Genomic DNA, 461,373 nt, shown 5'->3' on the forward strand with positions numbered 1-461,373 from the left:
TTGGCCTGGCAGGTGAGTGCCTTTATGGGGGTGCAATCTCTGATGTTTTTTACCTTGATTACCTGGCTCCCAGATATGCTTATCGCTAGGGGAATGAGTGCCGCTCAGGCAGGGTATAGTGCCTCCTTTATGCAAATCACTGCTTTGGTAGGTACTTTTCTGGCACCCATCATCGCCACCAGATACCGACAACAATCAGGACTAAACCTTTTTTTAGGCCTTGTTTACCTTTTGGGATTTAGCCTGCTTTTTCCCATCGGTAATAGTGCAAACCTGGTAGGGATAGCCATTACAGGGCTTTGTATGGGGGCAAGCATTAGCATGGCCTATACCCTGATTGCCTTAAGAACCGCGAGCGACCAAACAACTGCCGCCTTGTCCGGTATGGCACAGTCCTCGGGATACTATTTGGCAGCTTTTGGTCCTCTTTTATTCGGGATGGCTTTTGATATTTGGCAAAACTGGAACATATTAATTTATCTGATGCTATGTTCCACTTTTCTCTTTTCTTTTTTTGGATACTTTTCCGGGAAAGCCAAATCCATTTAATAATCCTCTGTAGCATTAAACATTAACCTATAATTAGCTATTTTTGTAGGATCATTCATAGAAAGGCATCAACAACTTTTTCAGTATGCGACTAAAAAAATTTCTTTTGTTTGGGTTGGGCATCCTAATTGGGGCGCTCATCTACTTTCTCTTAAGTCAGGCAGGAAACCTAACTTTCCTGAACTCCAATCTCGATGACCCATTTTCGGAATACGAACAAGATAAGTTCCAGTTCCAAGATTTCCCTGCCATTGTGGTAAAACCCAATCAGACAGCCCCTGAAAACCCCTGGATATGGAGAGCTAGATTTTGGGGGCATGAACCACAGGTCGACTTGGCACTACTTGAACTGGGTTATCATGTCGTGTTTGTAGATGCTCCTGATCTCTATGGAAGCCCTTCGGCAGTGAAGTTATGGGATGATTTCTACGCTCACTTGCTGGATACATATAGGCTAAACCCTCTCTGTGTGCTGGAAGGCATGAGCAGAGGTGGATTATATGTGTATAATTGGGCTTCCAAAAATACCGATAAGGTAACAAGTATCTATGCAGATGCACCCGTATGTGACATCAAGAGCTGGCCAGGGGGAAAAGGAAGCAGCGAAGGTTCCGCATCTGACTGGGAAAAGTTGCTTCTTGCCTATCAGATAGATGAGCAAGAGGCCTTGACCTATGAGGATATCCCTCTTTTCAATGCGGTGTCTATCGCTAAAGAAAAAATTCCAGTAATTCACGTTTGTGGAGCTATGGACGAAGTAGTGCCGATGGAGGAAAACACCTATCCCTTGATGGAATTATTCGAAAAAAATGGACATGAAATCTACCTTATCCTTAAAGAGAATGTAGGACATCATCCCCATTCATTGGAGGACCCCGCCCCAATTGTGGCATTTATTGTGGAAAATAGCTATCCCTCACTTAGGGCTCGACTTACCTTGTCCCCACAAGCAGAAAAAATTCTTACAAACTCTGCAAATTAACATTTACCATGCAGGAATATTTAACCAATTTGGGAATTTCCCAAGAAGTTTTTAATTACCTCATCATGCCCTTACTAATATTTATTGCTAGGGTAGGTGATGTATCCATTAATACCTTGCGGATCGTATTCGTACTCAATGGCAAGAAGTTTATGGCTCCACTGCTGGGGTTCTTTGAGGCATTGATCTGGTTACTGGCTATAGGACAGATCATCCAAAACATAAATAATCCCCTCTCCTATATTGCATATGCAGGCGGTTTTTCCATGGGGATATTTGTGGGAATGACTATAGAAGAGAAATTGGCCATGGGAAGGGTTTTGGTAAGGGTGATCACTCCCGAACCCATGCATGACTTAATGGAGTACATGAAGGAAAAAGGCCATAGGTTTACCACGGTAGGTGCAGAAGGAAGGTATGGAAGGGTACAGCTCCTGTTTACGGTGCTTAAGAGGGACACATTGAAGGAATTTATCGGGAAGGTCAAAAAGTGTAACGAGAAGGCTTTTTATACCATAGAAAGCGTAAAAAAAATCAGTGAGGACGATTTTGATTTGATGGAAGACAAACGTAAATTTTCTACCCGATTTCTAAGCCTTATCAGAAAGTAATGCCCTTCGATTAGCTTATTCCCAGTCTTTCATGCCATTGGGGTAGTTCCTTAAGTACTTCATCCAATACCCCCTGCTGTTCAGCAGTAAGTTTTGCATCAGTGGATCTGCAATTGGCGGCTATGTCCAACCCCCTTTTGGATAGAAAATACCTGGCACCAAGTTGATATTGATTTCCAATCTTTTTTTCTGTGGCTATCAACTTCTCCTGAAGCCAGTTCACTTCTTTTTGCTTTTCGGGGTTTTCCGCATGGGCACACATCCAAGAAATAATCTCCGGATAAAAATTACCTGCAATCGGAGAAAGTCCCTTTGCCCCTTCCCGAAGGCTTTTAGCAGCTGTACCAATATGCGCATTGTATAAGCCCCAATTACTCCCATCAGAATAGTGAAGTTTTTGCCTGATTTGTTGCATATCCTCGGTGGTGTCCTTGTGATAGATAAACCTACCGCTCTCCACCAGAAACTGTGTTACCTTCGGGGTTACAACTCGCTTATAGGGATTAGGGCATTCATAAGTCCCCAATGTAACCCCGGGGGTTTTTTCAAGAATTTGCCGTGTATACGAGATGAGCCGCTCATCCGGTTCCTCCTCTTCTGCCAAATGCGCGGTAATAAGAATCACTGCATCCACACCTGTATCCTGCATTTTATTAATAAAATCCGCTTTTTCGGCAATGTTTTTCCCAAAGGATCCCGATGCTACCACCGGTACAGTACCCTTTACATGATCCACCACATACCGGGTTAACTTCAATCTTTCCTCGGGACTTAGGTGATACATTTCACTACTAAGACAGTTGGCAAAAAAGCCGCTGGCTCCCGCTTCTAAATAATAATCCATCAAGCGATCCATCCCTTTGTAATCAATCTTACCATCAGCTTGATATGCGGTCAACATTACGGGGATGTTCCTTCTCTCTTCGCGAAGGGGAAGGGTGATTCTTTGGTGGGCAGTTAGGGATTCTGAAAAAGTTAATCCTGCTAAGGAAGCTAATACTCCCTTCACCGATTTACCCAAAAATTCCCTTCTGGCAATATATTTAGCTTCATTCATCATCTTAATTTGGCAATAATCTTCCTAATAAAATACTTTTTAAGCATTGGAATGGACTATTAGTTGGAGGAAAAACTCATTAACAAGTTCAACAAAAATACCCCTCTTGCCAAGTTTCTATTTTTCTACTCCCAACATAAAATCCCTCATATACGGCAGGCCCAATTGAAGTAAAGGGCTTAACAGGTGCAGATGTTTTCTTAATCCCTTCAAGTACCATTCTTGCCCAACCAAACCGAAAGTCATTGCATTGACCCTTCTCACCGTTCTCCGGATTCTTGGCAACCTCATATTTTCGTAGTTTTTGATATTTCCTGAACAAATTGCCTTCGCTAGAGCTGCTGCATCAGCAAATCCTAAATTCATACCCCTGGCTCCCAGAGGTGAATGCTGGTGGGCAGCATCTCCCAAAATCGCTGCATTTCCTTTTACCAGTTGTTTGGCCATTTTGTGATGGATAAAAAACTTAGACCCCCACTGTATTCCTTGCACTGAGGTGCCCTCAGGAAGGTCATTTAATAGGTGGGCTTGGTTTCCTGCCACTCTCCATAGACTATCTTTTATGCGGATCATGATCATTCCTCCTTCCCTATTTAGCCTTATATGGCCTTGGTCAGGATCAAGGTTACAGGATAGCCATACATCATAAAGAGACCATTCATTGGCATAACTAAAGCCTTCAATGGGAATTTGCAAACTATTCCTCACTGGGCTTTGGGCTCCATCCGCACCAATTAAAAAATCAAATGAATCATTAAGTCCAATAACCCTAAATTTTCCCTCCTCAAGGACATGACCTGAATAGGGAACTCCCATTTTCACATCCAATCCCTTTTGCTTTGCAGCCGAAAGCAATATCCTTTCCGTTTGACTTTGGGGCAATATGAGCATAAATGGATAGGGGTGTTTTGCCTTAGACAGAGGGTTATGTAGGATAGGTTTTTCCCCTTTCCATATCGTGATGGATTGCATTTTTCTACCTTGTGAAAATAGGGAATCGACAACTCCAAGCTCTCGGAGAAGCATGATGGAGTGGGGATTGATTCCCAAGGCTTTTGAATAGGGTACTATTTCTCGCTTTTTATCGATGATAGTGGCATAAATGCCATTTTGGGCCAACATAAGACCTAGGCATAAACCCACAGGGCCTGCCCCTACAATCAAGACGTTCTTTCTGCCGGCATTCATTTATTTTCTTGTTCGCTATCGTTTTCACACAATATAAAGACGGTGCCGGCTGGATCAGTCAACCAGTGCATACCTTTAGGAATATCCTCAATTTCATCGCAAAAACGCACACCGTTTTCGTGCAAATATGCTTCCGCCAAACCCATCTCCTCTGTCCTTAGTTCCAGCCAAGTCTCTGAATGGGTTTTTGTAGGCACGCAGTCCAGCCACAAAATATTTGGGCCAAACACGACCCGGTGCGTCCGGGTAATTTCAGGATGGGAAATGGGTCTTTCTTCCAGTTCCAGGCCCAGCGTTTCCCCGTAAAATTGCAAGGTGGCTTGGTACTTGGCTTTTGGGATCTTAACGGCGATATTAAGTCCTCCCCTAAATGTAGGTTTCATAGTTGTGAATAGTTTGATGGTAAATTCTTCAGCACAGTACAGGACAGTTTTAATTGACAATATAAATACCTTAGTTTACGGAATTAAAGATTAAAAGATAAGTGTTCCAAAGCGTTGAAAGATTGCCTTTGAATTTACCGAAAACCATGGAGGTTTACTTTCTGCTGCTTATCTTTAAGGGGGCCTTTAAACAGCAGCCCCTTTTTTATTGTTAAAAGGGTCAGGAAAATGAAAGTTGCATTATTTATACCATGTTATGTAGATCAGTTTTATCCGGAAGTGGGCATTGCCAGCCTGGAGCTTCTGGAAAAGTACGGTGTCGAGGTGGAATACCCTCACGGGCAAACCTGTTGTGGACAGCCTATGGCCAATTCAGGATACCAGCGTTATGGGGATGACGCAGCCGAGCTTTTCACCAAAAATTTCGGGGCCTATGATTATATTGTCGCCCCCTCTGGGAGTTGTACTTTACATGTGAAGGAACATATCCTGGACGATAGTGGTCCACAAATCTTCGAATTATGCGAATTCCTCACGGATATTCTCAAAGTAGAAGAAGTTGGGGTGAGTTTTCCTTTTAAAGTTGGTATTCACGCAAGCTGCCACGGTTTGAGAGGTTTGCGGTTGGCAAAAGCCTCCGAAATCGTAGGAGAGGATTTCAATAAACCTAAATCATTATTAGAGAAGATAAAGGATATAGAATTAGTGGAATTGCAGAGACAAGATGAATGCTGTGGCTTTGGAGGCACCTTTGCGGTATCGGAGGAAGCGGTATCTGTGCGTATGGGTCAGGATAGGTTGGCAGACCACATACAAAGCGGAGTGGAGGTAATCACCTCGGCAGATATGTCCTGCTTGATGCATTTGGCGGGTTTGTCATCCCGAACGCAATCACCCATTAAAATAATGCATATCGCACAAATATTGAATGGTTCCCAACCTTCATAGAACTTAAAAGCTCAAACTATGGCCAAGATAATGACTCATGCATCAGCAGCTGAAGCCTTTCTGAAAGATTCTGACCGTACGCAGTGGCACGACGAAACCCTTTGGCATGTCAGAAAAAAAAGGGATACTGCGGCACAAAAACTGCCAGAGTGGGAACAACTCCGGGAAAATGCCTCTATGGTCAAAGACTATGTGCTATCGAACATGGATACACTTCTGGAAACTTTTGAGAAAAACGCAAAAGCAAACGGCATTGAAGTCCTTTGGGCTAAAGATGCAGCAGAACATAATGCCCATGTCTTAAGGATATTGCAAGAAAATCATGTACAAAATATAGTGAAAAGCAAGTCCATACTTACTGAAGAATGTGGGTTGAACCATTTTTTGGAAGATAAAGGGTATGATGTGGTAGATACAGACCTTGGAGAGCGGATTATTCAATTCAATAAACAGGTTCCCAGCCACATCGTAATGCCTGCCATACATCTTAAAAAGAAAGAGATAGGTGATATTTTTCATACCCACCTAGGTACCGATTCAGGGGCTGATGACCCCAGTTACCTCACCGAAGCCGCTAGGATTCACCTTCGGGAGAAATTCATCCGTGCCAATGCGGCAATCACCGGTGTGAATTTTGGGATCGTGGAATCCGGAGGGTTTGTAGTTTGTACCAATGAGGGGAATGCGGACATGGGTACTCACTTGGCAGATTTGCATATAGCCTGTATGGGTATAGAAAAACTGATTCCAAGGAAAGCCGATCTTGGAGTATATCTGAGGCTGTTGGCAAGAAGTGCCACTGGACAAAGTATCACTAACTATACTTCCCACTTTCATCGTCCAAGACCCGGTAAAAAATTATACTTGATCCTGGTGGACAATGGCAGGACAGAACAACTCGGCAGGGAGGATTTCAGGAATTCACTGAAATGCATTCGTTGTGGTGCCTGCATGAATACCTGTCCCATCTACAGAAGAAGTAGTGGCTTTAGCTACAATTCTACAGTGCCCGGGCCCATTGGATCTATTTTGTCACCAGGTATGGATTTAAAAAAACACAGTACCCTGCCCTTTGCCTCCACCCTTTGTGGATCCTGCTCAGATGTATGTCCGGTGAAAATCAATATACATGAGCAGCTTTACCAGTGGCGACAGGTGATTACCCAAGCAGGGCACGAGTCCCCATCTAAAAAGTGGGCCATGAAACTGGGTGGGAAGGTAATGGGAAGTCCCTCTTGGTATGACTTTTTGGGTAAAACTGCAAGATCTGCCCTGAAACTTACTCCCAAAAAGCTGGTTTATAGCAGGGTGAATACCTGGGGTAAAAACAGAGACCTGCCAGATTCTCCAAAAGAAAGTTTCAAAGATTGGTACCTTAAAAACAGGAAATCATGAGTAGCAGGAGTGAAATTTTAGGGAAAATCGCCAAAAACAAACCCCAGCCTACCCCATTGCCAGAATTATTGGCCTTTGGAGATACCTGGAATAATGGAGACTTGATTGAGCAATTCAAGGAATCCTCGGCCCTAAACGGCGGAAAAACAATTTTGGTAAAAAGCAGAGAGGAGATTGGAAGTTACCTGGAATCCAGTTTTGACCCTGGCAAACAAACCATATCCCTTTCTAAGTCCTTCAAGGGGAACCTGGATTGCGATAGCATAAGAGACCCCCATGATCTAGAGAAAGTGGAACTTGCCATATTGGAAGGAACCTATGGGGTCGCCGAAAACGCAGCAATTTGGTTACCCGAGGAAAACTTGCAGCATAGGGTCTTGCCATTTATCGCTCAGCATTTGGTAGTCATCCTAGATGCCAAAAATTTGCTCCCTGATATGCACGAAGTTTACAAGAAAGTGGATGTCTCAGCCCCTGATTACGGGGTATTCATTGCTGGACCATCCAAAACCGCGGACATTGAGCAATCTCTCGTTATCGGAGCGCATGGGCCGCGGAGTATGACTGTTTTTATCATTGCAGATGAGTAAATAAATTTTAAAATAAGAGGGAAATAGACTAAAAAATACCCCGATCGGGGTATTTTTTTTGTTCAAAATCTATCCTACTTTTACAACGGGTGATTAAACGACTTTTCTAACTCTCAGATTTTCATTAAAATATTAAGGGCACTATTGTTTCAGTTCATTTTTTGCCCTTAAAATTTCCCTTTCTCCAAAATACCTCAACAGTATAGTTTCCTCTTCGTAGAAAGATGTAGTACTCAATCCTTCTAATTTTATGATTTGGTTCCTTTGCTAACTCTTATTTTATCCCGACCATGTACGAGCCACTCGATATACCTATTCCAAACCTTCCTTCATCAACAAAAAAGAGAGTCGTCATTATAGGAGGAGGATTTGCCGGATTACGGCTTGCCAGAAAGTTAAAAAATTCAATTTATAGTGTGGTGCTGTTGGACAAAAACAACTACCACCAGTTTCAACCCCTTTTCTACCAAGTGGCCACAGCTGGACTGCAGCCCAGCGCCATTTCCTTTCCTTTACGCAGGATCTTTCACCATACCCCCAACGTTACGTTTAGAATGGCCGAGGCCAAAAAAATTGACCAAAATCAGAAAAGGGTATATACCAGTATTGGATATTTGGAATTTGATTACCTGGTCCTAGGTATGGGTGCCAACACCAATTATTTTGGTCTTTCAAATATCATGGAACATAGCATACCCATGAAAAGTGTATCAGAAGCACTATTCATCCGAAATAAGATTATTTCCAATTATGAAAGGGCAATAAATACCGCGGATGAAGAAGAACTGGAGTCCCTAATGAATGTAGTAATTGTTGGGGGAGGCCCCACGGGTGTAGAGCTTGCAGGAGCAGTGGCAGAATTGCGGAACAGGGTATTGCCAAAGGACTATCCACAACTTGATTTCGCAAAAATGAAGGTCGTATTGGTAGAAATGGGTAACCAATTGCTGTCCGGAATGTCTGAGATTTCTTCAAAAAGAGCGAAAGAGTACCTTAATAGCCTGGGTGTACAAGTAAAACTGAATTCCGCTGTAGAGGATTATGATGGTCGCGTAATCAAAATCAAGGAGGGGGTGGAAATTAATACCCAGACCTTGCTATGGGCAGCCGGAATAAAGGCCAATATAATTGAGGGTATTGAGCCGGAACAATATTCAAAATCCGGTAGGTTCTTGGTGGATCCCTTTCATCAATTGCCAAACAGTTCTTCTGTCTATGCATTAGGGGATATTTGTTTGATGAAAACAGAGGAGTTTCCAGATGGCCACCCTCAAGTAGCTCAGGTGGCCTTACAACAAGCAGACAACCTTGCACATAATTTAAAAAATATCGAAAAACAAAGAGACCCAAGAGCTTTCCGTTATAAGGATTTGGGTTCCATGGCTACTGTGGGAAAAAAATTGGCAGTGGTGGATCTACCTTTTATTCGCTTTCAGGGAACCATGGCCTGGCTTACTTGGCTATTTGTACACCTCATGGCAATTGTAGGGGTGAAAAACCGACTCTTTATCTTTTTGGATTGGGCATGGAACTACCTTTCTTTTGATCCTGCCCTTAGGCTACTTATTCGGCCAAGCTACGTGAAACCTAGGGATAGGGAAAAACTGGTTGAGGACAAAAATTAAGGTTCTTTAACAAAGAATCTACCGGTAACCGTTAAACGATTGGTAATCCCGTAGGTCTAACCTTTTGAAAACTAAATGGAGAAGATCATGAAAAAGTTAGCATTAGTAGTAGCGGTGGTTTTGATTGCTGGAGTTGAATTAAGGGCTCAGGAGGAAACCAGAAGCAGAAGAGGAGCAGAAAGGTCTCCCGAAAAAATGGCAGAGCGAATTTCAGAAAGAATGGCAGATCAATTGGAACTGGACGAAAACCAGAAGGCTGAGGTTTATGCCTTACATCTAGACCAGGCCAAATCCAGGGAAGAGGAAATGAAAGCCAGGAGAGAATCCATGAAAGAAAGTCGGGAAAATTACCGTTCGAAGATGGAAGAAATACTTACCCCTGAGCAAAAAGAGCTATGGGAAGAAAAGCGCGAGGAAAATCGGGAAAAAATGCAGGAAAGGAGACGTAAAGGACCTAGGTCAGGACAGGGCAACAATCCCCGGCACCAAAGAGGCGGTGGAAGATCACGCTAAAATTAACCCAGAAAGGCCCAAAGGGGCCTTTTCTGTTATTTGGCTTTGCTATATTTGGGGCGGAATGGAAAATGCAGTAATTGTATTCGAAAAAGAGCCTCTACCTGGTAAAGTCAAAACCAGACTTGCAAAAGACATTGGGGAAAAGGAAGCAGCCAAGGTATATAAACAGCTTATCGTCCTTACGCATAATGCCCTGAATGATGTTCAAGCAGATATTTTTGTTTTTTTGGATGGGGATGGCATGCTCAAGGTGCGCAGGGACAGCAGATATCACCACACTACTCAGTGGGGAAATAATTTGGGTGAACGCATGGTTCATGCATTTAGGGAAGTATTTAAAAAAGGATACAAAAAGGCTCTGATCATCGGTACGGATTGCCCAGAAATAAGCAAAGAAATACTTGAAGATGCATTTTTTCAACTAGATAACCATGACATTACTATTGGCCCTGCCTTGGATGGGGGATATTACCTCATTGGAATGAATAAATTGTATGCTTCAATTTTTCAATCCATTCCATGGAGCACCGAAAAAGTATATGACAGGACTTTGGAGGAAATTCAGGGAATTGGACTTAGCTTTTCAGTATTACCGACCTTAAGGGATATAGATGATTGGGAGGATTTAATGGCCTTTAAAAACAAATTCAACTTTGGGTAATTATGTGGCAAGCTATAAAAAAACCCTGCCTGTAAGAGGCAGGGTTTAATTTTTTAATTGGAAAAGATTTACTTATTGTTCGCCAAGTAGTTGGACACTCCTTCTTTAGTGGCGGCCATGGCTTCCTTGCCTTCCTCCCAGTTAGCAGGACACACCTCACCAAATTTTTCTACATGCCTAAGGGCATCTATAAGTCTCAACATCTCATCAATATTTCTTCCAAGAGGAAGATCATTGACGGTTTCATGTCTTACCACTCCTTCTTTGTCGATCAAGAAGGTAGCCCTGAAGGCAACTGGAAGACCTTCATAGGTCAATTCCCCATCCTCATTGTAGTTCCAATCACCGGCCAAAACACCATAATTGTGTGCAATGGTCTTCACAGGGTCTGCAACGATGGGATAAGTAACTCCCTCGATGCCTCCATTATCCCTTGGAGTTGCCAACCAAGCCAAGTGTGACTCTTCTGTGTCACAAGAAGCACCGATAACAGCAACACCCCTTTTCTCAAACTCCTCCAGCTTATCCTGAAAAGCTATGATTTCTGTAGGACATACGAAAGTAAAGTCTTTGGGATAGAAAAATAATACCACATCTTTATTGCCCAAATACTGCTCCAAAGAGAAGTTCTCCACTATCTCCTCCCCATCTACTACAGCGGGGGCATTGAATAAAGGTGCTTTTTTTCCTACTAATGACATAAATTATTCTTTTAAAGTTTACGGATAATAATTGTATGATTTTAAAATTTATTTTGTTTTTCCTTTAATTACCAATGATAATTCTTCAACTTCAAAATTATCGATTTGGTTCTCCTCAAAGTATTTTTTTAATAAAAGTACCAGACCGGGGTCTTTATAGTCCTTGATTTCTTGGGTATCGGTAAAGTATAAGTGACTGTGGGTTTCAAGCATTGGGTCAAACCTCATAACCCCAACATCGTCAGTAAACTTTTTTAAAATACCTGCTCTTACAAAATTCTCAAGGGTCTTATAAATTGTTCCTAGGGAAATGGAGGGATTGGCTTCCTTCACTTTTTCATATACTGATTCCGCTGTGGGATGATCCGCAGAAACCTGAAGTGCATTGTACACTACCATCCTTTGATGGGTGAATTTCAACCCACTTTCTATTATCCTTTTTTTTGCGGTTTCCACAGTCATTGTCAGCTAATAATCATTCCTATTTGAGAATTAATGCGCAAAGGTAGGAAAAAAATCATGGCATCCCAAGGAATCTCTGATTATAATAGTTAGTTTTGTGAGCCCTAGAATCCCCATTATAACAGATTTTCAAGCCCTTAACCTGGGAAAATCATGATAAAAGTATTGTTTATTTGTTTGGGAAATATCTGTAGGTCCCCATTGGCCGCAGCCATTTTTACCCAAAAACTGCATGAGAGGAACTATACCCATCAGGTAAGTTGTGACAGTTGTGGAACTTCCGATTATCATATCGGCGAACTTCCTGATGAACGCACCATTGCCTGTGCCAAGCGTCACTCCATTCAACTGCACCATAGAGGCAGGCAATTGAATCGAAGCGATTTTAAGGACTTTGACTTATTTATCGCCATGGATCAGTCGAATGTTGACAACATCAATATGGCAGGCGAGATTTTTAAAATGACGCCAAAATGCCTGTTTTTGATCCGTCATTTTCAGAAAAACGCAGATTCCCAAGATGTTCCTGATCCTTATTACGGAGGGGAAGAGGGATTTGAAAAAGTATATGAAATCCTTAATGAATCCATTGATGGTCTTATCTCCATGATGGAAAAAGATTTTGATATAGAGAATGGAAGACTTCTTTAACCAAGTTTTTTTGCGTGTTTTTGGTAAAGAACCTGTACTCCAACAGTATCGGATGATTGCTGCTGGCACCATCAACCAGGCCATCTATCTCCATACAGACCGTGGAGAGTTTATGCTCAAAGTAAATCATCAGGAGGATAGTGATATTTTCAAAAGGGAAGATGAGGGCTTAAAACTGCTAAGGGAGAATTGCGGGCTTTTGGTCCCGCAGACCCTGTACGAAGGCAGGCTTGAAGACCGTAATTACCTTCTGATGGAATGGGTGAAAGGGGTAAAGCCTTCAGAAGACTATTCTCAAGTGTTGGGTGAGGGGATGGCAGAACTGCACATGGCCACCCAAAACCAATTTGGGTTGGAGGTAGATAATTATATCTCCATTTTACCACAATCCAATCGGGCCCACCAGGATTGGGAGGACTTTTTTATAGCAGAAAGACTGGAGCCCATGCTACAAAGGGCTCTTTACGAGGGGCTGGTAGATGAAACATTTATGGGGAGGTTCAGAGGAATCTACCCTAAGTTAAGCAGTGTTTTTCCTAAAGAAAAACCCGCCCTCCTGCATGGGGACCTCTGGGCAGGAAACGTAATCACAGGCCCCAACGGACTTCCTGCACTTATAGATCCTGCGGTTTATTTTGGACACAGAGAAGTGGATCTTGCCTTCTCCAAACTTTTCGGAGGCTTTGACAACAAGTTTTACCAAAGTTACCATTCGGTTTTCCCACTTGAACCGGGTTTTGAGGAGCGAGTGGAAATTTATAACCTCTACCCTTTATTGGTGCATGTGAATTTATTTGGAAAAAGTTATCTTTCTGGGGTGCAGCGCACGATAAAGCGATGGTTGGCTTAAATTTATAGGGGAATTTTTTCCATCAAATATTGCAAGGTGGTAGGGCTTTTCTGGCTTAGTCTAATCCCGTTTTCTTTGGCTCCATATTTTGATTCTTGATCCTGCGTATAGTTTTTAACCGTAACCAAAGAAAGGTTGGCTTGCTGCTCGACCACAAAAACCTCTTGGAGGGATTTTGGTAATACCAATCTCGGTTTATCCATAACGTCCAAAACTGCTCTAAGGGTAACGGCAGAGGCCTGTATCAGGTTAATGGTCCAGTTTTGCTGCTTTGCGGCTTTAAAGATTTCTTCAAAATGGAAACCACCAATTCTGGAAAGGTCCCTGATTCGGAAAGTTAACAATACCTGGTTTTTCTTGATTACTGTGATGGGAATTCGGGGGTCGTCCTGGAAGCTACCGATTACCGTACCAGTGGAGCTAGGTTCGACAAAAGACTTAACGTATAAGGGAATCTTATGCTTGGCCAGTGGCTTGACCGTTTTAGGATGGATTACCTTTGCCCCAAAATAGGTCATCTCCGCGGCTTCCTCAAAGTCCAAGTATTCAAACTTTACCGCATCTGGAAATAAATCAGGATCCCCATTAAGGATGCCGGAAACATCTTTCCAGATGGTAACACTTTTTGCACCTAGGCTAACGGCCAGAATGGCGGCTGTAAAATCTGACCCTTCCCTTCCAAGGGTAACTGTATGGTTTAACCAATCACTACCCATAAAGCCCTGTGTAATTACCGGATACCTTTCTAACTGCGAGACCAGTAATTTCCTGCACTGCTGCATGGTCAATACCCAATCCACTCTTCCTATCTTGTGATTGGAATCAGTGGCAATAAGCTCCCGTGCATCTTGCCAAAGACAATAATTCCCTTGGAGGCAAAGGTATTCCTGTAATATTCTTGTAGAGATCAACTCCCCAAAACCAATAATCTGGTCATAGAAAAAGGCTTCCCCCTCTTCAATGAATTTTTGATTTTCCAAAGTTCGCTTAAGTTTGGAAAAATCATTTTTCAGTCGGTTGAAGATACTGTGGTTTCCCGGGAAAAGTTGTTGACATGCTTCTTGATGAAGGGATTCAACCTTTTCAAGTTCAGTGGAAAAGGGTTCGCGGACAAAAGCCTTATTAATAATCTCTTCCAGTAAATCGGTAGTGTCTCCCATTGCCGAAACCACTACTATAAGACCCTGTTTCCAGTTGGTATTCAGCACTTTAGCAACATTTTCTATTGAATCGGCATCTTTTACAGAGGCCCCACCGAACTTATACACTAAAGGTTGGATCATTAACAGGGATTAATTTGGTACAGGAGCGATATTTTTTGTAAATTGAGCACAAAACTATGAAGACAAAGCCTTATAAACAAGACAATTCGGCCCTTGGCTATAACGTTGGTGTGACTTTAGATCGTTTTATAAAAAGTCACCAATCTCACTTTGCTTATGCCACAGGTGAATTGTCGCAATTGCTTCGGGATATAGCCTTGGCAGCCAAAATCGTTTCTAGGGAAATCAGCAGGGCGGGACTCAGCCAGGTAACAGGCGCCTACGGAAACGTGAATATACAGGGGGAAGAACAACAAAAATTGGACGTGGTCGCCGATATACGCTTTACACGTGCCCTAACGAAGGGAGGTGAGGTGTGTGCTGTAGTTTCAGAGGAGGAGGATGAAGTAATTGATTTGCATAACAGTAAGGGGAAATATGTGGTAGCCATTGACCCCCTAGACGGTTCCTCCAATATAGACGTTAACGTATCCATTGGTACCATTTTCTCCATTTATAGGCGCATAACCCCTACAGGATCGCCTATTCAGGCCGAGGATATATTACAAAAAGGCACAGACCAAGTGGCTGCAGGATATGTGCTATATGGCTCCTCCACCATGTTGGTTTACACCACTGGAATGGGAGTGAATGGGTTTACCTATGAAAGGTCCTTGGGAGAGTTTTTCCTTTCCCATTCTCAAATGAAGACGCCTCAAGTGGGAAATATCTACACCATCAACGAGGGACTGCACAGGGAGTTGGATGAAAACATACATTCCTACCTACTTCAATGTAAAGAAAGAGGCTATACGGCCAGGTACATAGGAAGCTTAGTGGCCGATTTCCATCGCAATTTGCTGAAAGGAGGCATCTACCTATATCCGGCCACCAAAAAGAACCCTCAAGGAAAGATTCGTTTATTGTATGAGGCAAATGCCCTTGCCTTTATCGCAGAACAATCCGGGGGGTTGGCCACAGATGGGAAAAAAAGGATTTTGGATATTGTTCCAAGTGAATTGCACCAAAGAACCCCCTTCTATATTGGGAGTGAATCCATGGTAAAAGATGTCAGTAGCTTTTACTTGGATCTTTAGCCACTGTACTTTCTCCTTATTTGGATTTTTTGACACTGCCTATCTATAATGGCTCTGCTGAGATCCTCGGCTATTTGCCCTGGCGGGGACTCATGAAGGATAACTTTAAGTTTATCCTCCCTAAGATCAATCCTATAACAAAATTGCAAGAGTTTTTCCATATCTCGATCTAACCAATGCTTCACAACAGGTACCAAAACGACAACTAGCTGATCCACATTGTCAAGGGACGCAGGAATTGCCAATCCCAAGGATTTTTCCAAGGTATAGGCAGTATGTTGCAAGTCCAGGTTACTTATTGACAAAGCATTTATTTTTTAATCCGCTTTACCCTTTTCGGCCTTATCTCCAGCATCGCTTTCCTTGATGTCTTCTTTCAGCAATTCAGGGAAAATCTGATGGATGATGGCATACCAGCTTATCATTTTTTTGATATCCGAAACGTATACCCTGCTTTCATCGTATTCTGGAAGCACGTGCTTCAAAAAGGCTTTATATTCTTCATTGTCCGCATCCCCTAGTCCGGTGTCCCCTTGAAACTCCTTTTCAATCTTTTTTAATACCTCTACTAGGGGTTTGGATCCTTCCTCATCGGTGGTGTAGATAGAAATCTCACTAAGAAGCGAAACCCTCTGCGAGGCCCCCACTACCAATTTACCCTTTTTTTCATCCAAGGATTCTAAAATCACCCCTGTCCTACTGGGCTTAAGGACTTTATATAATCCTGGCTTGCCAGATACTGTTGCTATTTCCTTAAATTCCATGTATCGCTCGTTTAGATTAGGTTGCAAATATAGGAGTTAAGCACCAATCATCAACTTTGCTGATTATTTTGGTAGAAATCGGATACCTGCTCCTGAATATAGGAGATAACGTCTTCCCTTCCCATTGAAGTTTCGGCAGAGGTGACAAAATAATCCGGTACTTCTTCAAATAGTTCAAGCATCTTATCCAAAAATTTTTTTACGTTAAGAGAGGTTTTTGACTTTGACTGCTTATCGGCCTTGGTAAAAAGGAGTGCAACAGGAATCCCATTTTGCCCGCACCAATATATAAATTCTACGTCAATTTGCTGTGGCGTATGCCTGCTGTCGACCAAAACAAACACCACCTCTAGGTTTTCCCGCAAGGTGAGGTACTGTCGTATCATTTTTTCCCACTCTTCGCGCATTGTCTTACTTACCTTAGCGAATCCATAGCCCGGCAAATCCACCATGTACCAACGTCCATCCACGTCAAAGTGATTGATAAGCTGGGTTTTCCCCGGTGTTCCGGAGATTTTTGCCAAGCCCTTGTTATTGGCCAACATGTTAATCAGACTACTTTTTCCCACGTTAGACCGGCCAATAAAGGCAAATTCCGGCTTGTCCGGAGAGGGGCATTTTCTAAAGTCCGTGTTACTTATTATAAATTTGACCGATTTGATCATTGCTAGCTTTTTGTTACAAAGTTAAGCTTTATTGTCAAAATACCGGATTCCAATAAATCATTAACATTTTTCCATTGCTCAGGTTTACTTGTTAGTTTTGTAAACAAAAAAAACGTCCATGGCAGTAGTACCCTATAAGGATAATAACGAAGGCAAAAAAGAGCAGGTAGCCAGTATGTTTAACAACATCAGCAAAAAGTACGACCTGCTAAACCATGTGCTAAGTTTGGGGATTGATATTTCATGGAGAAAAAAAGCAGTCAAACTGCTGAAAGATGACGCCCCAAAATTAATCCTTGACATAGCCACCGGTACTGGGGACTTTGCCATTGAAGCCTTGGCATTAAACCCGGATAAAGTCATCGGAGTGGATATCTCTGAAGGCATGCTGGAGGAAGGAAGAAAAAAGCTGAAGAAAAAAAAGCTGGACCATAGAATTGAACTTCAGTTGGGGGATTCAGAAAAGCTTTTGTTCCCGGAAAATAAATTCGATGCTGTTATCGTTTCATTTGGTGTAAGAAATTTTGAAGATTTGGAAAAAGGCCTTTCGGACATGTATAGAGTCCTAAAGCCAGGTGGTAAAACAGTGATTGTGGAATTTTCCAAACCCAAAAAATTTCCTTTAAAGCAAGTTTACCATCTTTATTTTAAGTATATTCTGCCAAAAATTGGGAAACTCGTATCTAAGGACAACTCTGCTTATACCTACCTACCTGAGTCGGTGCAAGCTTTTCCGGATGGAAAGGACTTCTTGAAAATATTAGAAACGGTAGGGTTTAAAAACACAACATGCAAACCACTTACTTTCGGAATCAGCTCCATTTATGTAGGGGAAAAGTAGTTTACTTTATCTTGTTTTCTGTGCTTTTTTGTGTCCAGGCAAATGCCCAGGATAGAGGAATGATTTTTCATAAATCTGGCAGTGATGACCAATGGATTTCCTACGGCTTCTTTCTTGCCGCGCACAACAGCAGCTTAAGGGTAAAATACTCTGATGCCTTCCTTAACCCTGATGCACCGGATATCAACAATGTAAGAGCAATCATGCCTGTGTTTTCACCCGGATTCGCTTTGGGCTTTTTGGTGACCGGAAGGATACATGATCAAATGAATGTTCTCTTTACCCCAAAAGTAGGGTTTTATGAACATAGAACCGAAATACAGTTATTTTCCGATGATGCAAATGCCCCGGGAGGTCTGGGTATTAGCACAGTTCCTCTCTTCACCGAAGAGACATTAGTGGAATTTCCTGTCTTATTAAAATACAAATCCCAACGCTTTAACAACACGAGAATGTTTTTTATGGGTGGATTAAATGGGCAAATCAGAACCAAAAACCAAGAAGAGGCAGATGAGGATGATGTGGTATTGAGAGGAAGGGACGTTGCTTTGGAACTGGGTATGGGTTTTGATTTTTACTTTCAATTTTTTAAGTTTTCTCCAGAAATTAGGTTCTCCCATGGGCTTACTAATCTCTACCGGGAGGGTTTTGCTGACTCCAGGTTCGATGGGGCAATCACGGATATTCGCCGAAAATCCATTACCATTTATCTTAATTTTCAATAGCAAGACGTAATTTAGCTGGAGAAAATTGGCAGGTCTCTTTTTTTTGCCTGACGAACTTTTTAAATTCAATCATGGAAAAAAAGATCGCATTCATCACAGGGGCCACTTCGGGTATAGGTAAGGCCTGTGCCATTTCCCTAGCCAAGGAAGGATTTGCCATTATTGCCTGCGGCAGGCGAAAAGAGAGATTGGTACAGCTTGAAAAGGAACTACCAAAGGGTACTCCCTACACTTATCTTAATTTTGATGTGCGCATAAAAAATGAAGTTTATGCAGCCATAGACTCCCTTCCAGAAGAATGGCAGGAAATCGAGGTGCTAATCAACAATGCAGGCAATGCCCATGGACTGGATCCTATTCACGAAGGTAGCGAAGATGATTGGGATGCTATGATTGACATCAATGTAAAAGGGCTTCTTTATGTTTCCAAAAAAATCACCCCAGGTATGGTGAAAAGAAAAAGCGGCCAAATTATCAATGTTGGCTCATCTGCCGGCAAGGAAGTTTACCCCAGAGGTAATGTTTACTGCGGTTCAAAATCTGCTGTGGATGCCATCACCACTGGAATGCGCATCGACCTTAACCCCTATGGCATAAGGGTCATTGGCATACATCCGGGCTTAGTGGAGACAGAATTCAGCATGGTAAGGTTTAAAGGGGACGAGGAAAAATCTGAAAAGGTGTACCAAGGGTTTGAAGCACTTCAAGCGGAGGACATTGCCGATATTATCACTTTCGCCATTACCAGACCAAGACATGTGGTCATTGCTGATATGCTGGTGTATCCCCTTGCACAGGCCAGCACGACCATTTTTAACAAGAAGGGGTAAATGAAAAAAGCGCTGTGGGTGTTGTGTGTTGGCCTTTTGTTGCTGAAATGTCAGCAAAAAAGCCATGATAGTGAGGAGGAAACGGATCTCCCAAGACTGGAAGAAGGGTATTTCCTGGATGAAGACGATAGAGAAAATTTAGACTTTTCTACTACCACGGACACCATCGGTGAGTTAGAAAAAAGCCTGATTAATGCTGGATTGGTAAATATAAAAGAGGTGATACCCGGAATATTTGTGGAGCTTAAATACAGCAGTACAGACAATTTTTTTGGACAGGATGTATACGAGGATCTCGAAAATGCCTACCTTCAGCCTCAAGTGGCTGAAAAGCTAAAGGTTTCTTACGACTGGCTGAAAAAAAATCATCCTGACCTAACCTTTCTTATTTATGACGGGGTAAGACCAAGAAGAGTGCAACAAATTTTATGGGACAATTTAGATAAACCTGATAGTTTAAAACCCCTTTATGTAGCGGATCCTAAAAGGGGCAGCCTACACAACTATGGTGTAGCCGTGGACCTGACCTTGGCAGATGCGGAGACTGGGGAACCCTTGGACCTGGGCACTTCTTACGATTATTTTGGCTATCCCGCCTATCCGGACAGGGAGGACCAAATGCTCCGTGAGGGAAAAATAACCAAAGCGCACGTGGAAGGGAGAAAAATTCTCAGAGAAGCCATGAGGAGAGGTGGATTCAGTGGAATTGGTTCTGAATGGTGGCATTTTGATGCGTTCAGCAGAAGAGAAGCGTCCGAAAAATTCAACATAGTAGAATAATAGTTACGAAAAATAGTTTTTATTAATCAATCAACTAATAAACTCATGAATAAAAAAATAAATGATCTTTTGAACGTAAAAAACCTGTTGGTACTGGTTCTTGTCTTGTTGATTTGCCTTCCAGAAGGTTTTGCACAGCAAAACGCCCAGTTTAGGGCACTGGTTTTTAGCAAAACCACTGGGTTCAGGCACCAGTCTATCCCCAATGGGGTGGTGGCTATGAAGAAATTGGCAGAAAAACATCGATTTAGTGTTTATACTACAGAGGACGAAAGGGAGTTCACCAAAGAAAAACTCGAAAAATATGATGTTATCATCCTGGTGAGTACCACAGGCACCATATTCAATGCCGAACAGAAAGAGGCCTTTGAGGATTTCGTCCGTAGTGGCAAAGGGGTTGTGGGAATACACAGTGCTACTGACACCGAATACGAATGGCCTTGGTACACAGGCCTTATCGGGGGACAGTTTGCTTTCCATCCCCACCAACAAACTGCCCGCCTTAAGGTAGTGGATAGAAGTCACCCTTCTACTTATCACCTACAAGAAAATTGGCTGATGACCGATGAGTGGTATGCCTTCAAAAACTTTAATGAAGACGTAAATGTCCTGGTTGAGCTCGATGAGACTTCCTACGAAGTAGGAGAAAGAAATGGCCAAAGTATGGGAATGGGTACCCACCCTATCTCTTGGTACCATGAATATGACGGAGGAAGGTTGTTCTATACCGGCCTTGGGCACACAGATGAAGCCTTTGAAGACGAAGGGTTTTTGTTACATGTACTTGGTGGAATTTGGTACGCCGCACTGAATAGACCTTTCTAATCAGAAATAGCAGGCTATCCCCCTTCAACCCAGGCTGCCATACGCAGCCTGGGTTTTTTGTGTCATTTTTGATCTTGTCTTTTAGACTATGATTAACCTGTTCTGCGTTTTTCGATTAGAAGGGAAAAGTCCAGATAAGGTTTGAATTCACTTGTTTTTAGCAAATTTTTGGCTAAATCAGGGAATATGTATATCACGGTACCATTCGGCCCCACTGATATCAATTAGCTTTACCCGAAGGTTTTCTTTATTCTCCATCAATTGCAAAGGAAGCTTTACTACTGCTTTTGCCCCAAGTGGAAGCTCCAAACTATATTTACCTGGTTTAATCTGGGCCACATATTCGTTGTGGATCCAACTTTCAGGTAGTTCTGACAGTTCCTTGCCACCCAATGAAAGAAGCTTTTGTTGGTGAGCATCTAATACCTCAATACGAATAAGAAAAGAGCCATATACATCTGCTCCCTCCACTCTCATCAGTTCAAGTTGTAATTGATCCTCCTCCCAGACCGCCTTTGAGATTTCCACCTTAGGTTTCACGGATTTATTATGTAGCTTGCCGTAAACGCCACCGTGAAAATACTGATTGCTATATAAAGTAAAGAAGAATATGCCCAAGGAAATTAGAGGGATTACCACTTTCATTTTTGATAATGGAATAGGCCCGGAAGAAACCCATCCTAGCCATTCTGGTTTTTCCCTTTGAAGAACAAATTTATGGTCTAGACTGTGAATTCCTGAACCACTTAAAAAAAGGGTAAAACCTGCGGCTATTCCCAATACCCCTATTTGCCATTCATCCAAACAGGTTGTTCCAAGCCATCCTGCACCAAGGAGAATTCCCGTGGCAAGCCCCATGGTCATGATAGACATGAGCCTTGTAAATAGGCCCAACATCATAAATAGGCCTACCACTCCTTCAATGATCGTGAAAGCCGTCATAAACCACCATAGTATGCTGGGGTTGGAGACTAGATATTCGATAATTCCTTGTATGCCCAAAGCATTAGGAAGAAAATGATTGAATTTTTCTCCTATATACCCCCCTCCTTCAGGGTCTAGTTTATTTTCCAATACCAACCTTCTCCAGAAAGCGGAAAAGTAGGTCCAGCCAATTACCAAGCGTAGGGATAAAGTGATCATGCCAGCCATTATATTTGGCTGGGAATGCATAGTGTTTGATTTCATTGATACTTCGATTTAAATGATAAAAGATGTTAGCTATGTGGATAAGGCAAATTTGCCTTCATGCTAAATGGATCTTTAATCTTCGAAGTAAAATGTACAAAGGAGGACTCGAGGAAACTATTTGAGGTAAGTTGGGTAATTTACCCACAAACCATCTCGGATGGTGATAAACTGAATGGGTAGCTCCTTCATGGAAAACAAATGAAAAATCCAGCTCAACAAACCTGGAAACACTATCCTTCTTTTCACCTTGGATTAGTTCACAGGAAAAGGAAGGTAAATGGGTCTTGCTTTTATTTATAGGCTTTTCATAGGCGAGTTCGGCAGCCTGCCAAAGAGACGCTTTACTCACGCAGGGACTTAGCGCAAAAAGTATCCCCACGAGGATGCCATATAATTTGATAATACGGGACATTCGAATAATGGCCGAGGGGATTTGGTTAAGCTTCATATCCATTGAAGTTAACTAACCCTCATGTCAAAAATTTAGTTCTCGAGGAGCATAAAAAACCGTTTCTATGTTTATGAAGCACTACTTAAGGAATGTCAATTTAATGGGTTTCGCTTCACTCCCTTAAAAGTAATTTTTACAGGCTTAATCTTGCCGTCCTCATCAAATTCCATATACTCTATACAAGTCACTCTATGGTTGCCATCCGTCTCTCCCAGCGGCCTTCTATGGTATACCATGTAGTAATTGTCGGAACCGGATTCGTGCAATACAGAATGATGCCCTGCTCCTGTGGCCACTTCAGGATCCTGCTCCAATACTACCCCAATCCGATCAAAAGGGCCGTAGGGATTGTCCGAAATGGCGTAGGCCACCTTGTAATCCGGGCCTGTCCATCCCCCTTCCGACCACATAAAATAGTATTTGTCATCCCGAATAAACATAAAGGGGCCCTCCACATAGCTTTCTGGGGTAACCTCCCTGTAAATACTTCCATCCTCAAAGGGCACCAGTTCGGTAAAATCTTCATTGAGTTTTACCACATTACACTTTCCCCAGCCCCCATAATATATCAAGACCTGACCATCCTTGTCCCTAAAAAGGTATTGGTCTATGGGTTGGGCACCATTTACAATTTCGTTGATCAGGGGTTTTCCTAATACATCCTTGAAAGGGCCCTGAGGTTGGTCCGCTACTGCAACTCCAATACCTCCAACCTCACCCTCGTGTACATCATTAGCCGCAAAAAACAAATAATACCTGCCCTTGTTTTCTATCACCCCTGGGGCCCAAAGAGCAGAGTCTGCCCAAGCCACCTCAGCAGTGTCAATAATCCGTTCATGCTTGGTCCAATGGACCAAATCCGGTGAGGAAAAACAATCCATGAAAACCTGCTTGCGAAAGCTATCGGAATAGGTAGGGTAAATCCAATAAGTATCCCCATAAATGATGGCTTCAGGGTCTGCATACCAACCATCGAAAAGTGGGTTTCCGGAGTAAACAGGTTTTTCCTTCTGCTCCGTACAGGAATAAACCAATGAAATGAATACAAGGACAAATGCTGGGTTTGGAAATTTCATCAGGTTAAGGTAATAAATCATGGATTTGGCTTTTTAAAAAGGTAAATTAAACAAATTTTAAGTTCCTTTCCCATTCTTACCTATCTAAGCTTACTTCCCACTACTACCGGTTTTTTCAGTTGATGAACTTGGCCATCAGGGTTAAATAGTTCCGCCCAAAGAATATAATAGCCAGATGGCACCCGGATCCCTTTGGCATCCGTACCGTCCCAGGTATAGAATCCTTCCAAACCCCAAAGTGCATTGTGGCAAAGTTCGCGGATCAGGGTACCCGTCACACCATACACCCTAAGTGTGGCTAGGTAACCGGGATGGTCCAAATTGTAAGAAATGGTGGTAAATGGTTTTTCCCCTGTTGCATCAGGAACAAATACTTCCGGGGAGATTTGTATACCCATCTCCAAAGGATTATTCTCATAAACATTGGAGTTTCGCATACCAGGGGTGGCGAACCCCAAAGCGGATGAAGCAGAATGCCAATTGACAGGGTCATCTACAGGTACACTTGCAGAATAGCGTTCCAATGAAACGCCCCGGACTTCCCTTAAAAACCCATGGTGCATCTTTTCGTCATAATCAAACCTTTCCACAAATAACTCATCAGGATCAAGCAACACCACCGATCCACGGCTAATGGGATAGCTTGGTAGGGTAAGTGCTTTCATCCCTTCTAGTTTTCCCCTTGGATAGGTATCGTTTAAAAGTACTGGATCCGGGGTAAGTGCCAGAAAAGCGTTGGGAGCAAGGATCAAATCCTCATTGGAGATTAACCTCTTGTTACTAATCTGCTCATTGACCACGTTGGCAAGTTTCCAGTTTTTAAGGTTTATCCACTTTCCAGAGGCGTTGTGAAGCTCCACAAATTTCGGTGTTCCTACTTTGGGATTGAACAGCACCTCATTTATGATCATATCCCCTTCTTCGGGAAGGCCGGGTAGTATTAGGGAGACAGTGGCATCGTTAACATCCAGAGAATTGCCAGAACAATCCCTGAAATTCATTGCAGTAATCGTATAGTTCCTGTTTTCTTCAAGATCACTTTCCAGATGTACTGAAATACTTTCCCGGTCAAGGCTGTCCCATTCTAAACTTGATACCATCCCAAAAGGATCAATTTGCACCCTCGCTTGCTCTTCTGGAAATACGGATTTGGAAAAGTGAAGGGATATATGCTTTGGTCCTAGTAGGTTTGCTCCTAACAAAATAGGGGGCTCAACGTCCGGACTTGGATCAAAAACAGAATTTTCGGCTCCAGGAGTCCCCCTTTCTGTGGCAACGGATACTTGTAGGTTGGCAGGACTTATACAGGGATAATAGGGGTTGACCGTTTCTAGGCTAAAGCCGCCCTGAGCAAATTCCGCACCTCCGAAGCTTCCTGTATCATAAGTGATTTCATCTATAACCCCAGCTGACACATGGATAAGAGATACCCTGTCCCCTGCATTCAATAAAGTAGGCCAGGGACTAAGCCCCAGTACCTCCCCGTAAGGCTCAAAAGCCTGTACCTGACCCGCTGGGCATAAGATCAAGTGTTGCTTTGGCAATATCTGCTTTCTAGGCAAGTGGGTATAGGAGCGACTGTTTGCCAACTTAATCCCTCCCAAGAATAGAATATCCTCAGTGGCATTATAGATTTCCACATATTCGGCATTAGGCAAAACTTGCCCAGCCTTGGGTGCCGGCATGATTTCATTGATAACCAATTGTCTAAATAGGGGGCCTTTTGGAGGTTTAAAGTCAAACTCGAAAACCGTCGGGGCAATAGCGTTTCCTCTTAAGTCTTCAATGTCACTAACTTCCAAGGTCAGGGTATGCCCCTCTTTAAATTCCTTCTCAAAGACCAATAACACCTGATCCCCATTTTCACTTAAAATTGCCTCTTCCGGAGTAAAGCCCTCGAGTGTATAGAATGAAGGAACTATGGAATAAACCGGAGAAAGGGATTTGTCAAAATAGAGTAAAAACTCCCGTTTGCTGACAACCTCTACCTGGAGCAACTGGGGTGGATTTGGATCCCAAAGCAATAGCCGGGAACTGCCTGCCAGCCAATCCCCAGTAGCAGAAATCCGAGGTGGGACAATAAGTAGCAATTCTTCCCCCTCAGGCAATGCTCGGTCCATTATTAGTTTAAAGTGAATGGGATCGCTTTGGTTTAAAAGGGGGTGGATTTGAAAATCGCCTTCTTGCCATGAAAAATCCCCTTTCAATGGTGCCGCTATTTGCAAGGGTAAGCGATGAAAGAGATGTATGGTTTTGCTGTTTTCAACCCATAGGTCTTGAATGCCATCCTCGTAATAATAGCTGACATTAATTATATTGGTCTTGTTTCCATTCTCACTTTCAAGGTTGGAAATTCCCAAGTGGTACCATTCGTTCAATAAAATGGGTTGGGACAAATATAACCGATAGTCATATCCTAAAGATCCCGCTAGCACGGAATGCGGTTTTCGGCCATTTACCTCAAAATTATCCTGGAGGGGAACGCTTTCCTGATTCAGGTACTGGGTAAATATAAGTTGAATTTCCCTTTCTCCCCATATCCTTACCTCTCCCAACATTGGAAAATCGTTATCCAATGTGAATGTCAAAGTATCAAGGGGAGTGCTAGATTTGTCTTTGGCTCCCTGAACCTGAAGAGTCAAACTACCTGTTTCCCAAGGTTTCTCACTTTCTACGATCCAATCCAATCCTGAACCTCTAAAAGGCTTTGGAACTCCATTTACAGAGATGGCCTGAGGGTATACAATCGGCTTACTCAATTGGAGTTTCATTAGGTACGGGGATAATAGCTGCATGGTATCGATAGTTGGAGCAAGAGTATCCCATTCAAAATCCAGATTGACGGTGCGGTTCATGGCTTGTCCGTACCTGTCTTTGAGATTACGGATGCTTATCCGGTAGGAAATGCCCTCTACCCAGGGTTCTGAAAACTGTAAAATTAGCCTAGTATTGGCAACCATTTCTACCATGGTAGGTGAACCCACTCCTTGGTTCACCTGATAATGGGCAGGCAAAGTAGCCCACTTTCTTTCCAAAGATTTATTGAATTCCAATATCAACCTACCCGGTTGAGCTAGGTCTATATTGGTTACGGATATGGCTCTAGTATCCCAAACAAAAGACTTACTGAGAGTCTGAAGAAGTGCTCCTTCCTTATCCCGTATCCCGCTTGTATACAAGGTGAGATCAGTATTTGGAGGAAATTGCTGTGTAAAGAACAAGTGAAATTCATTCAATTCTTGCACCCAAACCACCTTGAAGGGTTTTCCTATGTTTCTGTCCAACCAATAATGGCTTACCTCCTTAGCAGATAAATCATCCACCTCTTTGGTAAATTTCACTCCTAGTACAGTGGGACTAACCCAGAAAGCCGTATCCATGTGATCTTCCCACACCCAGGTGAAAGAAGTAGAATCGGATAGATTACCCATGCCGTCTATTATTGCATATGCCGTTAAGGTATAGGTTTGACCCACAGCAAGAGGTTCTTTAACTGAAACCCCAATTATGCTGTCGTTTTCCATTGTTCCGTTTTCTATTTCGTTATGGGTAAGTTGGTATTGGCTTAACTCCAAAGGAGAGGTATCCAACGGTTTATTAAAATGCACCATAAATCGATGGGAAGAAATTCCAGTGATGCACCTAATATGAGGAGGAGAGGTGTCATAGAGAAAGGCAGCAGAAGCAGGGTTGAGTTCCTGTCCATTACATTCGGTGAATCCCTTTAACTCCAAGCTATAGGATTGTCCATCTATCAAGGGACTACTCAAGTGACCTATCAAAAAATCTACTCCCAGACTATCCAATACAAATATTCTATTCCCCACCGTTCCCATTTTAGCTTTAGCCAATTTTGTTGGCAATCTCTTGCTAAAAGTTACCCTAAGTTTTAGAGGACTCAGGACCTGCACGGATGTAATTAGAAAGGGCCTTTCATCTGGCAAATCACTATAAACAGCATTCTTTTTTCCCGGTGTTCCCCCCATTACCGAGGAAGAGGCCTTCCAATTTGCAGCATCGGAACATGACAAGTAGGGGTTAATTCGCTCCAAGGACCAGCCTCCCTGGGATTTTTGGGTATCCTGATACCAAGTGAGATCGTAACTCAGGCTATCCACCCATTCATCAAAGGACCCTTTTAGGGATATTTGTCCAGCACCATTGGGCAAGGCTCTAAAACCATTTACCCCAGCCACCTTTCCATAAGAGGAAAAAAGCTCTTTTCGGGTAGAAGGGGTCAGCAGGACATACTCACCAGCTTCCACCAGCAGATCTTCCACCGCCCCACCATTATAGGTAAAACCCTTTAGCCAAATGGCTTTTTCAGTAGTATTCCACAATTCAATGTATTCATCATTGGATGATGTCGGAAGAGTAGGATGAGGCGGACTCAGGGATTTCGGGTTGGGGTCTGCCATAAATTCATTAATGATTAGGCTTCCAAAAGGAACAGGAGCGGCCAAATCAAAGACATGCTCAAGCGAAATCAACTCGCCATTTTCCTCACTCCTTAACTCTTCCAAAGCCAGGACATATCGATTTGGGTATAAAACATCGTCAAACCAGGCCGTCAGGAGGCTATCTTCAAGTTCCATTTTTACCGTTTGCCCATATCCTCCTGAAAGCGTAACTTCCCTGGGCAAAGCAGCAAGTTTCTGATTAAATCGTAAGATTAAGACATTATCATCTGCTAATTGAATCTCTACTAAAGTTAAAGGCACTGGATTATCCGATTCTTCTTCCACCGTACTGCCTGCTGGAATCAAAAAATTATCCATAAACAACCTTGCAGCACTCCCCGAACCATCCCCGTAATACACGGTGAGCTGTATCGTGACGGAGGCAAGGCCCAACCATTCATTAGGGATCTCAAAGTTGTATTCTTGGTAAGGAGTATCCTCATTGGGAAAGCTGTTTGGTTGGCCAATGGGCATTGGGTCTGATCTTTGATCTGACAGGGCATCATGAAAGGCATAGGTTAAGTGTACAGGCCTATTTCCCGTTCCGTTGCGTTTGGTCTTGGCCTGAAAGGAAATATTATTGTTTTTCAGTCCAATAGTAGATGTTTTTATGTAAATTTGCGCGTCAAAACTACCGATGGTTTGTATGCCCAAAGCTTGGGATCCGTCGATTCCTTCACCGGGGGCCTGAAAAACCCTTGAAGTACCGGATCGCACTTCATTGGCAGACCAGGCCGGTAAAAACTCTTCAGGATAACTGACGATTTCAAAATTGCTTTCAAAATCCTGAAGCACAAAAGTTTCGGCTTTTGGCAAAAATCTAAAGCCTAGTATGGAAAAAGCAACCAAACCCCATACTAAGGAAAAGGCTTTCATGAATTGAATATAAAGATAAATACATTAAAAAGGAATATTTAGTCAGAAAAATGTAGCTTCTGTATGGAAAGGCTAACATTTTATATCCTATAAATAAATCACAGCAAAATGAAATTAGCCGTAGTGGGAGCCACTGGATTAGTAGGCTCAGAAATCCTAGAGGTGCTGGAAGAGCACAATTTCCAATTTGACGAATTGCTCTTGGTGGCCAGCGAGCGGTCAGCAGGAAAAAAAATGGTATTCAAAGGGAAGGAATACACTATCATAGGATTAAAGGAGGCGGTAACCAAAAAACCCGATATGGCCATTTTTTCTGCGGGAGGTAGCACCTCTAAGGAGTGGGCACCTCAATTTGCTGCTGTAGGTACCGTGGTGATAGACAACTCCTCCGCTTGGAGGATGGACCCCACCAAAAAACTAATAGTACCAGAGATTAACGGCAAATCCTTACGCATCGATGACCGCATTATCGCTAACCCCAACTGCTCCACTATACAAATGGTGCTTGCACTCGCCCCATTGAGGGAAAAATATGGCATCAAACGTATTGTGGTCTCAACCTATCAGTCTGTGACCGGTACAGGTAAAGCAGCCGTAGATCAAATGATGGCGGAAAGAAAAGGGGAGAAGGCAGAAATGGTCTATCCGTACAAAATAGACCTAAACGTCCTTCCCCACATCGACGTGTTCCAGGAAAACGGATACACTAAGGAAGAAATGAAGATGATCAATGAAACCAAGAAAATCTTTAATGACCCGAGTATTCAGGTAACTGCGACCACTGTAAGAATACCCGTGATGGGCGGCCATAGTGAATCCGTCAACGTGGAATTCAAAAAGGACTTTGATCTTGCTGAAGTAAGAAAATTACTGGCTGAAACCCCTGGCCTAGTGGTGGAAGATGATCCTGAAAACAATGTCTACCCAATGCCCATAAACGCCCACAAGAAGGACGAAGTATTTGTAGGGAGGTTAAGAAGAGACGAAAGTCAACCCAACACCTTGAATATGTGGATAGTGGCGGATAACCTCAGGAAAGGTGCTGCTACCAACGCCGTACAGATTGCTTCTTACCTAATGGAGCATAGCATGGCATAGTCCATGGATTTGTCAACTATATATACTAAGGAATTTTTCAATTTTGTGCAGGATCACCTATCGGAGGATCCTGCACAATTTGTTTTAAAATGGGCGGGTAAAACCACATTGGATGTACAGGAAGCCGCCGCCCAAATTGCCGCCTGGAAAAAAGCCCGCAATAAGCTCCCAGAATGGAGTACTCTTCCAAATATTATATATCCTCCAGCCCTTTCCCTGGAACAGTCATCTTCCGAATCCACTGCACGGTATAAGGGCCTTTTGAGCGAGGGCGATACTTTTCTGGATTTAACGGGAGGATTTGGTGTGGACACCTTTTACATAGGTCGAAATTTCAAGGAAATTACGTACGTAGAAAAACTGGAGCTACTTTTCAGGCTTGCCAATCACAATCTGAGGTTTCTTTTGCCTAATAAGGACTTATCTATCCATCATGGCGAAGGAATCGAGTTCCTTAAGCAAACCAACCAACATTATGACCTGATCTATATAGATCCAGCAAGAAGGGGAAAGGGTAACCAAAAGCTTTACGAGTTGACCCACACAGAGCCGGATGTGGTGAGTAATTGGAATTTAATTTGTGGCAAAACAAACATGGTAATGGTGAAAGCCTCTCCCATGTTGGATATTCAGGCTGCCAATTCCCAATTGCCCGGTTTAGATAGCCTCCACATCATAGCCTTCAAAAACGAGATAAAAGAATTGGTGCTAAAATGGAAAAAAGGTTGCAAAATAAAGGATCCTACCATCCATGTGATAGAGCTTACCCAGGGGATTGAACCCATTTTTTCCATAAATAAAAATGAGGAAAGACAAATCCAGGCTGAGATCGGAGCTGTGGAAAGGTTTCTAGTTATTCCCCATCCGGGCATCCTGAAAGCTGGGGCTTTTCATGCTTTTGGCCATCGCTATGGACTGGTTAAAATTCACCCCAATACCCACATTTATACTTCTGATAGACTTCCCGATTCCGAAATCCCCGGAAAGCGCTTGGAGGTAAAAAAGGAAATCAAACTGAACAAAAAGGAAATCAAACAAGAATTCCCCGAAGGAATAGTAAATGTAATTTCCAAAAACCACCCTCTGAAGGCACAAGATTGTAAAACAAAATTCAACCTTAAGGATGGAGGTGATAGGTACTTGCTATTGTTGACCGATCAGAAAGAACAAAGCAGGGTATTTATTTGTGATTTAGTCTAATCTAATAGCAAGGACTTACCTTAATTCCACCACTTCTCTGCGAAAAACCAGCAGATCCTGTTTCATCAGCTCTATATATGCTGAGAAAAGATCCAGCATGGAGGCTCTATTTTGCAATTGATCGACAGAATATTGGCCACCATCTGAAAGATAAAGGTCCAGACTTTCTCCAATATTGAAGGTATCCCAGGATTGGATCATACTATTCCTAATGGTCTCTCCTTGGATTTCAACCTTTTTTTCATTGATATAATACCACACGGAGGGCGGTATATATTCACTCCAGTCCAAATCTTCTGCATAGACATCCCTCAATAGGTTAACTTCATGTTCTACTTCTACCGTATACACCTTGACCTTATTCGTGACATTAAGGATGATGGTAGCAAGAGAGGCTCCTACACCCATTAACTGCCTAAAAGTATTGGCATTTGCTATCCAAATTACTACTACTCCACTTAATATATTAGCAGATGCATCCGTGATTATGCCACCTACTGTTCTTTTGTTGGAGATGTTGCTTTCCTTCCTATTAAGGTACCAAGCAAGCTGTTCCGATTTGTCTTCCTCACATTTAATCGCCGCATTCAAGGAGGAGACCTCTAGCTCGGCCAAATTGATTTTGTTAAGGATTTCTTGGTAATGCATAAAATACAGGAGGTTATCCTCATCCTTATCCAGCCTTGAAATCTCCCTTAATGCGTCTTTTAAATTAAGTGCATTTGCAACCACAAGTGCTCGTTCACTAAAAATTTCCTGTAAATCGTCATCAAAGTCGTCTATTTCAAAATCATCTGGCTTAGTGGCTTTTATGCCCTCAATAAACGTATAACATGCACCCTGAAAATCATCTACCTTTTCTTCTACTACCCTAGTGGCTTTACAAGAAAAGCATGAATATAGTAAGAAAAATAGAAGGAATTTAAGGGGGTCTTTCATGGAATTTAAGTTGGCTACTGCAAACTATAAAAATATTTTGTAAAAAGCATCAAATCTTGCTTCATCAAATAGATTTGTGCCTCCAATTGATCCAGCATATTTGCCCGCGTCTTCAACATTTCTGCATCGTACCTGCCCCCCTCAGACCGGATAGTTTCCAAAGCGCCCACTTCTACCTCAAATTCGTCCCAACGCTTTATCACTCGTTCTCTCTTGGAAATTTCTTGTTCATTTAAAGGTATAGTGATATATTTCCAAACGGAAACTGGAAATACCTTTTCGGAATTATCATTCTCGTACACCATGTGAATGACATTGACGGGATGGTCGATATCTACATATTTCTTCAACCTGAGTATGGATACACCCAGCCAAACCTCTGTCAAGCCTCCGGCTATCCCAAATACCTCCAATAAAGTGCCGGAAGCACCCGCAATCAAAGCAACACCTGTGCCGGTAGACACCAATGCACCCGTCACAATGGCAGCTACTGTACGGTTGGTTTCCTTTCGCTTTGTCCTGTTTTCCAAAAAGTTGGCAATTTGTTCCGATTTTTCCTCCTCACAATCAATGCCACCGGTTATTGCGGAAGTTTCGAAGGAGGCCATTTGAATGGCTCTTTCTATCCTTCGACTATATTGGATTAACAAGGCTTCCTCCGACTCTGCCTTTTCAATTTCCTCCAAAAAACCATATAAAACCTCACTCACACCCAACACCTCTGCCATAAAGGAAATTTTTGGATCCGGAAAATCTACCTGCCTCCGAGAAGGCTCTTCGATCTCCTCTGCATCCTCATAGATGAACTCGTTCATCGTGATTAATTCCCGAAGGCACTCAGCCTGAAAAGGGCCGTCCAAAGCAACCATGAGGCGATTGGAGGAACAGGCTCCTTGTAAAAGTAGAATGGCAACAAGAGATATAACGTATAAATAATGCTTCATTCCAACTTTCCTATTTTCTTCCCTTTATTGTTTATATGCCTATGGTGTTTAGGAGATCCTATAATTTGAGAATTGTAAATACCAGCATGACCACTAAAAAGATAAGCAAGCACACAGGCTAATCCTACATAAACTCCTGAAGCCGCCCCAAACAGTTCAATCCCCATTAAGGTACAGGCCAATGGGGTATTAGTGGCGCCAGCAAAAACCCCCACAAATCCCATACCTGCCAGAAGTGCCACTGGAAGTGGAATTATTCCTCCCAAGGCATTTCCCAGGGTGGCTCCAGTATAGAATAGGGGCGTTACTTCCCCTCCTTTGAAGCCTGCACCTAAAGTTAGGGAAGTCATCCCAATCTTGGCCAAAAAATCATACCAGGGTAAATTCTCGCTAAAAGCATCCACAATTGTGGGTATTCCAAGTCCAATATACTTTGTGGTCCCCGTAAAATAAACCAGCAAAGCCACCAATACACCCCCTACCACTGGTCTTAAAGGAGGGTATTTAATTTTTTTGGAAAATAGGACACTCCAAAAATGGGTAGCCTTGGCAAAAAGCCTTCCCGCAAGCCCAAAGCAAATACCGGCAGGGATAATCCAAATGACATTCAGCAAATCAAGTCCGGGAACCAAAGGAATATCATAATGCGTATGGGGTACCCCCCATAAACCCGCACATGCATAGTCTGCTACATAAGCCGAAAGAAAAGCGGGCAAAATGGATTCATACCGAATCCTGCCTATGATTAGCCATTCCAACGCAAAAACAGCTCCAGCCAATGGAGTTCCGAATACGGAAGCAAAACCAGCGGCAACACCCATAGTGATAAGGATTTTCCTGCCCTCCTTATCTAATTTGAACCACTTGGTAAATTGATCTGCAATTGCTCCCCCCATTTGAACCGCAGTGCCTTCCCTTCCGGCAGAACCTCCAAACAAATGGGTCATAACCGTTCCAAATAAGACCAAAGGAGCCATTCGCAAGGGAATAACTTTTAGGGGATTGTAAAATTCTTCGAGCAATTGGTTGTTTCCCTTTACCACAGACTCCCCAAACCGGTGATAAACCCACCCGATAACAAAGCCCCCCAGGGGAAGCAATGCAATGATCCATATGTTAGACTCCCTGTAATCCGTGGCCCATTTCAGAGATATTAAAAATAGGGCTGATGCTGAGCCTGCAAGTATGCCCACTACAGTAGCCACCAATAGCCATTTCAAGGTGTACTGAAGGTTTGGTAAAAACTCTTCTCTTGTAAATTTCTTTAATTGTAGGTACTCGTTTATCCTCTTCAACATACCGGTTTAAAGATGTGTTCCTGAGAGGTTTCACCATCATAGCTACACCTGAAAGGAAATGGTTGAAGTAGGAGTCATCAGCCACGTAAAAGTGGCGGTTCAAAAATTAGCTGGTTTAAAAAACTAGCTACTTTCCGGCGGCACCCCATCGCCTTGGGCTACAAATATACCAATCCGATTGTCAATTCTATGATCTGATTTAAATTATTTGAGAGAATTGTTTATTCCATTATTTATCCATTTTTAGGCCTAAAACTTCATTTCTGAGCACGAAAAGCGGTAATTAATATAGCTTATAAGCTGAATTTCTCTATCACCTAACCTACTAATTTTCCAATTAGCACATTTGGATAGTCAATGGAATACTTTTTGAGTTGGGAAAGAAGGGAGCTTACTTCGCATAATAATAAATTACATAGGGGATATAAAGGCAAAAAATGAAAAATATACTCATAACCGGTGGTTCTGGCTTAATAGGGAAAGTAATCACCTCTAGATTAAAGGATCAAGGCTTCAAGGTGGCATGGCTCAGCAGAAACCCGGAAACGAAATCCGAAAAATCCTTCAACTGGGATATCAAAGAGCAGACCATAGATCAAAATGCCTTGGATTGGTGTGATGCTATCATCCACTTGGCAGGGGCAGGTGTGGCCGATAAAAAATGGAGCCAAGAAAGAAAGCTAGAAATACTAAATAGCCGAATTATGTCTACCGAACTTCTTGTGAATGCATTGGGGAAGATGGATAAGAGGCCAGAGGCTGTGATTGCAGCCAGTGCTATAGGTTATTATGGAATGGAAACCGGAAATAAATTAGTGGCGGAAGGGGATCCAGCCGGAAATGATTTTCTGGCTGAAGTGGTGGACAAATGGGAGAAAACCACCGGAAAATTTGAAAACCTGGGTATTCGAACCGTACGGTTAAGAGTGGGTATCGTATTATCCAAAGATGGAGGTGCACTGCCGGAAATGATGAAGCCACCTGTAGCAGCACCACTTGGAGATGGAAAACAATATATGAGTTGGATACATATCCAGGATTTGGCGGATATTTTTATACATGCCCTTACCAATTCGGGGCTGAACGGGGTCTATAATGCTGTAGGGCCCACTCCCGTAAGCAATGCCATCCTCACCCGAAGAGCAGCTAAATTCAAGGGCAAACCTTTCGTAAATATAGGTGTGCCAGGTTTCGCACTAAAACTGGCATTGGGAGAAATGGCCGAAATGGTACTTGGTGGAAACCGAGTAAGTAACGACAAAATCCACTCCTCCGGCTTTCAATATCAATTTCCAGAGTTAGACCAGGCATTAAAGAATATTTTTAAAAAATAAAACAAATCTCAAAAATGGGGTTAATTTTAAGTCTCGGCAGTAAACCCTCCTGAATTTTCGGTAAAAATATTGATCATGAATTTACTTAAGGAAGTTTCTTTCACTTATCTATTTTGTTTCATTCTCGCGTCCATTAGCTATGGGCAAGAGACAAGCATGGAGTATTATTTGCCAAGTGGATATACCTATGATCCTAAAGTCCCCACACCTGCCTCCCACTTGGGCTTTGAGGTAGGAGAATGGCATGCAAGTCACGATCAGGTGGTGAGTTATTTCAGATCCCTAGCGGCCTCCTCTGACAGGTTGTCTCTGATAGAATATGGAAAAAGCTATGAAATGCGGCCTTTAGTGATGCTAGTAGTAACCTCTCCATCCAATCAAAGTGACTTGGAGACCATCAAAAGTAATCGGAGCGGTTTGCGAAATGGACAAACCTTTGATCAATCCCAAGAAATACCTTTGGTAATGTATATGGGTCATACCGTTCACGGAAATGAACCTTCAGGAGTACAGGCATCACTCCTCACTGCCTATCACTTTGCCGCTGCGAATGAGGTAGGGGAAGACCTGGATAATATAGTTTTACTTATCGACCCTGTCTTGAACCCTGACGGAATGAATAGGTTTTCATCCTGGGTAAATATGCACAAAAGCTATCATCCAAATGGGGATAAAAACAATAGGGAACTTAATGAGGCTTGGCCGGGGGGCAGGACTAACCACTATTGGTTTGATTTAAACAGGGACTGGCTGCCCGTTCAACATCCTGAATCAAGGGGCAGAATCACCCAAATTCAGGAATGGATTCCTAATGTTGTTTTGGATTTTCATGAAATGGGAACTGACAACACCTATTTTTTCCAGCCGGGTATCCCCAGTAGAAACCATCCCCTTACACCTCAAAAAAACTTTGAAATTACGGAACGAATTGCTCAGTACCATGCAAAATTTTTAGACGAAATTGGCTCTTTATATTATAGTCAGGAAAGTTTTGACGACTTCTACTATGGCAAGGGTTCTACCTATCCTGATATCCAGGGTGCGATAGGCATTCTCTTTGAGCAAGCTTCTTCCAGGGGTCACGTGCAGGAAAATGTCTATGGTAAAATCACATTTCCCTTTACCATTAGAAACCAGGTAAGAACTACCCTTTCCTCCTTCCAAGCTATAAAGGAAATGGGTCAGGAACTGAACAAATATATGGTGGACTTTTACCGGGAGGCCAAGGAAGAATCCGAATCGGACAGCAACAAAGCATTCATCTTTGGAAACAATGATGACTATGCACGCTCCTATCATTTGGCAGACATTCTCTTGCACCATGATATCGAGGTTTATGAGTTAAAGGAAGATGTAATGGTAAATGGCGTTCCTTTCGGAGCAAACAAGGCTTTTATCGTACCCTTCAATCAGCCCCAGTATCGGCTTATAAAATCCATGTTTGAAACCAGGACTAGTTTTCAGGACAGTCTTTTTTACGATGTTTCTGCATGGACACTCCCCATGGCATTCAACCTAGACCATATGGCGCTTAGCTCTAGAATTTTCAATTTGGCTAACGTCGAAGAAGTGGAAAAGGGTTTTCCCATGAGAAAGGGCAGAATCATGGGTTCTGTAGGGGCAAATTCCTATGCCTTTGAATGGCATGGATATTATGCACCCAAAGCGGCTTACGGGTTAATGGACAAGGGATACCAGGTTAGGGTAAGCCATGAACCATTTGAAACAGATTTAGGGATAAACTTTCGTAGGGGTAGTGTATTGGTAGAAAAAGGGAATGCTGGTGTGAGTGATCAGGAATTTTATGAGGATTTGCAACTAGCTGCTGAGGAATGTGGACTCACCATTCATGCCATGGGTACTGGATACACCAGCGGCATCAATTTGGGGTCCCCTAGTATTGATGTCCTAAAAAAGCCAGAAGTTGCCATTTTGGTGGACCGAGGTGCTTCAAGTAGTGATGCGGGCGAGATTTGGCATTTGTTTGACCAAAGGTTGGAAATCCCCCTTACCCTTATGCCTATGGATCGTTTTGCAAATGCTGACCTGAACCGGTATAACCTCCTCATTTTACCTTCGGGTTCCTACAATTCCCTCGGAAAAAGCGGTGCCGAAAAATTAAAGAATTGGGTAAATCAAGGTGGCACCATCATAGCTAGAGGAAGTGCCATGATTTGGCTTTCTCAACAGGAGTTGGCAAACTATTCGTGGAAAACCTCCGACAAGGACGAAGAAATTCCCCAAAAAGCATATGCTGACCTGGAAAGAGAAAGGGGGGCTAGAGTCACAGGGGGAGCAATTTTTAAAGGAAAACTGGACATTACCCACCCTTTGGGTTATGGCTACTCCGATTCTTCCATTTTCCTATTTAAAAACGGCAATCAATTCTTGAAGCCGTCTAGTAATTCTTATGCCAACCCACTACTCTATACCGATGATCCACTTGCAAGCGGATATATTCATCCCAGTAACTTGGATAAACTGAAAGATTCGGGAATGATACAGGTAGTGACCCAAGGACAGGGTAGAATTATAGGTTTTGTAGACAATCCGAACTTCAGAGCATTCTGGTTTGGAACAAATAAGCTGTTTTTGAATGCTGTGTTCTTTGGTCAAACTATTAACCCCCAATCAGGAAGATGAAATCGAGCCTGCCTGGACGGCAATCAGGCATGACGCGAGCGACACACAATGGGATGATTATAGACTGCGAGATTCTCCCGAAATAAATTCGGGACAGGCTATATAGCCTATAAAAAGCAAATTATAATCATGTGAAAACACAATGGTTTGTGGTTTTAAATGTAAAATGGCCATCTTTTCCTTGCATCGAATGAGCCCTATTGCACTTGCCTGGTCCCTGTTTGGATAATCCAGTTTTCTCATTATGCCTTCAGGCCTCTGTCAAATCACAAATAACCTTAGATTATTTCTGAGGACGAATTACTTTACCCAAAAACATTTAATTTCCAGCTTTCTTTAGGTGACCCTTACAGATGGCATTACTTTTCAATCATTAATTTCTCTTACTTAGGCCTATTAAGCAATTTCAAGGAATTATCCCTTGAAAAGCATATTTTAACATATACCTTTTTAGTTTATTCAAAATTACTTTACTTTGTATTAGTTTACCCAACGAAATGATTCAAAAGCTTTTTCCTTTAGATAAGAACTATCTGCTCCGACAGGCGCAGGCTTCCGTTTTGGATACAGGCCTTAGGGTAATGGTGGATGAGCTCAGGGCCTCCTACACCCGATTGTACAATCCACTTGGGCTCAAGGATGATACTTATCTGTGTATTATTTCAAATGAGGATTTTCCACATGAATATGTCAGCTATATTTATGAACAACTCTGTGGCATATATCGGTACCGATATGGTTCTAACCAACTCGAGATCTTGTTTGATGGTAGGTCCCATTCGGACAAGTACCAAGAGGACTGGATCGTTCAACTTCAAGAATGGGTAAGGGAGCTGGGAAACCACGAATCCTATGTGAAAAGCTTACTAAGAATGACTTTATTGTATGACACGGAGAGTAGGGCTATTTTTTCCGAAAACCGATGCAAAAGCTTTCTCAACGAGTATTTTGAAGTGAAGATTATTAAGCGGAAAGGAGACTTGGTACTTAAAACTGCCTGATTAATCCACAGATTCCAATAGTGACCTGAAAGAAACAAACTGCTCACCAAATTTTTTCTCCAATAAAACCCTGAGCTCCCGGGCACACTCGGCTTCAAAAGTTTTCATTTCAGCCATTGACCTAGTATGAAACTGCACAGAAAAATTTACCCCCTCTCCAGGTTCGTGATGGAGCAAGCGCAAAAATCTGTGTTCATAAAAACACCCTGATTTTAAGGCCTTTGGTATATAATGCTGTTTCATCCATGAGATAAAATCAGTTTCATTTTCAGGACTGATACTGATGGTAATATTATAAAGGATCATGATAGGTTCAAACTTTTACTAAATTTGAAATCGAAAGGTGGATAAAGTTAGGGAAGTTTCATTAAACAAATGGGAAAGAAAATGAATTGTGTACCCAAGACATGGAAATAAATAGGTTCAGAATGCAACAACTATTACCAGTATCTTGGAAATTAAATCCTATTAGCATTGCCAAAATAGCTATTAGCATTTTTTATGCAGTTGGTATCGCTGGTTTGATTTGGGAAGAAACCAGAAGCATATTTCAATTTCTAACCCCCTTTCACCTTCTTTTGAGTGCGATTATCTTGTTTTACTTTCACCAAGATTGGAATAAAGCTTTTTTGGTATTCGGGATATTGACCTTTCTTATTGGAATGTCCTCAGAAATAATAGGTGTCAAAACCGGATTAATTTTTGGCGATTACATCTATGGCCCCGTATTGGGTTTGAAACTTATGGAGGTTCCGCTAATAATCGGAGTCAATTGGTTGATTTTAGCGTATATGTGGGGGAAGTTAAGTGGGGATTTAAATATTTCCCGGCTATACGCGGCAATTGTTGCCTCCATAGGTATGGTAGCCATGGATTTTCTTATAGAGCCAGTAGCCATTGCTTTGGACTTTTGGCAATGGACATCCGGCGACATTCCTTTTTCTAATTATTTGGGTTGGTTGGGGATTGCCTTCCTCATACAACTGAGCTTTCAATTCCTGCCTTTTCAGAAGAAAAACACAATTTCAAGTTATTTATTAGTAAATATGTGTCTTTTTTTTGCAATTTTAAATTTTCTACTTTAGTCGGTTAAACATTATGAAAACAATAAGGTTAGGAGTTAGGATATGTATGCTGTAATGTTTGTCGTGTTGGGTTTTGTGCTTATGGAGATTTCAGGATGGTTTATACATAAATACATAATGCACGGGCCTCTTTGGAATATTCATAAGACGCACCATCAGCACAATAGTGGTATATTCGAGTTGAACGATTTGTTCTCCTTGGCTTTTGGGCTAATAGCGGTAGTCTTGATCCTATTAGGTGTCGAAAATTTGGATGCCAGGTTTTGGATTGGAATAGGTATATCTTTGTATGGCATGAGTTATTTTGTTATTCATGATATCCTCATCCACAGAAGAAAGAAATGGATGAAGAAGCCCAAGTCCGGATTTCTTATGGGGTTGTTTAGGGCACATCAGGCTCATCATGTTAGTAGAAAAAGAGATGATGCCGTTTCCTTCGGTTTGTTTTTTGTGCCCTTAAGGTATTTTAAAAATAAGAAATAATGGTAAGGAACTATTCGATTAAGGATCTAGAGCAACTTTCGGGGATTAAAGCCCATACATTAAGAATATGGGAACAAAGATATAATTTGCTCTCACCAAAGCGGACCGAAACCAACATCCGATATTACGATGATGCGGATTTGAGGCTGATTTTGAATGTAGCCTTGCTCAACGAGCATGGATATAAAATCAGTAAAATTGCAAAACTATCTACTGAAGAGTTAAAGGAAGAAGTGGTCAAGCTTACGGATCGCTCTTTCACCTATGACGACCAAATTCATTCTCTAACCATCGCAATGGTGGATTTAGACGAGCCCAGATTTGAAAAAATAATTTCCACAAATATCCTCAAATTAGGTTTTGAGGAAACCATGCTCAACATTATTTATCCCTTTCTATCCAAAATAGGGGTTTTATGGCAAACAGGTGCCATCCACCCAGGCCAAGAGCACTTTATCAGCAATCTGGTACGACAGAAGTTGATTGTAGCCATTGATGGACAGGTTTATACGGGTGGAGGAAAGAAATTCCTTTTATTTCTACCAGAAGGGGAGCTTCACGAAATATCATTGCTGTTTTCTTGCTATCTATTGAAAACTAGTGGCCATCAGGTCATATATCTCGGCCAGAATACACCAGATGAGGATCTTTATGCGGTTTACAAAGTGCACAGACCGGATTTTCTGGTAAGTGTTTTCACCACTCATCCTACAGCTGAAGAGGTTCAATCTTACATAAATGATCTGAGCAATAGGTATTCTAAAAGTAACATCTGGATATCTGGGTATCAGGTATTGGGAAGAGACCTTAACATCCCAGACAATGTAAGAGTACTTCATTATCTGAAAGAAATTAAGGAATACCTCCAAGATTTAGCTGAAGTTGCCTAAAAGATTAAGCGTAATTTTATTTATTTCTTTTCCACTTATCCCTTTTTTTGTTTTTACTTTCACAAAATATTTAATTTTTTTATTCAAATCCCTTATATTTCAAGAAATATGATTTGTAATCTATTTAGATTACTGTATTCATATTTAAAAAAAGATTAAAGCAAAGTGATAGGATTACATATTAAAGTTTGGAGAATGCTCTGTTTTGCATTCCTGTTGGGGATTGGTTCCTGTAGTGAAAAACCTGAGTTACCCCCCGGCGACGAAGATAATGGAGGTCTCTTTCTTCCAAAGGGTTTTGAAGCCGTTGTTGTGGCAGATAGTGTGGGCCGGTCTCGCCACCTTACTGTAAACGAAAAAGGAAACATCTATGTAAAACTTCGCGTGCCCGACAAGGAAGGAAATGGCCTAGTTGCAATAAGGGATGAAAATGGGGATGGCAAAGCGGATGTAATATCCTATTTTGGAGATTATGAAGATACGGGAAACTACGGCACCGGAATGCGGATCTACAAGGGTTTTCTCTATTTCAGTACTGCGGGGGAAGTTTACAGGCAAAAATTGGATGAGAATAGTTTAGTACCGACTGGAAAGGTGGAACTTATCCTCAAGGATGACTATAAAAATGCCGAACATGGGTACGAACATATTGCCAAACCTCTAGCCTTTGACGATGAGGGTCATTTGTATGTACCCTTTGGTTCTCCAGGAGATGTATGTCAAGAGTTTAATCGAAGACCTGGATCCATGGGGTTGGATCCTTGCCCACAGCTAGAGTGGCACGGAGGGATCTGGAGATTTGACGCAAACAAGCTTAACCAAACCCAGCAGGAGCATGGTTATCTCTATGCTACAGGAATCCGAAGCGTGGTCGCAATGGATTGGAATTCAAGCGAAAACGCCCTGTATGTGGTGCAGCATGGCAGAGACAACATGAACAGAACCTGGCCGGATATGTATTCTCCCTGGGAAAGTGCGGTATTGCCTTCCGAGGAGTTTTTTCGGGTGGATGAAGGCACAGATGGGGGCTGGCCATACTACTATTACGACCAGATTCAGGGCAAAAAATTGTTAAACCCCGAATATGGTGGTGACAAAGAAATAGAAGCAGACCCTTTGGAGATCACCAATCCCCTTATCGGTTTTCCTGGCCACTTTGCACCCAATGATCTCTTGTTTTACAGTGGGGACCAGTTCCCCGATCGGTATAAAAACGGTGCATTTGTCGCCTTTCACGGTTCCACAATTCGCGGGCCTTATCCCCAGGCTGGTTACTTTGTGGGATTCGTGCCCTTCGAAAACGGTAAACCTTCCGGCTCTTGGGAGGTCTTTGCCGATGGATTTGCACAATTGGACACCATCGTTAATACCGGTGACGCAGCCGCACGCCCTATGGGTTTGTCCGAGGGACCAGATGGTTCATTATACATCACCGAGAGTGTGCAAGGCAAAGTATGGAGGGTAATGTACAAGGATAAAAAGAGTAATTTTGACCAAGATGCTCTCAATAAACTTGAAGACCGAAAGAATACTCGTACCAACATAAAGGACCCGCATCCAGAAAAAGACAACTTGGAAGTGGGCATGATAGAGGCTGGAGCCAAAATTTACAACATGTATTGCGGCACTTGTCATCAGCGCGATGGTAAAGGGGATGGTACCCGCTTTCCTCCACTAGCAGAGACGGACTGGGTAACTGGAAACAAGCGTCGGCTTATTGAAATCCTGCTCAAAGGCATGGAAGGCCCCATCACTGTGAACGGTGTGGAATACAACCAAATTATGCCCGCACACAATTTCCTCAGCAACGAAGACCTGGCCTCCGTTCTCACCTATATACGAAGGAGTTTTGGAAACAATGCAAGTAGCATTTCTGCCACTGAAGTGGAAAAAGTTAGAGACTCCCTGGATTAAATCAGCGAATTATGTGGAATATTACGTCAAGTATAATGGGTATTGCCACCCTGATATTGGGATTGGTTTATACTCCAGAAAACGAAGCCCCTATGCAAGAAGCAACGGATCCTATCAATGTTTACCATGTCCAGCCCCTACAGGGCACGATGGAGATTGATGCCAAATGGAATAAACCAGTTTGGTCCACTGTACCTGCCATCACTATTACGCATATAATGGGTGATAAACCTCATTTTATGCCGGAAACCGAGGCCAAACTTGCCTATGATACCCATTATATTTATGGAATTTTTAGGGTAAAAGATCGGTATGTGATCAGTGAAGAAACCAAACCCAATGGTCCGGTATCCAGAGACAGTTGTGTGGAATGGTTTTTTGCTCCAGATGAAGATAGCCCACATACTTACTTCAACATCGAAATCAATGCAGGAGGCACTACCCTTTTCCACCATGTTACTGTACCCAGAAAAGAGTACAAAGTCATCGATGAAGAGGATATTTCGGAAATTACGGTAGCTACCAGCATGCCATCGGTAATTTCTCCAGAAATCACCTCGGATACCACATGGATCGTGGAATATAAAATTCCTATCCGCCTACTCAAAAAGTACAGCAACATAACCCAACCCAGTAAAGGAGTCACCTGGAAGGCTAACTTCTATAAAACAGCAAACCGAAACAGCAACCCCCATTATATCACCTGGAACATAGTAGAAAACCCAAGACCAGACTTTCATTTACCACAATATTTTGGGAAATTGATATTTCAATGATCATCCACTAACAAACAACAACTATGAAAAACTTAAGTACACTATTTCTTTGTCTATTGGCCCTTATTTATTGCCAGTCTTTACAGGCCCAAAATAGTTTCGACCCTGAGGCAAAACTTTCCGAAATGGGGATTTCCCTGGTTCCACCTTCCCCTTCCACCTCAAATATTTTGAAATCCGTCCGAACCGGAAACTTGGTATTCCTTTCCGGGCATGGTCCTACCAACGCTGAAGGAGAGACTACCAGAGGAAAGCTAGGTGTTGACCTCGATGTAGAACAGGGTAGGGAGGCCGCAAAATTAACTGGGATTCAGCTGTTGTCCTCTTTAAAGGCAGAAATTGGGGATTTGAAAAAAGTGAAGAAGATCGTAAAAGTGCTAGGGATGGTAAATAGTGCTCCCGATTTTGTCCAACAACCCGCCGTGGTTCACGGGTTTACCGATTTTATGGTGGAGGTTTTTGGAGAAGAAAGGGGAAAGCACGCCAGGTCAGCAGTAGGTATGGCTTCATTACCCGGTGGGATGGCTATAGAGATAGAAATGATTGTAGAAATTGAGGATTGAATAATAAACCAAAAATCACCTCTTGCAGCTTGTCAGCAAGTAGGGTCAAAACGATAATAACATGATTTCAAGAAGAAAATTATTGAAAAGATTATCCACCCTTCCTTTGATCGGTGGGGTAATGGGTGCTGGATTTCCAGTTAGCTCCACTTTGGGTAATACCCTGGATGAAGCACCAAAGAGAGACCTGATGAAAGAGATGGGTATCCGAACCTTTGTCAATGCAGCGGGTACTTATACTGCCATGACTGCTTCCCTGATGCCCAAGGAAGTAATGGATACCATCGTGCTTTCGGGTACACAGTTTGCGATGCTCGATGAAGTCCAGGATAAAGTAGGAGAAAAAATTGCCAAACTTTGCCATGCAGAAGCTGCTACTGTTACGGCAGGGTGCTGGTCTGCCATGGTGCTTGGTTTGGCTGGTGTACTTACGGGGACTGATAAAAAGAAGATTTCCCAGTTACCCAACCTAGAGGGTATGAAGTCGGAGGTGATTGTCCAGAAAAGCCACAACGTGGGCTACGTTCATGCACTTACCAATACAGGAGTGACAATAATAGAAGTGGAAACAGTAGAGGATGTGGAGAAGGCGGTCAATGACAAAACAGCCATGATGTGGTTCTTGAACTATCAGGCACCAGACGGAAAAATCAATCACGAGGATTGGGTCGCACTGGGAAAAAAACACAATATCCCCACAATGATAGATATGGCAGCGGATGTACCCCCGGTAGAAAATCTTTGGAAATACAACGATATGGGTTTTGACTTGGTCTGCGTTTCAGGCGGTAAGGCCATGAAAGGACCCCAAAGTGCCGGAATACTGATGGGACGAAAGGACATTATAGAAGCGGCTCGGCTGAGCGCACCTCCTCGTGGAGGCACCATTGGCAGGGGAATGAAGGTAAACAAGGAGGAGATTTTGGGAATGTACATGGCATTGGAAATGTACATCAACAAAGACCACCAAAAGGAGTGGCAATCCTGGGAGGACAAGGTGGATCATGTGGCAAAAGCGGTAAAGGACATAAAAAGTGTGGAAACAGAAGTATCCGTTCCACCTATTGCCAACCACACCCCCTACTTAAAAATCAGTTGGGATCCAGAGACCATAAAGCTATCTAGAAGTGAACTTCAGGAAAAACTTAGAGAAGGAGACCCTTCCATAGAAGTTATCAGCACCAAGGAGAATTCCATAAGCATAACTGTTTTCATGCTACGTCCCAAGGAAGAAAAAATTGTGGCTAGGAGAATACAGGAAGAATTAAAGGCGGCCTTAGTATAGTTGTAAGCCTAGATTTCCAATTTATTTGAAAATTTGAGTGGGAAGAATTTCTCGCTAGCATGTGTCAATTAACCCTTTTCTTAATGAATATAAAATTTAACGTAATTACTGTATTCTTCCTCCTATGTTTGGTAGGTTTTGCTTTTGCCCAGGACTATGACCTAGTAATCAAGAATGGACATGTAATCGACCCAAAAAGTGGTATAGATGCTTCAAGAGACGTAGCCATAAAAGATGGAAAGATTGCTAAAATTGCAGCCTCCATACCAGGTGAAAGTGCCAGGCAGGTGGTTAATGCAGAAGGAATGGTTGTCGTTCCAGGCTTGATCGATATCCATGGCCACAACTTCGCGGGCACGAGGGAAAATAGCTACCTCAGCGACGGCCTTACCGCCGTAGACCCGGATGGTTATACCTTCCGCGTAGGAGTGACCACCATTGTAGATTGTGGTGGGCCTGGCTGGAAAAATATCCATGTATTCAAAAACAATATCATAGATCCTTCAAAAACCCGTGTCTTGGCCTTCATGAATATTGTAGGTGAAGGCATGCGGGGAGGAGCCTGGGAACAGGATACCACCGACATGAACGCCGAAATCACCGCACAGGCAGCCTTAAAGTATAAAGAGCATGTAGTAGGGTTCAAAGTGGCTCATTATTCCCGACGGGATTGGATTCCCATAGACCGGGCAGTAGAAGCAGGAAATATTGCCGATATGCCCGTCATTATCGACTTTGGAGGATCCATGGCTTTTGCTCCCCTGAGGCTTCGGGAGTTGTTTTTTGAACGCCTGCGGCCTGGCGACATCTATACACACACCTTTGCCGAATTGGGTGGTGCCAGGGAGCCAATTGTGGATTATGAAACCAGAGAGTTCAAGCCTTTCATTCGGGAAGCACAAGAAAGGGGAATTATTTTCGATGTGGGTTATGGTGGTGCCAGTTTTGACTTCCGGCAGGCCATTCCTGCCCTGGAAGCAGGCTTCCTGCCAAACACCATCAGTACTGATTTGCATAAGGGAAGTATGAACGCAGCCATGAAGGACATCCTGAACATCATGTCCAAATTCCTCGCAATGGGTGTGGACCTACCCAAGGTTATCGAAATGAGTACTTGGGAACCAGCCAAGGTTATTAAAAGAGAGATGCTTGGACATTTATCTGAAGGAGGCATCGCAGATGTTGCAATTTTGGGAATCCGGGAAGGTAATTTTGGTTTCTGGGACCGAAATGGTTATAAAATAGATGGAGACAGGCGCTTTGAATGCCAGATGACCATAAAGGATGGTAAAATTGTATATGACCTAAACGGCATAGTCGACCCTATAGTCCTTAAATAAGCCAATAGGCTTTCAAACACCTGCCCTCAACGGATTCGTTGGGGGTTTTTTTTGGCATTAAATTGGAAACACGGAAAATATAAATCTTAGCAAAAAATGAAGCATCGTGTCATTATCCTTGAAAATGAAATACTTTCCGACCATTTTTATACCCTAAGAAAAATCACCTTCGAGTACCATTTGCCGAATGGCGAAAAACAAGTGCAAACCAGAGAAGCCTTTGATCGGGGTAATGGTGCCGCCATTCTCCTGTACCATCCCCAAAATATGACAGTCATCCTTACCCGACAGTTTCGCATGCCCACCTTTATCAACGGTAACCCTGACGGAATGATGGTGGAGGTGTGTGCAGGAATGTTGGACGAGGACAATCCTGAAGCATGTGCCCGGAGGGAAAGTGTAGAAGAAACCGGTTATCAGGTGGACAAAATGGAAAAGGTGCTTGAAGCTTACATGTCCCCCGGTGCCGTTACCGAAATCCTCCACTTCTTTATTGGGACCTATTCCGAAAAGCAGAAAATAGAAGAGGGAGGAGGACTAAAAGATGAACACGAAAACATCGAAGTACTAGAAATCCCATTAGAGAGGGCTATGAAAATGATCCAAACTGGGGAAATTAAGGATGCCAAAACGATTTTGTTGCTACAACACCTTCGATTAAAAATGGTTACCAACTAACATTTTTTCAGAATTTATTTTTTAATTTCACCCAATCTTCATGTTTGATGCTTTTTTTCATGGACTGCAATGCGCAAGATGATAGGAGGGAAGCCCATATTTAGGCGATACCCTATTAAATGTAGCCACCCAAAAAGGGGAGATTGTTATATTAGATCAAATACTCCTTGAAATTGAAGAATAACCTAGCACTATTGTAAAGTACTGCTAAGGGTATCTGGATAATAAAACTCAAGGCCCCTTTTTATTTTTACTACCGACACATTATTTGAGTTTATTGTAAATCTTTTTTTTTTAAACTTCAATTTCATAATTTAGGCAATTCCAAAATTGTACATCATGCCAGTAGCCCAACCCCTCAATTTCACGAAATGGATAGCCGATAACCGTCATCTTTTGAAGCCTCCTGTTGGAAATCAACAAATGTATAAAGAGAATAAGGACTTCATCATAATGGTGGTGGGAGGCCCCAATGCCCGCAAGGATTTTCACTACAATGAAGGCGAGGAATTTTTTTATCAGGTAGAAGGAGATATTACCCTAAAAATAGTAGAGGAGGGAGAAATCAAGGACATTCCTATACGGGAAGGAGAAGTTTTCCTTTTGCCTCCCAAGGTACCCCACAGTCCGCGTCGTCCCGCCAATACCGTAGGTTTGGTAGTTGAGCGGTACCGGAAGCCTGGGGAAAAAGATGGGTTTATTTGGCATTGTGAAAATTGCGGAAACAAACTCTACGAGGAGTACGAAGAAATCAACGATATCGTCAACCAACTTCCTCCCATAATGGAGCGGTTTTGGAACAATCCCTCAAATACTAAATGTGGCAGATGTGGCACTGTTATGACAAGATAAACGACCCATTTTTATAAAGAGCAAAACTAAATAATGCTGAAGTAAGTTTTTTTATGGGGATCAGTATATTTGCCCCCGAAAGACGCTCCATATGCCTGACACACCCTTTGAGTTCTCCCAGATCTTTGCCGAAGAAATGGACATTTCTGATCCGTTGGTGGGTTTCAGGGATAAGTTTCATCTACCTACTTTGAAAGGAAAAGAATGCCTTTATCTCTGTGGGAATTCCCTGGGCCTACAACCCAAAACCGTCTCCAGCTATGTGGCCGCCGAACTGGAGGCTTGGGCACAAAAAGGGGTAAGGGGGCATTTTGAGGGCGAAAACCCCTGGGTATTTGCTAGGAAACCAGCAAAGCCTGCTCTGTCCATGCTACTGGGTGCAAACCCGGATGAAGTTACGCCCATGAATAACCTTAGCAGCAACTTGCACCTGCTTATGGTTTCTTTTTATAGGCCAAAACCAGGAAAGTATAAGATCCTTACTGAAGCCGGGGCTTTTCCCTCTGACCAATATATCCTTGCTTCCCAGGCCAAGTTTCATGGCTTCGACCCTGCCGAAGCCCTAATAGAGCTACACCCAAGAAAAGGGGAACATGTTCTTAGGACAGAGGATATCCTGAACAAAATCGAAATGCACTCCCATGAACTGGCCTTGGTAATGATGGCGGGAGTTCAATATTATACTGGCCAATGGTTTGACTTGGAGCAGATCAGTGCCTGTGCCCGTGCTAAGGAGATACCGGTGGGGTTTGACCTTGCTCATGCCATTGGCAACGTGCCCTTAGAACTGCATAAGTGGAATGTGGACTTTGCAACCTGGTGTAGTTACAAGTACCTGAATGCGGGCCCCGGAAACGTTTCGGGCATTTTTGTGCATGAAAGGCATGGGCATGATTTTCAAGGACCAAGGTTTACGGGTTGGTGGGGACACGATGAGGATAGAAGGTTCTTAATGGAAGGTACCTTTAAGGCTATGCCTGGTGCAGACGGCTGGCTTTTGTCCAATGACCATGTGCTTGGGCTTGCTGCTCTTCAAGCCTCTTTGGATATTTTCCAAGAAGCAGGCATGAATAGGTTAAGGAGCAAAAGTGAACTATTAACTGGGTATTTGGAGTTTTTAATTCAGAAAATAAGTAAGGATCAGTCCACGCTTCAGGTTATAACCCCTTCAAAACCAACAGAAAGGGGGGCTCAACTGTCTCTATTTATCCATCAAGGGGGAAAGAAGGTCTTTGACCAATGGACCGAACAAGGGGTTGTTGCAGATTGGAGAAATCCAAACGTCATCAGAATCGCTCCCTGCCCTTTGTATAACAATTTTACCGATATATATAAATTCGGGAAAATATTAGAAAATTCCTTTCGCAAATTTGTTGAAAAATAATTGGAATCAAACCGCAAAAAATCAAACCATGAACCAACCAATTAGCATTCTAGGGGCAGGCCTAATAGGTTCCTTGCTCGGCGTTTACTTAAAGAACAGAGGGCTGGATGTTACCATCTTTGAAAAGCGCAAAGATTGGAGAGTGTCCAGTCCACATTCTCATGGTAGATCCATAAATATGGCGCTTAGTTATAGAGGGTGGAAGGCCTTGGAAAAAGCTGGACTAAAAGATGCCGTAGCTCCATATACCATTCCGATGTACGGACGGCGTATCCATGATGAACATGGAACGACTTACTGCCAACCCTATGGAAAGGAAAAGGAAGCCATCTATTCTATCTCCAGAAATACCCTAAATGGGATTCTTCTGGATGCTGCAGAAAAATCTGGAGTTAAGTTGGCCTTTGAGCATAAGGTGGAAAACGTAGACGTGCATCAAAATAAAATCACCTTTTCCTTGCCTGACCAAGAGCAAAAAATTCAAGAGTCAGCTATTATTTTCGGAGCTGACGGAGCCTTTTCTTCCTTAAGAAATGCCATGCAAAGGCAAAGTAGGTTTAACTTTAAGCAGGAATACATTTCCCATGGCTATAAGGAACTTACCATTCCGCCAACTTCCGATGGGGAATTTGCCATGGATCCCAATGCCCTTCATATTTGGCCAAGAGGGAAATTTATGCTTATCGCCTTGCCCAATACGGACAAATCTTTTACCTGTACCCTTTTTCTGCCATTTGAGGATTACAAAGTGTGCTTCGACAAAATTAGGGACAAAGAAGATGTAAAAAACATTTTCAAAACCTACTTCAATGATGCCTACCACTTGATGCCCAATCTGGATCAGGAATTCTTGGATAACCCTACCTCTGCTTTAATTAATACCGAGTGCTATCCTTGGACGGTAAATCATTGCCTGCTCATTGGAGATGCCGCTCATGCAATGGTTCCCTTCTATGGACAGGGTATGAATTGTGGCTTTGAGGATTGTTCCATCTTGGATAACCTCATTGGCAAATACGGTACCTTTTCTTGGGATTTGGTATTTGAGAAGTTTCAGAAAGGAAGGAAACCAGACACTGATGCCATTTGTCAGTTGGCTATGAACAATTTTGTGGAAATGAGTGAAAATGTGGCCGACCCCAGGTTCTTGGTGAGAAAGAAAATAGAGGCCAAGTTACATGAGTTGTTTCCACAGGAATGGGTACCACTATATAGTATGATTACCTTTTCCGATATCAAATATTCTGAGGCATACGCCATTGGCAAAATTCAGGACCAAGTGATGGAAAAGGTAATGAAAGAGCCATTTATCACCCAAAATTGGGAAAATCTGGACTATCATGAAATCCTGAACAAAGTGGAAACCGCCAAGGCTGTTTAAAGGAGGTTACGACCTTAAACATTAGATAGCTCATTTCAAAGGTGGCCTTGCCTGCCAGAAGGACGCCAAGAGTGAGCCGGTAATGTTCATGACTACACTAAAGATCGCTGGGGCTAACCCCATGGTGCTTATTTTACCCATTGTGCCAGCCAAAGCTCCGGCCATTCCCCCATTTTGGGACCCTACTTCAATGGAAATGGTCCTACAATCCTCCTCGTTCATCCCTAAAAGTTTGCCCGCTCCGTATCCAAGTATCAAACCTAAAATATTATGCAGGAGCACCATTGCCAAAAGTACCCAACCCATTTCTACCAATTGTGGTTTACCTGAGGCTGTGATAATCGCAATGACTAACGCCACGGTAATCATGGAAAGGAGTGGCAAAATTCGATGTAGGGATTTTGCTCTCTCTTCCAACACATAATTTACTATAAGGCCTGCAACTATTGGTATCAACACCATTTTTGCAATATTCCACATCATGTCAAGAAGGGCAATCTCCACCATTGACCCTGCCAGGTATCTCATCAATAAAGGGGTTACGAAAGGTGCCAATACTGTGGACAAGGATGTGATAGATACGGACAATGCTAAGTTGGCTTTTGCCAAATAGCTGAGCACATTTGAGGCAACACCACTTGGAGAGCAGCCTACCAAAATAATTCCGGCGGCCACTTCGGTAGGTAAATTACTTAGGTAAGCCAAAATTGCACCGGTAATTGGCATTATGGTCAATTGGCAGCCTAAGCCCAAGAAAACACCTTTGGGGGATTTTGCTATAGCCAAGAAATCCCTAATGGTAAGGGTGCAACCCATACCAAACATCACAAATTGAATCAAAGGGGTGATGAGTGGCGTAAGCTCATAAGGACCCAAAGAGGTAAAAAGATCAGGAAACAGAAGTGCCGCTAAAGCAAACCCCAGAATGAGGAGAGTATATAAATAGGTGTTGAACTTAGCTGTTAAAAGCAATGCCAAAAACAATGCTACAATGCCACATAGCATCACCACTCCGGCATATCCATTCTTATTACCAAACCAAACAAACAGAGAATAAAAAAAAGCAAGCAAGGCCAAGAAAACGAGAAGACCTTGCAAATATTTTTTAGCTAGCACATCAGTCTTTGGGTGGTTTCCTATGCCAGTAGCTGGCAAGAATAGATCCCGTTATATTCATTAGTGGGCCGAAAACCGCAGGTGCCAATCCCACTGTTGCGATTTTTCCCATTTCCTTGGCAAGTCCGGAGGCCAAACCCCCGTTTTGCATTCCCACTTCCAGAGCAACAGTTCTGGCATCCCTTTCTGATAGCCCAAGTCCTCGGCTTATCCAATACCCAAAATTATAGCCACAAAGATTATGAATGAGCACCAAGAAAATCAACAACAAGCCTATTTCTAAAAGAGAATCCCTTCCAGCAGCGGTAATGATAGTAATGATAACCCCTATACCAATCATGGAAACGAGGGGCATGGCATCGTCCAACCATTTGGCCTTACCACTCAAGAACCGATTAAACAACAAACCTCCCCCTATGGGTATTATCACCATTTTGATAATACTCCACATCATATCCAACACATCGATGGCAATAAACTCCCCAGCAAGGAATTTCATCAACAGAGGGGTGGTAAAAGGGGCAAGTAAGGTGGCAATTGCAGTAATAGTAATGGATAGTGCCAGATTGGCCTTGGCCAAAAAGCTCATCACATTCGAAGCAAGGCCACTTGGTGTGCAACCTATCAAGATAATGCCTGCGGCAATTTCAGACGTAAATGGGCTTAAGGTTGCTATGGTAAACCCCAAGAGAGGCATGATGGTAAACTGACAAAGCAAACCAATAAATACCCCCTTTGGCATTTTTGCCACTCCCACAAAATCCTTAATGGACATGGAAGTTCCCATTCCAAACATGATAATTTGTATCAATGGGGTTATCAAATTGCTGAATTCATAATCTCCGTAAGAGACAAAGGTGGCTGGATAGTACATCGCCGCACACACACCAGAAAAAATCATCATGGTGTAAGTGAATCCTTTCAGCCGTTCAAATCCCCTAAAGCCTATACCCAAACACGCAAAGAAAATTATCAAGAAGGGGCCTCCGTCCTCGGCTTTTCCCAAAAATAACATTACTAAATACACTAAAAAGGACAAAAGGGCCAGAATAATAAAAGCCCGATACAGGTTTTGATTCTTCAAGGTGATCTGGGTTTAGGTTTTAGGTGATAAGAAAAGTCAGTATTTAATTAAATATAGGCAATACAATCCATTTCGACTAAGGAATCCCCGGGAACCCCGCCATAGGTTGCCACTGTAGTTCTCACGGGGGGTTTTGAGCCGAATCTCCCTTTGTAAACCTCATTCATTCCTTTATAATCATTTAGGTCATGGAGATAGACATTTACTTTGAGAACTTTTTCCATGGATGAACCTGCTTTTTTAAGTTCCTTTTCCAATTCTTTGAGCACATGATCCGTGTGGTCTTTGATATCGCCGTCAAAGTGGGCTCCTTTGCCAGCAACAAACACCATGTTGTTCAACTTTGTGGATCCAGAAAAGAGGGGAACATCCTGCTCTTCGGTTACATTGAACACTTCTTTGTCGCCAGACTCCCCAATATTATCTGCTTTAGCCACCAAACTTATGCCTGCAAAACCTGCCAATGAGGTGAATAGCTTTTTTATGGTACTTCTTCTTTCAAGCTTTTTCATGTACGTGTTGTTTTTTACTGATTAGAATTAAATCCGTTGAATTTATGGCTTTCTTTATGAATGTGCAAACCATTTAGGAGACAGTCATCAAATTTCCTTTCTATCGGAAGCAATTGATGACATCCTGTCCAGGATTTTGGAATTTTTTAATTTAGAAGCATTAATTTTAACGAAAGCTTTGTCTTTTCCCTTAAATTTTATTTGGTTAGGCTTTCTTGTTATTTTATGTCTTAGTATTCCATGGCTAAAATAGAATTTATCTCCCTTTACGGTGTCCTAATGATGGGCTTTGTAGCGTGTCAACCCACAAAAAACAAAGAAATGAGCCAATCTAACCAAGATAGTAGCTACTACAAAAGCTTTCCATTCACTACCGGAGAGGAATTTACCTCCGGTATTGAGGGTCCTGCAGTTGACAAGCATGGGAATTTGTATGTTGTAAATGTTTTTGAGGAGGGCACGATTGGAAAGGTAAGTCCAGAAGGGGAGGTTACTTTATTCGTAACGTTGCCAGAGGGTAGCATTGGTAATGGAATCCGTTTTGATAGTAAAGGGAACATGCTGATTGCCGATTACATTGGCCACAACGTTTTAAAAGTGGATATGGATAGTAAGGAAATTTCAGTATTTGCACACGATCCAAGCCTAAACCAACCCAATGACCTGGCGATTATGGACAACGATATATTGTTTGCAAGTGACCCTGATTGGACAAATAGCAAGGGACAAATTTGGCGAATAGGTCTTGACGGAAATTTTGTGCGTTTAGAAACAGATATGGGTACCACCAATGGTATTGAGGTAAGCCCGGATAACCAAACACTCTATGTGAATGAAAGCCAGCAACGGAATGTTTGGGCCTACGACCTTACCGATGCTGGGGAAATAAGTAATAAGAGACTGCTTCACCAATTCGAGGATTATGGTATGGACGGCATGCGCGTGGACACCAAGGGCAACCTTTACATTACCCGACATGGAAAAGGGACCGTGGTTAAAATTTCTCCTGAAGGGGAAATATTGGAAGAAATTGAGGTTTCCGGAAAACTGCCCTCAAACATAGCCTTTGGAGGCAAAGATGGTAAAAAAGCTTACGTTACTTTACAGGATAATGGTAATATTGATGCTTTTTATGTGGAAGATGCAGGAAGGGAATTTAAGTAAATTCTCCAAATAAGTATAGTGAACAGATTTTATTTGTTTTATATTGAAGATAAAATCTCAGTAAATTAATGTTGGCAAATAATTTCTGAATATTCTTTTGGTGTAACAGTTAACAACCATGGCCAATCCACATTCCACATACAAGATATTGGTGGTAGAAGACAATGAAGGTGATTCGATACTTATTGAAGAATACCTTCATGAGGCTATAGAATCGCCTGTCTTAGATTTTGCCACCACCTTTGAGGATGCTAAAATTGCCTTGTCGAAAAAAGGGATTGAATTTGATGTCATAGTGTTAGACCTTACTTTACCGGATAACCACGGAGAAAACCTGATCCGTGAAATGTGCAACCTCTGTAAGGATAGTTGTCTAATTGTTTTAACCGGATACACAGATTTAGAGTTTGGGGCGAAGTCTTTGGCATATGGGGTTTCGGATTACCTCCTGAAGGATGAAATGACACCGACCACACTCTATAAAAGTATACTATATAGCATTGGGAGGAAGCAGGCCTCAGACCAGCTTCTGGAATCTGAAAAAAGGTATAAGGAGTTGTTTCACCTAAGCCCCCAGCCCATGTTTTTACATTGCCTGGAGGCAAATAAAATCCTGGACGTCAACGAGGCCGCCATTCAACATTATGGCTATACCAAGGAAGAGTTCCTTATTATGACGATGGATGAATTGAACCCAAGGGAATCAGATGTAGTATTAAAACCCACATATCCACATAAAAATGGGGAAGAAAGGCCTTTTCCCCTTGACAAAATCTACCAGCATAGGAAAAAAAATGGGGAGGTAATTCAGGTCGATTTAAAGGGAAACCACATTGAATATTTGGGTAAAAGTGCAAAAATTGTCCTTGCCACTGACATCACAGACCGTATGCGATATGTGAAAGCAATTGAGGATCAAAACAATAAGCTTCAGGAGATTGCTTGGACCCAGTCACACATTGTGCGTGCCCCTTTGTCAAGGCTGATGGGTCTCGTTCAGTCTTTGGAGGACCTCGAAAAAGAATTAGGTGCTAAAGAAGTTAAAAACCTAATTATAAAGTCCGCCAAGGAACTGGATCAGGTAATTCGCAAAATTGTAAGCAAGACTGACAACATCGAAGTGGAGAAGAGCCGAAAATCAGGTCCAAAAAAAAACCTGTAAATATTCAATTTACAGGCTATCATTAGATGGTTTTTAATCACCCTTTTAGGGCTTCATATCTTTCACTCACTTTTGACCAATCTACTACGTTCCACCAATTTGAGATATATTTTCCTCTCTCATTTTGATAGTGGAGGTAATAGGCATGTTCCCAAACATCAATCCCCATTAGGGGTTGCCCTTTAAAATCAGATACGTCCATCAAAGGGTTATCTTGGTTTGGCGTGGAGCCCACTTTCAAAGAACCATTATCCAAGACCAACCATGCCCATCCAGAGCCAAAACGGGTCATGCCTTCATTTTCGAAAGCCTCAACAAAAGATTGGAAATTCCCAAAGTCATCGTTAATTGCCTCAGCCAAAGAGCCTGTAGGGTTTCCTCCCCCATCAGGAGACATGATTTTCCAAAACAGCTCATGGTTATAATGCCCTCCAGCATTATTTCTCATTTTTGTGGAATAGTTAGAAATATTGGCCAAAACTTCTTCCAAAGGCTTCTCAGTATCTACATCCTCCTCCCCGGCTGCTTCCTTGGAATTATTTGCATAGGCCGCTGCATGCTTTGAGTAGTGAATTTCCATCGTCATCGCATCGATGTGTGGTTCTAAGGCACTGTAGTCATAGGGTAAATCAGACTGGCTAAAACCCGTTGACAGCTTTGCCTTGCCAGACTCCTGCGCCGGACCGCAACTGGAAAAAAGCGATGTTCCGACTATTCCAGCTCCTAGACCAAGGCTAAGCGATACCTTGGTACTGTGAGACAGAAAGGATCTTCTTGAGGGATCAAAAGAAGTATTTTTCATTTTCATGGCTTTTATTTAGTATGGTTCAATTTGTGAAATTGGTAGGTTTAAGGTCTTTTGCTAAATTAACCAAATAATTGCTAATAGGAAGTAATCACAATAGAATTAATCCCTAAATTGTTTTTCTTAATTACCAGAACCTCCCAATTCAATGGATATTTTCCGAATTCATAAATCCACAAACTTTGTGCCTTAGGTTACACCATCGATATCCTGTGGATAAATAGGTATTAATTTCTGTAAACCCCGATAATTCCTTCAAGTTCCTTATTTTTGTATTTCGATTTGCCAAAAGCATTCGATTCCCTCTTATACTGTTCGGTTTAGGGAATATTGGACAACACAGGTATGATAGTTGAGTTTTACAAATACCAAGGTACAGGTAATGATTTCGTCATGATAGACGACAGGTCCTCTTCACTGGATATCGGAGACGTTTCCTGGATAAGAAAATTATGCCATCGAAGGTTTGGGATTGGAGCGGATGGAATCATTCTGCTACGCAATCACGAAGGCTATGATTTCCATATGCATTATTTCAATGCAGATGGTTCACAAAGTATGTGTGGCAATGGGGCGCGATGTGCCTTGGCTTTTGCATCCTTTTTGGGCATTTTCAAAGGTCAAGCACACTTCTTAGCCATTGATGGCCCCCATCAAGGCATTATCCGTAATGGATTAGTAGAACTAAAAATGGGCGATGTAGGTCATTTGCTTCCAAAAGGCGAGGAATGGTATGTCGATACTGGTTCGCCTCATCATATTAGGTTTGTGGACAAAGTGGACAATTACCCCGTAGTGGTAGAAGGATCGAAAATCCGATATAGTGAAGACTATCCACTAGGCACAAACGTAAATTTTGTAGAGAGAAAAAATGAAGCGGAAATTATGGTAAGAACCTACGAAAGAGGGGTAGAAGACGAAACTTTTTCCTGTGGGACTGGGGTAACTGCCTGCGCTTTGGTTCATGGTTCGCTTTTCAAAAGCAACACAGTAAGGATTGGTACCCTTGGGGGAACACTGAAAGTAACCTTCCAACCGCAGGGAAACGGCAGCTACAAGGATATCTGGCTTATTGGTCCTGCTGAACAGGTCTTCTCGGGAAAAGTTAATTTAGAAAAAATGGCCATGTCTATCGCATAAATTCAAAAATGGCATGGAATTATAGTAAGTAAGACAATAGGAAAAGAATTCATATATGATAGAACTGATTGCAAAAGGACTAGCAAAGGTCTTCGGCACAAAATCAGATAGGGACATCAAACAACTGATGCCCATCGTGGAAAATATCAAACAAGAGTATGCCAAACTATCCGGTCTTTCAGATGATGAACTGAGGGATCAAACAAGGGATATCCGTTCCATAATTGATACGGAGCTTAAAGTTTTTGATGATAAAATTCTCGATATAAAAGTACAAATCGATGCCTTGGACCCGGATAAAGTACAGGCTAAAGATGCCCTTTTTACAGAAATAGAAAAGGTGGAAAAGGACAGGAATGGAGAGCTTGAAAAAGTCTTGGAAAGGGTCTTGCCAAGAGCATTTGCTGTGGTAAAAGAAACCGCTAGGAGGCTGAAAGAAAACCATAAACTGGTGGTAACGGCAAGCTTGGAGGATAAGGAATTGGCTGCGGTAAAAAGCTACATTACCATAGAGGATGAAAAAGCCACTTGGGCTAACAAATGGATGGCAGCGGGAAGTGAAGTTACCTGGGACATGCTGCACTACGATGTGCAGTTGTTGGGTGGGGTTGCCCTTCACAATGGTAGGATAGCAGAAATGGCAACCGGAGAAGGAAAAACTCTCGTTTCCACCCTCCCTGCCTTTTTGAATGCCCTTTCTGGAAGAGGCGTACATATAGTAACTGTCAATGACTATTTGGCAAAAAGGGATTCTGAGTGGAACGCCCCCTTATTTGAATTCCATGGGTTGAAGGTCGATTGCATTGATAAATATCCTCCTAATTCCCCTGGTAGAAGAAATGCCTATGCCTGTGATATAGTTTATGGAACCAACAACGAGTTTGGTTTTGACTATCTCAGGGACAACATGGCCAGGGATGCCAAGGACCTGGTGCAAGGAAAGCACCATTTCGCCATGATCGATGAGGTGGATTCCGTTTTAATTGACGATGCCCGAACCCCACTGATCATTTCAGGGCCTATTCCTAAGGGGGATGAACATGAGTTTTATGACATGAAACCTAGGGTTTCTACTTTGGTAGATGAGCAGCGCAAACTGGTGCAGGGCTACCTTACAGAAGCCAAAAAACTGATCAAGGAGGGTAATGAAAAAGACGGGGGCTTAGCACTTTTTCGTACGTTTAGAGGGCTTCCAAAATATAAGCCGCTAATTAAATATCTTTCCGAACCCGGCATTAGGGTAATTTTGCAAAAGACCGAAAATTACTTCCTACAGGACAATAAAAGAAACCTGCCTGAGGCGGATGAACCCCTTTTATTTACCATTGACGAAAAAACCAATAGTGTGGACCTTACCGACAATGGGATAGAAGTGATCACCAAGAAAAATGAAGACACCACCTTTTTTATCCTTCCCGATATCGGAACTGAAATCGCCGAAATGGAGAAGGATGAAACCGTGGATGAGAAGGAAAAGCTAATCAGGAAAGAAGAGATTATAAAAGACTATGGGGTGAAAGCCCAACGTATCCATACAGTAAACCAGCTATTAAAGGCTTACTGTATGTTTGAAAAAGACACGGAATATATCCTGGTGGATGGCAAAGTCAAAATCGTGGACGAACAGACCGGAAGGGTAATGGAAGGACGACGCTACTCCGACGGCTTGCACCAAGCCATTGAAGCCAAGGAAAACGTGAAAGTAGAGGATGCCACACAAACCTATGCTACCATTACCTTACAGAATTATTTCCGAATGTACCACAAACTTTCAGGTATGACAGGTACAGCCGAAACGGAAGCCGGGGAGTTTTGGGAAATTTATAAGTTGGATGTGGTGGTAATTCCGACCAATAAGCCAATTCAACGTGATGATAGGGAAGATAAGGTCTATAAGACAGTAAGGGAGAAATTCAATGCAGTAGTGGATGAAATCAACGAACTCACAGATGCCAACAGGCCGGTTTTGGTTGGTACTACATCGGTTGAGATTTCGGAATTACTGAGCAGGATGCTTACCATTAGAAAAATCAAGCACCAGGTGCTAAATGCCAAGCAACATGCCAAAGAAGCGGATGTGGTAGCAGAGGCAGGTAAGCCGAAAACGGTGACCATCGCTACAAACATGGCCGGTAGGGGCACGGATATCAAACTGACTCCTGAATCCAAGGCTGCCGGTGGCCTGGCCATCATAGGTACGGAAAGACATGAATCCAGAAGGGTAGACAGGCAGCTAAGGGGTAGATCGGGCAGACAAGGGGATCCCGGTTCTACGCAATTCTTCGTTTCTCTTGAGGATAGTCTAATGCGCCTATTTGGTTCGGAAAGAATTGCCAAATTGATGGATAGGATGGGTCTTGAACAAGGAGAGGTGATTCAGCACAGCATGATCACGAAATCCATAGAAAGAGCCCAGAGGAAAGTAGAAGAAAACAACTTCGGTATTAGAAAAAGGCTGCTCGAATATGACGATGTGATGAATAGTCAGAGAGAGGTAGTCTATAAGAGAAGAAAGAACGCATTGATTGGAGACCGTCTGGAGTTGGATATCCTTAACATCATGTACGATGTCTCTGAGGATATTATAGAAATGGCGAAGTCTACAGAGGATGTCGAAAACCTGAGGATGAACATTTTTAGTTCTTTGGGAATTGACCATCCTATCACAGAAGCAGAGCTCAAGGAAAAAGACTTGCCTACATTGACCAAGGAGGTATTTGATAAGGCCTATGAAAGTTATGTAAACAAAAATAAGGGCATATTGGAGAAGGCCATGCCAATTCTTCGAAATGTCCACAAACAAAGAGGCGCTACGGTCAAAGAAATCCTAGTTCCGATTTCAGACGGTATTAAACAAATAGGTGTAGTGATCAACTTAGAGTCCACCATTCAGAATGATGGGAGGGACCTTATTAGGGCAGTGGAAAAAACAGTCACCCTTGCCATTATTGATCAAAACTGGAAAGAGCATTTAAGGGACATGGATGACCTGAAACAATCCGTGCAAAATGCGGTCTATGAACAAAAAGATCCTTTGTTGATTTATAAGTTTGAGGCATTTGAGATGTTCAAACGTTTTTTGGGTAAGCTAAATGATGATATCATAACGTTTATCTCCAAATCTGATCTCCCCAAGCAAGATCCGGATCAGGTGAAAGCAGCCCAAAAGGAAAGAAGAGACGATGCTAAGGTAACTGCATCCAAAGAAGAAGTCGGCAGTACCTTAGGAGGTGGAAGTACAGCCGCGGGACAAAGAGTCGCAGCCCAACAAGCCCAGGCCAGGGCAAGTAGAGAACCAGTGCAACCCAGAAGGACTGAAAAGGTATATGGGAGAAATGACCGAGTGTCCGTAAAATATGTGGATGGCAAGGTGAAAAAGGATGTAAAATACAAAAGTGTGGAACAGGATATTGCCGAAGCCAAATGTGTAGTTATAGAAGGTTGATAGGATGAGAAAATTAACATGGATATATGGTGCTTTCCTAATCCTGTTTTCAGGTTGCGGCCTGATAAACATAAAAAAAACTGGTGGGGCAGAACGTTTCATTGGTTACACAGAAGACTTGGAAAGCAGTAGAATTAGGTTCGAGGATTTACCCGAGCCCAGCACGCGAGAAAGCGGTGTCATGGAAGTAAGTGCCGTGGATGCAGATTTAAACGAGGCTATCCAGTCATTTATTCGAGAAAAGGAGCGGAACGATTATATTTCTGGCTTTACTATTTTAGTTTACAGTGGGGTGGACAGGGAAGAAGCCTTTAAAACCAGAAACACATTATATACCGAATACGAGGATATTTTAACTTTCATGCAATACCAACAGCCAAGGTATTTGGTGAAAGTCGGAAAATATATTAACAGGATAGAAGCCTTGGCTTGGTATGAAAGGATCAAAGAAGAATTTCCTTCGGCCAGAATAATCCAGGACCGATTTGAAAGAGAAAAAGTGCGAAAAGAGCGAGAACAAGAAGAAACCATTGAAGATGTTAATGCAGAAAATTAAGGATCTGGCCCAGGAATATAAAGAAGAAGTAATTCGTAACAGAAGGCACCTGCATCAGCACCCTGAACTGTCTTTCGAAGAGTTTCAGACTGTAGCTTTTGTAGAGGACCAATTAAAAAAAACCGGGATAGAAAAAATCGAGAAAAAGGCCAATACAGGATTAGTAGCGCTTATTGAAGGTAAAAATCCGGACAAAAAGGTCATAGCCCTAAGGGCAGATATGGATGCCCTGCCAATAGTTGAGGCCAATGCTGTTCCTTATAAATCCCGGAATGCAGGAGTAATGCATGCCTGTGGGCATGATGTCCACACTTCCTCTTTATTGGGAACTGCCAAAATTTTACACGCATTAAAAGATAATTTCGAAGGCAGCATTAAACTTATTTTTCAGCCTGGGGAAGAACGCGTGCCTGGTGGTGCATCCATGATGATCAAAGATAAGGCATTGGAAAACCCAAAACCTACCGCAATTCTAGGTCAACATGTGATGCCATTAATTCCAGCTGGCAAGGTTGGTTTCCGTTCTGGAATGTATATGGCCAGTGCGGACGAGCTCTATCTTACTATCAAGGGTAGAGGCGGGCATGGTGCCATGCCCGAAACGCTAATTGATCCTGTGCTAGTGACCTCTCACATCATTGTGGCTCTACAGCAGGTAGTAAGCAGGAGAGCCAGCCCTAAAGTGCCATCCGTTCTCTCTTTTGGTAAAATTATCGCAGACGGAGCGACTAATGTAATTCCTAATGAAGTACTGGTGGAAGGTACCTTTAGAACCTTGGACGAAGATTGGAGAAAAGAAGCCCATAAGATAATGGTAAATTTGGCGAAGGGAATTGCAGAAGGAATGGGCGCCAGTGTGGATTTTGAAGTGAGAAAAGGTTATCCTTTTCTGAAAAATGACCCACTTCTTACTTCTAACAGTACAAAAGCGGCCAAGGATTATTTGGGTGAAGAAAATGTGGTTGACTTAGACATCTGGATGGCCGCAGAAGATTTTTCTTATTATACTCAGGAGATGGATGGTTGTTTCTACCGATTGGGAACCAGAAATGAGGAAAAAGGGATCACATCGGGTGTCCATACACCCACATTTGACATTGATGAGAATGCCCTTGGAGTTAGCACTGGATTGATGGCCCATTTGGCTCTAGAGGCTTTGAAAAACTGAGAATCCCTACATACTAGGAAATCGGATAAAGATACTTATGGGGGCCTTGCCACCTGGCATTAACTAACTGTTCATGAGGATAAAGGCTATCGAGGTGACATTCAGGAAGATAAGGGGGGTCCGACTTTGCGGAATATTAAATAATATCTACGGTAATTAATTTCCCGCAGCAATTACTGCCAAATCTATAGATTGTGGAGAAACCATTTGCAGACAATTAGCACAGGAGGCAAGGGTTGCGCCAGTGGTAAGTACATCATCGACCAATAATATTCGTTTACCTATGAATAATTCCTCGTTGCTGATTTCGAAAACGCTTTCGACATTTTCCCATCTTTCTAATCTCGTCTTCTTGGTTTGTGTAGCAGTATATTTGCTTCTGGATATGCCTAAGGAAATTTCCACCTCCAATACCTCCCCTAGCCCTTGAGCGAAACATTGGCTTTGGTTATAGCCCCTTCTTCTAAGCTTTTGGGGATGTAAGGGTACGGGTATTATATAATCCCAGGTCCCGGCAAACCCGTTTTCCAGAAGTAATCTCCCATATCGGTTTCCAAGCATCACCCCCAAGTTAGGTTTGTTCTTATACTTTAGCTGGTGAAGCAATTTCTGGCTTCTTCCTCTTTTGGCGTAGCGCAAAAATGCCAATACTCTGCCTACTTCGGCAAGTCCTGTTATTTTTTGTTTTAGGTCATTCTCATAGGGCATCAGGTGGTAATCGGCCACAGGAAGTTGAATTTCGCAAAACCTGCAAATTTGATCTTCAAATCGATAGAGACTTCTTTTACATATCGAACAGGTATTCGGAAATACCAGTGCCAAAAAATCTTCCCATATTTTGAAACGCATACAGAAAAAGGCTTGTTAGTTTACTGTGCCGTCAATAACTGCTATATTTGTAGGTTATATTAAGTAATTTAGCATAAAGGTGTCAAATTGACAAACATGTTCAAAAAAGACTTGGATTTAGAAATTCGATGGAATAAATTATGTGCGGGTCTGGGAGAGATGCTGGGTAAAAAACCCTCTGATTTAAATGCCGTACTGTTTATTATTGGAGTGCAGGAATTGGGTAAAGGAAACTTGGCTTTCTCCAAAGAGGAAAAACAGGATTTGATGCACATAGCAGTTTGTAAGGTTCTTAGTTATTCAGGTTTTTATGAGCTGGGCTTTATAGACCAAGATGGATGGCCACATTGGAAATTAATCAAGGCACTGCCCCACTTAGACACCGTTGAGCAGGAAAAAATGCTTAAGCTTCACGTATTGGAATATTTTGAAAAGGAATTTGAAACTGAGATCAATTAAATGAAACTAATCTCCTATAACGTCAATGGTATTCGTGCTGCTATGAAAAAGGGCTTTATGGAATGGCTTGCGGAATCAGACCCTGATATAGTAGCTCTTCAAGAAGTAAAGTCAACTCTTGATCAAATTCCCTCGAACATATTTGAAGATTTGGGATACAAAGTTTACTGGAATCCGGCGATAAAAAAAGGATACAGTGGGGTAGCCACCCTAAGTAAGGTAGAACCCAAAAATGTGTCTTATGGCATGGACAAAGAAAAATTTGATTCTGAGGGACGTATGTTGCGTTTGGATTTTGATAAGTTTTCTTTTATCAATACCTACTTTCCATCAGGAACAACCGGAGAAATCAGACAAACTTTAAAATATGAGTTTTTGGATGACATCTTTGAACTGAGCAAAGACTTGAACCAATCCTTGCCAGGCATTGTATGGAGTGGAGACTACAACATTTGTCACAAGCCAATAGATATACATGACCCAATATCCAACAAGAAAAGCTCAGGTTTTTTACCAGAAGAAAGGGCCTGGATGGACAAGTTTACTTCCTCCGGCTTTGATGACAGCTTCAGGGTAATTCATCCAGAAGAACCCCATCAATATAGTTGGTGGAGTTATAGGGCAAATTCAAGGGCCAAGAATAAAGGTTGGAGAATTGACTATCATATGACAAGCAACAACCTCAAGGAAAAAATTAAAGACTCACAAATATTGACAGATATTGTTCATTCTGACCATTGTCCAGTATTGCTGGAATTAATGGATTAGATGGAATATTAAATATTTTCACCATATAAGGAAAAAATCCTAATGAAATCAATCAAAATTTCTATTCCATCATTAATTGAAAATATAACCATAATTGAAAGCTTCATTGACAATGCAAAGGAAAAGTTTCAAATCAATGATGACATATATGGTAATATCATGATTTCAGTTACAGAATGTGTCAGTAATGCCATCATTCACGGTAACAAGGAAAACAGTAAGAAGCCCGTAAACATTGAACTCAAATTTTTGGATAACCAAATTAAGTTCATCATTGAGGATCAAGGAGCAGGATATGATTTCCAACATCTAGAAGATCCCACATCTCCACAAAACCTGGAGAAATCGGGAGGGAGGGGAGTATTCATTATGAAACACCTTTGTGATGAAATTGAGTTCGAAGACGATGGCAGAAAAACCATACTTACTTTTTACATGAACTAATAATGCCAATCAGGTTCTTTACGGAAGACATTGAATTTAGCCTTCCCCAAAAAAGAAAGCACCAGAAGTGGGTAGCCGAAATTATCAGGGAAAAGAATTTAAATGTTGGTGAAATCAATTATGTGTTTTGTTCGGACAAATACCTCCATGAAGTAAACCTAGAATACTTGAATCACGACAACTACACGGATATTATCACTTTTGACCAAAGCGAATCAGAAAAAGAAATATCCGGGGATGTCTTTATTAGTATAGACCGGGTAAAGGAAAATGCCGAACTACAAAATGTAGCTTTTATTGAAGAATTACGAAGGGTTCTTTCTCATGGTCTCCTCCATCTTATGGGTTACAAGGACAAAACCAAAACCGAATCTAACCAAATGCGGGAACAAGAAAACGCCGCACTTGTAAAATTCATTAATTAACAAAAAGTGTTCCACGTGGAACACCATGAAAGAACCAATTGAACATTAAAGGTGTTCCACGTGGAACAGTAAGATTTAAAAATTATGTTTGATACATACGATGTGATCGTAGTAGGCGCAGGCCATGCAGGCTGTGAAGCAGCACATGCGGCAGCAGAAATGGGTTCAAGGGTTCTCCTTTGTACCATGAACATGAACACCATAGCACAAATGTCCTGCAATCCTGCAATGGGGGGAGTAGCAAAAGGACAAATTATAAGGGAAATCGATGCGTTAGGAGGAAAGTCAGGGATAATTTCAGATAAATCCATGATACAATTCCGAATGCTAAACCGGTCAAAAGGCCCAGCAATGTGGTCGCCTAGAACACAAAATGACCGAATGAGATTTGCGGAAGATTGGCGTCTCACTTTAGAAAATACCCCGAATGTGGACTTTTGGCAAGAAATGGTAAATGGGCTAATCATTAAAAATGGAGAAGTAAAGGGAGTACGAACAGGATTAGGATTAGAAATTCCAGGAAGATCAGTGGTTTTGACTAATGGTACCTTCTTAAACGGAATTATCCATATTGGGGAAAAGCAATTTGGCGGAGGTAGGACAGGAGAATCAGCAGCGAAAGGAATAACCGAACAACTGATTAAAGTCGGCTTTGAGTCAGGCAGAATGAAAACCGGAACTCCTCCAAGGGTGGACGGAAGATCCTTGGACTACAGCAAAATGGAAATTCAGTTTGGTGACGAAAGACCCGGTAAATTTTCATACAGCAATGAAACCAAACCCCTAGAACAACAAAAAAATTGCTGGATTACCTATACAAATAAATCTGTACATGAAACCTTAGAAACAGGTTTTGACAGATCACCAATGTTCAATGGAAGAATCCAAGGCCTAGGACCAAGATATTGTCCATCCATAGAGGATAAAATCAATAGGTTTGCTGAAAGGGACAGGCATCAAATCTTTGTGGAGCCGGAGGGATGGAATACAGTAGAAATCTATGTAAACGGGTTTTCTACATCTCTGCCAGAAGACGTGCAGCTTAAGGCATTAAGAAAAATAGAAGGATTTGAAAATGCGAAAATGTTCAGGCCTGGATATGCTATTGAATACGATTTCTTTCAGCCTACACAACTAAAAGCAACATTAGAGACAAAACTAATAAAGAACCTGTTTTTTGCAGGACAAATCAATGGGACTACAGGTTATGAAGAGGCAGCATCCCAGGGTTTGATGGCTGGAATAAATGCCCATCAAAATACACGCGATAAATCACCGTTTATTCTTAACAGGTCTGATGCATATATAGGAGTTCTAATAGATGACCTCATCAATAAAGGTACAGAGGAACCATACAGAATGTTTACTTCAAGGGCTGAATTCAGATTACTATTAAGGCAGGACAACGCAGATTTAAGACTTACCCCACTTGGAAACAGCATAGGCCTAGCTCACGAATCAAGAGTAATGAAAGTAAAAAAGAAAGAGGAAGAAACATCCAAGATTATCGAATTACTAGATCAAATTAAACTAGATCCGGAATATGCTAATCCATATCTTATGTCATTAGAAACAGCTCCAATTAAAGAAAAAACAATTTTATCAAAGTTAGTAAAAAGACCGAATTTCGGAATAAAGAACCTAATACAAATAAGCCCTGAACTTGAGAAAGCCTTGTCTGCACTAAGCATAGACGCACAAGAGCAGGCAGAAATACAGATTAAATACGAAAGCTATATTACCAAGGAAAAACAAATGGCGGATAAAATCAACCATTTGGAAGGCTATAGAATACCGCAAAGCTTTAACTATGAGATCGTAAAAGCGCTTTCTGCAGAAGGTAAGCAAAAATTAAACAAGATTAGACCAGAAACACTAGGTCAAGCCTCAAGAATCAGCGGAGTATCTCCAGCAGACTTATCCATACTGACCGTTTATTTAGGGAAATAACATATGTACGAAAAATTGAATAAATGTCCCTTATGTAAAGAGGGAGGTTTTTCGAATGCCATGATTATAGAAGATCATGCAATATCAAAAGAATCATTTACAATATGCAAATGCGAGAATTGTAACCTCTTGTTCACAAATCCAAGACCGGACGAAAAGAACATACACCACTACTATGAGTCTCCAAACTATATCTCTCACAGTAATAAAACAAATGGATGGATAGACTTAATCTACAAATCTGTCAGAAGATATACGATCCGTCAAAAACTGCTTTGGCTTAAAAAATTCCACCCTAAAAAAGGACGCTTATTAGATTATGGATGTGGGACTGGAAATTTATTGAAAGAGGCCAAAAAAGACAAATGGATTACAATTGGTATTGAACCAAATCAAAAGGCAAGAGAAATAGCCATACAAAAGGAACTAGATGTAAGAACCAATTTAGTTGAAATTCAAAAAGAAAAGAAATTTGACGTGATCTCTCTCTTTCACGTGTTAGAACATGTGCACAACCTAGACAATACTATAAAGCAATTATTGGACAGGTTAAAAAAGAGGGGTATCCTATTTATTGCGGTTCCAAATCATGAGTCCCATGACAGAAAACATTTTGAAAACTACTGGGCATCTTATGATATTCCTAGACACCTCTACCACTTTGAAAATTCATCCATGGAATATCTAGCTAACAAATATAAGTTAAAGATCAAAGACAGAATACCTATGCTTTTTGATAGTTATTATATCAGTCTATTGTCAGATAAATATCAAAAAGACAACTCTAATCCGATTTCCTCGTTTTTTAAAGGATTAAAATTTAATAAAAAAGCAAAATCTGATGGTAATTACTCCAGCATCGTATACGTATTAAAAAAACAATGAAGCAGTATTTAGCATCAATTTTGGTAATAGCAACATGTTTAGGAATACTTTCATGTGCGAAGCAAAGTAGTCCAATGGGAGGGCCTAAAGACGAAGCACCTCCAGAATTGGTTACCCTAGATCCCAAAAATGAAACTACAAATATAAGCCCCTCTGAAATATCCCTGACATTTAATGAATTTGTAAAGTTAGAAAACCCTAACAAGCAAATTATTATTACACCAAAAATCAACGTGGACGAGGTTGAATTTCTTGCTACCAGGAATCGAGTCAACATCAAACTTAACCAGGAATTGGAGGAAAACACAACCTATGTGTTTAACTTCCAAAAAAGCATTCAGGATATAACCGAAAGCAATCCTATAGAGAACCTAAAATTAGTGTTTTCTACAGGGGATGAAATAGACAGCCTAAAAGTAAGTGGAAAAATTGCATATATTTTTCCCCCAAAAGAAAAGGAAATCAAGGATGTATTAGTTGGTCTTTACGAAGATGCAGATACTACTGACCTATTTACAGCTCCACCCTACTATATTGCACAAACGGATACCGCTGGTAATTTTGAAATAACAAACATTAAAGCGGGAAGATATAGAGTTTATGCATGGTACGATGACAATAATTCCTTAAAAGCAGAATACAAAACAGAGCCATACGGATTTTTAGAAGAACCATTGGATGTTTATGAAGATGTAGATAATATTCATATTAACCTTTTTAAAGGAGATCTTTCGGAATTGAAAATTAACAGAACAGGAACGACAGGAACAAACTTTGACATAATATTGAGTAAACCTCCTCTAGAATATGAAATAATTCACGAGGATATCAATGAAAAAATGTACTACAGACTGTCGGATAAAAACCTAAGACTCTACCATACTTCCCTTAGAGAAGACAGTACAGAAGTTAATTTGAGAATTAGGGATTCCGTTGGATTTAGCATAGATACAACCCTTTATGCCAAATTTATGGAAAGCGATAGAAAAAAAGAAGAGTTGGAAATAAGTACAAACAGTGGAAAGTCATTCTTGAAAACTATTCGCTCAGAATGGAAATTGAACAAACCCTTAAAATCCCTAAATTATGATTCCCTTTTAATTAAGTATGACACAGCAGGTATTATTCAAATTAAACCGGAAAACGTTTATTTAACGGACAGTTTAAAAAGAACAAAATTTATAATAGAAATCGAAATACCGGACAGTCTCAAATTTGAAACTTACAAAGTATATGTAGGGGATTCCACTATCCAAGATATTGAGGAAGTATACAACAAGGATAAGATAGAGGCAAATTACAAAAAACTCAAAGAAGACAGATTAGCGGATGGGCTGTCAGGAAAAATTAATACAGAAGAAAATCCAATAATATTACAGCTTCTTAATAAAAATGGCGAAATTTTACAGGAAAAATATATAACTGAAGGGAATAGTTTTATTTTTGACAGAATTGAGGCAAGTGAGTACAGATTGAGAGCCATAATTGATAGGAATAAGAACAGAAGATGGGATACTGGTAATTATTACGAGAAAAGGCAACCGGAACCTGTATATTTTTTCTACGATAGTGAAAACAAGTCCCAAGAAATAATGTTGAGAGGAGGATGGACATTAACCGACTTGTTAATAGACACAAGAAGGGATACAGGAATATATGGTAAACCCAAAGAGGATCAACCCATTGACGATGAAATTAAATTGGAATGGCCGGAGATCACGGAAAAGGATTTGGCAGCCTTAAATCCTTAACGCAAATGTGATTCTAATGTGAATAAGTCATGAAATCCATGTAACAACTTCTGAGTAATGCACATCAAAAAAAGACAAAATCAGGTACCTGAAAAACGTGGGGATATCTCCTCAGTTATCCTCATGGATAAACAAAAATGTTAACAGTAAATTTCCCACAATAAGATTAACCCAGGTATCCACACAAAAGTAATAGGATTAAATAACCAGCTGTTTCTCAACGGATCAATTCAATCAAAATGGTGGATAACTTGAGGATACACAGGTATTAATAGAACAAAGAATTGTGTAAAAATGAAACTTGAATAATTTTCAACATATCCACACTATAATAACTGTAACCATTTTTTATTTAATAAAGACAAAATAATTAATAGGATGTGGGTAACTTCTCTAGAAGGTCGTCCTATAAGATGGAGAATAATTTTTTTGTAAATTTTTTTGAAAAATTAGTATGCATGCATAATTTTTGTGAGATTATTCAGCTAGTTTTCTATGGAATGCGTACTTATAGGATATGAGTAAGGAAGAGACCTTTGATTATCAAATCAAACACTGCTGGCATGCCATTTCCAGGATGTACAACCAAGTTGCTCATGGAGAAGGAATAACTACATCCATGGGTTTCGTTTTGATAAACATCAACTCCAAAGAGGGAACCCCTGCAACCAAAATTGCTCCAATGATGGGACTTGAATCCAGAAGTCTAACCCGAATGTTAAAAAGTATGGAAGAAAAAGGTCTTATTCATAGAAAACCAGATCAAATGGACAAGAGGTCAGTAAGGATTCTCCTTACTGAGGAAGGCAAGCAAAAGAGATCAATAGCTATAAAAACAATAAAGCAATTCAACGAAAAAATACAGGCAGTATTAACCGCTCAAGAAGTTAATAACTTCTACACTATTTTTGAAAAGATAAATTTAGTCATAAAGCAACATAACCGCATAAACCAACCATAAGATGAAAAGAGCCATAAAAAAAATAGCCATTTTGGGTTCTGGAATAATGGGCTCCAGGATTGCATGTCATTTTGCAAATATCGGCGTCCAGGTATTGTTATTGGATATAATACCCAAAGAACCAAACGAGGAGGAATCAAAAAAAGGATTGTCCTTGGAGGATCAGCAAGTGAGGAACCGTATTGTAAATGATTCACTGCAGAGTACGTTAAAATCTAAGCCTTCACCCATCTACGATAAAAGTTTTGCGGATAGGATTCAAACCGGAAACTTTGAAGATGATTTGCCGAGAATAAAAGATTACGATTGGGTTATTGAGGTAGTGGTTGAGAAACTTGGGATAAAAAAGGATCTTTTTGAAAAGGTAGAGCTCTATCGAAAAAAAGGTACTTTGATCACTAGCAATACATCTGGAATTCCAATGCATTTAATGTGTGAGGGCAGGTCAGAGGATTTTCAAGAAAATTTTGCAGGTACTCATTTTTTTAATCCCCCAAGATACCTTAGGCTGTTGGAAATTATCCCAGCACCAAAATCAAAACCTGAGGTAATTGAATTTTTAATGGAGTATGGGGATCGTTTTTTGGGCAAAGAAACGGTATTATGCAAGGACACTCCGGCTTTTATTGCCAATAGGATAGGCGTATATGCGATAATGTCTGCCATCCATACCATTGAAAAAATGGAAATGGGAGTTTCGGAGGTGGACAAGCTAACTGGTACCGTAATAGGACGAGCTAAATCAGCCACTTTCCGCACCTTAGACGTAGTGGGTTTGGATACCACCGTTAATGTTGCTAACAATTTAAATCAGGTACTGGAGCAGGACGAATCAAAAGATAGATTTAAACTTCCCAAAAGCGTGGAGGTGCTTCACAAAAATGGTTGGTTAGGCGATAAATCGGGAAAAGGGTTTTTTCATATGATCCGGCATAAGGATGGCAGCAAGGAGCTGAAAGAGATAGACTTTAAAACATTCGAATACAAGGATGCGGAAAAACCCCGATTAAAAGCATTGGATGATGCAAAGGGAATTGAGGATCTTAAGAAGAGAATTAAATTCCTAGTCAATTACAACGACAAGTCTGGTGAATTTTATAGAGCAATCTTCTATGATCTGTTTAGGTATTGTTCCTTTAGGATTCCAGAAATAGCCGATGACTTATATAGAATTGATCAGGCCATATGTGCAGGTTTTGGATGGGAATACGGGCCTTTTGAAACTTGGGATATCTTAGGGTTGAAAGATTCCCTGCAAAAGATGGAAGAAGCGGATCAAAAGCCCGCTGAATGGATTTATGAGATGCTAGAGGATGGACATGATAGCTTCTACAAAGTTGAGCAAGGAAAGAAGCTTTATTATGATATTCCTACTAAAAGGTACAAGGAAATACCGGGCTTGGAAGAGTTCATTTTGTTGGATACGATAAAGGCAACGGGAAATACATTGTGGACCAATGAAGGTGCCACCATTTATGATCTTGGAGATGAGGTGATTGGCCTTGAGTTTCACACCAAAATGAATTCTTTGGGCCAGGAAGTGATAGAGGGGATAAACACAGCTATTTCAATAGCCGAAAAATCTTATAAAGGATTGGTTATCGGAAACGAGGGCCAGAATTTTTCGGCAGGAGCAAATCTAGCGATGCTTTATATGTTTGCGGGTGACCAGGATTTTGATGAAATCAATTTGATGATTGCACAATTTCAGAAAACTATGATGAGGGCTAGATTCAGTAGTATCCCCGTTGTGGTGGCTCCCCACAACATGGCTTTGGGAGGTGGATGTGAATTGTCCCTACATGCAGATGCTATTCAAGCCCATGCAGAATTGTACATGGGTTTAGTGGAAGTAGGCGTAGGCTTAATACCAGCCGGAGGGGGCACCAAGGAAATGACCTTGAGGTTTTCAAATCAAATTATCTCCGGAGATGTAGAGCTTAATCGCTTGCAGGAGGTATTTATGAACATTGCCATGGCCAAGGTTGCCACTTCAGCTGAAGAAGCCAAAGGGATGGGATACCTTCAAGAAAAGGATGCCATTACCATCAACAGGAAAAGGCAATTAGCCGAGGCAAAGCAAAAAGTAATTTCACTTTATGAATCAGGATATTCCCAACCCTTAGAACAAACCAACATAAAGGTTTTGGGAAAAAGCTCCCTGGCATTGTTTGAGGCAGGAATCACAGGAATGCTTTACGGTTCTTACATTTCCGAACATGATGCTAAAATTGCGAGGAAGCTCGCGTGGGTGATGAGTGGGGGAGATCTATCTTCATCTACAGAAGTAAGCGAGGAATATTTGCTCGATTTAGAGAGAGAAGCGTTTTTAAGTCTTACAGGAGAGAAAAAGACATTGGAACGCATCCATAGTATATTATTTAAAAACAAGCCATTGAGAAATTAAAGAGCTTGGAAAATACCCGATTCAACCAATATTACACTCAAATTCAACTCATATGGACGCTTACATAGTTAATGGATATAGATCAGCAATAGGAAAAGCCAAAAAAGGGGGATTCAGGTTTTACCGGCCGGATGATTTGGCCGCTAATGTCATAAAGCACCTAATGGCAAACACCCCGGGTGTTGAAAATAAAATGGTAGATGATTTGATCGTGGGCAATGCCATTCCCGAGGCTGAACAAGGTATGCAAATGGGAAGGATGATATCTCTTCTAGCATTGGGAAAGGAAGTTCCGGGATTTATCATCAATAGATATTGTGGTTCAGGTTTAGAGGCTATAGCCCTGGCAACTGCAAAAATAAAAACAGGCATGGCGGAATGCATTATTGCAGGGGGAACGGAATCCATGTCTATGGTGCCTATGATGGGTTATAAAACAGCACTGAATTGGAACATCGCCAGTAAAAACCCGGACTATTACCTGAGTATGGGGTTAACTGCTGAAGAATTGGCAAAGGATTATTCTGTGAGTAGAGAAGATGCGGACATGTTTTCCGTACAATCCCATGAGAAAGCAATTAAGGCCATTAAGGAAGGCAGGTTTAAAGAAGAGATAGTACCTATAGAAGTAGAGGAAACATATCTTGATGAAAACCGGAAAAGGAAAACCCGAACCTTTACCGTGGATACAGATGAGGGACCCCGTCCGGGTACTAATATGGAAGCCTTGTCCAATTTAAAACCGGTCTTTAAACAGGGTGGACAAGTTACAGCAGGGAACTCTTCACAAACCTCCGATGGAGCGGCATTCGTGATGGTGATGTCAGAAAAATTGATGAAATCCCTCAATTTGGAACCTGTGGCAAGGCTTGTAAGCTACAGTGTAGCTGGGGTAGAGCCAAGAATTATGGGAATAGGCCCAAAGGAGGCCGTTCCCAAAGCCCTTAAACAGGCAGGGATTTCCCAAAATGAAATAGATTTGATTGAATTGAACGAGGCGTTTGCTACACAGGCTTTAGCTGTGATTAGGGCCTTGGATTTAAACCCGGATATTGTGAACGTAAATGGGGGAGCGGTAGCACTAGGACACCCTCTTGGATGTACGGGTGGTAAACTAAGTGTTCAAATCATTCATGAGCTAAAAAAGCGGCAAGGAAAATATGGACTTGTCACAGCATGTGTAGGTGGCGGTCAAGGTGTGGCCGGGGTAATAGAAATTTTATAATGACAGTTTTTTCTACCAAACGAGTTAGGAGATGAAAAATTCAATAAATGGAGGAGAATTCCTTATCAAAGAGAGCCATGCGAAAGATATTTTTATCCCTGAGCATTTTAGTGAGGAACAACTGATGATGGCTCAGGCATGTCAGGATTTTGTAGACACAGAAATCATGATCCAGGCAGATGCTATAGACAGCATGAATCATCCGGAGTTGGTTCCAAATATTTTGAAGAAGGCAGGTGAATTAGGATTACTGGGCATTTCAGTACCAGAAGAATACGGTGGCTTGGGAATGAGCTTTAATACCTCCATGTTGATTGCTGATGTAGTGGGTGCTGCAGGATCATTTTCCACCACCTACGGTGCCCATACTGGGATAGGCACCTTGCCAATTCTTTATTATGGCACCGAGGAACAAAGGCAAAAATACCTGTCAAAATTGGTAACCGGTGAGTGGGCGGCGTGTTATTGCCTCACCGAACCAGATGCTGGTTCGGATGCCAATAGTGGAAAAACAAAAGCTAAATTAAACGAAGAAGGTACTCACTATCTGATAAATGGCCAAAAAATGTGGATATCCAATGGGGGATTTGCCGATCTCTTTATTGTCTTTGCAAAGATAGATGATGATAAAAATCTCTCCGCATTCATAGTGGAAAAAGAATTCGGAGGAATCACCATGAATGAGGAGGAGAAAAAAATGGGTATCAAGGGTAGTTCCACCCGGCAAGTATTTTTCAACGACTGCAAAGTACCTGTGGAGAACCTTCTTTCAGAAAGAGGCAACGGTTTTAAAATTGCCGTAAATATATTGAACATCGGTCGGATTAAATTGGGTGCCGGAGTCTTGGGAGGCTGCCGTAGGGTTCTTCAACAATGTATCCAATATTCCAGCGAGCGGAAGCAATTTGGAGTTTCTATTAATTCCTTCGGAGCAATTAAAGCAAAATTGGCCGAAATTGCAGTAAAAACCTATGCTTGTGAATCCCTTTGCTACCGTGCAGGACAAGAAATAGAAGATCGGATCGACACCTTGATTGAAGAGGGCATGGAAGTTTCTAAAGCCAAGTTAAAGGGAGTGGAACAATTTGCCATAGAGTGCGCCATTGCAAAAATCCATGGTTCGGAAGTATTGGATTATGTAACGGATCAGGGTGTGCAGATCTATGGGGGAATGGGCTATTCTGCCGACGCTCCCATGGAAAGGGCCTACAGGGATGCCAGGATATCGAGGATATACGAAGGCACCAATGAGATTAATCGAATTTTAATGGTAGGAATGCTATTAAAAAGGGCAATGAAAGGGGAAATTGATTTATTCGGTCCTGCAAAAGCGGTAGGAGAGGAGTTAAAAGCAGTACCCAGCTTCGATCAGCCCGATACCTCCGAACCACTTGCTACGGAAAAAGAGGTAGTTAAAAATCTCAAAAAGGTATTTTTAATGATAGGAGGCAGGGCCGTTCAAATCCTTCAAAATCAACTGGAGGAAGAACAGGAAATTATGATGAATCTAGCCGATATCATGATCGAAATCTATGCACTTGAATCTATGATTTTAAGAACAGAGAGGTTGATCCAGAAAAATGGTGCGGCAAATACCCAACTTGCAGCCACTCAAATTTATTTGTTTGAAGCTACCGAGAAGATACAAACTGCTGGAAAAGAGGCCATTTATGCCTTTGCTACTGGTGATGAACAGAAAGTGTTACTTATGGGACTGAAAAGGTTTACCAAAACCAAGCCTATAGATGTGAAAGCTTTGAGGAGATCTCTTTCAGAACAACTCATTGATAAGGGAAAATATTTGTTCTTTTTGGGATAACTAAATGGCCCAGCAAACCGTCAATAAAGTATAAGCTGTGTAGTTATTGTGACTACGCAGCCTACTTTTGTATTTTGAAGATCTTGTAAGACTACCCTTTCAAGCTTAAATTTAGCCTTTGTTCGAATCCTGCATTTCCCTGTAAACCACCTGTATGTATGGCCAATATGTTTGAACCTTCTGGAAAATGACCTTGCTTTATTAAGTCAAATATTCCAAACATCATTTTGCCAGTATAGATAGGATCCAAGGCGATAGATGTGGCTGCGGTAAAGGCTCGCATGAATTCAAGCAATTCATTTTTAATTTTGGCATATCCCCCAAAGTGATAAGCATTTATCAATTCATATTCTATATCCGAATTCACCTTATATTTTAAAAGAATCTGCCTTATTTCCTCGTGAATGAATTCTCCTTTTAAAGAAGAAAAACCGATGACCTTTTGATGAATAGCTGCACTGGAATAGATTCCGGCAAAGGTACCTCCCGTACCTAGAGGGGTACAAATGTAATCAAAGCCAAGATCCTCAGCATTCAAAATTTCCTGGGTACCCTTGATGGCTAATGCATTAGTCCCTCCTTCCGGAATTGAATAGAAATCGCCATATAGGCTTTTTAATTGATCATTTACCTCTTTACTGTATTTATTCCTGTAATCAGATCTGCTTAGAGGATGCAATTTCATTCCAAACCCTTTTGCAGCGGATAGGGTGGGATTCAATGGAAGCATGAGTTCTCCCCGAATTACTCCTACACTCTGCAAGCCATGAATCATTGCTGCCTTTGCACATGCGTTAATATGATTAGAATAGGCACCACCGAATGTCAGTATTTGCGTATATTGTTTTGATTTGGCGTATTGAAGGTTGTATTTGAGCTTGTAATATTTGTTGCCGCTAATTTGAGCAGGCAATTTATCTAGGCGTTTTACAAAAAGAGCTACATTTTTTTCATGCAGCAGCGGGTGCTGGATTTTTTCTGTTTCTGAGGTGAGATGCACAATTTCTTGTAATTTTGGGATAAAATTACCGAAAACCACCAACATAGCCCTAATTTTACAACATGGAATTTTTCGAAGATGAGGAGGAATATTCTCCAGAAGGTGAAAATATCAGCCATTTTGAAATTGCAGTGGATAAAGGGCAGTCCGCAATCCGTTTGGATAAGTTTCTTACCGACAAACTACCCCATGCCAGTAGGAATAAGGTGCAAAAAGGCATAGAGGATGGGGTAGTTAGGGTAAATGGCAATAGGGTCAAAACAAATTATAAAATTAAACCTTCAGATATTATTACCTATTGGGTCGCTGATTCGCATAGGGATACCGAGGTAGAACCAGAAGATATTCCCCTGGATATTGTATATGAAGACGACGAACTTTTGGTAGTCAATAAACCAGCAGGAATGGTAGTGCACCCTGCACATGGCAACTGGACGGGCACCCTGGTAAATGCGCTTGTTTATTATTTTGATCAACTGCCTGAAATGTCAGGAAACACTGGGCGACCGGGTTTGGTACACAGGATAGATAAGGATACTAGTGGACTTCTGGTCATTGCCAAATCTGAATCGGCAATGACCCAATTGGCAGCCCAGTTTTTTGACCATAGTATAGACCGTTCTTACATTGCATTGGTATGGGGGGAACCTAAGGAAGAAAAAGGCACCATTGATGTACCTGTGGGTAGGAGTGCAAAAAACAGGAAAGTCATGGATGTATTTCCAGACCGCGACCAGGGCAAACACGCCGTTACTCATTATTCCGTTATTCAACAATTAAGGTATGTATCTTTAATAGAATGTAAACTGGAAACAGGAAGGACGCATCAAATTAGGGCACATATGAAATATTTAGGACACCCACTATTCAATGATGCAGTTTATGGCGGCGATAAAATTCGTAAGGGCACCCAGTTTAGCAAGTACAAATCATTTGTGCACAATTGCTTCAAGATTTTGCCTCGCCAGGCACTTCATGCCAAATCGTTGGGTTTTGTTCATCCCAAAACCAAGGAAAATTTATTCTTTGAAAAAGAAATGCCCGAGGATATGATGCAAGTAATAGACAAATGGAGAAAATATGTCAAAGAAATCGACTAAAACCTTTATCAAATTCCTAATTGGATATAAAAAACCAAAGCCTTAATTATTGATTTTTAATATTTTGACCTGTTTTAATAATTAAACTATAAAATATCAGTATTTTTGATGAAATAATTTTCTAAAAACCAACGTTTTGTTACATTTGAAACATTAAAAGCAGCAGGCTTTTATATATCATGTAGGATGTTGAAATTGGCAGACAAGCCCTCCTGTCTCGGGGGTGGAGTAACCAAATTTTTTGGTGTACCGGATAAAGCACAGATGGAGCTCATTATGTCGCCTAACGGCTCCGTGGAGGTTCGAGTCCTTCTCCTACAGCATTCAAGAAAGACCAGGTTAGGAAAATATTCCCTTTACTTGGTCTTTTTTTATTTGTTGCAGCGTTTAATGGTTATTATATTGAACGATATTGACTTAATTTTGTGTCCTCGGACAGGCATATGGCAACAGCTCTCAAAAAAAGGTTAAGAAAAGGCCCTAGAAAAATACTTAGAATAGGTTTCATCCTTTTTTTGGTGCTTTCTTTTTTACAAGTTGCTTTTTATTATGGTTCAGATTGGTTTCTAAGGGAATATATCCGAAATAAGGTTCAAGAGGCATCTGGAGGAAAATACACCGTTGATTTTGAAAGATTCAATGTTTCCTTGCTTGAAAGAGGATTTTATGTGAAGGGCTTTATACTGGATCCCGTAGATGAGGAGTTGTTCGATTTGGAGAACAAACCATTTTACCGGGTGGTTGTTCCCCAATTCAGTTTGAAAGGTTTGGGCTTCAAAAGGTCAGCAAAGATAGTGACCGTTTCAGAGCTGCGGCTAAAGGAACCTATGGTACAGTCCAGGCAACCAGATGAGGAGGAAGAAATGGATTCCGAGGACCTAAGTCCATTGCGGCAATTGGAACTAGAAGTGCAACGCTCCTTTGGAGAAGGACTCAACGATATTATCATTGAAAATATCTATGTGGATGAAGCAGACCTTTTGTTGGAAAACTTCATTAGCCAAAGATCCATAAAGGCGGCAAACACCAATTTGTATGTAAAGAACCTCAAGCTTGCTCAAACCGATCAACCTATTCCTTTTAATGCCGATGGATTCAGCTTTGATTTAAGGAATTTCGAAATGTTGCTGGCCGATAGTATCCATACAGTTTCGGCCTTTTCTGTGAACATTTCTTCCTTGGAAAAAACCATATCCGTGGATAGGGTAAGCATCTTACCGGATGTGACCAAATTTTCTGATGTGTATTATGAAATAGACCTGGATAATATCGCACTTACAGATGCTGATATTGACAAAATGTTTTATACCTCTGATGTGGCTATTGGAGAATTGAATCTGGAGGAACCAAGCTTTGCTTTATTTTCTGACAGGACGGTGGACAGTTCCCAGGATACGGTAAGAACCACAGACTTACATATTCTAATTCAGGATATCCTTTCTTCCATTTCTATCCAAAGGCTCAACATAAACAGTGGAAAATATCTTCAAAGAGGTATCACAGATGCCAATAGGAACCGTGTGGAAGCTGAAGAGATTGACTTTTTGATGAGCGATGTTTATATAGGTCCGGATGAGCTAAGAAAACAAAATCAATTTTTTTATGCAGACGAAGCAGAACTGGATATCACCAGTGCCAGGCTTGCATTGGCAGATGGTGTACATTGGGTATCTGGAGAAAAAATATTTCTATCCTCTTTTCAAGATATTGTTTCCATCCAGCAGTTAAGCATAAGGCCCGAATTTGACGCAAATGATCCTCCTGACATACCCCTATTTGAGGTGGTGGTTCCATCCTTGAGTTTTACCCAGGCAAACCTCAAAAAAATCTATAATGAAAATATTATAGATATCTCCGACATGAATATCAACAGTCCGGAGCTTATTTTAAGAGATTTGAGAGGCAGGGAAGAGCAAGCTGGAGCCGGAGACTTTATTAATTTGACCAGGGAATACCTAAAGGGAATTTATGTACAGCGCTTGGAGATGAACGATGGAAGTTTGGTGCTAGACAACCATTTGAGGATCAGACAAGACAGTCTTTCCTTTGGAAAAATAAGTTTGGTGCTCGAAAATTTTCAATTGGATGAAGAGATGATTGATCAGCAACCGGACAAGATCTTTTTTGCCGATGAATTGAGGCTGGATATACAAGACTATGCCCTTAAGCTCTCCGATAACCTGCACTTATTTTCCGCAAAAAGAATACTGATTGACACTCGGGAAAACTTGATAGATATAGATGGTTTTCATTTGCGTCCCTTTAGCGCAGGGGATGTTCCAACAATCCTACAAAGATATGGCCGAACTACCGTTTTGGATATTGAAATACCGTCCTTCAGAGCCAGGGGCGTGGATATTAGTAAGGCTTACTTTGAGGAGAACCTAAGGATATCGCACATAGACATTCCTTCTCCCATAATTCAATGGAGAAAGTACATCCAAAAGGAAGAAGAGGAAGAAACAATTAGAGTCGAGCGGGGGGATATACTGAATCTATTGACCAGTTATTTCTCTAAAGTTCAGGTAGATTCCTTGACCTTAACGGATGGGTCTTTTTCCTATGATAATTTTGCAAACGAGACATTTCGCTCCTTTGCTGAAAATGATGTTTCCATCCGTATTAAGAATTTTTATTTGGATGAATTTATAGATCCCCAAGATAACCGAACCCTATTTGCGGAGGAGATGGATCTAAATCTGAATAACTATGTTTTTAACATTGCAGACGGCAAATACAGTGTGGTGGCGGACCGTATAACCTTCAATTCTGCAAGAGAGGAAATTAACACCATAAATGTGAGGTTGCGGCCTCGACAGAATCTGGATGCGAAGGTTGCCATACAAGCAGATATTCCCGATATGCAGATTAAAGGGGTTGATCTTGAAGCCTTCTTGTTTGACAATACGCTTGATTTGGAAAAGTTGATGTTGAAGGATGCCTATGTAAAGCTTTCCATTAATAGAGATTCCCAAATAGAGCTTCAGGGTGAGGAACAAAGAGAGGAGAGAAGACGGGAAAGAAACTTGCCCAAAACCATTGATGTGGTAGCGGTGGATTCCATCCTTACAGAAAATGCCAGGTTTGAGATAGTTTATGATGAAGATGGGGAAGAAGTCCAACTGATCAGAACAGGCATAAACCTCACTTTTTCGGAATTTCTCTTGGACTCCCTGAAGCTGCAGGAAGGGGATATAGCGGGGTTTTTTGAAAATATGGCTATGGAAGTAGATAACTTCTCACTGGCTTTGCAAGATAGTGTTCACACATTAAACTTTTCTAAAATTGAACTTTCTACTAGAGGAGATGATGTCGTATTTGAAAATGTCAAGTTGACTCCAAATAATTTTATAGGGAAAAAGGGGGTGCCAATCGTTGCTGCTTCTATTCCCAAGGTATTGTTGAATACGCGTTCCTTGCGCACTTTTCAGCAAACGGGACATTTTGATGTAACCTCCTTGACACTGGAAAAGCCGGAGGTTACTTTCTATTTGGATAAAAATGAGGTGGCTACCATAATTACGGAGGAAGAGGAAGAGAAAGCGAGACAAAAAATTATTCAGACTCTTAATTTAAGACAATTTGAGATAATAGGAGGCCAACTCTCCATTCGCGAAAAAGTGAATGAACAAGAGATTAACTCCTTTCAAAATATTGGTATTACCCTTACCGATTTGAATTTTGATCTCTCCAAGGAACAAACCTTCGACAGTAAGCTGCTGCTAAACAATGACTATCAATTTGAACTAACCGAATACGAAATCATGCTTCCCGACAGTTTAAATATCTTTCGGGTGGAAAAGGTGATTCTATCAAAGGACCAACTCGAACTGGAGGAAGTTTCTTTGTTGCCAAGGTTTGGTAAATACGAATATGGCCGTAAGGTTGGAAAGGAAACAGATGTGGCGGAGTTGGTGGTACCAAGAATTGTATTCGCAGGAATCGACGTGGATCAATTTATAGGGGAGAAAAAGATTATAGCCAAATCCATGAACATCGAGTCACCTGTGGGAAGTATTTTTAGGGATAAGCGCCTTCCAAAAGATGAGGATAAGGTGAAGCCCATGCCCCAGCAACTTATGATGGATGTAAAAATGGATGTGAATGTAGACGAGATAAATATCGAAAATGGCAAGGTAACCTATGAAGAATTTCCTGAAAAAGGCTTAGTGCCAGGGAAAATATCGTTCCATGAGATTAATGCGAAAATGAGCCCCATCCATTTGGGAGAGGAAATGCAAAATGGTGAAGTGGTGCGTATCAGGGCCTCTTCCAAATTAAACGGAATTGCTCAGTTGAACATTAACCTGGAGATGTTATTTGAGCCACCTTATCCCATTAAAGTAGAAGCATCTGTAGATACCTTTGAGTTGGCATTGATCAATTCCATCCTGGAAACCAACGCTTTTGTCACAGTGGAAAGGGGAGTAATAAAAGGAGGGGAGTGGTATTTCACCGCAAACGAAGAGAGGGCAATTGGGGAAATGACTTTAAAATACAATGACCTAAAAGTTCGCCTTCTGGATGAAAGAACCTTGGAACGAGGAAGGGGCAGAAAGGGGGTCCTCACCTTTGTAATAAATGCCTTGGCATTAAGAAGCAATAATCCCAGGAAAATTTTTAACCGCCTGGTGAGCTCACCCATTTACGAAACCCGCGACACCAACAGGTTTGTATTTAATTACCTCTGGAAGGCTACTTTCTCTGGGTTAGCGGGAAGTTCTGGTTTGATGCAGCCAAAAATCCCCAGAAAAGAGGAAGAAGATCAATAGATACAGGCAAATTGTCCGTTTCAGGATGAGAAAATTTTTTAGCTTTGTAATCTTAAATCTATAAGAGAGCTTCGCATGTCATCAGACAAAATTGATCAAATATCCAAAGAAATAGAAAGTGCTTCGGCCAGCAACAAGGAGGAGCTTGAAGCCTACAGAATGCGCTATATTAGTAAAAAAAGTGTTGTAGGAGAATTATTTGCAGCGATGAAGGATATTGCTGCCGAAGAGAAAAAGTCCTATGGCCAGCAGGTTAATGAGGTGAAACAACTGGCTGCTGCCAAATTTAAGGAACTTATAGATCAGGTTAATCAGCAGGAAAATCAGAATAGGGGCCTTGATATTGACTTGACCCTACCACCTACCCAGGTGCCATTAGGGGGAATCCACCCCCTTACTGCCACGCGGCATAGGATTATTGAAATTTTTGAAAGGATCGGTTTCAACCTATCCGAAGGCCCTGAAATTGAAGATGATTGGCACAATTTTACAGCATTAAATTTCCCTGAAAACCACCCTGCCAGGGAAATGCAAGACACCTTCTTCATCGAAAAAAATCCGGACATAACCCTTCGCACCCACACCTCGTCGGTTCAAGTACGGGTGATGGAAAGTGAAAAGCCCCCTATCCGAACCCTAAGCCCGGGTAGGGTATTTCGTAACGAAGCTATTTCAGCCAGGGCGCATTGTATTTTCCATCAAGTGGAGGGACTCTATGTGGATGAAAATGTTAGTTTTGCCGATCTCAAGCAGACCCTTTATCACTTTGCCAAAGAAATGTTTGGCCAGAATACCAAGATAAGGTTCAGGCCTTCCTATTTCCCCTTTACCGAGCCAAGTGCCGAAATCGACATTTCGTGCCTTATCTGTGGAGGAGAAGGTTGCAATATTTGTAAAGGCACAGGCTGGGTGGAAATTGGTGGATCGGGAATGGTGGATCCTAATGTGCTGGAAAATTGTGGGATCGACTCCCAAAAATATACAGGTTTTGCCTTTGGTATGGGCATAGAGCGGATTGCCATGCTAAAATACCAGATCAATGACTTACGGTTGTTCACCGAAAATGACATACGCTTTCTAAAGCAGTTCCGTCCTTTGTTATAATTGTTTAAGTGCTTATCAATACTGCTAGGTCAGCTTTTACCACCCAGGTTCCCAACCTTATTACGACACATTTTGAGTATCTAATATCAATAGGAATGATGGCGTTTAATGGCATGAAGATTAACCCTGATGAAATCAAAAAAAGTAACACACTTGATCACCTACATCAAAATCGTCTTTACTCAAATAGGATAGATGCAATCACCTACCACCGATTTCCAAAAGGAAAATAAAACATAATGGGAGCCTATTGCTCAACACCACATTTGAGCAAGCAAATAATTTTCCTATCTTAGGAAAAAGATTTTCCCAAATGGCCTTCCTCGAAATAACCCAAAGAAGAAACTTTATCCAAAAATCCTTGGCACTGGGGTGCAGCGTTTACCTTAGTCCATTTTTTATGTCAGCCAAGACTACCTCTCGATTTTATTTTGGAGCCTGTGACTGGTCTATAGGACACAGGGCAGAACCGGAAGCATTCCAGACCGCTAAAGCCATAGGCTTGGATGGACTTCAGGTGAGCCTCGGTTTGGCAAGCAACAACATGCATTTAAGACAAAGAAGTATGCAGGAAAATTATCGGCATGCTTCTAAGACCACCGGGGTGAAGATTGCAAGTTTGGCCATTGGGGAGCTAAATGAAATCCCCTATAAACGGGAAGCCATCACCCAAGAGTGGGTACACGACAGTATTGATGTGGCCAATGCATTAGGTTGCACAGTAGTTTTATTGGCGTTTTTTGGTAAAGGAGATTTGCGGGATGATCCTACGGGAAAAAAAGAGGTAGTAAGAAAGCTAAAAGAGGTAGCCCCAAAAGCAGAAAGGCAAGGAGTGTATTTAGCCATAGAATCTTGGTTGTCTGCGGAGGAACATTTGGACATCATTGAAAAGGTCGGTTCCACTCACATCAAGGTCTATTACGATGTCGCCAACTCCACTACAATGGGTTACAATATTTTTGAAGAAATGAAAATGCTAGGTACCGAATATATTTGTGAGGTGCATGCCAAGGAAAATGGAAAGTTGCTAGGCAAGGGTGAGGTTGACTTTATAAGGGTAAGGGACGTATTGAACGAAATAGGGTACAAGGATTGGATCATCATAGAAGGGGCCATCCCTAAGGGTATGGAAATGAAGGAAGCCTATCAACATAATCTCCATTTTCTGCAAAATACTTTTCAATCATGAAATGTCAAAGACTGTTGTACTTACTAATGTTGAACTTTGCATGTTCCACTCAGGAGAGGCAGGAACCTGCCTTACTTTTTGTTCCAGATGACTTGGAGGTCACGTTATGGGCCGAATCCCCAGATTTTTATAATCCCACCAATATAGATGTAGACCATAGGGGACGGGTTTGGGTGACAGAGGCAGTAAATTACCGGGATTTTAGAAATTCTGACGGCCACATGGTTCATGAGAATGGGGATAGGGTAATGATCCTCGAGGATAGTAATGGGGACGGAAAAGCGGACAAATCGAAGGTCTTTGTACAGGATGCGGACTTGAGGTCACCTTTGGGAATTGCAGTAGTGGGAAATCAAGTAATTGTATCATGTGCCCCTCATATCCTTATCTATACCGATGAAAACGGGGACGATTTACCGGACAAAAAAGAGATTTTTCTGACGGGATTTGGTGGCAGGGATCACGACCATGGTTTGCATGCTGGCGTGATGGGGCCCGATGATAAATGGTATTTTATCGTAGGAAATGCGGGTCCTCATGAAGTCCAGGATAAAGATGGCTGGACCCTGCGGTCGGGAAGTGTATATAACGAATACACCCCTTACGCTCAGGAAAACATCCCCAATCAAAAAAGTGATGATGGCAATGTCTACACAGGAGGCTTGGTCATTCGAGTAAATCCTGATGGGACAGGTATGGAGGTTCTGTCCCATAATTATAGGAATGCCTTTGAAGTGGCTGTGGATTCCTTTGGGAATATGTGGCATAGTGACAATGATGACCAAACCGCCTCTTGCCGAACCACATGGTTAATGGAAGGTAGTAATGCGGGTTTTTTTAGTGCCACCGGAGAGAGAACTTGGCAGGCAGATAGGAGGCCGGGGCAAACCGTTCCCCTTGCACATTGGCATCAGTATGATCCTGGGGTTTTGCCCGCAGGGGATATTTATGGGGCAGGCTCCCCTACAGGAATAGTAAGGATAGAAGGTGATGAATTAGGAGAATCCTACAGAGGAATGCTCCTAAGCGCAGATGCAGGAAGAAACATCATTTTTGGATACCACCCAAAACTTAAAGGGGCAGGGTTTCCCCTTAATCAGAGAGAGGCATTTATCTCCTCGGTGCAGATTGATAACACCAATTATATTTGGCATGAGGTAGAAGAGGATGACAGTAAATGGTTTAGGCCTAGTGATATCGCAGTAGGTACGGAGGGAGCCTTATATGTAGCAGATTGGTATGATCCTATTGTTGGGGGCCACAGGATGATGGATAAGGTAGGACATGGCAAAATTTATAAAATCCATCCAAAGTCCAAAAAGCTTTCGGCACCAAATTTGGAATTTGGTCATTTGGATGGATTGATCGCAGCCTTGAAAAACCCTGCTATCCATGTACGTGCACAGGCCAGAAAGAAATTGCTGGAAAAGGGAGCTGAGGCCATTCCTTCATTAATAAATTTGCTTGAGGACCCAAACCCCTTTTTTAAGGCAAGGTCCATATGGCTGCTGGCGGCTTTAGGGCAGATTGAAACAGTAAGTTCTTATTTAAGTCATCAGAATCCTGCCCTTGCCCTTACCGCTTACAGGGCATTAAGCCAACAGGATGCTTCAAACCTTCTGCAATATGCCCAACAGGCCTTGTCTTCTTCACATCCTATTTTAAAGGCAGAAGTGGCAATTTCGTTAAGGGATCATTCTTGGGAGTTGAGTAAACCGCTGTTTTTTTCAATCATAGATGACTTTGATGGTGAGGATCCATGGCTCTTGCACGCCTTGGGCATAGGCTTAAAAGCACATCGGGAAATAGTTTATCCTCTTTTGCTGAATCATTTCGATACAAATAATCCAGAAAAATGGCCGATCTCCTTATCCAAACTAGTATGGGAGCTTCACCCCACTCCTTCGGCTAGAGATTTAGCAGTAAGGATTAATTCAAGTCATTTAAGTCAAGAAGAAAGGATGGAATCCATGACTGCATTGGCATTTATACCTACTCAAGAAGCGGCAGACTTAATGCGTGGGTATTACGAAAATTCAGACCTCAGCCGGCAATCGATGGCGCAGTGGTGGTTGCAATTCAGGAAAACTAATGAGTGGAGTGCTTATTTGGGGGACTGGGAATCGCCCACCGCACAATTGCCTACTGAAGAGCCCGAATTACTGACCCAAAAAGAGGTGTTATTGGATACTACTTCCACCGAGAGTACTAGGGAATCGGCCATACAGTTTCTTGCCTCTAGCACGCAGGGTAGGCTACACCTTGTCCAATTGGCCATAGGGGAAAAACTTTCCAAAGAAGAGAAAGAAAGGGCTGCAGAAGAACTTCATGCTGAAATAAGCTTACCGGTGAAAAGCCTGCTTGCCCACCATTTCCCCATACATCCAAGTAGAAAATTGGAGGAAGCAAGGGTAGTTAAGGTAAAGGCATCCAAAGAAGAGGGTAAGATTCTTGCCATTCGGCATTGTGGGGTATGCCATAGTGTGGGTGAGATAGAAAATGAAATTGGACCGGATTTAAGACAAATCCACCAGAAGTTTAGTAGGAAGGGATTGATAGAGGCTATCCTTGAACCTGATGCAGCAGTGGGTTTTGGCTCAGAGACTTATTTGGTGGAGCTGGAAAACGGAGCTATTCTGTATGGGATGCTTTTATCCAGCGGCCCAGTGGTTACAGTTTTGGAAAGCAACGGAAAAAGGCATCTTGTTCCTGCCGAAAAAATTAAGCAGCGAAAGCAGTTGAGGCATAGCCTAATGCCTGATCCGGCTTGGATGGATCTTTCAGAAACCGAAATTGCACATATTGCGGCATACTTAATGGGGGTTTAGAAAGTTGGTTAAAACAAGGCAGGAGCATTGAAAACCCCAGGAGGATTTAAAAAATTCCCCTGTACATCTCCTCCAGCTTTACTACTGGCTTGATGTCTATATCAAATTTAGTGATGTCCAGTCCCTTAAGGGCATATTTTGAAACCAAAATTTGTTTAAAGCCCAGTTTTGCAGCCTCGGAAATCCTACTCTCCACCCGGTTCACAGCTCGTATTTCACCACCGAGGCCCACCTCTCCGGCAAAACAAATATGAGGCTGAATAGGGCTGTCTTCATAGGAGGAAAGCAGTGAAGCACATACGGCAAGATCAAGACCCGGATCGTCTACCCTGAGTCCTCCGGCAATATTTAGGAACACATCCTGTTGGCCTAACCTCATTCCCCCTCGTTTTTCTAAAACGGCCAGAAGCATGTTTAAACGCTTTGCGTCATGGCCTGTGCTGCTTCGTTGGGGTGTTCCGTAGGTGGCGGGACTTACCAGGGACTGAATTTCAATCAAAAGGGGTCGGTTGCCCTCCAGCATGGCACCGATAGCCACACCGTTTAATACCTCCTCCCTCTGGGTCATCAATATTTCCGAGGGGTTTAAAACCTGCTTAAGCCCCTCAGCACGCATTTCATAGATGCCCAATTCGTTGGTGGACCCAAAGCGGTTTTTGCTGGTTCTTAGTATGCGGTAGCTCAGGTGTCTGTCTCCTTCAAATTGAAGAACTGTGTCTACCATATGTTCCAGCACCTTCGGTCCTGCTATGGCTCCATCCTTGGTGATATGTCCAATTAGAAAAACCGGAGTACCAGTCTCCTTGGCAAATTTCATTATTTCAGCAGTACACTCCCTTACCTGGGATACGGATCCTGCCGCAGATTCCACATATTGGCTATGCATGGTTTGTATGGAATCTATGATCAGGAGTTCCGGCTGAAGAATTTCCACTTGCTGAAAAACCGCCTGAGTATTGGTGGCGGAGAGCACAAAGCACTGTTCAGACTGGTATTGCATGCGGTCGGCACGCATTTTAATCTGATTTTCGCTTTCTTCTCCGGAGACATAAAGCACCTTGAGTTTGGAAAGCATCAAGGCAATCTGCAGCATTAGAGTGGATTTTCCGATCCCCGGTTCGCCCCCTATCAGTATCAAAGAACCCGATACCAGGCCACCCCCTAGTACCCGGTCGAGTTCGGTGTCCCCGGTTTTTATCCTTGCTTGTTCCTCGTAGCGAACTTCTGATATTTTTTGTGGGGTCGAAGTCTTTTTGGAAGCCGAAGAAGGTTTCCATTGTCCCCGAACTTGCTCTTCTTTTTGGATTACCTCTTCCACAAAAGTATTCCACTCCCCGCAGGAAGGGCATTTTCCTTGCCATTTAGCGCTTTGTGCACCGCAATTTTGACAAAAGAAACTCGTCTTAATTTTAGCCATAAAAAGTCGATGATAGGATTAAAGTAATCAATGGGCCTCTAACCAGTCCTTACCCGTGCCTGTCTCTACCACTATTGGAATGCCTATATCAACGGCATTGGACATTAATTCAGGGATATTGCTTTTTATTGTTTCAATTTCCTCTTTTTGGGCATCAAAAACCAATTCGTCATGAACTTGCAGGATCATTTTGGATTTGAGCTTTTCTATTTTCATCCATTCATGAACCCGTATCATGGCCACCTTGATCATATCCGCAGCGGATCCTTGAATGGGGGCATTGATCGCATTTCTTTCTGCAAAACCCCTCATGGTTGCGTTTCGGCTATTGATGTCCCTGAGATAGCGGCGCCTTCCTAGGATGGTTTCCACGTATTCTTGTTTCCTCGCTTTTTCTATGCTGTTATCCATATACTCCTTTACGGCTGGAAATTCCTTGAAATAGGCATCAATGATTTCTTTGGCTTCCCCCCTCGGAATGTTAAGGCGCTGGGAGAGGCCGAATGCGGATATACCATAAATGATTCCAAAATTGGCCGTTTTGGCCTTTCGCCGCATGTCACCACTCACTTCTTCCAAACCTACCTGGAATATTTTTGCGGCAGTGGTGGCATGGATGTCCCTCCCATTTTTAAAGGCCTCAATCATGGATGAATCCTGGGAGAAAGCTGCCATGATGCGTAATTCAATTTGGGAATAATCCGCCGCAAGGATAAGATGCTCCTCATCCCTTGGAACAAATGCCTTCCTTATTTCACGACCCCTTTCTGTTCGAATAGGAATGTTTTGCAGGTTAGGGTTTATGGATGACAGACGCCCGGTGGCGGCAACAAATTGATTGTAGGTAGTGTGGATTCTGCCTGATTTTGGGTTCATAAGGCCTGGAAGTGCATCTACGTATGTGGATTTTAATTTCACGAGTTGTCGATAATCTAAGATGGCTTGTGCGATAGGGTGCTCATTTGCCATCTTGCTCAATACCTCCTCGCCGGTAGCATACTGTCCAGTCTTGGTTTTCTTTGCCTTGGGGTCTAAATCAAGTTTACCGAAAAGGATTTCTCCCAGTTGTTTGGGGGAACTAAGGTTAAAGGTTTCACCAGCCATCTCATATACCTTGCCCTCAATTTCTTTGCTTTCAATTTCCAGTTCCTTTGAGAGTTCAGCCAGGCTTTTCGTATCTATCTTTACGCCTTGATGCTCCATTTCCAGCAACACCTTTATCAAGGGGTTTTCTACCTCATTCAACAATTTTTCTAGTTTTTGGCTTTTAATAAGGGGATCAAAGATATGTTTGAGTTGTAAGGTGATATCTGCATCCTCTGCGGCGTAATCGGTGACCTGATCCACATCCACATCCCTCATTGTGCCTTGGTTTTTGCCCTTTTTTCCGATTAGGCTTTCTATAGAAACAGGCTTATAGTTTAAGTATTGCTGTGCCAACCAGTCCATGGAATGCTTCCCTTCAGGTTCTATTAAGTAATGGGCCAGCATGGTGTCGTATAATTTACCTTTTACCTCAATACCATAATTTTTAAGGACAATAAGGTCATATTTTACATTTTGACCTATGATAACGATGTCCTCTTTTTCAAAGACTGGTTTAAGCCAGCTTAAGATTTCCCTGGCCTTATTCTCTTCCTTAGGAAAAGGCAGGTAAAAGGCTTCTCCGGGTATGTACGCAAAAGATATCCCCACCAATTCGGCCTCATGGGCATTTACGGAAGTAGTTTCTGTGTCAAAGCATAATTCTTCTTGGGCCAATAAATAGGGGATAAGGGCCTTAACAGGGGCTTCTCCTTCCACCTTATGATAGGAGTGGATTTTGGTGTTCAATTGGTCCCCTTGATTGGGTTCTTCAAAAGGGGCTTTTGCCACTTCTACCTTCTCCTGATCTTCCTCTCCAGTGAACAGTCCCAATTGCTCATCTACCTTCATTCGGGGTTTTTTGATCGCTTCTCCAAATACCCGCTTTGTCAAGGTTCTGAATTCAAGCTCCGCAAATAGAGCTTTGAGCTTTTCCTCATCAGGACCTTCATAGTGCAGTTCCTTTTCATCAAAAGCTATGGGTACATCCTGATTGATTGTAGCTAATTCCTTGGAAAGTATTCCTTGTTTCCCAAAGTTGACTACATTTTCTTTTTGCTTCCCCTTGAGATCATCGGTGTGGTTGAGCAACTCTTCAATGCTGCCATAAGCTTTGAGCAGTTTAACAGCTGTCTTTTCTCCAATCCCCGGAATCCCCGGAATGTTGTCCACTGAGTCTCCCATTAACCCAAGTATATCCCTTACTTGGTCCACATGTTCTATATCCCACTTTGCGCAAATTTCCTTTGGACCCATGATATCCACTGCATTCCCCATAAAAGCTGGTTTATATAGATAGATATGATCTTCCACTAGCTGACCGTAATCCTTGTCAGGCGTCATCATGTACACTACAAAGCTGCTTCTTTCAGCCTTTTTTGCTAAAGTCCCTATAATATCGTCTGCTTCAAACCCGTCTAGTTCTATCACAGGGATGTTGAAAGCTGAAACAATCTGTTTAACCCAGGGTATGGCTATTTCAATATCTTCGGGTTGTTCTTGCCTATTGGCCTTGTAAGCCTCAAATTGCTCATGTCTAAAAGTGGGTGCAGAGGTATCAAAGGCCACTGCGATATGGGTGGGTTTCTCTTTTTCCAAGACCTCAAGTAGCGTGTTGGTAAAACCGAGCATAACACCGGTATTTAGCCCCTTACTGTTGATACGAGGATTTTTGCTAAAAGCAAAATGTGCCCGGTAGATAAGGGCCATTGCATCAAGTAGAAATAGTTTTTTGTCTCCTTTTGTTGGCATATCTGGAATTGGTTTAGCGTTTTTCGCATAAAAAAATGCGGTTTTCCAAATCAGAAGCTAAGTTAAGCAATTATGACCAAAGCGAGGAGCATAATATTTTTTAGAGTTTATCGGTTTTTGGTAAGATTATTGGTGTTTAGCCATTTCAGCAATATGCAGCTATAAGCATCGCTATTTACTATTATGTTTAATACTTAACCCCAAATTTCTATGAAAAAGATAGCATATTTTTTATCCGTACTGATGTTGTTCACGGTTACAATGCCCTATGCAACGGCAAAGGACGACAAGGATAAACCAGAACTCAGTAAAGAAGATGAGGCTAGACTGGAAGAACTCAAAGAAAGAGTTCATGAAATTAAGGCTATGGAGTTTTCGACCATGACAAAGACTGAAAAAAAGGAAATACGCAACGAGCTACGGGAAATAAATAAAGAAACAAAGCGGGTAAGTGGAGGAGTATATATATCCTTCGGTGCTATCATCATCATTTTGTTGATTTTGATCCTTTTTACCTAGATCTGCCATTTCGGCCGAATTATTAGTTATTCCGTTTGAATATTCTCTAAACATTGTTAAAATAGGTTAAATATAAAAAATTGTCGTTTTGGCATGATTTTCTCATATTATCTATTTAAATAATTGAAAGGAGGATGTCATGAAAAGGTGGATAACAATGATGGTTACTGTAGGAGCCTTGTTTTTATTAGGCTCATGTTTCCCTTCCCAGAGAGTAGTGGATGGCTACGGGTATTATGATCCCATGTATTATGGGCCCAGTGGCATTTATTATCATCCTGGTGTAATGCCCAGAAACAATGTGATCATTCAGAATAACAAAATACAGAAAAATCAAAACAGGAGGGTAGCCCCTAGGACAAACAACAGAAGAAATGCAACGACTGCTCCCCAAAACAGAAGGGGCAATACAAATAGGTCGACCGTTCAGCCTAGGACACAAAGAGGAAGTTCAGGAAATGTGCAGAGAAGGAGCACACCTACGCCTAGTCGATCGAATGTTGCACCAAGGAGTAGATCCGGAGCTAGCGGTGGAGCCTCAAGATCCCCAAGACGAGGGAATTAAGACTACGCCCGTGTTTGGTCAAAAACTAACCCCAGATTTGTCTGGGGTTTTTTTTTATGCATTTAGGTCTCGCAAGTATTTTTTCACTTGGTTAGCTCTGTAAAGAATGAAGAAGAGCGGGATAATCCAAACTAGCTCGTTGAATGTAAGGTGAAAAATGCTTCTCTTATTCCATCCCACCAGGTCCAGGTAAATGAATACAAACCATAGGGCCGATACAACTTTGCCAAGCGTTCCGGCTAGCATTAAATAAATCCAACTAAATGGATAGAAAGCGGAAAGAAAAATCAGTGCGCCGACAATCATTCCAAAAGTGCCGAAGACATTGGAAGATGCTTCTATGCTTTCTCCCATTGCTAACCAACTCAGAAGTGCATCGCCAAACCATTTAAAAAAAGCCCCCCAAATAAAAGTATAGATGCCACCTAACAGCAAAATTCCTCGGAGGGGCATACTGAAAGTAGGGTGATTAACTTTTTTTTCTGCCATTTTTCTACTTTTATTTTACCTTGGAAGTCTATTTACGCAAAAATAAGGAAAGCATGGGTTCAAACGGTCATTAATTTTTAATAAGCTCAGAAAAGTAGGAGAATCTCCAAAGGCATTTGCTGATAAGGTTTACAGGATTACGTATTTCTCTAATATTTTTTGGAACAAAAGGTTCTAGTGTTACTTTGATGTGTTTATGCCTATCCCTTTCTACATAAAGGTTGAATGCACTAGTCAACTTCATCAATTCGTTTGGAAAAAACTGCTGCTGAAAGGTTTGTCGGGGGGTAGATTTCAACCCAAACCTCTTTTTGGAAACCGTATACCTGTCTACACCTAGATCAAAATCCCTATGGCTCAAAACAAGGTGTGAATGTAGGGGTATTTTGGGGTTTAAACTATGGGTTAGCCTAATTTTCCTGTGCTCAAACTCATATTCTACCACTTGATGAACCTCCTTTTTCAGGAACAAGTCGTTTTGGGTAGCAAAGAAATGCCACAGGTTATCAATCCTTTTTAATTCCATATATTTTGGGTTTACAGCCTGTTGCCACCATTTGGTGGCATACTGTTAATAATTTACGGAAAAACCACGGAAGTAGTATAGCCTTTCAGTAAAACTATGGGGTTTTAATTTTCTTCACCCACCAATCTGAAGAAATCCTTACATGGGGTGAGGAATGCGTTAATTTCCTTTTGGGTAACAAATAATGGTATCCACTCCTCATCTACAAATGCCCAAAATTTTGTCTCCTCTGTGGTAATTAGCCAAGGATAAACTTCTTTTACAAAGTGATAATGGGAATACCTGTCTCCCTGGTAGAACTGCGAATCACCCGTTTTTCCGCCTTCCACCTGCCACTTAACTTTCAGGGGGTTTTCTTTTTGCAATATTCCCATGGGTTCCAGATAGAGATAAGCAGCATCTTTAGGTGCATTTACAATTAGAGTGACATTTAAAACATTTTGGGTACTGTCTTCCACTCTCTTTCCAAAGCGATATAGGTTCATTTTTGCATCCCTTCTGTTTTCCATATCATAATAGGCACTTCTTACATTTTGGAAGTATATTCTGCTGGCATCCGTAATGGAAAACTCGTCCCTGTCTCCCGTGTTGTCAGCCCTTCTTTCATTGAAAAAGGAAAGAAGAAACACAAAACTAAAAGAGGCGATTCCAAATATCTTTAACAGTTTCCACATTTCCGTTGTAAGCGGATCTTTGGTGTTGCTACCCATATTAACTGCTAAACAAGCCAGGATATATTTTGGTTTATCCTTATCCCATTACCTCATATAGGAGCCTGCATTTAAGTCAAAAGTGCTCCCTGTGGCGTGGTCGGCAAGGCCTGAACACAGCAAACAAATCAAGGGGGAGATGTCTTCCGGTTCAGTGAGTTTTTCCAAGGCGATGTCAGACCCAACGTGCGCTTCACCAAACCTTGATTTGAAGGCATCAGCCATATCCGTATTCACGAAGCCAGGGGCTACCGAAAAGGCTTTTACGCCTCTTTTTCCAAGATGACTTGCCAAGGATTTTGTAAGGGCAATCAATCCTGCCTTGGAAGCGGCGTATGCCATGTATGGTAGCAAGTTTCCCCGATGTGCGGCGCGGGAAGAGATATTTATGATCCTTCCTCCTTTTTCCGGATCACAGGATGAAATGAATTCCTTGCAAAGCAGGGCGGCGGCAGTTAGGTTTACATTCAAAGTTCTCTGCCACTCCAAAACCCATTCTTGGGAGTTTTTTTCCAAGGGGGAGTGTATGGCAATTCCTGCATTATTAATCAATACGTCAATCTGGCCGTAGGTATGTATTAATTCCGGCAGCCAGCCTTCCACATCGTGCAAATTTGCGAGGTCGCAGGGCACGATATGCGCTTGGGAAGGTAATTTATCCGCCAATTGTTTGGCATCCTCCAGGTTGCTCCGGCAGTGTAAAAGCAATTCTGCACCGGATTGGGAAAGCTCTTTGGCTATGGCCTTGCCAATACCTCTCGAGGCGCCAGTAATGAGAATTCGCTTAGAACTTAAGTCAATGTTCATGTCTTTTGGAAATAGAAGAAAGCACCAAGGTTTCGTTTATTTTCGTTACTTGGTAGAACAATTTAAGCTAATTAAACGAATACGGAGAAGGAATTTTCGTGTTAATTCCTTTTTCCTGGAGGGCAACTCATTATCTTAATCGACAAAACTGTCCGTTTCTTCTTAAATTTTTTATCTTTGCGCCCTTAAATACCGCTAGATTTTCATAAATATGAGTCAAGAAGTTAGGGTTCGATTTGCTCCTTCTCCCACGGGGGCCTTACATATAGGTGGTGTACGTACTGCATTGTATAATTATCTTTATGCTAAAAAGACTGGAGGTAAATTTCTTTTAAGAATTGAAGATACGGATCAAACCCGCTTTGTGCCTGGTGCAGAGGAGTATATTAAGGACGCTTTGGAATGGCTGGGTATAAGTCCGGATGAAAGCCCTTGGAAGGAAGGAACACTAGGCCCTTATCGGCAATCGGAAAGAAAATCGATTTACAAGCAATATGCCATGGACCTATTGGAAAAGGGTCATGCTTATTATGCTTTTGATACATCGGAGGAGTTGGATGCCATGCGGCAAAGGCTTACTGCTGCCAGGGTGGTTTCCCCACAGTACAATTCCATTACGCGTACCCAGATGAAAAACAGCCTGACCTTACCCGCAGATGAGGTGAAAGCCAGGTTGGATGCAGGAGAGCCTTATGTCATTAGGGTTAAAATTCCACGTAAGGAAGAAGTAAGGCTTCAGGATAAAGTGAGAGGCTGGGTAATGGTTCACTCCAATACGCTCGATGACAAGGTGTTGATGAAATCCGATGGAATGCCTACCTACCATTTAGCTAACATAGTGGACGACCATTTGATGAAGGTTACACATGTGATCAGGGGGGAAGAATGGCTGCCATCAGCCCCTTTGCATGTGCTGTTGTACCAATACCTAGGTTGGGAAGACAGCATGCCTGAGTTTGCCCACCTTCCCCTTTTGCTCAAACCTGACGGAAATGGGAAGCTGTCCAAGAGGGATGCCGAAAAACACGGGTTTCCATTGTTTCCCATGAACTGGAAAGATCCGGATTCTGGGCAAATAGCTGAAGGATTTAGGGACCAGGGTTATCTACCTGAGGCATTGATTAACTTTTTGGCATTTTTAGGCTGGAATCCCGGTGATCACCGGGAGTTATTTACCTTGGATGAGTTGGTAGATGCCTTTACCATTGAGCGGATTGGAAAGTCAGGTACAAAATTTGATATCAACAAAGCCAAATGGTATAACGAGCAGTATTTGAGGAAAAAGCCGGATGATGAGCTGGCTGCTTATTTGACAGCAGATTTGGAGAAAGAAGGAATTCAAATCCCCCAGGAAAAGGCTGAAAAAATAGCGGCTGTTATGAAGGAAAGGGCTACTTTTCCTGCGGATCTATGGAAAGAAGGTAGGTTCATGGTTTTTGCTCCAGAGCAGTTTGATAAAAATGTAGCGGATAAAAAGTGGAATGCGGATGCGGCAAAGGTTTTGGCTGCCTATGCGGAGAAGCTGGAAGCTTTGGATAAGATGCTAGATGCAGAAACAGCTAAAAGTCTGTTAACAGATGCTGCAGAGGAATGCGGTATAAAACTAGGGAAGGTCATGCAAGCCGTGCGCTTGGCGATTACCGGAGTTGGTGCCGGCCCGGACCTTATGCAGGTTTTTGAGATATTAGGTAAGGAAGAGCTAATCAAAAGGATCGGTTTTTCGTTAAAAACATTGGGGATTGCAGGCTGACCCTAAAAGACAAGTCATTTGGCCTGAAAAATTAAAACGGGAATGAAAATGGCAAAGAAAACCAAGAAGGATGAAAATCCCAAAGTAAACCCCGATCTGGATGGGTTTAAAATGAACATCAATTCGTTTGGAGAAATATCCAGTTCCTATTCCATAGATAAAATTAATGAGTTTTTGAATAAAAATGTGGATGACAAAAAGCTAAGGGATAGGGAAGATCTGGAAGACGAAAAGGAAGAGGTGAAGAAAAAGAAGAAATGAGGCATAAAAGCCCTATTTATGCGTAATTGTTTTATCCTTACCCTGCTGATATTATTCGGTAGTGGCCTTAGTGCCTATGCCCAGACCAGCATAGGATTTAGAGGGGGATATACCAGCAGCAGTGCTACTTACAGGTTAACTTTAGGCAGCTTTCCTCGAACAGTCACAGGGGTGGAGGCACAGACCTATTCCCTCGTTATCGAGCAGTTTTTCGAAAAAGGTGCCGGGGCACAAATAGAGTTTCAGCTTATGACCACTGGCTTTTCAGGTACAGACACCGTTAACATAGGCAATGAAACTAGGTTTGACTATTTAAAGATCCCGATTCTTTCCAATTTTTATTTAGGTAATTCAGGAAGGTTTCACATCAAATTGGGGCCACATATTGGGTATATGCTTAATGTTAGGGATATTTCTAGGGAAAGTGAAAGTGAATTGGTCATTCCCACCTATGGTCAGCCTGGTGATGAGGTTGACAGACGTATGTACGGGCTTACAGGGGGGGTTGGTGTTTCCAAACTTTTTGGCAGGAACACCATACAAGGAGAAGTAAGGTTTTCCTATGAATTTGGCCGACCGGAGGCCCAAAACCGAATTTTTGATTTGCAGTTCACCCAATTGGAATTTTCGCTTGCCTACTTGTTTATGGTAATAAAATAAAAAACTTTTTCAAAAGTCCACTTTGTAGTAAAAGATGGGAAGGAATCCCAATTGGTAATTTTGAATGACCGATTGCTCTGGGTCGGGGTTTTGGAGTTCGTTCGGTGACCAGGTTAGGTTAAGAATATTACGGGTATTGAACAAATTTATTAAGTCCAAGGCAATTTCATGGCTTAACCTAGGGCTGTTGATCCGGTAATTTATCCTAAGGTCTGTCCTGAAATAAGGATCAAACTGAGAAGTATTACGACCCTCGTCTGCAAAAATCACGTTTTGCTGTTCCAAGGTACGCTGCATGTCTATTGGCCCAAACCGCCTGCCTCCTGCCGTGGTGACATTTGTACCTACACCTATTAGTCCTTTTCTGGTCTCAAATTCCTTGGTAGCCACAAGGTTAAAAGCATAATTTCCGTTGAATTCCGTATCCCTTCTTATTCCATCACTTCCTCTGTACTTGGATTCAAAGAGTGACCCGGTCACCAGAAACATATAGCCTTTACTGTAGTACTTCTCCAAGGTAAGCTCTAAGCCATAGTTTTCGCCAGTGCCCTCGTTTACCAGACCCACTTCTGGAAAAAGCCTATCAAAGCTTGCGCCGGTGTTTAGCAGTGAAAAGGAGGATGTTCGGTGTTCTACGGGAACCTGGGTAAGGTGTTGATAATAGGTTTCTACCTTCATTCGGACTTGCTGTCCGAGTATTTTTTCATATCCGGCCACTAGGTGTTTTGAGCGTGTAAAACCCATGTCCTGATTATGTTGTTGCAGACCTAGTTCTGGTCTTTCGATATCTGTGAAGGAATAGAAATAGGTGTACGGGGACTGAATTTGACTATGAAGCCCCATCCCAAAATTTATGGATTGTTCATTGGGTAGACGCCAGGTAAGTCCAGCTCTCGGCTCTAGCGGGGACCAGGAGTTGCCTAGAGTAAAATATTGGCTGTGCAAGCCTGCTACTATGGATACTTGCTCATTGAGTTTATGCTTCCACTGGATATAGGGTTGAGCAAGAACAGCTAATTCCCCAGATGCATCCCACCTATTTACCCAGGGAGTAGTTGCAAAGCCCACCCCATTTCCATTACTGGAGATAATGTTTACCCTTCTCGCCGAATCGGTGAAATTAAATTGATAGATATCGTTTTGGAATCCATAGTTGAGGGTATTTCGGTTGTCGATCTTCTTAAAGAAGCTCAGCACCTGACTATATTTGTTGGTGGTAAAATCAAAGGCCAACACCTGAGGAAGCGCCTGAATGTCTATGTATCCGTCCGGTTTTCGCTGACCTACTATAAAGTAATGATCTGCTCCCACATATTCCTGAGAGGCCGCCACCGTAGCTTTCATAAAGGTGTTGTTGGGCAATATTTGTTCGTATGAAACTCCCATTACACCCATCCTGGATCCAAAATACTGATCCCTATCCGTATCCCCATACAGGTCTCTATCGTCAATGTGTAAATTGGAGGCCATGATGTCAATATCGCTTTTTCCCCCTACCGCAAAAACAGAAAGTTTCCCATTATTTTTCAGTGGAAAATTAAACTTAAACGCAAGGTCTTGGTACCTGGGCACAGCACTGGTACCTACGTCTATACCCAATCCAGAAAAGAGTTGCAAACTGGAATATCGGTAACCAATAAGGTAGGAAGATTTTGATTCCCGGTTTAAAGGACCTTCCAAAAATAGCTCTGCACCCATAAATCCGAATTGAAAACTTCTCTCGTGGTTTTCATTGTTTCCTTTTCTGAATTTGAGGTCAAATACCCCCGATACAGTGTTACCGTATTCAGCTGGAAAAGCGCCAGTATAAAAGTCAGAATTGGCCAGTATCTTATTATTGATGATATTCACAGGCCCACCTGCGGTACCGGCTGCTCCAAAATGGTTAGGGTTGGGAATATTTACCCCTTCTAGTTGCCATAGAACCGAACCGGGTGCATTTCCCCGGATCACTATATCGTTTCTGGAATCGTCGGCTCCCTGGACCCCGGCGAAATTGGATGCCATACGGGCAGGATCCCCTCTGCTTCCAGCATATCTGTCGGTTTCTTCTACGGTAAAAGCCCGGGCACTCACCACGGCCATTTCATTTTGTGCCTCACCTGTCCGGGTTGCCCGCACTTCCACATCAGCCAAAGAGACTGCCATCTCTTCCATTTCCACATCCAATATCATTTCCTTCGAAGAGGACAACATGAGGTTACTCCGCACCACCTCCTTATATCCTATCATGGAAAACCTTAGGCTTTGTCTTCCCAAAGGAACCCTCTCTAACCTGAAATTACCATCCTCATCGGTAATGGTACCGAGAGGTTGGTCGGAGTCGCTGTTTTCCAGAAAAACGGTAACCCCTGGTAGGGGATATTTTCCATCCGTGTCTATCACTCTTCCCCTGATCGTCTGGGTCAAAGTTTCCTGAGCATAGGTCGGAATCATCACGAATAATGCCCAAACGAAAAACAGAATTATTTTCATGTGTTTATAATTGCTTTTTATTGGTCACATAGCCTGCCCCGAACTTGTTTCGGGAGCCTGTCCCGAATTTATTTCGGGAGAATCTCGCAATCTATAATCATCCCCCCGTGTGTCGCTCGCGTCATGCCCTGACTGCCGTCAGGACAGGCTCGATTTTATATGATTATAATTGTCTTTTAGAGGTCACACCTTCCTGCCATGCCTTCGGCAGGTAAACTGTTAGGCAGGTAGCTTGCCCCTGCCTGCCCCGAACTTGTTTCGGGAGAATCTCGCCTCTCCCTGTAGGGATCGGGGCATTCCGGTGTGTAAGGTTCTCCTCGTGTTCGATTTCATGAATGGAGTTTGTTAAGAGCTACAAAAGGCATAAGTTACCTTACATTTTGCATAAAATCAAAGAAATAGTTTTGGCAATAAGAATTAGTATTTTGCTGTATTGAGCAGGATATTTGTTTGGAAAAAAAAGAATGAGGTGGATTAATGTCCAAACCCGGATGAGGGGTTTGACAGATTTAAGTTAGTTTTGAATATGATAACGATTTACACAGATGGTGCAGCCAAAGGAAATCCTGGAAAGGGCGGATATGGAACAGTATTGATGTATAAAAATCACAGAAAGGAGATTTCAGAGGGTTTCAGGCTTACCACGAATAACCGCATGGAATTGCTGGCAGTGATCAAGGGGCTAGAAGCACTGAAAGTGGAAAACATACCGGTGACAATCTATTCTGATAGTAAATATGTAGTGGACTCGGTGGAAAAGGGCTGGATATGGGGTTGGCAAAAGAAAGGGTTCAGCGGCAAGAAAAATGTGGATTTGTGGAAACGTTATATCCCTCTACACCTGAAGTATAAGCCCTCCTTTCGTTGGGTAAAGGGACATGCTGGTCATATAGAAAATGAAAGGTGTGACCAGTTGGCAGTTTCTGCAGCAGAACAACCTCAATTAGAGGTGGATCATGTTTTTGAAGCGGAAAGGAACACGAAGTAGTTGGGCATGGCGAATAGTTTTTTTCAGTTTAAGCAATTCAGGATAAATCAGGATCAATGCGCCATGAAAGTAAGTACCGATGCTGTGGTCTTGGGCGCCGCTATTCCCGAACAGTCCATTTCCCACATATTGGATATTGGAACAGGCACCGGGGTATTGGCTTTAATGATGGCACAAAAATTTCCCTATGCCAATATTGAAGCGGTGGAGGTGGATGGGGCAGCGGCCCTACAGGCCACTGACAATTTCAAAAGCAGCCCATGGAAAGACCGGATCCATTTGGTACTGGGGGATTTTAAGGAGTATCATGGAAAGACTCATCAAAAGTTTGATTTGATCATTTGTAATCCTCCCTATTACCCTGCACATTTAAAATCTGCCAATGCCCAGAAAAACCTTGCCCATCACCAGTCCAAATTGGATTACTGGCAATTGTTAGAAGGGGTAAATGAATTGCTTTCGGAAACGGGTCAACTATGGTTGGTTCTTCCCCCAAGGATGATGGAAACCTTTAATGGGTTAGCGGCAGAATCCGGGTATTTGCCCTTCTTTCTTTTGGAGCTGTTTGATAAACCTGGGGCTATGGCTTTGAGAACAGTAAAGGGATTTGGAAGAAAAAAAACGGGTCAGTTGGAAAGGAAGGAATTATGCATAAAAGACTCTCAGGGCAATTATTCAAAGGAATACCAATTACTACTCCAAGATTATATGCTGTATTTTTAGCTAACTCGAGGATGGAGTTTGAAAATGGTTCTTTTTTTGTAGCGATCAAATGATTTAGTATCCTTAATCTTCAAAATTGGTCTATGATTGTCAATAGAAACCTTAAGTTCTCCTTAATTATGCATTACATGTGGAAACAGTTACTATACTATTTAGTATTGTCTTCATTGGTATTTGTTTTACATGATTTTTATGGCGTTTATTTCTTTGACATTCCTTCCTACACTATTGCGGCCTTGGGTACCGCATTGGCAATTTTCTTAGGTTTTAAAAACGACCATGCCTATGACAGGTGGTGGGAAGCGAGGAAAATTTGGGGATTGATGGTGAATTATAGCCGAGCTTGGACCAGACAGGTGACTACTATGATTATTCCTGATTCAGCTGAAGTTCAGAGAGAAGTGGAGCTACTGCAAACACGGATGACATACAGGCACATTGCTTTCGTGAACGCTTTACGGGTATTTTTAAGAAAGCGTCATGCCTACAACCAAACCTCGCAAAAGGAGCTCTACGAAGATGTCAATACCTATAAGGATACAAAGCCACTCTTAAACAGAGAAGAATACGATGATTTTTGTGGCAAAGACAACCCACCTAATTTTCTTTTGCAACAACAGGGCGAGGATTTGAAAATGGCTTATCAAAAGGGATGGTTGTCGGATTACCGATTTGTAAAAATGGAAGAAACACTGGTGGATTTTAACGATATCCAGGGGATGAGTGAAAGAATCAAAAACACCCCACTACCCCGCCAATACACCTTTTTTTCCAGGGTGTTTGTGTTGATCCACTGTACCTTGTTGCCGTTGGTGTTTATCAGTGACTTGGGATGGAAAACGATTCCCGTTTCCTTTGTGGTTTCCTTCGTTTTTCTAGCCTTGGACCTGATTGGAGAAAGAACGGAAGATCCCTTTGAAAACCGACTTGAAGACACCCCTATGAGTTCTTTAAGTGTTACTATTGAAAGAAATCTTAGGGAGCAGTTGAAGGAAAATAAGGAACATTTTCCCCCAAAATACCAGCCGGAAAAAGGGATTGTCTTTTAGGCATCCAGGGTTCTTTCCTGAAATTCAATTCCAAATTTTGCCACTTCCTCCAAGATAGGAGCATAGATTTCCTTAAGGATGGGAAGCAGTATGCCCCTGGTTTTAAATTGACCTTTCATAAACAGGTAAACCGCAGCGCCTAAAGGGTAACCTACGGTCTTGGCCATAGCTGTGTATTCCTGGTCATCTCCCATGACAGTAAGATCACTGTAAATGGATCTGGATTTTCCCCCACCTACTACCGTAAATTGATGCTGCATCAATACCATGTCCCTATCCTCCGGGTTCATTTTCCATTTTTGCTCAAGTATGGCCAGTAAAATCTCTGCGGGGGTTCCTGTTCGTTTGGGAAGTTTTTCAGTACTAAACATACCTAACCATGCCAATTTTTCCAGGTTTTCCTTATCCAAATCAGGGATGAGTTGTTTAATTTTTTGCTGAGGGGTCATCTGTGGGTCATAGGGCAAAAATGCATTGGTCAGCATTTGACAAGAAAAGCCCTCAGGGAGATCCAACTCGAAGGAATCATCAGTAAGGCCGAGCATCACTAAGATATTCCATGCCCTGCAGAAGCCCTTGTTCCTTAGAGTACCCCTGAGGATGGTAGGAATGGAATCCAATCCGTAAATGGACCTGTAGGATAAGGAATCCCGGTTGGGATATGCTTCAAAGGAACCCAATTTTGGAAAATCCACAGATTCTGTCCGCTTAAACAACATGTGATAAGGAATAAATTTATAATAGCCGTTTCTGATGAAAGTGGAAACCCCTTTTCCCGCTACTACCACATTTCTGGGATTCCAGGTAAACTTATAATTCCAGGGGTTTTCTCCAGCATGTTTAGGAGACAGCAAGCCCCCGCAAAATGACTTGAATAAGCTAATATGGTTTCCCGCCTCTTGCTCCCTCTGGATGATTTTCATGGCAGACATATGGTCCAGCCCCGGATCCAGCCCACATTCATTCAAGAAAAACAAACCTTTGTTTTGTATCTCTTCTGCTTTTTCTTTCAGCCTTTTGTCGGTGTAGGAGGCAGAAAAGAAATGCTTTCCCAGTTCCAGGCAGTCTTCCGCTATATGGTAGTGCATGGCAGGAGGCAACATGGAAACCACAACATCCGAACCTTTGATTAATTCTTTACGGAGCTGGACATTATTTACGTCCAATTTCTTAGCTACCACATCTTCATGATGTTTCGTTCTTCTTTGGACTGTCTCCAGCGACAGATCAGCCAAGGAAAGCTTCCAATTATGTTCTTTACATTTTTTGGCTAGATAATCGATAAGGACGGTGGTGGATTTGCCAGCACCTAACACTAATATGTTGTTCATTTCAAAAAGCAGGTTATACGTGTAGAATCATGGATTGCCAATCTCAATAACAGAGAATGAATAGAGTTTGGTTTTATATTTGTTTACGTATGTTTATGTACTTTGATAACCAGAAGGTGTAATTTCTGGTTATCCAAATAAACTATCCTATGCATGCCAAATCCGAAGAAAATTGTTTCCGAGCAAACATTTTTACAATCCTTTAAGCTTGAGGAGCTTTCCGAAGCCAATTTTCGACTAATTTCTATGGCAAAAGAAGCGGCATTAAAAGCCTATGCTCCCTACTCCGGGTTCCGTGTAGGTGTTGCTTTGATGTTGGAAAATGGGGAGATTTTTCAGGCAAACAACCAAGAGAATGTAAGTTTCCCGGTGGGGATTTGTGCAGAACGCCTCGTATTAGGCTATGTCCATGCCAACTACCCAAATCTTGCCCCAATAAAAATAGCAATAGCAGCCAATCGTGCAGCTGAAGAAAATTCCCAGGCTACAGTAAGCCCCTGTGGTCTATGCAGGCAGACTATCAATGAATATGAAAATAAGTTTGGGCAGCCCATAGAAATCTTCATGCTGGGGCCAAATGGACAAGTATTTCAAGCTTCAGGCATTGGTGCCCTTCTGCCTTTCAAATTTGACGACCTTAACCAATGACTCCTTCATATTCTAGCAAAAATGTTCGCTTTACCATTGAAAGCCCCTATTTTTATTCTCCTTGTTCGAACAATAAAGTGGGTGAAATTTGGCTTGTCCTCCATGGGTATGGACAATTGGCTGAGTTTTTTCTCAAAAAGTTTGAAGGCCTTTACAGGGAAGACAGGGTATTCGTATCCCCACAAGGAATTCATAGGTTTTATAAAGAAGGTTTCAATGGAAGGGTGGTGGCAAACTGGATGACCAAACAGCACCGTGAAATGGATATCCTCCATTGCAATAATTACCTCAATGCGATCATGGAGGATGTACTCGCTCAATTCCCCAATGCAAGGAATATAAATGCCTTGGGATTTTCTCAAGGCGCCGCTACACTCAGTAGATGGGCTTCCCAGTTTGATTTCTCTTTGGGCAAGTTGGTATTCTGGGGAGGGGCTGTGGCACATGACCTGGATGCAAATGCCTTTAGGGCTAAAACTCTCCAAACTCAGCTTATTTTTGCCCTTGGGGATAAGGATCCTCTGCTTACTCCTGAACGGTTAAGGGATCATCAGGAATACCTGAAAAAGCATGGATTTAGTACAATTATTACTAGAAGTTATGCAGGTGCCCATGATCTAGATCCCATATTGCTGGCTGAATTGATGGAAAATGTGGTTTAACACTGGATTAGAATAGCATGCTATATTAGCAGATAGTATATTTTATTTATAGGTATTTTTTCGATAAATTCACAGGTTGCCAAACCAATTTACCGTAGTTATTATGAAAACCTTTAAGCCAATCCCATTCTTTTACATTTTCGTAGTTGTGACATGTTTCCTTTTTGCTTGTTCAGAAAAGAGGCCGACCACTACGCTTAATTGGTACAAGGGAAATCTACACACGCACTCCTATTGGAGTGACGGGGATGATTTTCCTGAACGAATTATGGACTGGTATAAAGATCAGGGCTATCATTTTGTGGCACTTTCAGACCACAATATTTTTGCAGAAGGGGAAAAGTGGATAACGCTCAGGGAAGACAGTATTTATCAGGAAGGCTTCAAACAATACCTCTCGGAATTTGGCAGGGATTGGGTGGATTATAAAGAAGAAGAAGAAGGTAAGACCCAAGTGCGCTTGAAAACTTTTGAAGAGTATGTTCCACTCTTCGAGGAGGCAGGGCGGTTTATCATGATCCCTTCTGAGGAAATATCCGATGGATTTGAAGGTAAACCCCTACATCTCAACGTAACCAACCTTCAAAAGCTTATAGAACCTCAAAAAGGGGAGAGTGTGGTGGACGTACTTCAAAGAAATATAAATGCGGTGTTGGAACAAAGAAGGGAAACTGGTGAGCCGATGATGGTACACATCAACCACCCCAACTTTCGTTGGGCAATTACCATGGAAGACATGATGAAGCTTAAAGGGGAGCGGTTTTTTGAGGTTTTTAATGGGCATCCGCAGGTACATAACCTGGGAGATGCAGAGCGGCCAGGCACTGAAGAAATGTGGGATTTCATCAATATTGCCTACCTTGAAAAAGGACAGCCCCTGCTGTTTGGACTGGCAACAGACGACAGCCACAACTACCATGTAACCTCCAGTCAACTCAGCAATGCCGGTAGGGGCTGGGTGGTGATTAGGACAGACAGCCTGGCCATTGGAAATTTAATAGATGCACTGGAAGAAGGGGAGTATTATGCAAGCACAGGAGTAGAGTTGAAAGATTTTTCCTACGAGGGCCATAAGTTCTCAGTGGAAGTAGCAGCCGAACAGGGTGCTGAATACACCATTTCCTTTATTGGCTGCAAAAAAGGGGAAAAGGAAACCAGGATACTTGAAGAGGTAAAGGGAACCTCTGCGAGTTTTGAGGTGGAGAAGGACATGCTATTTGTCCGGGCCAAAGTGGTATCTAGCCTTCCACCCGATAATCCCATAGAAAACATGAGCTCCCAGATGGCATGGCTTCAGCCGGTAAGGCCAGAGTAAGAAAATTTACATAAAATAAAGTTTTGTGATGGAGGTTGATTTAACAAGTGTTTCCAAAAGATTTAGTGATCACTTAGAAAATGATCACCTAGAAAAAGAAAAAAACAATAGGATTTTATTTTCTGGAAAATTTGGAATAGGTAAAACTTATTTTCTAAATAAATTTTTTGATGATAATTCCGATAAATATGAAACTTTTCATATTACTCCGGTCAATTATTCAGTTTCTAACAATAATGATATTCTTGAGTATATTAAACATGATATTCTCTTTAAATTATTAGAAAAGGATATAGATTATGATGAAATTAAAATCTCTAAAGCTATTTTAATTCCTTATTTTTTGCAAAATAATATAAATAAACTCTCACAACTTTCCCCTTTTTTTATTGCACAGATTTCGGAAGTAGGGGGTTCCTTATCAATTATTGCACCAAAAATAGTCAGATTAATCAGTAAATTTAGAAAAGAATTTCGAGAGATTAATTTGACAAGTGAAAGAAAAATAATTAACCATTTAAAGTCCTTTACCGGTAAAAAAGGAATTTATGAAGAGGATTTTATAACAGAACTTATTCGCAATTTAGTTAATCAACTTAAAACTAACAGAAAGATTGTCTTGATAATTGACGACCTAGATAGAGTTGATCCAGATCATATTTTTAGAATTTTAAATGTTTTTTCTACTCATATTGATTTCGTTCCAGTACCAGGAAGAGATTTTCAAAATAAGTTTGATTTTTCACAAATTATTTTAGTATGTGATCTAAATAATATAAAGGAAATTTTTGCTCATAAATATGGTAACACAGTCGATTTTTTAGGTTACATGAATAAATTTTATGCTACCGATGTTTTCCATTTCGACATCATTAAAGACATTATTAAAAATATAACACATGTTAATAATTCGATAATAAAATGCGGAATTTTTGGTGAAAGAAGAGGTGAAGTCGTAGACAGATACAAAGATGGACTGGAATTAACATTATTTGTTGTAAAGAGTTTAATTGAATCTGGTATGATTACCATTAGAATGATACAAAAAATTCTAAGGGTTAAGGATGTTAAAAAGTTTAATTTTAATAGATATCGGTATCGATTTTCTCTTTCTATTTCAGAAAGTACGCAGAATTTGATTTCTTATTTACACAATATTTTTCATCACTTTGATCATTTGTTATACGTGTGTTCAAATTCTAGAGAATCCAAAAATTTTGGAGCGGATTATGACGAATTTTTAGGAATGAAAAAAAGATTTATTGAAGATCTTTTGGGAATAATATTATTCGCCAGGCATTATGAAAATTCATCAAATGGTTCTTATAGTATAGACGATATAATTTTAACATATAAATATGCGAAAATTGATGCGAACGCTACAATACATGATTTAGGAAAAGTTTTTGAGATCAAGGTAGAAATTATTAAAATTACAAGTAATGACATAGATATAAATATAAGAGATTTAGACTTTTTCGTTTTTTTACGTAAAGCTATTGAGGAATTAATTAAATTAAAAATGGTGTAATTTTATTCAAAATTACTAAGGTATATGAATATTTATGGTTTTAAAGTCCTCATGCTAGTTCTATTTTGCTGTAAGCTTTTTAATTTCGATATTAGCAGCAACGTTTAAATTAACAATACTATCCCAATGGCCTTTGCGATGAAATGCATCAAGCAGCTTTCTTTTGCGTTGATTTTCTTACCCATAGTCTTTTTTGCTAGTGCATGTGAGGATACAGATAAGGGTAAGCCGGAATATATGCTGAGGTTTGGCCACCTTGCCAACAGGAACCACGGCTGGCACAAGGCAAGTCTTAGGTTTGCGGAAGAGGTGTATAGGAGAAGTAATGGTAGGCTGCAGGTAAAGGTATATCCAAATGAGCAGTTAGGTAAGGAAATGGATGTGCTCACTGGAATTCTGGTGGGCAGTGCGGATATCATGATCACGGGGGAATCCCTGCAATCCTGGTCATTACCCAATTCCATACTTTGCGCAACCCCTTTTGCCATAAGGGATTCCGACCATTTAAAAAAGGTAGCTGGGGGCCCACTGGGCAAAGAAATCGAAAACCATATTTTGGAAATTGCAGGATTTAGGCCCATCGCCTGGTTCGAAAGGGGTGCTAGAAACCTTACTGCAAATAGACCCATAAAGCACCCAGATGAGTTAAAGGGCATGATTTTAAGGGTGCCTGCGGTTTCCCTTTATGTCAAAACATGGAGTCACCTAGGTGCAAAGCCCACCCCCATGGCATTTTCTGAGGTCTTTACGGCCCTACAGCAATCCACGATCCATGGCCAGGAAAACCCATTTGCCCTTATCCGAGATGCGGGTTTGTACGAAGTCCAGAAGTATTGCATGCTGACCGAGCACGTAAAAAGCTGGGCCTATGTGGTAATGAGTGACAAGAAGTACCAAATGCTGCCAGTGGATCTTCAACATGTAGTAATGGAGGCAGCCGAAGTCATGCAAGCATACGAACATGAGCTTTTTCTCAAGCAAGAGGAAGAGGATTACCAATACCTTCTGGATAGGGGCATGGAAATGGTGGAAGTGGATAGGGAGGCGTTTGGGGCTGCTGCCAGAGAAGCTGTTAGGGCTGCTTTCAACGAGGAGCAAATGGATTTGTTGAACCGTATTCAAGCCGTAGAATGAAAATACGCTACTTTCCCTATTTAGATAAGACCTTGTCTTTTCTTGTGACCACGAGTTTTGCCTTGATGATAGGAGTGGTGGTGCTACAGGTGGTAGCCAGATATGCACTACCTTGGGCACCAAACTGGACCGAGGAGCTGGCAAGATTTTGCTTTATATATATGGTAAGTCTGGGAGCGGGCCTTGCCATCAAGGAAAGGGAATATGTAAGTGTGGATACCTTATTAGAGTATCTTTCACCAAAAGCTAAAAAAGGATTGGAATTGCTGATCCTCGCTCTCATTGTCCTGCTGATGACGGTGATGTTTTTCTATAGTATCCCACTGGTGAAAATAGTACAAATAAGGCAGTCGCCCGCTATGGGCTTTACCATGTCCTTCATGTATTTGTCCATGAGTGCCATGGGCCTTTTTGTAAGTCTATATGCAGGTCGTCAATTTCTTCTTAGACTAAAGCAAGGGTAACATGACAGCCATTTTATTCATCGTTTTTTTGATTTTACTTATTCTGGGATTTCCCATCGCTTTTGCCTTAGGCTTATCTGCCTTTGCCTATCTGCTATTCAGCGATATTCCCTTGATGGTGGTGCCTCAGAAAATGTATGCCGGAATCGACGTTTTTGTACTTTTATCTATACCCGGGTTTATTCTTGCAGGTAACTTGATGAATGCCAGTGGTATTACCAGTAGGTTTATTCGTTTCTGTAATGCCCTACTCGGTCATATCAGAGGTGGATTAGGCCTTGCCAACGTGGGGGCATCCATGTTGTTTGGGGGTATTTCGGGTACTGCCATAGCCGATACGGCCAGTATTGGTTCGGTGATGATTCCTGCTATGAAAAAGGAGGGATATGATGCGCCCTTTTCTTGTGCCCTTACTGCGTCCTCTTCGACCATTGGCCCGGTTATACCCCCAAGCTTGCCCATGATTATTGCCGCTACCCTTACCGGCCTTTCGGTTGGGAAGTTGTTTATTGCCGGGATCGTTCCTGGTTTATTGCTAGGAATGGGCTTTATGGTGATGACCTATTTAATAGCTGTCAAAAGGAAATATCCCAAGAGTGATAGGGCCCCAGTAAGGGTAGTGGCAAAAAGTTTCTTTCAGGCATTTTGGGCCATTATGATGACCTTGGTGATTTTATTTGGAATTATTGGCGGCATATTTACACCCACCGAAGCCTCCATTGTGGCCGTCATTTATGCAATAGCTATAGGTCTTTGGGTGTATAAGGAATTGGAATGGAAAATGATCCCGGCAGTAATACTGCAATCCGCCAAGACTACCGCATCCTTAATGGTTTTGGTGGGCTTTGCCAATCTTTTTGCCTGGATCATGACCGTAGAGGAGCTCCCTCAATGGATAGCAGACAAGATGTTGAGCCTGACGGAAAACAAACTGCTGCTACTACTGATGATTAACCTGCTGCTCATTTTTGTTGGGGCATTTATGGAGACCATTGCTGCACTACTGATTTTATTTCCGGTATTGCTCGGGGTTGCTGTGCAGGTAGGTGTGGACCCGGTACAGTTTGCCATCATCATGGTATTTAACCTGGTTATTGGTTTGACGACTCCTCCTGTAGGGGTTTGCCTATTTGTTGCTTCTAGTATTGGGAAAATTTCCTTGGAAAAAATCGCAAAAGCCGGCCTGCCTTTTTTGATTGTAAGTCTAATTGTTTTGTTGTTGGTTACCTACATTCCAGCAGTTTCTCTTTGGCTCCCAGGTCTTTTTTACGATTGACATTATGGCATTTTGGCCACTAAAAATAGGACAATATGTCTTTTTGTTTCCTAAAGAACATGACTTATTGTCTTGACCAACAAGCAAATAAGTCCAAATCTAATATCTAACGCATTTGGCATGTGCTTTGAAAATTGAGTGTGAAAAAACGATTAAGATTTAGACGTTAAACCCCAAAAATCGGATAAAGCCATGACACTGTTAAAAGTAAAAAACAACGGAAAAAGCACAGAAGTGCCAACATTTGAAAATTGGTTTGATCGACTGTTTGAATGGCCAGAAAACTTCGAGGGCCGAAAACCTGTAAGCCGATATGGTAACAGCATGCCAGCCGTAAACATCAAGGAAGACGATAGGGCTTACCATGTTGAGTTGGCAGCTCCTGGATTTAAAAAGGAGGATTTCAAGATCAATTTCGAGAATGAGCAACTTACTATTTCCTCTGAAAGGAAGGAAGAGCAAGCACAGGAAGAAAGAATTACCAGAAGGGAATTCAGTTATCATTCCTTTACAAGATCTTTCTACATCCCCGAGGATAAGGTGGATATTGATGGCATTGCTGCTAGGTATTCGGATGGAATTCTACATGTTACCTTGCCGAAAAAAGAAAATAACCACAATCAGGTAAGGCAGATTGAGATTTCATAATCTTTGGAAGGATGTGGCATGTCCCACATCCTTACTCAGTTCCCTTCCATATTAGTAGCAAAAATAGGGTTCTTTATTTGGCATTTTCTTAAACCTTTAAATGGATAGACTATGAATTGGTTTTTGATAAATCAACACCCAATGGCCAGCTTCATGGATCCAATTTGGGAATTGGATAATTGGACAAAACAGGGAGACCACTTTGTGGAAGAAAATGAAGGTTGGCAAATCAGCATCAGTTTGCCAGGTATGGATAAACGGGACATAAGGCTGAAAGTGGAGGATAGGCAGCTTGTGGTGGAAGGGGAGATTTCCAGGAAAAGCAAGCATAGCGTTTCCCGCCAAGCAGTTAGAAGATCCTATTATTTGCCCGAAAGATTGGACTTAAACAAAATCAAGGCTGAAATGAAAAACGGGCTATTGGAAGTTACCATACCATATGCGATCGGTACCCATCAAGCTAGGTTGATTAACGTGGAAATCGCAGGCCACACGCCATACGTAGAGGTAGAAAGCAGCAATTCTGTCAAAAATGTATTTAGCAGAATTGCTTCAAAGATAAAGAGTTGGTTAAGTTGATAGTTTATTTTGATTAATTGGTTGGAACAGGTTTGGACAAACCTTACACCGGTCCGATTTTGGTGGCCGGTGTTTTTTTTATTATAATAATAGTATGCATGCCCACGGTTTATTAATTTGCAAAGGCGAAATGAAAACCAACCTGACTCATATGGACTCCGACAACAGAAATCCCAAAGCTGAGTTATATAATGAATTGGGCAAAAAAAAGACCCTGACAATATTAGAACAATCTGCCAGGGTCTGTGGTGATGAGTGGGCTCGAACCACCGACTCACGGATTTTCAGTCCGATGCTCTACCAACTGAGCTACATCACCGTTGAAAGTGATGCAAAGGTAGGTATTTGAAATAATACAGCAAATCATTTTGTTCAAAAAAAGAGATCAAAACCAATAAATCGTTTAAGATGAGTATTTTACCCCAGGTGCTTTTTTTGCTACTTTTTTCGGTTGCAGGATTTATCCTTTACAAAAGGATAAAAACCATCCGCCAAATGATATTTTTGGGTAGGCCTGAGCAGAGGAATGACCAAAAGGGAGAAAGATGGAAAACTATGGGGCTAATTGCCTTTGGGCAAAAGAAAATGTTTAAGAGGGTGGGCCCCGCCATTCTGCATCTGATGATTTATGTCGCCTTCATCATTATCAATATAGAAGTTCTTGAATTTATTACCGATGGCCTATCCGGTTCTCACCGTGCATTTGCACCGTTTTTGGGAAGCAGCTATGTGGTGGCCATGAATATCTTCGAATTTCTGGCCTTTGCTGCGCTAGTTTCCTGTGTGGCCTTTTTGATCAGAAGAAATATAACCAAAGTACCTCGTCTGAGAATGGGAGAGTTGAAGGGTTGGCCAGAGTTGGATGCAAATCTGATTTTGTGGATCGAGATTTTGCTGGTATCCGCCATATTAACCATGAACGCTACAGACCAGGTCCTGGCAGAAAGAGGCGTGGCGGGATATCAGCTTGTGGAGGGGCTTTTTTTCAGTAGCCTTATCCAGCCCCTTTTCACCACCTTTGGTGATACAAGTTTGGTGGTATTGGAAAGATTTGCGTGGTGGTTTCACATAGTGGGAATTTTAGGGTTTGCGATTTATATTACCTATTCCAAGCACATGCACATTTTTCTGGCATTCCCAAACACCTGGTATTCTAATTTGAAGCCAAAGGGAGAGATGAAAAATATGCCCGAGGTGACCCAGGAGGTGAAATTGATGTTGGGAATCCAAGAAGAAGGAGGGGCTCAGGAATCTCCCTCAGAAATCGCGAGGTTTGGTGCAAAGGATGTAAATGACCTTTCATGGATTAACATGATGAATGCATTTTCCTGTACGGAGTGTGGTAGATGCACAGCGGAATGTCCAGCCAATATTACAGGTAAGAAATTATCTCCGCGAAAGATCATGATGGATACCCGGGATCGTGCTGAGGAGGTAATGGAGAATATAAATAATGGGGGAAAGGGCTTGGATGACGGTAAGGCATTGTTGGGTGACCACATAAGTAAAGAGGAAATTAATGCCTGCACCAGTTGCAATGCCTGTGTGGAAGCTTGCCCTATAAACATAGACCCACTGGACATCATTCTCCAACTTAGGAGATATGTGGCCATGGAAGAGAGCGGGTCCCCTGCACAGTGGAACGCGATGTTTCAAAATATTGAAACCAGCTTTGCCCCTTGGAAATTTCCCCCCACTGACCGATTTAAGTGGGCAGATAAATTAAAGGATCAAGAAGCCAAATAAAACGAAAAATTAATGAGCGAGAAAAGCTATAAAGTACCTACCATGGCGGAAAAGGCAAGTGCTGGGGAAGCGCCGGAGGTATTGTTCTGGGTGGGATGTGCAGGCTCTTTTGATGACAGGTACAAGGCCGTTACTCAGGCTTTCGTCAAGATTTTAAATGTCATAGGAGTGGATTTTGCTGTCTTGGGTGAGGAAGAAACCTGTACAGGAGATCCTGCAAGAAGGGCGGGAAATGAATTTTTATTCCAAATGCAAGCAGCAAGCAACATACAGGTGCTGAATGGCTACCATGTCAAAAATATCGTAACTGCATGTCCCCATTGTTTCAATACCCTAAAGAATGAGTACCCTGCATTGGGGGGAAACTATAAGGTGGTACATCATTCCCAATTTTTGCAACAACTCATCAATGAGGGCCGTATTGTTTTAAAGGGAGGAGGAGGTTATAAGGGAAAAAAAATTACCTTTCACGATTCCTGTTTTCTGGGAAGAGCAAACGGGGTATATGAAGCACCTAGAGAAGTGATTAATGCTTTGGACATGGAACTGGTAGAAATGAAGAGGTGCAAATCCAAAGGGCTTTGTTGCGGTGCTGGAGGGGCCCAGATGTTTAAGGAACCTGAGCAAGGGAAAAAGGACATTAACATAGAGAGAACGGAAGAGGCCTTAGGAACCGGAGCAAAAACCATAGCGGTGGGATGCCCTTTTTGCCTTACAATGATGACGGACGGTATCAAAAACAAGGAAAAGGAACAGGATGTGCAAGTGTTGGATATCGCTGAGCTTATTGCCAAGGATTTAAACCTGTCTTAGAACTGCTTCAGTCCTTGTGTTCCCATCTTACTCGGCGGCAACATGATAGGTTTGAAAGAAGAAAAGGTTTATTTTGTACCAAAGTGAAGTCCTTTGTCGTTTAAGAAAGGCAATTGTACCAATTAATTAAATTGATAACTAGAGTTTAGCATTATGTATATTCCTTATGAGAACATGGTTGATACTTCCAGGGTATGGGTATATTTCGCAAACAGACCTTTCACAGAGGAAGAAAAAACTTGGATGATCTCTAAGTTGGTGACCTTTTGTAACCAATGGAATACCCATGGAAGCCTAATGCCTACATCCTTTGACATTCAACATGACCAGTTCATCCTCCTATCTGTGGACGAATCAAAGATGGGTGCAAGTGGATGCTCAATAGATAGTTCAGTGAGGTTATTAAGGGAAATAGAACAACATATCAACGTTGAAATTCTGGATGCTGGCAAGGTGGCTTACTTGCATGAAGACAAAGTCACAGTGACAAAACTTCCTGATGTGAATACAGCCATCCGTCAGGGGAAGCTTACACCCGACTCCCCTGTTTTCAACCCTAGTGTCAGTAAAAAAAGTGAGCTTGAGAGTAATTGGCTAATACCTGCTAAGGAAAGTTGGCTAAAAAGATATTTCAACAACCAACAAATTACCCAATAATCCATAAAAGGGAGGATCAAAAATATGAAGCGTAGCTGCTTTTCAATACTTATTGTTGTTTTCTTTGCGGCCTGTACAAGTTTGCAGCAAAGGGGACAGAATCAATTCAGTGCCGGTGAATACCAAATGGCAATATCTACCTATTCCCAAGTCCTGGAAAAAGAACCTGAAAACCCAGAAGCCAACTATTACGTGGCAGAAAGTTACAGGTTGTCGAATCGCGTAGAGAAAGCGGCTCCTTATTATAAGCAATTGCTTGAACATGAGGAGACCTTTGAAAACTACTATTATAAAGGCAAAAGCTTAAAAGATCAGGGCAACTATGATGAAGCGAAAGAGGCCTTTATAGCCTCAAAAAAATGGACAAATGATGATAAGCTGCATCGGCTCGCCGATAAGGAAATCAACAACCTTCAAGTCCTAGAAGAAATTGAGCCCATCTGGCCGCACCATAAACTCGAGAATTATGAACTGCTCAACACTGCCGGTATAGACTATGCTCCAGTAATGAGTGATAACTACCTGTATTTCACCAGCTCTAGGTCAGGAGGTGGAATTTATCCGGCTACCGGCCAGGGTTATACCCAGATCTACCGTGCCCGGGCGGAAGGAATAAAAGTGGATGTACAAAATGTTCAGCCACTTCCCGAATTCAGAAACGAGCCAGGGCTTAACCAGGGAGCTATAGCCATAAGCCCTGATGGAAATACCATAGTATATGCAAGGGGCAATACTGCATCAAGAAAAGACTTGCCGGAGGTGAGCCTTTTCGCTTCCTATTTTAGGGGAGGTGGGTTTACAGAACCCATTTATATGGCAGCGAATGATGAGCCTACCTACTGGAATTCTACTCCTGCCTTCAGTCCTGATGGCGAGACCTTATATTTTGCCTCTAATAGACCAGGAGGGCATGGAGGAACAGATTTGTACAAGGCCTCCAAGCTGGCCAATGGGGACTTTGGTAATGTGCAAAACTTGGGACCCGAAATCAACACAGCCGGAAACGAACTTTTCCCAAGACCCCTTTCAAATGGGGAGTTTTATTTTGCCTCAGATGGCCACCCGGGGTTTGGAAAGCTGGATATTTTTGTTGCCAAGGAAGAAAATGGCAAAACCGTTGTGAAAAACCTCGGGCCAAACATCAATTCGGTAGCAGATGATTTTGGCATATTTTTCACCGATTACCCTAAGGAAGGATTTATCACCTCCAATAGGGAAGGTGGAAAAGGAGATGACGACATTTATTTCTTTCAGGATTTTACTCCTAAGCCCAAAGTGTTAAATGTGTTTTTGAATGTTACCACAAAAGGGAAAACCGATGATGGGGATGAAGAGACACTACCCCAAACGAGGGTTGCACTTTATGATGAAGATAACCAAACTATTGATGGAAACTTCTCCAATCAAAACGGAAGGTTGAGGTTTCAACTGGAACCGAATCAGTCCTTCACAATGATAGCCTCGAAGAACGGCTATTTTTCCAAAAGTATACCCTACACGACCGATGGAAAAACCCCATCCCAAGATGAGCTGATCCAGGATGTGACCAACGTGGTATTGGATACCACCATAGTTTTGGAAAAACTGGTGTTGGAACGCGCAATAGTATTAGAGAATATCTACTATGACTTGGATAAAGCGGACATCCGACCCGATGCTGCCGAGGAGTTGGATAAGCTAGTTCAAATATTAAAGGACAACCCCCAGATTCGGATAGAGCTAAGTTCCCACACCGATGCCCGGGCTTCGGACACCTATAACGACCGGCTTTCGCAACGCAGGGCAGAATCTGCTGTGGAATATATCGTATCCCAAGGGATAGATCCTGATAGGATGGAGGCCAAGGGCTATGGAAAGCGACAACTTATTATTGAAGATGCACAAACGGAGGAGGAGCATCAAATCAACAGACGTACCGAATTTAAGGTAATAGAAATCACCGACTAAATACTTACCTTTGTGGAAGGACCCACAGGTATGACTTTATGAATGAAAGATATATGCAGCGGGGGGTGAGTGCCTCCAAAGAAGATGTGCATAAGGCAATTTCCAAATTGGATAAAGGACTATATCCAAAGGCTTTTTGTAAAATTGTGGAGGACATTTTAGGAAATGACCCTTCGTATTGTAATGTAATGCATGCCGATGGTGCCGGCACCAAGTCTTCACTTGCTTATTTGTATTGGAAGGAAACGGGTGATTTAGATGTTTGGAAAGGAATAGCCCAAGATGCCCTTATCATGAACATCGATGACCTGCTATGTGTGGGTGCGATCAACAACATATTGGTATCTTCTACCATAGGCAGAAACAAAAATCTCATTCCTGGGGAAGTGATAGCTGCCATCATCAATGGTACGGAAGAAGTGCTAGAAACCTTAAGGAACAATGGAGTGAATGCCATACTGACTGGAGGGGAAACTGCCGATGTTGGGGATTTGGTAAGAACCCTGATCGTGGACAGCACAGTTACTTGTAGGATGAAAAGGGAAGAAGTCATCAGTAATGACAAGATTCAAAGTGGGGATGTAATTGTAGGCTTGGCTTCTTTTGGAAAAGCTAACTATGAAAACAGATACAACGGGGGAATGGGAAGTAATGGGCTCACCTCTGCCCGCCACGACGTGTTTTCTAAAGTGCTTAAAAGTAAATATCCGGAAAGTTTTGATCCTCTGGTTCCGGAGGAATTAGTATATAGTGGAAAGTATGGCTTGACAGACCCTGCTCCGGGTACCCCATTGGATATGGGAAGCTTGGTGCTTTCACCTACCCGAACCTACGCACCTGTTATTGTAGAGGTGCTAAAATACCTTAGGCCTCATGTCCATGGAATTGTGCATTGCAGTGGAGGAGCCCAGACAAAAGTCCTCCATTTTATTGAGAACTTACATGTAGTTAAAGATAACCTTTTTGATACCCCTCCCTTGTTTTCTATTATTCAGGAAGAAAGCGGAACAGATTGGAAAGAAATGTACAAGGTTTTTAATATGGGGCACAGAATGGAAGTTTATCTGGAGGAGAAATATGCGGAAGAGGTGATAGACATTGCTGAGTTCCATGGAGTAGATGCCCAAATAGTAGGAAGGGTGCAGAATGGAGAAGGAAAACAACTCACTATACAGTCACCGCATGGAGTTTTTAATTATTCTGCTTAGAGCCATTTTCTCATCGTGATAAAATTTCTCCGTATTCTTTCCTGGTTTTTGGGAGGATTGTTCCTCATTGCAATGTTCTGTGTAACCACTGTGGATTGGACACCACTGGAAGAATCGGCCTATTTCAAGGAGACTATGGAAAGGCTGGAAAAAACCAATCTGGAGGGTGCGGATAGTGGATTTTTGCTGGCAGGATGGGCAAAGGTAAATTTCACCCCTGCCAGTCCAAAACCGCTTATTCCATACAAACCAAGGGGGGAATATGAATTTGTTGTGGACAGCAGCTATGTGAAGACCTTGTTGATTAGCAATGAGCAGCACACGGTGGCACTCATAAATTACGAATTGCTATTTGTACATCCATATCTGGCCCAAAAAGTCGAGGAAAGGCTGAAAACTGCCGACTTGCCAGTAGACCATCTTTACTTCACGAGTACACATACCCATAGAGGAATGGGCGGGTATACTCCTGGAATAGTGGGGAAATTGACCATGGGAGGAAAGGATGAGATGCTGGTAGATTTCATTGCCCACCAAACCATCGAGAGTGTGAATCGGGCTTTTCAGCATCTGGATACTGTGAATATTTCCTATCGAAAAACACCCGTTCCGGAACTGGTGGCAAACAGGTTGGTAGCTTCAGACCCTGTCGACCCCTATGTCCGCCAGTTGTACCTTGAAAAGCTGGATGGTGAGACCTGCTTATTTGTGACCTATAGTGCTCATCCTACTTTACTGGAAAGTGATTTTATGGGCCTATCAGGAGATTATCCCTATTACTTTGCAGAAGCACTCGAAGAAGAGTTGTCCTTTTGTATTTTTGCGGCAGGTACTGTAGGAAGCCATAGGCCACAAGGTGCTAAAGCTCGAGACACTGCCGCAGTAAGGGAGTATGCAAGAACCCTATACCAAAAACTTCACTCCGATCTTTCCCCAGCCGACACTTCATCGGCCACTTCCTTATTTTCAGCTAAGCTGCAGGTAGATTTGAGAAGCCCCCATTTTCGTATTTCTGAAAACCTCCGCTTGCGGCCTTGGCTTTTTCATAGCGTTTATGGAGAAAGCCCAGCTTTTATGGACATTTTGCAGATAGGGCCTGTGGTGCTGTTGTCCAGTAGTGGAGAAGTTTCAGGCGTTTTCTATGAAAACTGGGATAAACATGCAGCGTCTCTCGACCTTACCTTGTTTTTTACCTCTTTTAATGGGGGATACATAGGATACATCACCCCGGATAAGTACTACAAGGAAAGGATGTATGAGACTTGGGACATGAATTTCTTTGGCCCTTTTAATGGAGCCTATCAGCATGAATTGGTGGTAAAGGCACTTTCAAAAGTAAAACACAATTAACTTTTAAAGCAATTAAGCTTTCACCAGGCATTTTACCCTGATGAACCCTCCTTGTATTTGAAACTCCTCTTGCGTTTTCCATCCGTATCTTTCAAAGAAGAAGTCATAGTCAGGCAGATCTTTGCGTGGATGATTGGTTATGCATCTGAATGCGGAAATCATGGCTTTTATAAACAAGGATTTTCTTGAATGAGGATAAAAATCGGCAAAAATAAGTTGGGTATTGGGATTAATGGCTTTTTCTAATGCCTTAAAAAAATTGTGTATCTGCTGGTCGATAAGCACATCCAAAAGATACTGGCAAATCACTATATCCGCCTTGGAGGCAAAAGGCCAATGGAACCTCTCTTCCCTATAAAAATGGACCCTATCTTCATCTTTGGAGGAAACGCGTTTCCTGGCCCTTTGCAGCATTTTTTGAGAAGCTTCTGAATATACAAGTTTTCCTGTAAGGCCATTCTTGATCAAAATTTCTGGAATAATTGCACCTGTACCTCCACCGATTACCCAAACATCCATGTCTTCCAGAATGTTTTGCAAGAAAAGGTCTTTGCTGCGGACAAATTCTTTCCCCAATATTACCTTGGACAGTTTCTCATAGATAAAAGCAATTTTATCGTAATTATTGGTGCTCACATTCCATGTTATTTAGGCTGCTATGCGTTTGTAAGTAGTTCTGAATGGACTTTCCCACTTTGTTCCATAATAAGTATCCATACAAAGAAATTATCGTAATAATCCTAGAGTAGCTCGTGTTTGTGGATCATTAAATCCACTGCCTACTTTTAAAATACCAAAGCACACCCAGTACGGATAATGCCATTACCCCGATTACTGCAAAATAGGCATATTTGTACTCAATCAGAGAAAGTACAGTGCTTTCCATTTTCTTCACACCGGTAAAAATCAGCGTTCCCGGAGCTTGCCCCGCCTTGGATTTTCTTTTTGGAACTTTGTTCTTTTTTCTCAACTGAGCCATACATTGGTATATTAAATACTATTTTGGTAATTTACCTAAAAAGTACTAATTAGAATTTACTGGATTGGTTTGGGTAATATCATGGCATGGATACATGTAGCAACGAATATGGCCAATAAAAATTTTTGCTTATCAGGGGCAATGGTAAAGGGTTTTCTGTTTGAGGCACCTAAAGATCAATTCATGAATCTAATAGCCAGCAAGCCAATTTTTATCTTTTTGGCTATTTCACTTTCACTATCTGAGTTTACCTTTGCCCAAATTAGCAGTCATCACGGGGCATGGATAAGGGGGGACACCACTGAAAGAATGCTGACCTTGGTCCTCACTGGCCATGAATATGCAGAAAGTGGGGGCGAAATATTGGAGAATCTGAAAAAATATCGGGTTAAGGCAGCCTTTTTCTTCACGGGGGATTTTTATAGGAATCCCGACTTCCAACCTTTGATTTACCAGATAAAAGAAGACGGTCATTACCTTGGAGCACATTCAGACAAGCACTTGCTATATTGCGACTGGGAAGATAGGGACAGCTTGCTGGTAAGCAAGGGCACCTTTCAGCAGGACTTAATGGACAATTATCTGGAAATGGAAAAGTTTGGGGTTAGCAAAGAAGATGCGCCCTTTTTTCTTCCCCCATATGAGTGGTATAACGATTCAATAAGTGCATGGACGGCAGAATTGGGATTGCAGCTGATCAACTTTACACCAGGAACAAAGAGCCATGCGGATTACACCACCCCTGAATTAGAAAACTACATTGGAAGTGGGGCTATTCTTGAGAGCATCTGGGATTTCGAGGCTAAAAACGGCTTAAATGGATTTATTTTATTGATGCACATTGGTGTTGGCGAAAAAAGGAAAGATAAATTTGCAAGGAAGCTACCCGAACTCATTGAGGGACTCAGGAAAAGAGGATATTGTTGGATTCCTTTGGAAGAATTATTACAGGAAAAGTATTAATTGTTTAATTTTTACATAATTTTTGAGATCATCCACAACAAAAAAGCTTTTTATTTCGTCAAGTGAATAGTTAATCCAATTTAGCTATCCTGAAATCGAGCCTGCCTGGACGGCAGTCAGGCATGACGCAAGCGACGCACGGAGTTCTAAAAATTGGCATTTACAGAAAGGAAATGACATTGGGTTTCTCGCAGCCCTGCCCTGAGTTTTTTCAGGGGGGCGCAACGATTCCGCAACGCTCGCAGCGTGGTAGGTTTAAAAATTAGTGTTTAATGAATAAGTTATATGATTTAAAGTACTATGTCAATGATAGGAATGATTAAGATTGCGAGATTCCCCCGAAGCGAGTCTGGGGCAGGCTATGTGGCAAATAAAAATCAATTATAATCACATGAAAAACATCACTGCATTGCGCAAAACTATTCAGGTTTTTAGTTCTTATGGGATTTCCTTGACTGGTAAAAGGAAGGCTGCTAATTTTTATAGGGATCTTAGGATGGACAAAATTTTTGTTTCGGGCTTGATTTTTGAACTGGAGTATGAGCTTAAAAGGGAAATAGCAGATGAAAAAGTGGCAAAAATTCAGACTCCCTCTGAATTAATCAGCACTTTGCTAAAGGCTTCATAGTAAAATCGCAAATGAAAAATCCTAGGGTATGGTTTATTTTACTACTTATTATTCCGATTTTTTCTGGGATCATGTGGGCTTACAACGAGGATAATCAGGAAAACAAGGTGAGATATGTAAGTAACCCTTCTCTAATCACAGTCCATAATGGGCTGGTTTGGAAAGGCACCCCCCAATTAAAGGATGGTACTTTTAGGAACCTCTATAAACCTTTCGACTCAAGCTTTTGGGATTTGCTTACCTGGAAATGGAATGAAAACCCTTATGCGGAAGCCAAAGAAAAAGATACACGTACTTTGGAGGTACAGGATGCCAGCCAACTTGTGAAAAGTGGAGATGACTTTATGGTTTGGTTGGGCCACGCTTCTTTTTTATTCAGAATTCATGGTAGTGTATATTTAATAGATCCCATTTTGATGGATAACATTTTTCTTAAAAGGGAAAGTGATCTTCCTTTGGAGATGGCTGATTTTCCTCCTGTTGATTACATCATGATTTCTCATAATCATAGGGATCATTGTGACAAACAAACGATCTCAAAACTAGCTGAGCAACATCCCAAAGCTGTTTTTTTGACGGGTTTAGGCATGAAGGACCTTCTCAAGGGTTGGGTGGAAGGGCAGGAAATCCAAGAAGCCGGGTGGTACCAGCAATTTGAAACTGGTGATCCCAATATGGAAATTACCTTCGTGCCTAGCAGGCACTGGACCAGACGCTGGCTTTCCGATACCAACAAAAGACTCTGGGGCGGATTTTATTTTAGCAGTCCCGATAGAAAAATCTATTTTATGGGAGACAGTGGGGATGGGATTCATTTTGAGGAAATCTCCACGCAGATGGGATCTCCTGATATTGCTATTATGGGAGTTGGAGCTTTCAGGCCTGAATGGTTTATGGAACAGTCGCATATTAGCCCAACCGATGCTATTCAAGCTTTTAACAGAATGCAAGGGGCACATTTTTTTCCTATGCATTTTGGGACATTTGATCTGTCGGATGAACCCATGCTGGAGCCATTGGACCTGCTGATTCAGCATCAAGAGGATTTGGAAGGCGAGCTTATATATCCGGTAATTGGGAAGAATTTTTTGTATTGATTTCACTTAAAATTAGCCTGAAAGCTTAATTTTTGTGTGTTTTATTTCCTACCACCATCTTTTTTGATAATTTCAGGTCTGTTAAATTTAAACTCTTCCCATGGGCTTACTTGTAATCAATAATTTCGAGGACTTTCAACAATATATTGGAAAAGAGCTGGGCGTCTCAGCATACCATAAGATTACCCAAGAGCAGATTAATCTTTTTGCAGATGCTACTCTAGATCACCAATGGATTCATACAGACCCTGATCGGGCTGCAAAGGAGGGGGAATTTGGTGGTACCATCGCTCATGGATACCTGACCCTGTCATTGGTTCCTTATCTTTGGAATCAAATTGTACAGGTAAATAACTTGAGGATGATGGTAAATTACGGAATTGAAAATTTGAGATATACGAGTCCAGTAAAGGTAAATGACGAAATTTGCATGAGGGCAAGCCTTGCGAATATCAGTGACCTAAAGGGAACCATCAAAACGGAAATGAAAGTAAAGATGGAAATAAAAGGTCAGAAAAAGCCTGCGTTGGCAGCTACCTTAATATTTTTATATCACTTTTTATAAATCGGAGTCTTACAAAGTCCCTGATATTCAATACTTGAAGCAAAAAAATACCCCAACAAGTTTAATCATTGTTGGGGTGTTTTAATTTCTTATTTTTTTCGTCTTAGGTGTTTGAGGTTGATAACCTCCTGTACAGAGAGGAACCGATACCGGCCCCTAGGGATGTCCTTTTTGGTAAGTCCTGCATACATCACCCTATCCAAAGCAACTACCTCGTAATCAAAAGCCGCAAATATCCTTCTTACTATACGGTTTTTGCCAGAATGAATTTCAAGCCCCAAAATGGTCCGGTCTTTTGAAAGTACCTGAAGGTCGTCCACTTCTGCTAACCCATCCTCTAGTTGTATTCCTTTTAGGATTACTTCCAAGTCATTATTTGCCAAAGGCTTGTCCAGGGTTACCTGATAGATTTTTTTAATTCTGTTGCTGGGGTGGGCAAGGCTTTCTGTCAATTCACCATCATTGGTGAAAAGTAAAAGCCCGGTGGTGTTGCGGTCCAGTCTACCTACTGGAAAAACCCTTTCTTCACACGCCCCTTCAATAAGTTGCATGACTGTTCTTCTTTCAAAAGGGTCGTCTGTGGTAGTAATATAATCCTTCGGTTTGTTCAATAATAGGTAAACGGGTTTTTCGGGGTTAATTACCTTGCTTTTATACAATACCCGGTCCTTTCGTTTTACTTTATACCCCAGTGAAGTGATGACCTCCCCATTTACGGTGATGTCACCTTTGGCGATGAGTACATCTGCTTCACGTCTGGAACAAACCCCTGAATTGGCTATGTACTTGTTTAGCCTTAGCTCATCATCGTCCTTATTTTTTTTGACCTCCTTTAAAACCTCTTGGTAGGCAGGTTTTTCATTAGTACCATAACCGGCTGATCCTCTTTTTAAAGGAGAGTAGGGCTTCTTTTTGTTGGGCTTGGACCTTTCAGGAAGGTCGGCTACATATTCATAAACTGGTTTTTGGTTTTTGCCTCTTCCTAAATAGACTTTTTTGGAACTTTCGTTCTCCTTCTCGGAAGAGGTATTTCGCTTCCCCTTATTTTGTTGATCCGAAAACTGCTGTTTTCTTTTCTTGGGATGTCCTTTTTGGCTGTTATTTTCTTTTTTCATACTTGTTGCAGCATCCCTGCTGGATTTGATTTAGTAAATTTGGCTGCAAAGGTAAGTTAAATCTCTTGGATTTAGGAGTTTAGGCAAAAAAAATATGGGGTAAATTAGTAAGAGGGATTATTCTTTCTTTTCCCCAATCTCATTTTCCTCTGGCCTAAAATCCTTTGGCTGGGGGAGTTCTTTAATATCGTTGATGCCAAAATAGTCCATGAACTTTTCGCTGGTACCATAGAGAATTGGTCTTCCCAGTCCTTCTGATTTGCCTTTAATGGCCACAAGTTCCTTTTCCAGCAACTTTTGCACCGAATAATCGCAGTTGACCCCTCTTATCTGTTCGATTTCTGATTTGGTAATGGGTTGTTTATAGGCAATTATGGAGAGGGTTTCCAATTGTGCAGTGGATAATCTTTTTTGGGAACGGTGCTTGAGCAATATACTTATGCTGCTCTGATAAGCCGGCTTTGTCAAAAACTGATAACCTCCCCCGCTTTTCTCTAGGGCAAAAACAAAATCATCCGAGGCATATTTATCCCTTAAGGAATCAATGGCCTCGGAAATGTGGCTTTCGGGAACCTCAGATTCAAACATTTCGGTAAGGCACTTCTGAATTTCATCCGGGGCTATTGGGCCATCGGCACAAAAGATCAGCGCTTCTATATGTTTGTGTAGGAAATCCAAAGATTATTTTTTTGCCAACTTAGCTTCGATGGAATGCATGGTGTGCGGAACAGCCCTTAGCCGCTCTTTGGAAATAAGCTTACCAGTATCCACACATACACCGTAGGTGCCGTTTTTAATCCGCCTTAGGGCATTTTCCAAATTTATGATAAATTTTTGTTGCCTGGCAGCCAATTGACTGAGACTCTCTCTCTCTAGTGTGTCTGCTCCATCTTCCAATAGCTTAGAGGTGCTGGCGGTGTTGTCGGTACCGCTATCGTTCTTCTTGCTAAGCGTTTCTTTAAGCTGTGCGAGTTCCTCTTTGGCTACTGCAAGCTTCTCATTGATTAAATCTTCAAATTCCTTCAGCTCTTCCTGCGAATAAGAATTTTTTTCTTCCTGGCTCATAGACACGTTAAAGTATTTAGCTTAGATAAATTGTTTGGGTTAGGACCCTTAAAAATTTCCCTAAAATACACTTAGGTTTTGAAATTTAAAAATCCCTAATTTTATTTCTTTAAACGGAGAGATGTACGAAAAATTATAACGAGCAAACATTCCTCGAAATAGCTACCATTTATGTAGTATTTTACCGTTTACTCATGTATTTTTTGATTAATGCAGTATAATATGTTAATTTTATTTCTCTTATTGATTACGAAAACTTTGCATGAAATGAAGAAAATATTTCTTATTGGTCTAATGACTATTTTTGCCGTTAGCGCTTTTGCCCAGAAAAAGGACAAAGAAGGTTGGTACACACTATTTGACGGAAAGTCGCTGAAGGGCTGGAAAGCCTCTGAAAACCCCAGTTCTTTTCAAGTAGTGGACGGAGCCATTAAAATTGATGGGCCTAGGGCTCACCTTTTTTATGTTGGAAAGGTTGAAAAAGCCGATTTCAAAAACTTTGAACTTAAGACGCAGATAAAAACAGAGCCCAAAGCCAACTCAGGGATTTTTATCCATACCGAGTATGAGGAGGATGGTTGGCCAGGTGTAGGATATGAAATCCAGGTAAACCAAAGTCACGGGGATTGGAGAAAAACGGGCAGTGTGTATAGCTACAAGGATGTAAAAGAAACCTATGTATCCGATAATGAATGGTACACGAAGCATATTATCGTGAAGGACGGAAAGGTAACCGTAAAAGTGAATGACAAAGTAATCAATGAATATGATGAAGATAAAGACAGAGGGGAGCCTGTAGGCGACAGCAAGAAAAAACTAAGTAGCGGAACTATTGCTTTGCAAGCCCATGATCCTGAAAGTATAATATATTACAAGGATATCAAGATCAAGCCTCTTCCTTAAATCAACATCCTAAACCGTTTTCATAACCCAACAATTAAACCACCTTCCAGTCCATTTTTACAATGGACTGGATTTTTTTTGAAATGCTATGGATAGACCATTTTATGAACCAAAGGCCCTCAGGGAATTCATTCAAAGGGTTTTTGAGAAATTTGGCGTGCACCCAGAAGATGCCCTATTGGCCGCTGATGTATTGGCTTACAGTGATGAACATGGCATTGACTCCCATGGAATTGCGAGACTAGAAACCTACTACGACCTTATGAGGGATGGAAGGATAAACCCCAGGCCAGAACTTAAGGTAATTCGCCAAAAGGGCAGTGTTGCCACGGTGGATGGTGACAATGGCCTGGGTTTGGTGATTGGTCCAAAGTGTATGGAGCTAGCCATGGAAAAGGCAGCCACCCACGGATCCGGTTGGATTTCGGTATGTAACACCAATCATTATGGTGCTGCGGGTTATTATCCTGCAATGGCATTGCCCAAGGACCTCATTGGCATGTCTATGACCAACACCACCAAAGGGGTGGTGCCCTTCAACGGAATTGAAAAAAAATTGGGAACCAACCCCATCGCTATTGCTTTCCCAACAGACGCGGAACCTCCCATTATGATTGATATGGCAAGTAGCACGGTTGCCTATGGAAAAGTGGAAATTGCTCATAGAGAAAGCAATGAAGTGCCCCTAGGATGGTGTATAGACAAGGAGGGGAATCCCACCACCTCTCCTGAGAGAATGATGCAGGGGGGAGCTCTTCTTCCTTTGGGTAGTGATAAGGATGGGAGTGGCCATAAGGGATATTGTCTGGCCACAATGGTGGATGTGCTTTCTGCGGTATTAAGTGGTGCTAATTGGGGTCCCTTTGCCATACCCTTTGCTATAAATGTGCGGGTAGGTGAAAACGAGCAAGTGGGAAAAGGTATTGGGCATTTTTTTGGGGCTTGGGATATTGAGGGGTTCAGGGATATACAGTCCTTCAAATCCTCTATGGACGCGTGGATAAGGGAAATGAGATCCACTGCAAGTTTACCTGGAACTTTACCGGTCTTGATTCCCGGAGATCCAGAACGGATGGCTTTCGAAGAAAGAATGAAATCCGGGATTCCATTAAATCAAAAGGTGATTGACAGCTTGGAAAGACTATCCTTGGAAACCAGTATCCCATTGCCTAAACCGCTGTAGACTTTTTACGTTCTCAGCTCAACCCAGTGAAATCTAGCATGAAGATAACGTTTATAGGAGGGATGATTATCAAGTATGCGGTATTCTCCTGGAACTAGTTCCCCTAATTAAGTTCCCCGATCCCGATAGCTACGGGACGGGGCAGGCGACTGATGGCAGCAAGGAGTGAGCACTAAAAAAAATTATAAACACCTACAATTTAGGGATTTTTAGGAGAAATGCGGTAGTAACCAAGAACCCTTATCGTCCTGGGGCTGTTTTATGGAGGAGGTTTCTGATACACTTAGGATTTACACGGGATTTACCCGGCAAAGTATACTTCCCAATTGAATTAAGCTAAATGGAAAATTCATTTCCAAAATATGTTTCTCCCCTAACTATTCTAATAGGCCTAATATCCAATTTGATTTTGTTTTCTGGATTTGCCAAGGGGTCAAATGAGAATTCTTTTGAACCCATTGAACTCAAAATTGCAGACCTAAACTTTGTTCCAAAGGAATTTCATTTTAAGGGGGTAATCGACATGAGGAGCAACAAGATCCCGATTGCATTTTTGGTTCCTTCTGCCACAAGTGGATCTCAGTTGGAGGTGGTTGATTTAAAAGGGGGTCTTGAGCAAGCTATGAATCAGTTTGTAGCAGGGAGTCTGCCTCGGGATTTAAATTTGCGGCCTATTTGGATAAAAGTTAAAGACTGCCAAATTATCGAAAAACTGGTGGATGCCAATAGGGGTATAGTGGAAGGGGAGGTACATTTGGATTTTTCCTTTGAGTTAGAAAGGGAGTATGACCATGTGCATCTTTTGGATTTTCAGGGAGGCATGAGCTACAAGCGGTCGGTAAGACAAAAGGCAGTCATAGAGCCAGTGTTTAGGAGGTCGGTAGGTAATGCCCTTAAATACTTTCATGATTGGATAGAAAAAGAAGCCGGTATCAATGAAAAACTCGCCAAATCAGTAAAGGTAACAATCAGAGATTATAGAGAAGACAACCTGGACGACACCGTGTTTTATGATCCAAAACGCCCATTGAGGTGGTCTGATTTTTCGGGTAGGGCTCCATTCAGGAGCAATTATGCTGCATCGGTTTTTGTAAGCCTTGCCTATGAAGGGGACAGTAGGATTAAAGACGGAGAAGTGGAGGTTATATTGGATTTTAAAACCTTCATGTTAAAGAGCTCCTCCTATGTTAAAACGGAGAAAAATGCTTATACCCTTAACCACGAACAAAGGCATTTTGACATCGCCCAAATCATTACCGAGAGATTAAAAGAAAGAGTTGGGAATATGGAACTCTTTCCTTACAATTATGACCGGGTTATTTCGTCTATGTACCTTGATGCCTACCGAGAAATGAACAGGTACCAAGAACAATACGATAAAGAAACGTCACATGGATCCAACCGGACTGCCCAAGAAAGGTGGAACCAAAAAATTGATGATGAGCTTAGAGCCTTTGGAGTAATACCCTAAGGGCAGGAAAGTACAGGATACAACCTTGGAATTATCCGGTATTTTTGTTCAATGATGTTATCGTATATAAGGAGAATAAAACGAAGGGATCCTTTAAGGCCAAATGGTGGTAGTTTAACTGGCGGTTTGTTAGTTCTTGTAATTTGTTTGTCTATCCAAAACCTCAAGGCCCAATTACCACCCTCCTTTGGTCCGCCGGAAAACTACCAGGTTACGGAAGATTCTAGATCCCGGAAATACCTGTCCCCACAGCAAATTTTTTGGAAGTCCACCGAAGAGGATACCTATATAGAAAACCCTTCCCATCTATTGGGCCCCAATATTGGGCAGGCCATACTTACAAATCAACAGGACTTTTGCAGGCTCCGAAGTTCAGAGGATCAAATGCCAGGAATACTGCTGGATTTTGGTATAAACCTACATGGTGGAATTCAGTTGGTTACCGGAATGATGCAGGATAAGGAGCCTGTAAAGATAAGGGTACGTTTTGGGGAATCGGTATCCGAAGCAATGTCAGAGATAGATACAGTTAATGGAGCGACCAACGACCACGCCATGAGGGATTTTGTGATTCCTTTGCCCTGGTTGGGAAAAATTGAAGTTGGGAACTCTGGCTTTAGGTACGTCAGGATAGATTTGGTTGAACCCAACAGGGAGCTTATCATAAAAGAAGCCAATGCAATTTTTGTCTACAGGGATATTCCATACATAGGATCATTTAAAAGTAGCGACGAAAGATTAAATTCCATTTGGGATGTGGGAGCCTATACCGTGCATTTAAACATGCAGGAGTACCTCTGGGATGGTATTAAAAGAGATAGATTGGTATGGGTGGGCGACATGCATCCCGAGGTTTCTACCATCAATGCAGTATTTGGTTACAACGAAGTGGTGCCAAAAAGTTTGGATTTGATAAGGGACATTACACCCATGCCACAGTGGATGAATGGGATTAGCACCTACTCCATGTGGTGGGTGATCATCCACCGGGACTGGTACCTACAGCATGGGGATTTAGAGTATCTACGTGAGCAGAAAGCCTATTTGACCGAACTGCTGAGCCACATGAGTTCAAGGGTGGAAGGAAATCGAGAAAATTTGGATGGAACCAGATTCCTGGATTGGCCGAGCAGTGAAAACAGGGAAGCAGTACATGCCGGGCTTCAAGCCATGCTTCTCTGGGCCTTTGAAGCTGCTGCTGAAATTTTCGGATATCTGGATGAGGATGAGCAGGTGAATATAGCCAATGAAATGGCCAGAGAATTGAAGACTTACCAGCCTGATGCCGCAGGTAATAAGCAAGCTGCGGCCTTAATGGCTTTGACCGGATTAATGGATGCGGAAAAAGCAAACAAAGAAATATTGACTAAGGGTGGGGTTAAGGGGTTTTCCACCTTCTATGGCTATTATATGCTGGAAGCAATGGCAAAAGCAGGAAACCACAAATTGGCCATGGACTATATCAAGGAGTATTGGGGAGGAATGTTGGACCTTGGTGCCACCACCTTTTGGGAGGATTTTGATATTGAATGGATGGAAAATGCCGGAAGGATAGATGAATTTGTTCCAGATGACAAAGTGGATGTACATGCCAGCTACGGTGGCTATAGTTATGAAAAGTTACGACACAACCTTAGTCATGGTTGGGCTTCCGGACCCACTGCCTGGCTGAGCAGTCATGTGCTGGGTGTAAAGGTGAAAAGCCCCGGAGGAAAGGAATTTCTTGTTTCCCCTCACTTGGGTAATTTGGAGTGGGTAGAGGGTAGCTATCCAACCTCAGAGGGGCCTATTCATATCCGACATGAAAAAATGCAAGACGGAAGCATTCAAAGTAAAATAGAGGCCCCTCCTGGAATTCAGGTGAAATTGGCCGAAAACAGGGACTAAAAGAGAAGGAGAGTGGGAATGGTTTAGTTAAGGAAAAGAGGCTTTTATTCCCGAATTACCGTTTCCTGTTCTTTTTTATACATTTTCTTGAGGATCACCAATACCACTTGCTGCTAGTTTGAAAGATGCTTAGATTTTGGTACTTTTGTTAATGTAACTAATCAATAAAACTTTGGGGGTGTCCTTGTGAAAAGGGCTGAGATAATACCCTAATTACCTGATCCGGGTAATGCCGGCGAAGGGAAAAGTTGCCGCAAGATGACTCCTGAAGTTTCTAAACCCCAGTCCTATGGAGTCCGTTATCAACCATCTAGAAAAAATCAGGGCAACAAGTCCTTTGGTACATAGTATCACGAACTACGTGGCCATGAACAATACCGCCAATGCCTTATTGGCCATGGGAGCCTCCCCTATCATGGCACATGCCCATGGGGAAGTTGAGGATATGCTAAACATCGTACAGGCCTTGGTAATCAATATCGGCACTTTAGATCAATATTGGGTGGACAGCATGTCCTTGGCGGCTAAGAAAGCCGATGATATCAATAAACCTTGGGTTCTGGACCCAGTAGGTGCCGGTGCTACCCCTTTGAGAAATGAGGCCATTACGCAATTATCAAAGTTTAATCCCACCGTTGTTCGGGGTAATGCATCCGAAATTATGGCAATGGCAAAGGTCAGGATCGAATCAAAGGGGGTAGACAGCACGCATTCTTCCCTAGAAGCCAAAGATGCAGGAAAGGAACTTTCGAATTCCCTTCAAACGGTGGTGTGTATTTCAGGGGAAAAAGACTTGATTATCCAGGGAGACAAGGTGGCCGAAGTGGCCAATGGACATGCCCTAATGGCCAAGGTAACTGGTATGGGATGTACAGCCACTGCGGTGGTTGGTGCCTGTATGGCCGTTGAAGATGACCCATTTGAAGCCACACTTTCTGCCATGGTGCTCATGGGGATTGCTGGGGAACTTGCTGCCAAAAAAGCTAAAGGCCCTGGCACCTTGCAACTCTATTTTTATGATGCCCTCTATCAAATGGATGGCCAAGCCATACAGAAGTACGCTAAGGTAAAAAGATGAAAGGCTTTCCGTATAGCTTATACCTGGTTACGGATCAGAAAGCTTGCTTGGGTAGGGATTTCTTTTGGATACTGGAGGAAGCCCTGAAAGGAGGAGTTGATCTAGTGCAACTCAGGGAGAAATTACTTTCAGCAAAAGAGTTTACCGAAAAGGCCAAACGGACAAAAGAGATTTGTGATAAATACGGCGTGCCTTTGCTCGTTAACGATAACCCACAAGTAGCGCTAAAGGCAGAATGTGATGGGATTCATATAGGCCAAAAAGATGATTCCATCACCGAGGTTAAGCAATTATTGGGAGAAAAATTTCCTGTGGGATTGTCATTGGACCAACTTGCAGATCTCACTAAAACAGAGTCCAAACATGCCTGGTACTATGGGGTAAGCCCCATATTCAATACCCCCACTAAACCAGACACCCTGGGGGAATGGGGTTTGCTCGGTCTTCAAGAATTACGTCAAAAAACAGAGAAACCTTTGGTGGCTATTGGCAACATAAAATTAGGAAATACTGCTTCGGTGATTGCTCATGGTGCGGATTGTATAGCCGTAGTTTCTGCTATTTGCAGTGCAGATAATCCCTCCAAATCCGCCACAGAACTGAGAGAAACCATAGAAAAGGCTAAAAATGCTTAAAAAAACCTATATTCCCGTATTGACCATCGCCGGGTCTGACAGTGGAGGTGGAGCAGGTATTCAGGCGGATATAAAGACCATTTCCGCACTAGGCTGCTATGCGGCTTCAGCTATTACTGCTATCACTGTACAAAATACCGTAGGGGTAAGGGCTATTCACGCTTTGCCGATGCCAATATTAGATGGTCAAATAAAAGCTGTGATGGAAGACATTGCCCCAAAGGCCATCAAGATCGGTATGGTGGATAGTCCCGAAGTGGTGGAAATTATCGTTAGCAATCTACTTAACTACCCGGATGTTCCTGTGGTTTTTGACCCTGTAATGGTAGCCACTAGCGGGGATAAGCTTATCCAAGATGAAACTATTGAGGTTATCGTCCGGCTTTTGTTTCCGCTTGTCGATATTATTACTCCCAATTTAGATGAAGCGATGATACTCACCCATAGGGAAGTGAAAAATAAAAAAGATATGCTGGAAGCTGCGGATAAGCTTTTGGAATCTGGGGCTCAAGGGGTTTTGGTAAAAGGAGGCCACTTGCAAGAAGAAACCATCTATGATGTTTTGGCCATGAGAGATGAGGAGATACATGTATTCAAGTCCTCTCGTATCCATACTCACAATACCCATGGCACCGGGTGCTCGCTTTCCTCCGCCGTTGCCGCTGAATTAGGAAAGGGTAGGGGCATGGTGGATGCTGTAATTAATGCCAGAACCTATATTTTTGAGGCCTTATTGCAAGGAAAAGACCAAAAAACAGGTTCCGGACACGGACCATTGAACCATTTTCATAACCCAATAAAAACAATAATCAATGAATTGGACGACTGAAGCTTGGGCAGCCATAAACCCGCTTTACCAAGATATCATAGACATGCCTTTTAACCAAGAGCTGATGAAGGGAACACTACCAGTGGAGAAGTTTAAATTTTATATGGCTCAAGATGCCCATTATTTAGTGGAGTTTGGGCGAACCCTTAGTGCCATTAGCAGTAGAATGGAGGATCCTGAAAAGATGTTGGCCTTTTCGCAATTTGCAAGTGGTGCAATAGTAGTGGAAAGAGCCCTTCACGAAGGCTACTTTAAAAAGTTCGGGGTTTCCGGAGAAATATCCCCTACCCCCACTTGTTTGCTATATACCCAGTATATCCTCAATAAAGCTGCCCTGGCCAATGTAGAAGAAGCCGTAGCAGCGGTTCTTCCTTGTTTTTGGATTTATAAACGTGTCGGCGATTACATTTATAGCAATCAGGAAAATGCCAAGGATAATCCTTATAAGGAATGGATAGCTACTTATGCAGGGGAGGAGTTTGCAAGTTCGGTAGAGTCTGCCATTCAAATTACCGATGAGCTTGCCGATGAAGCCAGCCCTAGCCTGAAGGATAAAATGACAAGTGCATTCGTGATGGCTAGTAAGCTGGAGTGGATGTTTTGGGATTCCGCTTACAGGTTAGAGCAGTGGGAGGTTTAGCTTTTTTGCCAACGGTTAGGCGTGAACAGGCAAATTTTCTACTTTTATGGTAAAAGTTTTTCACAACTAAACCTTATAGTGCATGTTAACCTTAGGATTTGTGAGTGCCATTTTAGCGGAAAAAAGTTTTGAAGAGGTTATAGACTTTGCCGCTGAACATAAATTTGGATGTGTGGAAATGATGTGTTGGCCCAGGGGAAAGGCGGAACGTAGATATGCCGGGGTAACACATGTAAATGTAAACGATCTGGATGAGGAGGGTATAAAGCGGATCAATGCCTATCAAAAAGAAAAAGGAGTATCAATATCCGGACTAGGTTATTATCCAAATCCATTGGATCCTGATGAGAAAAAAGCAGCAGAGGCAATCTCACATATTAAGAAGGTGATCTCAGCCGCTGTTCTGTTAGGAATTCCAGTGGTAAACACCTTCGTGGGGAGAAATCCGAGTTTGAATATCCATGACAACCTTAAATTATTTGAGGAGCGCTTTCCGGAGTTGGTAAAGTTTGCCGCTGAAAGTGGGATTAATATTGGAATAGAAAATTGCCCCATGTTTTTCACGGATGACGAGTGGCCTGGAGGGAAGAACCTTGCTTTTTCACCCGCTATTTGGGACAAAATGTTCACTATAATTCCGGATACCCATTTTGGGCTTAATTATGATCCCTCGCACCCTACCTGGATGATGATGGACCCGGTGAAACCCATCTACGAATACAGAGACCGATTGCACCATATACATCTTAAAGATGTAAGGGTTTACAAGGATAAACTGGATAAGGTAGGTATTCTAGCCAACCCCTTGGAATACCATTCTCCCAAGATCCCGGGGCTGGGCGATGTGCCTTGGGGCCGGTTTTTTGCAGCATTGACAGACGTGGGCTATAAAGGCCCTTGTTGTATTGAAGTAGAAGACAAGGCCTATGAAGGCTCAGAGGAGGATATTAAAAGTGCCATTCTCACGGCCAGAAACTACCTAAGCCAATACATTCCATTGTAGGGAGGATTTAAATGGTCTTCAAGTTTGGGTCTGCCTTATCGATTTTTTTGGCAGCCCAGCTTTTTTCCGAGACTTGTGCCTCTTCTTCGGTTTCATTATCGAGGTTTTCCCTAGGGTGTAGGGTCAATCGGATAAGTACAGGAAAATGATCCGAACCCATTTTAGGCAATACCCTAAGGGTTTCCAACGTAAAATGCCTGGAGAAGAAAATGTGATCCAAAGGCCATCTCAATAAAGGATATTTCGCATGAAAGGTATTGAAAAATCCTCTTCCAATTCTAGGGTCTAAAAGCCCACTTATTTTTTGGAAAAGTAGGGTTGTTCTTGACCAAGCCACATCGTTGAGGTCACCAAAAACCATAACTGGTCCCTGGTGGTTTTTTACATTTTTGGCCACAATTAAAAGTTCTGCATCCCGGTCTGTGGAAGTCTCACTTTCAGAAGGGCTGGGGGGCTCTGGGTGCAGGCAATGGATGTTTATTTTCTCTCCGGCGGGGGTTAGCACCTTGGCATGTATGGATGGAATTTCCTCCTTTACGATATAGAGTACCTGCACATCTTCCAATGGAAGTTTGGAGTAAAGGTGCATTCCGTAGAGGTTATCCAGTGGCACCTTTACGGTATGGGGCAGGTGCTTTTCGATGGAACACAACTGTTTTTCCCACCATAAATCTGATTCCAGCGTCAGCACCAGATCTGGGTTATTGGATTCAATAAGGCTTATCAATGCCTCGCTGTTTCTATTGGGGGTGTATACATTGCACACCAATGTGCAGATGGATTCCCCTTTTTTTCCTGGGCTGCTTTTTGCCACTTGTTTAGGGGCAAAGGGTGTATAGAGGTAGATTTTTTTACCCTGATAGATAAGCGCAGCTATAAGAAGAAGCAGGAAAAGCCCATTGATTAGGTCAAGGGTGAAGCCTACTCCTAAAAAAAGAAGGATGGATAGGACATTAATGACCACCACTTGAATTCTTGGAAAATCAAAAACTCTAATCCACCAGTCATCCCATTTGATTAGTGAGGCTAATGCTGCAATCAAACTTAAGGCTGCAAAAAACCATTTAATAATTTCCAGGGCTTCCACATTAGTTTGGTTTTTATTACCTAAATGTATTCAAATTGGCATAATAATCACTTTGTTTTGGGTAGGTTTTGAAAAAATATCTTGCTGTTTGAGCAGAAAGGTGATTTTTGGCTATTTAATTAGCTGCAACTTTTGTCTGACAAGTTCCTCGAATTCTGGTGGCTACGGGACGGGGGAGGTTATATGGCCGGAAAAAGTTTTTTCAAAAAAGGGTTGGGTCCATGTCAATCGGGAGGGGTGGTATTTTTGAAAGAAATAAAAAAACCCCATTTGATAAAGGATTGAAGGTACTTTTGTCTTAATTTCGTAAACCGTCAGCATAAAAATAGCAAGGATTTTAAACCAAACCCCGGCCACTTTGAGTTTCCTTAAAGACTTTTTACGAGAAGAATTCAAAAAACAAGGGTTGGATACCAGCAATAGCCAATTCATCCATGCCTTGGAGATAGCTTTGTTTTCAGAGAGGTCGTTGTTTTTGACCGGAAGGGCAGGTACAGGTAAGACCACCTTTCTCCACACTTTTAGGAACATAGGCTGGGAAAAAAAAGTGGCTGTGATAGCGCCTACAGGTGTGGCAGCCATTAATGCAAAGGGGCGTACCATCCATTCTTTTTTTAGGATCGACCCTCGGCAATTGTTTCTTCCTGGGGATCCCAGGTTGTCACCTGGATTCAAGGGGGCAAAAGAATCCATTTATACTACTTTCAGGCTTACCAAAGACAGGATAAAACTAATCCAAAACTTGGATACTTTGGTGATTGATGAAATCTCAATGGTAAGGGTGGAATTACTGGATGTGATAGACAGTATTTTGAGGGTTTACAGGAAAAAATTGCAAGTGCCTTTCGGAGGGGTACAACTTATCCTCATCGGAGATCCATTTCAATTGCCCCCAATCGTAAAAAACACAGATTGGGAATACCTTTCCAAACATTACTCAAGCAGATTTTTCTTTAGTTCCAAGGGTTTTCAAGAGCTGAACCCTGTACATATTGAACTCCAAAAAATTTACAGGCAAAAAGATGAGCACTTTAAAGGCCTGTTAAACCGGGTAAGGGAAAATTTGCATACCTATGGAGACTTGAAGTTGCTCAACGAAACCGTAAAAAAGTATAAGTTTGGGCTTTTGGATCAAGGTTATATCCTCCTTGGAACCCACAATGCAGCTATTACTGAGATCAACAATAAGAAACTGGATGCCCTATCCGGAAAGGAAATAGAATATAAAGGCGTTTTTAAGGATACATTTCCTCCAAGCTTAGTGCCGTTTGAGCCCATGGACATAAAGCTTAAGGTAGGGGCACAAGTTATTTTTCTACGTAATAATTCAGAGGAGGGGTTTTATAATGGCATGATCGCCAAAGTGACTCATTTGGAGGAAAAAACAATTACCGTGCAAACCAGAGGAAGGCGAAGTATTGAGGTGCATAGGGAAGTATGGGAAAACATAGAGTTTAAATTTAACGAGAAAGAAAATAAGGTTGATGCTGAAGTCATAGGTACTTTTACCCAATTTCCTTTGAAACTGGCATGGGCCATTACAGTCCACAAAAGCCAGGGACTCACATTCGATAAATGCATCTTGGACATAAGCAGGTCTTTTGAGGCCGGACAGGTGTATGTGGCATTAAGCAGGTGCAGTAGCTTGGAAGGTTTGGTCTTGAAGCAACCCATAGCCATGCAAAGCGTGAAGGTGAGCCCAGAGAGTCTTAGCTTTAGCGACCAAAAGACCAACGAGGAGGAAATCGAAAAGGAGCTGGTTGAGGCAAGGGCAGGAGTTGCTATGCGGCACGCTTTCCATTGTTTCAAGAATGGGGAAATTGAAATGGCAAAAAAACTTTTTAATGAGGCCCAAACGGTAAGGGATTTCACCATTTATCCCAAGTGGCAACAATTTTTGAGGGTAAGGAATTGGATGTTAAATAAAGGATAAAATAATTATTCCAAGTAATTGTGAAAAATAACCAAGAATTGATTTTTTTATTTGATAACTTTTTTTTGTTGTTAAAATCACTCAATTTGTATTTCAAATAATGATAAATGATTTTTATACTTATAAGGGGATGACTGCACGGAGATTTTATACGGGTATTTTTACTTTGTTGTCGTTTTTCATTTTCATGATTTATTGTCCCTGAATATGGTTGCCCATTTGAGACCTCAAATTTTACGGTAAGTTATAAAATGGCAATGCAGGTGGAAGCCGGAGAATACGAATTTTTGGTGAGAGGGGATGATGGGTATCGGCTTTTTTTTTATCCAACAATTTATCAATTGCAAGGTTGTCTAGGTATCTTTGCAGCCTATGACGACAGCTTCAACTGTATCTACCGAATCGCTGGAAAATTTAGACGCTAAACGGTTCATCATTATCAAAAATGCCAGAGTGAATAACCTAAAAGGTGTCAGTCTGGCCATCCCTAGGAATCAATTAATCGTTGTCACTGGATTATCTGGATCCGGGAAATCATCCCTTGCATTCGACACCCTCTTTGCAGAAGGACAGAGAATGTATGTAGAGAGCCTCAGTTCCTATGCCAGACAATTTCTCGGCAGGATGGAAAAGCCAGATGTAGAATACATCAAGGGCATTTCACCTGCTATAGCGATACAGCAAAAAGTAACCTCCAAGAACCCAAGGTCCACCGTTGGGACCACCACGGAAATTTACGATTACTTGAAACTACTTTTTAGTAGAATAGGAAAAACGATTTCGCCCCTAAGTGGGGCGGAGGTGAGGCACCATACGGTAACCGATGTAGTGGATTATGTCAACCTTTTGGAGGAAGGACAAAAATTCATGATTAGCTGTCCCCTTCAACGCTCTGGGGAGCGTACCTTAGAAAAGGAACTGGAAATTTTGCTTCAGAAGGGGTTTACCAGGGTGCTGATAAAGGATGAGGCATTCTTCGTGGAGGAATTGCTAGAAATGAAGAAAATACCCGAAGGCGAAGTAGAAATATTGATAGACAGGGTGAGTGTACGTCATGAAGATGAAGATAATCAGTTCCGTATAGCTGACAGTGTTCAGACTGCTTTTTTCGAAGGACATGGGGATTGTATCATCGCGGTGCCAGATGGCAAAAAGCGCAGCTTCAGCGACAGGTTTGAATTGGATGGGATGAGTTTTGAATTGCCAAGCGTCAATTTGTTCAGTTTTAACAACCCCTATGGCGCATGTAGGACATGTGAGGGTTTTGGTTCTGTCTTGGGCATAGACCTAGATCTTGTAATTCCCGATAAGTCCCTTTCTGTCTATGAGGGGGCAATTGCTCCTTGGCGTGGTGAGACAACCAAAAAGTGGCTGGACCCCTTACTTAAAAATGGGATTGAGTTTGATTTTCCCATACATCGACCCTTTGAGGAGCTGAATGAGGAGCAAATTACCTTGCTGTGGGAAGGCAACTCTTATTTTAAGGGGATCAATGATTTTTTTAAATTCGTTGAAAGCAAAATGCATAAAATCCAATATAGGGTGATGCTCTCCCGCTTTAGAGGTCGCACGAAATGTCCCGATTGTAAAGGAACCAGGATTCGAAAAGACGCTTCTTATGTGAAAGTAGGTGGTATTTCAATTACCGATGTGGTTCTAATGCCCATAGAAAAGGCTCTTGTTTTTTTTCAAGAATTAAAATTAAGCCCCAGCGATTCCAAGTTGGCAAATAGGTTGTTAAAGGAAATTACCAACAGACTGGAATACATGAACAGAGTGGGCCTTGGATACCTTACCCTAAACCGACTGACTTCTTCCCTTTCAGGGGGAGAATATCAGCGAATCCGATTGGCAACCTCCTTGGGCAGTGCGTTGGTTGGAAGTATGTACATTTTGGATGAACCCAGTATTGGGCTTCATCCCAGGGATACCGAAAGACTGGTAGAAGTGTTAAAATCCCTAAGGGATCTGGGCAATACCGTGATTGTGGTAGAGCATGAAGAGAAGGTAATCCGCTCTGCGGATCAAATTATTGACATAGGGCCTGATGCAGGAGTTCACGGTGGAAATTTAGTCTTTCAAGGAAATATAGAGGAGCTGCTGGCGAAAAACAATACCTACACCGCTCAGTATTTGAATGGAGACACTCAGATCTTTCATAAAACCTCCAATCGCCAATGGAATAAAGCCATAAAAATAAAAGGAGCCAGGGAAAATAATCTCAAAAACCTCATTGTGAAAATCCCACTTCAGGTTCTTACTGTAATCACTGGTGTAAGTGGGTCTGGCAAGTCCACTTTGGTTAAAAGAATCCTATACCCTGCACTAGGTAAAACCATAGGAACGGTAACCGAGGAAACTGGTAAATTTGATAAACTGGAAGGAGATATAAAGGAAGTGGACAGAGTGGAGTTCGTGGATCAAAACCCTATAGGTAAATCTTCCAGATCCAATCCTGTAACCTATGTGAAGGCCTATGATGCCATTAGAAGCCTCTATGCCGATCAGCCGATCTCGAAACAAAGGGGCTATAAGCCAGCTTTTTTTAGTTTTAATGTCGATGGGGGAAGGTGCGAGGCCTGTCAGGGAGAGGGCACCCAAAAAATTGAAATGCAGTTTATGGCCGATATTTACCTTACCTGTGAGTCTTGTAAGGGCAAGCGGTTTAAGCAGGAAATTCTCGAAGTAAAGTATCGCGAAAAGGATATTTCAGAGATTCTCGACATGACCATCGACGAAGCAATGGAATTTTTTGCTGACAAGGCACCAATAATCAATAAACTACAGCCGCTGCAGGAAGTTGGTTTAGGGTATATTGGGATGGGACAATCTTCAAATACCCTAAGTGGGGGGGAGGCGCAAAGGGTAAAATTAGCCTCTTTTTTGGGAAAGGGGGACCAAAAGGCGAAGGAAAGGATCTTATTTATTTTTGACGAGCCCACCACGGGATTGCATTTTCATGATATCAAAAAACTGCTGGTTTCCATTAATGCCCTCATAGATCAGGGTCATTCTGTGGTGATTATAGAACATAATACGGAGGTTATAAAAGCGGCAGATTGGGTGATTGACCTTGGACCTGAAGGAGGAGAATCCGGAGGATACCTTACCTTTGAGGGTATTCCCGAGGATTTGATGAAGGAAAACAACAATTATACCGCTAAGTATTTGGCACAGGCCCTAAAATAGTATTTAAGCTACTCATGGAAATCCATTTCCATTTCTAAAGATTAAAGCTTATTTTACAGGCCATTAAACAAAATAGAACTATTCGGGAAAGTTTCCTAACTAAAGCTATTCCCCATTTATCCCCTTAACCGTTCGATGAACACAAGACGCAACTACCCTATTTGGGTGATGACAATGGCACTACTTTTTGCAGTCGCTGTAGGATTTGTCAATAAGGACAACGATTTTGAGCCCTACCAACAAGAGTTGCCGGGTACTTCACTTTCCTTTGATATGGTGCCCATTCCCGGTGGTACCTTTAAAATGGGAAGTCCAGATGGGGATTCTTTTGCCTCTGAGGACGAGTTTCCCCAACATGAGGTTAAATTAGACCCTTTTTGGATGGGGGCTCATGAGGTGACCTGGGACATGTTTGAGCTCTTTATGGATAAAAATTTTGAGGAAGCTTCGAGCACAGGCCCCTTGCCTCTCCAAGTGGATGGATTGACCCGACCCTCTATACCCTATCTGGATATGACTTTCGGGATGGGTAAGGAAAATAAACCAGCCATTGCCATGACGCAATATGGGGCAATCCAATATTGCCGATGGCTTTATTTGAAAACAGGCATCTTTTACCGCTTGCCCACTGAGGCAGAGTGGGAATATGCCAGTAGGGCAGGGTCCTCCATGACGTATTTTTTTGGGGATAATGCAGAAGAACTCGAAAAATATGCCTGGTTTGCCGAAAATAGCAATGGTGAAACCCAAAAAGTGGGTCAAAAGGAACCTAATCCCTGGGGTCTATATGATATATTGGGTAATGTACAGGAATGGACCATGGATCATTACCAGCCGGATATTTACGGAGCTCGAAGTGGGGCAGTAGTGGAAAATCCCTGGGTTTCTGATGACGAACTATATCCCAAAGTTCTCAAAGGTGGTAATTACGAAAGCACAGCAGAGGAGCTCAGACCTGCAAACAGGGTGGCAAGTGATCCAGAGTGGAAAAGGATAGATCCGCAGATTCCAAAAAGCCAATGGTGGTTTCCTGAAGCCCCTTTTGTGGGGATGAGGGTAGTAAGGCCGCTTACCCCTCCCAGCGAGGAGGAAATTGAGGCTTATTTTGGGAAGTTGCCGATGGAAGATTATTAACTATAAACTAATTTAACTATGGAAACCAAAAAAATCAATCCAAGGAGGGACTTTATAAAGACCTCTGCCATCGTGACTGGCGGAGCGCTTTTAAGTACCCCTTTTAGTCTTCCCGGAGCATATGCTACGGGGGACGATGTCATTAAAATTGCCGTAATAGGCTGTGGAGGCAGGGGAACAGGGGCTGTATTCCAGGCCTTTGATACTGGAAAAAACATCCAACTGGTTGCAATGGCCGATGCTTTTGAAGATAGGTTGGAGCAGAGTTACGAAAGGATATTGAAAAAATACGGAGAGGATAAAGTCAAAGTTCCCAAGGAAAAGCGTTTCACCGGTTTTGAGGGATACAAAGATGCAATAAAGGAGGCGGACGTGGTTATTTTGGCTGCACCTCCTGGTTTCAGGCCAGATCATTTCGAGGAGTCTGTGAATCAGGGAAAGCAAATATTTATGGAAAAACCGGTAGCCACCGATGCCATAGGAATCAGGAGAGTGCTTGCAGCTGCGGAAAAAGCGAAGGAGAAAAAGCTCAATGTGGTGGCTGGATTACAGCGACATTATCAGGATAGCTATGTTAATACCATAGATAAAATTCATGATGGGGCCATAGGAGACATCATAGGCGGTCAGGTATTCTGGAATGATGGAGGAGTGTGGGTAAGGGAAAGGCAACCGGACCAAACCGAAATGGAATATCAAATGCGAAACTGGTATTACTTCAATTGGCTATGCGGAGACCACATAGTGGAGCAGCATGTACATAATCTGGACGTGGCAAACTGGGTGAAAAACGGATACCCCGTAAAAGCCGAAGGTACTGGTGGCCGCACTGTAAGAAGAGGTAAGGATCATGGTGAAATTTTTGATCATCACGTGGTTCTCTTTACCTATGAGGACGGTACGGTGATCCACAGTGAGTGCAGACACTTCCCAGGGGCTGCCAACCGAGTGGACGAAAGCTTCCAGGGAACCAATGGAAAGGCCTACATGAATGCCGGACACGTTGGAAAACTTACGGACTACAAAGGGAATAGTCTTTATGAACATGATGGCAAAAACAATATAAATCCTTACCAAAAAGAGCATGACCTATTGTTTGATGCCATCGTCAAAGGGGAATACAAATATGCTGACGCGGAGAATGCCGCAAAAAGTACTATGACCAGTATTTTGGGAAGGTTTGCGACCTATTCTGGTAAAGTAGTGACTTGGGATGAAGCGATTAATTCAGGCATTGACCTTAGGCCAGATAGGCTAGCATGGGATGCCACTCCCAAAGCCATGCCTAATGATGATGGTTTTTATGCCTATGCCGTTCCCGGTCAAAGCAAAGTTGTATAAACAATCCTTGAGACTTTTAACATGAAGAGAAGAAATTTTATCAAAAACGTATCCTTAGGAGCGGCTGCGGGACTCACTAGTGTCTCCTCGGTAAATGCCTATGGACTACGTCCTGATGCCGACAGCACCTTTAACATGAACTATGCCCCCCATTTTGGCATGTTCAAGGGCCATGCTGGGGATGATTTCATAGACCAGCTGGACTTTATGTATGAAAAAGGCTTTAGAAGCTTAGAGGATAATGGTATGATGGGAAGGCCAAAGGAGGTACAGGAAAAAATCGGCAATCACCTTGCCAAGTTGGGAATGGATATGGGCGTATTCGTCCTCGATAAAGGTGGAAACGCTGCCAATACCTTTGCATCAGGGAAAAAGGAGAATACAGAAGTCTTCTTGGAGGGGTGCAGAAGGGCGGTAGAAACAGCAAAGCGGGTAAATGCCAAATGGACAACCGTTGTACCCGGTGACTTTGACCGGAGCCTTCCCATGGATATTCAGACAGCCAATGTTATCGAGGCTCTGAGAAAAGGTTGTGAAATCCTGGAACCTCATGGACTTGTGATGGTATTGGAGCCCTTGAGTGATACACCAAACCTCTTTCTGAGGACATCCACCCAAACCTACATGATCTGTAAGGCGGTGGATAGCCCTTCCTGTAAGGTTTTGTATGATGTCTATCATATGCAAAAGAACGAAGGACACCTTATTGTCAACATAGACCATTGTTGGGATGAGATCGCCTATTTTCAAATTGGGGACAATCCTGGCAGGAAAGAGCCTGGAACCGGGGAGATAAACTACCTGAATGTCTTCAAGCATATCCATGACAAAGGTTATCGAGGCATTATGGGCATGGAGCACGGAAATGCCCATCCAGGCAAAGAAGGTGAAGAAAAGCTGATAGAAGCATACAGAAAAGCCGATGCATTTATGTGAGGCCAAACAATAGAAAAAGGAGCCAACTGGCTCCTTTTTTTATACATATCCTTTTCTTTTAAGAATGGTTTCTATGAATTTTATTTCGTTGTCAGAATTGAAAAGTTTGTAGGGCAAATAAATAAATTGAGCCTTGGACATGACGAAGAGGAACCCTTCTTTTTTCTGTTGGGCCCTTTTGATCATATCCCATTTCACTGGCATGCCTTGCCTTGGGTTAATTTTGAGCAATATTTGTCTGCTGTCTATTTCATAGGACATTTTTTCAAACATGATTTTATTTTGCTCCATTTGGGTTACTCCTGCGAATTGGATAAGCCAAAAAAGCCAATAAAGTGCATAGGCCAAAATAGCCATGCTGATCCACCACCATGAAGGAATCCAAAAATAACCGGCAGCAATGGCAACTGCGATAAGGGCCACCCACCATTGTTCCTTTAAAATTGTCTTTAACCCTATCTTTATGTAGGTACCTGTCGGCAATTGGTATTTTTTCGTTTTTACGATCATTAGGTCTGAATTGAAATTTTCAAAATGCAAATATCCTATGATAAGTCTTATATAGCAAGTTTATTCCCTTATTGAAATGGTATTTTCAATTTTTTACAACATTGTTTAAACTAGCTTGGTTAATTAATTGACATATTGATTTTTATGTTGTAATTTGAAAAGATAAAAGTGATTGTCTATGAGTAGCCTGGTAATTGACCTCGTATTATGTGGAATAGCCTATGTGGTGCTAATCTACTTTGTAGCTACACTCACCAAAGCCAGGATCAACAGAAACCGCAATAATAACGATGATGATGGGGATGGGGGAGTTGAAGACATGACGCCTCCCAAAATTGACCTACCTCCAGGCATAATTTGGCCATCTGAGGATAAGCTAAAAGACAAAAAATCCTCCCCAGTGGAGTTTTAACTGCACTCTTTGCAAATCCCAACTACCAACAAACTCATTTCTTTACTTAAGTAGCCCGCAGGTAATGCTATTTTTGGCAGGCTTACCTCCTCAATACAATTGGTCTTTCCACATTTCTCACATTTGAAATGAACATGTTCGTGTTCATGGTGTGGTTCGCTTCTATTATGGGTGCATAATGCATACTTAGTAGCCCCACTATCATCCAACACCTTGTGGATAAGGTCCGAATCCAAAAAGGTCTTTAAGGTACGATAGATGGTAACCCTGTCGAAGTTTTCTTTCAGAGCCTCTTCTAAATCCGAATGGGACAAAGCAACCTTCCTGGTAATAAAAGTGGCCAAAACATCTCTCCTGCAGCTCGTTACCCTGAGTTTATTGTCTTTAAGAATATTTGTGGTGTTAGGAATATTTCCCATAATTCTTTAATAATTACCTCATTTTTTTCCAGCCTCTAAAGACCAAAACAGCACCTATCACTGTGATGATACTGGCGATGCTTGCGGGCAAGGGCTTGGAATATATCCAAAATCCGGTAGCAAACAACGCCGAATATACCATTATGGAGGCAATAAGCATCAGGCCTATTTCCATAGGAAGTTGCCCTGGTTCTGCCTTTTCTTCCGGATACTTGTTCAAAACGGCTCTCCAGCCCCAATCCGCAGGCCTCACCTTCCTGTAGAAGGAAAGCAATACCTCGTCTTTTTCAGGCTTGGTAAGCAAAGTTACTAAAATCCAGGTGAATGTGGTAATTCCAACCCCAGCCAACAATTTTAGATAGGCCATATCCTCAGGTATAGGAAGTATCCCGGTTTTTTCATGGATGTATTCAAAGTAAACCGCGACAATAAAGGAAATTATCATCGCAGAAATTTCGGTGTAACTATTGATTCTCCACCAAAACCACCTTAGAATAAATATTAACCCCGTACCGGCTCCAATTTGCAACAAAATATTAAATGCCTCTAATGCATTGGACAGGGCCAGGGCAAGCAAGGCTGCTAAGACCATAAGTCCCACTGTGGATAGCCTTCCTACCATTACCAATTCCTTCTCTGAAGCCTGGGGTTTTATAAATCGACTGTAAAAATCATTTACCACATAAGAAGACCCCCAGTTTAAATGGGTGGATAGGGTAGACATCACTGCGGCGATTAAGGAGGCCAAAACTACCCCTAGCAACCCAGTAGGAAGATAGGTCAACATGGCTGAATAGGCCAAGTCATTTCCGAGTTTATTCGCCGGGATATTAGGGAAAGCTTCTTGAATGTCACTCACTTGGGGGAAAATGATCAACGAGCTCAGGGCTATTATGATCCATGGCCAGGGCCTCAAGGCATAATGTGCAATGTTAAACAACAAGGTCGCTCCTATGGCATTTTTTTCGTCTTTTGCCGACAACATCCGCTGGGCAATGTATCCACCCCCACCTGGTTCCGCACCTGGGTACCATGTCGCCCACCACTGTATGGCAAGTGGCATAATGAAAAGCGGCACCAGTAAGTTCCAATCATTAAAGTCGGGGATAATATTAAGCTTGTCTCTTACGTTTGGATGCGTCAATAAATTGTCTAGAGTTTGGATCTCTGGAAGGCTGATGATATAATACGCCGCACCAAAAGCACCGGCTATAGCTATGAAAAACTGAAAGAAATCCGTCAAAAGGACTCCTCTTAAACCACCCAGCGAACTGTAAATTACCGTCACCACAGAGACTACCAATAAGGTTTGGAAGGGCGTTAAGCCAAGCATAACGCCAAAGATTTTTATTGCGGCCAAGATGACTGTGGCCATGATAACTACATTGAAAAACACCCCAAGATACAAGGCACGAAAGGCCCTTAAAAATGCAGCTGGTTTACCTCCATACCTTATTTCATAAAACTCCAAATCTGTCGTGGCCTCTGATCTTCTCCAAAGCTTTGCATATACAAAGACGGTTAACATCCCTGTAAGCAAAAAGGCCCACCATACCCAATTTCCCGAAACACCGTCTTTTCTTACGATGTCTGTCACTAGATTTGGGGTATCTGCCGAAAATGTGGTGGCTACCATCGAAACACCCAAAAGCCACCAGGGCATGTTTCTTCCTGATAGAAAAAATTCCTTGGCACTTTTGCCGGCCGTTCTGGAAGTGATGATTCCAATTAGCATAGATATCACAAAAAATGCTATGATAATGGCCCAATCTATCGCCGTTACGTTCATAATCTTTGGATTTATTGCTCCTTTCTTAGGTTTGAATTCAGAATGTTACCTTTACTTTATTAATTCTTCAAATAAATGAAATTTTATTTAAACTTCACCTTCTTTATAAAATTTTTTGATTATTTCAGATGGCTGTCTTGTGGAAAAGCTATCTGTTTTAACTGCTTTGGTAAATATAGTCTCTTTAGAAAATATTTAAACATAACTATTTTATTTTTGCCTATCTTAATCATCAGGGTACCTAAAAATTGAATCCTTTGAAAGCGATTGAAAGTACAACAAAAATTTCAGAAACGTACAACCTTGGAGGCATCCGTAAAATCAGCAAGTTTGGCTCTGGGCATATTCACAATACCTATTTGCTAAATACAGACCGCCGGGACTACATTCTTCAGGGTTTCAACGATACGGTTTTCAGATTTCCAGACCGGATTGCCAATAACCTTAGGCTTATTTCAGAATATGAAAAGACCTCTGCATTACCCTTTGCTCTGCCCCTTCCCATACCCAATCAAAAGGGTGAGCTTTTCACAAAACTGGATGGTGAGCTATACCGGCTTTTCCAATTTGTGGATGGGGCTACAAAGGACGCACTCCAAGAAACCTATCCTTGTAAAATTGCCGCATCTGCCTTCTCCAATTTTGTGAAGACCTATCTGGACTTAGACGCCACATTGATGCAGGAAACTATTCAGGGTTTTCATGATTTGTCCCTAAGGTTTGATCAGTTTCAAGTGGCAGTAGCCAATAGCAAGAAAAAAATAAATGGGCAATTGTCTCATCTGGTTGATTTTTACCTGGATCAAAAGGATTTGCTGGATAAGTACAAGGGGTATTGTAGTACTTTGCCACTGAGGGTGACTCATAATGACACCAAAATCAACAATCTTATTTTCAATCACGAATTGAACCAAGTAAATGCCGTGATTGATTTGGATACCATAATGGCCGGATATGTGTTTTATGACTTTGGGGATTTGGTCAGGACGGTGGCATGTACAGAAGACGAGGGATCGGTGAATTGGGAAAATATCGGCGTGGACCTGCCAAAATACCATGCCCTCATTGATGGGTTTTTTGAGCCATTAGTGGGAAGCTTAGACAAGGAGGAACTCCAATCCCTTATCTTTGGTGGCGAAATGATGACCTGTATTATGGGCTTAAGGTTTCTTACCGACTATTTAAATGGAAACATCTATTACCAAATTAGCTATCCAGAACAAAATTTCCACCGGTCCAAAAACCAGAGATGCTTGCTCCAAGCCCTTAAAATAAACAGGCCGTCCATTCAGGAACATGTAAACACCTGGGTAAAGTGAGTTATTAGAGAATAATTTATAAGTGAACCAAACCACTCATTGCCTTGAATGGAATATTTGAAACAGATGTAGCCTATTTAAAGGGTGTTGGGCCACAAAAGGCAGAGCTTTTAAACAAAGAGCTGCAGATTTTCAACTATGCTGATTTGGTTTCCCACTTCCCGTTTAGGTATGAGGACCGCAGTACCTTTTATAAGGTCAGCCAATTAAACCCCAACCTACCCCATGTGCAGGTAATCGGAAGGCTGGGAAAGATCGAGTCCCAAGGACTTGGAAGAAAAAGGCGCTTGGTAGCCCAATTCGCAGATGAAACGGGAACAATGGAGCTCACTTGGTTTAAGGGAATTCAATGGGTTGCAAAAAAACTTAAACCAAGTGCCTATTACGTAGCTTTTGGAAAGCCGGCTTTGTATGGAAGGAAATACAGTATGGCACACCCGGAATTGGAGCTACTTACGCAAAAGGAAAATGAAAAGAAAGCCTTACAGCCCATTTACCCCACCACCGAAAAGTTGAGGGGTAAATTTCTCGACAGCAAAGGCCTTTCCAGAATTATTGCCAATCTTTTGCCTATAGTTCTTTCCCAAATTCCAGAAACGCTGCCACTATCGATCAGGGCTCGATATGGCCTTATTGATAAAGCAATAGCCATTCGGAATATCCATTTTCCCGCCGACGAGCTTCAAATGCAAAAGGCCAGTTTCCGATTGAAATTCGAAGAATTTTTCTATCTGCAACTCAGGTTGCTTCGCATGAAGCTTTCAAGGATTGAAAAATTCAAGGGACAGGTTTTGCAAGACACCCAATTGCTCACCCATTTTTATAATACCCATCTTCCCTTTGCCCTCACCAATGCCCAGAAGAGGGTTATTAAGGAAATTTATGCGGATCTCAAATCCGGAAAGCAGATGAATAGGCTTATTCAGGGTGATGTAGGCTCTGGAAAAACCATCGTGGCCTTCATATGTCTCCTTGTGGCGATTGGTTCAGGTGCTCAAACCTGTATGATGGCCCCCACCGAAATTCTAGCCACCCAGCATTTTGAAGGACTTAAGCACTTTGCCAAAAAAATGGGATTGAGCATTGGGCTGTTGACTGGGAGCACAAAAAAATCAGTAAGGACTAAACTGCACCAGGCATTAGCCACAGGGCATTTGAAGATCCTTATCGGAACCCACGCCTTGTTGGAAGACATTGTAGTTTTTGAAAACCTGGGTCTGGCCATCATTGATGAGCAGCATCGGTTTGGAGTTGCGCAAAGGGCAAAACTTTGGGCAAAAAACAAAGCTTTTATTCCTCATGTACTGGTGATGACCGCTACCCCAATTCCTAGAACCTTGGCAATGACCCTATATGGGGATTTGGATATTTCTGTGATTGATGAGCTACCGAGCGGAAGAAAAGCCATACAAACAGTACATCGCTACGACAAGGATAGACTAAGGGTTTTTGGCTTCCTTCGGAAAGAAATCCAACAGGGGAGACAGGTTTATTTGGTGTATCCCCTGATAGAGGAGTCAGAAAAGTCAGACTTGAAGAACCTAATGGATGGATATGAAAGTGTATGCAGGGCATTTCCTGAATTTCCCATCGGAATATTGCATGGCAACATGAAGGCTGCCGACAAGGAATATGAAATGGGAAGGTTTGCTAAAGGAGAAACAAAAATTCTGGTGGCCACCACCGTAATAGAAGTAGGAGTGAACGTGCCCAACGCCACGGTGATGGTGATTGAAAATGCTGAGCGTTTTGGTCTTTCTCAGTTGCACCAACTCAGGGGAAGGGTTGGCAGGGGTGCAAGCCAGTCCTATTGTATCCTGATGTCCAAATATGAGTTATCTAAGGATAGCAGGGTAAGGCTGGAAACCATGGTACGCACCAATAACGGCTTTGAGATAGCAGATGTTGACCTCAAACTTAGGGGTCCCGGAGACCTGGCAGGGACGCAACAATCCGGACTTATGGATCTTACTATTGCTGACCTTAGTAAGGATGCTCCCATCTTGAGCCGGGCTAGGGAAGCTGCATTGGATTTACTTCAAGGCGATGCAGAGTTGACCCTTCCGGAAAATGCCTGTGTGAAAGAACAAATAAAAAGGCAAAAAAAGGGAGCACTAAACTGGAGTAGAATCTCTTAAACCAGAATATTTTATTTTTATTTATCAATTTGGTATGATTTTTACTCTATTTAATGGAACATTAAAACCCATTTTGTTATGATAAAGTCATTACCTGTTTTGCTTATTTTTTTAGCAATCCTTAGTTTCTCCTGCGTTTCGAAAAAGAAATATTTGGATGCCAATATAAGGATAAGTAATCTTACCAGAAACCTAAGCGACCTGGAGGAGGAACTGGCCGATACCAAGGAAAAACTATCCCGTACGGAGAGGCAACTCAATAGGGTAAAAATTGAACTTGAGAGGGAGCAGACCCTAAATGAAAACCTGAATGATCGATTGGCAAAGGCACAATCCACCTCAACCTCCGTTCAGCAAGAATTGTCCGAAAAGGAAAGGAGGTTATTGGAGCAGCAAGAAAAGCTCGATAACCTGCAATCCCTTCTCGATGAGCAAAAGGCCATAATGGGTGGCTTGAAAGAAACAGTGGACCGGGCTCTGATCCAGTACAGATCCGATGAATTGCAGGTATACGAACAAGGAGGCAAGCTCTACGTTTCCTTGCAGGATAAGTTGCTTTTTCCCTCTGGAAGCGCAACAGTAAACAAAGAAGGAACAGAGGCTTTGGGTAAACTAGCCGAGGTTCTAATCAATAATGAAGACATAGAGATAATGGTGGAAGGTCATACGGACAACGTTCCGATTAGAGGAAGGTTTGAAGACAACTGGGCACTAAGTACAGCCAGGGCAACGGCAATTGTGCGTATTTTGACAGAAAATTATGAGGTAGAGCCGGAAAGGGTAACTGCCGCCGGAAGAAGCTATTATGACCCCAAGGATTCGAATGAGACTAGTGAAGGAAGGGCAAAAAACAGGAGAACAGAAATAATACTTACTCCAAATCTAGACGAGTTGTTTAATCTTTTAAGGCAATAAAATGCCACTCTATTTTCTGGTATACAAGCCTTTCGGTGTGCTATCTCAGTTTAGTGGGGATGGAGATACGCTAAAGACCTTATATGATTTTCCTTCCGACGTATATCCTGTAGGAAGACTGGACAAGGATAGTGAAGGTCTGCTTCTTGTCACCAACGATAAAGCACTTAACCATTATTTACTTGACCCTAAGTACGGGCATATAAGGACGTATTGGGTTCAAGTAGAAGGAGAGATTACCCCACAGGCCATATCAGCCTTGGAGAGAGGGGTAAGGATAAAAGTTGGACAAGGGTATTACGTAACCAAAAAGGCGAAAGCTGATTTTATTGCCAAGGAACCCAATCTTCCACCTCGTAATCCCCCCATTCGGTTTAGGAAAAACGTGCCTGAGTCTTGGATTAGCCTTTCTTTGACTGAGGGGAAAAACAGGCAAGTTAGGAAAATGACTGCGGCAGTGGGGTTTCCCACTTTGAGATTGGTCAGGTGGGGGACGGAAAAGTTAAGCATAGAGGGATTTGGCGTAGGTGAAGTCAGGATTCTATCACAGGCAGAAGTTCTTCATGGCCTACAGCTAGAGCCAGGAACCTTAGAAAACAAGAATAAAAAGCAAAACCGATCATCCAGATAAATTGTGAATTATAGTGGATTTATCCTAATTTAGGCCATTGAAGCGAAGCAAAAACCAATATGAAGTAAAATGCTTCGTTAGCAGCATGAACAGTTTTAATTTTAGGAAATGTATCAAGACAAGATCCAGGAAGTAATACAAGAAGTCAAGAAGGTAGTAGTTGGGCAAGACAGGATGGTAAATCGATTGTTGGTGGGCTTATTCACCAATGGCCATATTTTGTTGGAAGGAGTTCCAGGTCTGGCAAAAACCCTAACGGTGAATACCCTTGCCAAGGTACTCCACCTTGACTTTAAGAGAATTCAATTTACCCCTGACCTTTTGCCCTCTGATTTGATTGGCACTATGATCTATAATCAGCTTAATGCTAATTTTGAAGTTAAAAAGGGGCCAATTTTTTCCAACATCATACTTGCAGATGAGGTCAACAGGTCACCGGCCAAGGTTCAGTCTGCCTTGCTTGAGGCCATGCAGGAAAAACAAGTGACAATTGGGGAGACAACTTATTTACTCGATAAGCCTTTTTTGGTCTTGGCTACACAAAACCCTGTAGATCAAGAAGGCACCTATCCCCTTCCTGAGGCCCAGGTGGACAGGTTTATGATGAAAGTGAATATCGATTATCCTTCCAAAAATGAAGAAATGGAGGTGATGAGGAGGATGACCAATGCCTTTTTTGCCTCCGATGTAAACGCTATTTTAAGTAAGGAGGAGATTTTTGATATCAGAAAGGAAATCAATAATGTGAAGATAGCCGAACCATTGGAACGCTATATTATAGAGTTGGTGTTTTCCACACGATTTCCTCAAAATTATGGAATGAAGGAGGAGGCATCCTACATCCAGTTTGGAGCTTCACCCAGAGCAAGTATCAATTTGAACCTGGCAGCTAGGGCTGTTGCTTATATGGAAGGAAGAGAATATGTGTTGCCTGAAGATATTAAAGAGGTGGCTTTGGATGTGTTGAATCACCGAATCCTTCTCAATTATGAAGCAGAAGCTGACAATGTTAGCACCAGGGACCTAATCCATAGAATCTTGGACAAAATACCCCTAAATAAGTCTGCGGCTTTTAACTGATCTTCAATTCTTCTGTCAAGCTTTGTTTTAAACCTTCCATCCCAAGATTTAGGTAATGTGATATTAGTTTAGTTTTATCCTGACAAATTTTTACATTTATTGTCAGTTTATGGATAAAAACAAACTTTATTGGCTACTTCAAATTACAGGATGGCTGGCTTATGCACTTGTGAGCCTTTTTTTTGCCTCACTCAGTAGGGGAGTAACTCCCATATTGGTAGGGGCTTATCTGTCCTTGGCCACTTTTTATTTTTTATCCACCCATGTATTTAGGTATGTCATCAAGAACCATGGATGGTTTGATTTTCCGATTGAAAAATTGCTCATCCGAGTATTTATGGCCATTAGCCTGCTGAGTATCATAAATGCTGGTGTTCAGATAGTGATTAAAATCATTTTTGACATATTTGATGCCAGTGAAGAATTTTCCCCCTACGTCTTGTTGGCAAATGTGATAGGTAGTTATATTTTTTATACCCTGTGGTCCATGATTTATTTTCTGTATTATTTTTTAAACAACTACAATTCTACCCTTAAATACCAGGCGAAAATTAATGAGATCAAATTAATCCAACTCCGAAATCAACTGAATCCCCACTTTATCTTCAATGCGCTCAACAGTGTCAGGGCTTTAGTGGATGAAGATCCCAGAAAAGCCAAATCTGCTATAACCCAGCTTTCCAATATACTCCGATACGCCCTAATTGTGGATAAGCATAAAACCATCCCCTTTGGAGAGGAACTGAATACGGTAAAAGATTATCTCAACTTGGAAACCATAAGGTTTGAAGAGCGCCTGAAAGTCATTTATGAGATAGAAGATGCCGCGTATCACTACAGGATACCCCCAATGATGTTACAGACCATCGTAGAGAATGCCATTAAACATGGCATCAGTAACCTGATGAGGGGTGGGGTAATCCTGATAAAATGCAATATTGGAATTTTGGAGGATCTCTACATTTGGGTTAAAAATAGTGGGCAGTTAAAGGAAAAAAAGGAAAACCACAACAAAACAGGTGGGCATGGGATATCCAACACCATTGAGCGGTTAAAATTGATTTATAATGGTAAAGCATCCTTCAAAATCTTTAACCATGGTGAAGATTTTGTGGTGACCGAAATAAAAATACCAAAACAAAGTAGTAACTTAGAATAAAAATATCAGAAAAATGCGTGCACTTATTGTAGATGACGAAAGGTTGGCAAGAAAGGAATTGATGAGTCTTCTTTCCATTCATGACAATGTTGAGGTAATTGGAGAAGCACTTAATGTAGATGACGCCAAGGAAAAGATAGAACAGCAGCAGCCGGATGTCATATTCCTAGACATCCAAATGCCTGAAAAAACAGGATTCGACTTGTTGGAGGAATTGGATCATGTTCCATTGGTGGTTTTTATTACTGCATATGATGAATTTGCCATCCAGGCTTTTCAGGTTAATGCCCTCGATTACCTGCTCAAACCCATAGAACCAGAGAGGTTGGCGGAGACCTTGAAAAAATTGGAAAGGAAACTGGAAGAGCTAAAGAATGAGAAGGAGGACGTGGAAAGTAGTCCCGACAAACTTACCCTCAACGACCAGGTTTTTGTGAAAGATGGGGACAGGTGCTGGTTTGTAAAATTGGCTAACGTGAGATTATTTGAGTCTGATGGCAATTACATCAAGGTATACTTTGATAACAACAAGCCAATGATCCACAAATCCCTAAATGCACTAGACGAAAGGCTGGATGAGAAATCCTTCTTCAGGGCTAGCCGTAAACACATTATCAACTTGAGCTGGGTAGAATCCATAGAGCCCTGGTTTAATGGGGGCTTGGTGGTAACCTTAAAAGGCGGGGACAGGATTGAAGTGAGTAGAAGGCAAGCTGCACGCTTCAAAGATCTAATGAGCCTTTAAATGATTATCGGTATGTTTTTTGCGCACTTAGTTTACATCTTGATGTAAACTATTGTATATTTAATAAAATGTTCTCTCTTTACAGCTTATTTAAAATGAGCGAAAGACCTCGTTGAAACGCAAATCGAAAACTAATAAATTAGGAAAACTTTCCTCCTTTAATTTTTAACTAAATGGACAACCAACATGAAAGAAGAACGCATTTTGATAGTAGAGGATGATGTAAATATCTCTGAAAATATCGAAGAGATACTCCAACTTTTGGGTTATGTCAATATTGATATTGCCAATTCTGCAAACCAGGCCATCAAAGTAGTAAAGAAATACCGGCCGGATATGGTGTTTATGGACATCAAGTTAAAAGGAGACAAAGATGGCATTGAACTCGGGGAGATTATCCAGCAAATGGTGGATGCGCCCATCGTATATGTGACCTCCTACAGTGACCCGGCCATCATAGAGAGGGCCAAAAGAACCCATCCTGCTGGCTTTATTGTTAAGCCATTTAACAGCAACGATATTCATGCAATGGTAGAGATAGTCCTTTACAACCAAAGGACGAGGCCGATGTTGATGGATGGTGGTTCTCCTGGATTGGATGTAAGCCCATATTTGGTGACAGACGCGGTTTATATAAAAGCAGACAATGCATTTGAGAGAGTGGACTACAAGGATATCTATTATGTGGAGGCCAATGGAAATATGGTGACAATTTTTACCAAAAACAGAAACTTCACCATACGGAAGTCCATGAAGGATATGGAGGACAAGTTGCCTTCTCAGCTTTTCCTGCGGGTTCAAAAATCATTCATTGTCCAGTTGGCACAAATAGACAATTTCAACACCAAAGAAATAAACCTCAAGACTGGTGACGTGGTGCCAGTGGGAAGGCAGTACTACAATAGCTTTTTGGCCAAGTTGAATACCATTACGGAGAGTTAAACAGAATTTTCCCCTTATAGCAGCTCATTTGCCAGGTTTGCCAACTCTGACCTCTCCCCTTTTTCCAGCTTGATATGAGCGTAAAGGGGATGGTTTTTCGCACGGTCAATCAAGTATGACAGTCCGTTACTTTGGCTATCCAGGTAGGGTGTATCTATCTGGTACACATCGCCTGTAAATATGATTTTGGTGTTTTCCCCAGCCCTGCTGATGATAGTTTTTATTTCATGTGGGGTAAGGTTTTGGGCCTCATCTACTATAAAGAAGATATTGGAAAGTGAACGACCCCTTATGTAGGCTAGGGGCTGGATTACCAGTTTTTCTTGATTTATCATCTCTGTTATTTTCTGGTACTCTTTGTCGTTTTCCTTATATTGATTTTGGATAAATTTCAAGTTGTCCCATAGCGGCTCCATGTAGGGGTTAAGCTTGGATTTTATGTCTCCGGGAAGATACCCAATATCCTTATTGCTCAAGGGTACGATAGGGCGGGCTAGAAATATCTGCTTAAAATCCCGTCTTTGTTCTAGTGCACCTGCTAGAGCCAGAAGAGTCTTACCTGTGCCTGCCACTCCTTGAATAGAAACCAATTTAATTTTTGGGTTCATGATGGCATGTAGGGCAAAAGTCTGCTCCGCATTTTTAGGCTTTATGTTATATGCACTCCTCTTCTCGATCTTTGCCAATATATTTTCTTCGGCATCGTAATATGCCAACACCGATTTGTTGTTGCTTTTTATGATAAAAAACGTGTTGGGATCCTTTTTTTTCCTTCCTAAAATTAATTTGGCATCGATTTGTTGACGGTCATAGAGTTCGTTAATGATGTTGGGATCCACTTCCTCCATCACCCGTTTGCCCGTATTTTCTAATTCAGATATGTTTTTGATTTTTCCAGTCTCATAATCTTCGGCGAATATATCCAGTGATTTTGCCTTTAACCTCAGGTTAATATCCTTGCTGACAAGGATAACTTTTCTCCCTTTTTCGGATTGCTTTAAACTTAATGCAGCATTTAGGATTTTGTGGTCGTTTTTTTCTTCCCCAAAGATATCATTGGCGTTTAGGCTATTCTGTGGGTTCATCAAAACCTTGAAATTTCCCTTACCCTTTCCGTTGAGAGGAGTCCAGTTTTGGATCATGTGATCCTTGGAGATGTTGTCCAGCAGCCTAATAAACTCCCTAGCTTCAAAATTCTTGGTGTCGTTCCCTTTTTTGAATTGATCCAACTCCTCCAGCACCGTAATAGGAATTACCACATCGTGTTCCGCAAAATTCATAATGGAGTTGTGGGCATAGAGAATAACCGAAGTGTCCAACACAAAAATCTTCCGGTCTTTTGTCGATTTAGCTCTTGGCATATATGAAAAGCAATTAACGTTAATATGGATAAGGTAATGAAAAAAATAGGCTTTTTCTACTTTTTAAACGTAGTAAATATCATTAATTGTCTTTTTATCCTTATTACTTTGATTATCAATGTGATCATTTTTAATTTTATAAAGAGGGGGGTCCCTTTCCAAAAAATTGAAGCTGGAAGGTGAATAGGTAGCGTGCGGCATTTATTCCCCAACTGCCCGGTTTTTCTTCTCCAGTTCGGATAAAAACTGGTCAATAGTACCCTGTTTCACGTGCGGCATCACCACTATTTTGTACCAATTTGCCGGACCTTCGTAGGTATCAGCCACAAGGTAATATTTATTGGCCAGGAATGGGGATACATGATTGGCCTTGATGGCTATTATATTAAGGTGGGGATCCCTAAAAAAGCCTATGCCCATTTGGTCAAGGCGATTACAGATCCTTTCGGTGCGGTCACAAAGTGTATCCATCTTGTACCTCCAGCCTTCTGATCCATGAATGTTCAAAATCATCCAAATGGAAATCGCATTTGCCCCGGACCGGCTTCCACTCAGGGTATAATCTTTGCCGGGTATATATCTGGCTTCATTCGTTTTCACGTAGGAAATCAACCCTTTTCTACACAAAAAGATACCCGTCCCGTAGGGGGTTTGTAGCATCTTATGTCCATCGGCAGCAATGGAGGAAATGTAGGGATTTTCAAAAGTATAATCACTATTTTGGTTTGTAAATGGGTAAATGAAGCCTCCATAGGCAGCATCTACATGAATACGAAAAGGTAGGTTTTTGTCTGTAAAGTAGCTACCTAGCCTGTTGATGTCATCCACTGATCCAAACATGGTGGTGGATAGGTTTGCTACGATTATAAAGGCCTTAAAACCGCTGTTTATTGCAGCTTCCACTTTCTCTTCAAGACTGGATTGCAAAATCTGGCGATTTTCTTCATTTACCTTTAAAATGATGCTATTGAGGTTGAGCAGGTTTGCAGCTTTTGGCATGGAATAGTGTGCATCTTCAGAATAGATAAGGGCAATCTGCTCAGCCTTTAGCCCAAATTCACTTTCAAAATAATTCCTGAACATCCATATTGCCTGAATATTGGCTTCCGTACCTCCGGTAGCTACATACCCATCTTGCTCCCCTTTTTTGCCCTTGAAAATTTGTTCCGTAATTAGGTGGATAAGCTCCCTTTCGATTTTTTGGGTACCTTTAAATACCTCAAGGACTGATTCTTCACTCAGGGTGTGTACACCTATATGGTTAGGGTTGCTTACCAAGGCTGACATGAAGGGGGCATCTTTTAAAAATGGCGCATCTGGATAAAATTCAGTAGGGTCTAAATAGGTGCCAGGTATTCCGAGAATGGGTTTATCGCCCCTATAGTCCATATTTTCGGCCAATGCCTCAAAGATGATTTTCTTTATCCGTTCATGTGAAAGTTTCTTCCAGTACATTGAGAAATTTTATGGGGAAAATCTGCATTAGGTCAATTCCAAATTTTCCATGCTGCCTCCGCCTGCAAATGCAGCATTTCCAAACCATTTTTCACCACAGCACCCTTAGCCTCCAAAGTTTTCATCAAGTAGGTCTTTTCTGGGTTATATACAAGATCATACACCCTGTGCCTATCATTGATATATTGAACAGGAATAGCAGGCATGGATTCAACGTTGGGAAACGTACCCAAAGGGGTTGTGTTGATAATAAGGGTATATTCCTCAAGGATTTCCTTATTATCCAATAAATCCATATAACTAATTACGTCCATTTTATCCAAATCGTTTCGGGAAACCCTCAAAAAAGGGATTTTAAGGTCCTGAAGTGCCTGTACTACGGCACGGGAAGCCCCCCCTGTTCCGAGTACAAGGGCTTTTTGCTTAATCTGGGGCAGCCAGTTTTGTAAGGACTCTTTAAAGCCAATATAATCTGTATTAAAACCAGTAAGTCTACCAGTGGAAATTTTAATACAGTTCACGGCGCCGATAGCCTCGCATGCCGGATCCAATTGATCCAGGTAGGGAATTACCTCAACCTTATAGGGAATGGTCACATTCAACCCCAATAATCCCTTTTCCTTTTTCAAAAGGATCGGAAAAGCATCGATATTTGGAAGTTCATAAAGTTCGTATTGCCTGTCACTCAGCCCCTCTTTTACGAATTTTTCCGAGAAATACTTTTTTGAAAAGGAATGGGAAAGGGGGAATCCTATCAATCCGTATTTTTTCATATGTTTATAATTTCTTTTCAGCGGTCATATAGCCTGCCCCTGCCTGCCCCGAACTTGATTCGGGGAACTTGTTTCGGGGGAATCTCGCAACGATAATCATCCCAGTGTGTGACGTGCTCGTCATGCCCTGACTGCCGTCAGGACAGGCTCGATTTCATGTGTTTATAATTGATTTTTATTTGCCACATAGCCTGCCCCGGACTCGCTTCGGGGGAATCTTGCATCTCCCCGAGAGCTATCGGGGCATCTCAGTGTGTGACATGCTCGTCATGCCTGACTGCCGTCCTGGCAGGCTCGATTTCATAGCTACTCCTGGGTCATGTTATATGCAATCCTTTCAATACCTACTACCAAGATCACTCCCACAAAGAAAGCCAGAATCGCCATCAAAAACTGAGGCTCCATCCCTCTTTCTGCCAAATAATGGTGTGGCCAAATATTTTCGGTTATAAAAGGTTCCTGTATGCCTTTGCTGGACATGCGGTAACTTAATACTTTTTTCCAGGGCCAGATTTTATTGATACTGCCCAGCATGAACCCTGAAAGAAATGCTATTGTAATGGAATGAAAGTTTTTCAACAACCAATAAATGACCCTGCTGAATGTGAGCAAACCTATGATGCACCCCAGCCCAAAAATCCCCAAAATGAAAATGTCCCTTTCATTGACGGCAGATAATATATTTTCATATTGTCCTAAAATCAGAAGGATAAAACTTCCGGAAATACCCGGTAAAATCATTGCAGAGATAGCGATACTACCCGAGATAAGGGTAAACCACCAAGTATCGGGGGAACTAATGGGGGGTAACTCGGTAATGAGATAGGCCAAATACGCCCCTAGGGGTATTACAAATATGGCAAGGAAGTTCCACTTTTGTATATCCCTTAAAATGATGATTGCACTGATCAGAATCAGGCCACAAAAAAATGCCCAAAGGGGTATAGGATGATTTTCCATCAGGAAAGTGATTCCTTTTGAAAGGGTGAAAATACTGGTAAAGATTCCTAATAGTAGGGTTAGGAGGAAATGTCCGTTTACATGTATCCACAGTGCTTTTATTCTTAAGGAAGTAAGAAGGCGTAGCGCCTCTAGGTCAAAAGACCTGATACTTTCCAAAAGATCTTCGTAAATTTTTGTAACTAAAGCGATAGAACCACCTGAAACCCCAGGTACAATATCGGCTCCTCCCATTCCCATTCCTTTTAGATATAAAAGGATATAATCTACTAGCCTCTTCATGGATTCCGATTTGTTGACGGTTAAAATGGAACCTGGATATTATTTTTCCAGGTTCAGAAAATGATCAAAAGTATCTCCTCTAAGGCCCAGCCTTAAGGTTTCCAATGGTATAAACTCATTTGGTGCGATATTGCCGAGGTTAACATTGGCGCCTATGAGTTTAATAAACCAAACCTGCTGCTCTTTTTGGGGAGCTTCCCATATAATTTTCTCCTCAGGGATCTTGGTCAATATTTCTTCCACCAGCCCCTGCCTTACTTCTCCAGAGTCCCTAAAAAGCCCTACAGTTCCTCCTTCTCTGGCTTCGCCTATTACTTTCCATGCTCCTGCATCCAATTCTTTTTGCATCTGTTCTATCCATTTATAAGGAGGGATAATTTTTGCGGCATCCTTGGATCCCACCTCGGAAAGCACAGTAACCTGCTGGCTAAGCATGCTGATATATTCACACTTCTTCCTGTGGTCAAGTACAATGGAGCCATCAGATACTTCTGCAAAGGAAAGATCATAGGTATCTAGCAAGGCCCGATAATCTTCAAACTGGTTTCGAATTAAAAAGGCTTCAAAAAGTGTCCCTCCAAAATAAACAGGAATTCCTGCCGAACGATAAATTTCAATTTTTTCCCTAAGGTTTTTTGTGACATATGAGGTGGCCCAGCCCAATTTCACGATATCGACAAAATCACCGCTGGTTTGCACAAAATCTTCCACTTCCCTTAGGCTAAGTCCCTTATCCATGGCCATGGTAAAACCAGATGATCTAGGCTTGACCGTGCGATCCGGGATACTTTTCAGCGCATAGTTCATTCAATGATACTTTTATTAAAACAGATAATTTGGATAAATTATTTGGTAAAATCGCTTTTGTACTGATTGATGATTTTATAAATGGCCTTTTGGTGTTCTAGTTCAGGCATCAATTCAAACAAAATCACGTGTTTTTCAAAGTCCAAAGTTAATGCATTTTCTAAATATGAAAAGGCTTCCTTGTATTTACCTGTTTTTATCAAATATACCACTAGCCTGTAATATAGCTCCGGCTCTTCGGGAAGTTCTTCCATTCCCTCTTTAATTACGTCTTCAGATTCTTCAAAACGGTTCTGGTCAAAATAGATCAAAGAAAGGTTCACATATGTCTCTAAAATCCCTGGTTCCAGGTTAATGGCCTCCTCATAGGCTTCAGAACTGGCTTGTAAGTTGCCCAAATTGTATTCCGCATCAGCCAATCCCACCCAGTAGTTTGCGTTTTCGGAAGTGAGATTTATCGCTTTTTTGAAATAATGTATGGCTTCAAAGAATTTGTTCTTTTTCAACATGCACATCCCTAAACCAAACCAGGCATCGTCATATTCCGGATCCAGTTTTGCCGACTTCTTAAAATACTTAAATGCCATCTCAATTTGATCCAGCTTCTCGTAGGTGGCCGCAAGGTAACAGCAGTTTTCGGCATTACTCCCTTCGCAGTTTATGGTGTTCTGATAGGCCTCCAATGCCTTTTCATACTGCTTGGTGTTCATTAAGGCGTTGCCCAAATTAAAATAGGCGGAAGCAAAACTGTCATCAATTAGGAGGGCATAATCATAGGCATGAATGGCTTTTTCATATTCGCCCATTCGGTTATACACCACCCCTAGGTTGTACCAAGCTCCCGAATTATATGGATCCTGATCAATAAAATGTTGGTAAAACTGAAGAATTTCGTCAAAAGAACCTTCCTCCTCAGTAATCATGGCCAACTGAAAAAGTGCGTCTTCATGATTAATTTTCAGGATTACGGCTTTTTTGTAGCAATCAATTGCCTTTTCATTGTTTCCTTCCGCCCTGTAAAGGTTTCCGAGCAAATAATGCACTTCAGCACTATCCTCAGCTATGGGGAGGTATTGTTCTAGCAAACCTATGGCATCTTGATGCTGTCCCATCAGGGTATAGGTATTGGCCAATGCTAAAATTACTTCCTCGTTGTTGGGGGAAAGGTTGTTCAGGTTTTCCAGAATATCCAATCCCTCTTCCAAATCATCCAAGTAAATAAGCGCCTGTGCCTGCATAAGCTTAAACTCCATGGAAAAAGGAAATTTTTCAAGGGCTAGCTCACTGGCTTTAAGTGCTTTTTTGAATTTTAAATTATCCAAATAGAACCTAATGATATCTTCAAACTCTTCTTCCCCAAAGAATAGGTCAAGATTGGTTCTAAGGGATTGCTCGAACTTCTTGACTAATGCCCTCTCCTGCTCTGAGTGATTATCATAATCTCCTGTCATCAGCGCTCTTTTTAGTTGTTAAATAAACCATCCTTAATCAGATGGCCTATTATCAGGTAAGATAATAAATTTTATCAGCAAAACAAGTTGCTTGATTAACGCCCTGCCTTAATCTTTGTTGTCAAATGCCCATTTAAGGGTTTCAGCTAGGGGCGTATATTCATAGGGTAAAACACGTCCAGATTTGCGGTTGTCAAAGGTGAAGTTCATCTGCGAAAGCAAAGCGGATTGTTTGTTTAGGGAAACAGGAAAAGTGCCAAAAAAATTGGTGATCCTTGAAAAAAACAAGGCTGCAGCCAATAACCCCTTAGTGAGAGGTTTGTGTGGAGCCTTTTTTCCGGTAACCTTGGCGATTTCCTCAAAGAACTTCTTGTAGGGAAGGCTTTCTTTGTTGATAATAAATCTATTGTTCCAAGTTCCAACCTCAGCGATTTTAACCATTATTTCCGCGGCATCCCTGATATCTATGTAGTTAATACTTCCTTGAGGGAAGTAACTTATCCCTTTGAAAACATAATCATAAACCATAGTACTGGACCTGTCGTCCTTGTGCCTGGCCAGCAATACAGAAGGGTTGAAAACCAACACCTCCAGGCCTTCTTGCGCACCCCGCCAGACCTCCAATTCTGCCAAGTGTTTGGATATCGCATATGGGGTGTTTAGCTCTGAGGTTACCCACTTGTACTCTTCATCAATTAACTGGGTATCAGGATCCTTTCCAAGGGCAGCTACCGAACTGATGAAAACAAGCTTTTTTGGGCCATTCTCCAGCATGACGTTTACCAAGTTTGCCGTGCCTTCAGTATTTACGGTCAGCAGTTTTTCTTGATCCCTATTCTTAAAGGAAACTAGGCCTGCCACATGCCAGACCGCGTCTATGCCGACGGTCGCATCCTGAAGCGATTGGTAGTCTGTAATTTCCCCTTCGTGCCAGGTAACCTTACCCTCGATATCCTGAACCAAGCGATTGCTGCTTTCCTTTCGCCTGAAACCATGAACCTCATGGTTTACGAGTAATTCTCTAATCAAATAGCTGCCCAACAATCCCGTGGCACCGGTTACTAAAACTTTCATATGTTTATAATTGTCTTTTCAGTGCTCATAACTTTCCCCCCACTTGTTTCGGGGGACTCGTTTCAGGGGAATCACGCCACGCCCCGATAGCTATTGGGGCGTGGCGTGTGTTGCTTGTGTCATTCTCGTTTTCATAGGGAGGGATTCAGCAAATTTGAGGAGATAAGTTTATAATAATACTTCTCTTGGGGTAACCGATTAAGGGCCTCTGCATACCTCATATTATGGCAATCGGTGCCTACCAATTTCACCAAACCTTTATCGATTAGTTTCTCAGCAAATTTTTTCACGGGTTTTGAATAATAGCCCGTGATGGATAACAGGTTGAGTTGAAAACTGATGTTCCTTTCAGCTAGAGATTCTAACAGCTCTGCATCTTGCTGAAGATACAGATAGCGCTCAGGATGCGCAAAAACCGGTTGATATCCTGCCATCTCTAGTTTAAAGAAGGCTTCGATAAGTATATGGGGCTTACTCAAGAAACCAGTTTCTACCAACACCATGTTTTTGCCAAATGTCAACAAGGGTTCGTTTTTCTCTACCTTTTCGTAAAAAACTTCGTCAAGGTAGTACTCAGCCGCAGCATTTAAATAAATATCCAAGTTTTCACTCTTTATTGCGGCAGAAAGTTTCTCAAGACCTGAGGAGATGATTTCAGGGGTGTTTCGATAGAATTCACTCATTATATGGGGAGTGGTAATGAGTTTGCGCAGACCAAGACCATGCAATTGTTTGACCAAGGCCACCGCTTCTTCCATAGATTGAACCCCATCATCTATCCCTGGGATAAGATGGCTATGCATGTCCGCTACCATCCAGGATAAATCTAGATTTGATGCTTCCTTTGATTTGCGCTTTTTAAATATGTCCAGCAATGACATTAAAGTCCTCCTTCGCTTTCAGTAATGAATTGCCCAAGTGTGGGCCAGTTTTTATCTTTTTCTGACAGAATGGGAGTCGGCACTCCCCATTCAATCCCTAACTCTTTATCATTCCAAATGATTCCACCCTCACTTTCTTTGTGATAAAGGTTGGAACATTTATAGGAAAAGACTGCGTCTTCATAAACTGCAAACCCATGCGCAAACCCTTCAGGGATGTAAAGCATATTTTGGTGCTCTGCATCTAGAACTACTGCATGGTACTTGCCCAGGGTAGGTGAACCCTTTCTCAAGTCCACTACTACATCCAAAACCTTGCCGATAATAACTCTGGCAAGTTTCGCCTGTGCAAATTCGCCTTTTTGAAAGTGTAACCCCCTTACTATTCCTTTTTCAGAAAATGACTGGTTGTCTTGTTTCCAATCCGTAATAAGCTCATGTTTTTTAAAAAAATCTTTTCTATATGTTTCCAAGAAGTAACCTCTATCGTCTTTAAATACCCTTGGATAAATTTCTACTACTCCCTCAAGTGGTGTTTTTCTTATTTCCATCTTACTACCTTTGCTAAAAGTTCAAAAATAATATTTACCTGTTTTGACCAGTTACAAAAGTACTCAAAAATTACTTATTGATTAGGAATTATCCTGGTCATTGGGTGCTTACATGTTTTTGGGCATGTACTTTGTCGCGTAAACCTAATATGCTAGGAAGGAATTTATATGGTCGAAAATCCGTTAATTTGGTGTCTTGAGTCTTAACATAACTTATGAGTAAATACAACAGAAAGCTAAAAAAACTACTAGAAACCGCCCCAAAAGAGGAAACTGCTATTTTAGTAGCCCTTATTCACCAACACGATTCTGAACAGTTGGTGGAAGAGCATCTTGACGAACTGGAGTTTCTCGCCGAAACTTTGGGGGCTAAGACGATACATAAATTTACCCAAAGACTCGCAAAGCCGGATCAAAGAACTTTCGTGGGATCAGGTAAACTGGAAGAAATTGAAGCCTACATCACCCACTTTGAGGTAGATATGGTTATTTTTGATGATGACCTTACACCTTCCCAAATGAAAATCTTAGAAAATGAGCTGAAGGTCAAAGTGTACGATCGTTCCCTGCTAATTTTGGACATATTTTTAAAGAGAGCCCAAACTGCCCAAGCAAAGACCCAAGTGGAGTTGGCGCGATTTCAGTACCTTTTACCCCGACTTACACGGATGTGGACTCACCTGGAGAGGCAAAGAGGTGGCACCAGTACCAGGGGTGGTGCCGGTGAAAAGGAGATTGAAACCGATAAGAGAGATATCAGGAGCAAGATTACCCTCTTAAAGAGTAAACTGGATAAAATAGAAAAGCAAGGTATCACCCAAAGAAAGGGCAGGGAAGGAATTGTGAGAGTGGCTATGGTGGGTTATACCAACGTGGGCAAAAGCACACTGATGAAATTGATGACTAAAGCAGATCTCCTAGCCGAAAACAAACTTTTTGCCACAGTAGATGCTACAGTGAGAAAATTGGTTTTAGAAAATGTACCTTTCTTGTTTTCCGACACCGTTGGTTTTATCCGTAAACTCCCAACCCACCTTATCGAATCTTTTAAATCAACCCTGGCTGAAATCAGGGAGGCGGATATATTGGTGCATGTCGTGGATATTTCCCATCAGGCCTTTGAAGACCAAATAGCCGTAGTCAACCAAACCCTCAATGAGATGGGAGCAGGAGAGAAGCCGGTCATTATGGTTTTCAATAAGATGGATTTAGCCTCCAAAATGCCAACGGAGGAAGAAAGAATGTTTATGACAGAGATAGAAGTGGAGGAAGGGAGGTTTATCGACTTTGAAAAACTGGAGAATAGCTATGCCAAAAAATCAAATATAGAACCTGTCTTCATGGCAGCAGAATCCGGCCATAATGTGGAAAAATTCAGAAGGGTACTTGTGGACCAGGTAAAGAAAATCCATAAAAAAATCTATCCCCATTACCTAGAAGATGAAACGTATGACTTTTCCCACTTGGAGGAAGGGGATGATGAAGTTTAACTACTCCATCCTTATCCTCCAAGTCTTGGGGTAATAGTTGTTGATTCTGTTTCCAAGATTTTTGCACCACCCTAAATTCAATCCCTGGTAATTAATCAGAAGCCAACCCTTGGGTGCTTTTTCTAGGGAGAAGGGCTTTTTTTTCAAATATGTCAACGATGAATCGTAGTCTAGGCGTAGGTATTTAAAATTTTCTTTGGGCAAAAGGCTAAGTGCATAAGCATGTGCTGGTATCCATTTATCCCTAATTACCTCCCCAAGTTCGATCCCAAAATACCTTATGTTGAGTAGGTTGGCCGCTTTTTCAAATTCAGGAACAAAAGAGGAGGGAAGTCCGAAAAACGTTTCCCCAATTTGGAATAACCTTATTTCGGCCTCTTCGATAAACCTCAGTGGCGATGGCAGCTGTCTGGGTAGAACCTGCTTGATGTGCGGATGCCTGAAGTTTCTTTTTTGGGACAGGTTCACAGGTGCAGCCTCCCCAATTTTCTGAAAAACTGCCATAAATAGGCCTTCCCCATTAACCTTGTGGGGAAAAAATCGATAGGTATAGCTGACTTTATTGCCGTACTCCACCATGCTTTTGTTGATATTCCACTCTTTCACTATAGGAATATTAACCCCGTTAAATCTGTCATGGTCCAGTAAATAATTAACATTATACTCGTTTTCTGAGGCATTAAACGTGCAGGTAGAATAAATCAGATAGCCGCCCGGACGAACTAATTCTACCGCAGCATCCAGTATCCGTCTTTGCCGGGAGGCGCATAATTGGACGTTTTCTTCTGACCATTCGTTTATGGCATCTGGATCTTTTCTGAACATGCCTTCTCCGGAGCATGGCGCGTCAACGAGTACCAAATCAAAGCTTTCTTTTAACCCACTAAAATGAGAAGGGTCATTTTGTGTGACAATGGTGTTGCCCAAGCCCCATTTTATGATGTTTTCTTTTAAAACCTGATTTCTGCTGTTTATGACTTCATTTGCAATGAGCAGCCCCTTATTTCCTAGGTAGGTAGAAAGCAAGGTCGACTTACCTCCCGGAGCTGCACATAGGTCCAGGAATATGTTTTCTTCCGGCAGGGATAAATTTTCAAGCACATGTTGCAAAAAAGTAGAAGAGGCTTCCTGTACATAATAGGCCCCTGAATGGAAGATGGGGTCAGTGGTAAAATTTGGCCTTTCCTTAAGCCAAAAGGCATTTTTGGCCCATGGTATAGGCAGGTGCTGTGGGAGGTGGGGCTGTCTTATTTTAGAGGGATTTATTCGGATACTTGTGGGGACAGACTCTTTAAGGGATTCAAAAAACGGCGGAATTTCAGCCTCTGGCAGTAGCTCCCCCATTTGCCGGATGAATTCCCGGGGAAATTCAGATATCGTTCTTTCCGTCATGAAGCAAAATTAGCCCAAAAAAAATGTCCTTTCAATGGATAGTTTACGTTAATTTTGGCACTAGATAAGTTAATGTTGTGTGAAACAGTTTGGTATATTTTTGGTCAAGTTAATAATTGGCCTTTGGTTGTTTTCTACGCTGCTTTTATGGAGCTATAGATGGGTGCCTGTCACCATAACCCCATTAATGGTCCAAAGGGCGATGGAACAGGTTATCCATACTGAGAGTGGTTTTAACTTCACTCATAAATGGACCCCTTTGAATAGGATCTCCCCACATATGATAGAAGCTGTCATTGCGGCAGAAGACCAGAAGTTTCCCACCCATAAGGGTTTTGACTGGGAAGCTATAGAAAAGGCAAGAGAAGAGATTGCTTCCGGAAAACGCTTCCGGGGGGGTAGCACCATTACCAACCAAACTGCTAAAAATGTGTTCCTTTTCCCCGTAAGAAATATGCTTAGAAAATTGGTAGAGGCATATTTTACCATAGGGATGGAATGGTTTTGGGGTAAGGAAAGGATCATGGAAGTCTATTTGAATGTAATAGAGATGGGCCATGGTATCTATGGCATAGAGGCTGCTTCCCAGGCTTACTATCAAAAACCTTCGGCTGAACTTTCCCGCGCGGAGGCGGCCATGATAGCAGCGATATTGCCTAATCCCAAAATATGGGTTCCTACGAATCCCACATCCTATTTGCGGGGAAGGCAGGCTTGGATACTGAGAAACATGCAACAATTAGGGAAGATTGAACTTTGAATCCCCATACATTATTTTCTTCATGAAAACCACCAATTCGTAAATCTCATCCCAGCTATAGGGGAGAGCAGGCTGTGCATGTGCCAAGGCATCCCTAAGGCGAACGATAGCCTTTAGAGTTTTGTCATATTTATCCCTTTTTAGCTCTTTTATAAGGCTTCTGTACCTTTTTTCCTTTGAAAAAATAGTTCGTAAGTCCCCAAGTTGAAGACACTGAACCAAATCAATATCTTCTTTTCTGAGGATTTTTTCTTCTAATAAACGTTTGGCTAGTTTCAGGCGTTCTGTGGTGAGGCTAATCTCCCAATCCTTGACTTCCTTCCTCACTTTTTCCTTTAGGAAAGTTTCGAAAACACTTACCAGTCCAAAAACACCCAGCCTGAGAGGGATTTTATCCAAATCACTTCGGGTAACGATATGGGTAATCCCGTTTGGACTGAGAATGAAAAATCGCCTCTTTTGCAATAATCTTTCATAGGTTTCAAAAAGGGAAGTATGTGCAGGTAGGGTGTCATTGGTAGCTATGGGCATGGGGAATTCATCTCCCTTGTCAAATTTTAGCAGTTGGCCACTATCCTCTAAGACCGCAGTTTCATAGCGTCTTTTTTCCATCTCCTCCCTAAAGGTTTCTTTGGAGAATATAAACAGCTCTTCAGCTATCGCCATTACTGTGAGATGCTTTTCAAACAAGTTCAGAAGTTCCTGAATTTTTTGCATAGGTTGGCAAGTGCAAAAGAAATATCCTTATTTATTATTAAGCCTTATTTACAAATTATTAGGGATCAAAATCATGTTACCCTTCGTTTATATTCTGAAAGTGCCCCTTCAAGTCTTTACTTTTGTAGTTGTGTCTCCGGGCACATTATGGGAAGGGTGGATATGTAGTTTTACACCCCTTAATTTCTTCCAATAATGAATAATTTTCCCAGCCGGAATCTTGGGTGCCCAAACTGTTTGGGTCAAGGGCCGATAAATTCTTGGTACTGTTACCTCAAAACCTTTTAGGCTATACTCACGGAGTTACGATTTTATTCTATCGACAATAAGTCTTCCTACTTCAGACCCTTTCGTTGGTTAAGTGAGATGGACTCTAGGTTTGTACGCCTTCCATCTCTCAAAAATAGATCTACTTTAAGGGAAATCCCACCTAAGTCAATAGCAAGTATGGCCATGAGTTTGGTTGGTTTTTTAGGTTAAATTCTATAAGCTTACCATTGGGTTTAAGTTCAAAGTTAGTAATTGCACTAAAAATTACTTCAATTATTGCGCTCCTTTTCAAACAATTTATTTTCGTTTCGATTATTGATACATATATCAGCATAACTATGAAAAAGGCAGTAATTTTTTTGGTACTCTTTCTTTATCATGTTATTGGTTTTTCCCAAAGTGGAGGATCCATTCAGGGTAGGGTTCAGAACCCTGTCAATAATAACCCTATACCCTTTGCCAATGTGGTGGTATCAGGGGTTGATAAGGGCACCATAACGGATGAGGAAGGGAACTATCGCATTGACGGATTAGAACCAGGGCTTTATAACGTGAAGGCTTCTTTTGTAGGTTTTAGGTCCCAAACACAGTACGAAATCCAAGTAGGAAGGGCAAGGCCAGTTCAATTGGATTTTCAGTTGGAAGAAGAGGCTTCAGATTTGGATGAAGTGGTCATAAGTTCTGAGTTTTCCAGATCTGAGGATACCCCCATTTCCGCAAGAAAGCTAAACACCAATGAGATCGAAAGGTATCCGGGGGGTAACCGGGATATTAGCAGGGTTATCCAATCCCTTCCCGGGGTAGCTAGTACAGCTTCTTTTAGAAACGATATTATCATCAGGGGTGGAGCACCCAATGAAAACAAATTTTTCATCGATGAAATTGAGGTTCCCGTAATCAACCATTTCGCTACTCAGGGATCTTCAGGGGGACCTGTAGGTATCTTGAATGTAAACCTTATTAAAAATGTAGAAGTCATTAGTGGTGCTTTTCCAGCGAACCGGATGAACTCACTAAGCTCCTTTTTTGAGTTTGAGCTTAAAGATGGGCGGAGGGACCAAATGTTTACCCAGCTTACTTTGGGAGCCAGTGAGCTAACCCTTTCCAACGAGGGGCCGATTGGGGACAAGACCACCTACATCTTTTCTGCCAGGAGGTCTTATTTAGGATTCTTGTTCCGCTTATTGGGACTGCCATTTTTACCCACCTTTAATGACTTTACGGTTAAGACTAAAACCAAAATCAATGATAAGACAGAGCTGACCTTCTTGGGAGTTGGTGCCATTGATCAGTTTGCCCTAAATTTTGATGAACCTGAAGATGAAGATCCTTTGGACAGGGAAAATAGACTTAATTTATTGGACAACCTACCTATCTCTACCCAATGGAATTATGCGACAGGATTAAAATTAAAGCGTTTCAGGGAAAATGGGTTTTGGACTTTCGTGCTGAGCCGCAATATGCTTAACAACCGGTCTTTCAAATACAGGAACAATGATGAATCGGACGCAGAAAATTTGCTATTCGATTATCTTTCTCAAGAAAGTGAAAACAAGTTTAGGGCTGAAAATAACATATTTGGTAAGGGGTGGACCCTAAGATATGGAGTCAATTATGAGTTCAGCAGATATTTTATTCAGAATTTTGACCGACAAGCAATGGCGATGGAGGGACAAATTCTGGATATTTCCTCTACTTCCTTCTTTAATTCTTATGGGGGATTTATTCAGGGCAGTAAAAAATACCTGGATGAGAAGTTGTTGCTTTCTGGAGGGGTACGAGTGGATGGAAGCGATTTTGGAAAAACTGCCAGTAATCCCCTAAATCAGTTTAGCCCACGTCTCAATATAAGTTATAAGCTGGCCAATGACCTTTTTTGGACCGGAAATGTGGGGATATATTATCAAAGGCCTCCTTACACGGTTTTGGGCTTCCGAAACAATGAGGGGGTTTTTGTGAACCAGGAAAATGACGTGAAGTTCATCAGGTCCACCCATTTTGTTTCTGGAGTGGAGTATCAGGTTCCGGATAAAAACCGGAGGTTTACTCTAGAGGGGTTTTACAAACTGTATGACAACTACCCAATCTCCATTAGAAATGGGATTGCTTTGGCCAACCTGGGTGCAGATTTTGGGGTGATAGGCAATGAGCCAGTACAATCAGAGGCGCAAGGAAGGGCGTATGGCCTCGAATTACTGGCTCAGCAGCGTCTGTTTAATGACTTCTATGGCATAGCCGCCTTGACACTGGTTAGAAGTGAATTCACGAATCCCAATACAGAAGGCTTTGTCCCTTCTTCATGGGATAACGGGATCATTGTAAGCCTCACAGCAGGGAAAAGACTGAAGAAGAACTGGGAAATTGGTGCAAGGTGGAGGTACTTGGGGGGAACTCCCTATACACCGTTTGACTTGCAAGCCTCCTCATTACGCTCGAATTGGGATCTTTTCAATCAGGGAGTATTGGATTTCAACAGGATAAATGCCTTACGCTTATCAGGTTTCCATCAGTTGGATTTTAGGATAGACAAAAAATACTTTTTTGATAAGTGGAATCTCAACTGGTATTTTGATGTACAAAACGCCTATAATTTCCAGGCAGAACAACCCGACCTCCTAATCAATGAGAGAACGGAGGATGGGACACCAAAAGTGGATCCATCCGATCCCAGTAGGTACCTATTAAGGCAGGTAGTTAACCCGGCAGGTACCGTATTGCCTACTATTGGGCTTATTATTGAATTTTGATTTAGGCAACAGATAAGTATCTTTTAGCTATTAACTTAAGAAGGGTGGAATAAAAGTAGTATTTTCGCTGCCTGATGAAAGGGATTTTTCTGCTATTGGTCATTGGGTTGTGCTATTTGTCGACCACGGAGATGTGGGCTCAAGGGGCTCCTAGGAAAAACGTTTGGTTGGATAAACCTTTTGACATGGCAGATGGTGTGGTGGATTTCATTACCAGAGGTTCTTGGACATTTATCCCTGCCCTTACCTATTCGCCGGAAACTAGTTTAGGACTTGGTGCCAGGGCCATAAAGGTATGGCGGCCGGCACATCTTACAGATTCCATTACCAGACCCTCTTCTTTTCCCATTACATTTTTGTACACGCTAAACCGGCAGGCCTTCATAACCTCAGAAATCAACTTCTGGGAAAAGGAGAATAAAGGTTATTTTAATGCAAGACTGGAACTCACCGATTATCCATTTAGGTTCTATGGCATAGGCAATGAAGTGCAAACCGACGAAACTTATGCCACTAGGTTTGTGTATTTTCACCTGAATTACGAGAAACGGCTTTTTCCGGGACTTTATTTGGGTCCCAGGTATGAGTTCAGGGCGGATGATATTTATCAACGAGAGGAAGGGGGACTTTTGGCATCAGGACAAATTCCCGGAAGTCAAGGACAGCGCCTTTCGGGGCTAGGTCTACTCTTGAACTATGATACCAGAGACAACATTTTCCAACCTACCAATGGGGTGTTTCATCAATTTGTCTACACCACTTTTGGTTCTTTATTAGGTAGTAATTTCACCTTTTCTGAATATAGAATTGACCTTAGGAAATACCTTAACCCTTGGTTGGATCATGTAATAGTGGGCCAGGCCTGGGCCAACTTCACTACTGGAAACCCTCCCTTTCAGCACGTAAGCCTCATAGGGGGTAGTGACTTGATGAGGGGATATTTCGAAGGTAGGTACAGGGATAGACATGCTATGGTTTATCAAGTTGAATACCGTCTTCCTGTTTACAGGAAGTTTGGTCTGGTGTTTTTCGGAAGTACAGGCCAAGTGGCGGACAAACCCTCGACCTTTTCCTTCCAACGATTTAGGTATGGTGGGGGAATGGGATTAAGGTACAGGTTGAATGAAGAAGGTTTAAATTTTAGGTTGGACCTAGCCTTTGGGGACCAAAGGGCTTTCTATTTTGGGCTTAATGAAGTATTGTAACTAACCGATCGATGCCAAATGGATCATGAGGAATTAAACCGGTTGTTGGGTAACATGGACATATACCTCCTGGATCAAATTTTGAAAGGTAGGTTTTCTTCTGAAATCCACATATTAGATGCGGGCTGTGGAGAAGGTCGCAACACCCATTATTTTGTCAAGAACCGATACAGTATAGTAGGGATAGACAAGGATCCAGCAGCAATTCAAATGGCCCGGGTATATGCCCGCTCCTTAGATCCTAGTTTTGATCCAGAGAGGTTTCAGGTCTGTGGAGTGGAGAATATTTTTTATCAGGATGAGGTATTTGACTTAGTGATTAGCAGCGCAGTACTGCATTTTGCAGAAGACAAAAATCATTTTTTGCAAATGGTATCCGAGATGGTAAGAGTGCTAAAACCAGGAGGTTTGCTGTGGATTAGAACCTGCACGGATGCGGATGGAAACTTTGGTACTTTTGTACCGTTGAGGGGGGGTAGGGCTACCTTGCCGGATGGAAGTGAAAGGTTCCTGTTGACAAAAGCCATGTTGGCATCTCTGTTGGAAAGATTCCCAATAGCATGGATGGAGCCTCCTAAGTCCGTGTTGGTGCACGGGAAGCGAGCCATGGGAGTGTTTCTTTTTATTAAGCATTAAAAAAAGATGGAATTACAGTATGCCCTTGAGTTGGCAGGAACATTTGTATTTGCGATTTCGGGGACCTTAGCCATCAAGGACAGGGAACATGATCTTTTTGGTGCTGGTTTTACCGGTTTTATTACGGCAATAGGAGGAGGGAGTCTCAGGGATATTTTATTGGGAGCATACCCCTTGGTATGGGTGGGCAATGTAAACTTTCTCTATGCCATCTTTGGGGGTATTTTGATCACCTTTATGTTTTTTAGATTTTTGGCAGGACTAAGGAAGACGTTCTTTCTTTTTGACACTCTGGGCATTGGGTTTTTTACCATACTTGGGGTTGAAAAATCCCTTAGTCTAGGCTTTAGACCGGAGGTGGCAGCCATAATGGGGATGTTTTCGGCCGTGATGGGCGGAGTAATCAGGGATACCCTGACCAACGAAATTCCCATTTTATTCCGAAAAGAAATCTATGCCTCGGCGTGTTTGGCTGGAGCGGTAATTTATCTCCTTCTCAATTATTTCGGTTTAGAAAGGGACATTAATTTGTTGGTTTCAATAAGCATTGTGATTAGTATAAGAATTGTTGCGGTAAAATATAAGTTAAGCCTTCCTACACTTAAATGATTTTCATTATCGACAAATTGGGATGGTCGTTTTTCTAAATTTTGGGTACTTTTGGTAAAGCATTACATCCTCCAATATCACTCCAAATTTTGATTATGCAGATAAAGAAGTTCGATTCCGTAGAAGCATTAACTGAAGCAGTGGCAAAAACGATCATAAATGCAGTTAAGAAAAAACCCGATTTGGTTTTAGGGTTGTCCACGGGAAGTTCCCCAATTGGGGTTTATAAAGCCATGGTTAAGGACCATATTGAAAACGGTACTTCTTACAAACAGGTTACCACATTTAACTTGGACGAATATGTGGGTCTTGCCCCAATGGACAGCAACAGCTATCGACATTTTATGAATGAGCATCTATTTGATCACATTGACATTCTAAAATCCCAAACCCATGTGCCTTTAGGAATTGGGAACCTGGAGGAGAACTGCCAAAAGTATGAGGAAAAAATCAATTCCGCCGGAGGCATTCAGCTGCAATTGTTGGGTATTGGTACCAATGGGCATATTGCCTTCAATGAGCCGGGAGCATCTTTTGATGCCCTTACTCATATAGAAAACCTGACAGAAGACACCATATTTTCCAACAGGAAGTTTTTTGAAAATGAGGAGCAGGTACCTAGGCAGGCCATTACCATGGGAATTAAGTCCATCCTAAACTGTGAAAAAATCCTTTTGGTGGCTTATGGAGCCAATAAAGCAAAGGTGGTGAAGGGGATGGTAGAGGGACCGGTAACAACTTCCCTTCCCGCATCCATATTGCAGAAGCACGGGAATACCTCCCTGTTTTTGGATCAGGAATCCGCATCTATGCTATAAAAACCATTAAGGGGTGGTTTGAATTTTGGGGATTTTGAGGTTTTTCAGGGACACTTTAAATTCCGTTCCTTTACCGACCTCACTATTTATTTCAATTTTCCCATCATTGGCACGGATTTGTTCTCTGACCAAATAAAGCCCCATTCCTTTGCCCTCCACATGGTTATGGAACCTCTGGTAAAGGCCAAATATTCGGTCACCATACCTTTTCAGGTCCAGGCCTATTCCGTTGTCTTCAAATCGTATTACGCAGTGTTCACCTTCCACATAAGTGCTTATCCATACTTCGGGGGTGCGGTCGGGGTGTCTGTATTTTACTGCATTGGTCAAAAAGTTCATGAGGAAATTTTCTAGGTGGGCATATACATAGTTCATTTCCTCGAGTTGGGAAAAATCTTTGTGGATTTTAATCCCGGATTCTTTAAGCTGGTTAAAAAGGCTTTTTTCTATATTGTTAAGAAGCAACTTGAAATCAATGGTTTCTACTTTGGGGATTTTTTGTTTTTTTATGGAAACTACTTCTATCAGGTCTTGTAAGGTAGCGTTTAAAAGGTTGGTGGAGATTTTTAAATTTTCAATTACCTCCACATTTTCCATATCCGCGGGATTGGTTTCGTTGTAAAGGTCTAAAAGGAGGGCTATGTTAACAATAGGAGCCCTTAGGTTGTGGGATACGATATAGGCAAACCTCAGCAATTCTTCATTGTGTGACTTTAGGTCTTGGATTAAGGTCTCCTTCTCGGCTTCTAGTTTTTTGGCATCGGTGATGTTTTGCTTTACCAATAATATTCTGTCGATTTCTCCCTTGTTGTTGGTGAGAGGAACGCCCCTTTGAAGGTAACTTTGGTTGTTGATAGTGATCTCATAGTTGACCATCTCACCTTCCAGTACCTTCTTTAAATTTTTTAGGGTAAGGGTTTTGTTTTTTCCCTGGTACTGTTCCACATGAGAAAGACCGATAAGGGATTTAGGTTGAATTCCCTGAAGTTGGTACTCCTTACCCTCCGTATAGATGTATTTATAGGACTTGTCGAGAACATCAATGGTTCCTTTGGGAAAGTTTTCGGAAATACTACGGTATAGCTGTTCGGTCTCGATTAACTTTTTCTCAGACTCGGTTCTTTCCGTGATATCATCGGCAAAGACTACATAGGAAATCTTCTGCTTTTGCCCATAGGAAATTTGGGTGATGGAGATTTTAAGTTCTCTTAACTTCCCATTTGGGCTTTTTATAAGGAAATAGTCTGTTTTGTGCTGACCCACCGTTTCGCCAATCATTTCCATGACACTTATTTCAGCATTGTCTTTAATGAGGGTTTTGGTGAGTAAGTTTTCCAGCTTATCAATTTCGAAGACATTCAATGTCCGGTTATTGAATAAGGTAATTTCCATATTGTGGTTTACTGCAAAGATGGCATAGTCAGTCCCGTTTAGAATGGCATCTTGCATGAGGTTGGTCTCCAACAGCCCCAATTCATAATTATACCGATGAAGCTCAGAACCAACCCAATCCCCTAAAAATTTGAAAATATCCTTCAGGGGTTTTTCAATAGAAATTTTATCTTTGCCGGCAGCAGCAAGAAGTCCGATTGGTTCTCCTTGTTTGTTATTGATTGCAAAGGCAATATAGCTTTCGAGCTTATTTTCCACTAATAAACTGTCCTGAGGAAATTCCTGATAGGCTTTTTCTGGAATTATGGTCAATGCATTGACATCCTGTTCCTGGATCATCTTGGGGCTTGCAGGGTGGGGAAGTGAAAAGTTTGGGATAATCTCGTCTTTTTTTGCCGCAGATATGGTTTCAAGGTATCCCGTACCTGTATGGATATGTCCGATTAGGCAGTACTCGAAATTCAATCTGGAATTGAGGAGCTTTGCTACTTCATCGAAAAAATCCTTATCATTATATACAGTAGAAGTATTGGTAACCTCATTGAGGAAGTTTTGTACAAATTCTTTCTCGGTGATATCCTCAATGATTGCTTGGTAGCTTTCTCCTTTTTTGATTTCCTTAGCGGATATCCTATAATAACTGGAAGCTAGTTGGTTTTCTTCACTGTCATAGCCTTCAAACCGGCCAAACCCATTTTCAAGGGTCATTTTAAATGCAGCTTTACTTGATGGGTTTTTTACCAAGCATTCTACGTTTTTACCCAGAATTTCTGATTTGTCTCCTTTTTTGGTCTTTTCTAGGTAAGTTTTATTTACGTCCGTTATTAGCAAGTTCTGGTCAAAATGAATGATGATGTGTGGACTTTCATCAAAAATTGACTTGTATTTAACGAAGTTTTCTTTGGCTTCTTCCTCCTTTTTTTTAGTTTCTGTTATATCTATATAAACACCTGCCCAAATGGATTCATTGCTATCGTTACGGATTTTATCTGAAGTGCCATAAATCCACTTGATGTTTCCTTCGGGAGTTATGATCCTGAAATATGCTTCAAATTTGTTACCGTTGAGATAGGCTTCTTTGTCCTGCTTCTCAATGTGATCCCTATCCTCGGGATGTATCAGGTCTGCAAGGGCTTTTTCTGTGGCGATCACCTCTTCGGGTTCTACACCAAAAATGGCTTTACAACCCTGGCTTACATAGAGGTATTTATGAGTGTGGTCCTCAAAAGCTCTTAACATATAGACCATACCGGGAACCACCGCCGTCAACTCCGTAAGGTTGGCTTGGTGCTCCTTTATTTTTTCCTCAGCCATCTTAAGGGCAGAAACATCTTTTATCATTCCTACCAGAATTTTTTCTGCCTTTTGGAAATGAAAAAAGGTTTTCACTGAATCTCTCACGAAAATAAAATGCCCATCCTTGTGCCTTACCCTATAGATGTTTTCAAAGGAGTCCGTACCTCCATCCGAAGTATGGTAAAGTAGGCCATTAAAAGCCCTGTCTTCTGGGTGTATCAACTCCAGCCAATCCCAAATACTGATGGATAAAAAGTCCTCTTTTTCATATCCCAATAGCTCCGTGACAGCTCCCGACCAGGCTATTTTTTTGGATTCTGGCGAATACTCATAATAAACAACCCCCAAGAACTGATCAATGATTTCCTGGTTATCCGGGTCGGATAATATACCTTCTCCCTGAATAGGTGAATCCAGCAATTCCATTTGTATAGAGTAGTAGCCGTTTCCTAATGGAATTTTGCTTAGTTTTACCACTCCCGGTACCAACTCATACTCCGTTTTTTCCCTTTTCTTTTCTAGTTCCCCAGAATTTACCAGGTCAAATTTTTCGAATTTTCGACGTAAATAGTCCTCAAGTTCAGAGAGGTTTTCGGGTATGATTCTGGTAAGATTATGGGTGTTTGCAAAAAACTGCTCTTTGTTTTCTCTGTAAAGCCAGGATTGTATGGTGGAAGACTCTCGGTGGGGCGTCACCATGGCATTTATGAGATAGGTGCCATCATGCTGAGAAATGGTATATCCCTCAATGCGAACCCACATATAAAGGCTTTTATCCAATAAGATGGGGACTAGTAGGTTTTCTCCTTTTCCTAACTTTTCAAAAAAGGTTTCAAAAACGGGGCGAGGCATGGAGGGAAAAATCCGATTATAGAAATCCTCCTTGAATACCTTTTCTCCCTCTTGCGCAATAAGAAAAACTTCTTTTGAAACGTAAAGCAGCTCAAAAGTTTGTTTATCATGCTTTTTAATTGTCAACAACAGATTTTTAAACCCATAATTGGCTGCCTCTACCATGGTCACCAGAAAATTAAATCACCAATCTTAAAAATATACTTCACTCTTCTGCCTCAAAGTCACAAAGATAAGTTAAAGTTTTATTTTTGCTGTGTTGTTTATGACTATAAATATGTTTTGTAAATTATTTAGCACAATTTTCAAAAGCAATAATCGGATATTCTAAATTTGTTTTTCAAGTTTGAAAGTGATTTTCAACTTCTGCGGAGGGCTTCCCTCTTCAGTCTGTCGTAAAAGTTCCAGGGTAATGACCTTCCCTTCATCGGATTTTAATAATTTAGTGATGTCATCAAGTTCCCAAAACATTGCCGGCACCTTGTTGATGGACAAAATTTCATCGTAAAGTTCCACTCCTTGATTTCCAGCGGGGGAATTTTTTCTTACTTGACTCACGTAAAAACGGCGTTCTTCAGCGGAAAACATTCTGACCATGAGTCCACTCATGTCATAATCGAAATCCTGTCCAAATTTACCCCCTTTTTTATACAGAAACCTTTCCCTGGGATAGTCCAAAATTATTCTCATGCGTGTGAGTAGGTCTGAGCCTATACTTCCCTGTCTTCCAGTTTCTATAATTACATTCGAAAATTCAGTCTCATCGGGATAAGATGTGATGACATTCCTGAATTTCAGCCCTTCAATGTTAAGTCGCTTTACTCTCCCAACCAAGCCAAACAAGTCCCCTCCTAAAGACCTGCCAAGGTCCGTTTCCAAGGTGACAGGCGGAATGCTGATGTCTTCGGTTGTTTCCCTGTTTAAGAGAAGTCCGTGATTGGCACCTGTATCGATAAGTAGTTTGGCCTCGATGTTAGGCCCTTCTATCTGTCTCACTTGCGTATCGATGTAGGGTTTGCTGCCGATCAGTTCCAGATCCATTTTCCGGTATCCGATTGGTCTCCACTTGAGGGCATTTTCTCTGTAAAAAGAGATTTCGTTATTGTCATAATCGATTTTAATGGGGTTCTTTTTGAAAAACTCATGTCCGATTACCCCGTAAATGGGCACACCAATAACCTTTTCAAGCTCCAAAAAATCCTCGTCCAAGACTAAAATTGCCTGAAAAATGCCCTCCACAGGACCTATATCAAAATTATTGTTTGGGGACACTGAGGCACTTAATACCGTCCTTCCGTCAGCACCCACTAGATTTAGCTTGCGGGTATAATCCATGTCCATTTCGTCTGCCATGGTTTTGCTAAAGAAAATGTTGGACTTCACACCTGTATCGAACAAGAAATTAATCTCTGGCCCACCGTTGATAGATACCGGGATAATGATGAGGTTATTGGAATCCAAAAATGGGATTTTCAGTTTTCTCCTATCCTCTTTCATGTAGAAACCGGGTACCTGTCCCCACGCAGCCATACAAAAAAAACAAAAAGAAATCCCCAGGATATACTTAAGATAATTCCGCATAGGTTGAGTTGGATTCTGAATCAATGCAATAATATAACAAATAAAACGTACACATATAGTTTTAATTGGTAAAATTGTTCTGATTTTGATCTGCGGTTAATTGTAATTTAGAATGAAAGCAAATTATTCATTTTAACATACACAGGACTTTCTTGGTTTGAATAAATCTAAAAAATCCTGCATATTTAATCTTTATAACCCAGAGGTCATGGCAGAAAAGTCACTAATTGAAAAAGCAAAAAAAATATTTGAGAACTATTTGCTTCGACAAGGGAGCCGAAAGACCCCTGAGAGGTTTTCCGTGATCGATGAACTATACGCGCTTCCCCAGGATGAGCACATTGACGTGGAGGGACTGTTTCTCATGATGAGAAACAAGGGCTACACCATTAGTAGAGCCACTATCTATAATACCCTAGACCTTCTTGTGGAATGCGGATTGGCAGTAAAGCACCAGTTCAAGGATAAAGTGGCATTGTATGAACAAGCCCTCACTTACAAGCATCATGATCACTACGTATGTAATCAGTGCAGAAAAATCAAGGAATTTTCGGATGAGCGGATCAACCTTATAAAAGAGGCTATGGGAAAGGAGTTTGTTTCCTCAATTACCAGCCACTCCTTGGTTCTTTATGGCGATTGTCAAATTCAGGATTGCGAAAACCTGCATATAGGTTAATTCAATGGCTGCTTAAAATACCGTTTGTAAATGGGTCTGCGATAAAGAAACTGACCATACAAAAGCGGATACAACAAAATGCTCATCAAACCCATTTTCCCCTCGTATTCAATCTCATCCCTTATCTCACTTTCATTTTCTCCTTTTCGGATAATGATATGCTTATGCTCCCAACTCCCCAAAAAGAAGGGTAGCTCCACTCCTTTGTCTATAAAATAAAACTCATTGTCGCTGGTTTTATTATCCGTAATCTTGCTGACCCATTTTTGCTTAAAAAGGATAAAATTCAATTCAAGCACCACCGTATCTCCAATATCTGAACCGTCAAAGCGCAGGAGCTTCACTGGAGGAAATGGAGGGTTGAGCACCTTGAATAAGTTTTCGTCAAAAAGCGCTTTAACTTTTAGATAATGTTGTTGTACAGGCGTAGAAATCTTGATCTTCATCTTGGATAAAAAAGGGGAGACTAACAATTAGTATAACTATTAGCCTCCCGGAAAAGTTATGGCAAGCGCTTCAGGTACCTGAAAAACTCACTATCCGAAGAGATAACCAGGTTGGTGTTTTCATCCAGGGACTTCTCAAAGGCTTCCATGGTCCTTAGAAACTTATACAGATCTATCGATTGCCTGTTTTGATTATAGGCAGTGGCATATATTTCAGTAGCCTCAGCATCCGCTCTACCTTTAATCTCTTCGGCCTCCTGGAAGGCCTCAGATTGAATTTTTGCCAAATCCCTTTCTTTGTTTCCTTCAATGATTCTAGCTTCTCCTTGTCCTTCGGATCGGAACTGGTCTGCAATTCGGTTTCGCTCACTGATCATCCTGTCGTAAACCCTGTCCCTAACTTCATCCACATAGTTCATACGCTTAAACCTGAAGTCAAGGATTCTGACCCCCAAATCCGCACAACGCATATTGGCCTTTTCCAAAATGATCTTTTCTATGGCAGCACGACCTACATTTATATCTTCTAAAATCTCAATCTCCTCCATAAAATCCTCCGTTACCTCTGGATCCCTATTGCTGGACCTGACTACATCAAGTAGTTCGTTACTGGCAATGGCATTTCTGGTTTCCCCGTCCAATATATCGTCTAGCCTGGACTGGGCAGACCTCTCATCCCTCAGTCTAATGAAAAACTGTAGGGGGTTAGTAATCTGCCATCTGGCATAGGTGTCAACGAATATAAACTTTTTGTCTTTTGTGGGTACTTGGTTTTTGTCCCCATCCCATTCCAGGTATCTTTTGTCGAAAAACTGTACCTTCTGTATGATGGGTATCTTCATATTGATACCCGGCTGGGTCCTAGGTTCACCTACTGGTTTACCAAACTGCGTAACGATGGCCTGTTGTGTCTCATCCAAGACGAAAATCGCGTTGTTAATTATCAAGAGCAATATGACCCCAATAACTATATATCCTATTTTGTTTTTATTCATCTGTTTATAATTTCTTCTAAGCGGTCAGATGGAATGCCCAGAATAATCATCCCCCTGTGTGAGAATTCTTTCTCATGGGCATTTCATATGATTATAATTTGTTTTTTAAAGGCCATATGGAATCTCGCAGTCTATAATCATCCCAGTGTGTGACGTGCTCGTCATGCTCGATTTCATGTGTTTATAATTGTCTTTTCAATGGCTATAACTTGCCCCGTACTGCAGGTAAGGGTAGCCTGCCCCTGCCTGCCCCGTCCCGATAGCTTTCGGGATCAGGGAACTTGATTCGGGAGAATCCCGCATGATTGATAATCATCCCCCCCGTGTGAGGTTCTCCTCATGCCTGACTGCCGTCAGGACAGGCTCGATTTCATGGCTCGAGTTTTTTGGGTTCTCCTGTAAGATTCAGTAATGGTAAAACATTGCTGCCTTTTTCATCTGTAATTACCTTATTTCCTAATTTTGGCAATACCCTTTCCATGGTCTCCAAATAAATCCGCTGTTTTGTCACTTCTGGTGATTTTATATAGGATTCATAAACTGCACTGAATCGATTTGCTTCCCCTTTTGCCCGGTTGACGCGATTGAGGGCATAAGCTTCAGCAAGTTCTACAGTTTCCAAAGCTTCCCCTCTTGCTCTGGGGATGACTCGATTGTATTCGGCCTCTGCCTGGTTGATTAGCGTTTCCCGTTCTTGCTGTGCCTCGTTTACGGCATTAAAGGAGGGTTTTACGGGTTCTGGTGGGTTTACGTCTTGCAGCACCACCTGGTCAATCCTGATTCCGTTTTCGTATTCATCACACATTTCCTGAAGAATGACCTCCACGCTACTGGCCACTTCCTGTCTTCCCACTGTTAGAACCTCGTTTACAGTACGGTCTCCCACGATTTTCCGCATGGCAGCCTCCGACATGTCCTTAAGGGTTTTTTCTGCATTCCTCACCCGAAAAAGGTAGTTGAAAGAATTCACAATCCTATACTGTACTACCCACTCTACATCGGTGAGGTTTAGGTCACCCGTAAGCATCATACTTTCATCCGAGTATGCCGTTTTGGAATATTCTGATCTTTGGCCTGCGGTAGCCGTTCTGAACCCAAACTCCTGTTTGAGTTGCCTTTGGACTGGGATCTTGTACATGTTCTCCGCTAATGGAATGATGAAGTTCAGTCCTGGTTGAACCGTCCTGTTATATTGACCAAGTTGGATGACCACACCTTCCTCCTCAGGCCCTACCGTTTTGATAGCCATGCCCAATGCTATAAGTAGGATCAGGCCTGCTATGATTTTGGTGAGGTACTTCTTGATCCAGTCCGGATTAATGTTGATCTCGAATTGCTCGTTTGCCATTTATTTTATTTTTATTTAAACTTATATATCTGTAAAGTTACGGTAGGGATTCTCTATTCCTATCCAATTGTGTCAAAATTCGGCCTTGTATTTTTTAGGTGGGAAGTTTTTTCAGATGAACCAAAGAAAAGTGAAAAAAAGGATCAACCAAATAATGTCCATATATTTCCAATAAACAGTAAACAGTTCGATCTTCATCTTATCATAAGGATTGGAAAGCAGAAACAGGGTTTTCACCTCGTCATTTTGGCATTTGAATACTTGTACAATCATAACCAAACCAAAAACCATGGCACCTGTCAAATGTAATATATGAATCCCACTTAGTACATAAAGAAAACTGCCAGATGCCAAACCGCGGAAGTTTATGCCCATTTCTGTAAGTTCTTTCCACCCGAAAAATTGAAGACCGGTAAACCCCAGACCCAAGAGGAAAGTGGCTATGAGTGAGTTTCTTAATTCTTTTATTTCATCGGATTTATAATAGAAGGGGATCCTAGAGGCCGTAAAGGCACTTATCAGCAGCAAAGCCGAACTCAGAATAAAGGCCCTAGGCATTTTAAAGGAGCCAGAAACAGACAGGGAAGGTTGAGAAGAAAAAAATGCTGTGAGCAGGAACAGGAATATAAGGCCACTGCCAAACATTCCCAGATAAAGCAGGGTTTGGTAGGGATGCAGGTTTTCTATTTTGGTAAACCAATGTTCCTTTTCTTTGGATTCCATATTGCCCTTTCTTACTAAACAAAATACCTAAACGAAGGTTCGACAAATAGAAATCTATGCATTGCTTTTAACCAGAGACCATTTGGGTCAAATTTGATTTTAGTTAATTCCGGCAAGGGAAAGATTATACCTTCAACGAGTTTTAATGTGTAAGTAAAGAGACATTGGGTTCTTGGAAACCAAGATTTTCCTAAATTGCGCCTCATTTCGATTAAGACACCAATTTTATTTATGTTGGATAGTAAAGCGTTTTTGTCACTTTACCAAAATGATGCCTTTGTAAGGGTGGTTAGTGAATCACTGACAACCGAGGCCAATCGTACATTTCAATGCAAAGGACTCTCGGGGAGTGCGGATATGGTGCTGATTTCCGCACTGAACAATCTGATAGGAGGGTTTCATCTTTTGGTAGCGCATGATAGGGAAGAGGCTTCTTATATGTACAGTGACCTCCAGGCCCTGAACGATGAAAACCTTAATTTGATGCTTTTTCCTGCCACCCTGAAAAATCCTTACCACTACGAGGAGACCGACAACGCAAATGTGTTGGCTAGGGGCGAAATTCTAGACAAGCTGAATAATCAGGGCAAGGGTGCTTCGGGTATTATGGTCACTTATCCGGAAGCGCTCTATGAAAAGGTGCTCAATAAAAAAAGCCTCAAGGAAAACACTTTTTCCGTAATGGTGGGAGAAAAAGTGGATCTTCCTTTTTTGGAAGAACTATTACATACCTACCACTTTGAAAAGGTGGATTTTGTATATGAAGCCGGGCAATTTGCAATTCGGGGTGGAATTATCGATGTTTTTTCCTATGCCTATGAATGGCCATTGCGCTTAGAGCTTTTCGGGAAGGAAGTGGAAAGTATCCGAGTCTTTGACCCAGAGACACAGCTTTCCAAGGAAAATAAAAATGAGATCCACATTGTCCCAAACATCCAAATGCGCTTTCAAAAGGAGTTCCGGATGTCGGTCATGGAGTTTTTACCTTCCAATTCCATCCTTTGGATAAAGGATTGGCAATTTGTGCTTGACCAAATGGAGAAGCTTTATGCCCATGCTTCCAAACAGCATGTACAGAAAAGCGAGGCGGTGGGAGAAGCATCTGGATTACTAAGTGAGCCAAAAATCCTTTTTGATGATGGAAGGGAATGGGAGAAAAGCGCAATGCAGCTAAGAAAGGTGGAGTTTGGGAGGGTCTTTTATTTTAAGGAGGCCAAGTTGTTTGATTGCTCCTGTAAACCTCAACCTTCTTTTAACAAAAATTTTGACCTCCTGGTGGAGGATTTGGTGGAAAATGAAAGAAGGGGTTATACCAACATCATCTGTTCGGAAAACGGAAAACAAATAGAACGGCTTCAAAACATCTTTGAAGAACTGCACCCTACCTTAAGGACACAATCATTGCCGATTAGTTTGAGAGGAGGGTATATAGATGAGGTATTACAACTAGTCTGCTATACCGACCACCAAATTTTTGAAAGGTACCATAGGTATAAGGATAAACATAGGCCTAGCAAGACCAAGGCTTTAACGCTGAAGGAACTGAAGACTCTGCAACCAGGTGACTTTGTGGTGCATGTTGACTATGGGGTGGGGCGTTTTGCCGGGTTGGAAAAAGTAGAGATAAACAATCATGCTCAGGAGGCCATTAGATTGGTTTTTAGAGATGATGATTTGCTTTATGTAAATATTCATTCCCTTCATAAAATCAGCAAATACTCGGGGCAGGAGGGAACACATCCTCCAATGTCTAAGCTGGGTTCGCAGGAATGGGAAAATAAAAAAAGGAAAGTAAAGAGTAAAGTAAAGGACATAGCCAAGGATTTAATTGCCTTGTATTCCAAAAGAAGAACCGCCGCTGGGTTTAAATATTCCACGGATAGCGTTTTGCAGGTGGAATTAGAGAGCAGCTTTATCTATGAGGACACCCCTGACCAGGCCGTGGCTACTATAGAGGTAAAAAAGGACATGGAAAAGCAGTACCCCATGGACAGACTAATATGTGGTGACGTCGGTTTTGGTAAGACGGAAGTTGCCATAAGAGCTGCCTTTAAGGCAGTAAATGACAGGAAACAAGCTGCCGTGTTGGTGCCGACCACCATTTTGGCCATGCAGCATTTTCAAACCTTCAAGGAAAGGCTCAAGCAGTTTCCGGTAGAAGTGGAATACATCAACCGGTTTAGGTCTGCAAAAGAGGTGAAAAGTATCATCAAAAGAGTCAATAGTGGAGAAATAGATATACTTATTGGTACCCATAGAATAGTAAATAAAGATATCCAGTTTAAGGATTTGGGTTTGCTCGTTATAGACGAGGAACAAAAGTTTGGGGTAAAGGTAAAGGACCAACTTAAAGAATTGAGGGTAAATGTGGATGTACTAACCCTTACGGCCACTCCAATCCCTAGAACCCTCCATTTTAGCCTGATGGGAGCCAGGGACCTTTCTGTAATCGCCACAGCCCCTCCCAACCGACAGCCGGTAACCACAGAAATCTATACCTTTCAGGAAGATGTAATCCGGGATGCCATTGCCTACGAGCTTCAAAGGGGAGGACAGGTGTTTTTTGTGCATAACAGGGTAGGAGAAATCGATTCCATAGCAAATCTGATCCTGCGGTTGGTACCCGAGGCACGGGTTATTGGGGCACATGGGCAAATGGATGGAAAGAATCTGGAAAAAATCATGATTCGGTTTATTGAGGGTGCTTATGACGTATTGGTATCAACCAATATTATTGAATCAGGCCTAGATATTCCCAATGCCAATACCATTATAATTAACAGGGCTCATAATTTTGGCGTAAGTGACCTTCATCAAATGAGAGGAAGGGTGGGGAGGAGCAACAAGAAGGCATTTTGTTATTTGCTCACACCGCCCACCTCATCCCTTACCTCTGAATCCAGGAAGAGGTTGGCAGCCATGGAGGAATTCTCTGATTTGGGAGACGGCTTTAAGGTGGCCATGAGGGACCTTGACATAAGGGGGGCGGGAAATTTATTGGGAGCCGAGCAAAGTGGATTTATTTCAGATCTGGGCTTTGATATGTACCATAAAATATTGGATGAGGCTGTTCAGGAACTTAAGGAAAATGAGTTTGCGGCATTGTTTGAAAATGACCTCAAAGAAAAGGTCAAAGTTTTGGTGCAGGATTGCGTGATAGAGACGGATTTGGAGCTGCTCATTCCCGAAACCTATGTTTCTAATATCTCCGAAAGACTAAGCTTGTATTCCAGGCTGGACAACATCAAGACGGAAGAAGAACTCGGCCAATTCGGAAAGGAGATAACGGACAGGTTTGGGCCAATTCCAGCATCCGTTAAAGAATTGTTTAATACAGTAAGGTTGAGATGGATAGCAGAGGTGCTAGGTTTTGAGAAATTGACCCTAAAAAACAGCCAAATGAAATGTTATTTCGTCCCTTCGGAGAATGAAAGGTATTATAAATCAGCCGTTTTTGGTAAAATTATGCAGTTTATCCAGCAAAGGTCGCGACAATGCAAAATAAAGGAACATAAGAAACGTTTGATTCTTACTATTGCAGGGGTTTCTTCCATAGAGGAGGCCATGAAATGGTTGAAGGACATGGAAGCCTAAAAAAAAAATTAAATTTTATCCCTTAATAATTCTGTAATTAGTAGGTTCATTTTTGAAGAATATCTTCAAATCCCTGCAAAACTGCTAATTGCAAAGTGCCGGGATGAAAAAAGTTTATTGCATTAATATATTATTGATTATATCTTAGCGTTTTATTGGCGTGAAACCAAATAATTTTCGCATGAAATTGGGTAACAAATTGAACGTATTTACATGGGTGGCAACTTTTTTCGTAGCCACGATGATTTTGGCATCTTGCGGAAGCCAGAGCAACAGAAGAACTGCCAGTAACCCTGGTAAAGTAAGTGCTTCTACCGGAGCAGCCTTTAGCTTCAACGATGAGGATACCACAAATTTCCAAGTTTTTAGATTACCTAAAGAAGTGGTTGGTCCAAGGCTAAAGTTTATACAAGGTGGTAGGGCTGTACTGGGTTCACAGGAAAATGATGTTATGGGCTTTAGGGACAACACCGAAAGGACAGTCACTATTGCTTCTTTCTTCATGGACGAGACCGAGGTCACCAACGTCGATTACAAAGAGTTTCTCCATAACATGAGAACCCGAGTAAGCGCAGACTCTATTCTCCAGCTAGAGCCTAACGAAAGGGTTTGGGAAGGAACCATGTCATACAATGACGTCTATTCCACTTATTATTTTCAGTATCCAGGCTTTAACTTCTATCCTGTCGCAGGGGTAAGTTGGACGCAAGCCAATGTGTATTGCAAGTGGAGGACCATGTATGTCAATGAGGTAAACAGAGAAAAGAACAACCTGGATTCAGCGCTTACAGAAAACCAACTGATTCAGCGGGGAGCAGTTTTTCCAGATTACCGTTTGCCAAATGAGGCAGAATGGGAATTTGCGGCCAAAGCGATGATTGGTACCCAATACATGGACGAAAATCAGGAAAATGGCAGGATATATCCTTGGGACGGTAGAGGTCCAAGAAACCCCTACAACATCAAAAGAAAATCCAGACAAGGCGATTTCTTGGCAAACTTTAAGCGTGGAAGAGGAGATTATGCAGGTATCTCCGGTAGTATTCACAATGATGGAGAGATTATTCCCACTAATGTTTATGATTTTCCTCCAAATGACTATGGGCTGTATAACATGGCAGGCAATATGAACGAATGGGTTCAGGATGTTTATAGGCCTCTTTCTTTTCAGGATTTTGATGACCTAAACCCCTTGAGGAAAGACGGTATCTATGATGAGGAAAGCACCTATAATACCACCATGATTGATGATAAATTTAGGGTCTTTAAGGGCGGCTCTTGGAGAGATGTTGCTTATTGGCTAGCTCCAGGTGCAAGGAGGTTTATGCACCAGGATTCTGCCACCAACCATATTGGCTTTAGATGTGCTATGATCGCTGTAGGCGGGAAAGACAGATAATAAAAACGTTGCTAAGGTAAACTTTAAGGACTGTCTCTATTTTTTTGGAGGCAGTCCTTTTTTGTTATTTCATGGTCAGTTTATTTCCGATGGCATATGGTTTTTTGTATAGGGTTTTTATTCTTAGTCTAAAAGCCATTTTTTCTGAAAAATGTCAATATTAGTTTTATTTTTGTAGTGTTATAGACTTGTTTTAAGGGGTTTACATGAGGAAGATATTTTTTTTAGGGCTGTTGATTTTTCTAGGCTATCACCAAACTTTTTCCCAAAGCTGGAGAAGAGTAGGTAACTGGGGAAATGCATATTCGGATGTCAATTGGATAAGTTCGAATGTTGGCTATATCTCCGGCAGCAATATTTTTCTCAAAACCCAAGATGGGGGCCTAAGCTGGAGTGAATTGGCTGTCCCTACCACAGGGGCAACCGTGGCAATGGATTTTTTTGATGAAAATAATGGTATCGTCCTAGGGTTAAGTGGAGAACTATTTAGGACAAGGGATGGAGCACAAACTTGGCAGTCCCATACTTTTGCCGAGCAAAGCCAACTCAATGCCATCACCTATCTTTCTTCAGACAAAATCCTACTTTCCGCTGATAATGGCATTTACTATTTATCAGAAAATGGAGGGGCAAACTGGGAGAAGCATCAGGCAAACACGGAAAAGAACCTTAATGGGCTACATTTTCTACAGGGAACTGATTTTGGTTTCATGGTGGGCGATGGAGCTCTTATTTTAAAAACCCAAAATGGGGGTCAGTCCTGGGAAGAAATGCCTACCGACTTTGATTCTGATCTTTATGGTGTTTATGCGGTGAATGATACCATCGCCTATGCCGTCGGAGCTTTTGGTACCATAGTGAAAACCGAGAATGCTGGGAATGATTGGCAATTTATCAATAGTGGGATAGATACGGACTTGACAAACATATCCGTTAATCGGACTAACCATTCAATAGCTGTCATCAGTGGCAAAAATGGAACGGTCCTTAGAACTGTAAATGCCGGGCTTACGTTCATTCAGTCCAATTCCCGAACCACTGAAGACATAAACGCTATAACTTTCCGGCATTCCTCCAATACCGTCTTTGCCGTCGCCAACTCCGGGTTTTTGATCAGTTCCAATAATTCCGGTGCTAGCTGGAGCATACTTATGAGCGGGAATGCTAATAATTTCACGGGTACCCACTTTACCTCAGATGTAAGGGGGTACATTATAGGTGAAAATGGACTTGTCCTTTTGACGGGAAATGAAGGGCGTACTTATACCAATAGGTCCCGGCCACTCTCTCTACCTTTTAACGCCTTGCAATTTGTCACAAATAACGGGGGCTATGTTACCGGCAATAATGGGAACGTAATTAGCACCACTAATTCGGGAGCCAACTGGACTACCCTGAATCCGGGCACCAACCGTAATATCAATGGACTTCATTTTTTCAACCTGGATAGGGGTTATATAGTAGGAGATAGGGGGTTTATTTCACACACAGTCAATAGGGGGGTGAATTGGACGGCTATTAGTTCCGGGGAGAGCAATTCAAACTTTAGGGATATTAATTTTTTTGATGAAGAAAACGGAATTATAGTAGGAACGGGTGGTTATATAGGCAGGATGGAAGATGGGGGAGTATGGGGAAAGGTGGAAGTACCCACTACTGCGGATTTCTTTGCTATTGCCATTTTAGATGACCAATCTGCTATTGTAGTTGGTGCGAATGGAACCGCATATAAGACCTCAGATAGGGGTAATTCCTGGCAATCCCTAAACCTAAATCAGGACGAAGATTTTAACGATATTACCTTTATTGATGACGCTGTTGGTTTTATTACAGGTAGCCGTGGGCTAATGCTACGGACACAGGATGCCGGGGATACTTGGGAACGTCAAGAAACCGGTACTTCCCAACATTTGACAGGGATCAGTTTTGGGGATCTTAATGTGGGCTATGCTGTAGGCCATAACGGAATTCTACTCCAATATACTTGTCAGGTTCCAGAGCAACCCACCACCATTTTTGGGGAGGAAAACATCTGCCTGGGACAACAAATTTATAGGGTGCAGGAAGGGGATGACCCAGATGCTATTTATGAATGGAGAGTGGATGGAGGTACTATCCTTGAAGGACAAGGTACCAATAGGTTGGTCGTGAGATGGGATCGTGCAGGAAGAAATGCGATTATGGTGAGGGGGCAGAATAACTGCGGAAACAGCCCTACTAGGGCTATGGAGGTAGTGGTTTCCCAGCAACCGGATCAACCCACCCCCATTTTGGGCGAAGGGGTGGTTTGTTTAAACAGCATGGAAGAGTTTTATGTGGACTCTATTCCTGGAACCGAGTACCTGTGGCAAGTGGCAGGTGGTGTGGTGCGAGGAGGACAAGGATCGCCAAAAATAACCATAGAGTGGACAGTCTTGGGGCAACACAACCTAACGGTATCCACCAGAAACCCCTGCGGCGTAGGTCCAACATCAGAAAAGGTAATTAAGGTGCTCACAGTACCCAACCAACCTGCGGCTATTCAAGGCCCTGACCTAGTAGGTTTTGAGAGTAGGACTTATGAGATACCTGCTGTTCAGGATGTAAATTATCAGTGGGCTTTAGAGGACGGAGGAAGGATTCTAGAAGGTCAAGGCACCAATAGGGTTCTGGTAGAATGGGAAAGAAACGGCGAGTTTGTACTTTCAGTTACCCCGATGAATGCCTGTGAAACCGGCCCTTCGAGCAACATGAGTGTTAGAGTGGACCTGATTACGTCCATTCCAGATAGGGAGGAAATTAATCCTGACATAAGGATTTACCCTAATCCCTCCCAGGGTAAACTTACCATTGAAACCAAGGGGATTCCCTCAGTGACCTCCATACATGTTTACAATGCCATGGGCCAAATGTTACAAGAGCTTTCGCCACTGGAGGGTCAGCATCGGTTAGAAATGCAGGACCTTCCTAAAGGACTACACACCATTATAATCAGAAGCAGATCCAAAGAATATGTGCGAAAAATATGGGTGAAATAAATAGCGGAAAAATGTTCTTAGAAAACCTACTCCTCTGTTCCTCCCATTTTCATTTTCTCGGCATTCTCGGCAAACCTTAAAGCTTCTATAAAATCTTCGATACTTCCTTCCATAATCTCAGGAAGGTTATATACGGTTTTGTTTATTCGATGGTCGGTGACCCGGCTTTGGGGGTAGTTATAGGTGCGGATTTTATCGGAACGATCTCCACTTCCCACCATAGATTTTCGTTGTGCCCCCACAGATTCATTGTGTTTGGCAAGTTCAATTTCATAAATCCTGGATCTCAGTACCTTAAGAGCCTTCTCAAAATTTTTGATTTGGGACTTTTGGTCCTGGCAGGTGACTACGATTCCTGTAGGTTCGTGGGTAAGTCTTACCGCCGAATAAGTGGTGTTTACGGATTGTCCACCTGGTCCAGAACTGCAATAGGTATCCTTGCGCACCTCGTTCATGTCTAAATGCACCTCCACTTCTTCCATTTCGGGTAATACTGCCACAGATGCTGCAGAGGTATGCACCCTACCCTGTGTCTCTGTGGTGGGCACCCTTTGCACCCGATGCACCCCAGACTCGTATTTAAGCATGCCATAGACATCCGCACCGGAGACGGTACTTATTATTTCTTTATATCCCCCAGCAGAACCAAAGGTAAGGTCCAGAACCGTGAGATTCCAGTTCTGCTTTTCACAAAACCTTTCATACATTCGGAATAGATCTCCAGCAAAAATGGAAGCCTCATCACCCCCGGTTCCGGCACGGATTTCTAGGATACAGTCCTTACTGTCATTGGGATCTTTGGGGATAAGCATTTTTCTCAGCTCCTTTTCCAATTCAGCTTGCTTATCTTTCAGCTCATCCAATTCCTCTTTGGCCATCTCCCTAAAGTCCGGGTCCTTCTCTTTTTCAAGAATGGTTTTGGTATTTTTGAGGTTCTCAAGCACCAGTTGGTATTCGTTAAAGACAGTTACCACCTTTTCCAGGTCCTTGTACTCTTTAGACAGTTTTGTGTACTTCCCCATATCGGACATGGCATCAGGTTGGATGATCAGTTGACCCACCTCCTCAAACCTGTCTTTTATGGCTTGTAGTTTATCCAGCATTATTTTTCCTTTTTCTGGGCACAAAATTAGTAATAAAATGGTTGATATGGGTAAGCTGGTGTTTATTATCCTATCGCCATACTTTTGCTTAGGAATTATCCGCTTAATTTGTACCTAAATTTACCCTGAAACCATGCACAAGATCATCGCTTATAGCTGTAGCCTACTATTTCTCTCTGTGTTGGCCTGTGATGCAGGAAAAAAAGTGAGTAAAGAAGAAGTGGATCAAATGAAAAAGTCCACGGAATTGAAAAAAGTGGGTGAGGCCGAAATCACCTCCTATGCCTTAAAATGGGGAGAAGAGTTGAGTCAGGAGGCACAAAATGCATTAATGGGGGCACTTCAGGAAGCCATTTCCGAAAAAGGGATCCCTGGTGCGGTGGAATTTTGTAATGTTGAAGCACTTCCTCTCACAAAGCGTGTAGGGGATGAATATGGGGTCACCATAAAAAGGATTTCCACCAGGAACAGAAATCCTGAAAACGTCCCGGGAGAAACAGAAGAACCCTTGTTGGATGCCTATGCCTATAATGCGGAGGAAGGAATAGAAAACGTACCCAATATTCAAAAAACGGATAATGGGGAAACCTTGATCTTTACGAAGGCAATCGTGATACCGGGAGGTCTTTGTCTAAATTGCCATGGAGATCCCGACAAGGACATTTCCCAAGAAACCTATCAAAAAATCCAATCCCTTTATCCTGAAGACAAGGCTACAGGTTATAAAGTGGGCGAACTTAGGGGTATGTGGAGTATTTTCATTCCCAAAAAAGAGGTCGTGAAGCGAATGTAACCAAAGGATTTAAGGTGTTCATTAATTCGGTTAAGGAGCCTTTTAATTTTTAGTCCTACAGTGTCCAACTCTGCTTTCAGAGAAGTAATTTTTCACAGCCTCAAAAAAATTGGCTCGTACTACCATCTTTAATGCTGCTCAAACATTAGTAGGCTAATCAACCTATTCGAATCTACCTACTTTTGGTCTGTATGAATTTGCGATAATGGAGAAGCTAAGGGTTTGATTGTTTAGCATTTATCTAATTTTTCAATTATATTTAGATACCTTATAGTAGAAAAGAGATTCTTCCCCAACGAACCTCAAACCTCCTATTACCCTCTAAACCCGAATAACTATGAAATACCAGCCCTCTCTTTTAGGTTTAACCAATTTATTTGTTCTCCCATTGGTTTTCTTTATCTTCTTTTCCTGTGAAACCGATAAAGAAAACAGGCAGAACATTCACGGAGTTGTCACCAGCTCCAATGGCCCGGAGGCCGGTGTATGGGTAATTGCTGAAACCAAAGACTTGCCTACCCGCTATGCCAAGATTGTGGTCACCAATGAAGAAGGTGAATATCTGATCCCGGACTTGCCCGAGGCTAACTATGATGTTTGGGTGAGGGGGTATGGCCTGGTGGATTCCAGGAAACGGAAATCAAAGCCCGGCGATAACCTGGATCTTCAGGCAACCATCGCGCCTGACCCCAACGCTGCTGCAGCCTATTATCCGGCAGGGTATTGGTTTTCATTGCTAGAAGTTCCGGATAAGGATCATTTTCCTGGAACTGGGCCTGATGGAAACGGGGTTTCTCCCAATATCCAAAACAGGGCGGATTTTCTCAGAAATATCAAATCCGGTAATTGTATGGCTTGCCACCAGATGGGAAGTAAAGGAACCCGTGAAATCCCTAAGGAATTGGGTGAATTTGACTCTTCTTTTGAGGCTTGGGAAAGGCGCATCCAGTCTGGTCAAGCAGGGCCCAATATGGTTTCCGGTGTGCAATCTCTGGGGAAGGAGGCCGTATTAGGCATGTTTGCTGACTGGACAGATAGAATTGCCGCAGGTGAAATTCCGGAGACACCTCCCCGCCCTCAGGGTGTAGAGAGAAATGTGGTAATCACCCAATGGGACTGGGCAGATCCCAAAGCTTATTTGCATGACGTGGTCTCAACCGATAGAAGAAACCCCAACATAAATGCCAATGGGCCTGTGTATGGTGCGCTGGAGGCAAGTGCGGATTATTTGCCGGTTCTTGACCCTATGGAACATGACAGCACTCGTGTTCCATTGACGGTTCGTGACCCTGAAACCCCTCCTGCATCCTCCCACATGCCTGCATCCTCTCCTTACTGGGGAGATGAGCCTATCTGGGACAGCAAGGCCAATGTGCATAACCCTATGTTTGACCATAAGGGAAGGGTCTGGATCACTGCGGCTGTCAGACCTGCGGATAATCCTGATTTTTGCCTAGAGGGTTCTGACCATCCATCTGCCAAGGTATTTCCGGTACAACGGGCGGGCCGGCATTTGGGGGTATATGACCCCGAAACGGAAGAGTACAGCCATATCAGCACTTGCTTCAGTACCCACCACCTGATGTTTGCAGAGGATGACAATCATACCTTGTGGACTTCCGGAGGGGGAGCGGTTGTGGGCTGGTTGGATACCAAAAAATACGATGAGACCGGAGACGAAGAAGCAGCTCAAGGCTGGACACCATTGATTTTGGATACCAATGGAAACGGGAAAAGGGATGACTTTGTAGGGCCAGACGACCCGGTTGATCCTAATAAAGACAAGCGCATCAGCAATGGACTTTATGCAGTTGCTCCTGCACCGGATGGTTCGGTCTGGGGTTCTACACTTGGCTATCCAGGAGGTGTGATCAGGCTGGAGCCAGGCTCCAATCCCACCGAAACGGCTCTAGTGGAATATTATGAATTGCCACTTGACGAAAATCGTGACCCCATAGAGGGATACTCACCAAGGGGTATGGACATAGACAGGAACGGGGTTGCTTGGGTGGCCTTGGCCAGTGGCCATATGGCGAGTTTTGACCGTGGGAAATGCAACGGCTCTTTGAACGGTCCTGATGCCACTGGGCAACATTGTCCAGAGGGTTGGACTTTTTACACTGAACCTTTGCCTCAGCTCAGGGGCCTGGAAGAATCCGGCAGTGCAGAATCCAGTTATTATACCTGGGTGGATCAGTTTGATACATTTGGACTAGGGGAAAATGTTCCCATCAACACCGGGAACGGTTCCGAGGCATTGCTGGCCTTGGTAGATGGGGAGTGGGTAAAGCTTAGAGTGCCTTATCCTCTGGGGTTTTACACTAAATGGATGGATGGCAGGATAGATGATCCCAATGCCGGTTGGAAAGGAAAAGGAATATGGGCCACTATAAGCACACGTACCCCCTTTCATATGGAGGGTGGTAAAGGAACCACCAGTAAGGTCTACCACTTCCAGTTGAGACCCGATCCCCTTGCCAACTGAGGGAAATCGTTGGGATATAAAATGCAAAAAGCTATGAAACACTGTTTCATAGCTTTAGTCAATTAACAATAAACCCAAAATAACCTGCTGTAGGGGAAGGATTCGAACCTCCACGGGGCAGTTAGGCAAATCACGAGCTCGATGATTGCTTTCTGCTGTACTCCCCACCCCCGAGACCGGAGGGCATGTCTGCCAGTTTCATCACCCTACATTTTTGTTTGTCAAAGACCATTTGTCTTTGTTTGATATTTCAAAGTTAACAGAACCCCTGTTATTTTACAAATAAATAAATCAAATCGTTAAAAAAATACATTATTTTTAACTAAATAGATTTTATATTAATAAAATAGAAATTTAGGGATTTCTTTTAAAGAATAAATTGAGGATTTTTCAATAAAACTTTGTGGATATTTTTACCAGTGTAAAATTGGGGTGATATAATTATTGTTTCTACTCTTACAATCTACCGTAAAGGTGCTTAGATTGCCTAAACCCAACCATAAGGATAAAAAGTGAAGAAACAGTAAGCAGTGCTTGCCTAAAAGCCGGCCTCCTTGTCCACCTCATGTAGCAGGGGCATATTTTGTACCCATCTTTCCACATTTCGGACAAAGACATCCTGACTTCTCAAGTGGGAATATTGGGATCTCCCGGAGATATGGGAGGTGATGATCACGTTGGGGTATTGCCAGAGGGGGTGGTTTTGGGGTAGAGGTTCCGGATCGGTTACATCCAGCCCTGCCCCAGAAAGCCTTCCGGAATCTAGGGTTTTCATTAAATCATCCGTATTAGTCACCTTGCCCCTTGAGATATTGATAAAATAGCTTCCATTTGGAAGTTGGTTAAATATTGCCTCATTGAACATGCCTTCTGTTTTTGCAGTATGGGGAACTGCTGAGACTAGGATGTTGGAATTTTCCAGTACCTTTTCGAAGCCTCCAAATTCCATTTCATATAATTCGTCCACGATATTTCCCGTCGATTCCTGCGTCATGGGCCTGATATCCGCTGCCAAGACCTTCAAGTCCATTGCTTTAGCTCTTCTGGCAATTTCTCGGCCTATGCCTCCATATCCGATAATCCCCATTGTGAGGTTTCGCATCTCTATTTGTCCTTCCACTCCTTTCCAGTTTCCATCCGACATATTGAGACTTTGCTCTTTAATACCACGGGTAAGCGAAAAGAGGAGGCCAAAAACATGCTCAGCAATTGCAGGGCCATAACATCCTTTTGCATTAGACATTGCGATTTCAGAACGCTCCATCATACTGGGGAAAAGTTGTTTTTCCACCCCGGCGGAGCTGCTATGCACCCATTTAAGACCTTTTGCCTTGGCTAGGTCTTCCTCGCTTATGCGTCCAAATACCACATCTATTTCTGGCAGCAATTTGTCCTTTTCTGCTGCATCCAAGTCTGAATAAAGAGTGATGTCAGGGGATATCTTCTTTATTTGCTCTTGTTTTTCCTGTACTAAGCCGGTATTAAGCCAAATCTTCAAAGGGAGTCGAGGAGCTTGGGGATTTGATAAATCCGGGTTTGTATCCATACCTATCGTGGAAAAAGGAAGGATAGAACCTCCTCCAATAAGGGCACTGTTGCGAATTGATCTTTTGATAAATGTTCTTCTGCTGGAAGGGTTAGGTTTTTTCATGGTATAGGTTTTAATCGAATTTTAAGATAACAAATTTTGCTAGCCTTTAAAAGGACTATCGTTGAAAACTGCTCTTCCTGACCTTCCAATATTGAGCAAAAAACATGGGAAATAGGAAGAAGTATAGTAGTTTAGAGGGCATAAACGATTATAACTATGACCCAGAGATTCGAAAATCAGGTTGCCGTGTTGACCGGGGCGGCTAATGGAATAGGCTTAGGCATCGCTAAAAGGATTGCGGAAGATGGTGGGCAATTGGCCCTGTGGGATATCAACCAAAAACTGCTTGAAGAAAGAGTCACGGCTATGAAAGATAAAGGTGTTAAGGCCAAAGGCTATGTTGTGGATGTTTCCGATGAAGGTCAGGTGCAGGCTGCCTTTGCATCAGTGGTTCAAGACTTTGGAAAAATCGATATTCTGGCTCATGCCGCTGGGATTGTGGGGCCTACGCAGATTAAGGTAGCGGATTATCCTACACAGGATTTTGATCAAATTTACAGAGTAAACCTTCGAGGTTCTTTTTTGGTATGCAAGTATGCCTTGCCGTATATGGAATCCAATGGATATGGTCGAATTGTTTTGATTGCCTCCATTGCAGGAAAGGAAGGCAACCCAATGATGGCAGGTTATTCTGCCACCAAGGCAGGGGTAATTGGGTTGGTCAAGGGAATAGGCAAAGAATATGCGACTGCCAACATCACTGTCAACGGTATTGCTCCCGCAGTGATCAAGACTCCCATGAACGAAGCGACCGGACCTGAGCAATTGAAATACATGACTTCAAAAATACCCATGAACCGTCTTGGCACAGTGGAGGAAACTGCTTCCCTAGCCGCATGGATCCTTTCTCAGGAAGCTTCTTTCAATACAGGGTTTGTTTTTGACCTTTCTGGAGGTAGAGCGACCTATTGATTTCCTGTTTTTTTATTTAAGAAAAAGAAATGCGCAGAGCTTTTTTTGCGTTCATAAATTATTTGATTTTGATAAACAGCTAATGTATTTGATAAACGAAGAGGGTAGCCCTTGGATAATAGCTATATTGCGGCAAAATTTCTTTATAAAGATAAAATTGAGCCTGCCTGGACGGCAGTCAGGCATGAGGAGAACCTCACACGGAGGAATTGCCCCCCGATAGCTACGGGCGTTGCGAGATTCCCCCGAAACAAGTTCGGGGCAGGCTATATGACCGCTGAAAAAAAATTATAAACATATGAAATGCCCATGAGAAAGTATTCTCACACAGGGGGATGATTAATCTGGGCATTCCATCTGACCGCTGAAAAGACAATTATAAACATATGAATAAAAAAAGTAGAGGGAGGGGGTATTGGTATATGCTATTTCTCCTGGGAATTGCATTCTGGTCTTGCAATGAAAGATCCGGAGATCCTAAAGTATTGGTGTTTAGTAAAACCTCAGGGTTCTACCATTCTTCCATTCCAGAAGGGATCAAAGCCATCCAGATGTTGGGCGAGGAAAACGGTTTTTTGGTGGACACCACCACCAATTCCGCCTTATTTACGGAGGAAATCCTTCAGGAGTACAGCACCGTGGTGTTTTTAAATACTACAGGGGAAGTATTAAACCATTATCAAAAAGCAGATTTTGAGAGGTATATCCAAGCAGGTGGGGGTTATGTAGGGGTTCACGCTGCATCCGATACCGAATATGACTGGCCATGGTATGGCCAATTGGTTGGAGCCTATTTTGAGGACCATCCAGGAATACATGACAGTCACCCTGGTGTCCAAACCGCGATGCTAAAAGTTGAAAACAACTCTCATCCCAGTACCTCTTTCCTACCAGAAATGTGGGAAAGAAAGGATGAATGGTACAGCTATAAAAATTTTAACCAGGACGTCAATGTACTTATCAGCATAGATGAGAATAGCTACAAAGGCGGAACCCAAATGGATTATCACCCTATGGCCTGGTACCACGAATATGACGGTGGTCGGGCTTTTTACACGTCTGGTGGACATACTATTGAATCTTTCCAGGAAGAGCTTTTTCTGAGGCATCTGTTGGAGGGGATAAAGTATGCGATAGGCGGCAATAATAAATTGAACTACCGAAATGCGAAATCCAAAAGGGTACCTGATGCAGACCGTTTTGAAAAAAGAACCTTGGTACATGGGAAGTTTGTGGAACCCACCGAAATGACCATACTTCCGGGTGGTGATGTACTTATCGCCCAGCGCAGAGGGGAAATTCTGTTGTATAAGGCAGCAGACAGTACCCTCACTGAAGCCGCTCAATTGGATGTTTATTGGAAAACAGACGTGCCTAGGGTGAATGCGGAAGAAGGGTTAATGGGGTTGAAGGCGGATCCCAATTTTGCAGACAACAGGTATGTTTATGCATTTTACAGTCCCAAAGGAGAGTGGGTTAACCGACTGTCCAGGTACAAATTTGAGGATGACAAGCTTAACTTGGACTCCGAACAGGTGATACTGGAATTTTATTCCCAAAGAGACATCTGTTGCCATACTGGCGGCTCCATTGCTTTTGATAAGGACGGATTACTGTACCTTTCTACAGGAGACAACTCCACACCGTTTAACCAAACTACCGGCCAATATAGGCTGACTGGATTTGCGCCTATTGATGACAGGGAAGGTTTTGAACAATACGATGCTGCCAGGTCCTCGGGCAATACCAATGACCTGAGGGGTAAAATCCTCAGGATTAAAGTAAACGAGGACGGCAGCTATGATATCCCGGAAGGCAACCTTTATACTAAGGGTGATGAAAAAGCGAAACCAGAAATTTATGTACAAGGCACCCGAAACCCCTACAGAATATCCGTGGATCAAAAAACGGGATACTTGTATTGGGGTGAAGTAGGTCCAGATGCCAGGGCGGATAGTATGCAGGTGAGGGGACCAAAAGGATACGACGAAGTTAACCAAGCCCGAAAGGCAGGGTTCTTCGGCTGGCCATTTTTTGTAGGCGACAACTATCCTTATACCTCTTTTGACTTTGATAAAGGAGAATCCGGAATCACTTTTGATCCCAGTAAACCCGTAAATATTTCCAACAACAATACCGGTCTTAGTGAGCTTCCTCCTGCACAACCTGCCTTTATATGGTACCCATATGACCGCTCTGAAGAATTTCCCCAGGTAGGAACCGGAGGAAGAAATGCCATGGCTGGGCCTGTATATTACTCTGACCTTTATCAAAATGGAGGGGGATTACCTGAATACTACAACGGAAAGCTGTTTATCTATGAATGGATCAGGGGTTGGATTAAGGTGGTGACCATGGATGAGGAAGGGAATTACCAGAAAATGGAGCCTTTTATGGAAGATGTCAGGCACAACGCACTCATAGATTTGGAGTTGGGGCCGGATGGCAATTTATATCTGTTGGAATATGGAAATGGTTGGTTTACTGCCAATCCGGATGCAGCTTTATCGATTATCCATTATAACCCGGGTAATCGTGCTCCTGTAGTTTATGGACTGGAAGTGGATGAAACCTCAGGTAGCCTTCCCCTTACGGTGAACCTAATGGCGAATGTAAAGGACCCAGAAAATGATCCCTTGCACTTTGCTTGGGATATGGGAAATGGGGAAATTCTGGAAACCAAGGAACCAAGATTGACTTACACCTACAAAGAAGTGGGGGACTATGACATTTCACTTACTGTCACGGATCCCGACAACCTAAGCGCTACCAGCCCGCTGGTGAATGTGTACGCAGGAAACATCGCTCCGGAGGTCAGTATATCCATCCTTGGAAACCAAACATTCTATTTCCCGGATAGGGAAGTAAACTATGAGGTGGTGGTAAGGGATGAGGATGACCCAGATGCGTCAAAAGACCTCTCTACCTTGTATGTATCCGCCGATTATATTGATGGGTTTGACAGGGCGGAGGCTAACTTGGGACATCAGGTAATGAGTGAGGCAATGACAGGAAAGAGCATTATGGAGTCCCTTACTTGCAAGACCTGTCATAAAGTCGATGAGCCTTCTGTAGGTCCTGCCTATACCGAGGTGGCAAAAAAATACGCAGATGACGCAAATGGCCCTTCCCACTTGGTAACTAAAATTATAAAAGGTGGTTCTGGGGTTTGGGGAGAAACCATGATGCCTGCTAACCCAGATCTCAAGGAATCAGACGCAAAGAAAATTGTCGCATACATCATTTCTTTGGACGGGGTTTCTGAGCAAGAACCCTCCCTCCCTCCTAAAGGAGCTGTGTCCTCCACTATGGGGAAACCCGCCTCCGAAAATGGGGTGTTTATGTTGACGGCGAGTTTTACCGATAGAGGTGGAAAGGAAGGGATAAAACCGCTTTCCGGTGCCGCTACCCACTATCTTAGAAGTGGCAAAATTTCCATGGAAGAGGTGGCAGGTATCACAGGTTTCGCTTATATGGACATGGACCAGGGCAGAATGTTGATTTCAGACCTAAGTGAGAAATCCCATTTTCATTTGGAGGATATTGATCTTAGGGATGTCAAGACCATCCAAATGCTGCTAAGTGCTCAAAGGGATTTGGATGTAGGATATAGGATTGAAGCCAGGCTCGATACACCTTCTGGAGAACTTATCGCTCAAATGGTATTGAGAAACAAAGAGGAACAGGGAGAAGAAGAGGGGTTTTTAAGCAATATTGATTTAGAATTTGCCAATGAAATCCAAAGAAGAGCGGATGTTTATTTTGTGGTTAGCCCACTAAGTGAAAAGGAGTCCAATTCTTTAAATGTTTTACAATTGGTTTTCAAAAGATAGCATTTCAGGGGCTGTCCGTTAATTTGCCAAATTAGGTAGCCGGACAGTCCCAATTTTAAGAATTTGGCAGCTTAATCCCCATCCCTGCTGATCTTTTCGAATCCATAGTAGCCTAATAAGTTGAGGATTATACAAACCTTATTCTTTTGAAACACAAAACTTTTTGATGAGGGACTATTATTGAAATTGGAAATTTCAAGAGTTGCTCCTAGTGAAAACGTATAATGAAACACAAAATCATTTTTTCTGGGAGTAATCTCAAACACACATTTTTGATGATAAGACTCTTTTATTTGTAATATAATATATTATGATAATATAATTTTACAATAGTATTATTTGCCCTATCTTCGTGGCATAACACTTTTATAGGGTATGCGTAGTTGGATAAATCTAATTAACAGGCATTTTGGGGGTTATTGGATTAAGGACAAAAATAGTGTAAAGCAGTACTTGAGTTCAGCTCCCTATTATTGCGCATTGGATTCTGGTAAACAACGAGAATTGAGATTTAAGTTTGATCAGTTTTTAGCGATTACTACCTTTCCTAAAGACCAAGATTTGACGCAAACAAGAAGTTCAATTTATACAGTGGCTTTTGTACTTTCCTGCTTGACCATGGGGTTTAAAAAACTGCCAAATAAATTTCCACAGTCGATAGAGCTTTCCTTATCCTCCCGGACAAAGGTTTCATTGAACAGCACAGGAAATCTAGTTGTGCAGTTGGATTTAAATGGAAGCTGGGTGGACGATCCTTTTGAACTTATTCCGCCATTAGCCAGGGTTTTGAGATTTCAAGACCATTTTATGGCTGATCGAAGCAACCCATGGAGCAGACCTACCCGATTCCAATCCTTTGTGGCTTTGGCAGAACAGGAAATAAAAGCCATTCGCTTTGGGGAACAATCCCTTTTACCTTTTGAGGCAGTTGATAATTTCAACGAGCTTTTCATTCGTTGCATATATCAGTTTTTCGACAAGCCATTGGAATTAAGGGAAGATCACCCACTGTTATATCAGGCAATGGTGATACTCTTTATGCAAGATCCTGCCCTGCTCTATCAAAAAACCTCTCTAACCAAGGTTTAATAAAAATACAGGGATAGACGGCCCTTTTGGAAAACCAAAGCACGAATGCACAAATCTTTTGTGGTCTTATTGGAACCTCCTTTCAAAGGCACAAAAAAGGGGTTATAATAAGTTGATATACACTTAATCTGGGATGGATGTAAAGATCCGGTGTAGGAATCTAGTTTTTCCTCCTTACCTCATGGTTTAGATCGTATCGAAGCTTAATTCAACTTGTCCATTTCACTGCCGCATAACTTGCAATAGATGGCATCTGAATCGTTGCTCTGATATCCACATTCATGGCACACCTTTCTGGTTTTCATGATATTCTGATACTTGGCAGCGGTAAGTTCTGAGGTGACAATACCTGTAGGAACTGCTATGATTGCATAACCCATCAACATGATGATGGATGCCATAAATTGACCCAGGTTGGTGATTGGGACAATATCCCCATACCCCACCGTGGTAAGGGTTACAATGGCCCAATACATGGACTTGGGAATGGAAGTAAACCCGCTTTCTGGCCCTTCAATAATATACATCAAGGAACCCATGACTAAAACGATGGTTAAGACGGTTCCTAAAAAAATCTGTATTTTAAGCTTACTTTCATTTAAGGCAACCTTGAGTATAGATGCTTCTTGTAGATACTCCACCAATTTCAGGACCCTCAATATCCTTAAAAACCTAAGTGCCCTTATCACAGTAAGGTAATGCGCCTCAATCAGTGCCAAACTCATATAGGTAGGCACAATAGCCAATAGATCCACTATTCCATAAAAACCAAAAATATAGCCTTTTTTATCGTTGCTGAGCCAAATGCGGAAAAAGTACTCCAAGGTAAATAGCAGGGTGAATAGCCACTCCAACACATAAAGCAATGTGCCATACTGCTCATTGATTTGCTCTACGGAATCAAGGATTACCACCGCAACACTCAAGAGGATCACGATAAGCAATACGATATCAAAGTTCTTGGAGGCTCTATCGTTTGATTCAAAAACGATATTTGCCATCCTAGCTTTATTCGGAATCCAACCCATGTACTCTTGGTGGCTAAGCGTTTATAGTTGATTCAAATTTTATCCAATATAGGAAGACTTTATCAAACCTTTGAGGTTTCCCGACCCTCGAAAGGTTAACTACGCAATCAAATTGGACAAAACTGATTGTTGGTCAAACTACCCCAAATTTCAAAAGCCTTACCAGCCACCACCGCCTCCGCCTCCGCCTCCTCCCCCGGAGCTGCCCCCGCCCCCACTGCCTGAAGACGAACCGGGTGCTGAAGCGGAATTCTGTAAGGATTGGCTAAAGGTTTGAGAAAGGGTGTTTGAGAACCCTCCCAATGAGGCTGCGGAAAAGGCAGCCCCGCTATACCAGGTTGGACTATAGCTTCTTTTGCCCAGGTCCACCTCACTCTTTTTCAGCGCATGTTCGAAGCTTTTTCCCCAAGATTCTCCCACCCCCAATGCTATGGCATAAGGCAGGTACTTTTCGAAAACCTCAGGGGTAAGTCCTGGTGGGTTTAAGTGTTGAAGGAGTGGTTTTTCTGCGGTATTTAGGTACATGCGGAAGCCTTCTATGTCATCCATTACCTCTCTGCCCTTAAGGGTGGGCGCCTTAAGTAAATAGGGGAAGAGGAAGTTCCCAAAAAAAAGAAATACAAATGCCAGTAAAATCCCCAAATCGTATGACTTTGCGGAACTCAATACTATAATCAAGGGTATTACTCCAAAAAAGATGGAAACTAGGATCAATCCAATGATGCCCCCCTTCTTTTTGGGTGCACCTTCCCTCCATCGTAGGAAGGAATAGATGTTGATATAAAGGACTCCTGCAATCAAAAAGGCTAAAAAGGTGCCTATTGTCAAAAACCCAATCTCATCAGAAAGCCTGTAGGGGAAAGTCATTACTAGGGATAAAATGATGGTGAGAATGGAAAGGAGTATGCCCAAAAACAGCCATTCCCTGTTTAGCTTGAAATACCCTGCTTTGAAATTCTCTTTAAGGTGGGTCTTTAAGCTGTTCAGTCCATTACGGATTTGCCGGTGTTCCTTGGGGTCCAGGAGAAGGACTTTTCTTTCTCCGGGGAATAGGGATTCCAATAATTTTTTATCGGCACTATTTACATTCTCCAAGTCGGTATTGGTGCGACGGAGCTGGAACTTCCGTTTGCTGATCTCCACAATCCTCAAATGTCCCATGGTGGCGAGCTCTACGATCGAAGCAGTGAAACATCCGGGGTCATATCCCATGGTATAGATGTACCTACATGCCGCTGCATTAAAACCATTCGGGGACTCAAATTGGGGGTAGATACTTCCTTTTTTGGGATCTACTCCCACCTTTTTCCAGGCAAAGAAATAATAGCCCCAGACCAGCAATACTCCCAAAACTGCCATAAAAAACCCCAAATTGTCTCTGATGTAGGATTGGGCACGTTCTTGTGGGCTTGGCTCTGGAATCACCCCCTTTGGCCAAGCCACCGCTACCGTAAGTGCCTGCCCCGGCTGTAGCGTTTCTTGTACCTCCACCATTAGGAAACGATCTGATTCTTGGGAGATGCTACAGGGACATGCCTGGGAGCCAACTTTACCTGCATAGGCGCTGTATTGCAAGATCTCCCCTCCTTCGGGGATGCTTACCCGGGCTGATGCATTTAGAATTGGAAAGGACCAATGATCCCCAATGGCATTCCAGTAGATTTCATCGAAATCCTCAAAATAGCCGATTTGTTGGGTGGTGGTGTAGGAAATAGTATAAGTGTATTCCCCCGGTTCAAGCAGCACGTCTGGATCCCCAATGCGGATCACCTTAAAATCCCCCTCAGAAATCACCTTGTATGGTGCTGGCTCATTATTCTTTAGGACCTGGTGCAATTCAAATCCCACCCTAATACGGTTGTTGAGCCGGTCTCTGTAAATTATCGGGATACTTCTAAATATGCCCCTACGGATCTCTTCTCCCAGACTCTGAACGGTGATGGTTTCTTCCACCTTCAAGGAACCATCGGACTGAACTTCGATTTCACTGTGATAATGGGAGATAGCTTCTCGCTCATTGGCCCAACTCAGTAGCGGGAATAATAGGAAGACAATGCCTAATAACTGCTTCATGCTAGATTGATTTCGGGTAAATTCCTGTCCCCTTCATTGCCAATGCTAAAGAAAGTACGCTTTTCAAAACCCAATCCCTTTGCAACGATGTTGGAGGGAAAGGATTCTATTTTAATATTCAGCTCCCTCACTGTGCCATTGTAATACCTTCTGGCCTTTTGAAGGGTGTTCTCTACGCGGGAAAGTTCTTTTTGAAGCTCCAGAAAATTGGTATTGGCTTTTACTTCCGGGTAATCCTCTGCAATTAACAGCAGTTTTTGGAGATTTCTGCTCAAGGCTCCGGCAGTGGCGGCGTGCTCCTGGATGGTATGGGGAGCCAGGGTCTCGTTTCTAAGTTCCGTTACCTTTTCAAAAAGTTCCCTTTCATGGGCGGCATAGGCCTTCACCGTATTCACTAACTCCGGTATCAGGTCGGCTCTTCGTTTCAACTGTACATCAATCCCACTCCAGCCTTCTTTGGATAGGTTTTTTAATTTCACCAATTTATTATAGGTCACTATTAAAAACAAAAGAAGGAAAAAGAGTAAAATTAAAACTGCCGTCATCCGAAAGGAATAAAAGGAATTGAATGATATGGATAAAGATAGATTAAAAATAGCAAAAATATTCAACAGCATCAGCGAAGAAGGGAAAAACGCAAAAAAAAAAGGAGGCCATTTGGCCCCCTTTTATGCAGGTGAATTATTTTTTCACTCTTACTCTTTCCTTGATCTTGGCAGCTTTTCCTTGTCTTCCTCTCAGGTAGAACAGCCTTGCCCTTCTCACTTTACCTTCTCTCAAAAGCTCGATTTTTTCCAGTGCCGGTGAAACGATCGGAAAAATCCTCTCTACCCCAATGCCACTGGAAACCTTCCTTACCGTAAAAGTCTCTCCATTGGTGTTGATGTTTTTCCTTTGTATGACGGTACCTTGAAACTGCTGAATCCTTTCTTTACTGCCCTCGGTGATCTTCACGTGAACGTTCACGGTGTCACCGGACTTAAAATTTGGAAATTTGGACCTTGCGTCCTTGTATTCCTCTTCTACGACTTTAAGTAGTTCGCTCATTGCTTTAACTATTTATGCGAAACGCGTTTATGCTGCACAGGGCAGCGTTGAATACTTCTTATTTTTTCTCTTTATTCTTATCGCCATGGCCCTCCAGATCCTTCAATAGATCCGGTCTTCTTTGGCCGGTGCGGCGAACCGATGCTTCAAACCTCCATGACGAAATCTTGGCCTCATGGCCCGATAGCAACACCTCAGGAACTTTCCATCCCTCATAATTTGCAGGCCGGGTATAAACCGGGGGAGCCAAAAGCCCATCTTGGAAGGAATCTGTAAGGGCGGATGTTTCATCGTTGAGCACTCCCGGGATTAGCCGTATCACGGCATCCGTTACCACTGCTGCAGCAAGTTCCCCGCCTGAAAGCACATAGTCCCCTATGCTGATTTCCCGGGTCACCAGATGCTCCCTTACCCTTTCATCCACGCCTTTATAATGGCCGCAAAGGAGGATAAGGTTTTTTTTCAGTGACAGCTCATTGGCCATCTGCTGCCGAAAGGTTTCCCCGTCTGGACTTAAATAGATGACTTCTTCGTAATCCCGCTGCTCCTTCAGTGCCTCCAGGCACTTGGCAATGGGTTCTATCATCATAACCATTCCCGCTCCTCCCCCAAATGCATAATCGTCCACGTTTTTTTGCTTTCCTGTGGCATAATCCCTCAGGTTGTGGACCACTACTTCGGCCAGCCCTTTATCCGCAGCCCTTTTGAGAATGGAATGCTGGAAGGGTCCCTCCAACAGGCCCGGCAATACCGTTATGATGTCAATCCGCATTACTCCTCCAAATAGATGTCAAGTAAGCCTTCTGGCAATTGGCAGTAAACTTTCTTTGCTGCCTTATCCACTTTGGTGATGATGCCATCCTTGATAGGGATCAATACTTCCTTTTCCATGTAAGTCATCCCTATTAGGTCTTGGGTCTGAAGGTCGTAGATAACACTCACTTCTCCCAATGCACCTCTTGTATCGTCCACTACCTGAAAACCTACCAATTCGTGGAAGAAATATTGGTCTTCCTCCAATTCCGGCAACTCCTTCAGGGGTAGGTACAAGGCTGCACCCACTAGGGGTTTCACTTGATCCACATGGTTGAGCTCCTCGAATTTTGCCAAGAACCGGTTGTTAGGTTGAGGCACGAAGTGTTCCAGGAAGTGCGGGATCAGCCTGTTGTTCCTTTCCAGAAACAGATGTTTGATCTCCTCGTATTCCTCGGGATAATCCACATCCAAAGCGATAAGCACCTCTCCCTGTAGCCCATGAACCTTGACCACATATCCCAATTGGAAACAACTGTCCTTGTTCATGGCAGGCTATGGTATTAATCTTTCTTTTCTTCTTTTTTCTCAGGAGTGGCTTCCGCATCGGCTGCAGGCTGCTCGCTCTTTTCAGCATCGGCCTCGGCGCTTGCTTCTTCGGGAGCTTCAGCAGGTGCTGCTTCCTCGGCAGGAGCTTCTGCAGCTTTGGCTGCTGCCTCTTCTGCGGCAATAGCGGCTTTTGCGTCGTCTTCCCTTTTCTTGATGGCGTCCAGACGAGCCTGATTTTTGGCTGCTTCGGCTTCAAGGGCTGCCTTCTTGGCGCTGTCCTTGGCTTGCTGCAGGCTTTCTACCTTCGCGTTGATTGCCTTTTCTTTCTGCTCCAGCCAGGTGTTGAACTTCTCGTCGGCCTCTTCTTGCGAGATGGCCCCTTTCATCACCCCGATTTGCAGGTGTTTTTTCAGCATTACTCCCCTGTAGGAAAGCATAGACTTTACCGTGTCGGTAGGTTGTGCACCGTTGAGCAACCATTTCAGTGCCCTGTCATTGTTGATCACCACTGTGGCGGGATCTGTGTTGGGGTTGTAAGACCCGATTTTCTCGATAAAGCGTCCATCTCGTGGAGCCCTTGCATCGGCGATGACCACATCGTAGATGGCCAATTTTTTGCGGCCTCTTCTCGCCAATCTGATTTTTACTGCCATATGTTATTGAAATTTAATGAATTGATGGAACCCGTCCATCGGAATTTTTGGACTGCAAAGATAGGCCTTTAATCTGTAAAAGAACAATATCATCGGAGAATATTTGCGGATATGGAAAATATTGGTTTAACTTGCGATGTTTTTCGGAAATACGCTCCTTGTTGCATTAGGGAGGCATGTTTTCACGGGAAAAACACTTGGATTAAAGGCCTCGTAGTTCAATGGATAGAATAGAAGTTTCCTAAACTTTAGATACAGGTTCGATTCCTGTCGAGGCTACAATCATTTCGCTTTGAAGGTTATTTTTCAATTTTTTAGAAAATGAAAGATGTCTTTTACACCTACGTCTTAAAAAGTAAATGCCACAATTATTTCTACAAAGGTCATTGTAGAGATATACAAAAGAGGCTAATCCAGCATAATTCCGGAATGACGGTTTCTATTCGTCCTTATATCCCTTTCGAGATTGCATATGTTGAAGAGTTTGAAACTCAGGCAGAGGCAATCAAAAGGGAAAAGTATTTCAAATCCGCAGGGGGCAGGAAGTTCCTTAAGAAGATGCTGGCCTCAAAGGTCAGGGATCACCCGGATGACACCTCTCAGACGGACCCGCTCGGATGACGGAGTCGGAAGGGGATAGAATAAATGACGACAGGAAGGAAGTTTCCTGAATTTATGGCCTCGTAGTTCAATGCCCGCCCGGCTGACGCCTGTCGGACGGGGATAGAATAGAAGTTTCCTAAACTTTAGATACACCCGCCCGTCCCAAACCTTAATTTAGGGATTCCAGCAACTATTTAGGCAGGACGTTCGGGCGGGGGTTCGATTCCTGTCGAGGCTACAAAAAACCACTTATACAGGCTGTATTTGGGGTTTTTGTTTTTTTGGGGGGCTGAAGAGGTACTACTGAATTTTTAGTGAAGATACCTGGGTCTTTACACTTTAAAAAAGGGTAAATGGGAAATCTGCCTCCTAAATTCAATAAATTGGGGATTATTAACAATTTCTCCGGATAATTTTGGAATTATAGTTTAATGCCAACCTGCTAACGCAAGGCGGCCGATCCCGCCCTGCCATCAGCACGCGGTAAAGCCGGAGGGAGAGAGGTATAAGTATGGTTTAGGCTTTTCTAATGGTTGCTTTTTTTCTACCACTGTGATTTTGATGTTCTAAGCCTTGCTTAGGGGTACTTTCCATTCAGAGATTGAACTTAAGGCCTATTTCAACGAGTAACCCTATTGGTTCTTCCTACACAAAATGAAAGTAGGAATCTTTGAGAATTTTATGCAGAGGATGCTAGTAATCCCACCTTACCCCTGTAAAGCATTAATTTGCTGAGTGCCTAATTCAAAAATTCAGAATAATATTTGCTGAATTATTTTAAAAAAATCAGATTTCATCCTGTATTTACCGAAGTGGTTGAATTAATCAGGACAAGTGCCCCACTTAGGTTTGTTCTCGGAGGTTAGAGGACTACTGAATGAAAACTCTTGAGGTTCTGAGGGTATGTTAGTTACACACCAACTAGAAATATTTTGATTAAATTGGGAATGGGCGAACATTACAACCATTTCCTGAACATTTCTCACATCCCAATCTCCAAGGGGTTGGTTGAAGAGGGAATTTTCAAACATTCCAGTCATATCCAGTACACTACTCACATCCCAATGACCTATCGGTTGATTGAATGGGGTACTAAAAAACATCCATTTCATATCTGTTACACCACTTACATCCCAACCACCAATTGGCTGGTTAAAATCACTTTCCTCGAACAAACCTGCCAAATCAGTAACTAACGAAGTACATAATTTTGTCATATCAAACCCTTCATCTCTTCTTTGTCTTATTAAATCATTATCTACCGATTCATATTCTAGTCCATTAATTGATCCCCTATCCCCCGGGCTGGTGTCAGGACACATACAGGTGACTCCATTTTCATAAAGATAAAATTTTGTGTTTTCTGGATCCAATTCATCTTCCGTTTCGCATGAACTAAAAATAATTGAAAGAATCACAAAATGATAAATGTACTTTCTCATACTATAAAGTTATAAAAAATCCATAACAAGGTTATTTTTAATAACCTATCTTTTTGAACCCTGGAAGCATATGCTTAAAAACCTCGCATTTTAATCCCCTTTTACGCTCAAGTCCACTTAATTATTCAGTCCATTAAATGAACAGTACTTCTTGGCATTCCAACTAGGTGAGAGAACCACTTTCCATCATCACCACCCCCTCATAGCGCCTTGTCAATCTCCACCTTTTCCCCTCCCCAAATTTTCTGCTGTGTCCATTTTTCCTTGGGGGCAGCCCAAAAGGCATTTTCCTTCGGAAGCCCTAGCACCAGAAAGGCCTGGGAACAAAGATACAGGCTGCCTGTGGAAATATAGGGTTCCGCGATTTCGGGTTGAGATCCGTTAAAACCTAGAATCAGCCAGCCATCCTCGTCAAAAAGTTGCTTGCCTTCCATGTGCTTTTCAACCACCGCCAACAAGGCGGCCCTGACTTGGGCAGGGGCCAGGTTCTCGGGCAATTCCTCCCACAGGGCAATTTGGGAAAGCACCTGAAAAGCCCCAAAGCGATAGGCCATGGACCTACCCACCACCGGGTAAGTCCCATCCGGGGCGATAAGCCTTTCCTGAATCGCCGCATACCGGCTTGCCCTTTTTACAAAATTGTCGTGGTCCCTCCGGCTTCCCCTTTCGGTTTCCAGCAGCACCTTCGATATGTCCAGCAGCATGGGCTGAATGACGAAGCTGTTGTAATAGTCGAAATGAAATTCCGGGCCATCCCCATACATCCCGTCCCCCAGGTACCATTCCTTGTGTTTGTTCAGGGCATAATCGATGCGAACCAGGTCCCCTTCCCCGTCGAACTTGATAAGTGCGGCCTCTATCATGGCAGTGAAAAGGAGCCAGTTGCTGTAATAGGGCCGGATCACGCGGGTGGACTTAAGGGCAGCAAGGGTATTGCTTTTGGTGGTGTCGTCCAGCCTTTCCCAGAGTTGGGTGGGCGCCCTAAGCAGCCCATGTGCCAGAAAGGCCGCATCCACCAGTGGCTGTCCGTGTTCAGTAAAGTTCATAAAATCCGCGGCTTCCGGATCAGTGGCATTTTTCAGGGATTGTTGAACCAGTTGAATGTATTTTTCCCGCAGCTTTCCTTCCTCCGTATCGTCAGGCCCCAGTTCCAGCCAAGGGGCCATTCCAGAGATCAGTCTGCCAAAAGCTTCCAGATAAGTAACCTTGTCCCTATGAGAATAGGCATTGGGAGCAGTTTCCACGGGCATATTTTTCTTCAGTTCATCTTTGCTCAGGTGAAGAAGCACAGGGTCTGCTATTTGGGTAAGGTATTGTATAAAGGCCTTTCTGTCTGAGGTATCTTGGGTGAATGCGTTGCCGTGTAGGAGCAAGGTAAAGAGCAGGCTGAGGAGAGTTGCTTTGTTCATGCTGGGATGGGGTTGAGTGCTACCTATAAGTAATATACAACAATACGGATTTTTCGGGATGATTTACTAATGGGACTTTTTTCAAAACACTATTCAAATATATGCGGGGGCCCTTCTTTTTCCTCCACCATAGTACTAAACCCTAGAAAGAAACCCTGACTGTGCCTTTTGGATACATGGACTAGGTTCGGTAAGAGTTCTATGGGGTTTACTCCTTGTTATTGTTGTTTTACCCCCAATTTAAGCCCCAGGTCACCCTGCAAAATGATCTAGTAAGATTGTATTGGTAATATAAAATAAAGTAGAAGTCTTCTGAGGGAAGGTGCGATAACTTTGAGGGAATAAATGGATAATCCAAATTTAAATCATTTCCATATGAAATCGAGCATGACGCAAGCGACACACGGAGGGATAATTAAGATTGCGAGATTCCCCCGAAACGAGTTCGGGGCAGGCTATGTGGCAAATAAAAATCAATTATAAACACATGAAAAGATCTTTACATTTTCCAAAGCAATGGGAGAAAAGTATCCTGTTAATCTACTTGCTGCTTGTGGTCCATTTAGGACACTCCCAAACAGGAAGCTTAATCCGTGGCACCGTCATGGATGAAGGAGGGGAGTCCATCCCCGGGGTAAACGTGTTGGTGAAAGGCACCTCAGTAGGTACCATTACGGATATCGATGGCAGTTATTCCATCAATGTACCGCAAGGTAGCAATACCTTGGTGTTTTCATTCATTGGTTACCGAACACGGGAGGAAGTGATGGACGGAAGAAGCCAAATCAACGTTAGACTTGAATCCGCTCTATCCGATATGGAAGAGGTAGTAGTGATTGGATTCGGGGAACAGTCCAGAGAGGTTTTGACCACCTCAATAACCAAAGTGGACAGCAAGGCCTTGGAATCGATTCCCTATCCAAATGCCGCATCTGCATTACAGGGTACCGTATCCGGGGTGAGGGTACAAAGTACCTCCGGACAGCCCGGGGCAGCTCCGAGAGTAATTGTGCGAGGGGGAACCTCTATTAATAATCCTAATGCAGCAGCTCCTTTGTATATAATAGATGGAGTGATTCGCCCTGATATGAATGATCTCTCGGCGGATGATATCGAGAATATGCAAGTATTGAAAGATGCTGCAGCCACTTCCATTTATGGGGCCAGGGCCTCCAATGGCGTAGTAATCATCACTACCAAATCAGGGAAGGCGGGACAAACTAGAGTAAATTACCGTTATGATTTGACACTGTCTGATCCAGGTAAACTCTATGAAATGGCTAATGCAAGACAGTATTTGACTGCATATCGGTTAGGTCATATCCGCCCGGATAAATTTCCAGATGAGACCGTGCGACTCACCTTGCCAAATGGGTTTGGAACAGGAAACGACTTAACCAATGGTACTGCTTTTACCACCCAATACCTTTCCTCGGAAAATGAACATAAATTGAATGAGGGATGGGAAAGTATGCCAGACCCGGTAGATCCCTCCAGAACCCTGATTTTTCAGGACAACGATATTCAATCGTTAATTTACCAAACAGGGGTATCGCATAATCATCATGTAAGTGTTCAAGGAGGAACTGAAAAGGCTACTTTTAATGCAGGTTTAGGATATTTGAGTAATGAAGGAACTGTAATTACCACCAAATACGACCGTCTAACCTTTAACCTGAACGGAGACATTAAAGTAAAAGATAACCTAAGTGTTTACGGGAGATTACTTTATACTTATAACACTACCAACACCACTGGACAGTCTTCTGCAGTGACATTTTACAGATCTGCAGGTCTGGCGCCCACCGCTAAAATTTATTTCGAGGACGGCACCTTGGCACCTGGTACAGCAGCTAATATTGGAAATCCGATCTATTTCCTAAACAACAGGGTGGCTGAAAGTACTGGGGAGAAATCCACCTACACTGTCGGGGCAAAATGGGACATCTTACCGGGATTGTCTTTTGATCCGCAGTTGTCCATGTACAATATAAACAACAATTCGTATAACTTTCAGCCGGGATTTTTAAACGGGCCGTTAAATTTTGTAGATACCCGTGTGGCAAACGCATCTACTTACCAATGGAGGCAGCGGCAGGCGGATTTAGTATTGTCCTATGGAAAAACCTTTGGGCAGGCACATAACCTAGACGCCAAGTTGGGCTTTGCTTATTTTGACCGTAACATCACTACCATGAGTGCATCTGGCAGGGGGGCGTCGACTGACCTAATCCCTACCTTAAATGCATCCAGTGAGCCGACATCGGTAAACAGCTCCATTACCGACCAGGTAATATTGGGATACTTTGGGCGGGTAAATTACGACTTTGACCAAAAATACTTATTCTCCCTTAATATGAGGTACGACGGTGCATCCAATCTCGGTGCTGCCAATAAATGGGGTTTTTTCCCAGGGATCTCGGCAGGTTGGAACCTTCACAGGGAGGAATTTTGGCAAAATGCGATTCCGGATAATTTGCTTAGGTTGAAGTTGCGTGCAAGCTATGGGGAAAATGGAAATATTGGTGGTCTTGGCGATTTTGCCGCACAGGGGGCTTATGGGGTAGGCGCAAGGTATGCGGGTTTGCCTGCGATCCAAAACACCATTATTCCTAATCCAGACCTTCAGTGGGAACAATCCAGAACCGTTAACCTTGGAACAGATTTCAGCCTCTTTGACAATAAGGTGAATTTTATCGTGGATGTGTACAGGAGAGTTACTGACAACCTGATAACCAGTCTTCCGCTACCTCAGTCCACAGGCTTTGCAAGTGTACTCACTAACCTGGGCAGTTTGGAAAATCGGGGGTTTGAGATGGAGGTTTCTGCACAGGTTCTTCCGGCTAATTCAAGGTTGCAGTGGACCTTGGGTTTCAACGCCTCCAAGGTGAAGAACAAGATACTGCGTTTGCCTCCAAATGGTGTGGACAGAAACCGCGTAGGGGGGGTATTGGTTTGGGACCCAGGTGCTCAGGACTACGTTTGGAAAGGTGGCCTTCAAGAGGGGGGACGCTTGGGTGAAATGTATAGTCGTAAGCAGATTGGTATTTATCCAACCGATGAGGCTGCTGCGGATGCACCAACCGATATGTGGATAGTATCCGCGGACAGGACCAAATATGGAGGAGACACCGAGTGGCTGGACCTAGACGGAAACGGCATGATAGACAGCAGGGATCAGGTCTATATGGGTCAGGAATTCCCCGTCTGGACAGGGGGCATTTCGAACAATATTTCTTACAAGAATTTCAACCTCTATGTGAGAATGGATTATACCACAGGCCACACTATCTTCAATTGGGCGAAGATGTTTATCGATACCAACTTGTTTGGAGATAATAATATGACGGTTGATAAATATGAAAACTCCTGGAAGGAACAAGGGGATATAGCTGAGTATTCCCGTTTCTATTGGGGAGGAGAGCGTGTGCAGCGAAACAACTTCAATGGCACTGTTAATACAGGAAACTCGGTGTTTTTTGAACCTGGAGACTTTCTTTGTATCCGTGAATTGACCCTAAGTTATTCAATGCCACAAGAAATGGTAAGCAGGCTTCGATTGAATGGGGTGCGGTTTAATTTTACAGCCAACAACCTCCATTACTTCACAGCCTATAAAGGGCTGAATCCTGAGGAGGGTGGAAGGGATGATGGTAGATATGCCATTCCAAGGAACCTCAACTTGGGGGTTAACGTGACATTCTAATTATTTAACTAGCCGAAGCCATGAAAAATTTAAAACTATTAGCCATATATTCTTCCCTGCTGTTATTTGCTGGGTCCTGTACAGACACACTTAATGTTGAACCAACGAGTGTGATTACCACAAATAACTTTTGGAGAACGGAGGAAGATGCCAATGGAGCTCTAATGGGGATGTATGTGGAATTGCGAAATTTGTCACAAGGTCTACATCAATTAGGCGAACATCGTAGTGAAGTGATGACTCCAGGCCTGTTTGGGGAAGGTGTTTTTATCCTTCACCGAAATGAAATGAACGCCGACACTCCAGGGCATCCGGATTGGAGTGGGTTTTATCGCGCAATTAACACTGCCAATTTGATTTTGAAAAATGTTCCAAATATAAACTTTGCCTCGGAATCCCGAAAAAACAGTGTGATTGCTCAAGCACATGCCATGAGGGCATTCCTCTATTTTACCATGACCAAAACATGGGGAGACTTGATTATCCGAACCGAACCCACTGAGGGATTTGGCGCAGAGGTTACCCTAAGGGAGAGGGAGTCACAAGCACAAGTTTTTTCCCTGATTAAGCAGGATTTGGAACAGGCCTTACAACTTTTTCCGGATCATACCTTTTCAACGGGTAGGGCTGTTTGGTCAAAACCAGCAACCAATGCGCTGAAGGGGGATGTTTACTTGTGGACTGCCAAGAGATTAGGTGGGGGGAATGCAGATCTAAATATGGCATTGGAAGCCTTAAATGAGGTGGATCAGGGAGATGTTGGTTTATTGGATAATTTTGAGGATGTGTTTCTATTTGAAAATAAGGGAAACAGGGAGATTCTGATGAGCATTCGCCACCAAGACCTGGAGCCCGGAAATTACCTTTGGTTTATGTGGATCATTGGTGCCGCTGCACCCAGCAATATCGACCAGGAAACAAGGGACAAAATCTTTCCAATTGGTGGGGGCCAGGGGTTGATGGTATTGCATGAGCGAGTAAGAAATCAGTTCACCGAGGAGGATACTCGCAGAGATGTGACTTTTTTCGAAATAGAAACCATAGAACCGGACGGAAGCAGAACTTACCTGACCAATATCCAACAAAAATTCCAAGGTACCATTATTGGAGGTAACCGCGTATTTCTAAGTGATCCCATTTTGTATAGGTATGCAGATGTTTTGTTGATGAGAGCGGAGGCAAAAAATGCCCTGGGTCAGGATCCCTCTATAGAAATGAACTTGATAAGACAAAGAGCATATAAAGATAATGGAGACTCCCATGTTTTTATGACTGGAAGCCATGAATATAATGATGGAGAAATCCTTAGGGAGAGGTTGTTGGAGTTGGTGTTGGAAGGCAAGCGCTGGTGGGATTTGGTTCGTTTTGGGAAGGCCTTTGAAATGGTACCGGCCCTCCAAGATAAGGCTGGTCAGGAAAACCTGCTTCTTTTCCCCATTGCCAATACAGTTTTAAGCCAGGAGCCACTTGTGGTGCAAAATCCAGGATATTGAGTCAAATTATTAAATAGATTTGTACACTATTGAACAAATAAAATGAAGACAATTAAAGGGATTGGATTAGGTTTAGGAATATTTATTTTCATAGGAATGGTAATGAAAACAGCCGGCACGGTTCGACAGGATCAACCTGATGCTAGGCATGTGGACCTGAAAATGAATAAAGCTCAAATCCTTGAACGTTTTATTTCCATTGACAACGTCTGCGCCTGGCCAAATTTAACCACGCTGCCTGACGGTACCCGAATAGCAACCATCTTTAACCATCCCAGTCATGCTCGTATGGAGGGAGAAGTTGCCTGCTATGCCTCAACGGACGATGGTAAATTTTGGGAATTGAAAGGTAAACCTACACCAAATGACCCTCAGACTAATCGCATGAACGTGGCAGCCGGGGCAACCTCAAATGGGGATATGTTGGTTGTGGCCTCTGGATGGTCTTTAAAGCCTGGATCTGGCCAGACCGATTTGATGGACCTAGTGGCAGTTTTGCGTCCTTGGGTATCCATATCCAAAGATGGCGGGAAAAGCTGGGATATCAATAAATCCGGTTTTCCAGAAGCTCAGCCAGGGATGACCGAATTCATTCCTTTTGGCGACGTACTTCCGGCAGCAGATGGATCTCTAAGGGTACTGGCCTATGCGCAGTCCCTCGATAAGGAAGTGAATAAGGTTTCCATGTTCAAAAGCGAAGATGATGGTAAGTCTTGGCAGTGGTTGTCGTTTATCAGTGATGCCGAAGGACCCTCGGAATTTACAGGGGGACATAATGAAACGGCCTTTTACCACAATGGAAATGGGCATTGGGTAGCAGCTGCCAGAAGGTGGAGGGCTGGTCAGGCCATGGACCTGTTTGAAAGTGAGGATGACGGTAAAAGTTGGACAATGACCGGAAATCTCACAGATGATAGCCAACACCCTGGACATATCACCTCTCTTGAGGATGGGAGACTATTATTGACCTATGGAAACAGAAAGGTGGGTCAACGTGGGGTGGCTGTCAGGGCCAGTTTGGATAAGGGAAAAACCTGGGGAGAAGAACTGATCATCATTGATGACCTGGATTTTGGACAGGATTGTGGGTATCCAACCAGCGTACAGTTGGACAATGGCAACATCATGACCCTGTACTACTCCAGGGGTATACCAACACATCAGCGTTACCATATGGGCACAGTGATTTGGAAATTACCACTTTCCCAAGTTCGGTGAATCCATTATTAGCAAAGGAAATATCGGGTGTATGGGCCACTTTGATGGTTCCCCTTTCGGCAGACAATTCTATCGATTTTGCAGCTTTATCTGAAGAAATCGATTATTTGCTAGCCAGTAAAGTTTCGGGGATTTATTCTAATGGCACAGCTGGAGAGTTTTACAATCAGAATGAGAACGAATTTGATCGGATAAGCCAACTGCTTGCCGAGAAGTGTGAGGGAGCCAGTATGCCTTTTCAGATAGGCTGTAGCCACATGAGTCCACAGATCTCATTGGAGAGATTAGAAAGGGTAAAGGCATTGAAACCTTCGGCTGTTCAAGTTATTTTACCAGATTGGATGCCAATGGATTTCAGAGAAGTTATTGACTTTTTGGAAAAAATGGCAGCGTATGCTAGCCCTGTTGGATTGGTGCTATATAATCCTCCTCATGCAAAACAGGTGTTGAACCCACACCAATGGGAGAGGCTACTTGGGAAAGGGATACAATTGGTGGGTTGTAAGGTGGCAGGAGGTGATAGCGAATGGTATAAGGCGATGGGGGGTATAATGGAAAAAATAGCAGTGTTTGTTCCCGGCCATCGTTTAGCCACGGGGATTTCACATGGTGCCCAAGGTTCCTATTCAAACGTTGCTTGCCTTAATCCTGTTGCTGCCCGGCGTTGGTATGAAAATATGGTGGTTGACCTCCAAGGTGCATTGATCTTGGAAAAACGAATTCTCAGATTTTTTGAAGAAGCCATATTTCCTTACATAATAAATCAGGGGTATTCCAATACGGCAGTGGATAAATTTCTGGCAGCAGTAGGAGGATGGGGGCCAATAAGCACTAAAGTTAGGTGGCCTTATAAAAGTATTCCGAAAGAAGAAGTAACAAGAGGTAGGAAAATTGCCAAAAAGCTTATCCCCGAATTTATAAATGAACTTTAACAGAACTATGAATTCGAGCCTGCCTGGACGGCAGTCAGGCATGACGAAGACGACACACAGAGGGATGATTATTGAACATGCGAGATTCCATCTGGCCATTAAAAAACAAATTATAATCATATGAAATCTAGCATGACGCAAGCGACACACGGAGGGATGATTAAGATTGCGAGATTCCATGTGGCAAATAAAAATCAATTATAAACACATGAAAAAAATCATAATAACACCCTTTGTGGTGCTGTTCGTTTCCTGTTTTCTTGGAGGATCCTTACAAGGCCAACAGCAAGGATTTCCCATAAAAACGATTTGGGACAAAGCCCCGCATAATGCCTTTCCTGATCTGATTCGATTCAAGAACTATTTCTATGCCGCTGTCAGAGAAGGTAACAACCATATGCCAGATAATAGCGGACAAGTACGGCTTTTACGTTCAAAAGACGGAAATGATTGGGAAGATGTAGGCCTGTTGGAGAAGGAGGGCTACGACGTACGTGAAGCCAGGCTTTCGGTTACCCCTGAAGGTACTATTATGGTCTTAACGGCTGTTGGTATTTATGAAGATGGATACCAGGAACTATTTCCTATGGTCTCCTTTTCCAATAAAAAAGGAATGAATTTCTCTGATTTAGAGCCCACGACCATGGATGTAACGCCCTCCCTGGACTGGATATGGAGCTTGACCTGGCATAAAAAGGTGGGTTACGGGGTAGTTTACCAAATAAAAGAAGAAGGTTGGGAAGCTCATCTCTTAAAGACGAAAGATGGGAGGCATTTCCAAAAAGTATCCCAAATTGATACCGGAGGCAATCCTAATGAAGCAACCGTGCGTTTTGACAGCTCCGGGAAAATGTACGTATTGGTAAGAAGAGAGACAGAGGACCGGATGGGGGTCATAGCCAGTAGCGAGTTTCCTTATCAGGATTGGTCTTTTGAACCAATGAACATCCGATTGGGGGGACCAAATTTTTTGTTTTTGGATAAGCAACATTTGGTGGTCGGCTCTAGGTATCACACCGATGAGGGTTCTAAAACGGCTGTATTTACAACTGGCCTGGATGGTACTATTCGGTCTACCATAGTATTACCTAGCGGAGGGGACACGAGTTACCCCGGTATGGTTTTTTATAAGGATAAGCTCTGGGTAATGTACTATTCCTCCCATGAGCAAAAGTCCAAAATTTACCTCACCCAAATTCCCATACATCAATTAAATCCCTGATTCCATGAAAATATTTTGTGTCAATTTTTTACTCATCGTAAGCATAATATTCAATTCACCAGATTCCATAGCCATATCCTTCCCCAATCCCTCTGACAGTTCACAAAGGGTGGTGGAGAAAGTGAAGGATATAATGATTTACCATGACGAACGCTACTATGCAGCTTTTCCCTCCATTGTGCGCAAGCCCGATGGGGAGTTTCTCCTTTCCTTCCGGCGTTCACCGGATCGGCGAAACTTTGGATCCAAAGGGTATAGCCATACAGATCCCAACAGCTACCTGGTGCAAATGACCTCTAAAGACGGGATTCACTGGTCGGCAGAACCCGAACTGCTTTACGCGCATGATTTTGGTGGTTCTCAGGATCCATGCCTTCTTCAACTTTCCGATGGTACCTTGCTTTGCACAAGTTACGGCTGGACACAGATAAATGAAGAGGATCGGAAAAACCTTCAAACACCTAACGTGACCACCGGATCAGGCTATGTGTTTTTGGGTGGATACCTGGTACGTTCTTCAGATGGTGGGAAATCCTGGAAGGGTCCTTATTACCCTCCACATATCCAACCCGAAATAAATTTCACCCCAACTGGAAATCCGGTTCCTGCCTATAACCGCGGGGCTTTATACGAGGGGAGTGACGGAAGGGTATTTTGGGTGGTTGCCTCCCATGACCAGCAGTCGCCCAGCAAGACCTCCAATCACCTACTGATTTCCAACGACAAAGGGTTTACCTGGCAATATTCCTGCCCTGTGGCTGTAGACGATGAGGTGGTGTTTAACGAAGCCTCTGTATATGAAACCCCCAAAGGGGATATTGTGGCATTTATCCGAAGCGGAAAGTACGAGGATCAAGCTGTAATTGCACGATCCACTGATGGGGGGAAAAGTTTTGGCCCGTGGAAGTCAATGGGGTTCAAGGGCCATCCATTGCAAGCCCTTCGACTACCTGACAACAGGGTATTATTGGTTTACGGATACCGACATGAACCCTATGGGATAAGAGCAAGGATTCTGAATGCAGAGTGTACCGATTTTGAGACCGCAGAGGAGATCATTTTACGGGATGATGGAGGCAGCGGGGATATAGGCTATCCCTGGGCAGTGGTTCTAGATGAAAATTATGCCTTGGTCACCTACTACTTCAATAAGGAAAACCAAACCCGTCACATTGCAGGAACCATCATTAAGTTCTGACAGGGTGCTTTGCAAAGCAAATAAAACATAAAGGGAAATTCCCTGCTATTTTCCCCCGAGGTTTTATCTGTTTATATTTGAGAACAACCCTATTTAATCCTTCGATTATGACCAAGTATTTTCTATTACTTTTCGGTTTTTTTTGCCTTTGTTTGGAGTTACCCAGTGCATTCTGCCAAACACCCTACCACATAGGTTCGGACAGGGAACTTTTTGTGGACCGTACATTGGTCGAATCCCTTGATAATTCTCAAATCGTCATGCATCCTCCTGTAGATCGTGGAAAGGTGTTTTTTTTTGATAAGCCTTGGGAAGGTGCTTTTTCAGCTTATGTGACCATAATACACGAGGGAGGACGCTATAGGGCATATTATCGCGGTGTGCCCACTGCTGGCAAGGACGGGAACGAATCAGAAGTCACCTGCTATGCTGAGTCTGATGATGGGATTCATTGGAAGAAGCCCAATTTGGGCATACATGAAATAGAAGGCAGCAAAAATAATAACGTAATCCTTGCCAATGCCGCTCCCATCACCCATAATTTCAGCCCCTTTTTTGACCAAAACCCCGAAGCAAAACCTTCGGAAAAATACAAAGCCCTGGGAGGTACAAAAAAAAGTGGGTTGGTGGCCTTCGTTTCTGCAGACGGAAAGCACTGGGAAAAAATCCAGGAAGAACCAGTTTTTACCCAAGGGGTCTTTGATTCCCAGAATGTGGTTTTTTGGTCGGAAAGTGAAGACCAGTACGTCTGTTATTTCCGCTCCTGGACAGGAAAGGGGTACAAGGGTTTTCGTTCGGTAAGCCGTACCACCTCCCGGGACTTTATCCATTGGAGCGACCCGGTCCCGATGGGGTTTGGGAATACCCCCTACGAGCACCTATATACCCAGCAGACCAGTCCGTATTTCCGGGCGCCCCATATTTACCTGGCCATAGGTGCCCGTTTTATGCCCAACCGAAAAGTGATTTCGGATCAGGAGGCGGAACGCCTAGGGGTTGATCCCAAGTATTACAATGACTGTTCAGATGTCATCTTGATGTCCTCAAGGGGAGGCAACGAATATGATCGGCAGTTTATGGAGTCCTTTATCCGGCCAGGTATAGGGTTGCAAAATTGGGTCTCCCGCTCCAACTACCCGGCCTTGAATGTGGTCCAGACAGGGGAGGAAGAGATGTCGATCTATGTGAACCAGGATTATGCCCAGCCAAGTGCCCACCTTCGCAGGTATTCCATGAGACTGGATGGCTTTGCGTCCCTTACAGCGGGTTATAATGGAGGAGAAATGCTTACCAAGCCCTTTACCTTCGAGGGGAAAGCCCTGGAGCTGAACTATTCCACATCTGCCGCCGGGGAAATCAGAATTGAACTATTGGATGAGGAGGGGAACAAAATTCCTGGCTTTTCCAAGGAGGAAGCCCAATCGATTATCGGCAATGAAATTTCCAGGCAGGTGTTTTGGAATGGCAGCACGGATGTTTCGGATTTATCAGGGAAACCGGTAAGGATGAAGGTTTATCTTAAAGATGCAGATTTGTATTCTTTCAGGTTTTATTAATTCCTGTATTGATATCGAAATGATAAATAACCATCCCTCCTTCAGGACTTTCATTATTGCCAGATGGATTGGAACAGAATATCTCAAAGAAAGATAAGGCTAACCGGATAGCATTTATTACCTCTGTAGGGTTATAAGTAACTGGAGAATAAAAACCCCAAAACCCTAAATCCCAGATCTTAACTCAAAAAATCCCTTTAAGCCACCTCTTGCATATTGACTACCTTTCTAAATTGCGAGGGGGTCATTTTTTTGTGCTTCTTAAACTGTCTGTTGAAATTGGCCAGGTTGTTGAACCCACATCCAAAGGCTACTTCTACGACGTTCATGTCGGTTTCAGAAAGTAATTTACAGGCATGTCCTATGCGAACAGTATTAAGGTACTCCACAAAGGTAATTCTGTATTGCTCCTTGAAAAAATTGCAGAAGGTTGTCACGGCCATATTGGCCAAAGCGGCGACTTCCGGAAGGCTGATTTCTTTATCGAAATTTTTAAAGATATATTCTTTGATTTTGCTGAGGCGGTCCGAGCCCTGGGGATCTATTTGATTGAGGTAACCCGGACTGGCCAGCAGTTGGTATTCTTTGGTTTGGGAGAGAATATCAAAAATGGAGAGTAAGCTGGATAGACGTTGAATGCCGTTCATATGGACCATACCCATCATAATGGCATTGATTTGTTCTTTAGTGTTCCCATGTAGCGCTATTCCCCTTTGAGAAAGCTTCAGGAAATTTTTGAGGGTTTCCATTTCCGGGATATTCAAAAAGTCCTCTCCCAGAAAGTGTTCCTGAAAATGGATCACAATGGCTTCTGCGCCATTGTCTGTATTCCCATTCATATAGATAGAGTCATTTACCCAAACGTGGGGGAGATAGGGTCCCATACACACCAGGTCACCTTCCCCGAAGTAGCCTATATGGTCTCCAACCATACGTCGACCTGTACTTTTCAATACCAGGACTAGCTCGTATTCCGGATGATAATGCCAAGGACATGGAAAATAGTTACCTTCTTCTTTAAATACAATAAAGGATTTGTCGAAATCCTGCGGTAATCTGACTTCTATCGATTTCATAATATCCTGAATTTGTTGGCATAATAAGATAGATAAAAATCCTGAAAGCTGAAAACAAATGGATCTTACCTGAAAAATAGTATCATAAATATAGAAAAAAATTACAGTTGGCATTCCTAAGCTGTTTAACTTTTGATAAGTGGTATTACAGTCTCAGGCATTGGTGAAAAAGGAGGAGCAAATTTTCATTTAAGCCTGTTAAGTCAACTATTGAGCCTGACTTGGCAGAACAACTCTAGGAATTGAATAGACCAAGAACTCCATGCGGGGCAGGAGGGTATTTTATATAGGATTTTTGATCAGATCATTACCATAAAGAGAATAAGATCCCGGGCCTTCTTCAGGCCAAATCTCGAATTTTTCAATGAAAAATAGTACCACATTTATAGAGGATATTAATAGTATGTTATAAACGTACTTGATACTTTTGATTTTTACAATCTAATGATTAATGGTTGCCTAAGGTGCCAAATGAACAACTTTTAACGGTTAAACTGCAACGGATGATAAAGCGTAAAGATATACCTGAAATTGATACTGGTGTAGTGGGACTGGGCTTGATGGGCAGCAGCATAGCGGCAGCGCTCTTGATAGCTGGACACCCGGTCAAAGGGGTTGCCCCCATTAGCAGTGACATGGAGCAGGCATTACCTAGAATAACCAAACAACTTAAACACGCTGAACAAAGTGGGTTGCTAAAATATTCCCTCTCGCATTACCTGGGTCAATTGTCCTTGTCCGAAGACTTTGGTATATTGAAAAACTGCCGGTTGGTGCAGGAATGTGTGGTGGAAACTACCTCAATTAAATCTGAGGTGTACCGTAAAATTACTGCATCCACCCGCAAAGAAACCGTGATTTCCAGTAATACATCGGCCATTCCTATTAGTATATTACAGGAAGAGGTACCATACCCAGAACGTTTTCTTGGGATCCACTGGGCAGAGCCTGCGTACCTTACCCGGTTTTTGGAAATAACAAAAGGTGCCAAGACGGCTGATAAACCGGCGAATTGGGTGTTTGAACTTGCGCATTTTTGGGATAAGGAGCCTACCTTTCTACAAAAGGACATTCGGGGCTTTGTTACCAACCGGCTGATGTATGCAGTGTATAGAGAAGCCTTTCACTTAATTGAATTAGGGGAGGCAGACATAGAGGACGTAGATAAATCCTTTCGGTATGACGCAGGTTCCTGGATCACCTATATGGGGCTAATAAAAAGGATGGATATGCTGGGCTTAGCGGATTTTGGAGTGGCCCTCAAGCGCTTGTTTCCCCAGTTGAGCAATTCCACCCAGGTGCCGTCTATAATGAAGAAAATGGTAGAAGAAGAGGCACGGGGTGTTCAAAATGCCCTTGGACTCTACCCCTATACAAAGGAGGAAGCAGTCGAATGGGAGCAGGCCTTTGCTGAATTTAACAAAGAAATCTACAGGTTGGCAAAGGAAATTCCCTCCCTACAACCCTATAAATAACCAGTATGTCAGAAAGCCGATACAAAAAATCCAAAGAGTGGCTAGACCGGGCAAGTAAGGTACTTGCCTCTGGAGTATCCTCTGAGTTTAGAAAATACAACCATCCCCACGCCCTTTTTTATACACATGGAAAGGGAGCTAAGGTGTATGATGTGGATGGTAATGAATACCTGGATTTCACCCTGAGCCAGGGTCCCCTTATCCTCGGACACTCCCACCAGGAGGTGTTGGACGCAGTAAATTCCTATTCTGAAGATGGGCAGCTATTTGCCGGGCAGCACCAGCAGGAAGTGGAACTTGCGGAATTCCTGAACAGGGTCATCCCATCTGCGGAGATGATGCGATTTTGCCTGGACGGGTCCGAAGCGGTGCATACGGCCTTTAGGGTAGCCCGATCCAAAACCGGAAAAAACAAATTTCTTCGCTTCGAAGGCCATTACCATGGCTGGCTAGATAATGTGGCGTGGGGGCTATCTACCCCTTCACCCGAGGAACTCGGTGACCGCCTGCATCCCAACGTGTATGCATGGAGCCAGGGGTTGCCTAAACATTCTCAGGATGAATTCCTTGTACTGCCTTGGAATGACCTGGAGCTGGTCCGTAAGACCCTCGAAAATAATCATCAAAACATCGCCGCCATTATCACGGAACCTATGATGTGCAATAGTGGCTGCATTCCTCCCAAACCGGGATTTTTAGAGGGGTTGAGAAGCCTCTGTGATCAATATGGGATTGCACTGATCTTTGATGAGGTGATCACCGGATTTAGGCTTGGACTTTCTGGCGCACAGGGCCATTTTGGGATAGTCCCTGACCTGTCCGTTTTTGCAAAAGCCCTGGGCAGCGGTTATCCTATCAGTGCCATTGTTGGCAAAAAAGAGTGGATGGAGGAGATTTCTACCGCAAGGGTGATTCATGCAGGCACCATGAACGCCTGTAACCCCACAGTTGCGGCAGCTCTTGCCACAGTGCGTATTCTGGAAAGGGACAACCCTTATCCCCGTATGTATGAGTTGGGGGAGAAACTTAGGATGGGACTTAAAAAACAGGCTTCGGAACTAGGTATAAACATGCTGGTCCAGGGATTGGGGCCTGTGATCCATACTGGCTTTATCGATGAGGCGGAGGTACATGATTTTCGAGCTGTACTGGGGTATGATAAAGCAAAGCAAAATCGGTTCATTTCTGGTCTCCATGACCTAGGTCTACGTGTGATTGGAAGAGGGCTCTGGTACATCAGTAGTGTCCATACCGCTGAGCATATCGATGAGGCCCTTGCAAAATCGGAAAGCATTTTGCGTCAAATGAACCAAGAAGGCCAATGAAAATACCCTACCCCTCCATCGCAGTTATTGGAGAAGGACAGCTCTTCCCAGAAATCTCCCTTTGCCTACTGAAGGCAGGTCATCATGTACTGGAATATTGCCCTAATGGTGATGAACCCACTTCTGCAACCCTAGCCAAACTGGAAAATATACATTTTTACCCCAATCAGCTCAAAACCCTAAGGAATTTGAGGGAACTTCCAGATGTGGACATGGTGGTTTTGGTTTCTCCCGAAGATGGACCTGTGAAGCGTGAATTGCTTCGGGAAATTGTGGACATAGTATCGCCAAAAACGGTAATTGCCGTAAATACGGAGAGTTTTTCTCTTGATGAATTGCGGGTAGGACATTCAAACCCTAAGCGCATTATTGGACTTAATTGGGTACAACCAGCTCATATAACGCTCTTTTCCGAATTAATAGTGATGCCTGATACGCCCCCTTTTTTGGTTGATGACATGGTGGATCTGGCCACAACGTACTGGGGCAAGGACCCTTATGTGGTCCATCATGGAAACAGTATTCGTTCAAGGCTAATGGCGGCCATGATTAGGGAGGCTTTTTTTCTGATGGAAAATGGGTATGTGACTGAAGAAGATATAGATAGAGCCTGTAGGAATGATGCCGGTTATTACCTGCCCTTTGCGGGTAATCTTCGGTATATGGATCTTATGGGAACCTACGTATATGGTGTGGTCATGAAGGATTTGAACAATGAACTTGCGACAAACCAGGAACTTCCGGCTTTTTTTCAACAACTTTTAGCAAAACACCCAAAACCAGGTTTGGCCACAGGAGAAGGTTTTTATAGATATACCCAGGAAGAAAAGGAAAAACTGAAAGCAGACTGTCTTGCATTCGGTAAGAAAATTAGAGCCTTGATGGATAAATTTCCTTTTCCGAGGGATAATCCCTACCAAGGACCTAAACCCTTGAAAGAAAGTATGGTATTCCCGGATAAAAATAGGAGCCTCTAATCCAAAAAATATGCGAAATTTAACCCTATCAAATAAAGGTCAGTGCAATGTATACAGAGGGATTAAAATCGGATTTTGATCGGGACGGATTTATTTTTCTTCCCGGTTTTCTTGACCCATCGGAGATAGACAAATTACGGGAGAAGGTAAACCAATTCATTGCGGATAAATCAACCACTCTTCCCACTGAGCATATCAAATTTGAATCAAAAGAGGATCCTTCCACCCTCAAAATGATTCAGGACATGCACCTATACGATTCCTTTTTTGAAGATGTTTTGCTTAAAAGCAGCTTTACAGAATTGGCGGAAAAACTGCTGGGTGAGGCAGTGCTTGGCAAAACTGTTGAATATTTCAACAAACCTCCAAAGATAGGAAAAGCTACCCCTCCTCATCAGGATGGCTATTATTTTATGCTTAAGCCTATGAGCGCAGTCACGATGTGGTTAGCGCTGGAGAATGTGGATGCTGAAAATGGCTGGGTAAGTTATGTCAAGGGCTCTCATAAGTTAGGAATGCGGCATCATGCCTTTACCGATACCTTGGGATTCTCACAAGGGATTGCAGATTTCGGTATACCCGCAGACCTGGAAAAGGAAGTTTTCTGTACCACCAAACCCGGAGACCTTTTGGTGCATCATGCCTTGACCATACACCGTGCAAGCCCAAATATCAGTGAACACCGAACCCGAAAAGCAATGGGGCTAATTTATTTCGGGGTTTCTGCGGAGGAGGATGTGGCTGCAAAGAGGGCTTATGTAAAGGCACTGAACAAGAACGACTCATGAATAGTAAGCCCGACCGAATTCCATTCTTAGTTCTATTTTTAATTTCCTGCCTATTCAGTTGTACCTCTCATGATCCCTCCCCCATATCAGAAGATTTGCGCGAAAAGTCGGTCGCAACCCTGGAAGAGGTATTGCACCAACAGCAATCATGGGTGAAGGTTCATGCCGCCGAGTACAAGCTTTGGGCGGGTTATCCAAACGGGGTTTATGAGGTTTTTTTGGAAGAGAAAGAACGCTCGGAAGCTATTCCCCAATATCGTATAGGGATTTGGCGGGTACTGGCGCAAGCCTCTCCAACCCAAGCAGCTACCTACTGGCCTAAGATTGTGGAGGCTTTTGAGGATCGCTCAGGAAAAGATAGGGTACATGCTGCTGAGACCGCAGCCAAGTTAGGACTTTCCTTGGAAGACTTGGCGCCAAGAGCCACATCTGAAGTGTTGAGTGGAGAGATAAATTCCTTGTATGTATATACCCTTTGGAGTACACTTCATGGAGAAAACCCCACCCGTAGCAGCGGGGACCTGCTGGAACTAATCCTAAGCCCCGGGGTGGAGGAACTTCCAAAAATGCAGGCTGCATATGCCTTACGAAACTATGGGAACCTCTCTAAGGAGCAATGGGAAAAATTGGCAGATGCTGCGCTAGAAGAGCCAAGTGAATCCATGGCAAAAGTGTATTTGCTTTCCGCGGCTTTTCTACATGCTCCTGACGCTGCAACGGAGGAAGCTAAATATTTGAACCTCAAACGCAACTTGCTTGCCATGGCGGATTCTCCCAAAAAAGGGGAGCGGATGGAAATGGCTATTGCCCTTGGTGAATCCGGTGAGGTGGAGGAATTGCCGGTGTTAGTAGGACTTTTAGAAGGAAATAACCCCATCATGGAGGAAGGGGAAAGCCAGGAGGAAGCCTTGGAGAATGCTGCAAATCACGATATAAGGGCAACAGCAGCCTATGCTATATTGCAATTGGACCGTACAGAAGAATATTTCCTGGCTTGGGGAGATTGGATGGTAGTGGTGGTTTACTTGATGGGCATGTTGGGGATTGGATACTTTTTTTCCCGAAAAAACAAGGATGAAAAAGATTACTACCTGGGAGGAGGCAAAATGAACCCCATAGCAGTAGGATTATCCTTGTTTGCCACCCTGCTTAGCTCCTTAAGCTATCTATCCTATCCAGGAGAAATGGTTAAATACGGCCCTGTCATTTTCTCAGGTGTGCTGATATTTCCCTTGGTCTATTATGTGGTGGGTTGGTTTTTGATCCCAAAATTCATGAAGCTCAGGGTTACAAGCGCCTATGAGATCTTAGAGATCAACCTGGGGGTAAGTATCCGTTTGCTGGCCACTTTCTTTTTCCTTTCCCTGCGCTTCTTATGGATGGGGACCATTATTTTTATAACGGTGCATACGGCCATCCTGTCCATTTTCGGCTTCGACCCCTCCTTTACCCTGCTGATAAGCGTACTCCTAATGGGCATAACGATATTCTATACTACCATGGGTGGGCTTAAGGCCGTTGTTTTTACAGATGTAATCCAATCCGCAGTATTAATTGGGGGCGCAGTGCTTACCCTCTTTGTGGTTAGCTGGCATTTTGGGTCCGTCAGTGCTTGGATCCCCCAAGATTGGTTGCCCCATTGGGGGGAGTTAAAAATGGGGTTTGATGCACGGGAGCGTTTGACTATTGCCAATGCTCTTTTGACCACCTTTGTTTGGTATGTTGCTTCATCGGGTTCGGACCAGATGTCCATTCAGCGTTTTCTGGCAACCGAAAATATACATACGGCACGAAGGACTTTTGGGGTTTCCTTAATCACAACCTTTGTGGTCCAGGTGCTCTTGGGCTTTGTAGGGTTGGCGGTGATGGCCTATTTCACAGCCTTTCCCAGGTTTCTGGCTCCAGGGGAGACTTTAAATTCCCATGCGGATCAGCTTTTTCCCAAGTTTATCCTTGTAGGCCTGCCCGTGGGCATTTCCGGATTGGTGGCTGCAGGAATTTTGGCCGCTGCCATGTCCAGCCTTTCTTCCGGATTAAATTCTACTTCCTCCGTGATCTCCGAGGATTTGCTAAAGCGTTTTTCCAAAACCTATAAGCAGCCAAAGAACCAACTTCGCTCTATCCGTAACCTTTCCCTGTTTGTAGGGATCTTGGCACTGGGATTAAGCCTTCTGATTAGTCGGGTAGAGGGTAATTTGTACGATATCATTGTTAAGGTGGTAAACTTATTTGTTTCGCCTCTTTTTGTGTTGTTTTTTATGGCGCTCTTTATCCCCTTTGCAACGGCCAGAGGTACTTTTTGGGGAGGCATTTGTAGTATATCCATCGCTGTGGCAGTGGCTTTTTTTAAGGTGATGGGAATAGAAGTACTCTATATCCTGCCGGTTTCATTGGGTGTTGGAATCCTTATGGGAACCCTACTAAGTTGGGTAGATCATAGGTTATTCGGTAACCCTGAAACCATGGAAAAGCGCGTTAAAGCAGCGGCTATTATCAAGGAAGATTTTCCCGAGAAAAAAGAGCAATGAAAATCATTCGACAAGGCATAATTCCAACCCAACCCCGGAAAAAAACACAAAGCAAAACTTTTCCTGCTTTTGAGCTGCTTCCTTCTGGTCGATGGCTGGCAGGATGGAAAGCGGCCGAAAAAAAGACTGACGCAACACACAAAACAGTGCAGATGACCTGGTCTGATGACCGTGGCGAAACCTGGGTTCCTGCCTTTGAACCGGTAAAGTTGCCGGAAATAGATGGAAAACCTGGTCAGGCCATTTCCCTGTATTTTTTGGCATTAGGTGGAGAACGGGTGTTAATGCTGCTCAATTGGGTGGACGAATCCCAACCCGAACTGCCCTTTTATGATCCCAAGGAGGAAAGTTTAAAGGACACCCGAATTTTCTATTGCTTTAGTGAAAATGGGGGAGAGTCATGGTCCGACCCCCTGCTTATGGATACCTCTGGCGTAGGTGGTCCTGTACCACTTACCGGCCCTCCCATTCGCTTGGGTGATGGCAGTATATTGTGTCAATTTGAAGTCAATAAGTATAAGGGTGATCCCAATAAATGGATCCATAAGTCTGCCATGTTACGGTCATTGGACAACGGAATCACTTGGAAAAATCCCATTATCGTTACTAATTTTCCAGACATGTATTATTGGGACCAACGTCCCAATGTATTATTAGACGGAACAACACTTGTGAATTATTTCTGGACACTGGATGGAAAGAAAAACACCTACCTTAACCTTCATGAATCCAAAAGTGCTGACAAAGGGAATACATGGACCATTCCGGAAGATACTGGGATATATGGACAACCAGGTAGGCCTGTTCAACTACAAGATGGAAGAATTGCATGCATCAGTATTGATAGAACATCCCTTCCCGTGATTACCATATGGATAAAGGAGGGCTTGTATCATCCTTTTTCAGCCAAACTGGAGGTCTATCGGGCTGAAATTCCCGGTCAGGACTCCCGGAAGGTGAGCATGAATGAAGCCTGGCAAGAAATGGCAGCCTTTTCTGTAGGGCACCCACATTTGCTGTATTTGGGAGGTATTGAGGTGCTGGCGTATTACTATGCTGGCAGGCATCATGATAGTACCGATATCCGCTATGCGCTTATCTCACTCGAAAAATCAGGATCATGAATTCGAGCATAACGCAAGCGACACATAAAGGAACGATTAAGATTGCCAGATTCTCCCGAATCGAGTCCCCCGATCCCAATAGCTATGGTGCAGGCTCTATGGGCAACTAATAGACAATTATAAACCTATGCAAAACAGAAACACCGAGTCTTCACCTGAATCAAACCCTTTTTCCTGGTACTTCAATGAGACGGATACCAACTCCATTGGGGAGCTTCAGGATTTTTTACCGGACAGAATTTTTGACAGTCACGCTCATATTTATCGGGTAAATGACCTTAATTTGGAGGAAAGACGTACTGGGCTATGGTCTGGAGGAGAGCCGGAGGTTAGTATCCAGGAATGGAGGAAGAATGTAGTTCCTTTTTTCCCAAAGGCTGATCTGGTGGGAGGGCTGTTTTTCCCCGCACCTTTGCCCATGGCAAATATCCATGCCTCCAATGCCTATTTGATGGCGGAGTTGGACCAACACCCGGCCTCCAGAGGTCTGGCATTGGTCACGCCTCAGTTGGGGCCGGAGGATCTTGCAGAGGTATTGACCCATCCACAGGTGGTGGGTTTGAAGCCCTATCATGTGTACAGCAAAGAGAAGCCTACCTCCCAAAGTACCCTGTCGGGTTTTTTTCCGGAATTTTGGTGGAAGTGGGCCCATGAAAATGCTGTGGTGGTAATGATGCATATCATGAGGGATGGGGCCTTAAGCGATAAAGGCAATGTACAGGAGATTAGACGACTGTGTCTGGATTATCCCGGCATCAAGCTGGTGCTGGCTCATACCGGAAGGTCCTTTCATGCTCCAAACGCCAGGGGAATGAAAGCCCTTCAGGATCTCGAAAATGTGTGGTTTGACCAATCCGGGATTTGTGAGTCTTCGCCCATGGAGGCGGTGATCGATTATTTTGGTCCCCAGAAACTACTTTGGGGCAGTGACTTTCCGGTTTCTGCTTTACGTGGAAGGGCAGTGACAATGGGGGATGGCTTTTTTTGGATGGACCCCATTTCCTGTGATTGGAGCAAGTCCTTGGGCAATCCCATCTTGGTGGGAATCGAATCCCTTCGAGCCCTCCGCCAGGCTTGTCACCGCATGTCCTTATCACCATCTGATATTTCTCAAATTTTTTATGGCAATATCATGGAACTTCTCGAAAGAGGTTCAAAAAAATCTCATGCAGGCCAGCATTTATATTCCCATGCAAAGACTCGAATTCCCGGAGGGGTACAGCTTCTCTCCAAACGACCCGAAAACATGGCACCGGGTTACTGGCCTCCCTATTTTAGGGAAGCCAAGGGGAGTTCGGTCTGGGATATGGATGGTAAGCAATACTATGATTTCTCTACTAATGCCGTGGGATCCTGCCTGCTGGGATATGCCCACGCTGGGGTAAATGCTGCGGTGATTCGACGGGTGCGAATGGGAAACATGTCCTCCCTAAATCCCCCAGAGGAAGTAGCACTTGCTGATCAACTTTGTCAAATCCATCCCTGGGCAGAGCAGGCACGCTTCGTGAGGGGGGGTGGAGAGGCCTGTGCAGTGGCAGTTCGCATTTCACGAGCCACTACGCAACGTTCCAAGGTGGCCGTTTGTGGTTATCATGGATGGCAGGATTGGTACCTAGCAGCCAATTTGGGAGGATCGGATGCCCTTAGGGGACATTTACTGCCAGGATTGGAGCCATCCGGGGTTCCAAAGGAACTGAGGAATACCACCTTCACCTTTAAATACAACGATGAAGCTGGTTTTAAAGAAATAATGGCAAGTCATGGACATGAACTGGCTGCCGTGGTGATGGAACCTTGTAGAAACGTTGACCCAAATCCCGGATTCCTGGAAACTATTCGGGAAGAAACGAAAAGGAAAGGTTGCCTACTTGTCTTTGACGAGATCACGGTGGGTTGGCGATTGGCTTTTGGAGGTGCACATCTGACCTATGGCATTCAGCCTGATATGTCGGTGTTTGCCAAAGCACTTGGCAACGGCTACCCAATCGGGGCGGTAATTGGAACCCGTGAAGCCATGGAAGGTGCCCAGGGATCCTTTATCAGTAGCACCTATTGGACAGAAAGTATTGGGCCTGTGGCTGCCCTGGCTGTGCTGGAAGAGATGCAGAAGGAGAATGTACCTAAATATGTGGAACAAATAGGCTCCTGGGTGCAGGATATTTGGCATTCCCAAGGGAAAGAGACTGGCCTGAAACTGAAAGTTGCTGGTTTTCCCTGCCTTTCCACCTTTTCCTTTGACGGATCAGATCCGGAGATGCTTCGCACCATTTTCACCCAACAAATGCTCGAAAGGGGTTATCTGGCAGGTACTGCTTTTTATCCCACCCTTGCCCATTCCGAGAGGATAGTTAAAAGGTATGCGAATGCAGTGGGTGAGGTCTTCGAGAGTATGGCTAATCATATCGGTAAAGGCAGCATCGCTTCGATGCTAAAGGGTGAAGTAGCCAAAAGCGGGTTTGCGAGACTGGTATAGAGATGTTTGGGCAAGATTGGTTTTGCAGAAAATGTTACTAAGTCAGTCAGGGTAAACAGATCAATTTCCCCTAATTTTATCCAACCTTGCAGCCAATTCAGCCACGATTTCTGGATGCTCAGCAAAAAGATTTTCCTGCTCTTGCGGATCAGTGTCCTCCTTGTAAAGTTGTCCTGTGGGACCTCCTTCCTTGGGCTGTATGACTGCGGGGTCGGTAAAGCCCCCCGAACCCAGCCCTTCTATGTATTTCCATCCTCCATGCCGGATGCTAAAGAAATTGCGGGAAGAATGGTGAACCATATCTTGACGGGGAGACTGGTGGGAAGTGCCGTTTAAGATCGACCAAAAACTTTGACTGTCCTCCCCCTGTCCTTCAGCAATGGACTGATCCGCCATCTCCGAAAAGGTAGCCATGAAATCTGTTAGGCTGATCAAAGAGTTGTTTTCTGCACCACCCTGCACTATGCCCGGCCAAGAAATGATCAGAGGGATGCGGTGACCCCCGTCCCATACGTCTCCCTTCTGACCACGGCGACCGGCATTGGAATCATGTTCATGTAATTCAATTTCCACCTCAGGCCAATAGGCCCCGTTGTCCGAGGCAAAAACTAAAATCGTATTTTCTAGGATATCGTGATCAATCAAGGATTGCCTCACCCTCTCTACCACCTCATCAATGTCCAGGACAAAATCTCCGTACAAACCAATTCCAGATTGTCCCTTGTTTTTTTCTGATGGAATCCAGGGTGTGTGCGGACCGGTGAGTGGCAAGTACAAAAAAAACGGAGAATCCGGATTATCTTGAACTTGCCTTTCGATAAACCCCAACCCCTCAGCTACCAGGGTTTCGTGACAGTCCTCAATACGGAAACTTCTGGACATCTCTCCTTGTCGCCACCAAACGCCCTTTTCCCAGTACACTGCTAAATCATCCGTATGCTTTTTGTCCCAGGCATATTCGGTGTTCTCCTTTCGCCGGGGATATATATCCGTGGTCAACACCATCGCTGTATCCACCACGTTTAATCCTCTGATAAAAAGGTAGGGGGGAATATCCAAGGAAGCTGGATGTATGAAGGAATAATCAAATCCAAAATCAGCGGGACCAGAACGAATAGGCAGGGAATAGTCCACATTGGAGTAGCCCGTAGCCGGGTCCAATGCCGCATCCTTGCCATCCTTGGTCTGCCAACCCAACCCCAAGTGCCATTTTCCGACTATACCTGTAGTGTATCCCTCCCTTTTCAACAGTGTAGCCAAAGTCTCCTTGTCCGGTTCGATTACGACCGGTGAAAAGCCCCATATCCCTTTAGCTGCCTCGGGAGTTCGAAAAGCATATCGGCCCGTCAACAGACCATAGCGGGAAGGGGTACAAACACTTGCACTAGCGTGGGCATTGGTAAAAACCATACCCTCGTGAATCAGTTGATCCAGGGCAGGTGTACGAATTTTAGATTCGGAATTCAAGCCACTGATATCCCCATAGCCCATATCATCGGCAAAAATAAAAACGATGTTTGGTGTTAATCTATCGGTGGGTAGGTTGGGCTTATGGGTACATGCCTGAGATAATAAAAGGAAAAGCAATCCACTGAAAGTAGGACCAAAACAAAGCTTACCATTGAAGGAATAGTTCATAATATTGGATTTCCACTAAAATCGCTTAAATTCATTTTATATCAAAAAATATTGCCTGCCAGTCCTTTTGGGTAGAATTAGGCAGGCAATTAATCAAATCAGACCTTATAATAATCTTCCCACCCCTTTCGCGGAGGAGAACCGACCAGCAAGGCATTGGCCAGTGGGTGGTTGGTAATTTGCTTCTTCTCCCGGTCAAATAGGATCTTTTCATTAAGTTGCTGCGCCATGACCCCCAGGCTAAATACCTGGCTTAAAGGCCCGGCAATCTCAAAGGAAGATCGGCATTTTTCCTCCCCTTTACAGGCTTTCAGGAAATTGGCAAAGTGATTGGAGGGGCTTTCCGGTACCTCTGGAAGTTGCGAATGCAAATCATTTGCCGCTTCTTCAGGAATAATGCTCAAAGTACTACCATGTGAACCTCCCTTGAAGGTCAGGTCTTTGCCATAAATGATCTTTCCAGGGTTCAGCTTGGCAGGCTGCAACTGACCGGTACTTGGTGGCGGGATATCTGGGTCGAGTTCGGAGACACCATAGCCTTCAGGTACAGGGGGAATATTATTCATCCCGTCGTACCAGGTGATGGTGAGTGGGGGCATATTTCCTCTTTCGGGAAATTTGAACTCCAACGTAGAGGACATTGGGAAAAAGAAGGGGTTATGCCCATCCAATTTTACCGGATTGACTTCATGAGGAAGGCCTAATTCCAAAAACTCATGGGCGGTATCCATAATGTGGGCTCCCCAGTCCCCTAAGGCACCCATACCAAACTGATACCAGCACCTCCATTGGCCATTATGAAAATCTTTGTTATAATCATGTGGCTCTATTGCCGACAACCAGGTATCCCAATCCATGGTAGTAGGTAAGGGTTCGGCCGGGGGATAACTGCTCATATTCACATCCCAATCGTGCCAGCGGCGCCTGCCGTTCATATGGGCTGTCATCGCAGTGACATCCTGGATAATTCCCGCATCTTTCCAAGCCTTGAACTGGAAATAGTTGCCTTCAGAATGTCCCTGATTTCCCATTTGTGTAGCGACCTTGTATTTTTTTGCTCCGGCCATCATCAGCTCAATTTCTTGAAAAGTGCGCGCCATGGGTTTTTCTACATAGACGTGCTTGCCCATCGCCATCGCATGCATGGTAATGGGGAAATGGGAAAAATCAGGAGTGCCCACTGTGATGGCCTCAATCTCATTTCCCATTTTGTCAAACATCACCCGGAAATCTTGGAATCGAGGCACATCTGGAAACATTTCTATAATCTTCTCGGTATGAGGTGCTCCCATATCCACATCGCATAATGCGACAATATTTGCCAGCCCGGTGGCATGGAGGGCACGGATAATCTCTCCACCTCTATTTCCTATGCCACAGCAGGCCAGGTTCACCTTGTCACTGGGGGCAACATAGCCCAAAGGCTTTCCCAAGACCATGGAGGGTATCAAGGATACGGCTGCCATACCCAATGTTCCTGATTTAATAAAATGTCTTCTGTTTTTATGCATTGTCAGTTTTACCTATTTATTGGCAATTTAATTGAAATGATACTAAATTATTTCTTTACTTGGAAGAATTAATTCCATTAGTTCATTAATCTTGTTTTGCCAACTGTCCTCAAAAACTATTTGTAATCGAGCACGACCCAAGCGACACACGGAAAACTGCATGGACTTGTTTAATAAGAAATTTCCCTTGAAATGGTGTGTTGGAATATCTTTAAAATTCCTTTTCGATTATTGTTTGTATAGTTATTTTTAGCTCTGGTAAATCTCGTTTAATTATTTCCCAAACCGCAGGTAACTTTATGTTAAAATACTCATGGGCGATCATATTTCTGAATGAACGCACTTTATACCATGGGTATTCATAATTGCTTAATTTATCGGTTTCAACATTAATTAATACTTCGCCCACAATGGTGAAATTGAATAAAACTGCATTATTCAAAATACTATTTTGACAAAAACTTTCTAAAGACTCATTTTTTACAAAATTTTCGATTTTTTCAATTGCTTTCAAAATATGTTCTAGTCTTTTTCTGCTTTCAAGGTGCTTATCTTTCATAAATCAACTTCAAATCTTTTTTCACATTTTCAAATATGTAAGGCTTAAAAGAATCTATAAAACCCAAATCAACTTTTCTTTTTATGGCCTTCTCTAAATGGTGTTGGATTTCAGCTAAATCAAAATAACTGAAATTTTCGTCTGTTTTGACTGCAATGTCAATATCGCTTTTTGGCCCATCATCTTGTCTTGAAAAAGATCCATAGATCCAAGCTTTCTGAATACTTGAAAACCCTTTTAATTCCTTAATTATGCAGGATAATATGTTTTTTCTGTCCATATTTAAATATGCCCTATACTCTACTTTTTCTTCCGCTTCTTGCAATGCTTTCAACGCCACATCTTCACCTTCTACTTCATCCACCAGCTTGTCAGACAGCCAGGAAACAAGCAAGTCATTATCTTTCACCCTGAAATATTCGGCAAGTTTTACCACCTGTTCACGGTTTGCATTGCGTTTCCCTCTTTCAATTTTGCTTAAAATTGCCTGGTCAATGTCAAGGAATGCCGCAACTGTACGCAGTGGTAATTCCTTTTCCTTCCGTAGTTTCCTAATCGTTTCGCCAAAATCCCCCATATCTCGGATTATCAATTACAACTATTTTGAAGAAAATCATTTTGAATAAATCTGTCAAAAATATAAAACTTCCTTGTGAAATCTGCTATCAAATCCTCTAAATTTTTCAATCGTTTATCATTGTCAAACGGGTGGTGGAAAATTAGATTTTTCAGATTTTTTTAAAATTTTGGATAGGAGTTAGATTTCCCTAATCCCTTAAAATGACTATCTTGGAATGACGATAAACCCTTTTACCCAGTCACCATGATCTTGAAAAATCCAGTTTCCAGACGTTCCTTCGTAAAACACTCGCTGATTGGAAGTATCAGTATATTTACACTTCCCCCATTGGTAATAGCCGCATACAAACCAAAATTAATTACTTCAATGGATAATGGGCCTGAATATAAGGTCGATTTGCAGGTGCCAACAAAGCTTTTTGATGGTGAGCAATGCTGGGTACATCCCCGGGTGGGCATCGTACCCCGGGCAGGGGAAGCACAGGCGCCAAGGGCAGTAATGACCCTGAACACTTTGGAACTATCAGGGTCAGACGTGTTCAAAGGTATGTATGAGATGTACACCGATGACCTGGGGCAGAGCTGGACCGAACCGGCAATTGTTGATCCCCTTGCGCCAAGAGTCGAACAAGTTGAAGATGAGGAGCGACCCGTGGCTGCAAGCGATTTTTGGCCTTCCTGGCACCGTCATACAGGCACCCTTTTGGGAACAGGGCATACCATTGTCTATACTCCTGATTGGAAAGTAGCCTCACCAAGACCCAGGCATACCGCCTATTCGGTCTATGACCCAAAGTCGGACCAGTGGTCTCTATGGGATAAGTTAGCCATGCCTGAGGATCCCAAATTTCTTAATGCAGGTGCCGGCTGTGTACAACGTTATGATGAGGATGACGGCACCATCCTCCTTCCCTTGTATTTTTCCCCTCCCGATCAAAACGCAAGGGTTACCGTAACTCGGTGTAATTTTGATGGGACCAAACTTACCTATTTGGAGCATGGGACTGAATTGGCCATTGAAGATGATAGCAGGGGACTGCATGAGCCCTCTTTGACAAAATTTAAGGGGATTTATTATTTAACCATTCGAAATGATAACCGTGGGTTTGTGGCTAGGAGTGAGGATGGGTTGAAATTCAGTCCCATGCAGGCTTGGAAATTTGACGATGGTGCCGATTTGGGGAATTACAACACCCAGCAGCACTGGGTGACCCATAGTGAAGGGCTGTTTTTGGTGTATACCCGAAGAGGCGCGGACAACGACCATGTTTTCCGCCATCGGGCACCCCTCTTTATCGCCCAGGTGGATCCTGAGAAAATGGCTGTCATTCGGGAAACAGAACAGGTGCTGGTGCCTGAGCGGGGAGCTAGGCTTGGAAATTTTGGGGTCACCATGATCAGTCCGAAGGAGACTTGGGTTACTGTGTCGGAATGGATGCAGCCTAAAGGTGTGGAGCAATACGGTAGCGACGGCAGTGTATTTGTCGCCCGCATTCTTTGGGAGCAGTCTAATGGGCTGTTTCAGGCATAAGTTCAAAACGTGAAATCGAGAATGACATGAAAGATAGTATTGGAATTCAACAGAAAAGTAATAGCACCATCCATAGCACACCCGTAATTTTGGATACTAAGGATTGCATAATCGGTATGCCATGAAGATGAAAGAAAGCCTCGTGCTGAATAAACTCCGCAACGGAGAAAAAGTGACCAGTTTCAAGATCAATATGGCCGATGCTCGGGCAGTGGAAATCGCAGCAATAGCTGGGTTTGACTGTCTGTGGGTGGATCAGGAGCATATTGGCCAGGACTGGTCCATATTGGCGGCCCAAATTTGGGCAGCTAAGGCTCATCAAAAAGATGTGGTAGTGAGGGTTCCTAGGGGCAGTTACAGCGATTATGTGAAACCCTTGGAATTGGATGCTGCAGGTATTATGGTACCCCATGTCATGGGGGTAGAAGATGCCAAGAAGGTGATTCATCAGGTAAGGTTTCATCCTGTGGGGATGCGGCCCATAGACGGGGGCAATGCAGATGGAGCCTATACTGGCATGGATTTCCAGCATTACCTGAAAGAGGCTAATACCTCCAGATTTGTTATTTTCCAAATTGAAGACCCCGAAGCCCTGGAGTGCCTGGAAGAGATTGCTGCACTTGAAGGCTTTGACATGCTCTTTTTTGGGCCAGGGGATTTCAGTCAGGGGATTGGTGCACCTGGACAATGGGACCATCCGAAGATTAAAGAAGCCCGAAGACGCGTAGCTGAGGTAGCCGGAAAGTACGGTAAGTTTGCAGGAACCACCGGTGGTACAGCACAGTTGCCCGAACTTTATGCCATGGGCTATCAATTTGTGAGCATAGGTGCAGATGTGGTGGGCCTTACCCAATACTGCCAAAAATTGATAGCAGAGCTCCCTTCCGGGGAAGTGAGTGGAGAGACCAATTCTTACTATAACCCCTCGAAAGAGTGATGGAAACAAGGGTTTTGGGAAATACCGGTTTGAAGGTGTCTGAAATTGCCTTTGGAGGGGTGGAAATAGGATTACCATATGGGATAGGTGTTCATTCAACGGCAGATATGCTGCAAGAAAAGGATGCCCTCAAGCTATTGGAACTGGCTTTGGACAAGGGAATAAATTTCTACGATACGGCGCGAATGTATGGGGAATCCGAAAAGCTGATTGGAAAGGCGTTTAGAACCCGAAGAAGCCAGGTGCTGATCAGTACCAAGTGCCGTCATTTTCGGCTGGCGGATGGTGCCTTACCGGATTCACATTTGATCCCCAAGATCATACGGGATTCTTTGGAAGAAAGCCTCCGGGAATTGAAAACCGATTATTTGGACGTTTATATGCTCCATCAAGCGGATTTGGAAATCATAGGCCATCAGGCGATTACAGATACCTTTCAGGAATTAAAAGCTTCTGGGAAAGTCGGCAGTATTGGAGCCTCCACCTATACCTTGGAAGAATCCCAGCATGCTATCCAAAGCGGGATTTGGGAAGTGGTGCAATTACCATTTAACCTTATGGATCAGCGGCAGTCAACCCTCTTTGAACTGGCTTCCGAAAGGGGAGTGGGTGTGGTGATCCGGTCTGTACTGTTAAAAGGACTACTGAGTGAGCGGGGCAAAAATCTACCGGAACCATTGGCCAATGTGGAAAAGCACCTTCAGGGATTTGGACATTTGGCAGCCCGGAAAGGCATTGACTTGCCCTCCCTTGCTCTAGGGTTTGCACTTTCCTTTCCAGAAGTGGCTTCTGTCTTGGTGGGGATAGATAAGGAAGAATACCTTCTTCATGCCTTAGCATCCGCAAATGGATCCTTTCTCAGCGAGAAGGAAATGGAAATCGCCAAAGACCTTGCCTATCCTGATCCGGCTTTTATTAATCTACCCCTTTGGGATAAAAAGGGGTGGTTGACTTAACGAAATCGAAAACTATGGTTCGCCTTGGCATATTGGGTATGAGTCCGGGGAATGCCCACCCCTATTCCTGGTCATCCATCATCAACGGGAGCTTTGATGGCACTGAGATCGCTTCTATTGGTTATCCTGCCGTAGCCGATTACTTACAAGCAAATAGGGACACCCTTGGCATTCCAGGAGCAAAGGTAACCCATGTGTGGTGCCAGGATGTTGAAATCAGTAAAAGCATTTCCAAATCCTCCAATATACCGACCATAGTGGAAAACCTCGAAGACATAAGGGGAGAGGTGGATGCGGTGATCCTTGCCAGGGACGATCCTGAAAACCATGTGGCCATGGCAAAGCCCTTCTTATCGGCAGGAATTCCAATTTTTGTGGATAAGCCCTTGGCATTTTCCCAGGAAGACCTGGACTATTTTTCCGGTGAAGTAAAGGCAGGAAAATTCCTGATGTCTTGTTCCTCTATGCGCTATGCACAGGAATGCCGCACTGTGAAAACTGAGCTGAAGACTATTGGAAGGCTTCACCTGGTAACGGCTGTGGGGAAGAAGGATTGGAAAAAGTACGGGGTACACCTTTTGGAGGCACTTTTCAGCACCCTGGATGACCCTACCCCCACTTGGGTGCAGCATGTAGGTGAAGAGAACAAGGATGTGGTGGTCCTGGGCTTTGAAGATGGAACCAAGGCAAGCGTGCATTTATTTGCGGATATTTGTGGGACTTTTCAGCTTTCCTTTTTCGGAACCAATGGTTGGAAATTGGCAGAAATAAGGAATTCCTACAGTATGTTTAGGGACAATATGATTGAATTTATTCGCTCGGTAGAGGAGGGTAAAAGTCGTTTGGAATTTGAAAAGACCTACCGCATAATCCGTACAGTGATTGGCGCACAAAAGAGCTTAGAAAATGGGGGCAAAGTTATTCGATTGAACTAAAAATTTATGCACGTAAAGGACTTATTGGATTTAAAGGGAAAAGTGATTGTAGTCACCGGGGGGTCGGGTCAATACGGCAAATGCCTGGTGGAAGGTTTGGCTGAGGCCGGAGGCACGGTGATAACCACTTCCCGGGATATAGGCTCCGCTGAGCAAACTGCTGCTGCTTTTCAAGAAAGGGGGCTAAAGGTGTTTCCCTTGGAGCTCGACCAGGGACTTCCTGAGTCAGTCACAGCTTTTCGGGAGAGATTGGTGTCGGAATTTGAAAAACTGGACGTGTTTGTAAACAATGCCGTGTCTCGCCCCATGAAGGGCTACAAAGCCCCAATTGACCAGTTTTCCGAATCCATGCGTGTAAATGCCACTGGTATGATGGATCTGCTTAGGCAAATGACCGAGCTGATCATTTCGTCGGGTGGAGGGTCAGTGATCAATATAGCTTCCATGATGGGCATGAAAGGCCCCGACCTGTCAAACTACGAGGGCACTAATATGGGGGATCTTCCTCCGGACTATTTTTTCCACAACGCGGGCCTGATAAATATCTCCCGCTTTATGGCAAAAATGCATGCCGGGAAAAATATCCGTTTCAATTGCATTAGCCCAGGAGGCCTTTTTAACCATCAACCCCGTCCTTTCCTGGACAATTATTGTAAAAAGGTCCCCATGCGAAGGATGGCCAACCAAGACGATATCAAAGGGCTGGCCGTTTTGCTAGCTTCCGAGGCAGGAGCCTATATAAATGGTGAAAACATTCTAATGGATGGAGGTCTCAATGCCTGATCCCTATAATGTGCAGGAAGACGGATTTGAAGCTCTCTTTGGGTTGCAAGGAAAGGTGATATGGGTAGTTGGAGGAGCAGGCTATTTAGGTTCGGCCATTGTAAAATTACTGGTTTCGGCAGGTGCCCGGGTAGTCTGTGCCGATTTGGGTGATAGAAGCAAAATGTTTGTAGGGGAAAACGGGCTTTATCCCAAGGTCGTCCCGGTTGCCTTGGACATTACCGAAGAAGAGCAAGTGGAGGATTTTGCCTCGGCACTTAGTGAATCCCTTGGCATTCCAGATGGTGTGGTGAACCTCACCTTCGCATCTACTACTAAGAAATTTGATGAATTGACTGCTGCTGAATTTGACAAGGTCAATCAGGGAGGGATCACCTCCAGCTTTGTTTTTGGTAGAAAGGCATGTGACCTGATGGCTCAGCAAGGTGCAGGAAGTATGGTACTGTTTTCGAGCATGTACGGCATGGTAACCCCGGATCCTTCGGTGTATGAACCACCGTTAAACCCAAATCCCATTGAATATGGCGTAGGAAAAGCAGGTATCATACAAATGGCAAAGTATTTTGCCATGCAATACGGGTCTCAGGGCGTACGCTGCAATTGTGTATCACCCGGGCCTTTTCCAAATAGGGATGTTCAAGAAAGCCAGCCAGGATTTGTGAAAAGATTGGCAGAAAAAACACTGTTAAATAGAGTAGGAAATCCTCCCGAAGTTGCCGGTGCTGTCTGTTTTTTGCTGTCCTCAGCTGCCTCATTCATAACGGGACATAATTTGGTAGTAGATGGGGGGTGGACGAGCTTATAAATAAACTGAATCAATAACTAATCATATTTATCATGGAAAAGATAATCCACCCGAAAAGAGATGCCAACTTTGTGACAGGAGCATATTCAGATGCAGTGCTGGTAGATGGGTTTTTGTTTGTCTCTGGACAGGCATCGGTTGATTTTGAAACCTCCCAGTTTGTCCTAGGGACCATTGAGGAGGAAACACGACGGACCTTGGACAATATTAAAGCGATAGTGGAGACTGCCGGGGCCAGTATGGATGATATCGTGAAATGTGGTGTTCATCTGGCCGATATACAGGAGTTTGACCGATACAATGAAGTGTATGCAAGCTATTTTACCAAAGTGAAGCCTGCCCGAATTACCGTTCAGTCGGTGCTAGCGGAAGGGATCAAGGTAGAGATTGATTGCATAGTAAGGATGCCTAAGAACTGAAAAGCATGAAGAAGCGGCTTATTATCGATGCACATTTGGATTTGGCCATGAATGCCATAGAGTGGAACCGTGATCTTCGAATGGAGCTCAAACAGGTGCGGCAGATGGAAATGCATATGAAGGACAAGCCAGACAGGGGGCGCGGAACGGTGACATTGCCAGAATTGCGTAAAGGCAAAATTGGAATAGTAGTAGCCACTCAACTGGCCCGTTATTCACCCCCGGATTCAGCACTTGCCGGATGGAACTCACCCCAGCAGGCCTGGGCCATGACGCAAGCCCAACTGGCATGGTATAGGGAAATGGAATCCCTGGGTGAAATGAAGCAAATTACTACCCGAACCGGGCTGGATGAAATGGTGGACCTATGGGAAGATGAAAACATTCCCGATGAGAAAAAGCCCATTGGCTATATCCTTAGCCTGGAGGGAGCAGATTCCTTGGTGGAGGTTTCCTACTTGGATAGGGCATATGCCTACGGAGTAAGGGCGTTGGGCTTATCGCATTTTGGTCCTGGAAGGTATGCTCCCGGCACCAAAATGGAAGGCCCCATCACCGAAAGGGGCAAGGAGCTTTTGGAAACCATGGGATGTCTAAACATGATTCTGGATGTTACCCATTTGACTGACCAAGGATTTGAGCAGGCCTTGGACCTTTATAAGGGACCTATTTGGGCCAGTCACCATAATGTGCGGAAGGTCGTTCCCCACCAGCGCCAACTCACCGATGGGCAGATCAAACGACTAGTGGAAAGGAATGCGGTGATAGGAGGAATGCTGGATTGCTGGGCTATGGATATTCGCTTTATAGATACTGTCTCGGATCCGTGGCAACTGGATATCAAACTGGAACAGCTTATTGACCATTGGGACCATATTTGCCAATTGGCCGGAAATTCCTTGCACGTGGCCATTGGGAGTGACCTGGATGGTATATTTGGTACCGAGCAGTCCCCGTGGGACATGAATTCCATTGCAGATTTGCGCAAGTACGAATACCTCTTGGAGAAAAGGGGCTATAGTGATGCAGACATTGACAATATTTTCCATGCCAACTGGCTAAGGTTTTTGAGAAGAAACTTGCCGGTATAACACCCAAGATACCATGAACACAAGTGACAATTCCCTCTATGCCGGCGCAGCCCTGGTGGATACGACCCCTCCCTTGGGGACAGTGATCAACGGCGACTTCGTACCCCATTATGCCACCAAAATCCACGATCCCCTTTTTGCAAAGGCATTGGTACTTCAAAATAAGGATACCAGCTTGGTGTTTGTGGTCGTGGATATTTGTGTGATGGGGCAGGAACTTTTGGATAAGACAAAAAAACGAATCAGCCAAAGTTTGGGTATACCTGCTTCCCATATTTTGATCAGCAGCACACATACGCATGCGGCAGGGGCTGTGGAGGAGGTTCACTTTGTGCAAGCAGACCTTGCCTACCGGAGCCAACTACCGGGACGGATATGTGAGGCTGTGGAAGCCGCCCATAAAAGCCTCCAACCCGCAGAGATAGCCTTTGGAAAGGTTTCCGCCCCCGAGCATGTGAGATGTAGAAGGTATCATATGGCTGAAGATTACGAATCGCTAAACCCTGTGACTGGGAAACCTGACCAGGTCAAAACAAACCCTTTTGGAGTGGAAGACAAGGTTAAAGGTTCTGTATCCACTCCCGATAGAGAGCTTTCCTTTATGGCCGTCAGGGGGAAGGATGGGCATTGGATAAGCGTCCTGGCCAATTATGGGCTTCATTATGTGGGGGATTGGGAAAATGGTACCATTTCCGCGGACTATTTTGGTTATTTTTGTCGAGCTCTTATGAAAAGGCTGGAGGCTGATGAGCACTTTGTAGGAATTTTGAGCAACGGTACCAGTGGGGATGTCAATATCTGGGATTTTATTCAGCCTGGCACCTACCCCAAAGAACATTTCGCAAAAAGTGAATTCATAGGGGAAGATTTGGCCTCTCGCCTTGTAAATGCAGTCCCCTACCTGGTTTGGGAAGACCAGCCTCGTCTTGCTGCCTTACAGGAAGATCTTTCTCTACGCAGAAGGATGCCCACTGAAATGGAACTAGAACATGCCCGCAGAATTATAGCGAAGGGAGGCTTGGAAAACCTCGTGCCCAATGCCGAGGGCTGGATAAAGCTCTATGCCCGGGAGCAATTGCTCTTGGCGGAATACCCTGCAGAGTTGGCTCTTCCCATCCAGTGTTTTCAAGTAGGTGTTGGAAGGATCGGTGCCTTGCCTGGTGAAATTTTCGCCTCCACCGGATTAAAGCTTAAGAAATCCATCGACGGACCTTACTTTACGATTGGCCTGGCAAATGGAAATGTAGGCTATATACCTCCTGCTAAGGAATTGGAAATGGGTGGCTACGAAACTTGGCGCTGCAGAATCAGCAACCTAAGCAAAGAGGCGGAGGAGGACATTGTGAATTGCTTGGTACGGGTGGCGGAAGGGGTTTTTGGTGATGAGGGGTGATCTTGTATTGGGTCTACGAGAGGGGGCTTATTATTTCTGGGGTTTTTTCAGGTAATTCATTTTTGATTCCTGGAATTTTTCAGTTTTTTAGCGAAATAAAAAAGAATGAAAAACCTGGATATAAAAAAGGTAAGACTTCACGAAATTGAGCAATTGCAGAGAATTGGCAGACAGACTTTTATCGAAACTTCGGTTTTTAAATTTCTACTACAACCTTTCCCTTTTTACCATAAAGGGAAAAATCTTTTCAAGATCGCGTTGTTGTTATTTATTGTTGGGTTTTTGTTTGAATATTTTTTTATTCCTTACGAAAGAAGTTTTACGGAACACAGGTTTAATTATTTTATAATCAGTGGTTTTCATATTGGGATTGCCACCTGTATTTACCTTGGCTATTTTTTCATTGTAAGTCACATAATTAGTGAAGATGACTGGAAACTCTACAAAGAACTATTGGCGATTTTTTTTCTGTTAGGGCTTATCGGGGTTGGGGAGTGGCTGATTCGGGATATCATTTATGACAATAGTTATAATTTTTCTTTGGAAATGTTTCTTGTGGAATTGGTGCATGCTTATTTATCTGGTACGATAATTATCATCCTGACGTATACTATCATTTACCATACCCAAAAGAAAAAAAACAGTCTCCATGCGGATCAATTAAGGCTTGAAAATAAACGTGTTCCAGTTATCTCTACTTTGGAAATCCGAGCCCAGATACCCTCTGATAATTTTATTTTGAACCCTTCCTGTCTGATTATGGCCCGAGCAGATGGCAATTATGTGGAATTCTTTGTTCTTGATGCAGAAAAAGTAATAAAATTGGTGAAAAGAATCACCCTATCAAATGCCTACGAACAACTAAAAAAATTCGATTTCATCCAAAAGACGCATAGAGCCTATCTCATCAATTCCAATTACCTGGAAGAGGTAAATGGTAATGCGCAAGGCTACCAATTGAAGCTTAAATTTCTTGATTTTCCAGTACCCGTTTCTCGCAATCATCTCAAGGATTTCAATCAGGCCATGGCCTGATCCATCTGTCATCCGCCACATGCTCCTGTACCTTAACACAAAAACTTGTCGGCTGTCACATAGGCTTGACACCCACACCAAGAGAGTAAAAACCAGCCATACTTTTTTATAGGTTTGATAAAAAAACAATGACTACTATGCGCAGACATGATCTTGACTGGTTAAGGGTTATCGTATTTGGCCTACTCATTTTTTATCACGTGGGGATGTTTTTTGTTCCCTGGGGCTGGCACATAAAGAACAATATCCTCTACGAGTGGCTAAAAATACCTATGGCCTTTTTACATCAATGGCGGCTGCCCATTCTTTTTGTGATCTCTGGCATGGGGACTGCTTTTGCCCTTTCCTTTAGATCAGGAGGGAAATTTATAAAAGAGCGTTGGTTGCGGTTAGGGATCCCCCTTATTTTTGGGATGTTGGTGATAATTCCTCCCCAAGTGTATATCGAGCGCCTTTACAAAGGAAATGTGAACGCTTCCTATGCTGGGTTTTATTTCAATGATGCCTTTACACAAGGTGTATATCCTGCTGGGAACATCAGCTGGCATCACCTTTGGTTTTTGCCTTATTTGCTGGTGTTTTCCATGATGTTGACCCCTGTGTTTTTAGCCCTTCGAAAGCATCCGAATGGAAAGTTTCTTACCTGGATACGCTCGGGACTTCAAAAAAGCCCGTATTTTCTATTCTGGGGCATTATTCCCTTATACCTGTACGAGGCTTTTCTGGAACCCTTTTTTGAAGTAACGCATAACCTCACTTCAGATTGGTTTAACTTCATTAGTAGCCTTACCTTCTTTTTTTACGGATACCTGCTCATACATGTCAAAAAAGAATTTTGGTCTGCACTAGATAAAATTAAATCAAGAACGCTCCTGATTGGGACGGTGACATTTAGCCTACAGTTGGTTATTTGGTATTTTATTCAAGATTCCTTGTGGGTACACTTAGTAGAAGCTGCCATAAAAGTCACCAATATATGGGCATGGATTATCACCATCTTTGGATTTGCCGCTAAATATTTAAATCGACCAAGTCCTAGGCTGACTTATCTGAACCAAGCAGTTTACCCCTTTTACATTTTACATCAAACGGTTACCGTAATTATCGGGTACTTTATTTATGACAGTCATTGGAGCTTTACCCCAAAGTTTATAATAATGGTCAGTGGAACCTTTGGCGTCAGTTGGTTGATCTATGAGTTTTTGATCAGAAGGATCCCCGTTGTGTGGCCTCTTTTTGGTTTGAAAAAGATCGCTCGAACATCGGTTAATAAGGCTACGAGTATTTCGACACAGCATAAAAGACTTGTTAGAGGTGTAAACAGGTGATTAAAGCCAATTCTTACCTACTAAATCTTACAAAAAAATAGGGTGTCTCCCTGTTCAAATCCGGAAAAATCCTTCCTTCGCCATTTTTGTCCATCAATTCAATTAGGTACATAAAATCGTAAACAAAATTAATTTTCTCTGATGGGACTACTGCCTGATAAGTGTCTTTTTCTTCTAATGGAGTCATTTGAAGGGTTTCATAAGCCTCTTCTTGATTTACGCTGCGATACCGCAATCTTACCCACTTTATTTCAGCAGCAGCCCTTGCCTTTATTGTTATGGTTATGGGTTTTCCAACTTCAGCTTCCGTAATAGGGTCATGCGTAATTTCAAAAAGCTTACTGTAGTCAGCATTTGTCAAAGGTTTGTACTTAGGTGCAGTCTTTATTTTACTTCCATCGCCTTCGATTTCGCTTCTTTTTTTCTCTAGTTTGGAAAGACCCTCCTCTAAGGCGATCAATTCATCCTTCCAATGTCCGCAAAGATCAGCTATGCAAACTCCGAGTTTTAAGTCATCAGTATAAATATTTCCCGCAGCTTCCACAATTTGCTTCCAGGCTTCGATGGCATTTCTCTCATGGTCTATAGCTTCATCAAGTGCCGATGGATCCTTTGTGTGTTCAAATAAGCGATAAGAAACAGCAGCGGGGATTCTTCGGGAATGATAAAGAGCCAGGGAAGACAGGATTTTTAAATCTGCGATAGTGGAAGTAAATTCTTTGTTTGCATTTTCTCCGATCGCCTTTTCAGCATCCACAATAAGTTGATTGATTTCATTCGACGTCTGTTCAAACCAAAAACTATTTGTTGAAGGTAGTACCTTAGCCATTTCATTACCCTCCAAAAGCCATAGGGCCTCTTCGTCAAAATTAGCGAACTGTATCAAGTCACTCCCTTCATTTGTGGCATAAACGGGCAAATCACCCAACCTTTGTTTTTCCGCCCAACCTCTAGTGGTAGGGAAGCCGCGGTAGGGATAAACAGAGGTGATTATTCGAGGTAAAACCCAACTCGCTTTGTGTAATGCGGTTTCAATTATTGACCCTGCTTTTTCACCGAATCTGACTTCGAATTCTTTTTGCCAAGTTTCAGCTGATACATCCGGGTTGTATCCAATTCTTCCAAAAACCTGAAAAAAATGCCAATAGCGTTCGAACTCCCATTTGTAATACTGGTAATCTGGGTTTAAAAGATCAAAGGGTGTTTCATCATGTGGTTGAGCCTCCATTTTAGTGGCCAGTGGCTCATTTACTTCGAAACCATCTCCGTCATACAAATGTGTGCTTTCTGCAAAGCGACGGGCATATTCGGGGTTCCCCCATAAAAGAATTCTCGTGGTGCCTCCATTCCAAAGCCTCCAATGGATTTTGAATTTTTTTGGATAGCTCAGCATGGATGCGTAACTATGACGAATCGGGCTTTTTTCAGGATTTACTTTTGTCGGATGATAAGGCATACCCATTTGCTCCATCCAGTATTTGGTTGTAATTCGAAAATTGATGTCCACATCAATGGCACTTTCAATAACTGATGGTGGCAATTCTTTGGCACGAAGGTCCAATCTAAGATCAGGAGATGTTTCTTTGACCATCTTGAAAACATCCAACCAAAATAAATCTTGCTCTTCATGTTTCAAGCCGGATTCGTTATGCATGCGGAATTGAATTCCATCTAAATCCGGGACCAGTTTGATGAATTTTGCCAAGGCCGCTTTATTATAAGCGGTGAGGTTATCTGAATCCACTCCCCATACAAGCCCGTGAACAGGTTCATTTGGTGCGTCTTTTGTCCCAGGAATACCACCGCCCTGCACTCCTCCTCTATAAATATGGTCCCATATGCCAACAGTAAATTGAATACCTCTATCGTGGGCCATTTTAATTAATTTGTTTAGCGCCTTTAAGTTACGATCCTGTTCTTCCGGGGTAATCCCAACCATTTTTACAGTAGGAAACTCTTCCGTGTCAAAGAAATACGGATAGGCAGGGGCCAGAAAACCACCATTTTCATAGCCAAAAATCACAACTAAATTGTTGAACCTATTTTTAGCAAGCATGTCTAAGTAATCAACCCAATAAGCTTCATCGTAAAATCTTGTCTCCCAATAGGTACGGTTCATCGTGTAAATTGAAAGGGCCCGTTCAATTACATCCGGTTTTTCGGAAATTTCCTTCACTTCACTCATTGGATTATTATCGTCACTGCCCCAACTGATCCGATCTGCGACATCCAATAATGCGTACATAAGTCCTCTGTCATCAAATCCGCTGATTACCCAAAGTGCTTTATTTTGCCAAGTGGTCTTCCAAATTTCAAGTGCCTCAGCAGCTTCGTCCAATTTTTTGTTTTCCGATTTTAATTTTTGTGCAGCGGGGCCATCCGCTGAGGATAAACCCGCCATAATGACCAGAGAACCTTTTGCAGCATCGAGGGAACCTATTTTTTCAAAGGAAATTTTTCTTTTATTTAAAGATTCAGTGAGTTTATTTATCCCATGAGATACAGCAGGCCCGGGGTTTTCGTCAATGACGATGGAGACCTGAGTAGTGTTACCTGTACAGCCATAGAAAATAGCTACGGAGAAAACGATTAGAAAATAAAAAATTAATTTTTTATATCGTTGAGGTGTCTTGTTCATAAAATTTTTATTTACTGATGTTTCGCAAAGTTAAATTCCAACTTTATCGCAATAGCGTTATTGCTAAATTTTTGGATAGCACTTTTCAAAACCCTTGTACCTAGCTTTGATTTCAATGCACAGTGCATTAATCCTTCCTTTATTTTCAACAAGCTTCCGCTTGTCAATGCTACCTTGCGCTAGATCTTTAATCAGGAATTTGCTGATCCTTGGTAGGTTCTTTTCAAGTTAAAAACTTTTAACCAATTTTGAAATGCATAGCATCAGCGACCTTAAGATGAATCACATGAAATCGAGATGAGGAGAACCTCAGGCGGAGAATTAAATATTTGCATTTACAGAAAGGAAATGACATCTAACTCGTATGGTCAGACCAAACCTTCACCAAACCATTATGAGCATTGACGAACAATACTTAAAATCACTTCGGGACAAAGCTAAAAAATCTTGGCTAGGCCTTATTAAACCCGATGATTGGCTAAATGAAATTAGGGGAGGATCTGAAGCTTGGGGCAGTTTTACTTGGTACAAGCTTTTTACTGCGTTTCCTAAACGGCAAAGATTTCTTATTCAAAAACGCAAATGGTTATTTTCGTTACTTCATGGAGAAGGAAATAGTAATGATGATTTCTACTATCAGCATTGCGGAATACTGTGTTGGTGGCGATATTCATGAACTACCATTACGAAATTTACAAATCGTTCCTTTAAAATTTAGCCTATGAGCACAAAAGTAATTAGCACCCAAAAGGGGGATATAGAAGTCAACATAACCGGGAGGGGTGTCCCCATTCTTATTGCTCACGGTGGCCATAGCAGTTGCAAGGAAAGGATCCTTCATAAAGGAATGGACCTAAATAGATTCCTCTTAATCACCCCTTCAAGGCCTGGTTACGGAAATACACCACTTGCTGACAGGGTTTCACCACAGGATACGGCCGAATTGTTTAATGCCCTCTTAGATGAACTACAATTGGAAGCGGTGATTTTAGTAGGGCTTTCTGCCGGGGGATTGAGTGCTTTGGCATTCGCTTCATATTTTCCAGCAAGGGTTAAAAAGCTTGTTCTGGTTTCGGCAGTGACAAAAAAATGGATGTCCGAAAAAGATGGTACCTATCTAAGAGCGAAAAAACTGTTTGCCCCGGGTAGGGAAAAATATACCTGGGGGCTATTTCGCTTTTTTAGTCGCTTGTTTCCAAGGATGATGGCTGGTGTATTGTTTAAAGAGCTTTCTGGCTTTCAACCAATCAATATGACAAACGGGGAAATCGCAGAACTTTTTGCTATGATTAACTTACAGCGATCAAAGGAGGGTTTTGTAAACGACTTGGATCAAGATCTTGGTGAGGAGGTAGTGCAAAGGATTTCTTGTCCCACTTTCATTTTACATGGTTCCTATGATAAATCGGTACCTGTTGCACACGCCCAATTTGCTCATGCTACAATCAAACATTCCATTTTAAAGATTTATGATAATAAGTGGGGGCACTTGCTTTGGCTAGGAAATGAAGGGAGTCTCCCTATTCATGATATGCTGGGATTTATTGAGGGACCGTAAAAAGCAATGAGTTTGTTGGTGGATGGGTCTGTTTTATGGTTAATTGTTAATGATTAGTTTTTGGGGTCGTTTAGAAATGGCTCTATGGTTTTTTTCAACTTCATTTTAGGGATGCAGCGTCCTATAATCAGGTGCTAAGTTCGTGGTGTGTATTGAATATTCCGGAGTTAAGGAGCATGGTCCCTTTTGATATTCTTTCGGAGGGTTATAGCAAGGCTGGTTTTTGCAACTTAGGTTAAAATCCATTGTTGAAAAGTGGCATTGAGTTCATTAAGGCATATTAAATATTGAGCCAATAGGACAACCTCAACACCAGTGAGCGGGTTTTTATGTTGAGATTTTCGGGAAAGTAATTTTCTGTATAAACGATAAATAAATCAGAAACCGGCTTAAATCTCCATTGAAACCGGGTATTTATATTGATATTTTCTTGCTGATTGTTGTATTGGATAAAGGTGCTTAGAAACAGTTGATCTGTAAAAGAAACCTCAAATCGAGGTCCCACCAGCCAGAGGTTTGCACTGGCGTAGGGGTCAGGCAGGTTAATGCGGTTGTGTTCAGCAAAAAGAGATATCGTACCATAAGGCTGTACCCGATAGTTTACCTCATTTCGCCAGTAAAATCGGGTCCCATTGTAAAACCCACCATAATACATGGAAGATTGATAATTGAAAAATTTTCGGGTATCAGAAGTATAAGTGAGTCCAGCTCTTGTATATCGGATATTTGTGTTTTCAGGTATCTGTTCACCTCCTGTGCGGGTAGGGTCAAATGGGAAAAACAAATAAATGAATTGGTTGTAAATCCTTAAGTTCAGGGAGGAGGTATTCCTCCATTCCATTCTATAGTTAAAGGTAACCTGCTCGTCTGTTTTCAAGTCAAAGTCTTGGTCTTTGTAGAGGTTATAATAGACCTTGAACTTATGAGTCAGTATAGGGGAGCCCCCGGTTGGGAAAATTCGGAATTCCGCATTAGGAGCGACTCTCCAATATCCTAAGCGCGGCACGTAACCCACTTCAGCATTAAAATTTTCTCCCACATGTTCGTGTTTCCAGTATACCTCTAAGTTTTTGGTATTGTACCTTAATTCACTGCCATGGGCAAATTCATTGCCGCTTAGCATAGGGCTAAAAGAACGATGGAAAAAAAAATTGCCGTTCCACTTATCGTTTTCCGTAGCCAGATTATAGTCAACTCCCACTAATCGGTTATAATCTGGTATAGTGGTCCCTGCCTCAGGAGAATTTGTAGTCTGTCGATTGACCATTATCCCGTTAATACTTGAGCGGCTAAACACATTTTTCTGAAAAGTGCCTACTGTAAAATTTTGCCCTGGAATGCCTAGGCCTTGATCACTTGCTGTCTGCATGTTCATCAGGCCTACTCTTAAGTTATCTCCCACCTTTCCGTTTAGCCTGGCCCCGTAGAGGATACTGTTTTCTGATGTTCTCCCTAAACTGTCTGAGACCAGGCCTATTCTTCTGGAGAAAAACGGCCTGATATCAGAAAACCCATAATCAGCGAACAAATCGGCATTCTCCAGAAAAAATTGCCTCCGTTCTGGAAAAAACAATTCAAATCGATCTAAATTAGTTTGCTGTTGATCCACCTCAACTGCCGAAAAATCAGGGTTGACAGTCAGGTCAAGATTTAAAGAAGGGGTAATGGCAATCTTGGCGTCCATTCCAGCTGAGGTAGCTTGTTCCGAAGCAGTACCAGCTTCATGGTTTTTGGATGTATTTCCAGCCAAATAAGGAATCAGGGAGATATTTGGCCCTTGTTTTTGTATGGGTTTTTCCCAGTGCATATACCCAGTAAAAGCCAAATGGGCAAAGTCCTGATGAATTGGAACAGGTGCCCAAGAAGAAGATTCAAAATTTTTGAGGTCATTGCGGAGAAAATTGATCCTCCAGGATTCAGTTCCTTCTGTAAATCGCAAGGTTTTAAATGGGATGGCAATTTCCACCTCCCAGCGGTCATCAAATACTTGGGTAGCAGAAAACCATACATTGTCCCATATGATTTCAAGGTTATCTCCATTGGTAACCAAGGCCTCCAATTGGATGTTCATGGGGTTTACTGAAAATAAAAAACCGTTCATTCCGTCATCATATGGCCCAATAATTACCGCAAACGCGTCATTTTTAGCAAATTCATAATCTCTTTGTAAGGAAGAAATAATATGGGGCCCCACGGTGCTATCATACAATTTAGCTCCAATGTAAAGGAACTGATTATCATACATCACCCTTACCTCGGTTTTTTCACTGGCAGGTTCCCCTTCATCTGGAGTTTGTTGCGTAAATGAGTCCTGCATTTCCGCGTCCTGCCATTCAGGCTCATCCAGCCGCCCATCTATCTTGATGGCTTCATCAATGGGGAAAACATTCAGTACATAGGGTGGGTTTGTAGCATTTGATTTACTCTGGCCTTTTAGGATAAAGGAATTTGCTGTAAAAAAGAAAAAGAGTATCCAACAGTTTTTCATACACTAAACTGGACAGCTTTACCTATCCACCTACTTATTTTTGGCCTTTTCCACTGAAATTTTCATCCAAGCAGGGTTATTTATATTTTATGGTAAATGAACTATAGAAATTACTATTTTTTTTTATTAAGGACAAAAACAACACCAAGAAATTGTGAGGCATTTTTGTGTTTTCACTCCCGGTGCTTCAGGCTTCTCAGTTTGATGATTCCGATGGAATTAGTGAATGAAATAAATTCCCAAATGGCAGAACTTCAGCCCCATTCCGAAACTACCAGAGGGTTATCCAGTGAAACTCCCATTTGTTCGTGATTTACACCCAGAGTGGGGGACTTGTTTGGATTCACCCCTACTTTTTGAAAATATGATGCAGTGGCAATCTGTATTCTACATCGAGCATCCAGCCATTCAATCTTCCTTGTGATTCCAAAGAGCCTGGAACACCGCTTACCTGATAGTCCACCTGTACTCGGTCAAAAGCTGGACTTCCGTAATTTCTGGACGCCTTGAAGGTGATCAGCCCGGTTCTGAAAAGCGGCATTTCGGTGTAAATACCGGAATTAAAAAAAACTCCAGTGGAATTGACAGGAAGTCCTGTCCTTTGGACCTCATAAGGGAAAGTCACCCCTTCCATAATTCTTGCACCTGCATAATTTACCACACCTTCTCCTCCGTTTTCAAATACGACAGGGATATGGGTAGTAAAAGTAGCACCTACACGGATTTTCTTGGAAATGGGCAATTGCCTATCGTATCTTATTGTGATCGGAATGGTGGAGGCTATAAATCTTCTGTGATTTGCAGATACAGGGATTCCTTCGGAGTTTGAAAGTTCATATACATTTCTTCCTCTAAATCCAGCATACCCCGCTTCTGCCGAAAAGTCTCCAAACCTATATCCCACTCCAAACCCATAAGCTGTACTCACATTTTGAAAATCATCCGTAGGATCATGGATTGGATCAGTAACCCGGCGTAGGGAGGCTGACCCCATCACATATATTCCTTTTGCCCATATATTATCCATATCTGGTTTTGGAGTTTTATCCAAATTTCTTTTGGACTTGGACCAATTGTCTGTATTTATGCCATAGCCCAGAAACAATCCGGTATAGGAATTTCTACCGGATATGGGCATCCCCACCCAATTTTCACTGCCATAAGGATTGCTGGAAGCAAACCCCTGTTGGTGCCTGATACCCACCAGTAGGTAGTTTCTCTTTTTGGTATAAAATTTCACCCCAGCTTCCGCCCTGGCTACAAAATGAATGTCCCTTTTGCTTGTAAACCCAAATATACCTTCCATGGGTTCCAAGTAGTTGTTGACAGATATGCCCACAGAGGGTTGAAAATAGAATGCATGTTTTTCCCTCTCTAAATTGTACCGGACTCCTATGGCATAATTGCCGTTATTATTAGACTGATTGTTCCCTGTTGAAAACGGGTTATCCAATCGTATCGCCGAACGCATCCATTCGGTTTGTACGCTCATTTGCCAGCTGTCGCTGATCCTTGGTAAAAAATTCAATCCCGCATGCTGACCCAAAGGACTTGAAAACTGCAGGTCTGGATTGGCAACCGGCTCCCCTGCTTGGAAGTAATTCTTATTGAAACCACCGTAAAGTTCAACATTAAGTTTATTTTGACCCCTGACATTCGATACAAACGAAAAAAAGAATAAAACAATAAATCCTCTGTAAAATGTCTTCATGTCTTTATATTTTGTTTTGATCAAAAGTAGCGGGCAAAAACGTAATTTAAAAGATGGGGTTGGTTAATAAAGCCTAAATGTAATGTTAAAATTGCTAAAAGCTACTGATAACGAAAGAACCAAAACTTTAAATGATTTATCGTTTTTCGTATTGCCATATTCGATAGCTCAACAAATTTAAAACTTTTATTTGGTCTCTGTAAAAAGATTCAAAGGGAGTTTGTAAGCAATTTCCACCATATACCCTTCAATTGTGATATCATCGTTGAAAACTCCTTTTTCATTTAGATACTCCCATCGATAAGTCACTGTCCTAAGCGGACCTGCGGATATGGCCCTGGAAAACTGCACATTCAAAAATGAGGATTTGAAAACCTGAAGCTCTGCATACACCCCCGCTTTAAAAAATCCAGATACCCTGGGACCGTCCCAGTTAAATTTGTAGTCCAAAAATTTGTCCCTTTCACTTCTGTAATCAAAGTAATAGATTCCTCTTCCCTGGCTAGTTGTATTTCTGGTTTGCTGCAAGAGTAAGTTGAGGGAACCCATGGCACCAAATCTAAATTTCTTGGATGGACCCGTGGGCACATCATACTTCAACACTAGTGGAAGAAAAACGGAATTATAATTTCTAAAGGTCTGCATATAATCAGCTGCCGGTGCGATGAAATAGGTGCCACTGTGATATTGCCAAATAAAACCCAGGCCAGTTTCGAAGGAGGCATTGTTTAACCTATAGCCATAATTCACCCCAACTACCCCGTTGTATTCTCCATAACCTCCGGTGAAAACATCCTTACCTTTGGCATTTTCATGTCTTCTGAGTCCAGCCTGAAAAAGTACATAGCCACCATCCGCCACACTTGCTTCTTGCCGCATCTTCTTTCTTTCCCACCTAGTGGAAAGCACTTCTGGTTCGTAATACCGCTGACCAAATCCTTCCATTACAAACAACATCAGGATCAAACCCCAGAAAACGAATTTTGAAGACATAAACAGGAGGAAATTAAAGTTAAAATTTTTCAAATATCTTAAAAAAGGGTTGGTTTATTTTAGGAGGACTAAAATTTTAAAAAAAATATTTTTTGAGAAATTAATAGTGACATTTCCCGAACCCCGAAAGTCTTTTAGTGGTCTGTATATCAATTGGTTAGGCCTAATTTGCATACATAAAAAAACCTTCGAGGTCCAAAAAAGACCTCAAAGGTTCGTGATCCTGACCTTTGGGTTTTTTTTCCGAACCCCGAAGGTCTTTTGGTTGCATTGAGAACAATGGGTTCGGCCTACTTTGCATACGTAAGAAAACCTTCGAGGCCCAAAAAAGACCTCAAAGGTTTAGGGAGATTTCAATTAAAAGCCGAAGCCTATGTAGATTTGGCCTACCGAGTTTTTCGAGTTGTTGGTAAGATTCCCGGCCAAGCCTTCGTTCCCTACTTCTCTCAAACCGTAGTTATACCTCACGCCTAAATTTACGGCTCCGATGTCAAATCCGACACCCACTACTACACCGTAGTCTATTCTGTTAAAGTCTTCGGTATTCAATTCCCTGACCTCGGTTGGGCTCATTTCTGAGGATCTCCAGTTATTCACGTTGGCAGACAGCAGGTAGCTGACATAGGGCCCAGCATGAACGTTCAATGGTCCCAAATTCACGGCTAGAGCAAGTGGTACCTGAATATAGTTCAGGTTAAACCTAACCTCTCCAGATTCGATCCCGAACAGGTTTTCAAAGTCAGATCCACCATAGGAAACCTTTGATCCCATATTGGTATAGAGGACCTCTGGTTGTAAAGCAACAAAACTATTAATAGGAATTTTGCCAAATACCCCAAAGTGAATGCCCACCTTCATGCTTTCATCCTCGACATTGGGCTGGTCTACGTAAAGCTGAGATAGGTTAAGGCCTCCTTTAATACCAAACTTTGGCCCTGGATTGTTGGATTGGGCGAAAGTGGTAGAATAACCACAAAATAGCGTCAGAAGAATTACTGACAGTAAAGTAAATTTTGGTAAAGAACAGGGATTTTTCATAAATATTTTATATTAATTTATCAAAATTATAATTAATTAAATCGATAAAATTATATCAAAATATATATTTATTACAAAATAACCCTTTTCAAAATCAATTACCTCAGAAATAATCATCTGGAAGATGTGGAGGTGAATTAGGTTTTTCAAAAAAAAGACGCCGTGCATCATCCATTACTACTTTTCAGCAGCATGGGCAAACAACTTAGGGTATTTGCGCCATTTATTAAGGAGAAACTGAATTCATCTGATCCCTCGTCCAATGTACCTTTGCCAACCTCCGACCCGGAATTTTTGGTGCTAAAAGCTGCTAGAGGGAATATGTGTGAAAATAGGTTGATAAAAGTAAGATCACTGGGAAATCACCATATAGCTTACTACTTGGAAGACTTCTTTACTTTGAAAGTACATCCCTTATTTCCGGCTTTTTTTCAAATACTGATTTGGCAAAGGGACAAAGAGGCAATATTTTTATTTGATTTGTTCTGGCAAACTCTACCGCTTTTAGGACTAAGGCCTCGCCAATTCCTTCGCCTTGCAGCATTTCGGAGACTTCGGTGTGGTCAATAATAATTAGTTTTTCCCCTGCCTTTGAATAGGTCAATTCAGCGGTAATTTTTCCTTCTGCCTCCATAAAGAATGAACCTTTAGTGGATTTGGCGTGCTGTTGGATCTCCATAACTTGTTTTGTAATTAAAATTTGGTTGTTTCAATTTAGCTAATTATAAAGGATATCCTTCTAATTATTTTTAACTATTTCATTTTAACAATTAGGATTTATACCTGAAAATCTCGCAGCCATTTGCACCTGTAGAAGAGCTGGATTATACCATCCGATTTTAAACTGAAATATAAATAATATGGCATAAATATTGTTCATTAATTTTATTAATTAGGCCAAATATTATAATTTTTACCCATTTTAGTTAAAAAACCTATGCAATTAATAACCGAAAAGCTTATTCAGGATTTATTGGCCATAGAAGAAGCGCCATGCTTGTCGCTTTATATGCCCACCCACCGTCACCATCCGGATAACCGTCAAGACCCCATTCATTATAAAAACCTTTTAAAAGAAATGGAGCAATCCCTGCTCCAAAAATACAGCTCAGGGGAAACCGAAGCTTTCTTGGCTCCCTTGGAGGAACTGGTCGAAAACCCTGAATTTTGGAATCAGGGTCTTGATGGGATGGCAGTATTCAGTTCACCAAAACTGAATAAAATGGTTAAATTGCCTATATCAGTAGAATCCTTGGCCATTGTGGCTGATAGTTTCCATACTAAACCCCTTCGGAAATATTTGCAATCCACCGATAGATATCACCTCTTGGGCTTAAGCCGCCATGAAATCGCCTTGTTTGAAGGGAACAGGCATTCCTTGGATGAAATAGAACTGACAGCTGAAATCCCAAAAACCATAGAAGATGCGTTGGGTGAAGAGATGACGGATGAGCACCTCACCGTAGCTTCCTATGGAGGAGCAGGCGGAGAGAGCAGTGCCATGCACCATGGTCACGGAGGTAAGAAAGACCAGGTGGACCTGGATGCGGAAAAGTTTTTCCGTGTAGTGGCGAAGGCTGTGGAGGAAAATATATCAAAACCTCATGGACTTCCCCTTATACTGGCAGCTTTAACGGAACACCACCACCTTTTTCAAAAAGTGAATAAAAACGTAGCTTTATTGCCGGAGGGTATCCAGGTAAATCCCTCATCCGTAAGCAAGGAAAAATTAGCTGAACTGGCATGGGAGGTAATGGAGCCTGCCTATCTGGCAAACCTGAAAAGCTACTCTGAGCAATTTAGCCAGGCCAAGGCATTAGGAAAAGGATCTGATGACTACAAGGAACTGGCAGTAGCAGCCGTAGAAGGAAGGATCGGCACCTTGCTGGTAGAGGCGGATCGGATCATTGCAGCGAGAATCACCAACCTAGTCACCGGTAACACCCAGAAAAAGGACATGGACAATCCTCGGGTAGATGACCTGTTGGATGACATGGGTGAGCTGGTCATTAAGATGGGTGGTAAAGTCGTGGTGATACCAACGGATAAAATGCCTACTGAAACAGGTCTGGCGGGGGTTTTCAGGTATTAATGAATGAACTTTGGTAATGAATAGGTCACTATATAGCTGATAGTGTGTCAGATTTCAGATGACCCTAACGACTAGACGGGCGGTGTTAATCTAGCCAGGTTTAGCGGGATCACTACTGAAAATTAATTTTTCCAGGGGTGATCCCGTTTTTACTAAAGAAAACCAAATACCCATAAGGGGATTTTATTTCCAAATCCAATTTCTTTATCATCTGCCGCAATATTATTCCTTTCTGTTAATCTGACGTTTTTGTCCCTACCGCCAATTTCAAAAAGGTACTTTTGGTCAATTAGAAAATCCTGGGCTTTCGGGCAATTTACGGAATGGCCATAAGCTAGCTGGCTCAGGAAAAAGGTTTCTCTAAGGTTCCCTACATCCACATTTATTCCCAATTCAAAGGAAATGTTCGTGTTTTCCAAAAACAGCTTTTCGGGCTTTTGCAAGAGGGAGACACCATGCGTTTCCCTGTATATACTTTTGGTGGTTATAACCTTCATTTTGACCAGAACTTAGGAAAATAATGATTTAATAAGCCAAATTGAGTTTTACCACTTCAGAATTTAGGGAAAGTTTCTAGTATATGTGACTAATAATGAGTATTTTAGTAGGGATTTATAGGGAGCAAAAACAAATAAATAATTGGTATGAAGTTAGGGGCATTTTCGCTAAGTCTTAATGTCAAGGACATCAAAGCCTCAAAGGTGTTTTATGAAGCCCTCGGGTTCACAGTCCTTGCAGGCGACATTGCCCAAAACTATCTTATTATGAAAAACGAGCATTCACTTATAGGGCTGTTTCAGGGAATGTTTGAAGGTAATGTATTGACTTTCAATCCAGGATGGGACGAAAGCGGCCAAAACATTGATGAATTCGAGGATATAAGGGAAATCCAAAGACACCTTAAAAGCAAAAACATTACACTGGCAACAGAAACAGATGAAGGCAGCTCGGGCCCAGCTAGTATTATGGTAACTGACCCTGATGGAAACGTGATTTTGATTGACCAACACCGCTAAGAAAGACATCGGCCCGGGGGGATTCTTGTTTTAAAACATACCTTTACTTGTTCTTCGGAATCAATTTAGGTATCTCTACATACAGTCCTTTTTTGGCAAACTAGAGGAAAAGATAAATGCACCCTTGGGTACTTACTTGGATAAGGGAAAATCACTTTTGCTGTCAACAGTCCAGGTTTATGGGACCTAAAGTACCTATACTGCCCGAATACTAGCCGAAATGGTATTGGCTATTATTGGGTTATGTGCAAGTGAAAACCTCAGGGAAAACCTTAAGCAAAATTGAACATGAAATTCTTACCCATAGAAATTGAAGAAGGATTAAACACACAGTTCATGGATATCCCTGAATGTGGGATAATACTTGAGGTATTTAAGGAGCATTATAGAAAAGTAGGTTTTGTAAAACCCTGGATCGCCTTTTTTGTGTGTAATGACTACCATGAAATCATTGGAGCTGCTGGGTTTAAAGGGCAGCCAAAGAATGGTATGGTGGAAATTTCTTACGGGACCTTTAAGAAGTTTGAAGGACAGGGTATGGGTACTGCAATTTGTAAGCAGCTGGTGTCTTTGGCCCTGCAAACAGTACCCTCCCTTATTATAAACGCTCGAACCTTACCCCAGAATGTCGCTTCAATTAAGGTGTTGGAAAGGAATGGGTTTAAACTTATTGGAACAGTGTATGACGAGGAAGACGGCAATGTCTTAGAATGGACTTTTATGAATCCATCTGTCCCTAAATAAGAACCGTTCCCCCAAAGGTTTAACCCTCACATTTAACCAATACCCATTTCCCAAAACACCCTCAAATCACACCAATAAGCCAAACCCCGAACAAATTATCAATCTTAAAAGGCCTGTAGGACAAAATTTTTAGTACTTTAGACGGAAGAATAACCATAGGCTATGTTTCCTAATTATAAACCCCATGCTAAATAACCTTCTAAATAGCTGCTGCCTTTTCCTTGTAGCCTCTGTTTTTTTTGTCAATCCTGCATTTGCCCATCGCATTTTTGTAGAGGAAGAAGGACTGCTAGTAGTAGAAATGACCAGCCTTTCAGCTATCGGGGATTGGAAATCAGAATCAACTTCATTGGCTGGCCAGCCCATCCAATATATTTATTCGGAAAAGGAATATTTTCAAAACCCGGGACAGCAACTGCTGTCCTACAGATTCCGGATAGACAACCCTGGGACCTATAAATTTATCTGGCATAATAAAGTTGGGGAAGGAGCCAGCCCTACTGATTACAACGATACATGGCTTAGGATTCCTGACGCGGATGATTTCTTTGCACAAAATGAAGAAGGGCATGTTCTTCACCCCAGAGGAGTTTGTGAAGAGGACTGTCCAAACGGCACAGGGGGGGCTGGGTGGTTTAAGGTATATAGCCATGGAACGACAGATTGGACTTGGAGGACAAAAACTAGCGATCATGATCCACATGAAATTTATGCCCAATTTAATCAACCTGGGATCTATTCCATCCAGGTGTCGGCCAGATCTTCTTATCATTTTCTGAGCAAATTTGTGCTTTTCCAACCTGACAAGTACAGCGAGGCGGAGGTAACAGGAATTACACTTCCTACTAGCGAATGGGTGGTAGGGGAGCATGTAGGTCCGCTTGAATTTGGCCTAAAGGAAATTGAAACGGCTCTGGCGGAAATGGGTTTGGGTGCCTTGAAAGAGGTGAACATTTCCCATGAAATAGTGGAGGACCTGAACTCGGAGGGGTTCCACCTTAAAAAAGGGAAGGATGGGATATTGATCCAGGGCGGTGACGAGGCTGGACTGATGTATGGCTGCCTGGAACTGGCAGAACAAATCCGCCTGTTTGGCCTTGAAGGTATTGAGGAAATCCGACAAAGTCCCCATATGGAAATGAGGGGAACCAAGTTCAATATTCCACTGGACATGCGCACGCCAAGCTACACGGATGCAAGTGATGCCGCCCAACATAATATAGCCCACATGTGGGACATGGAATTCTGGAAAACTTATATTGACAACCTTGCCCGAAACCGGTTTAACTACATCTCCTTGTGGAACCTGCATCCCTTCCCTTCTATGGTAAAGGTACCTGATTATCCGGATGTGGCACTGGATGATGTCCATCGTTCTACGGTCAATTGGGAGGAGTATTACCACCTGCATGCTACCGGCTTGGATGCCCCTGAAATCATTGAAAATTATGAAGTAATCAGGGAAATCAAGATGGAGGACAAGATCCGGTTTTGGCAGGAAGTGATGGCCTATGCCAAATCCCGCAACATTGGATTCTATATCGTCACCTGGAATATATTCACTAATGGCACTGATGGAAAATACGGCATTAACGATGACATTCAAAACGAAATTACCCGGGATTATTTTAGGAGCAGCATCAGTGAACTATTCAGAACCTATCCAGACCTAAAAGGAATAGGGCTGACCACGGGAGAAAACATGCATAACGCATCCTTTCAGGAAAAGGAAGACTGGGCCTTTGACACTTATGCCAGGGCAATCTTGGAAGTGGCAACGGAAGTGCCAGACCGCCAATTCACCTTTATCCATCGCCAGCATCAGACTGGGGCCCGGGAGATAATGGAAAAGTTCAAACCCCTGCTGGATCAGCAAAACGTGGATTTTATTTTTTCTTTTAAATATGCACAAGCCCACGTGTACAGTGCGGTGGAGCAACCTTTCCATAAGGACTTTATCAAGGAAATAGGATCCGTAAAAACCATTTGGGGACTTCGCAATGATGATATCTACTATTTTCGATGGGGAGCACCTGACTTTGTACGGGCCTTTATCGGAAATTTACCCACCGAGCCCATGAAAGGCATCTATTACGGTTCTGACCAATGGGTTTGGGGGAGGGATTTTTTAAGCAAAGACCTTATTTCTACACCCGGGCAACTGGAAATACTTAAACACTGGTACCAATGGATGCTATGGGGAAGGCTTTCCTTCGACCCCACTGTGGATAATAAGCGTTTCCAGCAAATACTACAAAATAGATTTCCCGAAACAGATGGCCCTGCCCTTTTTGATGCCTGGCAAGCAGCTTCCATGGTGTATCCCATTACTACCGGTTTCCACTGGGGGGCATTGGATTTTCAATGGTATATAGAAGGGTGTAAAAGCCGCCCGGAACCTGCCGGTAATGATACCGGTTTTCACGATGTAAACCGCTTCATCAGCTTGGGCACACACCCGGGTTCAGGCTATCAGTCGATTCCTGATTATGTAAAAGGTAATCAAGATGGTGGAGACACCTCTTTGACTTCTCCCATTGAAGTGTCCGAAATGCTCCATCAAAAAGCCGATAAAGCACTTGGCCTAATGGGCCAGATCCATCCTGGAGAAGACAGGGAATTGAAGGTGACTGTTCAAGATATCCTTACCATTTCCTACATGGGTAAATACTACGCCCATAAAATTGCCGGAGCCACTTACCTCGCCCTCTTCAGGGAAAGTGGGGAACCCTCCTTACAAGATAAGGCTGTGGCCGAATTGGAAGCGGCCCTGGAGTACTGGAAACAATACAAAGAAGCGGCACTGAAGCACAATAAGCATCCACTTTGGACAAACCGGGTAGGCTATGTAGATTTTGAAAAGACAACTGAATGGGTGGAGGAGGATATTGCCATTGCCAAAAAACAGTTGAGAAATTAATAATTGTTAATTTTCAATTAACCCAACTTGACTCTTCAGTTAAATAACTTTCTGACCAACAGGTAAATATAAAATCAGTGGTACACTACATATTTTCTTACGGCCTTTTGCAGGTGCTATTTTCCTTATGGATGATTTTGGCCCCGCATGGCATTATAAAAGCAAGTGGGGTTATGGAAGAGGCACCATTTGCCAGGAATTCATCCCATTCGGCAGGACAGGTCATTTCCCATGAACCCAAGGATAAAAATATCTTATTGGTCGTGGGCGATGTCAAGGAACTCAACCGCTCCGAAAGGATGCTGATGGCCAGATTAAAAGACCAGGGTTATCCGGTAATGTTGGTAAATGACCAAAATGATGATCCTGAGCTGACTGATGACATTTCCCTAGTAATCGTATCCAAAACGGTCAATTCCCTGAATGTAGGTATCCGGTTCAAGGACGTTTCCTGTGGGTTTTTGACCTGGGAGGACAACTTGCAGATGGCACAGTTGATGGGGTATTCTGAAAATGACGGTGCTGAGGGGACGGCCTGGCATGTCAAAGGGCAGCAATGGTATGTGTTGCCAGATGGGCCGGTTGAACTTAATACCGGTCTTTCAGGGAAATTGGACATTTACACGGAGCCGGATGAAATCACCTATTCGCCCAATGAAAGCAAGGTGCCTGAGTCGGCCATTGTAGTGGGGGAATTGTATCCCGGCGACTACCACAAAACCTATTATGTCTTTGAGGAGGGTGCAGTTTTGGGAGACGGCAGCAGGGCTGCCGGCCGAAGAATTTATTTTGGGCTTTATGACGACACCTTCCGCCTACTGACCGATACAGGCCTAACCCTCTTCGACGCCGCGATCTTATGGGGGACGGAGCGTTAAGAAATAGTCCTGTGGACTATTTTAGCGACGGGCCAGCCAGCGGGCAGCAACGGAATAAGAAGCGCATCGCTTCAGTTTTCGACTCCGTTTGTTATTCCGTTACGGAGCGTTAAGAAATAGTCCTGTGGACTATTTTAGCGACGGGCCGGGACGCGGAGAGGTTTAGCGACGGGCCAGCCAGCGGGCAGCAACGGAATAAGAACACTTCATTTCAGCTGGTGGTGCTGATACACGAATTCCACTCCTGTGGGACCGATGAACTGTTTGTCAACATCACAGGAACAAGCCAAATGAAAATGCTTTTAAAGGCAGGGCCCAGAGGATCCCTGCACGAAGTGGTTCCAGCAATAGTTTTATCGATTTTTTGATTTTAGGTTGACTTGGTCTTTGTCTTTAGTTTTTTTTTAAGCACAGCCACGGCAGCATCACTTCTTCTCAATTTGGGATGTTTTGAAGATTCTCAATAGAGGGACGACTGTAATTTAAATTATCAATTTGAAGAACATGCTTTAAGCAATATTTAATTCCTGTTCAATAGGAATGTATTACTCAATTTAAAGTTCTGGCAAGTTTAATTTAAGCTGTTAATTATGTAATATTATAAAAAAATATATAATTATTATGATATGTAAATTCATATTTTTGTACTGTATAAATATTTCAAAAAGATGAAATCGAGCCTGTCCTGACGGCAGTCAGGGCATGACGCAAGCGACGCACGGAGGGATGATCAAGATTGCGAGATTCCCCCGAAGCAAGTTCCCCGAATCGAGTTCGGGGCAGGCAGGGGCAGGCTATATGACCGCTGAAAAGAAATTATAAACATATGAAATCGAGCATGACGAGCACGTCACACACCGGGATGATTATCGTTGCGAGATTCCATGTGACCGTTGAAAAGAAAATATAAACACATGAAAAAAATGCAGAAAAAAGATCAAAGCCATGGTAAAGGTGTGTTGTCAAAGTTAAATGACAATACTGACCAAAGCAAAAAGGTAGTGGCTTCCGACAAGAAAAAAGGAATCCTTTCCAAGGTAAATGATAGTCCTAACCAAAGTGAATGAGTAATCTGACATCTATGACCGTCATCATGTAGGGGAAATAATTCTGATTTTCCAAAGCTGAATTTTTAGATAAAAGCATGTAGGAGACCTTAAAATTCTTGATTCCTTTAAACGGGAATCACGATAGTGCCTGTACAATCCTTTTAACCAAACCACATAGTTATCTATTTTCCATCACGTAAAAGAATTACAATTTGATGCACGGGTTTCCAAACCAGATGTACAGTTCTTAAAGGGGTCATGAGTTGGTCAGTATATGAGGACAATGAAAAATTAAGAAAGCAGAAAAATTCCCTTGTATCAAAATAAATATAGCCTAAAAGCCAAAAATTTTAATTGAAACCAATAACCAAAGTAAAATGGAGAACAAGAAAAAACTTCTCCAAAGTCCACTCCAGGACCAGAGAAGTTGCTTAGGATGCCATCATTAAAGAATCCGGTGAAGAAGCAGTATAATTTAATCAGCTGAAATCGAGCCTGTCCTGAGGGCAGTCAGGGCATGACGCAAGTGACACACGGAGGGTTGATTAAGATTGCGAGATTCCCCCGAAACGAGTTCCCCGAATCAAGTTCGGGGCAGGCAGGGGCAGGCTATATGACCGCTAAAACACAATTAATAAACCTATGAATAATATTTTTAATGGTCTTACAACAGGCTATGGAGCAAAAAAATTAAGAGTTGGATGCTTGGGGACCATAGTCGCCTTTGTTATCCTATTCTTCCTACTCGGTCAATGCAGTTAATAAGTAAAAAAATTAAAAACAATCCTAATAAACTAAACCAATTAATAATGGAAAATCGAAGGAATGAAAACGAAGTCCAAAATCAAAATGATAGAACTTCCGAAAAAAGAGTGATGACAGGTATGTTCAGAGACCGCAAAAGCACAGAAAATGCCTACAATGACCTTCAAAAAAGAGGGTATGAAAAAGATGACATCAACTTGGTGATGTCTGATGAAACTCGAAAAAAAGACTACAATGAAAAAGGAGTTGAAGAGACTGAAATCGGAACCAAAGCAGCAGAACATGCAGGCAAAGGATCAGCTATCGGAGGTTCAGTAGGAGCTGTTGCGGGTGTAGTGGCTGCCATTGGTACAAGTGTGGCTATTCCGGGGTTGGGAATTCTGATCGCGGGACCTATAGCTGCTGGATTGGCCGGAGCCGGAGCAGGTGGGATTACAGGAGGACTTATCGGGGCCTTAGTTGGTTCTGGTATTCCGGAAGCAAGGGCAAAACTATATGAATCTGGGATAAAAGAGGGTAATGTTGTCATTTCGGTAACTCCCAAAAATGAAGAAGATGCCAGATATCTAGAAGAAAACTGGAAGGAAAACCATGGAGAAGATATTCGCAGGTAAAATCAAACAATGCACTAAGCAAGGGATTTTACAACCCTTGCTTAATGCATAAAACTAAACCAACTTATACTATGAAAAATTTCATAAACATTAACTCAGTACTTGTCTTTTTCTTATGTCTGACAGGAACATTACTATTGGTAACAGCCTGTTCCGAAAATAAAACAAAAGATTCAAAAGAAGTAGCCAGAGAAGAAAATGTCCGTAAAATGGCAGCCAATGATACAACTGCTAGGGTTATCAAAGATGATAATGACTCTAAGTTTTTAATGAAGGCAGCCGAAATGCAATTGGAAATGATCAGTTTAGGGAAATTGGCCCAACAAAAAGGCAATTCTGATCAAGTAAAAGAATTAGGCAAGATGATGGAGGAAGACCATACAAAATCCCATACTGAAATTAAGACCCTGGCACAATCAAAGTCAGTTTCTATTCCAACCTCAGTTACAGATGACTCAAAGGATGCTTACGAAGATCTTAATGATGAAAATGGAAATGATTTTGGTAAAAGCTACAGCAAGAGGATGGTTAATCAGCATGAGGATGCGATTGATTTATATGAAAACGCAGCCGAGGATTCTGAGGATCCTAAAGTCAGAGCTTATGCTTCTGAAAAACTTCCAGCTTTAAGGACACATCTTAAACATGCAGAAGCATGTAAAGAGAAATGTGAAAACGAGAAGTCGTAATTTGATTGGAAATTTCTGAGTATTTTAAAAATGGTTATTTAGGAGTTGCAATTTCCGCAATGATTTTAACCATGCCAGAAATGGAAGAATAAAAAAGTTTAAGATTTCATCTTTTTGTGTGCAGCGAACAATGTTTGTTGCACATTTTTTATGCCTCACGACTCTCGTAAAGAGTTAGTTTTAAAAGATTTGTGAAATAAATTGGTTCAAGATGGTGGAATTCCGCTATTGAAGTAATTACCAAATCCCTCACTTCCTTCACCTCAAAATCTAACTGCTCCGCCAGCGGATAATTGAATATTACAAGTCCTCGTAAAATATAAGTTTGTAATCAATCCATGTAGGTCGGAGCAGAAAGAAACACAAGTGACCCGGGAATACGTTGCGCTCGTGGCCTCCCAGGCCAAGTTCGAACAAGTCAAATGGATTGTAGGTGCCGTGATTGTCAATAGTATCACCGCCACCGTACTTACATACTTGGGGTAAAACAACATATGATTGTTCCAGCTTCCAAAAAAGCAACTACCAGGCGCAATGCCGTTTGGGGTTATTGCTTGGCTTTTACGGAAAAAGTAAACCCCTTGGCTTCCTCACCATTTCCCTAACACTTCCAATCTATCACCGGAAACATCGACCTCAAAAAGGGTGGGAATGCGTATATACCTGCCGTTTTCACCTACCCTATGGCTGTGGACTGCCATCAATAATTCTCCCTCAAAAGTCCTGAACATCATCCCATGCCCATGGTTTGGTGGGGTAATAGGTTCCTTTTCATGCACCCAGGGACCATCTAATGTCCCGCTTTCGGAGTAGGCTATACCTTGTGTATAATCCCCGAATACCCAACTGGTCCAGAGCATTCCTAGCCTTCCGGATTGGGTGTGAAATAGCCAGGGCCCATCGGTTACCTTATTGGGAATGGTATCACCTTGATCGTTTTTTTCCCGGCTCCAGGGGGAATCACTTGCCCTGAACAATACTTCCCCTTCCCCTATGGAACCACTCAGGTCGGGCTTAAGCTCTATTTTTTCTATGGTGCCATTCCAGTTTTGGAGCCATTCGTAGCAGTACACCATATAAGGCTTACCATCGGTGTCCACCCAGAAAGTTCCATCTAATGTAGGTTTGTCGGCAGGCAGGTATTCCGGATCCTCCATGGGCACATAGGGTCCTTCGGGTTTGTCACTCACTAAGATGTGGGAGGCTCTGCGTTCAATCGTGTTACCTTTTACAGTGTCAATGATCACATCCCTATTGGTGAAGGTGGCAAAATAATAGTACTTACCTTTGTACTTATGCAACTCTGCGGCCCAAATCATGGGATTATCCCCCATCCAGGAATCTGGGTCAGTTTTGGCCACATCATATGGGCCTGTCCATTTTTCCAAGTCCTTACTTTTCCATAGCCTCCCACCAGTTCCTGTCATGTAATAGGTGGAGGAAGCTTTGTCTGCCAAAATACAGGGATCACTAAGCCGTATCGAATCTAAGGGGACATTTTCCCGCAGAGAGACCTCCCTATTTTGGGAATAGGCAAAGTGGATACACAAGAATAGGAGGGCTAAGGTGCTGAAGATTGTTTTAAGGTCCATCGTACAAGTGGGTCATCTAATTAGACAAGTTACCAAAAAAAATTGACACAAGGGAGCCATTATGGGTTGGTTGGTAAGCGGTTTTAAAAAGTCGCCATTATTAGTAGATCTTCATCATGATGTAGAACCTCTAATTATTTCAGGTTATTTTCACTTATTTAGCATACTTGGTTTAGTTTTCATGTACCCTAAAAGCAAATATCTCCTCACCTCAAACAGGTTGAAAGGAATTGGCCGGTTGGGGGAAATCGAACAGAACTTTTCCCGTTTTTGTAATGTGCAAGAAGGGTGGAGAACTTTTGGTGTCCAGATGGAGTGGCATATAGGCCAATTTACTTTTCTAAGTTAGCGAAATAATTCAACGGCTTGCCGAAGGTTTTATAGGAAGGCATGCTGTAGGCAATCCCCTAGCTTGCATCAGGAACCCGCCACATCACCATCTCCATAATCCTGCTAAGGAAGCTGGCAGTTTCTTAAGGAAATCCGGTTATGTAGTCATCTACCATTTGAGGGGTAGTTTTCATTATCCTTCTTCCATTATTTTTATCAAAAACCCTTCGGCATGTACCAGCTCAAGGATTTGATTTACCTGGATTACACGATCTTCAATCCGCAACACTTTTTCACAGTCTTCTAAATCGAAATTTGCGATGGCTGTTGGAAAGAGGGATTTCAAAAGTCGCAAGATATGCATAGCGTCTTTCATATGGTGCACGTTTGTGATGAACACCTCAATTTGTCGGGCTTTTGAACCTACCTGCATACATCCAAAATTAATCAAAAGTTTTGAAAGGATAAGTTGACAATTGCGACAGATTAAAGGGTAAATGCGACAAATTCCCTGAAATTTTGAAAGTGGAATTCAATGCTACTTTTGAGGGTAGTCCAATCTTTCTTAATTTAACGTAATCAGCCCCTCCATCCCCTACACTACGGGAAGGTGAAAAGACAGATACTACTAACTTTGAATTTTATATTAGACAGTATCTCAACCTATGATCCGGAATAATTTTTCTTTACCCAATAGTGTAATTGTGTGCTTAATGGCATTCAGCCTTTTTGCATGTAATTCTCCTTCTTCGGAGTTCTCCATGGAATTTGTGGATGGCTTGCCCACCATACAAGATGTGGGAGCGGATCGAATGCCGGAAGAAATTGCTCCCGTTCAGGCCCCTTTTGAAATGCCGGCCTTTTCTAAACCCAATTTCCCGGATTTTGTGGTGAATGTGGCCGATATGGGGGCTAAAGAGGGAGAATGGATTACTCAGGCCATCAAGCAGGCCATAGAAGAAGTCCACCAAAACGGGGGTGGAAAGGTTCTGATCCCCAAAGGAAAATGGAAAACTGGTAGGATTACCCTAAAAAGTAATGTGAACTTGCACTTGGAGCAAGGGGCAGAATTGCGGTTTAGTGGAAAGCTTGAGGATTACAGGCCGGCAGTTTTTACAAGGCACGAAGGGGTGGAGGTGATGTCATTGGGGGCTTGTATTTATGCCTATAGGGAAGACAATATTGCCATTACTGGCAAAGGGACACTCTATGGTCCGGAGGACGGCCCTGTAAAAGATCAAATGATGACGGAGGATGTGGTGGAAAACTTTGTTCCCTTGGACGTACCTGTGGAAGAACGAATTTATGAAGGAAGGGATGGATCCTCCATATTTTTGCCCATGTTCATATCACCCACTGAGTGCACCAACGTGTATATAGAAGGGATCACCCTTGAAGAAACAGCTTTTTGGAATATTGTACCCGTTTATTGCGATGGAGTGGTGATTCGCGGGGTAACGGTCAACTCTGTGGGAATTCCAAGAGGGGACGGTATAGACATAGAATCCTCCAGGAATGTATTGATTGAATTTTCCACATTAAACAATGGGGATGATTGCTTTACCATGAAATCAGGAAGGGGTGAAGATGGACTTCGTGTAAACAGGCCTACCGAAAATGTGGTGGTGAGGCATTGCTTGGCAAAGGAGGGTCATGGTGGCATTACCGTAGGAAGCGAGACCGCAGGTTGGGTAAAAAACCTATATGTGCATGACTGTGTTTTTGACAATACCGGGGTAGGAATCAGGTTCAAGACCCGAAGGCCTCGTGGTGGAGGCGGGGATAATCTGATCTACGAAAGGATACGGATGAAATTGCGCCATACAGCTTTCCGCTGGGACATGTTGGGAAGTGAAATGTATGTAGGTGATCTTGCAAAGCGAACGCCCCTAAGAGAAAAGGACAGTCTGACCCCGGAATTTAAAAATATTCACGCAAAAGATATAGTGGTGGAACAAGCATCCGCTTTCATCAATGTCACTGGCATTCCAGAATCGCCCATGCGAAATTTCTCCCTTGAAAATGCAATAGTAAACAGCGAAAAGCTGTTTACCGCCCACGATGCCAGAGATATGCTGATTCAGAATTTGAAAGTTACGAGTCAGGACTCCTTGATTCAGGTACTGGACAGTAAAGATATTCGATTTGAAAATGTACAGTTTGAAGTTCCCGGTGGCAAGGTTTACACCCTGTATGAAGGGGACCAAACCGAAAATATAACCTTTAAAAATACCGACCCTTCCCCTACAGCTCCTTAGGAGGGGGTCGGTAGTTGATATTCCTATTTCGTTGAAGCTAATCAGTATGAGTATGAAAAGACCATTTGCCCAAACATTCAATCTTTTTTTGATCATGGTGCTTTTCCTGACATCTAATGTGCCAACTATGGCAATGGAAAAGGTGGCATGGAAGAAAATTCTGGATCAACCCAAATCCTGGTATGGAGGTGCCGAAGCAACTAGGATAGCAAACAACATTTTGCTTTTTCAAAAAGACAACGGAGGGTGGTTTAAGAATATAGATATGAGTGTGGAGTTGGATGAAGAGGAAAAAGAAAGATTAAGGAAGGAACAATCTGAGGTAATGGGGACCACCATAGATAACGACGCCACATTTATCCAAACAGAATTTTTGGCGAAAGTTTATCAAGAAACCCATGAGAGCAGGTTTGCAGAAGGGGTATTGAATGCCTTGGATTATCTTATGGATGCCCAGTATGAAAATGGAGGTTGGCCGCAATATTACCCCATCCGGGAAGGCTACTGGGCAGAGATCACCTTTAATGACGGTGCCATGATTCAGGCCATGGAAACGCTTAAAGATGTTGCTGAGGCTAATTTTCCCTATGATTTTTTGGATGAAAACAGACGAAGGAGAGCGCAAAAAGCCATAGACCAAGGGCTGGAAATGATATTGAAAGCCCAGATCGAAGTGGATGGGAAACTTACCGCTTGGTGTGCCCAACATGACCGGGATGACTTAAGCCCCGTAAAGGGCAGGGCTTATGAGCTGCCTTCTATAAGCGGAGGGGAAAGCGTTGGGGTGGTCAAGTACTTGATGGGGCTAGAGGATCCTGACGAAAGGGTAATCCAAGCCATAGAAAGTGCCGTGGAATGGTTTGAGGAAGTTAAAATTGAAGAGAAGAAGGTGGTGAGGAAAGAAGACCCTTCCCTTCATAGGGGACATGACAGGCTTGTAGTAGAGGATGAAGATGCTGGGCCTTTATGGGCTCGGTTTTATGAGATAGGAACTAATCGCCCTATGTTTGTGGGCAGGGACGGAGTGGTGCGTTATCGGCTTGCAGATATTGAGCATGAACGGAGAGTGGGTTATAGCTATTTGGGGAATTATGCCGAAAAGCTACTGGAAGAGTATTACCCCACATGGAAAAGTTCTGTAAAATAATCAACCCGACTTAACGGAAAAGAAAAACTAAAAACAATGAAATTTAAGGCCTTGGTATTTATAGCAATTATTTCCCTGACATTTATACAACATTCTTCGGGAATCCATTTTGCAATGGACTCCACAGGAAACCCCCACCGCGATGGGATCCTGCTGGAGGAGTTTGTGTATGAGGAAGCAGATTTTCCACAGTGCCATTCCGCTACCATAGTCGAATTGGATAATGGAGACCTTTTGTGTGGCTTTTTTGGGGGAACCCGCGAACGTCATCCAGACGTGGAAATCTACCTTTCCAGAAAGGCTAAGGATGGTGACTGGTCAAGTCCAGAAAGTGTAGCAGATGGTGTTCAGGGTCAAGAGGACCGTTTGCCCACCTGGAACCCGGTTTTGTTTCAGGAGCGTGGAGGGGAGTTAATGCTCTTTTATAAGGTGGGTCCCAGCCCCAGTGAATGGTGGGGCATGGTAAAGACATCCTCGGATAATGGACATTCCTGGAGTGAGGGGAAGCGGCTGGATGAGGATCTCCTGGGTCCTGTAAAAAACAAACCCATCCAACTTTCTGATGGAGCCATTGTTTCTGGTTCAAGCACGGAAGGTGACGGCTGGAGGGTACATTTGGAAAGAAGTACAGATAGGGGTAAGAGTTGGCAACACATAGGCCCTATAAATGATCCGGAAAAGGTAGGAGCCATACAGCCCACTCTTTTGCAGCACCATGATGGAAGAATTCAGTTGCTTGCCAGGACACGTTATGAAGAAAAGGGCTATGTTGCCGAGAGCTGGTCCGAAGATGGGGGGCTTACCTGGTCGGGCATGAGGGCTTCTAACTTGCCCAACAACAATTCCGGCCTGGACGGAGTGACCCTCCAGGATGGAAGGCACCTACTTGTATACAATCATTCTTACCGAACAGAAGAAGGCATGGGTCACAAGGGCCGGGGGGTTCTAAATGTGGCACTGAGTCAAGATGGGGTAAATTGGGAAGCAGCTTTGGTTTTGGATTATCTGGATGAGCAGGGAAAGCAGTTTTCCTATCCCGCAGTTATTCAAGCTTCAGATGGCATGGTTCACATTGTCTATACCTGGCATCGGCAACGGATCAAACACGTGGTTTTGGATCCTGATCAACTGAAAACCTATCCTATTGAAGATGGACAGTGGCCTTCTGAAAAGATACCTTTGGTTGAAAGTGGGAAGAATTGAATATGAAACTTCAAGGGTTAAACCTATTTTTTAACAGGAATAGGATAAACTTTTCCTAAACCCTATTTCTGAAATTGAAAAAAAAGTAGGTAACATTTTTAAATTAGGATTTTTTGTAGCTTCATATTGTAATTTTTACATATTTATACAGGAAACTAGCCTAAGGTTTACAGGTCATCAGGAAGGTTCAGGAATGTTAAGCCATTCAGGGTTATAATTTTACAAATAGTTTAGCGAGGAGCCTTTAAGGGTAGGCTTAAGCTATTGTGTCATAAGTTTAATTAGTAACCAAATCCCCAAAATAATGAAGTTATGATAAAAAGGGTACAAGAAGGGCCGAGCGCCTTTTTCAGAAAAACGAGCGGATTGATCCTGCTGTTAGTCACCTGTAGTTTCCATTGGGCCCTGGCTCAAGAAGAAAGGACAGTTTCCGGTACTGTAACCTCAGGAAGTACTGGAGAAACATTGCCAGGTGCAAACATTTTAATAAAAGGAACCAACCAAGGTACAATAACTGACGTTGACGGTGAATTTTCCATTTCAATTCCGGCAGGAAATGATGTCTTGGTTTTTTCCTCCATTGGTCATGAAACTCAAGAAGTGACTGTTGGAAACAGAACCTCATTGGATATAATACTGGAGGAGGATCTTCAAGCCTTGGATGAGATAGTAGTAATTGGATATGGTGAGGTAAGAAGAAGGGACCTGACAGGATCTGTGTCCTCATTAAGCCAAAAAGACGTAGTTGAAATGCCCACATTTAATGTGATGGAGGCGATTAAAGGTAGGGCAGCAGGGGTGGATGTTATTCAAACTTCTGGGGAAGCTGGATCCGGGGTGGACATTCGGATTCGTGGAAACAGGTCTATAGACGGAGGAAATTCACCACTGTATATTATTGATGGATTTCAGGGGGGTAGTTTCAGTGACCTAAACCCACAAGATATCGAGTCAATAGAAATTTTGAAGGATGCTTCGGCCACTGCCATTTATGGAAGCCAGGGAGCCAATGGAGTTGTCATCATTACTACTAAGAGTGGACAAGCTGGTCCTACTACTGTTTCCTATAATGCCTTTTATGGGGTAAATGGATTGACGGAATTTCCCCAAATGCGCCTGAGAGACGACTATGTTAATCTCAGAAGGGAAGCATTCAGGTCAGATGGGCTCTGGAGTTCACCCGAGGATGATTCCTTTATTTTTGCCAATGACGGAGAGTGGGGTTTGGTACAAAACGACCAATGGGTTGACTGGACCGACTTATTGATGAGAGATGGAGCGGAACAAAGCCATACCTTAAGCGTAAGAGGAGGAAATGAGAGGACAAAGACCTTTTTCTCTGGGGGTTATTATAATCAACAAGGGATGTTACGGGGAGATGAGTTTTCTCGGTACAATGGTCGCTACAATGTTAGCCACAAGCTCAATGACTGGGCAGAGGTTGGTATGTTGGGTCAATTGACCTTCAGCAATAGGGATAGAAGAAACTCCACCCTATCCAATGCGGTTACCATGTCTCCTTTGGGGATGCCTTATGATGATGATGGCCTTCTCAATTACAATCCAAATCCAAATACCTCATTTGTATCCCCACTCGCAGATGAAAGGGATCCTTATGCCTATCAGCGCAATGAAACCAGGACCAATATCCTATTCAATGCATTTTTGGAATTGACTCCTATTGAAGGGTTGAAGTTTCGAAGTAATTTCAGTACGGAACACACCAATTTTCGACATGGAATTTTCCAAGGTGCGGAATCCTATGCCAGCAGGGACAACGGGAACGTGATTTCTCAGGCAACCCAGAATTACAACCGATTCTACAACTTTGATAATATCCTTTCCTATACCAAAGAGTTTGAGGATCACCGATTCACCGTGACGGGTGTTAGTAACTATATCCGAACAGACGTGGATAATTTATTTGCGTATGGTATGAATCAGGCCTTGCCTACGCAGCTATTCCATAACCTCGGAGCTACTGATACAGATGGGAGGATAATAGACTCCGAATTTACCAGGTCCAACATGATTTCCTTTGCAGGTAGGGTGGATTATGCCTTTAAAGACCGATACTTGCTTACTTTGACAAGCCGTTGGGATGGGGCTTCCCAGTTGGCTCCAGGGAACAAATGGGACTATTTCCCTTCCATTGCTGCTGCATGGATAATCAGCGATGAGGAGTTTATGCAAGGTGTTGAGCCAATAAATTTTTTGAAGGTCAGGGGTAGTTATGGAGTTGCAGGTAATGCTGCCGTACAGCCATACGGCACTCAGTCTCTGATAGAGCCTAGGACAAACTTAAATTTTGGAGCAGGAAATCCGGCCACATTTTATACGTTAAGGACTTTGGCCGGAAACGAGAATCTGGGTTGGGAAAAGACAGGATCTTATAATTTTGCCGTTGACGCAGAGTTGTTTAATGGCCGTGTCAGTGTGAGTGCGGATATTTACCGCCAACATACCTGGGACCTCTTGTACCAAATTAGCCTTCCCAACTCTACGGGAGTACAAAATATGTATGCCAATGTGGGGGAAACAGAAAATAGAGGGATAGAGGTACAGGTCAATACCCAAAACGTACAACGTTCGAATTTTACCTGGAATTCCACTTTGACATTTACCCGAAATAGGGAGCAAATTTTGGATTTAATTGATGGAGAAGACATCATTATCGATGAGAATAACTCTTTGTTAATGGGTAGGCCCATAAACTCATTTTACTCTTATCGACAATTGGGAATCTGGCAGATTTCAGAAGCCGATGAGGCTGCACAGTTGACTTTTGATGGCCAGCCTTTTCAGCCTGGAGACATAAAAGTGGAGGATGTAAATGGAGATGGGAGTATCACCCCAGAAAATGACCGTCAGTTTTTGGGTTCAGAGGTTCCTGATTTTATCCTGGGACTTCAAAACACTTTTGTACTTGGATCTTTTGACCTAAGCGCATTCGTTTTTGCCCGCTGGGGTCAGATGATCAATGCAGATGTTCTCGGAAGATACAATCCCTCTGGAGAGGGAAACGGACCTGCCTTTATGGATTACTGGACACCTGAAAACCCTAGCAATGATTACCCAAGACCAAGGAGAGGGGCAAGCATAACCAACTATGCCGGATACCAGTCCTTAACTTTTGTGGATGGTTCTTTTATCAAATTGCAAACTGTTTCATTAGGCTATACCATGCCACAACATATTACTGAAAGGTTGAAGTTGCAAAACCTACGTTTATATGTGACTGGAAACAACCTTGGCGCTTGGTCAAAGGAAAGAAGGCTGGCAGAATACGATCCTGAATCTGCGGGTCAGGAAAATTTCCCAATGAACAGGCAGATTGTAGTGGGTATAAATGTTGATTTCTAAGGTCAAAATTCCAAAAGCTATGAAAAAGATTAAAAATATAAATATCTCTCTGTCACTCTTGATTGCGATGGTGATAGGGCTAAGTGGTTGTGATTTAGATGAATTTAATCCCTCAGGGGCTACTGCGGAGGCAGTGTGGGAATCCACTCCCGAGAACTTTATGACTCTCGTAAATGCTGCTTACCATGATTACAGAGGGCCGTTTAACCGTATCGACGGTCTCTTTATGTTTGAGTCTGGGACAGACTTATGGTTCAACAGGGACAAGCGACTCTGGGCCGGTGAGTTCTCCCAATATGTGAACATGAACGCCACAACAGGAATGGTAAATAGCATGTGGAATCGATACTGGTCCGGTGTCAGACACTGCAATGAGGGGGTGAGCAGAATAGATAATGTAGATTGGCCGAATGAAGAAGTACGTAACCTTCGCCTAGCAGAAATTCGCTTCATGCGTGCCTTTTATTATTGGTTTCTTATAGAGACTTACGGAAATGTCATGCTAAGGGATGCCCCTGATGGTGCCTTAACTGCCCAAAGGAGTTCCATAGAGGAATTGTATAACTTGGTATTGGGAGATTTGCAATTCGCTGTTCAGCATTTACCCGCTCAATGGGATAATGCTAATAGAAAAAGAGCGGACCAAGCGGCTGCTTTGGGACTTCTGGGAAGGCTTGCCCTTACCCGCGCCTACTATGATATGAGCTCTGAGCATTTCACGATGGCTAGGGATGCCGCAATAGAGGTAATTGAAAGACAAGGTGAATTTGGCCTTGAGTTATGGGATAATTATTATGATTTGTTGGCGCCGGAGAACAGGAATGACAACAAGGAAGTCATGTGGGAAGAGAGTATCGTAGACGACGTGAATTTAAACTATGATGCCAATTCCAATCGAATGCACCAGTTTTATTTGTCTCCTTATGCGGGCAGATTAGGATTGGTACAGAGCGTGGAGTATGGCCGGGACAACGGAAGGCAGCTAATGCCATCTTGGGGGTTACTCAATTTCTATGATGAGGATATCGATGCACGGTACGGAGCCTCCTTTCAGGAAGTGTGGATTTGTAATACAAGCGATGAGATTGTTTGGGATGAGGATTTGGTTCGACAATATTATAAGGACGAAAGCCTGATCGGAACGGTGATGCGGCCAGGAATTGATACGGCATTAATGGTTACCAAGAAAGCCATACCCCAAGAAGAGAAGAGACTAAAACCCTATATCATCGTAGACAGGGATAGTATTTATAATGTGCAAGGGGACGGAACCATCAATACTGGTTTTGAATATCCAGCTCTGACCAAGTTTATGGATCCTATAACGCGTGAAAACCCCAACTCCCAACAGGGAAGGTTGAGTTCCTGGATCATGCGACTTCCCGAGATGTACCTGATAGCCGCAGAGGCCGAACACCAACTGGGTAACGATGGTGCTGCAGCAGAATACATCAATGTAATTAGGGAAAGGGCAGCTATTAAAGAACCTGTGGACCATACTGCAGACATGATGATCACTGCTGCGGATATTGACCTGGATTTTATCTTGGACGAAAGAGCAAGAGAACTATGTGGGGAATTTATCAGGTGGTTTGATTTGAAAAGAACCCGAAAACTAGACGAAAGAATATCCAGGTACAATCCAGACATTACCAATTTCCAAGAGCACCATTATTTGAGACCAATTCCTCAAGGAGAATTAGATGCGTTGGAGAACGGTGCAGAGTTTGGGCAAAATCCAGGTTACTAAGGCATTTTGAATGAGGGGTTTATACCCCTCGTTCGTTTTATCCCCTCTTTAATCAGAATGGCATAATAGCCTAAGGTTGATGATAGGATTATAGAGTACCAAAATCAGCATGTTTACGGGTAAAATCCCTAATTTATAATAGATCCATGAACTCTCATGAGGGTATGATGGCGAATATGGGGAAGTGGCTAATTTTATCCTTTCCCATCAGAAAAAAAGCTATAAAATCGAGCAAGGATGAGAACGTCAGTAGTAGGGATTCCCCCATAGCTATTGGGGCTAAAGGAGCAGTGTGCGACGAGTTACCCACGTAATCGAGTTCCCCAAATCCTGATGATTATCGGGATCTTGGCAGCCATGGACAGGTTGTTATCGCCGTAAGAAAGTAGTTTTAGCATTAAATTAATTCACTAAATATGATTAAACCAACGTTTATCCTTTTTTGCTTCTTAAGACTCGTATTTTGCCAACAGGTTCAGGCGCAGTACCCTGATATTCCTGAAGATATGCAGGCGGAAACAGATTCCATCATGGAGTTAGAGGAACAGAGGCTGCAAAAAGTATGGGAGCAATCCCTCAAAATTATCGATCAGGAGGCCAGGGAGGGCAAACCTTATATTCCCTGGGCTGCGTATCCTCTGGACCTGATACGAGCTGATATCCCTGCCTTCCCCGGTGCTGAAGGTGGAGGGAAATTCACCCCTGGAGGAAGAGGAGGAAAAATTTTCGTGGTGACCAGCTTGGAGGACTCCGGACCAGGTACCTTTAGGGAGGCCTGTGAGGCTGCTGGGGCAAGGACCATTGTCTTTAATGTGGCTGGAATTATCCATTTGGATATGCCCATTAGTATCAGGGCGCCTTATGTGACTATTGCCGGTCAGACTGCCCCTGGGGATGGTATTTGTATAGCAGGTGAATCGGTAAATATTGATACACACGATGTCATCATCCGGCATATGCGTTTCAGACGAGGAGCAACGGATCCAACCAAAAGGGATGATGCCTTGGGGGGGGATGCCATGGGCAACGTGATCATAGATCATTGTTCTGTAAGCTGGGGACTAGATGAAACCCTTTCCCTTTACAGAAATATGTATGAAGGTGATGAAGGAAAGGGTAGGCAAAAACTCCCAACGTCCAATATTACCATTCAAAACACCATTATTTCGGAGGCACTGGATATTTATAACCATGGCTTTGGCAGTACCCTTGGAGGCTATAACAGTACTTTCATGCGGAACCTTTGGGCCAATAATATAAGTAGAAACCCATCTGTAGGCATGTATGGGGATTTTACCTTTGTCAATAACGTCCTTTTTAATTACTGGAACAGAACCGTGGATGGCGGAGATCACCGATCGCTGTTTAACATTATCAATAATTACCTTAAGCCTGGACCCATCACCCCGGAGGACAAGCCTATCCGTTATCGATTCTTAAAACCGGAATCGGATAGATCCAAACAGGATACTTCCGTATATGGACGTGCCTATGTAGATGGAAATATTGCTGAAGGACATGAGGCGGTATCCAGAAACAATTGGGACGGCGGTGTGCAGATTAGTGGAGACATCAACCAGTATCAGGATTATATCCGTGTGGATAAACCTTTCCCCCATGCAGACCTGACCATCTTTCCAGCACAGGAGGCCTACGAGTTTGTCCTAGAAAATGCGGGAGCAACTATACCCAAAAGAGATCCTGTAGATGAGCGAGTTGTAAGGAATGTGAGAACAGGAGAAATCGAATATGAAGAAGGCTTGGAAACTGATATGGGAACCGAGTTTGTGCAAAGGAGACTGCCTAAAGATTCCTATAAAAAAGGAATAATTGTGGATATTTCCCAAGTGGGGGGGTACCCCACCTATTCCGGTGAGCCCTATCAGGATTCGGATGGTGACGGTATTCCGGATGTTTGGGAAGAAAAATATGGGTTAGATCCCAACGACCCCTCCGATGCAGTAAAAGATAAAAATGGTGATGGGTACACCAATATTGAAGCTTATATTAACGGCATTGACCCCAACCAAAAAGTGGATTGGAAGGATCCGGAAAAAAATAAGGATACCCTTGCGGAATGGGTGGAAAAGCACGGAAGCATGTTGCCTAAGTAAACCAACTGCTGTTGATGGATAACTTAAAGAGAAAGGTAGGGTCAAAAAGTTTTCCTACCTTTTCTCTTTAGTGGCTATTTTAATAATCTGTAATAAAAAGCCTAAAAGTATGTACCAGAGAGTGTGGCTATTGGTGGTTTTTTTACTTTGGAAGAATGGAACATGGGCCATTTGCCAGCAGGTGGCAGAAATCCCTGGCATTCAATGGGAAAACAATGATTTCACCTATCTGGAAACATCTGAAGGGGATAAACTCCCTGACTTCTCCCCTTCTGGATTTTTAGCGGGAAATGACATGATTTCAGAAGTTCCGGCAAAAATTTTTGTGCCCAAGATCAATGGCGATGCCACAGCTGTCATCCAAGCCGCCATTGATAGGTTAGCCAAAATGCCAACTGATCCTAGCGGATTCAAGGGGGCGGTCTTACTTGCCGAAGGAGAGTATGAGGTTGCTGGTTCACTTCGCATAGAAAGTAGTGGGGTGGTGATAAGGGGAAGTGGAATTGGAGAAAATGGTACTACCTTGTTAGGTGGAGGAACCTCTAGGGAAACACTTATAAAAGTGGAAGGGGAGGGGGAGCCCCAGTATGGGGCTGAACTTTCATTGGCTGAAAAATACATACCCCTGGGTACTATAAAGATCACTCTTCCCGGTCACCAACTTTTGGCAGGGGATGAAATTTTGATTCACTGGCAAAGCAGAGAAGAGTGGATCGATAAAATGGGCATGAAAGAGTTTGGAGGGGAAACAAGTTGGATAGGCTGGAAGCCCGGTGACCAGGATTTGGTTTGGGACAGGGAGATCACTTATACCGATGGAGACACCGTCTATCTGGAAGCCCCCATTATGATGGGGATGGGAGAGGAGTTTGGTCTACCAAAGGTTTACCCATACCATTGGCCAGGAAAGATTAGTCACGTGGGTATAGAAAACCTTACGCTGGTCTCAAACTATGATGAAAGCAACCCTATGGATGAGGATCATCGCTGGATGGCTATTACCATTGACAATGCAACAGATGCTTGGGTTAGACAAGTTGATTTCAGGCATTTTGCGGGTTCTGCCGTAAGCGTATACTCTAGGGCCAAACGGGTTACCGTGGAAGATTGCAGATCTTTTGCTCCTGTTTCTGAGATCGCTGCCCAGCGCAGAAGTACCTTTTATACACAGGGACAACAGGTCCTTTTTCAACGATGTTATGCTGAAGGGGGATACCATGATTTTGGAGTTGGTTCCCAGGCTGCAGGACCAAATTCCTTTGTGAGCTGTGAAGCCCATCTTCCCCATCACCAGAGTGGAGGTATAGAAGGTTGGAGCACAGGTGCCCTATTTGACAATGTGCGTATTGATGGACAAGCCCTGAGTTTTGAGAACCGTTCTCAGGAGGGAAGGGGGGCTGGCTGGACGGTTGGCAATTCTGTTTTTTGGCAATGTGACGCTGCTAAGGTTGTCTGCTACCAACCACCCTTAACTTACAACTGGGCCTTTGGTACTTGGGGCCAATCCGAGGGCAATGGGCAATGGCAGCAAACCAACACGCATGTTTCACCCAAAAGCCTCTTTTTTGCCCAACTGGAACAGCGACTTGGAGAACTACCCATTGATCCTCAATGGAAACCCATGGATAAAAATGCCTCCACCAGCCCAACCTATGAGGAGGCCTCCGAGTGGACTAGGAAAGCATTTAGCCCCGGTATATTACTGAAAGATTGGATTGGGGAGGCTGCAAAAAGAAACCCTATTAGCAGCAGCAGGGAGGGCTTGGAGATAATGAAAGAGGAACCTCCAAAAACCACAACCAACACTAAGAAGATTAGGGTGAGTTTAAACCATGGAAGGCTTATAAAGGATGGGGTGTTGCTGACAGGCAAAAAACAGGAAGTCTCTTGGTGGAGGGGTAGTCTTAGAAAAAAGGATATTGAAAATGCCAAACCCCATATCACCCGTTTTGTTCCAGGTAGAGAAGGGCTTGGTTATACGGATATTTTAGAAGAGATGGTGCAGGAGCTTTCAGCTGCCAATTGGGTGGCAGTAGAACATAATTACGGGCTTTGGTATGACAGAAGAAGGGATGATCACCAGCGTACCAGAAGAATGGATGCGGATGTTTGGCCTCCCTTTTATGAGCAGCCATTTGCTAGATCAGGGAAAGGTAAAGCCTGGGATGGACTGAGCAAATATGACCTTTCCCACTATAACCCTTGGTACTGGAATAGGCTAAAACTGTTTGCGGATCTTGGAGAGGAGAACGGTGTTTTGCTCATTCATCAACACTTCTTCCAGCATACTATCCTTGAGGCAGGAGCCCATTGGGTGGATTCTCCATGGAGGCCTGCAAACAATGTAAATGAGACCGGGTTCCCAGAACCTCCCAATTTTGCCGGGGAAAAGAGAATCTTTTTTTCCAAGCATTTTTACGATGTTTCCCATCCTGAGCGCAGAAGGCATTATGAAAATTACATCCGGAAGGGACTGGACAATTTTAAGGAAAACACCAATGTACTGCATTCGCTAGGGTTGGAATTTACGGGACCTTTATCGTTTGTGGAATTTTGGCTTTCTACGGTTCGGGATTGGAAAGAGGATAACGAAAACGAATCCTTGGTGCTGCTGAGTGCCACCAAGGATGTACAGGATGGTATTCTTCGTAAGGCAGAGTGGAGAGAACTTGTGGATGTGATAGATATCAGGTACTGGTATTACCAAAAGGAAGGGGAGCTCTATGCCCCAGAGGGTGGAAAGCACCTAGCTCCAAGACAACATGCACGTGTATTGCGGCCTGGATCTGAAAGCATGGAAATGGCTTACAGAGCAGTGAAGGAAGTCAAGATCCAATATCCAGATAAAGCCGTCATCTACAATACGCCAAATGCAGGGGAGATGGGCTGGGCAGTTTTGTTTGCAGGAGGATCACTTCCTGCCCTTCCCCACATTCCCATACAAGGCCTTAGGGAGGCCTTGGCAAACCTAATACCTTCCTTTGATACTCACGGGATTGATACTATCTGGACAATGAAAGATGATGGGAAAAATTATCTTTTCTATTGCCGCAATGAAGATACCCTAAACCTTGACCTTAGTGATTATGCGGACACCTACAGGTTGAATTGGATAGACCCTGCGAATGGGGCCTTGTTAGCTAGTAAGGACTTAAAAGGATCCCAAACCTATTCTTTGGAAAAACCCACCGAAGAAGATGCAATAGCTTGGGTAAGCAAGATAACGGAAACTAATGGGCCGGTAGGTCCATAAAATTAACGATAAGAACTATGTCAATAAGAATTAACCTAGCATGGCTATTAGTACTTTACTTTTGTGGCAATTTTATGGCCTGTACGTCTCCCGAAGGAACTTCCATACAGGTAACTGAAGAAAAGCCCATAATGCCCAGGCTTCAAATTGCTGAAAACCAAAGGTATTTTGTCACAGAGGACGGAGATCCTTTCTTTTGGTTGGGCGACACAGGTTGGTTGCTATTTGGAAAGCTGGATAGGTCAGAGGGAGAACAATACCTAGATGATCGGAGGGAGAAGGGGTTTAATGTCATTCAGGTGATGATGCTCCATAGTGTGGGTGTGGCAAATGCCTATGGGGATTCTGCGCTGGTGAACCAGGATGTGGCCCAACCCATGGTCAAAGCAGGAAATGACCCAGAAGACCCTGCCTCCTATGATTATTGGGATCACATGGAGTACCTGATAAAAACTGCTAGAGAAAAGGGTCTGTATATGGCCTTGGTGCCCATTTGGGGGTCCAATGTACGAGCTGGAAAAGTTTCCGTAGAACAGGCCAGGACATATACGCAGTACATTACAGAGCGATTTGGAAAGTATGAGAACATCATTTGGTTGAACGGGGGGGATGTGCCAGGAAGTGACTCCACTGCGGTGTGGAATGCCATAGGGCAAGAGCTTCGGGCACGAAACCCCAACCACCTTATTACCTTTCACCCTAGGGGAAGGACTCAATCTTCCGACTGGTTTCATGAGGAGGAATGGCTGGATTTTCACATGTTTCAATCCGGGCACAGGAGGTATGATCAGGATGATACCGAAAAAAACTTTGGGGAGGATAATTGGCGCTATGTAGAAGTGGACATGGCCTTGGAGCCATTAAAGCCTACATTGGATGGGGAACCCTCCTACGAGGGTATACCACAGGGACTGCATGATCCGGAGGAGCCCTTTTGGAACGAGGATGATGTACGCAGATATGGTTATTGGTCGGTTTTAGCTGGTGCGGCTGGATATACTTATGGGCATAGTGCTTTGATGCAAATGTATAAAGAGACAGATGATCATTCTGCGTATGGCAATACAACCTACTGGAATGAGGCCTTGGATGCTCCCGGAGCACATCAGATGGTACACCTCAAAGAACTAATTTTGGATTACCCCTTCTTTGACCGGGTTCCCGACCAAAGTTTAATTGCCAACCAAGGGGAGCGATATGATTATCTGGTGGCCAGTAGGGGTAAGGACTATGTTTTGATTTACACCTATACTGGAAGACCCATCCAGGTAAAGATGGGAGCTATTGAAGGGGAAAAAGTGAAGGCAAGATGGTTTAACCCAAGAAATGGGGAATATACAGATATCGGAGAATTTGAGAATGAAGGAACCCTAGAATTTAGTCCTAACGGGAATGTACAGGAAGGAAATGACTGGGTATTGGTGTTAAATTGAGCATTCATAGGGAATGGAACATTGTTTCCAAAAAGCCCAATTAGTGTAAATTCTCCCGGCATGAAGACCTTTATGAACTATTGCAGCTACTTCTTTTTGACTCTACTTTTATCGAGTGGTTTAAGGCAAGGAATTGCCCAACAGGAAGGTTGGGTAGACGTAACCCAAAAAGGGGTAAGTAATGAAGGTGAGTTGTCGACCCAAGCTATCCAAGGAGCCATCAATGAGCTTCACGCCAAAGGAGGAGGTACCCTGTATTTTCCCTCGGGGGAATACCTGACCGGAGCCATCGAACTAAAAAGTAATTTGGTAGTGCATTTGGATGCGGGAGCGGTACTAAAGTTTTCCACTGATTTTGACGAATACCTACCTTTTGTGGAAATGAGATGGGAAGGAACGGTGATGAAAAGCTTTTCCCCCCTCATTTATGCCAATGAGGCCGAAAACATTACCATCACCGGAAGGGGTACCATAGATGGGCAGGGCCAGGCCTGGTGGAAGGAGATGTACAATATTAAGTACCCGGAAGAGCCCCAGCCGTTAAACCGCTATCAACAATTATGGGACGAGCAAAACCCCGACTTGGAATCCGAACCCTATTATGATGGGACCATGAACCTGAAATTTTTCAGGCCTCCCCTTATTCAACCCTTCCGCTCCAAAAACATTAGGATAGAAGGAGTAAAAATTATCAATTCACCTTTTTGGACAATCAATCCTGCATTTTGCGAGAATGTTACCATTACAGGAGTTACCATACTTAACCCCCCTTCACCCAATACCGACGGAATTAACCCCACCTCCTGCAAGAACGTACGTATTTCTGATTGCCACATCAGCGTAGGCGACGATTGCATTACGATCAAATCGGGAAGGGATATAGATGGTAGGAAATGGGCGACCCCCACCGAAAATGTGACCATCACCAACTGCACTATGCTGGATGGGCACGGGGGAGTGGTGATTGGAAGTGAAGTTTCCGGTGATATCAGAAAGATTACCATTTCAAACTGTGTGTTCGATGGAACCGATAGAGGCATACGGCTAAAATCCGCTAGAGGAAGAGGAGGTACAGTGGAGGAGATCAGAGTGGACAATATCGTGATGAAAAACATCAAGGATGAGGCGATAGTCATGAACCTGTTTTACGACAAGGGGACTTCAGAGGAGCCTGTCACCGAGAGAACACCTACATTTAAGAATATACACATTTCCAACCTTACCGCTACAGAAGTAAATGTTGCCGGCAATATTGTGGGTATTTCAGAAATGCCCATTGACAATATCAGCTTTTCCAATATCAATATGGAGGCTAAAAAAGGCTTTGAAATAATTACCGCCTCAAACGTGTCCTTGCACCACATGGATATAAGTACTGAAGAGGGGCCTTCTTTTATCCTGAGGGAGGTGGAAAACATACTTCTTCATGACGTAAAAGCCAGATATCCTCTGGCGGACCAACCTATAATTTCCCTAACTAATGGTAAAAACATATTATTGAGACATAATTTCCCAATGGTGGACACACCTGCTTTCTTAAAAGTAGGTGGAAGCGAAACGGAGAAGATATATTTAAAAGACAACTATTTCATGAATGTAGTAAATCCAGTGATTGAAGAAAAGGACCTGACACCAGGAGCACTGAATCAAGACTAGTGAAAATGAACACTTACACACTTCGAAATATCGTTTTTGGCCTTATGCTGTTTTGCTTGGCTTGTCAACCTCAAACGGAAGAAGCATCCCAAGAAAATACGCAAGAGGTTGAGGAAGTATATCTTTTCACCTCTTTCAGGGAACCTGCCACCGACGGGCTGTATTTGGCCTACAGCGAAGATGGATATGAGTGGCAGGATTTGGGAGGGCCATATTTAGCACCCCAAGTTGGTCCATCCAAGCTTATGAGGGATCCATCGGTGGTCAGGGGCCCTGATGGAAGGTACCATATGGTTTGGACTACCGACTGGCGTGGCGGGGATGGGTTCGGCTATGCGAGTACTACGGACTTTGTGAATTGGTCGGAACAGCAATTTATTCCAGTAATGGACCATGAGCCAGAAGTGGTAAATGTATGGGCACCTGAAATTTACTATGATGAGGTAGAGGATCGGTTTATCATCATTTGGGCGTCCACAATTCCCCATCGATTTGAGAAAGGAGAAGAAGATGAGGACAACAATCACCGTATGTACTATGTGACTACCAAAGATTTTGAGACGTTTTCGGAAACCAAACTTTTCATTGACCCCGAGTTTAGCATCATAGATGCCGTGATTGTGAAAAGGGAAGCAGAGGATTATGTGCTGGTATTGAAAGACAATACCCGGCCAAACAGAAACCTTAAGGTAGCTTTTGGACCTTCTCCGCTCGGGCCTTTTGAAAACATTTCAGACCCATTTTCGGAATTTTTGACAGAGGGGCCCACCATCATTGAGCAAGATGGGGAATGGCTCATCTTTTTTGATTCTTATGGGGCGAAAAAATACGACGCAGTGAGCACCACCGACTTCAAGGATTTTAGGCCTATTGGGGATCAGATCAATTTTCCAGAAGGACATAAACACGGCACCATTACTACGGTAAGCAATGATGTTATTCAAAAGATCAATGCGCAATCACCATTAGCACCAAAAGAGGAAGAGGAATGAAAATGTTATATAAAATAGTGGTGGCGGCAGTGATATCGCTTAACTGTATTTCCGCCAATGCCCAAGACACGCTGAGCTACACTGGAAATACACTTTCTAGGATAGACTATCATCACGGGCAATTGAGGCCAGCGATAGGAACCCATGCCCAGCAAATCATGCGCGCAAATAGGAGTATGCCAGAGGAGTCGGATGGCTTTGGCTGGACCTATAACCACGCCCCCATGATCGCCTATTGGAAGGGGACATTTTTTGTTAATTATCTCAATAACCCTGTGGGAGAACACATACCCCCCAGTCAGACTTTCCTACTTCGATCAACCGATGGCAAGGATTGGGATTTTCCCGAAGTGCTTTTTCCTATCTATGATATTCCCGATGGATATCAGAAAGAGGGCCATGATGGGGTGGCCGAAGATCTTCAGGCCGTGATGCATCAACGTATGGGTTTTTATGTCTCATCCAGTGACCGCTTGCTTGCTTTGGGGTATTATGGAATTGCCATGGACGCCAAGGACAGCCCAAATGATGGAAAAGGAATAGGCCGGGTGGTAAGGGAAATTTATGAAGACGGAACCTTTGGACCCATCCACTTTATCAGGTACAATTCAAGCTGGGATAGAAGCTTATCCAAGTACCCCTATTACGAGGAAAGCGGAGACGAGGGTTTTGTAGCTGCCTGTGAGGAATTGATGGATGAGCCCCTGATGATGCAACAATGGGTCGAAGAAGCAGATAGGGATGATCCTCTGATCCCTTTACAGAAACAGTTTAAGGCCTTTTCTTACTATCATTTGGAAGATGGATCGGTTGTGGGGTTATGGAAACATGCCCTTACCAGCTTAAGCAAGGACGGCGGCAAGACTTGGGAGTATGACCCGGTAAGGGCACCAGGAGTGGTAAACAGCAATGCAAAAATTTGGGGACAAAGGACTTCTGATGACAGGTTTGCCTTGGTGTATAACCCCTCAGAGTATCGATGGCCTTTGGCAATTTCTACCAGTGATGATGGGCTTGAATATGAAGACCTGCTTTTGCTGCATGGGGAAATCTCCGCCATGCGTTATGGAGGAAATTACAAATCATATGGCCCACAATACGTTCGGGGGATATTGGAAGGCAATGGTACGCCCCCGGATGGAAAATTGTGGGTCACCTATAGTGTGAACAAGGAAGATATATGGGTGGCATCTTCACCTGTACCCATTACCGATCAGGCACCTGGACATGCCAACGAGGTTTTTGGTGAACTGGAGGGAGAGAATGCACTTCAAAATTGGAATACCTATAGCCTGGTATGGGGCCCAGTGGGAATAGAAGAATGGAAAGGAGAGAAGGTGTTGGCTTTAAGGGACAAGGATCCCTTTGATTATGCAAAAGCGGAGAGGGTAATACCCCGCAGTGAAAAATTAACCGTTTCTTTGGAAGTAGAAGCCGGGCAGAATGATCATGGACAGTTTCAAATAGAATTTCAGGATGGTAAAGGACGTCCAGCGGTGCAGTTGCTTTTCGGTGAGGATGGTCTGATAAGGTACCGTGCAGGTTACAGACTCGGAAGTTTTGGGAGTTATGAGCCCGGCAAAAGCTATAAGTTGGAGGTGGAATTAGATGTGGCCACCAGGTCCTACGATGTAAAAATCAACGGTCAAGAGAAAGGGAGAAGGATATTTTTTGCTCCGGTGGATGCCATAGAACGGGTAATGTTCAGGACTGGAACTCAACGGTATTTTCCAACCCCCGAAACGCCCACCAACCAGGATTATGATCTTGAGGGGGCTGGATCCATGGATCAGGAAGCCGCCTATTTTATTCGTTCCTTGGTATCGAAGTCTTTGTGAAAATGTGAAAAAGACAAACCCAAAAGTAGGTAGAATTCCAGCGGGTTTGGGTTTGGATAATGCCATAAATATTATTTAAGAGATGACACAAAAAATATTTAAAGGAGTTGTGGTTCCCATGGTTAGTCCCTTCCAAGCTGATGGGGGAATTGACACAGCAGCGGTGGAAAAGTTGATGGATAGGTTTGCCCAACATCAATTGTCTCCCCTTGTATTGGGGACTACTGGTGAGTCGGCCTCATTGGGGGAAGATGAGTCTATAGTCTTATTGAAGGCTGCCATTGCCACAAAATCTCCTAACCAAAAAGTGTATGCTGGTATTGTCAATAATGAAGTGGCCCGGCAGGTGAGCCTAGGAAAACAATACCTGGATCTTGGTGCAGATGCCGTGGTAGCCACCCTTCCTAGCTATTATTGCCTCACTCCAATACAAATGGAAAAGCATTTTGAATTATTGGCAGCATCCATTGGCGGGCCTATGCTAATTTATAATATCAAAGCCACAACACAGATGTCCATACCTATTTCGGTTGTGGAATCCCTAAGCCAGCATCCTGATATTTATGGTATAAAGGACTCAGAAAGGGACATGGAGAGGCTTAGTGAGATGATCCGCTTATTTAAGGATAGGGAAGATTTCTCTTATTTCTGCGGTTGGGGTGCTGCTACTGTAAAGGCCTTGCAATTAGGTGCGGATGGCATAGTCCCAAGTACGGGAAATTTGGTGCCTGAGCATTACGGAGAGATAGTAAAAGCGGCAAAAAAAGGAGATTGGGAACTTTCAAATTTATACCAATCCAAAACAGATGCGGTAGCTAACATTTACCAGTCAGGTATGACCTTGGGTCAATCATTGGCGGCATTAAAACTTATACTCAACAATCAGGAAATTTGTCACCCTTTTATGAAGCCACCACTAACTCCCTTGGATGCTGAATTGGTTACTACTGTTATGGCTAATTGGGAGCATTTTTGCACTGAACTAGCTAAATGAATGGAGAAAGCCTACATATTGTAGATCAATTGATCATCATCCTGTCCGTTGCACTCACTATTTACATAGGGATATATTTTGCCAATAGACAAAAGAACAGCGAAACCTATTTTGCAGGAGGGGGTAGTATCCCCAGTTGGGCCATAGGGATGTCTATCTTTGCCACTTTAATCAGCAGTGTTACCTTTTTGGCCTACCCGAGTGCTGCCTATGCGGACAATTGGATTTTGCTGGTTCAGGGGCTTATGGTGCCTCTTGTCCTGGTATTTGTGATTTGGGTAATTGTGCCCCTATTCAGGAAAGTGATTGGCCTTAGTACCTATGAGTATTTTGAAAAACGTTTTGGGTTTTTGGCCAGGGTGTACAGTTCTTTGGCATTTATTCTTACCCATTTTTCCAAGATGGGTACTGTTTTGTACCTGGTAAGCTTGGCATTGAGTGCGATGATGAACTTACCCATATTTTTGGTCATAGGCACTCTTGGGTTTGTGATCATTGTACTTACCCTTTTGGGTGGTATAGAAGCTGTGATTTGGATGGATGTGATCCAGGGGTTTATGTTAATTGCTGGAGGGCTTTTTTGTCTGGGAATATTGTTTTTTAATCAGGCCCAAGGACCAGTGGAAACAGTTCAAATAGCCTTGGATTGGAAAAAGATTGGCTTTGGCCCATACGACTGGGATTTTGCCCAGCTTACCTTCTTTGTAATGGCCCTGAATGGGGTTTTTTATGCCCTACAAAAATACTGCACCGATCAAACTATTGTGCAACGGTATATTACCGCCCGATCAGACAAAGAGGCAAAATCTGCTGCTTATATGGGGGTATTGCTGAGTGTGCCCGTCTGGACCTTGTTTATGTTGATCGGAACTATGCTCTTTTTATATTATGAGCATTCTGGCAATTTTCTCCCGGAAGGCACCACGGTGGATGCTGTTTTTCCCTTCTTTATTATGACCGAACTACCTATTGGTGTCACAGGTTTGGTAGTGGCTGCCATTGCAGCAGCAGCAATTTCCAGTTTAGACTCCGACATGAACTGCTTAGCAGCGGTAGGGGTAGAGGACTATTATGCCAGGATCAAACCCCAAAGCACCTCCAAAGACCGGTTGTTTGCAGGAAGAGTTTTGGTTCTTATTTCAGGTTTGGCTGCGGTTTTTGTGGCTTGCATGTATGTAGTTTGGCAGGGGGAAGGTGTATTGGGAGCCGTATTTGAGTTATATGCCATTTTTTCTGCCGGAATTGTAGGGATCTTTCTTCTTGGCCTTTTCAGCCGCAGGGCCAATAAACAAGGACTTTACATAGGCCTTTTGGTTTGTATCCTATTTACTGCCTATGCGGTACTTACCTCAACTCCGATTCCATGGAAGGGGAAGGAGATACTGTTGTTGGATCTAGGAAGGTATAACTTTCCCCATCATAAATATATGCTTGGGGTGTATAGCCACCTCATTGTATGGATAGTGGGATATGTTGCAAGCTGGTTTTTTCATTCGCCGAAGACGGATAAGAACCTTACTATCTATGGGTATTACAATCAGAACTAATTAATTTATTAACCCAATTGTGTACATCTATTTATGAATACTATATCGCTAATACAACCCCAGAAACTAAAATTTGGAACCACTGCTTTTAAGGAGTTCTTGGAGGATTTGTCGCATACGACTCATAAGCGGATTTGGGTACTAGGTATAGAACCTTTATCGGAAAACCTGGAAATGATAAGGGAAAAGGTGCAGGAAAAGAACAAGGCCATATCCATCCATACCTTTATGCAGGGAGAACCTACCTTCTCCCATTATCAAAATTTTTTCAAGGATGTTCATGTTTTTCTCCCCGACTTGGTAGTAGGCTTTGGCGGAGGAAGTGTGCTTGACTTGGCTAAAGTACTTGCTGCCATGGTGGGTAGCCCCCAAAAGTTGGAGGAGGTTATCGGTATCAACAAATTGGCAGAAAGAAAAGTCGGGTTATGGTGCCTGCCCACCACCTCTGGAACCGGGAGTGAGGTGTCCCCTAATGCGATATTGCTCGACGAAGATACCTTGGAAAAGAAAGGGATCATAAGTCCATTTCTAGTTCCGGATGCCACTTATGTGGATCCTTCCCTTACCATGTCTCTGCCCGCGGGGTTAACGGCCGAAACGGGTATAGATGCGTTATCCCACTGCATGGAAGCTTATACCAATAAGTATAGCCATCCATTAATTGATGATTATGCGTTACGGGGTATGACCCATATTGGAAATCACCTTTTGCGTGCATATGAGGATGGAAAGGATATAGCAGCAAGGTCCGCACTATCACTGGGGAGCCTGTATGGTGGGTTTTGTTTGGGTCCTGTAAACACAGCTGGGGTTCATGCCCTCAGCTATCCCCTGGGTGGGAAATACCATGTTCCACATGGACTGGCAAATGCGGTTTTACTGCCAGAGGTAATGGCTTTTAACCTGCCTTCCTCTATGGATAAATATGCAAAAGTGGCCTTGGCCATGGGAGTGGAAGAGGGAGACTCCGTATCGGAAACTGCCCGGCGTGGTGTAGAAAAGACCCGGGAACTACTTCAGGCCTGTGGGATACCGGAAAGCCTGAAAGATTTGGGAGTCGCCGAAAACGAAATTCCTGAATTGGCAAATTTGGCCATGAAGGTAACTCGGTTACTTAAAAACAACCCTCGGGAGTTGGGTTATAATGAAGCAGTGGAAATTTACTCACGATTAATTTAACAAACATGGAAAATTACCTACCTATCATAGCCGTGACCATGGGAGATCCCGCAGGGATTGGCCCAGAAATTATCATAAAGACCTTTACCCAATCCCCGGTTTTCAATGAGTGCAAGCCACTGGTAGTTGGAGACGGAAAAACCTTGCAATATGCGGCCAAATGCATGGATGTTCCTGTGGAGATAAACAAGATTAAGGAGGTTTCAGAAGCCAAATTTAAGGTGGGATGTATCGACGTCATCGATTTGGAAAATGTGGACCTCACCATTTTGGAGATGGGGAAAGTTTCGGCCATGTCTGGAAATGCAGCCTTTGAGGCAATAAAAAAAGCTATTTCCCTAGCCCTAGACGGACAAGTAGATGCGACAGTCACTGCACCCATAAATAAAGAGTCCATAAATCTGGCTGGGCATCAATATGCTGGGCATACCGAAATCTATGCGCAATTTACAGGAACCAAGAAATATGCAATGCTTTTAGCGGAGGAAAACTTCAGGGTGATTCATGCCACTACGCACGTGGCCTTAAGGGAAGCCTGTGATTTAATCCGAAAAGAAAGAGTGTTGGATGTCATCCAACTATTGAATGATGCCTGTGTTCAGTTTGGCATCGCAAACCCCAGAATAGGTGTGGCAGGTCTTAATCCCCATGCTGGGGACGGGGGCCTGTTTGGCAATGAGGACGTGAAGGAAGTGTTGCCTGCGGTAAAGGAAGCTCAAGAGTTGGGGATTACTGTAGAAGGGCCCATTCCCCCCGACACCATGTTTGCCAAGGCAGCGCAGGGGTACTTTGATGGTTGCGTGGCCATGTACCACGACCAGGGACATATTCCATTCAAAATGATTGGCTTTAAGTGGAACAACAATACCCAGACCATGGAAAGTGTGAAAGGGGTAAACATAACCCTGGGTTTACCGATTATCAGGACCTCTGTGGACCACGGCACTGCTTTTGAAATTGCCGGTAAAGCGATTGCTTCTCCAGACGCCTTGGAACTTGCCATAAAATATGCCATTCCCATGGCCATTAACAGACGGAAAAAAGAGATTCAAAAATGATAGTTGCCATAGCTGACGATATTACGGGAGCAGCCGAGATTGCTGGGGCTTGCCTTAGGTTAGGGGTTCCGGTTTCTTTTTCCCTGGATATTCACCCAATTGACAAAGGTGTTTTGGTGTTGGCCACTGATACCAGGTCCTTGGGGGTGGAGGAGGCCATAGTTGAAACCCGAAACATTGCTAACCGCCTATTTGAATTGGGGGTGAAGGATGTATTTAAGAAAACAGACTCGGTACTTCGCGGGCATGTTGCCCAGGAGCTGGAAACACTGGCAGGAGTATTTGGAAGGGAGAAGGTGCTGCTGTCCCCTACCAACCCATATACGGATAGAAGGGTTGCAAAGGGGAAATACTATGTAAAGGATGTTCCTTTGGACATGACGGACTTTGGAGATGATCCGGAATTTCCTGCTTTTACCTCTTCGGTAAAGGAATTACTTCGACCTCTGAGTATGAAGGTACATGCCGGAAACGGGATAGAGGCACTAGTTGGCAGTAGGGGAATCACCTTACCAGATGCTTTGGACATGGGGGAGTTGATGGGAATTGCTCAAGAAATTGACGAGGACATATTTCCTGCGGGAAGCGGGGCTTTTTTTGAGGCTTTTTTGAGGGTTAAGTTTAGTCATTTATGTGCCACGGACAAAAAATCCTCCCCTAAACCTTTGGAGGGGAAAGGGATTTTGGTAGCAGGAAGTAACCATTTCCAGACACATGCTTTTATTAAAAATGCCATCAACCATGGCATCAAGGTCAGTGAGATGCCGAGGATGTTGAAAATTCAGGAGATACATGCGAGCAAGATGGCTGAGTGGAAAGAGGATGTGCAGTTCCTGTTGAGGAGTTCCAATAAGCTTATTATCACTCTGGGAAAAATACAGGTTCGCTTTGACAACTGCGCCAATGTACTCAAGGAACGCATGGCCCAGACGGTGGTTGCTGCCATCCAAGAGGAGGGTGTGGATGAACTTATGGTTTCTGGTGGGGCCACTGTATTTGCCATAATCAGTAGGCTAAACTGGAGGGAGTTTATCCCTTTGGAAGAATTGAGCCCGGGAGTAGTAAGGCTGAAGGAGGAAAGCACAGGCTGTTACCTTACCATCAAACCAGGTTCCTACAACTGGCCGGAGGAGATCATCGAGTTTTTTGATATTTCGTGTTATAATGCATGAAAAAGTAGGGAGTGGGCTAAGAAATGGCAATCTGCAAAAAAGTTTTTAATTTCTGAATCTGGTACTTTTTACGTATTTGATTTTGAAAAAGAACAAACAGATTGGATTGTAAATGCTGATTGAAATTCAGTTAATTTGAAAAATGACGACCAAATGCCCATAATCCCAAACGACGGCAGCCTCTTCACCTTCTACCGAGCCAGGAAGAGACAGAAGTTTGCCGAATCATTCGATGGTGGCAAGACCTGGAAGCTGGGCGGCTATTACCTGATGTAGTTCTCCATAAACACAAAGTGCATACTCAAAACACTCCCTTCGGAAAGAGTCCTGCTTGTCGCAAACGACGTTCAGATGAAAGAGGAAAGCGGCAAAAACAGATATTACTATACCGACGAATCCGGCAAACATCAAGAACTTGATCCTCCTAAGACCGCTCGCACACGTATGACTGCCTACTTAAGCGCTGATTGTACGCTTTGAAAAGCACTTCAATGGTATAACGCATTCTCGTCTATTTCAAAAATCATTTGAAATTTGACACATACTTAGTCTTGGCTTTAAGCCGAACTTCTACACCGACCCCCTATCAATAAAATGAAAGACATTTTTAACCAGTTCGCGTTTCCCCTTTTTGATCATAAAGGAAGCGGTCTCTCCCATTGCCCTGAAGTCCGTAGATATTACAGTGATGTCCAACAGGCGTTTTAAGGGGGTGTCATTGTAGGAAATCACGCCTAAATCTTTCCCTAACTCGATTTTGTTTTCTTTTACTTGTTTCATCAAATCTACCAGGTCTTCCTCGTCCACAAAAATATAGGCATCATTCGAGGAAAATTCCATGTTGGGATATATGGTGGGTATTATTTCATGGTTGAAATCTTGTTCCTGGCAAAATTTATTGAACCCTTCTTTGATTTCCTTGGGGTATGGATAAAAGTTATTCTCTGGATAAACCAAGATAAGTTTATCGTATTTTTGCAATTTCTCCAACCCTTCCCTTAAGGCATCGTGAATATCTTGCTTGAAATCTTGGTAGATACCTGCAATTTGATCCCCCAATTCCGGCAAATAATTATCCATGATCACTAGGCGATCCTCCGGAATTTGTTGGATATAGTAGAGGGCTTTGTCTCGGTTATGGGCTTTTTCCGGGGATAACTCCTTGAAGTGGGGCATGACCACGAAGTAATCATAGGCATCCACATTTTCTTGAAGGATATTACCCAATATTTCGGGGTCGCAGTAAAAGAGCTGAAGCTCCACTCTGGATTCTTCCCCAAGACTTTCCACAAAATGATTGTAAATTTTCATTTTGTAGTCGCTAAGCTTATTTAGAAGGAAAAGTACCCTAGGCTTGGACTGCTCCAAACTCTTGGCTACATAATACCCTTTGCCTTTTACGGATAAGATGATTTTTTTCTTTTTGAGTATATTTAGGGCTTTCTCCACGGTATCCCTGGAGAGCAGGTATTCTTCACTAATCTCGCTGATGGATGGGATTTTTTCTCCTACTTTGAGATAACCCTTTTCAATATCATGGATGACAGCATTTACAATTTGCTGATACTTAGGTATTCTGGATTCGCTGTCTATGCGTAATCGGCTACATACATCTGTGACCATAGCTTTCAGGGTTTATAGTTAGATTTGTTGTGCAATCGTTTGTTCTAAGTTAAAAAATTCCTGGACCAATCTAATTTTCAATTGCTGGGATTCCTTCTAAGGGTGAATATTTACCCCATATTTAGATCACTTTAGCAAAGTAATGTTTTAAATATTACATCTTTTCCAATTAATATTTTATTGAGTGTGCAATTACAGGTTCTTGTCCTCATTATATTGGGATTCTCGTATTAACCTTTAATTTTTGACTTTTATTTCTAAAATACACCGATTTACATAATTGGCATACGGTCGAAAATATAAAACCACTTGTTTTGCGCCTTTGAAGGTTATTTTTTTCCATTCTGATGCACCACCCATTTTGGATACAGTAAAGAGCAGGAAGGTAGGAAGCTGTATAGGTTTTATATTAAAGTCCCTATTGTGTACAGGAAAAGGTTTCTTTTCTACGTCCCGTAAACCGAGGGCAGATTTCTCTTCTACAGATATCGAGCCTGCCTGGACGGCAGTCAGGCATGACGGGATCGTCACACAGTGGGATGCCCCCGAATCGGGTTAGGGGCATGCTATCCCGAAATTCGGAATAGGTTATGGCCTTTGAAACGACAATTATAATCATATGCAACATTTAATATGCGCAGTACTTCTTTTTGCCGCTTTATCCTGTGATACTTCCCCCGGCAAAATCAGTATAGAGCTTCCTGAGCAGCCCCCTGCCCGTATGGTATTCGGGGTGGAAAAACTGAAAAAAGAATTGGAGGATTTGGGGTATGAAATTATCCCGGCTTCTGATAATCAAGAAGGCCCCAATATTCTGTTTTCTATAATAGGGGATGACCACGAGAAACCATTCAAAGAACGTGTGGAAGTCAGCCAAGCTGACCCTGATTCATTAAATAAGGAGGGCTTCCAGGTAATTTCCGATAACCAAACCATCTGGGTAAGAGGGAAGGATGCTTCTGGGGCATTGTACGGCGCATTGGCAATAGGGGAACATTTTCAAAGAAATGGCGAGGCAGATTTTTCACTTAACTATGCTGAACATCCCGAAATGGTATTGCGCGGTACAGCTATAGGTCTCCAAAAAACCGAATACCTACCAGGAAGAGGCGTTTACGAATACCCCTATACACCGGAAAATTTTCCTTGGTTTTATGACAAAGAATTGTGGCTGGACTATTTGGATATGCTGGTAGAAAACCGGATGAATACGCTGTATTTATGGAACGGGCACCCTTTTGCCTCATTGGTGAAGCTGGAGGAATACCCCTATGCTTTGGAAGTAGATGAGGAGACTTTTAAAAAAAATGAGGAAATATTCTCTTTTCTTACCGAAGAGGCTGACAAAAGGGGCATATGGGTGATCCAAATGTTTTACAATGTAATAGTTTCTAAACCTTTTGCGGATCACCATGGTATTGCTACCCAAGATAGAAGCAGACCCCTTATGCCCCTCCTGGCGGAATATACCCAAAAGTCCATTGCAGCATTTATAGCCAAGTATCCAAATGTGGGTTTATTGGTGGCGTTGGGGGAAGCCATGCAAGGCGAAGAAAATGATGTAAAATGGTTTACGGAAACCGTAATCCCAGGGGTGAAGGAGGGGCTAGATTCCTTGGGAATAACGGAGGAGCCCCCCATAATCTTACGGGCCCATGACACCAACGGGCCTTTGGTAATGGAGAAATCGCTTCCTATTTACCAGAACCTCTATACCATGCATAAATACAACGGCGAGTCCCTTACCACCTACGAACCCAGAGGGCCATGGGCGAAAATCCATACAGACCTGAGTGAGGCTGCCCCTGTTCATATATCCAATGTGCATATCCTTGCCAACCTGGAGCCTTTTCGCTTTGGATCCCCTGACTTTATCCAGAAAAGTGTAAAAGCCATGCATGAGGTTCACCAGGCAAATGCCCTGCATCTCTACCCCCAAGCCTCCTATTGGGATTGGCCATATACTGCAGATAAAACACCAGAGCGGCTACTGCAATTGGACAGGGATTGGATTTGGTATAAAGCGTGGGCAAGATACGCCTGGAATAAAGATAGGGACAGGTCTTCAGAAATGGACTATTGGACGGAGCAGTTGGCACAGATGTATGGAAACAAACAAGCCGGTGAAAATATATTAAAAGCCTATGAGGAAACTGGAGAAATTGCTCCCAAGCTGCTGAGGCGATTTGGGATTACGGAAGGTAATCGGCAGACCTTGCTGTTGGGGATGTTTGGGAGTCAATTGGTGAACCCGTATAAATGGAGGGTCTATCCCGGGTTTTATGAATCTTGTGGGCCAGAAGGGGAGATATTAATTTCTTATGCGGAGAAAGAATTTAAGGGTGAGCCTCACATTGGAGAAACCCCAACCCAAATTATCGATGAGGTGGTGGAACACGGGTCGAAAGCCTATGAGGCTATAGAGGCTGCATCCGGCGAGGTGAGTCGCAATATTGACGAATTTGAGCGACTTAAAAATGATGTATATGCCTATCGTCATGTGGCGGATTTTTTTGCTGAAAAAGTCAAGGCCGCTTTATGGGTACTGCGGTTTAGTCATTCAGAGGAAGTGGAGGATCTGGAAAAGGCCCTGCCACATCTGAGGGAAAGTGTGGCCCATTATCGTAAATTAGTTGAGGTAACCAAGGATCACTACCTCTATGCCAACAGCATGCAGACAGCACAAAGGAGAATTCCTATAGGAGGGGATGATGGCAAGAACAAAACCTGGGAAGAAATGCTCCCGCATTATGAAAAGGAACTTTCTAATTTCGAGCGTAACCTTCAATTGGTTTTAGAAACAAAGGGGGCGAGATTAAGTAGTATAGACCGGGAGCCTTGGGAACCGGCGGAAGTGGAATGGATTTATCTTGCCGGAAAGGAAACACCCTTGTCAGCAGGAGTGGATTTGTATGGGGAAACCTCTTCCCCAGTGCAGAGGTTGGCTGGGGAATTAGAGGGGCTAAGCGCCATTAAATTGGATAGTGAGACTCAGAGAAAGGAAGGAACTCGCTTGCACTTTAAAAGCGATAAGGCAGTGAAATTGGTGACGGGGTATTTCAGTACCGACGAAAAGGAATACCTTAGTCCACCCGACCTGGAAACCGATGCAGCTGGAAACCTTCAGGGCCAGGCAGAGATTTTGTTGGCAAATGCCATGGAATTGGAGGGGTTGCCCAGGGTAAATATCCACACTTATCATTTTGAAGCAGGTGTACATGAATGGGAGTTGGACCCGGGTAAAATCCTAATTCTGGGCTTTGTTGATGGAGAGGAGGAACTTCAGTCACGGGACGTAGGAATTATCGGGGAAGAACAACGTGAGGCTGTGGATTGGGTGTTTTATTGATAGGCTTATCCCTTTGTATCCATGTTGGCGAATTCCTGGATTTCTTTTGGCTTGGATGGTTCAAATTTAAGAAACCATGTTGTTGAAAGTTCAAGGAGAAACCCAGGGAATGGCAAAGAAAGCCAAAAAAAATAGCCCGCGTCAATTGACGGGGCCATTTTGAAAATTAACATCTAAAATTAAGTGCTAGAAATATCCCTCATTCTGGGTAAACTCATCTGGGTTAGTTATGGCATCCAATTGCTGTTGAGGGATGGGTCTTCTGATGTGGAAGGGTTGGATATTGGGAGCAGCATCAGGGTTGTGGGCCCTTACACGGTCCACCAAAGTTCCGGTTCGTTTAAGGTCGAACCAGCGCAACTGCTCTCCCGCAAACTCCCTTGCCCTTTCATCCAATATGAGGTCTAAAGTCATATCTGCAGCAGTGACCTCCATATCTGATTCGTGTCCTGGGTATGCTGCTCTTCTTCTAATGGCATTGAAATAGTCGGCGGCTAAAGAGGTGTTTCCCAGGTTTAGTTCAGCCTCGGCCACGATCATGTACATTTCTGCTAGACGGATTACAAAGGCGTCCCTTTGCCCCTGCATTTGGGCTACGGTTGGACGGGTGGGTTCGAGGAATTTTCTCAATGAGATGTACCTGTCCCTTACTCTTGGCATCCCGTTGGGATTATAGGTCCTGTTTCTATCGATAATGGTATAGGGTAGGGCATCCTTTTGTTCGTCAGTAAGTGCATATTTTGTAGCAAAAATAGCGGTGTCACCTTCATTGAAGGTAACGGATTTGGTGTCCTCCCCTGAGCTCAACGGTAGGTTATATGTACCGGGATTATTTGCATACCATACTGTCTGAAAAGTGGCATTATACCGGCTGTCGATGGATTCATCAAAAAGGTCCAAAAAGTAAGTGGTGGGCATAAACCTTGCAAATGGCCTTCCATTTTCGATGTCCCTAATCATACCGGGCAATTGGTCATAGGTCATTAAAAAGAACAAATGGCTATTATTTCCTCCATCACGGATTAAAATATCCCCTCCAGGTGCTTCTAGTTCCCTGTTAAAGATCAGGTCAGCGGTAAAGTTCACAATCCACACAGCCTCTTGATTTTGTATATTATTGATGTCCCAGAGTGCTTCATAGGTGGGCTCCAAGGCATAGTTGTAGCTGTCTATTATCCTTTTTGCTAGCTGCGAAGCTTCGGCATAGTTTCCTCTGGTGAGGTGCATTCTTGCTAGGAACGCTTCTGCAGCGGGTTTGATGGCTCTTCCATAGTCACTGGAGCTTTCCTGAAGATTGTCAATGGCAAACTGAAGGTCTTCAAATATCTGCGCATAAAACTGTTCTTCTGGAGTCCTGTTTGCGGTAGTTTGAACCGTGCTCACTTCCTCCAATGAAAGGTGAACCCCACCCCAAGTTTCTACAATATGCCAGAGGTAAAAAGCCCTTAGAAAGCGCACCTCAGCCATCCTCAAGGTTTTCAGCCCTTCCGAAATGGGGGAATTTGGAATTCTTGCGACAGCGGCGTTTGTGGTGTTCAAGGCCGAGTAGAGCCGGGTCCAATAAAAATTAATTTGCCCGTTTTCTCCCGAAAGATCAGCATTATAAAGTGCCACAGGAGGATTTTCCATCCCATTTCCTCTGGTGAAAATGTCGGTGCCTAATTCGGAAAGCGTGATGCCATGTTCCTTTCCATACCAAAACCGCATAGGGGTATAACAAGAATTTACCAATGCCTCAATTCCTTCTGAGGTAACGTAGTACCCATCTGCTGTCAGGCCGGTTTTGTTGTCTTCGGCCAGGAAGTCCTCACAGGAAGCCAAGCTCACTGTCAAAGCTAAGAACAAGATTATTTTAATATTATTTTTCATTTTTTTAACGTTTGGATCAAAGAGGATTTACAGATCGATATTAAGCCCAAATACCATTTGGCGCGTCATCGGGAAGCTTAGGTTTCCACCTCGTTCGGGATCATAGTCCCCCATTCGGCTCCATACAAAGTAATTTTTTGCAGTGGTATAAACCCTAAGTCGGTTGACATGCAAACGCTCGGTGATATGCTGGGGAAGTGTGTACCCCAAAGTCACATCACGGATTTTCAAGAAGGAACCATCCACGTATCTCAGAGAGGAAAAGTACCGGGCATTACCCGGGCTAGTTCCTGCATTGGGTCGGGGATATTCATTGGTGGGGTTTTCCGGTGTCCAATAATCCACTCTTGGGCCATTTTCCCTGGCATCTATCTTATAGGAAGCATGGGCTTCACTTACGATCATATTCCCCTCTCTGGCAAAAAGGAAGAAGGTCAAGTCTGCTCCCCTGTAAGATAGTCGGTTGTTGATACCCAGGCTGAACCTTGGGACATTACTGCCCAATACCACCCTGTCTTCTGGGGTAATGATGCCGTCACCATCCTGGTCTCTTACTCGAATTTCCCCTACTTCCTGTTGGTTTTCTGCCGCAAGGTCCTCTTCCCCCAACTGCCAGATACCGATTTTCTCATAATCAAAAAAGGAATTAATGGGATGCCCTACAAACCAGCCGTTAGCAAGATCCCTGTCCCCTTCAATCAATTCTACGATCTCTTCCTTATTATGGGAAAAAGTGAAATCGGTGGTCCAGGAAAGACCTTGAGGGCGATCTATGTTTACCGTGCTTAGCAAAAGTTCTACCCCTCGGTTCCTGGTCTTGCCCACGTTATCCCATGAGGAGGTAAACCCTGAGGTAGCAGGTATGGCCCTTTCCATTAAAAGGCCGCTGGTGTTTTGTTCGTAAATGTCAAGGGCACCAGTTACTCTGTTGTTGAAGAAGCCAAAATCAATTCCAAAGTTTGTGGAGGCAGTAGTTTCCCACCCCAGGTTTGAGGCGGCAATCAAAGAGGGATAGAATCCAAACGCAGCCACCTCGCTAGATCCTCTGTCCCAGGCATAGGTGCTTTTGCTCAAGCCTCCCAATGTTTGGTAGGGATCCACAGCGGAATTTCCGGAAATACCATAACTCAGCCTGAACTTCATTTCACTTATCGTTTCAATGTCCCTCAAAAAACCTTCTTCTTTTGCAATCCATGAACCTGCAATGGAGGGGAAGAAGCCCCATTTGTTGCCAGGGGCGAGAACAGAAGATCCATCAGCCCTAATCACCCCATTCAAAAGGTAGCGATCTTTAAATTTGTAGTTGAGCCTCGTGAAAAAGGAAGCCAAGGAGTTTTCCCTGAGGCTACTGTTTATTCGAATGCCATCTTGGGTAGCCCCCAGGTTGTGGAAAAGCATGGTGGGGGATAGAATATCCAGCCCCTCTGCAAAGAAATCCTCCCGCCTGAATGCCCATATACTAGATCCCAACAAAACTTGGAAATCGTGGTCTCCAACAGTTTTATGGAAATTGGCAAAATTCTCCCAGGTTGTCCTAGAGGTGCTGAAATTGGTGGCCCTTGCCACAGTCATCCCATCAGGGCCAACATCAATGGTGTTTTGACCAATAAAAGTGCCTCTCCTCGAATTGGTGTTGTCAATCCCGAGTCTGGAGGTAAAGTTTAACCCTTGTATGGGTTGCCATTCAAGGCTTATATTTCCAAAAACCCTTTTATTCATCTCATTGTCCACATAGTTGCCAGGCAGCTCGTCGTTTAGGGGGTTTACAGTTGTGGCATCCCCGAGTGGCATGATTAGCACATTGCCATCCTCATCATAGGCCGGTCCCAGGGGGCTAATTTTATTTGCCCAGTTTAGGGGGTCTCTTCTTCTGTCGTGATCCCTTACAGTGTACATGATGTTGGTGGATAATTTTAGGTTATCAGTCACCTTATAATCCACTACAGCCCTGCCACTGTACCTTTGCAGTTGATCATTTGCGAAAAGCCCTTGCTCATCAAAGTACTCCATAGAAAAGTAGTAGTTGACCCTATCATCGGCACCGGCTACACTTACCTGATGGTTTTGTTGTGATCCGTTTCGCATGATTTCGTTCGCCCAGTAGGTATAAATGCCATTTCTGTAGTTTTCTAATTGCTGGGGCACAAATATATTGGCGTCATCTTGGGGCCCACTCCATTCCCCTACGGTCCTTCTTGACTCCCTTCTAAAGTCCACCCATTCAGGGCCTGACATGATATGGTCATAACTTTCGAGGGATTGTACACTATAGTAACTGTTTACAGATACTTGGGCTTTTCCTTTAGCACCTCTTTTTGTAGTAATTAGAATTACTCCATTAGCGCCCAGTGTCCCATAGATTGCGGTAGCTGCAGCATCTTTTAACACCTCAATAGAAGCGATGTCGTTTGGGTTTACATCCATCGTGGATCCATATATGATCCCGTCAACAAGTATCAGGGGCTGGTTGCTGGCGTTGAGGGAGCGGTTACCTCTAAGGGTAAAATTCAACCCTGCACCGGCGGCACCACTAGACTTGGTCAAATCCAGACCCGGCACTTTTCCCTGCATCACCTCTAGCGCATTGGTTACAGGAATGGCGGTAAGGTCTTCATTTCTTACGGTGGCAATGGATCCGGTCAGATCCGATTTTTTCATGGTTCCATACCCCACTACCACTACTTCTCCAAGGTCTTGTACATTATCCTGGAGTACAATGTCGATTACGGATTGATTGGTAACCTGAACCTCCTGGCTATTATATCCGATAAAAGAAAAAACCAGGGTTCCGGGGGTTTCTATATTAATGGAGTAGTTTCCATCCATATCCGTTGTAGTTCCCGTATTGGTTCCTTTTAGTACTACAGTAGCGCCGGGAATGGCTTCGTTGTCGGTCGAGGATTTGACCGTTCCTGATACTTGCCTTTGCTGGGAAAAGACAAACGATTGCACAGAAAAGAAGAGGCCTATTAATAATAGTAGCCTGATCCAAGTGCGGCAATTGGTAGGAATGCCCATACCTTTTGCTCTCTTTTGTACAGATTGTTTCATAAATATTTGGGGTTAGTAAATTGAAATTACTATAGTAAAATTAAAATAATAGGTTATTTTTATATTAAATTTTTAATTGGAGTAAAAGAAAATAAAATTCTCTTAGGGAACTTTCGCAGAAGTTCCACAGATCATAATAGGGTTTTTATCAAAGAATGTGCAATCGTTTGCATATGTAATTGAATTAAAAATTATTTCAAAATATTTTAACAATTAAATTTAGGGCTAACCACTGATTTACGAAAAAAAGAAATATTAGCCATGAAAATCCGGAAAAAACCGAAAAATATACTAAATGTTTCCATGCTGAAACCTCCCAGGTGTAGCCCCGGTGCGTTGGGAGAAGGTGGTGGTAAAATGCTGAAGAGAAGAAAACCCACAATGGTAAGCTACCTCCGAAAGGTTACAGGAAGGGTCTTCCCGAAGTAGGTCTTTGGCCTTTTCGATTTTTAGGTTGATGATGTAGCTGTTGGGTGGGTAGCCGGTAAGCCTCTTTACCTTTTCGGTAAATTTGGTCTTACCCATACCAAATTTTTCTGCAAGAGTTTCCACCGGCCATTTTTCCGTGAGGTCTTCAAAAACCATTTCCTCCAGCGTCTTAATGAAACTGCCATCTTCATTCATTTTCAGCTGGCGGCTGCTCAGGTGCCTATGCAATTCGATAAGCAAGTTCTCCAATAGATTTACCACTATGATATCATAGCAGGGCCGTTGTGCCAGAAGCTCATGCCTAATCCCATCAAAGTACTTTTGGAACGCCTTGGCTTTGCGGATCACGATTCCTTTTTCATGTGCTATCATTTCTCCCAGACGCATCTGGAAGGTATAGGTCAGGCTGGTCCATAAGCCAAGGTCCAGGGGTTCACTTTGGCTGAATTTTTCCGGCTTTAATATAATCCAGTTGATTTGGCCCATATCCATCTTTCCCGCAGGACTTCCGTTCCAATGCCAAGGGGCAGTGACAGAAAGGTCATCCGGTAGCATTTCCACCGATTTGTCCTCAATTACCCAATCGTATTTTCCACTTTCGATAAAATGTATTTCTATACCATCGTTTAGGTGCGGCCGCATGTTTTCGTCCATCCTCACCTTGGAAAATTTCATGCTGCCAAACTGTTTAAAGAACGGGATTTTCTCTAATGGTCCCTTATTGTCTTCATGCCACCAAATTCCCGATTCTCCGGATTTTAGACTGTTCATAGTTGGTTGGTTTTGGTTTTGGTAAATGGTGGTTTGTTGATCAAATATAGTCAATATGCGCCAATTTAGCCGTCCTAATAATCCAATTTTCCATTTCACACCTTTTACAAAATTGACCAAAGTGCAATTTTAATAATGCACGATATTATAAACACTTAGGTTTGTTCTGCTTATACAGGTATGAGCCATATTTCATTCCTTACTAAATTATTGTAAACCCAAATCCCTAACCAGATGAAAATGTATTTACTGGGCTGTGGTCTTATTTTCTTGCTATCGACCACACTATGCGCCGCATACGGCGAAAATCACTCCAAAAATTCATACGAATCCCTATTATTTGATGAAAGGGATGTCCGTGGGGTAATCCTGGACAATGCAGAAGGGCACACCATGCCTGGAGTAACTGTAATGGTGAAAGGGACCAATATTGGTACCGTTACGGATATCGATGGGACATTCGAATTATCCATTCCCGATGATGCTTCAGCCTTGGTAGTTTCCTTTGTAGGCTATGTAACCCAAGAAGTGGAGGTGGGGGGAAGGTCTAGTTTTGAGATTTTTTTGGACCAGGACCTCCAAAATCTTGATGAAGTCGTAATTGTGGGATATGGTACGGCAAGATCAAGGGATCTGACAGGTGCCATAAACCGCGTGGGGGAAGAGGATTTCAACCAGGGAATAAATGTGTCCCCAGACCAGATGATCCAAGGAAAGGTGGCCGGAGTGGACATTATCAACAACAGTGGGGCCCCAGGAGGTGAGGTCACCTTTAGGATTAGGGGTGCCTCTTCCGTGAGATCAGGCAATCAACCACTATTTGTGGTGGATGGAGTACCCCTGGACGGCAGGAATACGAAGCCATCTGCGACTGCCGGTGAACTTGGTACCACAGAAGGCTCCAACCCCTTGAACTTTCTTAACCCCAACGATATCGAGACCATAGATATTTTGAAAGATGCCTCCGCTACTGCCATTTATGGGTCCAGGGGTGCAAACGGGGTAGTTATTATCACTACTAAGAAGGGCAAATCCGGAGCCCCAACTGTTAATTTTCAAGTTCAATCCGGTGTAAGTACCATGGCCAACCAGCCCTCCATCATGGACGGAGATACCTTTCGTAGTGCATTGGCCCATAGGGAAATGCTGGATTATGATGGAGGTGCTTCTGTGGATGCATTTGATGCCATCACTAGGACAGCATTGACGCAGATCGTAAACTTTTCCGTAACCGGAGGGACTGACAAAAGCAGCTACAGGCTTTCTGCTGGTTATCACGATCAGGAAGGCATCATCCGGGATTCCGGGATCAGGAAGTACACTGCTAGCTACAACGGGAATTTTAAATTCTTGCCGGAAGACAGGCTACAGCTGGACATCAGCCTTATCGCCAATAACAATATTGAGAATGGTGCACCCATAGCTGAGAACTCCAATGTCAATGGGAGCTTGATCGGAAATGCGATAGAATGGAATCCCACCGTGCCTTTTCGTGATGGGCAAGGGAACTTTGTGCAGAGGCTTTATCAGGAAGGAGGTAGGAACGTAGCAGGCTTACCAACTAACCCCATGGCATTGTTAAGTTATTACAATGACGTAAGTAATATTTCAAATATCCTGGCCAGTATAGGGGCATCCTATGATATTACCGACCACTTGAAATACAGGGTAAATATTGGAGTGAATCATGCCAAAGGCAATAGAACTGTGGACACTTCAGGAGATCTCTTCTTGAATACCATCACGGACTTAGGCTTGGGGGTGGTCAACACTAGCCAGCTAAACAGCCATACCCTAACACATACGCTAACCTATGACAGGGAATTTAAAAATTTACGCCTCAATGCCCTGGCAGGATATGAATTGCAAGATTACAGAAGTTACACGAATAATATCACTGCCAGGGGATTCACCATGTTTGATATCCTGGGTACGAATATCCTCCAAAATCCTTCTAGGGATAATATTCAGGTGAACTCCTTTAGGGATCCTACTAACCAAATTCAATCTTATTTCAGTCGGGTAAATGTGAACATATCCGACAAGTACCTGCTTACTGGAACCATGCGTGTGGATGGTTCCACAAAATTTGGTGAAAACAACAAATATGGTTTTTTCCCATCATTTGCGGCGGCTTGGATAATGAGCGATGAGGATTTCCTTTCGGATGTAAATGCCCTGAGTAATCTGAAAATGCGCTTCGGATGGGGTCGTACCGGAAACCAGGAGTTTCCTGCGGGTGCCTCCCAAGACCGGTATGCCTTTGGCCTGCAAAGCCTTTCACTTGCCAATGTGGCCAACCCAGACCTCAGATGGGAAACTACGGAAACCTATAATTTCGGGTTTGATTTTGCCCTGTTTAATTACAAGCTTTCTGGCTCCTTGGAATATTTTGACAAGGCAACTCAGGACCTGCTCTTCCAATTACCAGCCATTCAACCCGCACCCGCAGCACAGTTTTGGACCAATTTGCCTGCGGTAATCCGAAATAACGGGGTCGAGTTGATGTTGAACACCGTAGTAAGGGAAACAGCGGGTTTCACTTGGGAGCTGGGATTCAATGCCACCTACCTGAGAAATCAATTTACCAATTACGATGGGGCCCCTGTACTTACTGGGCAAATTAATGGCAATGGGCTTGGAGGTGGAAGTAATTCCCAAAGGTTAGAAAACGACCAACCCCTATTTGGATTTAAAATGCGCGAGTTTTTTGGCTTTGATGAAAACGGTTCCGCCCAATACTCCGAAGAGGAACGGTTCGTGGGTGACCCGAACCCAAACTTCCTCATGGGGGTGAACTCTTCCATCACTTACCAAAACTTCAACCTGTCCTTTAGCATGAATGGAGCCTTTGGCCACCAAGTGTACAATAATACGGCTAATGCAGTGATTACCGCTGCAAATATGGGATTAGGAAGAAATGCCTCTGAAGAAATAGGGCTAGGAGAAGAAAACCTTGGCAATGCCAATGTTATTTCCACCCGGTTTTTAGAGAATGCCGATTTCCTTCGGTTACAGTATTTGACTATCGGCTATAATTTGGGTGCCATGGGGGTGTTCAACAACATCAGAATGTCCCTGACCGGTCAAAACCTGTTTCTTCTCACCAACTATAGTGGTTTTGACCCAGAGGTCAACACCAACCGCGGTGTAGGAGGTGTGCCTTCCTTTGGGATAGAGTATATTCCCTATCCTCCAGCACGCAATTTCATGGTTGGTATTAATGCTTCCTTTTAGTTACTCACCCAAAATTCCCAAAAAATGAAACGATTAAACATCTTTATAATAGCCCTATCCTTACTTACTGCTATATCTTGTAGTGACCTACACGAGGAACTACATTCTGATCTCCCGGCGGATAAAGCCAGGGAATTCCTACTTAGGAATGTGGATTTTAATTCCTTGATGGAAACGGTTTACAGGCAGTTTGATTCACGATTTATTCAGCATGCAGGTAGTGTATGGCTACTCCAGGAAGTAAGTGCCGATGGTGCTATAGTTCCTAGCAGGCCTTCTGGATGGGATAATGGCGGAGTGTACCGTGAATTGCATACCCATACCTGGATTCCCGAAAACCCCTATCTCCATTCCGTTTGGAATGGTTTGAACCAAGGCGTGTTTCATGCCACAAATTTGCTCAACTTCAATCCCAGCGCGGAGTTGGAGGCAGAGGCCCGCTTTTTAAGGTCTTACTTTATGTTCTATTTATTGGACCTGTACGACAGGGTTCCTTTCAGGGAGCCGGGTGACGATCTGCTGGAACCTTCTACGGTTTTATCGGGACAGGCAGCAATAGATTTCATCATCAATGAAGTGGAGGAAGCTTTGCCACTTCTTGCCAGTTCCGGACCAGCATATAGAGCGAGCCAAAATGCTGCAAGGGGTTTTTTGGCAAGGCTTTATTTAAATAGAGGGGTGTATGGCAGCAGGGAAAGCCCCCAGTTTGATAATGCCGATATGGAGAGGGTAATTCAACATTCCGAAGAAATTGATGGTAAATCCATTGGGTTTTATTGGGACAGTTTTGGCCCTGACAACGAGGTAGCCTCTTCGGAACTTTTGTTTACTATACACGGTAATGCAGGGGTGAGGTCACACTCTTTATGGGTATGGTGGCATGCCATTTTCCCTACAGAAATGATTCTCCCCAATGGTGGGGGCTGGAACGGCTTCGCTTCTACGCCCGAGCTATATGACCTTTTTGAGGATGGCGATATTCGAAAATATTATGAACATCCCATCACTACTCCAAGGGGGTATAACGCAGGCTTTCTCACAGGGCAACAATTCGGCCCCGACGGGCAGCCTTTGCAAGGAGTAGAATTTACCAAAGATATTCCCACAATTGTAGGCGCCACTTTGTGGAATGGTTATAGACCTGTAAAGTACATTCCAGATTATGAACACCCGGGTGCTGCCGGAAATGATGTGGTTCTAATCCGATATGCGGATGTTTTGCTGATGAAGGCGGAGGCCCTCATCCGGTTGGGAAGAAATGGCGAGGCCTTGGAAATTGTCAATGAAATCAGGGAAAGCCGAAATGCCTCCCCCTTTTCTGAAGTGGACTTGGATGTGCTTTTGGAGGAAAGGGCCAGAGAGCTGTACTGGGAAGGCCATAGGCGACAGGACATGGTCAGGCACGGGAATTTCCTGGCTTCCTGGCACCTTAAGGAACCTTCCACTGGCCAATATCTGGTGTACCCCATACCCCCCCAGGACGAGATTGCAAATCCCAACCTGTCTCAAAATCCAGGCTTTTAATAAAGGCACTTTCGCCACCCTTACCAAATAAGAATGTCCTGCCCACCTGAAAGTACAGGAGGGCAGGTTCAAGAATCCTCAGTAATTTATTCCCGAATTTTGGGGAAGAGTTATTTCTTTGTCTTGGAAGTCACAAGTGTTCAAAAATTAATTTTAAAATCCCGATATGCGGACAATCAAACTTATAGTATGTTTTATTTTTGCCTTATTGGCCAATTTCTCTTTGGAGGCAAAAGAGATTTGGGTTACTAAGAATGGGGATGACCTCCAGGAAGGAAACAAGGAAACCCCACTTGCCAGTATTGAAATGGCCCTTAGAAAAGCCAGGGAATGGAGGAGGCTAGACACGCATCCCAGCGAGGAGCCCATATATATTATGGTAGGGGAGGGGATCTATTATTTGGACAAACCTATTTTGGTCAGGCCTGAGGACTCAGGCACTTCTCAAAGCCCCACCATAATAAAAAGTGCAACCAGTAACCATTCGGAGCTTTCAGCAGGTAAGCCAGTAGAAGGCTGGCAAAAAAGCAGGGGAAATCTAGCGGGTTTTCCCAGGGTCAGCAGAGGGAAACTGTGGGAAGCACCCATACCCAAAACGGGAGGAAAACATTTGCAGTTCAGGCAGCTTTGGATAAATGGCGAAAAAGCCAACAGAGCCTCCAACTTGGATGAAGAGTCCTTGTCCAGGATTCTGGATTTGGATAAAGAAGTACAGGAAATGTATATCCCACATCCAAATTTTGAATGGGAGGAAGGGGAAGAATTGGAATTTGTCATCCACCAGTGGTGGGCCATTGCCAACCTGCGTGTAAAATCCATGGAAAGGGAGGGCAACCGGACAAAGTTGACCTTTTATCAGCCGGAAAGCCAGATTGAGTTCGAACATCCTTGGCCTGCCCCTTTCTTGGACAAGGAAGAGGAATACCAGGGGAACTCGGCTTTTTTCTTTGTTGGGGCAAAATCACTCCTCAATAACCCGGGAGAGTGGTATGCAGACTACGCTAGCGGAAAGATATATTACTGGCCAAAGGAGGATCAGGATATGGCAGCCGCTAAAGCGGTAGTTCCATTTTTGGAAAACGTGGTGGACCTGAGAGGCACCAGAGAAAACCCAGTAAACCACGTATATTTTGAGGGTTTGAAGTTTTCCCATGGAACATGGTTAAGGCCCTCCAGAGAAGGACATGTACCACTTCAGGCCGGTTGGTCTATTTTGGAGGCTTATTCTTTACCTGAACCCGGCACCCCTGATAAGGAGTGGCTGGAAAATCAAGCCTGGATAGAAAGGCAACCCGCCGCTTTTGAGGTAAGGTATGCTACTGATCTTAAAATTGAGAGATGCCTATTTACCCATCATGCAGCCACTGGTCTGGACTTAGTTGAAGGAGTATCCAATACCCTCGTGCGGGGCAACGTATTTATGGATATAGGAGGTACAGGCATACAAGCGGGATTTTTTGGAGGGCCTGAATACGAGGCCCATCTCCCCTATGAGCCAAGTGATAGGAGGGAGCTGGTGGGCCATGTAAAGATTTACAACAACCTGATTACAGATGCCACCAATGAGGATTGGGGCTGCGTGGGAATAAGCGTAGGCTTTGCTCATGATGTGGATATAACCCATAACGAAGTAAGGGAAGTCAACTATTCCGGAATCTGTGTGGGTTGGGGATGGACCCGTACGATAAGTGCCGCGAAGAACAACCGAGTACATGCCAATAAAATTCACCGTTTTGCCAAACAGATGTATGATGTAGGTGGCATTTATACCCTATCTGCACAACCCAATATGGAGATCAGCGAAAACAGTATTTTCGATCTTATGGATGCCCCATACGCCCATATGCCGCATCATCACCAGTATATCTATCTGGATGAGGGTTCCTCATACATCAGGATTGAAAATAATTGGACGGAGAAAGACAAGTTCTTTTCCAACAGGCCGGGTCCTGGTGTGCATTGGGAAAACAACGGTCCAGAGGTGGAGATGGAAATAAAGAACAAGGCTGGAATTGAGGATGGATATAAAGACATCTTGGACTACGTACCATCCCCATAAGAAGTATAACCAAATTGAGCAGGAAGCAGGTAACACTCGGAGGCATGGTTAAGATTGCGAGATTCCTCCGAAGCAAGTTCCCCGAATCGAGTTCGGGGCAGGCTATGTGACTGTTGAAAACAAATTATAAACAGATGAAACACACCAATTACCCCTATTTTGATTTTTTGGAGTTTGATCCCGAGAAAAGGGCGAACCCTTCTGAAAGGAGTCTCTGGATCGCGGAGAAGCCGGAGGGCGGAACTACCAATGAGAATGGGGAGGTGGAATTTACAGTTCCTTTTTCCTGCCAAAAGAATGAAAACAACATAGAGAAAAAGCAGGGAGTAGATAGGCAACTTCAAAAGTTGAAACTTACGGCCTATGGTGAAAATGTATTGAGGCTGAGCCTGGGAGAGGTGTACCCGGACAGTCCCATGCTTTCTAAAGACCTAGAAACCCGTAGAGGGCCACTATTTTTGGAGCAGGAAGAGGATATTTGGACCATAAGGGATGATGCCACCAACACAAAAGGGGAAATTGATTTCGCGGAAGAGTTGATCAGCCATTGGAGCGATTTGTTGCCTCCTCCCCAGGATGCCTTGAAGGCCACCTTTTATCCGAAGGGGAGTTCAGTGGTCTCCATCCAGGATTATGACCAATTCTTCCCTGCCAGAAGGGAAGCGTTTTCTTTAGCCTACATTACTGGAGAGGAAGGGGAAATCCAACAAACGTATATTTCCATAAAGGCCACGCACAAGGAGAGGTTTTGTGGTACCGGGGAAAGGTTTTCTAAAATGGACTTGTCTGGCAAAACCTTTTGGCTTAAAAACCAGGATGCACAGGGAACCAATAATAAAAGAGCGTATAAGAATGTGCCATTTTATATCTCCAGTGAAGGCTATGGCTTATTCCTTCACACCTCCTATGAAGCCAAGATATCCCTAGCAGACCACTCCTCCCGGTCGGTTCAGTTATTGGTGAGCGAGCCAAGGCTGGATGTGTTTTTCATAGGGGGAGATTCACCAGCAGAAATCCTGTATGCCTATAGGCAACTAACCGGCTTTCCCTCCCTGCCCCCTTTGTGGTCATTTGGGATATGGATGAGCCGGATGACCTATTTTGCTGCCAACGAGGTCATGGAAATTTGTGAGCGCTTGAGAGCAGAAGACTTCCCCTGTGATGTCATCCACCTGGACACGGGCTGGTTCCGAACGGATTGGCTTTGTGAATGGAGATTTCATCCCGAACGGTTTCCAGACCCTAAAGGTTTTGTGCAAGAATTATTGGAAAATGGATTTCGGTTAAGCCTTTGGCAAATGCCCTATATCGCCGAAGAGGCCATCCAACTACAAGAGGCGAGAGAAAATAACTATATAGGCCCAAGGAAATCAACAGGATTACAAGGTGGATCAAACTTTAGTGCTTTAGACTATGCAGGTACCATAGATTTCACCTACACAGCGGCAAAGAAGTGGTACCAGGATTTGCTAAAAGAGTTATTGGAAATGGGGGTAGCCTGCATCAAAACCGATTTTGGAGAGGAAATCCATATGGATGCCACTTATAAGGAAATGGATGCTAAGGGGCTGGCGAATTTATATGGTCTTTTGTACCAGGAAGCAGCCTATGAAGTTACCCAAGATATCTCAGGCGAAGGCATTATCTGGGCAAGGTCGGGATGGGCTGGTTGCCAGCGCTTTCCGGTTCATTGGGGAGGGGATGCAGCGGCCTCATGGGAAGGTATGGCAGGATCCCTTAAGGGTGGGCTGCACCTAGGGCTATCCGGTTTTGGTTTTTGGAGCCATGACGTGCCGGGTTTTCATGGGGTTCCTGATTTTATGAACAGTGTGATCCCAGATGATTTATATGTGCGATGGACTCAATTTGGGGTGTTTACCTCCCATATACGGTACCACGGCACCTCCAAGAGGGAGCCTTATTCCTTTCCGGGCATATCAGAAATTGTGAAGCGGTGGTGGCACTTGAGGTATGCACTGCTTCCGTATATTTTGGAAAGTAGTATTCAAACTACCAATAGTGGGCTACCGGTATTAAGAGGCATGCTCTTGCATTTTCCCGATGATCACGCCTGCTGGCATATCGATGACCAATACTTCTTTGGGGATGCGTTTTTGGTAGCCCCCATGCTTACTTCTGAGGATTGCAGGGACGTGTATTTGCCAGAAGGTTCCTGGGTTCATTTTTTTTCGGGAAAGCAGACAGAAGGACCAAGATGGCTCAAGAACCATAAAGAAGAACTCGCCGACATGCCCGTGTGGACAAAGGAGGGGGCCAAGGTTCCCTTAAACCCTAAGAAAGTCAACCATACAGGGGAAATCGATCCTGAAAAAACATTGGAACTAAAGATAGGGGAAAATTTCAAGGGGATATGGTATTGGATGGAAAAAAACCAATTTGCAAATGGATAAGGGCAATAAACTAAGATTGGGTATACTGGGTCTAGGAGAAGGGAGAAGTACCATTTCAGCCTGCCTAAATAGCGAAAAAATTGACCTCATTCAGATCTGTGACAGCAATGAGCTCCTCTGTAGGCAAAGAGCAAAGGAATTCGATTTTCCGCACTACACCACCTCTTATACAGAGATGTTGGAACGGTCTGACATTGATGCCATAGGTATTTATACGCCGGATAAATTCCATGCCGAGCATATTAAGATGGCACTGGAACACCAAAAGCACGTAGTGTGCACGAAACCATTATTGGATGATCTCAAGGAGGCCAAGGGTTTACTAGCCTTACAAGAAATATCTGGGAAGAGGCTGTTTGTGGGACAGAGCAGCAGATTTTTTGAACCCATGCGAAAGCAAAGGGAGGATTATCTCAAGGGCAGGATTGGGGATTTGATCACCATTGAAGCGTATTACCATGCAGACCATCGCTGGTTTCTTTCCAAACCCTGGGCTTTGGAAAATACCTTTAAATGGCTTTATGGAGGCTTAAGCCATCCGGTGGACTTTATTCGCTGGTACATGCCCGATATCGAGGAGGTGATGGGGTATGGCATGCTGAGCAGCAACGGTAGGGAAGGCGGCCTGAAAAACGAGGATTCCATGCATTTTATTTTCAAATCAAGGGATGGCAAGGTGGCGAGGGTTTCCGGGGCTTACACTGGGCCGGTGCAGCCTGCCTTGAGGGATTCGGAGATGAGTTGCATCCTCAGGGGAACCAAAGGCTGTAGCCAAGGAGATTATATGGAGTTGCGCTACGCAATTACAGACAGAGATGGAGAAGAGCAGGTGATTACCTGGGAACACAAATCCAAACACTATTTTCGCTTCGAGGGCAAAAGTCATCATGCGGGGGAATACAACAACTATCTGGAACATTTTGCAGACAGTATCCATGGTGATTTTATTGCCTATCCCGATTTAAGGGAAGGCATTGGTACTGTCGCCTTGCTAAAGACCATGGAGAAATCCCTGTTGTCCGGAATGCCGGAAAAGCCAGATGAAACCAAAAAGGAGTATGGGTTGGAAAATTGGCTCCAAAAGTAACAATAAAAATGACTATAAAATAACCTAGAACTGAAATGGAAAAGATAATCACGGCTGATCAAATAAAACAATTCCAAGAAGAAGGATATTGCATTGTAAGGGATGTGATCCCCAAAGATTTGATCGAGAAATTAAGGAAGGAGTGCCAGAGGTTTATTCGGGAGAAGGATGCGGAAATGGACAAGAAAGGTGTAGAGGTCGATGAAATAAACCATAAAGGGAAGCGGTATTTTATTGCTCTGCGCTATAAAGACAGCGAGATCATGCAGGAATTGATTTTCGGCAAGGAGTTGGAGGAAATTACCAGGAGGATTTTGGGGGAAAATGTATACTTGTTTTTGGAGCAGTTTGTGGTAAAAGCTGCCGACAAGGGTATGACATTTTCTTGGCACCAGGATTCTGGTTATTTGGATTTTGACCATAAGCCCTACCTGTCCATATGGTGTCCACTGGATGACGTGACGGAAGAAAACGGTACGGTCTATTTGCTTCCCTACAGTGAGGCGGGAACCAAAAAAAGGGTTGAGCACGTCTTAGAGAAGGAGACCAATGACAAAGTTGGGTATTTCGGTGAAAACCCCGGAGTGCCGGCCATTTTGGATGCCGGTGATTTGGCCCTTTTCAGCAGCACTTGTTTTCATAGAAGCGGTTCCAATTTTACCAACCGGGCAAGGAGGGTTCTGTTGATCCAATATTCCCCTGAACCAATCATGAAAGGTAAAGAACCTCTTTATTGGGCTGACCCCTTTATTCAAAACGGGAAGAGGGTAAAAGAAGTCCAGGAAGGATAGAAATTGGATGCAATTGATTCTGGTAGGTGAAGTACTTACCATTCATACCTTTAATTTTGCTTATGGAAGTTCACCAGGTACTGCACTATTGGGATTTTGCAGTGGTAGGAATATATCTTTTGGTCCTGATTGGAATTGGATATTGGGCCAGCTTTAGTGGCACCAGGAAAAAGGGGGAGAACCTATTTCTAGCTGGAAACACGCTGGGATGGCCTAGTATCGGACTTACCATGTGGGGAACCAATGTGGGGCCTTCCATGCTGCTAGCCTCCGCAAGTATTGGCTATTCTACCGGGGTAGTGGCTGGCAATTTCGCCTGGTATGCCTTTATATTTATCATGCTGTTGGCTATGGTCTTCGCCCCACGTTACCTGGGTGCCAGGGTACATACCTTGCCTGAATTTATGGGACAGCGATTTGGAGATACTACCAGAAATACCTTAGCATGGTACACCATAATAACCCTCATGATAAGTTGGCTTTCGCTCACCTTGTTTGCAGGGGGCATATTGATCCGGCAAATGTTGGCCATTCCCATGTGGTTGGCCGTAATCACCCTTTTGTTGATTGCTTCCTTTTTCACCATTGCCGGCGGGCTTAAGGCCATTGCATATACCAATGTTTTCCAAATGCTGCTCTTGATTGTGGTCTCCGCTGCGTTGACCTTTACCGGGTTGGCCAAGGTCGGAGGGATTGAGGGGTTGGTAACCCAAACGCCCCCGGAGTATTGGAACCTGTTTATGCCCTTGGATGACCCCAACTATCCCTGGATTGCAATACTTCTTGGATACCCGGTCATGGGGGTGTGGTTTTGGTGTACGGACCAGTCTATGGTGCAATCTGTCCTAGGTGCCAAGAACCTCAGGCAGGGGCAATTAGGGGCTAACTTTACAGGGTGGCTTAAGATTCTGGACGTACCCTTGTTTATTTTGCCTGGGATACTCTGCTTCATCCTTTTTCCCGGACTTGAAAACCCGGACAACGCATACATGACCATGGTCACCCATCTTTTTCCGGTGGGTATGACAGGACTGGTCATGGCTGTGCTGATTGCCGCCTTGGTAAGTACCTTGGATTCCGGGCTAAATGCCCTTAGCACAGTGTTTACCATGGATATTTACGTAAAAAAATACAAGCCAAAGGCTTCTCAGCCTGAGGTGGTCCGAATTGGTAGATGGGTAACCCTTTTTGGGGCTGTAATTGCGGTATTTATTACCTTGGCTATCGATCATATTGAAGGGTTAAATCTCTTCGATATTTTCCAGTCCATCTTGGGATTTATCGCACCGCCGATGGCCGTAGTTTTTCTTTTTGGTACGCTTTGGTCCAAGGCCAGCAGTTCGGCGGCAAATAAAGTACTTACATGGGGAACGGCTATAAGTCTGTGCACCGGAATTCTATACCTTTGGGTTTTCCCTAGCGAAAGGTATGAGTTTTGGCCCCATTTCCTGTTGATTTCATTTTACCTGTTTCTCCTGCTCTCAGCCATGATGATAATCGTTTCCCTTAGGGATCCCTTCGCTAAGCTTAGTGCATTGCCACCTAAACCTGTTTCCTTTTTGGCAATGCCGCTTTATGTCAAAATATCCTGGGTAGCCCTGGTGTTAGTAATGGTTGCTTTGTATTGGTTTTTCAACGGTCATGGATAAGGAATACAGGAAGGTGCAGGAAGAAAAATAGTAGGAATTCATGCAGTTTTAAACATGTTTTGACTGGTTTTGAAGAAATAATGAAAAGGCGTAATCATAAAGCATTTGTACTTGGAATCCTCTTCACCTTTTTTGGATGGAGTTTTGCATTTTCCCAAGCCCCCCAGTCGGAGGGCACCTGGATATGGTATCCCGGTGATTATGAAATTTGGCTAAGTAACAAGATGCAGGCCAGAAGGACAGAAAGAGGGGCGTTCCTTCCCCCACTTTGGCGTTACTACAGCCCATATCCCATGGTCACCTTCCGTAAAGAAGTGGATATTCCTTCCGAGGATAACATCCTGTTGGTAACAGACGGGCAGTTTAAGCTACAAATCGATGGGGAACTTGTTCATGGTAAGCCAGACACCATAGCTTTATCTGCAGGGAAGCACCAATTGGCCATAAAAGTTTATAACCAGGAAACCCTTCCCTCACTTTTTCTACAGGGGGAACATGTACAAAGTGACGCGAGCTGGGAAGTGACCTATGAGGACAAAGAGTGGATTGACGAAACAGGACAAGCCTCTGATCAGTCCGGCACCCTATGGGAAAGGGTGGGGTATTGGAATTTTGATTCTCCAGAAAAGGTACCCTCTGAGTTTGCTTTGGAAGTGGAACCCGCCCCAGCAGTAGAAAGAGAAGAACTTTCAAATGGGGAGTTGATTGACTTCGGAAAAGAGACCTTTGGATATCTGGTTTTTCATGGACTTAAGGGCGAAGGAAAGATTCGGGTGTTTTATGGAGAGTCTGAAGAAGAGGCTATGGACAAAGAATATTGTGAAACCCTGGATGAGCTGGAGGTTTCCTATTCCGAGGCTACTACCGATACCTTGGCCCAATCCATGGCTTTTCGTTACGTACAAGTGGAAAGGCAAGCAGAGGTATCCTACGATTCAGTATCCATGCTTTATGAGTTCCTTCCCCTAGACTACAAGGGCTCCTTTTCCAGCTCTGACGATTTGCTCAATGAAATATGGGATGTTTCCGCCTATACCCTTCATTTAAATACCAGGGAATTTTTTCTGGATGGCATTAAACGGGATAGGTGGATATGGTCAGGAGATGCTTACCAAAGTTACCTGATGAATTACTATTTGTTTTTCGATAATCCATCCGTTACCAGGACTTTGCTGGCCCTCAGGGGTAAAGACCCCATAAGCAGCCACCTGAATACCATTATGGACTATTCCTTCTATTGGTTTATCGGTATTTATGATTATTATCTCTTCACCGGGGACGAGGAATTCATTCATCAGTTTTACCCCCGAATGGTAAGCCTAATGGACTTTTGTTTGGAGAGGAGGAATGAAAACGGTATGATGGAAGGGTTGCCGGGCGACTGGGTATTTATTGACTGGGCCGATGGGCTGAAGAAGGAGGGCGAAGTAAGTTTTCAACAGCTCTTGCTGGCCAGGAGCTTGGAAGCAATGGCACTTAGTGCAGGAATAGTAGGGGACAGGGACGGGGAAGCCAATTATACAGCCATGGCTGAGCAGTTGAGGGAGAAGTTATTCGATGTATTCTGGTCCTCCGAACACCAGGCTTTGATGCACCATCGGGTAGATGGGGAAGTAAAGGAAGAGGTGACCCGTTACGCCAATATGTTTGCCATCTTCTTCGATTATCTTTCAAAGGATCAACAAGAAGCTGTAAAAACCCATGTACTGTTGAATGATGAGGTACAAAAAATCACTACTCCCTACATGCGCTTTTATGAACTTGAGGCATTATGTGCTTTGGGAGAACAGGAGCTGGTCCTGGATGAAATTAGGGAATATTGGGGAGGAATGCTGGAATTGGGAGCTACTTCATTTTGGGAGAAATATGACCCAAAGGAATCTGGAGAAGAACATCTGGCCATGTATGGCAGACCATATGGAAAGAGCCTCTGCCATGCCTGGGGTGCAAGTCCCATCTATCTTTTCGGTAAATATTATTTTGGGGTAAGTCCCAGCTCCCCGGGCTACGACACCTATATGGTGGAGCCCAACCTTGGTGGACTGGAGTGGATGGAAGGCTCGGTTCCTACCCCTGAGGGTGAAATCACCCTATTTTGTAGTACCTCGGAAATCAAGATTAAAGCAGATCATGGAGTAGGTACCCTGAGGATCAAAAGTGAAACTCCTCCCAAGGGATCGAATATGGAATTTAAGAAAGTGGAGGACTCTACCTATGAACTTGTAGTTAAACCTGGCCAAACCTATGAGCTACATTATAAAGCAATGCAATAAGGAAGATATGGCCGGCCCAATAGAAAAATAGGTTCTTTCCTTAAAGGGGGAATATATAGAAGCAATTAGAAAAACTAAACTTGGCAAAACCAACTCAAAATGAGGAACAATAGCTACCAAAAATTATTGAAGACCATTTCGGCACAAAAAATGGCATGGATCCTTTTCTTTTTTGGTCTTAACTGCTTGGGAAATAGTGGCCTTGCACAGGAATCAAAGACCATCATTCAGCACCTTTCCGGTACTGGCTACCAGGATACCGAGGAATGGGAGTTTAAATTATCCCATGGAAGGAACAGTGGAGAATGGACTACCATAAACGTTCCCTCTGTTTGGGAGCAGGAGGGTTTTGGTAAGTACCAGTACGGGGTACGATTCTATGGGCAACCTCACCCAGAGGGTATTGCCGATGAGGTAGGGATGTATAAGTATCATTTTGATGTTCCAAAAGAATGGGAAAATAAGCGCGTGAGGATTGTATTTGAGGGAGCTATGACCGATACGGAAGTGAAAATCAATGGGAGGTCCGCAGGTTCCAAGCACCAAGGTGGGTTCTACAGATTTAGGTATGATATTACCGAACTGCTGAAGTTTGGGGAGGAAAACTTGCTAGAAGCCACAGTAAGCAAGGAATCTGAAAATGCCAGCGTGAACTTAGCAGAGCGCAGGGCTGATTACTGGAACTTCGGTGGGATATTCCGACCCGTATTTTTAGAGGTAAAGCCTGCCCGATTTATTGAGCGTACAGCCATAGATGCAAGGCATAGTGGGGAATTTTATGCAGAGGTGTTTCTTGGGGACGGTTTTCCTAGGGGCCTTACCGTAAAGGCCAAGGTAAAGGATGCAAAGGGAAATTCCTTGGGATCCGCTTTGGAGAGTGAATTGGCTCCTGGCAGCGATAAAATGGTCTTAAAACAAAATTTCGAAAACATATCCCCATGGACTGCTGAAACCCCCAACTTATACGACATTCATTTTGCGCTTTATGATGGGGATGAGTTGGTTCATGAAACTGAAGACCGATTTGGTTTTAGGACTATGGAAGTCAAGGAATCCGATGGTATCTATATCAATGGGCAAAGGGTAATTCTCAAAGGGGTCAACAAGCATAGTTTTTGGCCTGAATCAGGAAGAACGCTGAACAAAGAACTCAACTATGAGGCAGCCAGGCTGATCAAGGAAATGAACATGAATGCTGTTAGGCTTTCCCATTATCCCTCTGACCCAGAGTTTTTGGATGCCTGTGATGAACTGGGACTATACGTGCTGCATGAATTGGCAGGCTGGCATGGCAAATATGACGAGGATGTGGGAAGGCCCTTGGTGGAATCCCTTGTTATGCGTGATGTAAACCATCCCAGCGTCATTTTTTGGGATAATGGAAACGAGGGCGGTTGGAACCCGGAACTAGACGATGAATTTGGCCGCTGGGATCCTCAAGACAGGCCCGTATTGCACCCTCAGCAATTAAAAAGCGGCATTGAGACCATGCACTACAGGTCCTATGGAGAAACCCAAGAATACATGCGAGGGGATTATATCTATATGCCCACTGAGTTTTTACATGGGCTTTATGATGGGGGGCATGGAGCCGGTTTAGATGATTATTGGGAGTTAATGCGTGAACATCCACGGTTTGGAGGTGGGTTTTTATGGGTGTTTGCCGATGAGGGGGTTGTGAGGACGGATCAGGATGGCCGCATCGACAACCAGGGGAACTTTGCAGCCGATGGTATACTTGGCCCTCACCATGAGAAAGAAGGAAGCTTTTTCACGATAAAGGAGGTTTGGTCCCCTGTGATGATCATGGAGAAAGATATGCTGACCGATTCTTTTGAAGGGGAATTCTCTGTAGAAAACAGGTATGACTTCACCAACCTTAATGAATGCTCCTTTGAGTGGGCTTTGGCGAAGTTCCCTATGCCTGGGGATAAGAAGGCTGGCCATCGTAAAGTGGATCAAGGAAGTAAAAAAGGGCCTGATATAGGTCCTCAAGAAAAAGGTACATTTTCCTTGTCCTTGCCTAAAGGATGGAGGGAAAATGATGTGCTTTATCTCAGCGTAAAGGATCCATTTGGGAATGAATTATGGAAATGGTCTTATACCTGGGACAAGGAAGAAGCCGATTCCTATTTGAGCAAGGGTGCGGGTGAACCCTCTTGGGAAGAATCTGAGGAGAGTATCCAAGTAAAGGCCGGAGATTTACATGTGATTATTAAAAAGGAAGATGGCAAGATTGCTGACCTAAAGGTGAAAGGCAAAGCTATTCCCTTTGGGAAAGGGCCAAGGTTTATTGCTGCCCGACGGGGTGACAGGACACTAGACGGAACCGTGGATCCTGAGGCAGGAAAAGGTATAGACCGAGTATATAAAGCCATAGATTATGAAGCTTACCTAAAAAATATAGCCATTGAAAGGGAGGAGAACACTGTCAAAATAGTAGCCTCCTATTTTGGCCCTTTGAAAGAAGTGGTTTGGACGATTCATCCCGGAGGCTTGCTGCAACTTGACTATACCTATAGCTACGATGGCGTGGTAGAGTTGGCAGGGGTTGATTTTGAGTTTCCGGAGGAATATATGAAGGAGATACGTTTTCTTGGGGATGGTCCCTACAGGGTATGGCAAAACCGATTGCATGGCACTACGCTGGATGTTTGGGAAAATGAGTACAACGACCCCATACCAGGAGAAACCTTTGAGTACCCTGAATTTAAAGGGTATTTTGCCAATTGGAGATGGGCTGCATTTGAGACAGAACAAGGGAGGATATATATTTCCCAAGAGGATGCTAATTCCTATCTAGGGGTTTATACACCAAGAGACGGAAGGGATAAATTGTTGTACACTTTGCCCGAGACGGGGCTGGGGGTATTCGATGTGATACCTGCGGTGAGGAATAAAGTAAATGCGACAGATCTGGTAGGCCCATCTTCCCAAGCGCAATGGATGGAGGGCCCTACTTCTCATACTTTGTTTTTTAAAATTGAAACCGATTGAGATATGATAAGAAATTGTAATGACGGAACGGGTTCCGAACCTTACCTGAGGGCGGATTTGAATATAGGAACATGCAACGACCTTCCTGAATTTTCCACGGGCCCAAAGGGAGATTTAGCAGAGAAGCATATGGTCATTAAGGATGCTGGGTTTGCAGGTGTTCAGGATGGGGATAGGGATGTTTGCCGACAACTTGGCCTTAAACTTTCTGCACATGCCAGGATAAACGAGTTAGGGAAGCTGGAAGAGTTGGTAAAGCAATGGAAATCTAATGGGTATGATTGTTCATCCCTACATGTGGGTTGGGGAATGGAGTCTGATGATGAAATTGACCGTTTTTTAGATGAAATCATCTCTTTGTCCCAGAAATACGATTATCCTATCTTTTTGGAAACCCACAGGGCCACTATCACCCAGGATATGTTCCGTACCGTTAAATTTGTAGAGCGTTTTCCCGAGATCAGGTTCAATGGGGATTTCAGCCACTGGTACACGGGACAGGAAATGGTTTATGGAGGAATTGAGAACAAGTGGGAGTTCATTCATCCTGTTTTAGAGCGGGTTCGGTTTATCCATGCCCGCATCGGCAATCCAGGATGTATTCAAGTGGCCATCCGGGAAGAATTGGACCAACCTTTCGTATCTCACTTCAAGGAAATGTGGGTTCGATGCATACAGGGGTTTATGAAGAGTGCCCAAAAAGGCGATTTCATTTGTTTTGTCCCGGAGTTGTTGCCTGCCGATATCTATTACGCCAGGGCTTTTGAGCAGGGGGAAGCAGGCTTGAAGGAGGAAAGTGACAGATGGGAGCAGGCCATAAAGCTCAAGGAGATGGCCAAATTATGTTGGGAAGAGGCTCTTCTTAGGATGGATGCTCCCAATAAATAGGTATTGAACTAGTTTTAGGCCTTAAATAATTCGTAAAAATACCTATTGTTAAAGCATCATTAAATATAGAATAATTAATTGTTAACTCTATTTTTTAAATTAAATGTAAAAAATAAATATTTTTGTTGTCATAATTTGAATTTTAAAACCAATGTGTTAACTTTGGAATATCAAACAAAGACAAAAGGTCTTTGACAAACAAAAATGTAGGGTGATGAAACTGGCAAACATACCCTCCGGTCTCGGGGGTGGGGAGTACAGCAAAAAGCAATCATCGAGCTCGTGATTTGCCTAACTGCCCCTTGGAGGTTCGAATCCTTCCCCTACAGCAGGTTATTTTGGGTTTATAGTTAATTGACTAAAGCTATGAGACAGTGTTTCATAGCTTTTTTTATTTGATTTCATGTTAATTTTTTAGTTTTATTGGCGTTTTTATTTAGTTTTAAGGTTTAAAAAATTAATTTATTATCCTTTTGATCCTTCATATTTAAAAAATTTACATACAATAGTTATATCCATTATTAGTGTTGTTCATGGATTGTGCTTGACTTTTTAATAGAAGGGCCTTATTGGGGGTGGTATAATCCAACTATGAATCTTTAAACAAACCTATTGAAAATCATGAAACTACATTTACCCTTTCTAACCCTGACGCTGTTTTTGTCCTCATTGAGTGCCTTGTTTGGGCAAATCGAAACTTCGGAATTCATGGACTATGAAAGCTTCAAACATGAACTTTCTGTGGATGTAAAGCCCTTTTTGGAAGGGTCAGCTCCAATGTCTTTGTTTTACAGAAGGCACACCCAAAAAAGTGACGCTAGCCCAGGGGCTTTCCGCTTACAGATTAACGTGCTGAATAATTTCAGCTATGGGCCAGGGGATGACGAGGTTTCCCTAAATAATAACTTTACCAATATGTATGGTATTCAAGTCGGAAAAGAATGGCAAAAGCCATTGAATAACCGAATGATGGCTTATACAGGGTTTGATGTTGGTTTTGGATATGGAAGCTTCAAGAGCAAGACCACGGGGTTTAGGTTGACAGACAGGGTATATTCCGAAAAGCAAGATGTATATCTTTACACCGGTTCAATTTTCTTTGGTGTAAAACATCATTTTCATCAACGTATCTCTATTTCTGCAGAATTTTCTATCCAACCGCATTTCCAAAGGGCTGTTGAAGTCACTCAATTTGGTTCGAGGTCACCCACCAAAGCCAGGGATATTACGGATTCTTTTGGCCTGAGGCTTATACCTCTTGATGCAATTAGACTGTCCTATCATTTTTGAAACATTTGTAAAAGCCAAGATTTTGAACCATCTTTAATTCTGAAATATTAACAAAATCACCCAAATGATAAAAAAAATGTAAAAATAAATGATTTTAATTGAAAAAATGCGAATAAAATAAATCATTCTTTACCTTTGTAACATCAAACAAAGACAGAAGTTCTTTTGCTCACAAAATGTAGGGTGATGAAATTGGCAAACATGCCCTCCGGTCTCGGGGGTGGGGATTTAAGCATAAAGCAACCATGGAGCTCGTGGTTCGCCTAACTGCCCCTTGGAGGTTCGAACCCTTCCCCTACAGCAGGTTATTTTGGGTTTATAGTTAATTGACTAAAGCTATGAGACAGTGTTTCATAGCTTTTTTTATTGCTATAAGTAGATCATGTTTTGAAATGACAATTTTTAATCGGTTATTGTATACCGTATACCAAATAACCTTGATTCCCATGCAAAAGATAGTAGCACCGCTATTAATAGCAATGATTGTGGTTTTCACCACCCACGCCCAGGATGTTGTGATTAAGGCAATTGACCTGAAGATTGATGAAGTGCCCGGATTTGTCCCTTTTTATAAGGACAAGGGAAGAGCGGCCCTAGCCGTTAATTCCATTCAGTATCCTGACCAATGGGCTGCCGTGCAGACAGCATTTGAGGGGCCTACGGGAGTTTATGACCTCACACTGGCGACATTGACGGAATTCGATGGGGAACCCAGTTATAAAATCCGGGTACAGGGCAGACTTGTTGCGGACTATCAACATCTCTATACAGGGGTTGATTTTCAGGAGGACAGGGCTACCTGGAAAGGCGTAGCACTTGAACAGGGAGACATCTTAAGGGTAGAGGCAAACAACGCATCGAATGGCTTGGTGCCGGAAGGGGATGGATTTGCCTATGCCAGGGGAAGGTGGGTGCAGTTGGAATTTCGAAGGACAGAATAAGGCTATACCCGTTCTTCGATGGAGAAAATGAAATTGAACCATATAAGACATATAAGAAAATATAAGGAATAAGTCCCCCTTCTATGCCCTTATATACCTTATATGGTTCCTAATATAGCCGCTTTTTACCAATCTTCCGGTATCCTCACCACGCAAATATTCATGGATTTGCCGTCCTCCGAAAGCATGGCAGATTGGATTTGGAATCGGTCCCCATCAGGATGAAAAGTGGGGTGAGGGTGATCCTGGGCACTGGATTTGTGACCGGAACTGATTAACTTCATTTCCTTGGTTTCCCTGTTAATCAGGTAGAGGTTCCTCGCAAAATCGTCTCCCACTGCCCATTTGCCATCAGGGGAGCCGTGCACATGCCAAAGCCCGCTGCCACTTTCTGTCTGTCCCTCTATTCGCATTTCCTCTGTTCTCAGGTTGATTATCGCCAATCCAGTTGGTCTAGCCCTTGTCCCTGATGGCCCCCAAGAAGCTTCCTGGCCTGGGTTTTCCCTATCCCCCTCCGTTTGCCCTTCCCCCGTGACAATGGGTCTGTGTCCCATAATGGCAAAAGCCACCTCGTCTTTGGTGATGACTGCCTCATGGGTCACCCAGTCGAATTCACTTTCGGGAAATAATGGCTTAAGTTGGGTGCCATCATCCATTACCGTCCACATTCGTTGGGGTGCTTTTCCACCTGTTTCCCAGCAAAACACGATTTCTCCCGTTACCCAGGGGTTAACCTGTACATGACCTACCTGAAAAGGAACGCTAACCACATGTTGGATTTCCCCATTTGCCAGGTTCATTTTTGCGATGGCTCCCGGGCCGGCGCCCATGTTCCTTGGACCAAAATTATCCTCGGAGACCAATTCAGCTGGGGCCTGTTCGGAGGCATACGATGTGGAGGTTTTGAAATAGATGAAGTTTTCTTGGGCATCGAGTGCCATATCCGCCCCGTTTGCCATGGATGAGGGGATTTGGCCGTGGGTTTTTTGGTAGCTTTCTTTAGGTTTCATTTCACCTTTACCACTATCTTCAAAGACCCTCTTCAGATCCACGGATTTTACCAGAAGATCACCACCTTCTGCGGACTTTTGCATAAAGTAGAGCCTCATTTCTTTTCGGGAAAGGGTGAGCATGCCCACATATCCCCCTTCGGTCACCTGCACCATATCCCCCGATTGCTCGTTTACCGCCAAAGCCTCCCCCGGGGTTCTTTGGCTACGGAAGACAAGCCAGTTACCATCGGAGGTCCACTGGGAGTGGGTGGGGTAGATTTTTGAGTCCCCTACTGGGGTGCTGGTTAAAAAATGAAGCTCAGCCCCAGTCACGGGGTCTTGAATCACCTTTTTTTCAGAGGGTAACCGCTTACCTATCTGCGCTTTGACATTAATGGAAAAGGTGCCTAGGAACAATACAAACAGGTATATATAAACTCGCATTGGCTTTAATTTTATTGATGGTTATTACAAAAGAACAAGATATATTGAAATTGTATCCATAGCCAGATAACCCTGAATAAATTACAGGTGTAATTTTTATGAACCTTAAACAATATTTCCTTTTTTTTCTAGATAATATTATTTAAAATTGAGAATCAGACTTCAATAATGGCTCAATTTTGTCTTTTCAAGACAATAAAGGAATTTGTTTCTTACGCAGCATTATCACCATTCAAAAATAACTTTCTTTGGTCATCTCCATAGAAAAATCCCGTATGCGGTATACTAAAGACAAGTCATAGAAAAATCAATGAAAACAAAACCCAAATAACTTATGAATGAAACTTTACGAAGGTCGAGATTCGGTTTGCTTTCTATCTCTATCGTTGGATTGGTATTTGGTTTCCGGTTCGGGGCAATGGCCCAGAATGAAACTAAAACCAATATACCGACTATTGTTCAGTTAGAAAGGCCGCTGCTGGCTTCCAGCAACCCAGTATCCTCATCAACTACCAAAGATGAGATGGATGTGACCATCACCGGTAAGGTGGTGGATAGTGATGGGTCACCAATTCCAGGTGCTACTGTTTCGGTTCCGGGCACCAATATCGGTACAGTCACGGATATTGATGGCAATTATTCCATTACAGTACCAGAGGGGGTCAGGCTGGTATTTTCTTTTATAGGCTACGAGAGTAAAACTGTAGAAGTGGGTAACCAGCAAGTGATAGATGTAGCCCTGACGGATAGTGCCCAGGCATTGGACGAGGTGGTAGTGGTCGGCTATGGAACGCAAAAAAAGGCAAACCTTACAGGCTCTGTGGCTAGTGTGGGTAATAGGGACATTGAAAACCGTCCCATCACTAGTGCTGCCACAGCATTGCAAGGAACGGTTTCAGGAGTTCATATCAACCAAAATTCCGGTCAGGCAGGACGAGATGGTGTCCAAGTGAATATCAGGGGTATAGGAACCTTGAATAACTCCTCTCCCTTAATATTGGTGGATGGAATTGAGGCTCCGCTGAACAACATCAATCCAGACGATATCGAAACCGTGACCGTGTTAAAAGATGCGGCTTCTGCGGCCATTTACGGCTCTAGGGCTGCTAACGGGGTAGTGTTAGTGACCACCAAACGAGGTGCCGCCAAAGGTGAAAAGGTCAATTTTAACTATAGTGGGTTCATGGGTTCCTCGGAAGCTATCCGATTGCCCGAAATGGTTACGAACTCCGTTCAGTTTGCCGAGCTATGGAATGAGGGAGCTACTAATTTTGGAAATCCGGTAAGATTTTCACCAGAAGATATAGAAGGGTTTAGGCAAAGAGGTATTAATACAGACTGGATAGATGTGGTCTTCAGAAGTGCTATGATGCAACAGCATAATTTCAGTGCCTCTGGAGGAACAGAAAAAACTAACTTTAGGTTTTCGTTTGGCTATTTGGATCAAGATGGCACCATTCCCAATTCCACCTTTCAGCGATACAACACTAGGCTCAACTTAGACACAGAGGTTACCGAAAAAATCAGGGTCAGTACCAGCCTCTCCCTTACCCGTGGAGAAATGAACGCTCCCGGTGGCAACGTGTTGGGGGACGGTAACGTGGCAGGCTTAGCCATTCAGGGTTTACCCTTTAACACACCCTATGATAGTCAGGGAAGGTTCGCATCCCCATTAGGGCTGGCAGGAAGGGCCAATCCCATGGCAGTAGCCGCTTCCAGGGAATTTGGGGAAATAGACACCCATATTTTAGGGAACACCTATGTGGATTACCAAGTGATGGAAGGCCTGAATGTGCGGGGTACAGCAGCAGTGAATTACAGGACTATTAACCAAGCCACCTGGAACAACATGGTGGAGCATTTTGATCTCATCACTGAGGTTCCCATACAGATGGCTCCACTTAGGGGTAGGAACAGGTTCAGCGAACAAGGGTTGAATATCACGACCTGGCTTCAGGCTACCTACCAAAAGAGTTTTGGGGACCACAATTTCAATGTGTTGGTTGGTTACAACCAAGAGGAACACAACAGTGATGAATTTTCCACTTTCAGGGCTGGACAAATATCCAACAACGTAAAGACACTGTCATCAGGGGATGCCTCCACAGCCACGAATAATGAAGAAGGAACTACTTGGGCGCTACAGTCTTATTTTGGAAGGTTGAATTACAATTTTAACGAAAGATATTTATTTGAGGCCAATATGAGGTACGATGGGACATCCAGGTTCCTAAGGGACAAATGGGGAGCATTCCCTTCTTTTTCCGCGGGTTGGGTATTGTCCGAGGAAGACTTTATGAGAGGAGTTGGCTTTGTGGATTTTATGAAAGTCCGGGCTTCTTGGGGTTTGCTGGGTAATCAAAATATTGGTGACTTCAGGTATGCACGCAATCTTTCCCTAACTCAGTCTTACAGCTTTGGTGGCGCAATAGTACCCGGGGCCGCCATTACGGAACTGGGGAACCCCAACTTGTCCTGGGAGTCCACGGAGATGACCAACATAGGGATAGACCTGGGATTGTTTGAATCCAGGTTGAACATTGAGGCGGAATATTTTAATAGGTATACTTCAGGTATATTGTACGACCTACCTACCGAAATTACAACTGGGTTTACTACGCAAATTTCCAATGCTGCAGAAGTAAGAAACGAAGGCTGGGAGTTGAACATCAACTACATGGACAATTTTGGGCCTGTTAAATTTTCCTTTGGTGGTAATTTGACCAATGTGAAAAGTACGGTGATGGAGTTGAACCCTAGTATACCCAGTGAATTGGATAGGGCCATTCAGGGAAGGATGATCATACAGCCAGGCTCCCCAATTAATTCGTATTTTGGTTATCAGTCATTGGGGATTTTCCAAACTCAGGAGGAGTTCGATAATGCGCCGAATCATTCCTTGTTGGATCCCAATTATGGTGTCGGAGACGTAAGGTTGGCCGATATCAGTGGTCCTGAGGGAGTGCCTGATGGAATCATTGATCAGCATGACAGGGTGGTGATGGGTTGGCAGAATCCGGAATGGCTGTTTGGCTTTAACTCTAGGGTGGAATATAAGGGAGTTGATCTGTTTGTCCTTTGGCAAGGTGCAGGAGGATACCATGGGTATTCCAGTGAAGAGCTTGCAGCCCCGTTTTTCAACACCTCAGGCTTAGTAGGGCTTTGGGAAGACAGGTGGACACCTGAAAACCCCGATGCTTCCATGCCCAGGATGTTTGTCTCCAACGGACCCAGCAATAGTGTGGACAATTCCTTTTGGCTATATGATAGGACCTTTCTTCGCTTGAAGAATTTGCAAATTGGTTATACGCTGCCTCAGGCACTGCTCGAACGGACCTTTTTACAGTCCCTTCGGGTGTTTGTAAATGGAAGTAATTTGCTGACATTCACCGAATTTCCCTATTTAGATCCTGAGAGGCCTCCAGGTGCAGACCGAGGAACCAATTCCTATCCCAATTTGAGGGTCTTTACCGGGGGCTTAAATGTTAATTTTTAATTAGAAAGATCATGAGAAAGTTACTATACGTAATCGGGTTATTTAGTTTCTTATTGAGCCTACCTATCGCATGCAGTGATGATATTTTGCATAAGGAACCAATAGGCTTTGCAGCGGCAGAAGGGTTTTTCCAAACCGAGAATGACATTATGGTTGGGATCAATGGGATTTACCCCATTTTCCAAGGAGATATTTGGGGGGGCTCTTTTGTACAGCTTCAGCCACATTTCGATTCCGCGACAGACAACGCCGTACTTTGTTGTGACTGGGAACACGGTTTTACGGCAATTGCCAGGGGAACCATGAGCCCTACTTCAGGAGGCATAGTGGGGTGGAAATACAATTTTGGTTACCAAGGGCTGGCCCGGATCCATAACATCATGGAGGCGATTGAGTCGGGGACCATTGAGGATCTCACTCCAGAAAGAGCGGCATTGTGGATGGGAGAGTTGAGGTTTTTGAGAGGATTTATCTATTCTGAGATGGCCGCAGTTTATGGGGGAGTACCTTTAGTGACCAGCATGATTTCCAATCAGGAGGCAGAGGCCTTGACAAGAAGCACTAAGGAAGAAGTGATCAACTTGGTGTTGCAAGACTTAGATTTTGCCGCAGATAACCTTGAGTATACGCCAACCAATGGTCAAAATGGAAGGCCCACAAAGCAGGCAGCACTGGCATTAAAAGGGAAAGTTCTTCTCTATAACGATAGATGGGCAGAAGCTGCCGCTACTCTTAAAGAACTCATTGATGAAGAGGGGGCTCATTTTTACCTTGATAATGATTATGAAGGACTCTTTAGGGGGACTAATGAGGAAAGCCCCGAAATTTTCTTCAGTATCCAACATATGACGGATGCAGGAGGGGAAGGAAGTTTTCTACAAACCCATTATGCACCTTCCAATGTGGTTATTGGAGGAGGATGGGGGTCTTTTACCTATACCAGGAATTTGTTGGATGCCTATTACATGACCGATGGTCTTCCCATTTCCGATTCCCCATTATATGATCCAGAAAATGAGATTGAAAATAGAGACCCCAGGCTTAGGTGGACCTTTTTCTTTCCGGGGGATGAATACCGAGGTGTTATATTGGAAAACCCAACCAACTTCCTTGTAAATGGCTCAGCAGTCACTAGCCCTGATGGTGTAGTGATGAGGAGTAGGAAATGGGTATCTGAAACCGGGAATACTGGGGAAAGCAATAGCCCAGTGAACCTGGTCTTAATGAGGTATTCCGATGTGCTGCTCATGTATGCCGAAGCTCAAAATGAGGTTTCCGGTCCGGTTGCCACTGTCTATGAGGCAGTAAATAAAATCAGGGCAAGAGCAGGGATGCCTGATTTCAGACAGGGGATGAGCCAAGAAGAGATGAGGCAGGAAATTAGGCACGAAAGAAGGATAGAGTTTGCCATGGAGGGTACCAGGTATTTCGACCTTCTCCGATGGAGGACTGCCGAGGAAGTTATCCCCTCGCTTCCTACCTTGGAAAACAGGCAATTTGATCCGTCCCGAAACTACCTTTGGCCGATTCCACAATCTGCCATGGACGGGTTTTCTAATATTGAACAAAATCCTGGATATTGATGAACCATTAAGGGCACCCGGTCGGGTGCCCCTGTTTTCTACGGTGAAGGGAAAGTCGGTTTCAAATAGTGCGGTAAAATATGTGGAAGGCTCCTTTGTTCATAATCGCCTTATTTGTCAGTGAGGGGGTAAATGCCCAGCGAAAATTTACGGATGTAACCCAACAAGCTGGAATCGATCATGCTTTTGAAATTTTCCAAGGCATTTTTGGGGGTGGAGCTGCAGTTTTGGATTTTGATAATGATGGATTCGAGGATGTTTTCATTACCGGAGGAGAAGGCATGGATGCATTATATAGGAACAATGGGGATGGAACTTTTACGGATATTACAGAGGATGCCGGTTTTGAAGATCTAGAGGGGGTTATTACACAAGGCGCAATAGGGGCGGATGTCAACAAGGACGGGCTTGTGGATCTTTTCATCACGACGATTGCAAAGGTAGCGAATGGTAGATTCGAGGCCACCTCCAATTTTTTATATATCAACACGGGCAACGGAAAATTTGTGAACCGAACCCGAAGTTATGGGCTTGACCAAATTACCTTCTCCACGGGAGCCGCATTTGGGGATATTAATAATGATGGCTACCCAGACCTTTATGTCAGTAATTTTTTTAACCGGTTTGGGGGGAGGTTGGATGAGAAAATGGGTGTCATCTCTGAAGGTGACAGGGCACCGGCCCATGACCTCCTGTACCTGAACTCAGGTGGTGGCAGGTTCATAGAAGTTTCTGAAACTTACGGCTTTTCCCATACTGGATTTGGGTTTGGAGGGGTATTCACTGATTACGATAATGATGGGGATATGGATCTCATAGTCATCAATGATTTCGGCTACCAGGCAACCCCTAATCTGTTGTACAGAAACGAATTCCCCAAGCAGGAGTTCACGGATGTAAGCAAAGCAATGGGCTTTGACCTGGCTATAAATGCCATGGGTGTGGGGATTGGAGATTTCAACATGGACGGATGGTTGGACTATTTTATCTCCAACATAGCCTCTAGCCCCTTGCTGGTAAGCCAAGGGAAAAGGGACCAGCCTTTTCAGAATAAAACCAGGGAATTGGGCACCTCCCACCCAAATCTTCATACCCTGGATGGGCGTGAGGTCTCTACGATCAGTTGGGGAGCGAATTTTTTTGATTATGACAACGATATGGATCTGGATTTGTTTGTAGCCAATGGCTGCCTGAACCCCACAATTTTCCCCAACCCCAATTTGATCTTGGAAAATTTCAACGGGCAGTTCATATTGAACGGGCCTTCCTTGGGCCTATCCGACGCTTCCATAGGAAGGGGTTCAGTTACCTTCGATTTTGACAATGACGGCAATTTGGATCTTTTGGTAGTGAACCAGACTAAGATCGGCAATAGTGAAATGCCCTTTACTAATTTTGGGGTGAAACTGTATAGAAATGAAGGGTTTGGGAATAACTGGCTGAAAGTAAAGCTTAGGGGAAGAAAATCGGATAGGAATGGTATAGGCTCCAGGGTAGAAGCATATGCCCAAGGCAAGAAATTGATTAGAGAGATAGATGGTGGATCTAGCCACATTTCCCAAAACAGCACTATTGCCCATTTTGGTTTAGCGCAGCTGGATAGGGTGGATTCTTTGTATGTAAGATGGATAGGGGGTGATGTGCAACGGTTTTATGATGTTGACGTTAATCAGTTGCTGGAAATAGACCAAGAATCCCTCATTACCAATTTAGAAAAGGAAGCACCTATTTCCAGTTTCAAGCTGTATCCCAACCCCACCAGCAAGCACCTTAATTTAAGCATTGCTGGACTTACGAGCCCAGGGGGTATAGAAGTGGAGGTGATTAACACTTTGGGCCAGGTTATTTTGAGTCAAAGTGTGGATGGTGAATCCATAGCCAAAGACTCTGTCCTTACGGTGAACTTGCCCGAAAATCTACCTCGAGGTTTGTATGTGGTACAATTTCCTTCGCATCCTTCCATTAAACCTTTAAAATTCAAGAAGGAATGAGCTGGGGAAGGCCATATAAGGGAATAATTTTACTCTTGGTGTTATTTTGTGTCTTAAGGAATGACTTATTGGGGCAACAGACGGTGGCACGGGATTGGAATGAGGCCTTACTTCTGGCGATAAGAAATGATTTTGCCCGTCCCACTGTCCACGCCCGGAATTTATTTCACCTTTCTGCGGCCATGTATGACATTTGGGCTGTATATTCCAAAAAAGGAAATCCTTATTTTTTAGGCCATGCACATGGAGAGTACACCATTCCTTTCAAGGGAATTCCTTCCTATGAGGATGCAAAAATAGCAAGTGAGGTAGCGATAAGTTTTGCTTCCTACAGACTTATCCGTTTTCGGTTCCGTAATAGCCCGGGATGGGAAACTACCTATGCACATATCGATAGCTTAATGGAGGTGAAAGGTTTTGATAGGACCTATTTGGACGAGGATTACGAAAACGGAAACCCAGCAGCTTTTGGAAATTTCCTTGCTTCCCAAATCATCGCTTTTGGTTTACAGGATGGTTCAAACGAAGGGGGAGCCTTTCAAAACCTCGAATATGTACCTAGAAACCCACCCATGCTTCTTAGTGAACCTGGAGTTGCGGAGCTGTATGACCCCAATCTTTGGCAGCCGTTGACCTTCGAAACTTTTATCGACCAGTCGGGGAATCAAATACCCGCTGGCACGCCACCCTTTCTGGGTGCAGAGTGGGGAAAGCTTCTAGCTTTTTCGTTGAAGGAAACGGATGTAAGCAAACATGAGGTAAAGGGAAGAGAATGCTGGGTTTATCATGATCCTGGGCCACCGGCAATGCTTCATCCGGATGACCATGAGGATAATGAAGCATATATATGGAATTTTGAATTTGTGGTAAACTGGTCAGCACATTTGGATCATGAGGATGGGGTGATGTGGGATATATCCCCTGGAGCAATGGGAAATGTGGAAGAGGAGGAGTTTCCAGAAAATCTAGAGGATTACAAGCGGTTTTTTGATAAACTAAATGGGGGGGATATCGGGAAAGGATATTCGCTTAATCCCTTCACAGGCGAACCGTATCAGCCCCAGGTTGTGCCCAGGGGAGACTACACCCGGGTTCTGGCCGAATTTTGGGCAGATGGCCCTGACTCGGAAACCCCTCCTGGTCATTGGTTTTCTATTTTTAATTACGTTAGCGACCACCCACTTTTCGAAAGGAAATTTGAAGGGAAGGGAGAAGTGTTGGATCGTATGGAATGGGAGGTAAAGGGTTATTTCACACTTGGCGGAGCCATGCACGATGCGGCAATTACCGCTTGGAGTATTAAGGGGTATTATGATTATGTAAGGCCCATTACCGCTGCCAGGTACATGGGCAAAATGGGTCAATCCAGCTCAGATACCTTACCCAATTTTCACCCTCATGGTATGAAGTTAGAAAAAGGCTTTATAGAACTCGTGGGGACAGAAGATCCGCTGGCAGGTGAGCAAGCTGAGCATGTAGGGAAAATAAAGGTCAGGTCTTGGCGGGGCCATGATTTCATACGTACCACAGAGGATATCGGAGGAGTCGATTGGATATTGGCAGAAAACTGGTGGCCGTATCAGCGTCCCACATTCGTTACACCCCCCTTTGCAGGATATATTTCAGGGCACTCTACCTTCTCTAGGGCAGCTGCCAGGGTAATGACCATGCTTACTGGCGATGACTATTTTCCGGGGGGATTAGCCGAATTTCATGCCAAAGAAAATGAATTTTTGGTTTTCGAAAAAGGTCCTAGTACCGATGTGGTTTTGGAGTGGGCAAGGTATGTGGATGCCTCCGACCAATGTAGCCTTTCCAGGATTTGGGGGGGAATTCATCCTCCAATAGATGATATACCTGGTAGGATCATAGGAGAGAAAGTAGGCAAAACAGCCTTTGAACATGCCAAGGCTTATTTTGAGGATGTTATTTTAGCAGCTCCAAGCTCCAGGGAGAAAATCAAAGTGGAAATCTTTCCCAATCCCATTTCAGCAGGAGAATCCTTAAGGATAAAATTACCGCCTTCTACCTCAGGCTATCAAATTGGATTACATTCTACAAATGGGAATTTGATAAAGGTCTTGGAATTTCCTACAGCCACGGGAAATGAATTAATAGTGGAAAGCCTGGGTTTGAAACCCGGGGTTTATTTAGTGATAGCCAAATCCCACCATCAGCAATTGGTGGAAAAGCTTCTAGTCCGATAAGGGTTTGCGCTGCTTAAGGAAAAACAGAATGACCGCTGTAGCAATTAGCAAAGCTAACAGCCAAACATAAGGGAATCTGGCGGAAGGCACCTGTTCTATGCTGAGGAGTTGGTTTACCTGTTGGTTTACCATTACTTGTTCACCTCCACCCAGCCATTTTACCCTGACAGTATCTACTTTTTCTGCATCCCCCAGACCAAAATGGGCTATCACGGAATTCTGTGAAAGATGGCTGCTGCCTCCATCTATTTCACGAATCATAGTAAGGTCTCCTATCACCACTTCCACCCTGGACCCAATCCCATTCAGGTCGGTGTCCCTGCCTTGAAGGGCCACTTTTACCCAGTTTCCCTCACTCGCATCATTTCTATAGAGTAATGAGGAGGGAATAGAGGTAAGTCCGTCATTTACGGGGTATTGATTGATTACCAGCAAGTCCAAATCCCCATCATTGTCATAATCAAACACCACGGAACCTCTGCTAAGTCCTCTGTCATTTACCCCTTTTTCTGAGGCCTTATTTACATAGGTGCCATTTTCCAGTTCAAAATAATAATTGGGAATAGGAAATACCTCCGGATTTAATGCCCCATTGGCCACAAACAGTTCCAAGTTTGTATTATGGTTAAAATCGGCAAAATTTGCCCCCCAACTGATGGGAAGGCTTGGTCTTCCCTTTTCCCTAATCATGTTTATTTTGATTCCCAGTTCTTCATTTTGGTTTAAAAAGGGCTTTCCGGGGCCTTGGTTCACCATAAATGGGTTAGCACGTATATTGGTAAAATAATAGTCCAGGTAGCCGTCGTTATTGTAGTCTCCAACTGCCAGGCCCATGCCATTAATTGGCAAATCCATATCCATAGAGTCCGCTATATCCAAAAATCTTGCTTTCGGGTATTGGTTTTGAAAAAACTGGTTGGGTATGGATTTATACCCAAAATCATGGTTGACAATCAAGTCCAGATCACCGTCATTATCGTAGTCCGAAAACACCCCTCCAAATCCAAAACCCTTGAAGCCCAACCCATATTTTTCATATTGGTTTTCGAAGGATTTCCCTTTTTTATTGATCAGCAACAAACCCTCTGCCATTTGGTTGGATCCCACGATGATGGCGTCATTCATGATGTGCAACTTGCCGTCAAACATATTGAAATAGTTGCCCACGAAAATATCGGGATAACCGTCATTGTTGATATCCCCAAACATGGCCCCAGTACTGAAAGTCTGGTACCTATCTAGTCCAAATTCCTCTGTGGCGTTCCTAAAGGTTCCGTCGCCATTATTGATAAATAGCAAGTTTTCAGCCCTGGGAATAGGGTCTTTACTGTCCCTTAGTTTAATGGTGGTTACAAACAAGTCCCTCCATCCATCCCGATTTACATCGGCAGAAATGGCTCCTTGGGTGACGTATTTTTTTGGTGTTTTTAAGCCAGATCCTTCGTATACGTTTTCAAATGTACCATCCCCCTTATTGAGATAAAGCTGGTCATCCCCCACACCCCCGGTTATGAAAAGGTCTTCCCACCCATCGTTATTGAAGTCAAATACTACCACGCCACCACCAAATGTGCCCTCATATACTTCAAAGATATGGTCAATCCCCGAAGAAGCACTCACGTCTTTAAATGGGGTTGGCTTTTCTTGTGCAGAAGTTGGCAAAATTAGCTGAAAGAAAACAACAACTGACATTAGAGATTGAATCAAGTTTATTAATACAATTCTCACAAACCTATTCCTTACTTGTCCCATTTCAGCGCATTGATATGATTTCCTACTTTCCTTCCTTCTTCCAATCCCACTTCGTTGTCAATTTGGGCATGAATTCCTCCCAGAAACCTAGAATATGCTGTTTCTACAGCCACCTCCCAAAAAGAATTAAAGCTCCTTTCCTTATAATCAACGTTACGGAGTTTGTCCCTTTTTCTTCCTGAATGGGCATTATCCACAAAGGATATTTCGTCTCCGTAGAGTCCGGCAAAAACAGTGGCCACAGCCCCCGCTTGGGTAGCATGTCCGGATGGAAATGCGGGAAAAGGGGGATCGGGCCAAAATGGCTCCCATTCATCATCGATATTTTCGAAAACATAGGTGGAAGGCCTTTCGGAGTAGTAATGGTACTTCATCCTCCAGCAAACGGTAAAGGCATCCGCTACGGCCATCCCCACACGGGCGTAGGTTTCCGCAGCAGTGACCAGGTCAGGTTTTTTTTGCTCCAATACTAAGTTTACCAAGTAATAGGAATGCCCGGGTGGGGTGAATGTATCAGTGGGATCATCATTCCACCACATGGCTATTTCCTTTTCTTCTTGAGTGAGCTGTGTATTGCTTTCGTAGACCTCATAGAAAGTTTGGTAATAATCAGATTCCACTAAAGTATCGTAGGGTAAAAATGCAGGGACTGCCCATTCAGCGTTGGCGGAAAGAAATGTACGGTTTTCTCCCCAGTAGGGGTGCAAAGGCAACCGACTGATGGTTTGGGCAAAAAACGGTGGTCTCCAGTGCCCTTGACCTGCTTTTTGCTGCATATTGGTGTCGAAATTCTTCAAATAACCTCTGTGTCCCCCATCGTCCATGGACCACTCAAATATGGAATTGGCGATTCGCTGCCCAAAATCCACAGACCTCTCTATAACCTCCCTTTCCTCATCCTTAGAAAGTGAATGCAACACCAACTCGCATAAGGAGTCGATTTTGTATACATATTCTTCAGAGGCTTGCTGATAAATATTTTTTAGGATAAAAGCCTGTCCGGCATTGAGGGAGATCTTCCAATTGTAGGAGGTATTTCGTTCGGGAGAGGGAAGTTGTTCTAATCCATTAAGTTGGGAGGCAAGAGACCTTTTGTGCTCATTGCCATGCACTACTGACTCATACATGGTCAAGCCAAAATAGCCAAAGGCACGGCTGGCAAAGGTAGGTGAATTGCCAGGAGTATGTTGGGTCAAATCTAAAGCCATCTCCCCCCAAAGCATTGCTATTTCATAGTCATGCTTGAATGTAATTTGGGCTTGCTCTTGTTGATTTTGGCAAGACAAAAAACAAGCCAGCACAAGGAAACATGCGAAGGCAGGAATTCGGCGTTTGACAAATAGACACATTATTTGATCCTTAACCGGAATAGGTGTTTTGGCTTTATTGTTCATTTCGGATTCGCTCCGGTATATACCATAAACATAGGGTTCCTCTTTCTTTTATCAAACTTTTAGACCCCTAAATATATTAAAAACAGTGGTTCTGAAAAAAATTCAGAAAAACCCGTGAGATTATAGCCATTAGGTTCTCTTTTGTATTCATGGACAACCTGGAAAGTGTATAATGCAAACATTCCCAACAGAATTACCGAAACAGACAACAATTTTACTTATCTATCTCCTCTTACTTTTGTTTTCTTTTCAAACTGGTTTCGCCCAACGTCAGATGGAGCACCTGGATCGGGGATTGGTAGGAGTGCCCTCTGAAGATGGAGTATTACTGAGTTGGCGCATGCTGGGCACGGATCCTGAAGAAGTAGGCTTTAATATCTATGCCCTTTCTCCTTCCGGGGAAAAACGTAGGCTTAATGCGGAATCCATCACTGACCGAACCAATTTTTGGACAAAAGCGGATCAACAAGGAATTACATATTTTGTAAGCGCCCATGCTGGAGATGAAATGCTAGATGAAACTATGCCTGTTTCCCCTTGGGAAGAGGAATACCTTTCCATACCCCTGCGAACTCCCGATGGTTATACCCCCAACGATGCATCAGTCGGAGACCTGACAGGGGATGGGAAGTATGAAATCGTAATACATATGACAGGCAAAGCGCACGACAACTCCCATAAGGGGTTTACCGATGAGCCTATCCTTCATGCCTATACACTTGCCGGGGATTTCTTGTGGGAAATCAACCTGGGTAAAAATATCAGAGAGGGTGCCCATTACACTCAGTTTATGGTATATGACCTAGATGGGGATGGTAAGGCTGAAGTTGCCTGCAAGACCGCTGATGGCAGCAGGGATGGTGTGGGGAAAATCATCGGAGATGCCTCTGCGGATCACCGTAACAAAGACGGATATATTTTGGAGGGTCCGGAATTCCTGACCGTATTTAATGGTGAAACGGGTGCAGCCATGTCCACGGTGGATTATGTGCCCAGCAGGCATCCAGAAACCCAAGACCCAAGCCCTGAACAAATGAAAGAAATTTGGGGGGATGGATATGGCAACCGCCTGGACCGGTTTTTAGCCGGCATTGCCTACCTGGATGGGGAAAGCCCAAGTTTGATCATGAGCAGGGGCTATTATACCCGTACCGTAATTGCCGCTTGGAATTGGAGGGATGGGGAACTTTACCAGGAGTGGGTTTTTGATTCCCATGATGGTAATCCGGAACACCTGGCCTATGCAGGCCAAGGTTTCCACAGTCTTAGCATAGCTGATGTGGATGGGGATGGAAAAGATGAAATCGTTTTTGGCTCCATGGTGTTGGACAATGATGGTACAGGGCTTTACTCCTCCGGCTTGGGACATGGGGATGCTATGCATGTTACTAACATCGATCCTACCAGAGAGGGTCTGGAGGTTTTTGGGATTCACGAGAGGGCTGAGCACCCTCATGCTGCTAACCTGAGGGATGCCCTTACCGGGGAGGTACTGTGGTCATTTCCCTCCGAGGATGTGGGAAGGGGGTTATCCATAGACATAGACCCTAGGCATGAAGGCCATGAATGTTGGGCATTGGGGGAGGGTTTGTCCGGCCTATGGAATGTAAAAGGCGAGGAGATTTCCAGTCAACGCCCTTCCTCCTGTAATATGGCAATATGGTGGGACGGGGATTTACTCAGGGAATTGCTGGATGGTGTGAACATAGACAAATGGGATTATGAGCAGGAAACTTCCAAGCGCATATTTACCGGGGAGAATTTTCAGCTTCTTAAAAACAACGGCACCAAATCCAACCCTTGCCTTTCGGCCGATATTTTGGGCGACTGGAGGGAGGAACTGCTGGCCAGGACAGAGGACGGAAAGGAATTGCGGATATTTTCTACCCCAATTCCCTCAGAACATCGGCTTTATACCCTTATGCACAACCCTCATTACAGATTGAGCATTGCCTGGCAAAATGTGGCCTATAACCAACCCCCACATACGGATTATTTCTTGGGGGCCGGGATGAAAAAACCTCAGAGGCCTAATATTTATGTGCTAAAAAACAAGCATTTAAAATAGATTTACCAAACAATCAATAGGAAAGCTTGAGCCGCTCGTTTAACCGTAATATTGCTTATTTCTCAGCAATGGTCTCAATTATGGCATCTCCACTAGTGAATAGTTCTTCACGTATGGTAACTCCCAGTCCCGGCTTTTCTGGTGCCACTACATATCCATTTACAGGGGTAGGGATATCCTCTATAAAATAGGGGTATTGATGGGAATATTTCCAGTAATTACTTTCCATAATCATGAAATTGGGAACTGCCGTCATAAGATGCGTGGATGCTGCCCAAAGCAAAGGACCACCTGCGGTATGGGGGGAAACTGGAATCAGATAGGTGTCAGCGAAGTCTGAAATTTTTTTTGCCTCCGTAATTCCTCCGCACCAGGAAAGGTCAAACATGACCACATCGCAAGCCCCAAGTTCCAAAAACTCCCGGTATTCGTACCTGGTGGCAAGGGTTTCGCTGTGGCAAATGGGAACTGACGTTTCTTGCACTAGGGAAGCATAAGCCTTCGCATTATTCATAAGCATGACATCTTCCATGTAAAGTATGTTATAGGGTTCTAATGCCTTGGCAATCCGCTTGGCACTTGCCAAATCATACCTTCCCCAACAATCGATACAAATGTCCATGTCCATCCCAGCCTCTTCCCGGATTTCCCGGATCCAATCCAATCCCCGCTCGATCTCACCATGTGTGATATAGGGCCCTCTCGATTGCTCAAAGGGGTAAATCTTCATAGCCTTGATGCCCCTGTCAAGCAGAAAACGGGTAATGGCAGGGGTATCAGAGGCCATTTTCATATCATTGATAGCCCAGTAATCGGTCACCGTGTTATACACTTTGATCTGCTCCCGGCTTTTCCCCCCAAGCAGCCTATAGAGAGGTTGCCCTGTGGCAATTCCCAAAATATCCAACTGTGCCATATTAACCGCACTCAGTATCCGCATATCTGCCCCTCCCGCATTTCTCATGGACATATCGTGGTACATCCTTTTCCAGATTCCGTCAATGTCCCTGGGATCCCTCCCAATTAATAACCTTGAATAGTCTTTTAAGGCACCCAATTCACCATTGGAAAAGGGATAGGTTTCTCCAATACCCACAATTCCCTGATCGGTGTGTAGCCTTACCCAAAAGAATTCAGCTCCATCCGCTCCGCCGGATCCCCCACCGATTTTGATATCGGGATTAAACCTTATTCCTTCAATTTTTGTGATTGTCATAGCAGGAGCACTCTCCCTGGCTTCCAAAATTGAAGCGGGAAGAAAACCCATCCCTACTGTCCCAAGAAAGCCTTTAGCTAAAAGGGTAGAAAATTTTCTTCTGCTCAAATGGTGATTGGAAGCGTTCATTCTGAAAATTGTTTTAGTTTTAAATACAAGAATCTTTATAAAACTAAAAAAATAAAATGATTTCAATTCTAAAAATTAAAGGAACAGCCTGAAAATGGGATTAATGGTGATTAAAATTTAAAGGTATTCTAGGATAGAAAGGAGTCTTATTTCTAGCCTACCTACTAGGTCAGCCCCTCCAATGCTTTCCTCACCGACCCTTTTTCCATCAGGATTCTTTTGGCCTCTGCATAGTCGGTTATTCCTGACCTTTCCATTAACATCTTCACGCTTCGGTCAATGATTTTTTCATTGATGAGTATCACGTTTACCATTTTGTTGTCCTCCACTCGCCCCAACTGAATCATGGTAGTGGTGCTAATCATGTCGAAAATCATTTTTTGGGCTGTACCGCATTTCATCCGGGTGCTGCCCGTCACGAATTCCGGCCCGGTGATCACCTCAATGGGCAAATCTGCCTGAGCAGCAATTGGGGAGTCCGGATTGCTGACCAAACATCCTGTGGGTACCCCATTTTCTTTGCACCTTTTTAAGGTGTATAGCACAAAAGGAGTAGTTCCGCTGGCAGAGATACCCAACACGAAATCCTTGGAAGAAATTTCTTGTTCCGAAAGGGCTTTCCACCCCGCCTCTTTATCATCCTCCTCTTCTTCCCTGGCTTCTATCAGGCGATCCACGCCACCCGCCAAGATTACCTTCACCATTCCCTTGGGGATGCCATAGGTAGTAGGAAGCTCTATGGCATCCAATACTGATAAGCGACCCCCACTGCCCGCGCCCAGGTAAAACAACCTCCCTCCAGCACGGAGTTGTTCCACGATTTTTTTGATCACGGTGTTTATCTGGGGAAGCTCCTTTTCTATGGCCAAGGCCACTTTTTGATCCTCTTTGTTGATGTTGGTAGTGAGTTCCTCTACCGACATTTTTTCCAAATGTCTATATATGGAGGATTGTTCTGTAATTCGTGTCATGGATTACCTATGTTGATTGGTATTAAATGGCGTCAGGCCCTGTTTCATCGGATAGGCTTTCTCCCTGCGAGGTCCTTATCCTTTTCATATCCGATTGAAGACGTTGGTAAAATAAAGCGAAATCGGAGGAGTGAATGACCATATTCACACCCTCTTTCATCCATTTCACCTGTCTTTCTGGACTTTCCGAAAAGTGGATGCCCACAGCAAGCCCCCTATTTTTACATGTGCGAAGGATCTCCTTTACTGCCTGTTCAAAATCAGGATGGTCGTATTTCTCAGGAATCCCCATACTTATGGATAAATCGTGGGGCCCTATAAATACTGCATCCAGTCCCTCCACAGAAAGCAGCTTGTCCAGCCTTTCCATTGCCGGCACACTTTCTATGTTGGCGATACAAAAATTCCCCTTGTTATGGGATTGTATATACTCGGACAAGAAATCCGGAAGTTTGCCTTTTTCTTCCAATAGCTCTTCTAACTTTTCTCCTTTCAGGGGTCGGTATTTCACCGCTCCCACCAGTTGCCTGATCTGTGACTCTGATTCCAGATAGGGAGCCACAATTCCCTTCGCACCCGCATCGATCATCTGGCAGGCCCGAAATGGATCCGGACTGGGTATCCTCACAATGGGGAAAATTCCGTCCCCCAGAAGTTGTTGACAAATATGTGAAACCTGAACCCTGTCCAAGGCGATATGCTCCGTATCCAAAAACACAAAGTCCAGTCCTGTGCCTCTCCATACTTTTGGCCACAAGGGGTTAAAGGAGGTGATACAAGTACCGTAAACGGGTTTTCCTTCTTTAATTTTGGATAGAAATTGCATGATTTATTCTTGTGGTGCTGAAATTACGTCTAAATAGCGGCCCATCCAATAGGGCAAAAGCCATATGTCCCCTGCGCTGTTTTCCGATCTGCCGCCGTTACCCCCATTCAACCCAAACCGGTTGGCATTATGCCTGCGAATGGGGAGTTCATCTGGAGGCAAGACTTCCTTGGTGCTTTGCCGCCTGAAGTTTTCTTCCAGAAGTTCGATGTCCCTTCTATGGCTGTTTCTCATCGTCCAGTTCACCAGATCATAAGGATATTCCTGAAGATACCAGATGGCTTCTTCCAAATCGAAATTGTCCGGTGAAACCAAGGCCGTGAAAATATTCCAAAGCCCATCTTTTTCGGGGCGCTCTGCTTCCCAGTGGTCCATGATGGCTTCTTTGTATTTTGCCTTCAAGGTATCATTAAAGGCGTACCTATACAGCCCCCAGTAACCCAGGAAATACATCTCGTCGTCCGAATGGTTCCATGACTCCGACAACATCTCTGCCCATTCATCGGTACCTTCTTGTGCCTTTCCTATTTCTTCCATGGGGCGCATTAAGTTGTCCAGGTATCCGTGATCGTTCATCAACATAAAAGCCTTCTCCTTATAGACTTCCTTTCCGGTGAAATGAAAGGCAGTCTGTAACATGGCGATGATATTGGAACTGTTGAGCTTACGGTCGCCCACTATGGTGGGGAATGCATTGACATAGTCGGGATGCCACTTGCCCCACAATGTCGGTTCCCCGTCATAGTCGATCAGGTACCAGTCATTGTCCACGATATGCTGCATCATACCATCCAGAAGGGCAATGGCTTGTTGTTTGATTTCCTCATCTTCCACGATTTCGGCGATTACGCCAAAGACGAATGCATGGCCTATGGCCTCATCGCTGCTGGTCGTAGCCTTCCAGTCCCATTCTGGGTGGCTGGCATGCTGCCAACGCTCAGGGTCTGCGAGTACGTCGATATAACCCCTTCTGGCAAAGGACCTGGAAGGAAACCCCTCAACGGGGTTGATGGTAAACAGCCTCTCCATGGCATCCAAGGATTCTTGTACATTTTGAAGTGCCTCTTCCTCCCCGGAAACCGCGTATCTGAAGGCCTCCCCAGCAAGGTACATGGAGGTCCATAAACCGTCATTGTCGGAATCCCCAAGCCTTCCCTGGTCGAAATTGCCGTTTTCCATATCCACCAAGCTGGCGTTAAAACCATATCGTATATGCCGTTCTCTCACTTGTTTGTCAAAAAACTCCGCTTTTTTATGAAGGGTCTGTTCGAAAAACTGGAGTTTTCCCAAGCCTCCATCTGTAAGGATCAACACGGCATCATCCCCTCCAGGAAAGATATGGGTGACTTTTTCTCCGGGGAGCCAACGTTCACCATAATAGTAATTGTACTTACCATCCTCCCGTTGCATAAAAGCCCCCCTTTGTGACCCAAACCAGAGATTTCCATTTATCACCTTTATATTGGTAAGTTCCGGCCAAGGCAGGCGGGTTTCTTTATTGCCGACTTGGCTGCCGGATACTGGGTCCACATAAAAATACCCGTCACCTGTGGCCAAGATGAGCTGGTTTTTGGAGGGATCCCAGTCCATGCTTTTTAGACCAGGTCCTTGGTACAGTCCTTTTAGGATTTGCTTATCAGGGTCAATCTCCGTCAATGTGTTTCCGGAGAGGACATAGAATTTTTCCCTGTCCTCCACAAAAAGTAATTCTAGGATAGGATCATTGTTCCAGTCTTTTTCCCATACCTTGGAAGAATCCGCGTAATAGGCAAGTTTGTTGCCGTCCGTCACCAAAAAGGAAAAATCCTTTCCACCCTTGAAAAAGGATGCGCTAGGCATGTCATGAGGAATGTACAGTGAGCCTGCCCAAGCGTTGCTGAGCACGGCCTGGTCTGTCAAATATACAAACTGTTGCCTGTAGACGTCCATGTCCCGAATGTCCTTGTCTTTCATGGGCAGGTAGCTTTTGTCTGTTACAATTTTCCCGGGATATAAAAACGCACCTGCCGTTGGTCGGTGTAGGCCTTCCTGTCCAATGAGTTGTATGGTGCCGTTCCGGTCAGCAAACACCTTTTTTAAGTGGGAGTCACTCCCGGGAAACTTGATTGCGATTTCCTGCCTAAAGGGTTCGTCCTGATGCTTGGATTGTCCTTGAGCTATGTGGCTAAGGCACAAAAGGAGCATGAATACTCCAAAAACGGATAGTGAATTTTTCATGTGTTTATATTTTCTTTTCAACGGTCACATAGCCTGCCCCTGCCTGCCCCGAACTCGATTCGGGGAACTTGCTTCGGGGGAATCTCGCATCTCCCCGATAGCTATCGGGGCATCCCAGTGTGTGACGTGCTCCTCATGCCCTGACTGCCGTCAGGACAGGCTCGGTTTCATAACCTAAATAGAATACAGCACATTTTGGCATAGTCGGATTAGCTTATAATAAATTTGTCCGCCCCGGCACAGGGCCATGAGCGGACAAAACTTACCTAACCTAACTACTTAAGCGATTCTAACCTTCTTAAGGATTTGAAATCACTCATCAGTAATACGCCTTCTTTCGCAAAGAGGGCCATTACGTCTTTGTTAAATTTTCAACTATTTTTAGTTTTTTCAATTCCTGATCATTTTTCGGGGATCCACCACTAGGTACTTTATGGATTTTTGGTCTTTACTGGGGTGGTAGGAATAGGTGATATGCAGTTTCCCGTTTTCGTCTTCAAACATGCTTGGATAACTATATCCACCTTCCCCAGGGTCTTCGTTTTCCAGATATATTTTTCTCATCCAGGATTGTCGGTTGTTGCCGGAGAGATATAAGGCCATCCTATATCGACCATCCTCGATGTCGTTTCCGAGAAAAGCCCAATACCCCGACCTCAGCCTTGCTAGTTCCACACTGGCAGTATTGGGGATTTCTGTTTTTTCCGAGGCAGACCAGGTCATTCCATTATCTTTGGAAATACTTTCATGTACCCTGGAAGGGGCGTCCCCAGAATCCCTGAGATAGGCTACAATGTCCCCGTTTTCCTCCAGGGCCAAGGCAGGCTGAATAGGCCCCCTTCCCACTAAGGGCAAGCTGGGAAGCCAGGTTTCTCCATCATCATCTGATATCGCCATCAGGGATAAATTGAAGCCGTCAGAATACAAGGGCAAAAGTATTCTACCCGAAGGAAGTAGCAAAGGTTTGATCCTTGGCATCCAACCGATACTGGTTTTTTTGCTGTCCTTACTTGCCTCAATGATCATCCGGTCATAGGGAGGAGCATACTCTGCCCATCCGGCCCCATGAGAAGGCAACTCCTTAAATTTCTTTGCGACTTCCTCTTCAAATTCCTCCCCGGGTTTTAATAGGATATTATCCTGCCATTCCCAAATGGGAGCACCTGCGTTTTGGTAGTTGGTGGATGTTCTCACCTTTAAGATGGATTGTTCCCATCTGTTGGCTTGCACGGCAATCCAGACCAGGAAAAGCTTTCCGGAATTATTGAGGAACAAGACAGGGTTGCAATCGGGTAAATTTGGGGTGTCTGCCAGAAGAAAGGGGCTTCCCCAGGTTTTTTCCCTAGCTCTGTACCTGGCTCCCATAATCCTTACGTCGTCGGCAGTCCTTTCACCAGATCCTTGAAACCAAGCCACCAAGAGGTCTCCACTCGGTAGTTGAACCAAGCTGCTGGAGTGCACATGTTCCCCCTGAAGGGGAAAAATCAAATCCTCCATTTCCACCGCCGTCTCCTTTGGCACAATCTGCCCCTGGGCATGTAGCAATTGGCTGATGCACATAAGGACAGCTATTAATAAAAATCTGCAACTATACATTAATTTTCGTTTACTTAACCTTCCGTCTTCTCTGCATTACTTCCTTCCAGGTGGTTAGTAGAATCCCTTCCTGATCGATGTAGGCCTTTAGCTCCGGATCCATCATGGACAGGTTGTCTGCATATCTGGATTCTCCCGAACCACTAAATCTACTGAAAGTATCCGGATGTTCGATACTGTGAATGATGATCATGGCCAATCCAGGCTCCATTTCCTCCAGGATTTCTTTGAATTGGGCTGTCTTGTAACTGCCCCATTCCTCCATACTGGGCTCACCCTCGGGTTTCCAACTTCCACTGATGGAGTGGAGGTCATCCAAAACAGGAAGTCCGGAAGCCCAGATTTTATCCCCTACCGCCCTGGTTTTTTTTAGCAATTCGGGTTCCGGTAATTCCATTCCCTCCTTGTATTTTCCTTCTTTTTTTAGGTTCTTGATCTGATTGGCCAACATGGAGCTTTTCAGCAATTTGTTGTTTCCACCCGGAAACATCACGGGGATTCCCAATTCAGCTCCTACCTTGATGTACTTTTCCAGAAATGGCTCGTGGTAAAACAGGGTTCCCATATGGCTATCCAAATGGGTGGGTATCAGACCCAATGTCCTTGCCCTATCGATTTGCGCCCTGATTTCTTTCTCCACATCTTCCGGATCCCCATGTTGAATGACCTGTTCCACGGAGTGCCATAAAGCACCCTCTTTATCCACAAGACTGGGGACGTTGGATTTACCCGCCACCGGGTGCCACCTATAGTCTTTCCATTCCGAAGTCAGTGTCAAATGAACCCCTGCATCCATGGGTTCATCTATGGCGTATTTAGTAAAAGAAGCCGACCAAGGGCAAGGCATCATAATACTACAAGAAGTAGCCACCCCTTTTTCTATGGAAGAAATGGTGCCCATGTTCGATTCATAGGACATTCCAGCATCGTCCACATGGAAAATAACTACTTTAGTACCGCTTGGGTATCCTAATTTTTCTGCGTAGGTGTCCTGTGCCAATGCCACTTGAGTTAGCGTCCCCATGATGAAAATTAAAAATCCGATTAGTTTCATATGTTTATAATTTCTTTTCAGCGGTCATATGGAATCTCGCAACGATAATCATCCCAGTGTGTGACGTGCTCGTCATGCTCGATTTCATATGTTTATAATTGTTTCTTAATGATGGTATAGCTTGACTTTGCCAGCCCTGACCCGTCCCAATAGCTATCGGGAACTGGGAACTCACTTCGGGGTTATCCTTCTGTGAGTCCCTTGCGTCATGCTCGATTGTATATAATTTAATGGAATGGTTTAATCCACTTTTCCTTTCCAAAAAGCAATCCTTTGCCTATTCCAAGTGTAACAAGCCACCAAATGGCCATCTTCGTAGATAATAGCGGGGTAGCTGAGTTCGTCATCTTCCTCCTCGCCCTCCTCTATGTTGTATTTAAGGGGCCAGGTTTTGCCATTATCTGATGAAATAGCAACCGTGATGGGATAGCGCTTTCCCCAATTCCCAGAAACAGGATTGTAGATCAAGGCAATTTTTTCCCCATCTATTTGTGCAACGTCTATGCCGCTGTTGTTGTTTGGCAAGTCGGTTTCCACGATGGGAGACCAGGTCTTCCCATAATCCTCGGAATCACTTCTGGCTATTTGCCCAGAGGAGCTTCTCATCAACATATGTACATGTCCGGGCTTTGACTCCCAAAGGGCAGGTTGAATTACTCCCTCTTCGGTAATTTGGCTCCTGTCCAGCTTCAGTTTTTCGGTAGCCTCCCAGGATTTACCCTTGTCTTCACTTCTATCCACGATCACATCCCAGACCTTGTCCTTCTCAAGGGAAGCAGGAGCCAGCCAGGTGCCATCCGAGAGCACCAGCATGTGGTTTCTTACAGGCCCTCTACCACCTTTGTCCCCGGGCACAAGTTCACTGGCTTCGGTCCAGGTTTTGCCATTGTCTTCTGAGCTTTGCACCCAGGTTTCCCAGTCATCTATCTCCTTTCCCACCTTGAAATACAGATGCAGCTTTCCTTCTGGGTCCAAAAACAACACGGGATTCCAATGGGGGTCCTCCCTGATCTTAGCCGTCATTTTTGGCTCCGACCAGTTCCCTGGCTTTCCATGGGTAGTCCATATACCCACATCATCGTGCTTTTCGTGGGATCCGGCAAACCATGCCAACATGTAAGTGCCATCCCCCAAACTGGTGAGGGTAGAGGCGTGGCATTGGTCGAAGGGCCTATCGTCCCCGAAAACATGTTCGTAAACTTTGGTTTCCAAACTCATTGATTCATTGTCCAACTTATCGGACTGGTTGTTTTTGTTATCCTTGGCACAAGAGAAACAGGCCAATAGCAGTACTAGAACTGTAGCCAAATAGTTGTTTTTCGCTGTCATTTATTTTTCGATAAGGGGATTCTCAGGATAGGAATCTATGATGTTGCCGTCTTCGTCTACTGAAATTATATGATAGGCAGGGCCATGGATGGTAACCAAAGTAAAAGCCCTTACAGATTTGGCATTGTCCAGGTACCATGTGGACTCTGGATCATGGATTTCCCTAGGCTTGGTGCCCCAGGAACCATCCCCAATAAAGACGATGCCATCTTGGTGGATCTCGTTGTTCTTGATGGGGTAAGTACGTTTGTAGGCATGGTCATGGTTTTCGAACACCAGTTTACCTCCTGCCTTTTCTATAATGGGTAGCCAAAGTTCCCTTACCCTTGTTTGAATGGTACCGTTAAAATCCCTTACCGATGGGTAGGCAGGAACATGGTATAGGGTGATGATGTGGCTTTTATCACTCCTTATGGCTATTTCCCGCCTAAACCATTCCAACTGCTCCCCATCCACGGGGTTAGTATGGTCGGAGTCCAACAAGAAAAAGCTTAAATAGTCCCCAAAGTCCAGCACCCCATAGCCGGGCTGATTGGGCCAGGAAAATAGAGAATAGTAAAAGGGAGCAATCCTAGCTCTGCTTTCATCATCAAAGTTAAAGTCATCATGCTTGGTGAAATTGCCACCTTGAACCTCATGGTTTCCAATTCCCACCAAAAGGGGGATGATTCTACCGTCCTCCTTGATTAGGGTGTTTTTTACTGCATCAAACCACCGGTACCACCTGTCTATGTTTTTTGGATCCCCGTTTGCATAAGCAAGGTCTCCCCCAATTACCGCAAAATGCGGGTCAAAACGGGCCACCTGCCTGTTGATGTTTTCCATCCACTCCTGCTCATGCATGGAGTCACCCCCAATGGCAATGCGAATGGGTTCTTTGGCAATATCCGCAGGCATGGTATTGAAATAATACACTTTTTGGTCCTCTCCAAATTTTATCTCATAGGAAGTGCCGGGTTCCAGCCCATTCAAGAATACCCTGTGGATGGTTCTTGGGGTATGGGGGAAGTCCGCCCTCTCGCAATCGGCACCTTTCCAGGTTTCTTCTCCTTTTTTTCGGTAATGAAGGGTTTGATGAGCATCGCTTTCCAAGTGCCAGTCTATGCTTATGGAACTGGTGGGGTCTTCTTTCCAGGTGAGAAAGATACCCAGGGGTTCGTTTTGGGCAATGGCCTGCCCTATTAGTGAAAGGCTCATGCCTATCGCCAATAGTAAAATGGCAGTATAACGTGCATTAATTGCTGAATTCATAGTTATTATATTTTTGGTTTTTCGGTGATCGTTTCAAGGATTTACCTAAATACTAAGGCTAAATTAAAAAAGGCTACCCAAAGAAAGTGGATTATTCGCTAGAATATTGAGCAGCAGCTTTCCATACAACAAAAAAGGCAGGCTTTTTTGGCCTGCCTCCTTAATGAGTTGAAACTTCATCTTAATAAGCAAGGGCTAAGCCATACACTCCTGCTGCTTCTAGCATAAAGCCATGGAGTTTGTAATTCTCTATAAAGGGGGGCAAGCTTTCACTCCCCGGCCCATACATGGCGAGCTCTACAAAATCGCCTGAATGGCTGGTGCCTGCCCATCCGATTCCGGTATAGGAGCTTTGGAGACTAGCCAAAAGGTGATTTGGGATTTTACCAGAGTCGTACAGCCCTTCTTCGTTGACATTTTGATAATCCTTTAAAATGGACTTGGCCTCCTCTGCCTTAAGCTTTATTCCTTGATAGGATTCAAAAAGGTCTTGCACCTGGGAAGGCGTGTTTTCACCGGTAAGTTGGTTAAGTAGCCATTCATTGGATCTTGTGGTAGTATACAAGTTGGAGAATTTACCCTCATAGTTGCCGGAAAACAAACCAGGATTGGCATTTCCATGATCCGTGGTTATGATCACCAGGGTTTCTCCATCTTTTTCTGCAAAGTCCAATACGTAGCCCAAGGCCAGGTCAAAGTCCACTTGGTCATACAAGAGTGCAGGCGCATCATTGGCATGTGCTGCCCAGTCCACTTTGCCGCCTTCTATTTGCATGGCGAATCCCTTTGGGTTCTTTTTCAGGATGTCGATAGCCGACTTGGTCATGTCATACATGGAAGGCACGGTTTTTTTCAAGTCCGCATCACTCTCCCTGTCCACAGCATAGGGAAGACCTCCTTCACTAAACACACCTAAAACCGGAGCATCTGTGGTAAGGCTTTTCAAGTCGTCCTTGCTTTTGGCCACCTGAATGCCGGATTTTTTGAAATCAGCGTAAAGATCCCTCTTGTCCTTCCTCTTTTCCTTGTTGAAGAGCTCATCTCCTCCACCCATCATCACATCAAACTTCAAATCCAGGTAGGTCTCGGCAATTGCCTCCATACTTCCCCTGCTTTCCTCGTTTACGCAGAAGGAAGCCGGTGTGGCATGGGTAATTTGTACTGAGGTAACGCAGCCTACGGATTTGCCGGCAGACTTGAACTTTTGTAAAATAGGCACGGGCTTCTCTCCGTTGGGGCCTACGTTTAATGCACCGTTGTTTACCCGCATTCCTCCACCCCAGGAGCTACCGGCGGCTGCAGAGTCGGTAACAAATGAATTGGCAGAAGCAGTATCCATCAGGGCTCTTTTTCCCTTGTTGCTTCTATAAAGGTCAATCCAGTGACTTCCCCTTCCCTCTTTTTGCCGAACCAACAGGTCAGCCATGTTCAAGGTGCCTGTGCTCATTCCGTCACTTACCAAGAAAATGATATTTTTGGCCGCCTTGCGTTGTGTTGAAAATCCGTTTTTTCCATAGGCCATTCCCGTTCCCAAGGCGGATGCGCCAAGAGAAGCAAATAGGCCGTTTCTGAAGAAGTCTCTCCTTTTCATGTGTTTATAATTGATTTTTATTTGCCACATGGAATCTCGCAATCTTAATCATCCCTCCGTGCGTCGCTTGCGTCATGCTCGATTTCATATGTTTATATTTGTATTTCAATGGTCAGACCTGAATGCCGTCAGGCAGGTAGCTTGTCCCTGACTGCCCGGTCCAGATAGCCCCGCTATCCGGGGCATCCCTCCATGCGTCGCCTACGACATGCTCGATTTCAATAGGATAAATTATAATTAACTGGTTATCTAATCTTCAAATTTAATACCTAAGCCCCAGAAAGACTTTACCTCAAAATTACTATAATATGACGTAAAAGTCCTTCCACTTGTGGAATCTAAGCAATTTTAACATTTGGTTTTGCCTGAGAAGGGATCACATGACCCCTAAATTCCTGCCCCCCATTAATGGGGGGGGAAGAATCTCATCATTTGAATGGGCAACTTCAGCACGTGTATCTGGTGTCAAAATTTGCCAATACCCCAAACTGGCTATCTATATTCCATAAACGTTGAAAATCCTGCTGGCCAATAATTTTTTTTGTCTTTTTAGCTTATAATACGCAAGAAAACTTCATCTAGGCTATCCGCAAATTTAGGGTTCAAATTACAGTTTTTAGACAAGGCGACAATATGGTGGATAATCGGGAGTTTTCGGAGAAAAATGGTCACCTTTAAAAAATCATGAATAAAAAAAATCAGCATCTCAATAGTCCATTAGCTATGCATAATTGTATTTAAATTACGACAAGAAGCTTAGGAAAAAATTGAAATACCTGATTTTCAGAATGCAAGACAGGCGATTAGTCTTGATATTCTTGGGTTATCAGGATCCAGTTAAATATATTTGTTGGTTAATTTTTTATTAAACTTTCACCTGCTGATAAAAAATGAACATAGGAATTGATCTAGGAGGCACAAAAATTCAAGTAGGGATTGAAAAGGATGGTGAAATCATTCACCAGACCAAAGCATTACTCAAGGATAAGGACAGTCTGTCCTCTACCCTGGATCAGGTAATGCAGTTTATACATCCCCTTACTAAACATAAGGTGCAAGGCATAGGTATTGGTGTGCCCTCTGTGGTAGATGTAGAAAAGGGCATCGTATATAATGTCACCAATATCCCCTCCTGGGAGCGGGTACCGCTTAAGGATATATTGCAAAAGGAGTTTAACCTTCCGGTATTTGTGAACAATGACGTAAACTGTTTTGCCTTAGGGGAACACAAATTCGGAGAGGGGATGCCATTTAGTTGCCTGGTGGGGATGTCCATAGGTACCGGACTGGGCTCGGGGGTGATTATTGCCAATAAGCTTTTTGCAGGCGTAAATTGTGGAGCAGGCGAAATTGGGCTCTTGCCTTATAAGGATCAAAATATTGAGTATTATGCCAGCGGCAATTTTTTCAGCAGTTTTCATGGTACTACAGCTTTAGATGCCTACAAGGCGGCCAAAGCCGGAGATCCCAAAGCCTTGTCCCATTGGAATGAATTCGGCGTACATTTTGGTGCAGCCGTGCAAGCTGTGCTTTATACCTACGATCCCCAGGCCATCATTATTGGTGGTTCTTTGGCTAAGGCCTTCGAGTTTTTCAAGGAAAGCATGGAGCAGACCTTCACTAATTTTATTTACCCTGAGTCCATAAAGAAATTGAAAATATTGGTATCCAAAAACGAAAACATAGCACTCCTGGGGGCTGCCGCTTTGGTGGATCTCTCATTGGAGTATATTAGCGGGGTAGTCTCATGAGTATTCAGGCCATGTAGTGTCAGGGTAAAGTATCGGAAGTATATACCGCTAAAGTCAAAATGCTAATCACACCAAATCCATTGCTATACAATGAAATCGTGCTTGCCTGGACGGCAGTCAGGCATGACGGAAACGTCACACACTGGAATGATTATAGAACATGCGAGATTCCCCCGAAGCAAGTTCGGGGCAGGCAGGGGCAGGCTATGTGACCGCTGAAAAGACAATTATAAACATATGAAATGCCCATGAGAAATTATTCTCACACAGGGGGATGATTAATCTGGGCATTCCATCTGACCGCTGAAAAACAAATTATAAACAGATGAAATCGAGCATGACGAGCACGTCACACACCGGGATGATTATCGTTGCGAGATTCCCCCGAAGCGAGTCCGGGGCAGGCTATGTGACCGTTGAAAAGAAAATATAAACACATGAAAAAGGACCTATTTATTGTTGCCCTCATCATTCTCATTTTCTTTGTAATCTCCTTTTTGACCAATATCCTGGGTCCCATAATCCCGGATATCATCGATAGTTTTACCCTGAGCATTGGACTTGCCGGCTTTTTGCCTTTCTCCTTCTTTGTGGCCTATGCGGTGATGTCCATCCCTTCGGGACTGCTGGTGGATAGGTTCAAGGAAAAGAAGGTTTTGCTTGCAGCCTTTTTCATCGCTTTTTTGGGGGCAATGATATTTGCGGTTATTCCAAGTTTTGGTGTGGCATTGTCTTCCCTTTTTATGATAGGCGTAGGTATGGCCATGCTACAGGTGGTGATCAACCCCTTGTTGAGGACAGCGGGAGGGGAAAAGCATTTTGCCTTCAATTCGGTATTGGGACAGCTTGCATTTGGGGCGGCCAGTTTCCTTAGTCCCATGCTTTATAGTTATCTGGTGACCAATATGCACACGGATGACACCTCCTTTATCATTTCTATACTGAATGGCCTGGTACCTGAAAACCTGAAATGGGTTTCCTTATATTGGGTTTTTGCCATCATTGCCCTGGTAATGGTTGTTGTGATTTTCATGGTGAGATTTCCAACGGTGGAGCTTAAGGAGGATGAAAAAGTGGATGTGGGGGGTACGCTCAAAGAGCTTTTGGCCAATAAGACGGTGCTTCTTTATTTCTTTGGCATTTTCTGCTACGTGGGTACCGAGCAAGGGGTGGCCAATTGGGCGTCCAAGTTTTTGCAGGATTACCATGGTGAAAACCCAGCCACCACAGGAGCAATGGTGATCTCCTACTTTTGGGGTTTGCTTACCATAGGCTGCTTGTTGGGACTGGTATTGTTGAAGTTTTTCGATTCCAGAAAGGTTTTGATCTTTTTTACTTCCGGAGCCATTGTATCCCTTCTGCTGGCCTTATTTGGGTCGGCTGCAATGGCCATAGTGGCATTTCCGCTTTGTGGCTTTTTCGCCTCGGTGATGTGGTCCATTATTTTCTCCCTGGCCTTGAATTCCTTGAAGGACCATCATGGGACCTTTTCCGGGATTTTATGTACAGGTATAGCAGGGGGAGCCGTTGTTCCATTGATAGTGGGTGGATTGGCGGAATTGCTTGGGTTGCGTTTTGCCATGCTTTTCCTACTCATTACCTTGGGTTATATCCTGAGCATAGGCATTTGGGCCAAGCCTTTGGTCACTAATGCAACAGTGAGAAACTTCAAGGAGCTGTTTCGAAGTTAGGCCTTTAAATGTTTGGGGAATGTATAAAATCATATTGCTGTTGGATTTTGCGGAGGAGTATAGCAAAAGCCTGCTGAAGGGTATATCCAAATATTCCTCTGAGGGGGGGCCTTGGTCCTACTGCCGCATGCCACTTTATTATAGGGAAACTATAGGCATAGAAGGGATTTTGGATTGGGCTAGGGAATGGGAGGCAGATGGTATCATCGGTCAACTATACAATGAGATGGACATCAAACTGATTTTGGATTCCAAGTTGCCCATTATAGCACAGGATTTTAAGGAGCGGTTTAAGGAATTGCCCAATATCACTGGAAGTTACAGGGAAACCGGCAAAATGGGGGCGGATTACTTTCTTCAAAAGGGATTTCGGAACTTTGCCTTTTATGGGTTTAATGACATCGTGTGGTCCAGGGAAAGGGCTGAAGGCTATGAGGAAAAGATTCAGTCGGTAGGCTACAAAGTCCACTATTTTGAACATAGGAAGTCCAGGTCCACAGATCTATGGTATTATAAATCCAACTCCCTGAGCAAGTGGCTACATTCATTGCCTAAACCTATAGCCCTAATGGCCTGTGACGATAATCAGGGGCTTCACATAACCGAGGCGTGTAAGCAAAACAAAATCAGGATTCCGGAAGAAGTGGCTGTATTGGGAGTGGATAATGATGAGATGCTTTGTGAATTGTCTGATCCCCCTCTATCCAGCATCGGCTTGGACATAGAGAAAGGGGGCTATGATACCGCCAAACTGATGGATCATATGATACAAAATGGACATGATGACCACTACGACATTTATGTAAAACCCACTCAAATCATTACTAGGCAATCCACGGATATCTATGCGACGAATGATGATTATATAGCTTCTACCCTTAAGTTCATCCATAAAAACATTGAGAAAAACTTGCAGGTGGATGAGGTTGTGAAACAAGTGCCCCTGTCTAGAAGAACCCTAGAAAAACGGTTTTTGCAAATTACGGGTTACCCGATCTATAAATATATCTTCAACCTGCGCATTGAGAAATTCACGCAGAAGCTACTGGAAACGGATGAAACCATTTTTGAAATCGCCTTGGATTTAGGACTGAACGACAGCAAAAACATAGCCCGCCAATTCAAGCAGGTAAAAGGCTGCAATCCCATAGAATACCGGAAAAAGTACCTAGCGGGAAAATGAATCTCATACGTATTTCCTTGCTTTCCCTGCTTCATATTAATTTTTCATGAATTAAGCTATACTCATAAAGCTTTAAGGATAACAATTTAGTAAATTTTACTACCTCACCAATTCATATTGGATGTTGACATTTGCGCTCAGAAATCCTTTGTGTTTATGTCAAAAAAAATTTACTTAATTGCTGCATTTATCCTCATTAATGCTCAATTGATTGCCCAGACGGGCATTATAAAGGGAGTAGTGGTGGACGCAGACACCGATGAGACCATAATAGGGGCAAATATCTTAATAGAAGGTACCTCCCAAGGAGCAGCTACCGATCTGGACGGAGTGTTTGAAATCAGGCAGATCCAACCTGGCACCTATAATTTGATAGTCTCCTTTATATCCTTTAAATCCATAAAGCTGGAAGGGGTAAAGGTGGAAAGTGACAAGGTGACCAGCCTGAAACTGCAAATGGAGGAAGATACGGATGAACTTGGGGAAGTGGTGGTAACTGCCGCCAGGGAAACCAGCACCCAAATGGCGGTGATCTCAGAAATGCATCGCTCCCTGAATGTGGTCAGCGGAATTTCCTCCGAACAGATCCGACTATCGCAAGACCGTAATGCCGCGCAGGCAATGAGTCGTGTACCCGGTATCACCATAGTGGACAACCGATTTGTGATGGTAAGGGGTGTACCCGAACGGTACAACCAGGTTATGATCAACAATGCCATAGCACCTAGCACAGAGGTGGATAGGAGAACTTTTTCCTTTGACCTTGTCCCTTCTCAAACCCTTGACCGTATGTTGGTCTTTAAGTCTGGCTCACCAGAAAACCCCGGGGATTTTGCAGGTGGGTTGATTAAGCTTTATACCAAAAATGCCTTTACGGAGGATTTTACTTCTGTAAATTTTGGCATGGGCTTTCGGTTGGGCACCACTTTCAACGACTATTATCAAGCCAATGGGTCAAGGACCGACGTACTGGGTTTTGATGATGGCATGAGAAGACTTCCTTCCTCCTTTCCCTCAAGTGCTGAGCTGCAGTCCACCAGTAGGTTTTCTGAATTGCGGGAGGCCGCAGGCAAAAGCCTGAGAAACGATTTTGTCCCTGCCCAATCCATGGCAATCCCCGATTTCAGCGCAGGAGTCAGTTTTGGAAAAAATTTCGACCTTAATGGACCAGGAAGTATAAGTACAGTGACCTCTTTCAATATTTCCCAAAGCTATCAGCGCTATGCTAGGGATTTCTTCAGGTATTTCACCTGGGAGGACCAGTCCAACCCCATTTTAAGCAGGTTTGAATTTGTAGATGACACGTACGAAAAGGACAACCGTATTGGCATCCTATCCAACTGGAATTACCGAATCAATGCTTTCAATAGGATAGAGTTTAAGAACCTATTTAACCAAATAGGGGAAAACACCACCATGCTAAGAGAGGGATATGACATGCAGCAGTTTGCCGGAAACCTGAGAAGAAACTATATGGTCCAGTACAGGAGCAGGACAATTTATTCCAGCCAACTGGAGGGTACCCATCAGTTTCCCAACTCCCAATCCTCTCTGAACTGGGTAACAGGGTTTAATTACCTTTCAGAGGTAGAACCTGATCTGAGGCGGTTTAGGACCGTACAGTTTGGTGATGGGAGCCCGGGTGAGGACAATTTTACCATGATTTTGCCGCCAAGCTCCAATCTCTTTGATACCGGGCGCTATTGGGGAGACCTGAGTGAGTACGGTGTTTCAAACGGGGTGAATTATGAAAAAACCTTAGGAGGTACCGAAGAAAGACCACGTAAAATAAAGACAGGTTACTTGGTGGAGTACAGAAACCGGAACTTTGATGCTCGGTACATCAATTACCTTTACCCGGGAGGTTCCAATGACCCGGCCATAGGAGAACAGATCCGAAACCTTCCCTTGGATCAAATTTTTGCACCCGAAAACATCCGAAGGCACAATGGCTTGGTCATAGAAGAAGGCACCAGGCCTGTGGATAGCTACAACGCCACCAACTTGCTAGGCGCAGGATACCTTTCATTAATATATCCTGTCGGGGACTTTAACCTTTCCGGGGGTGCTAGGATGGAATACAATCTTCAGGAGGTAAACTCGGCGAACGATATCGGCCCCATTGAAATACGTAACCCCATCTTTTCGCCCTTAGGCTTTTTGAATGTGGACTATACCTTTACTGAAAAGACCCAATTGCGCCTGGGATATGGGAAAACCATTAACCGCCCGGAGTTTAGGGAAATTGCCCCTTTTCAATACTACGATTTTAGACTGGAAGCCACTGTAACCGGAAACCCTGACCTCAAGGTAGCGGATATTCATAATGTGGACTTGCGTCTTGAAACCTATCCGCGACCCGGCGAAACCATCAGTTTTGGGGTGTTTTACAAGTACTTTATCAACCCGATCGAGGCTAAGATCGTCGTGCAGACCGAATCTCCGGGCTTTGCCTATGGCAACGCAGAACGTGCCTATAACTATGGTGCGGAAATAGAAGTTAGGAAATCCTTTCAGGATGTGTTTACCTCTTCCTTTCTCAATCGGTTCCAGCTAAACCTGAATGCTTCCATTATCCAATCGGAGGTGGATTTTGGGCCAGGGGAAGACCTTTCTCAGGATCAAAAGCGACCCTTGCAGGGCCAATCCCCCTATATTATCAATGCAGGGTTGGTATATGATGACCAAGCCAAGGGTTTTCAGGTTGGGGCAGCCTACAACATCTTTGGACAGCGTATCTATGCAGTGGGAAATTACTTGTTTCCAACGATTTACGAGTTGCCCAGGCATGCATTGGATCTTACCATAAGCAAAAACATCACCGAAAAGTTGGCTTGGAAAGCAGGCATGCAGGATGTTTTTAACGCCCAATACAGGTTTTTCGAAAACTCCACTTTCCTGAACGGATCTACTAGTGTGGACCCAAAGGTGGATAGCCCCATTTTCCAGTTCAGAAGGGGGACGCTGGTTACTACTTCCATTAATTACGTATTCTAATAATTTCTTTAACAACAATTTCTTCCAACATGAAAAAAATCATGCATTTTGTAATCGCAGCCACAGTGCTGTTGATGGCAGCCTGTTCTAACGATGATGGGCCAAATGGCACTCCCCAACCGGAAACTGACTTGGTGGAGTTGAGTGGTGACTTGAGCACCCAGCGTCTCACCAAGGACAAAAAATACCTTATTGTAGGTCAGACATTTGTGCGGACAGGGCAGGTGCTGACCATAGACCCTGGAACAGTGATTTTCGGTGACAAGAGAACTAAGGGAACTCTTGTAGTTGACAGGGGTGGGAAAATCCTCGCGCAGGGCACCAGAGAGGAGCCCATTGTGATGACTTCCAACCAGCGACCTGGAGAACGCGACCGAGGGGACTGGGGAGGCCTTGTGATCATAGGCAATGCACAGACCAACCAATCCAATCCTAATATTGAAGGCATAGACCCTCCAGTGTCTTTTGGTAGAAATGACGACAGCCAAAATGATGACGATTCCGGGATTTATGAGTTTCTCAGGGTGGAATTTGCAGGCATTGAGTTGTCCGTAAACAACGAAACCAACTCCATCACTATGGGTGGTGTAGGTAGGGGTACCAAAATGGAAAATTGCATGGTCTCCTTTGGAGGGGATGATGGTTTCGAATGGTTTGGTGGCACTGTGGATGGAAGAAACTTGGTCTCCTTCGCCATGTGGGATGATGATTTTGACGTGGACTACGGGTATTCCGGAAACGTACAGTATGGACTAGCGGTAAGGTACCGGGGCTATGCAGACCAGTCTGAGTCCAATGGCTTTGAATGTGATAACGGGCCAAATGACAACAATGTGGAACCCTACACCACAGGCACCTTCTCTAACATCACCGTAATAGGCCCTATTGCCACTGGCACCAACCCCGGCAACAACAACTTTGCCTATGCAGTGGACTTGAGGAGGAGAACCGCCGTGACCATTACCAACTCGGTATTTGCTGGTTTCCCCAGAGCGTTGAGAATGAACCAGCCTTCTGTATATGAGCAGTATGCTGTGAATGAGAACGGCTACATCGCCAACAACATCTTCTTTGCCCCCAACGAAAAATACCGGGCTGGCACTGGCGTGAGTGTGGATGATATTGCAGCCTATATTGAGGAACACAATACCGTAATTAACGAGGAGGCCTCTGAAACAATTCATGAGTCCATTGGTTTGAAACAGGATTGGTTTTTTGCCAATAGATTGACCAACCAATACCCCAATAATCCTAACTTCACCGTCAATGGTGGGATGATAGCTTCTGGAGCCAGCTTTGACCTCCCTAAGTTCAGCGAATCCAACCGTGCCTCTTTCTTTGATACCAATGTGGAGTATCTGGGCGCCTTTGGCAACGTGGACTGGACCGACGGATGGGCGGAATTTGATCCTGTGGATAAGGAATACTAAAAAAGAAAATCTTGAAGGAAGGAAGGGTCGAGTTCGCCAATTGGCGATCGGCCCTTCCATTTATTGTCAGCCATCAATTTTTTGGGATCCCTTTGGTCCCGATTTCACCATGCAAGGAAATATTTATATGAAATCGAGCCTGCCTGGATGGCAGTCAGGCATTACGAGCACGTCACACACTGGGATGATTATAGACTGCGAGATTCCCCCGAAGCAAGTTCCCCGAATCGAGTTCGGGGCAGGCAGGGGCAGGCTATATGGCCTTTAAAAAACAAATTATAAACAGATGAAAATTAGTGCTTACCTAGTAGTGTTGTGCCTATTCCTAACCGCTTGTGAGGAGAGGGACTATTCCCCCGAACGGTTGCCAAAAGAAAACCTAGAGGCACTGAAGTATAGCATGGTGCGGTATTTTGGGAAACTACCCAAGCGCTATGCAAACCATGAGAATAAGTTTGAAGAGCAGTTTGACGACCATTACCAGCAGCATGCCCAGGAACATGAGGTTTTGGCCTATTACGCAGATAAGGCTGGAAAAGAATTCCTGCTGATCAAGCGGGAAGCACCTAGCCTTTATAAAAAATATGTCGCAACTGGCATTGTCTTCGAGAGAGACAAAAAAGACAGTGTGACATTTTATAGGGAGTCCTTCCGTACCTGGAAAATGCCGGACGAAGAACTGAAGGAAAAGGGAATGCTACTTTTTGACAAGATGGTGAAGGGAGAGGACTTGAGTCCCTATTACCCCCAAAACTCCGGTGATGAGGAGTTTATAGAGTTTCCCGATGACCGTAACGCGTTCGATGTCAGCACTCGTAGGTGGCTTCATCCCTCTTTGGTTTCCCAATAGGGGATTAAACAACCTAATTAGTGTACCCCCAAACAGATAGCAATGAAATGGGAGCTACTTAATTATTACTCAGCAAATTCGTAATGGAAATTGTACAATAATTCTAAATTTGTGATGTAAACAAGCCTAACTAATCATGCAACTTTTCAACTGCGACCATTGTGGACATCCCGTTTATTTTGACAATGTACGTTGCGACAACTGCGGTCATTCCTTGGGTTTTGACCCGGAGAGGATGTTGATGCTTTCCTTGGTGGCAGAGGAGGGGGGCAAATGGAGAAGTCCAGCCAGTGGAAAGTTGTTCAAGTACTGTGCAAACCAGACACACGATGTGTGCAACTGGTTAATTCCTATGGAAAAAGATAGCCAGTATTGCATGGCTTGCGAACTGAACCGGGTGATTCCAAACCTCACCAACCCCATCTATGCCGACCGCTGGAGGAAGATAGAGCAAGCTAAGCATAGGCTGGTCTATGCCTTGCTAAAATGGGGGCTGCCCATTACCGGCAAATTCAAGGATACCGATAGTGGGTTGATTTTCGATTTCAAAGCCGACGACCACCTTCCGGAGGGAGAACGTATCCTTACCGGCCATGCAATGGGGGTGATTACCCTCAATATAGCCGAGGCTGATGACGTGGAGAGGGAGATGGCCAAAAAACAGATGGACGAGGTGTACAGGACCGTCTTGGGGCATTTCCGCCATGAGGTAGGCCACTATTACTGGGAGCAACTGGTGTTGGATTCGCCATGGATAGATGGTTTTCATCTGCTCTTTGGGGATGAGCGCCAAAGTTACCAAGCTTGCCTGGATTACTATTACCGCAATGGCCCACAAAAGGATTGGGGAAATTCCTTTATCAGTCCCTATGCCACCATGCACCCCTGGGAAGACTGGGCGGAGACCTGGGCCCACTACATGCATATCGTGGATACCCTGGAGACTGCCTACAGTTTTGGCTTGCAGGTGCAACCGAGGCGGAAGAAACAAGGAGACTGGCTCAGCACCCATGTGGAGGAAAATGCCTATACCTGCAAGGATTTCCAGACCATTATAAGTATGTGGATGCCATTGTCCATAGCGATGAACAGTATGAACCGAAGTATGGGCGCAAGGGACCTTTATCCCTTTGTGCTTAGTGCTCCAGTAGTGGAAAAGCTTTCCTTTATTCACAGGGTGATCCATGGAGTGAAGGATTTGCAATGAGGGAGTGGAGTTCGTAGGTCATTTAGAAATGTAACCTAAACAAGATTACTCCGTACATTATGAAAATTACTTAAAATGAAACTTGTAGCTCTGATTGTTGCCTTAAGCTTTTCCTTAGTTCATTTGAGCGACACCTATGTTGTTGAAAATTATGAAAAGGATACCAGGGAAGTTTTTGTAAGTCATTCTTCCTTGGATAAGCAGCAGGCAAATCAATCTACCGAGAATCAAACACATCTTGTAAAGGTTGAAGAAAGCCCCTTTTTTCTTTATTATAATTACATACCTGTCACCAAATACCTTTTTATCAAAATCAGGACACTCTTACTATGATTCAATTTTTTTTTTGACCTGCAAAAAGGTGGATGATGCAAAAATGATTAAGGGTCGAGTTAAAGGTGGGTGTTTATTGAAGGTTGGTTATTTGTTTTGCCGTTTTAGGACTCCGTGAATTACTATGGCTTAATTACTCTTAAAATGTTTCTTGGCCACCGTAAAGCGCGGATCTATTTTCGCCAAAAGCTCCAACGCGGATTAGATTTAAGTAGATCTCAGAATCTAACTTGGATGGCACCTATAACCTTTGTTACTTTTTTGCTGCAGAGCCTGTACCGAAGCGAAGCGAATCGGGATAAAAAAAGTAACCAACCTTCCCCGCCAACACGGGAAAAACACCGCCGCTGTGCATCTTTTGGCTAAAATCCATGCTCATCCCGCACATAGGCAAACTCCTCGGAGTTTTATTTATTGTTTCTTAGGATAATATAGGACGTATAAACTCGTCAAACATGCCTCTGTATTTGCCACCGTACTGCCCGGATTTCTTAACGCCAAAATCTGCAAGGCGGGAAAGATTTAGGCACTAGCAAATTACTAAATGCTTTGTTGAACGAGAGCTAAAAAGGATCTGAAATAGTATTTCGATCGAAGGCTAAACTAAATCCTATTTTATCCCTTAACAAATTTATCATTGTTGTAACTCTTATATTAATTTAACGGTAACATGAATGCTTCCCGTAATAACGAATGTAAAATGCTGAACTATTGTAAATTGATTCTTGAAAAAATGGCTTTCGACAGAAGGCTGTTGATAAAGGAATATAGAAAGAGTTTGAGGTGGCTGGACAGTACAGAAAGCCAGGAATTAAAAGCATGGATGAGAACGAAAATTTCATAATGCAGTAGTGGATGTTTATGGTGTGTGGGATATGTTCCTACACACCATTTACCATAATGTCGATAACGTGAACATGTGAATGCCTTGGACCCGAATGCTCTGATCAAATTGAAATGATGATAAAAGCCCTAGACCAATCATTGTTTGTAAACCCTGGTCAACTAATTTTGCCATCAACTATCGTCCCTAACCCCCTTGAATGTATAGGCGTATGGTTCCGGTTCTAATGCTTTGCCGCGGTCCATCGCATAAGCCTATGTACAACTGGCTCCGAATAGAAACACCAAGGAGGAATAGAAAATCCATAGCAACACCACGACGACGGAAGCCACCACCTCCTAAAAACCCTCCAGATCACGTTTGACCCGCCATAGGCCTTTGAGGGAGTTTTGGAACAGCCGGAAGAGTTGGGTGGAAAGCCAGAAGATGACCACTCCTGACTTCGACACTGGGGCACCCAAAATCAAAAACCGAACATTTCTGCCAGTTTTTTCCTGTTTTCCTCGGTAGATTACTGGAAGTGCGTTTAGACACTCTCAGGGGATATTTTTGACGAATTTGGGTGTCCCAGTCATTATTTTTGATATTTTGAGTTTTGTCAAGGCATGAAAACCCCTCCAGTAAGCTGAAGACAAAAGGTTGACTTTTCAGGTATAATCACAATGCACCGGTGTAGAGGCCGTTTGCCTTCACATGGCTAACTGTATGAATATTCAACCCTTGTTACTTTTTTGCTGCAGAGCCTGTCCCGAAGCGAAGCAAATCGGGATCAAAAAAGTAACCAAAAAACCCCGCCGCTGTGCATCTTTTGGCTAAAATCCGTGCTCAGCCCGCGCATAGGCAAACTCCTCGGTTTTTGGAAAGTACAAGTCCTACAAAATAATTTATAGCCCAAAAACCTCGTCAGACATGCCTCTGCCTTTGCCACCGCGCTGCCCGGATTTCTTCACGCCAAAATCTGCAAGGCGGAAGATAAAGTGATAATATGGTTTTTCTCCAATATACAATTTTAAGATCAAGATATTCGGGTCACATCAAACCATCGGAAAACTATCAAGAGCATTGACGAAACAACGTAACTGGTCAATTTTTCTAACCGAAATTTAAATAGGTGTCCCAGCGAGGAAAACAGGACACTGGGGCACCCAAAATCAAAAACCGAACATTTCTGCCAGTTTTTTTTGATTTTCGTTCAATATCAGGGTCTTTCCAATCTTTTTGCCCGAGGAGCTGAGTTTGATTTCCACTGTGTAAATTCGATTTGCTATTTCCATCTTCCTCAGTTCGTCTTCCTGATCCACTTCAAGATAAAGGGTGGTGCCATCGTAGAAGACGATATTGATGCTCCCACCGAGTATTCTCCTGGTGTGTTCAAAGCTGATCAGCTGGATTGTTTCCTTATAATTGTTGTAAAGCTTGTCCATGTACCTGTACAGGTCCTGCACGTGGAATTCTGTGAGTGTTTGCTTACATTTATGATTACCAATTTCGAAACAGACCTGAAATCGTCTGCGCAAGTTTTTAGAAATGGCTGCGTAATATAGAACCTGGATAGGAATAGTAACGTAAATGTTAAAAACAAATTCAAGCTCTATATGGAAAGATTCCTTACCCTTCCCCTTCTTCTTATATTGTTGATAGCCAGTGCCTGTCAAAATGACGAGGATACCCTTCCCTCTGTTCCCACCGCCGTAGTAGGCACCTGGGAAACGGTGGGTTTCAATGATTATATTGAATTGGATTATGTCACTACCTACGTGTTCAGGGCAGATGGGACATATACCTACAGCTCCACCCTTCGTGAAAAGGACAGTGACCTGGATTTGGGGTTTAATTTTCTGGAAAGGGGTACCTTTCGCCCAGGCTCAGAAAGCGATATGCTCAAATTGGCCCGCACCGAATTTTTTCACACACCCTTTTATGGGGAAAAATTATTTTATTCCGAGGATGAATTGCAAAGGGGCGATGTAAGGCCCGATGATGAATACCCCCTCCATTACGAAATTCGGGATAATGGCAACACCTTCTTTATACCAGGCAGATTCGAAGGAGGGGCGATAACCCCTGACATGTCTTTTGAGAGGAGAAATTAAGTTTTATCGGCACAAGGATTTCAGCGTATTGGTGGTTAAATGAAGGTTGATACATCTATCAAAGTTTTTGCTTGGTTGACAGTGTATCGCTCTGTAATCGCCACCTTTGGGTAGCTGCTAAACGCCGTGTGTGACTTGAATCATTCCTTCGGGAATGAATGTGCTTTGAAAAGGATGGAGGACTACTGGGCAACCAGTAGACAGGCCTTCCTATGGCGGCCTGAGGGCTTGCCCTGATTTTTCAGGGTTAGTTCTGAGACCTCAGGGGGCAGCCATCAAAGACGCTGCATTTGGCGGAAACGCTGGTTTGGTGAACGGCTAAGGAAAAACGGGGACAATAAGGCCTGTAGGTGGAGCTGATTCTCGATGGCTACGGGACTGTAATGGGGGTGGAGCACGGCATATGTCCGGGAGGACATTTGAGCGTGGTATGCGGGCAGGCAGCATATCCTATTTCGCCTTTATTAACAACCTTGTTCATTCAGGGGAGGATTTATGGAAAAGAAGCAGGACCACCGCTAATTAATTAAACTAGCGCATTACCTTTAAGTGGTTGTTGGTATGAGGAGCCCCCGCATTATTGCGGGGCAGGCAGTGTGAGGTGAGAGTCTCACGCACAGCCTGTCCCGTTCTACGGGAGTTCTCCCGAAAATCGGGACAAGTTGTGGGAAGGTGGGGGTGCAATTCCCCCGCCTCACCCGATTAGCGAACAGGCTATAACGATATAACTTGAAACGAAAATGGACGAACAAAAATGAGGAAATTTATTCGGAAAACGAATGACAGAAAATAAACAAATGAGAATAACAATCTCAGACAGACGAGATATTGACCTTGAAAAAATAATTGATTTGTATAAGGCAAACCAATGGAGTTCAGCGGACAAACCAACTGAATTATATAATGCATTGAAAAATTCACACTCATTGTTTTCTGCTTGGGACAAAGATAAACTAGTTGGTATAGGTAATGCTATTTCAGACGGACACTTGGTTGTTTATTATCCTCATTTACTTGTTCATCCTGACTATCAAGGCAAAGGAATTGGCCAAATGATAGTAGAAAAAATGCAAGAAAAATATGGACACTTTCATATGCAAATGCTTACAGCAGACGGAAAGGCAATTGATTTTTATCAAAAAGTTGGTTTTAAGAGAGCAGGTCAAACAGAACCAATGTGGATTTACAAAGGAGATGAACATTGACACTCTTAAATAGAATAATTCTGTAATACATTTGATAAAATATTGCTCGAAAAAACATTAGAAAAAAAATGATAACGGTGGACATAATAGAAGCCCGAACCGCTAACAGGCGTTTAGCAAAAAAGCGGGTTCAGTGTTTTTTTTGAAAGTGAAGTGCTAAGTCCAAGTTCTGTCCTTTTAATGAAGTTCAGTGCAAAAAATCCCCACCTGCGTGTAGCTGCGAAACTTGTGTGACTTGAATCATTCCTTCGGGAAAGAATGCTTTGAAATGGATGGAAGACTTCTGAGAGATCAGAAGACAGGCCCTCCGATGGCGGCCTGAGGGCCTGCCCTGATTTCTCAGGGGGCAGCCATCAAAGACGCTGCATTTAGCGGAAACGCTGGTTTGGTGAACGGCTAAGTAGTGTTGAAGCTCCTATATTGGGAGTGGAGCACGGCAAATGTCCGGGAGGACATTTGAGCGAGGAATGCGGGTAGGGAGCATACTATGTTTCTCATTCATTTACAACCTTGACTATTCAGGGGAGGATTTATGGAAAAGAGACAGGACCACCGCTAATTGATTAAATTAGTGCATTACCTTACAATGGTTATTAGTATGAAGAGCCCCCGAGGGATCTGGGCAGGCGGTGTGTGGTGAGAGTCTCACGCACAGCATGTCCTGTTTGACGGGAGTTCTCCCGAAAATCGGGACAAGTTGTGGGAACGTGGGGATGAAATTCCCCTGCGTGACCCGATTACCTACAATAACAATACTATCATTTATTTCCGTTTTTTGGAAACTATTTATATATTATTTCCATTTTTAGGAAACTTTTTTCGTATCTTTGTTGTATGATAGTTATAAGTTCTGCTAATGGGAAAGAGTACAAAGTAGAGATAGAAGCAGTTCAAGCAAATGATTATAAATCTATTACGAAAAGCCGATACTTCTTTGATTGGAAAAAAGAACAATCACAGGAGGTTTATAAAATAAAAATTGTTGGGTCAAGCGATATTCTAGGACTTGTTTCAGTTGAACGAATTCCAGAAGAATGGCGAATTCATATTAGGCTAATTACTGTATCTAAAGAAAACAAAGGAAGAGACAAAGAATATGAAAATATTGCTGGTAATCTTATCACATTCATTTCAAAAATTGCCGTTAGAGAATACGGAGAACTTGCCTGTGTATCATTAAAACCAAAGGGAGCAATAGCGCAACACTATATTGATAAATTTGGAATGAATATAACGGGAATGACTTTAAGCGTTGAAATAGCAGAAATACTAGAGTTAATTAACACTTATGATCATGATTATGGGGAAAAATAAATTCAAAGAAATTGAAGGTGCTGAATTCGGCGTAGATTCTCGCTATACTTCAAAAAAGAAGCAACTAGATGATGGCAAAGCACTTATGGAGGCTAGACTTCAAAGAATGAAGAACCTATCTTCTGACAAAATTATAAAGGCTAAATTATTACAACTAAAACTGAAGATGGAGGAGTTTATAAAAGAGCCTATCTATCAAGAGGAAAATCACTTTACAAAATTCTTGACTTCATATATTGATGCGATTTATAGCAAGAGAATTGACTTTGCTAAGGATATTGATATTGACGCTAATCTGTTAAGTAAAATAGTAAATAATCACCGTAAGCCTAAGGAAGATTTTCTATTGAGGTTGATGATCCATTCAGAAAAGACTTATAATAATATTTGTCATTTTCACAAAAAGATATGGTACCAAGTGTACTTCCAAGAAAAGCTTTCTGGGCTTATGGCGAATCAAGATCAATGGAGACCTAACGTGGAAAGACACGTTAAAATCAAAAATCTAACCAGCGTAGATGATTAAACTGTAGGTAATCGTGGATGGCCGCAGGCCATAAGCCTGCGGAGTACTCCTCACTATTTATCCCGAGCATCGGGACGGGGCAGGCAAGGGCAGGCAGTCCCCCACGCTGCATCTTGGCCCCTCGTTAGCCCCGACAGCCGTACGGGTCTAAAAAGGTCATTTCTTAACACCCAGTCCCAGTTCACTGGATTGTAGGTTGCGCCCGCCTGAATGACAAAGTCGGGCAGTATTTGAGGTAATAGGAAATCGAGTATGAATCAATCGCCATTCGTAGCGATCCTTATCAAACATGCGAGATTCCCCGAATCTATTCCGGGGCAGGCTATCCCGACCTTCGGTGCGGGACAAGTTGTGTCAGTCTCACCCGCAGCCTGTCCCGTTTTACGGGAGTTCTGTGGGAAGGAAGGGGTGAATTGAAATTCACGAACGCCTTAGAATAATGAAAAAGAGTGAGTATATTCCCCTACCTTACCCAGTTACCTGCAAGCAAAACCAAATAGAATGACCGATCAAATAAAAATCGAGGAAATCATAAATTCAATTTATCAGGTTTCATCTGCTTCTCGTGCAAAAATCACCTCCGCCATGGAAATTGAATTTTTTGAAATGGGATTTGATTTTATTTCAGTAAATAAGAAAAACATTAAGGAGTATTTTGTATTGGAAGGTATTTGTGGAAGTTATATAACCAATCCTGATGGAGATAAGGTTTTTATTTCTTTTTTTCCTGAAAAATCTATTCTTTCGCCTTTCACCACAAGAACCTCAAAGGGGTTTTCTCTTATAACAATTAAGGCATTGACCAATATGAAAATAGGTAGTATAAATGCTGAGGTCTTTGAAAAATTGATGGTGGAAGATCTTGAGATAAGAGAATTTGCAAATACCGTTTTGAGAAACGAATTGAAAAAGAAGGTTGAAAAAGAAATTGGTTTTGCATCTTTATCGGCTAAAGAGCGGTTAATTAAGTTAAGACAAGAGCTCCCGTATCTAGAAAATATTATTCCCCATCCCTATATTGCCTCTTACTTAGGAATCACGAATGTTTCATTGAGCAGACTAAGAAAAGAAATTCGATAACCACAATTCATTTTAACAAATGATAATGGAACTCAGCTGATCAGCCTCCAACTTTGCATCATCGTTTAACTCTAAAACAAAAAAATGCAAAGGATATCATTAATATTGGCTCTGTTATTAGCTCTGAATTTTCATGCTCAGTCTCAAAGTAATTTGATTGCACTGGAAATAGACCCCGCTCCTTATTTACTTAACGGATATTCAGTAAGCTTGAAATACAGTTCAAAAAAATTGCCTAAGGTTTCATTGATGGGCTCAATCTTTTCTTCGGATTTCCCTGATGCCATGATGGCAAAATCGAATAAAGAGAAGGGATGGGTAAACATGAAATTCAGACCAAGTTACGCACTTTTCGCAGATTATTATTTGAACAAAGACAGGAAAGGATTTCATTTTGGCCCTTCTGTCTTCTTCTACAACAAAAGCGTAACGCTTGAGCCGTATAAAAGGGAAATCGACCATTCCACTATATATCCAAACCTAAGAATCGCATATATCTATTATCCATTTAAAAATATAGGCTTATACTTAAATCCTTATCTGAATTTTGGGTCTGAAATAAACACAAAAGGGCCACATTCTATTGATGGAGTGAAATTTGAGCCAGCAAAATTTCACTATGTTGCTGCATTGCATATTGGCTATAGTATAAGACTATAAACAAAATTCAGCTGTGATAAGATTACTAGTTACCTTTATGATCACAACCATTATGTACTGTAATACAATTTCAAAAAACGAAACTGCTATTGAAACTTTGTTAAAAAGAGAAGTAGAACAAGGTAATACACCTTCTGTACAATACTTTTTGTTTGATAAAGACAGTGTAATTTACAAATTCCAAATTGGGTATGCTGACATTAAAAACAGAAAATTAGTAGATGAAAGCACCACCTATAATGCCTATTCTGTTACAAAAACCTTTACTGCTCTCGCCATACAACAATTAGCAGAAAAGAACTTAATTGATATTGATGAGCCCGTGAAAGCATATCTTCCAGAACTCCCTTATTCAGAACATATTACTATACGGCAATTGCTCAGTCATTCATCTGGTATTCCAAATCCAATTCCCTTGAATTGGATTCATTTAACTTCAGAGCATAAATCATTTAACAGTAATGACTTTTTTGAAGAAATTATTCGAAGGAATAGCAAAGTCAAATTAAAGCCCAATGAGAAGTTTGCTTATTCCAATATTGGGTATGTTTTACTTGGACAGCTGATTGAAAAGATTTCTGGGCTTAGTTACGAAGAGTATATTAATATAATGATAATCAAAAAAATTAATCTTGAACCACATGAACTTGGTTTTATTATCACAAATCAAGATGGTCATGCCAAAGGTTATCAAAAAATACTAAGCCTGACCAATATTATGTTAGGATTGTTTGTGGATAAATCAAAGTATATGACCAAGGCTGAAGGCAATTGGAAACGCTTATGGAGGTTTGATTGGAACTCCTAATGGTTTTGTAAAATATGCCCAAGAACTCCTAAAGCCCAATACTACCCTTATTTCAGATAATTATAAAAGTTTGTTATTTAACGAAAACCGTACAAACGATGGGAAAGCTACAGGTATGTGTCTTTCCTGGTTTAAAGGTAGTTTGAAAGGAAACACGTACTTTACCCATGCAGGTGGAGGTGGTGGATATTATTGTGAAATTAGAATTTACCCAGACAGTGGAATTGGAAGTGTAATTATGTTTAACAGGACTGGTATGTCAGACGAAAGATTTTTGAATAAACTTGACAACTATTTTGTTGATGAAAAGAATTCCAGCAGGTAATGGGTAGCCCGACCCGATCCAAACGGATCAGGTTGACGCTGTCACTATTTATCCAGAGCCTCGGGGTCGGGGCCCATTGGACAAAAAAGATTTTTTTGAATTCCGAAATGATCTAAAAACCAGAAGAGTTATAGAACGGAATTTAGAAATAATCGGTAAGGCGGTGAACTGAATCCTTAAGGTAAATCCCGATATTCAGATCAAAAGAGATTAATGCAGGTCTAGTGTAAGGGAAGTATTATGCAAGGCAATTCAAAAATTATGGTTTTTTTTCCTGCTCAATTAGGCAATTTCTACTTGTATAAATAATTTATTGCCAGGTTCCCTTACCATATCTCACCATGCTATTGGCACAAAGTTTAGTTTAATTTCTGCTTTTTTATACAGAATTTATTACATTGGGCGGTAAATCTTTTTAAAAATGAGTGGTAGAAGGGTATTATGCGGTGTAGCACCTTGATTTTCAGTAGCATTCAATTAGCTTTTAATCCCGATTTGCTTTTTTTAAAGAGATGCTTCCCAACGGTTCAGGATTGGGGATAAATATTTTGTATTAAGTAAAGGGGAACAAAAATTCAATAAGCTAACAGCATTTGATAAAAATGGAAAAAACGTCGGGAAAATTTATGAGTTGGCGTTCATTGGCAAAAAAGAAGTATCAGTAAATTTTTAATTTTTAAGGCAAATCCCTAAAATCCTTTTGACAGGATAGGGGTAATAAAAACTATTAAATTATGAAGACATTTACAAAATTAATGTTAGGAGTAATTATTTTGTGCCATTCAGGATGTGGTACACTAAAAGTTTATGAGGCAACTGTAACATCTAACAGCCCTTCCAAAAATGAAGTTACGAAAACTAATGCTTTACAGGATTTTTTAAGAGACAATCCAAAGCCAAAAGTTGTACTACGGGTGCCTTCCCCTACTCATGATGTCACTTCTGCTGAACAAAATAAGTTAACTAGATACTATAATCTGATTGAAAGAGAGTTCCTAAAATCCGGGTATACTGTAAGAGACAGGGGCTTGTTAACGCAACTATTAAGGAACGGTCAAGTCACTTATGATGAAATATCCCGTCAAATTGATACGGATTTAATTATCGAAGTATTGGATATTGACTTATGTAACGATTATTCTGTGTATAATTTTTCGATTCCGATGAGAAACAATGAAACGTATAGACTTTCGGAGTTTCAAGGTCTTGGTAATAGCATCAACTGTATGTATGGAAAATTAGAAGTTCGTGTGAGCATAGTACATTCAGGCGAACTAGGAGGAATAGTTAAAACGCATCATTCAAATTGTGATGGGGGTAACAAATTTTACTTTAGAGCTCTTGAAAAAGGATCTGGAGAATTAAAGAAGGATGTAAGTGCCAATAACCTAAGAAAAAGAGCAAGGGTCACCTGGTATAATACGGGCAAATGGTATAGTAAATTGACTTCTAACTATATATGTACGGATGAAAAAGGGCAAGAGGAAAATATTGAAATGCTAACAAAAGGGCTTATTAAGGAACTAATCATTTCAGAATAACCCATTTTAAATAGCTAAAAATTTTACAAATGTTTGTGGTAATAGAGGAAAAATGGCACCTTCTTGAACTTAATTACTCATATGTCACGGAAAAGAACTAATCCAGTACATTTTGGTTATCTCTTACCTCCTTAAATTTATAGGCATAGGTTGCGGGTGCTATGGGTTTGCCACGATCATAGGAATAGGCCTTGGTGAAACTGGCTCCAAATAGAAATACCAGGGAGGAATAGAAGATCCACAGCAATACCACGACTATGGAAGCCACCACATCATAAAAATCCTCCAGGTCACGTTTCACCACAAACTCCCAGAGTAAAAAATATCCAATTATGATCAATATCGAAGTCACCAAAGCCCCGACAAAGGTGGGGCCCCACTGAATCTGTACTGCCGGAAGCACTTTGTACAACAGGCTGAACCATAGGAACACCAAAACAGCGGTGATAGTATTGACAAGAATGGAGGTAAGGGTCCAATTTCCCTCCCCTCCGCCTGAACCCAACAGCAGTTCCAGGAACCATTCCACCGCCACAGAGGAAAAGAGCAGTATACCTGATCCCATTACTAGGAAGAAGGTCAGGATTCGTTCCATCCAAATCCTTTCCCATGGGTTGTCAAAATCAGGTTTTACCCGCCATAGGTCATTGAGGGAGTTTTGAAAAAGCCGAAAAAGCTGTGTGGAAAGCCAGAAGATGACCACTGAATAAAGGAGCTGGGAGAAAACACTCTCTGCTGCTTGTTCCTTATAATTCTCAGTGATCACCACCACGATATTGGCACCCTCTTCCCCGACTACGTTGGACAGCTGCTCCTTGAGTTCGCCAAGTATGTACTCTACCGAAAAGAAGATGCTAAAGAAATAGACGATAATGAGCAGCATGGAAGGCAGCGCAAACAGGGAAAAGTAAGCAATGGCTGAGGCAAACTTCACGGGGTGGTTTTCCGAAAAAATGTGGAAGGAAGTTTTGGAAAGGGATAGGCACTTTTTTAGAAAGCTCATGGATAGTTGGTCTGGGTAGGGCTAAACAGGAAATTAGCAAAAATTGATCCAAGGATGGAAGGGGGGGTGCCGCGAATGCAGGAATGGTTTTTCTCAAAATTTGAGGATACTCCTCTTTTTTTCGGATAGTTTAAAATGGGTGTAGCCACTAATGCTATTATTTGGGATCCAAATAGCCGTGCCCCTGCCTATCTTCAAGGGTAGGTTTGTGGCAGCATTTTGTTGAAAAACTCGTCTATTGTAAAAATAGAGTAACCAAGCACTGCACATCTCCGTAAAAATTAAAAACAAATTCAACATCACTATGAAACAAGTCCTTACCCTTTCCCTTCTTATTATGTTGCTTATTTTCAGTTCCTGTCAGGATGACGAGGATCCCCAACCTGGTGTTCCCTCCATGGTCTTGGGTACCTGGGAAATGGTCGGTTTTAATGATTACTTGGAACTGGATTATGTCACTACTTTGCAATTTAGGGCAGATGGCACTTATACCTACAGTTCCACCCTACGGGAGAAGGACACTGACCTTGACTTAGGGTACAATTTTCTGGAAAGGGGAACATTCAGGGCAGGTTCAGAAGAAAATATGCTCAAATTGCTTCGTACAGAATTTCTTCACAAGCCTTATGGTGCGGAAAAACTATTTTATTCCGAAGAAGAATTGGATAAGGGCCATATTGAGCCCAATCAGGAAAGTCCTCTAAATTACGAAATTCGGGATAATGGAAATACTTTCCTGCTCCCCGGTGGGATTGTCGGGGGTGATGTTATTGTCGAAGATAGGTTCTTTGAGCGAAGAAATTAGGATACAGCGAGAATGGAGGATTTTGCGGGCAACCTTTAAGACGTTTTAAACGTGCTGGCTGGATCCGACTTAAGGTAAATTAGGTATTGAAAATTTTGAAAGCAGCTATATCCGGAGCTTCCGGTATAGCTGCTATTTTTTCCACCTATACTGGCGTTAGCCTTCCTAAGAAAACACTGAAACTACGTTAGGAATAGCATGCATTTTCCAGAGAAAAAAAATTAGGTCAAGAACAAAACTAATATATCATCAAAGTGAATTTCCAACTATATTTGTAAACCATTGGCCTACAAATACTAACATAGGGTAGGGGTAATGCAAAGGAGGTGTGTTTAATAGCTATATAATATAGTGGAATGAACCTTTCATTGATCAGTTTTGAAAACACCTCCACGGTGGACATTGAGGGTCAATCCCCCAACTACCCAAACCATGACCCTGTCATGGAGCAGAAACTGGCTTTTCAGGATCCTTCTTTGGGAAGCATTGATTGCCGGCTCATCGCCACGCCAAATGTCTCCCTGCTCTCCGGCATCATCCAGCTCCGCCAATCCGTACGACTGAAGACTGCCACACCGGACAACAGCATCAACTTCCCCTTTATGCTGGAAGGAAGCATCGTTTCCCATTTTTACAACTTTCCTAAAAAACAACAACTTCCCCAGAATTCGCACAATGCCATTCACCTGGTCCATACCGAAGGGGAACATTACCTTCCGGTGGGGAAATTGCATACCTTTCATATCAATGTTGGCAGCACTTATTTCTACGACAATTTCATATCGGAAGACAAGATCACTGACCGTTTCAAAAACGGCATCGCCACCAGGAACTCCACAGTAGCTTCCAATCAGCCCGGGTTTATTCATCATGAGATGAAAAACACCATTAAACACATGTTGGAAAACCCCTACCAGGGTGCCATGAAAAGGATGTTTTTGGAGATAAAAAGCCTGGAACTCATTACCATGCAAATCCATCAACTTTGCAACCTTTCTCTCCGTCCCCTCCCAATGGGTGCCAAAAACAAAGAATTGGCCTTTGGGGTCAAGGAATTCCTGGAGCAGCAATTTCTGGCTGCCTGGACCTTGGAGGAGTTGGCCAGGAAATTCGGTACCAATATTCAAACTTTGAAGACTTCCTTCAAGGCGACCTTTGGAATGAGTATTTTCTCCTATTACCAACAACTCCGCATGGAATTTGCCAAGCACATGCTATTGGAACAAAAACACCCTATCCTCGAAATCAGTGAGTGGTTGGGTTACAGTCACCAAAACCATTTTTCTACCGCGTTTAAGAAGCATTTTGGCTTTTCCCCCTCAGCCACCAAGCCTCCGCGGTAAGCCGTTCCACTATTTCTCTTTGCGTATAAGGTGTTTCTTCTTACGTATAAGCGGTTTGTGCCCAGTGATTTAGCTTTGTGTCATCAAATCAACCAAAGTTAATAGTAAAAAAATGGCACACACAAATCAAATCATCGAAAGTAAAACCTACGGCGACAAAGCCAAATTTCTGGTCACCGCAGCCGATTCCAAGGGAGCCTTGCTAAAAGCTCAGGTGTGGATTCAACCCGGAGCCGCCGGTCCACCGGAACACTACCACCCCATACAAAGTGAAAGCTTTGAGGTGGTAAAGGGCCAACTCAACCTGACCCATAAGGGAAAGCAACTGGTCCTCCTGCCTGGGGAAAAATTCACGGTGGAACCCAATGTGCTGCACAAATGGTCCAACGCCGGAACGGAAGAATTAGTGGCCATCGTGGAGTTGAGGCCAGCGTTGAAAACAGAATATTTTCTGGAAAGCATGTATGCCTTGGACCAACAGGGGAAACTGGACAAAAAAGGATTGCCAAACCCCCTGCAGTTTGCAGCCATCCTGCATGAATGCTACGGGGAACTATTTGTGATAAGCCCACCCATCTTCGTCCAAAAAATAATGGCCAAAGTAGTAGGCAGACTGGCCAAGTGGTTGGGTTTCAGAGGCCATATTCCTTTTCCTGGCCTCAATTAAACAAAAAGATGAAATCGAGCCTGCCTGGACGGCAGTCAGGCATGAGGAGAAACTCACATGTAGGGATGATAATAATCATGCGATATTCTCCCGATCCCGATAGCTATCGGGACGGGGCAAGTTATGAACGCTAAAAGACAATTATAGAAACATGAAAACGTTAGAAACGATTGCTCCTAAAAGAACCATTGTGGTTTGTGGGGCCACAGGTACCCAAGGCGGGTCTGTGATCAGGCAGCTATTGGAAACAGAAAACCTCTGGCATATTGTAGCCCTTACCCGGGACGATAAATCATCCAAGGCCCAAACGCTAAAGGAATTGGGTGTGGAAGTGAAAAAGGCCAATTTTGAAACCAAGGAGCCACTCATAAACGCCTTTAAGGGTGCCGATGCGGTTTTCGGGGTGACCCAGCCCTGGTCCGAGGACAACAAACATTGTTATCCGGAGAAGGAAATCCAACAGGGGAGAAACATTGTGGACGCATGTGTGGCCAATAAGGTTCCTCATTTGCTTTTCAGCTCTGTGCTGAATTTCACCGAAAAGAAATTCAAAATGCTCCACGTGGAGAGCAAATTCATCATTGAAGATTACCTGATCTCCAGTGGACAACCCTATACGCTACTCCGGTTGCCACAATTTATGGACAATCTGGGTTCTCATTTCTTTCCGGTAAAGAAGGGGCTTATCAAAGGGTTTATTGATGCCGATGCCAAGGTACCCTATATTTCTTCCGGGGATATAGGAAAGCTAGCCCTTCATATATTCCTACAACCGGAAAAATACCTGAACAAGGAAGTCAGCGTGATCGGAGATATGGTTTCCGGGATTGAGTTGGGCAGAATGATGGAAAGCATCAGGGAGGGGGAAAAATTCAGGTACAAGTCCGTACCTCGCTTCTTGATCCGGCTATTTGCGAAAGAATTCTATCCCATGCGTCAGTTTTATGAGACGTACGGCAGGCCTCCATTCCTGCAGGTTCCGGAGAGGGTTTTCCACGAAACCCGGGAAAATCCATTCCGCCTTACGAGCATGAAGGAGTTTTTGATTGAAAAAGGTTTCCATACCAGGGCATTGGGGTAAGCCATCTATTTGCAGCCGGTCAAATGGATACTTCCAGATTCAGAAGGAAGGATCCATTTTTTTTATGACCAGGTCATTCAGCAGTGCTTATGCGGATGACAGAGAGTGTGTGCATAGGTATCCGAAAAGTCATTTTCAGAAATCCTTGGAAGTGAAAAATACCAGGAAACTTTATGGGGAATTGGTTTCCGAAAATAGTCCAATATGATTAAATTTAATCATGGAACAGGACAAAGAAAAGGCCATACTCAAAGAACCTGATATCAGCTACGGTGGGTATACCTATGCGGAATACCTGACCTGGAATATGGAGGAAATGGTGGAGCTGATCAAAGGAAAAGTATTTAAAAAAGCGGCTGCTGCACCAAAAAGGATACACCAAAAAGCTGCTGCCTCTTTGGGAACCAAGTTGTTTAACTTTTTGGAGGGTCATATTTGTGAGGTTTATTTTGCTCCATTTGATGTCCGTCTTCCTGTAAAATCCAAAAAAGACGATAAGGTCAACACCGTTGTCCAGCCGGATATCTGTGTAGTCTGCGATCCGGAGAAACTGGATGACAGGGGCTGTATTGGTGCCCCGGATCTTGTGGTGGAAATTATGTCCCTTGGGAACAAGCAACTGGAACTCCAATACAAGTATGAAGTTTATGAGGAGTCAGGAGTAAAAGAGTATTGGCTTTTGGATCCAGATGCACTGACCTCGCTGGTTTATAACCTGGTCAACGGGAAATACCAACCTTCCAAGTTAATGACCACAGGGGATATTGTCAAGTCTATGGTTATCAAAGGATTTAAATTGGACTTGGAGGAATTTTTTGGGGATCTTTCGTGAAGCAGTGACCTCTTTTCAACCTTTCCATTTCGCAATCACTTGGAAAAGCATTGTTTTCCATGGGAAATAACCACCCGGTTAAGAGAGATTCTTGAGGAAATAATACCGCAGCTCGGGGAAGAGTTTGAACTTTTCTACCAAGTCTAAAGGCATATAACCAAAACCGAAAATAATCAAGGATTAACTTTTTAGTTTGATTTTAATTATTTAGTTTTATTTATTGCCCTATCTGAATTGGTCGCCGATATAGGGGCGATTCTATTCCTTATGTACAGGGCATATATAGAGTGTTGTCACCTCCAATTCCTATCGTGAGCTGGCCTATGATGAGGAGAATAAATTGCTCTACCGCCTGGCTTATCGTGGCGTGGATTATACAGGGCCAGATGGGCAAAGGAGAAACTGGGACAACAAGCCTCCTTCGTTGATCATCATCAATAGCGACTTCGAGAAAGTGGGTGAGGTGGACCTTCCGGTAAATACCATTTATACCCGGATGTACTTTACCCATAATGGCAAACTGTACCTTTCCCTAAACCATCCCGACAACAACCCCTCCGAGGATGAAATGGTATTTGTGGGGTTTAAGCCGGAGAAGCTGTAAGGGACTGCAAATCCCGAACAGCGGCTAAACCTAGAAAAATCGCACTCCTACAGTGCATAAAGTAAATAAAAATGCACTATATAAGTGCAAAATAAGCTATATTTGTTTTTTGAAGAAACCAATGGATGCTTTATTTCAATATTCCAACCAATTAATCGCCAATGTAGATGTAGGGTTTACCCGATATGCCTATGATATAATAAATTGGCAGAATAGAATGCTCGGGATAACCGGCCCCAGGGGTGTTGGGAAAACCACCTTGGTGTTACAGTATATCAAAAACAATCTCGATCCGCAGAAGACCCTTTATGTCACAGCCGAGGATTTTTACTTTGCAAAAAACCGTTTGATGGATTTGGCCGATGACTTTGTAAAGGCAGGGGGAAAATACCTTTTCATAGATGAAACCCACAAATACCCGGATTGGTCCGTTGAGCTGAAGCTGATTTATGATTACCATCAAGATCTAAAGGTGGTTTTCACGGGTTCCTCCGTCCTTGATATTAGAAAAGGAAGCGCCGACCTAAGCAGAAGGGCGGTGGTGTATTATATGCAGGGCCTTTCTTTCCGGGAATATTTGTCGCTGTTTCACCAGGAGCAAGTGCCCAGGTATTCACTTGATGATATACTGGCGCATAAGGTCAGTATCCCTCACATCCCTCATCCTTTGCCATTTTTTTACGACTATTTAAAAGAGGGGTATTATCCTTTTTCCAGGGAGGATGATTTTGGGATTAGACTATGGCAGGTGGTCAACCAAACCCTAGAAACGGATATTCCCACCTATGCCCAGATGAATGTTTCCACAGGCAGAAAGTTAAAGCAATTGTTGGCGATTATTGCACAAAGCGTTCCGTTCAGACCCAATATGAGCAAAATTGCCGGGATGTTAAACATAAGCCGGAACAACATAGCAGACTATTTGCTCTATATGGAAGAAGCCGGCATGATTATGCAACTGAGAACCAAGGCGGAGGGCCTTAGGGCTTTGGGAAAGGTGGATAAAGTTTATTTGGACAACCCCAACTTAGTGTACGGGCTGGCAGGAGAAAACCAAAATAAAGGTAATGTAAGGGAGACCTTTTTCTTAAATCAATTAAAGGTAAACCATCAAGTGGCTGCCTCAAGTATAGCTGATTTCGCCATAGACGAAATGGACTTTGAGGTAGGGGGGAAGAACAAAGGGATAAAACAAATTAAGAATGCCGAAAAAGGATTTATAGTAAAGGACGACATAGAGATCGGCTTTCTTAATACCATCCCCCTTTGGCATTTCGGTTTGATGTATTGATGTCTTAAAAACTAATGGGCTTTGACCACTGCCGTGGTCTTTGTTTCATCCTAAAAGGTGGTGTTCCTGACTCCATGATGATCTGTTCCTTCCCTACGTGACTTGCTGTAATTAAACGTAGACCTTCTCCTACCCACATTTGGTACCTAACGGCACCTATAAACCCATCTCGCCCAACAAACACAAATCGTAGAGAAAAAACCCCAAATCGATCATTTCCCCCTCCTGTTTTAGGAGGGGGAAAAAGGGGGTGGTCTGAAAAGGGCGGGGGTACAAATCACCAATCCGAAGCAGGAAATACAGTGTTATAATTTCTTCCGCAAGAAATAAGGTTAAAGGTTTTGTAATATTCTCCTTCTAGAAATGATGGTTCGATGAGTTCAACCCTATCTGATGTTCAGGGGACTGTATTCTAGGGTTTTTCCAGGTGTGCTTGCGGTGACTATTGGGGTTCTTTAGGGTTTTTCTTGGCGTCCCAGAAGCCTGTATCAAGACGTTGATTAATTTCTTGGGGATTGTAAATCCCCTTTATCTGGGTTCGGGATTGCAAATCCCGAACAGCGGCTCCGAAAAACAGGCAGTTTAGAAATAGAAAGACATAAGTATCCTAAAAAATTAATTGATTATCCAGCTGTAATTTATAAATTTAAGAAATAATTAGTTTCAGTGTAAGGTTTTAAAGCTGAGAACTTAAAAATCTGCTCTGGTGATATAACGAAAAGGGTTAAAGTGGTCAAAATATGAAAAGGCTTCAAGGTGTTTTATCCTATTTGGTGGATTAAGCCGGAGAAGTTGTAGGGCGGGATATAATACCTTGATCTTGAGATGAAAAACCTAAATTTGAGAGATGGAGATAGAGTAATGTCCGATTTTGTCTAAAATTGTCCAATATTGTCCTGTTTTGTCCGATTTTTTACGGTTTAGAATATATAACTTTGATATACATTAATTTTATACTATTTAAAACTTATATTATTATGAAAAATGTATTAAAAACAAGCAAGTGGCTGCGCTGGACGGCAGCTGGGGCGTTTGGGTTGATGCTTACGCTGAATGTAATGGTCGGGTTGGAGTTTGAGAAGGGCAATATCTTACCCTCGTTAACACTAATGGAATTGGGTAATGGAGCTCAAGCAAATACAGAGAAGGGGGGAACCTATGGGGGGCTTTGTTGCGCTTGGATTATTGAGAAATGTCACCATCCAATCGGTACTACATATAACGATTCTTGGTGGTACGGGGGGTATGATTCCTGCCCTTAATTAAATTAAATAGGGCATATAATATGCCCTATTTAATTTCTTAAAAAACGTAAAAACTTATGAAAAAAAGTGTGTTTTTAATATTTATATTATTTCTGTTATTTATTTCCTGAGATTCTAATTTAAAAGATAGTAGTAGGGTTATATAATTAAGAGATTTGAAGCTAAGGACATTCCCGAAACCATTAAAATAAAAGGAGAAAAGCTTAATTTTCATCAGCTTATAAATCCTAGGAAGATTCTGTGGGATGGTAATTATCTTATAGTAGGTGAATTGGGTTTGTCGGATCTGATACATATTATAAATATTGACGAAAATGAATATATTAGAACTGTAGGAGAAAATGGCTTTGGCCCTGGAGAAATAAGTGGGGTACATGGAATGGAGAGGGATAAAACATCAGGTAAATTTTGGGTGTACGACTCTGAACAAAAAATTTTTTCGAAATATGATGTCTTTAAGACAGATAAATTAGCGGTTAATCAAATAAAACAGTCAGAGGGGTTATTTCTTGCTGTGGATATGGTCTGGTCATCAGATACCACTTTAATGACTAGAAGGGCCGATGAGAATGAAAAGTTTGTGGAATACCATATTGACGGATCAATATTAAACACATATGGCACCTGGGACAGTATGATCGAAGAAAAGGACATCCCGTACAATGTAATTAGTGCTGTTCATCAAGGGCCTTTAAAATCAAGTCCTGATTATTCTAAATTTGTTATTGCTGGAGTTGCTAGAGATTTTATTGAAATATTGGATAAGAATAGCGGAGATATTATTTCTGTTCGTGGCCCTCTTTCTGAAATCCCAGAATTTATAATAAATCATTCTGCTGGTTACCCGATGGCACAGTTTAATATGAGTAAAAGGTATACATTTTATGTCGATTTATATCTTGAAAAGGAATTTATTTATACCTTATATTTTGGGGACAAAAGTGAGAAGTTGTTAGGCGGTGAACTTGCAAAAACTATACTAGTTTTTGATTATAGCGGGAGCATTATAAGGTCTTATGAATTGGATCATAGTTTGATTGCATTTTCAGTGGACGAGGATGGAAGAAGAATATTTGGAATTACCTATGATGCAGATCCGAATATTGTTGTGTTTTATTTTTGATGATTATAATCGATAATCTTTGGCCAGAACACCTTTTATAAAATGGAAAGATAGATTTTATGTTTTTACAGTCGTAGATACAAATTACTTTGGTCTATAAATATGGTCTTTAACTATGTTTTTAAGAATTCCTAATAACCCAAAGGATCCTTCTGAGCATTTTTTTGAACTCCCCCTCCATTTTGAAGAGTTTGTTTATGGGGGATATTTCAGTCACAGTTCGCATGTTAAAGATTGTTATTCTCTTATCTACGGAATAATTTTTTAATAATTTTGAAATAGGATACTATACATTCAAAAGATATGGTCATTTTACTGCTGAACTTACTGTTTTTTTCACCGCAATTGCAGGTTGGATGTTTTTGTGAGACTCATAGGATTCCAGTTTCCGTATGGTATGACCATGAAAATCCTGAGGCTGGGAGTTCGGAAATTATAGTCTTCGCTCAACAACCTTTTAACAAGAAGCAAGAAACCATACTCGTGGTAGGCGATCCATTTTCAGCCTATTTTGGAAATAGTTGTTTACCCATGGATAAGTTTATGGGTTTTAACGTACTCTATGTTCAAGATAGAGGCAGGCAGCCTTCCTTTATAAATATAGTTACACAAGACAATGAAATAAATTGGGATAGGGCACTAACCATATTTAGTTCCTTCCAATATGCAAACGATATAGAATTAATCAGAAGGAAGCTATTGGGAGGCCGAAAGGTGTTCTTATTCGCCCAATCTTCCTCCGCTTACCTTGTTCACCAATATATTTCCTTATTTCCCCAAAACACGGCTCGCTTTGTTACGTTGGAGCCGACATTAAATGACCTTCAGACTGCTATGGGAATATATCGCCATACCAAAATAGAAAACCCCTACCTCAATGAGTTGGATGCTCATCTAAAGATTGATTTTTACCATTATTCAACTTCTACTGTTATCCGTAAAAACAGCCAATCGGAACTATTGGCATCAATAGAAAAGGTAAAAAACAGTAAGGGTTTTTATGGTAGTGAAATAGATCATTCTACCGATGTGGCTTTATGCGTTAGGGCTTTTGAGCATATCTACCCCTACTTACAGGATTCAGTACTCCCTACTTCTGAGTTTAGTTTTTTGAACACATGGAAACTTAATCTTTCTCTTCCGATTATCAAAAGGTTGCCAGCCATTGATTTTTCCTTGCATGGGATTAACTACGACCAATTAAGATACTTCAGAGGAAAAGGCCTGCTAATAGCGGGGAAAAACAGTCTGATTACCGACCATAGAGTGGTTGAGATTTTAGCCGAACACTTTCAGGACTGCACCTTATTGCTGTTAAATGATTCGCATTTTTTGACCACCTTGAAAGAAGAGGAGAGCTTCATCCCCTTTGTCAGCGCATTTTTCAATGAGGACGTAGATACTATGATCGAGATCTATGAGCGGTTGAAAAAAAGGGGGCTGGTCTACAAAAAGGCCAATTATTCACCTTAAACTTGAATTAATTGGATCTAAATTTCCTGGCCGTATGTGATAATCTCATTCACCATAGCATTTGACAGGTCGAAGTCCTTCTCCCTAAAAGGATGTGGCTCTACGCCTAAATAACCGGCACTGATCTCCATTCGCTTGTAAATCCACTAACTGGGCGACAAAAACCAAATCACCCCCAGTCTTCAAAAAGAACTCCTTATCCAGCATTTGCCATCAAATAATGCTAGATTTGAGAAAACGAAATCGAGCCTGCCTACCGGACAGGCAGGCATGACGAAAACGTCTCACAGAGTATTAAAAATTGGCATTTACAGAAAGGAAATGACATTTAGTTTCTCGCAGCCCTGCCCTGAGTTTTTTCAGGGGGGCGCAACGAATCCGCAACGCTCGCGGGGTATGAAAAAAATAGTTATCATTTGCAGTAGTAAAAATTAGTACTTAATCAATAAATGTATTAAATTTTAAGTGATATGGCATTGATAGGTATGCCCCCTTCCCCGACCTGCGGTTTGGGACAAGTTATGACCGCTGAAAACACTATCAATAACATTCAATCAGAGGGTTGAAATCAAACAGGCAGTTATTTCGAAGGATTGCCCAGACTGTTTAACTAAAAACACAAAAAAATGACCATAAAAGAAATAAAAAAGGAACTGGAAGCGGCTAAACATCCGATTGCAAAGTCCCTTCATCACGGAACTGGTTTTAAAGTGCTTATCATGGGGTTCAAGAAAGGGATGATTTTAAAAGAACATAAAGCACACATTTCATCAAAATTGACTGTGTTGGAAGGTGGTGTAATTTACAAAGAGGAAAATAGAGTCATAGAACTTATGCAATATGACGAAGTAGAAATACCGATTGAAGTAACACATTCTGTTGAGGCAATTGCGGATAGTTTATGCATTTTATCGCAAGGCGATTAAAATTCAATTATTTCACAGCCCTCCATGTCTTCTTAACCTTCTCCATAAAGGGGATAGAAAAATGAGAAGCGGATGCAATAATTGTAACTGTCAACTTTTTTATCTACATTAATATATCTATTGGCTTCCTGTTCAGCCTTTTACTGCTTTCTGACCCTGCGTTGGCCAGACCTTTGGTAGACAACAAACAATTAAAATTATGTCCGAAAAGCCTAAAAAATTTTCACGACGCAAATTTATTGGTCTGGGCATACAGGGCTATACGGGTGTTCAATTGGCTCAGGGATTACCCCTCTCTTTATTGGCTTCTCCAAGTTGTACCAAGTCCAATGCAAAAACCGTTCATGGTGCATGTTACCATGATTGTCCGGATTCATGTAGCTGGAAGGTGACGGTAGAGAATGGTGAAATCAGGGATTTTGGTGGGGATAAGGACAACCCATTCACTGCCGGTAAATTATGTGATAAAATGGAAACCTTCCCGCAGGATATCACTTTCCATCCTGATCGTATTTTAACCCCATTGAAAAGAACAGGTATAAAAGGTGAAGGAGGATTCGAAAAAATCAGCTGGGAACAGGCCTTAAAGGAAGTCGCCCAAAAATTAAAATCTTCCGTGGATACGCATGGAGGGGAATCGGTTCTTCCCTTTGGGTACATGGGCACCCAGGGCCTTATTCAAAAGGCAGCTATGAGCCAGCGTTTTTTCACAAAGCTGGGAGCCACTAATTTAGCCGAAACTATCTGTGGTGCCCCTGCTATTGCAGGAAACAAGGTGGCAAACGGTCAGGTAATGGGAATTCTGCCTGAGGACATTCTTCATAGCCGCTTCATCATCCTTTGGGGTACCAATACCAAACATTCCAATGTACATTTATGGCCATTTGTACTGGAGGCCAGAAACCGGGGGGCCAAAATCATAGTTATAGACCCATTCAGATCCGCAACAGCCATGGAGGCAGACCAACACATCCAGTTAATGCCTGGAACCGATGTTGCCTTGGCCCTTGGCATGATGCATGTTATCATCAAGGAGGGACTCACCGATGATGCGTACATAGAAAAGTATACGCTGGGCTATGATGCCTTGAAAGTGCATGTACAGGAATACGATCCTTTTACCGTAGCAGCGATTTGTGGGATTGAAGAACAGATTGTTATTGATTTTGCGCGGGAATACGCAACGGCTAAACCTTCCTTGATCCGTTACCTGATAGGTATGGAGCACAACTCCAATGGTGGTGATGCTTTTAGGTCTGTGGGCATGCTTCCCTCCCTTACCGGCGCCTGGCGGGATCATGGAGGTGGTCTGATGCACTTTACCTATGAGCTCTTTGGCAAAGCGGTAAACTATGAACGGCTCGATATGTATACCGAACTTGCCGAAAATGAAACCAGATGGATGAACATGGTCCAGTTGGGTACTTTGCTGAACGACCCGGATCTAAACCCGCAGATAAAAACATTATTTGTGTTCAATGCAAATCCGGTGGTAACCATACCGAACCAGAACCTTATTCGTGAGGGGCTGAAAAGAGAGGACCTGCTTACGGTGGTGGTGGAACATTTCGTTACAGATACGGCCAAATATGCCGATTATATCTTCCCCGCCACCACTCAACTGGAACACTGGGATGTTGCTGATTCTTGGGGACAGGTATATTTGAACCTTAATCAGCCGGCCATCGAACCTATGGGAGAAGCCAAGCCAAATAGTGAATTTTTTAGGTTGTTGGCAAAGGAATACGGTTTTAACGATGCGTGTTTCGATGAGTCGGACATTGAAATCGCCAAATCATTTTTCGATACGGATCATCCTTACATGGAAGGCATCACCTTTGACTATTTGAAAAAAAATGGATGGGCAAGGCTTAAGATTCCAGAACCATATATACCCCATGCCGCCGGCAATTTTGGTACAAGTTCGGGCAAATGTGAGTTCTACAGCGCCTCTCTGGAAGATTCAGGCCAAGCCTTACCCGTTTACAAAACGGTTTCTGCAGAAAACGTGGGAAAATACCCATTTCATCTCCTTACCGTTAAAGCCACCAAAGGTTTCCACAACTCCTCCCATGGCAACGTTAAACACCTTATGGAGACAGAAGGGCTCCCCACCCTTGACATGAGTAGTGAGGATGCCCAAAGCCGCAATATCTCCGATGGTGACGAGGTAATAGCTCAAAATCAGAACGGGTCTGTGGTGTTGAGAGCAAGGATAAAAGACCGGGTACGTCCCGGAGTGGTCCTTATGCCCCATGGTTACTGGCCCTCCCTTGTAAAAGGAAACGCAACATCCAATGCTTTGACAAATGACGGCTTATCAGACCTTGGTGGTGGTGCTGCTCTCCAGGATTGCAGGGTTGAGGTCACAAAATCAAGTGGTTAAAGGGAAAGGACAAAAAAGCCAGCACTTCGGTATATTTCCCCATCCATACATTGCATGTACTACTTATTGTTAAATTATAATTTGGTATTATATGGATAACCCCTTATATTATACCTATTATTCAGCCATTTTATTCAAAGCAGTAAACCTTAATGAAGCAGCAATGGACCAGACCTCTTACAAAAATGCCGTATTCTTTAGTGGCCTAATAGTGCTGGCAGGACTGATACAGGCCTTTTTTTATTCTCAAATGGGGGCAAGAATTTATGGGCTGGAATCTTTTGTGCCCTGGTTTTTACTTTTAAACGTCATGTCAATTTTATTCAATATCCTCCTGCTGAAGTATTTCCATCATAAAAAATACCGCTATGCATTTATAACGCTGTCCTTGGTCACTATCGCCACTATCGTCCATGCTGTTGTGGTATTTCTCATTCTTTGGACAAGGGAATCATCAGGTTATCTGCCTTTCACCTTTTTGATGTTGGTAGGATCGGGGGTTTTCTATGGACTAAGCTTAATGTTGACCCGGGCTGGGGATCGTCCTTGGTTAAAAATTGGGGGAATATTAATTATTTTAGTGGACTTCTTCCTTTTCTCCACCTTCGCCTGGACTTTACAATTCCCAGACAGCATACCAAATCTGGATAGCTACCATGAATTGGCAACCCAAATTGGACTTTTGATTCCTCTCGCCTTGCTTTTGAATTTTTGGAGCGAGCTTCGAGGGGCCAAGCCTGTAATTGGTGATAATTTTCCTCAAATGGCTTTTAATAGCTTTTTTGGCGTAATTGGAGCCATCTCCTTGCTTTTGATTCTGGTGTTTGGTACCCGAATGTCCAACTCGGTAGCTTGGTTCGCTCAGCAACCGCAACGGGCCCAACGGTTGGCGGAACCCTTTGATGCCCGTTTTTATGTGGACGGGAATGGGGATACGCTGAGGTACCGGTTGATGCAACCCCTGGATCTGGATCCTGAGAAAATGTATCCGATCGTGGTTGCACTACATGGGGGAGCAGGTTCCGGAACCGATAATGTGATCCAGGTGGATGGATCCTGGACAGCACAGTTGTTGGCAAAACCAGAGAACAGGGAAAAATATCCTTCCTTTGTATTCGTGCCCCAATGTCCTCCCGGATCCAGCTGGGGACTTGTTCCGAATATTCCTGTAGTAGATGATTTGGTATTTGAGGCAATCAAGGCCTTAGAAGCCGAGTTTCCAATCCACAAATCCAGGCGCTACGTGATGGGCGAATCACTGGGGGGCTATGGCTCTTGGCATTTTATCAGTTCTCAACCCGATATGTTCGCTGCCGCGGTACCCATCTGTGGAGGAGGAAACCCAACGCATGCAGCTAAGATTGCGGATGTGCCTATCTGGGCATTTCATGGTGCCAAGGACAGGGTTGTTCCTGTTGAAGGTTCGAGAAAGATGATTGCCGCCATTGAAAATGCGGGTGGAAATCCTCGGTACACAGAATTTGCTAATGAGGGCCATATCATTTCCGAATCCTTTGAAAAAACAGAGGGGTTGTTGGATTGGGTGTTTGGGCAGGTACGTTTTGATGAAAGAGTGGAATCAACACATAACCATCAACCCTGATCAGTGTGCTGGAAGGCAATGTATCAGGAATATGAGAATTAGGGTCATCGATGTCTTGGATCTGCTAGCAGCTGGGCTCAATCAGGAACAAATTTTGAAAGAGCTGCCTGATTTGGAAAAAGAAGATATTGAAGCTTCCATCAAATACGCCCGTGGGAAAATTGACCACCCTGTCGTAGCTACATGACAATCTGGGTTGAGGCACAACTTTCACCTTAATTTGGCGAACGAATATCAATGTCAAGTGAATTTACTTTTTCCAATTGTCAGTATTTAGGCCATATCCAATTAATGATCCGGTGTAAGAACTCCTGCTTGTCCCATAGACGCTAACTTCGGGGTGCCCGGACCTAGAAGATGTTTGCACCATTTCGTCGGTTAACAAAAGACCCTGTTGATGCCTAATACCTATCATAAAATAATTGCTGTTTTTGGTATACCTTTTTAATTTCAAACAGAGGAAAACACAATTTATTGAGCGTAAAATTAATTAGGGTGGTGGGAAAGTAAACAAGCTTTGGAACTACTTAGACTTCTGCTGATATGGTCATTATCATAAAAAAACCCACAAGGAAAGTTTTTTCCTTGTGGGTCACTCCAACACTATCTCAATTCAAACGCTATATACGGAACACGTACATTCCTCCATCCGCGATGCCATACCCCGAGTTGGTAAGTGAACCGTCCTTCCTTAGGTAGAGTACCTCCTGCCCTTCTACACCGTACAACATCCCACTCAACGTTTGTGTATCTTCTTCGACCAGTTCGTCGGGGTTAAAGGTTAGCGTCAATTGCAGCAGGAATATTCAAAGCAGATCACAAACCTTTGAGGTCTTTTTCTGACCTCGGTTTTTTTAAAAGCAGGAAAAAAACACAAGATTTATTTTATACGCCCCCTCCAAATTGTATGATAGGTTTTTTGAGGTATTATTGAATTTGCACAGATAAATAATGAAGAAAAAAAGGAAGCTTGGATAGCAAACCCATAGGTCTATCACCTTTAATCCCGGCCGGAATTTAGGAACCAAAATTGATAGAAACCCACGTTTGCAACACCAGACTAATCACTAAACAAATTAATTTGCTTAGCTTTAAACATCTATCCAATCATTCATTCTGTTTGTTTCTGACATGACCCTACTCAAATACAATACCTGGCATTGGTTTACCTTGATCATGCCTATCACCCTATTTCTACTTTTTCCATCGGAAACAGATGCACAATCTACCATCAGCTTTACCTTTGACCATGGGATTACGGGAGCCATGTCCGGATTTTCCTTTGAAGAGCGGAATTCCACTGCATGACCCGATTTTGCACAAGCATAGCAAAACCAAAGTACAAGTTATCCTAAACAGAAGCTATATAAATAAGTAACTTTAAACTCGCCCAATGATACAAAATCAATATAGCACCCTTTTTCTCGACCAGACCAAAGACCTTATATGGGAAGTGGATAAAAACCTTTTATTGGTCTACGCCAATAAGGCCTACCTTACCTTGATGAAGGAAGTAACGGGAATGGAGAAAAAGCTGGATACTCCCATTCTCGTTGAAGGTTTTGGCGAAGGCTATATTGAAAAATGGAAAGCTTATTACCAAAGGGCGTTATCCGGAGAAAGCTTTGAAATAGAGGAAAATTTCTATGACCCAGCAACCGAAGAGATGCAATATGGCCAAGTTGCCTTCTCGCCCATCCGGGATGAGGGTGGTGAAATTCTGACCGTGGCCTGTCGCTCTACCGATATCACTTCGATCATTCGGCAAAAAGATCATGCCAGCCGGCTGATGGATGCTTCATTGGATGTTTTCTGTACCATCAGTGAGGACGGAAAGTTTGTATTTGTGAGCGCTGCTTCCGAAGTGCATTGGGGCTATGCTCCCGATGAACTGATTGGAACGGCATACAACGATCTGATTCTAGAGGAGGACCTGGAAAAAACAGATTGGGTGGCTGCCGAAATTGTGGCGGGGAAAGAATTCAAATCTTTCTCCAATCGATACCGAATGAAAAACGGGGATATCGCTTATAATTTGTGGTCTGCCCGCTGGGACCCTGAAACAAAACTGATGTACTGCGTAGCCAGAGATTCAAAGGAAAAAATCGAAGAAGATCAGCGGTTAAAATTGCTGGAAAAAGTCATTAATAGCACAACTGATGCAATTTTGATTACCGAGGCAGAACCCCTAGACGAACCCGGGCCAATAATCGTCTATGCAAATGAAGCATTTACGAAGATGACAGGATATACCACTGATGAGGTGATAGGGAAAAATCCAAGACTCCTGCAAGGTCCGGACTCCAATTCTGAGGAATTAAGGAAGTTAGGAGAAAAACTAAGGCGATGGGAATCTTCAGAGATCACCGTTCTAAACTATACAAAAACCGGAGAGCCTTTCTGGGTGAATTTTGCGGTGAGTCCGGTAGCGAATGAAAAAGGATGGTTTACACATTGGATTTCCGTACAGCGCAACGTCACCGAGCAGAAAAAACAGGAAGCAGAAAAAGAATTGCTCAGCCAGATCAGCCTGAGCTTCAACAATGAAGTAGAACTTATACCAGCCGTCAACCGTCTCTGCGAAAATCTTCATGACTTTGGTAAGTTTGATTTGATAGAACTCTGGTGCCCCAATATGGAGCGAACCCAAATGCAGCTAATAGGCCACAGCTCCCATAATAAGGATTTCTATGAACTTGAGCCAACGGAAACTTCATTTAAGAAGGATGAAGGGTTACCGGGTAAGGTATGGAAACAGGGAAAACAGCTTCTTTGGGATGCAAAACAGATCAATAAAAACTTCATCCGAAAAAGCGGAGCATCCACACTTGGGCTGCAAGCTATAATTGGTATACCCCTAACCTTTAACGATGAACTGGTGGGTATACTGCTGGTTGGAACCAAACGGGTGCCGGGTTATTTGGAGCAACACAATCCGGTTTTAAGCCGACTGGAAAAATTTATCGGATCCGAAATCAACCGGAAGCGATTGGAGGATGATCTCAAGCACTTGTACCAAGCCATTCCCGATATTCTATGCATTGCAGATTTTAATGGTAGATTCCTTAATATAAATCCTGCAGGTTGTGAATTGTTGGGTTATAAAGAAGAAGAAATTCTATTCCATTACTTTGACGAATTTGTCCATCCTGAAGATATGGATGTTTCTATCGGCGAAGTAAAGAAGCTTGAAGCAGGCGCAACTACATTTCAATTTGAAAACAGGTACATAACCAAAGAAGGCAAAATTGTTTGGCTAAACTGGAGCGGTAATACTTCTATTCATGAAGGCTTGATTTATGCTTCTGCAAAGAATATTACAACGGAGGTTCAATTAAGGGAGCTAAATGCCCAGGCCGGATCGCTTGCAAAAATTGGGTCCTGGGAAATTGATTTAGAGAAAGATACCGTTTTTTGGTCTAAAATAGTGCACCAACTGCACGAAACTGATCCCGGTACTTTTATACCCAATTTAGAGACGGCTATTAATTTTTATCGTGAAGATTTCAGGGCGCAGGTTCATAGCAGTATTGAAAAAAGTATCACGACAGAAGTTGGTTTTGATTTTGAAGCCGTGATTGTCACGAAAAAGCTCAAAGAAAGGTGGGTACGGGCAATAGGTAATGTGGAATTCGTACATGGAAAAGCCACAAGATTATTTGGTAGCTTTCAGGACATTACCGATCTAAAAGAATCCGAATTGAGGTTGCAATCATTCGCAAACAACCTGCCGGGCGTAGCCTTTCAGTATTTTTTATATCCTGACGGAAGGGACGAATTGAAGTATGTAACCGATGGCGCTAAGAAAGTTTGGGGCTTTGGTGCTGACAGCGTGATGGAGGACAACAACCTGGTTTGGAAACAAATTGAATTGGGTGGAGAAATTAACACGGCCAAGAATAGCATTAAGAAAGCGGTAGAGACCAGGTCCGACTGGAAGCTCCAATGGCGCTACATCATGCCGACCAATGAGCTTCGCATTCATGCCGGTTATGGTTCGCCAAACTTTTTGCCGGATGGCACTGTGGTGTTCAACTCGCTTATTATAGATATAACCCAGGAATACAGAAGCGAGGAGCTCCTGGAACAGGCTTCTGAAATGGCGAAAATCGGTAGTTGGGAGCTAAACCTGACAGATCAGGAGAATGACAGCATGTACTGGTCACCAATGACACGTGATATTTTGGAAGTAGATGACAACTACGACCCATCGTTGACGGGCGGCTTTGAATTTTACTCTGGTGAGGAAAAGGAAAAGATTCGAAAGGCCGTAGCTCAGTTGATAGAAGCCGGGCAGGAATTTGACCTGGACCTGCTCATTAACACTCCCGCAGGAAAAGAAAAATGGATACGGTGTATGGGCAAATGCGAACGGGTAAATAATAAATGCACAAAAATATACGGCAGTTATCAAGACATTCACGCGGCCAAAGCTAATGAGCTTAGGGTAAAGGAAATACTGGATAGTATTTCAGATGCCTTTTATGCCGTTGACGCTGATTGGAATTTCACCTACTTCAACCGTGAAGCCGAAAACCTTCTCAACAAGAGCGCGGAAGAAGTTCTCGGCCGAAATATTTGGGAAATTTTCTCACCTGCCAAAGGGACTTACTTGGAGGAGGTGTACAGACGTGTAGCCTCATCTGGCCAATCTGAAAACTTTGAATATCTCTACCCGGGAAACGGGGCATGGTATGAAGCAACGACATACCCTTCCGGTGGTGGTATATCCTCTTATTTTAAAAACATTGACGAACGCAAAAAGGCCGCCCAGGAGCTTGAAAGAGCTTATCGAGAAAGAAGTAATATTTTGGAAAGTATTTCAGATAACTTCTATGCTCTTAATAGTCAATTTGACTTTTCTTATATGAACGAGAGTTGTGCGAAACTCTTGCAGATTGAACAGGGTGATATTTTTGGTAAGAATTTGTATGAAGAGTTTCCAGAAATTAGAGGTACTGAATTTGAATTTCAACTTCTTCAATCTCAAAGAACCAATAAGGCTGTTATGTTTGAGTTTTATTATGAACCTTTTCAGCGTTGGTTCAGTGAAAGGATTTATCCCACCCATGAAGGCTTTTCTATTTATTTCTTTGATGTTACAGATGTGAAAGAGGCCGAAAAAGCAATTCTTGTTACTAATGAGTTGCTAGCCAAGTCCAATGAAGAGAAAACGAATATTTTGGAAAGTATCGGGGATGCTTTTTTTGCAATAGATGAGCAGTGGACAGTAACCTACTGGAACAAGCAGGCGGAAACGATTTTAGGTAAGCTAAAAGAAGATATAGTAGGCAAAAACTTATGGAAGGAATTCCCCGATGCCATTGACACCGATTTTTACAGGCAATACCACCGGGCTATGGAAACAGGTAAAGCCGTGAATTTTGAGGAGTACTATCCCACCCTGAACATTTGGGTAGAAGTGACGGTTTATCCATCAGAAAACGGTTTATCCATATACTTCAAAGACATTACGCTGAGAAAGGCGGCGGATATCCGGTTGGTGGCAGCCAACGAACGCTTTGAATTGGTTACAAAAGCTACGAACGATGCCATTTGGGACTGGGATATAGAAAATGACGTTTTCAACAGATCTGATAATATCCATAAGATTTTAGGAAATGGCGCTTCTACGAAATTGAAAAAAAGTCAATTTTGGCAAGATGCCTTTCATCCAGAAGATTTGGGGAAATTAAAGGAGAGTATCCAAAGTGCGCTAAATGATCCTCAATCCGAGCGGTGGGAAATGGAGTATAGAGTACTTAATGAAAACGATGAAGAGTTGTCCATTATTGACAGGGGAATTATTGTTAGAAATAAAAATGGAAAGGCCGCCCGTATGGTGGGTGCAATGACTGATTTGACCAAGCAGAAAAAGCTTGAAAAAGAATTGTTCCAACTAAATGAATCCCTTAAAAACCACGCAAAAGAACTGGAGCGATCGAACGAAGAATTGGAGCAATTCGCCTTTATCACCTCTCATGATATGCAGGAACCACTACGGATGATTTCCAGTTTTATGGATCAATTGAAACGGAAATATGCTGATAAATTGGATGATAAAGGGCTTCAATACATTCATTTTGCAACCGATGGAGCCAAACGAATGAAGCAGATAATTCTGGACTTATTGCTTTATTCCAGAGCCAACAGGCCTAACGAGCAGCTTGAGGAGGTAAGCCTGGATGATATCGTATCTGAATACACACAGTTGAGAAGAAAACTAATTGCTGAAAAGAATGCAGTTATTACATTTGATGCACTACCTATTCTACATACCTACAGGGCACCAATAACCCAGGTAGTTCACTGTTTACTTGATAATGCTTTAAAGTACGTGAAGGAAAACGTACCTCCTCGTATTGAAATTTCTACTCGCGAAAAAGAGACAATGTGGGAGTTTGCTGTAAAAGATAACGGAATTGGAATTGACAAAATGTTCTTCGACAAAATCTTTATCATTTTCCAGAGGCTGCACAACAGAAGTGAGAACGACGGCACGGGCATCGGCTTATCCATTGCCAAGCGGAGTGTGGAGTTTTTGGGCGGGGAAATTTGGCTTGAATCCACTTTGGGAGAAGGCTCTACTTTTTATTTTACGATTGAAAAAAACAAGTAACAACATAATAATGAGTACAAAAAACTTAAAATTGGCGCATATTCTACTTGTAGAAGACAACGAAGGAGACATTTTGCTTACGCTAGACGCTTTTGAAGAAAGCAAATTTAAGACGCAAGTAAGTGTCGCCAGGAATGGCCAGGAAGCCCTAGACTTTTTAAGCAAAAAGGGGGAGTATTCAAATGCTCAAAGACCTGATTTGATTTTGTTGGACATCAATATCCCTATTTTTAATGGTCTTGAGGTTTTAGTAAAGATCAAGAAAGATGAAAGTCTGAAAAAAATACCGGTAATTATGCTCACTACTTCCTCCAATCAAAAGGACATCGAAAAAGCATACAAAAATTACTGCAATAGCTATGTAAAAAAGCCATTGGAAATGGAAGAGTTTATGGAAGCCGTTCTAAAAATCGAAGAGTTTTGGTTACAATTAACAGTATTACCGGATTAAACCTATTCCCCAGCTTCATTGTTTTTCTAGAAGATGTTTGCACCATTTCGTCGGTTAACAAAAGACCCTGTTGATGCCTAATACCTATCATAAAATAATTCCTGTTTTTGGTATACCTTTTTAATTTCAAACAGAGGGAAACTCAATTTATTGAGCGTAAAATTAATTAGGGTGGTGGGATAGTAAACAAACTTTGGATCTACTCAGACTTCTTCTGATTTTGTCTATGTCATAAAAAATCCCACAAGGAAAGCTCTTTCCTTATGGGTCACTCCTACACTATCTCAACTCAAACGCTATCTACGGAACACGTACATCCCTCCATCCGCGATGCCATACCCCGAGTTGGTAAGCGAACCGTCCTTCCTTAGGTAGAGTACCTCCTGCCCTTCTACACCGTACAACATCCCACTCAACGTTTGTGTATCTTCTTCGACCAATTCGTCGGGGTTAAAGGTTAGCGTCAATTGCAGCACAAGGTCCTCAGGAAATCCCGGTCCCACCGGAGCCTGCACAAAATCCCCGGAAACCTGCCTGCCCAATTCAGAGTTAACCTTCACGAAGCTGCCGTCAGAACGGAAATGATAGGACTCTTCATAGTTGATGTCTGCGCCTTTTAACACCTCCTGTGTCCAAGAACTATGAATCTCTTCCAGTCTCCAATGCCCTTGAAAGTCTTGTCTTAGGTCGTCGATATCGTCCGATTGGCAAGAAAAAAAGAGGAACATTGCTGAAAGCATAGGTAATAAGGTAATTGACTTTTTCATAAAATAGTTTTAGTTTTTATACACGACGAGAGGAAAAGAAAAAGTGTTTCAGAAATTCTTAAAAAATTAAAATGTGATATAAAAAAAGGAGTCGGCTTTCTCTTTGCAGGTGAGTATTGGCGGGATGTGGGAATTAGGTAAAAATAACCATTGCAATTCAAATTTGATTAACTGTTCCCTAATGGGCCTCTGCTATCTCCTTAAGTTTTTCCAACGCTTTGGGATACGTGGTATCGAAGTAATCCGAATGTTCGTCTGAAACATCTACCTCCACGGTAACTTTGGTTTTCTTTCCAATTTCTTCAAAAATGTAATTCTCCTGACCTCCAGCCCATTGTTCTACCTGGGGGCCTTCTGTGAATTCCTTGTCCCCATCCAAAATCCCATAATGCTGAATGGAAACAAATTGATTGGGAATATTTTCGGCTATTCGGGCCACCATGCCACCCCGGTTGCCTTTATCGTCTGTACCGATAAAGTATATTTTTTCACCTTTTTCCCAACTGCCTTCAAAAGTTGATGTGGGATTGAACAGGGATGTCCATTGTTCATAGGTGCTTTTATTGGTCAGGCCCAGCATGACATCAACTACTTTCTCCACAGGAGCGCTGATTTCAGTTTTAAATTGTTTTCTCTCCATTTTGATGTATTTTTAAGTTGGAATCAAAGCAGGTTGGTAGGTTAAAATTTACGAATAGAAATTGGTTTTTCATCACCTTTACTTAAGCATAGTTTTTGGTTGCTTTTTTATATGAATGAAGTTACTCCAAAATTACCACCATCTGTTCAATGCTACAGGGTGCAAAAACGACGAAATGAAGGGTGGATCAGGGCAAATTATTTAATGAATAGGTTATGCGTTTCCAGAAGTTAGCTTTTACTAATGAAAAAGGGTGAAGTAAAGGAGATCTACTTGCAGAATCCAGAGGAATGGAGAACATGGCTGGAAAATAACCACGATAAAGAATCGGGCATTAATTTAATTATGTACACCGTCGGTCATGAAATGCCCTCCATGCGATGGGAAGAAGCGGTTAAGGTGGCCTTATGTTTTGGATGGATCGATTCTACGGCCAAAAGCCTGGGAAATGGAAAGCGTCGTCAATATTTCACACCGCGAAAACCCAAAAGCGTATGGAGTGCCATCAACAAAGCCTATGTTGAAACACTGATAGCGGAAGGGTTGATGCATGAAAGTGGTTTAAGGTCCATTGAAATCGCCAAAGAAAATGGCAGCTGGAATAGTTTGGACCATGTAGAAAATGGGATTATTCCGGAGGATTTAGAAGCAGCCTTCAACATGCATCCTGACGCATTTCATAATTATCAGAATTTTTCACCTTCTTACCGAAAAAATTACCTGTATTGGCTAAATCAAGCGAAAAGGGAAGAAACCAGGAAAGAGCGGATCAGCGAAATAATAGACTATTGCAAAAGGAATATCAAAAGCAGAGTTTAGAAAAATTATCGATCCAGCTTAGTTCAAAAATTTTTCCCGTAATTGATCACTATTTGGACAGGGGCATTTAGAATAGGTAGGTAAGAAAATACCCAAGCTGTTCGGATGGCAAGACCCTAGGTCAATCATCTGTATTTTCACATTTACTATTTTACCGGCTCCCTCAAGATAGTCTTTAGCTTTTCCGGTGCTGTTTTCCTAAAATCAGACAAATAGATCTCATGGTGCCGCCCGTTTCTATCCAATTTGTGTTTTTCTGAAAATGCCATAATCTGTCTAAGTGACTCCGGTTCATTAGCAAAGGGCCCTATGTGCATCATTTGGATGGATTTACCTTCTGACATGGAAAAGAATTCAACCTCCTTGATAAGTTCATTTCCTTTTTTAGCATATGCGGCCTCTTTGGCACTCTCCACATCTTCCGCGTTTACAAAATCAGGTAACCTAATCAAAAGCCTAAATTCCCATTCACTTCTCGGCACTTCGACTGGGGCGGTATCGATGGTCATATTGGGATAGTTAATTTCATCAAACCACCAAAGCCCCTCGAGTTTGGAAACCACAAAATCCTGACCTTTGTTTTTCATGCTAAACTTCAACGTATATGCTGAAGTGTACAGCGCTTCTATCCTTTCGGAAAAAGCCCGCCCTCCAGGCTCGCCCTTACCGCAGATGGATAGGTATTGTGCGGGTTCAATATGTACTAATTCAGGGAACGGCTTTGCCGTGAAATAGCTTTTGTACTTTTTGGTAAGGTCAAGTTTTTCCATAATTTAATTTACCTCGTTCCACCATGGTTTGAATATTTGGGTATCATCGTCAAGCCTTACTTTTTCGCCGATTATCGGCGTCAGCAAGGGTATATTGTGTTGGTTGCTAAATTTGTACACTTCTTTCAAAGGCTCATCCCAAGGGTGCATTGCCAAGGAAAACTTGGCCGAATGAACCGGCATGAGGCGTTTGGCTTGAAGTTCAATGGCAGCCTTCACCACTTCCTCGGGCTTAAAATGGATTTCTTTCCAGGCCACGTTATATTGCCCATTATCCAAAATAACCAGATCAAAGGGCCCGTGGATCTTTCCGATTTCAGCCAAATGGGAATCGTAGCCACTGTCCCCTCCCACATAAATTTTCCGTTTTGGAGTTTCTAATACATAAGACAACCACAGTGTATTGTTTCTAGAAAGGGCCCTGCCCGAAAAATGCCTCGCCTTTGCCGTGTGGATTTTCAGACCATCGAAATCCAACGTTTCGTCCCAATCATTTTCTATAATTACGTTTGGTGAATAGCCCCAATATTCAAAATGGGAACCCACTCCCAGGCCACAGACTACGGTCTTCACTTTGTTACGAAGAGCGACAATGGAAGTATAATCCAAATGGTCATAGTGGTCATGGCTGATTAGCAAATAGTCGATTTCCGGAAAATCTGTAACATTATATTGGTCGGTTCCTTTGAAGGCCTTTATACTTCCAGGCACGGGGGATGCATTTCCACTCAGCACTGGATCGACCAAAAACCTCTTGCCTTCCATTTGCATAAAATAGGAGGAGTGCCCAAACCAGACAAGGATGTTTTCCTGAAGATCCAGATTGTGAAGGTCGGTTTTGATGGATGGGATGATGTCCTTCGGTTCCGTGTTGGGATGGCTTTTAAAAAATTGGTTGTATATGATTCCTGTCATGGTGAAGCCTTCAGTCAATGTCGGCGTGTGGCTAAAATTTTCAAATTTGCCGTTTTTGAATTGCGGGGATTGTTGGATTCTGGCCAGTCTTTCCCCACTTGGGGCCTTTCCGAATGTTGGGTGCTGTAAAAACATAATCACCCCTAATACCAACAGGAGGATAATGCCAGAAAATATGATCATAATACGTTTCAATAGAGTCGGGAATCTTTTCATTAATGCAAATTTACCTAAAGTACAAATACCATCAGTTTGATCCTACAAAATCAGAAGACTTACAACACAACCAACTGATCGATAACCGGCCTACCATCGTAAATCCATTCGTGTGATCTAGGAACCCATGATTGAACACCTGACTTAACACTAAACAAATTAATTTGCTTAGCTTTAAACATCTATCACACATTCATTCTCCTTGTTTCTGAAATGACCTTACTCAATTGCAATATTCGACAATGGTTTACCTTGATCATGCCTATTCCCCTATTACTATTTTTTCCAATGGGAACAGACGCACAGCCTACCATCAGCTTTACTTTTGACGATGGGATTACGGGAGACATGCCAGGTTTCAACTTTGAAGAATGGAATACCATGTTATTGGGGCATTTGGACAATGCCGGGTTAAAGGCAGTCTTTTTTGTTACGGGTGCTAATAAATTGGATGAAAAAGGGCGGTTTTTGCTAAACAGTTGGGATTCCTCCGGCCATATGATCGGCAACCATACATTCACCCATCCCAACTACGGATCCGCAACTACTACCTTCGAGCAATTTGAGCAGGAATTTCTAATTACTGATACCGTTATCAACAGATTGGATAATTACACCAAACTTTTCAGGTTTCCCTATCTCAAGGAAGGAGACACCAAAGAAAAGGTGATAAAATTCAGGGAGTTATTGGAGAATAATGGATACCGGAATGGGTATGTCACCATTGATGCTTCCGATTGGTACATCAACAGCAGATTATTAACCAGACTGAGACAAAACCAAAGCGCGGATATCGAAGCCTTCAAACTGTATTATTTGGAGCATTTGTTTGACAGGGCAGTGTATTATGAAAACCTGTCCTTTGAGTTGACGGGGAGACACATCAACCATACCCTATTGCTTCATCATAACTTGGCGGCAGCTTTATTTTTGGGTGACCTAATAGAAATGTTCCGATCCAAGGGGTGGAAAATCATTGATGCCGATGAAGCTTTTGATGATCCCATATTTGGCTCAAAACCTTTAAATATCCCGGCAGGGGAAAGCCTGGTCTGGGCTTTGGCTAAGGCGTCAGGGAATTTTGAGCACCTTCTTCGTTATCCAGCAGAAGATGGGGCTTATGAAAAGGCGAGGATGGATAAATTGGGGCTTTAAAGGAAAATTCTAACTGATTTATCAGACTCATAATCTAGAAATAACTTCGGTAAAAATTAAAAGATATCGCAACGAATTTTTTTAGATCTTAACACCTCTCGATGGGGTTAAAAAAGATATTGATGGATTTTTGATACTTGGATCAACATTTAAATTTTTTAATTACTCCACCATGTAGCATTCGGGGATGCAGATTCGTCATGGTTTCAAGTATCAAATAATTTTATATAAACTCAATATTACATGAAATCGAGCCTGTCCTGACGGCAGTCAGGGCATGACGAGCACGTCACACACTGGGATGATTATCGTTGCGAGATTCCCCCGAAGCGAGTTCCCCGAAACAAGTTCGGGGCAGGCAGGGGCAGGCTATATGGCCTTTAAAAAACAAATTATAATCATATGAAAAAGAAGCTTAATCTTTTTGTAGTGGCTGTAACCTTAATTTTGGGAAGCTGTGACGACAACCTATTAGAACACCAAAGCAGTTTTGAGAGGAGTCAAAAGGCTTGGTTTGAGTTCAAAAATGCAACCGGTAATTCCTATACTTATACCACGACTGGAGCAAGTTGGGTAGGCGGTTCATGGAGTACTATCATTACTGTAGATAGGGGCGAGGTAATCCGTCGTTCTTTCAGCTATACTGTATTTCAAGACGTAATGAAGCCTACAACGGGATGGGATGAGGGGTCCCGGAACGACATTCTTGCTAATATGTCTTTGACTGCGGACGAGTTTGCAGGTTCATTCAATAGGAAGCTTGAAAATGTTTTGGAGTGGCAAGAAGAAGGAGAAGCACTGGGTTCGCACGACCCTTCTGTGGCTGCAGAAATGATGACGCTAGATGCGATTTATGACCTTTCTGCCTCTAATTGGTTGGTCAGGAGGGAAAATAGACATATATATTTTGAGGCTCACAATAACGGCATGATATCACTATCGGGTTTTGTTCCTAACAATTGCCAGGACGATTGTTTTATAGGTATCAGGATTGTAGAAATTGCAGCTTTGTAGGCTTTAAAAAAAATAGTAACCAAATGGATTACTTCAAAATCTAATTCTGCAATTTTAAATTATGTGAACTATGCGCCTTTTATGGCCACAAAATAGCGATTTTTTTCACCAAATAGTCCACATTGCACACGTAGGTTTTGATGCTAAATAGTTAAACCCTCCGCCGGTCCCCTTGGGGTATCCATCTTCAAAGTAGGAGGAAAATCCCAAGTTACCTGCACGGAATTTGCTTCAGGTGCAAAGAGCCTGAAGGTTAGTGTATTATCCTCATTTACTTCAGGAAATGATTTGCTGCGACCTACAAATCGCCTCTTGGTCAAAAGCTGAATATTCAAAAAAATAAATAAGCTTAAGGAGAGGACTAGGTACTTTACCAATATCTATTTTTTTGACACTAAGTGCGAATTAGGATAAAGGAGCTTAAAATCCTACAGTAGAAATTAGTAGAACATGTTAAGTGTGATGCTCAAGGGTGATTTGCAGACTGAAGAGAAAGACATCTCCCTTAGTCTGATGGTTCCCAATAATCTCGAAAAAACGATCAGATTTGATTCTTCCAAAGAAGGGCACAAAGTAGCATAAACCCGATAATATACGGAAGAGAATGGATTGATGAACGTAGCGATCGTGGCGTGTTTTCTTGGCGTTCGTTGCGTGAAAACTTACTATTTCCCCATCCCATACCCCTACGGAGGGAGGGGAAGATGTCTAATCCAACAAAATGATTAAACCCACCCAAATTGCATGTCTACGGCCGCATTTATTTCGAAACTGATGCAGGATTTTTCTCTGACGCTTTGGATTTGTATCCCAATCCGGCAAATACACCAAATACCACATGTGCAAGCAGCAAATGTCCAAAGTATTTCTTTAAATTCTTGGCAGGCGGATTAGGATGCAATTTAAAAACAACCTTCCAGACCAGTATGCCAGCAAGGCCACTTGCCGCTCCCAATAAACTTCCGGAAAGTATTCCAGGCTTTACTCTGCCTGTTTTCCACAATGTATGGTAGCACCAACAAAACATATGGCCTGCCAGGTAGTGCAACCCCCAACCTTCTATGGCCGCATTTGATTTTCCCATTGCGGGAACGAGCCTTGTAATTAAATCTGCAAGAACGCGTGGTTCCCTGAAATTCTCTTTTTTCTTTACAGATATTAAATAACTGAAAAGTGTCATGGCAGAAGTCCCTGCTAGCCCTGACTTAATAATGGGTAGAAACGTCATATATACAAATGAAAACTTTTTTTGCTACCCTAGTCTTACACGAACACATCATTGATTTGCATGATTAATGGTTATGAAATATAAACCTGGCTGCGAATAATCATATCCTTTTAAACGGATTGACCTGCGATGGTGGATTTGTGGGTTGTATTTATGTTTCATTTCCACCCCCTATCCTTCCCGCAGAATCTTCTCCATTTTCCTGCCTTTTGCCAGTTCATCGACCAACTTATCCAGGTACCGGACTTTCTGTGTCAGGGGATTCTCGATGTCTTCAATTCTATAACCACATATCATCCCCGTGATAAGGTTCGCATTTTGATGTAATGTGGCCTGTTCAAAGAACGTTTCAAAAGTGGCCTTTTCTTCAATTAGCTCCTGCACTTTCACATCATCAAAACCCGTCAGCCATTCGATGACTTGGTGCAATTCCTCTTTGGTTCTGCCTTTCTTTTCGACTTTGGTCAGGTAATGTGGATATACTGAGGCGAAGGTCATTTTCGCCATACGCTCATTGTGTTTTTCGCTGGGATTCATACTTCGTGTTTTTTTGGATTGGCCGAAACTTCACACCCACCTTCTTCCTAGGAACTTCATTCCTACATTAAAAATACGGATGCTTCCTGTGGAATCACAAAATAATCTTAGAAAAAACACCAACACCTAACCAGAAAATACCTACTTTTCCTTCTACCAAAACCATCGGCCATGACCCACTTCAAAACATCCTTCCTAATTATATTTTATGCCTTATTACCACTTTTTTCTTACGCTCAGGAATTACCTGGCCCAAGGTTGATTGTAAGGGGGGATGATATGGGTTCTTCCCGCTCCGCCAATTTGGCCAGCATCGAAACCTTCGCCAACGGAATTGAAACCTCCATCGAACTAATGGTGGTGACCCCGTGGTTTCCTGAGGCTGCCCAATTGCTAAAGGAAAATACGGGCATTGATGTGGGACTTCACCTGGTAATCACCAGTGAATGGGATGGCATCAAATGGAAACCTTTGACCAATTGCCCTAGTCTAATGGATTCTGATGGTTATTTTATGCCAATGATAGGGCCAAATAAAAACTATCCCGGACTTGCCATCACTGAAAACCAATGGAAGATAAAGGAGGTAGAACAGGAATTTCGGGCTCAGATTGAGTTGGCACTAAAGCATGTCCCCCAAATCAGCCACCTCTCAGGTCATATGGGTTCTACCAGCTTTCATCCAGAGGTCGCCAAAATGGTATCCCAACTGGCCAAGGAATACAACCTTGCAATGATGAGCCGGGACGTTATTCAGGGATTGGGCATCACAGGGGTCAGCTATGAGGGGCCAAAAGGAACCTCTTCTGAAAAAGAGGCTTCCTTTATTCGGATGCTGGAAAAACTTGAACCCGGAAAATCCTATATGTTTGTGGACCATCCCTCCTATGACAATATAGAAATGCAGGGGGTAGGCCATATTGGATATGAGGATGTGGCAGAAGACAGACAGGGAGTTACAGATACATGGACCAGTGAAAAGGTAAAGGAAGCGGTTGCAGAAAATGGTGTTGAACTTATCAATTTTATCACTTTATCCAACGCTTTGCCCCGAAGTAATCCGGAAAAAGAAAAGATAAACCCCCAAGCCATAGCCGAATACCTGCAAGCTGTCGAAACTAATGACCAAGACCTTCACAGCCTGATGATCCTGAGAAACGGCAAAGTGGTCTTTGAGAAATGGTTTGGTGAACATGCGGCAAACAAGCCCCATGTGCTGTATTCCGTTAGCAAGACATTCACTTCCACGGCAGTCGGTTTTGCCATTCAAGAGGGACTATTGAATGTATCCGATAAAGTCGTTTCCTTTTTCCCTGACGACCTTCCAGAAGAAATCAGTCCCAATCTTCAGGAACTGGAAATCCGCCATTTACTGACCATGACCGTGGGGCACGATGTGGATGCGACAAGCGTACTACAGGAAAGTAGCGATTTGGATTGGGCGGAGGCATTTTTGGCATTCCCTGTAGAACATAAGCCAGGCAGTCAATTTGTGTACAACAGTCTTGCGACCTATATGCTTTCGGCTATCCTTTCAAAGGTTACCGGGGAGTCGATGTTGGACTATCTCCAGCCAAGGCTTTTCAAGCCATTGGGAATCGTGGAAGCAACATGGGATAAAAGTCCTCAGGGAATCCCTATAGGAGGTTGGGGCCTTAAAGTGAAAACTGAGGATATGGCAAAACTTGGCCTATTCTATTTACAAAAAGGCCAGTGGAACGGCAAACAACTTCTCCCAGAATCCTGGTTTGACGAAGCAACGGCTGCGCAAGTCCCTTCTCTGCCAGCTGGGGTAAGCAAAGAAAACCTGAAAGTGGATGCCAACGAATCCGACTGGCTCCAGGGATATGGCTACCAGCTTTGGAGAAGCCGCCACAACTCGTACAGGGCAGATGGTCGTAATGGGCAGTTTATACTGATACTCCCTGAGAAGGATGCCGTAATTGTGACCACCGCCAATATTCCAACCATGCAGGCACAACTCAATTTGATTTGGGAACATTTGCTGCCTGGATTTGATAATTAGAGAAGGGAATTGCTGTGGTAAGAGAATTAAAGGATGTGCAATACTGAAAGCAACCAAAAAGTTGAAGACCTTTCAAGGCTGGAAGTTTAATGATGCGCATCATTCGGACTTCTTTCCATTTTCTTAAGAAATGAAGTTTATTAGTGTTATCATAACCAAACTATGGACAACTATCTCCCGCAGATTTCGGAGATATTCGCAGAGGAGCTCCGCAGTACACAAGTGATTACGCAGGTATCCGACCGTCAATTTATTCCTAACGTGGCGCGAGTAGTAACGTGCAAATGCATGTAAGGTAACATGTAAGGTCAGGTGGTAACCTAACTTCCTGAACAAACACACCTATTTTTTCTTCCTTCAAAGTTCCTTCAGAATTTTAGGCGTATATTCTCTAAAATTCCATTATTCCAACATAGAAAGATTAGCCAATGAAAATATTAGTGATCGAGGATAACAGGGAATTGATTCAAAACATCACCCAATACCTTTCCCATGAAGGGATTATTTGCGAGGTTGCCTGTAATCTTTATGAGGCGCAAGACAAGATGCTTTCATTTGAATATGATTGTGTTTTGCTGGACCTGATGTTGCCGGATGGCAATGGCCTGAGCATTTTCAATATCATCAAAGAATTGGAAGTCAGTCCAAATGTGATTATCATTTCTGCCAAAAATTCATTGGATGACAAAATCAGAGGATTAGACCTTGGCGCTGACGACTATTTGCCCAAACCCTTTCATTTGGCGGAGCTTTTGGCGAGGCTAAGGGCTATTTACCGCAGATCCAAATTAAGTGGATCCGATGAAATCCGGTTCAATGAAATTATGATTCAGCTCCAAAATCTACAAGTCAGCGTTCACGGGAAATCATTGGATCTGACCAAAAAAGAGTTTGACTTGTTGGTTTTTTTGGTGACCAACAAAAACAGGGTTGTGGGTAAAAATGCCATTGCCCAACACCTTTGGGGAGACTACACGGATAACCTTCCCAATTTTGATTTTGTCTATCAACATATCAAAAACCTTCGAAAGAAGATTTCTGAGGCTGGGGGGCAGGATTATTTGACCACAATATATGGGATTGGATATAAATTTGGAGAAACCCAGTCATGAAATCGAGCCTGCCTGGACGGCAGTCAGGCATGACGCGAGCGACACACGGGGGGATGATTAAGATTGCGAGATTCCCCCGAAGCGAGTCCCCCGAAACAAGTTCGGGGCAGGCAGGGGCAGGCTATATGACCAATAAAAAGCAATTATAAACACATGAAATCGAGCATGACGAGCACGTCACACACTGGGATGATTATCGTTGCGAGATTCCATATGACCGCTGAAAAGAAATTATAAACATATGAAACTTCTGAACTTACTCACATCGGTTTATTTGATAATCATCATGTTGGCATTGTTTATCGGTGGGTTTTTTATCTACAGGAAGTTAGGGGCCGAAATAGATTTTGAGTTGGGAATGGAGTTGGACAGGCAAATAGTAGCTTATGCAGAAAGAATTCGACAGGGGGTTTCACCAGAGGCATTGGTCAATGAAAGGTTAGAAATCAATGAATTGCCATTCCATCTTGAAGAAGAAAATTTGAGTATTCGGGATACGATTGCCTATCATGACCCCCTGAGTAGGGAAGAAAAGCAATTGAAAGCCAGCAGATCTTTCAAAATAGCAAACAGGCATTATAGAATTTCCTATTACAATTTGGTGATTGAGGCAGAGGACATCACCGAAACCGTGGTTTATACCATGTTGGTTGTATTTTTTATCCAGCTGGTTTTCCTGGGCATTTTTTTCCGTGGAATTTCAAATTGGATCCTGAGGCCATTTCAGCATACATTGCAAAAAATCCAACAATTCAACTTTCAGACCAACAGACCTCTGCATTTTCAAAAAAGCTCGATTTCAGAATTTAACCAACTCAATGAATTTCTGGAACGGATGACGCAAAAACTCCTCAAAGATTATCGGCAAATCAAGGAGTTTTCCGAAAACATTTCCCATGAAATCCAAACCCCCGCAGCCGTGGTCAGCGGAAAATTGGAAAACCTGATGAACCTGGAAATGACAGAGGAGCAGGCACATTTGATATATGGAGCCTATGAAAACAATGAACGAATACATCGGATAGTGAGGTCCTTGAGTTTACTTGCCAAACTTGAAAATGAAGAATTCGAACCACCATCCCAGATAGACTTTTCTGAGATACTCCTCAAAAACATCGAGCTACTCTCTGAATTGGTCAATCTGAGTGAATTGTCGTTAGAAACCGACATTAAGCCCAAAATTAGGATGAAAATACATCCCTATATAGCCGAAATCATGATCAGTAATTTGTTGGGAAATGCCATCAAACACAATAACAAGGGGGGGTGGATTAAAATTCATCTTGGTTTGCATCAACTGAAGATCGAAAACTCCGGCGCATCTATTCAACATGATCCCGGCGAATTAATTCAACGGTTCAAAAAAGAAAGCCACAATCCCGAGTCGGTGGGCCTGGGTTTGGCTATTGTAAATCAAATATGCAAAACTTATGAGTTCAAAATGAGTTATTCCCCTGTAGGAAATATTCATACTACTACAATTGAGTTCAAATAATTTACTTCAAAATTGAATCAGATTGTAAAGGTATTTTTGTATTGAATACAATTAAACCAAGTCGAATTCAATGAGTAGTGTAAGGTATTTCTTAGTAGTTATTGTTTTTATCCTGGTAGGGGCACCCGATATCTTCGCTCAATCCTTTCCGGTGAAAGGAACTCTCGTGGATTCGGATTCGAAAGAGCCATTGGGTTTTGTCCAGGTAGCGCTATATAGGTTAGAAGATCAATCGAGACCCGTTAGTTTTTCGGATTCCGACGAAAATGGGCGTTTTTCCCTTCAGGCTCCTAAAGGGAAATATTCCTTTAAGGCCTTTTTTATAGGGTACAAAGATTTCCTTTCCGAGGAAATTGAAATTAAGGGTTCGACTGATTTAGGTGAAATTACCATGGAGGGCGAAAATCAAAACCTGCAGGAAGTAATTGTAGAAACCTCCAAAATGCCAATCCGGACCAGCATGGAAGGCATCATTATTTCGCCTGAAAACAATTTGGCCAATATTGGCGGAACCTTGCTGGACATCTTGAGGAACACCCCCTCAATCACGGTATCGGAGGATGGGGCCATATCCCTTAGAGGAAGCACAGGTACCAACATTTTGATCAATGGGAGGAATTCCTCACTAACCCAAAATCTGGACAATTTGCCGGCAAGTGCAGTTGAGGAGATAAGGATTATCAATAACCCAAATGCTAGGTACGATGCAGAGGCAGAGGGTGGCGTAATAGACATCATCCTCAAAAAAGGGCAGGACATCGGTACTAATGGGGGATTGGAAGCCACCTATGGCACAAGAGGCCGAACAAATCTGGGAGGAAGGTTGAACCATAGAAACGCAAGATTCAACACTTTTATCGGCTACAATTACAGGGACTGGAAGAGCATAGGTAATCGACGGACCACAAGGTTATTATTTGAAGACGAAGAAACCTTAAACCAAAACACCCAAAATTCTAATAGAAATGTAGGGCACAATTTAAATTATGGGGCGGACTATTATTTTGGGAACAATGTGTTGAGCTATGAAGGGGTATTTCAATCCAGCCTGGACAGACAGGTCAATACCCTCTTTGCCGAACTGGACCGGCCCGGTGGTGGCATGGATGCTTTCGATTACGTACGAAGAAATCAAGAAAGTGAAACAGATGTTGGACTGGACAATGCCTTGATTTTTGAACATTCTTTCGGAGAAAAGGGGCATCTACTCAGGGCCACTGCCAGCCACTCCTTTAGAAATCAGTTTAAAACCCAAGAGATCGATATCTTCAACAATACGTTAGTACCCCTCCCGGAAAACAGGACAGGCCAAGAACTAGCTTACATAGATGAAATCCGAAACATCTCAGTGCTCCAGGCGGATTATATCAAACCGATGGAATCAGCAAAGTTTGAGGCCGGATTGAAATCGATCCTTAGGAAATTCGACAACGACTTTCAGTATTTCAGGTTGGATGAAACGGAGGGCGGCTTTGTGGAAGATAATCAAATCAGCAACAGGTTTGTGTATAAGGACCAGATACATGCAGGATATGCCTTAATTTCGGTCTCAAAACCCAAATTTGAATATGGCTTAGGTCTTAGAGGGGAATACACCTTTGTGGATACCCACCTGCAGAATACAGATGAGCAAAATAGGCAAAACTATTTTAACCTATTCCCCAGTGCGCAGGGTATGTATAACCTGAATGAGACCCATTCCATAAAGTTCACCTACAGCAGAAGGATAGACAGACCAACAGCCTGGAGGCTAAACCCATTTCCAGACATAACGGATAGCCTCAATGTGCGAAGAGGAAACCCCAACCTACAGCCGGAGATGATAAACTCCTTTGAAGTAGGCCATATGGTCAACCTCAAAAACGCCAATTTTGTCACCAATCTATTTTACCGGAAAGTAAATGGGCAACTGGATTTTATCACGATAGTGGAGGATGGAATATCCTACTCCCAGCCGGAAAACCTCCTTTCTGCCCAGTCGTATGGGGTGGAATGGATTGGAACCGCTGAGGTGAATGAGTGGTACTCGGTCAATGGTGGATTAACCCTTTTCAACATATCAGTTGATGGTTCCAACATCAGCGAAGAATTCACCAACGCTGGATTTGCATGGAACGTCAAATTGACTCAGGATGTTAAACTGCCTTTTGGCGTCAATTTTCAAGTGGTAGGGAACTATGAATCTCCTGAAATTGAGGCGCAAGGCAGGGATTTGGCACAGTATTTTGTCGATGCCACCATTCAAAAAAACCTCCTTGGGAATAAGGGTAGCCTTTCCTTGAGCGTCCGGGACATTTTTGATACCAGGAGATTTGCCGGCTTTGCCCGCTCGAATTCGTTTTCACAGGAGTTCTATTCCAAACAGGAGACGAGAATAGTCCTTTTGTCAGCAAGGTATAATTTTTAGGAGTCCTTAAACAGAAAGGAAGCCCTAATCCAAGCCTGGCAGGATTTCCATGGGAAGGCTGGTTTGCGCGCCAAGAGAGGCCCAGGAAACGGAGAAAGAGGTACACAACCTGAAAGCTTTCAAGACAAAGGAAATGCAATTAAAAGGCTGAAACTGCAGGTAGGAAAACCAGTATCAAAACGTATAAAAGTTCCCAATATGTAAAGTGAATTTATTATTTACATATTTTGGATAATACAACACGAAAATTTAAAGTATTGCTCCTTTATTGGGTTTGACTTTTGAATTCATTTAAAGTTTTTCAATTCTTACTTTTGATTTACTAAATTACTGTCATTATTCGTCATGGTATTTTCTAATTCCCTTCCTTTAAAAAATAGCTTCACCAATATGAGTAACGCTATCAGACCAAATACCGCAAAGTAAAAATTACTTAAAATCAGTTCTTCCTTTGTTATGTAATCATAATAAATCCTAAAAATAGCAATGATGAAAAAAGCGAATGCATCGATATATTTACTAAAGATGGGCCTGCCAAATAAAAGTTGAACCATAAGGTAAAGAATTGGAATGTAAAAAAGATAAAATAAATCTTGATGGATTCCTAATTCATATTCGGTTTTGATCACAATGGTAGTGTAGAAATACGAAACTAAGTAGCCCATAGCGAAAACTGACAAAACAATGATTAAACTTTTTTTTCGTGACATTTTTCTTCAGATTTACCTGATTATGTATTTTACATTCTTTTAGCAAACCGTATATGAGTTCATTAAATGTATCAAATTAATGATTTTTTGAAAAATGCAATCTCAACGGTGTAGAGTAAAACTCCCAGTCCTATACCAATAGCAAGTTCCAGCCATGAAATAAAGTCCGATTCCCTCCAAAAAATAATATACCCCAATACGAGACAAATACCTGGTAATAGGTAGTGTGAAAGATTTTGATTTTTTTCAAAAAATAAAAATAAGGAGGATAAAAAAGAGCAGACTAGTGCTACTGCAAAAACAGAAGTAGCACCCAGCAGGTAAGCTGAAACTGCAGGTTGGAAAACCAGTATCAATATCAGCAGTGTGATATTGATTAAAAGGATTTTAGTTTCGTTTTTTACATGGACCATTCCTTTTCCGATTTAGGGAATTTAAGAAAATATTTGTTTTCTTTGGGAGTTGGAAAGGCCAAAATCACCAATATAATTACCAGCCTCATCAAGATTCCAGCAATGCTTCCTTCAGGACCATGACTCCCTCCATTAAAAAATATATTTGGAATGATAGTCAAGGACAAGAGCCCATCCGACACTTCGCCAGATACTGGGTAGCCAAATACTGCACCCTGGACAAAGTTCCATGAAAAATGAATGCCGATGGGAACCAAGATGGACTGGTATTTTACAAAAGCATAACCATACATGATTCCGGCTATGAAGTAACTTATAAAAAGAATTACCTCATTGGGGAAATGGTAGAAAGAAAAAAGCAGAGAAGTAAATAGAATTAAATAGATATTATTTTTTATATAATGTATAAGACTGGCAAATAATAGAACCCTAAAAACAAACTCTTCTAAAATCACTGTGGATAAAAAATTAGGGATCTGAAAAAACACAAACTTAAAATGGGATATAGTGATAATTTCAATATAATCATAAATTATATTTATGTAAGTAATAGTAAAAAATAACACTTTTACTAAAATAAAAATAAATATTAATTTGGGAATAAATTTTAAAAAATATAAACCAAAAATATCTTTTATAAAATTTCTATTTTTATAAATTAAAAATAAGCCCCTAATTCCTAATATAAATATTAGAACTATACTACATATGGAGATTGTTTCAATCATTTGAAAAGATTTCAATAGACAAGCCAAAAGTTTTTGGCTTGTCTATTTTTTCAGCTTATTTCATTCCAGCGTATTTTCCATATGCTGCGTAAGGCTGTCCAGCGACAATACCTCCAACTACTGATCCGAGATAGCGAAATAACCGCTGAGTATTGTTATCTCCTGCGTTTATTATCCTGCATTCCTCTAAAGTTAATTCTTCTATTCTATTTTTCATCTTACTTAAATGAATTAAATCCTTGTTTAAATGATTTTACATTATTATCCCAGTCATTAATAATTTCATATAAAAAGGTAGCTGATAAACTTACTGCTATACCTGCCCAGAAATTCCCTCCACTTATTTCTTTAATTTCTATTGCATCTAATGCTTTTAGCTTTTCCATGATTTTTTTTTTCGTGAATATGATTCAAAACATTTTGTAAATCTTGTTTCCCTGTGCACATGGTTTCCTGATTACGGATTGTGAATAAATTTAAAAAGGTTCCGTCTAAAAATTTGGAATCATGAAAATTTATTTTTTTCCAGCTGAAATCAATATTGATTCCTGTTCCTTTAATACCTTAACTGAAAACCTCAGGTCTATTTCTTTACAATCTTGGTATTCAAAAGAATTTAGTTTTTTAGAAAACTTTATTTTAGCACCATAATCCCTCAATTCCTCCAACATCAAATACAATCTGGCCCTGCTTACTCCTAGTCTCTTGGCTAAATTTTCGGGGCTTCCTGTCCGTTGTTCTTTAACCAGCTTATTCAAGAGCTGAATCCTTTCTATTTGCCTAATAAATTCCATAAAAATTCTGGTTTAGTGGTATTAATTTCTTTCATTAAAATGTATTCTCTGATTTTATTCTTGCTTTCATCGGTACCCATTCAAAATCATAAACTGTTTTTTCACCATTTCAAAATACTTGCCCTCCTTGGCGAGCAGTTCTGTAGGAGTGCCTTCTTCCAGTAGTTTTCCCTTATCCAATACATACAATCGGTCAAACTCCTGTACGGCTGCCAATCTGTGTGTAATGAAAATAATGGTTTTCCCCTCCTCGGCCATCCTCCGAATGGTCTTATACACATATTGTTCTGCATCAGGATCTAAGGAGGCTGTAGCTTCATCCATAATCAGGATAGCAGGGTCACGGTACAAAGCCCTTGCTATTGCAATACGCTGTTTCTGTCCTCCCGATAGACATGCCCCATTTTCTCCAAGATAGGTTCCAAACCCATTGGGTAATTCTTCAATAAAGGTCATCATGCCCAACTTGTTACAGATGTTAACGATTCGTTTCATATCCGGATGATAGTCCCCTAGTGCGATGTTTTCCAGCACGTTTCCGGCAAAGAGATCAATCCGTTGTGGAACCACGGAAACCTGTTGTCTGAGGCTTTCATTATCTAAGTATTTGATGTTATGCTCTCCTATATATATCTGTCCAGATTGCAAAGGGTAAAGGTTTTGTAACAAAGAAACCAAGGTGCTTTTTCCTGAACCACTCTCTCCCACAACTCCTGAAATTTTCCCCTTTGGAAACACCAGATCTAATCCCTCAAAAACATCGGACCGGGAGCCATATCGGAAGACTACATTCTTGAAAGAAATATCACCCACATCTTCTCTCTGAATTCGAAAAGTATTGTCCTTTCTTTCAACATTTAGATCCATGATTTCGAATAGTCGGTCAGCGGCAATCATGGCATTTTGAATGGTCTTGTTCATTCCTATCATACTGGAGATTGGCCCGGTCAGATATCCTGTTAAGGCATAAAATGACATTAATTCACCGGGTGTGATTTCGTTTTTCAATACATAACCCGCCCCTATCCAGAGTAATAGAATAGTAAACGCTCGGGATGACATTTCGGATGAGGTGCCGGAAAACAAGTTATTCAAATTGGATTTATATACAGAACCCAACAGGGTGATAAATCTTACTTCCGTCTTGATATTGGCATTATCTTCTGCCCCGAATCTTTTTAAGGTACCCACTGCCGTTATGGACTCTACTAACTGGGACTCCAGTTCCGCCGATTCCTCCATTAGCTTCCGTTCAATCTTCCTGTTAAGCCGGTTGGTTACCCAATAAATTAAAGAATAAATTGGTACCACCAAAAGCATGATAAGCGCTAGTTTCCAATAAAAAGTGAACATTAGGGCGAATGAAAATATCACAACTAGGGCATTGACCAAAAAGCCTATGGACACCTCATTGATAAATGCCCTGATTTTTACTGCGTCGTTAATCCTGGAAATAATTTCTCCAACTCTCATGGTGTCAAAAAAGCGTTGGGGAAGGGTCAACAAATGTTTGTAATACCCTAAAATCAATCTTGCATCTATGCGCTGCCCCACCTTAATGATGAAAAGGGATTTTAAAGTCCCAATGACTGTTTGTAGTACCAGTAATATTATCATAGTGACCGAAAGCAGGTTCAACAGGTTATGGTTTCTGCCGATAAAAACATGGTCAATAATTTTTTGTACATAGATGGAAGTGGATAGTCCCAAAAGCGTGTAAAAGACTGCACCAACCAGGGATTGGACCATTACTGACCGATGAGGCTTCACCAGAAATAAAAACCTGCTCCAAGTGTTTACCTTTTCATTAAACGCCTTAAACTCATTATTGGGCATAAGCAGTAATAGTACCCCTGTCCACATTTCCTTGAATACCGAATTGTCCACCCTGTGCATCTTACCGTCAGCGGGATCCATATAGGATAAGAATTTATCTTCCAACCTGTATATAACTACAAAGTGGTGGAGTGCTTTTTTGATTACCACATGGGCTATTACAGGCATGGGGACCTCCCTCAAAGCTTCAAATTCTCCCCTTACACCCTTTGCGGAAAACCCCATTTTAGTGGCCGCCTCAATCATTCCCAAAATATTGGTTCCTCTTTGATCAGTAGAGGCCATTTGCCTGATTTTAGAAACTGGCAGTTCCAACTTGTAATAGGAGGCCACCGATGCTAGGCATGCTGCCCCACAATCTGTCATGTCCCTTTGCTTGACATTTATTCCCATGGCTTTTGCTTGTTAGGGTTTATCCTTTACGAAGGGGTTTATCCAATCATCTACTTTATCATAAAGCAACTGAAACAAAGTACGTTTTGCTACCAAGAACCTGGCATTGAAAGTCATGCCTTTTTTAATGGGCCCCTCCTGGCCACTAGGCAAGTTAAGGCAGGGGTTGTCGAGCTCACAAGTCACCAAAAATCCCGCATTTTTCTCATTGAGCAGGGTGAGGTCATCGGCAATTTCCACTACCATCCCTTTGGCGATTCCCCATTGGTTATAATTATAGGCATCCACCTGAAAGCCTACTTCCTGTCCCACCTCAATAAAGGCAATATCCGAAGGGGGAATATAGGTCACAGCTAATAATAGGGTGTCGGGAGAAATTTCCGCCAGCTTTTGTTGGGGGTATACGAAGTCCCCTATGTTTAAATTAAGAACATTGATCAAGGTACCAGCTGTACCTGCGATAACCTTATATTGGTCCAATTGCTCTTCAGCCACCTCAAGTTGGTTGCTAAGACTAAGCTGTTCATTTTTGTAGGTGAAGAGCTCCTGCTCCCATTCGTTAATTCTCTGGTTTAGGATCAATTCCAATTGAGCTTTGGCCTGTTTGTAAGCCGCTTCCTTTTCATCGTACTCTGCGAAGGCGATGGATTGACTGTCATACAAAACCTGCGCTCTTTGGAAGTCCCTTTCCAATTTCTGGAGAGCTGCTGCTTGGTTGAAAATCCTGGATTGGAATTCCATCAGGGAAGATTGATAGAATTTTGATCTGGTTGTAACTGGTTCGAATGAGCTGTTTGCAAAGTCAAGGGACAAAAGGTGATTTAGGTCCTTGATGAAATCTTCCACCAAATTTAGCCGCTCTTTTATCCCCCGCATTTCCAAATGCAATAGCTCACCCCTAATGGTTGCTAAGACCTCTCCCTTATATACCTTCTGGTTTTCGGAGAGGTTCCAATTTTCAAGACGGCCACCTACCGAAATTATCAAGGGGTTTCGCTGTAATGCTGACTGAAAGGTACCCGGGGATTGCACCGAGATGGTTACTTCGATAAAGGGAAGTGCCAAAAAAAAGGCTAATACTGCGCTCATCATAATTAGGTATAAAGCCTTTGTTTTTACGGTAATTCGGGAATCGTACACCTCAATTGTTTTATGCACGATCGCAGATGGGAAAATTTTTGAACTCATAGGCTAATAGCGAAAAAAGAACTTCAGCGAAACAGTAAACTAAGAATCACTTTTGGGATCAAAATTTCCTTTTGAAGGTTTATTTCCCCAAAAAACAGCGTTGAAACCCTGAACCTTCTTCACTAACCTTTAAAAGACCTATGGCGAAAAGCCAATTACGCATCCTGTAACATGAAAACTTGCTAAAAACCACTATCCACAAAAAAAGAATGCACAAAAACAAGTTTATGTTAATATTAGGTAAAAAAATAAATAAACCAAAATTTATTACTGATAGATGTCATAAATAAAACTAAAAATTGTATTTTTTTTATAATATGTTTTGGAACGAAATTTTATTTCATTAGTAATCACCAGCCTTGAAAAAGAAATTGTTTCGTAATTTTATTAAATCACAGAATAAATTAACTATTTTACATCCGTACTAACTTTTTTGAAATACAATTTTTTATATTACAAGTTATTTTATGATAACTCAACGTAAAGAAAAGTTAGCAGATTAATTTTTACTTCGATTAAAGGACACAAAAAGAAAGTTGTGAACTGCCAAAATTCAAGTTACATGCTTAAAACCTACCCAACATCCTCACCTACCACCTGATTCCTCATGAAGACAGCTTTGCTATTTTCCAATATCAAAAAGCATATTACCTTAAGCGAGGAGGAAAAAGCCCATTTTCAAAGTCTCTTAAGGGAAGACTATCTGGTGAAAAAGAAGTTGTTGCTCAGCCAGGGGGAACCTTGCAATTATATTTATTTTGTTAATAGTGGGATATTGAGGGCATTTTACCTTAGTCCTGAGGGAAAGGAATCCACCATTATGTTTGCGGCTCAAGATTGGTGGATTACAGATATGTACTGCTTTCTCAACGAACTCCCGGCAATGGTGACGATCCAAGTGGTGGAAAACTGCAGTATGTTGAAACTATCCAAGAAAGGCCTGGATTCCCTCTACGAAGATATACCACAGTTCAATAAGCTTTTTAGGATCTTGATGCAAAACTCCTACTGCCGCGAACAACTTAGAACCATTCAGAACCTTTCATTGCCTGCTAAAGAACGTTACCATAGGTTCCTTGAAAAATACCCACACATTGCCAGTAAAGTCACCCTAAAACAGATAGCCTCCTACCTGGGAATTACACCGGAATTTTTAAGCGCCATCAGAGGAAAGTAGGCCTGAATACAGAAAACCTCCCATATCTTAATCTACCTTATTTTTATTGCGGTGGGCAAGTACGTCATTTGTTAAAAAAATGAAAGATATGATGATTTTAATTGCCGGTCCCTATAGAGGTGGGACAAACGATGATCCCGTCTTGATACGAAAAAATCTCGACAACCTGGAGGCCATGGCACTGCCCATTTTTAGAAAGGGACATGTGCCCATGATCGGGGAGTGGGTGGCATTACCCCTGCTGAAAAGTGCTGGTTCACAGAAACCCGGAGATGATATTTGGAATGAGATCCAATATCCCGTGGCTCATCGGTTACTGGAAAAATGCGATGCGGTGTTGCGAATTCCCGGTGCATCTACCGGCGCAGATCAGGATGTGAAAATAGCAAAGGAAAGAGGGTTGAAAGTGTATTATCACCTAGATGAAATTCCAGATGCCGAATGAACGGGTGAAGAATCTCAAAAAACAGGTACTTTCCGACAACTGGTATCGCCTGGAAAAGGTGACCTTCGATTTTCAGTTGGACAGTGGTCAATGGGAAACCCATACAAGAGAGGCATATGACCGGGGAAATGGAGCGACTATTTTGCTCTATAATACCCAAAAAAACACCGTAATTCTCACCCGCCAATTCCGCTTGCCTACCTACCTGAACGGTAATTCATCAGGTTTTTTGATTGAAACATGTGCAGGGTTATTGGATAAGGACAACCCTGAGGATTGTATAATAAAAGAGGCTGAAGAAGAAACCGGTTACCTTGTGCACGCCCTTCAAAAAGTCTTTGAAGCCTATATGTCCCCGGGATCAGTTACCGAACTCCTCTACTTTTTTATTGCAGAATACAGTGAAACCATGAAAAAAACTGCCGGCGGTGGGCTAGTAGAAGAACTAGAAAATATTGAGGTGCTCGAACTTTCCTTCGCAACAGCTTATGAAAGGATCCAAACTGGCCAAATAAGAGACGGTAAAACCATAATGCTTCTTCAATACCTTAAGATTCAAAATATACTCCATTAGGTGTTAAAAGGGCGAAAGTGAGTGGAAGTGCTTTATCTTTAGGGGTGGGAGCAAGTACCTCACCTCTGGATTTCCAGAGATGGCTGATATAACCTTCTGAATTGTTTATCCAGAATTTAAGGTTCATTTTAAGATATCGTACACTTCATTGGTATTCACGTATTAACCCAGAGAATGAACTTAGGGCAAACAAAAATTAAATAGTAAATTGACAATAGAAATCAACTTAAATCAGGTTATTGCAGACCAAAATGGGAGAAGACATCAGATGGGAACAGCGGTTTTCAAACTTTGTGAAAGCGCTCCGGAAACTTTCAGAAGCAGTGGAATACATTAAAAACAAGGTTAAGCCTGTTGATGATGGTGAATTTGGACATGTATTGGATGAAATGATTAAGGAGGGATTAATTCAGCGTTTTGAGTATACCCATGAATTGGCCTGGAATGTGATGAAAGATTATGCCATCTTCCAGGGTAATCCCTATGTCGGAGGGAGTAGGGATGCAGCAAGAGAAGCTTTCCAGTTAAACCTGGTTTCCGATGGTAAGATTTGGATGGATATGATCGGGAGCAGAAACAAAACTTCGCACACCTACAACGAGGAAACAGCTGAGGAGATTTATTCAAAAATTATTAATGAGTATTATCCAGCTTTACTTGAATTCGGAAGGAATATGGAGGCTAAAAGAAGCGGAGAGCAAGGAAAATTAATGTAAAATGGAAAATTCAGGCTTGACAAAGGAAGAAATAGCGAACATTGTAGCGGTATTCTCAAAATATCCACAAATAGAAAAAGTAATGATCTACGGCTCAAGAGCAAAAGGTAACTTTAAACCCGCCTCAGATATTGACCTTACCTTAATTGGAGAGAATATTGATTTGAGTTTACAAACAAAGATTGAGTTTGATTTGGATGATTTGATGTTGCCCTACAAGTTTGATATTTCCATTTACTCCAAAATAACCAATCCTGAATTCCTCGAACACATACAAAGAGTGGGGAAGGAATTTTACAAAAAAAGCAACCAAGTGGCAACGTGATATCATTGGACAAAAGAACGGGCAGTAAAGGGGTAAGCGTAATCAAGGACTTGTTTAGGATATGAATCAGCAGAAATTTCTATTTTTCGGTGCCGGGGTTCTCGGTAGTTTGTATGCCGCCAGGTTGCAGGAGGCAGGAACGGATGTGACATTGGTAGCTCGCGGTACCAGATATGCTGATCTGAAAAAGCACGGGATTGTACTGGAGGACTTTAAAACGAAAAAGCAAACTTCCACAAAGGTGCGTCTAGTCGACCGTATGCCTGAGGAGGAGTACTTTGATGTGTGCGTGGTCTTAATACAAAAAACACAGCTTCGCGATGCACTCCCCGCCTTGGCAAAAAATCCGCATATTCCCTCTTTTCTCTTTATGCACAATGACTCGGAAGGTCCTCAATCCATGATCGACGCTTTGGGTCACGAAAAAGTTCTGCTAGGGCATGTAAACGCTGGTGGGGAACGTGATGGGCATATAGTCCGCTATATGGTCGCAGAAAAGATGACTATGGGTGAACCCAATGGGGAAATAAGTGAGCGTCTGCAGCAAATTGCCAGTGCATTTAAAGCAGGGGGTTTCCCAGTAGTGTTTAGCAGAAACATGGATTCCTGGAAGCGCTATCATGTGGCAATTGCATTAACCCTTTCCGGTGCTATTTATATGGCAGGATTATGCAATTACCGTCTGGCCCGAAACCGGGATGCGGTGAGGAAATGCTGGCAGGGTATGCAGGAAGCATTCCAGGTTTTGCGGACTCTGGGTTTTCCCATGGAACCGGCGAAGTTGCGTTGGAGTACTTATATCCCTGATTTCATGGTGGTTTTCTTGCTACAACGTGTACTAGGCACTGAGCTTTTTGATATTGGTGGGGTGCGACACGCCAGAAATGCCCGCAGCGAGATGATGCAACTGAAGGAAGAATTCAGGGTGCTTAAGGAAAAGGCAGGAATTAAGACTCCCGTTTTGGATGAGGTCGTGAAATATATCGATCCCGCTGTCCCACCAGCCATAACAGATTAATAGGCAACAATTACCGTAATTTGAATCAACCCCAAAATAAAATTGATCTCATCCTAAATCACAAACCTAAAACCAACAATCCTAAATCAAAAATCAACAACCTCAAATCACTAATCACAAAATACAAATCTGAAATCAACAATCTAAATTCCTAAATCAGGATAGTTTTAAAAACACACTTCTTCCCCATTTTTTATCCATATCTGCATTTATTGCCTTAAATTGCGCCCTCAAATTACCCGTACTTACCTATGAATAGAATTTACTGCCTGATTTTAGCTGTATGTATTGCCGCCCCTTCATGGGCACAGACCCAGTCCCCCAAGGAGTTTTTGGGCTATGAGCTCGGCGAACGCTTTACCCCACACCACAGGGTAATTGCCTATTTTGAGCATGTGGCTGCCAACAACTCCAACGTGAGCTTGGAACCTTACGGGGAAAGTGTGGAGAGAAGGCCACTGATGGTAGCCTATGTTTCGGACCAAAGCAATATGGACCAACTGGAAAAAATCCGGGAGGACAACCTAATCAGGACAGGCATTAAAACTGGTTCCACCACTACCCAGGTTCCGGTCACCTGGCTCAGTTATAATGTGCATGGCAACGAGGCAGTGTCCTCGGAATCCGCCATGATGACCCTCTACGCGCTGGTGGATCCTGCCGAAGCCGACAACAAGGCATGGCTAAAAAACAACCTGGTAGTCATAGACCCCTGTCTTAACCCCGACGGGCAGGAACGATATGTGAACTGGTACAACCAAAAGGTAAACGACATCCTGCAGCCCGACCCACAGTCGGTGGAGCACCGGGAGCCCTGGCCCGGTGGTAGGCCCAACCATTATTTGTTCGATTTGAACAGGGACTGGGCCTGGCAAATACAAAAAGAATCCCAGCAAAGAGCGAAGATATACCAAAGCTGGATGCCCCATGTGCACCTTGATTTCCACGAGCAGGGCCTGAACGAACCCTATTATTTTGCCCCTGCCGCCGAACCCCTGCACCGACAGCTTTCCGACTATCAGCACGAGTTTCAGGAGATTTTTGGTAGGAACACCGCAAAGTACTTTGATGAAAACGACTGGTTTTATTTTACCAAGGAACGCTTTGACCTGCTATATCCCAGTTACGGAGACACCTATCCTATGTACAATGGCGCCATAGGCATGACCATAGAACAGGGCGGCTCCGGCAGGGCCGGGCTTGGGATCCTCAATGCGGAGGGGGACACGGTTACGCTAAAGGACCGGATCATCCATCATCATACCACAGCCCTCTCGGCCATAGAAGTGACATCTTCAGAAGCGGAAAGGGTGTTAAGTGAATTTGAAAAGTATTTCAGCGAAAGCAGTCAAAACCCTAAGGGAAAATACAAAAGCTTTATCATCAAAGCGGACAACGAGCCGGCAAAAATGCAAAAATTGTTGGAGCTGCTGGACAAGAACGGCATAAGCTATGGCAGAAGTGGGGGCAGCCGCAGCCTTCAGGGCTTGAACTACCATACCGGAAAAAATGAGCGGTTTGATATCCAGGAGGAGGATCTGGTGGTCAATGCCTACCAGCCCCGCTCAATACTTGCCCAAGTGCTTTTTGAGCCAGAACCTATACTGAACGACAGTATCACCTACGATATCACCACCTGGGCCCTTCCCTATGCCTATAACCTAAAGGCATATGCTGTGGAAAGCAGGGTGGATGCAGGAGCCGACTATGAAAGCGAGGCTTTTTCGGGAAATACCCCGGATGCTTCGGTTTTAGCCTATTTGGCTCCTTGGCATTCCGTGCAGCATGCCGCCTATCTTTCGGCTTTGGTGAGAGAAGGCATAAGGGTTAGGTACGCTACGTTTCCCTTTCGCTTTGGAGATACGGAATACCCGGCGGGCACCTTGATCATTCCCAGGGGTGGCAACCAATATGTGGCTGATTTTCACGAAAAAGTTACCGACATTGCCAACCGGCACCAGATTACCTTGAGCAAGACCCAAACCGCCTATGTGGATAGCGGGAAGGATTTTGGTTCTTCGGATGTAAGGGCCATCAGTAAGCCCAAGGTTGCCCTGATTGGGGGGAATGGGACCTCTTCCCTCAACTTCGGGGAAATATGGCATTTTCTGGAGCAGGAACTTCGCTACCCGGTTTCTATTTTGGAAATGGAGTATTTGGGTGCAGCGGATCTGAGCAGTTATGATGTAATATTGCTACCAAGCACCTACGGAGGGAGCTGGGAAGAAACCCTTACCGGTAAATTACTGGAGTGGGTAAAACAAGGAGGCAAATTAATTGCTTATGAAAATTCGCTCAACCAATTGGTGGACCAGGGAGGGCTTTCCCTCACTGCCTATTTGGATGAAGAAGAAAAGGAAAATGCCACTAAATTAAAAAGGGAGGTCGAGATTGACCAGTTGACCGTCCCATATCAAGAGAGGGAGAGGGAAGCAATCTCTGATTATATAGGAGGGGCAGTGGTTGAAGTAGATATGGATGTTACCCACCCCCTGGCCTTTGGTATCGGGGATAAGTTTTATTCTCTCAAAAACAACGACAACCGATTTGCACTATTGAAGAACGGGGTTAATGTAGGCCATATCCCTTCCGCAGACCGTCACCGGGCAGGTTTTATCGGATACAGGTTCAAGCCTCAATTGGAACGTTCAATGGTATTTGGAGTAGAGGCATTGGGCAGGGGTCAGGTGGTTTATTTTGCGGACAATCCCATGTTTAGGAGCTTCTGGGAGTCGGGAAAAATGCTGGTGGCAAATGCCTTGTTTCTGGTAGGGCAGTAGGGGTTGAATTGAAAATGGAGAATTGAGAATTCCGATCACCTATCACCGATCACTGATTTGAGTTATGAAAAGACCTAACAATTGCTTAAATAGTACGATATCCCCTAATTAGAATCCACTACTATGAACGCTGACTTTTCCGTTAACCAATCTCAAAAATTCAGATGCCCATGGTGCCTGGGTTTTGAGGACTATGTTCGCTATCATGATGAGGAATGGGGGGTGCCGGTGTATTCCGACAAAAAGCACTTTGAGTTTTTGATATTGGAGAGTGCACAGGCAGGGTTGAATTGGGCAACCATCCTTAAGAAACGGGAAGGCTACAAAAAGGCCTTTGCGGAATATGACTATAAAGTGGTGGCAGATTTTCCGGATAAGTATCTGGACACCCTTTTGGAGGATACAGCTATCATCCGTAACCGACTCAAGATTACCGCAGCCATTAATAATGCCAGACGTTTTTTAGAGGTGCAGGAGCAGCAGGGTTCCTTTACCTCCTATATCTGGAGCTTTGTGGGTAGTACCCCCATTCAAAATCAATGGAGGGACATGTCTCAGGTGCCTGCCAGTACCGAGGTGTCCGATAGGCTTTCGGCAGATATGAAAAAGCGGGGATTTAAATTCATCGGCAGCACGATAATGTATGCCCACCTGCAGGCAACCGGATTGGTCAACGACCATTTGGTACAATGCTTTAGACACAGCGAAGTACAAAGGCTTGTCAAGTAGGCTTATTATGCCTTTTTCGTAAAGGGCAAATTACCATTTGCTTACATCCACCATGGGTTTTGGGTAGGAATTACCCCCCATGCGCACTGCCTTTTCCTTATCGGTAAATGCAAAGGGCTGATGGGCATCAAAGCCTTCGAGCTTTTTGAGTTTGGGCAGCCAATGCCGTACAAAGTCCCCATCCTTGTCGTATTTCTTTGCCTGGTTCAGGATATTGAAATAGCGGTTTTGCCTGGGGTCGTGTCCCACCCCCGCCACATACATCCAATTGCCCCAATTGCTACAAACATCGTAATCGATAAGTCTGCTTTCAAAATAGGATGCTCCCCAGCGCCAGTCTATTCCTAGGTCATGGGTCAAAAAGCTGGCCACCAGTTGGCGCCCCCTATTGGACATATACCCCGTGGCATTTAACTCTCGCATATTGGCGTCTATCATGGGAATCCCGGTATTTCCTTGAGTCCATTGCTCAAATTGGCTTTTGTCACTGCTCCAAACTCTGGATTGATTGGATATCCCTTCCACTTGAAAAAACCGGTTTCCGTGTTTCTTCGCCGCAAACCGGAAAAAATCCCGCCAAACCAATTCAAAGAAGAGCCAGTAAGTGGAGGAGTTTTTGGTTTCCTCCGTTTCAAACTTCTTTATTTCCCAATAAATTTTTCTGGGGGACAATGCGCCTAGGGCCAACCAGGGGGAGAATTTACTGGAAAAATCCGCTCCCAGCAGCCCATTTCTGGTGGTTTTATAGCTTGCTAGGGATTTAGTCTCCCAGAAATAGTGGGAGAGTCTTTCCAATGCCCGGTTTTCACCTCCCACAAAGTCCATGGCGGCTTTCTTGTCTTTTTTTGGAGGGGGGCCTATCAGCGCTTCCAGAGCAGGTAGTGTGCAGGGAAAGGTTTGCTCCTTGGGAAAAGGGACATGCTCTGGTTCTGGGAGCATCTTTTTGATTTCCCCCATTTTTTCGCATTCTTTTCTAAAAACGGTGAAAACTTCCGGCAATTGGTTGATAGGAAAAGGCAATGCATCCAACTGATAAAGTGTGGCTTGCCAGTAGGATTCGGTACGAATCCCCTGAGCCCATGCACGCTCCTCCAGTGTTTCTTCCACCTTTATTTCTTCCTGTGTGACTTCCTTTGAAAAATAGATGGTGGTGGCTCCCACCTGCTCGGCAAATTCAGGGACCTTTATCTCTGGATAGCCTTGCAAGACGATGAGATCGGCTCCCTTGGCTTTCAGTGTTCGCTGTAAATCTTCCAGGCATTCTATCAGGAACTTGGCCCTGAATCCCCCTGTTTTGGGTATGCCTAATTCCGTATCGGCAAAATGACGGGGATCAAAGCAATAGACGGGCAGTAGGTAGTTGGCATTTTCCAGGGCCCCGGTTAGGGCTGCATGGTCATGTACACGAAGGTCATTTCTCAACCAAAGCAGGGCTGTATTCTGAGGCATAATTGGAATAATTCTTTTTTCTTTTAATCATTTTCTACGGAAAATGTTTAGGAGCTTGTTTTTTTGGAAGGATTGCTGCCTATCCTTGTTCCATAGGATATTTGGATACGAACCATTCCCCATACTCGGGTATTTTCCCCGCCAGAAAATAGGGAAGGTTAAGTAGGTAAAAGGACTTTCCGGTAAGGGTTTTAACTTTTTCTACAGAAAACCGATTGGCCAACAAGCGTATGGCATAATGGTGATCCACCATGTCCATGTACTGGAAAAGGGACCTTAGCTTACCCTTAGGGCCGGATTTGATCTCAATGGGTAAGAGATATTGCTGCAAAGGATAAACCAGGTCGATCTCCGCACTACTCCCAGCTTTATCCCTTACCCAGAAATTTGGTCTATAAGAAGGTCTATGGTGTTGTGCCTTGATTTCCTGAGTGACCATTTGCATGATTACCTTGCCTTGGTGAAACTCATTAAAATCCTTTACTTGGAGCATGCTCAACTGTCTATTTGATTGGTAATTAAGTAAGCCAACATCTAAAAATTGAATCCTGGGGCGCTTTCTTACATCATCAATTGCAGGAGGGCTTAAATTAGTAGAGGGATAGATTAATTGGATTACCCGGGACATATCCAATGTCCGTAGTGCTTCACCCACCTCCCTGGATCGAAATTTAGAATTTCCAAAGCCCTCAAAGCTAATCCTGTCTTTTTCAGCATGTGCGGTCTCCATTATATGCCTGATCACTTGTTTCTCCGAATTGTTTTTGGCATATTTTTCCACATCATCCCTGTAGCTTTGAATCAGGGACTCATAAATATCCGGTAAATTGGCAATTTGGCCATTTTCCACATAGTCTTTTATCACTTCGGGCATGCCACCAACAATGAGGTATTTATGGAATAAGTCCAAAATGGGCTGAAAGACACCATTCGAAAAAGGGATTTTGTTAATTTGGTTAATGGCAGGTTTATTTTTAATTGCATAAAGGAATTCCTCAAAGTCCATAGGATGAAGGACAAATTGTTCTGTTCTTCCGACTGGAAACGAAGGCACATCCTTTATTGCAAATTCCAGTAAGGACCCTGCGGCAACTACATGAATATGGGGAAGTTCTTCAAAAAAATAGCGAAGTAATTGTATGGCTTTGGGAGATTCCTGAATTTCATCCAAAAAGAGCAGTGTGGGTTCACCATCCCAAGGGATGTTATGCATGATAAGGAGACTTTCAAAAATATCCTTAACATCATCCATTGATTCAAAAAGTGCCTTATATTCCTTTTTTTCAAGGTTGGCCGAAATAAAATGAGTAAATTGATCAGAGAACTGGCTCACCAAAGTAGATTTGCCTACTTGTCTCGCTCCTCTGATTAGGAGTGGCTTATGAATGGCTTTTGCCTTCCAGTTTTGAAGTGTTAGTATAGCCTTCCGGAAAAACAGCATGGGATATTGTCATGTTTTAGGGGTAAATATAATAAAATATGTAATAAAATGGGGGTTGTTTATGACAAATCTTGTAATAAAATGGGGGTTGTTTGTTACGTTTATGATGTATGATTTAAGATTTATAGAATCCTAAATCTGAAATTCTAAATGATTTTCAATAAATTCCTGGATCTAATCGATTCCCTACCTTATGAAACAGTTGATTTTTATGGTGCTCTTTGGGTTTTTGGTTGCCTGTGGGGGAAGTGGTAATGGGGCAAACTCCGACGAGGTCCGCATCAACTTTAGTCTGGATATGGTGATGGTCAACCCCGGTCAGGAAATACTATTTTTGAATTCAGGTTTATTCCTGGCCCAACTAAGCAAGGATAAAAAGTACCTTTACAATTTTAACCATCCCGATTTTCCATTGAAAAGATCAACCTGGATGAACTAAAGTTTGAGGATAAAATTACCTTATCGAAAGAGGGCCCCAATGGGGTGGGGCAATGTTTCATGGGATTTTTATTGTTGGATGATGATTCCATGTTGTTCAGGTGCTTTAACCAGGACAATATCGTGGACTGGAATGGCAATAAAAAGCACCAATTTGACTTCAAGAGTTCCTATGCTGACCAATAGACCTCCCTTCCATTTCGTAAAGGACGGCAAAATCTGGATATTTAAAAATATCGAAGATGAGATGGGGTTTGTGCGGTTGTTGGTTGATTTATGAATTGTCCAATCTAAAATGTGCAAGGGATGAAAATCATGGGGGTTAACCTCAAATCATCAGTCCAACTCGCTATTTTTAAGGATTTTATAATTTTTTAACACCCAATTATTTTTATTTGACTAAAAAATCCCTAATTTTTTAGTCTCAAAAAATGACATAACTTATGAAAAAGTTTATTTTTATAGTGCTTTGTGGCTTTTTGTTTGCTTGTGGGGGGAATAAGGGGGGAGAAAACGGGGACCAGGTTCGCATAAATTACACCTTGGATACCGTGATGGTCAACCCTGGTCAGGAGATTTTGTTTTTGAATTCCGGCTTGTCCCAATCCCAACTTACCCCGGATAAAAAACACCTGTATAATTTTAACTTTACGGAGTTTTCCATTGAAAAAATCAATCTGGATGAATTGGCCTTTGAAGATAAAATTATGCTTTCAAAGGAGGGCCCAAATGGGGTGGGGCAGTATTTTTTCGGGTTCCTGCTTAAGGATGAAAATAATCTTTTGATTAGGTGCTACAATCAGGATAACATAGTAGATCTAACCGGTAAGAAAAAGCATCAATTTGACTTTAAAAAAGTAGGAACTGAGCCTGATAAACTTTCCGATTCGGAAAACCTGCTTTCAGCGGTGCTGCTTCCGGAGGAACCTGAAGTATATTATGGGTTGGTTTCAGATTGGCAAGAAGGTAAAACGGAAGTGGCAAAATTAAATATTGCCGAAGATGTCATCCAACGGTTTGAAATACCCATTTTCGAAAAGGCCAAGAAATTTGAGATAGAGATTACAGATGGTGGGAGATTTAGTATGCAGAAGTATATTATCCATGCTGGTGACAAATTGATTGTAGGCATAGAGGGATCCAATGAATTGTATGTGATGGATAAAGAGACAGGTACAAGTCAGCTGCATGAATACACCAGTGAACTTACTGCCACGGAAAAGAAGGGTAATTATCCCCCGAAAGTGGGAGGGATAGATGAGTTTGCCGGAATCTACAGGAGGATATTAGAGGAGGTAGGTTTTATGGCACCTGTGTGGGATGAAGTGAATGAAATGTTTTACAGGTTTTCATTTATTATGGAATTCGATGATAATGCAGAAAAACCAGAGGGGAGCCCTTTTCAACAGCCCTCTGGTGCCAAGGTGTTTTTAACCATCTACGACAAGGAATTGAACATGCTAACCGAATCAGCCATCCCCCAATTGACGAATCGGCCACCTTTTCATTTTGCTAAAGACGGCAAACTGTGGGTGTTTGAAAATGTTGAAGATGAAATGGGGTTTGTCCAGTTGAGTTTTGATTTATGATTTCGGATTTATCCAATCTGAAATCATAAATTCTAAACCTAACTTAAATGGATACAGCTATTAATTTGAGCAAGATTGTTTTTTTGTCGTTATGCTTCGCTTTCATCGGCTGTGCGGAAAAAAAGGATATCGTAGACCTTTCACTGACTTCTTTAAATTATTCTTTGGATACAGTAATGATTGATCCTGGGAATGAATTGCTGCACTTAAATGCCGGGCTTCGGATGGCCACGCTGGATGCGGAGAGGGACTACCTCTATAATTTCAATCCTTCCGATCATACCATTGAGAAAATCAATCTAAACAGCAGGAAGCTTGAAGATAAATTGGCCTTCGAAAAGGAGGGACCTGATGGAGTTGGTGATATGGTCTTTAGAATGGATTTGATTTCAGACGAATTAGTTGCCTTTATGGGGTACATAAAAGCGGGTATTTTTGACTTAAAAGGCAGGAAGGTGGTCGAATTCCCCATTGCGGAAGTAAATTTTGACGGGGATCCGTTGATAAAGGGGGAACGTTTTGAATTTCTGAACACCTACATGTTTGACTCGGTGAAGATGGTAGGCTTGATCAGAAATGCCACAGAAAAAAGCTTTGCCCTGGGGGTGTTAGATTCCGATTTCAGGCATTTAAAGAAGGTTCCGATTCCACTGGATGTACTGGAGAACTTCCGATTTGTGCTAAGTAGTACCTCCCGGGTACAAATGTCTTTTCCCTCAGCTACTATTTCGGAGCACAACGGCAGGTACCTCATCACCAATGAAGTAAATAATACAATCCTACTTTACCATCTTGAAATAGATTTTTTAAAAGAAATCAACTATCAGCCTATGCTTACGGAAGATAGGAAAAAAGGCAAATACACACAGGTAACAGAAACCGAGGAGGAATTTAACCAGGAAACTCAAAACGTACGAAAAGAAATCAGTTTTATGGCTCCCATTTGGGATGAAAATAACCATCGGTTTTACCGGTTTTCCCATAAAGCTGTCAATATTGGTAACAATTCATCTAAAGAGGAAGAGTATAAATCATCTGTATTCCTAACGGTATTTGATGCTGACTTTAACGTAATCGCAGAGTCCCTTGTTGAAGATCTAACAAAACCGCCCGGCTTCCACTTTGTAAAGGACCGAAAAATCTGGATGTACGAGAATATGGAGGATGAGATGGGATTTGTGCGGTTGTTGATTTTAGATTTATGATTTTGGATTTGGGACGATAGGTGAGTTAACGGTAATAGGGTTGCAAACCATTTTTATCTGGGTTCGGCATTGCAAAATTCCGAATTGGAGGCAATTCAGGAAAAGAAATTATGAATGTGTAAAAAAATTATTAAATTGGTGTATATTTAATTTACAATGAGAACTAATATAGAGATTGATGAAAGGCTAATGGATGAAATCCTGAACAAAACCTCTTTGAAAACCAAAAGAGAAATCGTTCATGCAGCACTTAAAGAATTCCTGCAAAAACTGAAGCGTGAGGAGCTGGCTGGTATGGCTGGTAAAATTGATTGGATTGAAAATTTGGAAGAAATGAGAACGGATTGATTAATGCTTGTTTTGATAGATACCAGCATTTGGGTGAAGTTTTTCCGGGGAGGGGATTTAAATTTGATTCAAAATGTCCAAAAACTTATCCTAGGGAATGAGGCATGCATATGCCCTCCAATTCTTCAAGAAATTCTTCAGGGAGTTAGTGACATAAAGACATTTGAAAAGTTATCTGATCAATTGTTAAGCCTACATTTTTTAGAGGCTGATTCTAAGATGATGGCTATAGGTGCCGCAAAATTATATTTTCAACTAAGGAAACGAGGAGTTACCATTAGAAAAAGTATGGATTGCCTAATTGCTTCTTATGCATTAACATTCGATGTTTCTTTTTATCATGCCGACAGAGATTTTGACAATGTTTCCAGGCATTTTCCTCTCAAACTATTTGTGAAGTATTAATAGTTATAATATGGTTTTCTCAAAATTCTACCGAAAGTTTAGTTACCTATGCTTAATTGGTACTTTGTGGGCATGTGATAATAAATCGACCGTCCGACATGTCTTGGAGAGGGAAGCAATTATATCGATAGATACGGTAATGATTGATTCAAAAGGGGAGTTTTTATACCTAAATGATGAACTAAGGCAATCCACTCTTTCATCTGATAAGAGGTTTCTTTATAATTTTAACGAACGGGAAAGCTCTATCGAGCAGATTAATCTGGATGAACTTTGTCTAGATGAATTGCTTATATTTGACCGGGATGGACCCAACGGCATTGGCAGTTTAATCTCCAATATCCAATTGGCAGGCGAGGGCAGAATGCTGATTTGGTCATTACGGGGGGCTGGAATATTTGGCCTTCAAGGGAGCCGTTTATCATCTGTTGAGCTAAGTCCTGTAGAGGATGTTTTTTCCAATGGCTATCATTATTCACTCAGGACATTTAAGGAAAATTTCAACAATATATTTGGTTTAACTATAAACTGGGACTCACATAGTTATTTTTTCTGGAAGCTGAACCCGGAAAATGGACAACTTAAAAACTACAACCTGTCGGAGTTTGACAAGGTAAAGTCCTTTGTGTTACAACAAATGGATGGAGCAAGGGTGGTTCGGGGCAACTTACCGGGTGTTTTTTTATCGGATGATTCGGACAAATTGTTTTTGTCCAATGAAGTGTCAAATGATATATATATTTATGACCCGAAATTGGATTCTCTAATTCATTATGCTTTGCCACATAATTCCATTCCCCAGATTAAAGTAAATGTGACCTTTCCCAAAGCTGAATCACAAGAGGAAATGAATAAGCTCTTGACGGATTTTAAGGAGGATATAAATTTCTCCAAATTGAATTGGGATCAAGAAGCCAAGTTATTTTATCGGTTTTCTTACAAAGAAAAATTTACCAGATCAATGGACATAGGTGGCAGTCCGGTGCCTTCATCTTCGGAAGTGTTTTTAAGCGTCTGGGATTCCGAGCTTAACCTGCTTTCGGAACAACAGGTACAGGGATTAACCGAGACACCTAAAACTCATTTCGTCAAAGATGGAAAAATTTGGGTTTTTGTCAATGTGGAGGATGAGATGGGGTTTTTGCGACTTAGTTTGGATTTATGATTTTAGATTTGCTCGATAGGTGAGTTTATGGTAGTAGGCTTGCAAACCCATTTTATCTAGATCCGGCATTGTAAATACCGAAAAGCGCCGACAGCTCCATTTTTTGTTAAAACAAAAAAACGCTGGATTTGATAATGTGAATCCAGCGTTCTAGATGCTTTAGGAAAGGGGCTAAAAATTAATCGTTATAAGTTTTTCATCCTCCCAGTCAGTAAGAAATTTTCCTATGGCCTTCATCTGAATGGTTTCCCCAATCCTGACCTGATGAGAATATCCATAGCTCACATTATACCTATGAATATCCACCGATACCAATTTTTCAAATCTGCTTTTGTTTAATTCCCTAGGAATATCTTTAAAAGGAATCCAGCCGGTAGTTTCCTCCAAAATTTTAATTTCCTGAGTTGAATTCTTATCCACAAGGCTCACTCCTACATTTAAATTGACAAAATAGGTATCATACTGCGTGGAGCTAAAATCCTTGTCCGTGAAAAATTCAAAGAGAACCTTTTTTTCCTTCTTAAGGATAGGGAGTTCGGACTCGGGCTCAATGGATTCACATGAAATAAAGGCAAACGACATTATAAATGCCACAATTAATACATTTTTCATTGACATAATTTCGTAATCAATTCATTGCATGAGTTGGGGGTACCGGATTGGGAACAAGATTATCGATAGGTTTGATGGATTTCAGGTAGGCATAAATCGCCTTGGTTTCCTGATCTGTCATATGGCTGTACATATCCCATGGCATTGGAGGCAGTAATTGTCTGGTTGTTTTTATTCCTTTATATCTCCCTTCCCTTAGGGCAATGGAAAATTGTTCCTCAGTCCAGGATCCGATTCCCGTATCATCATCGGGAGTTAGGTATGCTGGATAAGTGACCCCCCAAGGTCCGATCCACGCAGTTAGCGTCTGCGTGGCAGCTACTCCTTTTTACTCTAGATCAGCCCGGTCAAGGTCGGGTAGGGGAATTGCTGCAGGGTGACCGGAAAGCTGAAGTTCCATATCCAGTTCGGGTCTATTGGGTCCCATCTTTCTGGTTGTATGGCAATCATGGCAGCCGGAAACCAAAGTTAGATGCTTGCCAAATTCTTCCAGTGTCTGGAATCCATTTAAATCTTTAATTTGATTAAGCTCTGGCAATTCTGTTTTTGAAGACTGTTGACATTCACTCAGGCCCAAAACAGCTATCAGGGATAACCCTAAGGAAATAATTATTATGTTTTTCATTTGTAGAAGTTGGTTAGGTAAACAACTATTTCTATTTGTGATGATTGGAAAAGTGGGAGTTAGGTTGCTTGTGATTTGTTTTTTTTCTTGAGAATTTTTAAAAAGTTATTCCATTTATCGCTCAAATCACTCTTAGGGGTAATCAACTCCTAAAAATCTGTATTAAAGACTTTTTCAAGTTGTTTGTCATTTATGGTTTTAGGCAGATTTCTTAGCCCAAAATTTCTAATTCTACATAACATTGCATTCTCCAATTGGGCCAACTTTCCCATTTTCCAAGAGGTATTGACAATGAAATCTGTCCTTTTTATCCTTCTCTTTTCAAAAGCACGGAAGGACTTGGAATATTTATCGCTTTTGGACATTTCATCAGCTAGGACATAAGCATCTTCGATAGCCTGACACGCACCCTGTCCGAGATTTGGAGTAGTAGCATGGGCAGCATCACCGATTAAAACAATCCGATCAAATGCAAATTGACCAATTGGACTGATATCAATAATGTCATTCCAAATCAACTGATGATCTTCTGTATGTTCCAAAATCCGCGGAATCGGATCATGATAATCCTTGAAATTAGCCAGCAGGTCGAGTACTTTCATTGCGCCCATTTTTCTGTCATTCTGGGGAGCATTTATACAAGCAAACCAATACAATTCATCATTGGCCAAAGGAGCTATTCCAAACCGTCCTTTTTGTCCCCAAGTCTCAGAAGCCTGAGTGATTTTCAACTTGCTGTTGTCCATCACTGCCCTCCAGCAGGTATATCCCGAATACCGAGGAGTCGATTGGGGTAATAATTGCTTTCTGATAGCCGAATGAATCCCATCCCCCACTATCAAATAATCTGTAGATATGGATGAACCATCCTCAAAGTCAACAAGCACCTGATCTTTCTGATTACTGAAAGCTGTGGCCTTTTTGTTTGTGAAAACAGTATCGGGATCAAGTTTGGAAAGCAACAATTCATGCAAAGCATAGCGATGGATCAAAAAATTATCCAGGCCATACTTTTTACTGATGGCCTCGCTATCGGATTTTGTGATGATTTTCCCTTTCTGATCCAACAAGGCAAAAGAGGACATCAATCTGCCTTGACTGATGACCTCATCCATAAAACCCAATAACTTATATACCCGCATTGCATTGGAAGACAATGCCAAACCTGCCCCCACCGGCCTGACTTCTGAGGCAGCTTCATATACATTGGCCTGTATTCCTTTTTGCTGTAACGCTATTGCTGTGGTCAACCCTGCGATGCCCCCGCCGATAATACTGACTTTGACTTTTCCCATTTGATTTAATCAAGAACTATAAGTAGTTTGAAAATCAATTATTTAACTAAATTACGAAAAAACATTTTTCAGGCTTTCTTTACATAATAATGAAGCTGTACCAATCCGGATTCAAAAGATTTTGCTGATCGAAATTCAAGTTGTTGTTCCGGAATCCCAAATGAAAACAACCTTTTGCCATCACCCAAAATGACAGGGATGATAGACAGGATTAATTCATCCAATAATTTTCTATCCAGCAACATTCTGACCACTTCAGCCCCTCCATCTACAAAAATGTTTTTACCTTTTTTAATTTTCAGCCGGATGACCAAATCTTCCAGGTCATCTGAGTAAAAATGGACATTCCCTATGCTCTCCCGCATTTCCCTTGTAACAATATAGGTTTCCTTGTCCGCATGTGGGAATTGATCAACTTGGGCCATCACCCATTCATAGGTTCTTCTTCCCATGATTACCGTTTCTACACTATCCGTGAATTTCCTGTAGCCATAATCCTCTCCTTCTTTGGCAACTATATCCAAAAAAGAAAGGTCATCACCCGGTTTTGTAATGTACCCATCCAAGCTGCACGCGATGTATAATATTACTTTTCTCATACATTATCCTTTACTGGTTTTCAGTACTCACTCAATTTAAACACTCAAAGACTTTGAATATTGGCAAATCAATTTCTCCAATTTATCCTCCACATTCTCTTCTACAATACCACCATGATAGCAAATAACTTTTTGTGGTTTGAGTGCTTTTATTTTCTCAACTGATTTGATGGCATTTGGAAATTCTAATGTGTAAGAAGGGTTGGGAATCCCGAATGTATTTCCTTCAACCACCAATGCATCATTGGCAATCAAAACATTCTGATTCGGAATGAAAAGTGAAATATGCCCTTTGGTGTGCCCTGGAGTATGGATGATCTGAATCTCATCTTCAAAAAACCCCCCATCATCAAATGTTTTTTCTACCTCATACCTTTTGATTCTATTTAGTGAGTCAATAAAACCTAAAGCCCAATTTCTATAATCTCCGGTAAGTGAATTTAAAGAGTTTTCCGCTTGAACCAACCTTTCAGATTTTATTTTCCCACTTATCGACTTTTCTTCCAAGGCCCCGCAAAATGTTTTTATAGATCGATTATGTTCCTTGAATTTTTTGAGACCTCCTATATGATCGATATCATCATGGGAAATGATGATACCATGGATTTGATCAATACTTATGTCGATTTTTGCCAATTCACTGACAAAAGTTTCAAAGGTTTCTTCATAACCACAATCAACCAAATACACCTTTTCATTTATCCTTATCAAGGTGGGAAATAGGGTTAATTTCTCATTGTTCAGTATTTGCTCTATTTTGATTGTAGTTATTTTCATTGCAAAAATGAAGTTTCATTTAAACGATATTAACTTAGAATGTTTCTTTTCAAGGTTTTTTAGCAGATGTTGTTTTATCAGACACTTCTATTTTAGTCCAGCCCCTTAGCTGGAAATATTTTTTCCTCGGTTCACCTGTCCAGCCATTAATTCCATTTTTGGGTAACCAAATGGTATGGATGTAAATTACGGGAAGGAAGGTCAATCCTAGAACTGTCAAAGAAATTAATCTGCCAAAGAAAGTAGTCAAAAAACACACAACTGCTAAGGTTACCAGAAACTTCATAATCCTCCTCCATTTTGGCACTTTCTCCTCAAAATGGCCTAAAAGAATATTGCCTGTCGCAAAAATGAAGCTTACAAGAGCAATTTCAAACCATAAGTTATTTTGAATGGACATCATAACTAAACAGAAATTTAGCATCAAGGCAAGTAATCAATGTCCCTGATTTTTCTTCATTTTAAGATTTATTGGTGTAATGATTGGACTTTGATTTGAAAAGTTGCTTGGAGGTGTATAAATCCATACCACATAAACATGTTATTTCTATCTGGATTTTGGTTGTGAGTTGGTATTTTTAATAACCAAACAGAAAATCGAGATTATTTTACCATGAAAAACGAAAATCGTATTTTCGTTTTTCATGGTAAAATATTTTTTATTGAATTACTTTTTAAATTATCTTTACATGGAATTTCACTCAATCCATGGTAAAGCAAAGGTATATCCAATCGCTATTTGAGGAATATATGGAGATATTCCCGGCAGTTGGGATTGTGGGTCCGCGGCAGGTGGGCAAGACTACGCTGGTCAAAAATCTTTCGTGGGCAAAAAATAAAATTTACTTGGATCTTGAAAAAGCGAGCGACAGGGCCAAACTGAGTGACGTAGAATTGTTTTTAACGAATCATCAAGATAATACAGTTATTCTCGATGAAATTCAACTAATGCCTGAGCTGTTTGCGGAACTTCGCAGCTCGATCGATGAAGGTAGAAGGCCGGGAAGGTTTATATTTTTGGGGTCAGCATCACCTGACCTTATCCGAAGTAGCGCCGACTCCTTGGCGGGAAGAATTGGATATATTGAACTTACACCCTTTACGCTAGAAGAAGTATTAGCGGAGGAGATGAAGCGACTATGGATGAGGGGTGGATACCCGCTTTCATTCCTTGCTTCCACCGAGAGAATCAGTAATCTGTGGCGGGAAAATTTTATCAAAACATATATTGAAAGAGACCTTGGCTTATTGGGACTGAATACGGATCCAAAGCTGGTTGAACGATTTTGGATCATGCTGGCCCATGTACAGGGAAGTTTATGGAATGGAGATAGTTTTGCTCGGGCACTTGGGATTACCCGGCCTACCGTTACCCGTTACCTGGAATTCCTGGAAGGGTCATTTATGGTCCGAATCCTTCAGTCCTATCACCGAAATGTTAAAAAGCGTTTGGTGAAATCCCCCAAGGTATATATCCGGGATACAGGATTGCTGCATACTCTGGTAGGCATAAAGTCATATGATGAATTGATCAATCAGTTGTTGATTGGAGCTTCCTGGGAAACCTTTGTCATAGAGCAGGTAATCAGTGTGCTTGGACTGGATTATCACTATTACTTCTACCGAACCCATCAGGGAGCGGAATGTGATTTGCTATTGGTAAAATCCGGAAAAGTGGAATGGGCCATTGAAATTAAAAACACCCTTTCACCCAAAATCAGCAAAGGCTTTTTGATTAGCATGGAGGATACAAAGGCCGCGAAAGGGGCGGTAATATCACGAGTTGAAGAAGGTTATCCGCTGAAAGACGGGGTGAGGAATTATTCTTTGAATGAATTTTGTGAAGTTCTTAAAAAAAATAATGGAGCAGAGAAAAACTAAAAACTTCTATTAAAATTTATTCCAACTTATGAATTGATTTCAGTTCTAAAATATTCAACAAATCTTTAGGTCTGGCAGCTCTTCTTTTACTTTCTATTAAGTCATTTAAGTTGAGGACATTCCACTTAGATACTCCATGATCCTTTATTTCCACTTTTCCACTTTCGGAAAAGGCCTCATCAAAGCTTTTTCCAATTTGCAAATATGTAATCAATTCTAGGTTTAAATCAGCAGGTGAGAATTTTACAGATATATTTTGTTCCTTATTTTTAACTTTTCAGGAATGCTATCGATCTTATATCCCATCCGTCGAAATACTTGGAGTAGCTTCGAAAAATTTTCTTCAGACGTATCTATCCAGAAAACCACATCTGTGGAGTGTCTTTGGTACCCGTGGAAATTGACCGCCCCGCCACCTACCAATAACATCTTTACCCCTTCTTTGGATGCTTCTCTTAAAAATGCATCAATGTTTTCCTTCCAGATTTTTGTCATGGGTTTTGATTTCAATTATAAAATTGTCCGAAGGGGCTTTATTGGCTAATTTGACAGGAAAATTCTTCAGGCTTTCGCAAAGATCCAAAAACCTATAAAATCGATCTTTCGGTTCCAGTCTGAGAAACGCCTCCCGCTGTTCCCGGTTGCTTTCTTCTTTGGACTGAAACTTAATTTCCATACTGTTTATATTTATTTGTCGTAAATATAAGACCAAAACGACAAATTTACTTGATACAAAATTTCCCTTAGGATTACTTTGATCGATAGGCTGTTTGGTTGAATAGCACCTTTAACTACGGTTAGATACGACAGGAGGGTTTTATACCCTGTTTACCTGGGGTTCGGTATTACAAATGCCGAACAGCGGGAAACCAAAAATTCCAATTTAACTAAAAATTTTATTTTAAATCTTTAGATTACGTTCTAATCCCTTGATCATGACCAAATTTTGTTTTTTATCATCTTTCTTTTAATAGTCGCCTGCGGAAGTCCCGAAAAAGGAAACCTCGGGCAACAAAAGCAACTTACTTTTTCTGTGGACACTGTGCTTGTCGATCCGGGAGATGAAATTCTCTACCTTAGGGCAAGTTTACGCAACGCAGAGTTGTCGGCAGACGAAAGATTTCTTTACAATTACAATCCCACGGACCGTATTCTTAAAGCTGGACTGGCGGAGATTGATTTCGAAAGACTTCTATGGGATAATAGAAATGAACGCTATTACCGGTTTTCCTTCCAGGAAGATATGGAAAAAGTGGTGGAAGACGGCCTCCATTCCATGAACGTTAAAAGTAGCAACATTTTCTTGACTGTTTTTGACAAAGGCTTGGAGTTGCTGGCGGAATCTCAGATCTCTCTGCTAACCAATCTCCCCAAAGTCTATTTTGTCAAGGACTGAGCCATCTGGATTTTTGAGAATATAGGGGACGAAATGGGGTTTGTGCGGCTCAGTATAGATTTGTGATTTTGGTTGATTGGTCGATGGTTTGAAGAGTTTTCGAAGGCCCGGGTTTCGCCCTCGGCTATTGTTGTTGAAGCCATAAAGATTTCGACATCGAGGAGGTGTTTGATAAAAAGTGAAGAAGTCAACTAATTCGATTAGGTATTTGCTCCATTCACCAAAAAGTCGTATTTTTGGTGAGTTAATTCACCAAAAAACTGTAAATTTGGTGAATACATGAATTTCTATGATCGAGAGAACCCTTAAAGGTCAGATAACAGAAAAGCTGTTCAAGAATAAAACTATCCTATTGACCGGTGCAAGACAGGTTGGGAAAACCACTCTTATCCGAGCTGTTTTACAGGGCAAGGAGTTTCTTTTTTTGGATGGTGATGATCCATTAGTAAGGCAGAGGCTGACCAATCCCAATACCAAAGAGATTGAAACCATTCTTGGAGACTCAAGGATCGTCTTTATAGATGAGGCACAACGGATTGAAAATATTGGAATTACCGCTAAAATCATCCATGACCAATTCAAAAACGTTCAGTTGATTGTGAGCGGTTCATCGGCTTTTGAGCTTCAGAATTACACCAATGAACCACTTACTGGACGAAAATTCCAATATTTTCTATATCCAATTTCCTACGGGGAATATGAGAAATCCGTAGGACATTTAGATGCCCTGAGAGATTTGGAAAATCGTTTGATATACGGATATTATCCGGATGTCCTTAATAATAGAGGGGAGGAAAGGGAAATCCTAAATGAAATTACTCAAAGTTATTTATTTAAAGATATTCTCTCTTTGGGCAATATCAAGAAGCCTGAAGTACTGGAAAAAATATTGCAGGCGTTAGCCTTTCAGGTAGGAAGCGAAGTTAGCTACAATGAAATGGCTCAGCTAACAGGGGTGGACAAGAACACCGTTTCAAACTATATCCATTTACTGGAACTGTCCTATATTGTTTTTCGGATTACTTCATTTAGCCGTAACCTGCGCAACGAGATCAAAACTAACCGGAAGATTTATTTCTACGACAATGGCATACGCAACGCAATCATACAAAATTTTAATCCAGTTGGATTGCGAAATGATATAGGCATTCTATGGGAAAATTTCCTAATGTCTGAGAGGCTAAAGCGAAACCATTATTTCAAAAAGTACTGCAACACCTATTTTTGGCGGACTAGGCACCAACAGGAAATAGACTATGTGGAAGAGTCGGACGGAAAGATTACAGCCTTTGAATTCAAATGGAATCTGAAAGCCAAACTAAATATCCCTTCTATTTTTCTAAACACGTATAACGCAAATATAGAGGTCGTTACTAAGGAGAACTTTAGGAAATTTGTTGGGGCAGGTGAAAATTAGCTGTTCAGACTAATGGCCCGTTATTTATTCTTTTCGAAATCTGCCGTAACAGAAAGTAATGCGTATTCGGACAAAGAAGATGGGAGATTTGAGTAAGAAGATGTGGGTCGATACTATGATTCCTTTGAAAAAGTGTAATTTAGGTTTTCAACCATCTGGACATAAAAAGAAAACTATTCCAATCCCCAATCACTTGGAAAAACTCCCCCAAAAGAAAACCCTTAGTCATTCGAGGAGCTCGGCAGGTCGGTAAAACAAGGTTGATGAAAGCTTTTGGCGCGGAACTATATAGACAGGTTGCCTATGTGAATTTTGATAGCAAAGAGTTTGAAGGTATTTGTGGAAAGATATAAGACGGTCACCAATATTAGAACCTCCCTATCAGACTATAGGGAAGAAGACTGGTTAACCTAACACATAACAAAAAGGGTGTCCATTTGGACACCCTTTTTGACAATAATAGGATTCTTTATTTAAGGAATCATTCCTTAGTAGCAAAGTCTGGGTAAGCATGCATGCCGTGTTCGTTGATGTCCAGGCCTTCCACTTCTTCCAGTTCGTCCACCCGGATACCGGATGTCTTTTTAAGCAGGAAGAACACGATAAAGCTGAACACAACGCAGAAGGCTCCGATGGCCACGATCCCGATAGTCTGGGAAAGTAATTGAGCGCCCCCCGCAAGGTCACCGAAGATCCCTACGGCCAGGGTTCCCCAGACACCGCAGGTAAGGTGTACGGAGATTGCTCCCACAGGGTCGTCGATTTTCACCTTGTCAAAAAAGACCACGCTGAAGACCACTAACGCACCACCAATAAACCCAATGAGGCAGGCCTCATTTACGGACATTAAGTCCGCCCCAGCAGTAATACTCACCAAGCCAGCAAGGATTCCGTTCAATACCATGGTGATATCATAATTTTTGAACTTCAGGTAAGAAGCTATCAGCGCGCCAAAAGCACCAGATGCTGCTGCCAATGCCGTAGTCACAAAAACGGAAGAAACCTCCCCCGGATCTGCAGATAATACCGATCCACCGTTGAACCCAAACCAACCGAACCAGAGTAAAAACACTCCGAAGGTCGCCAATGGCAGGTTATGACCCGGTATTGCACTGATTTTGCCGTCCTTATATTTTCCAATCCTGGGGCCCAGCAGGTAAGCACCTATCAATGCTCCCCAACCTCCCACGGAATGGACAAGTGTGGAACCCGCAAAATCCACAAATGGAGAGGAAAGTGTGTCCAAAAAGCCACCTCCCCATACCCAGGATCCGGTGATGGGATAGCAGATGCCTACATAAAGGAAGGAAAAAAACAAGAATGGGCCGAGTTTAATTCGCTCTGCCACCGCTCCGGACACGATGGTGGCGGCAGTTGCGGCAAACATGGCTTGAAAAATAAAATCCGTAAAGAAGGTGTACCCTTCATCGTATGCGGAGGTGTCCCAGCCATCAGGCAAACTCAGGCCAAAGCCTGCAAAACCAAAAAAGCCACCATCAAACCCTTCTCCG

The 461,373-nt window shown here is 42.8% G+C and carries 378 protein-coding genes, 3 tRNA genes, 2 pseudogenes and 2 riboswitches (2 of these 385 cut by a window edge); of the genes and pseudogenes, 255 read left to right on the forward strand and 128 right to left on the reverse strand.

The genetic code is table 11. The features are described 5' to 3' along the window. The 3 genes from DB520_RS03580 to DB520_RS03590 form a co-directional block, all read left to right on the forward strand. A protein-coding gene (locus DB520_RS03580; protein WP_114748253.1) for a CynX/NimT family MFS transporter crosses the window boundary here: on the forward strand, positions 1-549 show its final stretch. The gene continues 627 nt to the left of window position 1, outside the view; 549 of the gene's 1,176 nt are visible here — the last part of the coding sequence; its start codon lies beyond the left edge, outside the window; the stop codon is at positions 547-549. A gap of 85 nt (positions 550-634) precedes the next feature. Beyond that, positions 635-1,531 (forward strand): alpha/beta hydrolase family protein, encoded by an 897-nt coding sequence (locus tag DB520_RS03585; protein WP_114748254.1) that lies wholly within the window; start codon positions 635-637, stop codon positions 1,529-1,531. A gap of 8 nt (positions 1,532-1,539) precedes the next feature. Continuing rightward, positions 1,540-2,142 (forward strand): DUF2179 domain-containing protein, encoded by a 603-nt coding sequence (locus DB520_RS03590; protein WP_114748255.1) that lies wholly within the window; start codon positions 1,540-1,542, stop codon positions 2,140-2,142. Between the two features lie 10 nt (positions 2,143-2,152). Here DB520_RS03590 and DB520_RS03595 read toward each other — a convergent pair whose 3' ends face one another. The 3 genes from DB520_RS03595 to DB520_RS03605 all read right to left on the reverse strand — a co-directional run bounded on the left by DB520_RS03595 (position 2,153) and on the right by DB520_RS03605 (position 4,770). Beyond that, entirely contained in the window at positions 2,153-3,199 is a 1,047-nt protein-coding gene (locus DB520_RS03595) for a dihydrodipicolinate synthase family protein (protein WP_232834819.1), read from the reverse strand. Positions 3,200-3,316: 117 nt separating this feature from the next. Further along, positions 3,317-4,387 carry an FAD-dependent oxidoreductase gene (locus DB520_RS03600; RefSeq protein ID WP_114748257.1) on the reverse strand — a complete coding sequence of 357 codons (1,071 nt, stop codon included), beginning with the start codon at positions 4,385-4,387 and terminating at the stop codon, positions 3,317-3,319. Beyond that, positions 4,384-4,770 (reverse strand): VOC family protein, encoded by a 387-nt coding sequence (locus DB520_RS03605; protein ID WP_114748258.1) that lies wholly within the window; start codon positions 4,768-4,770, stop codon positions 4,384-4,386. Before DB520_RS03605 ends, DB520_RS03600 begins: the two co-directional genes overlap by 4 nt. A gap of 228 nt (positions 4,771-4,998) precedes the next feature. Here DB520_RS03605 and DB520_RS03610 point away from each other — a divergent pair, with 228 nt between their 5' ends. The 6 genes from DB520_RS03610 (at position 4,999) to DB520_RS03635 (ending at position 10,505) form a co-directional block, all read left to right on the forward strand. Then, on the forward strand, positions 4,999-5,718 hold the full coding sequence (locus tag DB520_RS03610; protein ID WP_114748259.1) for a (Fe-S)-binding protein: 720 nt from the start codon (positions 4,999-5,001) through the stop codon (positions 5,716-5,718). 18 nt (positions 5,719-5,736) lie between these two features. Then, entirely contained in the window at positions 5,737-7,113 is a 1,377-nt protein-coding gene (locus tag DB520_RS03615; RefSeq protein ID WP_232834820.1) for a lactate utilization protein B, read from the forward strand. Beyond that, entirely contained in the window at positions 7,110-7,703 is a 594-nt protein-coding gene (locus tag DB520_RS03620; protein WP_114748260.1) for a LutC/YkgG family protein, read from the forward strand. Before DB520_RS03615 ends, DB520_RS03620 begins: the two co-directional genes overlap by 4 nt. A 290-nt stretch (positions 7,704-7,993) precedes the next feature. Next, positions 7,994-9,328 carry an NAD(P)/FAD-dependent oxidoreductase gene (locus DB520_RS03625; protein ID WP_114748261.1) on the forward strand — a complete coding sequence of 445 codons (1,335 nt, stop codon included), beginning with the start codon at positions 7,994-7,996 and terminating at the stop codon, positions 9,326-9,328. Positions 9,329-9,415: 87 nt separating this feature from the next. Continuing rightward, complete coding sequence (locus DB520_RS03630; RefSeq protein WP_157971920.1) at positions 9,416-9,841, forward strand: hypothetical protein; 426 nt, start codon at positions 9,416-9,418, stop codon at positions 9,839-9,841. Between the two features lie 64 nt (positions 9,842-9,905). Next, complete coding sequence (locus tag DB520_RS03635) at positions 9,906-10,505, forward strand: TIGR04282 family arsenosugar biosynthesis glycosyltransferase (protein ID WP_114748263.1); 600 nt, start codon at positions 9,906-9,908, stop codon at positions 10,503-10,505. Between the two features lie 68 nt (positions 10,506-10,573). Here DB520_RS03635 and DB520_RS03640 read toward each other — a convergent pair whose 3' ends face one another. Together DB520_RS03640 and DB520_RS03645 are read right to left on the reverse strand one after the other, a co-directional pair. Continuing rightward, a complete protein-coding gene (locus DB520_RS03640; RefSeq protein ID WP_114748264.1) occupies positions 10,574-11,206 on the reverse strand; it encodes a peroxiredoxin in 633 nt (210 codons plus the stop codon). A gap of 48 nt (positions 11,207-11,254) precedes the next feature. Then, on the reverse strand, positions 11,255-11,668 hold the full coding sequence (locus DB520_RS03645; protein WP_114748265.1) for a Fur family transcriptional regulator: 414 nt from the start codon (positions 11,666-11,668) through the stop codon (positions 11,255-11,257). 153 nt (positions 11,669-11,821) lie between these two features. Here DB520_RS03645 and DB520_RS03650 point away from each other — a divergent pair, with 153 nt between their 5' ends. Both DB520_RS03650 and DB520_RS03655 read left to right on the forward strand, forming a co-directional pair. Continuing rightward, positions 11,822-12,319, forward strand: a complete 498-nt coding sequence (locus DB520_RS03650; protein ID WP_114748266.1) for a low molecular weight protein-tyrosine-phosphatase — start codon at positions 11,822-11,824, stop codon at positions 12,317-12,319. Then, the gene (locus tag DB520_RS03655) at positions 12,303-13,169 is read left to right on the forward strand and encodes a fructosamine kinase family protein (RefSeq protein WP_114748267.1); all 867 of its coding nucleotides are present in this window, start codon (positions 12,303-12,305) and stop codon (positions 13,167-13,169) included. Before DB520_RS03650 ends, DB520_RS03655 begins: the two co-directional genes overlap by 17 nt. A gap of 2 nt (positions 13,170-13,171) precedes the next feature. On the opposite strand, the gene DB520_RS03660 is transcribed toward DB520_RS03655, so the two are convergent. Then, on the reverse strand, positions 13,172-14,452 hold the full coding sequence (locus DB520_RS03660; protein ID WP_114748268.1) for an aspartate kinase: 1,281 nt from the start codon (positions 14,450-14,452) through the stop codon (positions 13,172-13,174). A gap of 56 nt (positions 14,453-14,508) precedes the next feature. On the opposite strand from DB520_RS03660, the gene fbp reads away from it, so the two are divergent. After that, positions 14,509-15,528, forward strand: coding sequence for a class 1 fructose-bisphosphatase (gene fbp, locus DB520_RS03665; RefSeq protein ID WP_114748269.1), 1,020 nt, complete (start codon positions 14,509-14,511; stop codon positions 15,526-15,528). Here fbp and DB520_RS03670 read toward each other — a convergent pair. Genes DB520_RS03670 through yihA form a run of 3 tightly spaced genes read right to left on the reverse strand, consistent with a single transcriptional unit; the run spans position 15,525 to position 16,957 of the window. Beyond that, positions 15,525-15,833 carry a hypothetical protein gene (locus tag DB520_RS03670; protein WP_157971921.1) on the reverse strand — a complete coding sequence of 103 codons (309 nt, stop codon included), beginning with the start codon at positions 15,831-15,833 and terminating at the stop codon, positions 15,525-15,527. The genes fbp and DB520_RS03670 overlap by 4 nt on opposite strands. A 12-nt stretch (positions 15,834-15,845) precedes the next feature. Next, positions 15,846-16,292, reverse strand: a complete 447-nt coding sequence (locus tag DB520_RS03675; protein WP_114748271.1) for a DUF5606 family protein — start codon at positions 16,290-16,292, stop codon at positions 15,846-15,848. Positions 16,293-16,342: 50 nt separating this feature from the next. After that, complete coding sequence (gene yihA / locus DB520_RS03680) at positions 16,343-16,957, reverse strand: ribosome biogenesis GTP-binding protein YihA/YsxC (RefSeq protein WP_114748272.1); 615 nt, start codon at positions 16,955-16,957, stop codon at positions 16,343-16,345. A 118-nt stretch (positions 16,958-17,075) separates the two neighbouring features. On the opposite strand from yihA, the gene ubiE reads away from it, so the two are divergent. The 5 genes from ubiE to DB520_RS03705 all read left to right on the forward strand — a co-directional run bounded on the left by ubiE (position 17,076) and on the right by DB520_RS03705 (position 20,958). Continuing rightward, positions 17,076-17,798, forward strand: a complete 723-nt coding sequence (gene ubiE, locus DB520_RS03685) for a bifunctional demethylmenaquinone methyltransferase/2-methoxy-6-polyprenyl-1,4-benzoquinol methylase UbiE (protein WP_114748273.1) — start codon at positions 17,076-17,078, stop codon at positions 17,796-17,798. Next, positions 17,747-18,523 carry a type IX secretion/gliding motility protein PorT/SprT gene (porT, locus tag DB520_RS03690; RefSeq protein ID WP_114748274.1) on the forward strand — a complete coding sequence of 259 codons (777 nt, stop codon included), beginning with the start codon at positions 17,747-17,749 and terminating at the stop codon, positions 18,521-18,523. Before ubiE ends, porT begins: the two co-directional genes overlap by 52 nt. Before the next feature lie 71 nt (positions 18,524-18,594). Continuing rightward, the gene (locus tag DB520_RS03695) at positions 18,595-19,353 is read left to right on the forward strand and encodes an SDR family NAD(P)-dependent oxidoreductase (RefSeq protein ID WP_114748275.1); all 759 of its coding nucleotides are present in this window, start codon (positions 18,595-18,597) and stop codon (positions 19,351-19,353) included. Then, positions 19,354-20,133: a M15 family metallopeptidase gene (locus tag DB520_RS03700; protein ID WP_114748276.1), complete on the forward strand. Its 780-nt coding sequence runs from the start codon at positions 19,354-19,356 to the stop codon at positions 20,131-20,133. A gap of 45 nt (positions 20,134-20,178) precedes the next feature. After that, on the forward strand, positions 20,179-20,958 hold the full coding sequence (locus DB520_RS03705; protein WP_114748277.1) for a ThuA domain-containing protein: 780 nt from the start codon (positions 20,179-20,181) through the stop codon (positions 20,956-20,958). 177 nt (positions 20,959-21,135) lie between these two features. Here the strand turns inward: DB520_RS03705 and DB520_RS03710 are convergent, their stop codons facing one another. The 4 genes from DB520_RS03710 to DB520_RS03725 form a co-directional block, all read right to left on the reverse strand. Continuing rightward, entirely contained in the window at positions 21,136-22,146 is a 1,011-nt protein-coding gene (locus DB520_RS03710) for a TQO small subunit DoxD (protein WP_114748278.1), read from the reverse strand. A gap of 58 nt (positions 22,147-22,204) precedes the next feature. Then, positions 22,205-22,597, reverse strand: coding sequence for a hypothetical protein (locus DB520_RS03715; RefSeq protein ID WP_157971922.1), 393 nt, complete (start codon positions 22,595-22,597; stop codon positions 22,205-22,207). A gap of 95 nt (positions 22,598-22,692) precedes the next feature. Further along, the gene (locus DB520_RS03720; RefSeq protein WP_114748775.1) at positions 22,693-23,676 is read right to left on the reverse strand and encodes a glycoside hydrolase family 43 protein; all 984 of its coding nucleotides are present in this window, start codon (positions 23,674-23,676) and stop codon (positions 22,693-22,695) included. A gap of 80 nt (positions 23,677-23,756) precedes the next feature. Further along, a complete protein-coding gene (locus DB520_RS03725; RefSeq protein ID WP_114748280.1) occupies positions 23,757-29,012 on the reverse strand; it encodes a lamin tail domain-containing protein in 5,256 nt (1,751 codons plus the stop codon). Positions 29,013-29,120: 108 nt separating this feature from the next. On the opposite strand from DB520_RS03725, the gene DB520_RS03730 reads away from it, so the two are divergent. Beyond that, entirely contained in the window at positions 29,121-30,110 is a 990-nt protein-coding gene (locus DB520_RS03730; RefSeq protein WP_114748281.1) for an aspartate-semialdehyde dehydrogenase, read from the forward strand. A gap of 3 nt (positions 30,111-30,113) precedes the next feature. Continuing rightward, entirely contained in the window at positions 30,114-31,310 is a 1,197-nt protein-coding gene (locus DB520_RS03735) for a THUMP-like domain-containing protein (RefSeq protein ID WP_114748282.1), read from the forward strand. Positions 31,311-31,325: 15 nt separating this feature from the next. Here DB520_RS03735 and DB520_RS03740 read toward each other — a convergent pair whose 3' ends face one another. Genes DB520_RS03740 through DB520_RS03750 form a run of 3 tightly spaced genes read right to left on the reverse strand, consistent with a single transcriptional unit; the run spans position 31,326 to position 34,491 of the window. Further along, complete coding sequence (locus tag DB520_RS03740; protein WP_114748283.1) at positions 31,326-32,249, reverse strand: hypothetical protein; 924 nt, start codon at positions 32,247-32,249, stop codon at positions 31,326-31,328. 14 nt (positions 32,250-32,263) lie between these two features. Continuing rightward, positions 32,264-33,193, reverse strand: a complete 930-nt coding sequence (locus DB520_RS03745; RefSeq protein WP_157971924.1) for a hypothetical protein — start codon at positions 33,191-33,193, stop codon at positions 32,264-32,266. Beyond that, positions 33,190-34,491 (reverse strand): voltage-gated chloride channel family protein, encoded by a 1,302-nt coding sequence (locus tag DB520_RS03750; RefSeq protein WP_114748285.1) that lies wholly within the window; start codon positions 34,489-34,491, stop codon positions 33,190-33,192. Before DB520_RS03750 ends, DB520_RS03745 begins: the two co-directional genes overlap by 4 nt. A 61-nt stretch (positions 34,492-34,552) precedes the next feature. Further along, positions 34,553-34,653: riboswitch (Fluoride riboswitch) on the reverse strand. Positions 34,654-34,928: 275 nt separating this feature from the next. On the opposite strand from DB520_RS03750, the gene DB520_RS03755 reads away from it, so the two are divergent. The 3 genes from DB520_RS03755 (at position 34,929) to DB520_RS03770 (ending at position 39,469) form a co-directional block, all read left to right on the forward strand. Beyond that, positions 34,929-35,825 carry a TIGR01777 family oxidoreductase gene (locus tag DB520_RS03755; RefSeq protein ID WP_114748286.1) on the forward strand — a complete coding sequence of 299 codons (897 nt, stop codon included), beginning with the start codon at positions 34,929-34,931 and terminating at the stop codon, positions 35,823-35,825. A 75-nt stretch (positions 35,826-35,900) separates the two neighbouring features. After that, entirely contained in the window at positions 35,901-38,468 is a 2,568-nt protein-coding gene (locus DB520_RS03760; RefSeq protein ID WP_114748287.1) for a M14 family metallopeptidase, read from the forward strand. Between the two features lie 497 nt (positions 38,469-38,965). After that, positions 38,966-39,469: a hypothetical protein gene (locus DB520_RS03770; RefSeq protein ID WP_114748289.1), complete on the forward strand. Its 504-nt coding sequence runs from the start codon at positions 38,966-38,968 to the stop codon at positions 39,467-39,469. Here the strand turns inward: DB520_RS03770 and DB520_RS03775 are convergent, their stop codons facing one another. Beyond that, positions 39,470-39,775: a DUF4286 family protein gene (locus DB520_RS03775; protein WP_114748290.1), complete on the reverse strand. Its 306-nt coding sequence runs from the start codon at positions 39,773-39,775 to the stop codon at positions 39,470-39,472. A gap of 122 nt (positions 39,776-39,897) precedes the next feature. Between DB520_RS03775 and DB520_RS03780 the strand changes: the two genes are divergently transcribed. From DB520_RS03780 to DB520_RS03835, 12 genes are all read left to right on the forward strand, one after another. After that, positions 39,898-40,554 (forward strand): carotenoid biosynthesis protein, encoded by a 657-nt coding sequence (locus tag DB520_RS03780; protein WP_232834821.1) that lies wholly within the window; start codon positions 39,898-39,900, stop codon positions 40,552-40,554. 42 nt (positions 40,555-40,596) lie between these two features. Further along, a complete protein-coding gene (locus DB520_RS03785; RefSeq protein ID WP_114748292.1) occupies positions 40,597-41,037 on the forward strand; it encodes a sterol desaturase family protein in 441 nt (146 codons plus the stop codon). Next, positions 41,037-41,927 (forward strand): MerR family transcriptional regulator, encoded by an 891-nt coding sequence (locus DB520_RS03790; protein WP_114748293.1) that lies wholly within the window; start codon positions 41,037-41,039, stop codon positions 41,925-41,927. The genes DB520_RS03785 and DB520_RS03790 overlap by 1 nt, the downstream gene beginning before the upstream one ends. 195 nt (positions 41,928-42,122) lie before the next feature. Next, positions 42,123-43,841: a c-type cytochrome gene (locus DB520_RS03795; RefSeq protein ID WP_114748294.1), complete on the forward strand. Its 1,719-nt coding sequence runs from the start codon at positions 42,123-42,125 to the stop codon at positions 43,839-43,841. An 11-nt stretch (positions 43,842-43,852) separates the two neighbouring features. Continuing rightward, positions 43,853-44,617: a carbohydrate-binding family 9-like protein gene (locus DB520_RS03800; protein ID WP_232834822.1), complete on the forward strand. Its 765-nt coding sequence runs from the start codon at positions 43,853-43,855 to the stop codon at positions 44,615-44,617. A 23-nt stretch (positions 44,618-44,640) separates the two neighbouring features. Beyond that, positions 44,641-45,180 carry a RidA family protein gene (locus tag DB520_RS03805; protein ID WP_114748295.1) on the forward strand — a complete coding sequence of 180 codons (540 nt, stop codon included), beginning with the start codon at positions 44,641-44,643 and terminating at the stop codon, positions 45,178-45,180. 61 nt (positions 45,181-45,241) lie between these two features. Then, the gene (locus DB520_RS03810) at positions 45,242-46,465 is read left to right on the forward strand and encodes an aminotransferase class V-fold PLP-dependent enzyme (protein ID WP_114748296.1); all 1,224 of its coding nucleotides are present in this window, start codon (positions 45,242-45,244) and stop codon (positions 46,463-46,465) included. An 83-nt stretch (positions 46,466-46,548) separates the two neighbouring features. Further along, complete coding sequence (locus DB520_RS03815; RefSeq protein WP_114748297.1) at positions 46,549-47,805, forward strand: amidohydrolase/deacetylase family metallohydrolase; 1,257 nt, start codon at positions 46,549-46,551, stop codon at positions 47,803-47,805. A 96-nt stretch (positions 47,806-47,901) separates the two neighbouring features. Next, complete coding sequence (nudK, locus tag DB520_RS03820; RefSeq protein WP_114748298.1) at positions 47,902-48,483, forward strand: GDP-mannose pyrophosphatase NudK; 582 nt, start codon at positions 47,902-47,904, stop codon at positions 48,481-48,483. A gap of 339 nt (positions 48,484-48,822) precedes the next feature. After that, complete coding sequence (locus DB520_RS03825; RefSeq protein ID WP_114748299.1) at positions 48,823-49,335, forward strand: 3-hydroxyanthranilate 3,4-dioxygenase; 513 nt, start codon at positions 48,823-48,825, stop codon at positions 49,333-49,335. Positions 49,336-49,426: 91 nt separating this feature from the next. Beyond that, the gene (gene kynU, locus DB520_RS03830; protein WP_114748300.1) at positions 49,427-50,719 is read left to right on the forward strand and encodes a kynureninase; all 1,293 of its coding nucleotides are present in this window, start codon (positions 49,427-49,429) and stop codon (positions 50,717-50,719) included. 28 nt (positions 50,720-50,747) lie between these two features. After that, on the forward strand, positions 50,748-52,100 hold the full coding sequence (locus DB520_RS03835; RefSeq protein WP_114748777.1) for an FAD-dependent oxidoreductase: 1,353 nt from the start codon (positions 50,748-50,750) through the stop codon (positions 52,098-52,100). A 30-nt stretch (positions 52,101-52,130) separates the two neighbouring features. Here DB520_RS03835 and DB520_RS03840 read toward each other — a convergent pair whose 3' ends face one another. From DB520_RS03840 to DB520_RS03850, 3 genes are all read right to left on the reverse strand, one after another. Then, complete coding sequence (locus tag DB520_RS03840) at positions 52,131-53,216, reverse strand: bile acid:sodium symporter family protein (RefSeq protein ID WP_232834823.1); 1,086 nt, start codon at positions 53,214-53,216, stop codon at positions 52,131-52,133. Position 53,217: 1 nt separating this feature from the next. Next, positions 53,218-54,231 (reverse strand): bile acid:sodium symporter family protein, encoded by a 1,014-nt coding sequence (locus tag DB520_RS03845; RefSeq protein ID WP_114748779.1) that lies wholly within the window; start codon positions 54,229-54,231, stop codon positions 53,218-53,220. 116 nt (positions 54,232-54,347) lie between these two features. Continuing rightward, entirely contained in the window at positions 54,348-54,812 is a 465-nt protein-coding gene (locus DB520_RS03850; protein WP_114748301.1) for a RidA family protein, read from the reverse strand. 240 nt (positions 54,813-55,052) lie between these two features. Between DB520_RS03850 and DB520_RS03855 the strand changes: the two genes are divergently transcribed. Both DB520_RS03855 and DB520_RS03860 read left to right on the forward strand, forming a co-directional pair. After that, positions 55,053-55,976 (forward strand): SMP-30/gluconolactonase/LRE family protein, encoded by a 924-nt coding sequence (locus DB520_RS03855; protein ID WP_114748302.1) that lies wholly within the window; start codon positions 55,053-55,055, stop codon positions 55,974-55,976. Positions 55,977-56,094: 118 nt separating this feature from the next. Next, positions 56,095-57,138: a response regulator gene (locus DB520_RS03860; protein WP_114748303.1), complete on the forward strand. Its 1,044-nt coding sequence runs from the start codon at positions 56,095-56,097 to the stop codon at positions 57,136-57,138. A 37-nt stretch (positions 57,139-57,175) separates the two neighbouring features. On the opposite strand, the gene DB520_RS03865 is transcribed toward DB520_RS03860, so the two are convergent. Next, on the reverse strand, positions 57,176-57,940 hold the full coding sequence (locus tag DB520_RS03865) for a superoxide dismutase (protein WP_114748780.1): 765 nt from the start codon (positions 57,938-57,940) through the stop codon (positions 57,176-57,178). A gap of 348 nt (positions 57,941-58,288) precedes the next feature. On the opposite strand from DB520_RS03865, the gene dapF reads away from it, so the two are divergent. Genes dapF through DB520_RS03885 form a run of 4 tightly spaced genes read left to right on the forward strand, consistent with a single transcriptional unit; the run spans position 58,289 to position 64,252 of the window. Next, complete coding sequence (dapF, locus tag DB520_RS03870) at positions 58,289-59,083, forward strand: diaminopimelate epimerase (RefSeq protein WP_114748304.1); 795 nt, start codon at positions 58,289-58,291, stop codon at positions 59,081-59,083. 55 nt (positions 59,084-59,138) lie between these two features. Then, complete coding sequence (gene secA, locus DB520_RS03875) at positions 59,139-62,528, forward strand: preprotein translocase subunit SecA (RefSeq protein ID WP_114748305.1); 3,390 nt, start codon at positions 59,139-59,141, stop codon at positions 62,526-62,528. A 4-nt stretch (positions 62,529-62,532) separates the two neighbouring features. After that, a complete protein-coding gene (locus DB520_RS03880; RefSeq protein ID WP_114748306.1) occupies positions 62,533-63,084 on the forward strand; it encodes a hypothetical protein in 552 nt (183 codons plus the stop codon). Next, positions 63,065-64,252, forward strand: a complete 1,188-nt coding sequence (locus DB520_RS03885; protein WP_114748307.1) for a M20 metallopeptidase family protein — start codon at positions 63,065-63,067, stop codon at positions 64,250-64,252. Before DB520_RS03880 ends, DB520_RS03885 begins: the two co-directional genes overlap by 20 nt. Before the next feature lie 156 nt (positions 64,253-64,408). On the opposite strand, the gene DB520_RS03890 is transcribed toward DB520_RS03885, so the two are convergent. Continuing rightward, positions 64,409-65,101: a ComF family protein gene (locus DB520_RS03890; RefSeq protein ID WP_114748308.1), complete on the reverse strand. Its 693-nt coding sequence runs from the start codon at positions 65,099-65,101 to the stop codon at positions 64,409-64,411. Positions 65,102-65,197: 96 nt separating this feature from the next. Here DB520_RS03890 and DB520_RS03895 point away from each other — a divergent pair, with 96 nt between their 5' ends. The 11 genes from DB520_RS03895 (at position 65,198) to DB520_RS03945 (ending at position 78,195) form a co-directional block, all read left to right on the forward strand. Next, on the forward strand, positions 65,198-65,560 hold the full coding sequence (locus DB520_RS03895) for a hypothetical protein (protein ID WP_114748309.1): 363 nt from the start codon (positions 65,198-65,200) through the stop codon (positions 65,558-65,560). Further along, positions 65,561-66,328, forward strand: coding sequence for an exodeoxyribonuclease III (locus DB520_RS03900; RefSeq protein ID WP_114748310.1), 768 nt, complete (start codon positions 65,561-65,563; stop codon positions 66,326-66,328). 42 nt (positions 66,329-66,370) lie between these two features. After that, entirely contained in the window at positions 66,371-66,772 is a 402-nt protein-coding gene (locus tag DB520_RS03905) for an ATP-binding protein (RefSeq protein ID WP_114748311.1), read from the forward strand. Positions 66,773-66,774: 2 nt separating this feature from the next. Then, positions 66,775-67,197, forward strand: a complete 423-nt coding sequence (gene ybeY / locus DB520_RS03910) for an rRNA maturation RNase YbeY (RefSeq protein ID WP_114748312.1) — start codon at positions 66,775-66,777, stop codon at positions 67,195-67,197. 84 nt (positions 67,198-67,281) lie between these two features. Beyond that, on the forward strand, positions 67,282-69,147 hold the full coding sequence (gene mnmG, locus DB520_RS03915; protein WP_114748313.1) for a tRNA uridine-5-carboxymethylaminomethyl(34) synthesis enzyme MnmG: 1,866 nt from the start codon (positions 67,282-67,284) through the stop codon (positions 69,145-69,147). Between the two features lie 3 nt (positions 69,148-69,150). Then, positions 69,151-70,032, forward strand: coding sequence for a class I SAM-dependent methyltransferase (locus DB520_RS03920; protein WP_114748314.1), 882 nt, complete (start codon positions 69,151-69,153; stop codon positions 70,030-70,032). Then, positions 70,029-71,783: an Ig-like domain-containing domain gene (locus tag DB520_RS03925; protein WP_114748315.1), complete on the forward strand. Its 1,755-nt coding sequence runs from the start codon at positions 70,029-70,031 to the stop codon at positions 71,781-71,783. The genes DB520_RS03920 and DB520_RS03925 overlap by 4 nt, the downstream gene beginning before the upstream one ends. A 517-nt stretch (positions 71,784-72,300) precedes the next feature. Then, complete coding sequence (locus DB520_RS03930) at positions 72,301-72,744, forward strand: MarR family winged helix-turn-helix transcriptional regulator (protein ID WP_114748316.1); 444 nt, start codon at positions 72,301-72,303, stop codon at positions 72,742-72,744. A gap of 1 nt (position 72,745) precedes the next feature. Beyond that, positions 72,746-75,151, forward strand: a complete 2,406-nt coding sequence (locus DB520_RS03935; protein WP_114748317.1) for a 3-hydroxyacyl-CoA dehydrogenase/enoyl-CoA hydratase family protein — start codon at positions 72,746-72,748, stop codon at positions 75,149-75,151. A gap of 52 nt (positions 75,152-75,203) precedes the next feature. Next, the gene (locus DB520_RS03940) at positions 75,204-76,376 is read left to right on the forward strand and encodes an acetyl-CoA C-acyltransferase (RefSeq protein WP_114748318.1); all 1,173 of its coding nucleotides are present in this window, start codon (positions 75,204-75,206) and stop codon (positions 76,374-76,376) included. A gap of 31 nt (positions 76,377-76,407) precedes the next feature. Continuing rightward, complete coding sequence (locus DB520_RS03945; protein ID WP_114748319.1) at positions 76,408-78,195, forward strand: acyl-CoA dehydrogenase family protein; 1,788 nt, start codon at positions 76,408-76,410, stop codon at positions 78,193-78,195. 91 nt (positions 78,196-78,286) lie between these two features. Here the strand turns inward: DB520_RS03945 and DB520_RS03950 are convergent, their stop codons facing one another. Further along, a complete protein-coding gene (locus tag DB520_RS03950) occupies positions 78,287-79,240 on the reverse strand; it encodes a 1-aminocyclopropane-1-carboxylate deaminase/D-cysteine desulfhydrase (RefSeq protein WP_114748320.1) in 954 nt (317 codons plus the stop codon). Between the two features lie 17 nt (positions 79,241-79,257). Here DB520_RS03950 and DB520_RS03955 point away from each other — a divergent pair, with 17 nt between their 5' ends. The 5 genes from DB520_RS03955 to DB520_RS03980 all read left to right on the forward strand — a co-directional run bounded on the left by DB520_RS03955 (position 79,258) and on the right by DB520_RS03980 (position 90,188). Further along, positions 79,258-80,295, forward strand: coding sequence for an RluA family pseudouridine synthase (locus tag DB520_RS03955; protein WP_114748321.1), 1,038 nt, complete (start codon positions 79,258-79,260; stop codon positions 80,293-80,295). 443 nt (positions 80,296-80,738) lie between these two features. After that, on the forward strand, positions 80,739-85,067 hold the full coding sequence (locus DB520_RS03965; RefSeq protein WP_114748323.1) for a hypothetical protein: 4,329 nt from the start codon (positions 80,739-80,741) through the stop codon (positions 85,065-85,067). 75 nt (positions 85,068-85,142) lie between these two features. Next, entirely contained in the window at positions 85,143-86,171 is a 1,029-nt protein-coding gene (gene pheS / locus DB520_RS03970) for a phenylalanine--tRNA ligase subunit alpha (RefSeq protein ID WP_114748324.1), read from the forward strand. A 400-nt stretch (positions 86,172-86,571) separates the two neighbouring features. Continuing rightward, entirely contained in the window at positions 86,572-87,360 is a 789-nt protein-coding gene (locus tag DB520_RS03975; protein ID WP_232834825.1) for a sugar phosphate isomerase/epimerase family protein, read from the forward strand. Next, positions 87,357-90,188 carry a PVC-type heme-binding CxxCH protein gene (locus DB520_RS03980; RefSeq protein WP_114748325.1) on the forward strand — a complete coding sequence of 944 codons (2,832 nt, stop codon included), beginning with the start codon at positions 87,357-87,359 and terminating at the stop codon, positions 90,186-90,188. Before DB520_RS03975 ends, DB520_RS03980 begins: the two co-directional genes overlap by 4 nt. A gap of 46 nt (positions 90,189-90,234) precedes the next feature. Here DB520_RS03980 and radA read toward each other — a convergent pair whose 3' ends face one another. Then, positions 90,235-91,605 (reverse strand): DNA repair protein RadA, encoded by a 1,371-nt coding sequence (radA, locus tag DB520_RS03985; protein WP_114748326.1) that lies wholly within the window; start codon positions 91,603-91,605, stop codon positions 90,235-90,237. A gap of 27 nt (positions 91,606-91,632) precedes the next feature. Beyond that, positions 91,633-94,440, reverse strand: a complete 2,808-nt coding sequence (gene polA / locus DB520_RS03990; RefSeq protein ID WP_114748327.1) for a DNA polymerase I — start codon at positions 94,438-94,440, stop codon at positions 91,633-91,635. A gap of 210 nt (positions 94,441-94,650) precedes the next feature. Here polA and DB520_RS03995 point away from each other — a divergent pair, with 210 nt between their 5' ends. Then, on the forward strand, positions 94,651-94,959 hold the full coding sequence (locus DB520_RS03995) for a hypothetical protein (protein WP_114748328.1): 309 nt from the start codon (positions 94,651-94,653) through the stop codon (positions 94,957-94,959). A 139-nt stretch (positions 94,960-95,098) separates the two neighbouring features. Next, entirely contained in the window at positions 95,099-95,524 is a 426-nt protein-coding gene (locus DB520_RS04000) for a hypothetical protein (RefSeq protein WP_114748329.1), read from the forward strand. A 54-nt stretch (positions 95,525-95,578) separates the two neighbouring features. On the opposite strand, the gene DB520_RS04005 is transcribed toward DB520_RS04000, so the two are convergent. From DB520_RS04005 to DB520_RS04020, 4 genes are all read right to left on the reverse strand, one after another. Continuing rightward, a complete protein-coding gene (locus DB520_RS04005) occupies positions 95,579-96,013 on the reverse strand; it encodes a hypothetical protein (protein ID WP_114748330.1) in 435 nt (144 codons plus the stop codon). Between the two features lie 70 nt (positions 96,014-96,083). After that, complete coding sequence (locus DB520_RS04010; protein WP_114748331.1) at positions 96,084-96,539, reverse strand: hypothetical protein; 456 nt, start codon at positions 96,537-96,539, stop codon at positions 96,084-96,086. 104 nt (positions 96,540-96,643) lie between these two features. After that, positions 96,644-97,213, reverse strand: a complete 570-nt coding sequence (locus DB520_RS04015) for a hypothetical protein (protein ID WP_157971925.1) — start codon at positions 97,211-97,213, stop codon at positions 96,644-96,646. Between the two features lie 84 nt (positions 97,214-97,297). Continuing rightward, positions 97,298-98,056: an SDR family NAD(P)-dependent oxidoreductase gene (locus tag DB520_RS04020; RefSeq protein WP_114748333.1), complete on the reverse strand. Its 759-nt coding sequence runs from the start codon at positions 98,054-98,056 to the stop codon at positions 97,298-97,300. A gap of 211 nt (positions 98,057-98,267) precedes the next feature. On the opposite strand from DB520_RS04020, the gene gltX reads away from it, so the two are divergent. The 3 genes from gltX to DB520_RS04035 are packed head-to-tail and all read left to right on the forward strand — an operon-like array spanning position 98,268 to position 100,727. Further along, entirely contained in the window at positions 98,268-99,806 is a 1,539-nt protein-coding gene (gene gltX, locus DB520_RS04025) for a glutamate--tRNA ligase (protein ID WP_114748334.1), read from the forward strand. A 48-nt stretch (positions 99,807-99,854) separates the two neighbouring features. Further along, complete coding sequence (locus DB520_RS04030; protein ID WP_114748782.1) at positions 99,855-100,067, forward strand: hypothetical protein; 213 nt, start codon at positions 99,855-99,857, stop codon at positions 100,065-100,067. 18 nt (positions 100,068-100,085) lie between these two features. Next, on the forward strand, positions 100,086-100,727 hold the full coding sequence (locus DB520_RS04035; protein WP_114748335.1) for an outer membrane beta-barrel protein: 642 nt from the start codon (positions 100,086-100,088) through the stop codon (positions 100,725-100,727). Between the two features lie 9 nt (positions 100,728-100,736). On the opposite strand, the gene DB520_RS04040 is transcribed toward DB520_RS04035, so the two are convergent. Further along, the gene (locus tag DB520_RS04040; protein ID WP_114748336.1) at positions 100,737-103,202 is read right to left on the reverse strand and encodes a carboxypeptidase regulatory-like domain-containing protein; all 2,466 of its coding nucleotides are present in this window, start codon (positions 103,200-103,202) and stop codon (positions 100,737-100,739) included. 526 nt (positions 103,203-103,728) lie between these two features. Between DB520_RS04040 and rnhA the strand changes: the two genes are divergently transcribed. The 3 genes from rnhA to DB520_RS04055 all read left to right on the forward strand — a co-directional run bounded on the left by rnhA (position 103,729) and on the right by DB520_RS04055 (position 105,962). Beyond that, the gene (rnhA, locus tag DB520_RS04045; protein WP_114748337.1) at positions 103,729-104,190 is read left to right on the forward strand and encodes a ribonuclease HI; all 462 of its coding nucleotides are present in this window, start codon (positions 103,729-103,731) and stop codon (positions 104,188-104,190) included. A 6-nt stretch (positions 104,191-104,196) separates the two neighbouring features. Then, the gene (locus DB520_RS04050; protein WP_157971926.1) at positions 104,197-104,913 is read left to right on the forward strand and encodes a tRNA1(Val) (adenine(37)-N6)-methyltransferase; all 717 of its coding nucleotides are present in this window, start codon (positions 104,197-104,199) and stop codon (positions 104,911-104,913) included. An 83-nt stretch (positions 104,914-104,996) separates the two neighbouring features. After that, positions 104,997-105,962, forward strand: coding sequence for a bestrophin family protein (locus DB520_RS04055; RefSeq protein WP_114748339.1), 966 nt, complete (start codon positions 104,997-104,999; stop codon positions 105,960-105,962). Here the strand turns inward: DB520_RS04055 and DB520_RS04060 are convergent. Beyond that, entirely contained in the window at positions 105,959-107,293 is a 1,335-nt protein-coding gene (locus DB520_RS04060; RefSeq protein WP_114748340.1) for a saccharopine dehydrogenase family protein, read from the reverse strand. The genes DB520_RS04055 and DB520_RS04060 overlap by 4 nt on opposite strands. A gap of 153 nt (positions 107,294-107,446) precedes the next feature. On the opposite strand from DB520_RS04060, the gene DB520_RS04065 reads away from it, so the two are divergent. The 9 genes from DB520_RS04065 (at position 107,447) to DB520_RS04105 (ending at position 115,550) form a co-directional block, all read left to right on the forward strand. Then, on the forward strand, positions 107,447-107,941 hold the full coding sequence (locus DB520_RS04065; protein WP_114748341.1) for a cytidine deaminase: 495 nt from the start codon (positions 107,447-107,449) through the stop codon (positions 107,939-107,941). Next, complete coding sequence (locus tag DB520_RS04070; RefSeq protein ID WP_114748342.1) at positions 107,938-108,603, forward strand: alpha/beta hydrolase; 666 nt, start codon at positions 107,938-107,940, stop codon at positions 108,601-108,603. Before DB520_RS04065 ends, DB520_RS04070 begins: the two co-directional genes overlap by 4 nt. 268 nt (positions 108,604-108,871) lie before the next feature. Further along, on the forward strand, positions 108,872-109,918 hold the full coding sequence (locus tag DB520_RS04075) for a histidinol-phosphatase (protein WP_232834827.1): 1,047 nt from the start codon (positions 108,872-108,874) through the stop codon (positions 109,916-109,918). A gap of 28 nt (positions 109,919-109,946) precedes the next feature. Continuing rightward, entirely contained in the window at positions 109,947-111,449 is a 1,503-nt protein-coding gene (locus tag DB520_RS04080; protein WP_114748344.1) for a P-loop NTPase fold protein, read from the forward strand. Positions 111,450-111,575: 126 nt separating this feature from the next. Next, on the forward strand, positions 111,576-112,583 hold the full coding sequence (locus DB520_RS04085; protein ID WP_232834828.1) for a TRAP transporter substrate-binding protein: 1,008 nt from the start codon (positions 111,576-111,578) through the stop codon (positions 112,581-112,583). Further along, the gene (locus DB520_RS04090) at positions 112,580-113,047 is read left to right on the forward strand and encodes a TRAP transporter small permease (protein WP_114748345.1); all 468 of its coding nucleotides are present in this window, start codon (positions 112,580-112,582) and stop codon (positions 113,045-113,047) included. The genes DB520_RS04085 and DB520_RS04090 overlap by 4 nt, the downstream gene beginning before the upstream one ends. 1 nt (position 113,048) lies before the next feature. Then, entirely contained in the window at positions 113,049-114,323 is a 1,275-nt protein-coding gene (locus DB520_RS04095; protein WP_114748346.1) for a TRAP transporter large permease, read from the forward strand. A 192-nt stretch (positions 114,324-114,515) separates the two neighbouring features. After that, positions 114,516-114,971, forward strand: coding sequence for an Hsp20/alpha crystallin family protein (locus tag DB520_RS04100; protein ID WP_114748347.1), 456 nt, complete (start codon positions 114,516-114,518; stop codon positions 114,969-114,971). Positions 114,972-115,112: 141 nt separating this feature from the next. Continuing rightward, complete coding sequence (locus DB520_RS04105; RefSeq protein WP_198675230.1) at positions 115,113-115,550, forward strand: Hsp20/alpha crystallin family protein; 438 nt, start codon at positions 115,113-115,115, stop codon at positions 115,548-115,550. A gap of 246 nt (positions 115,551-115,796) precedes the next feature. On the opposite strand, the gene DB520_RS04110 is transcribed toward DB520_RS04105, so the two are convergent. Further along, positions 115,797-115,869 (reverse strand) — tRNA-Phe (locus DB520_RS04110). A gap of 89 nt (positions 115,870-115,958) precedes the next feature. On the opposite strand from DB520_RS04110, the gene DB520_RS04115 reads away from it, so the two are divergent. The 6 genes from DB520_RS04115 to DB520_RS04140 all read left to right on the forward strand — a co-directional run bounded on the left by DB520_RS04115 (position 115,959) and on the right by DB520_RS04140 (position 123,271). Beyond that, positions 115,959-117,296, forward strand: a complete 1,338-nt coding sequence (locus tag DB520_RS04115) for a 4Fe-4S dicluster domain-containing protein (RefSeq protein WP_114748349.1) — start codon at positions 115,959-115,961, stop codon at positions 117,294-117,296. 12 nt (positions 117,297-117,308) lie between these two features. Continuing rightward, on the forward strand, positions 117,309-118,109 hold the full coding sequence (locus tag DB520_RS04120) for a (Fe-S)-binding protein (RefSeq protein ID WP_232834829.1): 801 nt from the start codon (positions 117,309-117,311) through the stop codon (positions 118,107-118,109). A 153-nt stretch (positions 118,110-118,262) separates the two neighbouring features. Beyond that, positions 118,263-118,766, forward strand: a complete 504-nt coding sequence (locus DB520_RS04125; protein WP_114748350.1) for a hypothetical protein — start codon at positions 118,263-118,265, stop codon at positions 118,764-118,766. A gap of 24 nt (positions 118,767-118,790) precedes the next feature. Next, the gene (locus DB520_RS04130) at positions 118,791-120,713 is read left to right on the forward strand and encodes an OmpA family protein (RefSeq protein ID WP_114748351.1); all 1,923 of its coding nucleotides are present in this window, start codon (positions 118,791-118,793) and stop codon (positions 120,711-120,713) included. Positions 120,714-120,751: 38 nt separating this feature from the next. Continuing rightward, positions 120,752-121,921, forward strand: coding sequence for an AIR synthase related protein (locus tag DB520_RS04135; RefSeq protein WP_114748352.1), 1,170 nt, complete (start codon positions 120,752-120,754; stop codon positions 121,919-121,921). Between the two features lie 15 nt (positions 121,922-121,936). Continuing rightward, positions 121,937-123,271, forward strand: a complete 1,335-nt coding sequence (locus DB520_RS04140) for a neutral/alkaline non-lysosomal ceramidase N-terminal domain-containing protein (protein WP_232834830.1) — start codon at positions 121,937-121,939, stop codon at positions 123,269-123,271. 12 nt (positions 123,272-123,283) lie between these two features. Here the strand turns inward: DB520_RS04140 and DB520_RS04145 are convergent, their stop codons facing one another. Together DB520_RS04145 and DB520_RS04150 are read right to left on the reverse strand one after the other, a co-directional pair. Beyond that, positions 123,284-123,907, reverse strand: coding sequence for a class I SAM-dependent methyltransferase (locus DB520_RS04145; protein WP_157971927.1), 624 nt, complete (start codon positions 123,905-123,907; stop codon positions 123,284-123,286). Positions 123,908-124,037: 130 nt separating this feature from the next. Next, the gene (locus DB520_RS04150; protein WP_114748355.1) at positions 124,038-124,250 is read right to left on the reverse strand and encodes a hypothetical protein; all 213 of its coding nucleotides are present in this window, start codon (positions 124,248-124,250) and stop codon (positions 124,038-124,040) included. A gap of 81 nt (positions 124,251-124,331) precedes the next feature. Between DB520_RS04150 and DB520_RS04155 the strand changes: the two genes are divergently transcribed. The 4 genes from DB520_RS04155 (at position 124,332) to DB520_RS04170 (ending at position 127,503) form a co-directional block, all read left to right on the forward strand. Then, complete coding sequence (locus DB520_RS04155; RefSeq protein WP_232834831.1) at positions 124,332-125,213, forward strand: polysaccharide deacetylase family protein; 882 nt, start codon at positions 124,332-124,334, stop codon at positions 125,211-125,213. A 391-nt stretch (positions 125,214-125,604) separates the two neighbouring features. Further along, a complete protein-coding gene (locus DB520_RS04160) occupies positions 125,605-125,841 on the forward strand; it encodes an acyl carrier protein (RefSeq protein ID WP_114748356.1) in 237 nt (78 codons plus the stop codon). An 11-nt stretch (positions 125,842-125,852) separates the two neighbouring features. Next, the gene (locus tag DB520_RS04165; RefSeq protein ID WP_114748357.1) at positions 125,853-126,938 is read left to right on the forward strand and encodes an MBL fold metallo-hydrolase; all 1,086 of its coding nucleotides are present in this window, start codon (positions 125,853-125,855) and stop codon (positions 126,936-126,938) included. Positions 126,939-127,038: 100 nt separating this feature from the next. Continuing rightward, positions 127,039-127,503, forward strand: a complete 465-nt coding sequence (locus DB520_RS04170; protein ID WP_114748358.1) for a MaoC family dehydratase — start codon at positions 127,039-127,041, stop codon at positions 127,501-127,503. 89 nt (positions 127,504-127,592) lie between these two features. On the opposite strand, the gene DB520_RS04175 is transcribed toward DB520_RS04170, so the two are convergent. The 3 genes from DB520_RS04175 to DB520_RS04185 all read right to left on the reverse strand — a co-directional run bounded on the left by DB520_RS04175 (position 127,593) and on the right by DB520_RS04185 (position 129,683). Next, entirely contained in the window at positions 127,593-128,618 is a 1,026-nt protein-coding gene (locus DB520_RS04175) for a pseudouridine synthase (protein WP_114748359.1), read from the reverse strand. Between the two features lie 117 nt (positions 128,619-128,735). Next, positions 128,736-129,296, reverse strand: a complete 561-nt coding sequence (scpB, locus tag DB520_RS04180; RefSeq protein WP_114748360.1) for an SMC-Scp complex subunit ScpB — start codon at positions 129,294-129,296, stop codon at positions 128,736-128,738. A 3-nt stretch (positions 129,297-129,299) separates the two neighbouring features. Continuing rightward, a complete protein-coding gene (locus DB520_RS04185) occupies positions 129,300-129,683 on the reverse strand; it encodes a TraR/DksA family transcriptional regulator (protein ID WP_114748361.1) in 384 nt (127 codons plus the stop codon). Between the two features lie 267 nt (positions 129,684-129,950). Here DB520_RS04185 and DB520_RS04190 point away from each other — a divergent pair, with 267 nt between their 5' ends. From DB520_RS04190 to DB520_RS04230, 9 genes are all read left to right on the forward strand, one after another. Next, entirely contained in the window at positions 129,951-130,586 is a 636-nt protein-coding gene (locus DB520_RS04190) for a 3-keto-disaccharide hydrolase (protein ID WP_114748362.1), read from the forward strand. 88 nt (positions 130,587-130,674) lie between these two features. After that, positions 130,675-131,769: an Ldh family oxidoreductase gene (locus DB520_RS04195; RefSeq protein WP_114748363.1), complete on the forward strand. Its 1,095-nt coding sequence runs from the start codon at positions 130,675-130,677 to the stop codon at positions 131,767-131,769. A gap of 340 nt (positions 131,770-132,109) precedes the next feature. Then, on the forward strand, positions 132,110-133,240 hold the full coding sequence (locus DB520_RS04200; protein WP_114748364.1) for a hypothetical protein: 1,131 nt from the start codon (positions 132,110-132,112) through the stop codon (positions 133,238-133,240). A gap of 126 nt (positions 133,241-133,366) precedes the next feature. Further along, a complete protein-coding gene (locus DB520_RS04205; protein WP_232834832.1) occupies positions 133,367-135,127 on the forward strand; it encodes an alpha-L-rhamnosidase-related protein in 1,761 nt (586 codons plus the stop codon). Between the two features lie 164 nt (positions 135,128-135,291). Then, positions 135,292-135,388: riboswitch (TPP riboswitch) on the forward strand. A gap of 28 nt (positions 135,389-135,416) precedes the next feature. After that, positions 135,417-136,205: a hydroxyethylthiazole kinase gene (thiM, locus tag DB520_RS04210; protein ID WP_114748365.1), complete on the forward strand. Its 789-nt coding sequence runs from the start codon at positions 135,417-135,419 to the stop codon at positions 136,203-136,205. Next, positions 136,202-136,840: a thiamine phosphate synthase gene (gene thiE, locus DB520_RS04215; RefSeq protein ID WP_114748366.1), complete on the forward strand. Its 639-nt coding sequence runs from the start codon at positions 136,202-136,204 to the stop codon at positions 136,838-136,840. Before thiM ends, thiE begins: the two co-directional genes overlap by 4 nt. Further along, on the forward strand, positions 136,833-137,669 hold the full coding sequence (gene thiD, locus DB520_RS04220; RefSeq protein WP_114748367.1) for a bifunctional hydroxymethylpyrimidine kinase/phosphomethylpyrimidine kinase: 837 nt from the start codon (positions 136,833-136,835) through the stop codon (positions 137,667-137,669). Before thiE ends, thiD begins: the two co-directional genes overlap by 8 nt. Then, positions 137,653-138,309, forward strand: coding sequence for a thiaminase II (tenA, locus tag DB520_RS04225; protein ID WP_114748368.1), 657 nt, complete (start codon positions 137,653-137,655; stop codon positions 138,307-138,309). The genes thiD and tenA overlap by 17 nt, the downstream gene beginning before the upstream one ends. 82 nt (positions 138,310-138,391) lie before the next feature. After that, positions 138,392-139,312 carry a sugar phosphate isomerase/epimerase family protein gene (locus DB520_RS04230; RefSeq protein ID WP_114748369.1) on the forward strand — a complete coding sequence of 307 codons (921 nt, stop codon included), beginning with the start codon at positions 138,392-138,394 and terminating at the stop codon, positions 139,310-139,312. 7 nt (positions 139,313-139,319) lie between these two features. On the opposite strand, the gene DB520_RS04235 is transcribed toward DB520_RS04230, so the two are convergent. Continuing rightward, positions 139,320-140,399 (reverse strand): endonuclease/exonuclease/phosphatase family protein, encoded by a 1,080-nt coding sequence (locus DB520_RS04235; RefSeq protein WP_114748370.1) that lies wholly within the window; start codon positions 140,397-140,399, stop codon positions 139,320-139,322. 358 nt (positions 140,400-140,757) lie between these two features. Here DB520_RS04235 and DB520_RS04240 point away from each other — a divergent pair, with 358 nt between their 5' ends. From DB520_RS04240 to DB520_RS04260, 5 genes are all read left to right on the forward strand, one after another. Further along, positions 140,758-142,332: an ATP-dependent DNA helicase gene (locus tag DB520_RS04240; RefSeq protein ID WP_114748371.1), complete on the forward strand. Its 1,575-nt coding sequence runs from the start codon at positions 140,758-140,760 to the stop codon at positions 142,330-142,332. Positions 142,333-142,704: 372 nt separating this feature from the next. Then, positions 142,705-145,521, forward strand: a complete 2,817-nt coding sequence (gene uvrA, locus DB520_RS04245; RefSeq protein WP_114748372.1) for an excinuclease ABC subunit UvrA — start codon at positions 142,705-142,707, stop codon at positions 145,519-145,521. Positions 145,522-145,695: 174 nt separating this feature from the next. Further along, positions 145,696-146,655 carry a formylglycine-generating enzyme family protein gene (locus tag DB520_RS04250; RefSeq protein WP_114748787.1) on the forward strand — a complete coding sequence of 320 codons (960 nt, stop codon included), beginning with the start codon at positions 145,696-145,698 and terminating at the stop codon, positions 146,653-146,655. 18 nt (positions 146,656-146,673) lie between these two features. After that, complete coding sequence (locus DB520_RS04255; protein WP_114748373.1) at positions 146,674-147,996, forward strand: Gfo/Idh/MocA family protein; 1,323 nt, start codon at positions 146,674-146,676, stop codon at positions 147,994-147,996. A gap of 21 nt (positions 147,997-148,017) precedes the next feature. Beyond that, entirely contained in the window at positions 148,018-148,932 is a 915-nt protein-coding gene (locus tag DB520_RS04260; protein WP_114748374.1) for a hydroxypyruvate isomerase family protein, read from the forward strand. Between the two features lie 39 nt (positions 148,933-148,971). Here DB520_RS04260 and DB520_RS04265 read toward each other — a convergent pair whose 3' ends face one another. Then, the gene (locus tag DB520_RS04265; protein ID WP_114748375.1) at positions 148,972-149,442 is read right to left on the reverse strand and encodes a YcxB family protein; all 471 of its coding nucleotides are present in this window, start codon (positions 149,440-149,442) and stop codon (positions 148,972-148,974) included. Between the two features lie 178 nt (positions 149,443-149,620). Here DB520_RS04265 and DB520_RS04270 point away from each other — a divergent pair, with 178 nt between their 5' ends. Further along, positions 149,621-149,854: a hypothetical protein gene (locus DB520_RS04270; RefSeq protein WP_114748376.1), complete on the forward strand. Its 234-nt coding sequence runs from the start codon at positions 149,621-149,623 to the stop codon at positions 149,852-149,854. Here the strand turns inward: DB520_RS04270 and DB520_RS04275 are convergent. Next, positions 149,851-150,273 carry a Fur family transcriptional regulator gene (locus DB520_RS04275; protein ID WP_114748377.1) on the reverse strand — a complete coding sequence of 141 codons (423 nt, stop codon included), beginning with the start codon at positions 150,271-150,273 and terminating at the stop codon, positions 149,851-149,853. The genes DB520_RS04270 and DB520_RS04275 overlap by 4 nt on opposite strands. A gap of 13 nt (positions 150,274-150,286) precedes the next feature. Next, a complete protein-coding gene (locus DB520_RS04280; RefSeq protein WP_114748378.1) occupies positions 150,287-152,062 on the reverse strand; it encodes a sodium:solute symporter family protein in 1,776 nt (591 codons plus the stop codon). A 257-nt stretch (positions 152,063-152,319) separates the two neighbouring features. Between DB520_RS04280 and DB520_RS04285 the strand changes: the two genes are divergently transcribed. The 8 genes from DB520_RS04285 to DB520_RS04320 all read left to right on the forward strand — a co-directional run bounded on the left by DB520_RS04285 (position 152,320) and on the right by DB520_RS04320 (position 160,991). Further along, a complete protein-coding gene (locus DB520_RS04285; RefSeq protein ID WP_114748788.1) occupies positions 152,320-153,381 on the forward strand; it encodes a phosphotransferase enzyme family protein in 1,062 nt (353 codons plus the stop codon). Positions 153,382-153,425: 44 nt separating this feature from the next. Continuing rightward, positions 153,426-155,519, forward strand: a complete 2,094-nt coding sequence (recG, locus tag DB520_RS04290; RefSeq protein WP_114748379.1) for an ATP-dependent DNA helicase RecG — start codon at positions 153,426-153,428, stop codon at positions 155,517-155,519. Positions 155,520-155,597: 78 nt separating this feature from the next. Further along, positions 155,598-156,434: an OmpA/MotB family protein gene (locus DB520_RS04295; RefSeq protein WP_232834833.1), complete on the forward strand. Its 837-nt coding sequence runs from the start codon at positions 155,598-155,600 to the stop codon at positions 156,432-156,434. A gap of 1 nt (position 156,435) precedes the next feature. Continuing rightward, positions 156,436-157,065, forward strand: coding sequence for a pseudouridine synthase (locus DB520_RS04300; RefSeq protein ID WP_114748380.1), 630 nt, complete (start codon positions 156,436-156,438; stop codon positions 157,063-157,065). 108 nt (positions 157,066-157,173) lie between these two features. Then, a complete protein-coding gene (locus DB520_RS04305; protein ID WP_114748381.1) occupies positions 157,174-158,145 on the forward strand; it encodes an AAA family ATPase in 972 nt (323 codons plus the stop codon). A 109-nt stretch (positions 158,146-158,254) separates the two neighbouring features. Continuing rightward, complete coding sequence (locus DB520_RS04310; protein ID WP_114748382.1) at positions 158,255-159,304, forward strand: sensor histidine kinase; 1,050 nt, start codon at positions 158,255-158,257, stop codon at positions 159,302-159,304. Between the two features lie 13 nt (positions 159,305-159,317). Next, positions 159,318-160,049: a LytR/AlgR family response regulator transcription factor gene (locus DB520_RS04315; RefSeq protein ID WP_114748383.1), complete on the forward strand. Its 732-nt coding sequence runs from the start codon at positions 159,318-159,320 to the stop codon at positions 160,047-160,049. A 186-nt stretch (positions 160,050-160,235) separates the two neighbouring features. Then, on the forward strand, positions 160,236-160,991 hold the full coding sequence (locus DB520_RS04320; RefSeq protein ID WP_114748384.1) for a LytR/AlgR family response regulator transcription factor: 756 nt from the start codon (positions 160,236-160,238) through the stop codon (positions 160,989-160,991). Between the two features lie 14 nt (positions 160,992-161,005). On the opposite strand, the gene DB520_RS04325 is transcribed toward DB520_RS04320, so the two are convergent. The 9 genes from DB520_RS04325 to rfbC form a co-directional block, all read right to left on the reverse strand. Then, a complete protein-coding gene (locus DB520_RS04325; protein WP_114748385.1) occupies positions 161,006-162,352 on the reverse strand; it encodes a PhoH family protein in 1,347 nt (448 codons plus the stop codon). Between the two features lie 201 nt (positions 162,353-162,553). Next, positions 162,554-163,807, reverse strand: a complete 1,254-nt coding sequence (locus tag DB520_RS04330) for a pyridoxal-dependent decarboxylase (protein WP_114748386.1) — start codon at positions 163,805-163,807, stop codon at positions 162,554-162,556. A gap of 32 nt (positions 163,808-163,839) precedes the next feature. Then, positions 163,840-164,580, reverse strand: a complete 741-nt coding sequence (locus DB520_RS04335) for a shikimate dehydrogenase family protein (RefSeq protein ID WP_114748387.1) — start codon at positions 164,578-164,580, stop codon at positions 163,840-163,842. A gap of 306 nt (positions 164,581-164,886) precedes the next feature. After that, positions 164,887-165,822, reverse strand: coding sequence for a DUF368 domain-containing protein (locus DB520_RS04340; protein ID WP_114748388.1), 936 nt, complete (start codon positions 165,820-165,822; stop codon positions 164,887-164,889). Positions 165,823-165,861: 39 nt separating this feature from the next. Further along, positions 165,862-166,629, reverse strand: coding sequence for a phosphosulfolactate synthase (locus DB520_RS04345; protein ID WP_114748389.1), 768 nt, complete (start codon positions 166,627-166,629; stop codon positions 165,862-165,864). A 38-nt stretch (positions 166,630-166,667) separates the two neighbouring features. After that, the gene (locus DB520_RS04350) at positions 166,668-168,080 is read right to left on the reverse strand and encodes a tetratricopeptide repeat protein (protein WP_114748390.1); all 1,413 of its coding nucleotides are present in this window, start codon (positions 168,078-168,080) and stop codon (positions 166,668-166,670) included. 108 nt (positions 168,081-168,188) lie between these two features. After that, positions 168,189-169,154, reverse strand: coding sequence for an NAD-dependent epimerase/dehydratase family protein (locus DB520_RS04355; RefSeq protein WP_114748391.1), 966 nt, complete (start codon positions 169,152-169,154; stop codon positions 168,189-168,191). A gap of 131 nt (positions 169,155-169,285) precedes the next feature. Beyond that, a complete protein-coding gene (locus tag DB520_RS04360; protein WP_114748392.1) occupies positions 169,286-170,035 on the reverse strand; it encodes a tyrosine-protein phosphatase in 750 nt (249 codons plus the stop codon). Then, a complete protein-coding gene (gene rfbC / locus DB520_RS04365) occupies positions 170,035-170,586 on the reverse strand; it encodes a dTDP-4-dehydrorhamnose 3,5-epimerase (protein ID WP_114748393.1) in 552 nt (183 codons plus the stop codon). The genes DB520_RS04360 and rfbC overlap by 1 nt, the downstream gene beginning before the upstream one ends. Before the next feature lie 215 nt (positions 170,587-170,801). Between rfbC and hflX the strand changes: the two genes are divergently transcribed. Further along, positions 170,802-172,076, forward strand: a complete 1,275-nt coding sequence (gene hflX, locus DB520_RS04370; protein WP_114748394.1) for a GTPase HflX — start codon at positions 170,802-170,804, stop codon at positions 172,074-172,076. Here the strand turns inward: hflX and DB520_RS04375 are convergent, their stop codons facing one another. Continuing rightward, a complete protein-coding gene (locus tag DB520_RS04375; protein WP_114748395.1) occupies positions 172,077-173,468 on the reverse strand; it encodes an NOL1/NOP2/sun family putative RNA methylase in 1,392 nt (463 codons plus the stop codon). Positions 173,469-173,568: 100 nt separating this feature from the next. Here DB520_RS04375 and mtgA point away from each other — a divergent pair, with 100 nt between their 5' ends. Next, a complete protein-coding gene (gene mtgA, locus DB520_RS04380; protein WP_232834834.1) occupies positions 173,569-174,228 on the forward strand; it encodes a monofunctional biosynthetic peptidoglycan transglycosylase in 660 nt (219 codons plus the stop codon). Here the strand turns inward: mtgA and DB520_RS04385 are convergent. Then, positions 174,208-174,945 carry a hypothetical protein gene (locus tag DB520_RS04385; protein ID WP_114748397.1) on the reverse strand — a complete coding sequence of 246 codons (738 nt, stop codon included), beginning with the start codon at positions 174,943-174,945 and terminating at the stop codon, positions 174,208-174,210. The two genes, mtgA and DB520_RS04385, sit on opposite strands and share 21 nt — an antisense overlap. Before the next feature lie 608 nt (positions 174,946-175,553). Between DB520_RS04385 and DB520_RS04395 the strand changes: the two genes are divergently transcribed. From DB520_RS04395 to nagB, 5 genes are all read left to right on the forward strand, one after another. Continuing rightward, on the forward strand, positions 175,554-177,962 hold the full coding sequence (locus DB520_RS04395; RefSeq protein WP_114748398.1) for a TonB-dependent receptor: 2,409 nt from the start codon (positions 175,554-175,556) through the stop codon (positions 177,960-177,962). A gap of 74 nt (positions 177,963-178,036) precedes the next feature. Beyond that, positions 178,037-179,167 carry a BamA/TamA family outer membrane protein gene (locus tag DB520_RS04400; RefSeq protein WP_114748399.1) on the forward strand — a complete coding sequence of 377 codons (1,131 nt, stop codon included), beginning with the start codon at positions 178,037-178,039 and terminating at the stop codon, positions 179,165-179,167. Between the two features lie 54 nt (positions 179,168-179,221). Then, complete coding sequence (locus DB520_RS04405) at positions 179,222-179,803, forward strand: class I SAM-dependent methyltransferase (RefSeq protein ID WP_317047745.1); 582 nt, start codon at positions 179,222-179,224, stop codon at positions 179,801-179,803. Between the two features lie 6 nt (positions 179,804-179,809). Beyond that, positions 179,810-180,412, forward strand: coding sequence for a trimeric intracellular cation channel family protein (locus tag DB520_RS04410; RefSeq protein ID WP_114748401.1), 603 nt, complete (start codon positions 179,810-179,812; stop codon positions 180,410-180,412). 95 nt (positions 180,413-180,507) lie between these two features. After that, the gene (nagB, locus tag DB520_RS04415) at positions 180,508-181,230 is read left to right on the forward strand and encodes a glucosamine-6-phosphate deaminase (protein WP_114748402.1); all 723 of its coding nucleotides are present in this window, start codon (positions 180,508-180,510) and stop codon (positions 181,228-181,230) included. 6 nt (positions 181,231-181,236) lie between these two features. Here nagB and DB520_RS04420 read toward each other — a convergent pair whose 3' ends face one another. Continuing rightward, complete coding sequence (locus DB520_RS04420; protein ID WP_114748403.1) at positions 181,237-184,935, reverse strand: PAS domain-containing sensor histidine kinase; 3,699 nt, start codon at positions 184,933-184,935, stop codon at positions 181,237-181,239. A 162-nt stretch (positions 184,936-185,097) separates the two neighbouring features. Further along, complete coding sequence (locus DB520_RS04425) at positions 185,098-186,267, reverse strand: aspartyl protease family protein (protein ID WP_232834835.1); 1,170 nt, start codon at positions 186,265-186,267, stop codon at positions 185,098-185,100. Between the two features lie 292 nt (positions 186,268-186,559). Between DB520_RS04425 and DB520_RS04430 the strand changes: the two genes are divergently transcribed. Beyond that, the gene (locus DB520_RS04430) at positions 186,560-187,030 is read left to right on the forward strand and encodes a Fur family transcriptional regulator (RefSeq protein ID WP_114748790.1); all 471 of its coding nucleotides are present in this window, start codon (positions 186,560-186,562) and stop codon (positions 187,028-187,030) included. On the opposite strand, the gene DB520_RS04435 is transcribed toward DB520_RS04430, so the two are convergent. The 4 genes from DB520_RS04435 to DB520_RS04450 all read right to left on the reverse strand — a co-directional run bounded on the left by DB520_RS04435 (position 187,027) and on the right by DB520_RS04450 (position 190,542). Continuing rightward, a complete protein-coding gene (locus DB520_RS04435; protein WP_114748405.1) occupies positions 187,027-187,476 on the reverse strand; it encodes an SRPBCC family protein in 450 nt (149 codons plus the stop codon). The genes DB520_RS04430 and DB520_RS04435 overlap by 4 nt on opposite strands. Before the next feature lie 56 nt (positions 187,477-187,532). Then, a complete protein-coding gene (gene hflC, locus DB520_RS04440) occupies positions 187,533-188,471 on the reverse strand; it encodes a protease modulator HflC (RefSeq protein WP_114748406.1) in 939 nt (312 codons plus the stop codon). A gap of 370 nt (positions 188,472-188,841) precedes the next feature. After that, entirely contained in the window at positions 188,842-189,819 is a 978-nt protein-coding gene (hflK, locus tag DB520_RS04445) for an FtsH protease activity modulator HflK (RefSeq protein WP_114748407.1), read from the reverse strand. Positions 189,820-189,930: 111 nt separating this feature from the next. Further along, complete coding sequence (locus DB520_RS04450; protein ID WP_114748408.1) at positions 189,931-190,542, reverse strand: cytochrome c oxidase subunit 3; 612 nt, start codon at positions 190,540-190,542, stop codon at positions 189,931-189,933. 234 nt (positions 190,543-190,776) lie between these two features. Between DB520_RS04450 and mfd the strand changes: the two genes are divergently transcribed. The 3 genes from mfd (at position 190,777) to DB520_RS04465 (ending at position 198,552) form a co-directional block, all read left to right on the forward strand. Further along, positions 190,777-194,136 (forward strand): transcription-repair coupling factor, encoded by a 3,360-nt coding sequence (gene mfd, locus DB520_RS04455; protein ID WP_114748791.1) that lies wholly within the window; start codon positions 190,777-190,779, stop codon positions 194,134-194,136. 181 nt (positions 194,137-194,317) lie between these two features. Continuing rightward, positions 194,318-195,535: a gliding motility lipoprotein GldJ gene (gldJ, locus tag DB520_RS04460; RefSeq protein WP_114748409.1), complete on the forward strand. Its 1,218-nt coding sequence runs from the start codon at positions 194,318-194,320 to the stop codon at positions 195,533-195,535. Positions 195,536-195,741: 206 nt separating this feature from the next. Then, positions 195,742-198,552 carry a YCF48-related protein gene (locus DB520_RS04465; RefSeq protein WP_114748410.1) on the forward strand — a complete coding sequence of 937 codons (2,811 nt, stop codon included), beginning with the start codon at positions 195,742-195,744 and terminating at the stop codon, positions 198,550-198,552. A 26-nt stretch (positions 198,553-198,578) separates the two neighbouring features. Here the strand turns inward: DB520_RS04465 and prfA are convergent, their stop codons facing one another. Then, the gene (prfA, locus tag DB520_RS04470; RefSeq protein WP_114748411.1) at positions 198,579-199,655 is read right to left on the reverse strand and encodes a peptide chain release factor 1; all 1,077 of its coding nucleotides are present in this window, start codon (positions 199,653-199,655) and stop codon (positions 198,579-198,581) included. Between the two features lie 133 nt (positions 199,656-199,788). Here prfA and DB520_RS04475 point away from each other — a divergent pair, with 133 nt between their 5' ends. After that, entirely contained in the window at positions 199,789-200,448 is a 660-nt protein-coding gene (locus DB520_RS04475) for a Tll0287-like domain-containing protein (protein ID WP_114748412.1), read from the forward strand. Positions 200,449-200,785: 337 nt separating this feature from the next. Beyond that, on the forward strand, positions 200,786-202,933 hold the full coding sequence (locus DB520_RS04480) for a carboxypeptidase-like regulatory domain-containing protein (protein ID WP_114748413.1): 2,148 nt from the start codon (positions 200,786-200,788) through the stop codon (positions 202,931-202,933). Positions 202,934-203,471: 538 nt separating this feature from the next. Here DB520_RS04480 and DB520_RS04485 read toward each other — a convergent pair. Further along, positions 203,472-204,584, reverse strand: a complete 1,113-nt coding sequence (locus tag DB520_RS04485; protein WP_114748414.1) for a D-2-hydroxyacid dehydrogenase — start codon at positions 204,582-204,584, stop codon at positions 203,472-203,474. A gap of 156 nt (positions 204,585-204,740) precedes the next feature. Between DB520_RS04485 and DB520_RS04490 the strand changes: the two genes are divergently transcribed. From DB520_RS04490 to DB520_RS04500, 3 genes are all read left to right on the forward strand, one after another. Next, positions 204,741-205,496: an SDR family NAD(P)-dependent oxidoreductase gene (locus DB520_RS04490; protein WP_114748415.1), complete on the forward strand. Its 756-nt coding sequence runs from the start codon at positions 204,741-204,743 to the stop codon at positions 205,494-205,496. A gap of 386 nt (positions 205,497-205,882) precedes the next feature. After that, positions 205,883-209,329 (forward strand): ThuA domain-containing protein, encoded by a 3,447-nt coding sequence (locus DB520_RS04495; protein WP_114748416.1) that lies wholly within the window; start codon positions 205,883-205,885, stop codon positions 209,327-209,329. 375 nt (positions 209,330-209,704) lie between these two features. Further along, on the forward strand, positions 209,705-210,418 hold the full coding sequence (locus DB520_RS04500) for a hypothetical protein (protein ID WP_114748417.1): 714 nt from the start codon (positions 209,705-209,707) through the stop codon (positions 210,416-210,418). 203 nt (positions 210,419-210,621) lie between these two features. On the opposite strand, the gene DB520_RS04505 is transcribed toward DB520_RS04500, so the two are convergent. From DB520_RS04505 to DB520_RS04535, 7 genes are all read right to left on the reverse strand, one after another. Next, positions 210,622-211,446, reverse strand: coding sequence for an ion transporter (locus DB520_RS04505; protein ID WP_114748418.1), 825 nt, complete (start codon positions 211,444-211,446; stop codon positions 210,622-210,624). A gap of 159 nt (positions 211,447-211,605) precedes the next feature. Further along, a complete protein-coding gene (locus DB520_RS04510; protein ID WP_114748419.1) occupies positions 211,606-213,519 on the reverse strand; it encodes a DUF2207 domain-containing protein in 1,914 nt (637 codons plus the stop codon). Further along, positions 213,516-213,998 carry a LemA family protein gene (locus tag DB520_RS04515; RefSeq protein WP_232834836.1) on the reverse strand — a complete coding sequence of 161 codons (483 nt, stop codon included), beginning with the start codon at positions 213,996-213,998 and terminating at the stop codon, positions 213,516-213,518. Before DB520_RS04515 ends, DB520_RS04510 begins: the two co-directional genes overlap by 4 nt. 202 nt (positions 213,999-214,200) lie before the next feature. Beyond that, entirely contained in the window at positions 214,201-214,566 is a 366-nt protein-coding gene (gene rplS, locus DB520_RS04520; RefSeq protein ID WP_114748420.1) for a 50S ribosomal protein L19, read from the reverse strand. A gap of 58 nt (positions 214,567-214,624) precedes the next feature. Then, complete coding sequence (gene trmD, locus DB520_RS04525) at positions 214,625-215,338, reverse strand: tRNA (guanosine(37)-N1)-methyltransferase TrmD (RefSeq protein ID WP_114748421.1); 714 nt, start codon at positions 215,336-215,338, stop codon at positions 214,625-214,627. Further along, a complete protein-coding gene (gene rimM / locus DB520_RS04530; protein ID WP_114748422.1) occupies positions 215,338-215,868 on the reverse strand; it encodes a ribosome maturation factor RimM in 531 nt (176 codons plus the stop codon). Before rimM ends, trmD begins: the two co-directional genes overlap by 1 nt. A gap of 14 nt (positions 215,869-215,882) precedes the next feature. Beyond that, entirely contained in the window at positions 215,883-216,521 is a 639-nt protein-coding gene (locus tag DB520_RS04535; RefSeq protein ID WP_114748423.1) for a 30S ribosomal protein S16, read from the reverse strand. A gap of 207 nt (positions 216,522-216,728) precedes the next feature. Between DB520_RS04535 and DB520_RS04540 the strand changes: the two genes are divergently transcribed. The 3 genes from DB520_RS04540 (at position 216,729) to DB520_RS26475 (ending at position 217,362) form a co-directional block, all read left to right on the forward strand. Beyond that, positions 216,729-216,800: transfer RNA gene (locus DB520_RS04540), tRNA-Arg, on the forward strand. A 42-nt stretch (positions 216,801-216,842) separates the two neighbouring features. Then, positions 216,843-217,142 (forward strand): GIY-YIG nuclease family protein, encoded by a 300-nt coding sequence (locus tag DB520_RS04545; protein ID WP_114748424.1) that lies wholly within the window; start codon positions 216,843-216,845, stop codon positions 217,140-217,142. A 56-nt stretch (positions 217,143-217,198) separates the two neighbouring features. Next, positions 217,199-217,362: transfer RNA gene (locus tag DB520_RS26475), tRNA-Arg, on the forward strand. Between the two features lie 583 nt (positions 217,363-217,945). On the opposite strand, the gene DB520_RS04550 is transcribed toward DB520_RS26475, so the two are convergent. Both DB520_RS04550 and DB520_RS04555 read right to left on the reverse strand, forming a co-directional pair. Beyond that, complete coding sequence (locus DB520_RS04550) at positions 217,946-218,566, reverse strand: BspA family leucine-rich repeat surface protein (protein ID WP_114748425.1); 621 nt, start codon at positions 218,564-218,566, stop codon at positions 217,946-217,948. A 200-nt stretch (positions 218,567-218,766) separates the two neighbouring features. Beyond that, positions 218,767-219,975, reverse strand: a complete 1,209-nt coding sequence (locus DB520_RS04555; protein ID WP_114748426.1) for a DUF2264 domain-containing protein — start codon at positions 219,973-219,975, stop codon at positions 218,767-218,769. Positions 219,976-220,462: 487 nt separating this feature from the next. Here DB520_RS04555 and DB520_RS04560 point away from each other — a divergent pair, with 487 nt between their 5' ends. From DB520_RS04560 to DB520_RS04590, 7 genes are all read left to right on the forward strand, one after another. Next, positions 220,463-223,681, forward strand: a complete 3,219-nt coding sequence (locus tag DB520_RS04560; protein ID WP_114748427.1) for a SusC/RagA family TonB-linked outer membrane protein — start codon at positions 220,463-220,465, stop codon at positions 223,679-223,681. A 20-nt stretch (positions 223,682-223,701) separates the two neighbouring features. Continuing rightward, positions 223,702-225,174 (forward strand): RagB/SusD family nutrient uptake outer membrane protein, encoded by a 1,473-nt coding sequence (locus tag DB520_RS04565; protein WP_114748428.1) that lies wholly within the window; start codon positions 223,702-223,704, stop codon positions 225,172-225,174. A 42-nt stretch (positions 225,175-225,216) separates the two neighbouring features. Next, positions 225,217-226,392 carry a sialidase family protein gene (locus tag DB520_RS04570; RefSeq protein WP_114748429.1) on the forward strand — a complete coding sequence of 392 codons (1,176 nt, stop codon included), beginning with the start codon at positions 225,217-225,219 and terminating at the stop codon, positions 226,390-226,392. Next, positions 226,389-227,324, forward strand: coding sequence for a dihydrodipicolinate synthase family protein (locus tag DB520_RS04575; RefSeq protein WP_114748430.1), 936 nt, complete (start codon positions 226,389-226,391; stop codon positions 227,322-227,324). Before DB520_RS04570 ends, DB520_RS04575 begins: the two co-directional genes overlap by 4 nt. Positions 227,325-227,532: 208 nt before the next feature. Further along, entirely contained in the window at positions 227,533-228,546 is a 1,014-nt protein-coding gene (locus DB520_RS04580; RefSeq protein ID WP_232834837.1) for a glycoside hydrolase family protein, read from the forward strand. Between the two features lie 4 nt (positions 228,547-228,550). After that, a complete protein-coding gene (locus tag DB520_RS04585) occupies positions 228,551-229,744 on the forward strand; it encodes a sialidase family protein (protein WP_232834838.1) in 1,194 nt (397 codons plus the stop codon). A gap of 107 nt (positions 229,745-229,851) precedes the next feature. Then, positions 229,852-231,300, forward strand: coding sequence for a glycoside hydrolase family protein (locus tag DB520_RS04590; RefSeq protein WP_114748431.1), 1,449 nt, complete (start codon positions 229,852-229,854; stop codon positions 231,298-231,300). Between the two features lie 197 nt (positions 231,301-231,497). On the opposite strand, the gene DB520_RS04595 is transcribed toward DB520_RS04590, so the two are convergent. Further along, positions 231,498-232,376 carry an AraC family transcriptional regulator gene (locus DB520_RS04595; RefSeq protein ID WP_114748795.1) on the reverse strand — a complete coding sequence of 293 codons (879 nt, stop codon included), beginning with the start codon at positions 232,374-232,376 and terminating at the stop codon, positions 231,498-231,500. Positions 232,377-232,879: 503 nt separating this feature from the next. Between DB520_RS04595 and DB520_RS04600 the strand changes: the two genes are divergently transcribed. The 7 genes from DB520_RS04600 to DB520_RS04630 all read left to right on the forward strand — a co-directional run bounded on the left by DB520_RS04600 (position 232,880) and on the right by DB520_RS04630 (position 243,066). Beyond that, positions 232,880-233,851, forward strand: coding sequence for a 3-hydroxyacyl-CoA dehydrogenase family protein (locus DB520_RS04600; RefSeq protein WP_114748432.1), 972 nt, complete (start codon positions 232,880-232,882; stop codon positions 233,849-233,851). Positions 233,852-233,856: 5 nt separating this feature from the next. After that, entirely contained in the window at positions 233,857-235,176 is a 1,320-nt protein-coding gene (locus DB520_RS04605; RefSeq protein ID WP_114748433.1) for an aspartate aminotransferase family protein, read from the forward strand. After that, positions 235,173-236,153: a 3-hydroxyacyl-CoA dehydrogenase family protein gene (locus tag DB520_RS04610; protein ID WP_114748434.1), complete on the forward strand. Its 981-nt coding sequence runs from the start codon at positions 235,173-235,175 to the stop codon at positions 236,151-236,153. The genes DB520_RS04605 and DB520_RS04610 overlap by 4 nt, the downstream gene beginning before the upstream one ends. A gap of 47 nt (positions 236,154-236,200) precedes the next feature. Further along, positions 236,201-236,941 carry a phytanoyl-CoA dioxygenase family protein gene (locus DB520_RS04615; RefSeq protein WP_114748435.1) on the forward strand — a complete coding sequence of 247 codons (741 nt, stop codon included), beginning with the start codon at positions 236,201-236,203 and terminating at the stop codon, positions 236,939-236,941. Positions 236,942-237,036: 95 nt separating this feature from the next. After that, positions 237,037-239,469, forward strand: a complete 2,433-nt coding sequence (locus DB520_RS04620) for a sodium:solute symporter (protein ID WP_232834839.1) — start codon at positions 237,037-237,039, stop codon at positions 239,467-239,469. Then, complete coding sequence (locus DB520_RS04625) at positions 239,466-240,593, forward strand: sialidase family protein (RefSeq protein ID WP_114748437.1); 1,128 nt, start codon at positions 239,466-239,468, stop codon at positions 240,591-240,593. Before DB520_RS04620 ends, DB520_RS04625 begins: the two co-directional genes overlap by 4 nt. A gap of 127 nt (positions 240,594-240,720) precedes the next feature. Beyond that, positions 240,721-243,066 carry an aminotransferase class III-fold pyridoxal phosphate-dependent enzyme gene (locus DB520_RS04630; protein ID WP_114748438.1) on the forward strand — a complete coding sequence of 782 codons (2,346 nt, stop codon included), beginning with the start codon at positions 240,721-240,723 and terminating at the stop codon, positions 243,064-243,066. 60 nt (positions 243,067-243,126) lie between these two features. Here the strand turns inward: DB520_RS04630 and DB520_RS04635 are convergent, their stop codons facing one another. The 4 genes from DB520_RS04635 to DB520_RS04650 all read right to left on the reverse strand — a co-directional run bounded on the left by DB520_RS04635 (position 243,127) and on the right by DB520_RS04650 (position 247,351). Next, entirely contained in the window at positions 243,127-244,704 is a 1,578-nt protein-coding gene (locus tag DB520_RS04635) for a sulfatase family protein (RefSeq protein ID WP_114748439.1), read from the reverse strand. A 98-nt stretch (positions 244,705-244,802) separates the two neighbouring features. After that, the gene (locus DB520_RS04640; RefSeq protein WP_114748440.1) at positions 244,803-246,215 is read right to left on the reverse strand and encodes a Gfo/Idh/MocA family protein; all 1,413 of its coding nucleotides are present in this window, start codon (positions 246,213-246,215) and stop codon (positions 244,803-244,805) included. 211 nt (positions 246,216-246,426) lie between these two features. Further along, positions 246,427-246,774, reverse strand: a complete 348-nt coding sequence (locus DB520_RS04645; protein WP_114748441.1) for a HepT-like ribonuclease domain-containing protein — start codon at positions 246,772-246,774, stop codon at positions 246,427-246,429. Then, positions 246,764-247,351, reverse strand: coding sequence for an XRE family transcriptional regulator (locus DB520_RS04650; RefSeq protein WP_114748442.1), 588 nt, complete (start codon positions 247,349-247,351; stop codon positions 246,764-246,766). The genes DB520_RS04645 and DB520_RS04650 overlap by 11 nt, the downstream gene beginning before the upstream one ends. Before the next feature lie 246 nt (positions 247,352-247,597). Between DB520_RS04650 and DB520_RS04655 the strand changes: the two genes are divergently transcribed. The 11 genes from DB520_RS04655 to DB520_RS04705 all read left to right on the forward strand — a co-directional run bounded on the left by DB520_RS04655 (position 247,598) and on the right by DB520_RS04705 (position 258,566). Beyond that, positions 247,598-248,884: an exo-alpha-sialidase gene (locus DB520_RS04655; protein WP_114748443.1), complete on the forward strand. Its 1,287-nt coding sequence runs from the start codon at positions 247,598-247,600 to the stop codon at positions 248,882-248,884. Positions 248,885-249,005: 121 nt separating this feature from the next. Then, a complete protein-coding gene (locus tag DB520_RS04660) occupies positions 249,006-249,821 on the forward strand; it encodes an HpcH/HpaI aldolase family protein (RefSeq protein WP_114748444.1) in 816 nt (271 codons plus the stop codon). Then, positions 249,821-250,777, forward strand: a complete 957-nt coding sequence (locus tag DB520_RS04665; RefSeq protein WP_114748445.1) for an aldo/keto reductase — start codon at positions 249,821-249,823, stop codon at positions 250,775-250,777. Before DB520_RS04660 ends, DB520_RS04665 begins: the two co-directional genes overlap by 1 nt. 14 nt (positions 250,778-250,791) lie before the next feature. Further along, entirely contained in the window at positions 250,792-251,712 is a 921-nt protein-coding gene (locus tag DB520_RS04670; protein ID WP_114748446.1) for a Gfo/Idh/MocA family protein, read from the forward strand. A gap of 6 nt (positions 251,713-251,718) precedes the next feature. Further along, positions 251,719-252,495, forward strand: coding sequence for an SDR family oxidoreductase (locus tag DB520_RS04675; RefSeq protein WP_114748447.1), 777 nt, complete (start codon positions 251,719-251,721; stop codon positions 252,493-252,495). After that, entirely contained in the window at positions 252,476-253,300 is an 825-nt protein-coding gene (locus DB520_RS04680) for an SDR family oxidoreductase (RefSeq protein ID WP_114748448.1), read from the forward strand. The genes DB520_RS04675 and DB520_RS04680 overlap by 20 nt, the downstream gene beginning before the upstream one ends. A gap of 32 nt (positions 253,301-253,332) precedes the next feature. Then, positions 253,333-253,719 (forward strand): RidA family protein, encoded by a 387-nt coding sequence (locus DB520_RS04685; RefSeq protein ID WP_114748449.1) that lies wholly within the window; start codon positions 253,333-253,335, stop codon positions 253,717-253,719. A gap of 5 nt (positions 253,720-253,724) precedes the next feature. Beyond that, the gene (locus tag DB520_RS04690) at positions 253,725-254,810 is read left to right on the forward strand and encodes a dipeptidase (RefSeq protein WP_114748450.1); all 1,086 of its coding nucleotides are present in this window, start codon (positions 253,725-253,727) and stop codon (positions 254,808-254,810) included. A gap of 13 nt (positions 254,811-254,823) precedes the next feature. Further along, positions 254,824-256,203 carry a neutral/alkaline non-lysosomal ceramidase N-terminal domain-containing protein gene (locus tag DB520_RS04695; RefSeq protein ID WP_114748451.1) on the forward strand — a complete coding sequence of 460 codons (1,380 nt, stop codon included), beginning with the start codon at positions 254,824-254,826 and terminating at the stop codon, positions 256,201-256,203. Positions 256,204-256,308: 105 nt separating this feature from the next. Then, the gene (locus DB520_RS04700) at positions 256,309-257,238 is read left to right on the forward strand and encodes a LytTR family DNA-binding domain-containing protein (protein ID WP_114748452.1); all 930 of its coding nucleotides are present in this window, start codon (positions 256,309-256,311) and stop codon (positions 257,236-257,238) included. 137 nt (positions 257,239-257,375) lie between these two features. Continuing rightward, complete coding sequence (locus tag DB520_RS04705; RefSeq protein WP_114748453.1) at positions 257,376-258,566, forward strand: acyltransferase family protein; 1,191 nt, start codon at positions 257,376-257,378, stop codon at positions 258,564-258,566. A gap of 13 nt (positions 258,567-258,579) precedes the next feature. Here DB520_RS04705 and DB520_RS04710 read toward each other — a convergent pair whose 3' ends face one another. After that, positions 258,580-261,204, reverse strand: coding sequence for a hypothetical protein (locus DB520_RS04710; protein ID WP_114748454.1), 2,625 nt, complete (start codon positions 261,202-261,204; stop codon positions 258,580-258,582). Between the two features lie 482 nt (positions 261,205-261,686). On the opposite strand from DB520_RS04710, the gene DB520_RS04715 reads away from it, so the two are divergent. Then, positions 261,687-261,929 carry a hypothetical protein gene (locus tag DB520_RS04715; RefSeq protein WP_114748455.1) on the forward strand — a complete coding sequence of 81 codons (243 nt, stop codon included), beginning with the start codon at positions 261,687-261,689 and terminating at the stop codon, positions 261,927-261,929. After that, positions 261,926-262,762 (forward strand): alpha/beta fold hydrolase, encoded by an 837-nt coding sequence (locus DB520_RS04720; RefSeq protein WP_114748456.1) that lies wholly within the window; start codon positions 261,926-261,928, stop codon positions 262,760-262,762. The genes DB520_RS04715 and DB520_RS04720 overlap by 4 nt, the downstream gene beginning before the upstream one ends. A gap of 280 nt (positions 262,763-263,042) precedes the next feature. Here DB520_RS04720 and DB520_RS04725 read toward each other — a convergent pair whose 3' ends face one another. The 5 genes from DB520_RS04725 to DB520_RS04750 all read right to left on the reverse strand — a co-directional run bounded on the left by DB520_RS04725 (position 263,043) and on the right by DB520_RS04750 (position 269,671). Continuing rightward, on the reverse strand, positions 263,043-265,250 hold the full coding sequence (locus tag DB520_RS04725) for a carbohydrate binding family 9 domain-containing protein (protein WP_114748457.1): 2,208 nt from the start codon (positions 265,248-265,250) through the stop codon (positions 263,043-263,045). Positions 265,251-265,599: 349 nt separating this feature from the next. After that, positions 265,600-266,961, reverse strand: a complete 1,362-nt coding sequence (locus tag DB520_RS04735; RefSeq protein ID WP_114748459.1) for a hypothetical protein — start codon at positions 266,959-266,961, stop codon at positions 265,600-265,602. A 186-nt stretch (positions 266,962-267,147) separates the two neighbouring features. Beyond that, complete coding sequence (locus DB520_RS04740; RefSeq protein ID WP_114748460.1) at positions 267,148-267,954, reverse strand: hypothetical protein; 807 nt, start codon at positions 267,952-267,954, stop codon at positions 267,148-267,150. Between the two features lie 357 nt (positions 267,955-268,311). Beyond that, entirely contained in the window at positions 268,312-268,992 is a 681-nt protein-coding gene (locus DB520_RS04745; RefSeq protein ID WP_114748461.1) for a porin family protein, read from the reverse strand. 394 nt (positions 268,993-269,386) lie between these two features. Then, positions 269,387-269,671 (reverse strand): GNAT family N-acetyltransferase, encoded by a 285-nt coding sequence (locus DB520_RS04750; RefSeq protein ID WP_114748462.1) that lies wholly within the window; start codon positions 269,669-269,671, stop codon positions 269,387-269,389. A gap of 258 nt (positions 269,672-269,929) precedes the next feature. Between DB520_RS04750 and DB520_RS04755 the strand changes: the two genes are divergently transcribed. Continuing rightward, complete coding sequence (locus DB520_RS04755) at positions 269,930-271,084, forward strand: baeRF3 domain-containing protein (protein WP_114748463.1); 1,155 nt, start codon at positions 269,930-269,932, stop codon at positions 271,082-271,084. 152 nt (positions 271,085-271,236) lie between these two features. Here DB520_RS04755 and DB520_RS04760 read toward each other — a convergent pair whose 3' ends face one another. Beyond that, the gene (locus tag DB520_RS04760; RefSeq protein ID WP_114748464.1) at positions 271,237-271,581 is read right to left on the reverse strand and encodes a hypothetical protein; all 345 of its coding nucleotides are present in this window, start codon (positions 271,579-271,581) and stop codon (positions 271,237-271,239) included. A gap of 147 nt (positions 271,582-271,728) precedes the next feature. Here DB520_RS04760 and DB520_RS04765 point away from each other — a divergent pair, with 147 nt between their 5' ends. The 7 genes from DB520_RS04765 (at position 271,729) to DB520_RS04790 (ending at position 279,759) form a co-directional block, all read left to right on the forward strand. Then, positions 271,729-272,100, forward strand: coding sequence for a VOC family protein (locus DB520_RS04765; protein WP_114748465.1), 372 nt, complete (start codon positions 271,729-271,731; stop codon positions 272,098-272,100). A 288-nt stretch (positions 272,101-272,388) separates the two neighbouring features. Then, positions 272,389-272,844, forward strand: a complete 456-nt coding sequence (locus DB520_RS04770; protein ID WP_114748466.1) for a GNAT family N-acetyltransferase — start codon at positions 272,389-272,391, stop codon at positions 272,842-272,844. A 184-nt stretch (positions 272,845-273,028) separates the two neighbouring features. Further along, positions 273,029-275,764, forward strand: a complete 2,736-nt coding sequence (locus tag DB520_RS04775; RefSeq protein WP_114748467.1) for a beta-N-acetylhexosaminidase family protein — start codon at positions 273,029-273,031, stop codon at positions 275,762-275,764. A gap of 77 nt (positions 275,765-275,841) precedes the next feature. After that, positions 275,842-276,642, forward strand: coding sequence for a hypothetical protein (locus DB520_RS04780; protein WP_157971930.1), 801 nt, complete (start codon positions 275,842-275,844; stop codon positions 276,640-276,642). Positions 276,643-277,565: 923 nt separating this feature from the next. Next, positions 277,566-277,709 carry a hypothetical protein gene (locus DB520_RS26480; protein WP_157971931.1) on the forward strand — a complete coding sequence of 48 codons (144 nt, stop codon included), beginning with the start codon at positions 277,566-277,568 and terminating at the stop codon, positions 277,707-277,709. 791 nt (positions 277,710-278,500) lie between these two features. Next, a complete protein-coding gene (locus DB520_RS04785; RefSeq protein WP_232834840.1) occupies positions 278,501-279,070 on the forward strand; it encodes a hypothetical protein in 570 nt (189 codons plus the stop codon). A gap of 71 nt (positions 279,071-279,141) precedes the next feature. Then, positions 279,142-279,759 (forward strand): DUF4142 domain-containing protein, encoded by a 618-nt coding sequence (locus DB520_RS04790; RefSeq protein ID WP_157971932.1) that lies wholly within the window; start codon positions 279,142-279,144, stop codon positions 279,757-279,759. Between the two features lie 590 nt (positions 279,760-280,349). Here the strand turns inward: DB520_RS04790 and DB520_RS04795 are convergent. Both DB520_RS04795 and DB520_RS04805 read right to left on the reverse strand, forming a co-directional pair. Further along, on the reverse strand, positions 280,350-281,351 hold the full coding sequence (locus DB520_RS04795; RefSeq protein ID WP_114748470.1) for a glycoside hydrolase family 43 protein: 1,002 nt from the start codon (positions 281,349-281,351) through the stop codon (positions 280,350-280,352). Positions 281,352-281,874: 523 nt separating this feature from the next. After that, positions 281,875-282,114 carry a hypothetical protein gene (locus DB520_RS04805; RefSeq protein ID WP_114748471.1) on the reverse strand — a complete coding sequence of 80 codons (240 nt, stop codon included), beginning with the start codon at positions 282,112-282,114 and terminating at the stop codon, positions 281,875-281,877. Positions 282,115-282,394: 280 nt separating this feature from the next. On the opposite strand from DB520_RS04805, the gene DB520_RS04810 reads away from it, so the two are divergent. The 16 genes from DB520_RS04810 to DB520_RS04885 all read left to right on the forward strand — a co-directional run bounded on the left by DB520_RS04810 (position 282,395) and on the right by DB520_RS04885 (position 308,638). Further along, entirely contained in the window at positions 282,395-283,939 is a 1,545-nt protein-coding gene (locus DB520_RS04810) for a glycoside hydrolase family 28 protein (RefSeq protein WP_114748472.1), read from the forward strand. Between the two features lie 52 nt (positions 283,940-283,991). Continuing rightward, positions 283,992-285,086: a pectate lyase gene (gene pelA, locus DB520_RS04815; protein ID WP_114748473.1), complete on the forward strand. Its 1,095-nt coding sequence runs from the start codon at positions 283,992-283,994 to the stop codon at positions 285,084-285,086. A gap of 36 nt (positions 285,087-285,122) precedes the next feature. Beyond that, entirely contained in the window at positions 285,123-286,289 is a 1,167-nt protein-coding gene (locus DB520_RS04820; RefSeq protein WP_114748474.1) for a sialidase family protein, read from the forward strand. Positions 286,290-286,601: 312 nt separating this feature from the next. After that, positions 286,602-289,652: a SusC/RagA family TonB-linked outer membrane protein gene (locus DB520_RS04825; protein WP_114748475.1), complete on the forward strand. Its 3,051-nt coding sequence runs from the start codon at positions 286,602-286,604 to the stop codon at positions 289,650-289,652. 19 nt (positions 289,653-289,671) lie between these two features. Further along, positions 289,672-291,402: a RagB/SusD family nutrient uptake outer membrane protein gene (locus DB520_RS04830; protein ID WP_198675231.1), complete on the forward strand. Its 1,731-nt coding sequence runs from the start codon at positions 289,672-289,674 to the stop codon at positions 291,400-291,402. 416 nt (positions 291,403-291,818) lie between these two features. Beyond that, positions 291,819-293,516, forward strand: a complete 1,698-nt coding sequence (locus tag DB520_RS04835) for a polysaccharide lyase (protein ID WP_114748477.1) — start codon at positions 291,819-291,821, stop codon at positions 293,514-293,516. Between the two features lie 109 nt (positions 293,517-293,625). Next, positions 293,626-296,769, forward strand: coding sequence for a DUF6298 domain-containing protein (locus DB520_RS04840; protein WP_114748478.1), 3,144 nt, complete (start codon positions 293,626-293,628; stop codon positions 296,767-296,769). A gap of 17 nt (positions 296,770-296,786) precedes the next feature. After that, positions 296,787-298,202 (forward strand): glycoside hydrolase family 140 protein, encoded by a 1,416-nt coding sequence (locus DB520_RS04845; protein ID WP_114748479.1) that lies wholly within the window; start codon positions 296,787-296,789, stop codon positions 298,200-298,202. Between the two features lie 60 nt (positions 298,203-298,262). Further along, positions 298,263-299,858, forward strand: coding sequence for a glycoside hydrolase family 28 protein (locus DB520_RS04850; RefSeq protein WP_232834841.1), 1,596 nt, complete (start codon positions 298,263-298,265; stop codon positions 299,856-299,858). Between the two features lie 5 nt (positions 299,859-299,863). Beyond that, positions 299,864-300,850, forward strand: a complete 987-nt coding sequence (locus DB520_RS04855; protein ID WP_232834842.1) for a glycoside hydrolase family 43 protein — start codon at positions 299,864-299,866, stop codon at positions 300,848-300,850. Then, positions 300,847-302,688 carry an exo-alpha-sialidase gene (locus DB520_RS04860; RefSeq protein ID WP_114748481.1) on the forward strand — a complete coding sequence of 614 codons (1,842 nt, stop codon included), beginning with the start codon at positions 300,847-300,849 and terminating at the stop codon, positions 302,686-302,688. The genes DB520_RS04855 and DB520_RS04860 overlap by 4 nt, the downstream gene beginning before the upstream one ends. 82 nt (positions 302,689-302,770) lie before the next feature. Continuing rightward, positions 302,771-303,682 (forward strand): dihydrodipicolinate synthase family protein, encoded by a 912-nt coding sequence (locus DB520_RS04865; protein WP_114748482.1) that lies wholly within the window; start codon positions 302,771-302,773, stop codon positions 303,680-303,682. Further along, positions 303,679-305,229: a sodium:solute symporter gene (locus tag DB520_RS04870; RefSeq protein ID WP_114748483.1), complete on the forward strand. Its 1,551-nt coding sequence runs from the start codon at positions 303,679-303,681 to the stop codon at positions 305,227-305,229. The genes DB520_RS04865 and DB520_RS04870 overlap by 4 nt, the downstream gene beginning before the upstream one ends. Positions 305,230-305,262: 33 nt before the next feature. After that, positions 305,263-306,408 (forward strand): iron-containing alcohol dehydrogenase, encoded by a 1,146-nt coding sequence (locus DB520_RS04875; RefSeq protein ID WP_114748484.1) that lies wholly within the window; start codon positions 305,263-305,265, stop codon positions 306,406-306,408. A 5-nt stretch (positions 306,409-306,413) separates the two neighbouring features. Next, positions 306,414-307,466 carry a 4-hydroxythreonine-4-phosphate dehydrogenase PdxA gene (pdxA, locus tag DB520_RS04880; protein ID WP_232834843.1) on the forward strand — a complete coding sequence of 351 codons (1,053 nt, stop codon included), beginning with the start codon at positions 306,414-306,416 and terminating at the stop codon, positions 307,464-307,466. Continuing rightward, entirely contained in the window at positions 307,463-308,638 is a 1,176-nt protein-coding gene (locus DB520_RS04885) for a four-carbon acid sugar kinase family protein (protein ID WP_114748485.1), read from the forward strand. Before pdxA ends, DB520_RS04885 begins: the two co-directional genes overlap by 4 nt. Before the next feature lie 570 nt (positions 308,639-309,208). On the opposite strand, the gene DB520_RS04895 is transcribed toward DB520_RS04885, so the two are convergent. After that, entirely contained in the window at positions 309,209-310,261 is a 1,053-nt protein-coding gene (locus DB520_RS04895) for a GntR family transcriptional regulator (protein ID WP_114748487.1), read from the reverse strand. Between the two features lie 619 nt (positions 310,262-310,880). Here DB520_RS04895 and DB520_RS04905 point away from each other — a divergent pair. Then, the gene (locus DB520_RS04905) at positions 310,881-313,610 is read left to right on the forward strand and encodes an alpha-d-galacturonidase (RefSeq protein WP_114748489.1); all 2,730 of its coding nucleotides are present in this window, start codon (positions 310,881-310,883) and stop codon (positions 313,608-313,610) included. Positions 313,611-313,796: 186 nt separating this feature from the next. On the opposite strand, the gene DB520_RS04910 is transcribed toward DB520_RS04905, so the two are convergent. The 3 genes from DB520_RS04910 to DB520_RS04920 all read right to left on the reverse strand — a co-directional run bounded on the left by DB520_RS04910 (position 313,797) and on the right by DB520_RS04920 (position 319,730). Then, complete coding sequence (locus DB520_RS04910; protein WP_114748490.1) at positions 313,797-315,479, reverse strand: RagB/SusD family nutrient uptake outer membrane protein; 1,683 nt, start codon at positions 315,477-315,479, stop codon at positions 313,797-313,799. Between the two features lie 27 nt (positions 315,480-315,506). Next, entirely contained in the window at positions 315,507-318,530 is a 3,024-nt protein-coding gene (locus DB520_RS04915) for a SusC/RagA family TonB-linked outer membrane protein (protein WP_232834844.1), read from the reverse strand. A gap of 291 nt (positions 318,531-318,821) precedes the next feature. After that, a complete protein-coding gene (locus DB520_RS04920) occupies positions 318,822-319,730 on the reverse strand; it encodes a helix-turn-helix domain-containing protein (RefSeq protein WP_114748800.1) in 909 nt (302 codons plus the stop codon). A 234-nt stretch (positions 319,731-319,964) separates the two neighbouring features. On the opposite strand from DB520_RS04920, the gene DB520_RS04925 reads away from it, so the two are divergent. From DB520_RS04925 to DB520_RS04980, 12 genes are all read left to right on the forward strand, one after another. Then, positions 319,965-322,967 carry a SusC/RagA family TonB-linked outer membrane protein gene (locus DB520_RS04925; protein ID WP_114748491.1) on the forward strand — a complete coding sequence of 1,001 codons (3,003 nt, stop codon included), beginning with the start codon at positions 319,965-319,967 and terminating at the stop codon, positions 322,965-322,967. Positions 322,968-322,991: 24 nt separating this feature from the next. Continuing rightward, positions 322,992-324,491 (forward strand): RagB/SusD family nutrient uptake outer membrane protein, encoded by a 1,500-nt coding sequence (locus DB520_RS04930; RefSeq protein WP_114748492.1) that lies wholly within the window; start codon positions 322,992-322,994, stop codon positions 324,489-324,491. Between the two features lie 166 nt (positions 324,492-324,657). Beyond that, the gene (locus tag DB520_RS04935) at positions 324,658-326,550 is read left to right on the forward strand and encodes a right-handed parallel beta-helix repeat-containing protein (RefSeq protein WP_114748493.1); all 1,893 of its coding nucleotides are present in this window, start codon (positions 324,658-324,660) and stop codon (positions 326,548-326,550) included. A 134-nt stretch (positions 326,551-326,684) separates the two neighbouring features. Next, the gene (locus DB520_RS04940) at positions 326,685-328,961 is read left to right on the forward strand and encodes a glycoside hydrolase family 31 protein (RefSeq protein ID WP_114748494.1); all 2,277 of its coding nucleotides are present in this window, start codon (positions 326,685-326,687) and stop codon (positions 328,959-328,961) included. Beyond that, complete coding sequence (locus tag DB520_RS04945) at positions 328,954-330,048, forward strand: Gfo/Idh/MocA family protein (RefSeq protein ID WP_114748495.1); 1,095 nt, start codon at positions 328,954-328,956, stop codon at positions 330,046-330,048. Before DB520_RS04940 ends, DB520_RS04945 begins: the two co-directional genes overlap by 8 nt. A gap of 35 nt (positions 330,049-330,083) precedes the next feature. Then, positions 330,084-330,839 carry a phytanoyl-CoA dioxygenase family protein gene (locus DB520_RS04950; protein WP_114748496.1) on the forward strand — a complete coding sequence of 252 codons (756 nt, stop codon included), beginning with the start codon at positions 330,084-330,086 and terminating at the stop codon, positions 330,837-330,839. A 62-nt stretch (positions 330,840-330,901) separates the two neighbouring features. Next, positions 330,902-332,488: a sodium:solute symporter family transporter gene (locus DB520_RS04955; protein ID WP_114748497.1), complete on the forward strand. Its 1,587-nt coding sequence runs from the start codon at positions 330,902-330,904 to the stop codon at positions 332,486-332,488. An 80-nt stretch (positions 332,489-332,568) separates the two neighbouring features. Next, positions 332,569-334,761, forward strand: coding sequence for an alpha-L-rhamnosidase-related protein (locus tag DB520_RS04960; RefSeq protein WP_114748498.1), 2,193 nt, complete (start codon positions 332,569-332,571; stop codon positions 334,759-334,761). 99 nt (positions 334,762-334,860) lie between these two features. Next, on the forward strand, positions 334,861-337,758 hold the full coding sequence (locus DB520_RS04965) for a glycoside hydrolase family 2 protein (RefSeq protein WP_232834845.1): 2,898 nt from the start codon (positions 334,861-334,863) through the stop codon (positions 337,756-337,758). 3 nt (positions 337,759-337,761) lie between these two features. Continuing rightward, positions 337,762-338,646, forward strand: coding sequence for a hypothetical protein (locus DB520_RS04970; protein ID WP_114748499.1), 885 nt, complete (start codon positions 337,762-337,764; stop codon positions 338,644-338,646). 621 nt (positions 338,647-339,267) lie between these two features. Beyond that, positions 339,268-339,936: a hypothetical protein gene (locus tag DB520_RS04975; RefSeq protein ID WP_114748500.1), complete on the forward strand. Its 669-nt coding sequence runs from the start codon at positions 339,268-339,270 to the stop codon at positions 339,934-339,936. Positions 339,937-340,382: 446 nt separating this feature from the next. Continuing rightward, positions 340,383-340,877, forward strand: coding sequence for a hypothetical protein (locus DB520_RS04980; protein ID WP_157971934.1), 495 nt, complete (start codon positions 340,383-340,385; stop codon positions 340,875-340,877). 125 nt (positions 340,878-341,002) lie between these two features. Here the strand turns inward: DB520_RS04980 and DB520_RS04985 are convergent, their stop codons facing one another. Beyond that, complete coding sequence (locus DB520_RS04985; protein ID WP_114748502.1) at positions 341,003-342,313, reverse strand: TolB-like translocation protein; 1,311 nt, start codon at positions 342,311-342,313, stop codon at positions 341,003-341,005. A 334-nt stretch (positions 342,314-342,647) separates the two neighbouring features. Here DB520_RS04985 and DB520_RS04990 point away from each other — a divergent pair, with 334 nt between their 5' ends. From DB520_RS04990 to DB520_RS05005, 4 genes are all read left to right on the forward strand, one after another. Continuing rightward, positions 342,648-345,809: a SusC/RagA family TonB-linked outer membrane protein gene (locus DB520_RS04990; protein WP_114748503.1), complete on the forward strand. Its 3,162-nt coding sequence runs from the start codon at positions 342,648-342,650 to the stop codon at positions 345,807-345,809. An 11-nt stretch (positions 345,810-345,820) separates the two neighbouring features. Continuing rightward, the gene (locus DB520_RS04995) at positions 345,821-347,392 is read left to right on the forward strand and encodes a RagB/SusD family nutrient uptake outer membrane protein (RefSeq protein ID WP_114748504.1); all 1,572 of its coding nucleotides are present in this window, start codon (positions 345,821-345,823) and stop codon (positions 347,390-347,392) included. Between the two features lie 80 nt (positions 347,393-347,472). After that, complete coding sequence (locus tag DB520_RS05000) at positions 347,473-349,383, forward strand: FG-GAP-like repeat-containing protein (protein WP_114748505.1); 1,911 nt, start codon at positions 347,473-347,475, stop codon at positions 349,381-349,383. Then, a complete protein-coding gene (locus DB520_RS05005) occupies positions 349,380-351,590 on the forward strand; it encodes a T9SS type A sorting domain-containing protein (protein WP_114748506.1) in 2,211 nt (736 codons plus the stop codon). Before DB520_RS05000 ends, DB520_RS05005 begins: the two co-directional genes overlap by 4 nt. Here DB520_RS05005 and DB520_RS05010 read toward each other — a convergent pair. Both DB520_RS05010 and DB520_RS05015 read right to left on the reverse strand, forming a co-directional pair. After that, the gene (locus DB520_RS05010) at positions 351,579-353,282 is read right to left on the reverse strand and encodes a CRTAC1 family protein (protein ID WP_114748507.1); all 1,704 of its coding nucleotides are present in this window, start codon (positions 353,280-353,282) and stop codon (positions 351,579-351,581) included. The two genes, DB520_RS05005 and DB520_RS05010, sit on opposite strands and share 12 nt — an antisense overlap. Before the next feature lie 47 nt (positions 353,283-353,329). Further along, positions 353,330-354,736 (reverse strand): vanadium-dependent haloperoxidase, encoded by a 1,407-nt coding sequence (locus tag DB520_RS05015; protein WP_232834846.1) that lies wholly within the window; start codon positions 354,734-354,736, stop codon positions 353,330-353,332. 172 nt (positions 354,737-354,908) lie between these two features. Here DB520_RS05015 and DB520_RS05020 point away from each other — a divergent pair, with 172 nt between their 5' ends. Beyond that, positions 354,909-356,804, forward strand: a complete 1,896-nt coding sequence (locus DB520_RS05020) for a rhamnogalacturonan lyase (protein ID WP_198675232.1) — start codon at positions 354,909-354,911, stop codon at positions 356,802-356,804. Positions 356,805-356,859: 55 nt separating this feature from the next. Here DB520_RS05020 and DB520_RS05025 read toward each other — a convergent pair whose 3' ends face one another. The 9 genes from DB520_RS05025 to DB520_RS05065 form a co-directional block, all read right to left on the reverse strand. Further along, positions 356,860-358,149 (reverse strand): mandelate racemase/muconate lactonizing enzyme family protein, encoded by a 1,290-nt coding sequence (locus tag DB520_RS05025; RefSeq protein WP_114748508.1) that lies wholly within the window; start codon positions 358,147-358,149, stop codon positions 356,860-356,862. 164 nt (positions 358,150-358,313) lie between these two features. Beyond that, positions 358,314-359,120: an N-acetylmuramic acid 6-phosphate etherase gene (locus tag DB520_RS05030; protein ID WP_114748509.1), complete on the reverse strand. Its 807-nt coding sequence runs from the start codon at positions 359,118-359,120 to the stop codon at positions 358,314-358,316. 22 nt (positions 359,121-359,142) lie between these two features. After that, positions 359,143-359,946 carry an HpcH/HpaI aldolase family protein gene (locus tag DB520_RS05035; protein ID WP_114748510.1) on the reverse strand — a complete coding sequence of 268 codons (804 nt, stop codon included), beginning with the start codon at positions 359,944-359,946 and terminating at the stop codon, positions 359,143-359,145. Between the two features lie 3 nt (positions 359,947-359,949). Next, entirely contained in the window at positions 359,950-362,163 is a 2,214-nt protein-coding gene (locus DB520_RS05040; protein ID WP_114748511.1) for a hypothetical protein, read from the reverse strand. 390 nt (positions 362,164-362,553) lie between these two features. After that, on the reverse strand, positions 362,554-363,723 hold the full coding sequence (locus DB520_RS05045) for a sialidase family protein (RefSeq protein ID WP_114748512.1): 1,170 nt from the start codon (positions 363,721-363,723) through the stop codon (positions 362,554-362,556). Between the two features lie 46 nt (positions 363,724-363,769). Continuing rightward, positions 363,770-364,813, reverse strand: a complete 1,044-nt coding sequence (locus tag DB520_RS05050; RefSeq protein WP_114748513.1) for a polysaccharide deacetylase family protein — start codon at positions 364,811-364,813, stop codon at positions 363,770-363,772. 240 nt (positions 364,814-365,053) lie between these two features. Further along, the gene (locus tag DB520_RS05055; RefSeq protein WP_114748514.1) at positions 365,054-366,142 is read right to left on the reverse strand and encodes a sialidase family protein; all 1,089 of its coding nucleotides are present in this window, start codon (positions 366,140-366,142) and stop codon (positions 365,054-365,056) included. Further along, positions 366,143-367,393: a fibronectin type III domain-containing protein gene (locus tag DB520_RS05060; RefSeq protein WP_114748515.1), complete on the reverse strand. Its 1,251-nt coding sequence runs from the start codon at positions 367,391-367,393 to the stop codon at positions 366,143-366,145. Positions 367,394-367,574: 181 nt separating this feature from the next. Beyond that, positions 367,575-368,984 carry an alkaline phosphatase gene (locus tag DB520_RS05065; protein ID WP_114748516.1) on the reverse strand — a complete coding sequence of 470 codons (1,410 nt, stop codon included), beginning with the start codon at positions 368,982-368,984 and terminating at the stop codon, positions 367,575-367,577. A gap of 890 nt (positions 368,985-369,874) precedes the next feature. Between DB520_RS05065 and DB520_RS05070 the strand changes: the two genes are divergently transcribed. The 9 genes from DB520_RS05070 to DB520_RS26495 all read left to right on the forward strand — a co-directional run bounded on the left by DB520_RS05070 (position 369,875) and on the right by DB520_RS26495 (position 381,270). Beyond that, entirely contained in the window at positions 369,875-370,735 is an 861-nt protein-coding gene (locus DB520_RS05070) for an ROK family protein (RefSeq protein WP_114748517.1), read from the forward strand. Between the two features lie 437 nt (positions 370,736-371,172). Then, complete coding sequence (locus DB520_RS05075; protein WP_114748518.1) at positions 371,173-372,426, forward strand: sugar MFS transporter; 1,254 nt, start codon at positions 371,173-371,175, stop codon at positions 372,424-372,426. A gap of 19 nt (positions 372,427-372,445) precedes the next feature. Continuing rightward, positions 372,446-373,609, forward strand: a complete 1,164-nt coding sequence (locus tag DB520_RS05080; protein ID WP_114748519.1) for a DNA-binding transcriptional regulator — start codon at positions 372,446-372,448, stop codon at positions 373,607-373,609. Between the two features lie 156 nt (positions 373,610-373,765). Next, the gene (locus DB520_RS05085; RefSeq protein ID WP_114748520.1) at positions 373,766-376,606 is read left to right on the forward strand and encodes a TonB-dependent receptor; all 2,841 of its coding nucleotides are present in this window, start codon (positions 373,766-373,768) and stop codon (positions 376,604-376,606) included. Between the two features lie 29 nt (positions 376,607-376,635). Continuing rightward, on the forward strand, positions 376,636-378,036 hold the full coding sequence (locus DB520_RS05090) for a hypothetical protein (protein WP_114748521.1): 1,401 nt from the start codon (positions 376,636-376,638) through the stop codon (positions 378,034-378,036). A gap of 286 nt (positions 378,037-378,322) precedes the next feature. Then, on the forward strand, positions 378,323-378,886 hold the full coding sequence (locus tag DB520_RS05100; protein WP_114748523.1) for a hypothetical protein: 564 nt from the start codon (positions 378,323-378,325) through the stop codon (positions 378,884-378,886). Between the two features lie 136 nt (positions 378,887-379,022). After that, positions 379,023-380,093, forward strand: coding sequence for a zinc-binding metallopeptidase family protein (locus DB520_RS05105; protein WP_114748524.1), 1,071 nt, complete (start codon positions 379,023-379,025; stop codon positions 380,091-380,093). A gap of 75 nt (positions 380,094-380,168) precedes the next feature. After that, on the forward strand, positions 380,169-380,426 hold the full coding sequence (locus DB520_RS05110) for a hypothetical protein (protein WP_114748525.1): 258 nt from the start codon (positions 380,169-380,171) through the stop codon (positions 380,424-380,426). Between the two features lie 700 nt (positions 380,427-381,126). Then, positions 381,127-381,270 (forward strand): hypothetical protein, encoded by a 144-nt coding sequence (locus DB520_RS26495; protein ID WP_198675233.1) that lies wholly within the window; start codon positions 381,127-381,129, stop codon positions 381,268-381,270. Positions 381,271-382,544: 1,274 nt separating this feature from the next. Here DB520_RS26495 and DB520_RS27740 read toward each other — a convergent pair. Next, positions 382,545-382,724, reverse strand: a pseudogene (locus DB520_RS27740) (IS1634 family transposase); the annotation flags it as partial. Between the two features lie 141 nt (positions 382,725-382,865). On the opposite strand from DB520_RS27740, the gene DB520_RS05120 reads away from it, so the two are divergent. From DB520_RS05120 to DB520_RS05165, 9 genes are all read left to right on the forward strand, one after another. Beyond that, the gene (locus tag DB520_RS05120; RefSeq protein WP_114748527.1) at positions 382,866-383,363 is read left to right on the forward strand and encodes a hypothetical protein; all 498 of its coding nucleotides are present in this window, start codon (positions 382,866-382,868) and stop codon (positions 383,361-383,363) included. Between the two features lie 779 nt (positions 383,364-384,142). After that, complete coding sequence (locus tag DB520_RS05125) at positions 384,143-384,568, forward strand: GNAT family N-acetyltransferase (RefSeq protein ID WP_232834847.1); 426 nt, start codon at positions 384,143-384,145, stop codon at positions 384,566-384,568. Positions 384,569-385,402: 834 nt separating this feature from the next. After that, positions 385,403-385,882 (forward strand): N-acetyltransferase, encoded by a 480-nt coding sequence (locus tag DB520_RS05130; protein WP_114748528.1) that lies wholly within the window; start codon positions 385,403-385,405, stop codon positions 385,880-385,882. Next, entirely contained in the window at positions 385,857-386,408 is a 552-nt protein-coding gene (locus DB520_RS05135; protein ID WP_232834848.1) for a hypothetical protein, read from the forward strand. Before DB520_RS05130 ends, DB520_RS05135 begins: the two co-directional genes overlap by 26 nt. Positions 386,409-386,909: 501 nt before the next feature. After that, positions 386,910-387,488: a Crp/Fnr family transcriptional regulator gene (locus DB520_RS05140; RefSeq protein WP_114748529.1), complete on the forward strand. Its 579-nt coding sequence runs from the start codon at positions 386,910-386,912 to the stop codon at positions 387,486-387,488. Positions 387,489-387,572: 84 nt separating this feature from the next. Further along, on the forward strand, positions 387,573-388,148 hold the full coding sequence (locus tag DB520_RS05145; RefSeq protein ID WP_114748530.1) for a hypothetical protein: 576 nt from the start codon (positions 387,573-387,575) through the stop codon (positions 388,146-388,148). 37 nt (positions 388,149-388,185) lie between these two features. After that, a complete protein-coding gene (locus DB520_RS05150) occupies positions 388,186-388,956 on the forward strand; it encodes a serine hydrolase domain-containing protein (protein WP_114748531.1) in 771 nt (256 codons plus the stop codon). Beyond that, positions 388,940-389,281 carry a serine hydrolase domain-containing protein gene (locus tag DB520_RS05155; RefSeq protein WP_157971937.1) on the forward strand — a complete coding sequence of 114 codons (342 nt, stop codon included), beginning with the start codon at positions 388,940-388,942 and terminating at the stop codon, positions 389,279-389,281. The genes DB520_RS05150 and DB520_RS05155 overlap by 17 nt, the downstream gene beginning before the upstream one ends. Before the next feature lie 734 nt (positions 389,282-390,015). Further along, positions 390,016-390,822, forward strand: a complete 807-nt coding sequence (locus tag DB520_RS05165) for a hypothetical protein (protein WP_114748533.1) — start codon at positions 390,016-390,018, stop codon at positions 390,820-390,822. Between the two features lie 97 nt (positions 390,823-390,919). Here the strand turns inward: DB520_RS05165 and DB520_RS05170 are convergent, their stop codons facing one another. Further along, positions 390,920-391,825, reverse strand: a complete 906-nt coding sequence (locus DB520_RS05170; protein WP_114748534.1) for a YihY/virulence factor BrkB family protein — start codon at positions 391,823-391,825, stop codon at positions 390,920-390,922. A 304-nt stretch (positions 391,826-392,129) separates the two neighbouring features. On the opposite strand from DB520_RS05170, the gene DB520_RS05175 reads away from it, so the two are divergent. From DB520_RS05175 to DB520_RS05240, 14 genes and pseudogenes are all read left to right on the forward strand, one after another. Further along, complete coding sequence (locus DB520_RS05175) at positions 392,130-392,630, forward strand: hypothetical protein (protein ID WP_114748535.1); 501 nt, start codon at positions 392,130-392,132, stop codon at positions 392,628-392,630. A 356-nt stretch (positions 392,631-392,986) separates the two neighbouring features. Next, on the forward strand, positions 392,987-393,973 hold the full coding sequence (locus tag DB520_RS05180; protein WP_114748536.1) for a helix-turn-helix transcriptional regulator: 987 nt from the start codon (positions 392,987-392,989) through the stop codon (positions 393,971-393,973). Between the two features lie 112 nt (positions 393,974-394,085). Continuing rightward, positions 394,086-394,640, forward strand: a complete 555-nt coding sequence (locus DB520_RS05185; RefSeq protein ID WP_114748537.1) for a cupin domain-containing protein — start codon at positions 394,086-394,088, stop codon at positions 394,638-394,640. 151 nt (positions 394,641-394,791) lie between these two features. Then, positions 394,792-395,721, forward strand: a complete 930-nt coding sequence (locus DB520_RS05190) for an NmrA/HSCARG family protein (protein WP_114748538.1) — start codon at positions 394,792-394,794, stop codon at positions 395,719-395,721. Between the two features lie 220 nt (positions 395,722-395,941). Beyond that, a complete protein-coding gene (locus DB520_RS05195) occupies positions 395,942-396,553 on the forward strand; it encodes a Uma2 family endonuclease (protein WP_114748539.1) in 612 nt (203 codons plus the stop codon). 310 nt (positions 396,554-396,863) lie between these two features. Then, a pseudogene (locus DB520_RS05200) lies at positions 396,864-397,157 on the forward strand (DUF4221 family protein); the annotation flags it as partial. 121 nt (positions 397,158-397,278) lie between these two features. Continuing rightward, positions 397,279-398,448 (forward strand): ATP-binding protein, encoded by a 1,170-nt coding sequence (locus DB520_RS05205; RefSeq protein ID WP_114748541.1) that lies wholly within the window; start codon positions 397,279-397,281, stop codon positions 398,446-398,448. 977 nt (positions 398,449-399,425) lie between these two features. Further along, entirely contained in the window at positions 399,426-399,710 is a 285-nt protein-coding gene (locus tag DB520_RS05210; RefSeq protein WP_114748542.1) for a hypothetical protein, read from the forward strand. Positions 399,711-399,948: 238 nt separating this feature from the next. Further along, a complete protein-coding gene (locus DB520_RS05215) occupies positions 399,949-400,836 on the forward strand; it encodes a TolB-like 6-bladed beta-propeller domain-containing protein (protein WP_262511311.1) in 888 nt (295 codons plus the stop codon). Positions 400,837-401,139: 303 nt separating this feature from the next. Further along, positions 401,140-402,309 (forward strand): hypothetical protein, encoded by a 1,170-nt coding sequence (locus tag DB520_RS05220; RefSeq protein ID WP_114748544.1) that lies wholly within the window; start codon positions 401,140-401,142, stop codon positions 402,307-402,309. 626 nt (positions 402,310-402,935) lie between these two features. Further along, entirely contained in the window at positions 402,936-403,235 is a 300-nt protein-coding gene (locus DB520_RS05225) for a cupin domain-containing protein (RefSeq protein ID WP_114748545.1), read from the forward strand. 199 nt (positions 403,236-403,434) lie between these two features. Further along, positions 403,435-405,621, forward strand: coding sequence for a molybdopterin-containing oxidoreductase family protein (locus tag DB520_RS05230; RefSeq protein ID WP_114748546.1), 2,187 nt, complete (start codon positions 403,435-403,437; stop codon positions 405,619-405,621). A 91-nt stretch (positions 405,622-405,712) separates the two neighbouring features. Further along, positions 405,713-407,224 carry a carboxylesterase family protein gene (locus DB520_RS05235; protein ID WP_114748547.1) on the forward strand — a complete coding sequence of 504 codons (1,512 nt, stop codon included), beginning with the start codon at positions 405,713-405,715 and terminating at the stop codon, positions 407,222-407,224. Positions 407,225-407,255: 31 nt separating this feature from the next. Beyond that, on the forward strand, positions 407,256-407,411 hold the full coding sequence (locus tag DB520_RS05240; protein WP_232834851.1) for a DUF433 domain-containing protein: 156 nt from the start codon (positions 407,256-407,258) through the stop codon (positions 407,409-407,411). A 433-nt stretch (positions 407,412-407,844) separates the two neighbouring features. Here the strand turns inward: DB520_RS05240 and DB520_RS26505 are convergent, their stop codons facing one another. Then, complete coding sequence (locus DB520_RS26505) at positions 407,845-408,015, reverse strand: hypothetical protein (protein WP_157971939.1); 171 nt, start codon at positions 408,013-408,015, stop codon at positions 407,845-407,847. 340 nt (positions 408,016-408,355) lie between these two features. Here DB520_RS26505 and DB520_RS26510 point away from each other — a divergent pair, with 340 nt between their 5' ends. From DB520_RS26510 to DB520_RS05250, 3 genes are all read left to right on the forward strand, one after another. Next, positions 408,356-408,532, forward strand: coding sequence for a hypothetical protein (locus DB520_RS26510; RefSeq protein WP_157971940.1), 177 nt, complete (start codon positions 408,356-408,358; stop codon positions 408,530-408,532). A gap of 85 nt (positions 408,533-408,617) precedes the next feature. After that, positions 408,618-413,843, forward strand: a complete 5,226-nt coding sequence (locus DB520_RS05245) for a PAS domain S-box protein (RefSeq protein WP_114748549.1) — start codon at positions 408,618-408,620, stop codon at positions 413,841-413,843. A gap of 10 nt (positions 413,844-413,853) precedes the next feature. Next, positions 413,854-414,294, forward strand: a complete 441-nt coding sequence (locus tag DB520_RS05250; protein ID WP_114748550.1) for a response regulator — start codon at positions 413,854-413,856, stop codon at positions 414,292-414,294. Between the two features lie 296 nt (positions 414,295-414,590). On the opposite strand, the gene DB520_RS05255 is transcribed toward DB520_RS05250, so the two are convergent. Then, a complete protein-coding gene (locus DB520_RS05255) occupies positions 414,591-415,061 on the reverse strand; it encodes a hypothetical protein (RefSeq protein ID WP_114748551.1) in 471 nt (156 codons plus the stop codon). Between the two features lie 178 nt (positions 415,062-415,239). Then, positions 415,240-415,701 (reverse strand): SRPBCC family protein, encoded by a 462-nt coding sequence (locus DB520_RS05260; RefSeq protein WP_114748552.1) that lies wholly within the window; start codon positions 415,699-415,701, stop codon positions 415,240-415,242. A 243-nt stretch (positions 415,702-415,944) separates the two neighbouring features. Here DB520_RS05260 and DB520_RS05265 point away from each other — a divergent pair, with 243 nt between their 5' ends. After that, positions 415,945-416,520 (forward strand): YdeI/OmpD-associated family protein, encoded by a 576-nt coding sequence (locus DB520_RS05265; protein WP_114748553.1) that lies wholly within the window; start codon positions 415,945-415,947, stop codon positions 416,518-416,520. A 146-nt stretch (positions 416,521-416,666) separates the two neighbouring features. Here DB520_RS05265 and DB520_RS05270 read toward each other — a convergent pair whose 3' ends face one another. Both DB520_RS05270 and DB520_RS05275 read right to left on the reverse strand, forming a co-directional pair. Further along, positions 416,667-417,290, reverse strand: coding sequence for a GyrI-like domain-containing protein (locus DB520_RS05270; protein ID WP_114748554.1), 624 nt, complete (start codon positions 417,288-417,290; stop codon positions 416,667-416,669). Positions 417,291-417,293: 3 nt separating this feature from the next. Then, the gene (locus DB520_RS05275) at positions 417,294-418,421 is read right to left on the reverse strand and encodes an MBL fold metallo-hydrolase (RefSeq protein WP_114748555.1); all 1,128 of its coding nucleotides are present in this window, start codon (positions 418,419-418,421) and stop codon (positions 417,294-417,296) included. Between the two features lie 288 nt (positions 418,422-418,709). Between DB520_RS05275 and DB520_RS05280 the strand changes: the two genes are divergently transcribed. Then, entirely contained in the window at positions 418,710-419,576 is an 867-nt protein-coding gene (locus DB520_RS05280; RefSeq protein WP_157971941.1) for a polysaccharide deacetylase family protein, read from the forward strand. A gap of 402 nt (positions 419,577-419,978) precedes the next feature. After that, positions 419,979-420,590, forward strand: a complete 612-nt coding sequence (locus DB520_RS05285; RefSeq protein ID WP_114748557.1) for a hypothetical protein — start codon at positions 419,979-419,981, stop codon at positions 420,588-420,590. Positions 420,591-421,350: 760 nt separating this feature from the next. Here the strand turns inward: DB520_RS05285 and DB520_RS05295 are convergent. Together DB520_RS05295 and DB520_RS05305 are read right to left on the reverse strand one after the other, a co-directional pair. Then, entirely contained in the window at positions 421,351-421,818 is a 468-nt protein-coding gene (locus DB520_RS05295; RefSeq protein ID WP_198675235.1) for a hypothetical protein, read from the reverse strand. 171 nt (positions 421,819-421,989) lie between these two features. Then, positions 421,990-422,355: a DUF2200 domain-containing protein gene (locus DB520_RS05305; protein ID WP_114748560.1), complete on the reverse strand. Its 366-nt coding sequence runs from the start codon at positions 422,353-422,355 to the stop codon at positions 421,990-421,992. A 171-nt stretch (positions 422,356-422,526) separates the two neighbouring features. On the opposite strand from DB520_RS05305, the gene DB520_RS05310 reads away from it, so the two are divergent. From DB520_RS05310 to DB520_RS05325, 4 genes are all read left to right on the forward strand, one after another. After that, positions 422,527-424,380: a ChbG/HpnK family deacetylase gene (locus DB520_RS05310; RefSeq protein ID WP_114748561.1), complete on the forward strand. Its 1,854-nt coding sequence runs from the start codon at positions 422,527-422,529 to the stop codon at positions 424,378-424,380. Between the two features lie 428 nt (positions 424,381-424,808). Then, on the forward strand, positions 424,809-425,492 hold the full coding sequence (locus DB520_RS05315) for a response regulator transcription factor (protein WP_114748562.1): 684 nt from the start codon (positions 424,809-424,811) through the stop codon (positions 425,490-425,492). A 241-nt stretch (positions 425,493-425,733) separates the two neighbouring features. Continuing rightward, positions 425,734-426,987, forward strand: coding sequence for a sensor histidine kinase (locus DB520_RS05320; RefSeq protein WP_114748563.1), 1,254 nt, complete (start codon positions 425,734-425,736; stop codon positions 426,985-426,987). Between the two features lie 70 nt (positions 426,988-427,057). Beyond that, positions 427,058-429,394 carry an outer membrane beta-barrel family protein gene (locus DB520_RS05325; RefSeq protein ID WP_114748564.1) on the forward strand — a complete coding sequence of 779 codons (2,337 nt, stop codon included), beginning with the start codon at positions 427,058-427,060 and terminating at the stop codon, positions 429,392-429,394. A 308-nt stretch (positions 429,395-429,702) separates the two neighbouring features. Here DB520_RS05325 and DB520_RS05330 read toward each other — a convergent pair whose 3' ends face one another. The 7 genes from DB520_RS05330 to DB520_RS05355 all read right to left on the reverse strand — a co-directional run bounded on the left by DB520_RS05330 (position 429,703) and on the right by DB520_RS05355 (position 435,456). Next, positions 429,703-430,104: a hypothetical protein gene (locus DB520_RS05330; protein ID WP_157971942.1), complete on the reverse strand. Its 402-nt coding sequence runs from the start codon at positions 430,102-430,104 to the stop codon at positions 429,703-429,705. Positions 430,105-430,504: 400 nt separating this feature from the next. Beyond that, on the reverse strand, positions 430,505-431,245 hold the full coding sequence (locus DB520_RS05340; RefSeq protein ID WP_114748567.1) for a CPBP family intramembrane glutamic endopeptidase: 741 nt from the start codon (positions 431,243-431,245) through the stop codon (positions 430,505-430,507). Positions 431,246-431,300: 55 nt separating this feature from the next. Continuing rightward, positions 431,301-431,462, reverse strand: a complete 162-nt coding sequence (locus tag DB520_RS26515; RefSeq protein ID WP_157971943.1) for a hypothetical protein — start codon at positions 431,460-431,462, stop codon at positions 431,301-431,303. A gap of 1 nt (position 431,463) precedes the next feature. After that, positions 431,464-431,631 carry a hypothetical protein gene (locus DB520_RS26520; protein WP_157971944.1) on the reverse strand — a complete coding sequence of 56 codons (168 nt, stop codon included), beginning with the start codon at positions 431,629-431,631 and terminating at the stop codon, positions 431,464-431,466. A gap of 129 nt (positions 431,632-431,760) precedes the next feature. Next, complete coding sequence (locus tag DB520_RS05345) at positions 431,761-432,039, reverse strand: HTH domain-containing protein (RefSeq protein WP_114748568.1); 279 nt, start codon at positions 432,037-432,039, stop codon at positions 431,761-431,763. A gap of 66 nt (positions 432,040-432,105) precedes the next feature. Beyond that, a complete protein-coding gene (locus DB520_RS05350) occupies positions 432,106-434,268 on the reverse strand; it encodes a peptidase domain-containing ABC transporter (protein WP_114748569.1) in 2,163 nt (720 codons plus the stop codon). A 12-nt stretch (positions 434,269-434,280) separates the two neighbouring features. Then, a complete protein-coding gene (locus tag DB520_RS05355; RefSeq protein ID WP_114748570.1) occupies positions 434,281-435,456 on the reverse strand; it encodes an HlyD family secretion protein in 1,176 nt (391 codons plus the stop codon). Positions 435,457-436,063: 607 nt separating this feature from the next. Between DB520_RS05355 and DB520_RS05360 the strand changes: the two genes are divergently transcribed. The 8 genes from DB520_RS05360 to DB520_RS05395 all read left to right on the forward strand — a co-directional run bounded on the left by DB520_RS05360 (position 436,064) and on the right by DB520_RS05395 (position 443,220). Continuing rightward, entirely contained in the window at positions 436,064-436,633 is a 570-nt protein-coding gene (locus tag DB520_RS05360) for a Crp/Fnr family transcriptional regulator (RefSeq protein ID WP_114748571.1), read from the forward strand. 88 nt (positions 436,634-436,721) lie between these two features. Then, entirely contained in the window at positions 436,722-437,078 is a 357-nt protein-coding gene (locus DB520_RS05365) for a DUF4406 domain-containing protein (RefSeq protein WP_114748806.1), read from the forward strand. Then, positions 437,056-437,652: a GDP-mannose pyrophosphatase NudK gene (gene nudK, locus DB520_RS05370; protein WP_232834852.1), complete on the forward strand. Its 597-nt coding sequence runs from the start codon at positions 437,056-437,058 to the stop codon at positions 437,650-437,652. The genes DB520_RS05365 and nudK (DB520_RS05370) overlap by 23 nt, the downstream gene beginning before the upstream one ends. A gap of 239 nt (positions 437,653-437,891) precedes the next feature. Continuing rightward, the gene (locus tag DB520_RS05375) at positions 437,892-438,368 is read left to right on the forward strand and encodes a nucleotidyltransferase substrate binding protein (protein ID WP_232834853.1); all 477 of its coding nucleotides are present in this window, start codon (positions 437,892-437,894) and stop codon (positions 438,366-438,368) included. Between the two features lies 1 nt (position 438,369). Continuing rightward, positions 438,370-438,693 carry a nucleotidyltransferase domain-containing protein gene (locus DB520_RS05380; protein WP_114748573.1) on the forward strand — a complete coding sequence of 108 codons (324 nt, stop codon included), beginning with the start codon at positions 438,370-438,372 and terminating at the stop codon, positions 438,691-438,693. A gap of 61 nt (positions 438,694-438,754) precedes the next feature. Continuing rightward, positions 438,755-439,711 carry a ketopantoate reductase family protein gene (locus DB520_RS05385; protein WP_114748574.1) on the forward strand — a complete coding sequence of 319 codons (957 nt, stop codon included), beginning with the start codon at positions 438,755-438,757 and terminating at the stop codon, positions 439,709-439,711. Between the two features lie 251 nt (positions 439,712-439,962). After that, positions 439,963-442,491: a M14 family metallopeptidase gene (locus DB520_RS05390; RefSeq protein WP_114748575.1), complete on the forward strand. Its 2,529-nt coding sequence runs from the start codon at positions 439,963-439,965 to the stop codon at positions 442,489-442,491. 123 nt (positions 442,492-442,614) lie between these two features. Beyond that, positions 442,615-443,220 (forward strand): DNA-3-methyladenine glycosylase I, encoded by a 606-nt coding sequence (locus tag DB520_RS05395; protein ID WP_114748576.1) that lies wholly within the window; start codon positions 442,615-442,617, stop codon positions 443,218-443,220. Positions 443,221-443,250: 30 nt separating this feature from the next. Here DB520_RS05395 and DB520_RS05400 read toward each other — a convergent pair whose 3' ends face one another. After that, entirely contained in the window at positions 443,251-444,669 is a 1,419-nt protein-coding gene (locus DB520_RS05400) for a DASH family cryptochrome (RefSeq protein ID WP_114748577.1), read from the reverse strand. A 79-nt stretch (positions 444,670-444,748) separates the two neighbouring features. Then, a complete protein-coding gene (locus DB520_RS05405) occupies positions 444,749-446,110 on the reverse strand; it encodes an ATP-binding protein (protein WP_114748578.1) in 1,362 nt (453 codons plus the stop codon). Positions 446,111-446,303: 193 nt separating this feature from the next. On the opposite strand from DB520_RS05405, the gene DB520_RS05410 reads away from it, so the two are divergent. From DB520_RS05410 to DB520_RS05440, 7 genes are all read left to right on the forward strand, one after another. Continuing rightward, on the forward strand, positions 446,304-446,549 hold the full coding sequence (locus DB520_RS05410) for a hypothetical protein (protein ID WP_114748579.1): 246 nt from the start codon (positions 446,304-446,306) through the stop codon (positions 446,547-446,549). Between the two features lie 14 nt (positions 446,550-446,563). Next, positions 446,564-446,734: a hypothetical protein gene (locus tag DB520_RS27600; protein ID WP_394340926.1), complete on the forward strand. Its 171-nt coding sequence runs from the start codon at positions 446,564-446,566 to the stop codon at positions 446,732-446,734. Between the two features lie 257 nt (positions 446,735-446,991). Further along, the gene (locus tag DB520_RS05420) at positions 446,992-448,137 is read left to right on the forward strand and encodes a DUF4221 family protein (protein ID WP_114748581.1); all 1,146 of its coding nucleotides are present in this window, start codon (positions 446,992-446,994) and stop codon (positions 448,135-448,137) included. Between the two features lie 47 nt (positions 448,138-448,184). Then, the gene (locus DB520_RS05425; RefSeq protein ID WP_114748582.1) at positions 448,185-449,342 is read left to right on the forward strand and encodes a DUF4221 family protein; all 1,158 of its coding nucleotides are present in this window, start codon (positions 448,185-448,187) and stop codon (positions 449,340-449,342) included. Positions 449,343-449,498: 156 nt separating this feature from the next. Continuing rightward, entirely contained in the window at positions 449,499-449,690 is a 192-nt protein-coding gene (locus tag DB520_RS05430; protein ID WP_114748583.1) for a type II toxin-antitoxin system VapB family antitoxin, read from the forward strand. 3 nt (positions 449,691-449,693) lie between these two features. Beyond that, positions 449,694-450,095, forward strand: a complete 402-nt coding sequence (gene vapC / locus DB520_RS27605) for a type II toxin-antitoxin system VapC family toxin (protein ID WP_114748584.1) — start codon at positions 449,694-449,696, stop codon at positions 450,093-450,095. Between the two features lie 10 nt (positions 450,096-450,105). Beyond that, positions 450,106-451,260, forward strand: a complete 1,155-nt coding sequence (locus DB520_RS05440; RefSeq protein WP_114748585.1) for a DUF4221 family protein — start codon at positions 450,106-450,108, stop codon at positions 451,258-451,260. 171 nt (positions 451,261-451,431) lie between these two features. Here DB520_RS05440 and DB520_RS05445 read toward each other — a convergent pair whose 3' ends face one another. The 7 genes from DB520_RS05445 to DB520_RS05470 all read right to left on the reverse strand — a co-directional run bounded on the left by DB520_RS05445 (position 451,432) and on the right by DB520_RS05470 (position 455,571). Continuing rightward, a complete protein-coding gene (locus tag DB520_RS05445; RefSeq protein ID WP_114748586.1) occupies positions 451,432-451,872 on the reverse strand; it encodes a hypothetical protein in 441 nt (146 codons plus the stop codon). 16 nt (positions 451,873-451,888) lie between these two features. Then, positions 451,889-452,164, reverse strand: coding sequence for a c-type cytochrome (locus DB520_RS27610; RefSeq protein WP_394340927.1), 276 nt, complete (start codon positions 452,162-452,164; stop codon positions 451,889-451,891). A 36-nt stretch (positions 452,165-452,200) separates the two neighbouring features. Beyond that, positions 452,201-452,497 carry a hypothetical protein gene (locus DB520_RS27175; protein WP_232834855.1) on the reverse strand — a complete coding sequence of 99 codons (297 nt, stop codon included), beginning with the start codon at positions 452,495-452,497 and terminating at the stop codon, positions 452,201-452,203. 149 nt (positions 452,498-452,646) lie between these two features. Continuing rightward, the gene (locus DB520_RS05455; protein ID WP_114748587.1) at positions 452,647-453,792 is read right to left on the reverse strand and encodes an FAD-dependent monooxygenase; all 1,146 of its coding nucleotides are present in this window, start codon (positions 453,790-453,792) and stop codon (positions 452,647-452,649) included. 68 nt (positions 453,793-453,860) lie between these two features. Next, positions 453,861-454,391 (reverse strand): dihydrofolate reductase family protein, encoded by a 531-nt coding sequence (locus tag DB520_RS05460; protein ID WP_114748588.1) that lies wholly within the window; start codon positions 454,389-454,391, stop codon positions 453,861-453,863. 36 nt (positions 454,392-454,427) lie between these two features. Next, the gene (locus tag DB520_RS05465; protein ID WP_114748589.1) at positions 454,428-455,168 is read right to left on the reverse strand and encodes an MBL fold metallo-hydrolase; all 741 of its coding nucleotides are present in this window, start codon (positions 455,166-455,168) and stop codon (positions 454,428-454,430) included. Between the two features lie 49 nt (positions 455,169-455,217). Further along, a complete protein-coding gene (locus tag DB520_RS05470) occupies positions 455,218-455,571 on the reverse strand; it encodes a hypothetical protein (RefSeq protein ID WP_232834856.1) in 354 nt (117 codons plus the stop codon). 305 nt (positions 455,572-455,876) lie between these two features. On the opposite strand from DB520_RS05470, the gene DB520_RS05475 reads away from it, so the two are divergent. After that, on the forward strand, positions 455,877-457,049 hold the full coding sequence (locus DB520_RS05475) for an ATP-binding protein (RefSeq protein WP_114748591.1): 1,173 nt from the start codon (positions 455,877-455,879) through the stop codon (positions 457,047-457,049). Positions 457,050-457,065: 16 nt separating this feature from the next. On the opposite strand, the gene DB520_RS26960 is transcribed toward DB520_RS05475, so the two are convergent. Genes DB520_RS26960 through DB520_RS05485 form a run of 3 tightly spaced genes read right to left on the reverse strand, consistent with a single transcriptional unit; the run spans position 457,066 to position 457,725 of the window. Then, complete coding sequence (locus DB520_RS26960; RefSeq protein ID WP_198675236.1) at positions 457,066-457,263, reverse strand: hypothetical protein; 198 nt, start codon at positions 457,261-457,263, stop codon at positions 457,066-457,068. Positions 457,264-457,292: 29 nt separating this feature from the next. Then, positions 457,293-457,544, reverse strand: coding sequence for a hypothetical protein (locus DB520_RS26965; RefSeq protein ID WP_198675237.1), 252 nt, complete (start codon positions 457,542-457,544; stop codon positions 457,293-457,295). Next, positions 457,516-457,725, reverse strand: coding sequence for a hypothetical protein (locus DB520_RS05485; RefSeq protein WP_114748592.1), 210 nt, complete (start codon positions 457,723-457,725; stop codon positions 457,516-457,518). The genes DB520_RS26965 and DB520_RS05485 overlap by 29 nt, the downstream gene beginning before the upstream one ends. A 270-nt stretch (positions 457,726-457,995) precedes the next feature. Between DB520_RS05485 and DB520_RS05490 the strand changes: the two genes are divergently transcribed. From DB520_RS05490 to DB520_RS27180, 3 genes are all read left to right on the forward strand, one after another. Continuing rightward, the gene (locus DB520_RS05490) at positions 457,996-458,445 is read left to right on the forward strand and encodes a DUF4221 family protein (protein ID WP_157971945.1); all 450 of its coding nucleotides are present in this window, start codon (positions 457,996-457,998) and stop codon (positions 458,443-458,445) included. A 289-nt stretch (positions 458,446-458,734) separates the two neighbouring features. Beyond that, on the forward strand, positions 458,735-459,862 hold the full coding sequence (locus DB520_RS05495; RefSeq protein WP_114748594.1) for an ATP-binding protein: 1,128 nt from the start codon (positions 458,735-458,737) through the stop codon (positions 459,860-459,862). 263 nt (positions 459,863-460,125) lie between these two features. Continuing rightward, complete coding sequence (locus DB520_RS27180; RefSeq protein ID WP_232834857.1) at positions 460,126-460,215, forward strand: hypothetical protein; 90 nt, start codon at positions 460,126-460,128, stop codon at positions 460,213-460,215. A 128-nt stretch (positions 460,216-460,343) separates the two neighbouring features. Here DB520_RS27180 and DB520_RS05515 read toward each other — a convergent pair whose 3' ends face one another. Then, positions 460,344-461,373, reverse strand: the 3' portion of a protein-coding gene (locus DB520_RS05515; protein ID WP_114748597.1) for an ammonium transporter. Its footprint extends 203 nt past the window's final position; the window shows 1,030 of its 1,233 coding nt (coding positions 204-1,233); its start codon lies beyond the right edge, outside the window; the stop codon is at positions 460,344-460,346.

Origin of the sequence: Pleomorphovibrio marinus (genome assembly GCF_003347495.1) — a bacterium.
Classification (GTDB): domain Bacteria; phylum Bacteroidota; class Bacteroidia; order Cytophagales; family Cyclobacteriaceae; genus Pleomorphovibrio; species Pleomorphovibrio marinus.

What these genes read in the sequence shown, in the direction of transcription:
- DB520_RS03585 (WP_114748254.1), top strand. Translation starts at nt 635, where the DNA reads ATGCGACTAAAAAAATTTCTTTTGTTTGGGTTGGGCATCCTAATTGGG.
- DB520_RS03590 (WP_114748255.1), top strand. Translation starts at nt 1,540, where the DNA reads ATGCAGGAATATTTAACCAATTTGGGAATTTCCCAAGAAGTTTTTAAT.
- DB520_RS03595 (WP_232834819.1), bottom strand. Translation starts at nt 3,199, where the DNA reads ATGAATGAAGCTAAATATATTGCCAGAAGGGAATTTTTGGGTAAATCG.
- DB520_RS03600 (WP_114748257.1), bottom strand. Translation starts at nt 4,387, where the DNA reads ATGAATGCCGGCAGAAAGAACGTCTTGATTGTAGGGGCAGGCCCTGTG.
- DB520_RS03605 (WP_114748258.1), bottom strand. Translation starts at nt 4,770, where the DNA reads ATGAAACCTACATTTAGGGGAGGACTTAATATCGCCGTTAAGATCCCA.
- DB520_RS03610 (WP_114748259.1), top strand. Translation starts at nt 4,999, where the DNA reads ATGAAAGTTGCATTATTTATACCATGTTATGTAGATCAGTTTTATCCG.
- DB520_RS03615 (WP_232834820.1), top strand. Translation starts at nt 5,737, where the DNA reads ATGGCCAAGATAATGACTCATGCATCAGCAGCTGAAGCCTTTCTGAAA.
- DB520_RS03620 (WP_114748260.1), top strand. Translation starts at nt 7,110, where the DNA reads ATGAGTAGCAGGAGTGAAATTTTAGGGAAAATCGCCAAAAACAAACCC.
- DB520_RS03625 (WP_114748261.1), top strand. Translation starts at nt 7,994, where the DNA reads ATGTACGAGCCACTCGATATACCTATTCCAAACCTTCCTTCATCAACA.
- DB520_RS03630 (WP_157971920.1), top strand. Translation starts at nt 9,416, where the DNA reads ATGAAAAAGTTAGCATTAGTAGTAGCGGTGGTTTTGATTGCTGGAGTT.
- DB520_RS03635 (WP_114748263.1), top strand. Translation starts at nt 9,906, where the DNA reads ATGGAAAATGCAGTAATTGTATTCGAAAAAGAGCCTCTACCTGGTAAA.
- DB520_RS03640 (WP_114748264.1), bottom strand. Translation starts at nt 11,206, where the DNA reads ATGTCATTAGTAGGAAAAAAAGCACCTTTATTCAATGCCCCCGCTGTA.
- DB520_RS03645 (WP_114748265.1), bottom strand. Translation starts at nt 11,668, where the DNA reads ATGACTGTGGAAACCGCAAAAAAAAGGATAATAGAAAGTGGGTTGAAA.
- DB520_RS03650 (WP_114748266.1), top strand. Translation starts at nt 11,822, where the DNA reads ATGATAAAAGTATTGTTTATTTGTTTGGGAAATATCTGTAGGTCCCCA.
- DB520_RS03655 (WP_114748267.1), top strand. Translation starts at nt 12,303, where the DNA reads ATGGAAGACTTCTTTAACCAAGTTTTTTTGCGTGTTTTTGGTAAAGAA.
- DB520_RS03660 (WP_114748268.1), bottom strand. Translation starts at nt 14,452, where the DNA reads ATGATCCAACCTTTAGTGTATAAGTTCGGTGGGGCCTCTGTAAAAGAT.
- fbp (WP_114748269.1), top strand. Translation starts at nt 14,509, where the DNA reads ATGAAGACAAAGCCTTATAAACAAGACAATTCGGCCCTTGGCTATAAC.
- DB520_RS03675 (WP_114748271.1), bottom strand. Translation starts at nt 16,292, where the DNA reads ATGGAATTTAAGGAAATAGCAACAGTATCTGGCAAGCCAGGATTATAT.
- yihA (WP_114748272.1), bottom strand. Translation starts at nt 16,957, where the DNA reads ATGATCAAATCGGTCAAATTTATAATAAGTAACACGGACTTTAGAAAA.
- ubiE (WP_114748273.1), top strand. Translation starts at nt 17,076, where the DNA reads ATGGCAGTAGTACCCTATAAGGATAATAACGAAGGCAAAAAAGAGCAG.
- porT (WP_114748274.1), top strand. Translation starts at nt 17,747, where the DNA reads ATGCAAACCACTTACTTTCGGAATCAGCTCCATTTATGTAGGGGAAAA.
- DB520_RS03695 (WP_114748275.1), top strand. Translation starts at nt 18,595, where the DNA reads ATGGAAAAAAAGATCGCATTCATCACAGGGGCCACTTCGGGTATAGGT.
- DB520_RS03700 (WP_114748276.1), top strand. Translation starts at nt 19,354, where the DNA reads ATGAAAAAAGCGCTGTGGGTGTTGTGTGTTGGCCTTTTGTTGCTGAAA.
- DB520_RS03705 (WP_114748277.1), top strand. Translation starts at nt 20,179, where the DNA reads ATGAATAAAAAAATAAATGATCTTTTGAACGTAAAAAACCTGTTGGTA.
- DB520_RS03710 (WP_114748278.1), bottom strand. Translation starts at nt 22,146, where the DNA reads ATGAAATCAAACACTATGCATTCCCAGCCAAATATAATGGCTGGCATG.
- DB520_RS03715 (WP_157971922.1), bottom strand. Translation starts at nt 22,597, where the DNA reads ATGAAGCTTAACCAAATCCCCTCGGCCATTATTCGAATGTCCCGTATT.
- DB520_RS03720 (WP_114748775.1), bottom strand. Translation starts at nt 23,676, where the DNA reads ATGAAATTTCCAAACCCAGCATTTGTCCTTGTATTCATTTCATTGGTT.
- DB520_RS03725 (WP_114748280.1), bottom strand. Translation starts at nt 29,012, where the DNA reads ATGAAAGCCTTTTCCTTAGTATGGGGTTTGGTTGCTTTTTCCATACTA.
- DB520_RS03730 (WP_114748281.1), top strand. Translation starts at nt 29,121, where the DNA reads ATGAAATTAGCCGTAGTGGGAGCCACTGGATTAGTAGGCTCAGAAATC.
- DB520_RS03735 (WP_114748282.1), top strand. Translation starts at nt 30,114, where the DNA reads ATGGATTTGTCAACTATATATACTAAGGAATTTTTCAATTTTGTGCAG.
- DB520_RS03740 (WP_114748283.1), bottom strand. Translation starts at nt 32,249, where the DNA reads ATGAAAGACCCCCTTAAATTCCTTCTATTTTTCTTACTATATTCATGC.
- DB520_RS03745 (WP_157971924.1), bottom strand. Translation starts at nt 33,193, where the DNA reads ATGAAGCATTATTTATACGTTATATCTCTTGTTGCCATTCTACTTTTA.
- DB520_RS03750 (WP_114748285.1), bottom strand. Translation starts at nt 34,491, where the DNA reads ATGTTGAAGAGGATAAACGAGTACCTACAATTAAAGAAATTTACAAGA.
- DB520_RS03755 (WP_114748286.1), top strand. Translation starts at nt 34,929, where the DNA reads ATGAAAAATATACTCATAACCGGTGGTTCTGGCTTAATAGGGAAAGTA.
- DB520_RS03760 (WP_114748287.1), top strand. Translation starts at nt 35,901, where the DNA reads ATGAATTTACTTAAGGAAGTTTCTTTCACTTATCTATTTTGTTTCATT.
- DB520_RS03770 (WP_114748289.1), top strand. Translation starts at nt 38,966, where the DNA reads ATGATTCAAAAGCTTTTTCCTTTAGATAAGAACTATCTGCTCCGACAG.
- DB520_RS03775 (WP_114748290.1), bottom strand. Translation starts at nt 39,775, where the DNA reads ATGATCCTTTATAATATTACCATCAGTATCAGTCCTGAAAATGAAACT.
- DB520_RS03780 (WP_232834821.1), top strand. Translation starts at nt 39,898, where the DNA reads ATGCAACAACTATTACCAGTATCTTGGAAATTAAATCCTATTAGCATT.
- DB520_RS03785 (WP_114748292.1), top strand. Translation starts at nt 40,597, where the DNA reads ATGTATGCTGTAATGTTTGTCGTGTTGGGTTTTGTGCTTATGGAGATT.
- DB520_RS03790 (WP_114748293.1), top strand. Translation starts at nt 41,037, where the DNA reads ATGGTAAGGAACTATTCGATTAAGGATCTAGAGCAACTTTCGGGGATT.
- DB520_RS03795 (WP_114748294.1), top strand. Translation starts at nt 42,123, where the DNA reads ATGCTCTGTTTTGCATTCCTGTTGGGGATTGGTTCCTGTAGTGAAAAA.
- DB520_RS03800 (WP_232834822.1), top strand. Translation starts at nt 43,853, where the DNA reads ATGTGGAATATTACGTCAAGTATAATGGGTATTGCCACCCTGATATTG.
- DB520_RS03805 (WP_114748295.1), top strand. Translation starts at nt 44,641, where the DNA reads ATGAAAAACTTAAGTACACTATTTCTTTGTCTATTGGCCCTTATTTAT.
- DB520_RS03810 (WP_114748296.1), top strand. Translation starts at nt 45,242, where the DNA reads ATGATTTCAAGAAGAAAATTATTGAAAAGATTATCCACCCTTCCTTTG.
- DB520_RS03815 (WP_114748297.1), top strand. Translation starts at nt 46,549, where the DNA reads ATGAATATAAAATTTAACGTAATTACTGTATTCTTCCTCCTATGTTTG.
- nudK (WP_114748298.1), top strand. Translation starts at nt 47,902, where the DNA reads ATGAAGCATCGTGTCATTATCCTTGAAAATGAAATACTTTCCGACCAT.
- DB520_RS03825 (WP_114748299.1), top strand. Translation starts at nt 48,823, where the DNA reads ATGCCAGTAGCCCAACCCCTCAATTTCACGAAATGGATAGCCGATAAC.
- kynU (WP_114748300.1), top strand. Translation starts at nt 49,427, where the DNA reads ATGCCTGACACACCCTTTGAGTTCTCCCAGATCTTTGCCGAAGAAATG.
- DB520_RS03835 (WP_114748777.1), top strand. Translation starts at nt 50,748, where the DNA reads ATGAACCAACCAATTAGCATTCTAGGGGCAGGCCTAATAGGTTCCTTG.
- DB520_RS03845 (WP_114748779.1), bottom strand. Translation starts at nt 54,231, where the DNA reads ATGTTATTTTTGGGAAAAGCCGAGGACGGAGGCCCCTTCTTGATAATT.
- DB520_RS03850 (WP_114748301.1), bottom strand. Translation starts at nt 54,812, where the DNA reads ATGAAAAAGCTTGAAAGAAGAAGTACCATAAAAAAGCTATTCACCTCA.
- DB520_RS03855 (WP_114748302.1), top strand. Translation starts at nt 55,053, where the DNA reads ATGGCTAAAATAGAATTTATCTCCCTTTACGGTGTCCTAATGATGGGC.
- DB520_RS03860 (WP_114748303.1), top strand. Translation starts at nt 56,095, where the DNA reads ATGGCCAATCCACATTCCACATACAAGATATTGGTGGTAGAAGACAAT.
- DB520_RS03865 (WP_114748780.1), bottom strand. Translation starts at nt 57,940, where the DNA reads ATGAAAAATACTTCTTTTGATCCCTCAAGAAGATCCTTTCTGTCTCAC.
- dapF (WP_114748304.1), top strand. Translation starts at nt 58,289, where the DNA reads ATGATAGTTGAGTTTTACAAATACCAAGGTACAGGTAATGATTTCGTC.
- secA (WP_114748305.1), top strand. Translation starts at nt 59,139, where the DNA reads ATGATAGAACTGATTGCAAAAGGACTAGCAAAGGTCTTCGGCACAAAA.
- DB520_RS03880 (WP_114748306.1), top strand. Translation starts at nt 62,533, where the DNA reads ATGAGAAAATTAACATGGATATATGGTGCTTTCCTAATCCTGTTTTCA.
- DB520_RS03885 (WP_114748307.1), top strand. Translation starts at nt 63,065, where the DNA reads ATGTTAATGCAGAAAATTAAGGATCTGGCCCAGGAATATAAAGAAGAA.
- DB520_RS03890 (WP_114748308.1), bottom strand. Translation starts at nt 65,101, where the DNA reads ATGCGTTTCAAAATATGGGAAGATTTTTTGGCACTGGTATTTCCGAAT.
- DB520_RS03895 (WP_114748309.1), top strand. Translation starts at nt 65,198, where the DNA reads ATGTTCAAAAAAGACTTGGATTTAGAAATTCGATGGAATAAATTATGT.
- DB520_RS03900 (WP_114748310.1), top strand. Translation starts at nt 65,561, where the DNA reads ATGAAACTAATCTCCTATAACGTCAATGGTATTCGTGCTGCTATGAAA.
- DB520_RS03905 (WP_114748311.1), top strand. Translation starts at nt 66,371, where the DNA reads ATGAAATCAATCAAAATTTCTATTCCATCATTAATTGAAAATATAACC.
- ybeY (WP_114748312.1), top strand. Translation starts at nt 66,775, where the DNA reads ATGCCAATCAGGTTCTTTACGGAAGACATTGAATTTAGCCTTCCCCAA.
- mnmG (WP_114748313.1), top strand. Translation starts at nt 67,282, where the DNA reads ATGTTTGATACATACGATGTGATCGTAGTAGGCGCAGGCCATGCAGGC.
- DB520_RS03920 (WP_114748314.1), top strand. Translation starts at nt 69,151, where the DNA reads ATGTACGAAAAATTGAATAAATGTCCCTTATGTAAAGAGGGAGGTTTT.
- DB520_RS03925 (WP_114748315.1), top strand. Translation starts at nt 70,029, where the DNA reads ATGAAGCAGTATTTAGCATCAATTTTGGTAATAGCAACATGTTTAGGA.
- DB520_RS03930 (WP_114748316.1), top strand. Translation starts at nt 72,301, where the DNA reads ATGAGTAAGGAAGAGACCTTTGATTATCAAATCAAACACTGCTGGCAT.
- DB520_RS03935 (WP_114748317.1), top strand. Translation starts at nt 72,746, where the DNA reads ATGAAAAGAGCCATAAAAAAAATAGCCATTTTGGGTTCTGGAATAATG.
- DB520_RS03940 (WP_114748318.1), top strand. Translation starts at nt 75,204, where the DNA reads ATGGACGCTTACATAGTTAATGGATATAGATCAGCAATAGGAAAAGCC.
- DB520_RS03945 (WP_114748319.1), top strand. Translation starts at nt 76,408, where the DNA reads ATGAAAAATTCAATAAATGGAGGAGAATTCCTTATCAAAGAGAGCCAT.
- DB520_RS03950 (WP_114748320.1), bottom strand. Translation starts at nt 79,240, where the DNA reads ATGTTGGTGGTTTTCGGTAATTTTATCCCAAAATTACAAGAAATTGTG.
- DB520_RS03955 (WP_114748321.1), top strand. Translation starts at nt 79,258, where the DNA reads ATGGAATTTTTCGAAGATGAGGAGGAATATTCTCCAGAAGGTGAAAAT.
- DB520_RS03965 (WP_114748323.1), top strand. Translation starts at nt 80,739, where the DNA reads ATGGCAACAGCTCTCAAAAAAAGGTTAAGAAAAGGCCCTAGAAAAATA.
- pheS (WP_114748324.1), top strand. Translation starts at nt 85,143, where the DNA reads ATGTCATCAGACAAAATTGATCAAATATCCAAAGAAATAGAAAGTGCT.
- DB520_RS03975 (WP_232834825.1), top strand. Translation starts at nt 86,572, where the DNA reads ATGTCAGCCAAGACTACCTCTCGATTTTATTTTGGAGCCTGTGACTGG.
- DB520_RS03980 (WP_114748325.1), top strand. Translation starts at nt 87,357, where the DNA reads ATGAAATGTCAAAGACTGTTGTACTTACTAATGTTGAACTTTGCATGT.
- radA (WP_114748326.1), bottom strand. Translation starts at nt 91,605, where the DNA reads ATGGCTAAAATTAAGACGAGTTTCTTTTGTCAAAATTGCGGTGCACAA.
- polA (WP_114748327.1), bottom strand. Translation starts at nt 94,440, where the DNA reads ATGCCAACAAAAGGAGACAAAAAACTATTTCTACTTGATGCAATGGCC.
- DB520_RS03995 (WP_114748328.1), top strand. Translation starts at nt 94,651, where the DNA reads ATGAAAAAGATAGCATATTTTTTATCCGTACTGATGTTGTTCACGGTT.
- DB520_RS04000 (WP_114748329.1), top strand. Translation starts at nt 95,099, where the DNA reads ATGAAAAGGTGGATAACAATGATGGTTACTGTAGGAGCCTTGTTTTTA.
- DB520_RS04005 (WP_114748330.1), bottom strand. Translation starts at nt 96,013, where the DNA reads ATGGCAGAAAAAAAAGTTAATCACCCTACTTTCAGTATGCCCCTCCGA.
- DB520_RS04010 (WP_114748331.1), bottom strand. Translation starts at nt 96,539, where the DNA reads ATGGAATTAAAAAGGATTGATAACCTGTGGCATTTCTTTGCTACCCAA.
- DB520_RS04015 (WP_157971925.1), bottom strand. Translation starts at nt 97,213, where the DNA reads ATGTGGAAACTGTTAAAGATATTTGGAATCGCCTCTTTTAGTTTTGTG.
- DB520_RS04020 (WP_114748333.1), bottom strand. Translation starts at nt 98,056, where the DNA reads ATGAACATTGACTTAAGTTCTAAGCGAATTCTCATTACTGGCGCCTCG.
- gltX (WP_114748334.1), top strand. Translation starts at nt 98,268, where the DNA reads ATGAGTCAAGAAGTTAGGGTTCGATTTGCTCCTTCTCCCACGGGGGCC.
- DB520_RS04030 (WP_114748782.1), top strand. Translation starts at nt 99,855, where the DNA reads ATGGCAAAGAAAACCAAGAAGGATGAAAATCCCAAAGTAAACCCCGAT.
- DB520_RS04035 (WP_114748335.1), top strand. Translation starts at nt 100,086, where the DNA reads ATGCGTAATTGTTTTATCCTTACCCTGCTGATATTATTCGGTAGTGGC.
- DB520_RS04040 (WP_114748336.1), bottom strand. Translation starts at nt 103,202, where the DNA reads ATGAAAATAATTCTGTTTTTCGTTTGGGCATTATTCGTGATGATTCCG.
- rnhA (WP_114748337.1), top strand. Translation starts at nt 103,729, where the DNA reads ATGATAACGATTTACACAGATGGTGCAGCCAAAGGAAATCCTGGAAAG.
- DB520_RS04050 (WP_157971926.1), top strand. Translation starts at nt 104,197, where the DNA reads ATGGCGAATAGTTTTTTTCAGTTTAAGCAATTCAGGATAAATCAGGAT.
- DB520_RS04055 (WP_114748339.1), top strand. Translation starts at nt 104,997, where the DNA reads ATGATTGTCAATAGAAACCTTAAGTTCTCCTTAATTATGCATTACATG.
- DB520_RS04060 (WP_114748340.1), bottom strand. Translation starts at nt 107,293, where the DNA reads ATGAACAACATATTAGTGTTAGGTGCTGGCAAATCCACCACCGTCCTT.
- DB520_RS04065 (WP_114748341.1), top strand. Translation starts at nt 107,447, where the DNA reads ATGCCAAATCCGAAGAAAATTGTTTCCGAGCAAACATTTTTACAATCC.
- DB520_RS04070 (WP_114748342.1), top strand. Translation starts at nt 107,938, where the DNA reads ATGACTCCTTCATATTCTAGCAAAAATGTTCGCTTTACCATTGAAAGC.
- DB520_RS04075 (WP_232834827.1), top strand. Translation starts at nt 108,872, where the DNA reads ATGGACTGGTATAAAGATCAGGGCTATCATTTTGTGGCACTTTCAGAC.
- DB520_RS04080 (WP_114748344.1), top strand. Translation starts at nt 109,947, where the DNA reads ATGGAGGTTGATTTAACAAGTGTTTCCAAAAGATTTAGTGATCACTTA.
- DB520_RS04085 (WP_232834828.1), top strand. Translation starts at nt 111,576, where the DNA reads ATGGCCTTTGCGATGAAATGCATCAAGCAGCTTTCTTTTGCGTTGATT.
- DB520_RS04090 (WP_114748345.1), top strand. Translation starts at nt 112,580, where the DNA reads ATGAAAATACGCTACTTTCCCTATTTAGATAAGACCTTGTCTTTTCTT.
- DB520_RS04095 (WP_114748346.1), top strand. Translation starts at nt 113,049, where the DNA reads ATGACAGCCATTTTATTCATCGTTTTTTTGATTTTACTTATTCTGGGA.
- DB520_RS04100 (WP_114748347.1), top strand. Translation starts at nt 114,516, where the DNA reads ATGACACTGTTAAAAGTAAAAAACAACGGAAAAAGCACAGAAGTGCCA.
- DB520_RS04105 (WP_198675230.1), top strand. Translation starts at nt 115,113, where the DNA reads ATGGCCAGCTTCATGGATCCAATTTGGGAATTGGATAATTGGACAAAA.
- DB520_RS04115 (WP_114748349.1), top strand. Translation starts at nt 115,959, where the DNA reads ATGAGTATTTTACCCCAGGTGCTTTTTTTGCTACTTTTTTCGGTTGCA.
- DB520_RS04120 (WP_232834829.1), top strand. Translation starts at nt 117,309, where the DNA reads ATGAGCGAGAAAAGCTATAAAGTACCTACCATGGCGGAAAAGGCAAGT.
- DB520_RS04125 (WP_114748350.1), top strand. Translation starts at nt 118,263, where the DNA reads ATGTATATTCCTTATGAGAACATGGTTGATACTTCCAGGGTATGGGTA.
- DB520_RS04130 (WP_114748351.1), top strand. Translation starts at nt 118,791, where the DNA reads ATGAAGCGTAGCTGCTTTTCAATACTTATTGTTGTTTTCTTTGCGGCC.
- DB520_RS04135 (WP_114748352.1), top strand. Translation starts at nt 120,752, where the DNA reads ATGAATGAAAGATATATGCAGCGGGGGGTGAGTGCCTCCAAAGAAGAT.
- DB520_RS04150 (WP_114748355.1), bottom strand. Translation starts at nt 124,250, where the DNA reads ATGGCTCAGTTGAGAAAAAAGAACAAAGTTCCAAAAAGAAAATCCAAG.
- DB520_RS04155 (WP_232834831.1), top strand. Translation starts at nt 124,332, where the DNA reads ATGGCATGGATACATGTAGCAACGAATATGGCCAATAAAAATTTTTGC.
- DB520_RS04160 (WP_114748356.1), top strand. Translation starts at nt 125,605, where the DNA reads ATGAAAAACATCACTGCATTGCGCAAAACTATTCAGGTTTTTAGTTCT.
- DB520_RS04165 (WP_114748357.1), top strand. Translation starts at nt 125,853, where the DNA reads ATGAAAAATCCTAGGGTATGGTTTATTTTACTACTTATTATTCCGATT.
- DB520_RS04170 (WP_114748358.1), top strand. Translation starts at nt 127,039, where the DNA reads ATGGGCTTACTTGTAATCAATAATTTCGAGGACTTTCAACAATATATT.
- DB520_RS04175 (WP_114748359.1), bottom strand. Translation starts at nt 128,618, where the DNA reads ATGAAAAAAGAAAATAACAGCCAAAAAGGACATCCCAAGAAAAGAAAA.
- DB520_RS04185 (WP_114748361.1), bottom strand. Translation starts at nt 129,683, where the DNA reads ATGAGCCAGGAAGAAAAAAATTCTTATTCGCAGGAAGAGCTGAAGGAA.
- DB520_RS04190 (WP_114748362.1), top strand. Translation starts at nt 129,951, where the DNA reads ATGAAGAAAATATTTCTTATTGGTCTAATGACTATTTTTGCCGTTAGC.
- DB520_RS04195 (WP_114748363.1), top strand. Translation starts at nt 130,675, where the DNA reads ATGGATAGACCATTTTATGAACCAAAGGCCCTCAGGGAATTCATTCAA.
- DB520_RS04200 (WP_114748364.1), top strand. Translation starts at nt 132,110, where the DNA reads ATGGAAAATTCATTTCCAAAATATGTTTCTCCCCTAACTATTCTAATA.
- thiM (WP_114748365.1), top strand. Translation starts at nt 135,417, where the DNA reads ATGGAGTCCGTTATCAACCATCTAGAAAAAATCAGGGCAACAAGTCCT.
- thiE (WP_114748366.1), top strand. Translation starts at nt 136,202, where the DNA reads ATGAAAGGCTTTCCGTATAGCTTATACCTGGTTACGGATCAGAAAGCT.
- thiD (WP_114748367.1), top strand. Translation starts at nt 136,833, where the DNA reads ATGCTTAAAAAAACCTATATTCCCGTATTGACCATCGCCGGGTCTGAC.
- tenA (WP_114748368.1), top strand. Translation starts at nt 137,653, where the DNA reads ATGAATTGGACGACTGAAGCTTGGGCAGCCATAAACCCGCTTTACCAA.
- DB520_RS04230 (WP_114748369.1), top strand. Translation starts at nt 138,392, where the DNA reads ATGTTAACCTTAGGATTTGTGAGTGCCATTTTAGCGGAAAAAAGTTTT.
- uvrA (WP_114748372.1), top strand. Translation starts at nt 142,705, where the DNA reads ATGACGACAGCTTCAACTGTATCTACCGAATCGCTGGAAAATTTAGAC.
- DB520_RS04250 (WP_114748787.1), top strand. Translation starts at nt 145,696, where the DNA reads ATGGCACTACTTTTTGCAGTCGCTGTAGGATTTGTCAATAAGGACAAC.
- DB520_RS04255 (WP_114748373.1), top strand. Translation starts at nt 146,674, where the DNA reads ATGGAAACCAAAAAAATCAATCCAAGGAGGGACTTTATAAAGACCTCT.
- DB520_RS04260 (WP_114748374.1), top strand. Translation starts at nt 148,018, where the DNA reads ATGAAGAGAAGAAATTTTATCAAAAACGTATCCTTAGGAGCGGCTGCG.
- DB520_RS04265 (WP_114748375.1), bottom strand. Translation starts at nt 149,442, where the DNA reads ATGATCGTAAAAACGAAAAAATACCAATTGCCGACAGGTACCTACATA.
- DB520_RS04270 (WP_114748376.1), top strand. Translation starts at nt 149,621, where the DNA reads ATGAGTAGCCTGGTAATTGACCTCGTATTATGTGGAATAGCCTATGTG.
- DB520_RS04275 (WP_114748377.1), bottom strand. Translation starts at nt 150,273, where the DNA reads ATGGGAAATATTCCTAACACCACAAATATTCTTAAAGACAATAAACTC.
- DB520_RS04280 (WP_114748378.1), bottom strand. Translation starts at nt 152,062, where the DNA reads ATGAACGTAACGGCGATAGATTGGGCCATTATCATAGCATTTTTTGTG.
- DB520_RS04295 (WP_232834833.1), top strand. Translation starts at nt 155,598, where the DNA reads ATGATAAAGTCATTACCTGTTTTGCTTATTTTTTTAGCAATCCTTAGT.
- DB520_RS04300 (WP_114748380.1), top strand. Translation starts at nt 156,436, where the DNA reads ATGCCACTCTATTTTCTGGTATACAAGCCTTTCGGTGTGCTATCTCAG.
- DB520_RS04305 (WP_114748381.1), top strand. Translation starts at nt 157,174, where the DNA reads ATGTATCAAGACAAGATCCAGGAAGTAATACAAGAAGTCAAGAAGGTA.
- DB520_RS04310 (WP_114748382.1), top strand. Translation starts at nt 158,255, where the DNA reads ATGGATAAAAACAAACTTTATTGGCTACTTCAAATTACAGGATGGCTG.
- DB520_RS04315 (WP_114748383.1), top strand. Translation starts at nt 159,318, where the DNA reads ATGCGTGCACTTATTGTAGATGACGAAAGGTTGGCAAGAAAGGAATTG.
- DB520_RS04320 (WP_114748384.1), top strand. Translation starts at nt 160,236, where the DNA reads ATGAAAGAAGAACGCATTTTGATAGTAGAGGATGATGTAAATATCTCT.
- DB520_RS04325 (WP_114748385.1), bottom strand. Translation starts at nt 162,352, where the DNA reads ATGCCAAGAGCTAAATCGACAAAAGACCGGAAGATTTTTGTGTTGGAC.
- DB520_RS04330 (WP_114748386.1), bottom strand. Translation starts at nt 163,807, where the DNA reads ATGTACTGGAAGAAACTTTCACATGAACGGATAAAGAAAATCATCTTT.
- DB520_RS04335 (WP_114748387.1), bottom strand. Translation starts at nt 164,580, where the DNA reads ATGAAAAAATACGGATTGATAGGATTCCCCCTTTCCCATTCCTTTTCA.
- DB520_RS04340 (WP_114748388.1), bottom strand. Translation starts at nt 165,822, where the DNA reads ATGAAGAGGCTAGTAGATTATATCCTTTTATATCTAAAAGGAATGGGA.
- DB520_RS04345 (WP_114748389.1), bottom strand. Translation starts at nt 166,629, where the DNA reads ATGAACTATGCGCTGAAAAGTATCCCGGATCGCACGGTCAAGCCTAGA.
- DB520_RS04350 (WP_114748390.1), bottom strand. Translation starts at nt 168,080, where the DNA reads ATGACAGGAGATTATGATAATCACTCAGAGCAGGAGAGGGCATTAGTC.
- DB520_RS04355 (WP_114748391.1), bottom strand. Translation starts at nt 169,154, where the DNA reads ATGAAAGTTTTAGTAACCGGTGCCACGGGATTGTTGGGCAGCTATTTG.
- DB520_RS04360 (WP_114748392.1), bottom strand. Translation starts at nt 170,035, where the DNA reads ATGTCATTGCTGGACATATTTAAAAAGCGCAAATCAAAGGAAGCATCA.
- rfbC (WP_114748393.1), bottom strand. Translation starts at nt 170,586, where the DNA reads ATGGAAATAAGAAAAACACCACTTGAGGGAGTAGTAGAAATTTATCCA.
- hflX (WP_114748394.1), top strand. Translation starts at nt 170,802, where the DNA reads ATGAGTAAATACAACAGAAAGCTAAAAAAACTACTAGAAACCGCCCCA.
- DB520_RS04375 (WP_114748395.1), bottom strand. Translation starts at nt 173,468, where the DNA reads ATGACGGAAAGAACGATATCTGAATTTCCCCGGGAATTCATCCGGCAA.
- DB520_RS04385 (WP_114748397.1), bottom strand. Translation starts at nt 174,945, where the DNA reads ATGCAAAAAATTCAGGAACTTCTGAACTTGTTTGAAAAGCATCTCACA.
- DB520_RS04395 (WP_114748398.1), top strand. Translation starts at nt 175,554, where the DNA reads ATGAAAAAGGCAGTAATTTTTTTGGTACTCTTTCTTTATCATGTTATT.
- DB520_RS04400 (WP_114748399.1), top strand. Translation starts at nt 178,037, where the DNA reads ATGAAAGGGATTTTTCTGCTATTGGTCATTGGGTTGTGCTATTTGTCG.
- DB520_RS04405 (WP_317047745.1), top strand. Translation starts at nt 179,222, where the DNA reads ATGGACATATACCTCCTGGATCAAATTTTGAAAGGTAGGTTTTCTTCT.
- DB520_RS04410 (WP_114748401.1), top strand. Translation starts at nt 179,810, where the DNA reads ATGGAATTACAGTATGCCCTTGAGTTGGCAGGAACATTTGTATTTGCG.
- nagB (WP_114748402.1), top strand. Translation starts at nt 180,508, where the DNA reads ATGCAGATAAAGAAGTTCGATTCCGTAGAAGCATTAACTGAAGCAGTG.
- DB520_RS04420 (WP_114748403.1), bottom strand. Translation starts at nt 184,935, where the DNA reads ATGGTAGAGGCAGCCAATTATGGGTTTAAAAATCTGTTGTTGACAATT.
- DB520_RS04425 (WP_232834835.1), bottom strand. Translation starts at nt 186,267, where the DNA reads ATGAAAGAGGATAGGAGAAAACTGAAAATCCCATTTTTGGATTCCAAT.
- DB520_RS04430 (WP_114748790.1), top strand. Translation starts at nt 186,560, where the DNA reads ATGGCAGAAAAGTCACTAATTGAAAAAGCAAAAAAAATATTTGAGAAC.
- DB520_RS04435 (WP_114748405.1), bottom strand. Translation starts at nt 187,476, where the DNA reads ATGAAGATCAAGATTTCTACGCCTGTACAACAACATTATCTAAAAGTT.
- hflC (WP_114748406.1), bottom strand. Translation starts at nt 188,471, where the DNA reads ATGAATAAAAACAAAATAGGATATATAGTTATTGGGGTCATATTGCTC.
- hflK (WP_114748407.1), bottom strand. Translation starts at nt 189,819, where the DNA reads ATGGCAAACGAGCAATTCGAGATCAACATTAATCCGGACTGGATCAAG.
- DB520_RS04450 (WP_114748408.1), bottom strand. Translation starts at nt 190,542, where the DNA reads ATGGAATCCAAAGAAAAGGAACATTGGTTTACCAAAATAGAAAACCTG.
- gldJ (WP_114748409.1), top strand. Translation starts at nt 194,318, where the DNA reads ATGAAATTGGGTAACAAATTGAACGTATTTACATGGGTGGCAACTTTT.
- DB520_RS04465 (WP_114748410.1), top strand. Translation starts at nt 195,742, where the DNA reads ATGAGGAAGATATTTTTTTTAGGGCTGTTGATTTTTCTAGGCTATCAC.
- prfA (WP_114748411.1), bottom strand. Translation starts at nt 199,655, where the DNA reads ATGCTGGATAAACTACAAGCCATAAAAGACAGGTTTGAGGAGGTGGGT.
- DB520_RS04475 (WP_114748412.1), top strand. Translation starts at nt 199,789, where the DNA reads ATGCACAAGATCATCGCTTATAGCTGTAGCCTACTATTTCTCTCTGTG.
- DB520_RS04480 (WP_114748413.1), top strand. Translation starts at nt 200,786, where the DNA reads ATGAAATACCAGCCCTCTCTTTTAGGTTTAACCAATTTATTTGTTCTC.
- DB520_RS04485 (WP_114748414.1), bottom strand. Translation starts at nt 204,584, where the DNA reads ATGAAAAAACCTAACCCTTCCAGCAGAAGAACATTTATCAAAAGATCA.
- DB520_RS04490 (WP_114748415.1), top strand. Translation starts at nt 204,741, where the DNA reads ATGACCCAGAGATTCGAAAATCAGGTTGCCGTGTTGACCGGGGCGGCT.
- DB520_RS04495 (WP_114748416.1), top strand. Translation starts at nt 205,883, where the DNA reads ATGAATAAAAAAAGTAGAGGGAGGGGGTATTGGTATATGCTATTTCTC.
- DB520_RS04500 (WP_114748417.1), top strand. Translation starts at nt 209,705, where the DNA reads ATGCGTAGTTGGATAAATCTAATTAACAGGCATTTTGGGGGTTATTGG.
- DB520_RS04505 (WP_114748418.1), bottom strand. Translation starts at nt 211,446, where the DNA reads ATGGGTTGGATTCCGAATAAAGCTAGGATGGCAAATATCGTTTTTGAA.
- DB520_RS04510 (WP_114748419.1), bottom strand. Translation starts at nt 213,519, where the DNA reads ATGAAGCAGTTATTAGGCATTGTCTTCCTATTATTCCCGCTACTGAGT.
- rplS (WP_114748420.1), bottom strand. Translation starts at nt 214,566, where the DNA reads ATGAGCGAACTACTTAAAGTCGTAGAAGAGGAATACAAGGACGCAAGG.
- trmD (WP_114748421.1), bottom strand. Translation starts at nt 215,338, where the DNA reads ATGCGGATTGACATCATAACGGTATTGCCGGGCCTGTTGGAGGGACCC.
- rimM (WP_114748422.1), bottom strand. Translation starts at nt 215,868, where the DNA reads ATGAACAAGGACAGTTGTTTCCAATTGGGATATGTGGTCAAGGTTCAT.
- DB520_RS04535 (WP_114748423.1), bottom strand. Translation starts at nt 216,521, where the DNA reads ATGGCAGTAAAAATCAGATTGGCGAGAAGAGGCCGCAAAAAATTGGCC.
- DB520_RS04545 (WP_114748424.1), top strand. Translation starts at nt 216,843, where the DNA reads ATGAAAGATGTCTTTTACACCTACGTCTTAAAAAGTAAATGCCACAAT.
- DB520_RS04550 (WP_114748425.1), bottom strand. Translation starts at nt 218,566, where the DNA reads ATGAGAAAGTACATTTATCATTTTGTGATTCTTTCAATTATTTTTAGT.
- DB520_RS04555 (WP_114748426.1), bottom strand. Translation starts at nt 219,975, where the DNA reads ATGAACAAAGCAACTCTCCTCAGCCTGCTCTTTACCTTGCTCCTACAC.
- DB520_RS04560 (WP_114748427.1), top strand. Translation starts at nt 220,463, where the DNA reads ATGAAAAGATCTTTACATTTTCCAAAGCAATGGGAGAAAAGTATCCTG.
- DB520_RS04565 (WP_114748428.1), top strand. Translation starts at nt 223,702, where the DNA reads ATGAAAAATTTAAAACTATTAGCCATATATTCTTCCCTGCTGTTATTT.
- DB520_RS04570 (WP_114748429.1), top strand. Translation starts at nt 225,217, where the DNA reads ATGAAGACAATTAAAGGGATTGGATTAGGTTTAGGAATATTTATTTTC.
- DB520_RS04580 (WP_232834837.1), top strand. Translation starts at nt 227,533, where the DNA reads ATGAAAAAAATCATAATAACACCCTTTGTGGTGCTGTTCGTTTCCTGT.
- DB520_RS04585 (WP_232834838.1), top strand. Translation starts at nt 228,551, where the DNA reads ATGAAAATATTTTGTGTCAATTTTTTACTCATCGTAAGCATAATATTC.
- DB520_RS04590 (WP_114748431.1), top strand. Translation starts at nt 229,852, where the DNA reads ATGACCAAGTATTTTCTATTACTTTTCGGTTTTTTTTGCCTTTGTTTG.
- DB520_RS04595 (WP_114748795.1), bottom strand. Translation starts at nt 232,376, where the DNA reads ATGAAATCGATAGAAGTCAGATTACCGCAGGATTTCGACAAATCCTTT.
- DB520_RS04600 (WP_114748432.1), top strand. Translation starts at nt 232,880, where the DNA reads ATGATAAAGCGTAAAGATATACCTGAAATTGATACTGGTGTAGTGGGA.
- DB520_RS04605 (WP_114748433.1), top strand. Translation starts at nt 233,857, where the DNA reads ATGTCAGAAAGCCGATACAAAAAATCCAAAGAGTGGCTAGACCGGGCA.
- DB520_RS04610 (WP_114748434.1), top strand. Translation starts at nt 235,173, where the DNA reads ATGAAAATACCCTACCCCTCCATCGCAGTTATTGGAGAAGGACAGCTC.
- DB520_RS04615 (WP_114748435.1), top strand. Translation starts at nt 236,201, where the DNA reads ATGTATACAGAGGGATTAAAATCGGATTTTGATCGGGACGGATTTATT.
- DB520_RS04625 (WP_114748437.1), top strand. Translation starts at nt 239,466, where the DNA reads ATGAAAATCATTCGACAAGGCATAATTCCAACCCAACCCCGGAAAAAA.
- DB520_RS04630 (WP_114748438.1), top strand. Translation starts at nt 240,721, where the DNA reads ATGCAAAACAGAAACACCGAGTCTTCACCTGAATCAAACCCTTTTTCC.
- DB520_RS04635 (WP_114748439.1), bottom strand. Translation starts at nt 244,704, where the DNA reads ATGAACTATTCCTTCAATGGTAAGCTTTGTTTTGGTCCTACTTTCAGT.
- DB520_RS04640 (WP_114748440.1), bottom strand. Translation starts at nt 246,215, where the DNA reads ATGCATAAAAACAGAAGACATTTTATTAAATCAGGAACATTGGGTATG.
- DB520_RS04645 (WP_114748441.1), bottom strand. Translation starts at nt 246,774, where the DNA reads ATGAAAGATAAGCACCTTGAAAGCAGAAAAAGACTAGAACATATTTTG.
- DB520_RS04650 (WP_114748442.1), bottom strand. Translation starts at nt 247,351, where the DNA reads ATGGGGGATTTTGGCGAAACGATTAGGAAACTACGGAAGGAAAAGGAA.
- DB520_RS04655 (WP_114748443.1), top strand. Translation starts at nt 247,598, where the DNA reads ATGATCTTGAAAAATCCAGTTTCCAGACGTTCCTTCGTAAAACACTCG.
- DB520_RS04660 (WP_114748444.1), top strand. Translation starts at nt 249,006, where the DNA reads ATGAAGATGAAAGAAAGCCTCGTGCTGAATAAACTCCGCAACGGAGAA.
- DB520_RS04665 (WP_114748445.1), top strand. Translation starts at nt 249,821, where the DNA reads ATGGAAACAAGGGTTTTGGGAAATACCGGTTTGAAGGTGTCTGAAATT.
- DB520_RS04670 (WP_114748446.1), top strand. Translation starts at nt 250,792, where the DNA reads ATGGTTCGCCTTGGCATATTGGGTATGAGTCCGGGGAATGCCCACCCC.
- DB520_RS04675 (WP_114748447.1), top strand. Translation starts at nt 251,719, where the DNA reads ATGCACGTAAAGGACTTATTGGATTTAAAGGGAAAAGTGATTGTAGTC.
- DB520_RS04680 (WP_114748448.1), top strand. Translation starts at nt 252,476, where the DNA reads ATGGAGGTCTCAATGCCTGATCCCTATAATGTGCAGGAAGACGGATTT.
- DB520_RS04685 (WP_114748449.1), top strand. Translation starts at nt 253,333, where the DNA reads ATGGAAAAGATAATCCACCCGAAAAGAGATGCCAACTTTGTGACAGGA.
- DB520_RS04690 (WP_114748450.1), top strand. Translation starts at nt 253,725, where the DNA reads ATGAAGAAGCGGCTTATTATCGATGCACATTTGGATTTGGCCATGAAT.
- DB520_RS04695 (WP_114748451.1), top strand. Translation starts at nt 254,824, where the DNA reads ATGAACACAAGTGACAATTCCCTCTATGCCGGCGCAGCCCTGGTGGAT.
- DB520_RS04700 (WP_114748452.1), top strand. Translation starts at nt 256,309, where the DNA reads ATGAAAAACCTGGATATAAAAAAGGTAAGACTTCACGAAATTGAGCAA.
- DB520_RS04705 (WP_114748453.1), top strand. Translation starts at nt 257,376, where the DNA reads ATGCGCAGACATGATCTTGACTGGTTAAGGGTTATCGTATTTGGCCTA.
- DB520_RS04710 (WP_114748454.1), bottom strand. Translation starts at nt 261,204, where the DNA reads ATGAACAAGACACCTCAACGATATAAAAAATTAATTTTTTATTTTCTA.
- DB520_RS04715 (WP_114748455.1), top strand. Translation starts at nt 261,687, where the DNA reads ATGAAATTAGGGGAGGATCTGAAGCTTGGGGCAGTTTTACTTGGTACA.
- DB520_RS04720 (WP_114748456.1), top strand. Translation starts at nt 261,926, where the DNA reads ATGAGCACAAAAGTAATTAGCACCCAAAAGGGGGATATAGAAGTCAAC.
- DB520_RS04725 (WP_114748457.1), bottom strand. Translation starts at nt 265,250, where the DNA reads ATGAAAAACTGTTGGATACTCTTTTTCTTTTTTACAGCAAATTCCTTT.
- DB520_RS04735 (WP_114748459.1), bottom strand. Translation starts at nt 266,961, where the DNA reads ATGAAGACATTTTACAGAGGATTTATTGTTTTATTCTTTTTTTCGTTT.
- DB520_RS04740 (WP_114748460.1), bottom strand. Translation starts at nt 267,954, where the DNA reads ATGTCTTCAAAATTCGTTTTCTGGGGTTTGATCCTGATGTTGTTTGTA.
- DB520_RS04745 (WP_114748461.1), bottom strand. Translation starts at nt 268,992, where the DNA reads ATGAAAAATCCCTGTTCTTTACCAAAATTTACTTTACTGTCAGTAATT.
- DB520_RS04750 (WP_114748462.1), bottom strand. Translation starts at nt 269,671, where the DNA reads ATGGAGATCCAACAGCACGCCAAATCCACTAAAGGTTCATTCTTTATG.
- DB520_RS04755 (WP_114748463.1), top strand. Translation starts at nt 269,930, where the DNA reads ATGCAATTAATAACCGAAAAGCTTATTCAGGATTTATTGGCCATAGAA.
- DB520_RS04760 (WP_114748464.1), bottom strand. Translation starts at nt 271,581, where the DNA reads ATGAAGGTTATAACCACCAAAAGTATATACAGGGAAACGCATGGTGTC.
- DB520_RS04765 (WP_114748465.1), top strand. Translation starts at nt 271,729, where the DNA reads ATGAAGTTAGGGGCATTTTCGCTAAGTCTTAATGTCAAGGACATCAAA.
- DB520_RS04770 (WP_114748466.1), top strand. Translation starts at nt 272,389, where the DNA reads ATGAAATTCTTACCCATAGAAATTGAAGAAGGATTAAACACACAGTTC.
- DB520_RS04775 (WP_114748467.1), top strand. Translation starts at nt 273,029, where the DNA reads ATGCTAAATAACCTTCTAAATAGCTGCTGCCTTTTCCTTGTAGCCTCT.
- DB520_RS26480 (WP_157971931.1), top strand. Translation starts at nt 277,566, where the DNA reads ATGCAGAAAAAAGATCAAAGCCATGGTAAAGGTGTGTTGTCAAAGTTA.
- DB520_RS04785 (WP_232834840.1), top strand. Translation starts at nt 278,501, where the DNA reads ATGGAAAATCGAAGGAATGAAAACGAAGTCCAAAATCAAAATGATAGA.
- DB520_RS04790 (WP_157971932.1), top strand. Translation starts at nt 279,142, where the DNA reads ATGAAAAATTTCATAAACATTAACTCAGTACTTGTCTTTTTCTTATGT.
- DB520_RS04795 (WP_114748470.1), bottom strand. Translation starts at nt 281,351, where the DNA reads ATGGACCTTAAAACAATCTTCAGCACCTTAGCCCTCCTATTCTTGTGT.
- DB520_RS04805 (WP_114748471.1), bottom strand. Translation starts at nt 282,114, where the DNA reads ATGCAGGTAGGTTCAAAAGCCCGACAAATTGAGGTGTTCATCACAAAC.
- DB520_RS04810 (WP_114748472.1), top strand. Translation starts at nt 282,395, where the DNA reads ATGGCATTCAGCCTTTTTGCATGTAATTCTCCTTCTTCGGAGTTCTCC.
- pelA (WP_114748473.1), top strand. Translation starts at nt 283,992, where the DNA reads ATGAAAAGACCATTTGCCCAAACATTCAATCTTTTTTTGATCATGGTG.
- DB520_RS04820 (WP_114748474.1), top strand. Translation starts at nt 285,123, where the DNA reads ATGAAATTTAAGGCCTTGGTATTTATAGCAATTATTTCCCTGACATTT.
- DB520_RS04825 (WP_114748475.1), top strand. Translation starts at nt 286,602, where the DNA reads ATGATAAAAAGGGTACAAGAAGGGCCGAGCGCCTTTTTCAGAAAAACG.
- DB520_RS04830 (WP_198675231.1), top strand. Translation starts at nt 289,672, where the DNA reads ATGAAAAAGATTAAAAATATAAATATCTCTCTGTCACTCTTGATTGCG.
- DB520_RS04835 (WP_114748477.1), top strand. Translation starts at nt 291,819, where the DNA reads ATGATTAAACCAACGTTTATCCTTTTTTGCTTCTTAAGACTCGTATTT.
- DB520_RS04840 (WP_114748478.1), top strand. Translation starts at nt 293,626, where the DNA reads ATGTACCAGAGAGTGTGGCTATTGGTGGTTTTTTTACTTTGGAAGAAT.
- DB520_RS04845 (WP_114748479.1), top strand. Translation starts at nt 296,787, where the DNA reads ATGTCAATAAGAATTAACCTAGCATGGCTATTAGTACTTTACTTTTGT.
- DB520_RS04850 (WP_232834841.1), top strand. Translation starts at nt 298,263, where the DNA reads ATGAAGACCTTTATGAACTATTGCAGCTACTTCTTTTTGACTCTACTT.
- DB520_RS04855 (WP_232834842.1), top strand. Translation starts at nt 299,864, where the DNA reads ATGAACACTTACACACTTCGAAATATCGTTTTTGGCCTTATGCTGTTT.
- DB520_RS04860 (WP_114748481.1), top strand. Translation starts at nt 300,847, where the DNA reads ATGAAAATGTTATATAAAATAGTGGTGGCGGCAGTGATATCGCTTAAC.
- DB520_RS04865 (WP_114748482.1), top strand. Translation starts at nt 302,771, where the DNA reads ATGACACAAAAAATATTTAAAGGAGTTGTGGTTCCCATGGTTAGTCCC.
- DB520_RS04870 (WP_114748483.1), top strand. Translation starts at nt 303,679, where the DNA reads ATGAATGGAGAAAGCCTACATATTGTAGATCAATTGATCATCATCCTG.
- DB520_RS04875 (WP_114748484.1), top strand. Translation starts at nt 305,263, where the DNA reads ATGAATACTATATCGCTAATACAACCCCAGAAACTAAAATTTGGAACC.
- pdxA (WP_232834843.1), top strand. Translation starts at nt 306,414, where the DNA reads ATGGAAAATTACCTACCTATCATAGCCGTGACCATGGGAGATCCCGCA.
- DB520_RS04885 (WP_114748485.1), top strand. Translation starts at nt 307,463, where the DNA reads ATGATAGTTGCCATAGCTGACGATATTACGGGAGCAGCCGAGATTGCT.
- DB520_RS04895 (WP_114748487.1), bottom strand. Translation starts at nt 310,261, where the DNA reads ATGGTCACAGATGTATGTAGCCGATTACGCATAGACAGCGAATCCAGA.
- DB520_RS04905 (WP_114748489.1), top strand. Translation starts at nt 310,881, where the DNA reads ATGCAACATTTAATATGCGCAGTACTTCTTTTTGCCGCTTTATCCTGT.
- DB520_RS04910 (WP_114748490.1), bottom strand. Translation starts at nt 315,479, where the DNA reads ATGAAAAATAATATTAAAATAATCTTGTTCTTAGCTTTGACAGTGAGC.
- DB520_RS04915 (WP_232834844.1), bottom strand. Translation starts at nt 318,530, where the DNA reads ATGAAACAATCTGTACAAAAGAGAGCAAAAGGTATGGGCATTCCTACC.
- DB520_RS04920 (WP_114748800.1), bottom strand. Translation starts at nt 319,730, where the DNA reads ATGAACAGTCTAAAATCCGGAGAATCGGGAATTTGGTGGCATGAAGAC.
- DB520_RS04925 (WP_114748491.1), top strand. Translation starts at nt 319,965, where the DNA reads ATGAAAATGTATTTACTGGGCTGTGGTCTTATTTTCTTGCTATCGACC.
- DB520_RS04930 (WP_114748492.1), top strand. Translation starts at nt 322,992, where the DNA reads ATGAAACGATTAAACATCTTTATAATAGCCCTATCCTTACTTACTGCT.
- DB520_RS04935 (WP_114748493.1), top strand. Translation starts at nt 324,658, where the DNA reads ATGCGGACAATCAAACTTATAGTATGTTTTATTTTTGCCTTATTGGCC.
- DB520_RS04940 (WP_114748494.1), top strand. Translation starts at nt 326,685, where the DNA reads ATGAAACACACCAATTACCCCTATTTTGATTTTTTGGAGTTTGATCCC.
- DB520_RS04945 (WP_114748495.1), top strand. Translation starts at nt 328,954, where the DNA reads ATGGATAAGGGCAATAAACTAAGATTGGGTATACTGGGTCTAGGAGAA.
- DB520_RS04950 (WP_114748496.1), top strand. Translation starts at nt 330,084, where the DNA reads ATGGAAAAGATAATCACGGCTGATCAAATAAAACAATTCCAAGAAGAA.
- DB520_RS04955 (WP_114748497.1), top strand. Translation starts at nt 330,902, where the DNA reads ATGGAAGTTCACCAGGTACTGCACTATTGGGATTTTGCAGTGGTAGGA.
- DB520_RS04960 (WP_114748498.1), top strand. Translation starts at nt 332,569, where the DNA reads ATGAAAAGGCGTAATCATAAAGCATTTGTACTTGGAATCCTCTTCACC.
- DB520_RS04965 (WP_232834845.1), top strand. Translation starts at nt 334,861, where the DNA reads ATGAGGAACAATAGCTACCAAAAATTATTGAAGACCATTTCGGCACAA.
- DB520_RS04970 (WP_114748499.1), top strand. Translation starts at nt 337,762, where the DNA reads ATGATAAGAAATTGTAATGACGGAACGGGTTCCGAACCTTACCTGAGG.
- DB520_RS04975 (WP_114748500.1), top strand. Translation starts at nt 339,268, where the DNA reads ATGAAACTACATTTACCCTTTCTAACCCTGACGCTGTTTTTGTCCTCA.
- DB520_RS04980 (WP_157971934.1), top strand. Translation starts at nt 340,383, where the DNA reads ATGCAAAAGATAGTAGCACCGCTATTAATAGCAATGATTGTGGTTTTC.
- DB520_RS04985 (WP_114748502.1), bottom strand. Translation starts at nt 342,313, where the DNA reads ATGCGAGTTTATATATACCTGTTTGTATTGTTCCTAGGCACCTTTTCC.
- DB520_RS04990 (WP_114748503.1), top strand. Translation starts at nt 342,648, where the DNA reads ATGAATGAAACTTTACGAAGGTCGAGATTCGGTTTGCTTTCTATCTCT.
- DB520_RS04995 (WP_114748504.1), top strand. Translation starts at nt 345,821, where the DNA reads ATGAGAAAGTTACTATACGTAATCGGGTTATTTAGTTTCTTATTGAGC.
- DB520_RS05000 (WP_114748505.1), top strand. Translation starts at nt 347,473, where the DNA reads ATGTGGAAGGCTCCTTTGTTCATAATCGCCTTATTTGTCAGTGAGGGG.
- DB520_RS05005 (WP_114748506.1), top strand. Translation starts at nt 349,380, where the DNA reads ATGAGCTGGGGAAGGCCATATAAGGGAATAATTTTACTCTTGGTGTTA.
- DB520_RS05010 (WP_114748507.1), bottom strand. Translation starts at nt 353,282, where the DNA reads ATGTCAGTTGTTGTTTTCTTTCAGCTAATTTTGCCAACTTCTGCACAA.
- DB520_RS05015 (WP_232834846.1), bottom strand. Translation starts at nt 354,736, where the DNA reads ATGAACAATAAAGCCAAAACACCTATTCCGGTTAAGGATCAAATAATG.
- DB520_RS05020 (WP_198675232.1), top strand. Translation starts at nt 354,909, where the DNA reads ATGCAAACATTCCCAACAGAATTACCGAAACAGACAACAATTTTACTT.
- DB520_RS05025 (WP_114748508.1), bottom strand. Translation starts at nt 358,149, where the DNA reads ATGAACGCTTCCAATCACCATTTGAGCAGAAGAAAATTTTCTACCCTT.
- DB520_RS05030 (WP_114748509.1), bottom strand. Translation starts at nt 359,120, where the DNA reads ATGACACGAATTACAGAACAATCCTCCATATATAGACATTTGGAAAAA.
- DB520_RS05035 (WP_114748510.1), bottom strand. Translation starts at nt 359,946, where the DNA reads ATGCAATTTCTATCCAAAATTAAAGAAGGAAAACCCGTTTACGGTACT.
- DB520_RS05040 (WP_114748511.1), bottom strand. Translation starts at nt 362,163, where the DNA reads ATGAAAAATTCACTATCCGTTTTTGGAGTATTCATGCTCCTTTTGTGC.
- DB520_RS05045 (WP_114748512.1), bottom strand. Translation starts at nt 363,723, where the DNA reads ATGTGCATCAGCCAATTGCTACATGCCCAGGGGCAGATTGTGCCAAAG.
- DB520_RS05050 (WP_114748513.1), bottom strand. Translation starts at nt 364,813, where the DNA reads ATGAAACTAATCGGATTTTTAATTTTCATCATGGGGACGCTAACTCAA.
- DB520_RS05055 (WP_114748514.1), bottom strand. Translation starts at nt 366,142, where the DNA reads ATGACAGCGAAAAACAACTATTTGGCTACAGTTCTAGTACTGCTATTG.
- DB520_RS05060 (WP_114748515.1), bottom strand. Translation starts at nt 367,393, where the DNA reads ATGAATTCAGCAATTAATGCACGTTATACTGCCATTTTACTATTGGCG.
- DB520_RS05065 (WP_114748516.1), bottom strand. Translation starts at nt 368,984, where the DNA reads ATGAAAAGGAGAGACTTCTTCAGAAACGGCCTATTTGCTTCTCTTGGC.
- DB520_RS05070 (WP_114748517.1), top strand. Translation starts at nt 369,875, where the DNA reads ATGAACATAGGAATTGATCTAGGAGGCACAAAAATTCAAGTAGGGATT.
- DB520_RS05075 (WP_114748518.1), top strand. Translation starts at nt 371,173, where the DNA reads ATGAAAAAGGACCTATTTATTGTTGCCCTCATCATTCTCATTTTCTTT.
- DB520_RS05080 (WP_114748519.1), top strand. Translation starts at nt 372,446, where the DNA reads ATGTATAAAATCATATTGCTGTTGGATTTTGCGGAGGAGTATAGCAAA.
- DB520_RS05085 (WP_114748520.1), top strand. Translation starts at nt 373,766, where the DNA reads ATGTCAAAAAAAATTTACTTAATTGCTGCATTTATCCTCATTAATGCT.
- DB520_RS05090 (WP_114748521.1), top strand. Translation starts at nt 376,636, where the DNA reads ATGAAAAAAATCATGCATTTTGTAATCGCAGCCACAGTGCTGTTGATG.
- DB520_RS05100 (WP_114748523.1), top strand. Translation starts at nt 378,323, where the DNA reads ATGAAAATTAGTGCTTACCTAGTAGTGTTGTGCCTATTCCTAACCGCT.
- DB520_RS05105 (WP_114748524.1), top strand. Translation starts at nt 379,023, where the DNA reads ATGCAACTTTTCAACTGCGACCATTGTGGACATCCCGTTTATTTTGAC.
- DB520_RS05110 (WP_114748525.1), top strand. Translation starts at nt 380,169, where the DNA reads ATGAAACTTGTAGCTCTGATTGTTGCCTTAAGCTTTTCCTTAGTTCAT.
- DB520_RS26495 (WP_198675233.1), top strand. Translation starts at nt 381,127, where the DNA reads ATGCTGAACTATTGTAAATTGATTCTTGAAAAAATGGCTTTCGACAGA.
- DB520_RS05120 (WP_114748527.1), top strand. Translation starts at nt 382,866, where the DNA reads ATGGAAAGATTCCTTACCCTTCCCCTTCTTCTTATATTGTTGATAGCC.
- DB520_RS05125 (WP_232834847.1), top strand. Translation starts at nt 384,143, where the DNA reads ATGACAGAAAATAAACAAATGAGAATAACAATCTCAGACAGACGAGAT.
- DB520_RS05130 (WP_114748528.1), top strand. Translation starts at nt 385,403, where the DNA reads ATGATAGTTATAAGTTCTGCTAATGGGAAAGAGTACAAAGTAGAGATA.
- DB520_RS05135 (WP_232834848.1), top strand. Translation starts at nt 385,857, where the DNA reads ATGATCATGATTATGGGGAAAAATAAATTCAAAGAAATTGAAGGTGCT.
- DB520_RS05140 (WP_114748529.1), top strand. Translation starts at nt 386,910, where the DNA reads ATGACCGATCAAATAAAAATCGAGGAAATCATAAATTCAATTTATCAG.
- DB520_RS05145 (WP_114748530.1), top strand. Translation starts at nt 387,573, where the DNA reads ATGCAAAGGATATCATTAATATTGGCTCTGTTATTAGCTCTGAATTTT.
- DB520_RS05150 (WP_114748531.1), top strand. Translation starts at nt 388,186, where the DNA reads ATGATCACAACCATTATGTACTGTAATACAATTTCAAAAAACGAAACT.
- DB520_RS05165 (WP_114748533.1), top strand. Translation starts at nt 390,016, where the DNA reads ATGAAGACATTTACAAAATTAATGTTAGGAGTAATTATTTTGTGCCAT.
- DB520_RS05170 (WP_114748534.1), bottom strand. Translation starts at nt 391,825, where the DNA reads ATGAGCTTTCTAAAAAAGTGCCTATCCCTTTCCAAAACTTCCTTCCAC.
- DB520_RS05175 (WP_114748535.1), top strand. Translation starts at nt 392,130, where the DNA reads ATGAAACAAGTCCTTACCCTTTCCCTTCTTATTATGTTGCTTATTTTC.
- DB520_RS05180 (WP_114748536.1), top strand. Translation starts at nt 392,987, where the DNA reads ATGAACCTTTCATTGATCAGTTTTGAAAACACCTCCACGGTGGACATT.
- DB520_RS05185 (WP_114748537.1), top strand. Translation starts at nt 394,086, where the DNA reads ATGGCACACACAAATCAAATCATCGAAAGTAAAACCTACGGCGACAAA.
- DB520_RS05190 (WP_114748538.1), top strand. Translation starts at nt 394,792, where the DNA reads ATGAAAACGTTAGAAACGATTGCTCCTAAAAGAACCATTGTGGTTTGT.
- DB520_RS05195 (WP_114748539.1), top strand. Translation starts at nt 395,942, where the DNA reads ATGGAACAGGACAAAGAAAAGGCCATACTCAAAGAACCTGATATCAGC.
- DB520_RS05205 (WP_114748541.1), top strand. Translation starts at nt 397,279, where the DNA reads ATGGATGCTTTATTTCAATATTCCAACCAATTAATCGCCAATGTAGAT.
- DB520_RS05210 (WP_114748542.1), top strand. Translation starts at nt 399,426, where the DNA reads ATGAAAAATGTATTAAAAACAAGCAAGTGGCTGCGCTGGACGGCAGCT.
- DB520_RS05220 (WP_114748544.1), top strand. Translation starts at nt 401,140, where the DNA reads ATGGTCATTTTACTGCTGAACTTACTGTTTTTTTCACCGCAATTGCAG.
- DB520_RS05225 (WP_114748545.1), top strand. Translation starts at nt 402,936, where the DNA reads ATGACCATAAAAGAAATAAAAAAGGAACTGGAAGCGGCTAAACATCCG.
- DB520_RS05230 (WP_114748546.1), top strand. Translation starts at nt 403,435, where the DNA reads ATGTCCGAAAAGCCTAAAAAATTTTCACGACGCAAATTTATTGGTCTG.
- DB520_RS05235 (WP_114748547.1), top strand. Translation starts at nt 405,713, where the DNA reads ATGGATAACCCCTTATATTATACCTATTATTCAGCCATTTTATTCAAA.
- DB520_RS05240 (WP_232834851.1), top strand. Translation starts at nt 407,256, where the DNA reads ATGAGAATTAGGGTCATCGATGTCTTGGATCTGCTAGCAGCTGGGCTC.
- DB520_RS26510 (WP_157971940.1), top strand. Translation starts at nt 408,356, where the DNA reads ATGACCCTACTCAAATACAATACCTGGCATTGGTTTACCTTGATCATG.
- DB520_RS05245 (WP_114748549.1), top strand. Translation starts at nt 408,618, where the DNA reads ATGATACAAAATCAATATAGCACCCTTTTTCTCGACCAGACCAAAGAC.
- DB520_RS05250 (WP_114748550.1), top strand. Translation starts at nt 413,854, where the DNA reads ATGAGTACAAAAAACTTAAAATTGGCGCATATTCTACTTGTAGAAGAC.
- DB520_RS05255 (WP_114748551.1), bottom strand. Translation starts at nt 415,061, where the DNA reads ATGAAAAAGTCAATTACCTTATTACCTATGCTTTCAGCAATGTTCCTC.
- DB520_RS05260 (WP_114748552.1), bottom strand. Translation starts at nt 415,701, where the DNA reads ATGGAGAGAAAACAATTTAAAACTGAAATCAGCGCTCCTGTGGAGAAA.
- DB520_RS05265 (WP_114748553.1), top strand. Translation starts at nt 415,945, where the DNA reads ATGAAAAAGGGTGAAGTAAAGGAGATCTACTTGCAGAATCCAGAGGAA.
- DB520_RS05270 (WP_114748554.1), bottom strand. Translation starts at nt 417,290, where the DNA reads ATGGAAAAACTTGACCTTACCAAAAAGTACAAAAGCTATTTCACGGCA.
- DB520_RS05275 (WP_114748555.1), bottom strand. Translation starts at nt 418,421, where the DNA reads ATGAAAAGATTCCCGACTCTATTGAAACGTATTATGATCATATTTTCT.
- DB520_RS05280 (WP_157971941.1), top strand. Translation starts at nt 418,710, where the DNA reads ATGGGAACAGACGCACAGCCTACCATCAGCTTTACTTTTGACGATGGG.
- DB520_RS05285 (WP_114748557.1), top strand. Translation starts at nt 419,979, where the DNA reads ATGAAAAAGAAGCTTAATCTTTTTGTAGTGGCTGTAACCTTAATTTTG.
- DB520_RS05295 (WP_198675235.1), bottom strand. Translation starts at nt 421,818, where the DNA reads ATGACGTTTCTACCCATTATTAAGTCAGGGCTAGCAGGGACTTCTGCC.
- DB520_RS05305 (WP_114748560.1), bottom strand. Translation starts at nt 422,355, where the DNA reads ATGAATCCCAGCGAAAAACACAATGAGCGTATGGCGAAAATGACCTTC.
- DB520_RS05310 (WP_114748561.1), top strand. Translation starts at nt 422,527, where the DNA reads ATGACCCACTTCAAAACATCCTTCCTAATTATATTTTATGCCTTATTA.
- DB520_RS05315 (WP_114748562.1), top strand. Translation starts at nt 424,809, where the DNA reads ATGAAAATATTAGTGATCGAGGATAACAGGGAATTGATTCAAAACATC.
- DB520_RS05320 (WP_114748563.1), top strand. Translation starts at nt 425,734, where the DNA reads ATGAAACTTCTGAACTTACTCACATCGGTTTATTTGATAATCATCATG.
- DB520_RS05325 (WP_114748564.1), top strand. Translation starts at nt 427,058, where the DNA reads ATGAGTAGTGTAAGGTATTTCTTAGTAGTTATTGTTTTTATCCTGGTA.
- DB520_RS05330 (WP_157971942.1), bottom strand. Translation starts at nt 430,104, where the DNA reads ATGTCACGAAAAAAAAGTTTAATCATTGTTTTGTCAGTTTTCGCTATG.
- DB520_RS05340 (WP_114748567.1), bottom strand. Translation starts at nt 431,245, where the DNA reads ATGATTGAAACAATCTCCATATGTAGTATAGTTCTAATATTTATATTA.
- DB520_RS26515 (WP_157971943.1), bottom strand. Translation starts at nt 431,462, where the DNA reads ATGAAAAATAGAATAGAAGAATTAACTTTAGAGGAATGCAGGATAATA.
- DB520_RS26520 (WP_157971944.1), bottom strand. Translation starts at nt 431,631, where the DNA reads ATGGAAAAGCTAAAAGCATTAGATGCAATAGAAATTAAAGAAATAAGT.
- DB520_RS05345 (WP_114748568.1), bottom strand. Translation starts at nt 432,039, where the DNA reads ATGGAATTTATTAGGCAAATAGAAAGGATTCAGCTCTTGAATAAGCTG.
- DB520_RS05350 (WP_114748569.1), bottom strand. Translation starts at nt 434,268, where the DNA reads ATGGGAATAAATGTCAAGCAAAGGGACATGACAGATTGTGGGGCAGCA.
- DB520_RS05355 (WP_114748570.1), bottom strand. Translation starts at nt 435,456, where the DNA reads ATGAGTTCAAAAATTTTCCCATCTGCGATCGTGCATAAAACAATTGAG.
- DB520_RS05360 (WP_114748571.1), top strand. Translation starts at nt 436,064, where the DNA reads ATGAAGACAGCTTTGCTATTTTCCAATATCAAAAAGCATATTACCTTA.
- DB520_RS05365 (WP_114748806.1), top strand. Translation starts at nt 436,722, where the DNA reads ATGATGATTTTAATTGCCGGTCCCTATAGAGGTGGGACAAACGATGAT.
- nudK (WP_232834852.1), top strand. Translation starts at nt 437,056, where the DNA reads ATGAAATTCCAGATGCCGAATGAACGGGTGAAGAATCTCAAAAAACAG.
- DB520_RS05380 (WP_114748573.1), top strand. Translation starts at nt 438,370, where the DNA reads ATGGAAAATTCAGGCTTGACAAAGGAAGAAATAGCGAACATTGTAGCG.
- DB520_RS05385 (WP_114748574.1), top strand. Translation starts at nt 438,755, where the DNA reads ATGAATCAGCAGAAATTTCTATTTTTCGGTGCCGGGGTTCTCGGTAGT.
- DB520_RS05390 (WP_114748575.1), top strand. Translation starts at nt 439,963, where the DNA reads ATGAATAGAATTTACTGCCTGATTTTAGCTGTATGTATTGCCGCCCCT.
- DB520_RS05395 (WP_114748576.1), top strand. Translation starts at nt 442,615, where the DNA reads ATGAACGCTGACTTTTCCGTTAACCAATCTCAAAAATTCAGATGCCCA.
- DB520_RS05400 (WP_114748577.1), bottom strand. Translation starts at nt 444,669, where the DNA reads ATGCCTCAGAATACAGCCCTGCTTTGGTTGAGAAATGACCTTCGTGTA.
- DB520_RS05405 (WP_114748578.1), bottom strand. Translation starts at nt 446,110, where the DNA reads ATGCTGTTTTTCCGGAAGGCTATACTAACACTTCAAAACTGGAAGGCA.
- DB520_RS05410 (WP_114748579.1), top strand. Translation starts at nt 446,304, where the DNA reads ATGAAACAGTTGATTTTTATGGTGCTCTTTGGGTTTTTGGTTGCCTGT.
- DB520_RS05420 (WP_114748581.1), top strand. Translation starts at nt 446,992, where the DNA reads ATGAAAAAGTTTATTTTTATAGTGCTTTGTGGCTTTTTGTTTGCTTGT.
- DB520_RS05425 (WP_114748582.1), top strand. Translation starts at nt 448,185, where the DNA reads ATGGATACAGCTATTAATTTGAGCAAGATTGTTTTTTTGTCGTTATGC.
- DB520_RS05430 (WP_114748583.1), top strand. Translation starts at nt 449,499, where the DNA reads ATGAGAACTAATATAGAGATTGATGAAAGGCTAATGGATGAAATCCTG.
- vapC (WP_114748584.1), top strand. Translation starts at nt 449,694, where the DNA reads ATGCTTGTTTTGATAGATACCAGCATTTGGGTGAAGTTTTTCCGGGGA.
- DB520_RS05440 (WP_114748585.1), top strand. Translation starts at nt 450,106, where the DNA reads ATGGTTTTCTCAAAATTCTACCGAAAGTTTAGTTACCTATGCTTAATT.
- DB520_RS05445 (WP_114748586.1), bottom strand. Translation starts at nt 451,872, where the DNA reads ATGAAAAATGTATTAATTGTGGCATTTATAATGTCGTTTGCCTTTATT.
- DB520_RS27175 (WP_232834855.1), bottom strand. Translation starts at nt 452,497, where the DNA reads ATGAAAAACATAATAATTATTTCCTTAGGGTTATCCCTGATAGCTGTT.
- DB520_RS05455 (WP_114748587.1), bottom strand. Translation starts at nt 453,792, where the DNA reads ATGGGAAAAGTCAAAGTCAGTATTATCGGCGGGGGCATCGCAGGGTTG.
- DB520_RS05460 (WP_114748588.1), bottom strand. Translation starts at nt 454,391, where the DNA reads ATGAGAAAAGTAATATTATACATCGCGTGCAGCTTGGATGGGTACATT.
- DB520_RS05465 (WP_114748589.1), bottom strand. Translation starts at nt 455,168, where the DNA reads ATGAAAATAACTACAATCAAAATAGAGCAAATACTGAACAATGAGAAA.
- DB520_RS05470 (WP_232834856.1), bottom strand. Translation starts at nt 455,571, where the DNA reads ATGATGTCCATTCAAAATAACTTATGGTTTGAAATTGCTCTTGTAAGC.
- DB520_RS05475 (WP_114748591.1), top strand. Translation starts at nt 455,877, where the DNA reads ATGGTAAAGCAAAGGTATATCCAATCGCTATTTGAGGAATATATGGAG.
- DB520_RS26965 (WP_198675237.1), bottom strand. Translation starts at nt 457,544, where the DNA reads ATGACAAAAATCTGGAAGGAAAACATTGATGCATTTTTAAGAGAAGCA.
- DB520_RS05485 (WP_114748592.1), bottom strand. Translation starts at nt 457,725, where the DNA reads ATGGAAATTAAGTTTCAGTCCAAAGAAGAAAGCAACCGGGAACAGCGG.
- DB520_RS05495 (WP_114748594.1), top strand. Translation starts at nt 458,735, where the DNA reads ATGATCGAGAGAACCCTTAAAGGTCAGATAACAGAAAAGCTGTTCAAG.
- DB520_RS27180 (WP_232834857.1), top strand. Translation starts at nt 460,126, where the DNA reads ATGAAAGCTTTTGGCGCGGAACTATATAGACAGGTTGCCTATGTGAAT.